310 protein-coding genes, 1 rRNA gene, 3 pseudogenes, 3 riboswitches and 1 other annotated feature are annotated in these 386,287 nt (G+C 45.4%); of the genes and pseudogenes, 85 read left to right on the forward strand and 229 right to left on the reverse strand.

The features are described from left to right. Positions 1-109: 109 nt before the first annotated feature. Complete coding sequence (locus MMB75_RS15275; protein ID WP_031463043.1) at positions 110-2,017, forward strand: 5'-nucleotidase C-terminal domain-containing protein; 1,908 nt, start codon at positions 110-112, stop codon at positions 2,015-2,017. Positions 2,018-2,261: 244 nt separating this feature from the next. Continuing rightward, on the forward strand, positions 2,262-2,933 hold the full coding sequence (locus MMB75_RS15280) for a 3'-5' exonuclease (protein WP_016821326.1): 672 nt from the start codon (positions 2,262-2,264) through the stop codon (positions 2,931-2,933). 41 nt (positions 2,934-2,974) lie between these two features. On the opposite strand, the gene MMB75_RS15285 is transcribed toward MMB75_RS15280, so the two are convergent. The 3 genes from MMB75_RS15285 to MMB75_RS15295 all read right to left on the reverse strand — a co-directional run bounded on the left by MMB75_RS15285 (position 2,975) and on the right by MMB75_RS15295 (position 5,176). Continuing rightward, entirely contained in the window at positions 2,975-3,958 is a 984-nt protein-coding gene (locus MMB75_RS15285; RefSeq protein WP_016821327.1) for a helix-turn-helix transcriptional regulator, read from the reverse strand. 71 nt (positions 3,959-4,029) lie between these two features. Then, a complete protein-coding gene (locus tag MMB75_RS15290; protein ID WP_016821328.1) occupies positions 4,030-4,797 on the reverse strand; it encodes a hypothetical protein in 768 nt (255 codons plus the stop codon). 223 nt (positions 4,798-5,020) lie between these two features. Next, positions 5,021-5,176, reverse strand: coding sequence for a hypothetical protein (locus MMB75_RS15295; RefSeq protein WP_016821329.1), 156 nt, complete (start codon positions 5,174-5,176; stop codon positions 5,021-5,023). Between the two features lie 309 nt (positions 5,177-5,485). On the opposite strand from MMB75_RS15295, the gene MMB75_RS15300 reads away from it, so the two are divergent. The 6 genes from MMB75_RS15300 (at position 5,486) to queF (ending at position 9,888) form a co-directional block, all read left to right on the forward strand. Continuing rightward, the gene (locus tag MMB75_RS15300) at positions 5,486-5,926 is read left to right on the forward strand and encodes an SH3 domain-containing protein (RefSeq protein ID WP_016821330.1); all 441 of its coding nucleotides are present in this window, start codon (positions 5,486-5,488) and stop codon (positions 5,924-5,926) included. Between the two features lie 25 nt (positions 5,927-5,951). After that, positions 5,952-6,656, forward strand: coding sequence for an AIM24 family protein (locus MMB75_RS15305; protein ID WP_016821331.1), 705 nt, complete (start codon positions 5,952-5,954; stop codon positions 6,654-6,656). 85 nt (positions 6,657-6,741) lie between these two features. Next, positions 6,742-6,785, forward strand: a riboswitch (PreQ1 riboswitch). A gap of 135 nt (positions 6,786-6,920) precedes the next feature. Next, positions 6,921-7,604 (forward strand): 7-cyano-7-deazaguanine synthase QueC, encoded by a 684-nt coding sequence (queC, locus tag MMB75_RS15310; RefSeq protein ID WP_016821332.1) that lies wholly within the window; start codon positions 6,921-6,923, stop codon positions 7,602-7,604. Then, positions 7,597-8,088, forward strand: coding sequence for a 6-carboxytetrahydropterin synthase QueD (gene queD / locus MMB75_RS15315; protein ID WP_016821333.1), 492 nt, complete (start codon positions 7,597-7,599; stop codon positions 8,086-8,088). Before queC ends, queD begins: the two co-directional genes overlap by 8 nt. Beyond that, entirely contained in the window at positions 8,081-8,944 is an 864-nt protein-coding gene (gene queE, locus MMB75_RS15320) for a 7-carboxy-7-deazaguanine synthase QueE (protein WP_045244111.1), read from the forward strand. The genes queD and queE overlap by 8 nt, the downstream gene beginning before the upstream one ends. Positions 8,945-9,390: 446 nt before the next feature. Then, positions 9,391-9,888 (forward strand): preQ(1) synthase, encoded by a 498-nt coding sequence (gene queF, locus MMB75_RS15325; RefSeq protein ID WP_016821335.1) that lies wholly within the window; start codon positions 9,391-9,393, stop codon positions 9,886-9,888. A 135-nt stretch (positions 9,889-10,023) separates the two neighbouring features. Here the strand turns inward: queF and MMB75_RS15330 are convergent, their stop codons facing one another. From MMB75_RS15330 to MMB75_RS15350, 5 genes are all read right to left on the reverse strand, one after another. Beyond that, a complete protein-coding gene (locus MMB75_RS15330; protein WP_016821336.1) occupies positions 10,024-10,857 on the reverse strand; it encodes an AraC family transcriptional regulator in 834 nt (277 codons plus the stop codon). Positions 10,858-11,071: 214 nt separating this feature from the next. Then, entirely contained in the window at positions 11,072-12,463 is a 1,392-nt protein-coding gene (locus MMB75_RS15335; protein WP_016821337.1) for a glycoside hydrolase family 32 protein, read from the reverse strand. Beyond that, positions 12,456-14,714: a beta-glucosidase BglX gene (gene bglX, locus MMB75_RS15340; protein ID WP_016821338.1), complete on the reverse strand. Its 2,259-nt coding sequence runs from the start codon at positions 14,712-14,714 to the stop codon at positions 12,456-12,458. The genes MMB75_RS15335 and bglX overlap by 8 nt, the downstream gene beginning before the upstream one ends. Before the next feature lie 29 nt (positions 14,715-14,743). Beyond that, positions 14,744-16,150 (reverse strand): sucrose-specific PTS transporter subunit IIBC, encoded by a 1,407-nt coding sequence (locus MMB75_RS15345; protein WP_045244112.1) that lies wholly within the window; start codon positions 16,148-16,150, stop codon positions 14,744-14,746. A gap of 278 nt (positions 16,151-16,428) precedes the next feature. Further along, positions 16,429-18,198, reverse strand: a complete 1,770-nt coding sequence (locus tag MMB75_RS15350) for an acid phosphatase (protein ID WP_045244113.1) — start codon at positions 18,196-18,198, stop codon at positions 16,429-16,431. A gap of 285 nt (positions 18,199-18,483) precedes the next feature. Between MMB75_RS15350 and MMB75_RS15355 the strand changes: the two genes are divergently transcribed. Next, complete coding sequence (locus MMB75_RS15355) at positions 18,484-19,170, forward strand: hypothetical protein (protein ID WP_045244114.1); 687 nt, start codon at positions 18,484-18,486, stop codon at positions 19,168-19,170. Positions 19,171-19,377: 207 nt separating this feature from the next. Further along, on the forward strand, positions 19,378-20,646 hold the full coding sequence (locus MMB75_RS15360; protein ID WP_019686352.1) for an MFS transporter: 1,269 nt from the start codon (positions 19,378-19,380) through the stop codon (positions 20,644-20,646). 112 nt (positions 20,647-20,758) lie between these two features. Here MMB75_RS15360 and MMB75_RS15365 read toward each other — a convergent pair whose 3' ends face one another. Then, positions 20,759-21,682 carry an EcsC family protein gene (locus tag MMB75_RS15365; RefSeq protein ID WP_045244115.1) on the reverse strand — a complete coding sequence of 308 codons (924 nt, stop codon included), beginning with the start codon at positions 21,680-21,682 and terminating at the stop codon, positions 20,759-20,761. A gap of 132 nt (positions 21,683-21,814) precedes the next feature. Here MMB75_RS15365 and MMB75_RS15370 point away from each other — a divergent pair, with 132 nt between their 5' ends. Then, the gene (locus MMB75_RS15370; RefSeq protein WP_080942658.1) at positions 21,815-22,291 is read left to right on the forward strand and encodes a GNAT family N-acetyltransferase; all 477 of its coding nucleotides are present in this window, start codon (positions 21,815-21,817) and stop codon (positions 22,289-22,291) included. Between the two features lie 63 nt (positions 22,292-22,354). On the opposite strand, the gene MMB75_RS15375 is transcribed toward MMB75_RS15370, so the two are convergent. Continuing rightward, on the reverse strand, positions 22,355-22,780 hold the full coding sequence (locus MMB75_RS15375) for an Lrp/AsnC family transcriptional regulator (RefSeq protein ID WP_025364208.1): 426 nt from the start codon (positions 22,778-22,780) through the stop codon (positions 22,355-22,357). A gap of 159 nt (positions 22,781-22,939) precedes the next feature. On the opposite strand from MMB75_RS15375, the gene MMB75_RS15380 reads away from it, so the two are divergent. Further along, positions 22,940-23,692 (forward strand): MBL fold metallo-hydrolase, encoded by a 753-nt coding sequence (locus tag MMB75_RS15380; RefSeq protein ID WP_031463033.1) that lies wholly within the window; start codon positions 22,940-22,942, stop codon positions 23,690-23,692. A 79-nt stretch (positions 23,693-23,771) separates the two neighbouring features. Next, complete coding sequence (locus MMB75_RS15385) at positions 23,772-24,677, forward strand: glucose 1-dehydrogenase (protein WP_016821348.1); 906 nt, start codon at positions 23,772-23,774, stop codon at positions 24,675-24,677. A gap of 105 nt (positions 24,678-24,782) precedes the next feature. Here MMB75_RS15385 and mmsB read toward each other — a convergent pair whose 3' ends face one another. The 5 genes from mmsB to MMB75_RS15410 all read right to left on the reverse strand — a co-directional run bounded on the left by mmsB (position 24,783) and on the right by MMB75_RS15410 (position 29,717). Beyond that, positions 24,783-25,946: a multiple monosaccharide ABC transporter permease gene (gene mmsB, locus MMB75_RS15390; protein ID WP_016821349.1), complete on the reverse strand. Its 1,164-nt coding sequence runs from the start codon at positions 25,944-25,946 to the stop codon at positions 24,783-24,785. After that, positions 25,930-27,480: a multiple monosaccharide ABC transporter ATP-binding protein gene (mmsA, locus tag MMB75_RS15395; protein WP_031463032.1), complete on the reverse strand. Its 1,551-nt coding sequence runs from the start codon at positions 27,478-27,480 to the stop codon at positions 25,930-25,932. The genes mmsB and mmsA overlap by 17 nt, the downstream gene beginning before the upstream one ends. A gap of 32 nt (positions 27,481-27,512) precedes the next feature. Further along, positions 27,513-28,598 (reverse strand): multiple monosaccharide ABC transporter substrate-binding protein, encoded by a 1,086-nt coding sequence (chvE, locus tag MMB75_RS15400; protein ID WP_031463031.1) that lies wholly within the window; start codon positions 28,596-28,598, stop codon positions 27,513-27,515. 243 nt (positions 28,599-28,841) lie between these two features. Further along, a complete protein-coding gene (locus MMB75_RS15405) occupies positions 28,842-29,168 on the reverse strand; it encodes a nucleoside triphosphate pyrophosphohydrolase (protein WP_016821352.1) in 327 nt (108 codons plus the stop codon). 45 nt (positions 29,169-29,213) lie between these two features. Further along, positions 29,214-29,717, reverse strand: coding sequence for a hypothetical protein (locus tag MMB75_RS15410; protein ID WP_016821353.1), 504 nt, complete (start codon positions 29,715-29,717; stop codon positions 29,214-29,216). 233 nt (positions 29,718-29,950) lie between these two features. Between MMB75_RS15410 and MMB75_RS15415 the strand changes: the two genes are divergently transcribed. Further along, a complete protein-coding gene (locus MMB75_RS15415) occupies positions 29,951-30,298 on the forward strand; it encodes a helix-turn-helix domain-containing protein (RefSeq protein WP_016821354.1) in 348 nt (115 codons plus the stop codon). A 43-nt stretch (positions 30,299-30,341) separates the two neighbouring features. On the opposite strand, the gene hcp is transcribed toward MMB75_RS15415, so the two are convergent. The 4 genes from hcp to MMB75_RS15435 form a co-directional block, all read right to left on the reverse strand. Continuing rightward, complete coding sequence (gene hcp / locus MMB75_RS15420; RefSeq protein WP_016821355.1) at positions 30,342-31,634, reverse strand: hydroxylamine reductase; 1,293 nt, start codon at positions 31,632-31,634, stop codon at positions 30,342-30,344. A 143-nt stretch (positions 31,635-31,777) separates the two neighbouring features. Continuing rightward, positions 31,778-33,079, reverse strand: coding sequence for a response regulator (locus MMB75_RS15425; protein ID WP_016821356.1), 1,302 nt, complete (start codon positions 33,077-33,079; stop codon positions 31,778-31,780). Continuing rightward, entirely contained in the window at positions 33,030-35,030 is a 2,001-nt protein-coding gene (locus tag MMB75_RS15430; RefSeq protein ID WP_029514407.1) for a cache domain-containing sensor histidine kinase, read from the reverse strand. Before MMB75_RS15430 ends, MMB75_RS15425 begins: the two co-directional genes overlap by 50 nt. 34 nt (positions 35,031-35,064) lie before the next feature. Next, the gene (locus MMB75_RS15435) at positions 35,065-36,072 is read right to left on the reverse strand and encodes a substrate-binding domain-containing protein (RefSeq protein ID WP_016821358.1); all 1,008 of its coding nucleotides are present in this window, start codon (positions 36,070-36,072) and stop codon (positions 35,065-35,067) included. Between the two features lie 207 nt (positions 36,073-36,279). Between MMB75_RS15435 and MMB75_RS15440 the strand changes: the two genes are divergently transcribed. Then, a complete protein-coding gene (locus tag MMB75_RS15440; protein ID WP_016821359.1) occupies positions 36,280-37,503 on the forward strand; it encodes an acyltransferase in 1,224 nt (407 codons plus the stop codon). Between the two features lie 200 nt (positions 37,504-37,703). On the opposite strand, the gene MMB75_RS15445 is transcribed toward MMB75_RS15440, so the two are convergent. Then, the gene (locus MMB75_RS15445; protein ID WP_016821360.1) at positions 37,704-37,958 is read right to left on the reverse strand and encodes an aspartyl-phosphate phosphatase Spo0E family protein; all 255 of its coding nucleotides are present in this window, start codon (positions 37,956-37,958) and stop codon (positions 37,704-37,706) included. A 224-nt stretch (positions 37,959-38,182) separates the two neighbouring features. Continuing rightward, complete coding sequence (locus MMB75_RS15450; RefSeq protein ID WP_016821361.1) at positions 38,183-39,580, reverse strand: helix-turn-helix domain-containing protein; 1,398 nt, start codon at positions 39,578-39,580, stop codon at positions 38,183-38,185. 201 nt (positions 39,581-39,781) lie between these two features. On the opposite strand from MMB75_RS15450, the pseudogene MMB75_RS26260 reads away from it, so the two are divergent. Then, positions 39,782-40,233 (forward strand): annotated as a pseudogene (locus MMB75_RS26260) (AbrB/MazE/SpoVT family DNA-binding domain-containing protein). Between the two features lie 184 nt (positions 40,234-40,417). After that, positions 40,418-40,924, forward strand: a complete 507-nt coding sequence (locus MMB75_RS15460; RefSeq protein WP_277508565.1) for a DJ-1/PfpI family protein — start codon at positions 40,418-40,420, stop codon at positions 40,922-40,924. Between the two features lie 97 nt (positions 40,925-41,021). On the opposite strand, the gene MMB75_RS15465 is transcribed toward MMB75_RS15460, so the two are convergent. Further along, positions 41,022-41,495, reverse strand: a complete 474-nt coding sequence (locus MMB75_RS15465) for a hypothetical protein (RefSeq protein ID WP_193190741.1) — start codon at positions 41,493-41,495, stop codon at positions 41,022-41,024. A 191-nt stretch (positions 41,496-41,686) separates the two neighbouring features. Here MMB75_RS15465 and MMB75_RS15470 point away from each other — a divergent pair, with 191 nt between their 5' ends. Next, positions 41,687-42,622: a hypothetical protein gene (locus MMB75_RS15470; protein WP_193190795.1), complete on the forward strand. Its 936-nt coding sequence runs from the start codon at positions 41,687-41,689 to the stop codon at positions 42,620-42,622. Positions 42,623-42,697: 75 nt separating this feature from the next. Then, entirely contained in the window at positions 42,698-42,934 is a 237-nt protein-coding gene (locus MMB75_RS15475; protein ID WP_016821365.1) for an NHLP leader peptide family RiPP precursor, read from the forward strand. A gap of 99 nt (positions 42,935-43,033) precedes the next feature. Here the strand turns inward: MMB75_RS15475 and MMB75_RS15480 are convergent, their stop codons facing one another. Continuing rightward, a complete protein-coding gene (locus MMB75_RS15480; RefSeq protein ID WP_025364195.1) occupies positions 43,034-44,923 on the reverse strand; it encodes an ATP-binding protein in 1,890 nt (629 codons plus the stop codon). A gap of 132 nt (positions 44,924-45,055) precedes the next feature. Then, the gene (locus tag MMB75_RS15485; RefSeq protein ID WP_016821367.1) at positions 45,056-45,343 is read right to left on the reverse strand and encodes a hypothetical protein; all 288 of its coding nucleotides are present in this window, start codon (positions 45,341-45,343) and stop codon (positions 45,056-45,058) included. 183 nt (positions 45,344-45,526) lie between these two features. On the opposite strand from MMB75_RS15485, the gene MMB75_RS15490 reads away from it, so the two are divergent. The 4 genes from MMB75_RS15490 (at position 45,527) to MMB75_RS15505 (ending at position 49,458) form a co-directional block, all read left to right on the forward strand. Then, positions 45,527-45,787: a hypothetical protein gene (locus MMB75_RS15490; RefSeq protein ID WP_013369720.1), complete on the forward strand. Its 261-nt coding sequence runs from the start codon at positions 45,527-45,529 to the stop codon at positions 45,785-45,787. A gap of 92 nt (positions 45,788-45,879) precedes the next feature. Continuing rightward, entirely contained in the window at positions 45,880-46,059 is a 180-nt protein-coding gene (locus MMB75_RS15495) for a hypothetical protein (RefSeq protein ID WP_016821368.1), read from the forward strand. A gap of 99 nt (positions 46,060-46,158) precedes the next feature. Beyond that, positions 46,159-46,432 (forward strand) — a binding site (T-box leader). An 84-nt stretch (positions 46,433-46,516) separates the two neighbouring features. Beyond that, positions 46,517-47,599, forward strand: a complete 1,083-nt coding sequence (locus MMB75_RS15500) for a bifunctional 3-deoxy-7-phosphoheptulonate synthase/chorismate mutase (RefSeq protein ID WP_013369718.1) — start codon at positions 46,517-46,519, stop codon at positions 47,597-47,599. A 236-nt stretch (positions 47,600-47,835) separates the two neighbouring features. After that, positions 47,836-49,458, forward strand: coding sequence for a DUF1593 domain-containing protein (locus MMB75_RS15505; protein WP_277508580.1), 1,623 nt, complete (start codon positions 47,836-47,838; stop codon positions 49,456-49,458). Positions 49,459-49,543: 85 nt separating this feature from the next. Here MMB75_RS15505 and MMB75_RS15510 read toward each other — a convergent pair whose 3' ends face one another. Beyond that, positions 49,544-50,404, reverse strand: a complete 861-nt coding sequence (locus MMB75_RS15510; RefSeq protein ID WP_031463027.1) for a TrmB family transcriptional regulator — start codon at positions 50,402-50,404, stop codon at positions 49,544-49,546. Positions 50,405-50,563: 159 nt separating this feature from the next. Here MMB75_RS15510 and MMB75_RS15515 point away from each other — a divergent pair, with 159 nt between their 5' ends. Further along, complete coding sequence (locus tag MMB75_RS15515) at positions 50,564-51,466, forward strand: DMT family transporter (protein ID WP_016821372.1); 903 nt, start codon at positions 50,564-50,566, stop codon at positions 51,464-51,466. 67 nt (positions 51,467-51,533) lie between these two features. Here the strand turns inward: MMB75_RS15515 and MMB75_RS15520 are convergent, their stop codons facing one another. Both MMB75_RS15520 and MMB75_RS15525 read right to left on the reverse strand, forming a co-directional pair. Beyond that, entirely contained in the window at positions 51,534-51,713 is a 180-nt protein-coding gene (locus MMB75_RS15520; protein ID WP_013369715.1) for an aspartyl-phosphate phosphatase Spo0E family protein, read from the reverse strand. An 87-nt stretch (positions 51,714-51,800) separates the two neighbouring features. Beyond that, positions 51,801-53,033: an MFS transporter gene (locus tag MMB75_RS15525; RefSeq protein ID WP_019686325.1), complete on the reverse strand. Its 1,233-nt coding sequence runs from the start codon at positions 53,031-53,033 to the stop codon at positions 51,801-51,803. Positions 53,034-53,164: 131 nt separating this feature from the next. Here MMB75_RS15525 and MMB75_RS15530 point away from each other — a divergent pair, with 131 nt between their 5' ends. Together MMB75_RS15530 and MMB75_RS15535 are read left to right on the forward strand one after the other, a co-directional pair. Continuing rightward, on the forward strand, positions 53,165-53,422 hold the full coding sequence (locus tag MMB75_RS15530; protein ID WP_025364192.1) for a YqkE family protein: 258 nt from the start codon (positions 53,165-53,167) through the stop codon (positions 53,420-53,422). 330 nt (positions 53,423-53,752) lie between these two features. Continuing rightward, positions 53,753-54,430 (forward strand): peptidylprolyl isomerase, encoded by a 678-nt coding sequence (locus tag MMB75_RS15535; RefSeq protein WP_017426371.1) that lies wholly within the window; start codon positions 53,753-53,755, stop codon positions 54,428-54,430. Between the two features lie 214 nt (positions 54,431-54,644). Here MMB75_RS15535 and MMB75_RS15540 read toward each other — a convergent pair whose 3' ends face one another. Both MMB75_RS15540 and MMB75_RS15545 read right to left on the reverse strand, forming a co-directional pair. Further along, positions 54,645-55,316 (reverse strand): MgtC/SapB family protein, encoded by a 672-nt coding sequence (locus tag MMB75_RS15540; RefSeq protein WP_031463024.1) that lies wholly within the window; start codon positions 55,314-55,316, stop codon positions 54,645-54,647. Between the two features lie 115 nt (positions 55,317-55,431). Next, positions 55,432-56,865: an N-acyl-D-glucosamine 2-epimerase gene (locus MMB75_RS15545; protein ID WP_277508600.1), complete on the reverse strand. Its 1,434-nt coding sequence runs from the start codon at positions 56,863-56,865 to the stop codon at positions 55,432-55,434. A 202-nt stretch (positions 56,866-57,067) separates the two neighbouring features. Between MMB75_RS15545 and MMB75_RS15550 the strand changes: the two genes are divergently transcribed. Continuing rightward, the gene (locus tag MMB75_RS15550; RefSeq protein ID WP_277508602.1) at positions 57,068-57,859 is read left to right on the forward strand and encodes an SDR family oxidoreductase; all 792 of its coding nucleotides are present in this window, start codon (positions 57,068-57,070) and stop codon (positions 57,857-57,859) included. A 112-nt stretch (positions 57,860-57,971) separates the two neighbouring features. Here MMB75_RS15550 and MMB75_RS15555 read toward each other — a convergent pair whose 3' ends face one another. Further along, positions 57,972-58,754, reverse strand: coding sequence for a YwaF family protein (locus MMB75_RS15555; RefSeq protein ID WP_277508605.1), 783 nt, complete (start codon positions 58,752-58,754; stop codon positions 57,972-57,974). Between the two features lie 140 nt (positions 58,755-58,894). Here MMB75_RS15555 and MMB75_RS15560 point away from each other — a divergent pair, with 140 nt between their 5' ends. Then, positions 58,895-59,107 (forward strand): hypothetical protein, encoded by a 213-nt coding sequence (locus tag MMB75_RS15560; protein WP_016821380.1) that lies wholly within the window; start codon positions 58,895-58,897, stop codon positions 59,105-59,107. A gap of 90 nt (positions 59,108-59,197) precedes the next feature. On the opposite strand, the gene MMB75_RS15565 is transcribed toward MMB75_RS15560, so the two are convergent. From MMB75_RS15565 to MMB75_RS15595, 7 genes are all read right to left on the reverse strand, one after another. Beyond that, positions 59,198-60,472, reverse strand: a complete 1,275-nt coding sequence (locus MMB75_RS15565; RefSeq protein ID WP_016821381.1) for a methyl-accepting chemotaxis protein — start codon at positions 60,470-60,472, stop codon at positions 59,198-59,200. 250 nt (positions 60,473-60,722) lie between these two features. Further along, entirely contained in the window at positions 60,723-62,066 is a 1,344-nt protein-coding gene (locus tag MMB75_RS15570; protein WP_016821382.1) for a hemolysin family protein, read from the reverse strand. 141 nt (positions 62,067-62,207) lie between these two features. Continuing rightward, positions 62,208-62,867: an SGNH/GDSL hydrolase family protein gene (locus MMB75_RS15575; protein WP_249507286.1), complete on the reverse strand. Its 660-nt coding sequence runs from the start codon at positions 62,865-62,867 to the stop codon at positions 62,208-62,210. Positions 62,868-63,051: 184 nt separating this feature from the next. Next, positions 63,052-63,969, reverse strand: a complete 918-nt coding sequence (locus tag MMB75_RS15580; protein ID WP_277508619.1) for a PD-(D/E)XK nuclease family protein — start codon at positions 63,967-63,969, stop codon at positions 63,052-63,054. Between the two features lie 112 nt (positions 63,970-64,081). Next, complete coding sequence (locus tag MMB75_RS15585) at positions 64,082-65,392, reverse strand: galactokinase (protein WP_277508621.1); 1,311 nt, start codon at positions 65,390-65,392, stop codon at positions 64,082-64,084. 243 nt (positions 65,393-65,635) lie between these two features. After that, the gene (locus tag MMB75_RS15590; RefSeq protein WP_277508625.1) at positions 65,636-67,159 is read right to left on the reverse strand and encodes a copper amine oxidase N-terminal domain-containing protein; all 1,524 of its coding nucleotides are present in this window, start codon (positions 67,157-67,159) and stop codon (positions 65,636-65,638) included. A 101-nt stretch (positions 67,160-67,260) separates the two neighbouring features. Then, the gene (locus tag MMB75_RS15595) at positions 67,261-68,925 is read right to left on the reverse strand and encodes a PucR family transcriptional regulator (RefSeq protein WP_277508628.1); all 1,665 of its coding nucleotides are present in this window, start codon (positions 68,923-68,925) and stop codon (positions 67,261-67,263) included. A 406-nt stretch (positions 68,926-69,331) separates the two neighbouring features. Between MMB75_RS15595 and ald the strand changes: the two genes are divergently transcribed. Beyond that, complete coding sequence (gene ald, locus MMB75_RS15600) at positions 69,332-70,462, forward strand: alanine dehydrogenase (protein WP_103042246.1); 1,131 nt, start codon at positions 69,332-69,334, stop codon at positions 70,460-70,462. Between the two features lie 93 nt (positions 70,463-70,555). Here ald and MMB75_RS15605 read toward each other — a convergent pair whose 3' ends face one another. The 11 genes from MMB75_RS15605 to melA (MMB75_RS15655) all read right to left on the reverse strand — a co-directional run bounded on the left by MMB75_RS15605 (position 70,556) and on the right by melA (MMB75_RS15655) (position 86,810). Further along, positions 70,556-71,092, reverse strand: a complete 537-nt coding sequence (locus MMB75_RS15605) for a mismatch-specific DNA-glycosylase (protein ID WP_016821389.1) — start codon at positions 71,090-71,092, stop codon at positions 70,556-70,558. Between the two features lie 15 nt (positions 71,093-71,107). Beyond that, positions 71,108-71,971 (reverse strand): aldo/keto reductase, encoded by an 864-nt coding sequence (locus MMB75_RS15610; protein WP_103042245.1) that lies wholly within the window; start codon positions 71,969-71,971, stop codon positions 71,108-71,110. 13 nt (positions 71,972-71,984) lie between these two features. Beyond that, positions 71,985-73,277 (reverse strand): beta propeller repeat protein, encoded by a 1,293-nt coding sequence (locus tag MMB75_RS15615; RefSeq protein ID WP_103042244.1) that lies wholly within the window; start codon positions 73,275-73,277, stop codon positions 71,985-71,987. Between the two features lie 145 nt (positions 73,278-73,422). Next, positions 73,423-74,877, reverse strand: coding sequence for a PstS family phosphate ABC transporter substrate-binding protein (locus tag MMB75_RS15620; protein ID WP_103042243.1), 1,455 nt, complete (start codon positions 74,875-74,877; stop codon positions 73,423-73,425). Between the two features lie 151 nt (positions 74,878-75,028). Continuing rightward, the gene (locus MMB75_RS15625) at positions 75,029-75,793 is read right to left on the reverse strand and encodes a class I SAM-dependent methyltransferase (protein ID WP_103042242.1); all 765 of its coding nucleotides are present in this window, start codon (positions 75,791-75,793) and stop codon (positions 75,029-75,031) included. Between the two features lie 214 nt (positions 75,794-76,007). Next, on the reverse strand, positions 76,008-78,104 hold the full coding sequence (locus tag MMB75_RS15630; RefSeq protein WP_025364177.1) for a DUF6449 domain-containing protein: 2,097 nt from the start codon (positions 78,102-78,104) through the stop codon (positions 76,008-76,010). Next, entirely contained in the window at positions 78,079-78,981 is a 903-nt protein-coding gene (locus tag MMB75_RS15635) for an ABC transporter ATP-binding protein (RefSeq protein ID WP_016821395.1), read from the reverse strand. The genes MMB75_RS15630 and MMB75_RS15635 overlap by 26 nt, the downstream gene beginning before the upstream one ends. Further along, positions 78,974-79,363, reverse strand: coding sequence for a GntR family transcriptional regulator (locus MMB75_RS15640; protein ID WP_016821396.1), 390 nt, complete (start codon positions 79,361-79,363; stop codon positions 78,974-78,976). Before MMB75_RS15640 ends, MMB75_RS15635 begins: the two co-directional genes overlap by 8 nt. A gap of 162 nt (positions 79,364-79,525) precedes the next feature. Beyond that, the gene (locus MMB75_RS15645) at positions 79,526-82,201 is read right to left on the reverse strand and encodes a PAS domain S-box protein (RefSeq protein WP_016821397.1); all 2,676 of its coding nucleotides are present in this window, start codon (positions 82,199-82,201) and stop codon (positions 79,526-79,528) included. A gap of 353 nt (positions 82,202-82,554) precedes the next feature. After that, entirely contained in the window at positions 82,555-84,708 is a 2,154-nt protein-coding gene (locus MMB75_RS15650) for a glycoside hydrolase family 6 protein (RefSeq protein WP_019686313.1), read from the reverse strand. A 587-nt stretch (positions 84,709-85,295) separates the two neighbouring features. Continuing rightward, positions 85,296-86,810 carry an alpha-glucosidase/alpha-galactosidase gene (gene melA / locus MMB75_RS15655; RefSeq protein WP_240753587.1) on the reverse strand — a complete coding sequence of 505 codons (1,515 nt, stop codon included), beginning with the start codon at positions 86,808-86,810 and terminating at the stop codon, positions 85,296-85,298. A gap of 216 nt (positions 86,811-87,026) precedes the next feature. Between melA (MMB75_RS15655) and MMB75_RS15660 the strand changes: the two genes are divergently transcribed. The 4 genes from MMB75_RS15660 (at position 87,027) to MMB75_RS15675 (ending at position 92,407) form a co-directional block, all read left to right on the forward strand. Beyond that, on the forward strand, positions 87,027-88,025 hold the full coding sequence (locus MMB75_RS15660; protein ID WP_019686311.1) for a substrate-binding domain-containing protein: 999 nt from the start codon (positions 87,027-87,029) through the stop codon (positions 88,023-88,025). Further along, positions 88,022-89,467: a sensor histidine kinase gene (locus MMB75_RS15665; protein WP_090888276.1), complete on the forward strand. Its 1,446-nt coding sequence runs from the start codon at positions 88,022-88,024 to the stop codon at positions 89,465-89,467. The genes MMB75_RS15660 and MMB75_RS15665 overlap by 4 nt, the downstream gene beginning before the upstream one ends. Further along, a complete protein-coding gene (locus tag MMB75_RS15670; protein WP_240753586.1) occupies positions 89,442-90,782 on the forward strand; it encodes an AraC family transcriptional regulator in 1,341 nt (446 codons plus the stop codon). Before MMB75_RS15665 ends, MMB75_RS15670 begins: the two co-directional genes overlap by 26 nt. A 224-nt stretch (positions 90,783-91,006) precedes the next feature. Then, complete coding sequence (locus MMB75_RS15675; RefSeq protein ID WP_277375724.1) at positions 91,007-92,407, forward strand: sugar porter family MFS transporter; 1,401 nt, start codon at positions 91,007-91,009, stop codon at positions 92,405-92,407. Between the two features lie 107 nt (positions 92,408-92,514). Here the strand turns inward: MMB75_RS15675 and MMB75_RS15680 are convergent, their stop codons facing one another. From MMB75_RS15680 to MMB75_RS15730, 11 genes are all read right to left on the reverse strand, one after another. After that, positions 92,515-93,426 (reverse strand): AraC family transcriptional regulator, encoded by a 912-nt coding sequence (locus tag MMB75_RS15680; RefSeq protein WP_019686307.1) that lies wholly within the window; start codon positions 93,424-93,426, stop codon positions 92,515-92,517. A gap of 109 nt (positions 93,427-93,535) precedes the next feature. Continuing rightward, positions 93,536-94,192 (reverse strand): TetR/AcrR family transcriptional regulator, encoded by a 657-nt coding sequence (locus tag MMB75_RS15685; RefSeq protein WP_019686306.1) that lies wholly within the window; start codon positions 94,190-94,192, stop codon positions 93,536-93,538. Next, entirely contained in the window at positions 94,185-95,384 is a 1,200-nt protein-coding gene (locus tag MMB75_RS15690; protein WP_019686305.1) for an MFS transporter, read from the reverse strand. The genes MMB75_RS15685 and MMB75_RS15690 overlap by 8 nt, the downstream gene beginning before the upstream one ends. Positions 95,385-95,494: 110 nt before the next feature. After that, positions 95,495-96,151, reverse strand: a complete 657-nt coding sequence (locus MMB75_RS15695; protein ID WP_031463013.1) for a DJ-1/PfpI family protein — start codon at positions 96,149-96,151, stop codon at positions 95,495-95,497. A 253-nt stretch (positions 96,152-96,404) separates the two neighbouring features. After that, positions 96,405-98,243, reverse strand: coding sequence for an ABC transporter ATP-binding protein (locus MMB75_RS15700; RefSeq protein WP_016821407.1), 1,839 nt, complete (start codon positions 98,241-98,243; stop codon positions 96,405-96,407). Then, positions 98,224-99,960, reverse strand: a complete 1,737-nt coding sequence (locus MMB75_RS15705; RefSeq protein WP_080902285.1) for an ABC transporter ATP-binding protein — start codon at positions 99,958-99,960, stop codon at positions 98,224-98,226. Before MMB75_RS15705 ends, MMB75_RS15700 begins: the two co-directional genes overlap by 20 nt. A gap of 233 nt (positions 99,961-100,193) precedes the next feature. Further along, positions 100,194-103,451, reverse strand: a complete 3,258-nt coding sequence (locus MMB75_RS15710) for a GH32 C-terminal domain-containing protein (protein ID WP_045244237.1) — start codon at positions 103,449-103,451, stop codon at positions 100,194-100,196. Between the two features lie 41 nt (positions 103,452-103,492). Continuing rightward, positions 103,493-104,950, reverse strand: a complete 1,458-nt coding sequence (locus MMB75_RS15715; protein WP_257126744.1) for a glycoside hydrolase family 32 protein — start codon at positions 104,948-104,950, stop codon at positions 103,493-103,495. A gap of 25 nt (positions 104,951-104,975) precedes the next feature. After that, entirely contained in the window at positions 104,976-106,565 is a 1,590-nt protein-coding gene (locus MMB75_RS15720) for an ABC transporter substrate-binding protein (protein ID WP_044786392.1), read from the reverse strand. Between the two features lie 63 nt (positions 106,566-106,628). Next, entirely contained in the window at positions 106,629-107,510 is an 882-nt protein-coding gene (locus MMB75_RS15725) for a carbohydrate ABC transporter permease (RefSeq protein WP_013369666.1), read from the reverse strand. Between the two features lie 15 nt (positions 107,511-107,525). Beyond that, positions 107,526-108,488, reverse strand: coding sequence for an ABC transporter permease (locus MMB75_RS15730; protein WP_016821412.1), 963 nt, complete (start codon positions 108,486-108,488; stop codon positions 107,526-107,528). 512 nt (positions 108,489-109,000) lie between these two features. On the opposite strand from MMB75_RS15730, the gene MMB75_RS15735 reads away from it, so the two are divergent. Further along, on the forward strand, positions 109,001-110,047 hold the full coding sequence (locus MMB75_RS15735; RefSeq protein ID WP_044786391.1) for a substrate-binding domain-containing protein: 1,047 nt from the start codon (positions 109,001-109,003) through the stop codon (positions 110,045-110,047). 333 nt (positions 110,048-110,380) lie between these two features. Here the strand turns inward: MMB75_RS15735 and MMB75_RS15740 are convergent, their stop codons facing one another. Beyond that, the gene (locus MMB75_RS15740) at positions 110,381-112,912 is read right to left on the reverse strand and encodes a rhamnogalacturonan lyase (RefSeq protein ID WP_045244139.1); all 2,532 of its coding nucleotides are present in this window, start codon (positions 112,910-112,912) and stop codon (positions 110,381-110,383) included. Between the two features lie 365 nt (positions 112,913-113,277). Between MMB75_RS15740 and MMB75_RS15745 the strand changes: the two genes are divergently transcribed. Both MMB75_RS15745 and MMB75_RS15750 read left to right on the forward strand, forming a co-directional pair. After that, entirely contained in the window at positions 113,278-113,862 is a 585-nt protein-coding gene (locus tag MMB75_RS15745) for an RNA polymerase sigma factor (protein WP_025364164.1), read from the forward strand. Further along, the gene (locus MMB75_RS15750; RefSeq protein ID WP_045244140.1) at positions 113,834-115,036 is read left to right on the forward strand and encodes a DUF4179 domain-containing protein; all 1,203 of its coding nucleotides are present in this window, start codon (positions 113,834-113,836) and stop codon (positions 115,034-115,036) included. The genes MMB75_RS15745 and MMB75_RS15750 overlap by 29 nt, the downstream gene beginning before the upstream one ends. A 195-nt stretch (positions 115,037-115,231) precedes the next feature. Here MMB75_RS15750 and MMB75_RS15755 read toward each other — a convergent pair whose 3' ends face one another. The 20 genes from MMB75_RS15755 to MMB75_RS15850 form a co-directional block, all read right to left on the reverse strand. Further along, positions 115,232-118,531, reverse strand: coding sequence for a DUF5704 domain-containing protein (locus tag MMB75_RS15755; protein WP_045244141.1), 3,300 nt, complete (start codon positions 118,529-118,531; stop codon positions 115,232-115,234). 17 nt (positions 118,532-118,548) lie between these two features. Beyond that, positions 118,549-119,481 carry a copper amine oxidase N-terminal domain-containing protein gene (locus MMB75_RS15760; RefSeq protein WP_045244142.1) on the reverse strand — a complete coding sequence of 311 codons (933 nt, stop codon included), beginning with the start codon at positions 119,479-119,481 and terminating at the stop codon, positions 118,549-118,551. A 429-nt stretch (positions 119,482-119,910) separates the two neighbouring features. Next, positions 119,911-122,235 carry a glycoside hydrolase family 127 protein gene (locus tag MMB75_RS15765; protein ID WP_277508688.1) on the reverse strand — a complete coding sequence of 775 codons (2,325 nt, stop codon included), beginning with the start codon at positions 122,233-122,235 and terminating at the stop codon, positions 119,911-119,913. Positions 122,236-122,296: 61 nt separating this feature from the next. Further along, positions 122,297-123,523 (reverse strand): NAD(P)/FAD-dependent oxidoreductase, encoded by a 1,227-nt coding sequence (locus MMB75_RS15770; RefSeq protein ID WP_031463001.1) that lies wholly within the window; start codon positions 123,521-123,523, stop codon positions 122,297-122,299. Beyond that, the gene (locus MMB75_RS15775; RefSeq protein ID WP_017426336.1) at positions 123,520-123,855 is read right to left on the reverse strand and encodes a (2Fe-2S)-binding protein; all 336 of its coding nucleotides are present in this window, start codon (positions 123,853-123,855) and stop codon (positions 123,520-123,522) included. The genes MMB75_RS15770 and MMB75_RS15775 overlap by 4 nt, the downstream gene beginning before the upstream one ends. Next, on the reverse strand, positions 123,852-124,259 hold the full coding sequence (locus tag MMB75_RS15780; RefSeq protein WP_031463000.1) for a (2Fe-2S)-binding protein: 408 nt from the start codon (positions 124,257-124,259) through the stop codon (positions 123,852-123,854). The genes MMB75_RS15775 and MMB75_RS15780 overlap by 4 nt, the downstream gene beginning before the upstream one ends. After that, entirely contained in the window at positions 124,252-125,688 is a 1,437-nt protein-coding gene (locus tag MMB75_RS15785) for an aldehyde dehydrogenase family protein (protein ID WP_031462999.1), read from the reverse strand. The genes MMB75_RS15780 and MMB75_RS15785 overlap by 8 nt, the downstream gene beginning before the upstream one ends. Before the next feature lie 15 nt (positions 125,689-125,703). Further along, positions 125,704-126,591: a dihydrodipicolinate synthase family protein gene (locus tag MMB75_RS15790; RefSeq protein WP_031462998.1), complete on the reverse strand. Its 888-nt coding sequence runs from the start codon at positions 126,589-126,591 to the stop codon at positions 125,704-125,706. A gap of 54 nt (positions 126,592-126,645) precedes the next feature. Then, on the reverse strand, positions 126,646-127,647 hold the full coding sequence (locus MMB75_RS15795) for a proline racemase family protein (RefSeq protein WP_031462997.1): 1,002 nt from the start codon (positions 127,645-127,647) through the stop codon (positions 126,646-126,648). Further along, a complete protein-coding gene (locus MMB75_RS15800) occupies positions 127,644-128,852 on the reverse strand; it encodes an NAD(P)/FAD-dependent oxidoreductase (RefSeq protein WP_031462996.1) in 1,209 nt (402 codons plus the stop codon). The genes MMB75_RS15795 and MMB75_RS15800 overlap by 4 nt, the downstream gene beginning before the upstream one ends. A 152-nt stretch (positions 128,853-129,004) precedes the next feature. Continuing rightward, positions 129,005-130,528, reverse strand: coding sequence for an Ig domain-containing protein (locus tag MMB75_RS15805; protein ID WP_031462995.1), 1,524 nt, complete (start codon positions 130,526-130,528; stop codon positions 129,005-129,007). Positions 130,529-130,598: 70 nt separating this feature from the next. Next, the gene (locus tag MMB75_RS15810) at positions 130,599-131,705 is read right to left on the reverse strand and encodes a M24 family metallopeptidase (protein ID WP_031462994.1); all 1,107 of its coding nucleotides are present in this window, start codon (positions 131,703-131,705) and stop codon (positions 130,599-130,601) included. 19 nt (positions 131,706-131,724) lie between these two features. Next, positions 131,725-132,651: a carbohydrate ABC transporter permease gene (locus MMB75_RS15815; RefSeq protein WP_031462993.1), complete on the reverse strand. Its 927-nt coding sequence runs from the start codon at positions 132,649-132,651 to the stop codon at positions 131,725-131,727. Next, positions 132,648-133,553 (reverse strand): carbohydrate ABC transporter permease, encoded by a 906-nt coding sequence (locus MMB75_RS15820; RefSeq protein WP_017426328.1) that lies wholly within the window; start codon positions 133,551-133,553, stop codon positions 132,648-132,650. Before MMB75_RS15820 ends, MMB75_RS15815 begins: the two co-directional genes overlap by 4 nt. 33 nt (positions 133,554-133,586) lie before the next feature. Next, positions 133,587-134,942, reverse strand: coding sequence for an ABC transporter substrate-binding protein (locus MMB75_RS15825; RefSeq protein WP_230681850.1), 1,356 nt, complete (start codon positions 134,940-134,942; stop codon positions 133,587-133,589). A 123-nt stretch (positions 134,943-135,065) separates the two neighbouring features. Further along, positions 135,066-136,658: a response regulator gene (locus MMB75_RS15830; RefSeq protein ID WP_045244144.1), complete on the reverse strand. Its 1,593-nt coding sequence runs from the start codon at positions 136,656-136,658 to the stop codon at positions 135,066-135,068. A 15-nt stretch (positions 136,659-136,673) separates the two neighbouring features. Continuing rightward, positions 136,674-138,500 (reverse strand): sensor histidine kinase, encoded by a 1,827-nt coding sequence (locus tag MMB75_RS15835; protein ID WP_045244145.1) that lies wholly within the window; start codon positions 138,498-138,500, stop codon positions 136,674-136,676. Between the two features lie 13 nt (positions 138,501-138,513). Further along, positions 138,514-139,812: an alpha-glucosidase/alpha-galactosidase gene (melA, locus tag MMB75_RS15840; RefSeq protein ID WP_045244146.1), complete on the reverse strand. Its 1,299-nt coding sequence runs from the start codon at positions 139,810-139,812 to the stop codon at positions 138,514-138,516. A gap of 135 nt (positions 139,813-139,947) precedes the next feature. Continuing rightward, positions 139,948-143,973 carry a DUF5695 domain-containing protein gene (locus MMB75_RS15845; RefSeq protein ID WP_045244147.1) on the reverse strand — a complete coding sequence of 1,342 codons (4,026 nt, stop codon included), beginning with the start codon at positions 143,971-143,973 and terminating at the stop codon, positions 139,948-139,950. A gap of 374 nt (positions 143,974-144,347) precedes the next feature. After that, on the reverse strand, positions 144,348-145,040 hold the full coding sequence (locus MMB75_RS15850; protein WP_045244148.1) for a TetR/AcrR family transcriptional regulator: 693 nt from the start codon (positions 145,038-145,040) through the stop codon (positions 144,348-144,350). A gap of 136 nt (positions 145,041-145,176) precedes the next feature. Between MMB75_RS15850 and MMB75_RS15855 the strand changes: the two genes are divergently transcribed. Next, positions 145,177-146,529 carry an MATE family efflux transporter gene (locus tag MMB75_RS15855; protein ID WP_016821439.1) on the forward strand — a complete coding sequence of 451 codons (1,353 nt, stop codon included), beginning with the start codon at positions 145,177-145,179 and terminating at the stop codon, positions 146,527-146,529. A 101-nt stretch (positions 146,530-146,630) separates the two neighbouring features. Here MMB75_RS15855 and MMB75_RS15860 read toward each other — a convergent pair whose 3' ends face one another. Next, positions 146,631-147,518 carry an AraC family transcriptional regulator gene (locus MMB75_RS15860; protein ID WP_045244149.1) on the reverse strand — a complete coding sequence of 296 codons (888 nt, stop codon included), beginning with the start codon at positions 147,516-147,518 and terminating at the stop codon, positions 146,631-146,633. A gap of 109 nt (positions 147,519-147,627) precedes the next feature. On the opposite strand from MMB75_RS15860, the gene MMB75_RS15865 reads away from it, so the two are divergent. Continuing rightward, positions 147,628-148,566 (forward strand): EamA family transporter, encoded by a 939-nt coding sequence (locus MMB75_RS15865; protein ID WP_031462985.1) that lies wholly within the window; start codon positions 147,628-147,630, stop codon positions 148,564-148,566. Between the two features lie 139 nt (positions 148,567-148,705). On the opposite strand, the gene MMB75_RS15870 is transcribed toward MMB75_RS15865, so the two are convergent. The 3 genes from MMB75_RS15870 to MMB75_RS15880 all read right to left on the reverse strand — a co-directional run bounded on the left by MMB75_RS15870 (position 148,706) and on the right by MMB75_RS15880 (position 150,573). Next, positions 148,706-149,179, reverse strand: a complete 474-nt coding sequence (locus tag MMB75_RS15870; RefSeq protein WP_016821442.1) for a DinB family protein — start codon at positions 149,177-149,179, stop codon at positions 148,706-148,708. Positions 149,180-149,284: 105 nt separating this feature from the next. Beyond that, on the reverse strand, positions 149,285-149,617 hold the full coding sequence (gene csaA / locus MMB75_RS15875) for a chaperone CsaA (RefSeq protein WP_031462984.1): 333 nt from the start codon (positions 149,615-149,617) through the stop codon (positions 149,285-149,287). A gap of 53 nt (positions 149,618-149,670) precedes the next feature. Continuing rightward, complete coding sequence (locus MMB75_RS15880) at positions 149,671-150,573, reverse strand: DMT family transporter (RefSeq protein WP_031462983.1); 903 nt, start codon at positions 150,571-150,573, stop codon at positions 149,671-149,673. A 158-nt stretch (positions 150,574-150,731) separates the two neighbouring features. Between MMB75_RS15880 and MMB75_RS15885 the strand changes: the two genes are divergently transcribed. Next, positions 150,732-151,625 (forward strand): AraC family transcriptional regulator, encoded by an 894-nt coding sequence (locus tag MMB75_RS15885; protein ID WP_031462982.1) that lies wholly within the window; start codon positions 150,732-150,734, stop codon positions 151,623-151,625. Positions 151,626-152,058: 433 nt separating this feature from the next. Here MMB75_RS15885 and MMB75_RS15890 read toward each other — a convergent pair whose 3' ends face one another. The 3 genes from MMB75_RS15890 to MMB75_RS15900 are packed head-to-tail and all read right to left on the reverse strand — an operon-like array spanning position 152,059 to position 153,984. Next, complete coding sequence (locus MMB75_RS15890; protein WP_029514411.1) at positions 152,059-152,760, reverse strand: hypothetical protein; 702 nt, start codon at positions 152,758-152,760, stop codon at positions 152,059-152,061. 5 nt (positions 152,761-152,765) lie between these two features. Continuing rightward, the gene (locus tag MMB75_RS15895; RefSeq protein WP_016821447.1) at positions 152,766-153,158 is read right to left on the reverse strand and encodes a hypothetical protein; all 393 of its coding nucleotides are present in this window, start codon (positions 153,156-153,158) and stop codon (positions 152,766-152,768) included. Beyond that, complete coding sequence (locus MMB75_RS15900; protein WP_016821448.1) at positions 153,127-153,984, reverse strand: ParA family protein; 858 nt, start codon at positions 153,982-153,984, stop codon at positions 153,127-153,129. Before MMB75_RS15900 ends, MMB75_RS15895 begins: the two co-directional genes overlap by 32 nt. A gap of 269 nt (positions 153,985-154,253) precedes the next feature. On the opposite strand from MMB75_RS15900, the gene MMB75_RS15905 reads away from it, so the two are divergent. From MMB75_RS15905 to MMB75_RS15915, 3 genes are all read left to right on the forward strand, one after another. Further along, positions 154,254-154,727, forward strand: coding sequence for a zinc-binding dehydrogenase (locus tag MMB75_RS15905; protein ID WP_230681851.1), 474 nt, complete (start codon positions 154,254-154,256; stop codon positions 154,725-154,727). A 58-nt stretch (positions 154,728-154,785) separates the two neighbouring features. After that, the gene (locus tag MMB75_RS15910; RefSeq protein ID WP_230681856.1) at positions 154,786-154,920 is read left to right on the forward strand and encodes a zinc-binding dehydrogenase; all 135 of its coding nucleotides are present in this window, start codon (positions 154,786-154,788) and stop codon (positions 154,918-154,920) included. 431 nt (positions 154,921-155,351) lie between these two features. After that, positions 155,352-156,071 carry a hypothetical protein gene (locus tag MMB75_RS15915; protein ID WP_016821450.1) on the forward strand — a complete coding sequence of 240 codons (720 nt, stop codon included), beginning with the start codon at positions 155,352-155,354 and terminating at the stop codon, positions 156,069-156,071. Positions 156,072-156,264: 193 nt separating this feature from the next. Here the strand turns inward: MMB75_RS15915 and MMB75_RS15925 are convergent, their stop codons facing one another. Together MMB75_RS15925 and MMB75_RS15930 are read right to left on the reverse strand one after the other, a co-directional pair. Next, the gene (locus MMB75_RS15925) at positions 156,265-156,477 is read right to left on the reverse strand and encodes a helix-turn-helix domain-containing protein (protein WP_014280031.1); all 213 of its coding nucleotides are present in this window, start codon (positions 156,475-156,477) and stop codon (positions 156,265-156,267) included. A gap of 240 nt (positions 156,478-156,717) precedes the next feature. Continuing rightward, positions 156,718-156,942 (reverse strand): helix-turn-helix domain-containing protein, encoded by a 225-nt coding sequence (locus MMB75_RS15930; RefSeq protein ID WP_016821451.1) that lies wholly within the window; start codon positions 156,940-156,942, stop codon positions 156,718-156,720. A 297-nt stretch (positions 156,943-157,239) separates the two neighbouring features. Here MMB75_RS15930 and MMB75_RS15935 point away from each other — a divergent pair, with 297 nt between their 5' ends. Continuing rightward, entirely contained in the window at positions 157,240-157,509 is a 270-nt protein-coding gene (locus tag MMB75_RS15935) for a DUF6809 family protein (protein ID WP_016821452.1), read from the forward strand. Positions 157,510-157,848: 339 nt separating this feature from the next. On the opposite strand, the gene MMB75_RS15940 is transcribed toward MMB75_RS15935, so the two are convergent. Genes MMB75_RS15940 through MMB75_RS15950 form a run of 3 tightly spaced genes read right to left on the reverse strand, consistent with a single transcriptional unit; the run spans position 157,849 to position 160,083 of the window. Then, complete coding sequence (locus tag MMB75_RS15940) at positions 157,849-158,601, reverse strand: amino acid ABC transporter ATP-binding protein (RefSeq protein WP_017426316.1); 753 nt, start codon at positions 158,599-158,601, stop codon at positions 157,849-157,851. 14 nt (positions 158,602-158,615) lie between these two features. Next, positions 158,616-159,275, reverse strand: coding sequence for an amino acid ABC transporter permease (locus MMB75_RS15945; protein WP_016821454.1), 660 nt, complete (start codon positions 159,273-159,275; stop codon positions 158,616-158,618). Between the two features lie 40 nt (positions 159,276-159,315). Next, the gene (locus MMB75_RS15950) at positions 159,316-160,083 is read right to left on the reverse strand and encodes an amino acid ABC transporter substrate-binding protein (RefSeq protein ID WP_045244150.1); all 768 of its coding nucleotides are present in this window, start codon (positions 160,081-160,083) and stop codon (positions 159,316-159,318) included. Between the two features lie 317 nt (positions 160,084-160,400). Between MMB75_RS15950 and MMB75_RS15955 the strand changes: the two genes are divergently transcribed. The 4 genes from MMB75_RS15955 to MMB75_RS15970 all read left to right on the forward strand — a co-directional run bounded on the left by MMB75_RS15955 (position 160,401) and on the right by MMB75_RS15970 (position 164,545). Further along, entirely contained in the window at positions 160,401-161,327 is a 927-nt protein-coding gene (locus tag MMB75_RS15955) for an ABC transporter permease (RefSeq protein ID WP_045244151.1), read from the forward strand. Between the two features lies 1 nt (position 161,328). Beyond that, positions 161,329-162,279, forward strand: a complete 951-nt coding sequence (locus MMB75_RS15960) for an ABC transporter permease (RefSeq protein WP_045244152.1) — start codon at positions 161,329-161,331, stop codon at positions 162,277-162,279. Positions 162,280-162,521: 242 nt separating this feature from the next. Next, entirely contained in the window at positions 162,522-164,165 is a 1,644-nt protein-coding gene (locus MMB75_RS15965; RefSeq protein ID WP_045244242.1) for a peptide ABC transporter substrate-binding protein, read from the forward strand. Then, positions 164,165-164,545, forward strand: a complete 381-nt coding sequence (locus tag MMB75_RS15970) for a DUF3899 domain-containing protein (RefSeq protein ID WP_045244153.1) — start codon at positions 164,165-164,167, stop codon at positions 164,543-164,545. The genes MMB75_RS15965 and MMB75_RS15970 overlap by 1 nt, the downstream gene beginning before the upstream one ends. Positions 164,546-164,788: 243 nt before the next feature. Here the strand turns inward: MMB75_RS15970 and MMB75_RS15975 are convergent, their stop codons facing one another. The 16 genes from MMB75_RS15975 to MMB75_RS16050 form a co-directional block, all read right to left on the reverse strand. Next, complete coding sequence (locus MMB75_RS15975; RefSeq protein WP_017426311.1) at positions 164,789-165,466, reverse strand: vWA domain-containing protein; 678 nt, start codon at positions 165,464-165,466, stop codon at positions 164,789-164,791. A 43-nt stretch (positions 165,467-165,509) separates the two neighbouring features. Then, the gene (locus MMB75_RS15980; protein ID WP_016821461.1) at positions 165,510-166,058 is read right to left on the reverse strand and encodes a hypothetical protein; all 549 of its coding nucleotides are present in this window, start codon (positions 166,056-166,058) and stop codon (positions 165,510-165,512) included. Positions 166,059-166,397: 339 nt separating this feature from the next. Beyond that, positions 166,398-167,498: a toxic anion resistance protein gene (locus MMB75_RS15985; protein ID WP_016821463.1), complete on the reverse strand. Its 1,101-nt coding sequence runs from the start codon at positions 167,496-167,498 to the stop codon at positions 166,398-166,400. Between the two features lie 96 nt (positions 167,499-167,594). After that, positions 167,595-168,275, reverse strand: coding sequence for a hypothetical protein (locus MMB75_RS15990; protein ID WP_017426310.1), 681 nt, complete (start codon positions 168,273-168,275; stop codon positions 167,595-167,597). Between the two features lie 58 nt (positions 168,276-168,333). Then, positions 168,334-169,365 carry an ATP-grasp domain-containing protein gene (locus tag MMB75_RS15995; RefSeq protein WP_045244154.1) on the reverse strand — a complete coding sequence of 344 codons (1,032 nt, stop codon included), beginning with the start codon at positions 169,363-169,365 and terminating at the stop codon, positions 168,334-168,336. 25 nt (positions 169,366-169,390) lie between these two features. Then, the gene (locus MMB75_RS16000; protein ID WP_045244155.1) at positions 169,391-170,218 is read right to left on the reverse strand and encodes an HAD family hydrolase; all 828 of its coding nucleotides are present in this window, start codon (positions 170,216-170,218) and stop codon (positions 169,391-169,393) included. Continuing rightward, positions 170,215-171,366 carry a cysteine protease StiP family protein gene (locus MMB75_RS16005; protein ID WP_045244156.1) on the reverse strand — a complete coding sequence of 384 codons (1,152 nt, stop codon included), beginning with the start codon at positions 171,364-171,366 and terminating at the stop codon, positions 170,215-170,217. Before MMB75_RS16005 ends, MMB75_RS16000 begins: the two co-directional genes overlap by 4 nt. Continuing rightward, complete coding sequence (locus tag MMB75_RS16010; protein ID WP_045244243.1) at positions 171,363-172,709, reverse strand: phosphoribosyltransferase family protein; 1,347 nt, start codon at positions 172,707-172,709, stop codon at positions 171,363-171,365. The genes MMB75_RS16005 and MMB75_RS16010 overlap by 4 nt, the downstream gene beginning before the upstream one ends. 52 nt (positions 172,710-172,761) lie before the next feature. Further along, a complete protein-coding gene (locus MMB75_RS16015; protein ID WP_045244157.1) occupies positions 172,762-173,949 on the reverse strand; it encodes an HpcH/HpaI aldolase/citrate lyase family protein in 1,188 nt (395 codons plus the stop codon). A 167-nt stretch (positions 173,950-174,116) separates the two neighbouring features. Next, complete coding sequence (locus MMB75_RS16020) at positions 174,117-174,851, reverse strand: TerC family protein (protein WP_013369621.1); 735 nt, start codon at positions 174,849-174,851, stop codon at positions 174,117-174,119. A 26-nt stretch (positions 174,852-174,877) separates the two neighbouring features. After that, the gene (locus tag MMB75_RS16025) at positions 174,878-176,143 is read right to left on the reverse strand and encodes a TerD family protein (RefSeq protein WP_039276823.1); all 1,266 of its coding nucleotides are present in this window, start codon (positions 176,141-176,143) and stop codon (positions 174,878-174,880) included. A gap of 102 nt (positions 176,144-176,245) precedes the next feature. Next, positions 176,246-176,827, reverse strand: a complete 582-nt coding sequence (locus tag MMB75_RS16030; protein ID WP_013369619.1) for a TerD family protein — start codon at positions 176,825-176,827, stop codon at positions 176,246-176,248. A gap of 31 nt (positions 176,828-176,858) precedes the next feature. Then, positions 176,859-177,434 (reverse strand): TerD family protein, encoded by a 576-nt coding sequence (locus tag MMB75_RS16035; RefSeq protein WP_016821472.1) that lies wholly within the window; start codon positions 177,432-177,434, stop codon positions 176,859-176,861. Positions 177,435-177,481: 47 nt separating this feature from the next. Next, on the reverse strand, positions 177,482-178,075 hold the full coding sequence (locus MMB75_RS16040; RefSeq protein ID WP_017426303.1) for a TerD family protein: 594 nt from the start codon (positions 178,073-178,075) through the stop codon (positions 177,482-177,484). 28 nt (positions 178,076-178,103) lie between these two features. Beyond that, a complete protein-coding gene (locus MMB75_RS16045; RefSeq protein ID WP_013369616.1) occupies positions 178,104-178,550 on the reverse strand; it encodes a tellurite resistance TerB family protein in 447 nt (148 codons plus the stop codon). Positions 178,551-179,040: 490 nt separating this feature from the next. Then, positions 179,041-180,825 (reverse strand): helix-turn-helix transcriptional regulator, encoded by a 1,785-nt coding sequence (locus MMB75_RS16050; protein ID WP_044786355.1) that lies wholly within the window; start codon positions 180,823-180,825, stop codon positions 179,041-179,043. Positions 180,826-180,971: 146 nt separating this feature from the next. Here MMB75_RS16050 and MMB75_RS16055 point away from each other — a divergent pair, with 146 nt between their 5' ends. From MMB75_RS16055 to MMB75_RS16065, 3 genes are read left to right on the forward strand one after another with little or no spacing between them, the layout of a single operon-like run. After that, the gene (locus MMB75_RS16055) at positions 180,972-181,883 is read left to right on the forward strand and encodes an ABC transporter ATP-binding protein (RefSeq protein ID WP_017426300.1); all 912 of its coding nucleotides are present in this window, start codon (positions 180,972-180,974) and stop codon (positions 181,881-181,883) included. Continuing rightward, positions 181,880-182,815, forward strand: a complete 936-nt coding sequence (locus MMB75_RS16060) for an ABC transporter permease (protein ID WP_017426299.1) — start codon at positions 181,880-181,882, stop codon at positions 182,813-182,815. Before MMB75_RS16055 ends, MMB75_RS16060 begins: the two co-directional genes overlap by 4 nt. Positions 182,816-182,850: 35 nt before the next feature. Continuing rightward, positions 182,851-183,549: a DUF4097 family beta strand repeat-containing protein gene (locus MMB75_RS16065; RefSeq protein ID WP_019686268.1), complete on the forward strand. Its 699-nt coding sequence runs from the start codon at positions 182,851-182,853 to the stop codon at positions 183,547-183,549. An 84-nt stretch (positions 183,550-183,633) separates the two neighbouring features. On the opposite strand, the gene MMB75_RS16070 is transcribed toward MMB75_RS16065, so the two are convergent. The 6 genes from MMB75_RS16070 to MMB75_RS16095 form a co-directional block, all read right to left on the reverse strand. Beyond that, positions 183,634-184,941 carry an MFS transporter gene (locus MMB75_RS16070; protein WP_019686267.1) on the reverse strand — a complete coding sequence of 436 codons (1,308 nt, stop codon included), beginning with the start codon at positions 184,939-184,941 and terminating at the stop codon, positions 183,634-183,636. A 29-nt stretch (positions 184,942-184,970) separates the two neighbouring features. Then, the gene (locus MMB75_RS16075; RefSeq protein ID WP_031462962.1) at positions 184,971-197,513 is read right to left on the reverse strand and encodes a non-ribosomal peptide synthetase; all 12,543 of its coding nucleotides are present in this window, start codon (positions 197,511-197,513) and stop codon (positions 184,971-184,973) included. A 10-nt stretch (positions 197,514-197,523) separates the two neighbouring features. Then, the gene (locus MMB75_RS16080) at positions 197,524-205,293 is read right to left on the reverse strand and encodes a non-ribosomal peptide synthetase (RefSeq protein WP_031462961.1); all 7,770 of its coding nucleotides are present in this window, start codon (positions 205,291-205,293) and stop codon (positions 197,524-197,526) included. A gap of 16 nt (positions 205,294-205,309) precedes the next feature. Then, complete coding sequence (locus tag MMB75_RS16085; RefSeq protein ID WP_257126718.1) at positions 205,310-221,059, reverse strand: non-ribosomal peptide synthetase; 15,750 nt, start codon at positions 221,057-221,059, stop codon at positions 205,310-205,312. A gap of 81 nt (positions 221,060-221,140) precedes the next feature. Continuing rightward, complete coding sequence (fabD, locus tag MMB75_RS16090; protein ID WP_167438526.1) at positions 221,141-222,352, reverse strand: ACP S-malonyltransferase; 1,212 nt, start codon at positions 222,350-222,352, stop codon at positions 221,141-221,143. A gap of 798 nt (positions 222,353-223,150) precedes the next feature. Further along, positions 223,151-224,170 (reverse strand): WXG100 family type VII secretion target, encoded by a 1,020-nt coding sequence (locus MMB75_RS16095; RefSeq protein ID WP_025364130.1) that lies wholly within the window; start codon positions 224,168-224,170, stop codon positions 223,151-223,153. A 198-nt stretch (positions 224,171-224,368) separates the two neighbouring features. On the opposite strand from MMB75_RS16095, the gene MMB75_RS16100 reads away from it, so the two are divergent. Further along, positions 224,369-225,151, forward strand: a complete 783-nt coding sequence (locus MMB75_RS16100) for a Cof-type HAD-IIB family hydrolase (protein ID WP_025364129.1) — start codon at positions 224,369-224,371, stop codon at positions 225,149-225,151. Positions 225,152-225,241: 90 nt separating this feature from the next. After that, entirely contained in the window at positions 225,242-226,030 is a 789-nt protein-coding gene (locus MMB75_RS16105; protein ID WP_016819917.1) for a formate/nitrite transporter family protein, read from the forward strand. An 89-nt stretch (positions 226,031-226,119) separates the two neighbouring features. On the opposite strand, the gene MMB75_RS16110 is transcribed toward MMB75_RS16105, so the two are convergent. The 27 genes from MMB75_RS16110 to MMB75_RS16240 all read right to left on the reverse strand — a co-directional run bounded on the left by MMB75_RS16110 (position 226,120) and on the right by MMB75_RS16240 (position 260,959). Then, positions 226,120-226,365 (reverse strand): HPr family phosphocarrier protein, encoded by a 246-nt coding sequence (locus MMB75_RS16110; RefSeq protein ID WP_016819915.1) that lies wholly within the window; start codon positions 226,363-226,365, stop codon positions 226,120-226,122. Positions 226,366-226,457: 92 nt separating this feature from the next. Continuing rightward, the gene (locus tag MMB75_RS16115; protein ID WP_025364128.1) at positions 226,458-227,324 is read right to left on the reverse strand and encodes a DL-endopeptidase inhibitor IseA family protein; all 867 of its coding nucleotides are present in this window, start codon (positions 227,322-227,324) and stop codon (positions 226,458-226,460) included. 111 nt (positions 227,325-227,435) lie between these two features. Next, the gene (locus MMB75_RS16120; protein WP_025364127.1) at positions 227,436-227,669 is read right to left on the reverse strand and encodes a hypothetical protein; all 234 of its coding nucleotides are present in this window, start codon (positions 227,667-227,669) and stop codon (positions 227,436-227,438) included. A gap of 176 nt (positions 227,670-227,845) precedes the next feature. Continuing rightward, the gene (locus MMB75_RS16125) at positions 227,846-229,711 is read right to left on the reverse strand and encodes a rhamnogalacturonan lyase (protein WP_442604714.1); all 1,866 of its coding nucleotides are present in this window, start codon (positions 229,709-229,711) and stop codon (positions 227,846-227,848) included. 156 nt (positions 229,712-229,867) lie between these two features. After that, positions 229,868-230,425 (reverse strand): SLOG family protein, encoded by a 558-nt coding sequence (locus MMB75_RS16130; RefSeq protein WP_025364125.1) that lies wholly within the window; start codon positions 230,423-230,425, stop codon positions 229,868-229,870. Between the two features lie 145 nt (positions 230,426-230,570). Continuing rightward, positions 230,571-230,912, reverse strand: coding sequence for an iron-sulfur cluster biosynthesis family protein (locus MMB75_RS16135; RefSeq protein ID WP_025364124.1), 342 nt, complete (start codon positions 230,910-230,912; stop codon positions 230,571-230,573). A 482-nt stretch (positions 230,913-231,394) separates the two neighbouring features. Next, positions 231,395-231,844, reverse strand: coding sequence for a hypothetical protein (locus MMB75_RS16140; protein ID WP_025364123.1), 450 nt, complete (start codon positions 231,842-231,844; stop codon positions 231,395-231,397). Between the two features lie 35 nt (positions 231,845-231,879). Then, a complete protein-coding gene (locus MMB75_RS16145; protein ID WP_225164846.1) occupies positions 231,880-232,188 on the reverse strand; it encodes a hypothetical protein in 309 nt (102 codons plus the stop codon). A gap of 1,367 nt (positions 232,189-233,555) precedes the next feature. Continuing rightward, positions 233,556-234,044, reverse strand: coding sequence for a hypothetical protein (locus tag MMB75_RS16150; protein ID WP_025364121.1), 489 nt, complete (start codon positions 234,042-234,044; stop codon positions 233,556-233,558). A gap of 100 nt (positions 234,045-234,144) precedes the next feature. Next, positions 234,145-234,813: an S-layer homology domain-containing protein gene (locus MMB75_RS16155; RefSeq protein WP_025364120.1), complete on the reverse strand. Its 669-nt coding sequence runs from the start codon at positions 234,811-234,813 to the stop codon at positions 234,145-234,147. 305 nt (positions 234,814-235,118) lie between these two features. Further along, positions 235,119-236,636: a glycoside hydrolase family 30 protein gene (locus MMB75_RS16160; RefSeq protein ID WP_025364119.1), complete on the reverse strand. Its 1,518-nt coding sequence runs from the start codon at positions 236,634-236,636 to the stop codon at positions 235,119-235,121. Between the two features lie 187 nt (positions 236,637-236,823). After that, positions 236,824-239,553 carry a beta-glucosidase gene (locus MMB75_RS16165; RefSeq protein WP_025364118.1) on the reverse strand — a complete coding sequence of 910 codons (2,730 nt, stop codon included), beginning with the start codon at positions 239,551-239,553 and terminating at the stop codon, positions 236,824-236,826. A gap of 497 nt (positions 239,554-240,050) precedes the next feature. Further along, a complete protein-coding gene (locus MMB75_RS16170) occupies positions 240,051-241,034 on the reverse strand; it encodes a Gfo/Idh/MocA family protein (protein WP_277508803.1) in 984 nt (327 codons plus the stop codon). A 194-nt stretch (positions 241,035-241,228) separates the two neighbouring features. After that, positions 241,229-241,723, reverse strand: a complete 495-nt coding sequence (locus MMB75_RS16175; protein WP_025364116.1) for a GNAT family N-acetyltransferase — start codon at positions 241,721-241,723, stop codon at positions 241,229-241,231. A 229-nt stretch (positions 241,724-241,952) separates the two neighbouring features. Next, complete coding sequence (locus MMB75_RS16180) at positions 241,953-246,920, reverse strand: DUF4132 domain-containing protein (protein ID WP_025364115.1); 4,968 nt, start codon at positions 246,918-246,920, stop codon at positions 241,953-241,955. Positions 246,921-246,935: 15 nt separating this feature from the next. Then, on the reverse strand, positions 246,936-247,355 hold the full coding sequence (locus MMB75_RS16185; protein ID WP_016819899.1) for a hypothetical protein: 420 nt from the start codon (positions 247,353-247,355) through the stop codon (positions 246,936-246,938). A gap of 348 nt (positions 247,356-247,703) precedes the next feature. Then, complete coding sequence (locus tag MMB75_RS16190) at positions 247,704-248,561, reverse strand: MetQ/NlpA family ABC transporter substrate-binding protein (RefSeq protein WP_113050974.1); 858 nt, start codon at positions 248,559-248,561, stop codon at positions 247,704-247,706. Between the two features lie 274 nt (positions 248,562-248,835). After that, the gene (locus MMB75_RS16195; RefSeq protein ID WP_016819897.1) at positions 248,836-249,507 is read right to left on the reverse strand and encodes a methionine ABC transporter permease; all 672 of its coding nucleotides are present in this window, start codon (positions 249,505-249,507) and stop codon (positions 248,836-248,838) included. Next, entirely contained in the window at positions 249,500-250,225 is a 726-nt protein-coding gene (locus MMB75_RS16200; protein WP_016819896.1) for a methionine ABC transporter ATP-binding protein, read from the reverse strand. Before MMB75_RS16200 ends, MMB75_RS16195 begins: the two co-directional genes overlap by 8 nt. A gap of 139 nt (positions 250,226-250,364) precedes the next feature. Then, complete coding sequence (locus MMB75_RS16205) at positions 250,365-251,156, reverse strand: energy-coupling factor transporter transmembrane component T family protein (protein WP_016819895.1); 792 nt, start codon at positions 251,154-251,156, stop codon at positions 250,365-250,367. Continuing rightward, the gene (locus tag MMB75_RS16210) at positions 251,131-252,615 is read right to left on the reverse strand and encodes an ABC transporter ATP-binding protein (RefSeq protein WP_277508809.1); all 1,485 of its coding nucleotides are present in this window, start codon (positions 252,613-252,615) and stop codon (positions 251,131-251,133) included. Before MMB75_RS16210 ends, MMB75_RS16205 begins: the two co-directional genes overlap by 26 nt. Next, positions 252,615-253,211: an ECF transporter S component gene (locus tag MMB75_RS16215; RefSeq protein ID WP_064962529.1), complete on the reverse strand. Its 597-nt coding sequence runs from the start codon at positions 253,209-253,211 to the stop codon at positions 252,615-252,617. The genes MMB75_RS16210 and MMB75_RS16215 overlap by 1 nt, the downstream gene beginning before the upstream one ends. A 456-nt stretch (positions 253,212-253,667) precedes the next feature. Beyond that, entirely contained in the window at positions 253,668-254,465 is a 798-nt protein-coding gene (locus tag MMB75_RS16220) for a TatD family hydrolase (RefSeq protein WP_064962530.1), read from the reverse strand. A 20-nt stretch (positions 254,466-254,485) separates the two neighbouring features. Beyond that, complete coding sequence (locus MMB75_RS16225) at positions 254,486-257,095, reverse strand: polynucleotide kinase-phosphatase (protein WP_277508815.1); 2,610 nt, start codon at positions 257,093-257,095, stop codon at positions 254,486-254,488. Continuing rightward, complete coding sequence (locus MMB75_RS16230; RefSeq protein ID WP_064962532.1) at positions 257,092-258,531, reverse strand: 3' terminal RNA ribose 2'-O-methyltransferase Hen1; 1,440 nt, start codon at positions 258,529-258,531, stop codon at positions 257,092-257,094. Before MMB75_RS16230 ends, MMB75_RS16225 begins: the two co-directional genes overlap by 4 nt. Positions 258,532-258,552: 21 nt before the next feature. Continuing rightward, on the reverse strand, positions 258,553-259,371 hold the full coding sequence (locus MMB75_RS16235; RefSeq protein ID WP_064962533.1) for a nucleotidyltransferase domain-containing protein: 819 nt from the start codon (positions 259,369-259,371) through the stop codon (positions 258,553-258,555). Positions 259,372-259,390: 19 nt separating this feature from the next. Next, complete coding sequence (locus MMB75_RS16240; protein ID WP_277508822.1) at positions 259,391-260,959, reverse strand: limonene hydroxylase; 1,569 nt, start codon at positions 260,957-260,959, stop codon at positions 259,391-259,393. Between the two features lie 198 nt (positions 260,960-261,157). On the opposite strand from MMB75_RS16240, the gene MMB75_RS16245 reads away from it, so the two are divergent. Continuing rightward, the gene (locus MMB75_RS16245) at positions 261,158-262,483 is read left to right on the forward strand and encodes a helix-turn-helix transcriptional regulator (RefSeq protein ID WP_277508825.1); all 1,326 of its coding nucleotides are present in this window, start codon (positions 261,158-261,160) and stop codon (positions 262,481-262,483) included. Next, on the forward strand, positions 262,458-263,258 hold the full coding sequence (locus tag MMB75_RS16250; protein ID WP_058710811.1) for a WYL domain-containing protein: 801 nt from the start codon (positions 262,458-262,460) through the stop codon (positions 263,256-263,258). Before MMB75_RS16245 ends, MMB75_RS16250 begins: the two co-directional genes overlap by 26 nt. A gap of 158 nt (positions 263,259-263,416) precedes the next feature. Here the strand turns inward: MMB75_RS16250 and MMB75_RS16255 are convergent, their stop codons facing one another. Next, entirely contained in the window at positions 263,417-264,394 is a 978-nt protein-coding gene (locus MMB75_RS16255) for an aldo/keto reductase (protein WP_045244175.1), read from the reverse strand. Between the two features lie 129 nt (positions 264,395-264,523). Continuing rightward, a complete protein-coding gene (gene cysK / locus MMB75_RS16260; protein ID WP_025364105.1) occupies positions 264,524-265,447 on the reverse strand; it encodes a cysteine synthase A in 924 nt (307 codons plus the stop codon). Positions 265,448-265,663: 216 nt separating this feature from the next. On the opposite strand from cysK, the gene MMB75_RS16265 reads away from it, so the two are divergent. Beyond that, complete coding sequence (locus MMB75_RS16265) at positions 265,664-266,872, forward strand: MFS transporter (protein WP_045244176.1); 1,209 nt, start codon at positions 265,664-265,666, stop codon at positions 266,870-266,872. Between the two features lie 73 nt (positions 266,873-266,945). Here MMB75_RS16265 and MMB75_RS16270 read toward each other — a convergent pair whose 3' ends face one another. The 3 genes from MMB75_RS16270 to MMB75_RS16280 all read right to left on the reverse strand — a co-directional run bounded on the left by MMB75_RS16270 (position 266,946) and on the right by MMB75_RS16280 (position 269,867). Further along, on the reverse strand, positions 266,946-267,944 hold the full coding sequence (locus MMB75_RS16270; protein WP_045244177.1) for a glycosyltransferase: 999 nt from the start codon (positions 267,942-267,944) through the stop codon (positions 266,946-266,948). A gap of 55 nt (positions 267,945-267,999) precedes the next feature. Further along, positions 268,000-269,037: a phosphotransferase family protein gene (locus MMB75_RS16275; protein ID WP_196300129.1), complete on the reverse strand. Its 1,038-nt coding sequence runs from the start codon at positions 269,035-269,037 to the stop codon at positions 268,000-268,002. A 137-nt stretch (positions 269,038-269,174) separates the two neighbouring features. Next, positions 269,175-269,867, reverse strand: a complete 693-nt coding sequence (locus tag MMB75_RS16280) for a pectate lyase (protein WP_016819868.1) — start codon at positions 269,865-269,867, stop codon at positions 269,175-269,177. 566 nt (positions 269,868-270,433) lie between these two features. Here MMB75_RS16280 and MMB75_RS16285 point away from each other — a divergent pair. Next, positions 270,434-271,006 carry a shikimate kinase gene (locus tag MMB75_RS16285; protein WP_016819867.1) on the forward strand — a complete coding sequence of 191 codons (573 nt, stop codon included), beginning with the start codon at positions 270,434-270,436 and terminating at the stop codon, positions 271,004-271,006. Positions 271,007-271,106: 100 nt separating this feature from the next. Here the strand turns inward: MMB75_RS16285 and aroD are convergent, their stop codons facing one another. The 3 genes from aroD to MMB75_RS16300 all read right to left on the reverse strand — a co-directional run bounded on the left by aroD (position 271,107) and on the right by MMB75_RS16300 (position 274,278). Continuing rightward, entirely contained in the window at positions 271,107-271,871 is a 765-nt protein-coding gene (gene aroD, locus MMB75_RS16290) for a type I 3-dehydroquinate dehydratase (RefSeq protein ID WP_017426256.1), read from the reverse strand. 103 nt (positions 271,872-271,974) lie between these two features. Then, the gene (locus MMB75_RS16295) at positions 271,975-273,237 is read right to left on the reverse strand and encodes an MFS transporter (RefSeq protein WP_049828246.1); all 1,263 of its coding nucleotides are present in this window, start codon (positions 273,235-273,237) and stop codon (positions 271,975-271,977) included. Between the two features lie 129 nt (positions 273,238-273,366). After that, on the reverse strand, positions 273,367-274,278 hold the full coding sequence (locus MMB75_RS16300) for a LysR family transcriptional regulator (protein ID WP_031462939.1): 912 nt from the start codon (positions 274,276-274,278) through the stop codon (positions 273,367-273,369). Positions 274,279-274,494: 216 nt separating this feature from the next. Between MMB75_RS16300 and MMB75_RS16305 the strand changes: the two genes are divergently transcribed. Next, positions 274,495-275,685, forward strand: a complete 1,191-nt coding sequence (locus tag MMB75_RS16305; protein ID WP_016819863.1) for an MFS transporter — start codon at positions 274,495-274,497, stop codon at positions 275,683-275,685. A 27-nt stretch (positions 275,686-275,712) separates the two neighbouring features. Next, positions 275,713-276,603, forward strand: coding sequence for a shikimate dehydrogenase (locus MMB75_RS16310; protein ID WP_031462938.1), 891 nt, complete (start codon positions 275,713-275,715; stop codon positions 276,601-276,603). Between the two features lie 92 nt (positions 276,604-276,695). On the opposite strand, the gene MMB75_RS16315 is transcribed toward MMB75_RS16310, so the two are convergent. From MMB75_RS16315 to desA, 8 genes are all read right to left on the reverse strand, one after another. Then, positions 276,696-277,922 (reverse strand): RtcB family protein, encoded by a 1,227-nt coding sequence (locus tag MMB75_RS16315; RefSeq protein WP_016819861.1) that lies wholly within the window; start codon positions 277,920-277,922, stop codon positions 276,696-276,698. A 280-nt stretch (positions 277,923-278,202) separates the two neighbouring features. Next, entirely contained in the window at positions 278,203-279,636 is a 1,434-nt protein-coding gene (locus MMB75_RS16320) for a purple acid phosphatase family protein (protein ID WP_031462936.1), read from the reverse strand. Positions 279,637-279,910: 274 nt separating this feature from the next. Next, positions 279,911-280,912, reverse strand: coding sequence for a Gfo/Idh/MocA family protein (locus MMB75_RS16325; protein ID WP_031462935.1), 1,002 nt, complete (start codon positions 280,910-280,912; stop codon positions 279,911-279,913). Positions 280,913-281,103: 191 nt separating this feature from the next. Then, positions 281,104-281,745, reverse strand: a complete 642-nt coding sequence (locus MMB75_RS16330; RefSeq protein ID WP_017426248.1) for a deoxynucleoside kinase — start codon at positions 281,743-281,745, stop codon at positions 281,104-281,106. Then, positions 281,745-282,365: a deoxynucleoside kinase gene (locus tag MMB75_RS16335; protein ID WP_016819853.1), complete on the reverse strand. Its 621-nt coding sequence runs from the start codon at positions 282,363-282,365 to the stop codon at positions 281,745-281,747. Before MMB75_RS16335 ends, MMB75_RS16330 begins: the two co-directional genes overlap by 1 nt. Positions 282,366-282,534: 169 nt before the next feature. Continuing rightward, positions 282,535-283,134: a response regulator transcription factor gene (locus tag MMB75_RS16340; RefSeq protein ID WP_017426246.1), complete on the reverse strand. Its 600-nt coding sequence runs from the start codon at positions 283,132-283,134 to the stop codon at positions 282,535-282,537. After that, positions 283,131-284,264 (reverse strand): sensor histidine kinase, encoded by a 1,134-nt coding sequence (locus MMB75_RS16345; protein ID WP_016819851.1) that lies wholly within the window; start codon positions 284,262-284,264, stop codon positions 283,131-283,133. The genes MMB75_RS16340 and MMB75_RS16345 overlap by 4 nt, the downstream gene beginning before the upstream one ends. 60 nt (positions 284,265-284,324) lie before the next feature. Beyond that, positions 284,325-285,386, reverse strand: coding sequence for a Delta(5) desaturase DesA (gene desA / locus MMB75_RS16350; protein ID WP_016819850.1), 1,062 nt, complete (start codon positions 285,384-285,386; stop codon positions 284,325-284,327). A gap of 212 nt (positions 285,387-285,598) precedes the next feature. After that, positions 285,599-285,682: riboswitch (ZMP/ZTP riboswitch) on the forward strand. Between the two features lie 113 nt (positions 285,683-285,795). Here desA and MMB75_RS16355 point away from each other — a divergent pair. The 3 genes from MMB75_RS16355 (at position 285,796) to MMB75_RS16365 (ending at position 289,019) form a co-directional block, all read left to right on the forward strand. Then, positions 285,796-286,662, forward strand: a complete 867-nt coding sequence (locus MMB75_RS16355) for a bifunctional 5,10-methylenetetrahydrofolate dehydrogenase/5,10-methenyltetrahydrofolate cyclohydrolase (RefSeq protein WP_031462934.1) — start codon at positions 285,796-285,798, stop codon at positions 286,660-286,662. Beyond that, positions 286,659-287,297, forward strand: coding sequence for a cyclodeaminase/cyclohydrolase family protein (locus MMB75_RS16360; protein WP_045244178.1), 639 nt, complete (start codon positions 286,659-286,661; stop codon positions 287,295-287,297). The genes MMB75_RS16355 and MMB75_RS16360 overlap by 4 nt, the downstream gene beginning before the upstream one ends. Positions 287,298-287,516: 219 nt before the next feature. Further along, positions 287,517-289,019 (forward strand): stalk domain-containing protein, encoded by a 1,503-nt coding sequence (locus tag MMB75_RS16365; RefSeq protein ID WP_045244179.1) that lies wholly within the window; start codon positions 287,517-287,519, stop codon positions 289,017-289,019. A 118-nt stretch (positions 289,020-289,137) separates the two neighbouring features. On the opposite strand, the gene MMB75_RS16370 is transcribed toward MMB75_RS16365, so the two are convergent. Further along, complete coding sequence (locus MMB75_RS16370) at positions 289,138-290,130, reverse strand: ABC transporter substrate-binding protein (RefSeq protein WP_080942662.1); 993 nt, start codon at positions 290,128-290,130, stop codon at positions 289,138-289,140. 204 nt (positions 290,131-290,334) lie between these two features. Next, positions 290,335-290,715: a winged helix-turn-helix transcriptional regulator gene (locus MMB75_RS16375; RefSeq protein ID WP_017426240.1), complete on the reverse strand. Its 381-nt coding sequence runs from the start codon at positions 290,713-290,715 to the stop codon at positions 290,335-290,337. Between the two features lie 142 nt (positions 290,716-290,857). On the opposite strand from MMB75_RS16375, the gene MMB75_RS16380 reads away from it, so the two are divergent. Continuing rightward, the gene (locus MMB75_RS16380) at positions 290,858-291,532 is read left to right on the forward strand and encodes an NAD(P)H-dependent oxidoreductase (protein ID WP_045244180.1); all 675 of its coding nucleotides are present in this window, start codon (positions 290,858-290,860) and stop codon (positions 291,530-291,532) included. Between the two features lie 113 nt (positions 291,533-291,645). Here MMB75_RS16380 and MMB75_RS16385 read toward each other — a convergent pair whose 3' ends face one another. The 3 genes from MMB75_RS16385 to MMB75_RS16395 form a co-directional block, all read right to left on the reverse strand. Beyond that, positions 291,646-294,516, reverse strand: a complete 2,871-nt coding sequence (locus MMB75_RS16385; protein WP_045244181.1) for an S-layer homology domain-containing protein — start codon at positions 294,514-294,516, stop codon at positions 291,646-291,648. A gap of 420 nt (positions 294,517-294,936) precedes the next feature. Continuing rightward, positions 294,937-295,644, reverse strand: coding sequence for a hypothetical protein (locus MMB75_RS16390; RefSeq protein ID WP_045244182.1), 708 nt, complete (start codon positions 295,642-295,644; stop codon positions 294,937-294,939). A 116-nt stretch (positions 295,645-295,760) separates the two neighbouring features. Then, on the reverse strand, positions 295,761-296,177 hold the full coding sequence (locus tag MMB75_RS16395; RefSeq protein ID WP_031462928.1) for a MerR family transcriptional regulator: 417 nt from the start codon (positions 296,175-296,177) through the stop codon (positions 295,761-295,763). A 260-nt stretch (positions 296,178-296,437) separates the two neighbouring features. Here MMB75_RS16395 and MMB75_RS16400 point away from each other — a divergent pair, with 260 nt between their 5' ends. Further along, positions 296,438-297,478 (forward strand): NAD(P)-dependent alcohol dehydrogenase, encoded by a 1,041-nt coding sequence (locus tag MMB75_RS16400; RefSeq protein WP_045244183.1) that lies wholly within the window; start codon positions 296,438-296,440, stop codon positions 297,476-297,478. Positions 297,479-297,715: 237 nt separating this feature from the next. Further along, the gene (locus MMB75_RS16405) at positions 297,716-297,922 is read left to right on the forward strand and encodes a DUF3953 domain-containing protein (RefSeq protein ID WP_230681858.1); all 207 of its coding nucleotides are present in this window, start codon (positions 297,716-297,718) and stop codon (positions 297,920-297,922) included. A gap of 124 nt (positions 297,923-298,046) precedes the next feature. Here MMB75_RS16405 and MMB75_RS16410 read toward each other — a convergent pair whose 3' ends face one another. Continuing rightward, entirely contained in the window at positions 298,047-299,429 is a 1,383-nt protein-coding gene (locus tag MMB75_RS16410; protein WP_019686214.1) for an amino acid permease, read from the reverse strand. Between the two features lie 487 nt (positions 299,430-299,916). Between MMB75_RS16410 and MMB75_RS16415 the strand changes: the two genes are divergently transcribed. Then, complete coding sequence (locus MMB75_RS16415; protein ID WP_045244185.1) at positions 299,917-300,681, forward strand: SDR family oxidoreductase; 765 nt, start codon at positions 299,917-299,919, stop codon at positions 300,679-300,681. A 109-nt stretch (positions 300,682-300,790) separates the two neighbouring features. Here MMB75_RS16415 and MMB75_RS16420 read toward each other — a convergent pair whose 3' ends face one another. Next, entirely contained in the window at positions 300,791-302,269 is a 1,479-nt protein-coding gene (locus MMB75_RS16420; RefSeq protein WP_045244186.1) for a protein adenylyltransferase SelO, read from the reverse strand. 111 nt (positions 302,270-302,380) lie between these two features. Continuing rightward, positions 302,381-302,830: a VOC family protein gene (locus MMB75_RS16425; RefSeq protein WP_045244187.1), complete on the reverse strand. Its 450-nt coding sequence runs from the start codon at positions 302,828-302,830 to the stop codon at positions 302,381-302,383. Between the two features lie 124 nt (positions 302,831-302,954). On the opposite strand from MMB75_RS16425, the gene MMB75_RS16430 reads away from it, so the two are divergent. Further along, positions 302,955-303,893: a helix-turn-helix transcriptional regulator gene (locus MMB75_RS16430; protein WP_045244188.1), complete on the forward strand. Its 939-nt coding sequence runs from the start codon at positions 302,955-302,957 to the stop codon at positions 303,891-303,893. 90 nt (positions 303,894-303,983) lie between these two features. On the opposite strand, the gene MMB75_RS16435 is transcribed toward MMB75_RS16430, so the two are convergent. From MMB75_RS16435 to MMB75_RS16445, 3 genes are all read right to left on the reverse strand, one after another. Continuing rightward, positions 303,984-304,355, reverse strand: coding sequence for a hypothetical protein (locus tag MMB75_RS16435; RefSeq protein WP_225164894.1), 372 nt, complete (start codon positions 304,353-304,355; stop codon positions 303,984-303,986). A gap of 159 nt (positions 304,356-304,514) precedes the next feature. Then, positions 304,515-306,689: a 1,3-beta-galactosyl-N-acetylhexosamine phosphorylase gene (gene gnpA, locus MMB75_RS16440; RefSeq protein ID WP_277508877.1), complete on the reverse strand. Its 2,175-nt coding sequence runs from the start codon at positions 306,687-306,689 to the stop codon at positions 304,515-304,517. A 12-nt stretch (positions 306,690-306,701) separates the two neighbouring features. Further along, entirely contained in the window at positions 306,702-307,721 is a 1,020-nt protein-coding gene (locus MMB75_RS16445; protein ID WP_045244189.1) for a glycoside hydrolase family 88/105 protein, read from the reverse strand. A gap of 349 nt (positions 307,722-308,070) precedes the next feature. Here MMB75_RS16445 and MMB75_RS16450 point away from each other — a divergent pair. Then, positions 308,071-308,556, forward strand: a pseudogene (locus tag MMB75_RS16450) (AraC family ligand binding domain-containing protein); the annotation flags it as partial. A gap of 51 nt (positions 308,557-308,607) precedes the next feature. Continuing rightward, entirely contained in the window at positions 308,608-309,012 is a 405-nt protein-coding gene (locus tag MMB75_RS16455; protein ID WP_230681859.1) for a helix-turn-helix domain-containing protein, read from the forward strand. Here the strand turns inward: MMB75_RS16455 and MMB75_RS16460 are convergent. The 4 genes and pseudogenes from MMB75_RS16460 to MMB75_RS16475 all read right to left on the reverse strand — a co-directional run. Next, positions 309,009-309,590, reverse strand: coding sequence for an amidohydrolase family protein (locus tag MMB75_RS16460; RefSeq protein ID WP_277508881.1), 582 nt, complete (start codon positions 309,588-309,590; stop codon positions 309,009-309,011). The genes MMB75_RS16455 and MMB75_RS16460 overlap by 4 nt on opposite strands. Before the next feature lie 71 nt (positions 309,591-309,661). Further along, complete coding sequence (locus tag MMB75_RS16465; protein WP_277508883.1) at positions 309,662-310,231, reverse strand: SF0329 family protein; 570 nt, start codon at positions 310,229-310,231, stop codon at positions 309,662-309,664. 53 nt (positions 310,232-310,284) lie between these two features. Beyond that, positions 310,285-311,274: a tRNA dihydrouridine synthase gene (locus tag MMB75_RS16470; protein ID WP_277508885.1), complete on the reverse strand. Its 990-nt coding sequence runs from the start codon at positions 311,272-311,274 to the stop codon at positions 310,285-310,287. A 409-nt stretch (positions 311,275-311,683) separates the two neighbouring features. Continuing rightward, positions 311,684-312,097: pseudogene (locus tag MMB75_RS16475) on the reverse strand (N-6 DNA methylase); the annotation flags it as partial. A gap of 152 nt (positions 312,098-312,249) precedes the next feature. Between MMB75_RS16475 and MMB75_RS16480 the strand changes: the two are divergent. Further along, a complete protein-coding gene (locus MMB75_RS16480) occupies positions 312,250-312,669 on the forward strand; it encodes an N-6 DNA methylase (RefSeq protein ID WP_272942122.1) in 420 nt (139 codons plus the stop codon). Positions 312,670-312,790: 121 nt separating this feature from the next. Here MMB75_RS16480 and MMB75_RS16485 read toward each other — a convergent pair whose 3' ends face one another. From MMB75_RS16485 to MMB75_RS16495, 3 genes are all read right to left on the reverse strand, one after another. Further along, positions 312,791-313,057, reverse strand: coding sequence for an ATP-binding protein (locus tag MMB75_RS16485; RefSeq protein WP_080582292.1), 267 nt, complete (start codon positions 313,055-313,057; stop codon positions 312,791-312,793). 49 nt (positions 313,058-313,106) lie between these two features. Next, positions 313,107-313,496: a hypothetical protein gene (locus MMB75_RS16490; RefSeq protein WP_016819824.1), complete on the reverse strand. Its 390-nt coding sequence runs from the start codon at positions 313,494-313,496 to the stop codon at positions 313,107-313,109. 196 nt (positions 313,497-313,692) lie between these two features. Then, positions 313,693-314,187 carry an MvaI/BcnI family restriction endonuclease gene (locus MMB75_RS16495; protein WP_016819823.1) on the reverse strand — a complete coding sequence of 165 codons (495 nt, stop codon included), beginning with the start codon at positions 314,185-314,187 and terminating at the stop codon, positions 313,693-313,695. Positions 314,188-314,623: 436 nt separating this feature from the next. Between MMB75_RS16495 and MMB75_RS16500 the strand changes: the two genes are divergently transcribed. Next, complete coding sequence (locus MMB75_RS16500) at positions 314,624-315,985, forward strand: DNA cytosine methyltransferase (protein WP_016819821.1); 1,362 nt, start codon at positions 314,624-314,626, stop codon at positions 315,983-315,985. A 241-nt stretch (positions 315,986-316,226) separates the two neighbouring features. Here MMB75_RS16500 and MMB75_RS16505 read toward each other — a convergent pair whose 3' ends face one another. Genes MMB75_RS16505 through MMB75_RS16515 form a run of 3 tightly spaced genes read right to left on the reverse strand, consistent with a single transcriptional unit; the run spans position 316,227 to position 321,201 of the window. Continuing rightward, entirely contained in the window at positions 316,227-317,156 is a 930-nt protein-coding gene (locus MMB75_RS16505; RefSeq protein ID WP_016819820.1) for a hypothetical protein, read from the reverse strand. 12 nt (positions 317,157-317,168) lie between these two features. After that, complete coding sequence (locus MMB75_RS16510; RefSeq protein WP_016819819.1) at positions 317,169-318,830, reverse strand: DEAD/DEAH box helicase family protein; 1,662 nt, start codon at positions 318,828-318,830, stop codon at positions 317,169-317,171. Then, positions 318,823-321,201 (reverse strand): ATP-binding protein, encoded by a 2,379-nt coding sequence (locus MMB75_RS16515; RefSeq protein WP_277508891.1) that lies wholly within the window; start codon positions 321,199-321,201, stop codon positions 318,823-318,825. Before MMB75_RS16515 ends, MMB75_RS16510 begins: the two co-directional genes overlap by 8 nt. Positions 321,202-321,872: 671 nt before the next feature. On the opposite strand from MMB75_RS16515, the gene MMB75_RS16520 reads away from it, so the two are divergent. Then, positions 321,873-322,079: a tyrosine-type recombinase/integrase gene (locus MMB75_RS16520; RefSeq protein ID WP_272942120.1), complete on the forward strand. Its 207-nt coding sequence runs from the start codon at positions 321,873-321,875 to the stop codon at positions 322,077-322,079. A 463-nt stretch (positions 322,080-322,542) separates the two neighbouring features. Here the strand turns inward: MMB75_RS16520 and MMB75_RS16530 are convergent, their stop codons facing one another. After that, positions 322,543-323,745, reverse strand: a complete 1,203-nt coding sequence (locus tag MMB75_RS16530) for an MvaI/BcnI family restriction endonuclease (protein ID WP_016819815.1) — start codon at positions 323,743-323,745, stop codon at positions 322,543-322,545. Further along, on the reverse strand, positions 323,742-323,987 hold the full coding sequence (locus tag MMB75_RS16535) for a helix-turn-helix domain-containing protein (RefSeq protein WP_016819814.1): 246 nt from the start codon (positions 323,985-323,987) through the stop codon (positions 323,742-323,744). The genes MMB75_RS16530 and MMB75_RS16535 overlap by 4 nt, the downstream gene beginning before the upstream one ends. A gap of 211 nt (positions 323,988-324,198) precedes the next feature. Here MMB75_RS16535 and MMB75_RS16540 point away from each other — a divergent pair, with 211 nt between their 5' ends. Then, a complete protein-coding gene (locus MMB75_RS16540; protein WP_157776657.1) occupies positions 324,199-324,348 on the forward strand; it encodes a hypothetical protein in 150 nt (49 codons plus the stop codon). Between the two features lie 799 nt (positions 324,349-325,147). Here MMB75_RS16540 and rlmD read toward each other — a convergent pair. From rlmD to MMB75_RS16560, 4 genes are all read right to left on the reverse strand, one after another. Continuing rightward, on the reverse strand, positions 325,148-326,935 hold the full coding sequence (gene rlmD, locus MMB75_RS16545; RefSeq protein ID WP_277508903.1) for a 23S rRNA (uracil(1939)-C(5))-methyltransferase RlmD: 1,788 nt from the start codon (positions 326,933-326,935) through the stop codon (positions 325,148-325,150). 223 nt (positions 326,936-327,158) lie between these two features. Further along, a complete protein-coding gene (locus MMB75_RS16550; protein WP_025677329.1) occupies positions 327,159-328,040 on the reverse strand; it encodes a diacylglycerol kinase in 882 nt (293 codons plus the stop codon). 171 nt (positions 328,041-328,211) lie between these two features. Next, complete coding sequence (locus MMB75_RS16555) at positions 328,212-329,000, reverse strand: sirohydrochlorin chelatase (protein WP_016819810.1); 789 nt, start codon at positions 328,998-329,000, stop codon at positions 328,212-328,214. After that, a complete protein-coding gene (locus tag MMB75_RS16560) occupies positions 329,000-329,290 on the reverse strand; it encodes a YerC/YecD family TrpR-related protein (protein WP_007428885.1) in 291 nt (96 codons plus the stop codon). Before MMB75_RS16560 ends, MMB75_RS16555 begins: the two co-directional genes overlap by 1 nt. Positions 329,291-329,519: 229 nt before the next feature. Between MMB75_RS16560 and MMB75_RS16565 the strand changes: the two genes are divergently transcribed. After that, positions 329,520-330,026: a hypothetical protein gene (locus MMB75_RS16565; RefSeq protein ID WP_016819809.1), complete on the forward strand. Its 507-nt coding sequence runs from the start codon at positions 329,520-329,522 to the stop codon at positions 330,024-330,026. A gap of 6 nt (positions 330,027-330,032) precedes the next feature. Here MMB75_RS16565 and corA read toward each other — a convergent pair whose 3' ends face one another. The 7 genes from corA to MMB75_RS16600 all read right to left on the reverse strand — a co-directional run bounded on the left by corA (position 330,033) and on the right by MMB75_RS16600 (position 336,846). Then, a complete protein-coding gene (gene corA / locus MMB75_RS16570; RefSeq protein ID WP_016819808.1) occupies positions 330,033-330,992 on the reverse strand; it encodes a magnesium/cobalt transporter CorA in 960 nt (319 codons plus the stop codon). A 241-nt stretch (positions 330,993-331,233) separates the two neighbouring features. Beyond that, positions 331,234-331,425: a hypothetical protein gene (locus MMB75_RS16575; protein WP_277508974.1), complete on the reverse strand. Its 192-nt coding sequence runs from the start codon at positions 331,423-331,425 to the stop codon at positions 331,234-331,236. A 108-nt stretch (positions 331,426-331,533) separates the two neighbouring features. Further along, a complete protein-coding gene (locus MMB75_RS16580; protein ID WP_016819807.1) occupies positions 331,534-332,262 on the reverse strand; it encodes an amino acid ABC transporter ATP-binding protein in 729 nt (242 codons plus the stop codon). Beyond that, the gene (locus tag MMB75_RS16585; RefSeq protein ID WP_016819806.1) at positions 332,255-333,703 is read right to left on the reverse strand and encodes an amino acid ABC transporter substrate-binding protein/permease; all 1,449 of its coding nucleotides are present in this window, start codon (positions 333,701-333,703) and stop codon (positions 332,255-332,257) included. The genes MMB75_RS16580 and MMB75_RS16585 overlap by 8 nt, the downstream gene beginning before the upstream one ends. 241 nt (positions 333,704-333,944) lie before the next feature. Next, positions 333,945-334,934, reverse strand: a complete 990-nt coding sequence (locus MMB75_RS16590; RefSeq protein WP_016819805.1) for an inorganic phosphate transporter — start codon at positions 334,932-334,934, stop codon at positions 333,945-333,947. 14 nt (positions 334,935-334,948) lie between these two features. Next, positions 334,949-335,563: a DUF47 domain-containing protein gene (locus MMB75_RS16595; protein ID WP_007428879.1), complete on the reverse strand. Its 615-nt coding sequence runs from the start codon at positions 335,561-335,563 to the stop codon at positions 334,949-334,951. A 188-nt stretch (positions 335,564-335,751) separates the two neighbouring features. Beyond that, a complete protein-coding gene (locus MMB75_RS16600) occupies positions 335,752-336,846 on the reverse strand; it encodes a DUF3048 domain-containing protein (RefSeq protein ID WP_263559902.1) in 1,095 nt (364 codons plus the stop codon). A gap of 251 nt (positions 336,847-337,097) precedes the next feature. Here MMB75_RS16600 and MMB75_RS16605 point away from each other — a divergent pair, with 251 nt between their 5' ends. Together MMB75_RS16605 and MMB75_RS16610 are read left to right on the forward strand one after the other, a co-directional pair. Continuing rightward, positions 337,098-337,616 (forward strand): DoxX family membrane protein, encoded by a 519-nt coding sequence (locus tag MMB75_RS16605; RefSeq protein WP_013369513.1) that lies wholly within the window; start codon positions 337,098-337,100, stop codon positions 337,614-337,616. Between the two features lie 352 nt (positions 337,617-337,968). Beyond that, the gene (locus tag MMB75_RS16610; RefSeq protein ID WP_277508989.1) at positions 337,969-338,892 is read left to right on the forward strand and encodes a hypothetical protein; all 924 of its coding nucleotides are present in this window, start codon (positions 337,969-337,971) and stop codon (positions 338,890-338,892) included. Between the two features lie 72 nt (positions 338,893-338,964). On the opposite strand, the gene MMB75_RS16615 is transcribed toward MMB75_RS16610, so the two are convergent. From MMB75_RS16615 to MMB75_RS16625, 3 genes are all read right to left on the reverse strand, one after another. Then, positions 338,965-339,756 carry a dioxygenase family protein gene (locus MMB75_RS16615; protein ID WP_031462907.1) on the reverse strand — a complete coding sequence of 264 codons (792 nt, stop codon included), beginning with the start codon at positions 339,754-339,756 and terminating at the stop codon, positions 338,965-338,967. A gap of 92 nt (positions 339,757-339,848) precedes the next feature. Further along, positions 339,849-340,673, reverse strand: coding sequence for an alpha/beta hydrolase (locus tag MMB75_RS16620; protein ID WP_016819801.1), 825 nt, complete (start codon positions 340,671-340,673; stop codon positions 339,849-339,851). Positions 340,674-340,947: 274 nt separating this feature from the next. Continuing rightward, positions 340,948-341,247 (reverse strand): hypothetical protein, encoded by a 300-nt coding sequence (locus MMB75_RS16625; protein ID WP_306459332.1) that lies wholly within the window; start codon positions 341,245-341,247, stop codon positions 340,948-340,950. A 195-nt stretch (positions 341,248-341,442) separates the two neighbouring features. Here MMB75_RS16625 and MMB75_RS16630 point away from each other — a divergent pair, with 195 nt between their 5' ends. After that, positions 341,443-341,874: a hypothetical protein gene (locus tag MMB75_RS16630; RefSeq protein WP_029514841.1), complete on the forward strand. Its 432-nt coding sequence runs from the start codon at positions 341,443-341,445 to the stop codon at positions 341,872-341,874. A gap of 162 nt (positions 341,875-342,036) precedes the next feature. Here MMB75_RS16630 and MMB75_RS16635 read toward each other — a convergent pair whose 3' ends face one another. The 10 genes from MMB75_RS16635 to MMB75_RS16680 all read right to left on the reverse strand — a co-directional run bounded on the left by MMB75_RS16635 (position 342,037) and on the right by MMB75_RS16680 (position 352,488). Then, the gene (locus MMB75_RS16635) at positions 342,037-342,984 is read right to left on the reverse strand and encodes an ABC transporter substrate-binding protein (protein WP_257126689.1); all 948 of its coding nucleotides are present in this window, start codon (positions 342,982-342,984) and stop codon (positions 342,037-342,039) included. 128 nt (positions 342,985-343,112) lie between these two features. Then, entirely contained in the window at positions 343,113-344,138 is a 1,026-nt protein-coding gene (locus MMB75_RS16640; protein ID WP_257126688.1) for a FecCD family ABC transporter permease, read from the reverse strand. Next, the gene (locus tag MMB75_RS16645) at positions 344,138-345,205 is read right to left on the reverse strand and encodes a FecCD family ABC transporter permease (protein ID WP_371317303.1); all 1,068 of its coding nucleotides are present in this window, start codon (positions 345,203-345,205) and stop codon (positions 344,138-344,140) included. The genes MMB75_RS16640 and MMB75_RS16645 overlap by 1 nt, the downstream gene beginning before the upstream one ends. A gap of 218 nt (positions 345,206-345,423) precedes the next feature. After that, on the reverse strand, positions 345,424-346,398 hold the full coding sequence (abnA, locus tag MMB75_RS16650; RefSeq protein ID WP_025364058.1) for an arabinan endo-1,5-alpha-L-arabinosidase AbnA: 975 nt from the start codon (positions 346,396-346,398) through the stop codon (positions 345,424-345,426). A gap of 198 nt (positions 346,399-346,596) precedes the next feature. After that, positions 346,597-347,883 carry a threonine ammonia-lyase IlvA gene (gene ilvA, locus MMB75_RS16655; protein ID WP_045244208.1) on the reverse strand — a complete coding sequence of 429 codons (1,287 nt, stop codon included), beginning with the start codon at positions 347,881-347,883 and terminating at the stop codon, positions 346,597-346,599. 332 nt (positions 347,884-348,215) lie between these two features. Beyond that, a complete protein-coding gene (locus MMB75_RS16660; RefSeq protein ID WP_016819794.1) occupies positions 348,216-349,055 on the reverse strand; it encodes a carbohydrate ABC transporter permease in 840 nt (279 codons plus the stop codon). A gap of 3 nt (positions 349,056-349,058) precedes the next feature. Further along, positions 349,059-350,021: a carbohydrate ABC transporter permease gene (locus MMB75_RS16665; protein ID WP_016819793.1), complete on the reverse strand. Its 963-nt coding sequence runs from the start codon at positions 350,019-350,021 to the stop codon at positions 349,059-349,061. A 27-nt stretch (positions 350,022-350,048) separates the two neighbouring features. Next, on the reverse strand, positions 350,049-351,341 hold the full coding sequence (locus MMB75_RS16670; RefSeq protein ID WP_045244209.1) for an ABC transporter substrate-binding protein: 1,293 nt from the start codon (positions 351,339-351,341) through the stop codon (positions 350,049-350,051). Positions 351,342-351,578: 237 nt separating this feature from the next. Beyond that, a complete protein-coding gene (gene tlp / locus MMB75_RS16675) occupies positions 351,579-351,803 on the reverse strand; it encodes a small acid-soluble spore protein Tlp (RefSeq protein ID WP_016819791.1) in 225 nt (74 codons plus the stop codon). 73 nt (positions 351,804-351,876) lie between these two features. Continuing rightward, positions 351,877-352,488 carry an alpha/beta hydrolase gene (locus MMB75_RS16680; protein ID WP_017426187.1) on the reverse strand — a complete coding sequence of 204 codons (612 nt, stop codon included), beginning with the start codon at positions 352,486-352,488 and terminating at the stop codon, positions 351,877-351,879. 212 nt (positions 352,489-352,700) lie between these two features. On the opposite strand from MMB75_RS16680, the gene MMB75_RS16685 reads away from it, so the two are divergent. Together MMB75_RS16685 and MMB75_RS16690 are read left to right on the forward strand one after the other, a co-directional pair. Further along, positions 352,701-353,012 (forward strand): autorepressor SdpR family transcription factor, encoded by a 312-nt coding sequence (locus MMB75_RS16685; protein ID WP_016819789.1) that lies wholly within the window; start codon positions 352,701-352,703, stop codon positions 353,010-353,012. Beyond that, positions 353,009-353,665 (forward strand): SdpI family protein, encoded by a 657-nt coding sequence (locus MMB75_RS16690; protein WP_045244210.1) that lies wholly within the window; start codon positions 353,009-353,011, stop codon positions 353,663-353,665. The genes MMB75_RS16685 and MMB75_RS16690 overlap by 4 nt, the downstream gene beginning before the upstream one ends. 71 nt (positions 353,666-353,736) lie before the next feature. On the opposite strand, the gene MMB75_RS16695 is transcribed toward MMB75_RS16690, so the two are convergent. Next, on the reverse strand, positions 353,737-354,561 hold the full coding sequence (locus tag MMB75_RS16695; RefSeq protein ID WP_016819787.1) for an aldo/keto reductase: 825 nt from the start codon (positions 354,559-354,561) through the stop codon (positions 353,737-353,739). Positions 354,562-354,606: 45 nt separating this feature from the next. After that, entirely contained in the window at positions 354,607-354,900 is a 294-nt protein-coding gene (locus MMB75_RS16700; RefSeq protein ID WP_017426184.1) for a putative quinol monooxygenase, read from the reverse strand. A gap of 161 nt (positions 354,901-355,061) precedes the next feature. Between MMB75_RS16700 and MMB75_RS16705 the strand changes: the two genes are divergently transcribed. From MMB75_RS16705 to MMB75_RS16725, 5 genes are all read left to right on the forward strand, one after another. Beyond that, positions 355,062-356,735, forward strand: a complete 1,674-nt coding sequence (locus MMB75_RS16705; RefSeq protein ID WP_045244211.1) for an ATP-binding protein — start codon at positions 355,062-355,064, stop codon at positions 356,733-356,735. Further along, positions 356,728-357,456: a response regulator gene (locus tag MMB75_RS16710; protein ID WP_016819784.1), complete on the forward strand. Its 729-nt coding sequence runs from the start codon at positions 356,728-356,730 to the stop codon at positions 357,454-357,456. Before MMB75_RS16705 ends, MMB75_RS16710 begins: the two co-directional genes overlap by 8 nt. A 204-nt stretch (positions 357,457-357,660) precedes the next feature. Then, complete coding sequence (locus tag MMB75_RS16715; RefSeq protein ID WP_017426181.1) at positions 357,661-358,641, forward strand: ABC transporter substrate-binding protein; 981 nt, start codon at positions 357,661-357,663, stop codon at positions 358,639-358,641. Further along, positions 358,638-359,642, forward strand: a complete 1,005-nt coding sequence (locus tag MMB75_RS16720; RefSeq protein ID WP_017426180.1) for a FecCD family ABC transporter permease — start codon at positions 358,638-358,640, stop codon at positions 359,640-359,642. The genes MMB75_RS16715 and MMB75_RS16720 overlap by 4 nt, the downstream gene beginning before the upstream one ends. Further along, positions 359,639-360,616: a FecCD family ABC transporter permease gene (locus MMB75_RS16725; RefSeq protein ID WP_045244212.1), complete on the forward strand. Its 978-nt coding sequence runs from the start codon at positions 359,639-359,641 to the stop codon at positions 360,614-360,616. The genes MMB75_RS16720 and MMB75_RS16725 overlap by 4 nt, the downstream gene beginning before the upstream one ends. A gap of 174 nt (positions 360,617-360,790) precedes the next feature. Here MMB75_RS16725 and MMB75_RS16730 read toward each other — a convergent pair whose 3' ends face one another. From MMB75_RS16730 to MMB75_RS16820, 19 genes are all read right to left on the reverse strand, one after another. After that, positions 360,791-361,216, reverse strand: coding sequence for an OsmC family protein (locus MMB75_RS16730; protein WP_044787193.1), 426 nt, complete (start codon positions 361,214-361,216; stop codon positions 360,791-360,793). A 53-nt stretch (positions 361,217-361,269) separates the two neighbouring features. Continuing rightward, a complete protein-coding gene (locus MMB75_RS16735) occupies positions 361,270-362,019 on the reverse strand; it encodes an amino acid ABC transporter ATP-binding protein (protein ID WP_016819780.1) in 750 nt (249 codons plus the stop codon). A gap of 14 nt (positions 362,020-362,033) precedes the next feature. Continuing rightward, positions 362,034-362,681 (reverse strand): amino acid ABC transporter permease, encoded by a 648-nt coding sequence (locus MMB75_RS16740; RefSeq protein ID WP_016819779.1) that lies wholly within the window; start codon positions 362,679-362,681, stop codon positions 362,034-362,036. An 85-nt stretch (positions 362,682-362,766) separates the two neighbouring features. Continuing rightward, complete coding sequence (locus MMB75_RS16745; protein WP_045244213.1) at positions 362,767-363,624, reverse strand: transporter substrate-binding domain-containing protein; 858 nt, start codon at positions 363,622-363,624, stop codon at positions 362,767-362,769. 99 nt (positions 363,625-363,723) lie between these two features. Beyond that, complete coding sequence (locus MMB75_RS16750) at positions 363,724-364,374, reverse strand: TetR/AcrR family transcriptional regulator (protein ID WP_277509037.1); 651 nt, start codon at positions 364,372-364,374, stop codon at positions 363,724-363,726. A gap of 124 nt (positions 364,375-364,498) precedes the next feature. After that, positions 364,499-365,764 (reverse strand): phosphoribosylamine--glycine ligase, encoded by a 1,266-nt coding sequence (purD, locus tag MMB75_RS16755; RefSeq protein ID WP_045244214.1) that lies wholly within the window; start codon positions 365,762-365,764, stop codon positions 364,499-364,501. 63 nt (positions 365,765-365,827) lie between these two features. Beyond that, entirely contained in the window at positions 365,828-367,372 is a 1,545-nt protein-coding gene (gene purH / locus MMB75_RS16760) for a bifunctional phosphoribosylaminoimidazolecarboxamide formyltransferase/IMP cyclohydrolase (protein ID WP_045244215.1), read from the reverse strand. Between the two features lie 130 nt (positions 367,373-367,502). Next, a complete protein-coding gene (gene purN, locus MMB75_RS16765; protein WP_017426174.1) occupies positions 367,503-368,117 on the reverse strand; it encodes a phosphoribosylglycinamide formyltransferase in 615 nt (204 codons plus the stop codon). Then, positions 368,117-369,157, reverse strand: coding sequence for a phosphoribosylformylglycinamidine cyclo-ligase (gene purM / locus MMB75_RS16770; protein ID WP_045244216.1), 1,041 nt, complete (start codon positions 369,155-369,157; stop codon positions 368,117-368,119). Before purM ends, purN begins: the two co-directional genes overlap by 1 nt. A gap of 679 nt (positions 369,158-369,836) precedes the next feature. After that, positions 369,837-371,318, reverse strand: a complete 1,482-nt coding sequence (gene purF, locus MMB75_RS16775) for an amidophosphoribosyltransferase (protein ID WP_045244217.1) — start codon at positions 371,316-371,318, stop codon at positions 369,837-369,839. Further along, positions 371,303-373,546 (reverse strand): phosphoribosylformylglycinamidine synthase subunit PurL, encoded by a 2,244-nt coding sequence (gene purL / locus MMB75_RS16780; RefSeq protein ID WP_045244218.1) that lies wholly within the window; start codon positions 373,544-373,546, stop codon positions 371,303-371,305. Before purL ends, purF begins: the two co-directional genes overlap by 16 nt. Continuing rightward, the gene (purQ, locus tag MMB75_RS16785; protein ID WP_045244219.1) at positions 373,524-374,213 is read right to left on the reverse strand and encodes a phosphoribosylformylglycinamidine synthase subunit PurQ; all 690 of its coding nucleotides are present in this window, start codon (positions 374,211-374,213) and stop codon (positions 373,524-373,526) included. Before purQ ends, purL begins: the two co-directional genes overlap by 23 nt. 4 nt (positions 374,214-374,217) lie before the next feature. Then, positions 374,218-374,463, reverse strand: coding sequence for a phosphoribosylformylglycinamidine synthase subunit PurS (gene purS / locus MMB75_RS16790; RefSeq protein ID WP_013308797.1), 246 nt, complete (start codon positions 374,461-374,463; stop codon positions 374,218-374,220). A gap of 58 nt (positions 374,464-374,521) precedes the next feature. Next, positions 374,522-375,403 carry a phosphoribosylaminoimidazolesuccinocarboxamide synthase gene (locus MMB75_RS16795; RefSeq protein ID WP_045244220.1) on the reverse strand — a complete coding sequence of 294 codons (882 nt, stop codon included), beginning with the start codon at positions 375,401-375,403 and terminating at the stop codon, positions 374,522-374,524. Positions 375,404-376,020: 617 nt separating this feature from the next. Beyond that, entirely contained in the window at positions 376,021-377,319 is a 1,299-nt protein-coding gene (gene purB / locus MMB75_RS16800; RefSeq protein ID WP_031462891.1) for an adenylosuccinate lyase, read from the reverse strand. A gap of 2 nt (positions 377,320-377,321) precedes the next feature. Next, positions 377,322-378,497 (reverse strand): 5-(carboxyamino)imidazole ribonucleotide synthase, encoded by a 1,176-nt coding sequence (gene purK, locus MMB75_RS16805; RefSeq protein ID WP_016819765.1) that lies wholly within the window; start codon positions 378,495-378,497, stop codon positions 377,322-377,324. Beyond that, a complete protein-coding gene (gene purE, locus MMB75_RS16810; protein WP_013369467.1) occupies positions 378,494-378,979 on the reverse strand; it encodes a 5-(carboxyamino)imidazole ribonucleotide mutase in 486 nt (161 codons plus the stop codon). Before purE ends, purK begins: the two co-directional genes overlap by 4 nt. A 148-nt stretch (positions 378,980-379,127) precedes the next feature. Continuing rightward, a riboswitch (purine riboswitch) is annotated at positions 379,128-379,229 on the reverse strand. A 348-nt stretch (positions 379,230-379,577) separates the two neighbouring features. Further along, on the reverse strand, positions 379,578-380,012 hold the full coding sequence (locus tag MMB75_RS16815; protein WP_013369465.1) for a universal stress protein: 435 nt from the start codon (positions 380,010-380,012) through the stop codon (positions 379,578-379,580). 148 nt (positions 380,013-380,160) lie between these two features. Continuing rightward, positions 380,161-380,424 (reverse strand): DUF1294 domain-containing protein, encoded by a 264-nt coding sequence (locus MMB75_RS16820; protein ID WP_016819762.1) that lies wholly within the window; start codon positions 380,422-380,424, stop codon positions 380,161-380,163. A 194-nt stretch (positions 380,425-380,618) separates the two neighbouring features. Here MMB75_RS16820 and MMB75_RS16825 point away from each other — a divergent pair, with 194 nt between their 5' ends. After that, complete coding sequence (locus tag MMB75_RS16825) at positions 380,619-380,747, forward strand: DUF4023 family protein (RefSeq protein ID WP_013369463.1); 129 nt, start codon at positions 380,619-380,621, stop codon at positions 380,745-380,747. 361 nt (positions 380,748-381,108) lie between these two features. Further along, the gene (locus tag MMB75_RS16830; RefSeq protein WP_019686167.1) at positions 381,109-382,269 is read left to right on the forward strand and encodes a type II asparaginase; all 1,161 of its coding nucleotides are present in this window, start codon (positions 381,109-381,111) and stop codon (positions 382,267-382,269) included. Positions 382,270-382,451: 182 nt separating this feature from the next. Here MMB75_RS16830 and MMB75_RS16835 read toward each other — a convergent pair whose 3' ends face one another. From MMB75_RS16835 to rrf, 4 genes are all read right to left on the reverse strand, one after another. Next, on the reverse strand, positions 382,452-382,589 hold the full coding sequence (locus MMB75_RS16835; RefSeq protein WP_016819760.1) for a hypothetical protein: 138 nt from the start codon (positions 382,587-382,589) through the stop codon (positions 382,452-382,454). A gap of 98 nt (positions 382,590-382,687) precedes the next feature. Next, the gene (locus MMB75_RS16840) at positions 382,688-384,823 is read right to left on the reverse strand and encodes a DNA topoisomerase III (protein WP_277509085.1); all 2,136 of its coding nucleotides are present in this window, start codon (positions 384,821-384,823) and stop codon (positions 382,688-382,690) included. A gap of 132 nt (positions 384,824-384,955) precedes the next feature. After that, entirely contained in the window at positions 384,956-385,948 is a 993-nt protein-coding gene (locus MMB75_RS16845) for a ketoacyl-ACP synthase III (protein WP_019686165.1), read from the reverse strand. Between the two features lie 215 nt (positions 385,949-386,163). Continuing rightward, positions 386,164-386,280 (reverse strand): 5S ribosomal RNA (rrf, locus tag MMB75_RS16850). Positions 386,281-386,287 lie beyond the last annotated feature (7 nt).

Here is a 386,287-nt window from a genome sequence, read left to right on the forward strand (position 1 = left end):
ATGTAGTGCTTTGATATAAAATAAGAGTTATTTTTACAATCATCTGATAAAATGTGGACGTAAGCGGTTTCTCTAATTCATTCATTTTATGGGAGGTTGAAGGAACAACATGAACTCATGGAAAAAACTCTCGTCGATCTTGACGACCGCCGCGCTTCTGTTCGGATGTCTCGGTACAGCAGCAGCGGACCCAGCTACTAATGCGGGAACAGCGGGAACGGGGACAACAACGACTCCAGTCAGCGGTAAACACATCACTATCCTACATACGAATGATACCCATGCTCACGTGGTCGCTAACGACAAGGAAATGGGGTTCGCCAAGCTGGCGGGAATCATCGACCAATATCGCGCCGCTAACCCTAATACATTGCTGCTGGATGACGGGGATACCGTTCATGGAACGACCTTCGCTACTCTGGTCAATGGTGAGAGTATCGTGAAAGTGATTAACAAGCTGCGCTATGATGCAATGGTTCCGGGTAACCATGAGTTTAACTACGGCTGGAAGCATCTGGTTGAGCTGAGTAAAGAGATTCAGTTCCCTGTACTGAGCGCCAACATTAAGCAAACCGACGGAACACGCTTGTTCCAACCGTATACTATTAAAGAAGTAGATGGCGTTAAAATCGGTATTATCGGCCTAACTACGCCTGAAACAGCATATAAAACCAATCCTAAAAATGTGGAGGGCATTCAATTCACCGACCCTGCGGCTGAAGCCAAAGCGGCAGTAGACGAAATCCGCAGCAAAGTAGATGTCGTCGTTGCTCTGGGTCACCTGGGACAAGATGCATCCAGCAAAGACACCAGCCTCAAGGTTGTGAAGGAAGTGCCTGGCATTGATATTTTCATCGATGGACACAGCCATACCGTGCTGGAAAAAGGCCTGGTCGGTGACAATGGCACGTTAATCGCTAGTGCAGGTGAATACACCAAGTATCTAGGTGTGGTGGATCTGTGGGTCGATGGCGGCAAGGTTATCCAAAAGCAAGCGAAGCTGATCGATTCGACTCAAGCTGCTGACGTGCAGCCCAACGCTGAAATTGCTGCATTAATCGCCTCCATTCAGAAGGAGCAAGAACCTATTCTTAAAGAGGTTGTAGCACAAACCAGTGTAGATCTGGAGGGCGCGCGCGAAAAGGTACGTGCGGGTGAAACTAATCTCGGCGACCTGCTCACTGATGCTATGCGTGACGTTTCGGGAGCAGACGTGGCTTTAACGAACGGTGGCGGCATCCGTGCTTCCATCAAAGCAGGAACGATTACCAAGGGAGACATCATCACCGTACTGCCTTTCGGCAACCAAATCGTCACCCTGAAAGTGAAAGGCTCTGACCTTCAGGCCGCACTGGAAAATGGCGCAGCCTCCTACCCGGAACCAAGCGGGGGCTTCCCTCAGGTGTCCGGTATCTCATTCAAAATAGACACCTCAGCAGCCAAAGGCAGCCGTGTTCACTCCATCCTGATCGGTGGCAAGGCCCTTGATCCTGAGGCAACATATACACTGGCTACCAATGATTTTACTGCCGTAGGTGGTGACCAATATACGATGTTCGCTAAATATCCACAGGCAGGTATGTTCGGATCGCTGGATGAAGCGTTAATCCGCTATATACAAAAGGCCGGGTCTACTAGCCTGCAAGTACAAGCGGCCGGCCGTATTCAGGAAGCCAAGGCAGACGGAAAAACTTCTGTCCCTGCCACACAAGCTGTACCGTCTGCTCCAGCCACGACGCCAGCACCTCTGCAGGAGATACCGCAATCCGATTCCACATCGGCTGCGAAACCAGCACCTGTGAAATCGACACCTGCCAAGTCTCAAACTAGCAAGCCACAGCAGGCTTCGGCTACTGCACAAGCTGCAAATAGCCACGTATATGTTGTAAAATCTGGGGATACACTGTATGACATTTCCCGCAAACACGGTACTACCTGGCAACAGCTTCAGCAGTTGAATAAGTTGAAGAATCCTCACCGCATTTATCCGGGTCAAAAGTTGGACCTCCCGGCCTAATTCAATAGCTAGCATAAACAGCATTCGGAATCCAAGTGGTTTCGGATGCTGCTATATGTCAGGATTTTTTAGATATGCGATAGTCCAAGCTCATTTGGACATCGCATATTTTTTTTGAAAGCAAGCCTTTTAACCGCTGACAAGTTGTGAACCGAGAGGTATGATGGAGAAGAGTTATTCGGGCAGAGAACATTTGTCCCGGTATCCATCGGGATCAGTTATGTGTGTGGAAGGAGTCCATTATATGCAATACATTATTTATGATCTTGAATTTACCGTTAGCCGTAACGCCAGATATTCCTCCGAAATTATTGATATCGGTGCCGTCAAAGTTATTCAGGGAGACGATGGCCTATTCGTTGCGGATACATTTCACAGTTTTGTGAGACCATCGAATCGACCTGTGATCTCTACAGATACCGTTCAATTCACGGGTATTACTCAACGAGACATTGATGCCGCTCCACTCTTTCCTGAAGCTGTGAAGCAATTTATTGCCTGGCTCGGTACAGATTCGCCCTATTATTTATGCGCATGGGGACCGGATGACCGTCAGAAGCTGGTATCCCATTGTCGTACCCATCATGTAGATCTCGGTTGGATTCATAATACAAATGATATACAGAAGCAAATTTCCCGTCTGTTTAGTTCCAATGGAAAGTATCGTCAGTTGAGCCTGTCTCAGGCGTTGGAATTGTGCAACATTGACTTTGACGGTCAACAGCATCGGGCACTGGATGATGCCGTGAACACCGCTCAGGTTTTCATGTACCATTTTGATCGTCTTACATTAGTTCATAATGCTGCCGACGATGAGGAAAGTCGCGGCTCAAAGCTCGTCTACTCCTCACCAGAAGAAGAACAGGAGCAGTACAGTCCCTTCGGCAATCTCGCCAACCTGTTTAAGGACCGTTAAGCAGATAGCTCCCCGGCCCGTTCCGGGGGATCTTCCCCCTGTTATTCTTGATTTCCTGCCTTTTTATCGAAGTAAAACGCCCCCCAGGTTCGCAGCATTTCTTGCATACGTTTGCGGTACCGTAAAGGTTCCAGAATCTCGGCCTCAGCTCCATAGGATGTGAGCCAATCCAGAAATTCACGGTCATGATTGACCGTCACCTCAAACAACAAACTTCCATCTGGCAAATCCTTGAGAAGAGGCTTGATGAACAGCTCCTCTTCTTTGACCCGATATACAGAATCGGCAGAGAAACGTACGACAAACCGAATATTTTGATTTCCTTTGGTCACCGACCAGGTGCCTTTAAAAAACATTTCCATTTCAGATGTATTTTTTTGAAACGTATACGGCAAAATCCTCATATTCCGAAAACGGCTGATCCGAAAGGTTCTCATGGCGGATTGCTTATGACAAAAACCAAGCATATAGAATCGCCGATCTTGAGGAACCAAACAATAAGGATCTACTTGCACCAATGATACATCTTCATTTTGAGGCGAGCTGTATTCCGCTTCAATTGTCTGCTGCGTAAGACTCGCCAAAACAATCAGCCTGAGCAGATAGGGCTGGTTTTCCCGATCAAGTGTCGAGCCGAGCCGGATGATATTTTTCATTTCCTGCGCGAAGCTCGTCTGGTCCATCTTTTTTTTCTGACTAGAGGCCATCACTTTCTCATAAGCACTTTCAAAGGCTGGCGGTAGAAGAGGCTTTATCGTTTCCATCATCTCTCCCAGCTTGGTAAAAGCCTCTGCCTCTTCTTCTGTCCAATTCAGAGGATACAAAGCAAAATTGCTAATAAAAATGTACCCCTTGCCATGCCCCATATTCGTAATCGGAATATGCATAGCGCTTAGCGCCTCCATATCTCGGTATATGGTACGTTCTGATGTTTCACAACGTTCGGCAAGCTCTCTTGCCAATATTCCTGGATTTGCCTGAACAATAGTAATAATCCGCATTAAACGTATCAACCGATCAGTCAAGGAAGTCTCTCCTTTACAAAAAGATAGTAAATTAGACTCACTAATTTGCACAAATAAACTAGCACAATTACCTATCTCAACCTATTATTCTTCGTAAAACGAACATCTCCTAACGATATTTCCTTATTAAAAAAGACCTTAGAACTATACGCAGTAAACGATACAAAAGACCCACTCCATTTATTGCGTATGGATAGAAGTAACTCGGCTTCCTCAAGATAATCCATGTCTTCGCTTCTAGCTGCACATATAAGCAATTCATCTGCTTGTCTCGTAAGGATGAACGCCCCTCGCTCAGGCTCCCCTTTCTCATACATACGTAATGCCTTTTTTACAATTGGGGACGTCTCATTCAGCTTTATGTATTTTTCCACCTTCGGGTTGGATGGAATGCTCAGCAGACCAAGATGGTGCGTGTAATGGATATAAAGCTGGTCTGTGCGGATCAGCGTTCGCTTTTCCTGCGATGGCTTGCGCCAGCTCCACTCGATCATTCCAATCGTATGTCTTCCGGACGCGTGAGCCGGTATAGAAAACGTTAAAATAGCTTGTCTATATTTTCCCCGTCGCACATCACCACAGTGAACCAGCATGCAATCTCCGTTTTCTGATTGTTTAAACCCGAGCCTCACCCCTTCAGCTTTTAATAGATTTACCCCGTTTTCTGGAATGAACTGAAGTTGAAGGTCACATCCCGCTGCCTTCGGTATTAGATTTCCTTTTCTTTTACGTATAGCCCCATAGCCCCATTCTATCAGTAGATTTACTTGTTTGGACCCATTCGCCGATATAGACTCTTTGTCCCATGTGTACGTTACATTGAGCATTGACTTCACCACTGGTAAATTCCCCCTAAAAGAACATGTAACTCTAAATTAACAGTGTTATCTGACACTATATTGTCAGGGAACATATGTTTGATTGTGAAAATTATACATGGTAATCTTTATGAAAGGGGACCTAATTCGGCAAATAACATTTTCATCCATTCTAATTACATAAATACGCAAAAATAGCCCGGCTTTTGCCGGGCTACATGATAGTCTGCTTCTATATTTAAAATTATGAAATCGTAGTTTCTGTTAAAGATACTTTCGTATTTGTGCAAATATCGGATATTGGAGCAAAAGTAGTGCTATCCACGATAAGCTCCTTCGATAATGGCTTGCCATTTACAGTGATTTTTAAAATTGTATAGTTTTGTTCTCTCTCATTCATCTTTCAAGATCTCCTTCTATATCTATTTTAATATTTCTAGTTCATATATTTTGTTCAAGCCCTGATCAGGTGCGGATGGTTCTTAATTCGTTTGTTGGGAAAAATGCCGGAATGTTGCCGCTTCCTTGATATACCCGTTTTAGGTTACACTTAAACTAATAATCGAGTTTTTTTGATAATCTTTTCCCGTATTTGTCGTCTATATATTCTAAAAGCTGCATCCAAATCATTATATTGTACGTAACCATGTGATATGGGTAATGATCTGTAACATCTAACATCTTGGTTTCTCAAAAGGGGGAACATCACTTGGCACGAGCAACTTATCGCTTTGCTTTGTACCGCCGCATTGTCTGCGCTGCTATAGCGCTTTTGTTTATTTTTGGAGTAACCCGTGTACCCGAAGCTCATGCTGCTTATTGGGATGATGTATATCAAGGCTTTGAGCAGTTTTCACGTTTGCCAGGCGATGTATATCAGCTCAAGGAAAGCTACCGCCAAACACAGGAAGACCTGGAAAAGGCCCGTACCAGCATCGAGACCTACCAGAAGCAAAACGCCCAACTGCTGGAGCAAAATCGCAAGCTGAACGACACCGTTACAGAACTGAAAAATCTCCAAACCCAGCGCGATCAGACTTCACACCGAAATAAAATGCTCATCATCACGGCTATCATTCTGCTGGCCGGTTATTTTATCGGTATCCGACTGTTGCGTTACGGGATGCGTCGACGCTCGGGAAGATACTAACTGCCTGAAAGGATGAAGGGTCTGAATGGACATACAAGCAGGACAACACCATGATGAAAGTGTCGGTTCGGTCGTAACGCTCGACCTGGCTGAAGGGGAAAAGCTGCACGTTCTGCATCCGCAGCAAATCATCGCCTATCGCGGACCCAGCTCAGGTCGCAGTGATAAGCTGATGAATATTAAAGGCATGTATCGCAAGCACAAACTGATTCAGGCCGATTTCACAGGCGCTTGCCGGCTAATTGCAGCACTTCCTCCTGGCTTTAGTCTGAAGATGATCAAGCTGGAAGGAAGCGACGATTTGCTATACGATTTCCGCAACCTGTTCTGGTACAGCTCCGGCATCCAAATGCGTACCAAGCTGCTAAGCATGAAAAACATGTTGTTTAGCCGTGATGTCATTAAAATGAAATTTGACGGTATCGGCCACATTGGCATTTTGACGCAGGGATTGGTATGTCAAGAACAGCTTCATCCGTCGGAGCCGATCTACGTCGATGCGAGCAGCGTCATTGCCTATCCCGAAAACGCCAAGCTGGAGTTAACCGTATATGGTAACCATTTGGCCAGCCAGCATATGAACTATCATTTTAAAATGACGGGACACGGTACCGTACTATTTCATGCTGGTGAGCATCATCGGCGACTTCAGCAGGATATGAACGACGATGGCGTGATCAAACGATTTTTAAGGGAAGTCATTCCATTTGGTGGAGTGTTTATCAAATAGCCCTGCCATGCTATAATGGCAATGCTATCAAGGAAGCTGTCTGTCCTTGTGGCAGCTGCTAATGAAGAAAATCCATGCATAACGCATGGGAGAGGTTCGCGAACTCCCTCTATAAAAAACTAACGATGCTTTGTCCTCCGCATTGAAAAATGAATTTGCGGGGCAAGGCCTGTTTTTTGTTGAAGCCGGTTCAAGAACTCTCCTTCTTCCACGTGACAAGACTCTGTGTCTTACACCATTCCAAGAAGATCGAGAGGTTTTTTTATGTTTACAAACGAAAAAGCAGTCGTCGTATTCAGCGGCGGCCAAGACAGTACAACCTGTTTATTTTGGGCAAAAAAACATTTTGCCGAAGTAGAAACTGTGACGTTCGATTACGGTCAGCGCCACAAGCAGGAAATTGAAGTTGCCGCCGGAATCGCCAGCGAGCTGGGTGTTCCGCAAACGGTACTGGATATGAGCCTGCTCAACCAACTTGCCCCGAATGCCCTCACACGCACCGACATTGACATTACTCAAGAGGAAGGCGAACTGCCTAGCACCTTTGTAGACGGTCGTAATCTATTGTTCCTAAGCTTCGCAGCGGTTCTCGCCAAGCAAAAAGGAGCGCGCCACATCATTACAGGCGTTTGCGAGACAGATTTCAGCGGCTATCCCGATTGCCGGGATTCCTTTATTAAATCGCTGAACGTCACACTGAACCTTTCGATGGACTATCCCTTTGTGATTCACACCCCGCTCATGTGGTTGAACAAGGCCGAAACCTGGCAAATGGCCGATGAGCTGAAAGCTTTTGAATTTGTAAGAACCCGTACACTAACGTGCTATAACGGCATCATTGGCGATGGCTGTGGCGAATGTCCTGCTTGCAATCTTCGTCGTGCTGGACTGGAGCAGTATCTTGCAGTTCGCGGCGCTTCGTCCCAAGGAGCTGAAGGCCATGCGTGAGCCAGGTACCTTTCGTATTGTCGACAAGCTCCAGCAGTTCGGGACAGACATTGAACGCTCTCAGTTGCGTTATCACCGCAAGCGTGTACTCGTAAGCAAACAATTTACGTTCGATGCAGCCCACCATTTGCACTGTTACGAAGGCAAATGCAAAAATCTGCACGGACATACTTATATCGTCGTATTTGGCATAAGCGGTATCCCGAGCGAAATAGGTCTAACGCTGGATTTTGGTGATATCAAAACGATCTGGAAAGAGCGAATTGAGCCTTTTCTGGACCACCGTTACTTGAATGAAACGCTCCCTCCAATGAATACAACGGCAGAAAACATGGTCGTCTGGATCTTTGAACAAATGGAGTCAGCCCTGACCTCGGATGCATACTGCAATCGTGTTGAAGGCGGACGTACCGAGTTTGTACGACTGTTCGAGACACCTACCAGCTACGCCGAATTCCGACGGGAGTGGATGTACGATGAGTAATACTGTAACTACTCACCAACCTATGGCAACCCCCGACAGGGCTAAAGCAGCCCCTATTCCTGTGCTGGAGGTGTTTGGTCCCACCGTGCAGGGCGAAGGTATGGTCATTGGTCGTAAAACGATGTTTGTTCGTACTGCAGGCTGCGATTACCATTGCTCATGGTGCGACTCCGCCTTTACCTGGGACGGCAGCGCCAAGGATCAAATCCGTCGTCTCAGTGCCACTGATATTTGGCAGGAACTACAGTCCATCGGCGGCGAACGGTTCTCACATGTGACCCTTTCCGGAGGCAATCCCGCCCTGCTGCCACAGCTCGGGACGCTGATTACCCTGTTACGCAGTCAAGGCATTGCCACAGCTGTCGAAACACAAGGCTCCCGTTGGCAGGAATGGCTGTACGATATTGATGAGGTGACCTTATCCCCGAAGCCGCCCAGCTCTGGCATGACGACCAACTGGGACGTGCTGGATGATATCGTGGCCCGTCTGACCAACCGGAAAATGGCTGGAGCGTCCAAGTCTACAACAAACGTCTCAGTTACAACGTGCACCCAGGAATCAAATAATGAATCGGTCAGACTATATGCTGGAGCATGCAGCCTGAAGGTCGTCATCTTCGATGACACCGATCTCGCCTATGCCCGCACCGTTCATGAGCGCTATCCACACGTACCGTTGTTCCTCCAGACGGGTAATCCAGATGTGAACACGGAGAACACCGGGCAGATCGCAGAGTCTCTTTTACATCGTTATGAATGGCTTATCGACCGTATCATGGACGATTCCCAACTCAACGATGTAAGAGTACTCCCGCAGCTCCACACCCTCGTATGGGGCAACAAACGCGGCGTATAACACGTATATACAATATATTCCATGCGAGCTGTATGTGATACACAAGATACACCAAATTAGTCGAAGTACACCCTCGACGCCCAAAGCCATATAAAAAGAGAGAAACCCTCGTCCGCAAGGACGGGGTTTCTCAATAAAATAACGCTCCTTAATATAAGGAGCGAAATTTCACTTCTGCCCAACCCACATGTAAACGGGTAGGGACTTTATGGTGTTGACGGCGGTCAGCAGCGGAGCGGAGGATTTGAAGCTGGAGAAGCGTTAGCGTTCGCCTTTGAAATGGGATTCTAACCTATATATCTTTTATCAGAAAGAATCCCATTTCAACAGCGATCGGAAGCTCAAATCCTTCGCGAAGCGTCGCCTAACCGAACCGAACCTCCCCACCACCATAACTCCCTCTCTCTTTTACCAAACTAAACCAACTTTAAGGAGCCTCACTCAATATGACCGGAAGAAAACCCGAAGAAATGACCGACGTTACCCTACTTGGCAATCAAGGCACACAATACACTTTTGCCTATGATCCCGCCATTCTCGAAAGCTTTGATAATAAACACCCTTACCGCGATTATTTTGTAAAATTCAATTGTCCAGAGTTCACCAGCCTGTGTCCGATCACAGGACAGCCTGATTTTGCAACCATCTACATCAGCTACATTCCTGATATTAAAATGGTTGAAAGTAAGTCCCTTAAGCTGTACCTATTCAGCTTCCGCAACCACGGTGATTTCCATGAAGACTGCGTCAATATCATCATGAATGACTTGATTAAGCTGATGGACCCTCGCTACATTGAAGTATGGGGCAAATTCACACCACGCGGCGGTATCTCTATCGACCCGTACACCAACTATGGCAAGCCGGGAACGAAGTATGAGCAAATCGCAGAACAACGTATGATGAACCATGATATGTATCCAGAGACGGTGGATAATCGATAGGCTGATCCTCTCTATGCGCTTGCATACAAATATAAATAAGGGGCTGTCCCAATAGTCATAAAATGACTCAAGGACAGCCCCCATATTTTTAGTCTATCGAAATCATTCATAAGAGTATAGCGCTTGTGGCGTCGTTTACACACTCAGATCAAATTTTGATTTTTTATATTCATAAGGGGTCTTACCCATAACTTCCTTAAAAGCTTTTCTAAAAGACTTCTCGTTGGGAAAGCCTGCCTCGTAAGAAATTTCTGTAAGTGACTTATTCGTTGTTTCCAATAAATCAATCGCCTTTTCCAAACAAAGAATTTGCTTGTACTCCGTAAACGTCTGACCTGTATATTCATGAAACATTCTCGACAAATAGGCCTCCGAATAGCCACATATTCGAGCTGTTTTCGCTAGGCTAATATTTTCAGCGTAATGTTCTTTAATAAAGTCCATGATCGTCTTTATCTTTTGCTGCTTTTCACTAAATACCTCCGGCTGTAGGTCTGCTGCCTCACTAAAATGATTAACAAGCAAATACTTAAGTTCAATAATTCGGCTTTGCTCTAAAATATAGTCATATTTCCCTTTGGAAATATGCAGGTTATATATATCCATAAATAACTCTCTTAATTTAGAAAGTATAGTATGTTCAACTTGTTGCTCTTGCGTGTTTAATTGGATGAATACTTGTTCATTGGCAAAAAAGGTAGCTGGAAATTGCAATACAACGACCTGGTTTTCCGTAATACTTTGGGTGGAGTGCGGTACATTGCTATTAATGAACAGTGCATCCTTTTCCATCAAAATGGTTATTTTTCCTTCATGCCACACCTTAAGACTTCCACTTGTACAGTAGATTAATTCCATATTACTGTGAAAATGCATAGGGATGACTCTTTCTGTATCTGTCGATTGAAACATAAAGAGGTTAATCATTTTTCTTCTGTCTATTTCAATATGTTCATATATTTTCTTCATACGACACCTCATCAACCAGCTATGAGTAATCAACAGTAATTATATTCAGTCATATACTCTAATACTCATACTATACCGATAGTAAAATGCCTACACAAGCTGAAATCTCTTCAGTCGACTAAGACAAAAAAAGGCAGTTCTTCTCGCAAACGGAGAAATGAACAGCCTTTCGTTGCCTGCTTGTAGCTCTCAGGTAAAAGATAAGAATAAAGTTTTAATGATTGATTATGGCATCACATTCCTGCAACTGATAAATCTCAATTTCTCCTTCATTGTCTCCTGCTTCAAGCACCATACTGCGTTGTTCCGTATCTTCCAGGAAATAACGCAGAGAAAATACTTCCTCGCCTTCGTTCACAAAGATCTCCAGACTTGAGCTTTCTATAAATATTTGCATGCCTGCAACTTGACTGGCTAACGTTGCTTTTCTGTACTCTCTCTGGTTCGTCAACCAGTTGGTTCTCCATACGGTTAAACTGTTTTCTTCCGAATCATAGGCAATTTCCACAGCATTTCTGACTATCATTTTGAAGTTCTCTGTAAGCTTCGAAAAATGAACATTGCACTCCACCTGCAGGGAAGGCAGCAGCCAAACCCTATTTTTGTGAATGTTCTCCTTGGAATGTACACCGTCCATTCTTAGCAATTGTAATTCCGGCAATGGTTTCTGGTATAGCACACCGTTAGACAATACGATTTCTCTAGGAAGAGTCAGCGCATGAATCCAGCCTTCCTGAATGGTGGGAACAGCCCTCTCTGCTTCTTCATTCATGGCGCTCATCCATCCGAACATAATGGTTCTATCATTCACCTTGAATGATTGTGGCGCGTAGAAATCAAACCCCCGATCAAGCTCTTTAAAATGGGCAAGGTTTCCGTTGAATTTTCCTGTACTCGTTAATTTCCCAACAACATATCCCGATTGGTTAGGGTTTCTATAATATTCGCCTGCTTCTGGTAAGCCCTGAGGAGAGAACACAAAAATATCATTTTCCGCAAATTGAAGTAGATCAGGGCATTCCCACATATATCCGAATTCATGATCATGGTCCAAAAATGATCCTTGGCATTCCCAATCAGACAAATCTATAGATTTGTAGATAAGCGCATCTCCAGTCAAATCCTCTCTTTGAGCGCCAACGATCAGCCACCAGTTCCCGTTCCGATCTCTCCATACTTTCGGGTCTCGGACATGTCTGGTATAGCCTTGTGGATGTTCAAACAAAGGACCCATTTTCTCGAAATGCTCCCCATCTTCCGAAATGGCTACGCATTGATAGCTTTCTCGGACTCCATCTTCCCTGATTACATTTCCTGTGTAAAACAGATACAGCTTTTCATCATGGACTATGGCGCCTCCGGAATAAATGCCGTCCTTGTCATACCATTCCGAAGGCTCAAGCGCGATGCCTTTCCTTTGCCAATGCACCAGATCGCTCGAAACTACATGGTCCCAGCATTTATTTCGATGTTCGGTTCCTTTGGGGTTCCACTGATAGAACACATGATATTGTTGATTGAAAAAGGCAAGTCCATTAGGATCGTTTAATAGCCCGTAAGGAGGAGTAATATGATATTTAAGATGATAAGCGTCGCTTTTATTCATGTTTATCCTCCGGTAACAAAGTAAAACTAAAGCTTAGCAAAATGTCCTGTGAGCTTGAACCGATATAAACCTCAAATTCACCTGGCTCACTCTTGTATTCCATTTCACGCCCATAAAATTTGAGCATGTCTTCATCAATTGAAAATTCCACAACTGTAGTCTCGCCGCTTTGTAAAAATACTTTTCTAAAGTCTTTTAATTCTTTCACTGGCCTTGCAACACTTGCAAATTTATCGTGAATATATAATTGAATCGTTTCTTTTCCATCATACGTTCCAGTGTTGGATACAGAAATACGGATATCCACTGACTCATTTGTTTTTATTTCCTTTTGGCTGACGGTTAATAGACTGTATTCAAATGAGGTATAAGATAAACCGTAGCCAAACGGATACAAGGGTTCGTTTACTTCATCTATATATCGGGACGCAAAGCGGTAAGATCCATTTTTCTTTAAATTCGGTCTCCCTGTATTCAGCTCATTGTAGTAGACCGGAATCTGACCGACGCTACGTGGAAAAGTCATTGCTAATTTCCCGGACGGATTTACTTTCCCATACAATATATTAGCCAGCGCTTCTCCGCCCATCGTTCCTGGATACCAGGCCTGAACTATAGCGTCAACCTTTTCAACAACATCGGTAAGGATCAAAGGTCTTCCACTATATACGATCAGAACGATCTTTTTGCCCAATAAGCTTAATTCATGAAGTAATCTCAATTGCGGCTCTGGCAGCGTCGGATTCGTTCGTGATCCACCTTCTCCGCTCTGATAAATACTTTCTCCCAAGGCAAGGACTATGACTTCTGCTTCATTTGCATGCCTAATGGCTTCTTGCAGTAGAGCTTCCTCGGACCTTGTTTCAACAGCCAGTTTGTCCGCATATTTATCGAAGGTTTCCCTTGCATCAAGAGGTAGCAGATAACTTCCTCTACATACCCAGAGATTGTCGGGGCCAACAAGCTGTAACAACCCCGTTTTCAAATTAATAGTGTCTGTCTGCTCTCCCTTGATCGCCCACATACCCAGGGTGGAATTTTCTTCTGCATAGGGACCCATTAAAGCTATCTTCGTTTCCTTTGACAATGGCAATACATTATTTTCGTTTTTCAGCAGCACAACGGATTCTTCTACCAAGGACAGTGCCGCTTGTTTATGTTCGTCTGACAGAATGCTGCTGGTTGAACGTTTAACGATTTCCTGTAATCCGCGGAACGGGTCCTCAAACAGCCCCAAATCATTTTTCAGCTGTAAGACACGGTATACAGCCTCATTCAGAAGCTCCAGCATATAGTCGTTACCAGATATTACATTCTTCAATTGATTAGCGTACACTGCCGTCTTCATATCCACATCCACACCCGCCAACAGTGCCAGCCTGGCGGCGGAAGTCTCATCTTCGGCATAACCATGCATGATTAACTCTTCAATAGCGGCGTAATCCGAGATCAATACACCGTCAAACTTCATTTCCTGTCTTAGTACGTCACGGTTAAGCCACTCGTTTCCAGTCGCAGGTATCCCATTCAACGTATTAAAAGCCGTCATGACAAGCTTGGCGCCCGCTTCTATTGCTGCTTGATATCCAGGTAAATAATATTCTCGCAATGCATGCTCCGATAGATCCACGGCATTGTATTCACGTCCCGCTACAGGTGCTCCATAAGCGGCAAAATGCTTGACACAAGCAGCAATTTTATTAGCTGGTACGGCTCCATCTTCCAAGTTGCTGCCCTGGATTCCCAGAACTACGCTTTGCGCATATTTCTGCGCCAGCAAGGTATCTTCTCCAGGTGATTCCATCACCCGCCCCCAGCGAGGATCTCTAACCATATCTACCATGGGGGAAAAGGTTACATGAATGCCTTCCTCGTAGCACTCCTGAGCAGCAATCGAAGCCGCATTCTCTATCCCCTCATAGTTCCAGCTACATGCTTGAGCAATCGGAATTGGGAAAATGGTTCGATAGCCATAGATAATATCCGCCATGAATAACAGTGGAATTTTATGAACTGATTTTTCCAAATAATCGGTTTGCAACCGGATTATTTTTTCCGGGTTGGTAATGTTTAATATGGAGCCCGTGTTATAAATATTATAGTCCGTGTTTAGCCCTAATTTTTTTAAAGGACCCGTCACAACCGTATCCATGTCTCCTTCAAAAAAATCACCAGTCAGTTGGATGAGCTGGCCGATCTTCTCTTCTATTGAAAGACTATTCAATTTTTCAAGCAATGTTTTGTTGTCCATGATTTTCTCCACCAAATTTTATTTATTCTCTATTTGTTCTCTATTTTTTCTTTAAATCCAAAGATCCACGTCAACGCAAATGCTACACCAAAACCGATTAAACAAACTAAAGCATACAGAAAAATTTGATTATTCAGATACAATAACAAGCCAGGTATAGCTGTAATCGACATGCCTGTGGCTTGAACATTAAAGATACGTGCGAAGAATCCTCCAACCGCTCCTCCAATCAAGCCCATCACGAATGGTTTACCATACCGAATGTTCACCCCAAAAATAGCCGGTTCTGTAATGCCCAGCAGTGCAGACACGGCAGAAGGATAGGCAATAGATTTGGTTTTTAATCTTTTCGATTTCAGGCCGACAGCTAACGCCGCACCTGCTTGTGCACAAATAGAGGCCGAGCTGATCGGGTTAACCATATTCCAGCCGCCATCCACCAGCATCTGTATTTCGATCAGGTTGAGCGCATGGTGCAGTCCGGTAACGACAATAATCTGATTAATGCCGCCATAAATAAATCCGCCAATGCCAAATGGCAATTTCAAAATAGCTGTAACGGCCGATAATATTAAAACCTCTACCTCATGGAAGATGGGACCAATCACGAACAAGCCCAGTACCAGTGTGAGCAACAATGTCAGAAACGGTGTTAGAATCAAGTCCAATGCCTCGGGAACGGATTTTCTAATTCTTTTCTCCATCATCGCTCCCACGATCCCTATAATGAACGCCGGCAGAACGGAACCCTGATAGCCTGCGATTTTAATAAAGCCCAAAAACAAAAGAGGCTCCTTCACATGTTGAGCGACATCCCAGGAAGTAGGTAAAGAAGGACTTACCAGCATGAGTCCGAGCAAAATTCCCAAGATCGGCGACCCGCCAAACACTCTGAATGCAGACCAGCAGACCAGCACGGGTAAAAATGCAAACGCGGTATCGGTCAGTATTTGCGTAAATAATATGAAATTCGCAGAAATATCATCCGGTGTAAGTCCAAATAACTGTAGCAGTGCAGGCTGAGTTACCAAGCCCCTAACTCCCATAAACAAGCCGGTAGCTACCAATGCAGGGATAATGGGAACGAATACATCTCCGAAAACCCGGATCATTCTTTTGAAAAAGTTATCATCTTGCGTGGAGGCCTTCTCTTTCAGCTCTGCCTTTGATGTAGCAGATACGTTCTGGCCGACCATCGCTTCGTAAACTTTGTTCACGGTACCGGTTCCAAAAATAATCTGATATTGTCCGGAGGTAAAAAAGACCCCTTTTGCCTTATCAATATTTTCAATAAATTCATCATCAATAATGTCCCTGTCTTTTACAATCAATCTCAACCGTGTAGCACAATGTGCCATAGAAATAATATTGTCTTCTCCGCCAAGCCCTTTAATGACATCCTGGGCTATTTTAGCGTATTCTTTCTCAAGACTCATCAGTCTTCTTCCTTTCCTCTGTTCCTCTTAGTTAGTCTGAACCTTTAAAACTTGGACTAATATGCTTCTTAAGAATAACATGACTGCGCTTTCAAACAGTGCGATTATTTTACTACATTAAGGTCAAATTTTGACCTTTTTATACCCTTGGCTATAAATAACTCCGAAAAATAGGCTTTGTACTGGAACAAAAAATGCACCTTCAGAATGGGCACTGGATAATACTTCATGGTTTATCCGGTGTATTCCAAAGGTGCACTTTTTATTGTCCTATTTGGTTACTTCGTGACTTTCAACTGAACACGATCAGCCGTATAGACAATCTTCACTTTATAATTGCTTGGCAAACCTGCTGCTTCAATAGAAGAGAATGCCCCAGTGCGTTTGCCGTAGGTTAAAATGGTGGCACCGCTAGCTGGTACATATTTGTTAGAAAAATTCAGGCGTAATTTTCCGTTAAGTTGGGCGGTTCCCTTAATTTTGAGTACATCATTTTTACTTTGCAGATTGAGTTCAAGCTTACCCTTGGCTGTTTGTTTGTAATTGCTGCCAACAATCAGCTTTCCAGCATTGTTTTTAAGAAGAGTTCCCCCGTTATTTGTAACTGTACCACTTCCGAAAGCTGTCTCCGAATTACCTTCAAGTACGCCTTGATCGATCTGTGTACCACCGGAATACGTATTGCTACCCATAAGCTTCAACGTACCTGTTCCCTTTTTAATCAGCTTTCCAACACCAGAAATATGGTTGCGCCAGCGATCCAATGCATTGAAACCGCCTTTGGAAGCGTCCATATTCACCGTAACATTATTGGCAAAAGCACCGTAGCCATCCGCAGCGGAAAACAGGTTCAAGCGTCCCCATCCTTCGGCATCGTCAAGCACAGGATAACCGGATGGAAGGCCTGTAGTGGCCAATACCCAACGGCGTTGTGTGCTGTCAAGGTAAGGTTGACGTGTCTCCAACAGCACTTCAGCTCCCTTAGGTACTGTCATTGGCGTCGTGGTTGGGTTAATTTGATTAAATCCATACGTTAATCGTTCATTATAATTTTTTTTGTTCGTAGCATAATTGCTGAAACGATCTGGGGCTGTACCTTTTTGGGACAGCAATTGTTTATGAGCATCCTGGTAAGCTGCTTTCTTCAAGTTGCTATTGGCTGGATCAGACAGGATGGCAGCAGCCATCGCCGTTGCCATGACGCGTCCTCCCATAACATCAAGCGGGGAATGCATGCCAGCAACAACACGATTATTGCCCAGCTCCGAAGCTCGTGTCAGCAATTCCTGATAACGCTCCGGCATGGCATAGGCCATAGCTATGGAACTGAGATATGCAGCATTGGTATGACCGCTAGGAAAGCCGCCATCATTAGTAGCATCAGATTTGAGAGCGGGGATCAGACTTGGGACAACCACCGAATTATCGCTCCAACGGAACGGACGAGGATAACTAAAGTAAGATTTGGCCGGGTTCGTCGTAGAGTAGTCCCCACGCAAGGTATTGACCAGATTCACGACGTTGCCGAGACTGGAGCTTATATCCCCTGCATTTGTTCCCTCATCTTCATATTTTTTAGTTGTGGCATCGGCCGGAACGTCGTTGATTGTTGTCGTGGCACCTGCCTTCTTTCGATATATATCAGTAAGCGAACCCAGACCGTCGATTACACTGTAGCTCTGATTTCGGCGGTCGTCCAAATAAGCCGCATCGGACTCACTGGAAGTTCGACGGGCAGCAATATCAATCACTTTTTGAATATTAGCGTCCAGTACACTGCTATTTAGCTTAGTCCCTGTGTCCCAGGTAGCCCCAGGAGTCCAAAGCTTATTAAATTCAGAGAGCAACCCGAGGGTCGGATTGGAGCTTTCCGTCTTATTAGCAGAACTATTATTTTTGTAATGATCTACGAAATATCCCCACGACGGTTCTGTTGGAGTTACTGTTGTTGGCAAGGTTGCTGCACTCGCGTAATTTCCACCCAGAGAACCTAGAAGTAATGGTACAGATAATAATGCAACTGATAGTGGTTTTCTTAGCAATTTCATTCTCAAATCAGATCCTCTCTTCTCTTGTGCTCTTCATCCTGTTTCTACGGAGCTATTATCTATACAACAAGTTGTATGACATAAAGAATCATATCTTAAGTTTGTTAAATAAAGAGCCTAGTTTTGTTAAATTCTTCTTGCTTATTTATATGTAAGAGGAATATCAACAACATTCAACATAGAATAGTTTTTATTGTTTGTAATACTTTCACCATGTTGATATGTGCTTATGATCAATATAGTTGGTGTATTGGACCATAAAATCTAATTAAGGTAGGTTGTCTTATGAGCGAGGAAACTATTGCTTTCAAATGTGGAGCGTGTAAACAGATACCAGATAAACCCCTGTTAGAAAACAAAGATTTTGAGATTGTAGCCATCGAAGATGCTATGGACTGGGCGGATTTCAAACATCATACTCCAGATCTAAATAGTGAAATATGGGAAAGAGCATTGATACCTCCGGTAAAAGGTGATTCAAAAAAAGTACAAGTATATTTTCCTTTTCATATGTCCGTTGGAGAAACTTTTTGGACTTTATTCAGACCTGCTTATTCACATTTTAATGGTTGGGAAGAGCAGCCTGATGAGATCAACTTCTCTGCGTTTATTAAATGTAGATTTGAAGACATCATATCCAAAAATGAAAAAAGAGCTTGGATCACTGTCAGAGTGGAGGAAGTCCTGTTATTGGAAAATGTATGTAATGAAATGCCATCCCGTGATGGAACAGGATATCTGGATTCATTTCATATGTTTGGAGAGGCTCAGCTATTGCAATATAAGGATTGGATTCTTCTTGATGCAAACGCACAAAGTAATCTTGGGATTTGGGCATTAATTAAAAGAGCTAAGGATGATAACCATTTGGTGGCATATGGCGAATGGGAATTTCATTCCAATTTAGTCTACTGTGGAAATCTAATAATCCCTGAAGACGAGTTGAACCAATTCATGCATGTTAGAGAGTAAAATGATAAGTAAAGGATATCTTATACAGATACAATACACTCAGAGCGAGATAATCTGTTGTAAATTAAAGGATCGAGCAATAAAGAGTATCCAGCAGGATGGGCAAGCAGCGATGAGTAAATAGGGTCTTTATCCCACTTTCAGCCATTTGCTGCAAATGGATTGCTTCCTATATCTTAAAATATACATACATACCCGGAGGTTGCCATGACTACTAAATCTGCTACAAAAAAAGAAACGGGCCAATCGCTCCCCCTCCAGGGGCCGCAAGCGAAAGGTACCGTTTTTGCGATTCTGATTGCCATCAGTTTCGTCCATCTGTTCAATGACTCGATTCAATCGGTCATTCCAGCGATCTTTCCGATCCTGAAGGAATCTATGAGTCTGAGCTACACGCAGATCGGCTGGATTTCATTCGCCATCAACTTTACAGCTTCGATCATGCAGCCTGTCATTGGCTTGTTTTCGGACAAACGACCTACGCCCGCTATCCTTCCCATCGGTATGGGCTTTACGCTGACCGGCATGCTGCTGCTCGCCTATGCTGCCGATTATAAAGCGGTGCTAATCGCAGTCATCTTCGTAGGTCTGGGCTCAGCTGCCTTTCACCCGGAAGGCTCGCGCGTGTCCCATATGGCGGCAGGATCACGCCGGGGATTGGCACAATCCATTTTCCAGGTTGGCGGCAATGCAGGTCAATCGCTGGCACCGATGCTCACAAGCTGGATTTTTATCCCGTTGGGGCAATTTGGCGCCATCTGGTTCACAGGTATTGCGGCAGCCGGGATTGTAGTGCAATCATTCATTGCCCGCTGGTACGGTAACGTCCTGCGTACAGAAGGCATTGCACGCAAAAAAGCGGCGACACGCCGCATGAAGCCCGAAGTGCGCAGCCGCATTATGTTTGCCATGATTGTCCTCATTCTGCTAGTATTTGTCCGTTCGTGGTATTCGACCTCGGTGGGAAGCTACTATTCGTTTTACCTGATGGAAGTATTTAAAATGCCATTGGCGGATGCACAGCTGTACATTTTCCTGTTCCTCGGGGCTGGAGCGCTAGGTACCTTCTTTGGTGGTCCGCTGGCAGACCGTTTTGGCAAGCGCAATATGATTTTTCTGTCCATGGTATTAGCTGCACCATTGGCGCTGCTGCTGCCTTATGCCAACCAATTCTGGACGGCGATCCTGCTGGCGATTATTGGATTTATTATGTTGTCCAGCTTTTCGGTCACAGTCGTATATGCACAGATGCTCGTGCCTGGCAAAATCGGGACGGTGTCCGGTCTCATTACGGGCCTGGCCTTTGGCCTTGGCGGTGTGGGTGCACTCGTGCTCGGCAACTGGATCGACAAAGTAGGCATCACCAACATTATGTTCCTATGCGGCTTTTTGCCACTGCTCGGCATTTTAACTTTCTTACTTCCTACAGACAAAACCCTGAATCGCTGGGCGGAAGAAAATGGAGCCGAAGTGTAACAGGCAACCGTGTGGCGGCCATCATTGGCCGCTGCACACCTTCATAAACAACTAACTCAAGCTACATTCCTCATTTCTACCCCACTCTTCATCTCTCCTCTATTCCTTACTTCTACTCCAACCCATTCTCTACTTCTGCTAAACGCTTTAAAATACGACGCTTCCGATATAGCATTTTCCCTGCTTCAGCTACGTCACTAATAGCGCTTCGATTGGCAATGGAGCCAAACAAAATGCCCGCAATCGGGACCATTTGCAGCAGCTTTTTCCATCCAAACTGATCACGATAGGTGTTAATGACCTCTTTCCAACCCTGCATCTGGGAAAAAACCTGTGCCTGACGTGAAGGATCATCGAACAAGGCCAGTTCCTCTAATACAGCTTTCTTCCCCACAATATCAGATGAAGCGAATTGCATACATTTAATAATAAAAATGCGCTCCTGCTTATCATGGGGGTTAAACCCATAGCACAAAGCGATTTCCTGAAGCACCTTGAGTGACAAGCCAAGCAAAATAGGGATATCCGCCGCAATTGTAAACACACCGCCAATCCCCGTGGTTGCTCCCTGAGCGGTGGCAAAGGTAATGCGACCCGACGTCATCTCGTCCGCAGTCTGATCCATGATCGTTAGCGGAAGCTCAGCCGCCTGCTTCAAATCCCACGTGGATTCGGCGCTATGTTCTGCATCTGCATTTTCCCCGGAATGGGGCTGATTCTCCGTATCCGAGGCGGAAGCTGCACCATTTTGCTGAATCATATATTCACGGGCCGTCTTGTTCAGCTTACTCAGGACTGTTTCTTCTTTCACCAAATATTTGCCACCATTTTGAATGAAGCTACCCATCTCGTTAAGCAACTGCTCCAGCTTGTCCTTAATGATTTTGGGCGTCAGCCGATCCAGCAGCATAAAGGGCCATCTGCCGATTTTTTCCCAGAAAAAAATATCCTTCTGCTCCTTCTCCCACTTTTCAATCTGCTTCAGCTCTTGGTGCAATACATCCTGACTTTCCCGATATTCTATAAGCGGCTTCATAAGCGTAGACGTCTCCTTTTGACTATGCTAGTTTATGTATGGATAATACGTAAGGAAGGCAAGTTCAGGTTTCTTTTTTTAGCAAACGAGATGTATAGAAAGTTTAAAATTTGTACAGATCGGAGTGTAATGATGAATAATGTAGGGCTTGTCCCTTACCATTGTGAGCATGATGCGATTTTACATACCTTTTATTTGCCCGATGAGCAGAAGCAATTTACTGGAATGCCAGCTGAAATGCTGGCACTGGCCAAGGAAGACCCACACCGCCATCCAGTCGTGATTACGGCTACTGGAAGGCCGGTTGGATTTTTCATTTTATACGATGGAGATGAATTAGCAGACTATACGAATACTTCTGAGGCACTGCTGCTGCGTGCGTTTTCTATTCATTATGCAGATCAGGGACAAGGGTTTGCTAAACAAGGACTGCTTCTGTTACCACAGTTCATCTCTACACACTTTCCACATATTCGCGAGATTGTACTAGGCGTCAATGCCCGTAATCTTTCTGCCCAAAGTCTATATCTCAAATGCGGCTTTATCGATGAAGGTAACACTAAAATGGGACAACACGGCTTGCAGCATATTTTTAAAATGAGCCTATAACACTGACTTCAATAGCCCTCGTAAACAAAAGCTTTCGGCACAAAATGCCGAAAGCTTTTATCATTAAATTTCGCCAATGGAAAAGCTCAATTTGTAGTTACCAAACTTCGTAAGTTCATCCAGCATAGCATTTAACTCTGACTGTGATGACATGCGCACCCGCATCCAATAACAGCCCTCCCCACTTACACGATGGATTTCGACAATAGAGGGATGCTCCCGTGCAAAAGTCTGAAAAGCACTGTGAGTCGTTCCTGAATTCAGAAAAACCGTAATAAAGGCATGAATCGTCTGCCCAATTTTCTCCGGGTTCCAGCGCAGTGTATAGCCTTCAATAATACCTGCATCCTGCATTTTTCGAACACGTGCCCCTACTGCTTGGCCTGTCAAATGAACTAGCTGACCGATCTCCTTATGCGTTAAAGAGCTGTCTTCAATTAAATGATGAAGAATACGCAGGTCGGTCTCATCAGGTACGAATAGTTCCATAGTTATTTTTCCTTTCATGATGAAACGAGAATGCTGGTTTTCCTTTCAGCAGGCCGTAGCCTGCATCTGCTTGCGTCAGATATGATTGTAGCAGAAACAAAGAACGGCCGAAAATACACTCGGTCAAAAAAACATTTACGATCAAAGGAGCTTCCATATATGAAAATCACACTAATCCGCAACGCAACCTTATGGATCGAATACGCTGGAGTAAAATTTCTGATTGATCCGATGCTGAGTGATGCTGGGATAAATCCGCCGGTGCCCAATACGGAAAACACTCTCCGCAATCCGCTGGTTCCCTTGCCACCACAATGGCAAACGCTTGGACAGCCTGACGTTGTCATCGTCACGCATTTGCATCTGGATCATTGGGACCCGGCAGCAGTACGCTGGCTGGACAAACAGCTTCCCGTCTTCTGCCAGCCCGGAAATGAAGAACAAATCATGGCTGACGGTTTTACACAGGTTACTCCGATTTCAGTGGCTGTTTCTGTGGGAGAAATTGAGATCAACCGTACTGCTGGACATCACGGTACCGGAGAAATCGGGGAACAGATGGGACCCGTATCCGGCTTTGTATTTCAGGCTCCAGGTGAGCCTGTCGTCTACGTGGCCGGGGATACCATTTGGTGCAGTGAAGTCGCGGAAGCACTGGATAAATACCGTCCTGACTGGACGATCGTGAACGCTGGAGGAGCGCGGTTTACAGTGGGTGATCCCATTATTATGACTGCCCAAGATGTAACAGTTGTTGCACAGCATGCCCCTTACACCCAAGTCGTTGCTGTCCATATGGAAGCCATCAACCATTGTGTACTGACTCGCTCCGAGCTTACGGAACATATCCATCGTGAAGGTCTGGAGAAGCGTGTCCATATTCCGGCAGATGGAGCGACGATTTCGACATAAGGCGATAACTCCCGATTCACCGTTTGCGCCTATTTCGAATATATTGGATTTCAAAACGCCTAAAAGAAGGGATTATTCAATGAATTGGCAATATCAGCATCCTTATTATGGTACAGAAACCCAATGTAAAGAAGTTCCGATTGCTTTTCCTCCCCAGCATCAATATAGACAGCCGGGGTTGGAATACCTGGTGGTTCCACGCCCTATCTTTGATAATCCAAAGTATATCGGTACGGGAAAGCTTCAGGATCGGGTGGCGATTATTAGCGGCGGGGACAGTGGCATTGGTCGCGCGGTTGCAGTCGCATTTGCCAAGGAAGGGGCCGATGTGGTCATTGCCTATCTCGATGAGCATCGAGATGCGATGGAGACCCGTGATGTCATTCACCGGCTTGGCCGACGTTGCTTGCTAATTCCAGGTGATCTAAGGCTTAGAAGCAACTGCTGTCTGGTTGTTCAAAAAACGATGGAAACCTTCGGTCGTATTGATATCCTCATTAATAATATGGGGATTCAGTTTGTGCGCGAATCCTATTTGGATATCAGTGAACAGCAGCTACGTGACACGTTTGATACGAATATTATTTCCTTCTTCCATATGACTACAGAAGCCTTGCCGTATATGCGGGCTGGGGCCAGCATCGTCAATACGGCATCGGTTACAGCCTATGTTGGGCAAAAAAATATGATTGACTATTCAGCTACCAAAGGAGCCATTGTCAGCTTCACGCGCGCTTTGGCTAATAATCTGGTCGATCAGGGTATTCGCGTGAATGCCATTGCTCCCGGTCCGATCTGGACTCCGCTGAATCCGGCCACACAGTCGACTGAAGTCATTCGCACCTTTGGCAGCAATACGCCGATGAAGCGTGCCGGGCAGCCTTATGAATTGGCCCCTGCCTATGTGCTGTTGGCTTCAGATGACGGCTCTTACATTACGGGCCAGACGCTGCATGTGAACGGCGGACAAATGGTGACGACTTAGTTGGGTTAGCTAATAGCCATAAAACCTAACAAAGCAAAAACCTCCAGCATCCACAGTTTCAAGTGGGACTGGAGGTTTGCTTATTTTACAATATTGAATATAAGCTTAAACTGATCTTTTGTTTTTGTTGTAAATATCGAAGGCAACCGCCAGCAGCAGTACCAAGCCCTTGATCCCTTGCTGCCAGTCAATACCGAGACCGATCAGAGACATACCGTTATTCAGTACGCCCATAACCAAGCCACCGATAATGGCTCCAAAAACCGTGCCGATTCCGCCCGACGCCGAAGCTCCACCGATAAAGCAAGCTGCGATGGCATCCAGCTCAAAGTTCGTACCTGCTCTCGGCGTAGCCGCGTTCAGACGTGCAGCAAAGATGAGACCAGAAATGGCAGCCAGTACGCCCATGTTGACAAATACCCAGAATGTTACTTTTTTCGTTTTGACACCAGACAGGCCCGCTGCCTTTTCATTTCCACCCAGCGCATACACATGGCGCCCCATAACCGTGCGGTTCATGACGAAGGAGTATACCACGATCAGGATGAACAGCAGGACGAGAATGTTCGGTATTCCCGCATAGCTCGCAAGCATGAAGGTAAACAGATTAATCACAGCAGCCACCACGATCAATTTGAGTACAAATAACACCTGTGACGGAACCTCAAATCCATATTTAAGCTGAGAGCGGCGTTCGCGAATTTCGTTCACGATAAACCATACCGTAAGTGCAATACCTACAATGATGGATACCAGGTTATAACCGGTAGATGAAAAATCGGGCAGAAAGCCTGAACTGATTTTCTGGAATCCCCCCGGAAAAGGAGAGATTGATTGGCCTTCCAGCACGATCATTGTTAATCCGCGGAAGAGCAGCATACCCGCCAAGGTAACGATAAATGCCGGAATACGTACATAAGCGACCCAGAACCCTTGCCATGCCCCAATTAACGCTCCGACCAGCAAAGCTGCAATCACAGCGACCCACGCTGGAAGCTGCCAATCGACCATCATAATGGCGGCAACCGCACCGACAAAAGCGGCTATGGAGCCGACGGACAAGTCAATATGCCCAGTGATGATAACCAGCACCATCCCGATCGCCAGCACGAGAATGTAGCTATTTTGCAGAATCAGATTGGTAATATTAATCGGCTTCAACAGCAAGCCGCCTGTCAGCACCTCAAACAAAATCATAATGACGACCAGCGCAATCATCATGCCATATTGGCGGATGTTATTTTTAAATAGTTTAGTTATGGTTTCCATGCTTCACGCCTCCTGACTTGGTCATATATCTCATCAACGTTTCCTGCGAAGCGTCCTCACGGCTAACCTCTCCGGTGATCCGCCCGGCATTCATAACATAAATCCGGTCACACAAGCCCAGTACCTCTGGCAGCTCGGACGAAATAACCAGTACCCCCTTGCCTTCAGCGGCAAGACGATGAATAATCGTATAAATTTCGTATTTTGCACCCACATCTATGCCGCGCGTCGGCTCATCCAGAATCAGAATATCCGGTCCGGCAAAAATCCATTTGCTCAGTACTACCTTCTGCTGATTGCCGCCACTCAGATTGCCCGTTTTCTGCAAAATACTTGGCGCTTTGATGTTCATGCTTTTTTTCATTTCCTCTGCAACGACGACTTCCTCCTGCTCATTAACTACAGCGCCCTTTGCCAGCTTGTTCAGACCGGTCAGCGAAATATTGCGCTTGATATCATCCATTAAAATGAGGCCGTACTCCTTGCGATCCTCCGTCACATAGGCAAAGCCGTTGTTAATTGCGTCCGTAACCGTGTTGTTCTGGATCGGCTTGCCGTCCTTAATCAGTTGACCCGAGATGTTGCGCCCGTATGACTTGCCAAAGATACTCATCGCCAGCTCGGTCCGTCCCGCCCCCATCAGCCCGGCAATGCCGACAATTTCACCACGGCGAATGTTCAAATTCACCTGATCCAGCACCTTGCGGTCCGCATGATGCTCGTGATACACTGTCCAGTCCTTTACTTCCAACACGACTTTGCCAATCTTGGCATGGCGTTCTGGATAACGGCTGGTCAAATCGCGTCCAACCATCCCGCTAATGATCCGATCCTCTGTGACCTCATCCTTTCTCATATCCAGCGTCTCAATCGTCTTCCCGTCCCGCAATATCGTAATCGAATCCGATACCTTTGCGACCTCATTCAGCTTGTGGGAGATCAGAATGCAGGAAATGCCCTGTTTTTTAAATTCCAGCATCAAATTAAGCAGATTTTCACTATCATCCTCATTCAATGCCGCTGTTGGTTCATCCAGAATAAGCAGCTTTACCTTTTTAGAGAGCGCTTTCGCAATTTCGACCAGTTGTTGCTTGCCGACCCCGATGTTCGTAACCAAGGTATTGGGGTTTTCACTCAACCCGACCTTGGACAGTAGCTCGCGTGTCCCGACAAAAGTCTCTTTCCAATCAATCACGCCACCGCTGGCGCGTTCGTTGCCCAGATAAATATTTTCTGCAATCGAGAGATACGGGATCAATGCCAGTTCCTGATGGATAATGACGATGCCCAATTCCTCGCTCTGCTTGATATCCTTGAACTCACACGTTTTGCCCTGGAAAATAATATCCCCTTCGTAGGTTCCATGTGGATATACACCACTCAGTACCTTCATCAACGTCGATTTTCCCGCCCCGTTCTCGCCACACAGCGAATGAATCTCGCCTTCCTTGACCTTGAGATTCACATTTTCCAATGCCTTTACGCCAGGAAAGGTTTTGGTAATTCCCTTCATTTCCAAAATGATTCCAGTCATGGGATACGCTCCTTTCGGTTGGATTCCTACTCTTATTTCAGTCCGATTTGTTCTTTGGTGTAATAGTGACTGCCGACAATATCCTTCTCTACATTCGTCCGATCCACCGAGATTGGATCAAGCAAGTACGCAGGAATTACCTTTTTCCCGTTGTTATAGGATTTAACGTCATTCACTTCCGCTTGCTTGCCTTGTAAAATGCTGTTGGCCATCACGACCGTTTGCTCAGCCAGCTTGCGGGTATCCTTAAATATAGTTTGGGTCTGCTCTCCAGCCACAATGGATTTGATCGAAGCCAGCTCCGCGTCCTGTCCGGTAATGATCGGCAGTGGCTTATTCGCTGATCCATATCCGACCCCTTTCAGGGATGAAATGATACCGATGCTAATGCCGTCATACGGAGAGAGCACCGCATCCAGATTGGCCCCTGAATAGTAGGCACTCAGCAGATTATCCATCCGCGACTGGGCTAACGCTCCGTCCCAGCGCAGTGTAGCGATCTGCGCCATCGTCATCTGCTTGCTGCGCACGACCAGCTTACCGGAATCGATGTATGGCTTAAGTACGGACATCGCACCATTAAAGAAGAAGTATGCATTATTGTCATCCGGCGATCCGCCGAACAGCTCGATATTGAAAGGGCCCTTGCCTTCCTTGAGTCCCAACTTTTTCTCAATATATGCCGCCTGTAGCACGCCCACCTTGAAGTTATCAAAGGTCGCATAATACGTCAGATACGGTGTGTTGCGAATCAGACGGTCGTAAGAAATGACCTGAATCCCTCGGTCGTGTGCCTTCTGAATTACATCCGTCAGCGTGTTTCCATCGACCGAAGCAATGACCATAACATTAACGCCCTTGGTGATCATGTTTTCGATTTGGGAAATTTGATTTTCCACCACGTCCTCGGCATACTGTAAATCCGTTTTATAGCCTTGCTCCTGAAACAACCGAACCATATTCTCCCCGTCCCCTACCCAACGCTCGGACGATTTGGTTGGCATGGAAATACCCACATAGCCTTTTTCCTTGCTGCCCATTCCACTCTCTGCCAGATTGCAGGCCGAAAGCATCAGGGCCAAAACCAGAAGCCAAACAACAACAGCTCCCTTTTTCATATGAAGTTCCCCTTTCCTCATGTGATGCAGGTCATTTGAAGGTAAGGATTTTGCAAAATCCTCAGGTCATTGCTGATTAAAATTGAAATGAGATAGCGCTTACATAAGCGAGGCGATGAGCACCTCTCTTTTTTTATGTGCAAACACATGGTATCATTCCAGGCCGGGGAAGGTCTTTGCAGGTTTTGAACCTTTTTTATAAAATTTTAACCTTTGTGGTGGGGGAGGTATTACTTAATGACGTTAAGCTTCGTCGACATCAATTAAGAACACCCGCTCCTGGAATCCGCCTCGGGCCTCGGCTTTGTCTGCCCGGAGCTTGTCCAGTTCGGCTACATTCGCTCCATGTACTTCTGCCAGCGCTCGGATGACTTCCAGCATATCCGCTAGTTCTTCCAGCGCGTCCCGATCTTTGTCCGCTGCAAAATACTCCTCAGTCTCTTCACGAAGCTTCGTTCGCAGTTCCTGCTTATAGTCCTCTGAGTCTAATATGCGTGTCCGACATTCCTTACCCTGAGACATAATGATATGCGGGATCTGATCCCGCACCAGCTTGTTGTATGTAGGCATTTCAAATAACACCCTTTCTGATATGAAGTTTAAAAATTCAACAATTTAATTGAACGGGTTTTCTTTAAAAATAGACGGATACCGCTTAGACGGATCAGCTACGATCCGTTGTGACAGAGACTCTAGAATAGAGTCTGTTTTATACAGCAACATATCTACTTCCTCCAGCTTCATCGTCTCCCTGGATGCTTCTTCCTCTCCGGAGACCAGATAATGCATGGTACCCATAAACAGCACCATATCTAAACACGGCTCAGCATCCGAGCGAATTAGTCTAAGCAGATCGTTCATGGATAGACTAATGGATAAAGGCATGATTTGATTTCGATGTACATAAATGGCCTTCGCCATAGAAAACATAGCGCGATCACAAAGAATGAGGCAATTTAGCCATTGATTATGATCACGCATCATCTGGGCAAGCTGCATTTGGTATTGGGCAAGCTTTTGAAAATCCATCATGCAATTCAATATGTGGTTGTCACTATACTTAGGCAATTTGAAATCAGCTTCACTATGTAGTTGGGGACTTAAGGAGTAGTGTTTCATGAGGAATCAACTCCTGAATTTAAATTTCATAAATAAGGGTTTTGCAAAATCCTGAAACAAATGTGAGCAACGTAGCATATCATTAGAGCACTAAAATGTATAATTTTCTAGCTATCGGACAAGCTTCATAATGAATATTACTATATAGTAGTTTTTAATTCAATTTACTTACTAACGCATATTAATTAGATGTAACTCTTTCTCTACACTTCTAACTATAGAGAGGTGTATTCATGTCAGAACTATTAGAATTAGTCGGTACACGTATTCGAGATATTCGAAAGTCTAAAGGGCTTTCCCAAGAAGCTTTAGCCGAAAAAGCAGGTTTCAATTCGAGTTATATTGGTTTCATTGAGCGTGCGGAGAGAAATATATCTTTGAAAAATCTGGAGAAAATAGCGAAGGCATTGAACGTGGGCGTCTATCAATTGCTTACATATGTGAAGGAAAATGATGAGCTTACCGAAGAAGATTCGAGTATAAAAGCCATTTTGTCTCTCCTAAGAACTCGTGAAACCAAAGATACTGAGCTGGCCTTAAAGATTCTTACGGATATATTTATTAGAATGGATGAACGATGAAACAAAAAAAAGGAACTGCACTCTGCAGTTCCCCACCTACCTCTTACGACAACGCCAGCATCGCTTTCATATCTTCCTCTGCGGTCGTAATTAGCTTCAAGCCAAACATCTCCACCAGTACATCCAGTACACCAGAAGAAATAAACTCAGGCGGCTTTGGCCCAATGCGAATATCCTGGATGCCAAGGCTGAACAAGCCTAGCAGGATGGCAACTGCTTTTTGCTCAAACCAGGACAGCACAATGCTGACAGGCAGCTCATTCACCGTACAACCAAAAGCATCCGCTAAAGCCAGAGCGATTTTCACAGTAGAACCGGAATTGTTGCATTGCCCCAAATCAATATAACGTGGAATGCCAGTATCTCCAACAGTGCCGTAGTCCACATCATTAAAGCGGAATTTACCACAGGACGTGGTCAAAATGACCGTGTCATTCGGCAAGGATGTCGCCAGCTCACGGTAATAGTTGCCGCCTTTGCCTGGTGCGTCACAGCCCGCGATGACGAAGAAACGGCGGATATGTCCGTCTTTGACGGCCTGAATGATCTCAGGTGCCAGCCCGATGACCGTCTCATGATGGTATCCAGTCGTAAGCACCTGCTCAGAGTCTACATCTGCGGCTGGCAGGGCCAACGCGCGTTCAATTAGTGGAGAGAAATCGTCGTTCACAATTTTGGCAACACCCTCCAGCCCGGCTACTTCATAAGAGAAGAAGCGGTCTGCATATGTGCCTTTAATCGGCATAACACAGTTGGTCGTGGCAAGAATCGCGCCCGGGAACTCCTCGAACAATCTGCGTTGATCATACCAGGCTTTACCGATATTCCCTTTGAGATGTGGATATTTCTTCAACGCCGGATAACCGTGCGCTGGCAGCATTTCCGAGTGGGTGTAGATATTGATGCCCTTTCCTTCGGTCTGCCGCAGTAATTCCTCCAGCGCGTACAGATTATGTCCGGTCACGACAATACATTGACCTTCGATTTTATTTTGGCTGACAGTAATCGGCTGTGGAATGCCAAAACGATCCGTATGGGCACGATCCAGCACATCCATGATCCGTACAGCTGCATTTCCGACCTTCATTGCCATCTCCAAATGCTCTTGTACATTAAAATTAGAATTGGTTAAGGTCATATATAACGCTTCATGCGTGATCCGATCCACCTCAGGATCGGTATATCCCAACTGACGAGCATGTGTTGCATAGGCAGCAATCCCTTTTAATGCAAAAATCATTGTATCCTGCAAGCTCGCTACTGTCTCATTTTTTCCGCACACCCCAATGACTTTACACCCGCCACTCGGCGTCTGTTCACACTGATAACAAAACATATCGTTTTCCTCCAAATATTGATAGATATTTGTTCGTTATCTACAGCGTAACAAACCCCTGAACGTGCGGGTGTGATTACACACACACTTTTTAGCACAGATTATCATGAGAGGGCGCAAGGCAATTCCGCAATCCAACATTCCTATTCCGACGAATTTTCCTGAATTCCCCCGCCCTTACGGTACTGCACAGGAGACACGCCCATGGCTTTTTTAAAAGCAGTGCTAAAATAGTGCTGACTGTCGTATCCCGTGCGTTCTGCTATATCAAGCACAGATAACGTCGTAGAGTCCAGCAGCTGCACTGCTTTGCGAATACGGGCACGCGTGACGAGGGTCACGAAGCTGTCGTTGAGCTCCTTTTTGAGCACACGGCTGAGATATACAGCCGATACCTGTAGCCGCGAGGCAAGAGCTTCCAGCGTCAGCTCGCGATCGGCATAACCTTCCTGAATAAGCTGCCGGGCCCGGCGTACGATGGGAGATAGCTGCGCTTCACCGTACACCCGATCCCGGCTCACCCGGTACGCATTGATTGCGCCTTCCAGCCCACCCGTGTTGGACTCCACATGGGTGTGAACCGCTATATTCAGGTAGCGTCCAATGGCCTGCTCTATAGAAGCGCCGATCGTCTCGGGTGCCTCCTGCCACAGGCATATGCCGATCAGCCCGTTCGCATCGCGAAACAACACATGCGATCGGTCCTCCAGCAGTTCGCCAATAATATTTTCAGCGGCGAAAAGAAACAACTGGCGGTCATTCTCACGCATAATCGTCTGCCGTGCTTCTGCTGCAGGCCACCGTACCGCGCCGATTTGTACAGGCGGCCGGGATGGAAGACGTAAAAACGCCAACTGCTCCATGACGTCTTTTCCCGTGTGCTGTCCTTCCAGCCATTCCAGGCAAAATCGCTGACGCAGCAGCGGAATATTCCGTTCAATCTGCCCGGCAGCTTGTTCTACATAGGCGGCGCGTTTGTGCTCCTCGTCCAGTCGCTGACGAAGCCGTGACAATGCAGCGTGAAGCTGATCCGCATTTACCGGCTTCAGAATATAATCTTCTACGCCAAGCCGTACAGCTTCCTGTGCATAAGCAAATTCATCATGCCCGGAAATGATCAGGCAACGGCACTCCGAGCGTCCTTCCCGCAGCCGCCGAATCAGTTCAATTCCATCCATGAATGGCATATTCATATCGACCAGCACGATGTCGATGCTAAGCTGACCAACCAGCTTCAGCGCTTCTTCACCGTCCTCTGCCTCTGCTACAACCTCCATGCCCAGAGCCGTCCAGTCTAGGCAGTCCCGAATCCCCTCACGGATGATCGGCTCATCATCTGCGATCAATACTTGATAACGTTTAGCCGTCCCTATCGTCACTTCTGGTATGGCTTGGTCAATCAGACTCGCCGTTGTCGCGTTGTCTGTTCCCTTGGATTTCGTCATCCTGACCCTCTCCTTTGTCATAAGGCTTCTTCAGTTGCGCCATATCCAGCAGCAACGGATGAGTGATTGTAACGCAGGTACCTGTCCCTTCTTTACTGTCCAATGTAATTCCATATTCCTCGCCAAAAGACAATCGGATACGCGCTTGTACATTCAACATGCCGTAGCTTCTGCCATTTGTACGAACTTCCTTTTGTTTCCGTCTTCCTTCCATCGCCTCCAGCGGTATTTCCAGCCATTCACGCAGCTCACACAGACGCTCCGCCGTCATCCCTGCACCGTCGTCACGTACCGTCAGCAGCAGCTTGCCGTCCTCGGCTTTAGCTTCTACGCAAATCGTGCCTGGACCACGTCTGGCCTTAATGCCGTGGTAAATCGCATTTTCCACCACAGGCTGAAGCATAAGCTTCAACACAAACAGATCCTTTAGCCCGTCGGGTACATTTAATTCCCAGCGAAGTCGGTCACGATAACGGGTTTGCTGGATTTGCATATAGCTTGAGATATGCTCAATCTCAGAGCGTAGCGGAATAAAGTCATCCCCTTTGCTCAGTCCAAGGCGGAACAATCTCGATAACGCCCCCACCATATCGGATACGTCGTCTGCTCCATTTTTTCGGGCCATCCAATGAATGGTATCTAGCGTATTGTATAGAAAATGCGGCTTAATATGCTCTTGAAGACTGCGTAGTTCGGCATCCCGTTTTTGTCGTTCCCTCAGTTCGCTAAGCGACATGAGACGGCGGATTTGCTCCAGCATCCGGTTAAAGCTCCGGCCCAGCATTCCGATTTCATCCCCGCGCTCACTCCATTGGCGAACCGTAAGATCCCCCGTCTCTGCCGTACGCATATAAGACATAAGCCGGAAAATTGGCTGCGCGATAGAACTGGACAATCGCAAGGATGCCGTTAAGCCAAACAGACATACAATGAAAACAAAACAGACAACGTAGAACTGAATTTGCCGCACTTCCAGTGTAGATTCGCGTGCCGGGAATACTCCCACGGTTCTCCAGCCCGTGAACTCGGAAGCCTGGAACATGAACAGCAATTCCCTGCCTCCGGCTTCACGGGTAAACATCCCGCTATCCTCTGGCCCGAACCATTGCGACGGAATGCGCTCAATCAAAGGCATATCTGGCATATATACACTGCGTCCCTTGGCATCTGTCACCATGACATACCCGCTTTTGCCCAAGGTTACATCTCTGGCAGCTTGCGACACAGCCCGCAGCTTGAGATCAATCATAATTACACCCAGTACATGTCCTGTCTCCGAATCCGTGACCGAACGGACGACAGAGACAATTTCACTGTCCTTGTACCGGACATGAGTGGTCACATTACGGTGACTTGGCTGTCCCAGCACAGTGAATATCCCTGCATGCTGCGCCGCCTGTGCGTACCAGTCTTCTTCCGTCAGACTGCGTGTGCTTCGAGCATACATTTCATTGCTGATATAATCTCCTTTTTCGTTCACGATCAGAATCCCGGCAATTTCAGGATATAACGTGGTAAAACCCTGCAAAAATTGCTTCATTTCATACAAGGTATCCTGCTCCTGTACGGAACTTACAACCTGCTTGGAGCCGGGAGCCTGGTTAAGGAGAGGTTTCTTGGCTCGCTCCCCCTGATTTTCTGGCATTACACTACTCGTATGACCCGCGTGACCATCAGCCAGCGTCCGTCCTTTCCAAAACTCCCCAATTTCAGGATTAAAGGCAATCAGATACGTCATGTTCTGTAAATTTTCCATTTTGGTATCGAGTGCTTCGTTCACCTTGCCAATTAACTGCATCGTATGGTTTTCCACCTGCCGCTCAATAATCCGTTCCACCGTCCAATTCACCAGCAGGCCTAGTCCCAGTGAAGGCACGATGCCAAACAGCAAGAACAGCACCATGAGCTGATAGCGTAAAGGCATATTGCGCAAGCGTAACCTCGGCATCATTTGATGCATCCCTAAGTGGATGCGCTTCCAATATTTATTTTGCATAATAATCATCTACATTCGCTCGGGTGACGACGGAAATCCCAGTATCCACCCGCACGGGCAGCGGGGTGTTATCTCCAGACGAAGAAGGTGCAGGAATTGTCAAATGATGATGCAGATGGAACAGATATTGGAGTGACCAATAGCCCATATTCCATGTCCCTTGCGCAATCGTTGCCGAGATGGTCCCATCACGAATCATATCCAGTGTCGCTTTATTCGTATCAAAAGAAATAATTTTTAGCGGATGACTGCCTTTTTGGCTCAGTGCCGCCTCACCCACACCTGTTCCTCCGGTGGCTTCGGTCACAAAAATACCCGCCAGTTTCGGATAAGCTTTCATCAACCTTAGCGATTCATCCCTGGACACCATCACGTCAGCACGACCATCTACCACTTCCACCACCTTCATGGCAGGATACTGCCGCTGAATGGTATCGCGAAAGCCGCGCGAGCGTTCCTCATGATTTTGCTGCCCCGGCAGTGTCAGAACAGCGACTTGGCCTTCACGTCCCAACAGCTCAGCCATTTTTTCCGCAGCGGTCACACCCGCCTTATAATTATCCGTGCCCAAAAATGTATACGCCCGGCTCCCCGGCGCTCCAGCGTCAAACAGCACGACAGGAATGTCCGCATCCAGCGCCTTATTAATGACCGGGATCAGGGAGTGTGGATCAATCGCTGATATGGCAATGCCTGCGGGTTTACGGGCAATCGCCTGCTCAATGATGGTCATCTGCTCCTGTGCATCATACCGGGTCGCCCCCCGGTACTCCACCGTTACCCCCAAGGCATCCCCAGCATCCTCGAAGCCTTTGAGCCCGCTTTTCCAATACTCCAAACCGGACTGGAACGTAATCATCATATACGTTTCTCCGATGCTGCCTCGCAGCCCTTTTTCCTCCCAAGCTCCATTCAACCGCTCGGATTGTTCATATCTGAACACATAGAGAGCAAAGGCCGCAATTAACAAAATGTACACCAGCAGCGTTTTCTTCATCCTTCCTCTCCTCTTCCTATGCGTATCCTTAAATTTGAGTTTACTTTGTTTTTATTTAGATTGTAAACGCAATCATATTAAATTGGAACCACTTCACTCTCCATACTTTCAGGTAGCGTTAATCCTGCACTAATGTTCCTACGATACAATACCTACAATTGTGCTAGGAAAAACATGTGCGAATCTTGAGGAAAAGGAGTGATATGGATGAGCAAGCCGCGTATCGCGGAGTGGACAGAACTACGGGGTCTTGCCTACCTCGCTGTCGTGCTTCAGCATTGCATTGGCGAATATATTTATCGCAGCGACATCCAACAACCGGATTCCGTTATGCTCGCGATGCTGTACCATTTGACACGTTTTGGCACACCGACGTTCGTTTTCCTGTCTGCGGCGTTGCTATTTTATAATGGTAACAAACCGATTGGCTATTCCCGTTATATTGGCAGACGGTTTCGAGATATTTATGTTCCTTTTCTCTGCTGGACGGTTGTCTATTGGGTGTGTACTCAGAACTGGTCAACCGCACAGTGGGGAAATATATCCTTTTACAAAGGCATGTTCGAGGAAATGATTATTCCCGTCAGCGGATATCATCTATGGTTTGTGGTCATGATCTTTCAGTTTTATATTTGGTTTCCTTTATTTGCAAAAGCAACCGAGCAGATTCGAACGTTTCTACGTCGTTATAGCATCAAAAAGCGCAAGCAGCTTGTTTTGGCTGTTATGCTGATTGCTGCTGCGGCTTATGCGTTGCTGTTACAATGGTCCTACTATGACATGTCTGCATGGAGCGCTTGGTTGCCGTCCTTTGGGCAGACTTTGTTAGATTACCGCACTTATAACTTTGTTATGTATTTTTTCTATTTTATGCTGGGCGCAGTGTGCGCCTATATGACGGACACCTGGCGGGGATTGGCCCAGCAGACGTTGCCATGGAATGTATTTGTTTTTATTGGTCTGTTCATGCTCATGGGTCATACGATGCTGATCCAGTCGGGCGATACGATCAATCTCAATATTTCTACCTATCTGAAGCCAAGCACCTTCGTACTGATTGTCTCGCAGTTGCTTTTGTTGTATGGGCTGCTACTTCATCTGCAAAAAGACCAGCGTTCCGAGCCGTTTCGTCGTATGCTAAACTGGATCGGACGCTATTCCTTCGGAGGATATCTGGCCCATGCGCTCGTGCTGTCCTTCATATCCTTTTACACCCGTCCGCTTGCCCTAGGGGATCATCATTTTACAGCTACGCTCATTACGTTTGTCGTCGTGGCAAGTGCTTCTCTCGGTATCAGCTGGCTCTTTGCCCATCTGCCTGGCGGCAACTGGATTGTTGGCTCCAAAGGCAGACAGCGATTGAACTGGCGGCTTCATTTTCAGTTCCTTTCCTCCAAACGTGCTTCCAAAAGCACGCAGGAGCTTGGCTAATCTTCTGCCCCAGCGTTTCAGCATAGGGATTCAAATACCGTCAAAGGCTTTTGCAGGGCTCACGTATTGAGCTCTGCTTTTTTGCTGTCTAAGTATGATGAATCATGTTCCAAACTGATTAACATTTTATGACATGGATATGTATTTTATTTTAAAATAAGTCATTATATTGAATAATTATAAGCATTACGTGGGAGAAATCACAGTTTTGCATAATAGGAATGGGGGGATGAACTCAGCATACCATCGTCGTTGTTAAGGATCTGGTCCAAAACTTGGTGAGGCTGCTTCCTGGTCTGAAACATACGGTTGAACTGATTAATCAGTTCATCCAAAAGCATAGACTGCTCCAGTACACAGGCATGTCCTAGGCCATACTCTGCGTAAAGATCATGCATGTGTTGTCTGGCATGTTCCATTTGTTGAATTAACGTTACCTTTTCATCCTTGTTCATCCTACATACCTCCTCATGAATTTCATTTTAAGAAGGGATGTACAAATAGGCCAAGATCAATTTTGAAGCAAAAAATTACAAAATAATACAAAAAGAGACCAGCAATAAGCTGGCCAATAAAATGAATTAGTACTCGTCAAGATCCACCAATGTGTCCTTGAACTTGGATCGTGCCATGGCTTAAATTTGCAGTTTGAGCTGGTACTGTGAATACCAGTAAGAAACTAGTTACCGCCAAGCAAAAAGCCATCTTTTTGATCATTTTTCTCCCACACCTCCTCATAAATAGAATGGAACTGAGCTTGTGTTTTAGGTGCCGCATTTGTTTTGAAATGAAGAAATAATCCAAAACAATTGGCAATGAGTAATACATGGTTAATTGTAACAGCTTTTTCAAAGGCGATTAATAAACATTTGAAACCATATGTATATCTGCCTTTATTTAGGCTGTACTTGGCTATCTTGTACCAAAACCTTACGTATTCTTCTGTTAACACTTGTTGTGTGTACATGTCAGAAGAAGGTGACTCCTGATACGCTGCAATTTGCGATTCAAACCGTCGGAGAATATGATCTACATCTACATTATAGCGATTAGCCACTTCAAGGACATTCAATAGCTCGGCTAAAATCTCTTTTTCGGCAGCTATATGTTCTACGTAATCTGGCAGAACACTAATATCACCAGACATAAGCCTGTTAACATAAGTATTAATTTTCGCCCACTGTTGATACTTGCGTTTCCAATAAAGCGTATCAGAGTCCTGCTCTTTTACCCAATTTAAATCAGCATAACCACGAATATGCTCTAATGCTTGGTCATGGTTGCCTTTGGCATCACAAGCGTTAGCACACAACAATTCGGCATAAACTATGTATACAAACAATGGTCTGCTTAGCTTTTTTCGTGGCTCTGTTCCTTTTCGCTTGGAATTGTGAACCAGATGATATTGGAGTTGTCCTAACTGACCCATTTGATGTGCGAATTCATACACCTTATCCCACATGCTTAATGATCTATAGACATTCGCCAAATCTTTTAAAGCATCCAGTTGCTCTATCTCATCTAAGCGATCCACAAAAGGGGCGAATTCAATAGCAGCCTGAAGGTTTACTGCCCGATCCTGTCCGACTTTGATTTGGAACAAGCGATACTGGCAGATTGCCAATCGTTCTGAATGCTGTTGCTTCTCGCTCTCAGCTACCTTTTTGTACAGGTATGCGGCTGCTTCGCTGTAACCGTCTTTGTACACATTTTCGGCGACTTCAAAGAGCGATGGCAGATAATTAGGGTTATCCAATAATAGAATGACAACTCGCTGCAAGCAGTCCAATCGCCCTAGCTCAATGCATCGGTACAGGAACGGGCTGATTTTTTTCCAGTTGAGCGGACATTCTTCAATGCATTCTTCAATATAGCGTTCGTAAAAATAATCCGGTGGTAAATTCATTCCCGCAGTAATACTATCCAGTTGGTGAACCGACATAGATCGATTGCCCGTCACAATACCACTAACTGTACCTACATTCAAATCGATCGTGTGACCAAACTCGGTCATGGTTAAGCTTTTGCGTTTTAGATAGGTTTGAACTTCTGCCTGTATCGTAGGTGTGATTTCCATGGATAAACCACCCTTTCAGCATCTTCATAGATTCCCATTTCAATAATTCATATAGTTTTGAAACTAATAGTATACTTATTGTTTTTCATTCATGATAATACCATCTTTTGGAACATCGATAAATACTTTTATTTTATAGATTTTTATTTTTTTATTAGGAGATTATTGGTTGATAGATTATTATGATAAGGAGAAGGTCACTTGAAAAATACAGGTATGACACGTCCCTTGGACACGTTAGGCCGGATTGTTATTCCTAAGGAATTGCGAAACTCTATGGGAATTCAAGCTGGCGAGTCTTTGGAATTTTACTTGGATGTTGAAACAGGATTGTTAAGTATGCGGAAATATATCGGCGTTTGCTGCCATTTATGCTATTCGGTTCAGGATTTAAGCTATTTCAGAGATTCATTTTTATGTAAAAAATGCATACACGATTTGAAAGGAAACAGCGTCATTTGATCGTCATCACAACTTTGGTTGAACATCTAAGAAGCCTCATTCGTGAGCATCCCACAGCCAAGCAAGGCGAATATGCTGAATGGATTGGCGTGTCACATAGCCGTATTTCCCAGCTTAAAAGCTATTGTAGGTTTCACTTCACTCGCATCCGAGCAAAACTCAATAACCAGTCGCTGTTAATTTCAAGGTGACTGGTTATTTTTTTAATTTGAATCCATACTGACCAAAATTCAACAAGTTAGATTACCAAAACTTATTGATATTTCTGTAAAATATGGATTTAAACTCTTCAAGATGATATATTCTGACTATATGTAATCTTCCTAAAGACGCTTTTAACGGACTTAAACTAAAAAATTGTTAGTGGGTGTATAAATGAAGTCACATGTTCTAATTTATGATGGTTATGTTAGTTTTGAAATTATGCTGGCAACCTATTTTATGAAAACCAAAGGGGATATTGTTACGATTGGAGTAACCAAAGAACCTGTTATTTCCTATGAGGATTTTAAAGTTACGCCTGCGGTAGCCCTTGATGAAGTGTCTGCGGAGGACATTCAACTCCTCATTATACCTGGTGGAGATAACACTCAATTAAAGACAAACAAACAACTTCTAGCTCTCATTAAAGCACTGAATAATGATGATAAAGTGATTGCAACCATTTGTTCTGCCACTGAACTATTGGAGCTAGCAGGTTTTTCCCCTAAAAATCATGTGAGTCATCCATCGGGTCTGGAGATACACAAGAATATCATATCTGCTAAACCGAATAAGTATGTAGATTTTGCAATCGAAATAGGTAAGGTCATGAACATTTATACGGATGATGAAGATTTTAATGAAACCATTGATTTTTTTAAGCTTTTTAAAGATAGCTGATTCTCCTCACAACAGTCACTTTATGAAGGAAGTTGAAATATAAGGATAGGATGGGTTCTCCCCATCCTTTTTTGTCGTAAAACGATTCTACTTCAGACTAACGCTTCAATTGAGCCTCATTCGAAGTCCCGGACTTACGATCGAAGGTAATCGGACCTTTACGGTTTACAAGCCGCTTCAAATCCACGGTCATTTCATTCTTCAATTTATCGATGAGCTGATCCTCTTGAATCCCTTTGCTTTTAGCTACCTCAGCCAACGATTTCCCTTGTCCCAGTTCTTTCTCTAACTGGACAGGGGTGATACCCAGCAGCCTAGCTACTTTCTCGTTGAGATGGTGATTCAAGCCGCTCGGCCTTTTGCCGTGTCTATGTCTATGCACATGTCCGTGCCCGTGGTCATCCTGTGGATCAACATTCCACTGGTGGGCTTCTCCTTGGACAGAATCGTTGGGAGTGAGAGCTTGCAACGGATTACCCGATTCAATACCGGATGCTCCTGCACTCGCAGTACCATACATCATCACTCCTCCATATAGGATAGCAGCGGTCAATTTCCATTGTTTTTTCATGTTGTGGCCCCTCCTTTCATCCTTTTTCATCTATATTTTCTCTTTCAGCTTTTTTTATTCATTTTATATGTTTTTCACAACATTCCTTATTTAAAAATAACAAATTCTTGAAAATTGCAATCTGTTGTACAATGGCGGGTAACAACTAGAAGTCGCTACAAAAACATTTATAAGAGATGCGGGTGATGGCCATGGAGTGGTATTTTGCATACAAAGAAGAATTGGAAAAGGTATTTCGTCAAGCGGAGGAACGGACGGCCACATTTCCGGCTCCTTTTCAGCAAGAGGGGTTAGACTACCTGGCACGGTTTAATCCGTTGCGTGAAGACAGTACTCGTAATTACATATGCTATTTGCTTCCATTTTGGCTGCAGGAACTCACCGGACTGCCTCCCGAAACATGTCGCAAGCTGTCACTCGGCAACGTGTTCGTCATGGCTCATTATTTAATCCAAGACGACGTGATGGACACAGCAGCAGACAACCGTAAAACGCAACTTGCCTTAAGCCAGCTTTTCTATACCGAGTGCCAAAACATTTATCAGGAGCTTTTTCCGGCAACCTCCCCTTTTTGGACATATGCCCGGACGTATGTGGACGAATGGGCCGTTAGTGTGGTATCCGAAGGAGCAGCAGACTATTTTCAAGGTGACAGAAATAAGGTCGCACTGAAAGCCAGTCCATTAAAAATGGCCGGAACGGGTGCTCTACTGCTCGCAGACCATGCTGACCTGATCGAGATCGTTACAGCGATGACGGATTTGACCCTGCTCGTGCTCCAAATGTCGGATGATTGGGCAGATTGGGCAGAGGATTTGATGGAGCATAGCTATAACTGCCTATTGTCCCATATTAGCGCCGAACGGAAGAAGCCGTACTGTGAAGGACTAGGACCACAAGAAATTCAGGAAGCGATTTATGTGCGAGGCGCACTTGCTAGCTATGTGAACATTGCGAATCAAGCCGTTCAGGAGCTAGAGACGATGGAGCCTACTATCCACGGCCTGTATAGGTTCGCACATTCCATCGCAACCGAACTCAGCGAAGAGGCAGCAGAAATTGAAGGCGGACGCTCACATTTGCGAAGAGGCGGGCTTGATTATTGGCTCTCCAAAAATATGAAGTAATGCTAGATTTTTCTGAGTCTTACGTGGTATACTGACTAGGTAAATATAACCAATCGAATGAGAGGGTGATTTTTGATGGCTACTGAAGTTCTTCAAACACAAGTCATTCAAAAAGCTTGGGAGGATGCCAGTTTCAGAGAAAAACTGATGGCAGATCCCAAATCTGCAATTCGTGATGTGTTAGGAGTCGTGATCCCCGATCATATCCAAATCAAAACGGTAGAGGAAACGTCTGACCAGTTCTATCTAGTAATCCCTCCAAACCCTTCAGGTGTGCTTGCTACATCCCAGAAGCCTCGCTCGATGTGGTAGATTGGCACTTGTAGCTTATTTAATCTATACTTCTTAATCTCAGGCGGGTGGGCTCAGCAAGCTTCCCTCCGTTTTCTCCGAACGCAAAAAAGCCGGATGTTATCCGGCTACGGGGAAGCGGATGGTCGCTTCTGTTCCCACCCCTTTTGCACTTGTAAAAGATATTTTACCATTCATCGTTTCAATAATCCGAAATGTCACCATCATCCCCAAACCCGTGCCTTTAGTCTTATTCGAAAAATAAGGCTCACCTAGTCTGGATAAGGTCTGAGCATCCATCCCTTCACCATTATCCCGAATATGAATGACTGCTTCTCCATTGTCCACATAAGCCCATATATGAATATGTCCCTGTTCTCGCAGCGCTTCAATACTATTTTTGATAATATTGATAAATGCCTGCTTGAATTTGGAGGAATTCCCACGCACTTTAATTTCCTGGGGAATATCCAGCGAAATTTTGCCACCTTGCAAATTTGCCATTGGACTGATAATTCCTTCAATATGCTTGAACTCATCCAATATGGTCAACGTTTTGGTATGGTCAAACTCTGGCTTGGCAAAAGTCAGAAAATCGGTAATAATCGCGGACGCTCGATCCAGCTCCTCCAGAGCGATATGCAGATAGTCTTTGTTTTTACCATCCTCCTGCTTGCTCATCAACTGAAGAAATCCACGTGTAACCTGAAGCGGATTGCGCACTTCATGAGCTACAGATGCAGCCAAATCGCTAATAATCTCCATTTTCTCTGAACGTTGAAGCTCATTATTGAACATCTCCAGTTCTCTGGAATACCGAACCACCTGCTTGTGCTTTTCCGCCAGCCTTCTGCCCAAGATGGCAATCAATGCTAGGACAAAACCGAACACGCCCCATTTCCATAAAAACATATTGTAGTGTCCGTCCCGGATAAAGAACCAGCTGAGTTCTGCGATAGTGATGACTGCAAAAAATGCAAAGCCTGTCGATAAAATGATTGCTTCGTGGTCTCCCTTAAGCGCCATGCGTACCGAAGCAAATACCAAAAGTACCATCAAAGCTACGAGCAATATACCGAGGACGATTACACTAAAGAAATAATATACATCATTGAGTCGCTCCTGTGCTCCTAAATTCACAATCATGATGATGAAGCAGAACAAAGAGTAGGCGGTTAACAATTTTCTGAATTTCCGAATCAGTAAAATAGAATTGATATTTTGCTCAAAAAAGAAGGCTAATGAAGGCAGCAGAATAAATAGCGCCACATCAAAAAGTTGTAAATACAGCTTGCCATAGCCGCGATAGAACGTATATAAAAACGGTGAATACGTTACAATCATCAAACCGATAGACAATACAATCGCACTTAGGGACAACCACATCGCCATACTTGGACGGAACAGGAAAAACGAGCAAATCAATAGCACCAGGGCGATAAAGATAAATGTACTGCCTAGTACAATATCCAAGACATCCATTCTGACCAAGTTTCCTAACAAGTCACGATAATCACCAGTCATCACATTTCCGATAATGCCCAGTCTATTTTTGCTGCTTTCCGTCCATATGTATAATGTTTTACCACTGTCTTCTGGCTTCAGCGGAATCAGAATACGATTATTCTCATAATTATAGCCACGGTACGATTCATAAAAATTGGTGCCATCCTTATACAGCGTGATGTGCCTGCCATAAATATTTTCAAAAAGCACCGCTGGTGTTTCATCACTTAACGAAGGTAGCTTAATACGAATCCAGGCGGTGCCTCTATTGCCTGGCTGCTTGAGTAGCTGTGTATCATCTTCAATATGCATCCAGACCTTACTGTGATCATTTACCTCATCTAAAGAGCCATCCTCGTCTTCTGCTCCCCATCTCATATCCCAGGAGGGTATCTTATACTCCCTTTCCGGGGTCATTTTGGCCGCATAGCCAATGTGGTCCAACGACAATAGTATCACAATGACCGCTAGCAGAGCGGCGACAGCTTTGGGCACATGCCTCATATTAAGCACCTCAAAGTTACGTAGTAGGATTTACAAATTTGTATATGTTTTAACATTTTTATCTTCCTGAAATTATATTATTCTATACGATGATGTTCATACCTTCTTCATAATAAGGGTATCATGTTCTTTTTAATCATTATTTGTAAAATCTTCATATTGATTAATGATCATTTCCTGTTCGCGTCGCTCCATCTGCTCTCTAAGCCCTATCCAAGGTTCACATTCTTCATCCTCATAGATCGTCCAAATATCGGAGAATAAATAATCGCGTATTTCTACTATTTTTCCGGCTTGTCCGCCGTCTGTCCAATATAAACCATCCGGACGCCGAATAACGGTACGCGAATAGCCTGGAGTGGACGCCTTTTGACCGACTCGGATTCGGCTAATCATCGGACCAAACATGTACCATTCCAATTCATATCCCTCCAACTCCTCTTTATCATATCACAGCAGTTACCAAAAAAACGCTAATTGAGAAAGAGCATACCCCTATTCGCATGATTTTAACTTCTTACAGACACACTAGCTCTAAGTTTAGCCATTCTGCGGTTTGGGTAAGGTCGAAATAAGCAACAAAAAGTAAAGGAGCTGAGTTAGATGGCAAATCGCGACAATCAAAAGACTGAGCTACAGGATCATGATTTTGAGCCTTCCCTGCAAAATGCAGAAACAAACTGGGAGAATCTGATTGAGGGGCCGGATACTCCTCTGGAGGACGTGCCTGATGCCGATGAACTAACACCGAATAGTCCTGTTGATCCCTCTGCGCCTGCTGAATTCCTGCATGGTACAGATTTGCTGAACGGTACAGACGGGGATGAAGAAGAGCAACTGGACAGTGACGATATTCTGGATTAATTACTGCATATGATAGGATATAAGAAAGCGATTTCTCATCCTGCTATGCGGGTAATGAAGTATATACACCGAAAGGAGTTGACCAATCTCCTATGTATAAAGATCCGATGTCTCAGGCTGATATGGAGTACAAACGCTATAAAGCCTTGAATCCTGTAGAAGAGGATGACCGCAGGACTGCGGACAAGACTCATACGGATGATACCTTAGCCGAAGATAACCCACGAGGAGTCGCATCAGCGAAGCCCGAACCCAGGGATCAAGCAAGATGAAAGAACAGATAGGGAATGCAAAAACTAGAATCGGAAATCAGGGCTTGCCTTCTGCATCCACTTTGTTTAAAATAAGGTCAAATCTTTTGAATACCATGAACAAAGACATAGACGGAGACAAGTAAGCGTCATCGGATTCCCACAGAAAGGTACGTATTGCTGAGAGCGTACCGCTATCCCGCGTTGAAATTCACTCCCGAGTCGAGCCTTGAACCGACGACAGAAGGATTCATTCCTTTGACCGCAGTAGAGGTTTCCGGAAGCCCCCGTTACGGGCATCAAGCTCAGAGGTTACTGCCGTCGATTGAATGACGTTGACGACTTGCATGTATACTTCTGTAATTAGGGTGGTACCACGGCATTCGTCCCTTGCGACGAGTGCCTTTTTGTGTTATTTTCTGCAAAAAGTCCAAGGGCTGAAAGAAAAAACAATTTAAATTCGGGAAGGGTGTACTGTATGTCAACCAATGAAAATTCTTTGGAGCTGTTGCGGGAACAGCTCGATGCTACAAACTTGCAATTGCTGGAGCTGCTGTCCCAACGCGCTGAACTGGCGGGACAGCTTGGAAAATTGAAAGAAGCTCAAGGAGTGCCTGACTTTGATCCAGTGCGTGAGCAACAAATGCTGGACAAGCTGATTGCAGCTAATCGTGGACCTTTCGACGATGCTACAATTCGCCAGTTGTTCAAAAATATTTTCAAGGCTTCTCTGAACTATCAAAAAGAAGAACACAAAAAACATTTGATTGTCAGCCGCAAAAATCAGCCGGATAGCACGGTTATCAAGGTTAAAGACACACTGGTAGGTGGCAAAGCCTCCATCATGGTTGCAGGACCTTGCTCGGTGGAAAGCTATCAACAAACGCGCGAGGTAGGTGCGGCTCTCAAGGAAGCCGGTGTGCCGATTCTGCGTGGTGGTGCGTTCAAACCACGTACATCTCCGTATGATTTCCAAGGACTGGGTATTGAAGGCCTACAAATTCTCAAACGCGTTGGCGACGAGTTCGGGCTGGCTACAATCAGTGAGATCGTCGATCCAAGACATTTGGAGGAAGCGATCCCTTACATCGATATCATTCAAATTGGCGCGCGCAACATGCACAACTTTGAATTACTGAAAGCTGCGGGTGAAACGAGAACTCCGGTTCTGCTCAAACGCGGATTGGCTGCCACCATGGAAGAGTTCCTTCATGCTGCTGAGTACATCGTATCCCGTGGTAATACACAAGTCATGCTGATTGAACGCGGTATTCGTACGTATGAAAAATGGACACGTAACACGCTGGATATTTCCGCTGTTCCGATTTTGAAAAAGGAAAGCCATCTGCCTGTATTGGTGGACGTAACTCACTCTACAGGACGTAAAGACATCCTGGCCCCTTGTGCCAAAGCTGCCCTGGCTGCTGGTGCCGACGGCATCATGGTAGAAGTTCACCCGAACCCGGCAGTCGCTTTGTCCGATGCTCAGCAACAGCTGAACATCCCTGAATTCCACAACTTCCTGTCTGAAGTTAAAGAATCCGGTTTATTCAAAGCGTAAAACTAATTTTGTGCTAAGAATCATAAACCGCTTTCATTTTGTCAGAGTATGATGTAGAATCTAATCAGGATTGTGACTGATCATGCAGGCAAAACCTAAATGTATATATGCTCGACTTTTGTTGAGACATATATATGTTTAGGTTTTTTTTATGCCTAAATCTTGAATAATAACAATACCTACATGGTTATAATCCTAAAAAATCATCATAGAAACGTTCAGAGAGGGGAACAGAAATGAGAAAAAGAAAAGGGTTAAGCATTTTTGTGTTAGCTATGATATGTATTTTAATCATCAGTGGTTGCAGTGGTAAGTCGCCAGCCGTCGTAAAGGATGAAAGCGCTGCTCCAACAGAACAACCAGCGGGAAATAAAGTGGAAAATAAAGCGACCAAGGCTAGAACGGTTATTACTACTGACGGAGAAGTAGATGATATGAACTCAGTCATACGCTTTCTTCTCTACTCTAACGAAATGGATTTGTCCGGGATTGTACTGACTAGCTCCGTATATCATTATGCAGGTGATGAAAAGGCCGGCATCAAGCCATTCAGATGGACCGGAACCCAATGGGTAACGGATATGATTGATGCCTATGGAGAGATTTACCCCAACCTAATCAAACATGCTGAAGGGTATCCAAAACCTGAATATATTAAAAGCGTTACCAAGATCGGAAATATTTCAAACAAAGGTGAAATGGACAAGGAAACGGAAGGCTCGAATTTCCTGAAAACACTTTTCCTAGACGATGACCAAAGAGATCTGTATGTACAAACTTGGGGTGGAACCAATACCACAGCCAGAGCTCTGAAATCCATTGAAGATGAATATAAAAATACAGATCAATGGGAAACGATTCAGAAAAAAGTAAGTGATAAACTCGTTCTGTACATCATTTTGGACCAGGACGATAGCTACAATAATTACATCGCCAAAAATTGGCCTGACATCAGAATTATCAATGACCAATCTAACTTCTGGCATTTCGCTTATGCTTGGAAAATGCACACGGAAGAAGTAAACAGCAAGTTACACGGGGAATGGAACTTCAAAAACATTAAAGACGGTCATGGCAAGCTGCTAAATATGTATGCCTTGATGGGCGACGGCAATATCATCAAAGGTGAATTGGATGAAGAACAAAGAGGCAGTGAAGCCTACTTGAAGAAAAATCCACAATACGACAAGTATGACTTTATTTCCGAAGGAGATTCTCCATCCTTCTTCTATTTAATTGATAACGGATTACGGAGCATGGAAAACCCAACCTATGGTGGCTGGGGTGGTCGTTTTGGTGTCGTTAACGATAAATTATTTAGAAATACGGTGTTAGATTATGATGTGCATACGAAAAAATTCGAAGCAGAGTACTCTCTGATGCGTTGGTTTGATGATATTCAAAATGACTTTGCTGCCCGTGCAGATTGGGCTATTGCTTCCGACTATAAAGATGCCAACCATAATCCAACATTGACCATTAAAGAAGGATTAGATCTAACGGCTAGTCCAGGGGAGAACATAACTCTACATGCAGAAGGAACAGATCCTGACGGTGATGCATTAACCTATAAATGGTGGAGATATTTCGAAGCTGACACCTATAAAGATTCTAAGGTCAAACCCGCGCAAGTTAAACCTGAAATGCTGGGTGATATGCAGCTTGGGCTTCACCGAGAATTAGCTGAAGGCGAGAAAGTAAACACGATTGACCTGCAAGGTAGCGACACAAATACTGCAAGTTTTACAGTTCCGGCAGATGCGAAGTCTGGGGATACGATTCATATCATTGCAGAAGTACAGGACAATGGTAAACATTCTTTGAAACATTATCAGCGTGTGATTGTAACCGTAAAATAACAGAAGACAGCACTCAATAAATTAGGCTCATGGAATCATACTCCATGGGCCTGTTTATTTTTGCGTATCGGACCTCGGACAATCTCTATACACGTTTAATACTTTTTTCAGTCAAAGGAACATAATATCCCTTTCCATTCGGACCCATGGCGAATTTATTGCGAAGATGGATTAGATTAGGGCCGAATTTGGCCTCCAATTCTTCACGAAACTCATATAGGATTTCCATGATATAAATATCATGAATAATCACTTCCGTAATCGGCATTACAAGACCCGGGTGTAGCGTCCATGCAGCACGGCTGTCATCACCAAGTGAAAGTATGCCAGCTACAACCTCCCGGTCATCCACGCTAAGCACAATCCATCGACCACCGATTTCGGACGTAATCTCCTCACTCATATCATGGCGGTAAACAGTAGCAAAATCAAAGTTAAGATCACCATATGCTACAAGGATCACCTCAATTCCTTGCTGAGCAGCTAGCTCTAAGGCATCCCGGAACACCTCGGCATCCTCTTTCCAAATTTCCAGTAAAATTCGGTGTTTTGCTCCCTTCACGCCTTCATTGATGCGATTGATAATGGCTTCATACCCCGAAATATTCCAAATGTTCTCTCTGTTTTGAAACGATGCTGTGTACTGCTCCAAACTCTCTTGCGCCACGTTGAAAATCTGCTCTGCTTTGCGCTTTCTCTGGGCAATCAATTCATGTGGAGGAAGTGGCACATATAGAGGTGTATTTTCTTGACTTACCATGATGTCCCCACGGTTGACCATTCCCGACAAAACCTCGTAAATCTTGGATCTCGGTACTCCAGAGTTCAATGAAACGGCATATCCCGAAAGTGGTGAGCTTTCCAATAAGGTCACATAAGCCTTGGCTTCATATTCACTAAAATTCAAATCACGTAGAATTTCTAATATGTTTGGTTTTGATTTCATGACGTCTTCTCCTCAATTCATGTTCTTCCTTACTATATCACTTCCCCTTGACAAAAACTGATATACAAATTATCTTTTTAGTAGCATTTTCATAGTAGTAACTATAGTAGCTACTACACTATCATATTTCATAGGGGATGAACTCAGGGAGGATATAACTTGAACAAAGTCATAGCTCATCACAGCGAAAGCAACCGGATTTACTATACTTCTACGATTCTAGCCCTATTGATCTGGAGCACATCGTTTATTGCCACCAAAGCAGCCTATACGACGTTCCCTCCTCTTACCTTGGGTCTATCCAGATTTATCATAGCTTCCATCGTACTAGGTATCGTTCTGCTGATCAAAAAAGAACATGTCAAAGTAAAGCCAAAGGATTTGGCTACGATTTCGTTTAGTGGGGTTTTGGGAATCACTCTTTATTTTTCAATGGAGAATATAGGGGTTAGCCTGACGACCGCTTCCAACGCAGCATTAATTGTCGCATCGTATCCTGCAATTACATCGCTGCTTGAATTTATTTTGTATAAAGTCAAATTATCCAAATATAAAGTCTGCGGCATAGCACTGGCCATGATCGGGGTATATTTCTTAACCTCCGTTGGCGAAAGCTCGGATGGTAAGAATCAACTCATCGGAAATTTAATATTGATTGGTACCGGATTTGCGTGGGCGTTTTACACTTTCATGACGCGTAAGGTTGTGGACAAATATCCGCCGGTGACGTTATCTTTTTATCAAACCGTTGCAGGTAGTATCTTTTTCATACCGTTAGCCCTATTAGAAAAGGATAGCTGGCAGGCTCCGACAACGGGATCGTTTATGTTGCTCATGTATCTGGGTGTGTTCTGCTCCGTTATCGCATTTTTGCTTTATAATTACGGATTGATCAAGCTGTCACCGAGCAGTTCCGTTTCTTTAATGAATTTGGTTCCGATATTTGGGGTGTTGTTCTCTGTCTTACTATTGCACGAAACGATTACATGGCGCCAAATCATTGGCGGCTTGGTCGTTATTATAGGGGTCTTGATGAGTGCGCATCAAACTAACCGTACCTAAAGATATTGCAGCCCTACAATACAAGGGCGAGTGGCCTTTTTAAAAGATCTCGCCCAGTTGGTTATATCTATGCAGTCGGCTTTTTTTCTTTTATATAAAAAAGGTGGTTATATTGATTGATGAGGTTATCCATAATTACAGACTGTTTGAGCACACTGGCATGATTAAAGCCATGTTTTGCTTGTAAAATATACAGCTTTTGACGGGCATTCTCAAGCTGTTGACGCAAAATGTCGTCTCTTATCATAATATATCCCTCCCTGTCATATGATCAGTGTAAAGGGTTATGAATAATATACTAAAAATAAGGGTTTGGGATAATTATCTAATTGGCCTATCCGGCAGAATGAATATTCTGATCCGTTGCGTTATTTTGGGCTGAAATCGGGAAAACGTTTTTTCCCTTCGCCCATAGCAACAACGCTGCAACCAGCAAGATGCCACCGTTTAATACGAAGATCCAGCGAATGGGCATCCAGCTACCAAGCATGCCGCCAATCAGCGGCCCCGCCATCGTCGCGAGCTGGGTAGCTGATTGATTCAGGCTAAAGGCACGTCCGCGAAACTCTGGCTTGGTGACTTCCACAGTCATGGCATTAATCGCCGGCATGACAGACGCATAAAACAATCCATATCCAAACCGAAGCGCACCAAAACCAACAAAGTTGGTTACAAAAAACTGCAAGATGTTCCCAATCCCCGAACCGATCAGCCCAATCAGCAACACTTGGGCAAAGCCGATTTTCCCTCCAATCCGGCCCCATCGGGGAGCCATCAGCACTGCCGCGATGCCTACAGCTGAGAATACAATCCCGGAACTTAAAGACGCATGGCTACGGTCCACACCCATTTCAAGCACATACACCGTAATTAACGGTTCCAAGATCATAACAGAAAAGGTACTTAATCCAGCTAGAATAAGCAAAAAGTACAATGGCCGATTAGCAATAGCCTCTTTGATATCATCCCGAACATGCGAGCGGGTACTGGTGCCCTTGAAGCTATCCTCTCTAGCGCCAAATGTCGCGATGAACGCAGATACCAGTACAAGAGCCGCTGAGAAAAAAAAGGCATTTCGATTGCCATAATAATGGCTCACCACACCACCGATCAGCGGACCTATAATGCTGCCAGTCGCTCCAGCAGTCGCCATAATGCCAAGGGCATAGCCCGTTTTTTCTTCAGGCGAGCCCGTTCCGACCAGCGCAATCGCCGCAGGAATAAATCCGGAGAGAAGTCCTTGAAACAAGCGAACTCCTACAAATACATATGGGTCTGTCACTAAAGCACATACCAGATACAATACAGCCAGGCTAAACCCTGAACGAATCAGCATCGGCTTACGTCCATACTTATCTGCCAGCGAGCCCCAAAACGGGGCAATCAGCGCGCTCGCTAAAAAAGTAACTCCAAAGGCAATTCCTGACCATAATTCCAGTTGATCGTTAACCCCCAATTCCGTATTCAGAAAAATAGGTAAAAACGGAATCGACACGGAATAGGCCATGCTGCAAAACAATACTCCGATCCACAAAACAATCAGGTTTCGCTTCCAATATAGATGCATGCTGCCACACGTCCCTTCTGTTCATTCCATTATTACCCTCTAAATTAGAAAAGTCTACCGTAAACCTTAGCCTTTCATCGTGGAACAACCACGAAGAAGCTGATATAATCGAATGGAATGGAGATGATGATATGGCTAAAAAGAGAAATTCGTCTTTTGCTACTCCTGCGGCTCAGGACAAACCTGCTACCTTAAAGGATCTGTTGAGTCAGGACGTGCTGAACAAGCTTAAGGCTCAAGCCAATGAAGCGCAAGCAGAACAAGACAAGCGTAAAGAAGACGAACGGCAACGTGCCCTTGAAGCAAAAAAAGCTGAACAAAAGAAGCTGGACAACAACTTTGAACATTTGTTGAATAACAGCAATTTGGACTGGCACAAATATAAATAAGCCAAAACCATTGCGGTTTTGGCCTATCTTTACACTTTATGTTATAGCCAGTCACGAATATGTTGTACTGAGTACAGCACCCCTACCCAAACTGGCAGACTGAACGCCATACCCCATATGAGACCTTTAGCCAGTTTTTTGTCTACCTCCATCATGATCCTGCCCCTTTCCTTGGGAATAGCAGCAGTATGGGTCAAGAATACGGCTTTCAAACCCGTATTTCCTTATCCCCAACAAAAAAGGTATGATAGTAAATGGAAAAGTGTTCTGCGCTGTCCCCAAACTATAAATTAGGATGCTACACCATCCAACCTTTCAGGAGGAATATTAATGAACCGAAAATCGATACGCCCATGGTACACATTGTGCCTGCTGGCCATCATGCTCGTGCTGGTTGCCGGATGTGGCACAAAAGCCACCGATGTGGAAGCTGCAAGCCGGACAAGCACCACAACTCCCGCTGCAACTAAAGACAAAAGCAAGGCTGTTTCACATCCAGTTGTCACGATTGTCATGAACGATGGCAAGAAAATCAAGCTTGAGCTGTATCCGGAAGTAGCACCGAACACGGTTAACAATTTCATCTCCTTGGTGCAAAAGGGAGCTTATAACGGTACCATTTTTCACCGCGTCATCCCCGGCTTTATGATTCAGGGTGGTGATCCGCAAGGTAACGGTACAGGCGGCCCCGGCTACAGTATCAAAGGGGAATTCAAGAGCAACGGCGTTAACAATACACTCAAACATACACGTGGCGTATTATCCATGGCCCGCTCAGCGGATCTGGATTCAGCCGGATCGCAATTTTTTATCATGGTTGACGATGCGGACTACCTCGACGGTCAGTATGCCGCTTTCGGTAAAGTAACGTCCGGAATGGACGTGGTCGACGCTATCGTCAACTCCAAACGGGATAGCAATGACAAACCTACCAAACCAGCTACAATGAAAAAAGTTACTGTAGATACGCTGGGTAAAAAATATCCAGAACCCGTCAAAGTAAAATAATCCGTCTTTCATAACGGGATAACCGCAACGACCTTGTGCATACGCATGAGGTCGTTTTTGCTTATCCCCTGATACTTTCTAAGCTGCTGATTCTGTGATGTAGTAAGAGTATATACACAAAAGGAAGCGTTTTCAATCATTATTTTTAGATTTTTTTACTGTTAAATGAGTCTACAGCGTTCGACAAAAGATACTTAATAAGCAGTAAAGTCGTCTAATTGGATTTGGTCTCGACTGAACGGATGCCTTCCATCTCTTGCAGCAGTGACAACAATTCCTCCACTCCCTCTGACCGAGACAGTTTTAGAAGCATATGAACCATCAACTGCTCACCGTTATTGATGCGCTCGGCGTGAAAGCTGTGAATGGTCAGTTTTTTGTTCTCCAGCAGTTCTTTAATTTGAATCAGTACACCCGGCTCATTATCAACCTGAACTACCACTTGCCGTGTGGACGGGGTAGCCATCTGATAAAAACGACTATGGAGCAAGGATTGAGCCGCCAAAATAAACAGCGTTACACCCGCGCCAAGCCCATACATTCCTGCACCGACAGCAATACCAATCCCGGCGGTAGTCCAGATGCCCGCAGCGGTAGTTAGCCCTTTGATTCTATTTTTTTGTGTAAAAATCATTCCTGCGCCGATAAAGCCAACTCCACTTATAACCTGTGCTGCTATTCTGGAAGGGTCCAGCGATAGGTTAGACCATACAGTCTGGTCTTGAAAACCATATTTGGATACCACCATCATAAGCGACGCCCCGATCCCGACAATGAAATGCGTGCGAATGCCTGCCTCCTTCATCCGACTTTTGCGTTCATAGCCGATTAATGCGCCGCACAATCCGGCAAACATGACCCGAATCAGGTAATCCCAATCCCACATACCTTTTTCACTCCACTATTGTTTATGTTATGAAAAGATGTTGCCTTAATATATAATTCATGATGCTCCGGCAAATGAGCCGTTATACAGCTGTTATTTTGTTATTACCCAAATTTTAAGGAACCTTTACTTCATGTTCGAGAAGATTGCGATGCGCCTTTCTTCCCTTGAGTAGCCACAGCTCTGGTGTATCCTGCACACCGTCTATACGCATACTAAATGTTCTGGATGGTAAATTACGTACACGGAGCAATAGACGGTTTCCGTCTGCTGCTGCCTCCACAAGCTCTAGCAGTGTTAGTGAATCATTCGCTAGCTTGCGGTTCACAGCGCGAGTTGAATCTGCGCTGTCCTCCCGGCTCCAAATACGCAGCTCATCTAAAGACGGCGTAGCAATTCGCTTACTGAAAGAAATAACCACCTCATCTTCGGCGGAACGTTCCGCCCTAAGAGGTGCTGGAGGCTCATCGTACATGTAGCCTCCCAGATGGTATTCATACGCAGTCCAGGCGTTGTAATCGCCCTGCAGGGCGGTAGCCCCGAATTGCCGCGTCCACTCGCGGTCCCGAACCATCCGCGCGAGCGAACCGATATCTGCCTGCACTCCGAGGGGCAAGCCCGGATAAGCGGTGCGTATGGACTGCGCGATGCGAGCATAGCCGCGAATATACTGTGGCGGCAGACGGCGGCGCATCCAGTCTGGCCAATGGGTCTGGAGTACGTGCATATCCGGGGCTACGCTCCCGATCATGGCTACCGCGTCCAGACCCTGCCATTCCCGCAGCTGACCGGGAATATCGCCACGCCCGCTCACAGCGAGCGACCATGTCGCCACGCAGATGTCCGGCCGGACATCACGCACACCGCCTGCGCCGTTCACCAGCTCACGGATGAGCCCATTCACGGCGTCCACGCGCAGATCGACCCACTGCGCGTACAGCTTCGGGACCTTCCGGTAGTAGTTCCGCGCATGCTTATCACGAAAATTCGGAATGTCCTCACCGTAGCGCGCGCGGAAGGCACGCTGCGCATGCGGCCCAATATCCCCGTACACTCCACTGCGCAGCCCGTTCCATTCGGGGAAATAAGGCTCCGCCACCTCAAAGCCGTCAAACGGAATATCGGTGACGAGCCGGGCAGCGGCTTTCTTTTTCCATTCCACATATTCCTGGGCAAAATGCGAAAGCCGCTGAAAACCATCATTGGGCTCGCGTAGAAGCTCCATGCGCCATTCCTTCCACGCTGGCGGCAGCTGGGACACACCAAAAGAACCGTTGCCCAGCACCATCGCCCACACCGCGATGCCTCTACGCTGGAAAGCAGCAACAAGCGCTCCGTCCACTTCATTCTCACGCACGACAAAATAATGCACGGTCTGGTAGCCTGCAAGGGCGATCTCATCCGCTATGCTATCCCGCGACCGATTGGCATAATAGGGAAACAACGGATCAATTTGAATACTGGGACCGCTCATGACCCATGGTTTCATTTTTCCAATTTGTGCTATAGAGCCTGACGATCCCGGTCGGCCATTTCTTTTATTGTCCAATTCGATCCACCTCCGTCACTCGCGTCTTCTCCGATACTTGCTCAGAATCTATATTTAGGCTATAAGTTTCTACTGGTTCGCCTATGTTACCATATTTCGCAAATGGGGTGAAATACAGCGGCTACTGTTTCACCATCAACGTTCAGAGGTATTGGAATAACGAGTCAGGTTTAGCTTATGAACGGAATGGGAGGAATAGTCAATGGCAGAGCAGAGATTGCAAGGAAAGATAGCAGTGGTCAGCGGCGGCGGTTCAGGAATCGGTAAAGCAACCGCCATTCGTTTTGCAGAACAAGGCGCCAAGGTAGTCATGCTGGATCGGACACCTGAGCATGCAGATGAAACCAAAGCAATCATTGAGCAGGCAGGCGGTGAAGCACTTGTGCTGGAATGTGATATTGCCAAGCCAGACATGATTCAGCAGGGGTTCGCTAAAGTCGTGGAAACATACGGAAAGCTGGATATCGTGTTCGCCAATGCAGGCATTAATGGCACCATGGCCCCTATTGAGACCATGGAGCTGGAGGAATGGGACCGCACGATGAACATTAACCTACGCGGCACCTTCGCCACCGTTAAATATGCTGTTCCATACCTGAAAGAACACGGCGGCAGCATTATCATCACCAGTTCCATCAACGGTAACCGAACCTTTTCGGGTATTGGGTTTTCAGCTTACGCCTCTACCAAGGCGGCTCAGGTTGCTTTTATGAAAATGGCAGCGCTGGAGCTGGCACGTTACAAAATACGGGTCAACGCGATATGCCCAGGAGCTATCGACACGAAAATTGATGATAACACGTACCCTACCGAAGACTTGAAGAAGGTACAAATTCCAGTCGAATTTCCGAAGGGCGGAGAGCATCCGCTGGAGGATGCTCCCGGTGAGCCAGAGCAGGTCGCCAATCTGGTCCTGTTTCTCGCCTCAGATGAATCATCTCATGTATCGGGTACAGAGATCTATGTAGACGGAGCAGAATCGCTGCTGCGTTAAGCATAAAGGGGATCGTTGTCCCCGTATAAGCTACTGCTCAGACATTCTTAGCAGCCTTATCCCAAGTCATTACTAGTGGAAAAGGCTGCTTTTGCATGGCTTTACAACTATTTTATAGCGCCCTGTCAGCACCACGCACAGCTCCTTTGCGAAGGCGGACATACAATCTGCCTCCTGGCAGCACCTCAAACAACAGCATCAGAAGAGAAAAGAATAGCAGTGCAATGACCTCTTCTGCCAAAATATAAACAGGGTATGGCCCCAAAACATCCAATATCGATGGTGTCGACGGCTTTCCGGTCAGAAACATGTAGTTGGCACCAAACGCACGGTCTACAATCCACACCATCAACGCCAAGCCATTGAGGAATAGCATAACTCCCCCTACACTCTTCCATGTCGGTCGGAGTCCTGCGATCCAGGTCATATATAGGGCAGCCAAAATAATAGCACTATGAGCTACGAAAAAATGTATAAAACGATAGTGCGGAAAGGCATAAGCCAAATTAGGCGTAAGTACTGCTTGGAGCGCTCCTCCAATTCCGGCAAACAGGACGACCGGATATAACCAACGGCTGCGGAACATAAGCATCAGGATGGACAACAGCAGTGTCACACTGCACAATTCCAAGGGCAATGATGTCTGGACATCCCAAATATGCTGTGCCACATACCATATATTCAAAGTCACCTCTGAAAGAATGAGGACCGTAATTAATAACCAGCGAATTCCCTCACTTACAGGCTTATTTGACCGAACCCATCCCCGCGTTAGCCACAGCAGCAAAGCACATACAATGAGCCCCAGTATAGCCAAAGCATGTGACGGAGTAAAGGCTTCGAACCCTTCCGGCGCATACGCATCGAACCAAGACCCTGACCATAGCCAGTCCATAGAAAGCCCCCTTCGATTTCTTTCTCTCTTTGTATCTTCTATTTTATACCAAATAGTCGAATATGTTCTAGCCGTCTTTCTTGCTTGTTCAATACCTTAACCTTTATGATAAAAGATATTATATTCAAAGGAGAACACTCATGCCGATTAATCGCCGATTAATTACAGATCAGGATTTCAGCGAGGCACTGGAACGTCATCTTCGTGTCCGGGTATTTCAAGATGACCAATTGATTGGCTCAGGCGGGACGATAATCCGTTTTGACGATCAGACCATCGTTGTGCAGTCTAGCGTCAGTGACCTGGCTTACCATCCCAGAAAACAATGTGAATTTTTTGAAATTAAAAAATAGCCACCACACACCGGAGAACCATTTTGCTTCGTTTTCCGGTGTGTAGCAGCTACGTTTTTATGGGTATGCATCATGCCTCACATGACGTTTTTAGTTATAATTGATTCCACGTGTTTTCATCATGAGTTTATTCGTAAGCACTTTCAAGTCCTCGGAAGAGGATGAAATTTCCTGCATAATAGCCGTCTCCTCATGAGCAGCCGTATAAATTTTGTGAGCACCTTCAGAGAACGCCCCTGACATTTGCTGGATACGATGAATCTGCTCAAAGGTTTGATCCACCCGATTCGTCTGCTCTGTTACGGCTTCTTCCATGGTGCGAATGCTTTCGACAAATTCACGTACAATAGCGTTCAAACGGTTCAGCGTCTGGTCGACAGAGCTTGTCCGTTCCGCCTCAGCACTGACTAAAGACGTTTGCTGATGCATCAACTCCACGGTCTCTACGATTTGTGACTGTACACGGCTAACGATAGCATTAATTTGCTGTACAGACTCCGTACTTTGGGCGGCCAGTGCGCGAATTTGGTGCGCCACTACAGCAAAGCCGTTCCCTTCTTCTCCCGCACGTGCCGCTTCTATAGAAGCATTCAGCGCCAACAGATGGGTCTGTTCGGCAATATCCTTCACCGTGCTTGTAATCGCTTCAATTTGTGAAGCTTCTTTTTCCAGTCGTGCAATCACCTGCTGTGAACGACTATGTGAAGCTGTCAGCTCACCCATGCCATCCATCAGGGATGAAAATACAGTCTGCGTTGAATCCACCGAATGCTCCATATGGCCTGACAGTTCAAGCATATGCCCCGATTTGCTACGCATCATTTTAAAATCGCCCAGCATTCGATCCGCTGTTTTAATAGATTGGGCAGAAGCTTGCTTTTGCTGCTCTACGCCATCCAAAATATCTTCTACTACCGTAGACATGGACTCGATTTGTGCCGTAGCCTGTACAATAGCCAAGCTCAGATTTTCTGCACTTTGCGAAGTTGTTCTGGTGCTATACGAGATCTCATTGAACATATCTTTAATGTTCAACATCAGATGCCGAAATGCATCGTACAACACTTTGATTTCATCATCTGAACGACGCTCTGGAATTACGACAGACAGGTTGCCCGCCGAAGCTTCCTCTGCCGCCTTGGCCAATCTAACAATCGGCCGTGTAAGTAATTTTGAGATCAACCAGCCCAAAATGCCACTCCACAGGACACCCAATAACAAAATAATCGAGGTGTATACCCATTCCTGTGTACCATGAGCAAGCCAGTCCTTGAGTACAAAAATAAAAAAAGCGCTTGTTCCATAGGTTATTGCTGAAATCAAGACAAATGCAGTAACCATTTTCGTACCTAGTGACATCTTCATGTACTGTAGCCCACCCCAAAAAACTCAAATTTGATTCCATTTTACCATAAAATTGCTACATTTCTAGTAGTATTTTTCACAGACACCTATATTTATAAGCATAAAGATGCAGAGTCTTAAGTCCCCTGACCTAACTATGCTATTCAGGCAGCAAATTACGTCAAAAAAGCGGACGAATCGCGCTGCCGCTTACGTTGCAGGCCATTCGCCACATCTGAAGCGATCTATTGCTTCGCCATGCCATTTTCCATCATTGAGAATAACTGTCATCCTTCTGTTCAACAATCGCCTTTTTAACCGCTTCAATTGTGTCTATTTGGTGACTGTTTTTTTCCAGTACAGTAAACTCCCATAATCCGCTGGTCAGCTTGTCTCCTTGCTGGATATCAAAACGTTCGGAAAGCATCCAACCGCCAATCGTATATACGTCCCCGGCCTCAATATCTGTCTCCAAGCGCCGATTGACCTCATGGATAAGCGCCTGTGATTTGAGTATGTAACGATGATCATCTGTTTTTGTAATGAGTGGTGTTAGCGCTGCGGGGGTTTCGGTATCCGTATAGGAAGGAATGTCTCCAACAATTTCCTCCATAATGTCCTCTAGGGTGACAAGCCCAGACGTTCCACCATATTCATCCACCAGCACCGCTACTGGAATACGTCGTTTTTGCATCTGAATCAGCAGATCCCGAGCCTGAACCGTCTCAATCACCTGAAGCACCGGATGAATGTAAGAAGCCATCGTTGTATTTCCTGTGCTATGCCCACGGGCCAAGTCATGCAGAGCTTCCTTCACACGAATCATCCCGATAATACGATCCCGGTCTCCATGTTCAGCTACAGGTAGAAAATTATAAACTTTGTCCTCGATCAACTCCATAAACTCGGCTACCGTTGCCTGGTGGGAAATGGAACGAATGTGGATGCGCGGTACCATAATTTCCTGCGCTGCACGGTCGTCAAAATCAAATACATTGTTCAAATATCGATATTCTGTCGGTGTAATTTCACCACTACGAAACCCTTCAGATAACGCCAGTCGAAGCTCGGCTTCACTGAGTGCTGCATCTTCTTCGGATACTTTTTTTAGCCCAAAAAGTCCCGTAATGACACGTGAAGAACGACTGAGCACCCAATTCAGAGGATACGTTATTTTATAGAAAACCGTAATCGGACGGGCAAAAAACAATGCCATCGGTTCGGCAATTTGTATGGCGAAGGTTTTGGGTACCAGTTCCCCAACGACCACCTCGAAATAGGTCAAAATCAGAAAAGCCAGCAAAAAGGAGAGCACTCCCGTTAGTCCAGCTGGAATATGCGCCAACACAAACAGGGGATGTAGCAGCTTCTCAACTGTAGATTCCCCTAACCAGCCTAGCGCCATTGAAGTTAATGTGGTTCCAAGCTGACAAGCGGATAAATACTCGTCGAGCCGAGACAGAATATTTTTAACAGCTTTCGCATTTTTGTTGCCCTCTGAGGCCAATTGGTTGATACGAGATACCCGAACACGGATAATGGAATACTCTGAGGCCACAAAAAAAGCTGTTAAGGTGATAAGTAAAATAACTAGAATGATATTTATCGTTTCCATAGCCCTCTCTTGCTCCGTTGATGACGAAGCAAGAAGCACCCCCTTTGACATTCATTTTTGGTTGGAACCATAACATAAGTAATGATGTCCATAATCGTGTATTACCCAAAAATGACAAGGAATAGACTATGTATGACTTTGTTAACGAATCGCCAACGGACTCTTTTGCACGATATCTATCCATTGATCGGCTATTAACTGGTGCCCGACCGCTGTCGGATGAACCCCGTCATGCAGCCAATAGGAAGCGTCCGCCTTGGTAGCGGCCTCGTTCAACATGCTCTGGAGCGGCACAAATACGGCCCCATATTTGTCGGCAAGTTGACGTACAATACGCTGGTAGCCCGTTATTTTTTCTTGCCAAGTGCCCCAGCGCGCCTCGGTAGCTCCCGTTTTCAAAATAAACGGCTCACACAGTACCAGCCCGGTATCTGGCATCACTTCACGCGTCTCCTCCAGCAGGTGGCAATAGGCTCGTTCAAATCGGTCCGTCACCCCGGACGGCTCCTGCTCCACGATCCGCCAGGCATCGTTCACTCCGATTAGAATACTGAGCAGGTTTGGCTGTAGGCTAAACGTGTCTTCATTCCAACGAGCATACAAATCCGAAACCCGATCCCCCGAAACACCCCGGTTTACAAATTCCGGTTGTGTAGCAGTCAGTCGACTCCCGAGTGTCCCAGCGATCAGATACACATAGCTCTGACCCAGCCAATGGTTCGCGTCCTCATTCCGTCCCCTTCCTCCGTCTGTAATGGAATCTCCTTGAAAAAGAATACGTGTGTGTCCTGTACTCGGCATTTTTCCACTGTCCCCCTTCACAATTTCCAATAATACCCTTATCATACCTCGTATTCTCCGAATTGGAAAGCGGTTTCAGAATTTGAGAGAGTTATAGCCATTATGCTGGTGGATGGTGCTTCCCACCGCTATTGCTTGTGCAGCACCATTCCACCTACTCCGTTTTTATGTTAATTTCTCGATTTCAGACCGCGCGGTACTTACACACCTCGCGAAAATTACAGCCGCCGCAGACCCTGCGTGAAGGCATCGGGGTAAAGAAAGACTCGGGCTTGGGTCGATTATAGTAATCATCATCGAGGCAGGACTTCATTTCCTCGATGTAACGTCCTACATTGCCAACTACCTTGTCGATATCCTCTGGTGTGGGGCGATATACTTCATGCTCTCCTGTCATCAAATACTCTACCCGTACCTCAATCTTCTCCAAAGGAAGCTGATAATGCTCCTGCACATAGGAAGCATACAAAAATAACTGGTCGGAGAAGTCGCCTTCCTTACCTGTTTTCCAATCTACAATAACCATGTCTCCGTTGTCTCTACGATAGAGCAAATCCATTTTGACATATACTTTTGTCTCATGTAGGAGCATCGTATCCCATTTTTCCACCTCAACGATTCGGGCCTGGCCCAGTTGCAGCTCACGCCAAACTGCGGTACGGTACAAATTGTGTACCACCGCGTGCTGTCGCTCCTTAATCCGGGCAATCCGTTCCGGAAGCACTTCATCATCGTAGTAAATTTCGGCCAGCATGACCCGATTTTTGGGATCTTGCAGCCATAGCTCACGGTGTAAGGATTCCTTGTAGCTGTCATTCAACATGCTCTTCATAGCGGTCTCCAGAAATGCTGTGCGCGGGACAGCCCCTTTTTCCATCCACCCACGTATGACCGATTCACACATTTGGTGCGTAATATTCCCGAATAAAATATATAAGTTGCTCAGTTGCTTAAGCCGATACAACGTAACTTGTTCTTCAGTGCCCTGTGCCGAATTCCAGCCATTATGCGAGCCGTAATAATGATAATAGTATTTGCGTAAGCATTCGTCGAACGTTTGGCCCCTTGATTGTGAATAGGACCAGGACGGATATATTGCCATGACAGGCCCTCCTTCATTAGAACTTCCATCTCTCTATTATAACGCATGCCTAAGCTGTATCGGCCATAAAAAGAACAAAGACTTTAACCCATAGGTTAAAGTCTTCGACTGACTAGTTAGTACACTCGCTACGAGTCCGTTCAGCATTGATCAATTCACTTACATTAACAGCACCATCCTCACGGACGTTGACAACGAGCACCGGAGTTCCCAGCATTCCGCTGATCCACTCCTTGTAATCCTCCACATGATCATTGGGAAGAATCGTCAAGATCACACCAGCAAAGCCACCACCATGTACCCTGCATGCGCTATCACCAATTGATTTTAAATACATTTCCGTTAAAGCCAGTGCAACCGATACGTCTTGTTCTCGATCAATCCCACTCCTATATACGTTCTGTAGCCATTTCCAGGAAGAGTTACCAGATTCGGTGACGAGCTTTAAGAAATCAGAAAAGCGTCCTTCCTCCAGCGATTTCACTTGCTCATCCACACGCTTGTTTTCTTCAAAAAAATGCAAAGCACGGAGCACTGCCCGATCCCCCGCTTTTTCCCTAACCATTTTGAGATTGGCATACAGATTCTCGGGCATTAAGTCACGGCAAACAGAAGCGCCTAAAGACTGAGCCACAGCACGCATTTCGTTCGGCACCGCTGCGTAGTCATCCGTTAAATCAGCATGATTTCCACCTGTATTTACAATAACCAGGGAATAGCCGTTTTGTTCAAAATTCCAATGGACTGGATTAATGATCGGTTCCTTGGGATTTTCAAAATCAATGGAAATCAAGCCGCCATATGCGCAAGCCATCTGATCGAGCAGCCCCGAAGGCTTGTTCCAATAAACATTCTCCGCATACTGACCAATTTTGGATTTAGCAACAGTATCTAATGCTCCCTCGTTATAAAAATGATTTAATATTGTGCATATCAACATTTCAAACGAAGCGGAAGAGCTTAATCCTGAAGCAGAGAATACATTACTCGATATATAAGCCTGAAATCCTCCGATGCGATACCCGAATTCAAGTAAACCAGCTGCAATGCCACGGATCAGCAGCATCGTACCATCATCCTCCGGTTTTGGTACCAAGTCGTTTAAATCAATGACGTATTTCGTTTGGTAGCCTTCAGAAAAGAAGGTAATAACAGGTTCTTCCACTCTAGCTGCTACAGCGATCGTATCAAGTGTAATACTGCCTGCCAGCACCTTCCCGTGGTTGTGGTCTGTATGATTCCCTCCAATTTCGCATCGCCCTGGAGCACTAAATAATTCAATATCCCCTACACCAAAATGCTCCTGATACGCCTGTATAAGTGATTGATATCTAGAGGTTTGCTCGGAAACTTGTTGTTGACCGTACATTCGAGCAAGCACCATCTGTCCCTCGCTGGAATTCAATAGCTCCATATCTTTCATCGTATATCCCCCTACTTGTATGTGTTTTCCACTCAGAATGATGCTTTAATTATCTCAATTTTTCCTGTGTAAAAGTATGGCACAATTTTAATCTGTAAGCGCTTATTTTAATCGCTTTTATGAGCATTTTACCAATATAACTAAAAAAGAACCAGCCCCTAATCCGGACTGGTTCCTGTATTTATACCTGATTCATTCCATGTAATAACCGTTAAGAAGAAGAAGGTGTACTTTGATTTCTTTTTAATCGCGTTTCAGTACATATTCTCCAGCATTGTTACGAGTTACAGTAGCGCCAAGTACCTCTGCAACAGATTTGAAAGGAACATACAATGTGCCATATTCATCCGTGTATGGAGCTTGTGGCAACGTCAATGTGCTTCCTTCCAGTACAGCCTGCTTGGAGCCGCTTTTCAGCTTAATCGTTTTACCAGTAATATCATCAATTACAGTTGTTTGTTTGGCAGCTGCATCCCATTTTAGTTCTGAGCTCAATTCACCTGTCAGTTCACGCAGTGGGATGAAGGCCGTACCTCCACGATTCTCCAAAACGTAGTAATCGTCTTTAGGATCGAAAATTGTTTCTACTTTTGTAATTTCCAAATCATTTTTTAAAATATTGTAGATCGGAGAATTTGCTTCAAAATTGCGCAGCGTCGCTCCTGGAGTTAATTCAGCTTGTGTATTCAAGTCAATAACACCGTTAGAAAGATCTACTTTATCGGCCGTTACACTACCATTGACGTTCCAGGCTTGAGTCTCGGTCAGAATGGTAAAGGACTTCACCGGAAGATCGTCCACATCTGGCAACGCGACTGTCAAGTCTGTCAGCGCTTTGCGAACATTTCCTTTTTCATCAAAATACATGTCGTTTTTCAGCACCGTGTTGGCACTCAGGACTGTTTTGATTTCAGGTGCCTGTGCATACATAGTGCTGACTCCTACATCATACTGTGCCACAGCCAGGTCCAAATAATTTTTAACCTCAGTGTAAGCCTCGTTGACCAGCTTTTCTTTGTTTTCATTTAGTTCTGTTGTTACTTTATCACTACCCTCAATAGCTACGCCGGAAGCGATGGTTTTAGTCACATCAATAGCTTGACCGATCAATTCTTTTAAGCCAGCTTCATCCTTGGCCAGATTTGTCAGGAACGGTTTTACCAATGCAACCAGTTCATCACCGCGCAGTTCTGTATGGAGACGGGTCAGTTTCACCTTGTCTTTTTCACCGTATACTTCTTCGGTTACAGATGTTGCAGAAATGGTCGAAGGGTTAGGAGCATGCTTAAGCATAAGTGCAGCGGCTGTTTTGGTCAGATCTCTCACGTCTTTGGAATATGCATAAGGATCAAACCCAGCAGGCAGACCGCTCAAACGCTCTTGCGAGTTCAGAGATATGTAATAAGGTTTTTTGGCACCTTCCAGGTGAATAGCCATACCTTGGCGATCCAAAGCAAGCTCAAATGGCAAATTATACTTATCAATGTGTAAAGTACCCTTGGCGGAAGCAACTTCCTCCGATTGTACCTTAGCTTCATCTACAGTCACCGAAATCGAATTAATCAAATCTACGATTTGTTGATCTCCTTGCGTGATTCCTTCTTTTGGAGTTAATTTAAGAGAAATTTTCTCCGTTGTCTGCTGGGATTTCACATCAAGTGTTCCCAATAAATTTTTACTTACATCAAATCCGCCTACTGCCTGGCAACCTGTCAAAGCTACCATTAACAGAATAAGAGGGACGGCAATCCATTTTTTTATGTTCATATTAATCCCCTTTCAAGATATTTCCGTAATCTCTTCTATTATCTCAGTGTTAATACGCATTGTAAATGAGTAGAATAGAAAATAGAACTAGTTATTTAGGATCAATTTTCAGCCTGAAGCATCCGGTAAGCCAGGAGTGCCATCTCCAGACAACGACGTTTGTCAGGGTCTGCCAAATTCCCCTCTACGATTTCATTAATTTTATCCAGTCGATTATAAAGAGTCTGCCTATGAATATACAAAACTCCGGCGGTATCACGCTTGGAGCCATGACATTGAAAGTAGGCATCCAGCGTATCCAGAAGCTGCATATGATGCTCACGATCATGCGCAATCAGCTCGCCCAAATGATCCTGTACAAATTCTTGTAGAAAAGGAATGCGGGGCACTGCTTTCAACAATTGATAGATTCCGATGCTGTCGTAAAATAGCCGATCCTTCATGACCGGGACGCTTCGCGCGACTTCAATGACCTGATATGCCTCTTCAAAACTGCGGTCCGTCCCGGTCATGCGGTGCCTTACCTTACCAAAGCCTGCATGAATGCGCACTTTATCAAGCTGTCCTGCGGCATAGTTCTGAATATATTGGACCGTATGAGCCAGCACTTTTTTCATCTGCGCTTCGGAACGCAGCGTTAATTCCTCCTTGGCACAAAGGATGTAGCATTGACTTCCTTTCATCATCAACAGATTGTGCAACGCTTCTTTTTTCAATAGAGAACGAAGCAGCACTAATACATCCTGATTGATGGATTCCTTGCGCACCTGACTCGCGTCCTTGTCCTGATGCTCTACCTCGATGACTCCTGCCCAAAATAAATACCGACCCTTCGTTAACAATCGCAGTCCCATCCGGGTCTGGGCCTGTTCTTCATTGGGAAGCTGGCCGTTCAATACATCCTGAATCAGTTCATTTTGATTACGTAACAATCGGTCTTCAAGAAACTGTGTTCTCAGTACCAATGTAGCGGCCGCCTTGGCTGTGTAATCAATGAGCAGCGACATTTCTTCCGTCGGCATTTCATTATGCAGTACCACACCTACAGCGGAAAACACCTGACCGAAGCATACAACAGGCTGAAACAAGACGGCAGTGGAATCATTCAGGTGAAACAGCAGGTGCCCTTCACGATCGGCAGTCATACTGGATTCCACTTCATTGGCATAAAAATCCGCAATATGGTCTGCCACATCCGGCTGGACGGAAGGCACGAATCGATTGGTATCAATGGAGGACATGTAGATGACCTGCCGGGTAGCGTAGTCATGAAGCACACGCAAGAGGGCGTTCATATCGGTGCTGCGTAGGGTTTCCTGCTGAAGCTGACGCGAAAATCGCTCCAGATCTTTTAATAGTTCATGATGTCGGTTAATAAGTAGGGAGTGAATATCTTGTGTAATTTCAACAAAACGCACCGGCTGTTCAAATACGATGACCGGGAAGTGATGCCGTTCCGCCAGCTCCAGTATTTCAGAGGGGATCTCATGGATGCTCGTGCCCAGCTCCACACACAATCCTGCGGCTTCCGAGCAGATCAGCTGCTCCATATACTCGGCGCGCTCTCCCCCCTTCCGGATTAACCACAGGCCGGTCGTCAAAATCAGGTCATGACGGCTCACAAAGGGGGATACATTGGTGATTTCTAGCACATGAACCCAACCCACACGGCGATCTACGCCATGTTCCCCCGCTGCCAGCTTCGCCCGCCGGAAAACAGGACGTTCCAGCACATCCGCAATGGTAAATGTTTTTTTACCTTTCATCGGCATTCTCCCTATGTGTATGTCTTTATGTCATTTTACATGACATATATTCATCAAAAAGTCGAGCCTTCAAGTCAGATAATCCGACAAAATGTATGATGCGAAGGAGTCGCACCCCTTGTAAACTGTACCTAATCTAACATGAATTGCATTTATCGGCTTGAGTCCATGTAACTAATCAGCAGACTGCTTACAAATGATAGTGCAATTTTCTAAGCTCGTTTGGTCGCATCCAACAGTAAACCATAGCAGGGGTAGCTGCCCTAAAACACGTTCAACAAACATTGATTCTGCAGCGTAGCTGCCCTAGAGAACATGATCAACAAACATTGATTCTGCAGCGTAGCTGCCCTAAAAACAATTATTTGCCGTTGGATAACAATTATTTTTAGGAGAGGTGAAACAAATGAGAATTGGGATTCCAAAAGAGATTAAAAACAATGAAAATCGTGTCGCTCTGACACCTGCGGGTGCTGCTCAAATGATTCAACACGGACATCAAGTGTTTGTAGAAAGCCATGCAGGGGTTGAAAGTGGCTATACAGACGGAGATTATGCCACTGCGGGTGCGATCCTTGTTCAGCAAGCGGCAGATGTTTGGTCCCAGGCGGATATGATTATCAAAGTAAAAGAGCCTCTCCCCTCTGAATACGGGTATTTTCGACCAGGTTTGATTTTGTTCACCTATCTGCATCTGGCTGCCGAGCCCGCACTGGCCCGGGCTTTAACAGACAACGGCGTAGCCGCCATTTCCTATGAAACGCTAAATGTGGAAGGAAGCCTACCGTTGCTTACCCCCATGAGCGAGGTTGCAGGCCGAATGGCTGTACAAATCGGAGCACAGCTGTTGGAAAAACCAAAAGGCGGTAAAGGCATCCTACTGGCAGGTGTGCCAGGGGTCAAACGCGGTAAAGTAACTATTATTGGCGGAGGGGTGGTCGGCACCAATGCTGCCAAGGTCGCTATCGGTCTCGGCGCAGATGTTACATTGATCGATCTAAGCCTGCAAAGATTGCGCCAACTGGACGATATTTTTGGCAATCAGCTCCATACATTGGTGTCCACCCCTTCCAACATTGCTGAAGCCGTGGCGCAAAGTGATTTGCTGATCGGTGCTGTCCTGATCACTGGTGCCAAAGCCCCGCGGCTCGTAACAGAGGCCATGGTGCAGACAATGCAACCCGGTTCAGTGATCGTCGATGTCGCCATTGACCAAGGTGGCATTGTTGAGACGATTGACCACATCACGACACATGATCAGCCAACCTATGTAAAGCATGGCGTCATTCACTATGCAGTAGCGAACATGCCTGGCGCAGTACCACAAACCTCCACGCTCGCTCTGACGAACGCGACGCTCCCCTTTGCTCTCCAACTTGCGGATCTCGGTGTGCTAGAGGCACTTCGCAGAAGCAAGCCGCTGCTTAGCGGTACCAATGTCCTGAACGGACATATCACCTACGAAGCAGTCGCCCGTGATCTGGGGTATCCTTATGTTCCTGTGGAACAGGCATGGCAGACCAAAACCCTACAATAGAAAAGAAGCAGCACAAAGAACCATACACTTTTCCCAGTAAGGATTAAAGTGTATGGTTCTTTGTGTGCTGCATCTACCAAACGTAGCCGCATTTTAGACGGCTTCTGACGAAAGGAACGTTTGGAGACGGCGATAAATATCCGTGATTTCTTCCAGCGACATGCGCACCAGTCCACTAGACGAAGGTGCCACAAATTCATGCATTTCGGGGATTAGCGGTTCAGGCTGAAATCCCCAATCCGCTTTGGATTTTTTACTATATTCGGTGTACACGCCTTTGCCGACAAAGCAAGCGACCTTCGGGCGGTATTCCATTAGCTTCGCATGCAGCTTCAGACGTCCTTCGGCGTATTCCTCACGGGTAATGTCCTCTACTCCTCTGGTAGGACGGGAGACAATGTTGGTAAAACCGAAACCCAGCTTTAGCAGCTCCCGATCTTCCGATGGATCGTATAAGCGAGGGGTCAAGCCAGCCCCCTCCAGTATGCGCCAAAAGCGGTTGCGCGGATTAGCGTAATGATGTCCTACCTCGCCGGATTTCAGACTGGGATTAAAGCCGATAAATACAACGGATAATCCATAGTCGAGATGATCATCTACCTCGTGTAGTTCTGTCTCTGGTTCTGTCATCGGGCCCCTCCTTCCTCAAACCATATCCAGCGGCTGCTTCCTCGTTGGCGGAGGAAAAGCCTCGTCTATTTGTTGAAGTTGTTCAGGGGTGAGCCGAATGCTTGCTGCCGCTGCATTTTCTCGTACATGCGATTCTTGTACCGCCTTGGGAATTGCCCACACATCACCGTCCCGTATAACCCATGCGAGTGCGATTTGCGATGGAGTTACTCCGTGGCTGGCAGCAATGTCTACCATAATGGGATGCTCCAGTAGTCCTCGTCGCAGGCGTCCACCTTGGGCAATCGGGCAATAGGCCATTACATGCACCCCATGCGTACGGCTCCAAGGAAGCAGATCATATTCGATACCTCGCGAAGCCGCGTGATACAGCACTTGGTTGACAGCACAGGCTTTGCCATTACTCAGGCTCCAAAGCTCCTCCATATCGGATTTGTCGAGATTGGACACGCCCCAGTTGCGGATTTTGCCTTGCTCACGCAGTTTTTCCATACCTTGTATTGTCTCTTCTAGTGGAATATTCCCGCGCCAATGCAGCAGATACATGTCCACGTATTCGGTTCCCATTCGGGTTAGGCTCGCTTCGCAGGCTTGAGCCAATCCTTGACGGTCCGCATGATGAGGGTAGGCTTTGCTGACAAGATACACATCGTCCCGGCGGCCTCGAATGGCCTCCCCGACGATCTCTTCTGCGCCGCCCTCCGCATACATTTCAGCCGTATCTACTAGCGTCATCCCCAGCTCGAAGCCAAGTTGAAGCGCACGCACCTCCTCCTGCCGAAGGGAGGCTTTTTCGCCCATATACCACGTGCCCTGCCCAATGAGTGGTACTTCACGACCGTCCGTCCATGTAATCGCACTTCTCTTATGTTGACTCAACTACATTCCCTCCTTAGGAGCCTGGTGTCACAGGCTTGTCAAATACATGACTCTGCGTCCAGTGCTGACCACCATCCGAGGTGGTATATAGGATCGGGGCCTGCTCTGAATCCGAGAAAATAGCCCAGCCTTCCTTGGCATTGGCCATCCCGATTTGCTGACCGCCATAACCATCAAAGCCTTGTTTGCCATTGTTCCACGTCTTGCCTCCGTCATTGGTCCAACCAATCGTATTAGGCTTGTCACACGGTGCACAGTAGCCACCCATCAAAGCGGTACTGCTGTTAACCGCATAGAGCATGCCTGGTGCTGTCCCTTCATTTTTGGCAACCTGATTGTCTTGCTGGCTAACACCTGGTGCAGGACCGCCGCCGGCAGTAGAATTCGCCAGTACAGTACGCCAGCTTTGTCCGCTATCAGCCGTATGCCAAAGCGAATACGACGTCTGATTCATCCCCGTATCTCCAACCAGCTCAATCCATGCGTTGCCCCGTCCTACCGATCGAATAGTTACTCCGTTCAGAGGCCCCTCGGTTGTCCGCGACATGACAGGAGTCCAATCTTGACCACCGTTAACGGTGTGCAAAATCTGGATCGAGCGATCTGTTTTCTGGGTTACTGCCCAGCCGTTTTGCCGATCATGAAAATATGGCTGTCCTACCATGTGGCTAGGCACAAGGAGCGAAGACCAGCTTTGTCCACCATCCTTGGTATATTGGTTGCCACTAAATCCTTCCTTGGATGATACAAAGTGTAAAAAGCCCGCTTGTCCTTGCTCAGGTACAGTCCCGACAGCTTCCCAATGCTTGCCGCCATCGTGAGTTGCCAGCAGTAAACCACTATCTTCCATAACAGCCCAGGCCTGCTCTCCATTCAAGGCAAAAATCTGTTGAACCGTACCTTTGCCTTGATACTGCACATTCCAAGCTGAACCGACTGAACCGGATGGAGCCGCGTCTGTTCGGGCAATCCATCCATTACCGCCGATCCAGCCGGATTGGCCGTCGATTAATCGAAGCGCGGTAATATTGTCCATGCGGACGTTCGCTATACTAGCATCTGTCTTCGTTTGCCCTCCTGTCTCCACTGCTTTGTCAGTGCTGGACGGGGATGTGCTGCTTTTGCCGTCAGAAGCAGTCTGCTGTTCCGGTGTATCTACAGTGGCTCCCGAATCATTGACTTGTGTCGATGCAGAATCCTTTGGTTTATTCTGAGCCGTTTGTCCTGTTTGCGATCCTGTTTCACAACCTGCTGCTACTATGGCTACGGCGAGTAAAAGCACCCAAACCGATGTTTTTTTCTTCATTTTTGTTCATCCCCTTAAGTTGTTGATATACTTGCTGCGCGGGTATTGTATTCACAGCAAAGCATATTCTATGTATTACCCTGCTGTATTGGTTTCACTCTTGCGGTGAATATACGATACTGACTGTATTCGAATCGTTATAGGATTACGAGTTTACAGGAACAAAGCCGCCTTTTTCAATGGCCTGAGTTCCTGCTTCGCTTTGCAGCCATTCGAGTAATCGTTGCATCGAAGCACGTGGCTTTTCGCCTTCGCGTGTAACTACAAACAGTTGGGCTGTGAATGGATATTGTTTCGAACGAATGTGTTCTTTGTCGGGCTCCACTCCATTAATAGATAAAAATTTGACCTCTTGACGATTATGCATCACATTTGCGAAATAATAAAATGAATAACCGAGCGCGTTGTGATCCTTGTCAAAATCAGCAATTGCATTAATCATCTCACCCATTATACCAATTCGGAGTTCCCGAGGCGGTTCAGCCATGTCCTGACCTTTCATCACTTTCTTCTGCATATATGTTTGGCTTCCTGAGTTTTCCTCCCGCTGATAAGCAACGATCGGCTGATTCTTGCCCCCTACTTCACGCCAGTTACGAATAGATCCTTCATATATGCTGCGCACCTGCTCCGAAGAAAGTCCGTTAACCGGATTGCCTTTATGAACGAGAAAAATAAACGCATCCCACCCGATAGGTGTAAGCTTCATTTGAATTCCCCGACTTTTCGCCAGGCGCAATTCCTCATCGGATGGACCCGCCACCAGTATCAGATCCGCCTTCTTTTCAATCAGATTGACATAAGCCTGATGCGTTGTGTTGAATCTCAGTTCGTGAGCCGCACGAACCTTGTTCATTCCGGTCAATTCATGCAGCATATCCTGTGCGAATGGAATGGCCGCTGTAGCGCCATCTACTACCGGAAAATCCCTCTCCGCAATGTACGGACGCTGAGGAAGCATGAGCGTAATCGTCAGCACAATGATGAGCGCAGCAGATATTGCAGCTACAACCCATTGCCATCTATGGTCCACCTTTTCGTGCTGGTCGGTCACCGCTGGATAGCGATCTACCCCAACACCGACTACCATGCCAGCTATGGGCAGCAGTGCGGTCAGCAGAAACCAGATTCCACCGAGCTGTGTATATGACCCCAATACTTCCAGTATAGGTTCCGCCCAAGCGTGATAGAGTGCAAAAAGCTCCCACGCTCCTCCAGATACTTCGGCAAGTTGGCCGCCAGATCCTCGTAGTCCTATAATCCACAACCACAGCCCGCATAATAAGGATGCTAGCCCAGTCAGCATCAGCAGAAGCTTATGCATATTGGACATATGCGCACTCAAAGCACCATAAGCTGCAAAAATGAGACCGACCAGCCATACATATAGCAGCAATATTACAACCACGGTTATATCCGTCACACCTTCATGCCTCAGCAAATACTGCACTTGAGGTGCCACAACCATACTCCAAATAATATTAAACATGACTGAAAACAATCCAAACATAAACGTACCGACCAGCCATGGCCAAAACCATGCTATCCGCACAGAATTGCCCTCTTTCGGCTTGCTTATAACTTCCTTTGGTTCAGACATGTACATCCCCCTATATCTTATAAATGAAATGAGTCTGTAAGCTATTGCTTCTTCATTGTACAATTATGGTAAAGATTAGTATACGAAAGGGTAGTAAAAATGACAAAAAGGCCTCCCCTACAGGATAGGCCTCTTTGGTATCGAATCTTCTCTATATCGCTCTGGCATGGATTAAAAAACGATGCTGCTTCACGTCCCAATAACCATCACGTTTAATATCCAAATACAGACTATACAGCTGTTCTATATATTTCTCTGGCTGGAAGTCTGCAATCTGCCATTCAATAACTTTTAAGTAATAGACAATCGCTCCAATATCGTAAAAGCGCTGGATCGGAAACTGTTCCCGCTGCTCTATGATTTCAAAACCATTGCTTTTCAAACCTGCAATTGCTTGAGGAAGAGTCCAGTCCGCATACACGTAATCAGGTGCTCCCAAGCGGGCGTTAAGGCCTGCACAATCCAAGCCTCCTGCCTGTTGAGTCAAAAACGTACCTCCTGAACGCAAAATACGGTGCACTTCCGCTGGCGAAAATGACTCATGCTTGTTCAGCACAAGGTCGAACCCAGCATCGTCAAACGGAAGGGAATCGTCATCATGAATAGCCATCACGCGCACACCCAGCGGCTCCAATCTTTGCTTGGCGATAGGTACGTTCGGTGCATATGCCTCTGTCGCACATATAATCTCTGGAAAAGGACGCAACTGCGACAAGAGCTCTCCCCCGCCTGTTCCCATATCCAGCATCGCCTTCGAGGCATGCATCAACGCCAAAGCCTTGCTGGCATAAGACCAGTCTAAAGGTTCGCTCGCCACTCGTCCCGTGTCCGAAATGAATGAAAAATCCCATCCGGAAAATGACTGTTTATGATGATCCAACAACTGTAGAAATTCACGATCTTCTGTATATTTCATATTTTTTTGCTCCTCCACTATTGGACTGTACAATATTGAACTCTTCTCTCTGTATGTTCTACGTTGTATCACTCTGGTCTCTATTTATGTCCGTTCTAATGTGGAGGAGCTCTTGCCCGTCGATGAGGTTGTTATATGTCGTGTCCGAACCATCCCATGTTCATCTACCTCCGTCCATATTCCCTCTAAACCAGATACTGTCCCTCGTAGGAGCTTAAGGAACTGCCGGTAATGCCTTGGCAAGCTCCGGTGTCATATCGTTCGGAGTAAAATAGTAATAGCGTGTATGGGGATCTGAACTAAATAAAGGTTTGATCTTGACTTGAACCAAGTAAGTGCCTTTCGCCATATCTGGAGTATAGCTATTAGATCTACGCTTTTCCAGTACAGTGCTCCACAGCTTCGGATCTTCAATCGTTATTGCTTTGTGCTTTTGTTGAATGCTTCTAAATATTTTATAGTCTTCAATATATTGATTGGGTTGATAAGGCTCCATTTCCTGAGAAATAATAGGAACAGCCCGTATCGAAAAAATATCCTTGGAATCAATGATGACCTTATCCGCATACCCTTTTTGCTCTAGCCAATCTGTAAGCTTGTGATATGAAGCCGGCCAATTAAATGAAATTTCACGATGCCAGCTCGGTTCGTTATTGGTAGAGGATGACTCTTTATTTGTAATAGAAACATTCCCCAGAGGGTATCGATGTGATTGCATTTCGCTATAACTCATATTTAATACTTCTTCTCTGAGTACAGCTTCAAATTCACGAGTTTCTTTGGGATTGGTTAAAACCACTCGTCTTTCATTATCATCTACGGATTCGATATTGATCGTCTCTGCTTTTCCTTGCAGCTTATCCAGCTTGTATCTCACCGTTTTATAAGGCTCTGCTTCCATCACTTTAGTCAGTTCTGTCCGGAAAGGCTTCTCCGGGAATGTATAGCGGCGAGTCATGGTGGAACCATCATCCAAACGGTAGACTATGAATGCCGATTCGACGGCCAGGTTTTTGGACAACATTTTCTCGCCAGCTGCATGTGCACGTACGAGTTCTCGATGTAAATTCAGTACAGAGGCGATATAGGCCCTATCTTGGGAGTAATAAGCTTCTTTTTCTGCATCTCCCCCTAGAGGCTCCTCTTGCCCGACATAAACTTTTTCTACGGAGTGTGCTGTTGGAATCCGTCCCTCATAACCCAACCAACCTGAAATCGGGATATACAGTACCAGCCCCATGATCACACCGTAAACGACCATTTCCACCAAAGCACGAACACGCACAATTTGCCACGTCTTGCGGACGACCATTTCTACAACGATATAGCCTAAAATAGCTCCAAGTGCATACCCGAAAATCGACCAATTAGCTCCTCTTGTACCTGCATTATAAAAATAATCGCCTAGTACAAGCATGGCGCATAGTATAACCCCTGCCTTGAACAAAGGTTGAAAGAAAGAAAACGCTATAGCCTGAGTCGCCTTTTCGACCAAGCGTTTACGATACAAACCATAACTCAAGGCGACAAATAGCACAGAGATACCTAGATAGGCGAGTAGCTCCATGTAAGAAAAGGCGCGCTGTGGCAAGTTGTCCATAATGCGTACAAACGGCGATAAGTTTTCCCAAACATTATTATTGCTGCGAAACTCCGAGCCATTAATATATTGAACAATGGTTTCTCGCACCCGCACATATCCGTATAAATTACGTTCCAGAAAACGCCCTATCATCATGAATAGAAACTGAGGCAATAGCAGCAAAACATACACTACTACGGTCTGTAGCAACGATTGTCCCACACAAATCCCTACAAACACAGTAAAAGTAAACAAGAAAATCGTAAGGACGGACACAACCAAAGCCCACGATCCAACGTCATTAATTTGAAAAATATAAGGCAGTTCGACTGACGTGTTAACCCAAGCAGTTACTCCCGCAGTCAGCCATACAGGTACAAGTAAAAGAACAAGACCGCTAATTAAATGTGACGTTAATAGATGCTCTCTACGCAAAGGTAGGCTATGATACAAATCGGATGGCCCCTGTCGCTGAACAAAACGAAGCAGCATCACACCTGCCAGCACGGGTACGGTCATTAAAATTAATTTTTGCAATTCATTACCCGAGTTTGTGCTATCGAACAAGCTTTTTAAAACCACTCGCGGTTGTTCATCACCAGTGCTCATAAACAATGGCAGCGGTACTGTAAACAGCAATCCTGCCAAGTACAATAGACCGATCCAGCCATGCTGTCTCAGGCATTGGCGAATTACGCCGCCGCTACAGAAGAATCGGTTGGATGTCATAACCTGCGTCCTCCATTTCATAAATGAAAATTTCTTCAAGCGTCAACGGCAGCAAATCGAACACATGCGGCTCATACGCTTCAATCGTTTCTGCAATCCGCTCTCGCTCACCCCGGATGATAAGCAGCAGAACACTGCCCCTCCGCTCCTTATGTACAACCGAAAGTTGGCCACAGACAGCTTCCTCATGCATGCTGTCCCGAAAGGCAACCTGCACCTTATGCGTATCGGATTTAAGGTCATCCACCTCTTTTTCCAACAGCATCCGACCTTGGTGCATAATGCCGACATGATCACACATGTCTTCAATCTCACGCAAATTATGAGATGAGATCACGACGGTCATCTCACGTGCTGCGGTTTCTTGGAACAAGAGATTTTTGATCATTCTACGCATCACGGGGTCCAGACCATCAATGGGTTCATCCAAAACCAGCAGCTCTGGCATGCAGCTCAAGGCAAGCAAAAAAGCGGCTTGGCGCTTCATCCCCTTGGAAAAACGGTGAAGTTTGCGCTTCGGGTCCAGCTTGAAAATCTCCGTAAGCTGTGTGTAGCGTTCTTCACTCCAACTTGGATAAATGGAGCGGTAAAACCGGGCCATCTGACGAATTGTCGCTTGCGGGAAAAAATAAGGGGTATCCGGCAAAAACAGAATGTGCTGCTTGGCTTCAGGCTGCTCATACACCGGCTGTCCACCGATTAGCACCTTACCAGTATCCGGCCGGTAAATCCCGGCAATGATTTTGAGCAAGGTCGTTTTCCCTGCCCCGTTCGAGCCCAGCAGTCCAAAAATGGAGCCCTTCTTTACCGTCAGGGCGAGCTGATCGACAGCCTTTTCTTCCGTAAATGTCTTTGTGACTTCCCTTAATTCAATCAAGGGACATCCCCCTTTCCTTTGTTTGCATAGCTTCCACGTATATGTCGTCCACTTCCTGCTGTGTAAAACCGAAATGGACAGCTTCGATCATCAGTTTTAACAATGCCGCCCGAATCTCATCCCGCTTTATTTGTTGCGGCTGCTGCTGGGTAGGCGTGACAAAGCTGCCTTTGCCCTGAACGGAATAAATATATCCTTCGCGTTCCAGCTCGCGATACGCTTTCTGAATCGTATTCGGATTCACCGTAAGTTGAGCGGACAATGCCCGTACAGAAGGCAATTGCTCATCCGGCTGAAGCGATCCGTACACGATCATTTCCTTAACCTTCTCCATAAGCTGTTCGTAGATCGGCTTACGGCTGCGGATATCCAGCTCGAACATGGACTTCCTCCTTTCAACACTGGCTCAAATTCATGTATACATGTTCAACTGTTCTAACTGTACTATCATTAATAGTACAGTTAGAACAGTTTGTCAATCTTTTCTTTGGACATTTCTTACAAAAAATAGCCGCGATGCAGAATGCATCACGGCTATTTCTTTTTAGCCTTCCTTTGAATCATAAGGCTGATCACGGCTTATATTCGCAAGTGTGTGCCCTTCCGGCAGTTTTAGATCCAGTTGGAACCGGAATGTTGCTCCTCTGGCCTCGTCACTATCTACACCAATGGAACCCCCCATTAGCTTGACCAGGTTTTTGCAGATGGACAAGCCAAGACCTGTCCCTCCATATTTCCGGTTCAGTGCCGGATGAAGCTGGGAAAAAGGCTGAAACAACAAATGCTGACGGTCTGCCGGGATGCCGATTCCAGTATCCGTTACACTAAACTCAATCAGGCATTTCTTTTTACGGCGGCTGTAAGCCTTTCTCTCCACAAAAATATTTACACGCCCTCGCTCCGTAAATTTGATCGCATTGCTCACCAAGTTCACCAATATCTGTCGGATACGCACATGATCACCGACTAGCATCCCTGGCATTTCCTGATCTATATGCCATTCTAGCTGGATTCCTTTTTCCATAGCCTGCGTCATAAATAGGTCAGCTACACTGCCAACCACATCCTCCAGCACAAAAGACTCATGCAGCAACGACATTTTGCCAGCTTCGATTTTGCTCAAATCCAGTATCTCATTCAATATCTGCATCAAAGCGTTGCTACTGCTGGTAATAATATCGATATAGCTACGCTGCTCCTCATCTAATTCCGTGTCTGCCAGTAATCCTGCCATGCCTATAATGCCGTTCATCGGTGTACGAAGCTCATGACTCATCACAGACAGGAATTCTGACTTGGCTCGATCGGCGCGTTCGGCAGACTCCTTGGCCCGAATAATCTCCTTTTCATTCGTCCTGTCTACAAAAACCATCACCGCTCCTTTTCGTTCGCCGTTATCCATCAAAGGGCTGATTCGATAGGAGGCCAGAAAACTGGACCCGTCTTTTTTCCAAAATACAGCTTCCTCTGCCTGATAAGAAGCGCCGCTGCGAATCGCTTGGAGAATAGAAGCCTGCTCATCCGGAAAATGGCTGCCTATTTCGTCAGCATGGCGAATGACGTCTATACATGAACCGTTCAGCGGGTTGGCTGATCCTATGCCGAACATCTCAACAGCTGCCGGGTTCATAAAGCGGACATGTCCTTCGGTATTCAAACCCACAATTCCTTCGGATACTGCATTCAAAATAAGCGAATGCTCGTTACTGAGCTTTTCAATCTGAGCAATGTAGTTTTTAAGAGGGGTAACATTCTCTATAATCCCGTAACAGCCTACAATTTCTTCTTGCACGAAAATCGGGATATTCGTCATCTTGATGAATAGACGCTCCCCCTCCTTATGTATGAATTCCGATTCATAGGTTTGTGTCTCCCCCTGTTTGGCCATTTCGATATGTCGTTTGATTTTGTCCTGTTCCTCAGAGGAAGCCATTACAAGTATTTCAGCTCCAAGAAGCTCATCCCTCGTATAACCCGTAAGCTTCTCCAAACTCGGATTCACGCTCAAAATATGACCTTCCATATTCATGGCGCATATCCCGAGTGGATTATGCTGAAATAGTGACTTATAACGGTTTTCACTTTCACGAAGACGTTGCTCGATTTCCCGGTGCTCTGTAACATCCTGTATCATCCCGACTACTTGAACAGGCTTGCCTGCATGCTCGTCCATCTCAGCTTCCCAGATCGAGCGCAGTACCTTCTGTTCCCCATTGGGCAATACAATCCGGTAAAAGGTTTCTTCGTGAATTCCCTTTAAGATCACGTTGTTGATAATTTGCTTCATCCGTTCAGTATCTTCGGGATGAACTGCCTTCATGAAAGCGTCAATACTTGTTTCAACCGGCTTGACACGATAGCCAAATATGCTGCGAAATTCCTTGGAAAAATGCATAACATTGTTGACCAGATCCCAGTCCCATGAGCCGAACATCGCCAACTGTTGAGCTTTTGCCAGGTTCTCCTCGCTCTTCTGGCGCTCTGTGATATTTCGTCCGATGGATAGAACTCGCTTGATCTTGCCCTGTTCATCCCGAATAATACGGTACGATACTTCCAGCCACAAATAATGCCCGTCCTTATGACGTACACGCCGCTTCATGATGCCTGTTTCCTTGAACATTCCATGTACACGCATGTAATCGGCATCTTCGATATGGTAAAATTGAAGCCGTTTTTTGCCGAGCATTTCCTGCTTCGTATAGCCAAGGAGTTTTTCCACCGAAGGAGAAATATATTGAAGTATGCCGTCTGCCGTGCTGTAAGAGATGACATCCGGCGTATTTTCGGTAATCAACATGTACAAATCCTCATTGTCCGAAAGCACCTGCTCCATGTCCTTTTTCTCCGTGACATCCATTGCATACGCAATCAAATAAGATTGTTCGGTAGCCTCATCATCAAATATGGTTAATTCCAGCGATAGCCAGACAGTTGTTCCCCGTTTATGCTTTAAACGCAGCTCTGTCTTGTAGACTTGATCCGTAGCCTTTAGCCAACCTGCATAAGCCTCCCTCAATCCTTGCTGATCCTGAGCCTCATTATACAAGAGATGGTAATATCGGATATCCAATAATTCCTCCTGCTCATATCCGACCATTTTGCAAAAGGCGGGATTGACGTACAGACACTTCCCCTCCCTCGACAAAATCACGATTCCTGTCGGGGCATGATTATACATATGTTCCAGCAAAGGCAGTCGTTGAGCAGCAGAAAACACAATGAATCTCCTCCTCTATATGAAAGACATTAAAACATGTATGCACAAAAGATTGCCGATGCAGGTTCATCGGCAATCTTTAGATTATTTTTTTATACCACCCGGCTAAGAAAATGACGCAAAAATCGCTCAGCAGTGAGTTGCGATTGCCTTCTCTACCGAGATGTTGCCAAAAGTGGTTGTTGACCCCCACAGTAGATCAGTATTCTTTCTTCATTATACACAATTTGAATGCTTATTCCCTTGGTCATCGAATTCTTTATTTGAAGACGTTAAAAAAAGGCTACAGCAGTTGTGCCGCAGCCCTTTTTCAAACAATTATCAGTTACTCAAGTGTATATATTCACCTATTCCTAAGGCTCGATTCCCCATACCAGCTTATCGTTGTGGAACAATGTTACTTTGTTCCATTCAGCATAAGAGGTTTTGGTTGGATCGAAGGAGTAGTCATTGGATTCGTTCAGATTAGACCAGTCGCTATTGTTCATGCGGATCTGAATATCACCTGTTTGCGCTCCAGCAGCAAGCGTGCCGGCAGCAGCACTGAATCCAATTTCAATATAGTTGTCTTTAATGGTACGCAGCACGTTATCATTACCTACTTGCGCCCAGTCTACCGCAGATTGCAGCTCTTGGCTGCCATCTTTCGTGAAGTAATAGCGGATTTTAAGCTCGCTCAACTTCACTGGTGTTGTCCCTTTATTTTTGAGGTTAAAGAAAGGCTTGGCAGCGTTATTCGCTGGATCCGTGTCCCCAGCACGATACATTACAACCAGATCACCTGTTGGATCTGTAGGATTCGTTGGATCTGTCGGTGTACCTTTTGGCTCAGCGCTTACCGTTGCGGAATCCTTACTTGTTCCTTTCGCATTCGTAGCACTTACAACATAGAAGTAAGTTGTTCCGTTCGTCAGTCCCTTATCCGTGTACTCTCTTTCCGTTACAAGAGGCGCAACGGCTGTAAAAGGACCTGCTTCGCTAGTCGCGCGTTTTACCGTGTAACTCTCGGCACCAGTAGACGCATTCCAAGTCAGCGTTACTTGAGCATTGCCCACAACAGCCTTTAAGCCTGACGGTACAGCTGGAGCAGTAGGCGCTGGGTCTACACCACCAGTGGAAGGCACGATTGCAGGGTACGCATTTTGTACCAGCATTACAAACTGATCATGGAACCATGCTCCTGAAATAGGTGCATTCGGCAAAGCATCTGTTAATGTGCCATCCTTGGTTGTATAGGTAGGATCACACATACGGTCAAAGCCTTTACCCTCATCGTTCGGAATGAGTGAGCTGGAACCATCGGAATCACCCGGAGGTTTTGCCCAGACATAGGCATCGATATGACCAGCTGGAGCCGTTTGTGGCGGCGTTCCCATACCTGCTCCGCTGTTATTACACCAGTTACCACGGTGTGAGCGTTTGTCTACACGACCGGAGTTTACATAGGAGTTAATATCATTGCCGACTGCGGAAGTCGGACGGTTAGGTCCTCCCCATCCATTACGGCCTGTATCAATTAACATACCGAGTGAGCTCGGCCAGCCTGCGCTGACAAAATCTCTATGCAAGGACTCTGCAAAATCCGATTCATCGAAATTAGGATTCCATTCGTAGTACTTGGACGATTTGATCGGCTGCCCACCGATATTCAGGTTTGGATCAGGCAAATTAGGTTCTGTCAGCGGTGAAGTATTGGCTGTATTCGTGATAAAGCCATCTACACTGGACAGACCTTTGCTCGTGTCTTTGAAAATAGTTGTAAACAGGGATACCGTTGCTGAACGGTTGTTATCCCAGCCTAACCAACCAGAGTGACCGATATCTACGTATTTGTACACGTTAGGAATCTCGTTCAGCTTATTCATTGTGTATTTAACACCAGCTTCGTAAATCCCTGTGGACTTGGCTTGCGCACATTTCGGATCATCCAGATTGGTTACCAGATTTGGCAAGCTATCCGGTTCAATGATCGCAACGATACGAATATCCTTATATTTGGGATTTGCAAAAATAGAAGCTATTTTGTCAATATAATCCTTTTTATAAGTTTCCAGACCTGCCTGGGTCAGCGGCAATTCACCATTGGAAGCCAAGGCATGACAATCCCGTCCGGGCAGATCATACACAATGAACTCCGCCGTAATCGGTGTGTTGCCTTTCTTTTGCGCCAATACTTGGTCCAAATGTGCCTCCAAGCCAAGCTTGCCTCCACCGCCGTTAATAGCGGCGATACGATCAAGCCAAACGGCTGTCGGGAATGTTTTGACCGTTTGCATTTTTGCCTTCAGATTCGCATCCGTAACCTTGGCAATTGATGTGTCGACACTAGCCGCATAATCAGGGCTAACGTATTTTGTCGCCCCTTGGTAAGGATTATCGACATGGGATTCTGCATGTATTTTATCCGTAAATCCTGCACCTGGTAGAAAGCTGCTTGCGACGAGTGATAGCGCAAAAGCATACTTCATTCCTTTACGAAGCACTTGCTTTGTTTTCAATTGCTTCACCTATCTTTCCGTAGATTTTGTTGAATCTTCCTATGTCGGCACCTGATTGTTATATGATTAAATGTGTGTTACGCCTACTCTCTCCCTAGAAAAAGTAGCGTTCATAGTTGCAAAAGGTAAGCGCTTTCTATTTGTTCATGCGCTCACATTTTTCCCCTTTTTGTCACCTCCTATGTTAGATTATAGTGAGCTGGAAATCTGCTGTAAATTGAATAAATTAAGGACTACAATTATTAATTCGGCATATGAATTGCCACACCGACGGTTCGGCATGGTCTCTCTTTTTTTGAGATTGGTTCTATCATTTGTTGAACTTCCCTGCTATGACAAGCCCTCAGGAGATTCAGAGTCGACAGTAAAAGTGTGGATTCATAAAAAACAAGACTGTATTCTTTAATTTCCGTCAGCCCAAATCGACAAGGATAAACTTTAGGCTGCTATCTACGCCAATCGTTAACCTATCGACAGCAAAAAAAGGATGTTTCAGGCCTACGACCATGAAAACACCCTTTTATTGTTGTTCAATCCCCCTCTGCTCATTAGCAGGTCCATGGAATGAGCGTTACTGCAATTGTACCAAATAGTTGTTACGCATTGCTGTTCTGTACTTTTTCGCGATCCTTGCCTTTGTCAGATTGTCCTGCATTTTTATTGGCGGCATCCCGATCCAGCTGCATTTCTTCAACCGTCTTCACCTTAAGCCGTGCTGCTCCCTCATAAGATTGGGTTGGAATCAGATCGCCTGCAGCCAAGCGTTGGCGAGCTTCGGCAATCGCTGCCCCGTATTGCGGCAACCATGCTTCCTGTGCCACTAGCATCTCATCGACCAGCTGCCAAATTTCTTTCGGGTTACACACCGCGCCCACTAACGGGTCCATCATAAACGCTTGGCGCAGCAGCTTATCGTCTCCATGTACAGCCGCTTCAACAGCCAAACGCTGAACGGAAATACTAACATTGCACACGGCAGCAGGACCCAGCGGCAGTTCTCCAACTTGCGGCATAGAAATACCGTTCCGATCCACATATCCAGGAGCTTCAATAATCGCATCGTCCGGCAAGTTGGAAATTACACCGTTATTCACGACATTAAAGTGCCCCCGGTACACACGCCCGGTTTCCAGGCTTTCAATAATGTATGAGCCGTGCTCTTCACCTCGATGCTCTGCCTTGTACTCCAGTGGATCTTCCTTCATCCAGTTAGGGAAATCTGTTTCAAACCAGTTACGTCCTTCCGTACATACACGCAAATAGCCGCCTGTTTCTCCGTTGATCCAGTTGCCCAGATCAATCCAGTCCAGAATTTCATTCGGACGCTTCCGATACCAAGGCACATATTCACTGAGATGACCATTCGACTCTGTGCTGTAATAGCCAAAACGACGAAGCATATCGATGCGTACCTTTTCGGTGCGGCTAAATTCAGGATGTTGTTCAAAAGCCTCCAGCAGTCCGGCTGTAAGATCCTTACCCTTATGCGAGGCCTGAATGTACCATGTTTGGTGATTGATTCCGGCGCATACAATGTCCACATCCTGCTTCTCCAGACCGTACGCCTCGGCAATTTGGTGATGCCCATTCTGGACGCCGTGACATAGACCAACCGTACGCACGCCACCGTACTTGTTGCAGGCCCAGGTCATCATCGCCATTGGGTTCGAGTAGTTCAGCAGCAGCACATCCTGTGCACTTAACTCACGGATATCTTTGCAAATCTCCAGCATTTCAGCGATACCACGCTGGCCATACATGATGCCTCCTGCACATAATGTATCGCCCACGCATTGATCCACACCGTATTTTAGCGGAATATCCACATCGGTCGCAAAGGCTTCCAGACCGCCGACACGGATTGTACAAATGACGTATTTGGCATCCTTTAGAGCTACCTTTCGATCCGTAGAGGACTGTATTTGTATGGACAACCCATTCTCACGAATATCCCTCTGACACAGTTCAGTAACCATATCCAGATTGTGCTGACTGATGTCCGTAAAAGCCACTTCAATATCGTTAAACTCCGGTACTGATAACAGATCTCGCAAAATTCCACGGGTAAAACCGATGCTTCCTGCTCCAATAAAAGCTACTTTAAATGACACGGCATTCAACCTCCGGTAATTAGAATTAATATACCGTCATTGTAGCAATATGCCTGTAGAAAGCGTTATCAAAATCATGACCAGATTCGAACTTAGGTGTCAAAAATCCTAACTTTCGCATCAACAGATGCTACTTGCCGTTGACGAAGCTGCGTGTGCTTCTCTTGTTTACTGTATAATGAGTTGTGTCTCTAAATATTCCCAAAGGAGCAAGACATGTCAAACCGTAAATGGACATTTATCCTTATTCCCGTCTTCCTGCTATTTGCCTGGCTGTTGTTTCAGTTCACTCTGTCTTCTCTTCAAATTCACCAATTTGCAGAACAATTGAAGACGGTTTCACCAAACGACGGGGGTTCCGATACAAAAGTGGTATTGATATCACAAGAGCTGGACAATTATTATTGGCGGTCCATTGAACAAGGAGCTCGAAAGGAAGCAGAGCAGTACGGTATGAGGCTCGATTATATCGGACCGGACCGCATTAATCCGTCCGAGCAGATCAAACTGCTGGATAAAGCGATCGCCGCCAAGGCAGATGCGATTCTGGTTCAAGGGATAAATGATCCAGAGTATCGACGATTAATCAACAAGGCTGCCGCACTTGGCATACCTGTCATCACGATCGATACGGATGAGCCGGACTCCCGAAGGCTGGCTTACGTCGGAACGGATAACGAAGGAGCAGGAAAACAGATGGGCATGCTGTTGGCGAAGGCCTCTGGGGAGCATGGCGATATTGGAGTTATGATCAGCAGCGAGCGCGTCGAGAATCAGCGGCTCAGGCTTGCGGGATTTCGTTCTGTGATCAGCCGCTATCCCAAGCTCCGCATTGTGGAGATTCGCTCCTCAAATATTTCACGGCTTCAGGCAGCCCAGCAAGCTCAGAACATGCTCACCCATTATCCGCAGATTCACTACATGGTCGGATTCAGTGCGCTGGACGGCCTTGGCATTCTGGAAGCCTCGGAGCGGCGCGGCGTGCGGAATTTGCAGATTTTCGCTTTTGACGATATGGCCGAGACGTTGAAAGCTATCAAACATCGCAAAATCGAGCTCACCCTTGTTCAACAGCCAATGGAAATGGGGGCTAAGGCTATAAAATTGCTGAATGATTATCTAAAGGGACATGATCCCCAGGAATTAACATACACCAGGGTATATGAAGTGCATGCGGACACTCCCGACAACATGTCTGGAGATGACAGACGATGACGATCAGAACGAAGTTGCTTCTGTTCATCCCTCTTCTAGTTGTGTTCGCCAATATCATCGCTTATTTTGTATTCCAAAGCGGGAAGGTCGTCCAACAGAGCTACGATGAAATGCTTGGCCGAATTCTTCTCATCGAGCAAACCTCCGAATCGGCGGAGGGCAACTTAAATCTCCTCTATACCTATCTGCTCAATCCAAGAGACGAGACGGGTGTGCAGGGCCCGACAGAATACCAATTGAAGCAGCTGAAAGGCAGAATCCAGGAAGTCTCTGACTCGACCGATCCTTCTTTTGCCGAGGAGGACTACATGAATCTGTTAGCCACATTTCTTGAACAGAAGCAAGCTGCAGTTCTGGATGCAAAGGCACAAGATCCTCAATCGGCTTTTGAGCATTACATTGAAGCGGAGAAAACCGTCGGCTATATTCATGAGGAGGGCCAGCGACTGATCGATGCTGAACTGGCTTATTACCGGCCGCTCATCGAGAACATTCGGAACAAGAATGAGCAAATGAACGGATTGGGAGTGGCGTTGTTCGGCATGAACGCGCTGATGGGGGTTTTGCTTGCCATCTGGGTCTCGCGCAGCATTACGGGCCCTGTCGGCAGACTGGTCGGACTGGCGAAGCGAATCGCCACAGGTGATCTGAATATCGAGCCCCAACCGCGGCGAGATGACGAGCTAGGCGTATTGGCAGACGCCATTTTGCAAATGTCCGCTGATTTGAGCATCCTTATCGAAAAGGATAAACAGAGTCTGGAAATGCGGCGGCTTGTGAAAGAGCTAGAGCTTTTGGCTCTGCAAAATCAAATTAACCCGCACTTTTTGTTCAATACCTTAAATGTGCTCTCCAAACTGGCGATCCTGGAAGGGGCGGAGAAGACCAGCGACCTGATCGTTTCGCTGTCCAATCTATTACGGTACAGTCTGCAAAAGCTGGACAAACCTGTAACGCTCCAGGAGGAACTGGATCATATAAGCGAATACGTAACCATCCAGCAGGCGCGTTTCCGGGACAGAATTCGCTTTGATCTTCACTTTGACGCTTCCGTACTTCAGCAGCAAATTCCGGCCTTGACGATTCAGCCATTTATTGAAAACGCCTTTCTTCATGGTGTAGCTGATATGGAAAACGGAGCCATTATCACATTGACGCTGTCGAGAGCGGGCGAGGACGTGCAAATTGAAATTTCAGACAACGGAAAGGGTATGACGGAGGAAACCCGACTGTCCGTGCTCCGTTTAGAAGGTGGAGCTGAAAGCAGTAGTTCAACAGGACTTGGAATGCAAAACGTGTTTAGGCGGCTGCAATTGTTCTACGAAAAGGAAGGAATGGTTGAAATCCGAAGCCATATCGGATTAGGTACTACCATAACAATACGAATTCCAGTCAAGAAGGAGAGTGAGCAGACGAATGTATCGGTTGTTGATCGCGGATGACGAAGCTTTGGAGAGGGAAGGACTGGAATTGATAGTGGAACGGGCAATGCCGGGGGTATTTCGGTTTATTCATGCCGACAACGGCCGCATGGCGATCGAATGCGCGGAAGAGCACCGGCCTCATATTGCCATTCTGGATATCAACATGCCTGGAATCGACGGGCTTGGGGCGCTTCGTGAATTAAAGGAGCGTCTTCCTGATACCCGTTTCGTGCTCGTCACCGCCTATGATTATTTTGCTTATGCACGTGAGGCGCTCTCTTTGGGCGTAAAAGAATACATTCTGAAGCCAGCGAAGCGAGAACTAATCATCAGTACACTGAAACGACTGATTGAAGAAATTGAATGCGAGAAGCGAGCACGCACGGAAGAATTGGAGCTTAGGCACAAAATCTCACAGCTGATGCCGCTCGCAGAAAATGAGCTGGCTTTAATGCTTATGGTCGACCAGACGGTGGATTCGAGCGCTTCTCAACTGTCAGAATGGCTCGACTTTCCTCTTGATCAGGGAAGCGCCATCATTGCTGCCTTTGAAGGATATGCAGACGAGCAGGACAAAAAGAAAATTTACGATCATTTCCGAAGCTATGTAAAAACACATGGCCCCAATTCCATTGTGAGCTCCCTGATCGACCATCATGTGGCCACTTTTTTACAAAAGCCGCCTGCCACCAGCGAAAACGACTGGCAACAGCGGATTAAGCATCTTGTTCAACAGCTCTCCGAGCTGGCCCAGCAGCAATTTGGCATAAAGACAGCTATTGGAATCGGCTCGCTTCATAGCGGCGAGGAAGGACTTCGCAAGTCCTATTTCGAAGCCGTTTTTGCCTCCACCCTACACAAGCGCGATGGAGGTTACTGCCACTTTGATGAACTGAAGTCGTCAGAGGCTGGAAACGCCTCTGTGCTTGCCCTCAAAGAGGAGAATGGAATGCTTCAGCAGACGTACGTCATGTCAGCATTACAACGGATACGCGAACAGCGGGAGGTTCAAACACTGACTATGCTGGGCAGAGCAAAGATGTATATCGAGGAACGGTTCAACGATGACCTTTCACTGGAAGAAGTGGCTGATTTCGTCCACTTGAATCCTCACTACTTCAGTAAAATTTTCAAACAGGAATATGGAGAAACGTTCATCGACTTCGTAACCAGGTTAAGGATTGATAAAGCTATTTCTTTGATTAAGGAGGGCAACCTTGCCCTGAAGGAAATCAGCTTTGAAGTGGGTTATAAGGACCCGAACTATTTTAGCCGTGTCTTTAAGAAGATAACGGGCGTTCCTCCCACGGAGTTCAAAGGTCAAAAATCGTAGAGCTTCGTCCATGCCGACCATCGGCATGGATTTTTTTAAGCTCGAATGACAAGGTAATGCTAGATTTAGCCCCTCCGTCTCCAATTCGGGAACTGAAGCCAAAATCGTGCGTGAAAAGGTCCGTTTATTGAAGACGATCACCGGCCTTTCTTTTATAAGCGCATGTTATACTTCTCCTCGAAGAACGGAATGGAGTTCTAGGAATCTGGAGGGGAGATGATCATATGGGAGTAATCATCCATAATGAAAGCGCTCAACAGAAAGCGCTTCAATCAGAAAAACCCAATATGCTTTTTGTGACGTTGGTATCCATCGTAGCTGCGCTTGGAGGCATACTGTTCGGTTTTGATATCGCGGTAGTTTCGGGAGCAGTTGAATTCCTACAGCAGCGTTTTTCGCTGAGCGAATTTCAGGTCGGTTGGGCAGTGTCGAGTCTGATTGTAGGGAGCATCACGGGTGCGGCTCTCTCCGGCTACATGAGTGAAAGGATCGGCAGAAAAAAGGTATTGCTGGCCGCCGGATTTTTATTTGTCGTCGGCTCGATCTGCTCTGCAATTCAAGATACGTTCACCGGGTATGTTATCTTTCGTATGATCGGCGGCGTCGGCATAGGAATCACTTCCACCATCTGTCCGGTGTATAACGCGGAGATCGCTCCCGCCAAATACCGTGGCCGTTTGGTTGCTTTAAATCAGCTGGCGATCGTAACGGGTATTTTCCTCGTTTATTTTCAGAATTCATGGATCGTCAGCCTGGGGGATGAAGCCTGGGGTGTCTCAACAGCCTGGCGCTGGATGTTCGGAGTGGGAGCTGTTCCGGGACTGATCTTTATGCTCCTGATGCTCTTCATACCCGAAAGCCCGAGATGGCTTATCAAAAAGAATCGGCCTTATGAAGCGTTGCCAATTCTGCTGAAAATTCACGGTGAAGAAGCCGCTAAACAGGAAGTACTTGATATCAAGGAATCGTTCAAAAATGAGAATGACTCATTGAAACAATTGTTCGCTCCCGGTATTCGGGTCGCTCTCTTTATCGGTATCATGCTCGCCATTATGCAGCATATTACCGGCATCAATGCCATTTTGTATTATGCACCGGTCATCTTTAAAGGAATGGGGCTCGGTACGGACGCTTCTTTGACCCAGACCATCTGGATCGGGTTGATCAATGTGTTGTTTACCATCGTATCCGTATGGCTGATCGACAAAGCGGGACGAAAAGTTCTACTAATGATCGGTACCTCGTTGATGACCCTCTGCTTGATCATTATTGGAGCCGCATTCAAAATGGGTCTAACCACTGGACCGCTCGTGCTCATCATGATATTGATCTACGTGGCCTCCTACGCTATATCACTTGGGCCAATCGTATGGGTCATGATCTCGGAGATCTTTCCGAACCGCATTCGCGGCAAAGCTGTCGCCATTGCTTCGATGGCATTATGGGCCGGCGATTATCTGGTCTCCCAGGCATTCCCCCCTCTGCTGAGTTCAGCTGGTCCGTCCAATACCTTCTGGATATTCGGAGCCATCTCGTTGTTCGTCGTAGTCTTTATATGGCGCAAGGTTCCCGAAACCAAGGGGAGATCGCTTGAACAGATGGAAAATATGTGGCTCGGAAAATGATCCAAACTTTAGCTCTCAAGAAGCCCGATACGTTTTATAGTGCTTGAAATCACACGACCTCTGAATTCATACCGACCTAAATCGGTAATGGTTCAGAGGCTTCTTTTTTAGCTTCCACCCTCCTCCGCATAATTCCTCACATCGCGCTCGACGGCGGTGCGGTATTCAACAGGAGTTTTGCCTGTGTGCTTTTTAAACAACATGTGGAAATACTGTCTGCTGGCGACGCCAACATAATCGGCAATTTCCTGAATGGGAATGTCCGTTTGCTGAAGCAGCATACAGGCCTTGTCCATTCGCAGCATCGTTAAATACGCGGTAAGCGTTAGCCCCGTATGTTTTTTGAAAATTCGATGCAAATACCCTGGGTGCAGATTGACGGCTGCGGCCATGTCCTTGACTGCAATATCCCGGTCATAGTTCAGATGGAGAAATTCAATGCATCGCTTGACGTACATATCCGTTTGCTGCGTATTGCTGCGCTCTGCCTCTTCCCGTAAACGTGCAATTCGTACAAGCAATTGCATAAAAAGCATTTCTGCCATGGCACCCGGCTGTTCTTTACGTTGATCCAGCTCCAGCACGAGACTTTTGAGCGCATAATATACCTCTTCCGGGTCTGATAGCACCAGATATGGGAATGGACGCGACATAAAGGCTGTGACTTCCTGCTCCTCCGCTGCTATTTGTTGGATAGATGGTCCTACCCTCACCCCTTCCTTAAAGCCAAACTCTACATTCAGCATCCGGCACGGTTGTTCTCCTTCCACCACCAACCGATGCGGGACGCCTGCATCCAGCATAATAAACTCGCCTTTGCGCAGCGTAATGCTTTCTTCCGTATTCTTTCCGGTTTGTACATCTATCCTGCACAAGCCAGAAATCATATACATAATTTCAGTGGAATGATGATCGTGGTAAGACATCGTATAGTCACGCCATTGCTTGTAATAGTAAGCAAAAAAACGGGGAATATAATCCCCGTCCAGCAGTCCTGGCTCAAACAGACTTCCGTTCATCCCCGCACCTCCGCAAAATAAATCAGGCTAATATGGCAACGTATATGTACCCGTTCTATTTTCACAGTTTAGCAGACTGACCCTTGTTATTCTATTGCGTCCACCTGTCTTAAATAGAGGATTCATCACTTTCTGAACTTAAATACTGAACCAGCATCCCTACAAATCGGTTAGCCATTTGTACATCCTGAGATTCGCCATTCCAATCTTCCTTGGGAGTCAAACTCATTTTCTGGAGTAACGCCATCATAGACGTGAAGATAAAATGCGCAGTCTTTAGCGGTTCAGCATCCGACTTTAAGGATCCATCTTGGATTCCAGCTTCCAGAGCATCTATCAGAAAATGTCGTTCCTTTCCTTGGTTAACAAAATGTTTATATCGTTCTTTGAGTTCTTCATTTGAATCATAAGCTTCGTAATGCAGGTCGAATAACAGAATAAACTTGATGAAATTTGGATGTTGCCCAGCATAATCAATCCATGCATCAAGCATCGAAGTAAGCATCTGCTTACCATTCATTTCGGCTGTAGGTGCTCTTCTAACAAATTCAGTCATGCTCTCAAGGATCTCCATTTGGACCTCAAAAACTATTTCATTCATGGACTGAAAATGCTTATAGAATGTAACCCGGCTTACACCAGCCACATGGCATACATCCTTAATATTCACTTTGAGAAAGCTCTGCTTCATAAAAAGTTCCTTCGCAGCCGCAATGAGTTCTTCCCGATTTTTGTTTTTCAAGTTCTGGTGCCAGTTCTCAGTCATTAGCAACCATCCGTTTCTCATTTTTTGATGTTTGAAAGGTTAAGAAAAGGGCAGATGCAAGGATTAATGCACCAAAAATATAAGGAATATGAATGTGTTTGTCAAACAACAAACCCGCTAAAATAGGCCCCAATATACTGCCTAGGCTGGTATACGTCGTATTCAGTCCGGCGGCATATCCTTGACGATCTCCAGCCGAGTTGGCAATCATTGTACTTACTGTGGGCCTTAAGAAGGCATTAAAAGCAAAGAACAGAGCCGATACCAACAGCAGATAACCTAAATTGATCTTAATAAGCATGAACAGTAAAGCAGTGGCTGTCATGATCAAAGAGAGGCGTATAAGCTTCATCTCGCCAAGTCTCTTGATGAGGTAATCAAGCAGCCATACCTGCACCACGATGCCTATTATGGCACCAACCGTAATGATCATTGAGATTTTAGTGGCATCAAAACCGTATTTTCGTTCCACAAAAAGAGCATACACCGTTTCGTAATTCATCAAGCCTAATGTCATGATCAATATGAGGAGAAGATAACGAAAATAGGACGTTCGAAATGAATTCAGAATTTGCTTTCGAATCGGCTCCCTACGGACCCGTTGGCCAACGGGTTTTCGTTGTTCCTTGGGCAGTGTCTCTGGCATATATAAGCTAAGCAGCGTTGCTACAAGTCCAAGTCCACCAGCAAAAAAATAAGGCACCCTAATGCCCAACTCAGCGATCATACCGCCTAACCCCGGACCAAGCACCATCCCCAAATTCATGGAAGCACCCAAGTACCCCATTCCTTTAGCGCGAGTTTCAGGAGTGGTAATATCAGCGACATAGGCCATATTGGAAGGAACCATTAATCCAATACCTATCCCTCCAATAAACCGAGCAATATATAGAAGGGGCAATGTCGTAGATACAGCAAACATGAGATCCGAAATGACGGTTAAAAACAGACCGGTGATGATCATTGATTTACGCCCGTATCTATCCGATAGCTGTCCACCTAGAGGTGAAAAAATAAACTGTGCTGCTCCAAAAGCGGCAATAAGATACCCCGCAGCAGCTCCTGCCGCATTAAATTGTTTCAAATATTCAGGCAGAATGGGAATCACCATGCCTTGACCCAATAAAGCAATAAACAGATTCAGCATCAAAATGAAAAGCGGAAATGTAGCAGACTTAGGTAAGCTGCTCATGTTTGTAACCCCCTCCAATGGTTTACACTTTGCAATCCTTTACTATGTGTAAACCATATTAGTTGAATTAGGGGGCTTTGTAAATAAAAATACAGAACCTAATGCAGGACTTACACATAAGGCTCCCGTTTTGCAAACTCTTGCAGCATACCTCTTATTTGTTCTACCAATATAGCAGGTGCTTTCTGGGGTGAACCCGTGTCAAACGGAGGCTGAGGATCATATTCCAAAATCAATTGGACTCCCTTACTCATATCTTCTCCCAGTTCCCATGCGATGAGCTGGAGTGCCATGTCAATACCAGAGGAGACACCAGCTGCTGTAACGATTTTGCCCTGACGGACCACTCGCTCATCTGTTGGAATGGCTCCAAGAGATTGGAGCAGGTCTAAGGAACCCCAATGACTTGTGGCTATGGTTCCATTTAACAAGCCTGCGGCGCTTAAAATCAGAGAGCCATTACAAACCGATGTGGTCCATTTTGTAGTTTCATGTATTTGGCGAATCCAATTTAATGTTTCTTCGTCATTCATTGGAGTTTTATAATTTGGCGGACTGCAACCTGGAATAACAAGAATGTCAGCTGAAGGTACTTCAGAAAAACTATAATCGGCATGCAAATAGCCCATGTTTGAGTCCAGTTTGACTAACCCTTTTTTCTTAGCGACAAACTTCACTTCACATTTCAGTGTAGCAGCAAATACATCATATGGACCTATGGCATCTAATGCTGTGATTCCATCGAAAAGCATGATGGCGACTTTCATGAGGATCTCTCTCCTTTGAGGCGAAATTTTATTGTTGCACGCCCATGTTAACATACATATACGGGGTATGGGTATACTAATTAAATGTGAAATCAGTAAGTATCTCAATTTCAAACGTCTCTGATCACAAATACGGATTGTGCAATATCTATGTAAAGTCTTTAATTATACATACCTATAAAAAGGCATACTTAAAGGCCACCCCACGGTAGCCCTTTTTAAGTATGCCTGTAAGTCTGTTGATCAAGCCAGCTTATGAGCTTTGTTTTCTCAACTGACCATAATATAAATTACTGTAAAAGCCTTTGTGAGCCAGCAACTCCTCATGAGAACCTTGCTCCTCCAAACGACCGTCCTTTAAGACCAAAATCCGGTCAGCCTGACGAATGGTATTCAACCGATGTGCAATAACGAAACTTGTTCGCCCCTGCATGAGCCGTTCCAGTCCTTCTTGAATTTTCATCTCGGTGATGGTGTCAATGCTGCTGGTCGCCTCGTCGAGCACCAGGATAGAAGGGTTGGCCAAAATCGCACGAGCAATCGCCAGCAACTGCTTTTGCCCTTGACTGATGCCGCTACCGTTCGCTTCCAGCACCTTGTCGTACCCGTCCTTCATCCGCATGATAAAGGAGTGGGCGTTGGCCAGTTTCGATGCTTGTTCAACCTCCTCATCAGTGGCATCCAGCCTGCCGAAGCGGATATTTTCACGAATGGTCCCCTGAAACAGGAAGGTGTCCTGTAGCACAAACGCCATACGGGAGCGCAAGCTTTCACGCTCTATGGTCGTAATGTCACGCCCGTCCAGCGTAATCGTTCCCTTGTCTGGGCTATAGAATCTGGAAAGGAGCTGGATCAGTGTCGTTTTTCCTGCCCCGGTCGGGCCGACGAGCGCGATCATTTCACCAGGTTTAGCTTCAAAAGAGATGGCTTCCAGCGTAGCGTTTCCCTCATCATAACCGAAGAAAACATCCGTAAACTGTACAGCTCCCTCCACATGCTTCACCTTTACTGCGCCGCGTTCATCCTTGGACTCTTCGTCTTCGTCCAATATTTCAAATACGCGCTCAGCTCCGGCAATGGCGGACAACAGTGTATTCCACTGGTTAGCCAAATCGTTCAGCGGTCTAGTGAACTGACGAGCATATTCTACAAATACAATAATCGTCCCTATCGTAATCGAGCCGCGAATGGCTAAAATCCCGCCGATCCCTGCTACAATAGCAAAGCTGAGATTATTCAGTCCGTTCATCAGCTTGGGGATAAAGCCTGAAATCGTTTGTGCCCAGAAACCCGACAGCCGAATACGGTCATTACGCTCACGAAAACCACGGATGACTCTCTTCTCCTGTGAAAATGCCTTGATAATCTGCTGACCGGACAGCGTTTCTTCAATGTATCCGTTCAGTTCGCCCAAGTTCTTCTGCCGTTCCTTATATAAAGGCCCGGTGCGGCGTGTAATCCAGCGCATCCCGGCTGCCATTAACGGCACCACGATAAAGGTTAGCAGGGTCATCAGCGGGCTTAACCACAGCATCACAGTGAGTGTACCGATTAGCGTCAATATGCTCGAAAAAATCTGAATAGCCGAGCTGTTCAGCGTAGAACTGACATTTTCGATATCATTGGTCAGACGACTCATGATCTCTCCCTGCTGACGTTTGCCGTAGAAAGGAATGGGGAGTCGATGCAAATGTGAAAACAGATCGAAACGCATGCGGTACACCGTCTCTTGGGCAATCTCGATCATCCAGATATTTTGCAGCCAGGAGGTCAGCGAGTTCAGTAGATACACAGCCCCTAAACCTATGAGAAAATAAATCCACGTGCGTCCACCCGGCCCTTCGAGAAAATCATCCACCGCTACACCGACCAGATATGGAGCCAACAGCGACAGCCCGGAGCTGAGCAACACCATGAACAGGACCAGCATTAGCTTGGCCTTGCGACGGGCCAGATAAGCCCATATTCGCCCTACCGTGCCAGACCAGTTCTTCGCTTTGGCCTTGCGTCGTCCTTCAGCGCCAGCCGGGTTTCGCAGCACACCGGATTCCGGCGTAGGCTGACGGAACGGTTCAATGAGTTCCTTGAGCATGCGACTCCTCCTTTCCGTATTGTGATTCATAGATACGTCGATACAGTTCTGAGCTATCCATGAGATGATCATGGTTTCCACTTGCGATCAGGCGCCCTTCATCCAGCAGTAAAATCTGATCTGCTGATGCAGTTGAACTGATCTTCTGCGTAATGAGAAATGTCGTACAAGACAGGCCATCGAGTGCATTCAGCAATGCGGTTTCCGTTCCCACATCCAGCGCACTTGTGCTGTCGTCCAGAATCAGCACTGCCGGCTGGCGCACCAGTGCGCGGGCAATCGACAGCCGCTGCTTCTGTCCGCCGGACAGATTAACACCACGCTGTCCGAGCATGGTGTCATAGCCTTGCGGCAAGCGTTCAATCATAGGATGGATTTGTGCCATGCGCGCGGCTTCCTGAATCTGCTCCAGACTGGCATGCTCCAGCCCCCAGGCAATATTATCCCGAATCGAGCCGGTAAATAACAGCACCTCTTGGGGGACATAGCCAATCGCCTCACGTAGTATGGAGCCATCCATTTGACGAGCGTCCTTTCCGTCAAAGCGTACATGACCTGCATCTTCTTCATACAGACGTGTAATCAACTGTACAAGTGAGGATTTGCCCGAACCAGTAGCTCCCATAATAGCGATTCGCTCACCCGGTCGTGCCTTAAAGGATATGTCCTTTAATACAGCCAAATCACTGCCCGGATAATGAAAGCTCACCCGATCCATTTCCACCTGTCCCTCAATCCGTGTATCCTGTGTTGGAACACCCTTCAGCTCTCTCCCCTCTTCATTAGGTGTTTCCAAAACCTCTCGAATCCGCCCTGTAGATGCAGTAGCCCGGGAAAATACCACAACGATACCGGATAAAGCAGACAAAGCTCCAATCGTCCGCAGGGAATAATTAACGACTGCAACCACCTGTCCTACACTGGCATCTCCAGTGGAAATTTGGCCGCGCCCAAACCAAAGTACTGCAATAATCCCTGCATTCATCGTAAACAAAATGAACGGCATCGTCGTTTCTGTCCAGCGTAGAGCGGACACCGTCCCTTTCATCAATTCACTTCCGTAATGAGCAAAACGTTCAATTTCATGTCGCATCCGCACAAAAACCCGAATAAGCCGAATACCTGTCAGATTCTCCTGGATTACTCCATTAACGTCATCCAAGCGCCGCTGGACACTTTTAAACAAAGTGACAGTCCTCCGCATCATTACCAGCACAAATACGAACAGCACTGGGGCCATAACCGCCAGTAACAGCCCAAGCCTAAAATGTACAACCAGGGCCATTATAATACTGCCGATGACCACCAACGGAACCCGTGTCATAAATCGCAGGCTCATAAACACCGTATCTTGTACTTGCGTGACATCTCCCGTCAGGCGCGTAATCAGCGACGAAGTAGCAAACCGTTTGAACACCGGATAAGAAAAGGATTGCACCTTTTGATACAGCTTTTCCCGCACATCATAGCCAAAACCCTGACTTGCATGTGAAGCAAAAAAGGAGCTCGATATCCCTGCCATAAAAGCGATAACGGCACTGCCCACCAGTACACCGCCCCATAACCAGACGACAGGCAAATCCTGCTGCCGAATGCCCTCATCTATGATTTTGGAGATCAAATACGGCTGCGATAACTCTACCGTCAATTCCAGCAACATCATCACGAGCGCCGCGATGGCTGGAACCCGATATTTTTTTAGAAAAGAGAACATCATCCCCACAAGCATTCCTCCAATGGCCCCTAGCCGTCCTTCCAGATCAGCATCTAATGGTTGTATGAATCCAAATCTGCTGTAACACCATGTATACGCACTTTATATAGCACTATATTTTATTATACCCCCCTGAAGGTTTTCGTTTAACCAGCAAATTGCAGGCTCCGGCTAAAAAAGACGCAAAAAAGAGAGCTCGTAAAATACAGCTCTCCTTCTGACATAAGAAATTCATATCACATTTTCTCGATCCTTACATGTTGGTAAAAAGCCTGCCCTCCAAATACATTGATACCAAAATGCCCTTCGGCAAATGTATCATCTTCCAAGTCCATTACCTGTTCGTTATCAATCTCTATACGAAGGCGTAATCCCTCTGCTTGGATTTTAATATGATAGGTTACTCCCGGCAGTACAAATCTTGGAACCTTGGCCAGCACTTGCTGCTCCTCAAATCGCCCCTCTTTTTTATAAAAAAGACGAATGGATTTCATGTTCGGGTCCAAATTCAAATAATAGCCACTCGCCCCGTCAGCATTGGCACGAAAAATCATGGACCCAGCGCTCCCATTTCCATACAGCTTCATATCAGCCTCATACGTAAAATCTTTCGCCTGCTCAGAAGCCATATAATTCGCATCGCTAATATAGCTTCCGCGCATACCATCCGTCGTCACCATCCAGCGGGATGCGGAGACATCCGGCACCCAACCTGAAAGGTTGGTATAAAACTTCCCGCCATGCACAGTGACAGAGGTACTTGCTCTTACCGTATCTCCCGGAATGGAGGCTGTAACTACGGCTTCTCCAGGGGAAAGTGCCTCCGTGATCGCGTAGCCTTCATTTGACGAGATCACCTTGACGACTGCGGGGTTGCTGGATTCCCAATTCAGCAAATGTTCTTTTCTCCCGGAATGATCCTCCACACTCGCATACAGACGTTTCGACCGTCCTTCCGCAAGCTCCAGCTGAGTGTAATCCATGATCAGTCTGATGGGTGAAACCTCTGTAACCCTCCAGCTATTGTGTAGCGCATACACATGAAGAGAAACAATTTTCACCTCACCACCTTGAGCATAGAAGCTCATCCCTCTACGCGCCGAATCTGGAAAAATGATATCAGAAAATACGACTTCCCCATGATTACCAAACACCTCAACTGAGGATTCGTCCACAAATATACGCATTTGAATTCGATTCCCGACCGGTGCCAACGATGCTTCATGAAGCGTTGAAAATAGGGGAGAGAAATCGGTAAGCCCTGAATCGGTACGGTTTATAAACATCTGTTGTACATCTGTTTTATAGCCAACTACCGTTCTTTGCTCACCGCCTTCCCGTACGCAAAACCCAAAAGTCGATGCCATCCCAACGGAAGGAAATTCGAACTCCGCCTCAATCTCATAGGCACCCGCCTTTAAACCTTCCAGTATATTCGGAGAAGATTCCGTGATACTTGCATGTTCTAGCGAAAATAAATGAGAACGTAGCGAAGTCAGTTCGGATATCGGATGCTGTATCAAGCGGATGCCTTCATGGGTTGTTTTTAACGATAACTCTCTCGGGATGCTGAACTGCCCCTTCCAGGGTGAAGTCGGAAAGCTGAACGGGTAGTCCCAATTTGTCATCCATGCCAGCATGATACGCCGCCCGCAGGGCATATTGGAGAAAGACATCGAGGCATAGAATTCCTTGCCCCAATCGGTTCTCAATACCTTTCTCGGCGGAAGATCATTTTGAAATTTGCCATCAGATGTCAGTTCACCGATAAAATATTCCGCATCCGAGCCTTGAGTGTTCGTGCTGGCTCCAGTACTAATCATTAGCACCCATTTAGAGGTGTTGCTCTTGTCTACCGCGAGCGGGAATAGATCTGGGCACTCCCATACCCCGCCCCGTATATAATCACCATAGCCAAAGTTATCCGTCCAGCTCCAATCTAATAGGTTGGCGGAGGTAAAGAAGCGGATATGGTCACCTCCCGACACGACCATAATCCAGCGCTGATGCGCTTCATCCCATACCACTTTCGGATCACGAAAATCCCAGTTGCCAGGATCGTTTTCATTTTGGCCCGGATTCTCAATTACAATTGAATTGTTTTCGGGGTATTGCCATGTCCGTCCCCGGTCTGTGCTGTAAGCAAGGCCAATTCTCTGGTTTCCCTTGGGCTGATCGGGATTATAGGAGGTGTAATATGCAATCAGCCCTTTTCCGCCATAGTCGCTGAACAAGCCGGAAGTATTGGTGAGATCAGCTACAGCCGAGCCGGACCAGATATGGCCCAAATCATTCCACTTTAATGCCAAGGGAAGCCTTTTCCAATCCAGCAAATCCAGACTGACCGCATGTGCCCATTGTCCACCATCCTGATGAAATAGATGATATTCTCCCTCGAAATATACCAATCCGTTCGGATCGCTGGCCGAGCCTCTGGCAGGGGAATAATGATACTGCGGGCGATATTTTTCTGTATAGTAATTCGAGACGGAGGTAAGGTAGATATCCTGAAAATAAGCCGTACCCCCAGTTGCCTTCATACCTATAAAACCACTGGAGTAACTGTTATCCACGATGTCAATCGCCGCAGGCGTGTAGCCATCTACAAACACGCGAATTCGCTCTCCATATGCGATGATTTCCAGACTATATTTACTGCCCGATGTATTCGGATACACCATGACAGAGCTTGTAACCAACGCTCCATTCGCCTTTCTCAGATGTACCTGAACCTGCTGATCCTCACGTTGCACAGAAGCAACATATCCCTCTGTACCCTTCGGATTCCCTCTGAAAAATAGCCCTGCTTCCATTCCCGGTTCAGAAGGATTCAGCGTCACACTACCTTCCATGACCAGATCGGCAGCTGTCGTACTAAATATTTTCAATGCTCCTTCAGAACTTGTTCCCTCAGCTTTTTGCCCTTTGAGGTCCGGTTGCCATTTTCCACGGATCAAGAACGGTTCATCTACATTCGTATCCATATCACTGACTTGAATGTTCTGAAATAATGCCGACCCATTCCAGACATTCAGTCCCAAATATCCTGATGCGTACGTCGTATCGACCACATCTATAATCGGGCTATACCCTTCATCCCAGTACACTTTAAGACGCGAGCCTTCTACCTTCACCTTGAGATGATAAATATCTCCTTTTTGTAATTTTACCTGCCGTTCCTCTTTGAGTCTTTCGATATCCCCGGCAGCATCGCGCAACCGTAATAATCCGGCAGCTGGCACGATTTGAAGCATATAGGAAGACCATCCATCCTCACTGGAACGGAATACTAGGGTAGCGTCTGCCTGTATGTCTGTGACCATCACATCCGCTTCAAAAGTAAAATCCTGCGATGTAGTTCCAGACATAGCCATCACATTTTCCTGTGGCTCTGACCTCAACAAAAGTCCCTGGATGTTATTTTCTATGTGTCCCTGCCCTTTAATCTGCCAGTTCGTCAAATTCGTGCGCGTGTTTGTGAGCTCTATTCTCATCGCCAATTTCCTACCCTCCAGTACGGATTACGAAGAAAATCTCATTTCAGCGCATAAAGCTCCAGTGAAAATACAGTTACCTGCTCTTCCGCTGAGAATATTTCAAGACCCTTAGCTTCTGCATCAGGAAATATTAAATCGGTAATGGCTACCTGTCCGCGATCGAAAAACACTTCGATAGACGAGCGATCTACATAGATACGGATGTCCATGCGATCCGGTAAGATTGTTAATGAGGCTCCATGTTTGCCTGCAAAGTCTTCATGAAAATCCGAGCGACCTGACCGTTTCCGGTCCACGTATACCTCCTGCGTGGCAGAAGTATACCCGACGAGTGTTTCTTGTTCATCCGATACCCGCACTTTAAAGCCAAAGTCTCCAGTGGTTGCAAATTCAGCCACAAGTTCGTAGCAATCCAGCTGCAAAGCAGACAATGCGTTTCGCACTTCCTCCCAAGATGGTTCTGTGAGTGACAGGACAGGGGTTCTTAATCCCTCCAGCTCCCGAACAGGGCGCTGAACAAGCGCAACTGTGCCCTTTCTCGTTTCCAGTGCGAGTTCTCGCGGAATGGACATGGCACCTCTCCAGCGCTCCGTCGGTGTCTGATTGGCATATCTCCAGTTGCTCATCCAGCCCATAAACAGGCGTCGTCCATCCTCTGCCGGGATATCCGACCAACACACACCTGCGTAGTTATCTCTGCCATAATCGAGCCAGCGGACTTTTTCACTTTCCGCATCTGCCACAAATGTTGTTCCATCAAATTCACCCGTAAAATACTGTGTTCTGGACCCTTCCCGAATCCCCGGGGTATCGCCAATGCTTACGAGCATGACCCACTTCACCTGTTCGCGTTTCTCATCAACATATAGCGGAAATAAATCCGGGCATTCCCACACCGCATCATGACTACCAATACCGTGTCCAAATTCACTGGCAAAAGTCCATTCCTTCAGATTCGGAGAATGATAGATTCGAATCGTCTGACCGCAGGCCAGCACCATCACCCACTGCTCTGTAGACTTATGCCAAAACACTTTCGGGTCCCGAAAATCAACGCAGTGCTCATCCTCCAGTACCGGGTTGCCCGCATATTTAATCCAGCTTTCACCTGAATCTTTACTATACGCAAGGCTCTGGTACTGCCGTGTCTGATCCATGTCTGGAAATGAATGATGATGAGTGAAAATGGCTACCAAGCCCGGCTTGCCGCCAAAAAATCCGGATGTATCCTGTTCATCCACTACAGCGCTCCCGGAAAAAATCGTTCCTAGCTCATCCGGCTCCAAGGCAATTGGCTGCTCCTCCCAATTCATCAAATCAGTGCTGACAGCATGCCCCCAATGCATAGCTCCCCATGTGGTGCCAAATGGGTGATGCTGATAAAACAAATGATAGCGTCCTTCATAATAAACCATTCCATTCGGATCATTCATCCATCCGCTTTTTGGTGAAAAGTGATAGGATGGGCGGTATTTCTCTTGCCTAATCACGTTCATATACTCATCTCCCTCGAAAAAAGATTCATTTACTTGTGCTTCTGTCATAACCCGCTTGTTTGATTTGCAGCCATTCCTGTAATCCCAGACTGTTCAGTTCCTGCAAATATTCCGGCCACTCCTCTTCGACCTTGCCGTTCTGATACCATTCCGTACGTTTACGAAGAACATAGGCGAATAGATCGGTTTCAATGGTCGATAAACGATCCAGCTCATCGATAGAGAAAAATACTTTAGGATAATTCTGATCCGCTTGCATATGCGGAACCATCACCTTTTTGAGCAAACCCAATCGCCATGTGGCATCTTCTGGCTGGGTTGTGTATTTTCCGTAGTATTCATCCAATACAGCTAACGGTCCGCCAATGTTCGTCTTTTGTCTGATTTCCACCGGAGCCGAGCCTTCCAGCGGCAGATGCTTCAGCATTCCCTTTGCCGTATCATACTCAAAAATATTCTTCTGCTTGGTATCCCCGTAAGTTCCCCAGTTGTTCTGTATAGACTGGATCGGATCATACAGCTGGTCAATCCACTTGGCGGTCGCTTCCAGCTTCTTATTAGCACTGGTGATCACCATGCGCCCGCGATCGAAGCCGATGCCATTCGTCCGTGTAACATTCACATGTCCATCCGGTCCAGCCAGCGGCGGCATGAGATCGTATTTTTTATTCGGGCCTGTAATATTGGCCTTATCCCATGTAAAGTACAGACCATAGCGATGATCCTTCCCTTTGGCCAGATAAGTGTTCCAATCCTGCTGGGAGGACTCTATGTCCACCAGCCCTTCCTTGTATAAATCATGAATATATTTGACGGCTTCCTTATATCCGTTATCCGCTGCTGTAAATACGACTTTTCCATCGTTCGTCACTACTGTGTGATCCCAGTTCTCTCCCAGCCCAAAGGACCCGTATAAAAAGGCCAAATCCTCGCCGCCAGGCTTATCGATAAACGATAATGGAATCTCATCCGCCTGCCCGTTGCCGTTGGGGTCCTTTGTTTTAAAGGCAATTAGGACCTGCTTCAGCTCTTCGGTCGTTGTTGGCATGGACAAGCCCAGCTTGTTCAGCCACTCCACATTAATCCACGGCAAATCATCCACGGACTGGATCGCTTCTTTTCCTGTCCCCAATTCTTCAATCCACGGAAAGGAATAAATATGTCCATCCGGCGCAGTCAACATCGCTTTATATTCTGGGGATTGCTCCAATACCTTTTTAAAATTCGGCATATGCTGTTCAATCAAATCCTCCACCGGAATAATGACACCGTCTTTGGCTAGCTTGAGCAAGTCATAATCCGAGTAGCCCGCGTCGAACACTGCATCCGGCAAATCGCCGCTGGCAATAGCCAGATTCCTTTTTTCCACAAACTGGTCACTGGTAAAGTTCTTCCAACGAATATGAATGCCCGTTTTTTCTTCCAGCCGTTTGTTGATCAGCTTGTCGTTCGGGTCTGCCGGAGCGAGTGGAGAGCTTTGGGTTATAAAGTTGAGCGTCACTTTTCCATTCACATCTGTTGCATCGCTCTCATTAGAAGAATTGCTGCTGCCGCAGCCGGAAAGAACTAAGATCGCCGCCAGTGCGGCAAATGAGGCAGTTTTGACTGTTTTCATCTGGATGACCTCCATCGGATAATGGTAAAAAGCACATATAGCAAATGAAGTGTGCGGCATCTGTTATTTTAAAGAGCCGACCATAACGCCCTTTTCAAAATACTTTTGGAAAAAGGGATACATCACAAGCAGTGGAAGACTGGAGATGACAATCGATGAATATTTGATCATTTCCGAAAGACGTTTCAGTTCCGCCATTGCTAATTGATCACTAATCATGCCAGGCATCGTCTGGTTTTGGATCAGGATCGATCTCAGCACCAATTGAAGCGGATGCAGCTGTGCATTATCCAGATAAATCATGGCATCAAAATAAGAATTCCACTGACCAACAAAGGCATATAGCGCAATGACAAAAATAATGGGTTTGGACAGCGGCAGGACAATTCTAAAAAATATCGTCCAGTCCGAGGCTCCGTCCACGTTGGCGGCCTCTTTTAATTCATTAGGTACACCTTTAAAGAACGTTCGTGCCAAAATCAGATCCCACACATTGATTGCACCGGGAAGAAGAATAGCCCATACGGTATCCAGCATCCCTAAATTTTTGACCAACAAATAGGTTGGAATCAGACCTCCACTGAAAAACATGGTGATGATAAACAATGTCATAAAGAAATTCCGCCCTACCAAGCTGTTCACCGATAAGGCATAGCCAGCGCAAATCGAAACCGTCACAGAGATCAAGGCAAAGCATGAAGAATAGAACACCGAATTGGCAAACCCACGGAGCATCGCCGGGTTGGACAAAATTTTCCGATATCCCTCCACACTCCAATCCGAAATACGGAAGGATAGCCCTTTGCTTAACAAAACGGTCGGGTCCATAAACGAAGCAATCACGATATAACCCAAGGGAACTACAATAATCAAAACAGCTAAAGTGAGCACAATGTAATTCACACCTAGGATGAAGCGGTCCAGATTGGAATGTTTGACATGCATAAAGAGGCTCCTTTCCTAATAAAGCCCTTCTCCCTCATTGAGCTTCTTGACGATAAAGTTAACGGTCAGCAGCAAAACCACATTAATCACCGAATTAAACAGCCCGACCGCCGCAGAATAAGCATAATTGCCGGATTGCAAGCCGACTTTATACACATAGGTAGGAATAATTTCAGAAGTAGGCAAATTCATGGATGTCTGCATAAGATACGCCTTCTCAAACCCAATCGACATGATTCCTCCTGCTGCCAGGATAAAAACAATCGCCATAATCGGTTTAATCGTCGGCAAATCAATATGCCATATGCGCTGAAGCAGGTTGGCTCCGTCCAGACTTGCTGCATTATGCAGCTCGGGATCAACATTAGCGAGCGCAGCTACATAAATGATTGAAGACCACCCCGCCCCCTGCCAAATTCCAGACAGAATATAAATCCAGCGAAAATATTCAGGCTCTGTCATAAAGATCACAGGGTTGCCGGTCACCGATGCAATGATTTGATTCAAAGGTCCGGTCGGAGACAAGAAAATAAACAACATACCCACAATGACAACAACTGAAATAAAATTAGGGGCGTACAACACAAGCTGGATATTCTTTTTCAATCCCGCCTTGCGGATTTGATTTAGCATGACCGCTAACAGGATTGGTACAGGAAACCCGAGTACAAGTCCATAGAAGCTCAATTTCAGCGTATTAAAGAAGATATCTGTAAAATTGGGTGATTCTAAAAATTTAGTGAAGTATTTTAGTCCAACCCAGTCACTTCCCCATATCCCTTTAAGCGGGCTAAAATCCTTGAATGCAATAATGGCCCCATACATCGGAACATACTTAAAAAGAATCGTAAGAATCAGTGCAGGCGCCAGCAGTACGTAAAGAAAATAGTTTTTGCGAATATAGTCTAGCTTGCTGCGAATGGACCTTTGCTCCCCCAGTGCGGCATGTCTCTGAGCTGCCTTAGCCAAGTTTGCCATTTGCGTTCCCCCCATCTGTAATAACCGTCTGTACAAAACAACTGAAAAGGCTTACATTTTTCATCTTCAATTTACCAAATCAAATTATCATTCGTCAATAACTTTTGTAAAATATTTTATTTACATTTGACCAAAATATTATTGTCATTCTGAGCTTTTGTAACAAAAACAAAAATAATCATCCCCTATGATCCAAATCTGAAAGTTCCCCATTAACAATGACCGCATCACTTATGCGGCCCTAATGTACCCTCTCTCTTTCAATGAGCATTTTTTTATCCAGCTTATACAAATTTGAATTTCAGTTCATTTTTCGATCTGATAAAGATAAATACAGGCTATTAAATAAACTTTACAAATGTAAAAATATTTTATACATTTGCAATCTCAACATTGCTATTTTATGCGAACTATTATACATTTAGGATACATTTTAGGTCTGAACGGAAAGCTGGCAGAGGCAACTGTACCTCTCAGGCAATCCATTTATTAAGTGAAGGTGGAACCTGTCTATGAAGAAAGAAAAAGTCACCATTCAAGACATTGCTGACGCTTTGGGAATCTCCCGAAACACCGCATCCAAAGCGATTAACGGTAGTGAAAGCATCCCGGTTGATACTCGGAACAAGGTCATTAAAAAAGCGATCGAGCTCAAATATAAGCAATTTGCCTATGTGGAAACAGACAGTATCATCCCTAAGAACCAAGGTAACATTGCTCTGTTCACATGCAATCTGCCGAACAGCTCGCATTTTGGCTCCTTTCTAATCAGTGGGCTGGAAAAAAGAATAAGTGCAGAAGGGTATAATTTGTCGATTCATATTGTGCGGGAAAACGAAATCCAAGCGGGAACACTGCCTAATAATTTTGAAGCCTCTAAGGTTGACGGAATCATTTGTATTGAAATGTTCGATCCACAGTATAGTGAGCTCGTTACGAGTTTGGGACTGCCTACAATCTTTATTGATTGCTCGGTGGACATTTTTTGTCCTGATTTGAAAGCGGATTTATTGTTGATGGAAAACGAACATAGCGTTTATTCTGTTACCAAAAGCCTGATTGATCGTGGATTTACGCGGATCGGTTTTGTTGGGGATTATAAACATTGCAAAAGCTTCAACGAGCGGTGGGTTGGATATAACCGTGCTTTAATCGAAGCAGGCCAAAGTGTGGATTTATCTTGCTGCATCGTTGATCAGGACCGAAATTTTTTCTCCGAATCGGATTGGATGGATAAACAATTGGAGGGCATGAGCGTGCTTCCATCTGCGTTCGTGTGCGCCAATGATTTTATCGCCGTCAGTGTCATGAAAGCGCTCAAAAACAAAAACTTGAAAATTCCCGAAGATATTGCTGTGTTTGGGTTTGATAACGCTCCTGAATCCCGGATTGTAGAGCCTCATTTATCCACCGTGCATATTTACAACAACGAAATGGGGATTATGGCGGCTGAGATGCTATTGGCGCGGGTCAAAGATCCTTCCAGGCCTTATCAGATTACGCATATCAGAACTGAGCCGATATTTAGAGAATCGACTCCTTTACAAATAGAAAAGTAAAAGAGGGGGTCTGGCGACGCTCCGCGAACGGAACGTTGCTCCAATCGCTGTTGTATCCGGATATTATTGAATAGCTTAGTGGTAAAAATCCGGATACAAAGGCGACCGCTGACGCTTTTTCGCAATCGTTCCGTTTCTCTCCGCTGCTTTCAGCAAATTTGCTATTTTAGAGATGTTCTAAAACCAGAAACACCAACCATGGATAGAATCGTCTATACTCTTAAACTTTAAGAATACAAAATGGCAAGCCTCTGATGATTTAGAGGCTTGCCATTTTACTAATTCTATTAACTAATGGATGGGGTGCTACAGTTTTAGTCTCCGGCTAATCGTTTATAGATCCTCTGCTGGAACTACAGGAACTACTGGGGCTGCTGACTCTCCCTCTATTTTCTTCGCTTCTGCCTCCGCTCCATCAACTTTCGTTTCATCGATGCTCGTTTCTTCAACTTTCATTTCATCGACTTCTTTTTCATCTACCTCCGTTGCCTCTACCTCATCCGCTTCGTCACTGCTCTCTTCATTCATCAAGGCTCTTGGTGTGTAGAGCTTGGGAATGGGCACGTTCGCCCAATTCATATCGGATGCAAAGTAAAAGCTCGTGTAGGACGGCTGGTTATAGCCAGTATTTTGACGCGCCACATCCGCACGATACTGCGGGTCATGCATCAATGTGTACAATTTATGCGTTGTAGGCTCGGTGCTCAAATAGATACGGATCGCCGAGCTATCCGCTGTACGGACAAGCATTTCCTCGCGCCAATCTCCGAAAATGTCAGCGACCAACGATGGCGTTCCTTTGGTATAATTGTTCGTTTTGGTACCTGCTGCGGTGAGTAATGTGCCTCGTTTCCAATCTTCAATGGTTGGGGTTACGTCGATCGCCCCGTTCACGATTTGTGTGGTCATATCAGCCGCCCATTTGATACTCATATTGGTACCCGGCATCTTGGTATCCAATTGTTTGCCCGCAGCGGTCCACAAGCCTATGGCCCAAGTCTCCAGTCCTCGCTGATTCGGGTCTATGTCACCGACCATCCCCCGACCTGTATCCTTACCGGAATATCCACCGTAGATGACTTCACCCGTTTTGGCATCCCGCAGCGAATAACCATAAGGGGCATAGGTGCCGCCTTCATGCACCATAAAGATTTCTTTTCCTGGCCGATCAGGGTCAATATCAGTCACATGCAGCGCGTCACCGTGTCCCAATCTGGCGGTTTGGCCCGGAATTGCGCTTTCAGGAGGCATAACATCAAACGAGCTGTACAACAGGCTGCCATCATGGTCGATCGTGGCGGAGCCATATACAATTTCGTCTTTGCCGTCTCCATCCACATCTGCGGCACTCAGCGAATGTGCTCCTTGTGTAGTCAAGGTGCCGAATTTCCGGTCCGTTCCATCCCGTCCATGCGGACTATCATTAAACGGATTGGTCATCGGTGCCCAGCCACTGTCCACCATCCAATGTTTTTGGAGATGGCGACCATCCCACGTATAAGTGACTAAGGTGGAGCGAGTATAATAGCCGCGTGCAAATACGGCGTATGGTTTGCGTCCATCCAGGTACGCTACTCCTGCCAGAAAACGATCCACACGGTTAGCAGGTTCAATTCGGGCCATGGCGTAATCTCCCCACATAAGACCGTCATCATGGCGCTCTGGCTCATAGCGAATCGTCTCCAGATCAGTACCCGTTTTCCCTTTAAAAATGGTCAAATACTCCGGTCCATCCACAATGAAACCTTCATATTCTCTCAGCTTGTTTTTGTCGCTCCGCGCAGGAGCATACACATCCATAAAGTAATCCGTCAGGCTTTCCGCATCCTTTCGGGATAACGGGTAGCTATACTTTGGAGCAATACCAAAGCATTCCTCCAGCGTAGCAGGCCACTGCCCCTTGACCACTTCTTCATGCTTCGTCCAGTTCATGAACATATTCACTACATGCTCATAATAATCCGTACGACTCAAACGATAATCGTCCTTATGTGTAATTCCAGCTTTGCGATCCTCACGGGGCAGGGTAATATATTTTTCTTTTTTGGGCTTGCCCTTCTTGTCAAAAGTAATCGTTTTGGTCCCCGGGGCGGTCTTGAACATCAGCTCGGCTTTGCCATCGCCGTCAAAATCATACACCATCATCTGTGTATAATGGGCACCTGAGCGAATATTCACACCGAGGTCAATCCGATACAGCAGCTTGCCCTCGAACGTATACGCATCGACATACGTATTTCCGGTATACCCCTTCTGAGATACATCTTTGGAGTTGGATGGGTCCCATTTTACAAAAAATTCATATTGGCCGTCTCCGTCCACATCCCCCACACTCATATCGTTGGCCGAATAAGTATAGGATTCACCTGCGGGTGTTACGCTATCAGCAGGCTTTTGCAGAGGAAGCTCATAATAACCCTGCTGCCATGGCTTCACTTTGGCACTGCGATCCTTTTCTTTCCCTTTAACGACTGAAGCGACCCTGTACACCGCATTTCCGTTTCCTTCCTTATCCAGATAATTGGTGCTATCCGTCACCGTCGCGATTTTCTTGCCATCACGGTATACGTTAAAGTCCGCTCCTGTCAGCCCTGTTGAACTGTAGCCATTCACTTCCTGGGCCAATAACCGCCAGCTTAAAAATACACCCTCTTGCGTCGCCGCAGCTACCAGACCGCGATCCAGCTTTTCCAGCTGAATGCTGCCACTACGGTTTTGTTCTACTGCGATTGCTGATTCTGCCTGCAGCGTGGGTTCGGATAAGTCTTCCGCAGCCACTCCTCCAGTCGTGCCCGTCATCGCCAGCATTGCTGCCAACGCGGCGGTCAAGGTTCCCTTTTGCCATGCGCCTTTCCTTTGAGCCATCCAATTCGTCCTCCTCAATTGTATTGTGATGACAAGCAAATACAGAAAATGATTGCGCTTACATAATTTAAATTCCTTATTATTATAGTTTTGCTGTTCCCCCAAACGCGTTTAAATATCCGAGTATTTCTCTACACAAATCCGTGTTGTTGTCCGTTTCTATTGAAATGACCCATTAGACCGTTTAAAACGGTCCATTTGTGAGTCGACCATGTTAGTTGAAGTGAGAATATCCGAATATCATAAAATGATAAAATGAACGAGCTGTGATCAAACATACATACCTATCAAGGTTCCACAAAAATGATGTCACAAAATGACCCGTTGCGATTGTTATATAGACATAAATACAAGGAGGTGAGCTCTTGCAGGCAACCATCCCCGGGGATACACAGGACAAATACAGCCAGATTGAGCTGGCCATAGAACGTATCAAGGCTGGTGAACAGCAGGCTTATGAAATCATTATTCGGCAATTCGAGCGTCAGATGTACACCTACTGCTTTTATATTTTGAAGAATCATGAAGCCACAGAGGACGCGGTTCAGGACATTTTTATCAGAGCTTATGAGCATCTTCATCAATACAGCAGACAGACCAGCTTCTCGGCATGGCTATACAAGATAGCCTATCATCACTTAATGAACATCAAAAGGAAACACAGCCGCTGGCTCAAACTGGTTCAGCAGGTCAAGGAACAAGAGTCCATCGCCCAAGTATCACCTTATAAAAGTGTGATTGAAGAGCTGCTGACTTATCTTACCCCAGAAGAACGTCATATTCTGCTACTGAAGGCTGTCGAGCAATACAGCTTTGAGGAAATTAGCAGCATCATGGGCTTAAAGTCGGCAACCATCCGCAAAAAATATGAGCGGCTTCGGCGCAAGCTGCTGGACCACAGAAGTAAAGGAGGACTTGTTAATGGACAAACATCTAACACCACCTTATGAGCGTGAAATGGACCCGTTGGAAAATTGGATCCATGAATCTGTCATGCCCAGAGGCAGTATGAGTGATCAAATTATGAAGCAGATTGAAAAAAGAGCCATACAAAGAAAGACGACGAAACCAAAGTTTGCAAAACGGGCTGTTATGGCGGCATCCGTAGTTGGCATATTAGGGGCAGGAGTGGTAGGCGCCGGGTTTGTATCACCCACGATGGCGGCCACACTCAAGCAAATTCCCGGAATTGGCAGTATTTTTTATGGATTGAGCTCGGATGAAATTCAGACTGCTGTAGATAAGGGCATTCTCAGTCATCCTAATGAAAGTGTAACGCATGACGGAATTACGCTGACATTAAGCGATGTTCTGTATGACGGTACACGCCTGTCCTTTTCCATTGAGCGTCAAGGCGAGAATATGCCGGAAGGCTCTATAAGTCCTTATGTACCTATGGATGCTGAAAGTAGTGGTAATGATGAATGGTTAAAAGCCCATCAAGTGCCCGAGAAGGATCAGCCTAAGGGCTACTTTAAACATCCTGAAGTACAGATTAACGGAAAAAAAGTTGACTCTCAACAATTTATATACGGTGATGATCCGCACAAAAAAAATTCTGTCGTTGGGGAATTCATGCAGTTAGGATCTTTGCCGGACGAGTTTGAGTTGACGGTTAAAACTTCGATGACAGGTGTCAACGAGCCCTATGAATTCAAAGTTCCGGTGAAAATCGACAACACCATGATTGTGGTCCAACCGAATGAGACGAAGACCAGCAATAACTTCAGCTATACCGTGAAGGAGCTGAAATCCACCTCAACAACGACTCGTCTAGTGCTGGACAGTACAGGTGAAGTGCCTGCTTCTCAGGAGCAGACGGGAGAGTATGCGCCAACGATGATGTATTACGATATTGCAGATGATCAGGGCAACATTCTAGAGCAGCGCAAATTCGGTTATTTCCACAGCAAGCCTAAGACAAAATATCATGTGGATGAGCTGTACGATGCTCTCAAACCGGGCACGAAATACGTGACGATTAAGCCGTTCACTTTGACCGTCAAGCCTACCGACTGGAGCATTGTGGGACAAGTGAATGACAAGGTTGGCAACGAAGTGAAGAAAGGCGACAAAACGTATATCAAAGAACTGGAAATGAAAATCTCTGTGCCAGCCCAATAACATCAATGCAAGAGTAAGCAAGCCTGGATGAGAATCCAGGCTTGCTTATTTGGCTCGCTCACACTACACCTTCACCAGTAAGGGATCATCGGTAGAAAAGCTGGAAAACGACCAACACGCTGGCAGGGGCTTGTCAAGCTTGTGCAACATCGTCAAGGATAAGTTTAGGTTATCTTTAATTTGTATATCTCCCAATTAGTGAGGGACAAATGAACGAAAATCGTCTCGACTGGACTGGTCTGCATGATAAAACACGACATCTCCATCCTGTAAATGAAAGGTGTGTCCGTAGGGGTCCTTTATCTCTCTACGATATCCCTCCAGTTGCCATTGGTTCAAAAGCGGGCCATTAATATATTGCAAATGTGGATGCTTGGTGTCCCCCTGACGGAGTGATTCCAAATTAAAGTGAACCACTATAAAGCCTGTCTTCTTGAATATATCTGTATGCTCGTTTAGCTCCTGACGGTGACTGACCTCGTGCAAATCCGTCCCTTTGGTAACGGCGTACACATCAGCAGGCAGACTATACTCGCCATACCAGCGCTGAATCGCCGCATTCGCACGATCGGCATCAACCCCCTCCGGCAGGTCCGTCTTTGGACCGATCAAGGTACGCACAGCCGCAGGCAACACCAGCCAGTCGTAGCGTCCAACCCAGGTCTTGCTACGTGTAATACGCTGGACATACAGCGCCACATAACGTTCCAGCATTAACTGACTTCGCTCTGCTTCACTCAGTCCATGTTGATATTGGTAGGCTGCTGTATCCTGCATTTCCTCCATAGGGACATTGCGTAGCCGTTCATTCAAAATAACATATCGCTTTTCCCGGTCCTCTGCCGATCCTACATGGATAAATTTTCGGCTGCCTGCATGTGTATACAAATCCACCTCTTCCCGCTGTCGCCCATCTTTGCTCACCCAATAAAATGAAGGGGTAATGCGAATTCCATCCTGGGCGCTGAACATATTGCCTTTGGTTTTGAGGTCAAACTTGAAATGATAGCCTGTCTTGACTGCCACATTTGCATAACCTTCATGTGGGTGACTGCCTGGGCGAACGGGCAATGTGAAGGGCTCCGGGTTCCCTCTAGGCAACCCGTCAATATTGCCAAGCCCTGTCCAATAGGACAGACCGCTATGCATTGGGCTGCCTTTTTGCTGCCGAAATACACGCTCCCAATGGTAATCTGCAATATCCGTGATATGAAAATCATACATCCGTCCGATGACTTCAATATTCACCACATCATTGGCAACATGATGGGCGATATCCGTGTTAGCATGGCGCTGTTCGGTAAATCCATCCGGTGCATTTTCGGCAATGGTGCGGAACTCAACTGTATAATTCCCCTCATCGACCCATACGGGTAAATAAAAGTCTGTGTCCAACTGCAGCATCGGAATGTCGATCCAGGTACCTCGCGGATAAAAATGTGTCTTTCCTTGGTCGTACACATCGAACGGAAAGCGCACCTGCTTGGTTCGTACATATTTGGCATACTCCCGATCACCATAGCCGGGAATATTCAAATGCGGACCTGCTGTTGAAATCGTCACTCGAAAAGGACGCTCCAAAATAAGTGCCGATCGCCCCTTCGTAGGTTGGGTTTTCTGATTATGAGCAGCATCATCCGATACTTTAGACAGATTCACTACGGGAGTGTGGACAGTCACCGTATTGATTCCCTGTATCGGCAACGTTTTATCCGCACCTCCATTGATATTTCCTTTGAGAATAGCGTAAATGATGTCACCACTGCTGGGCGTGTTGGGCTTATTGATCTTATGCTTATCAATCACATGATTCGTACTGTACAGCACATCGGCCCCAATCGCTCCGGAAGAGGGAATCACACCTGGTTTAGGGCCATTTACCTTGACGCGCTCTGGATTCATAATGATCTTGTTTTCAAAGGTCAAAGTATCGTTCTCCACTTCGATTTCCTTAACCGCCTCCTCTGCCTTAGATTTCAGTACACTGCGATCATCAGGCACACTGGGCTTGCTGCTGCCGCCATTTTTGCTGCGACTACCTCCGTCCACTGTGCCTGGTGCAGGGGGCGGATAAAAGTTACCCTGGGTCGCCGCAATATAAGAAGGGGGAGTATAGGATTGCGGACGCAGGGTGATTGCTTCATTGGGTAACGCATAATTTCGAAGCGTAGCCTCTTTGATGCCATATACCTCCAAATTGTCTATCTTCCAATAAGAGTACGGACGGACGATTTGGTAAGTATAAGTTCGCTTCACAGTCTCATTCCGCCGAGATTTTTTCTTAGGCCGCCAGGTCAACCGATATTCCCGTTTTACGTTCACCGTATATGTACACTGACCCGTCATGTTCACAAACTTATGTTGAAAAAGGTATCTCTTGGCTTGTACATGACCGTACAGGCTTTCAGAGGTAGGAATACCTTTGGATACGTCAAATCGTTCCCGACCACGCTGGTCCGCTTTGATCACGGCAGATACTACTGGGTCCAGTTCGGCGGTTTCCAGGCGCAAACCTGGAACGGGACGTGAGCAGACAACACCTTTCGTTGGCTGTTCATGATCTTGACAATCTGAGGGCGCTCCCTCTTGGCTTTCTCCAGGCTTAGGACAGCCCTGAGCTTCTTTGTAATACAAGTAAGCGGTAAACTGCTCAAAAGAACCGTCATAGGTAAACCCGGGTACAATTCCCGGCAAGATATCTCCGCTTGGCGGTTTACCTGTCGTGCTTTTCTTGTAACCCACATACTCATATTTCGGATTGGTTGGCGGGGTGAAATCATACGGTTGATCAGGTTTAAGTTCATCTTCTATTGGTGTAAATACGTTGTTAAGCGATTTTCCATCAGTGGTAAAATGCTTGACGATCAGACCACCCTCCAGTTCGATCTTGAATAGAATGGGCTGGTAGATGCGCCAGGCTTCTACTTCTTTGGCACAGGTAGGGCAAGACTCGTCTTTAATATTTAAAGGTTCTTCCGCATCCAGAAGCATATTTACGGTTACGGGGATAACTGTAGTGTCGGTACCAATACCTTGTTTTTGAAAGGGACGAATTTCATTACTTGTTTTGCTACTATTGCTAGTTGCATCACCACTGATAGCTCGTCGATAATCTTCATAGTTATCGGATCTTGATTTTGAGAAATACTTTTTATAGTCAAGATTCTCTTTATTTATTTTAGGTTCATATAAACTCGCTTCGACACTTTTAATTTTACGACCTGGAAATTGAAATTTGTACGTAAAGGTAGCTTCCCCATACATATGTTTATTCGGTTGTTTTTTTTGTGTTACCCATTCCCCAGCGGTGTTCTTCCACATATCAAAGTACATCATCCCAACAAAGTAACGATTGTTCTTATCTGGAAAATAAGAGAGTGGCGTGATTTCTGTATCTGCCGCCACCATGTTAGTAGGAAAAGAGAATGGTGGGAACTGAAAAAATAACAGTAACCCCACCAAAAGTGCAATCAGAAGGTGTTTGGTCTTCTTCATACAATCTAATTTCCTTCTCATGAATTCACCATCAACGGGATATATTTATCTGACCAGCCATCAAACCCAATATATTTAATATCATTTATTTTGAATGATTTATAATTTTTAACTTTATCAAACAATTCATCTCTTGAGGAATAAATAGGGTAATACAACGTTTTTGTTCCATCTCCATTGTTGCTAGTTAGATCAGGTACAGGATAGCGATATCTGATTTCATTATTGTTTGTGATATAAAAAATTCCACCTGCTGAAGAAGTAGTTCTAACCCTCATTTTCATATATGTTGTGCCTTTGTCGTTAGTGTACGGCTCAATGGAATATAAATCACGCAGAAGCCTCACTGGTAAGTCAGATGATTTAAAAATTAGTACCTTACTGTATTTTTCGCCATCTGCATTTTCTAAAAGATACGATTTTGTTGTAAACGCCTTTTTATACGGCTCAATACTCACCGCCTGATGCCCCGTATCCTCCAGCGCAGCGATTTCCTTCTTCCCAATCCAGACCCAGCGGCTGACCTTATCCCATTCTACCGTCTGTCCCAAACCCTCACTCACTAACCGCAGCGGCACAAAAGTACGGTTTTGCTTCAAGATAATCTTCGTTTCATACGTTTTCGTTTGCCCATCTACGGTAGCGGTGTTTTGCCCCACTGTCATATTAACAGCATGTGCATCATTATTAATCGACACGGCTAATTGGCCGCCTGTTTTCTCCCAGCCCACCTTAGCACCCAATGCCTCGGATACAAACCGGATTGGAACCATCACATAATCGTTACTATCCTGAAAAGGTTTGGCATCCGGGAATTGTATTTTTTTCGCATTTAATAAGACTTCAATTGGTTTGGTGCTACTTGCCGCCTCCGCCATTGGAATCGTACTTGCCCCGCCCCATAGCAACGTGACTGCGGTCAAACTCAACACCCATTTTTTCATACTCATCTCTCGATCCCCTTTGTCTGCTTAAACTTATAAACTATGTATATCAACTCTAATCTCATAAACTCATCGCATCCCCACTTTCGGAAAATACTGGATACAACTTATATATTATAGGGTTTCCCAATTACAAAATCTATAAGAAAAATAACTAATATAACTACTCTAAAAATCATTTCCTATGAGAAATCTCCCGCTCTAAATCATAGAATTGCCTCCTTATATAACTTATATTTCTGCAAAATCTCATCAAAAAAGGGCTGCCTCTCCCCTCTGAAGGAAGAAACAGCCCGTGTGCTTCACGCGCAAAAACTATGAATATATCAGTTCATATCCTATGGATTATTCCAGCATCATCCAATATTTCTTACATCATAAATCATTACTGGTTAAAAATCAAACGTTAATTTTCTCACGAAACAGCTCAAAAAATCATTCATGTGCACCTGGACTCCCAGCTTGATATAGCTGCTCATACACGTCCTTGTTGACCATCCTCAGCCCAAACAATCTGCGGATACGCTGTCCAGGCTTGGCTTTGAAGGTCACTGTGGCTATATCCTTACCCTCCAGATATGCAGCCGGAATAGCGGCATTCACGTTGTAAAACTTGTCAGCCTCATCAAAGCCTTCACTAAAATGCTCAAGCAGATGACCGTTAATCCAAATATCAAAATCACAGTTTGGCATTTCCAGCGTAGCCGTGTAGGTGATAACCAGCAGCATTGGAGCAATCGGATCTGTCTTCAAATCGAAAGAGAACCAGCCGTCAATTCCCGCATTCCGGTAAGGTCGGTTATTCACATATCCGGTGCGAGTCGAAGCATCTCCCTGAAAGTTGTGATCCCGCTCCGGCTGCATTTCTCCGGGTTGGGCAAAGTCAATCGTGCACTGCTCCAGAATCGCCAGCTTTTCGCGTGCTGCTGTGTATTCCTTTTCCGCCTCCTGCCATGCTTCCTTCGGAAAAATGTCCCAATAGACTGAATAGGTACGGTCATGCATTTTATACAGCGGAGACAGTTCCACATCTCGGGGATGCCCTGCTTTTAAGGTACGGAATGTATTCGTTTTGCCCTCCACGGGCTGTATCCAATGATCCAGTTCTTCTGTTGGAGGGATGAATACCGGGGTATAGAGGAACTCTTTGGCTTTAGGATCTTCTAAGGGTCCCAGATCACCTGCCAGCACCAGCGGTCCATACATGACAGCCGCCCGATCCGGGTTATCTGGCATCTGCTCCAGTCTGAGCGACATCGGAATTGTCACCTCAACAACATCACCATCAAGCCAGGTTCTAGCGATAGAGACAAAGCTGCCCGGTTCTGATTCAACCGACTGTTCCTTGCCGTTTACACAGATAGTGATCCCTTTTTCAGCCCAATAAGGATAGCGGATGAGCAGCATAAATGGTGCAGGTTGATCACATTGAATTTCCAGCGTGGTATGATCCGTGTCTGGATAGGACGTAGTTTGTTTTAGCATAACACCTGTGTCTTTCCATGCCAGCGTAGAAGCAATGAACTGATTGACATACAGCTTATCGTGATCGTGAAAATATATGCCGCTACCGTAGCTCGCATGGTTTTCCATCCCTGTGCCCACACAGCATGTAAAATCATCAAATTTACTTTCAAAATGCTTGTGCCCGCCCATGGCCAGCGACAGAAAATACGTAACACCCCCGTGAACCGGGTCCTGAGAAGCCAAAATATGATTGAATAAACCTCGCTCATAAAAGTCCGCTTCCTTGGCAGAAACATTCCACTGAAACAGGTGATTAGTCAGCTTGAGCATGTTATAGGTGTTGCATGTCTCCGTCGTATGCGGTCCGATGCGATCATTCAAGCCATCCGGCGCTCCAAAATATTCTCCAAAGCTATTGCCGCCAATGACATACGAATGATGATCCACCACCCGCTCCCAAAAAAATTCTACCGTCTTCCGACGCTTCGTGTCATTCGTGAGCTCATATTCCTTGGCAAGCCCGATTAGTTTCGGTATCTGTGTATTGGCGTGAATGCCCTGTAAGCAATCCTCCTGTGAGCTAAGCGGGTCCAGCACCAGCTTGTGCCAGAAGCACTCAGCCAGCCGCAAGTAGCGCTCTTCCCCGGTATCCGCATACAAATCCGCCAATACCTCATTCATGCCTCCATATTCGCAAAACATCATCTGCTGCATCTGCTCATCGCTCATCGGCTTCAAAATTCCTTCGAGCCAGTCCGCCAGTTTGCGCTCTACACCTAATGCCTTGTCACAGTCTGTCAAATGATACGCATCACGCAAACCAGCGAATAACTTGTGTAGTGTATACAAAGGAGCCCAGGCACCGTTCAGGTCAAAGCCCTTCGAACGAATATTTCCGGCAGATACCTCTTCAAAAAGTTCCTTTCCCCCAGGAATGCCAGATACATATCCGTCCCCATGCGCCGCCTGGCAAACATCCAGTTCATCCGTAATGTAATGTGCAATTTCCTTAAAACGCTCATCGCTGGTCGAAGCAAACATCATGGAGCAAGCGGACAAATAATGTCCCAGCGTATGACCGGAAATAGTCATCGCTTCCCAGCCTTCATATTGAGGCGCTTTGGGCGCAAGCCCGGCATATTCCCGAAAACGCGCCAGCAGACGATCAGGCTCAAGCTCCAACAGATAAGATCGGTTCAGCTCCATCGCCTGTTTGAAGGGACCTTCAGCCAATACCACCTCGTTCAGTGCGAACGGTGCTGCTTTCATATGGGCCTTTGCTTTAAGAGTCATCTTCCGTTCCTCCTTTAAGGCGAATTTGGGGTAAAAAACGCATATCCAACCTAACGAGCCGTTACGCGCCGCTCCCAGAAGAGATTTGCCCCCACTGCTGGTACAGCTGCGTTCTCGCTTCTGTAATGCCGGGATGAAATTGAATTAGCGCATGTTTCCGTGCAAAATGAACCTCACGGATCGCCTCCTGCACCCGTTGTTCCCCGCCTGCTCCGCCAAGTCCAGCAGCATGGATCATGGAAGCGGCTGCTAATCGCCCTTGAGCCATGGCGACCAGCCCGCTTTCGATGCCGGTAATATTGCCGGCAACGTACAGTCCTTTGAGCGAGGTTTCCATTCGCTCACCATGCAGTGGAACATGCCCACCCAGCTCAGGGCTGTACACGAATTTGCACCCGGCTACCGCCGCCAGCTCAGCGAGCGGATACAAGCCGCCGCTCAGCGCCACGAAGTCGGCGGGTTCGACGCGCTCGCTGCCAGCAATCGGCGAGCCGTCCGGTTTAACGTGGACCAGGGTCACGGATTCGACCCGGTCCTGCCCGTTGACGGACTGCACTGCTGTCCGCAAACGGATCGGGATATCCCACAGACGGAAGCCTCTGTGGGGATAGCAGCGCGCGATGAGCTTCTCCATCCGCATCGTCGCTGCCAGCTTGCCGCCGACGCGCATCCAGGCGGCAGGCGCCAACCCCGACAGCTGAAGCAGCAGCTTCGCGGAGGCTGTCGGATCTGCCGCTGCACCAGCCAGCGGACCCGCGCACGGCAGTGTAATCGCCGCCACCTTTACCCCGGCGACGGACAGCTCGCGGGCAATCGCCATCGACAATACGTTCATGCCTACAATAATGCCGCGTTCTCCCGGCTTGACGTAATGAACATTGGTCAGCACCTGCGCAGCCCCGATGGACATTACACCCGGTAACGTCCAGCCATCCAGCGGAACGGGAATCTCAGCCGCTCCAGTCGCCAGCAATACGTACTCAGCCGTGATCAACCCACAGGAAGTGGAAATTTCCCACGTTGTCGTATATTCCATGCCATGTACAGAAACGCCACAGCGAATGTCCACCCCAAGCTCCGCGCAGCGGGTAATCAGCTCATCCGAAACATGCTTTCCGATCCACCAGCCTTGACTGCCTTCCTCATGATATTGCCCGGGCATACGTCCACCCGGCTCAGTAAACTCATCCAGTACCGTGACTGGCAATCCTTGTTCAGCAGCCGATGCCGCTGCAGACAGTCCGGCCGGACCTGCGCCAATGACGATGAGATGTGCCATTTTATTCATGTCACAATTCTCCCTGTGATTTCATTCGAAAGCTGCCGTCCGGTTTCCACCACCATACCTTCTTCCAGCTTGGTCAGACAGGAACGAACCGTACCAAACGGATGAACCGTCAGACGACATTCGTTACAGTGCCCAATGGCGCAGTATACGCCCCTGGCCGTACCGGATTCCTCATGCCTTCTCAGCAAACGGACACCGCTGGCGAGGAGCGCTGCCGCTAGCGGTTCTCCAGCCAATCCCTGCATGGGACGACCATCAAACATGAAAGATACCTGCCGCCGCTCTGGCTTGGGTCCCAAAATCGGATGATTCACAATACGCGCACGGCTCATAGGGAACCTCCTTCTGCCAGCTGACCGAACGTTACGGGACGCACCGGGGGCCTTTGTGATAACAACTCCGCCTCCCGGCGGGCAGCAGGAACCTGATTGTAAAACCATGATTCCACTAATTGTCGGCATACCCTGCCCTGGCATGCCCCCATGGTCACCCGCGTAGCCATTTTAAGCTGGCGCACGGTGTCCACACCCATGAGGCAGGCCTGCTCCATCTGTGCAATACTCACTTCTTCACATCGACATACAAGCACATGGCCTGACGCGCCAAATGTTTTTGATTGCACGCCCGGAGATCCAGCATACTGGTTTTCTGCGTACTGATTTTCTGCATAATGGGTCTTTTCCCCCTGCACTTCCGTCCTATCCGTGACACTTCGTTCCGTCGCGCGTTTACGCATAGCTGATCGCACAGGTCTTAATCGCTGAATAAAAATCCAGCGCCGCCTGACCCTGTTCCCGGGTATGTGAGCTTGACTGCTTCAGACCACCGAACGGAGACTGATACTCAACTCCCGCCGTCTCCTGATTAACCCGTACCATTCCCGCGTCCGCTTCATCCAGAAACCGATGAGCAAGCCGCAAATCGCGGGTGAACAGGGAAGCGCTTAACCCATAAATAGAATCATTGCACAGCCGAATCGCATCCTCAAAGTCGTCGGCCTGTATGACACTGATGACTGGGCCAAAAACCTCCTCCTGAATCAAGGTATGGGACGAATCCAGACCAGCCGCCAGCAGTGGACGCACATAATAACCGTTATCTGTCCCGGCGGCGGCTCCACCTTCCGCCAAAATATCAGCTTCCCGGCGAGCTAGCGATACATAGGACATGACCTTCTCGTACTGACCCTTGGATGCCACAGGTCCGAGATACGCACCGGGGTCAAGCGCTGGAGCGATCTGGATTTTTTCCACCACTTGGCGTAAAGCTTCTGTGAACGTCTCATAGGCAGACCGTTCTACAATCACCCGGCTAGTGGCCGTGCATTTTTGTCCGGCTGACCGAAAGGCACCACTGGCAATCATCGCCACCGCCTGTGACACATCCGCGTCCTTCAGCACCACGGCAGCATTTTTGCCGCCCATCTCAGTCTGGTATTTGATGTTCCGACGTGCGCACCGTTCAGCAATGCCCAAACCTGTAGCGGTAGAACCCGTGAAGCTGACCGCCTCCAATGCTGGATGCTCCAGTAGGGCATCGCCTATACGACTCCCCTGCCCAATGACGAGATTCAGTACGCCGGGCGGAAGCTGCACCGCTTCAAATAGCTCAGCGATCCGTACTGCGGTTAATGAAGCATGTTCGGCAGGCTTCCAAATGACCGTATTGCCACACAAGAGTGCAGGAGCAATTTTCCACAGCGGAATTGCTACTGGAAAATTCCACGGCGTTATGACAGCCGTTACCCCCAGCGGGATGCGCTTCGTGTATTGGAGCACTCCCAACTCATTCGAAGGAATGACCGTCCCAATGGAACGTACGCCCTCTGCCGCATAATATCGAAGCAGATGAACACCTCGCATCACCTCTCCTCGCATCTCGGTAATTGGCTTGCCCATTTCTCTGCTGGCCAGCTCAGCCAATTCAGGTGCGGCTGTTTCCAACAACCCGGCTGCTTTGAACAAGTAAGCTCCCCGTGCTGCCGGGCTTAATGCTGCCCATCCTGCCTGTGCCAGTCGTGCTGCTTCCCCGGCCTGGGCAATATCACGCTCATTGGAGAAATGGACGACCCCCACTTCTTCCTGCAACGCCGAAGGATTACGAACCACCATCTCCTCGCCGGAAGGGCTCAGCCACTCACCGCCAATCCAATTTCGGCTCTCCATTGTCTTCACCCCCATTCAAGATGAAACCCCGCTCGGGCGAACTGCCACCTCAAAAGCTTCACGAATCCGGTCATATTCCGCCTGTGGCAACGCAAGTCTGGGCGGCCGTGTCGGACCGACCGGGAATCCAGCCAGCTCCATCATATATTTGATGGACTGCACCAATTGCGGACTGGCATCGTAGTGGAACAGCGGTAATAGTCTGCGATACAACGCGGACGCTTCCGCCAAATTTCCCGCCTGCGCAAGCCGGAACAGCTCTACTCCTTCTTTTGGTAACGCATTAGGTACCCCCGAAATCCAGCCTGTCGCGCCGAACAATGCTCCCTCCATCGCCAGATTATCTACTCCGACCATGACCTCCAGCTCTGTCTGGTCCAAAATAGCGTGAATACGCCGTACATCCCCGGAAAATTCCTTGACTGCTACAATATTCTCAATATGTGACAAGTCCACAAGAATATCCGGGGTCAGGTCAACCTTGTAATCATGGGGGTTGTTATACGCAATGATCGGCAGGCCCACCTCTGACAATGCTTCATAGTGAGTCGTTACCTCATGGGGCAATGGATTATAATTAATGGGCGGCAACGCCATGACACCCGCTGCCCCGGCATCCTTGGCATGCTGCACCCAATGTACCGCCTGTTTAGTGGATGGAGCGGCCGAGCCGACTACAACAGGAACACGTCCCGCCGCAGCGTCAATGACCGTATGCACCACCTGCGATCGTTCCTCTGGAGACAAGGCAGCATACTCTCCCAGCGATCCCGTAGGTACCAGTCCGCTAATACCGCTTGCAATCAGATGCTCGCACAGCTCGGTCAGACGCTTGTAGTCGACCTCCATCTCTGCCGTGAACGGTGTAACCAAGGCCACATATACACCTTCAAAACGTGCCATATGCTCACCTACCCTCTCCCATTTTTATTTACTTATTTAAATGATGCAAAAAGCTCACATCAGCAAAAATCCCTCTCTCAGCGGGTCGTCAGGGTCCAGCACAAATTGATGATGTCCCGTCACCCAAGCCGAGCCTGTAATTTGCGGAATCACGGCCGGATAAGGACCTACCTGCGTCTCGCCCACAATTTCAGCCCGAAACATGGAGCCTGTGATGCTTTCATGCACAAACGGCTCGTGCAAGCCCAGCTTTCCCTTGGCGTGCAGCACCGCTACCTTGGCCGAGGTTCCTGTGCCACAAGGGGAGCGATCGATACCGCCTGGCGGAATGACGACAACATTGCGACAATCGGCCTGTGAAGCCACGGGTTCTCCGTAAAATTCAATATGCGTCAATCCTTGAATAACCGGATTTTCAGGATGTACTACCTCAACAGCAGCATTCACTGCCTCCCGAATCTGTACCGCTGTTCGTACAATTTTTGCTCCATTGCTCTGATCCAGGACAAGACCGAAGGAGGCCGCCTCTATAATGCCGTAAAAGTTTCCTCCATAGGCAATATCAAGAGTAACTCGACCGATGTCCTCTACCTGAACCTCCACCTCACGGCGGTACACAAAGGAAGGAATATTGGTGAACGTTACTTGTTTCACCTTGCCCTCATCTATATCCAGCCGTACTTGAACCGGGCCTGCCGGAGTGTCCAGCAATATAGATTTTTTATCCGCAGCAATCAGGCCACCTTCCACCAGTGCCGTGCAGACGCCAATCGTATCGTGACCACACATCGGCAAATAGCCGCCTGTTTCTATAAAGACCACACCCATATCTGCAGCTGGATGACAAGGCTCTGTTAAAATGCAGCCTGACATCACCTCATGACCACGCGGCTCAAACATCAGCAGACGGCGAAAATCATCATGGTGCGCTGCCATATAAGTCATCTTTTCCAGCATGGTATACCCTACCAGCTTAGGCGCGCCGTGGATGACTGTCCGCGTCGGATTGCCTCCCGTATGAGTATCAATCGTAGTAATTCTGCCCGCTGCACTCATCCAGTTACCTCCCCGTGAATATCGTGGCTGGTAAAAGCCTCTCCGAATCGGTCATAACGCAGCGGCTCTACCGGAATACAAGTGGGTTCGCCGCGTACCATTTCGGTCACCAGCTTACCTGTAACCGCCGCCAGGCTAATACCATCTCCTTCATGGCCTGAAGCGATAAATAGCCCCGGTACTTCATCCACTGCGGATATGATGGGCAAATGATCAGGGGTCCATGGACGCAAACCCGTATACGCCCTCATCAGCGGCACATTGGCCAAGGCAGGAAAGAAGCGAATGGCTCTGCGGGCGATTAAGCGAATCACCTGCTGATCAACTCCTGTATCCATACCGACAAACTGACGGCTGCTGCCAATCAAAATGTTCTGGGATGCGGTGGGCTCAAATACCAGCGCTACACCGTATTTTTCATAAACCTCATCTACACTCCGCTGACCTCCGAACTTGCTCATCAGATAACCGAACTCCATCACCTTGCGGTTTCCGATCGAAGGCATTCGGGCAGACACCAGTATATGTCCTTTGCGCGGTATAATCGGAAGGTCCAAACCTAGCGAATGACCGATGCTGCGTGTCCATACACCTGCGGCCAACACTACTGCATCAGCATGGATCACGCCGTTTGGCGTCTCCACTCCGCAGGCGTTCCCCCTTTCGTCCTTGAGAACCGACTGTATCGGCATGCGCGGCAATAGCCTGGCTCCCATCCGACGCGCGGCCCTGGCCAGGGCATACGTCATCTGCACCGGATTTACAGTAGAATCTGTCGCACACTCCAGTCCGCCCGGCAAATCTTTGGCTAGATACGGCCATTCCTCTTGCAAATCCTGCTGATCCAGCATGCGAAACGGAAGCCCTTCCTGCTGCTGGCGGGTGACCCACTGCTCTGCGGCCTGCATCTCCTGGTCGTTTTCACAGACCAGAATACTTCCAGGCGCACGATACTCAAATTCATCTTCCAGTTCCTTAGCCAGCTCTGCCACCAGCTTCTGTGATAACAGTGACATCCGACTGTCAAAGCCGGGCTCTTTGTCGATTGCCAATATATTTCCATCACATCGGGAAGAAGTACCTCCAGCAATTTCCCCTCGTTCAGCCAGCACGACCTTCATACCAGATTTAGCTGCATAATAAGCGATGGCTGTACCGATGATTCCACCGCCTACAATGACCAGATCCGCCGCATCGTGTTTCATTCGTTTTCCCTCCCTTCAACCGTTTCCATATGAATGGAAAACAATCCGGCGGCTTGCCCCAAAGCTCTATTTTGGCAAGTTGCTTTATAGTCATTCAGCCCCATCCAAGTTCAGTCAAGACATTCGGGACAGCCACCTCTTGGGGGCATTCATTACAGCTTGAGCGTAAAGGTTTGTGTGACAGGCTTGCTCAGCTCGTCATAATCCCGCAGCTGTATGGTGAACGTATACGTCTTGTTGGCTGCTCCGCTGTCTGCTTTTCCGCTAATCGTTCCTGTAAAGCGGTCCAGTGTAAAGCCTGTGGGCAGTTGACCGCCGGTCACCGTCCAATCGTAAAATGGTACGCCTCCCTTGGCTTCCAGCTTGGCCGTGTATGTCTTTCCTTTGACGGGTGCTGGCAGTTGCTTTGTCATGATTTCTGGCGCGAGGAAAGGAGTCAGGTCCTTGCGCAGCGGCCAGCCTGCCTTTTCTGCTACAAGCAGCGAAAGCTTCGTGTTCATCCAGCGCCGGGTTGGGAATAGATGGCGCCAGCCTCCATTTTGTCCGCTCAATCTATCGACCTCTGCAAGCTCTCCAGAGAGATGATAGCTGTCGTCCAATGCAGCCGGTCTGTGCTGATAGGCCATAATATCCGGGTCATTGCCAGCCGCTTCCTTCAGCGCCTTGACGCCTGGGAACGTGTCGCTGAACACAATTGCATGACCGAATTCGTGCATGATCAGCCCGTGCACATCTGTCACCTTGGACAGATCGGATTGATACCATTCTTCATCGTCCACCGATGTGAATGGAATGGCATCATCATAGAAATCCAGGATCAGACTATAGGAACGGTTTAAGTTCCCTGGGACGGTCACACCGTTACGTGTATGATAATTGCCATTCGCTGCCGGAAAGCCCGTAGAATACGGCCCATTTAGCCCTCTCATAAATACCCACATGCCTTTGTAGGGTTTGTTATTCGTCACCTGTATTTCATTTTGCCAATCATCTCCTGGCAGATGGTTTACTTCCGCATTGGCAGGAATCTCATCAAATGGCTTCAGATCAAAGAAATAGAACCAGTCCTTCACTGCCAGCTCTGCGGCTTTTTTGGTAGCCGCGTCATTGAAATAAGGCTTGATCGTATCGAATCTGTAGTCAAAATGGAGGGGGATTGTGGGTTCTTCATTATCGTCCTGATCCAGCACACGAATCGGAATAGACTGAGTGGTTGTGTGGCCGTTATTTTCGGCAACGGACATAGACAATGTATAGTTCTCTATTTCACCGTTTCCTCCAATCCGGTCAGGATGAATGGCCAGCCGGAAATCCTTCTCCTCCTGTGCATTGGCAAAGGTCAGCGTTTTGCTTGCTCCTTGCGCCGACAGCGTACTTGGCAAATCCATCATCAGTCGGGATGTGCCTTGCGCTTTTAACGTAACGGTTAACGGAAAAGCGGCATTGGCAGGCGGCTTCACTTTTAGCTTCACATATGGGTTCGCCAGATACCCTTGCCAATCGACCAGATCTATACCATAGTCGTTCACCGTCCGGCTAAAGATGTCGATGACTTTTACATCCGATTCTGCCTCGGCATAAGCCTGTTGAGCCGGAAGAACTGGTGTCAAAGCCACGATGAGAGAAGTTGCCAGTGTGATCAGCCATACTTTGGTTTTCCTTTTACGCGTGTTCATTTGATCCCTCCATCTCGTTTTTTGGGATGATTTTAAAACTATGGATAGTTACCTATAACGCCACTGCGTTTTATAACAAAAGCAGCTCCTTGGGCGAGGCAGTCAGCACCTTGGCACCGTCATCTGTGATCAGTACATCGTCCTCAATCCGAACTCCGCCGAAGCCCGGAATATAAACCCCCGGTTCCACGGTAATGACATGTCCCGGTACAAGCACAGATTGGCTCTCACGGGACAGCCGCACCTGCTCATGAATCTCCAAGCCAAAGCTGTGGCCCAATCCGTGACCAAACTGTTCTCCATAGCCATAGGAGGCAATCACATCCCGCCCCAGACGGTCCCCCTCCCGACCGCTCATGCCAGGGCGAAGTCCTGCAATCGTCGTCATATTCGCTTCCAGCACAATAGCATACAGTTCCTCGTGCCGTTCTGATGGATTTCCAACGAATACGGTACGCGTAATATCAGACAGATAACCACGCACATTTGCGCCAAAATCCATCGTGACAAACTCGTTCTGACCAATTTCCTTGTCACTGGCCAGTCCGTGGGGCAGTGCCGAGCGTTCACCTGAAGCAACAATGAACGCAAAACCGCCTGATTCCGCGCCTGCGAGCCGGAGCTGATATTCCAGTTCCGCCGCAATCCGCCGCTCTGTAACTCCAGGCTGAATATAATTCAGCACTTCCGTAAAGGCGGCATCGGTAATGCGCGCAGCTTCACGGATGGTGTGAATCTCTTCCTCGTCCTTCACGTCACGCAGCCGTTCAATTACATCTTCCGTGTACACATACTCCAACGATCCTAGTGCGGCTTGAAGCTGTCCTGACTGTTGAAGTGAGACATGCCGACTCTCTAGACCCAGTCTACGAACACCCAATTTACTTGTGAGGTCAGCGATGGTCTGGAAGATTTGTGCCTCATGCCGAATAACTGAATATTCAGCTGCCTGATCTGTTGCCTGCAACATATAGCGGAAATCCGTCACCAACAAAGCCTCTTCCTGCGTAACGAGCGCAATTCCGGCGGAGCCTGTAAATCCGGTCATATATCGTCGATTGGGTCCATGTGTAATAAGTAGTGCATCTATCCCTAGAGCCGGGAATTCCGAGCGTAACCGAGCCAGTCTGCCTGGAACACCCTGTAATCGTTTTGCTGAACCGTTGGGTTTATCCAAAGCTACATCAGCCTCCTTTTTAGCCTTTAATCCCTGTCAGTGTGATGCCTTCAATAAAATAACGTTGTCCGATAAAAAATATCAGGACGATCGGAGCCAAAATCGTGCTGGATGCCGCCATCAGGTAAGGCCAATTGGTATTGTTCAATCCCCGAAAAGTCGCCAGCCCCAGCGCCAGTGTAAAATGCTTTTCGTCACTCAAATAAATAATCGGGCCCAAAAAGTCGTTCCACACATCAATAAAGGTAAATATCCCGATCACGATCAATGCAGGCGAAGATAAAGGAATAATGACGCGCCATAATACAGTTAGCGGTGTACCTCCATCCATATAAGCGGCTTCGTCCAGATCGCGCGGAATCGTCAGCATAAATTGTCGCATCAGAAAGATGTTGAACGCCCCTCCACCAAACCATGCAGGAACAATCAGCGGCAGAAATGTATTCAACCCGCCCAGTTCACGCCACATGACGAAAGTAGGTATGAGCGTCACCGCATAAGGCAGCATCATCGATCCGATCAGCAGAGAAAAAATCAGATTACGTCCAGGCCAGCGCAGGCGGGCAAAGGTAAACGCCGCCACAATCGAGGTCATCATTACTCCTGCCAGCACACAAACCTCAATGATGAACGTATTCAGAAAATACCTGCCGAACGGTACCGAAGTCAGCGCTTCTGGGTAATTGCTCCATTGAAAAGGAGAGGGTATCCACTCTGGCGGGAATACGAAAATTTGCGATGTTCCCATCAGAGAGCTACGAATGAGCCATACAAATGGCAACAACATTAAAACACTGCCTATCATTAAAACGATATACAGTACGATGCGACTGATTTGGAATGGTTTGGAACGGGCGGCGGTAGCAGGACTTCGGGAGCGTTCAGGCTGTGGAAGTGGATGTTGCGGTGTGTCTGAAGGTTTGACAGAAGAAGTAACCTGATTCATGAACGTTCCCCCCCTTCATAGTGAACCCACTTTTTGGACGTGGAGAAAATCAGAACAGTTAGGACCATAATGACGAAAAATAAGATCCAGGCCAGCGCTGAGGCGTAGCCGATTTTGGTCTCCGTAAAGGCTGTGCGCCACAGGTAGAACACATAGAACAGGGTTGAATTGTTAGGTCCCCCGTTTGTCATGACATACGCCTGATTGAATGCCTGAAAGGTGCTAATTAAAGACATAACCAAATTGAAGAAGATGGTTGGTGTCATCGAGGGAATCGTAATATGGAAAAATTTATGCAGTCTATTGCCGCCGTCTACCTCAGCTGCTTCATACAGATGGGTGGGAACCGACTGAAGTCCCGCCAAAAAGATAATGACCGTATTCCCGATCCCCCAGGTGCTCATCATGATCAGCGAGGGTATTGCAGTATTCTCGTCATAAATCCATTTGCTCCCCGGCAGGCCAACACTCTCCAGCAGTGAATTCAACAGACCAAAATCAGGATTGAACATCCACAGCCACAGCATCGTGTTGGCAATACTCGGCACAATGGTAGGCAAATAATAAATCGTGCGGAACACCGACAAACCTTTTACCTTTTGATTTAATAGCAGTGCAATGATAAAAGCTGCCGCCAAGCCTAGAGGTACGCTGCCCAGTGCATAATACGTGGTCACGAACATGGATTGGGAAAAGGTAGTATCCTCGGTCAAAATGGTTCGGTAATTATCCAATCCAATAAAGGTCATCTGTCCACCAATCGTCCAATCGGTCAAGCTGAATACGAACGATGCCACAATCGGTCCAATCGTAAATATCATTAATCCCAGGATGGCAGGCAGCGCGAATAGCAGACCCCAGTTTCGCTCCATGCGCATCATTCCTGATTTTGGTCGCTTCATGGGCCGTTCTCCTTTCGCAGCTGTCCTGCCGCATTATTCATCCGGATACACTCCTTGAAGTAGTGGCTGAATAATGGGTTCCAGTTCATCCAGCGCCTGCTGCGGCGTCTTCTTGTTCGTCCAGATTAGATCCAGCCCTGGGGTCAGCTTGGAACCAATATCAGGCCAGTTGCGAAGAGTCGAAGTTGACGGCTTGATCGCATAATCTCTGGCATACTCAATGCCAGCCTGCTGAAATTCCGGTGGATGTGCGGCATTATTCGTCCACGACTGGATGGCCTGCTCGTCGGTATAATATTTTTCTTCGATAGGCATCCACAGACCGGACTTGAACAGATCCACCTTTTCAGGATTGTTATGGTACAAATAAAATTCGAGCGCTTCTTTCGGGTGCTTGGTGCTCTGGAAAATAACTGTGGCCCCCGCAACGATCATCGTTTTGGGCTCTTTAAGCTTCGGCAAAACGCCGATACTCCATTGCAGCTGCTTGTTGTTTGAAAAATCGAGCAGGGACCATGTTCCGTCTACCACCATAGCCACCTTTTTGGTCTGGAGCCGAATCGTATTGGACGGCATGTCCTGCTGTTGGATCAAATCAGGAGAAACATGCTCCTTGAAAACCAGATCTTGCAGCTTCTGAAACACCTCTACCGACTCAGGGCGGTTCAGAGTATACTTCTTGCCTGTTTTGTCGGTTAAACCTCCGCCATTGCTTGCTAAGAGCGGCCCCCAGGAGCTACGGTCGTTGCCAAAGGCAAAGCCGTATTGCACAATATTTTTGGGATCAAATCCGCTGTCTCCCGGATGCTTGCCATTCTGATCCTTGGTCAACTTTTTGGCAATCTCTAGAAATTCATCCCATGTCCACGCTTTTTCAGGATCAGCCGGAGGAACGGGTACCCCTGCTTCTGTAAACAACTCCTTGTTATAAAATAGCTGCATCACTTCCAAAGCAGTGTAATTACCGATAGACTTGCCGGGTTCGCTGTAAAGATAGGAGGATTTGAGTTTGTTTTTTAATTCGGGATATTCGTTATAATAGGAGGATAAATCTAGGAGTCTGCCTTCACTTGCCCATTTCATCGTGAGCGAATCGCCCAGGTAGGCGATATCAGGAAGCTGATTGGCAGCCATTAAAGTGTTAATTTTCGTGGTGTAGTCACCAGGAACATGCTCGCCCTTCACCCGAATGTTCGGATGGGATGCATTAAAGCTTTGAATCATCTTTTCCATCGCCTGCTTCTCGTCATTGCTCCCCCAGTACATAAACTTGAGTTCGACCGCATTGGGATTAGCCGGTTCGCCAGCGCTACCACTGCACGCCGTCAGCCCTGTCAGCATCGCCGTCATCACCAGAGCCATCCATGTCCGTAACCTTCGTTTTCGCAAATCAACCGGCCCCTTCCTGAACTGGTTTCTCCTTACAAGCCTATTATGCGCTGAGAGCCCGAAGCCGACCACCTAACGACTCCAGACTCTCTTTGTTTTGGTATGATTTTTTTAACAGCGCGTTTACAAAAATGTTTTGCGGAATTCCGTTGGCGTTAATCCGGTATGCTTTTTAAAGGCAATACTAAAATAGTTCGTATCTGCGAAGCCCACAGCCTCCGCCACCTCTGCTACCTTGCGATTCGGGTCCAACAGTAGTTCCCGGGCTCGCTCGAAGCGCACACGCGTCTGATACTCAGCGAAGCTTTCACCTGTAACCTGCTTAAAACGGGCACTCAAATATTTGGGACTCATATTCATGTACGCTGCAAGACGGTTCAATCCCCCATCCTCCTGAAGGTGCTCACGAATCCATTCCTTGGCCCGTTGGAATTTGCGCGGAATCCCCTTTTCGCGCGATTCCCGCACTTGGCGACCCACCCGGACAAAATAGCGTGATACATAATCAATCATCTCAGGTCCGTGCCGCAATCGGGACAGTTCCAATAATGGGTCTTGCTGCTGTATGGATGTTTGTCCTTCGGATGCATCGCTCTGAACAATACGCATAACGAACAGAACAAGCTGAGTGACGATCATTTTCACCTGATTGACGGGCAAGCCCGCTAATTGTCCAGACCATTCCTGCAAAATCGCATGTACGGCAGCATCATTGCCAGCACGAATTTCTGTAATCATGAGCAGTTCCTTCTCCAGCAAATGACTACTGTTCGGCTCAGCCGCCTGAATGCTCTCGAAGGGGATGATCTGGCTATAGCCCACCCACCCCCGATGCTCCACAGCCTGTACTGCTTCCTCATATGCTTCAGGAAGCTGCTCCATCCGTTGTACGGGACGGCTAATCCCGATGGACATCCCCTGGCTCAATCGTTCCTGCACCGCCTGACGAATCTGCCGGGCCGTCTGCTCCGCTGCCCTGCAAGATGCCGCCGCCAGCAGTACAACACGCCGATCACGGGAAACCGCCGCACCATGCGCCTTCGTACCGGCTGCTGCCGCAGCCTCCCAAGCCAACTCGGCGAATACATGCGTGCTCTTATTGGTGGAACTCTGCGACTCGCTAGGAGCGGATGCTACCTGCTGCGAGGCCTCCTCCAGCTCACAGCACAGCACAGTATAAGGCGGTCTGCTCGTCTCGCCGAAAAATCCCAGCCCGTCCATCTCCTGAACGACCTCCGCTGCGGGGCGCCGCTGCTGGAGCAGATCCAGCAGCAAGTGCTCCCTGTACAATGGCTCCAATGAACGATGACGGTGAATAGCTTCCTCCTCGCTTCTACGCCATTGCGCAATGCGATCCTCAGCCCGTCTCAGAGCCGCTTCAAAGTCTTCGCTTGTCACTGGCTTGAGTAAATAATCAACCGCTTGAAGCGAAACGGCCTGACGAATATACGTCATGGATTCGTACCCTGTCAGGAATAACAGCGGGGTCTGCTGATCCTTTTCCCGAATGGTTTTGGCTATGTCCAGCCCACTCATATCCGGTAAATTAATATCCAGTAAAATCATGTCCGGTCGCCGCTCTGTATACAACCGTAATGCCGTTGCGCCGTTCTCCGCCATATCATTGACTTCCACTGACAGGCCACTTTCCGCCACCATCAGCCTCAGTCCTTCCCGAATATGATATTCGTCGTCTACAATCAGCAGCCGGTACATGCCATCTCCCCTTTCTTATTCGGTTCGAATGGGTGCCAGTAAGGTAACCGAGGTGTACTGACCCAACTCGGTTGTCACAGACAGACCATATTGGGGACCATAATGCCGAAGACGTTCATGTACATTGCGGAGTCCAAAGCCAATCGCACTCCCCCGCTCGGCATCTAGCGATTTCCGAATATCGTCCAGACGCTCGGCTCCAATACCGCCCCCATCATCACTGACCGTTAAACGCAAAGCATCGCCTTCCCTCGCACCGGATAACATAATATAGCCGCGGTCGGTACGCCCTTTCAAACCGTGGTAAATGGCATTTTCAACGAGTGGCTGGAGAATCAGCTTGGGTACGTAAAACCCGCAAATATCCTCCTCGACTTCGCATATCCACTCGAACGAATTCCGAAACCTAAACTGCTGTACCTTTACATAGGCGCTTACATGCTCGACTTCCTGTCCCAAACTGATTTGCTCTCGACCATAACTTAGCGAAATGCGAAAGCATTTACCGAAGGCACCAATCACCTCTGCCATATCCCGCTGCCCATTCGCCAGCGCCATTCCCTTCAGTGACTCCAGTGTGTTGTACAGAAAATGCGGATTAATCTGCGCCTGAAGCGCGCGAAACTCGGCCTGTTTGCGCGACAGCAACGCTTCGTATACTTGCCCGTACAGCTCATGATTTTTTTGCATCATATGAAGAAATCGCTCCCCGATCTGCCCTACCTCATCCTTAGGGTTAAATACAACGGAAGCAGGAGCTTCAGGAGCTTGGGCTGAGGCCGTGGTGGTCACACTCCCATCCACTGCCATTAATCGGCTCAATTGAAGCAAGGGGCGACGAATTGTATCACTTAGCCGATAAGACAGCATCCAGCCCAACACCAGTGCAATCAAAAAGGTCCAGATGGTCCAGGCCCCAATTTGTCGCGCATCCTCGAATAACACGGACTGATCGACTTTTTGTAGGAGTGTCCATTGTCCCTCGTTTAACGGTCCGTAGGAAATCATCGTCTGGCGGCCGTTCCATGTTCTCCAGTCCTTCGTAAGCACGGGTCTATCCACAGCAGATTTGGCGATTTGTCGCAATAGCGATGGGTCCGCAATGCTCTGCTCCGGCAATCGGTATACAGGCTCGCCCTCCTGATCGAGCACCCACATCTGGGTATTGCTGTCTGTTTCATGAAAAGCAAGCCCACGAAACAGACTGGCCTTGTCGATTTCCAACAGCAAAAATCCAAGCGGCTCATAATCTCCAGTCGTTTTTCGCAGCAGCTTTCCAACGTAAATACGATCCTCCGCCATCCCGCGCCCTGATTCAAACGGCGGATGAGCCATCCACATCATAGGTTGCTCGGCGAGCAGACGGCGGTAGTACACACGTGCTTCCTTTAATGTAGGAAGGCCGCCAAAACGGACCGAAACATTCCCTTGATAGAGAGAATGCTTGAGTCCGCCATTGGCGGCATAGATGAGCGAGGACGTGATATACGGCTTGGTCTGGGTTTGCGTACGAACGACCATGCTGAGTGTTTCGTCGTTCCGCAAGTATTCATAATCATCTTCTGGCTTGGTCTCCAGTGTGGACTGCACATCAGGATTGCTGAGAATGGCGTTGGTTAGATCATTCAAATCGGAGAGTGTCGCATTAACGTAATTTTCACTCATTTGCCGGGACTGCATTGCCAGTGCTTCTGACTTCTCACCAAGAGAATGGGCCGCAATCCGGTAAAAGGTAAAGGTCAGCACTACCATCGGAATGACGGTCAGTACCAGCGTCAATACGATAAATTTCCCACGGATCGTAGGAATCCCGGCAAACTTTTGACGCCCTCTGCCCCCCATTCATTGGCCTCCCTTACACATAAGCGGGAAGCCATGTCCCGTGCGCTGCAATCAGGTCGTCACACAGAGAAACGATATCATCCATGGATAACTCAGCTGAAGTGTGCGGGTCCAGCATGGCGGCGTGATAAATATGTTCTTTTTTCCCCGTAATCGCAGCTTCAATCGTTAATAGTTGGGTGTTGATATTCGTTCGGTTCAGTGCAGCACATTGGGGCGGCAAGTCACCCACAAAGGTCGGCGTAACCCCATTACGATTCACCAGGCAGGGCACCTCCACACAGGCTTCCTTCGGCAAATTGGTAATCAAGCCTGTATTCATCACATTACCGCCAATGGCAAAAGGCTGATTGGTTTCAATTGCCTCAAATATATAAGAAGCATATTCGTTCGACCGTTCATGGCGCAGATCCTGATTGCCCAAAAGTTCTTCACGCATCGTCTCCCAGCGTTCAATCTGGCTCACGCAGCGGCGCGGATATTCATCCAAAGGAATATTGAACCGTTCAATCAGCTCTGGATATGTCCGTTTGATAAAATACGGATGATACTCTGCGTTATGCTCGGACGATTCCGTAATGTAATAGCCGAATTTCAGCATCATTTCAAAGCGCACCATATCATGATGCTTTTCCTGCTGCTTGGCGGCAGCCCGCTTTTTAATCTCAGGATACAAATCCACCCCGTCCTTGCTCACTTCGAGCAGCCATGCCATATGATTGATACCTGCAATTTTCGCCTTTACCCCTGCCTGCTCCAGTCCAAGACTTTTGAACAACTCCGGTATACACGCCTGTACGCTATGACACAGCCCTACTGTCCGGACACCGCCGTGTACGTTCATTACATTCGTCAACACAGCCATCGGATTTGTATAGTTGAGGAACAGTGCATCCGGGCATACTTCGCGCACGTCTGCTGCAAAATCGAGCATCACCGGAATCGTTCTTAAATTGCGGAAAATGCCGCCAATGCCGACCGTATCGGCAATCGTTTGGCGCAGACCGTATTTTTTAGGAGTCTCAAAATCCGTAATCGTACACGGATCATAGCCCCCCACCTGAATGGCATTTACTACATAGGCTGCTCCACGCAGTGCTTCCTTCCGATCAGTGTAAGAGCGGATCACACAGGTACTCCCCGTTGTTTTTTTCAAATTGGATAAAATATTCTCCGAATCCTTCAGCCTAACGGGATCAATATCGAACAATGCCAGTTCAAAACCCTGCAAAGCAGGTGTCAACATACAATCGCCAAGTACATTTTTAGCAAATACCGTACTGCCTGCACCCAGAAATGTAATCTTGCTCATACTTTGTCCCCCATTCACCTTTTTGTTCGCAGCTTTGCACCTCAAATGCAAGGATACCCATCGCCACTCTCCCCTTTGCAGGAAGAAAGTGACGATGGGAAAGATTAGCCATAACTATGCGTTGTTGCCTCCCACTTAGGATACCCCCACTGATTTAGCTGGGCTGATAAGCCGAGGCGGCAAGACAGATGTTACCGGGGATGTCGTAGTTGGCGGAGTTGTTGAAGTCCCCGGGCTAACTGATGTTGCCGGTGAAGCCACGGCCCCTGCCTCAATTACGGTCACCTTGGCTATTGCCTTCAACTCCGTCCCTTCCACCTTGCCCTTCAATTCAAACGAACCTGGAGCAGCATATTGTGCAGGGTCCATATCCTCCCATTCCACAGCTACCCATTTGGTGGAGCCTTCTCCATACGTAGCTTCCACTACGCTTGGCAGTTCAGGTTTTTCACCCACATGAGTGGTTACACTCACCTCTTTTAACGCAGTGATGTCCTCAGTTGCCACCAGACTCTGTGCTGTACCAGAGGCCAGACCTGCCACCTCGTTTGCATTCAATGCGCGGCTGTAGATCCGGAAGTCATCCACCAGACCATTGAAATATGGATCAGGGTACTGGGACTTACCGATGAAATTATTTTTCGTCTGTCCCAGACTGGTTGGATTCAAGGTCAGATTGGTATTGCGTCCCACTTCTTTCCCATCCACGTACAAAATACCTGTGGAGCCCGAAAGCGTGACCGCAACATGCTTCCATACGCCTGTCGGCAATACAGGGGCATCAATCGTCTGTTCCTGTCCTTGCCCGTTACCCTGATTCGTAATGGCAAATAGCATCCGGTTCCCGGCTTTAGGGGTCAGGAACATATATTCATTGGTCCCGGAGCCGAAGTCAAAAATCCGCACATAATCGCTCAGGCTGTTCGCTTTGACCCAGCCGGATACGGTCAATTGCTGTGCCCGACTGACAATTCCCGCCGGAAGCTGCACATAGCTGTCCTTGCCGTTCAGACTGACAGCATTGCCTGTTTTACCCGCAGCCCATGCCACGGTCCCCTTAACGGTAGCATCATTGCCGCTATCTGATGAATCCACAGCAAGAGCACCGCTTGTTTCGTCAAACTTGTAAACGGCAAGCCGTTCAGGTAACGGTGCCGCCGGTTCAGCGATCACAGTTACTTTAGCCTCTCCTGATAACTGGGAATCGCTGGCTGTCAGCTTGAAGATATACGTTCCTGGCTCGGAAACATCCACCTTCGTACGTATTGATGTCTTGCTGCTGAATGTGACCTTCGCATTCTGTGGTCCTTCAACCAGACTCCACTCACTTGTCACTTTTCCTTGCGGAAGCCCATCATCTGTAGCCGTACCTTTCAGAATAATCTGATCTGGCAGCTTCACCTTGGAATCTTTGCCTGCATCAACGACAGGTGCTTTGTTGGGATCTGGTGTGGTTGGTGTCAGCTCTACCGTATAGGAGGATGCTGTACCAATTTCCAATTTAAGCTTATTGCTTGGTGCATACGCATTAAACTTGCCTTGCGATTGTCCCCCCACTTTAACCAGGTACGTTCCTTTCTTTAAACCATCAAATGTAACGTACGTAGAATGAGCTTGGCCCGGCGTTTGGTTTTTCAATTGAAGCCATACATTATCCTTGGATGTTGCCAGCTTGGCTTCTGTATACTGATCCTTTTCCAGCTCGATATACAGCTTTTCCGTAATCAAATTGACCCGTTTGAACAAACCGTCCAGCGGCTTGATCGTATACACGTTACCGCTTTTGCTCACCTCTGCACCGTAGCCCGTCAATCCGAATATCGGATCAACCGCGATATCCGCGCTTAAGGTTTTAAGTGCACCGAACAATCCGAGGTCAGCCTCACCGCTCATGCCGCGCCAGCCGTTAAAGAGCGGGACGTTTTTACCGCCGCCGGTGCCGTTTGTTCCGTTATTGCCTTTTTCCGCTTGATACGTCCATGCGACCGCCCCGATGTTCTCAGGGTCCGAGCTGATTTGCCCGGAGTTAATCGCTCCGACATTGGCAATTTTGGCAGCATAGGACAGCCGTTGTTGCTCCTCGCGATGATTGTCCTCATGATGACGAATCCAGTCATCCATCGCATATCCCGCAAGTGAAGTCGTGTACTGGAAGTTAAACCAGTTCTCCCCGGTAATCGTCACCGGATCGGTATAGTAGTACCATACAGGCATATGACCGCGTGACGCACGAGTTTTGGCATTAATTTTCCCCATCATTTCCAGGGCTTTACTTTGCTCGCCCTCTGTATCTATATTCTGCTTGGCTAACGTATATACAGCCTCTTCGCCTGTATTGTCGTAGCTATATTCAGAACCGTAAGGATACTTTGTATTTTTAAAATTGTTATACTTACGATCCATTTTTTCCTTGAGATCATTCGCTTCATCATCGTAGCCCTCATCATGAAGGGCCTGAATAATATCCGGTGTGGTCAGCTCGCCCATCAAACCTGTTTCCCAGTTGTACGCAACGGGTCCTTCATATAATGCTTTGAAAATGTTATAGGCCCGCAGCAAATAGGTTTCCTTCGGATGCTTGTAAGTGACGAGATCCGGGTATTCCTTGGCAATCTTATACATACTGAAATACGTGTTGTATACATGCGGGTATGCATATCCCCGGTAGGTCGGTGTATCATTCGGCTCCGGCATCAGGAAATCATGAATTAAATAGTCCTCATGATGTCCATTCATCAGATTCGTCCAAATTGCCGTCTCCAAATAATCGTCTACGGCCCGCACCTCTTTGGCGACTGGAGAAAGCGTATTTTTCTCAGCCAGGAACTGTCCGTGGGTCAGTCCCCAATCGTCCCCCCAGCCCCAATAGCCGTTGAAAATGTTGCGTTTGGATTTGGTATGCATCATCCAATCGTCAAATACCTTATCGCGCAAATCACCTGGCACGTTCCACTGGGTTTTGTCTACCATAAAGGTAGCGTGCCGTTGTAGCGCCTGATCAATCGGTTCGATGGCATAGAATTGCAAAACCGTTTTGCTGCCATTGCCGTATTCCACCGTAATGAAATTCGGGCCCAGCTTAGTAAATTTCAGTTCATAAATGTGGTGTCCTCCGGCCTTGCTATCCGTCTGCGGAATAACGGTTCCGTCTGGATAGGTCACCTTGTTGATCGTTTGCTTGGTACGCAGATCCACCTTCGCCTTTTGATTCGTAGGCACAATCATGCCTGGTACGACTGTAGTATCCACCAAGTTTTCTTGATACAACGTATCTTTTACATCATGCTCGTCCTTCACCGCCAGAAACTTGAAGCCATAGTTTTTGCTTTGACCGGGATTCAGGATTAGACTCGTGTTGGGTAAATATCCACGGTTGGTGGACTTGATGACATTGGAATGAATATAAAATACATTCAATCCCTCCAGCCATTTGCCTTCGTTGGCCGGATTCCAGGCCCATTTGCTGCCTGGATGCTCTTCATCCCGCCAGTGATCCTGATACTCAAACCCAGCACCTGTGGTGGAATCAGGGATCAATAATAGGGAAGAACCAATGCCGCTGGGACGCCCAGCTGTAATATAGGAGCTGTTATTGCCGACAAAGGAATGCGTCACGACTCTCGTTTCGTAAATCGCATCACCGTAGGTCCACTGCTCATTAAAAGGTAACGGCAATCCAAAATCGCCAATCTCTAATTTTTTGCCACTCGTATTCTGTACCTGTATGTTCCACAGCACTGAACCATTCGACTCCGCCGAATAGGTTTCAATGACCTTAAAATTACGTATGCCTTCTGCATTATTTGAGTTCTCATACGTGACCGTAACACGGTTGCCGCTGGTCGTGATCTTGCGTGCGTCTGCCGACTTATTCGTCCATGCCTTCGTCCAGCTACCTTCATCCAGTCGGTACGTGAACATCAGCTCCCCTAGCCACTGATGATCTGCCGTGTTCTGCTCAGGTGTCACCGATGCGTTCATGACATATTCCGTCGGAAAAGCATCTCCTTTGATACGAATAGATGAAATTTCCCCATGCTCTCCTGTCTGGATTGTCAGCTTGTCATTAGATAGCTCATGGGCCTCTGCCGTATGCGCCCCAAACAACACAGACGCTGTGGTTAAAAACAAAAATGCCGCCAATATTCCCTTAAATTTCATCAACACGGCCTCCTTTTCGATCTCGGGGTCCTGATTTGCTTGTCAATCACCTGAAGTCTCTTCATTTCGCCACAACCTCCTTGGAAATGTAAGCGCTACAACTCTATTGTACAAAGCCTTGTCCATTGGTAAAATCAACATTTTCAACCGATTTATATAGGATTTCAACCTAATTGTGTCGTGGGATGAGTTACGACGAAGGAAGTGAGCGCGCGCGTGCAGATTGTGCTTCCGCTCGCTGTTGCAACGAAATTTTTTCAAAAAATTTATATTGAGCTGCTATAGTGGGGAATAAAGTTATATATTCAATAACAATTTAGGGTAAACGCAAACCTAATTAAAACAGCCCATCCATTAATGGATGGGCTGTTTTTTTACATACTACTTTCCTGCTCCTTGATCACCTGCTCAATCCCCAACAAAATCAGCTTCAATCCGAACTCAAATGCTCTATCGGTTCCCATCAGCTCGAACAGCCCATTTTTGAACATCCGCCGGAATAGTCCTACTTCTGTCTCACTCATGGAATCCAGAAGGTGAATCATCTCTTCACCCAAAAGTGCTCCCTTGCCCTTATCCTTAAGGATCGCGGAGACATTACGTTCATGCTGATAATCGTCCAGGACGAAGTAGGAGACATAGTTCACAAGCGTTGTAACCACTTGCATTTTCTGCTCTTGCTCAAGCGGCGCCGACTCCACGCAGAGCAGCATACGGTTGGTGAACCGGATGATGTCCGGTTCGTGGGGCAGCGTCATCATCATGAGCTGCGTGGAGCAGGGGTACCGATACAGTACACTCCGCATCGTTACCGCCAGCTCCCTCAGTTGCTCCTTCCAGTCCCCCTCGGAATGAAACTCCTCCAGAATCGTTTTCGATACCTGGTTGGCCAGACGCTGATAGAGATTCTGCTTGCTTTTGAAGTACCAATATAGAGAGGGAGCCTGAATCCCCAGCCGATCGGCCAATCGTCTCAAGCTGAATTTCTCGATACCATCCTCCCCTAGAAGCTCCCACGAAGCTTCTAAGATCTTATCTTCCGAAATCTGAGGTTGCTGCTTTTTCATCGGTTATCCGCCCTTTAATCTAACAGTGTAAGTTTATTCTTTACAGATTTATTAATTCATGATAACATCTAACACTGTAAGGTTCAATCTAACGGTGTTAGATTAGGCCAAATAAATAAAGAAAGCAGTGACTCGCATGGATGCAGAAAACCTCCATTACTTTGAAAAAGCACCGATCGCTAAAGCCGTAGCTCACTTCGCTGTACCGATGATGCTAGGTACGTCAATGAGTGTCATCTATTCCATTTTAAATGCCTATTTCCTTGGCACTCTCCACAATACCGCCATGTTAACCGCACTCGCACTAACCTTGCCGTTATTCGCGGCCATTATGGCGATAGGAAATTTGGTTGGCATCGGCAGCGGTGCATTTATCTCCCGATTGCTGGGAGAGAAAAAGTATGCTGATGTAAAGAATGTGTCTTCATTCGCCTTTTACAGCAGTTTAGTTCTCGGTCTTATCTTGATGGCCCTTGGTCTCCCGTTGATCGATTCACTCGTTCAGGGTCTGGGGGCGACACCTGACTCCTTCGGCTTCACGAAGGACTATGTCACGATTATGCTTATAGGTTCGCCATTCGTCGTATTATTCTTCACACTGGAGAATATCGTGCGCTCGGAGGGTGCTGCAATTACGTCGATGATCGGTATGATACTCAGTGTTGTCGTGAATATTATTCTCGATGCGCTGGTCATCTTCGTTTTCCATTGGGGCGTGATCGGCGTTGCGTCAGCTACGGTTATTTCTAATGTGGTTGCGAGTATATTCTACGCCTTCCATATGGGATATAAGAGTCAATTTTTAACCATCTCCATAAAATGGTTCAAGGCTACCAAGGATATTCTGAGCAATGTATTCAAAATCGGAGTTCCCGTGTTTATTATGAGTCTCTTCATGGGTGCAATGTCACTCGTCTTTAACCATTTTCTTGTCGAGTATGGGGATCAGGCCATAGCGGCTTACGGAATTTCCTCACGTTTATTACAATTTCCTGAGTTTATTTTGATGGGCTTATGCGAGGGTGTTGTACCATTGATTGCCTTTAGTTTTACAGCGAATAAATTACGAATGAAACAAACCATTGGATTTACAATCAAAGCGATTTTGGCCTTGGCAGTCGTGTTTGGCATCATCGTCTATCTGATTTCCGACCATCTAATTGGTTTATTTACCAATGACCCGCAATTAATTGTAATGGGCAGCTACATTCTGCATGTGACCTTCTTATCCTTGTTCATTACGGGGATGACCACGTTGTTTACGGGGATTTTCCAAGCAACGGCGCAGGGAACCGCTGCGTTTATTATGTCCGTCATACAGGGAATTACCCTGATCCCCGTGCTATACATCGCCAATCGAATGAGTGGCTTCCACGGGGTGGTCTGGTCGCTCGTCATTGCGGATGCCGTCGCGTTCCTTGTTGGAGCTATTATGCTGTATGTTCTGCGGAACAGATTGCAGCCAGAGCTGGATCATTTAGTACAGTAGAAAACATATAACATGCAAGAAGGCAGGATAAGGACATTAACCGATCCTGTCTTTTTAGATTCCGCCGCTACTTAGCGTGGTAGATAAAAAAGCCCTGAATATCAATCATCCATTTTTAATTTTTTGTAGGCTAATGGTGTCATGTTCATCGCTTTTCTGAATCTTTCTATAAAATAGCTGGTACTGTTAAATCCAACCTTATAGGCAACTTCTGTAACGTTAGATTCTGCTTGTTGCAATAAGACTAAGCTTTTTTGAATCCGATAATCCATTACATAATTCAACGGAGTTACCTTTAAAATTCGTTTGAAATATCGGCAGCATTCAGAACGACTCAATTGACCAGCTTTTGCAATATCATCTAATGTGACTTTTTCAGCATAATGCAAATAGATCCAGTTTAACATTTGTTTGATCCGTTGATTCTTTACCATTTCCACCTGGTCGTATTCTAATGGAAAGCCATTCATGACTAGGTTTTTCCAAATTAATGTTAAATACATCGTAATATCGATTTCATAGTATGGAGATTTATGTTGAATACATTGATTAATCTTCAACATGGCATCTAAAATGTTTTTCCCCCAAAGCTCGTCAGAATCTATGTATACATAAGGTAAATTTGTCGCTTGAATGTAAGGAGCTACGTAAGGTGTGTAAAGCTCTTGTGATAAAACGAAATGAGGAGAAACATTTAAACAGACATAGACGCAACCCGATTGATTCTGATCTTCCGCCATATGTAGGCAGCCACTATTTATAAATAACCCATCACCTTGTCGTACGATTCGTTTATCCTCATTTATTTGGAAGATCGCCTCCCCTTTTACAACCAGAACAAATTGAATTTCATCATGCCAATGAAGTGGTATGTATCCATGTATATTTTGGCTAATCGTTGTTTCATAACATGCAACCGGTAGTACGACCGTCCGATGCTCGGTTAGTTCTTTTAGGTTTTGGCCAATTATGAAATCTTTTATTTGCAAATCATCACGACCTCAATATATTTATATTTTAACATCAAATTCAGGTATAATTTAAAATTTTTTTCACCTATTATAACACTATTATTATATTTCAAGGTGGAGAACATTCATGGATAAATCAGCTAGAAAAACAGGATTATTTCTTGTTATCACAGGAGCTATATTTTGGGGGATCAGTGGGACCGTTGCAAAAAAACTTTTTCAACAAATCGATGTCAATTGGCTTGTAACAACACGTTTGCTCATAGCTGGTGTTTTACTCTTGGCCCTTCAATTTTTAATAAAAGACCGTACACAAATATGGGGTGTGTGGAAAAATAGAAGGACTGCTTTCCAACTCGTTGTCTACGGTTTGGTTGGTATGCTGTCAGTTCAATATACGTATATGGCATCGATCCAACGAGGTAATGCTGCTGTAGCGACACTATTACAGTATTTAGCGCCTATAATGATTATCATTTATTTAATTCTGCGAAAGCACACTGTCTTCACACGAAAGGATCTGTCAGCGATTTTGCTGGCTTTAGTGGGCTGTTTCTTCTTGTTAACAAACGGCTCCATTTCTCAGCTATCCGTTCCGACGGTCGCAATTGTTTGGGGGATCTTATCAGCAATAGCCCTGGCTTTTTATACCTTATACGCAATACCTCTTCTGAAGCAATACGATTCCCTAGTTATTGTGGGTTGGGCGATGGTTATCGGCGGTTTTGGATTAAGCTTGATTCATCCACCTTGGCAGGTCGATTTTAAAGCCTTGACACTAGACACCTATTTATATCTAGCGTTCGTGATCATATTCGGCACAATGATCGCATTTTGGTTCTATATAGAAAGCTTACAAAGTCTTTCACCAAAAGAAACAAGCTTTCTAAGTAGTCTGGAACCTCTAGCTGCTGTTCTAACAACTGTGTTTTGGTTAAAAGAGCCTTTTGGTTTTTTTCAATGGGTAGGTGTAATATGTATCATCGGACTGATCTTGTTATTGGCATTCGATAAAAAGCCTTCTTCAAATACCCAATCAAAAGAAGATATCCCGCTCTCAGAGTAAGCTAAACTTATGGGGAGGCATTAGGATACAACTGCTCGTTAATGGAGAAAACGGCAGCCGTTTTTTATGGCTGCCGTTTCATTATATTTATGAAGTTACTGTTTGAGGTGTTGGTGCTCGCTAGATAATACATCGAACGTTAGTTTTTACTTTGAGGCGGTTGCTTAATCATAAAAGGTACATTTTCTACTCCAACCATTCGTACATACGTAAATAATTGACCTTTATGGTGAATCTCATGGTCTTTCGCCGTGGATAGCCAGAAGCTCCCAGTGCCGAGAAAGTTCCTAAATTCAATCTCCTTTTCTAGCTGTTGAGCATTTAATTCCTTCAATTCTCGGATTGTTTCCTCCGTCAATTGATCGACGATGTTGCGTACATCGGCTATTGTGTGATATTGATCTATTTTTGTCGGTGGAGTGAAGGTACCATTTTTGACGGTTTTCACGAACATCTCCATAGAACTGGCTATATGAACGATTAGGGAACCCATAGGCATCGCATTGTCCCAGGGTTTAAAGTCAATATGTTCATCAGGTATCACTTCAACCAATTCTTGCAACACCAATCTGTGCCTTAGCCATTCCTGAAGATATTGAGCTACTACAGACATGCTACCAGCCTCCAAAATTTAGTAGTTTTCTAAGGTAATAATTCTATACTTGCAACCAATTACCTTCTTTTATGAAAAGGATACAGATGAAAAAGGAACGATTTGTCATCCAATAGGCGTTCCATCAGGTAGTTTAATATCTGGTTTCAATAAAACCACGTCCCCTTTTTCGGGGATACCTCCAAGGACTAATACCTCTGAATTAAAGCCTGCTATCCGTCGAGGAGGAAAGTTGACTACACCTATAATTTGTTCCCCTATAATCTCTTTGGCCACATATCTTTTTGTAATTTGTGCACTCGATTTTTTTATTCCAATGTCTTGTCCAAAATCGATTTCAAGTTTCATAGCAGGTACTTTAGCTTCTGCAAAAAACTCAGCTTTAATTATAGTTCCAACCCGAACATCGAGTTTCAAAAAATCATCAATCGTTGCCATGTAAGTATTCTCCTCATTATTTTCTTAAATTTCACGATAAACCGTAAACAATTTTAATATTTTGCAACCGCAAACTTTAGCGATTTTGCCCAAAAATACATCCCCATACCGAATAAAGTCATGATTCCACCTATGAATTGAAATGCAGACATGATTTCTCCCAAGAATAAGTAGGCGAGAAGTATGGCGAGAACAGGCTCTCCAATAATACCCACTGACACCGTAGTTGCCCCCATTGACTTCAACAGCAGATTAAAAATATATTGACCAAAAATAGTTGGAATTACTGCAAGTAATAAGAAATACGTCCAATCCGACGAGTCATATTCGATCAAGGAATAATGATTCACCAAATTGTAGACTAGCAGGACACTGCCGCCAAGAAAAAAGACAATCACACTATAAAAATTTGCACTTATTTTGTGGCTTACCTTCTGTCCTGCTATCATATAAGCCGAAACCAAGATTGTTCCTAATAGGGATAACCCATCTCCGATTAATGCCCCTTTCGAAGTCCCTATGTCTCCCCAAGCTATAATGATTGAACCGATAAGAGCAGCGATCAAGCAAAAAATAGTGAATAGGTTTACTCGTTCTCTGAACATAAAGTATGAACCAATCATTACGAATAAAGGCTGCAAGGATAAGATGACCATGGAGCTCGCAACTGAGGTATATACCAAAGATTCCATCCAGAATAAGAAATGTAATCCGAGAAAAAGACCAGCCAAGAAAACGGTACCCCAATCTTTTTTGGTCATATCTGAGGTGCGGAGCATTTTCCAGGGTACAAAAGGAAGCATTAATATGACTGACATATACAATCTATACATTCCAGCCACGGAGGTTGGAGTATGTGAAGATTTTATCATGATGGAAGAGACGGAAACCGACAAAATACTGATGAACAGTAAAAAATACGGATTCAAAGATAGCGATGTTTTATTTATTTTCATAATGACCCTCTCAGATGTTTTTGACCCATTGTCTGTGCACAGAACAATTGAATAATAAACTGAATTGAGTATAATAATATCACCGCTTTTATTTATTTTGTGTAAGTATATCTTTCATTTATATAGGAATATCGTCATAAGAAAGGAATCTTTCTTCAATGGAAAAACAACTGCACGAGACCATTCTCTATCCCGATGTTTCATTTCCATACATCATGTACACCCATTCGGTTCATGAAAGTATTCCTAAAGGTAGAGGATTTAACGATTTACATTGGCATGAAGAACTACAGATCACTTTGGTTACTAAGGGAAAACTTGTTATACAAGTGAACGGGATTGATCATGAATTAGACACAGGTCAAGCTATTTTAATTAATAAGGGTGTTCTTCACGTGACTACCCAGCTTTCACATCACGGTCAATATGTCAGCTTTAATTTTCCAGAGAAGCTGTTGGCCTTTTATGCGGATAGTGCGATGGAAAAAAATTATGTACTGCCTTATACAAACTCTTCCTTACTGTCACTTGTAATTAAAGGAGATGCTGAATGGCAAATTCAAATACTACAAATGCTGTGGGATATGAAACAGAAGTTTGATATGAAAAAAAGTTGGGGGTGGGAATATGAAGTAGCCATCAAAACAGCACAATTATGGTTCATCTTAATATCTAATATTTCGCTTTCTTCTGAGGAAGCACCTAAATACATGAAGCTGCAACAGGAAAGACTTCAACTGATGCTTAGCTTTATTCATCAAAACTACTCCAACAACATAACCCTGCAAGAAATTGCTGCTGTAGCACATTTAAGTGTTTCAGAGTGCACTCGTAGTTTTAAGAGGACCATTCATATGACACCTTATGATTATTTGATTAAATACCGCATCAAGAAAAGCAGTGAATTACTAACCTCAACACAATATACCATCACTGAAATAGCCCACAGAGCGGGCTTCAATCACGTAAATCACTTCATTCAGTCTTTTAAAAAACATTATAATAAAACACCTAAAGAATTTCGCAAATTTAGAAATGAATTCATGAATTAAGAAATGAAGTAGCCGATATTAGATCTATTGCTATACCCTGCAACTGCAAAAAAGGAGACGGCGCTTTGCCATCTCCCTTGCTTTATTCTCCCTCATAATTCCTGCTTAGAAATAGGTTGCCCGCTCCGCTGACCAACTGCCGTAAAGTCATCGCCCTTTTTAGGGAATTGGGATACTACATATTAGCATTGAACCGTGAAAATAAAACAGCGACTGACTAGGACCAGACCATAAAGTCTTAGACTGCCGCTGTTGTATTGAACTAACGTTTCCCGTAAGATGAACCACCAACACCATTTCCATCATTGAAAAGATTCAACCATTATAACGGCTAATTAAGTAAAATCAACAACAATTTAATGGTGCCCCTTGCAGTCAGAGTAGATACTACATCTACCTTAGTCTTCTGTTATACGTTTGTAACGATTACTGCTCAACTTTTAATGATTGCCCAAATCTCAGGGTCTAAATTTCTCTCCAAACGAAGAGATGAAGCAAGAGTAAGTTCAAGAGCGTTAAAGCTTATCGCTTCGCAAATAAGTTCAATAAACAACTTGAATATGGTCTTCACATCTTTAACACTGTGATTCATTTTTTCAAAATAATTTTCTATATAATAGTCAAGTGTACCTAAAGCGTTAGAATTATTCGTTACATGAGCATGAACTTCTTTTGAATATGTACCATACAGCGAAAAAAGTTGTGCGAGTTGAGGAAGCTTTGCGCTCCCTTTTGCTTTGTATGCCTCTTTTAATTCATCTTTCAAATTTCTAAAAGCAGTTCGAGCTATAGTTTCTTGTTCCTTTTCAGGATATGCTATCGAGTAAAGCAACTTCAGTAATGATTCTACAGCTGATCGAATGAGGTATCCTACAAAACCGACGTGATTGACTGGTATAGCAATAAGTATCGAATTTATATACTCTTTATAATTATTTAAAAATTCTTTATGACACTGGCAGTCTTGTTCCTCAATCCAGTCTTGGAAAACTTCAATTAGAATCATATTATCATAGGCTACAGAATGCAGTGTTCCTATTGATTTTATTCTTCCTTGTTTTGAACTCCATACGTTTGAAGGGAAATGCATATTAATAAACTCTTTATAACGGCTTAATTCATTTTCCTTAGACATAGCAACTATTTACCTCGACTATATTTATTCACAATATCATTAACGTAATCGTCAGAAGAATTTGTTTTTCTGGAATTGATAACAGGCTCATTGATATCATTATCATGTTCAAACAAAAAATCCATGACTTTGGATTGTAAAATCATAAGTTCTTTTATATCCATCCTTTGCATTCTTCTAATCGTCATAGCGATTAACGACGTGCGATTAGAATAAAGGTATTCTTTATGATCTATACTGACGAATTGAAAGAATTTGGGTAAATCTTTGTTACTCGTGAATAGCTCAGTAGAAAGAATGATCTCAGACAAATACCCATACATATTTACTCTTAGAGTGTTCTCATTTTGTATTTTTTTAACTTCTTTAAACTTGTTGAATAGAGTTTTCTTGTCCATTAGCTTCTGCTATCCTCCCTTCAAATTCTTCACAAATGTTCTGTATTGTTTGCAACAAGGCAGCATCATTTCTATCGCCTACAAAAGTATCCATTCGGCTAGTTGCGATTTTGGGCATGTACTTAAATTCTTGTTTAAATCTATATACTCCTTTATTCTCCGCAAAAGTATCTATGCTATTGATTATTTTAGTGACGCCTCCATCAAGATCCACCTTAGTTAATACTACTCCCAGGCAGGAGAGGCTTCTGGATTTCATCAAAGCAGCTTGATCTTCATTTTTAAAGTTTTCTACTACACTGTTAAGTAAGTCAAGACCCAAAATAGAATACAAATCTGGTTGAGCTGGAGCTAGATAAAAATCTGAGGCTAGTAACGCAGAAACTGTATAAAATGAGTATGTAGGGGGGCAATCTATAAAGATATAATCGAAGTCTCTCTTCAATTCCCACTGATCAATCAAAGTGAGGAGTCTTTGTTCGTTTTTACTGTTTACTTCTCTTTCCATAAAAACAGTAGAAAGGTCACCAGGAATTATACTAAGATTTTCCGTCAAGTTTAAAATAACGTTCTCTCTTTGAATATTCACTAGTTTTGACTCATACATATTTTGGATCGTTGGCATGCCCCCCAGTTTAGCTCCCTCATCATTGACTGTCTCTACGGAAAACTTCTCAAAAAGAGATTGAGTACAATTGGACTGAGGGTCTACATCGACCACCAAGACTCTCTTACCGTTATTTTGTAAGTAATATGCTATTTCTCGACAAAGCGTTGTTTTACCTACTCCACCTTTCATATTTAAAAAAGAAATAACGTGCCCCATACATCTTCCTCCTTGGTATAAGATCTGCTAGTTCGCTTGTTCATAGATCAATATACCTGTATTACAAGGATAAAATCAACCTTTTGGACTATAATATTCCTAATTCTTGCTAAGAATAAATTGATATCGTCTATAATAATACTCGTACAGCAAGAAAGAGTTGCTAGAAACTAAACATAAATAACTCTAAGCCCTACTTGTTGTATACGAAGGGAAAAGGGGTTGGTGAAAAAGTACGTCATTTCAAGCTGAGGGGTCGTGTCATGGGCATGGTTCCGAGGGGTTCCTACATGGACTATGTTGCGGTGGAGGAAGATCATCTTGTCGTTATTCCGGAGAATCTTTCCTTCGCAGGCGCCGTGCCTACAGTTGCCCTGACAGCTTGGCAAGCGCTATTCGAGCATGGCCGTCTGCAACCAGGGCAGCGCATCCTTGTTCAAGCCGGGGGCGTGGGACATGTGGCGGTACAGTTGGCCAAGCAACATGGAGCATATGTTATCGCAACCGCGAGGGACTATAACCATGATTTCGTCAAAGGACTCGGTGCGGACGAGGTGTTCGACTACACGAAAGTCGACTTTGCCGCCCAAATAACCGAGCCTGTCGATATCGTGCTGGACTTCGCTATGGACCCATCCATCTTCGGCACCGGGCTACCGGGAGATATCGGAGAGAAAAACTACTCGGTCATCAAGGATGGCGGCACCTATATATCAGTAGTAGCATTAGGTCCGGGGCATTAACGCACGTTTCTTTCAGGCAAAACCCAACCGTGCCGATTTTGAAGCCATTGTTCGCCAAATACAAAAGAACAAGCTGAATATCCACATCGATAAGACCTATCCCTTTACTGCTCAAGGCCTGCTTCAGGCGTACCGCAAAAGCGAAGAGCTTCAGAAGCGGGGAAAAATCGTCATATCGAAAAACATGGGATAAACATCTTGCGGACAGACCTCAAAGCTCACCTTTACCACCTTAGTCTGCATTCAAACTCCTACTGCATTTCCAACTAATATTTTATTTGCAAAAATATATACTACTAATCAAAAATATTGTTTATTATGTCCATGTTAGTTCTGATTCACAAAAGGATAATACTTCAGTGTCAGAACAAAAGAAACAAATATATGCTTAATTTATCAGTCAAAACTGGAAGTTAAAAGAATTTTTTGTCGATGAAACGTAGTCTGACTCTAAAATTGAAGAAAGATTGAACTCGCTATGAGAGGTCGCTATAGTTAGTTGAAAACTTAGGTCTTTCTTAAACTGTTGTCGTCACTTATGATACGGTTAACCGTGCTGTCTGTAACGGTATGTTTTTCATTACTTAGCAATTTATGCCATATTTAGGTTAATTGAAAAAAATCATGAATGGTGTGGTGACTATTAATCTAAGAGAATTTTATGACTACAATGCAAACCAAGCTAGGAACCTTCTTGAAACCGAATGCGATGATTTTTTCTGGAGTAATATCAATCTATTGCTTTCAGTTAAAGATTTATGCGAAAATTCCAAACCTACACGCATGAAGTATTCGTATCTAAAGCATGCCCTATTTAACTTATCATCAGATTTTGTAAATTTAGCGGTAGCCTCGTATAAGCTACTGAGTAATGCCTTTGAAAAGGAATGCTTTTTAATAATTCGCAAGGGGTATGAAACAATTTGGTTGCTCGATACCTTTACTAGAAAACCAAATAGTATAAAAACATGGTATGCAACCGATAGGTACAACCAAAGCAATACCTATCCAATCGACATAAAAAAGGAGGGTAAACTGTATCAACGTCTAAGCAAGTTTGTCCACCCGAATTCTCAATTTCAAGGGACTTACATGGGATTACTTTTTGTTGAAGTTTACACATATCAAATATTTTTTGAATTGATAGTTTGTATCTGCAATATGATAGAGTCTCTATTTAAAGCGTTAGAAAAGATCAACAATATTTCGATTAATAAATACAGAGAACATAAAGACTGGTTTTCTGCAAAAGAACGACTGTTACATTCACATCTAATTGCCTACGACAATAATTTAGCGGAGTTAGACCATTCTATAGAAACAAAACTAATCCAATATTTCTAAAAATGTCTATTTTAAGGAATATACTTCAGTATAAAAACTGGAGTTTGAGATCGAAGGTATATTAAAAAAGGACAAAATGCTGTCCTATTGTAAGTACCACAACACGGTTATAATGCGCCGATTTAATGAATAATTCCAGTAATAAAGCTCCTGTGAATCATCACGGGAGCTTTATTTTGCATGTTATGCCTTTTTACCTGTAACGTTTAGGATTATCTGTCTGACCAAGAATAAAGTCGATACTCACCTTGTGGAAATCCGCCAACTTGATCAAGACAACACTCGGGACGTCCAGGTTCCCATTTTCATATCGGGAATAGGTCGTTTGTGAGATTTGTAAGAAGTCGGCCATGCTCTGTTGTGTTAAGTCTTTGTCCTCACGTAAACTGCGAATTCTCTTGTACACCGCTCATCACCCAAGCAAAGTTTACAACATGCGAGAACTGCATATTGATTTTTATGCGTTTTTAGCATAAAAAGAAAGTTGGCTCGCCCACAAAATTAATTCATATGCAAAACTCTCAATTGGGGCAGATATATTCTGCCAAATTAGTTTTATTAAAGTTGGTATTTTCCAGATAAGCATATAACAGAATATTTAAATAAAGCTCTGTGGTCAACATAAAGCTTTATTTTGCATGCTATGCTATTCTTTTCTTCCTGTACAACGTTCAGGATTATCTGTCTGACCAAGAATAAAGTCGATACTTACTTTGTGGAAATCTGCCAATTTGATTAAGACAACACTTGGAACGTCCAAGGTTCCATTTTCATATCGAGAGTAGGTCGTTTGTGAGATATGTAAAAAGTCTGCCATGCTCTGTTGTGTTAAGTCTTTGTCCTCACGTAAATCGCGAATTCTCTTATACATTGCTCATCACCCAAGCAAAGTTTACTTCATGCGAAAACTGCATATTGATTTTTATGCGTTTTTCGCATAAAGTTTATTTGAAGAGTACAACAAGTTGAATAAAAACGAAGTGGGTGGAATGGTGCTGTACAAGCGATAGCGTTCGCCTTTGTGCTCGGGTTTCAACCTTCTTAGCTTGATTAAGAAATCCGGGCACAACAGTGATGGGAAGCACCATCCGACCGCGTAGTGGCGCTGTATGTACATCTTAAGCTCAACTTAATAAATAATCAGTATTCATAGGAGGCAGGATAAAAAATGATTTTGGAGGATATGTATTATGGAAAATGGCGTCCCAGTGAACAAGTAAAGTCAACCGACCCTGAATCTCAAAAAGTGAATCAAAAAATTAGCGACCTTATGGAAATGTTAAAAAATGAGTTACCAGCAGTCGATTTTGAGCAAATTGAAGTCATGTTTGATTTATTAAGCGAGTCAACTTCCCTGCACTCCGCAGCAGCGTTCATCCACGGTTATCGGACGGGGGCATTAACGATGATTGAAGTATTCAGCAGTGAGAAAGAATGAGCTGCTGGTCATAAACGATAAGGAAAATGATTGAGAAAAGAGTGCTTTATCAGCTTAAACAAGCCCAGTTTGCAGTACGTCCTGCAACTGCAAAAGGGAGATGGCGCTTTGCCATCTCCCTTTCTCTTATTCCTACTCACACTTCCTGCTTAAAAACATATTACATGCACAGTGGTCGGTGAGCGGAGCGGGCAGAATTGTTCTGAAGAAGCGGAGCGTTCGCCTTTGCAACGGGATTTTAACCTTACCAGGTGTCATATAAATGAAAAAATCCCGTTGCAACAGCGATCGGAAGAACAATCTGCACGCACAGCGCCTCCCCTGGAAAGAACTATGTTTTTAAGCCTCCACCCGATTCAAAAACACCTTTGTCCGTTCCAGCTGCGGATTGCCAAAAATCTGCTCTGGTGTACCAGATTCCGCAATTTCTCCGTTGTCCATAAAAATGACGCGATCCGCCACATCCCTCGCGAAATTCATTTCGTGCGTCACGATGACCATCGTCATGTGCTCCTCAGCCAGCTTTTTGATCACTCGCAGCACCTCGCCTGTCAGCTCGGGATCAAGGGCCGAGGTTGGCTCGTCAAACAGCAAAATATCAGGGTTCATCATCATTGCCCGGGCAATCGCTACACGCTGCTTCTGTCCCCCCGATAATCGGGACGGATACGCATCCGCTTTATCCGCCAAGCCGACTTTAGCCAGCAACTCGGCGCTCTGGCGTCGCAGCTCAGCCTTGCTCACCTTTTTCACCAGCTTTGGAGCCAGTTCCAGATTATCCTGCACCGTCAAATGAGGGAACAGATTAAAATGTTGAAACACCATGCCCATTCCGGTAGTAATGCTCTTAATATCACCTGCCGGAGCATAGTGACCATTTTCCACCAGTGCTTTATCATGGATGCGAATTGTTCCGCCCGTCACATCCTCCAGATGCACCAAGCTGCGAAGCATGGTACTTTTTCCTGAACCTGAAGGACCGATAACAGCTACAACCTCGCCCGCTTTAACATTAAAGCTCACTCTTTTCAGAACGTCGAGCTGGCCGAACGATTTTTTCAAATCGGTTACTTCTATTGCGTTTGTGTTCATATCTGACATTCCTTTTACTCAAATTTAAAACGTTTTTCCAGCGCTCTGAAGAATATGGTAAGCACCAAAGCCATCAACAAATAAATAACGGCCGCTACAACATAAGGCACAATCGTAAAATCGCGGTTTACAGCTGTATTAGCAAAATGCAGCAGTTCCGGTACCGCTACCGCATACAGCAGAGCCGTATCTTTCACCAGGGTTGTCGCTTCATTGGTTACCGCAGGCAAAGCAATCCGTACCATTTGCGGCACAATGACTCTAATCAGCGTTTGCGACTTGCTCAAGCCCAGCACTTGCGAAGCTTCGTATTGCCCTCTATCAATCGACAACATCCCGCCTCTAAAAATTTCTGCAAAATAAGCCGCATAATTCAGTACAAACGCCAGTACCGCAGCCGTTGTCCGGTCCAGTACCAGGTACTCGCCAATAACAGGTAACATCGGCAAACCAAAACAAAAGAACAATAATTGCAGCAGAAGCGGCGTGCCTCTTATAACATAAATGTACGTGTGCATCAGCCAGGCAATAGGCTTAAACCGACTTTTAGCCAGCAGCGTAACGATAAATCCCAGCGGAATAGACAAGATGAGCGTAATGAAAAATAAAATAACCGTCATCTGTGCCCCTTCAAGCATAGGCTTCATAATTCGTAAAATATATTCCATACTCATAACCTTCGACTCCTAAACCCTTAGTTCATTACATTACGTATTAATTTAATACTTTATCTTCACCGAACCACTTTTTTGAAATCTCAGCTGCTTTTCCGTTCTTGTGTAGCTCATCCAAAGCAGATTGTAGCTGCGTCAACAGCTCTTCATTCCCTTTTTTCACGCCGATGCCGTATTCCTCAGGGGCCAGTGATTCATCAAGCAGCTTATACGTCCCTTGTTCCTTGGACATATAATACTTGGCAACAACCTCATCAATAACAACTGCATCCAGGCGACCGGTTTTCAAGTCTGTCAAAGCAAGAACGTTATCCGGGTACTCAGACACTGGCTTCAATTTACTTTTAATCGGATTCGCATCTAATGCATCGGCTGCTGAGGACAACGTTTGGAGTCCCACCGTTTTGCCCGCCAGATCAGCCAGCTTGGAAAGACTGGAGGTAGCTGGAACAACAATGACCTGACTGTTTTTCAGATATGGCTTCGTGAACAGTACTTTTTCCTTACGCTCATCTGTAATGGTGTATCCATTCCAAATGAGATCAATACGTCCACTGTTCAGCTCGGATTCTTTGGCAGACCAGTCAATCGGCTGGAATTCCACTTGCTTGCCCATTTGTTCCCCTGCCGCCTTCGCATAATCAATATCAAAACCGGTCAGCTCATTATTTTCATCTCTAAAGCCCATCGGCGCGAATTTATCATCAATTCCAATAATCAACTTGCTGTTATCCTTAGCGCCGGAACATCCGGCCAACACGATCATAATCAACCCAATCATCATCGTAAACATGGCTGCTTTTCTCATCTTATTCCCCTCCAACAATGGTGACCCCCGATTCAAGAACAGGTGGCAAACGCTTTAGTTCGTTAACACGTTATCAGAGTATCATCATAACATACCGCAGGATACTCGTCGAGAGGAATCAGCGGAATCTTAGCCTTATAAAAATGGAAAACTTGTGACGGAAATTTGACCTGTGTTCTATAATGTAAAACCTTACCTTGACATGTTAACTTATCCGTTTTATTATTTCCTAGTATTCTTATATACTTTTATTAATTTCAAAGATTCAGCAGCAATAGAATGTAAATCAGCTTGAAAGACAGGAGAAATAAAGTCCCATGTACATTTTAAAACGTCTTTTCACGATGCTCATTACGTTATGGATTATCGTCACTTTAACGTTTATTATCATGCACATCATTCCGGGAGATCCGTTCTCGAACGATTCCAAGACGATTCCGGAGGCCGTATTGCAAAACATGCGTGCTAGGTACAATCTGGACAAGCCGCTCGCGGTGCAGTATGTGTTGTATCTCAAAAATCTGCTCGTGCTGGATATGGGGCCGTCTATTCAATCGAAAACAACCGACGTAAATATGCTTATCGCCAGAGGCTTTCCACCTTCTGCACTGCTGGGTATTCAATCCATCGTGGTTGCGATTATAGCTGGCATTTCACTTGGAACATTGGCTGCTTTACACCATAATCGACCACTGGATTATATTTCGATGTTTATCGCCATTGTAGGTATTTCCGTACCCAGCTTCATATTGGCACCACTGTTAATCAAGTATGTTGCCGTCAAATGGCATCTGCTTCCGGTCGCCTCATGGGGAACCTGGCAGCATACGGTGCTTCCATCGCTAGCTCTCGCTGTTTCCCCTCTTGCTGTTATCGCCCGTTTTATGCGGACAAGTATGCTGGAGGTCATGCATGAGGAATACATACGCACCGCCAAAGCGAAAGGGTTGTCCTCTTGGGCAGTAGTCATTCGTCACGGACTACGTAATGCAATGATTCCGGTGCTGTCCTTTATCGGACCGCTATTCGCTTCCGTGATTACAGGTACCTTTGTCGTCGAAAAAATATTCGCCATTCCCGGCATCGGCAAATATTTTGTAGACAGTATCTTTAACCGGGATTATCCAGTCATTATGGGTACGACCATTTTCTACAGTGCCATTCTGGTCGTCACCTTATTTTTAATTGATATTTCCTATCGCCTTGTCGATCCGCGAATCAAATTAGTCAGCAAAGGAGATTAACATGAAAGCAGCACCTACTGTCGAAAAGGACAGCCTTTTTAGTCTTGTAGACCGCAGTCAGATGCCCACCCCCACGTTGACCAGACCCCAAGAGTCACCATGGCGGGATCGGCTTCGCAGACTTTTTAACAACAAGCTTGCTCTGTTGGGGCTTTCCCTACTTATCATTATTATTGTGCTGGCGATTGTCGGACCTTCCATGGTTCCTTATGCTCCCAGTGACCAGTCCCTTTTGAAGACAAATCTTTCTCCTTCGGGAGAGCACTGGTTTGGCACGGATGATCTAGGCAGGGACGTATGGGCACGAACATGGGCCGGGGCTAGAATTTCACTCATGATCGGTTTTGCTGCTGCTGCCATTGATTTGGTACTTGGCATTCTCGTCGGCTGTGTAGCTGGTTATTGTGCAGGCCATGGTAAAATGGGCGACCGAATTGACAATGTCCTGATGCGGATTATTGAAATTTTGTACAGCATTCCTTATCTGCTGGTCATCATTCTGCTGCTCGTCATTATGAAGCCCGGCCTGCTCACGATGATTATTGCTTTATCTATTACCGGATGGGTCGGCATGGCCCGGGTAGTACGTGGGCAAATCCTACAGCTCAAGCAGCAGGAATATGTACTGGCAGCCCGTAGCCTGGGAACATCTCATTCACGCATCATTTTCAGGCATCTGCTGCCGAATGCAGCGGCTATCATTATCGTGAACCTGACGTTCACTATTCCGTCAGCTATCTTTGCCGAATCGTTCCTGAGCTTTCTCGGTCTGGGAATTCAGTCTCCTTCGGCCAGCTGGGGGACGATGGCTAACGATTCGCTCGGCGTTATTTTAAGCGGTCAATGGTGGCGCCTATTTTTCCCCGGATTGATGATATCGCTCACCATGCTGGCGTTCAACACACTTGGAGACGGGCTTCAGGATGCACTTGATCCACGTTCACAGCATTAACAACGCAGATATTCAAATTGAACAAGGAGGAGTATCACCATGATCCGCAGCTTCTTGCTTAACTGTAGAAAAAACGGAAGTTCCTTTATGGAAATGCACACACGCGGCATACCATTTCGGAAAGGAGGATGAATAAATCCCGTCTGATCGTTTCGCTCTCTATAATATTGCTGATTTGAAATCGTTTTGGGATTTATACACAACGTTCAAATAACTAACCATAATAATGGAGGAAAACCATGATGAAAAAAATGCATTGGATGACAATCATCTTACTTTTGGCCGTAACGGCTTTGGCAGGTTGCTCTGGCACTGGGGATAAGACAGCAAGCAACGACTCGTCCGCTGCGTCTCAAGCAGATGTCCCGCAAGAAATTACAGCCAATCTGGCTGGTGGTGAGCCTTACACACTTGACCCTGCTTTCGCATCAGATACAACGTCCTATTTTGTCATTGATAACTTGTACGAAGGGCTGTATACATACGACAAAGCCGGTAAAATCGTAGAAGGTGCTGCCAGCAAAGTAGACGTGTCTCCTGACGGAAAAACATACACCTTTACCATTCGTGACGGTGCAAAATGGTCGAATGGTGACCCGCTGACAGCTAAGGATTTTGAATACTCCTGGAAACGGGTACTGAATCCGAAAACGGCTGCTTATGACCCTTCTGCCCTCTACTACATCAAAGGTGCCGAAGCGTACAACACAGGCAAAGGTAAAATTGAAGACGTAGGTGTTACGGCTAAAGATGATAAAACACTTGTCGTTGAGCTAAAATCACCGCTGAGCTTCTTCCCTACGATTGCTGTCGGTCACGCCTATTTACCTGTGAACCAAGCTGTTGTGGAGAAAAGCGACAAATGGGCAGCAGAAGCTAACACGATTGTTGGCAATGGCGCTTATGTAGCCAAGGAATGGAAGCATAACGAGCAAATTACGCTGACGAAAAACGATCAATACTGGAACAAAGATGCCATTACAATGGCAACGATTAATTTTAAAATGGTGCAAGACTCCACAACCTATTATCAAATGTACAAAACAGGTGATCTGGATCTGATTTTGAGCCTTCCTGTAGATACACTGGATCAGGAAAAGAGCAGCAAGGAATTCCTGTCGCACCCATCTTTTAGTGTGTACACGTATTCTTTCAACGTAAAACAAAAGCCGTTTGACAATAAAAAAATCAGACAGGCCATTGCCTACGCCATCGACCGTGAAGCACTGGCTACCAACGTAACCAAAGGTGGCGAGACTCCGGCATACGGCTATGTTCCATACGGAACAACAACACCGTCCGGCAAGGACTTCCGTGATGAAGCGCCGAAAAAATACTATGAGTTTGATGCAGCAAAAGCAAAACAATTGCTGGCCGAAGGTCTGAAAGAAGAAGGTTTGACCAAGCTGCCTCCGATCACTTTCAAATACAACACATCGGACAAGCATAAAAAAGTAGCTGAAGCCATTCAGGAAATGCTGAAAACGAACCTGGGCGTTGAAGTGACGCTGGAGAATCAGGAATGGAAAACATACATTGATACCTTTAAACAAAAGAACTTCCAGATTGCCCGTATGGGCTGGGAAGGAAACTTCCTTGATCCGCTTGGCGTATTGGGACACTATACTTCCAAAAATTCGAACAACTTTACCAACTGGAGCAACCCGGAGTATGACAAGCTGATCGAATCCTCAACCTTTGAGCTTGATCCGGCAAAACGTTTTGAACAGCTTCACCAGGCGGAAGACGTATTGATGGAAGATCTGCCGATTATTCCGATCCAGTTCTCTGCGGACACCGCATTAATTAGTCCTAAAATTCAAGGCATCGTATTCGATGCTCGTTCGAACCCGGATCTCCGTTTTGCAAAACGGGTCGAAAAATAATGATTTTACGTTTCGGGATCACTACCCTGATGGTCGGTACCTTAGGATTTCTATACGCCGCACCCCATCTCGTGTACGGTCGTGAAAACCTGGCTACCGCGAATCTGCTATTTCTGTTAGGATTGCTAGGCTTGGTAATCGGTGCAATCTTCCATGTCCTGCAAAGTGGCTTTCTCACCCTCTTTCTGCGGGGATTTGCCGACATCGGGCAGTTGTTCATTCGTCAATCCAAGGCATTGCAGGAGGAAAATGAACGTTTGCGTTCCGATGAATCTCTGTCAGCCTGGAAAACATCCATGTTCCGCCACCTCAAGGTATATACTTCGGGGTGCGGAACGGGACTTATATTTTGCTCGATAGTATTAATGGGGATGAGTTAGGGGGATGAGGAGCTTTCTTGCAGTTGGTGGGCGCTGCACGTGCAGATTGTTCTTCCGAACGCTTCGCTTCACCAGAACAATTCTGCCGGCTCCGCTAACAACCGCCATAATGCTTCTATCGTTTTAGAGATTTGTAAGATGAAAAGAGAGAGTTCCGCAAAGCGTTTGCTAGCGGAACTCTCTCTTCTTGCATTTTTTATATTAAACTTTGAAAAAAGTCTCATAGTACAATACTTAGTAGCCTTAATAAATATGCTTTTCCTTCGCTTCTTGCAGCCATGACGGGAACTCGTTAAGCAATAATTCGTACAATTGATTGTCTTCCATAGATTCGATATCTTGTATTTGAAAGAAGTTGGCATTATCTACCACACGACCTTCTATGTTGTCGAGCTTCTTTAACACACCAAAATCGGATTCACCCACACCGATAAATTGCCAGAAAATTGGCTCTCCTGATGAATCAATAACTGCGTTGTCAATATTGTCCCCTTTGCCACGCTTCACACCGCCATCATTAATAAAAATAACAAAAGCCGGATCTGAAGAGGGTTCTTCCTTGGTGTACTTGGCTATGACATCGCGCATCACTGGAGGCTCATCATTTCGACCAAACTTGGGTAAATAATCATTGGACAAAATATGTTTTTCCACATAGTTGTCAACGTCATTTTCGGTAACGGATGGCAACCGTGAAAAACGGTGATCATAGACCCACACATCCAGTACACCATCATCATCCAAAGAACTCGCTACAGCAACAATTCGCTCCAACACTTTTTGAACGATCCCATTTTTGTACAAACTTCTCATAGATCCTGAAATATCGAGCACTAATCCAACTCTCGCGGTCACATTCGTTAGATTCTTTTTAGTTAGTACCAATTGCGCATTCTTTTTAAGTAAAGAAATACCGCTCATGTTCCCCACGCTCCTCTATGCTGTTTTCACTAGTCCATTTAACCTACCATCTGCGTCGTCGCTCGTCGCCACTTAGAGGAAAGTCGCTCAATTCTCCGAGTTGGTCATGTGCAGCCTTATAAATGCGGAGGATCGCTTGCACCTTGTTAAAATCATTGTCTTCCGGACCGAATCCTTCCATATACATCCTTTGGATAATGTTTTGGAAAAAATCCATACGCTCGCGGATGGAATCCTGTTCGATTTGCAGCACATCTTCAAAGCTGTGTGTCTCAGCAAATTCAGACAGCTCATCAAAATCCTGTTCCTGATATCGCTCTCCCCGAGTTTCGGGATTGAGATCAATAGAGGTACGAAGGGTTGACAATAAAATATTTTCCCGTGCCAGCATGACATGAAAATCTTTGTTCTTAAACAGATCCGTAACGATCAGACGGCACATTTCCTTGTTTTGCAGCAGAATCCCATCAAAGGGATGTAGCGTCCACACACCGTAGTTAAAAAATAAATTAAAATTGAAGCTGCTGCTCCCATACTGATATACAATGTTGATTTTCGATTCATCGATGATTTCAAATGAAAATTCCAGCATGCATTCTCCTTTGGGATTCCAATATTTAACTCTATCCTATCAGAAAATGCATGATTTTCAATAAAAAATTTTATTTCACAGTTTCATTTAACTCCACAATAGAGTCTGCTTTTTCACTACTGGCAGCCACGAGTAAAAAGACAATCACACACCCCAAAATAAAGGACATCATACGCTCATTCTCTCCTTTGTCATTTCACTTTTTAAGAGTTTATGCACGAGAATGCTATATATGTTCATCATGTCCTTTATGCTCCGCTGCCAAACCAAAGAAAGACGCCTTTGGGAATCACCCTGGCGTCTTTTTTCATAGATTATTGTGTTATTGAATATTAGTTATCAGTTCAAAAACGAACTTAGCCCCTCAGAAGAATGGTTGTCCTTCAGTGGTTTGGATTGTTCTTTCCCTTCGATGCCCAAACGCTGGCTAAGATTGGCATTGATTGCTGTCATTTTACTTGTATAATCGTGGCAACTTTCAATAATTCGACGGTTCGATTTTTCAGACAGATCCAAAGCAGATACCAAATCACCAATCGCCTGATTCACAGCCTCCAATGACATAGAAGGCTTGCTAAGCAGATCCGTTGTTCTCTCGGTCGTCGTTTTGAGAAGCTTCGCATTTTCCTTGAATTGATCCTCAATCGTACGGTTAGTCGCATCAACGGCTGAAATAATTTTATCTTGGTCCGCCAGTGCCATCGCGATCATAGCCGATACGGTGATCAGATTCGATGTTTTATCAATCGCATTATTAACAGAATCAATCAGTTTATCATTGTTATCATTAATAATATCCGTTGCTGCAATCGCCTGATTGTATAACAAAATCATTTCAGTCATCGACTGTGTGCGAGTAACCACTTTGCGCAATCCCCGCTCCAGATGAGGCTTACGATTTTCATTTTCCGGCTTGGCAATCTCGGTTTCGAACAGCTCTTTCAAGCGATTACCAAAGGCAATTTTCGTCTGTAAATTGTAGATTTCTTCAATGGAAGCCTTCTTCAACTGTCTCATGCTGACGATATTCTCTTCCAGATTATCCTTACCATCTCTCAAGGCAGTAATGATTTTCTCGATGTTCGTCTTCACCGACTGATACTTGTAGATATAGTTTTTCAACGGGCTTTTACGCAGGAGCTTGCCAAAAAAACCTACATCTTTACTCTGCTGGAGCGTTTCGCATTCATCCCGGAGTTTTAAGATCATATTTGAAACCTCAGCCCGATCACCGGACATGAGGTCGTTTACCGGACGATCCAACATTTTAAGGGTTTGTCCCGCCCGTTCCTGCGTTTTAACCCCCAGCTTGCCAATGTCATCCATTAAGGTATCCAGACTCATAACATCGCTTTGCGATACCTTTTGAATCAGCTGTGAAGCCTCCTCAGTCACCTTTTGTTCATCTTCTTTTTTCAATTCAGCCCATGGGGTCGCCATGATGCTAACCTCCTATTCTGAAAACAACTGTTGCCCAAGGCTAATAGTGTTTTTCAGAGCAGCTATGCTGCTGATTTTTTATTCTATTAAAATAACCTACAATTCGGAGCTGCTGTACCGCTGGTGAATAAGCTCTGCTTTGCTCTGTAATTCCATCAGGTCCTTATGCTCCACCGTGGATACAATTACAGATATTTTGCTATCTACATCTCGCAATCCGTTTAGTAGCGTCCTCCGGTTGGTCCGTTTCGCGTCGCCACTGAGACGAAGAAACGGGTTAATCAGTCCATTCAAGTCCTTCAAAATCAATCGCCGAACCGTGTGATTCACTTCACTATTGTTCAATTCATGCAAAAGCGGGATGACCCGCTGCAAACGTGCAAATAGAGCCAGCGCCTTCTCGACAATCTCGTTATCAAGCGCATCTTTCTGCCCCTCGGAGATCACCATATCCTCCAGTACTTCCAAATACTCCATGACCTGAGCAAATTCACTGCTCACCTGATCCGGCAAACGTGCTTGTCCTGTTATAGACTCTCGCGGTGCGGCGATTTCCTTTTTATGTTGCTGTGCCTGATCAGCCTGCTCCTGCATCACCGGAATCACGGAACCGGTCAGATTAGGACGAGGATGGCGAACAGCCATGACAGCACTGTATCCTCCGATACAAATGATCGGGATTGCCAGACACACAAACAACGGCAACCAATAACTTAGTAAAAGCGCAATCAGGTAGCTGACCACAGCAATCGTGGCACCCCACATTTTAGAAGTCATAGCTTATACCTCCTGACGTAAACCCTTACCATATTGTAGAAAACAATATTTGCCTATGTCAATGTAAGGATTTGCGTATCGTGATTGGCTGCTCGATGTGACTGGCTAGAATGTCGTATTGCGGGTGTAGTGAACCGATTTCATAACCCAAAGCCGATTTCACCGCCAGGTAAGGAAAATTGATACCAGACAAGCACGATACATGAAGTCCTCCAGACATCCGCGGATTGATCTCTAGCAACTTGGCCTGCTCGCCGTTATATTTCACTTGAATGTTATAATTGTACGGAATGTGATACGCCTCAGCGACCTTCTCTGCCACCTTCAACAGCTCAGGATGCTGCTCCAGCAGCCGTAATCGTCCTCCTGCCTTCCTACGCGGAACAGCTGCTAACAATTTTCCGTTTCGGTCAGCCAAGCAGTCGATACTGTATTCGTATCCCTCCAGCAGTTCCATCACCATCAAATTGGGAAACGTCTCTGTGGAAGACAATACGCGATAGGCCTCCTCGAACGAAATATGATTCAGTGCATGGCCGAACAGTTCCTCCAGCGGATCACGTTCATTATCAATGATACGAAAGCCCATTCCACCTTCTGCATTACATGGCTTGAAACACACCTTGTGCCCAAGCGCTATTAATGACTCGTAAGCCTGTTTAAACTGCTCGGCATTACTGGCAATGGCATAATCGGGAATGGCGACAATATCCTTTTGACGAATAGATTCATAAAAAAGATCCTTCTCCATCAATTGCTCCAGCAGTTCGGTATCCCGGCACACCATTACTTCTGTACCAATATCGTCGAACAAATAAAGATGCTTGCTAATATCGAGCATATTCCACCGCGGAATAAAGATATCAATTTCATGGCGTCTGCAAAAATCAGCACAAAACTGTGCATACTCCACACCGCTCGTGCGCGGCTCTACTTCAGCTACATCACTGGCCTGCAGTGCCATGTGCTGCGGATCAGAGTGTGTGGCATAGATCTCGAACGGAATACCGTCCTCATTGTTACGAATAGCATTCATATAATGATACACCACCGAAAACCAGCGGTTAAAATACACTTTGACCTTCTTCACAGCGCCACGTCCCCTATTAGTTTAATCATGAAGTACGAGCCGCTGACACGCTCCCGTGCACTTCATAGACATATTCCATAATTTCATTTGCTGCATAAACCCCCGACACTTCCGTAAATCGGTAATTGACCTCCAGCTTATCCCGCAGCTGTTCCCGGTATAATTCACCATGACGCGGGGCAATCGCATAGTCGGCATAATCAAGCAGACAACGGTCCAGTAAAGAGTCACCGGATGCAACCACAGCTCCCCCATTGGTGAGGTTACGGATATGCGCCACGGCTGCCCGTTTATTCACGGCCGCAGGCACCAGATATACTTTGCGCCCTTGAATGGATACCTCCCAGCCCATTTCATGCATCATCCGCGCCTTCTCCAGCACCTGTTCCAGCGGCATCCGATCCCGTTCAATTACAAAAGCATAAAATAGTTCATCGCAAAAACGCTCGTTTACGACCCAGTCTTCATGAAGAACCTGTCCGAACATCTGACGTGCCTCTTCCGCATGAGCACCATCGCGGCGTACTTGTTCGTGAATACGTCGATTCCATTCTCGGTCCACCTCGCCTCCGACGATGATGTTTCCGCCATTACTCGTCACGGCATATGCGGGAACCAGCTCCGTCTGAAACACGGTGATTCGTCTATACTGTTCCATGGTCCGAGTCGTCACAGGCATAAACATGACATCTGCCGGTAGTGTCTTGAGCCATTGCAAAGCTTGTGCAGAAATAAAGGCCGACGTCGCCCCATCGATCTGTTCCGCAGGCAACAGACCAGGGGACTCCAGCGGCACGCCAAGCGAGCGTTTGGAGTAAATCAGCGTCTGATCCAGGTCACTGGCGTAGATCATTCTTGTCCCCCCTTGAGCGGCTTGATGATTCCGCAACAGGAATAGGTCAATCCTTCAAATACCTCAACAGGCACTCCACGATCCTTGGCCAGCAGCATAATATGCTGAAGATTCGGATTATCTTCACGGTCAATCAGAATTTTCCATGGCACCCTGCGGAGCAGTACGCGAGTCGTCTCCCCCACTCCCGGCTTGACCAGATTAATATCCCGAATCCCAAATGCCTGCTGAATCGCCTCAATATCCCGTAAGCCCTGCCACGTCACGACAGGCGGATTCAATGTCATCTGTTCCGCATAGGCAGCCGCCGTTTTAGCCACGGCTTGAAAATAACCGGACACCGTATCCACAAACGTATTGGATTGATCCACCGACCGCCAGGATTCATAAAATTTAGCCCCATGAAAGTCGTCCGGACCTATCAGATCATCGCGTAATACCGTCCGGCTCATCAGACCTGATACGGTTGAATTCAGACAAGCGCTCGGGATCAAATAATCTTCTCGTGTACCAAAGGTCTCCGAGCAGCTGCCCGGATCGGCCAGCACCGCCAGATCATCATTTAGGCGCAGCCCGTAATCTGCATTCATCTCACGGCAGGCCTCGATCAGCACCTGACGAATGGCGCCTTTCCCCGTCCAGCCATCGACAAACTGAAGTTCAATCCCCAGCCCATGCTGCTGTAGAATGTATAAAATAGCATTCCGGTCAATGCCTTTGCCACGAATAATAGAAATACTGTAATGCGGCAAGGATACGCCGTACTTCAAGTCAATATAACGCTTGATCAGGATACCAATAGGCGTTCCCGCTCTGGCAAGAGAAACAATCGCCGTGTTTAGGCCTCTTTTTCTCACAATCATCTCAGCTACAGAAGCTGCCGCTAATGCAACCTTTTCGGCAGATTGGGCAAGCGTTTCGTGAAACAATCCAATATACTCTGCTGTGGGCTGATATTCCACTGGCAGCATTTCTGAATAATGGACGCCTGACTGTATCGCTTCTTCCCGATCCTCCGTCCCTTTTTCCAACGCAACCCGGCTCAAATCCTTTAATAAAAAGGTGACATCCGAGGCAGGATAACTGCCTAGCGGTACGGGCGGATGAATGTTCTTCTGCTGTATTTGCTCCATAAGTGCTTGCTTCATATCCGCGCTCCTTTACTCTCCTGCCTAGTTAAACCATTAAAATAAACGACATGCACTTTATCACAGCCCAGACGGCTCAATGCCTCCAACATGGGCTTCATTCGCTCTGGGTCCGACTCTCTTTCCAGCAAAACGAATATTTCGTCATACTGACCTGGCTCTACATTATAAATAAAATTGCGTACCGTACTGTCCTCAGGTGAGGGATAGGTCACGCCACTTGCGACGCCATACCCTTCTTCTCTATGGGGATACACCGGGCTGCGTGTGGTGGACTGATAATATACGTTCGGGCCTAACTCCGCTGCAATCCGCATTGGAATGTACATGAATTCCCCCGTACCCATTACCAGTGTTCGTTGTCCTGAACGAAGTTGGTTCAGTCGTTCAGCTGTGTACGCGATTTCTGCATCCAGCGCTGGATTGTCGGCGGATTGTAGACCAAAACGGCCAGTATATTTAAGATAAGGAGCTGTATTGGCGTACCCGTCGGTAGATATGGAGGTATATGATATCCGCTCAAAAGCGGAAGCATCCTCTTCAAAACAGCGGTCAATTGTTCCAGACAAATCTTTATTAACCTCTGCGGTGCTAGTGGCTGCATGCTCTGCGTTCCCGGTCTGTCCGGCATATTCTGCGTGATCCAGTATCGGTGTTCCCTGTATTTCTATCTTTCCTTTGAGCAAACTTAGAGGCGTAATCCTAATATCTAGCTCTGCTTCCAGATCAGCAAAAGCTCGCTCGTCGCTGTCTGTCCGCCAGTCCAATAACGAAGCTATCACATACTGTTTGCGCGGAAAATGTTCCTGAATATCCCGTATAATATTAAGCGTTGTTTTTCCCGTCGTAATCTCATCATCTACCAGCACAATGGGTCCATCTCCGGCAAAAGCATCCTCATTCAGTGCATAACAACGATGATCAACAGCATGAGAATGCTCTTCTTCAAACCGAATAATAGGCCGAAGGCCCGGAATATCCTCGCGTGTCGTATGAATATACGTGGCACCGCCATCAAACAACCGATACATGCTGTGTCCCAGTGCTGTAGCCGTCTCGGCAAAACCAACAAATTTAATCGGTTCTGGAAAAGAAAAAGCCAAACGCTCATCCATCAGCTTTTGATAGGCCTCTTTTGCATAATTCGGGTCAAGGAGTCCTCTCACGGCCTCTCCAATCAGTTTATCCATCTGTTGTCCTGACTGTGGGACAAGCTCTTTATATAGGAGGATCGCCAGGGCCGCCCCACTTAACAGAGAGGTGTATGGATTTACCGGAATATGCTTGCCCAGCACCTTGCTGACAAACAAAAACGAACGCTTTTTGTTGACCCGTGCCGCCATTGCAAACAGCTTGTCCACAGGAAGACGGAATGGATTATGAGTCTCCGTAATTTTAACGCTGAACTGCTCCAGAATTGGCAGCAGATGTGTTTTCGTGGTTGGGTAAGAGACTGACAAAATGTTGTTGTTCATGTAACACCCCGTATACTTTAGATCTATTTATAATACGATAAGCCCAATTCAAATGAGGCTTAATTTCATTCATTTTGTTGGCATAGGTGCTCTTAAATACACCTAGGCTACCGTCGTTACGTTCAACAATTTCAAGTGCATCCATATACTCTTCATGGGTCACCGCATACATGGCCTGTACCGGCTTAATGTGGGACGGATGAATGATCGTTTTGCCGATAATCCCATTCTCCTTATCCATCATGACTTCGCGAATCAGTCCGTCCACTGCATCTGAGATGAAGTCCATTCGCAAGTAGCGTCCCGGCTTCCCAAATGCGTCTTCGAAGGGCGATACTCTTAATTGAGGTTTAAAGATACGTTCTCGGTGAGAGAAATACTCCCATACAGGACCGGAAACAACATAATCCGAGTCCACGCGTCCGAACAAGTTAATAATATCTGCGATGCAATCCCGAATGACGGCAATTTCATAAATCGTAATATCCGGGCTGCGTCTCAGCCCATACAGACTGGAGAAATCGGTGGCCCCAATTCGTACATTCAGCACATATTCCTGAACCTCATCCAAAATTTCTTTAATCGCCAGCAGTTCTTTCCAACGAGTTTCCCGATAAATAATTTTAGAGCTTTCGAGAATCGGCAATCCATACAACACAGGCGTACGGCTTGCGTCTCCTGCCCCTGTATGCATAGTCCGGTTATATTCAGTAATGAGTGCAAAATACGCCCGTCCATTATCAGAGGAGAACTTGGGGAGGACAAAGCCCGTAAGCAGCTCCAGGGTTTCTCCCAAACTGTTCAGCAGTCGTTCCAGCTGTTCCACAGATCGCACACGTACAAACAGCAAAGGTAATTGCTGTTCACTCATCATCCCTGTCCGTACATAGGACAAGAGTTGAAGCAGTTGCTGTGCCAGCGATTCTTCGGCCTGTCCGACCTGCTGATCCCCTATAGCATCCTCCAAATCCAGAATGACCGTTGTAAGTCCTTCATGCTTTCCATTTTTGATCTCTTCCGCTACTTCCGAGCGGGTCGCCGGCATGTACAAAGCCGCTCCTATGGCATAAGCCAATATACTTTTGGGTGAACGGTTATGAAACTCCATCGGTGGAGTACAGAAGATCGCTTCTACTTCCTCAGAGGTTAAATCATTAAAATATTTCAGGGCCCTTCCCCTCCTCTTGCTCTATCTCGCCTGACTGAAGCCCTGTGCCTCGGGTATAAAAGAAATCCCCCCTTAGTTTCAGGAGGGATTTCGCTATACTTTGTACATTAAGCCTCTTTGTCGGCCTTTTTCTTTCTTTTCGCCGAGCTAAGAATCATTGTGCCTACAAAGACGGCAATCAAAATGCCGAAGAATAATACTTGCGACATATGAAAGCCAAAAGCAGCAGCCAGCATTTTACCCCCAATAATGGCGATCATAATAAAGGCTGTCTGTTCCAGTTCCGGAAATTTATCAATGAGCTTGAGGAACACTTGTGCAACACCACGCATCATCAGAACGCCGAGTATACCACCCAGGAACAGAACCCATACTTTCTCGCTCACACCAAAAGCGGCAATGACACTGTCAATACTGAAGGCAATATCCATCAGTTCGACCATTAATACGGTTTTCCAGAAAGAAGTAGGTTTGTTTTTCACTTCTCCATCACCCTCGGACTTGAATAAGCCCTTGTAAGCGATGTAGAGCAGATAAGCCGCACCCAGTACCTTAATCAGCGTGAACTTAATCAGGAAGGTACCCAAGCCGATGGCCAGAAACCTGAATATATACGCACCTAAAATCCCGTAAAATAAGGCTCTCTTCTGCTGCTCTTTTGGTAAATGCTTAACCATAACTGCGAGAACCAAGGCGTTATCCGCCGACAAAAGACCTTCCAGCAAAATGAGAGTTCCAATAATCCCCCAACTCACCGGGTCAGTAAGCGTACCTACCACATCACTCCATGAAAAGAAATGCCCGTAGTTCTCGCTGATATTTTTAAATAAATCATTCAACATGAAAAGAGTGCCTCCGATAATTCAATTTATTTACTACCCTGCGTCCAGCGCATGCCCCAGTTATATGCCTGATCCATTTCACGATGACCGCCATAAAACTGTACGAGTCTCTCAATACTAAACGTTTCATCGTTCACATTTTGGATCATTGCAATCGCACACATCCCTTTGCGATTGTCATGTTCATTCATATGAACGATAATGTCTGGCCCGTCCTTCTGGTACAGCGTGACTACCCCGTCTGCTTGTGACCAGTTCGTGACTCCTTCATAAATGAAGGTAAACACCAAAATTCGCTTAATTTCAGAAATTTTAGCCCCATTAATACGGAGATTTTCCCCTGTTTTCACAGAGCCCGTACGGTCGTCACCATCCAGAGCAATGTACGGGAAGCGATTTAGAGAACCGAAAACTTCCCCAAGCGCCTGAACGACACCTTTATCCCCGTTCTTCATCTCATACAAGCAGCCCAGATCCAGATCGACACCCTTGGAGCCACGACTGAAAAAGCCCTTACTCTGCTGTACCTGATTCCAGTTCAGATTGATTAGGATTTCACCTAATCCGCCTGAGCCCTTTTTCAGGTTAATGGTATCTCCCTTTTTCTTCAGCTCAATTTTCCGCAGATTCAGATTTACCGGAGTTGCAGATGGCTCTGGCTTTGGAACAGGAGGTGCAGGCGGCGGTGTTGGTGCTGGTCGAGGTGCTGGAGGTGGTGTAGGCACCGGCACCGGAGGAACCGGATTATTTTCCACTTCAATGCCGAAATTTTCACACAATGCATCCAATCCACCGGAAAAGCCTGCGCCTATCGCGTTAAATTTCCATTCACCGTTATGGCGGTACAGCTCGCCTATTACAATGGCCGTCTCGACTGTAAAGCCACTATCCAAATTAAATCGTAAAACCTCTCCACTTATCGGATGAGCAAAACGTATAAATCCGCCTTGAACCTGTCCAAAATTTTGCCGTTTCTGATCCGCATCATAAATGGTCAGCGTAAACGCAATCTTCTCGATATGGGAAGGTATTCTGGTTAGGTCCAGGGAAAACTGTTTCTTGTCACCAAACTGTTGTCCATCTGAATAGGTGATAAAAGGTGTAGTCGGATTATTGTAAAAGATCAGATCCTCATCGCCTGATACTTTCCCTCCAGGGCCCAGCAAAAATGCAGAAGTATCAAGTTCCAGAGCCGCTGAGGACTCCCAACCGATCCCTATGTTGACATGGCTCAGGCCCGGATTCGTCTTGGTCAAATCCACCTTCTGCCCCTTTACTACGATAACAGCCATGATTGTGTCACCTTTCTGTCCGTTTGTCGTGTTCAGCGTACGCCCTTCAATGGCTTAAAAAGAAAGGGGTAGCGCCCTTTGGACACCACCCCCATGTGGATATTATTGAGCGTCCAAGCCATAGTTTTTAGCAAGCGCACCCAATCCACCAGCAAAACCACTACCGATAGCCTGGAATTTCCAGTCTGCATTGTGACGGTAAAATTCACAGAATACCACAGCTGTTTCGGTGGAGAAATCCTCTCCCAAATCGTAGCGCAACACTTCACGATCCGTTGCCGCATCTACCACACGTACAAAGGCATTGGACACTTGTCCAAAGTTTTGCGCACGTGCCTCATAGTCATAAATCGTAACTGTAATTCCGATACGATGGATATTTGCAGGAATCTTTGCAAAATCAATAATAATTTGCTCGTCATCCCCGTCGCCCTCACCTGTGCGGTTATCGCCTGTATGAGTAACAGCACCCGCTCCACCTGTTGGGTTATTGTAGAATACAAAATCGTCAGCTGCCTTCGCTTTACCGTCCTCATATAGCAGGAAGGCCGAAGCATCCAAGTCAAATTCTGCGCCGCCACTATATTTATTGGTATCCCAGCCAAGACCTACGACAACACGAGTCAAGCCTGGATTCGTTTTGGTCAGATCAATACGTTGTCCTTTGGAAAGACTAATCGTCATACTGCATACCTGCCTTCTTTGTGTAGATTTTTTAAGCTAAGCCGTAATCACGTGTCAAGCCTGCAAGACCATCCTGGTAACCGCTGCCAATGGCATTGAACTTCCACTCACCGCTATGGCGATACAACTCGCCTACCACGACGCCTGTTTCGATCGAAAAATCTTCTCCCAGATCAAAGCGAACCAATTCTTCGTTGTTTGCCTCATTTACGATACGCGCGTAGGCACGGGACACTTGTCCAAAGTTTTGGCTGCGTTCTTGTGCATCATAGATCGTAATCGTAAAAGCGATTTTTTCTACGTTAGCAGGTACATTGCTCAGATCAACTTTAATTTGCTCGTCATCTCCGTCACCTTCACCTGTGCGGTTATCTCCGGTATGAACGACAGAACCGTTCTCGTTTTGTGGATTATTAAAGAAGACGAAGTTCTTTTCCGTTTCCACTTTGCCGTCCGCATTCGCCAAAAATACGGATACGTCCAAGTCAAAATCTTTACCGCCATCGTACTTATTGGTGTCCCAGCCGAGACCAACCGTGATTTTGGACAAGCCTGGGTTTGTTTTCGTCAAATCGATTTTTTGACCTTTAGATAAGTTAATTGCCATGAGTAAGTACCCCGTTTCTCATTAGTTTTTGTATGAGCAATCTAAAATTACATATAACGCTGAGCCAGCACATCAATATGTACGGCATGGGTGCCTGCACCGATTGCAGCAAACTTCCATTCGTCGTTATGGCGATAGAGCTCTCCGCAGATCAGTGCAGTCATTCCCTCAAAATTATCAGATAAATTAAACGTCACCAGTTCCTTAGAATTAGCACCGTCCAGAATGCGGATATACGCTTTCTCGATCATGCCGAAATCCTGTTTCCGGTTTACGCAATCATATATATTCACAACAACAAGCACTTTATCGACATTGGCCGGAATCCGTGCCAGGTCAATCATAATTTGTTCATCATCGCCGTCACCTTCTCCGGTCAGATTATCACCGGAATGCACGACTGAGCCGCACGGGCTTTTTTTATTATGGAAGCATACTACATTGTCAGATTGAGTTAGTTTCCCGTTGGCATCCAGCAAAATGGCAGAAGCATCACAATCAATATTGGGTTGCTTCTTGAAACCAAAAAATCCTTTGGACTGCACGGGATCCCATCCCAATCCGGCTATAACCTTGGTTAGTCCTGTGTTTCCCTTGGTCAAATCAATTTTCTGGCCTTTGACCAGATTAATTACAGCCACTGATTAACACACCTCCCTTCCGTAAAATTTACAGACTAAATTCAGACGGATTCAAACCAAGCGCACCACAAATCTCAGCAACAATCCGTTGCTCATTGGCATCAAAGTCACCGTCAGCTGCACCAATGGCACTGCATACGCCGACGACAAGTCGACCTACTTCAGGCTTGCCTTTTAATTTACCAATCGCTTTTAACGCTTCCTGTTTGCCGATTTCAGGTGAAAATTCAAAGTTTGCTACATAGTGATTGAAACGGTTGATGACCTCACCCATATCAAACACTTTCAATTCCTCACTGATATTTATATATCCGGCCATTTTTGTTTTTTCTTCCGGACTAATAGTACCGTCTGCAAATGCCACTAATGCACAACCTGCAACAACAGCTTCCATAAAATCTTTGTTCTTAAATTTCTTAACCTGGTCGCCCAGTCCTTTTTTAGTTGTATTCAACCAATTTTTAAATGTACTCATATTTCCCTCCACAATTACGTATTTGGGTATAATCTATCCTAGTTAATTTCTTCCTTTACTATAACCTGAATTACGATCTTATTCTACAATAATATACAAAAATGCGGTAAATCCGATCTACCTTTTGTAGGTATCCTCTCTATCTTTAGCCCTATTTTCTGTCGAAAGTATCTCTTCCATTATCACCCATTTGATAGCGCAAATGCAAGTTTGTAGAATGGTAGACTTCTATGGATATGCAACAAAATACAGTTGCTATTCTACATATACGGTTTTGCTAAGGTAAACGTTGCACATACTTGCGGATCACAGCATACAAAAATAGCGTCGACCAAATTTAGGACGACGCTATTTTCACTTCAATCTATTAGGTTCGGTCGTATATAGCTACTCTTTTAATTCCGAAGCTGAAAACCTCTGTCTAATGTAGGATATCTCTTTCACGTTGTTTAAACAAGTGACACACGCAGTCTACCCATCTTGCATTTTATTAATAGTCTGTAAGCAACTCTGTTTTAGCTTTTTCAATCGCTTCGTCACGGCTTTGCACTTGCATTTTTGAGTATATGGTCGAAATATAGTTTCGAACCGTTCCTTCAGATAAGTGAACCTTGCTTGCAATTGCTTTATAACGGTGTCCTTCAGTTAAACAATGCAGAATTTCCAACTCCCGCTCTGTCAGTCCATAAGGATTCTTCATCGTCCCTGTCATTTGCTGAAACAATGTACTTGCTACTTCTTGGGTTATCATCGTTCCTCCGTGATGCACTAGCCGTATCGTATTAGCCAGCTCTCTTGGATCAATTGATTTTAGTACATAACCTTCAGCACCCAAAGCAAGTGATTTCGTAGCATACGAAATGTCATCAAAGGTGGTGATCATAATTACACGTATGTTAGGCCAGCTTTCTTTAATTAGCTTCGTCGCAGTAATACCGTCCATCTGGGGCATATGTACATCCATTAATACAACGTCTGGCGGGTCGCTGGCACATTGATCTACAGCAACGTTTCCGTCTTCCGCCGTTTGAATTCGAAAATCAGGTTCGTTTTTGAGCAACAGGCCTAAACTGTCCCGAATGAGTAGTTGATCATCCACCAACAATACCTTGATCTCTGGATTACTAACATCTGTATCCTGAAGCAATGGTATAGAACAGGTCACAATCGTTCCTTCGCCTTCTTTGGAATGAAGGTATAGCTTGCCTTGAAGAGACGAAAGCCGCTCTTTCATTCCTGAAAGACCAAACCCGAACTTAATTTCGTCACTTCCCTTCCCATTGTCCTGCACCTGCAAAATGATCTGGTTACGGTCGTAGTGAAGAAGCACCTGAATAGAATTGGCATGCCCATGTCGGCTGGCATTAGTCAATAATTCTTGTAAACAGCGGTACAAGGTCAGTTTTGACTGTTTTATGACAGGAAGCGGCTCCCCCATCGTTCTGAACACAACTCGAATGGCAGTATTCTTTTTAAATTCATTAATGATATTTAGCAAGGATAGATCCAAAGATGGATCCTCCTCCATAGGGTCCATCTGATGAACTTGCTTTCGGATATCTTCGAGCCCTGTGCGACCAAGTTGAAGAACAGACTGCAATCTTTCAGTCCCCTCTTCAGAAGAGATATAAGGACGTAATGTTTCCATACCTAAGATAATGGAAGTGAATGTATGGCCAATCGAGTCATGCAGCTCGCGAGCCATGCGGTACCTTTCTTCCAATAGTGTCATTTGTTCAACCTGAGTCGAATACTGCTCCAGGGTTTGATACTGCTTTTTTATTAATTCGAGTTTTTGTTTGATCCGATCTATAGAACGAAATGCCATTTGTAATCCGAAACCAATACCGTATACAAACGAAGCATCCACTAGGTTCTGGAATACGTCTTCTATCGTCCAATGAAACGCCCCTCTTCCTCCCAGGCAAAACATCACCAACGCAAGAGGTAAAGTTACCGCATGTGAACGGCCACGGCTATAAAACGAAATCGTAAAAACAGCTGGCAGAAACAGTCGGACAAGCTCATATTGATGAGCAAATAGCAAAGAAATTCCACCCACTAGAAATACTTCCGCCAACAAATACCAGCGGTAATGAATTCGATCAATGAACAAAGGTATTGAATAGCAAACGAGAACAGAGATAAATACAACAGTGAAAGGGAAAGATGGGCGGTCTTGATACGATAGCAAAACAAAGCAAATCAACCACAAGATTCGGAATACAGCAACAATCCATTCCTGCCAAGACCAGCGCATATTGCATCCAAGCATGTAAGTACCCCATTCTTCTTAAATTAAGGTAATTTTTTCAATCTTTTCACATCATAACAAGGTCATGACATTTTGTCACTAGGGAGTATGACTGCACTCCTGATACTTTATAGACAATCAAACTGTTGGCGGGGAGGGAATCGTTGTTGTCACTATTACAGATTCGTAATTTAAGTAAAAAGATTGGAAAGAAAACCATTGTTGAAGGACTGTCCTTGGATGTAAAGGCGGGGGAAATCATGGGTCTTGTTGGCCCAAATGGAGCGGGCAAGACGACCACTATTCGGATGATCGTGGGGTTAAGTTCAAAATCGGGAGGCCAGGTATTTATCCACGGCCAAGATATTGATCGCTCCTTTGAAAAGGCAATGAGACATGTTGGAGTTATCGTCGAAAATCCAGATCTGTACAAATATTTATCCGGCTATGACAATCTGATTCATTTCTCAAGAATGTCTCCAGGGGTTTCTTCGGAACGTATTCAGGAAGTAATCTCGCTCGTCGGACTTGAGGACAGCATTGATAAGAAAGTGGGAACTTACTCTCTAGGAATGAAGCAGCGACTGGGATTAGCCGTTGTACTGGCCCATAAACCTTCCTTACTTGTACTTGATGAGCCTACCAATGGTTTAGACCCAGCAGGAATAAGAGAGCTTCGGGAACATTTAATCAATCTGTCTCAAAAAGAAGGCGTTGGTGTTCTTATTTCTAGCCATCTTATGGCTGAAATGGAACTGATGTGTGATCAGGTAGCGATTTTAAATAAGGGAAAACTGATTGGTATCCATAATGTAGCTGAGATGATGGATAATCGGCTTGCTCCTGTTCGGTTTGAAGTAGACAGACCCGAATTGGCTCTTCCTGTATTCCAGTCCATGCTGGCGGGGAAAGAAATTATTGCAGATCAACAAACTCTACAAGTTGACATTACAAAGGATCAAATTCCGGGTATTACAAAGAAACTTATGGATACGGGGGTGAACATATACAGCGTTCAGATTACGAAACAGACACTAGAGGATAAATTCATTGAAATCACAGGGGGAATTGAAAAGTGATTCAGTTAATTCGCAATGAAAACATGAAGATTTATAAGCGTAAACGTACCTGGCTTATCATCATACTGCTTATTTTGTATGTATTAATCCAGATGGCTAATTTAAAAAGTTCTGGTATGACTGAGTACAATGAAGGCTGGAAAACACTCTTACAGCATGAAAATTCAAAGCTAACGAGAGATGCAGCAAAGTCAGACGCTCTACCCATTGAGAAAAAAATGGCAGCAGAAAAAATTTTGATGAATCAGTATTATTTGGACCATAACATCGCTCCTCAATCCAATGCTTGGAGTTTTACAGTGAGCCAATCCAGAAATTTAATTGTAGGTATCTCTCTTTTAGCTCTTATCGTGGCTGGCGATATTGTAGCCTCTGAGTTTTCTGCCGGTACAATCAAATTTTTACTGACACGTTCAGCTACACGCTCAAAAATTTATTTTTCTAAATATATTGCAACTCTCTTGTTTGGAATATTTTTGGTTTTGCTTACTTTTCTGGCTGCCATATTTTTCGGTGGATTAATGTTTGGCTTTAAGGGGATCGGCGATCCCTACTTCTTCGTCAAGGATCAAACCATTCAGCAGGCAGATATGATTCAAGCCTTGTTAGGAGGGTTCTTATTTAATATACCTTTTATGGTTATCGTGTTGACATTTGCATTTATGATTTCTGCAGCATTTCGCAGTGTTACATTTTCTATTGTGTTCTCTATGCTGGCAGCTATAGCAGGATTCGTCCTGAGTATCACCATGAATGGATGGCCTTGGACAAAATACTTTGTGTTTTCCAGTACAGATCTCAATCCTTATTTTTTTGGAACGACGCCAGTGGAAGGAATGACCTTGGGCTTCTCACTGTTCCTCCTTCTACTTCATCTGGTCGCTATGCATCTCGTTTCATATCCTATTTTTACAAAACGGGATGTAATCTAAATCTATACTAACTATTCTGAAACGGAGTGATTGTAATGAAATGGCTCACTACTTTAGTGATGATCTCAATGTTACTGTTAATTGCAGCCTGTTCATCCAAACCTGCAACATCTTTAAACAAGGAACTTGAATTATCATCTGCCGGTATTTCCAGCTTAGTTCTAGATAATAGCAACGGTCAAATTGAAGTTGTCGGAAACAAGAATACAGATAAAATACAAGCCAGTGTCGTTGCTAATGGCAGCAACATGGATAAGCTAAAATTAAGTCTGGAGGGAGAAGATGGTATAGCTACTCTTAATACTTTTTTCGAGGGACAATTCATGTCAACAGGTCCCCAAACAGTTGATGTCAAGCTAACCATTCCGGAAAAAATGAAACTAGAAATTAAACATCCGCATAGAGATGGAGATATTCAAGTAACGAATTTAGCCTCGGATGTAAGCATTGAAAATGTGAATGGTAATATCACGCTTAAAGAAATCGGTGGAGCCATTGATTTAACCAACAGAGATGGTGGGATTACTATTCAAAATAGCTCATCTGATGTCAATATTGAAAATGTAAACGGACATATTCAAGCAGATAAAATAGGGGGTACTGCATATATTGAGTTAGGTGACGGCTCTCTGGATATTGATCAAGTTGCAAAAGATGTTGTCATTATTCAGAGCGGCAATGGAAAAGTAAGCATCGGTGATGTGAAGGGGAAAGTGACTCAAAGCAAAAAATAACTGAAAGACCAAAAGGCCAACATAAGTTGGCCTTTCCATTAACATCAGGTCCTTCAATCACATCATCATGGGCAGAAATTCAGTTTATAATGCTGATACTCGTTCTTTTTCACCTACGCTATTAAGGACTGGTTCGGCATTTTGACTGAAAAAGTTACGTAATGCTTTGTTCTTATGAGCCATGATACCCATCACCAGAGCAACTATTCCCGATGCCAGAGGAAGGTATACCCAATGGATTCTATCCAATAGTATTCCGTACAACCCGATTCCGAGCGGAGTTGCTAGCATAGTGATCGAGCTGATTACACCAAACACCCCGGCTCTAATATGTTCTGGAGTATACAGCTGCACATAAGATATCATGGGAACATTGCTCATTGAATTAAAAAATCCGGTTACCGCCAAAATCATAATGAAGATGAACGTCATCTGTATCAGGCTTCCTGATGTTGAGGGAAACAATAATGGGAAACACCATGTTAGGAATAAGATGGCTTGAAGCTGAAACAGGATAAATATTTTGGTAATAACAAATTGATGTACTTTCCGACGTGAAACCACAATGGCTCCCGCGATGACTCCTACGAACCAGGCTCCTTGAATAACAGATAGTTGCTGAGCTGAAAGTTGAAGTTCCTGATAAGTCACATATGGCAATACAACCTGGACTAATGGGGCGAGCATAAAATTGATACCGACAAAGATGACAAGTAAATACATTATGGCTTTTTGCTTGTTTATATACGCAAACACATCTTTGACACTGTCTAAATAACTTGAGGATACCGTTTGTTCATCAGTTTTCCTAAATTGTAACCATAGTTGCATCAATCCGGCCGAAATAAATGTTATTCCGTTAATCATCACAATCGTTTCCAAGCCCCAAGCTCGATAAGTTATGGCACCCAGGATCGGACCCAGTACATTTATGATTGCTCCTATACTTTGATAGGAAGAGTTTACGCTATGAACGTTGTCTCTTTCCACTAAGTTAGGAATTGAGGCGTTCAGCGTTAAGAACGTAAATGATTGAATAAGGCTTAATATAACGGAAAACACGGCAAGCAACATAACATTGGTTGAATCCAACAAGAAAATGGGTAAAAAGATTAGTAGCGCTATTCCGCTTAATATTTCGGTTATGACAAGCACTTTCTTCTTATTGCTCCGGTCTATAACTACACCTGCAAAAATATTGACAAATACTCCGGGCAGAATGGACAAGCCTAACACCATTGAAAATACAGTGGCCGATCCGGTGATATCCAAAATATATAGACTTAAAGCAAACTTAAAAATCGAACTTCCTAGCTCAGATATAAGCCTGGTCACAGAAAAAATAAATAGGTTCCGGCGAGCATAAAACGAAAATTCCTTTGGCTGATTCATGAGATCCCCCTATTCGGTTAGGGCAAGAGTTACAGAACGGTTGCCCAGCGTCTTTCCAATTGCTCCAAGGCACTTTGTAGATGATTCCGTACTATACTTTCGTCTTCTGAAAAAGGTAGAGTTAGTGCCACAAACAGATTAGACTCGCTATCATGCCAAACTTCGCATAAGATTCGTGTTCTTCCTTCAACATTGACATTACCCAGATCCACCGTTTGTAGGAGTTGATGCTCACTTCTCAGCTCACCAAGGAAATTAAATACAATTGGCATTCTATCCAAAGCCTGCTGCAAGTATCCTCCAGATAAAGGATAATCATTCTGTACATCCGGGTTATACATTAAGTTAGCAAAGCTGATATTATGTTCAGCTGCCCATTGAACACTTTTGCGAACCTGCTGTTCTAGAGATACCAGGTTTTGGTCTAAATTTGTTAGTATCGGGATATGATCTACAAATTCACCAATAACATCATAGTAACGCTTCTCTCCAAAGCTTCGGCCATACTGCGTTACCCAAATGGGTACCTGACTAAGCTCGAAATACATTTTACAAAAAGCAGTGAACGTAAAGAATGCAATCTCCCAATGACTTGTGTTGTCCAAGTGAACTGCTCTCTCGGAAGATTTCAAATCCCAAATGACAGTTGTATGCCCTTCAAGTACTGCTTTTTGACTTACAAAATCGGTTATACGACCAATTGCACGATCAAACTTATCCAGATTATAGGTAGTAGCTAGTTCCAGATCATCAACACCCTGAGGTCCTTCCATAATATGAGCTGTAAAATCAGAGTAACGATTTCTGCTCCCTTTAGGCGTTTCCTTTCCAGCTCGTACACATTCATAATAAGTGTTGAACTGGTGCTTAATAATCTCACTGCTCATAAAGTCAAAGATCGAGTGCGAAAAAGGTAATATAAGCATGTAGTCTTTCAGATTCTTTTTCACAATCAATATCCGATATAAGAGTGAATTGCTCAGTTCATGCTGCCTGTAAAAATAAGGCCAGACGATATTATTCAGAATCACTTGCTGTGTATCTTCATCGTACATAGAGATATCAACCAGTGGTACAGGAAGATGATCTGGTGCTTCCCTTACTTGCCACTGCAATTCTCCGTTTTCTTCACACAGCGTACTTCTCATCAAATCCTGCTCTCGAATAATCTGCCGAATCGCTTCTTCCACATATTCCATGTTCATATGTTTTTCTAGCGGAATAATCGTGCCAGAAATATCACTATGTTGGAGATGGTAACGTTGTGTTGGAGAAACAGGCAGTCTCTCTATCACTCCTAGGCTTAAAATAGCTTTGGAGAAAACGTCCAAATCATTGTCAATTCTTTCTGTCCATATGTTCTTAATGTCTTCAAGATTGGCCTTTTCCAGTCTCAGGTTTTCTTCTCCATGCCAAGTGATGTAATGAGGCTGAATCGATTCATCGCATTTCATGTCCAACAGTTCCATAATCTCTTTTTTAAAAGAAATGGCTCCATCTTCTAGATGCAGAACGATATAAGATTTTCCATTGAATTGCTCTTGTTGTAAGCATCCCTTAACGTTCAGCTTTTGATGCAGCAACGCTATAATTTGATCAAATTGTTGGGCAAGTGCAGAATGGTTTTCTTCCATCCCTTCCACATGTAGTGCCAACTCTCTGACCGTAGGGTATTGATAGATACTGCTCAACCGTAATTCACTACTCCAAATCCCCTGTAATCTGGATGCAAGCTGAATAGCCGTTAAAGAATGTCCTCCCAGTTCAAAGAAATTATCGTCGATACCCACATGTTCAATACCAAGTACGCTCATCCAGATCTCAACTAATTCCTTTTCCAGCTCACTGCTTGGCTCCACATATTCCGTTCCGGTACCAAATTCCAGCTCAATTTCTAATAGCATACGACGATTAATCTTACCACTCGACGTGAGCGGCATCTGATCCAAGAATACAAAATAGGCTGGAATCATATACTCTGGAACTGAGACAGATAAATTTTGTCGCAACATTGCCGTTGTCACATGAGGTTCGGCAACAACATACGCCCCCAAACTAGGCATCCCCGTTCGGTCATCAGCACGGGCAAGTACTGCCGCTGCCCGAACTCCATCATGCGCAAGCAAAGCCGCCTCAATCTCACCCAGTTCGATCCGATATCCGCGGATTTTCACCTGATGATCGATTCTGCCCATATATTCGATATTTCCATCCGGCAACCATCTGGCCAGATCCCCTGTTCGGTACATCCGTCCTCCCGGCTCGTATGGATCTTCTACGAACTTCTCTTCCGTCAATTCCTCCCGATTCACATATCCTCGCGCTACACAATCGCCTCCAATATGCAGTTCGCCAGGTATCCCTATCGGTTGCAAACGGTCCTTCTTATCCAAAATGTACAATTTTACGTTATCAATCGGCTTCCCGATCGGAATGCTCTCCGGTTCATGCTCGACAGGACAGTCATAATACGCCACCTCCACGGTCGCTTCCGTTGGCCCATACAGATTGTGCAGCGTGGCACCGCCGCCTCCTATCAGACAGTTAAACCGACGCACATGCTCTGTCATCAGCGCTTCCCCGCTGGCAAATACCCGTCGTACACTGCGCATTTTCCCCGTAGCTCCGCTGTGTTCCATGTATTCCAGAAACGCTCCTAGCATCGACGGCACAAAGTGCAATGCCGTTACCCGGTTAGACTCAACCGTTTCAGCTATTGTGGCCGGGTCCTTCTCTCCTCCTGGCTCCAAAAAGCATACCGTTGCCCCTTGGATGGCCCACGAGAACAATTCCCACAACGATACATCAAAGGTATATGGTGTCTTTTGCAGGATTACATCCTCCGCTCCAAATGGAATCCGCTTTTGCATCCAGTGCAGACGATTGATCAGCGAGGCGTGCTCAATCATGACTCCTTTAGGCTTACCCGTAGATCCCGAGGTGTAAATCACATACACCAAATCCGTCGAGCGATTGAACGATTCCGGATTCTTTTCTCTTTCTGTTTGCTCCTTTTCCTGTACCAGCAAATCTTCGATAGCGATCAGTTCCCTGGTTGTTCCATGACAGCGAAGCTGTTCCACTAACTCCTGCTGGGTCAATAAAATGGATACTCCACTGTCCTCCAGCATGAACGCCAGTCGTTCTTCAGGGTCCTCTGGATTCAGCGGCAGATAGGCTCCACCTGCTTTCAAGATTCCTAGTAGTCCGATAATCATCTCCAACGATCGGTGAACCGCGATCCCCACCACACGATCAGGCCCTACTCCTTTTTCCCGCAGCACATGAGCCAACCGATTCGCTTGGGCATTCAGCTCCCGATACGTTAACTGCCGTCCTTTGTAAAGGGCTGCCGGATGTTCCGGTGTTCGCTCCACCTGCTCCTCAAACAATTGATGGATTGTCTTCGCTCGCGGATAGATCGCTGTCGTATTGTTAAATTCATTCAAAATCACTTCTTTCTCCGGTAAAGAAGTTACTTCAATCGAGGATATACTTATCTCTGGATTATCCACGATTTGTCGGACTACGCCATTTAGATGATTTTTTATACGTTCCACAAATTCTCTACTTAAGGTATCAGCGTTGTACAGAAATTTAATGTTCAGTTCGTCTTTCAGGGAAACAATAAGATTAAAGTCATAGTTTGTCTGTTCATAAAAGGCCATGTCTCGCACATGAATTTTCAGATTGTGCTTCTGTAGCGCCTCTTCTTCGCCATACTCCGGGTAATTTTCAAACACAATAATATGATCTAACAGGCTTTGCTTCAGTGTGGTTATGGACTGAATGTCAGCTAATGATGTGTACTCATACTTAACAGATTCGATGGAGCTTTGTTGAGCTCTCTTGGCCATTTCAATGAAGCTTTCATTCTCCTCGCCATAAATTCGCACGGGAATAGTATTAATGAAAATACCTACCATGCTCTCAATGTCTGGGATTACTGGCGGTCGCCCTGAAACTACGGCTCCAAATACTACATCGTTGGTATTGTTATATCTTTGAAGCAATGCCCCCCATATGGATTGGAACAACGTGTTGACTGTAATCCGATTATGAGATGCAATCTCTGTTAATCGTCGTGTCATTGTTTGGTCTAACGAAAATTCCAGCTGACTCGTCCGGTAACCACCTTCTTTAGCCTGCAATTTGAACGTCTTCGGTATAACTGCACATTGCGCATATCCATCCAAAGCCTGTTTCCAATATTGCATGGACTCCCCTTTGTCCTGCTTTTCCAGCCAACGGATATAAGTTGAATAAGCAGGGGCTGTCTCAGACTTAAGCGGTCTACCATTTTTCAAATCTAGATACATGCTCATAAAATCGTGGTAGACAATCCCTACGCACCATCCATCCATAATCATATGATGGAAGGTCCACATCATAAGAAACTTATCAGGAGTTGTTTTTAATACATTTATACGTATTAGTGCTTTATTGGATAAATCAAATCCACGCAGAAGATCTTGTTTTTTGTGATCCTCAAGATAAGCGGTAATTTCTTGCTCATCCATCCCGGTAAGGTCATAAAACTGAAACTCTGCTTGTTGATGTTTACGCACTACTTGCCGAGGTTCACGTATACTGGTAAACACAAAATTCGTACGCAATACTTCATATTTTGCCAACAATTCTTGAAAACTCTGTTCCAGAAGTTCCTGCTGCAGTTCACCTTCCATTTCAATCGCGACTTGTTCCACATAAGCTGTAGTTTCTGGCTCCATCATGTAATGGAACAGCATTCCCTGCTGCATAGGTGTTAACGGGTAAATATGCTCTACTTGTTCAGTCCCACCAAACTGCTTGAGAATCTGATCTAACTCAGGAATAGAGAGAGTATGGTCTTGGTAATCAGATGGGGTGAGAACCTTCTGTGAAATGCTTGTACAGTGATTAATTAACATTTTTAAATGCTCAATATACATAAGGGATAATTGTTCAATAGCATGGTCTGCATGCTCGCCACGAATATATCCAAATTCAAGTAACAGTTGGTCTTGGGAAACAATACTATTAATGTCCAGTGTAAAATGACTTTCTGCCCCTTCACCAACAGAACGTCCCGGAGATAGCGGTGACGATTCAAAGCTCCCCTCTTGCGTACCATCCATAAATTGTCCCAGATAGTTAAAACTGATTTGTGGCTGTATGTTAAAATCTAAATCTTGAGTATGTTCCACATCGGTCAAATACTTCAGAACTCCGTAGCCAATCCCTCGATTAGGGATATGCCGAATCATTTCCTTAGTTCGCCGAATAACAGATGAAATATCTTCACTATCCCTCATATCCAGAACAATAGGAAACATCGAAGTAAACCAACCTATGGTTCGAGTAACATCAATCTCCTCCATAATCTCTTCCCTGCCATGTCCTTCAAGATTAATAGCGAAGATTTTACTACCCGCCCATTGCTTAATAGCCAAACCAAGTGCTGATAACAATAAGTCATTAATTTCGGTATTATAGGTCTGATGAGCAGTTCCAAGCAGTAGCTGTGTATTTTGCTTGTCCAACCGGACAGCTATGCTCGTTCTTTCTTTTTTCACTCCACCCTCATCAGTACCTGTGCTCTTCTGAGGAAATGGAGACTCACATTGAACACCTTCAATTTGCTGCCAATATGCCTTCTCCTTCAGTAAAGTCCGACTGTTCGAATACTCTGCAAGCCGGTCAGACCAATACTGAAAAGAGTCCGTTTTATCCGGCAAAGCGATAGCCTTACCCTGTAATGCCTGGGTATATGCGCTCTCCAAGTCTTCCAATAAGATTCGCCAGGAGACCCCGTCAATAACCAAATGGTGAATAGCAATCAGCAAATGCTGGCCTTGATCTGTTTGGAACAAGCCCACCCTGATCATCTCGCCTGCTCTTAAGTCCATGGTAGCCTGTAGCCGACTCGCCTCTTCCTCAATCTTGCTTTCAGCATCGTTATTTCCTTGTAGATTATAAATATTTAAATGAAAAGGCCTTAACTGCGTCTCCGTATGGTATTGGCAAACAGAACTCTGACCAATCTCATACGCCATTCGTAGGGCATCATGGTGAATAATAATATTCTCCAAAGCAGTCTTTAGGGCTTCTTCATCAAATACACCACTAGTAAACAACATAACTGCTTGATTAAAATGGTTCCGATCATCCTGTACATTTTCGAAGAACCATCTTTGGATTGGAGTTAGCTGTACCTCACCTGTTACCGCCTTCTGGTCAATGATTCTGGAACGACGTTGGACATATGGTGCTACTTGCTGAACAGTAGGGTGCTGAAATATGTCCTTCATATCCAGCTTTAATCCCTCTTGGCTCAACCTTGCGATCACTTGAATGGCCTTAATAGAGTCTCCTCCAAGGTCAAAAAAACTGTGACTAATTCCAATTCCCTCTTGTCCCAGCACGCCTTCCCAAATTTTGACCAACTTCTCTTCCGTAGGGCTTGTTGGTGGTTCATACAGCGTGCTCAAGTCTAAGTTAATATGAGGCTCTGGCAGTTTCTTCTGATCCACCTTGCCATTAGCGTTCAGTGGCAAACTGTCCAGCAGGATTAAGCTGGATGGCAACATGTAATCTGGTAGATACTTCGCCAAGTAACGGCGAATAGCTGAAGTATTTAATTCCCCATCTGTCACCATATATGCAGAAATACGATTTTGACCGGATGGATCCGGTTTAGCTACAACTATTGCCTCTTTAATGCGTTCATGGGATAGTAGTTGATTTTCAATTTCTCCAAGCTCTATACGAAACCCCCTAATTTTCACCAGATGATCTTGGCGGCCTACAAATTCAATATTTCCATCTGAAAGCCATTTTGCAATATCACCTGTTTTGTACATTTTCTCGCCTGGATTAAATGGATTATCTATAAACTTTTCGTTTGTAAAATCAGGTAGGTTCAAGTAGCCCTGGGATAGTGCATCCCCTGCTATACAAAGCTCTCCCGGTATACCAATAGGCTGCAATTTAAGATTTTTATCCAGAATGTACACAGTAGTACCTGTAATCGGGGCTCCAATCGGAATTGTACCTTTCCGTTCATGAATCTGATCTACACCATAACAAGTAGCAAAGACCGTGCTTTCGGTAGGACCGTACATGTGGAGCATTTTATGGGGTCCGATATGTTCAAACAACTTGCTCACATGCGGTAGCGAAACCCGCTCTCCACCAAAAAGTACTTTGCGAATTGTAGTAAAGCATTCAATATTGGTTTCTATCAACGTGTTAAACAAGGCGGTAGTAATAAAAAATACCGAGACATTTTCATTTCGAATTAAGGAAGACAGTTTTTCTGGATTCAGCATATTCTCTTTACGTAAGAGAACCAGCTTAGAACCATTGACCAGAGCGCCGAATATATCGAAGACTGACCCATCAAAGGCATAGTTGGATAACTGCAAGAGAATATCCTGTTCCGTAAGATCGATATAATTGGAGTTTTTAATCAATCTCTCCACGTTATAATGCATGGTCAGATTCCCTTTTGGTTTACCTGTTGAGCCAGAGGTATATAGCACATATGCCAAATCATCCGGTTCATTCACATAAGGTAAGTTACTAGAATCCAAATCCTTAACGATAGTATCGAGCTGATCCAAATCAAGGATTTCCCCTGCAAACGCATCTGCTCCTGCCTCTTTTATGAAAGTTGATTCAGTCAGGACATGATGGGAAGCCAATAATAGTGTTATCTTGCAATCGTATAGCATCAGACTAATTCGCTCCGCAGGATAATCTGGTGCCAGAGGAACATACGCACCCCCAGCCTTTAAAATCCCTAGGATTCCGACTATCATTTCAAAAGATCGCTCTACCATCATGCCTACAAGCGTATTGGCCTGTACTCCTTTTTCTCTAAGCACTCTGGCAAGCTGATTCGCTTTATCGTTTAACTCGCTGTAAGTCCATTGTTGTTCCTCGAACGATACTGCGACACGCTCCGGCGTCTTCGCTACCTGCTCTTCAAAGAGCTGATGCAGCAATTTTCGGTTATCTTTCTCGTTAGAAGCGGGTACCGTATTAAATTTCGTTAACAAAATCTCTTCTTCGGATGCAGTTACCATGTTTACGTCGCCAATCCGTGCATCCGCAGAGTCCACAATAGTCTGTAAAATCTGCAAATAATGCTTCGACATTCTCTCAATACTTTCTTTGTAAAACAGCTTATTACAATAATCAATTCGAAAAGAGAGTCCCTCTTGGTCCGCTTCTGCTGTTAACGTTAAATCAACTTTGGCTATGCCAGCTTCAACAGAATAGGGCGATATGGATATCCCGTCAGTTAGCAGGCTTACCGAATCGGTATTTTCTAGAGAGAACATCGTATCAAACAGAGGATTTCGGCTTAAATCCCTGTGAAGTTCGAGCTTATCTACAAGATCTTCTATTGGATAATCCTGATGTTCGAATGCTTCCAGGCTGCTTCTTTGCACCTCCAGTAAAAATTGCTTGAGCGTTTTGTCAGCAGCTGGGCGGTTACGCAGCACAAGTGTATTAACGAACATCCCCATAATATTTTCTAAATCCGTATGATTACGACCTGCTATTGGAGACCCTACCACGATATCTTCCTGGCTTGAATACTTATGCAGCAATACGTTGTAAGCCGATAGCAGTACCATAAATAAAGTGGTCCGATTTTCTGCAACAAATTGCTGTAGACCTTCACGAAGTGTCTTATCAGCTTGAAAAGAATACCGGTCACCTTCAAAGCTCTGTACTTGAGGTCTCGTGAAATCAGTTGGTAGATTAAGGACAGGAAGCTCATCCGAAAACAAGTCTAGCCAGTATTGTTCCTGCTTAATCAAGTGTCCTTCTTTGATCCACTCACTATTCCAAACGGCGTAGTCTTTATATTGAATACGCAATGGTGGCAGTGAGTTCCCGTGATACAATGTCGTGAAATCATTAGCCAAAACGCTCATGGAAACACCATCTGCAACAATATGGTGCATATCTACCATCAAAATATGCCTATTGTCCGAAATACGCACCAGCTTCGCCCGCAATAATGGAGCCTGACCTAAGTCAAACGGTCTTACGAACGTTTTGAATATCGCTTGAATCTGTTTGTCCTGTGCTTCTATTCCGATATCATCAGCTTGTTGGAAACTCAGTTGAAATGGAACCTCACTATGAATTTTTTGTACTGGCTCCTCTGTGCCCCACTCAAATGATGTCCGCAATGCCTCATGCCTATCTATTAGATCCCTGAACACTTGCTCCAGCCGCTGGATGTCCAGTTCTCCCTCCATCAGTAAGGCAAAGGGCATATTGTATGCTGTTTCTGCTCCTTCAAACTGATGTAAAATCATTTGTCTCTTTTGAACGGATGTCACTGGATAAGAATCGCGTAGCTCGGCAGGAGCAATATCCATCATCGTCCCAGCTGCAACCTCTGGTCCGCAGATCAAAACACTCATTTCTTCGATGGTCGGATGTGCAAAAATATCACGGAGTGGAATTTCAACTTGCAGCAACTTATTGATTCGAGACATAAGTCGAGTCGCCGTTAGTGAATGTCCACCCAGTTCAAAAAAGTTGTCATGTATACCGATGGAGGATATGTCCAGCAACTTCTCCCAAATCTCGGCTAGTTTTCTTTCCGTTTCGTTTCTTGGTGCAACATAGCTGGTGGCTCGCATCCCATGATCCGGTTCGGGTAGCGCTTTACGGTTAACCTTGCCACTGGACAGGTGCGGCATAACATCTAGCCGGACGAAATGACTTGGCACCATGTAATCCGGTATAAGTGCCTTCAAATGTGCCCTTAAAATAGATGTGTTCAAACCTTCTCCGCTTTCGAAATATGCGCATAAATATTTGCCGCCATCTCGATCATCAAGGGCAAGTACCGTCGCCGCCCTGACACCTTCATACGCGAGTAAGGCCGCTTCAATCTCACCTAGTTCGATCCGGTAGCCCCGAATTTTCACCTGATGGTCGATCCGACCCATATATTCAATGTTTCCATCCGGCAGCCATCTCGCCAAGTCTCCCGTTCGGTACATCCGTCCCCCCGCCGCATAGGGGTCCGCTACGAACTTCTCCTCCGTCAGTTCTTTCCGATTCACATATCCTCGGGCTACGCAGTCCCCTCCAATATGCAGCTCGCCCGGTACACCTATCGGCTGCAATCGGTCTTTATGGTCCAAAATATATAATTTCACGTTGTCAATCGGCTTCCCAATCGGAATACTCTCCGGTTCCTGGTCCGCAGGACAGTCGTAATACGCCACCTCTACCGTTGCTTCGGTCGGTCCATACAGGTTGTGCAGCGTAGCTCCTTCGGTCCCCAGCAAACGGTTAAATCGGCGGACATGCTCTGTCATCAACGCTTCCCCGCTGGCAAATACTCGCCGTACACTCCGCATTTTCCCGGCGGCTCCGCTGTGCTCGATATACTCCAGGAACGCTCCCAGCATGGATGGCACAAAATGGATCGCTGTTACCCCGTTGGCCTCCACCGTTTCGGCTATCGTTGCCGGGTCTTTCTCGCCTCCTGGCTCCAAAAAGCATACTGTCGCTCCCTGAATCGCCCACGAGAACAGCTCCCACAACGATACGTCAAAGGTATAAGGCGTTTTTTGCAGGATCACATCCTCCGCTCCAAACGGAATTCGTTGTTCCATCCAGTGCAGACGGTTGATCAATGAAGCGTGCTCAATCATGACCCCCTTCGGCTTGCCGGTGGAGCCTGACGTATAGATCACGTACACCAAATCGCTCGAGCGATTAACAGGTTCCGGGTTCTTCTCGCATTCTTCTCCTGTAAGCTCCATCCCCTCCACCAGCAAATCTTCGATAGTGATCAGCTCGCGGTCGGCTCCGTGCGGACGAAGGCGGTCCAACTGATCCCGCTGGGTCAGCAGGATAGATGCCCCGCTATCCTCCAGCATGAATCCCAGCCGTTCTTCCGGGTCCTCTGGATGTAACGGCAGATACGCCCCGCCTGCCTTCAAAATCCCCAGCAGGCCGACGATCATCTCCAGCGATCGATGAACTGCGATGCCCACCATCTGGTCGGGTCCGATGCCTTTCTTCCGCAGGACGTGAGCCACCCGATTCGCTTGGGCATTGAGCTCCCGGTACGTCAATTGCCGATCTTGGTATAGGGCTGCCGGATGTTCCGGTGTTCGCTCCACCTGCTCCTCAAACAATTGATGAATCGTCTTCTCCCTTGGATAAGGCGCGGCCGTCCCGTTGAATTTCTTCAAAATCACTTCTTTTTCTTCTGGAAGAATAATATCTATTTCGTGCAAAACTACATCAGCAGACGAAACTATAGTGCGGGCGATTTCCTCAACATGTCGACCTAATCGATCTATATATTCTGGTTCGTATAATAGACCGTTATAGCTGAATTTCATCCGCAGTTTCTCACCGGGGACAACGTTAAGGTTGAAAGAATAATTAGTCTGTTCAAAGCCAGCCATCTCCGAAACCGCTAAACTGTTTTCGTTTTCGTGATCGGAAGCTTCCTCCATACCCGGGAAATTTTCAAAGGCCAAAATATGGTGTATCAGATTACTCTTCAACAAACTACCCGCCTGAATATCAGCAAGGGGCACATAATGATGCTGCCCCGCCTCCATAACCGAATGTTGTACATGCTGGACGAAATCCGAAAAAACAAGATGATCCTCTTCACTCGATATACGCACTGGAATAGTATTGATAAATAGGCCTACCATGTTTTCTGCTCCCGGAATATCTGACGGACGACCGGAAACGACAGAGCCAAATACCACGTCGCGGGTGTTGTTGTATTTCATCAATAGCAAACCCCAGATAGAGTGAAACAATGTACTCAAAGTAACCTTGAGTTCTTTGGCCAGTGATTCCAACTGACCCGTTAATTGCGAATCAAAGCTAAAGATTTGCTGCTGTGGATCGTAATCAACATGGCTCCCTTTACCACTCGCAGGCAAGATACTCTGCTGTTCAAAACCATCCAAATATCGCTCCCAAAACGTAAGCGCTATATCTGTATCCTGCTTGTCCAACCACTTGAGGTATTTTTCATAAGAAGGAGCTTCCCCCAGTTGAACTGGCTCATTTTTTTGCAATGATGTGTAGATCTGGAACCATTCTTTCAAAACGATTTCTAAGCACCATCCATCCATAATGATGTGGTGGAAGCTAACGATCAGCTTGTATACATCAGACGCACACTGCAATATGGAGACCCGGAATAACTCATCCCGGGTAATATCAAATCCGTTGGCCTTATCACGTTGAACAAACTGTTCTATATAGGCCACCTGGTCAGATTGCGTTAGTGAAGAAATGTCCTCAAAGTGAATTGCTGGATGCTTCTGCCGAAATACGATCAATTTAGGCTCTTCAATATTGACGTGAAAAACATTGCTGCGCAATATTTCATGGCGCTCAAATAGAACAGAAAGACTTCGATCCAGAAGCTCTACCTCGAGTAAGCCGTTCAAGGTAAGACTCACCTGTTCAAAATAGGCGTACGAAGTTTGATCTAGCAGGCTATGGAACAAGATTCCTTGTTGCATCGGGGTTAATCGGAATATACTTTGAATTTGCAGATCTTTACTCATAATCCACCGCCTAGGAAGATGTATTATTTTTATAGTAGGCCATAATCTCATCCAAATCGTTAATTGAAAGATTCTCATCATCGCTCACATCTGCGGGAGTCCATTCCTTCTCCTTCTTTTCAGAGCAATGCTCAATAATTTCTAGCAAACGACTTTGCAAGAAATTTCCCAATTTTTGAATACTCGATTCAGCATATTCACGACTGCTATACTCAATCCCGAGGGTTAATATCCCCTGTTCGATACTGCCATTAATATCAAGCACAAATGGTGTCTCGGTCTCCTCACTTACTGTCCGGCCCGGAGAATACTTTGATTCGACAAATAAAGGCGCAACGGAGCCTGAATCAATCTGGCCGTGATAATTAAACCGGATTTCAGGTGCAAAATGTCCCTGATTAGTACTTTTCAAATCGTGTAAGGTCATATATTCCAGAATTCCGAAGTCAATGCCCTTATTAGGAACACGTCGCAACGCTTCCTTGGTCAGCTTAATTTGGTAAGCTAAATCTGCATTATGCTTCATATCCAGATGAATAGGATACATCGTAGTAAACCAGCCGACCGTTCTGGTTATATCTATATCATCAAAGATCTGTTCCCGTCCGTGTCCTTCCAGCAAAATGGTGAATTCATCATTATCAGTCCAGTCTCTCAATGCCAGTCCAAAGGCTGTCAACAGTAGATCGTTTACATTCGTACTATAAGCCTTGTGTACATCCTTCTGCAGACAATCTGTTTGTTGCTTGGAAAGCCTTACGCTGCAGATTTTCAGGTCTTTCCCTCTTCTGTCAGTGGCCGGATAGTCTTTATGAAGCGGTTTACTGGCATGACGGATCACATTCTCCCAATAACGCTTGTAACGAGCTGGACGCGCACCCTTTGCATCATCAACCAGGCGATGGGTCCAGTCCTTCCATGAATGGGTCTTCGCCTGGAAGAGAATTTCTTCATTATTAAGCGCCTGCATATACCCTTGCTCCAAATCTTCCAATAGAATTCTCCAAGAAACTCCATCTACCACCAAATGATGAATCGCGAGCAATAAGTGATCCCCTTGAGCCGTGTGAAACAACCCTGCTTGCACAAGTGGACCCTCTTCCAAATTCATACGCCGCTGAATCGCTTCGCTAAGGGTTTGGATTGCTTCTTCAATGGATGCCTCATGGCTTACATCCAGAACAGTAAGAGCATATGCCTTTCGATTCGTACCATGAATGACGGGAGTGATTCTGTCCGGACTCGCTGTATATGTCATTCGTAAGGCATCATGATGCTCTGTCAGCTTACACAACACCTGATCGACCAGTTCTTCCTTCCATCCCTTTTGGCTATACAACATAACAGCCTGGTTCCAATAGTTCGATTCCGTAAACTTTTGCTCAAAAAACCATCGTTGGATAGGCGATAACTCAGCCTCTCCTTCAATAATCCCTTGTTCGGCTTGAACACTGACTGCTCTTAGATCCGGAGTCAGGCTACCTATGGTTTGATGGCGGAAAAGGTCCTTAATTTCCATACGATATCCGTGCTTACTTAGACGTGTGGAAATTTGAATAGCTTTAATTGAATCTCCGCCCAATTCAAAAAAGTTATGATTCGTTCCGATAGGAGCATAGCCAAGAACCTCTTGCCAGATTTCGGCCATCAACGCTTCAACCTCACTGGAAGGAGAAATATAATCTACCTCAATCGACAGACTGTGATCGGGCTCAGGCAATGCTTTTCTGTCGATCTTACCGCTCGATAGATAAGGCATAGCTTCCATAGATACGATATAAGCAGGCACCATGTACTCGGGTAGAACTTCTTTAATACGAGCCTTTAATGCTTGTATATTGAACTCCTGGGCATGTTCAACATAGGCGCATAAATAACTTCCCCCAGAACGGTCATCACGAGCAAGCACTACTGCCGTTTGGACCCCTTCGTAGGCCAGTATTGCCGCTTCAATCTCACCCAGTTCGATCCGGTAGCCCCGAATTTTCACCTGATGGTCAATCCGACCCATATATTCAATGTTTCCATCCGGCAGCCATCTCGCCAAATCTCCCGTCCGGTACATCCGTCCCTCTGACGTATATGGATCTTCTACGAACTTCTCCTCCGTCAGTTCTTTCCGATTCACATATCCTCGGGCTACGCAGTCCCCTCCAATGTGCAGCTCGCCCGGTACGCCTATTGGCTGCAATCGGTCTTTATGGTCCAAAATATACAATTTCACGTTATCAATCGGCTTCCCAATCGGAATACTCTCCGGTTCCTGTTCCGCAGGACAGTCATAATACGCCACCTCTACCGTTGCTTCGGTCGGTCCATACAGGTTGTGCAGCGTGGCTCCTTCGGTCCCCAGCAAACGGTTAAACCGGCGGACATGCTCTGTCATCAGCGCTTCCCCGCTGGCAAATACTCGCCGTACACTCCGCATTTTCCCGGCGGCTCCGCTGTGCTCGATATACTCCAGGAACGCTCCCAGCATGGATGGCACAAAATGGATTGCTGTTACCCCGTTGGCCTCCACCGTTTCGGCTATCGTTGCTGGGTCTTTCTCGCCTCCCGGCTCCAAAAAGCATACTGTCGCTCCCTGAATCGCCCACGAGAACAGTTCCCACAACGATACGTCAAAGGTATAAGGCGTTTTTTGCAGGATCACATCCTCCGCTCCAAACGGAATTCGTTGTTCCATCCAGTGCAGCCGGTTGATCAGTGAAGCGTGCTCAATCATGACCCCCTTCGGCTTGCCGGTGGAGCCTGACGTATAGATCACGTACACCAAATCGCTCGAGCGGTTAACAGGTTCCGGGTTCTTCTCGCATTCTTCTCCTATAAGCTCCATCCCCTCCATCAGCAAATCTTCGATAGCGATCAGCTCGCGGTCGGCTCCGTGCGGACGAAGGCGGTCCAACTGATCCCGCTGGGTCAGCAGGATAGATGCCCCGCTATCCTCCAGCATGAATCCCAGCCGTTCTTCTGGGTCCTCTGGATGTAACGGCAGATACGCCCCGCCTGCCTTCAAAATCCCCAGCAGGCCGACGATCATCTCCAGCGATCGATGAACTGCGATGCCCACCATCTGGTCGGGTCCGATGCCTTTCTTCCGCAGGACGTGAGCCACCCGATTCGCTTGGGCATTCAGCTCCCGGTACGTCAATTGCCGATCTTGGTATAGGGCTGCCGGATGTTCCGGTGTTCGCTCCACCTGCTCCTCAAACAATTGATGAATCGTCTTCTCCCTTGGATAAGGCGCAGCCGTCCCGTTGAATTTCTTCAAAATCACTTCTTTTTCTACCGTTGTTAATAAATCTGTATCACCTATCGTTTGTGTGCTATGAGCTACAAAAGACCTTAGCACCACCACCATATGATCCAAGAAGCGTTCAACAGTATCCTTTTGGAACAAAGCACTGTTGTACTCCAAATTTAAATGAAGGTAGCTGCCTGTTTCTTCCGCGCTCAAGGTTAAATCAAATCGGGAAACACCTGGATTGAACGGAAACGGTTTGAATTCCAACCCACTAGATTGTAGGGGTTGCCCTTTTGTATTTTGCATAACAAACATGGTGTCGAAGATCGGGCTTCGGCTCACATCTCTCCGTAGCGCAAGCTTTTCGACCAATTGCTCAAAGGGATATTCCTGATGCTCAAAAGCAGATAAAACCGCTTCCTTAACTTCATCCAAAAAAGCAGAAAGACTCTTCTCCGATGAAGGGCTAGTACGCAGTGCCAACGTATTGACAAACATGCCGACGATCTTTTCCGTATCTGGATGTCTCCTCCCAGCAACCGGCGTACCGATGACAATGTCATCTTGTCGTGCATGCTTGGACAAAACAACGTTATATACAGCCAGTAAAATCATGAATAATGTACTTTGAGTTTCAGCTGCGAGTTTATGAAGTGGCTCTGTTATATCATCGCCCAGGATTCGAGATACCGTGTTACCTTCATAGCTTTGAATAGACGGTCTTGGAAAATCCGTTGGTAGCTCCAGTACAGGTGGCTCATTTTTAAAGATGTCCAGCCAGTAGGATTCCTGATCTTTAATAAATCCATGATTTACTTGCTCATTATGCCAGCTAGCATAATCTTTGTACTGAACGGATAGAGGCGGAAGTGCTTGTCCATCATACGATTTTACAAATTCATCCATAATAATAGACATAGAAACGCCATCCGAAATAATATGGTGCAAATCAACCAGCAGCATATTTTGGTTCTCTGTCAACGGAATCAGCTCGCCTCTTAATAAAGGGGCACGGCTCAGGTCAAACGGTTGGACGAATTCACTTAGCACCGTTTCTATTTGCTGTTCCTCTATATCCTCTTTGCTGGTCAGACTATGAATCTTCAACTCAAATTCTACTTCGTCATGTACGCTTTGAACCGGCTCTCCGTTGATCCATGAAAATGAAGTGCGCAATGCTTCATGCCTGTTAATCAGAGTGGTGAATGCCATTTTCAACCGCTCCTGATCCAGATGGCCTTGAACGAGCATGACAGAAGGCATATTGTAAACCAGTTCCGCTCCTTCAAGTTGATGCAGTATCATCTGACGTCTTTGCGAGGAGGAAACCGGATAATAGGTTTGACCAGAAAGTAGAGCAATTTCGGTAAATGTACCTGCCCCTCTCCCGATGGTACGTTCAATGAGTTTGCTCATGCTTTCCACAGTTGGATACTCAAATATTTCACGCATAGGCAACTCGACCTGGAATTCTCGAATAATTTTCCCGATCAGTATTGTAGCCTTTAGCGAATGTCCACCCAGTTCAAAAAAATGGCTGTGTACACCTATTGGGCTCACATGCAGAATATCCTCCCACAAACGTACTAGACGAGTTTCTGTATCTGTACGAGGAGCTACAAACCCCTGCTCCCGAATCACATGATGGGGCTCAGGAAGCGCTCCTCGGTTCACCTTTCCATTAGTCGTAAGAGGTATCGCAGCAATCTGTATTAGATGAGCAGGTACCATATACAAGGGTAGAGACGCTTTCAAATAGGATCGTATTTCCTGTGTTAAGAGTTCACGGTCAGACACAATATAAGCGCATAAATACGTTTCGTCCTCTTGGTCTTTTCTAGATAGAACAACGGCCTCTCTGATGTCATGATGAGAGAGCAGGACCTTTTCGATTTCTCCAGTCTCAATACGATATCCACGAATTTTCACCTGATGGTCTGTTCTTCCGAGATACTCCACATTGCCGTCAGGAAGCCACTTTGCCAAGTCCCCTGTTTTATACATGCGCTCTCCGATAACGAAGGGACTATCTGTGAATCTTTCGTCCGTTAGATCAGGTTGATTAATGTAGCCTTGGGCTACTCCTGTACCAGCAATATAAAGTTCCCCCGGAATACCGACAGGAAGCAGTCTCCCCTCCTGATCCAAAATGTACAACCGGTTATTGTCAATCGGCTTACCGATTGGAATACTCTGCAAATCATCTCCATCCGGGCAATCAAACCATGTTGCATCCACTGTTGCCTCTGTTGGTCCGTATAAATTATGCAGAGTTGTGCCATTCGGCTTTCGAAGCAGAGTATTAAACCGTCTGGCTTGCTTTACTGTTAGTGCCTCCCCGCTAGCGAAAACTCGTTTAATACTGCTGAGTTTTCCCTCTGCTTGGTGCTGCTCAACATACTCCAAAAAAACAGACAACATGGAAGGTACAAAATGAAGGGTTGTAATTTTCTGCTCTGCCACCGTGTTCACCAGTAGCTTGGGATCCTTCTCCCCATCAGGTGGAAGAAAGTAGACTGAAGCTCCGGCTATAGCCCACCAAAATAGTTCCCATACAGAAACATCAAAGGTGTAAGGTGTTTTCTGTAAAATGGTATCGTCCACACCAATCGGATACTTTTTTTGCATCCAATGAAGTCGATTCACTATAGAGGTGTGACGAATCATAACCCCTTTAGGCTTACCTGTAGAACCGGAAGTATAAATTACGTAAGCTACATCCTCCGGCCCACTGTAAGGTTCAAGATTAGTTTTTTCAGTTGCCCAGTCTGCTCCGATCGCAAGCACGCTGATATTCTGTGAAAGATCCTTCAGTGTAGATTGGATTTCCTGCTGCACCAGCAGGATGGAAGCTCCGCTGTTACCCGCTATATATTGAATTCGTTCCAGAGGATCCTCTGGATTGATTGGCAAGTAAGCCCCCCCTGCCTTAAGAATAGCCATGATCCCGACTAGCATCTCCGGTGAGCGATAGGCTGCAATCCCAACAATCTGGCCAGTTTGCACCCCTTTCATCCTCAAGACGCGAGCCAATCGATTAGCCCGTTCGTTCAATTCCAGATAAGTTAACCGCCCATCAGCGAATGCTGCTGCCAAACGATTCGGCGTCAGTGCCGCCTGCTCTTCGAAAAGCTGTTGAATCGTTTGACTTTGAGGATACAAGGCATTTGTATCATTAAAATCTCGCAGGATTCTGTGTTTTTCCTCGCCAGAAAGCAAATCAATATCGTCCACATCCATGTGCGGATTAGAGACTACCTGTTCAGCTATTTGTTTTAGGTGCAGTTCAATTCTTTGAATATCTGAAGCTTGATAAGCAATACTGTTATAGCCGAACTTTACTTTCAATTCTTTACCAGGAATGACTCCAATATTAAAATCATAATTCGTTTGCTCAAAACCTTCGGTTTCCACAATTGAAACAAGCTGTTCTCCTTCTCCACCCGCAAGCTCTTCAGTAATTGGGTAGTTCTCGAACGCTATGATATGGTGGATCAAGCTCTTACCCAGTGGGGTTAGCATCTGGATATCAGCCAAGGATAGAAAATGGTACTTCCCCGATTCCATCATGTTCTGCTGAAATTGTTTAATTATTTGAGAAAATGTTTGTGCTTCTTTATGACAAATACGTACAGGAATCGTATTAATAAATAATCCAACCATTTTCTCCGACCCTTCCAGCTCAGCTGGACGGCCGGAAACAACGGAACCAAATACCACATCCTTGGTGTCATTGTATCTTTGCAGCAACAGACCCCATATCCCGTGAAATACAGAACTTAAGGTTACCTGATTTTGCTGTGCTATCATTTCCAAACTACGGGTTAACTGCTCATCCAAGGTAAAAATATGGTTGTTCAGCTTGTAGCTTCCATCCTCAGTTGACTTGCTGCTAAGAGGTAAGCCACTTTGCTCTTCCACACCTGATAATTGTTGTTCCCAATAAGCAAGAGCTGTCTTCTTATTTTGCTGCCCTAACCAACTGATATATCGGCTATACGGAAATACAGCGTCCAATTCTGGCTTCTGCTTAATGGAATAAGCTCTGTAAATTTGGAACAGATCCTTCGCAATGGTACCAATACACCAGCCATCCATAATGATGTGATGAAAGCTCAGAACCATTTTGCAGCTTGTATCACTTAATGCAAGAACACTTATCCGAATCAGGAGATCCTTTTCAAGATCAAAACGCATTTTCCGATCATTAATCGTAAAATTATCAACATATAAACGTTGTTCTGCTTCATTTAATTCTGTAATGTCTCTATAATCAATCGTTGCTTCTTTATTAGCCAGCACGACTTGTAACGGTTGGTCTGTTTCTTTATAAACAAACACAGTCCGTAACACATCATAACGGTCAATTAGGGTTTGGAAGCTTTCCTTCAGCGTCTCTGCATTCAACCGTTCATTTATGGTAATGACCGTTTGATCAAAATATGCTTCTGAGTGCTCGTCTAAAATGGAGTGATATAGAAGCCCCTCCTGCATGGGTGTCAATGGATAAATGTTTTGAATGAGTGCGTTTCTCATACGGCTCACCACTTTGCTACAAGTTTAGTTTGTTACTTAAAAGTTGGGACAGGTTCTGAAACTCATCGATTGACAACTTGTCATAGAGAAAATCAGTTGGACTTTGTTCCGTTACTTGTTTGCTGCAGCAATGGTCGATTAGATTCGTCAAATGTTTTTGGAATAAAAATAATAGTTGTTCAATGGTTTGTTGATGGTATTCTTGCTTGTTATAGTTGCATGTAATAATTAATTGTTCGCTTTCATTAATAATGCAGTTGATATCTAACGCTACAGATCTCTCCGTGAAGGGACTAGCCTCTTCTCCAGAGGAAAATTTAGAAAGTGTAAATACATCTGTATCTAGTTCCGTATCAAAACGCCCCATATAATTAAAGGCAATTTCAGGAGCGGCCTGAAATGCAGTCACACCAGACTCATTCACTTGAGCATAGTTTAATACCCCATACCCAAAGCCCTTGTTCGGTATCCTTCTAAGGCTGTCTTTGATGTTCTTAATCTGATATGAGAGATCATGCGCATTGTCCACTTCCAGTAAAAATGGATACATTGTTGTGAACCAGCCAACAGTTCTGGAAATGTTCATTTCCTGAAATACTTCTTCTCGCCCATGCCCTTCAAGATAGATCAACACACGAGACTGCTGAGTCCATTCTTTGATACTTAATCCAAGAGCAGTGAGCAAAATGTCATTAATTTCAGTATTGTAGGCCTGGTTCACCTGTCTTAACAATTTGCTAGTGTTCTCATTATCAAGTGATACACTTCCATTTTCACTATCACGCAACATGTTGGTTTCATAGGAGCTGTCTTTAGGCAACGCTCCGGACTGAGTTTGCTCCAGCTGTGCCCAGTATTCCAGTTCCTGCGCCAGCTCCTCGCTTGTTGCATATTGGCTTATTTCTTGTGCCCATGAGCGGTAAGAATCCGTTTTGTCTGGCAAGTGTAGTGCTGTCCCCTGCTGATATTGCTGATAAAGGGACGTAAAATCTTGTAAAATAATTCTCCACGAAACCCCATCAACTACCAGGTGATGAACCGCAATGAGCAGGTGATCCCCTTCAGCAGTCCGGAATAATCCAAGCTTCATTAAAGGACCGGTGGTGAGATCGAGACTACTTTGAATAGCCGTCGCTTCTTGTTCAATCCATGCTTCTGCTGGTAGACCTTCAGGCAGTGATTTTATCGTCAAGGATAGTGGTTGATTGTTTAGTCCTTCATTGTATTGAACGATGCGATCTTCTCTCTGACAGAATGTCATTCTTAAGGCATCATGATGTTTAACGATGCAGTCAAATGCAGCCATAATCCCTTGCTCATCAAAACCGTCTTCAGAAAATAGCATGACAGACTGATTAAAATGCTGAGGACTTACCTTCTGTAGATGGAAGAATCGCTGCTGTATTGGCGTTAAAGGCAGCTCTCCCTCAATGGCTTCCTGACTAATCTTCCGACGGATCACCTTAACGAATGGGCTCAATTGTCTAATCTGAGGGTACAAAAATAATTCTTTAATGCTTAGCTTGTAGCCATGCGTGTTCAAACGTGAGACGATTTGCAGACCCTTAATAGAGTCTCCTCCCAAATCAAAGAAGTTGTGAGTCGCACTTACGCCTGTTACGGCAAGCACTTCCTCCCATATGTGGGCCAGCAATACTTCAGTCTCACCTGTTGGTTCCACATACTCTACTTCTAAGGCACCGCTCCAGTCAGGTTCAGGTAATGCTTTACGGTCAATCTTTCCGCCTGGTGTTATGGGAATCATGTCAAGCGGAACATACACCGAAGGTATCATGTAATCAGGAAGCTCCTTAGCCAACTGTATTTTGATACGATCCGTATCTACTGGATTAGCCGATACCACATAAGCGCATAAATAAGAACTTCCCTTATTTTCTTTGACCATCACGACAGTTTCCTGAATATCAGCTATGCCTAAAAGATGATATTCAATTTCACTAAGTTCAATCCTGTACCCGCGAATTTTGACCTGAAAATCGGATCTACCCAGGAATGCAATATTACCGTCAGGCAAGTATTTAGCTAAATCCCCCGTTTTATAGAGCTTTTCATAGCCAGGCATTGAATAAGGATTATCTATAAAGCTGGCCTTCGTTTTGATCGGATCATTCAAATATCCAATCCCAAGTGGTGTACCTGCAATATACATTTCTCCTGTAATTCCTACGGGAACCCTCTTTAGTCCAGAGTCCAATATATAAATCTTGGTATTGGCAATTGGCTTTCCGATCGGAATTCTGTCTTCATCTCCTGTCACTCGATAAGCAACACAGCCAATACTTGCCTCCGTTGGACCATACAGGTTCGTGATTTGAACATGAGGAAAAATGGTTAAAAATGTATGAACTGTCGATGGCGTAATTTCCTCACCACCAAGAATAACTTGTTGAAGAGAATCCAATTGCTTAGTTCGAGTTGAATTTTGATCTAACTGGTTGACAATAGCATTAAATACGGATGGAACGAAGTCTGTAAAAGAAATACGCTCCTGTTCAATAATATTTGTCATGTACGTAGCATCCACTGTCATGCCTGTTTCCGGCAAAACAGTTGTGCCACCGTTCATTAATGGCCAGAACAATTGCCAGACCGCGCTGTCGTATACATGATGAGTCGTCTGGAGAACACTTTGTGCAGCCGATGTTCCAAAATAGTCATTCATCCATAGAAAACGATTGGTGATTCCTTTATGGGCAGCAATAACTCCTTTTGGTTTGCCGGTTGAACCCGAAGTGAAGATGACATAGATTGGTGATTCCATATCTACATCTACTACCGGGTTACTGATAGCGTTACTCCTCTTTTCGACTACAGAGCAGTCTATAGCTAGATACTCTCCAGCATTTATTTCTGAACTGATAGGAGTACTTGAATTGACCAATAGGATAGAACTTCCCAAATCCTGCAAGGCGCTCTGTAAGCGATCAATAGGCCACTCTGTATCAAGAGGCGAAAAAGCAGCCCCTGTTTTCATAACAGCCAGTATGGATACTACCAGTTCCAGGCTCCGTTCCATGAGTATAGGTACATAACTTCCAAGTCCAATTCCTTTAGCCAACAAATCGCCTGCTATCGCATTCGCCTGATCATTTAATTTCTTATAGGTCAGCACCTGATCTTGATAGATAACGGCTCTAGCATCAGGTCTTTTGCCAGCCTGCTCCTCAATATAATGATGTATAGGTCTCGGCTGTGGATAAGCTATATCAGTGCTGTTATAACGCTCCTCTATAGCAGCCGCTTCTGTTGCGCTTAGGAGATTAATATCAGTCAATGCCATATCAGCGTTTTGGACTATTTCCTCTAATACATTTAGGTAATGCTCGACGAGAAGCTCAATGGTTTCTTTTTTATACAGTTTTGTACTGTACTCAAATTCTAGATGAACTCTCCCAGCCTTTTGTTCGGCATTCAGTACAAGATCGAATTTGGAAATCCCCGTTTTGAACGGATATAACTCAAAGTAAAGGTTATCAGCTTGCCACTGCTGTGCATCCGTGTTCATAAAGGAGAACATCGTGTCAAATAACGGATTTCGACTCAAGTCTCTCTTGATGGACAGCTTATCAACCAGTTCGGCAAATGAATACGATTGATTTTGCAGAGCTTGTAGCGTGTTTTCTTTTACTTCGTTCAAAAAGGTTTTGAAGCTCTTATGACTAGCCGGATGGTTCCGAATGGCCAGTGTATTAACGAATAACCCTACGATCCCGTTGGTATCTGCATGCGTTCGTCCAGACGTTGGAATACCAATTACGACATCTTCTTGTCCCGCATATTTCCCCAACAGCACATTATAGGCAGCAAATAAGAGCATAAAGAGAGTGCTATCTGTTTGAAGACAAGTGAGATTCAACTGTTCTACAAGCTTTTCGGACAGCTCAATTTTCACCATATCTCCAACAAAACTCTGCAATTGTGGGCGCTGATAGTCTGTAGGTAGATCTAGAACGGGCAGTTCTCCCTTATATTGCTCAAGCCAATATTGTTCCTGCTTTGCATGAATTTCTGTATTCGATCTGAGCCAAGCAGAGTAATCTTTGTATTGAAGCGGTAAAACGGGCAGTTCTTCTCCCTTGTACAGCTTGTTCCATTCGTTAATAATGGTGTCGATAGAAGTACCGTCGGCTATCAAATGGTGCATATCAATAAGAAGCATACATTTATCCCGATCCATTTGAAGAAGCTCCGCCCGAAATAGTGGGGCTTTACCAACATCAAAAGGCCGTATGAAATTACGAATCAATGTATCTATACCCTTTGTCGTAATATCACCAGCAGCCCGGGCAAAGCCAAGTTCAAAGCTTACCTCTGGTTGTACAAATTGCACCGCTCTATCATCCACATATCCGAAAGAGGTCCGAAATGCTTCGTGCCGAGCTAATAATTGCTCAAAGGTACGCTCCACTCTTCTTCGATCTACATGACCTTCGATCATCAATGCTGCCGACATGTTGTAAGCCACACCCGTCTCATCCAGCGGCAGCACGGCCAACAATCTGGATTGTGCTGGAGAAACCTCATAATAAGCTTCCTCAGTCACTGCCTCAATTCGTCGATAATCTGTTGGCTTGGCAGCAAGTATTTTCTTGGAGAGTGCTTCGATTGTTGGTGCCCCAAATATATCCTGAGTCGAAATTTCGATATGAAAGACCTCGTTGATTTTCGCAGTCAACAGGGTAGCTTTCATCGAGTGCCCACCTATTTCAAAAAAATGATCGTGTATACCAATCGGCGAAATCTCCAGCAGATCCTGCCACATTTCGATCAATAGCTGCTCCGTTTCATTATTGGGCCCAACGTGCTGTAATTCTTTGTTGAGATGACCACCTGGTTCAGGCAATGCACTTTTACTAACTTTACCATTTGCTGTCAGCGGCATCGCATCCAACAAAATTACATGGGCTGGTACCATATAGTGAGGCAGGCTTGACGACAAATAGTCTTTCAAAATATCTACTGTAACTGATTCCCGCAAAACGGCATAAGCGCATAAATACGGATTGTCATCTGTTCCTTTAATCACTACTGCTGCCTCTTTTACCGCTCTGTGAGCCAACAATGTGCTTTCAATTTCACCTGGCTCAATTCGGTAGCCTCTGATTTTAACTTGTTGATCTGCTCGGCCAAGATACTCTAGCGTTCCGTCAGGTAACCATCTCGCCAAATCTCCTGTTCTGTAGAGCTTCATATTGTCCAAATAAGGATGCGGGATAAATTTCTGCGCCGTAAGCTCAGGACGATTACGATATTCTCGCGCAATTCCTTTACCCCAAATACACAATTCTCCTGGAAGTCCTATTGGTCGCAACTGCAAGTATTGATCCAGAATGAGAACACCCGTATTTGGAATCGGCTTTCCAATACACCCTACTTCTTCAGGCCCCATATCTCGTAACATCGTTGTAACTACGCTATTTTCTGTTGGGCCATATTCATTGAACAATTGAATGCCGGGATGTTTGGCTTGGCTGGCTTCTACCAACCGTTTCGTTGCTTTCTCACCGCCTAACGTTACAACCTTGAGAGACATGGCTTCATCTGGGGCTAGACCCTCTATAACAGACATGTACATGGAAGGAGTACACACGAGATGTGTAATATGACTTGATAAAATTAAGGTCTTCAGAGCCGATAATTCACTCAATTCCTCATTCGTAGGCAGCACCACCGTACTTCCAGACAGCAGCGGAGTAAAAAAGGCACCCACAAAAGCATCAAATGAGCTAGACAGCAATGGCAGGATACGGTCTGTTGCTTCTAGTGCGTATTCATTTATTCTCCAAGATAACGTATTTAATATCGCTCGATGCTCAATACAAACCCCTTTAGGAGTACCGGTTGATCCCGATGTATAGATCACATATGCCAAATGACTTGAATCCGATTCCCACTTGGAAGACAACTTGCTTTCTGTTTTATACCACTCATCATCGTCCATATTTAGGACTAAGCCTTCATAAGTAGTAGCATTGTAATTAGATGAGTCATTCAACAACAAGAGCGGAGCCCCGCTATCCTCAAGCATAAAGTGAATTCGTTCTTCTGGATAAGAACTGTCGATTGGAAGATAGGCACCACCAGCTTTTAAAATAGCCAACATACCCACGGCCAAATCTAATGAACGGCCCGCCATTAATCCGACTACAGTTTCTGCCCCTACTCCCCGCTTCATTAATGCCCTCGCCAGCTGATTTGATTTCTCGTTCAGCTCTTTATAAGTAATCACATGTCCCTGATGAACTACAGCTACATGATTGGGACTTTTGAGGGCTTGCTCTTCGAATTGCAAGTGCAGCGTTTCTTGTTTCTTCACTATCAATGAAGAGGGCGGATCAAAATTGTTAAAGCCGTGTATTAGCTGTAACTTCTCTTCCTCAGGTAACCATTCCAACTTCCCAATCTCGCTCCAAGGTTGTTCCAAAATGGAGCGTAGTATTTGTATATAGAGACTAGCAAGGCGATCAATCGTTTCTGATCGGAACAATTGGGTACAATAATTGAAGCGTAAGGCTAGCCCCTCCTGCCATTCGTCAGCACTTAGTACCAAATCGAATTGGGAAATTCCTGGATTGAATTCACTTGGATGAAATTTTACTCCATTGGCTTCAAGCGAACTCATTTCAAAATTCTGCATGACAAACATCGTATCAAACAAAGGATTGCGTCCTTGGTCACGACGGATATCCAGTCTCTCAATCAATGCTTCAAAAGGATAGTCTTGATAATCCATTGCTCGTAGAGTCGTTTCTTTGACCTCTTGCAAAAATGAATGAAAACTACGCTGAGGAGACGGACGGTTCCGCAAAGCTAACGTGTTGACAAACATCCCCATCATCGTTTCCGTGTCCGGATGCTGACGCCCTGCCACCGCTGTTCCTACAATAATATCTTCCTGACCCGTATACTTTGCGAGCAGTATATTATAAGCCGCAAGCAGGATCATAAAAGCTGTAGTCCCCGTATTTTTGGCAAGCTTCTTTAATTCTTCTGTCATCGCTGAAGTGATGTTATACGACAATACACCCCCTTCGTAACTTTGATGTAATGGTCTAGGGAAGTCCGTAGGCATTGCCAGTATAGGTAATTCTCCGTTCAAAACATTTTTCCAATAATGTTCCTGTTCAAACAAACGATTACTGGTATACTGTTCCTTTTGCCATGCAACAAAATCTTTATATTGAATTTGGATCGGAGCTAAAATTTCACTCCGGTACAGTTGTACGAGTTCATTAAGGAAAATGGATAACGAAAGCCCATCTGCAATACTGTGATGCATATCCATGACCAACATATGTTTATTAGCCTCAAAGCGAAACAATTCTGCTCTGAAAAGTGGCCATTGGCGCAGATCAAACGGACGGACAAACAAGCGACTCATCTCGTCTGCATCTTTCTCCAATATTTCTGTGACTTTGATTTCAAAAGTCGGCTCATCATGAATAACTTGTACAATTTCGCCATCCACGATATTAAAAGAAGTACGAAATGATTCATGACGCCGGATCAAATCCAGGCAAGCCTTCTGAAGACGAGGGATATCTAGATCCCCATCAATACGCACCTGACCCGTAATATTGTAGGCTGTACCTATCCCCATATCCTGTAAGACAAACATACGCCTTTGGGCATCTGATACTGCATAATGCGTACATTCTTCGAGCTTTTTAATAGAAACGGCTGTTCCTTGTTTGGCTCCTTCGATCACCTTGGCCAAGGTCGAAACTGTCGGTGAATGGAAAAGTACATTTAAAGGGATTCGTTTGCCAAACTCTTGATGAACTCTGGCAAGCAAGAGAGTCGCCTTCAACGAATCTCCTCCTAGATCAAAGAAATTGTCATCAGATCTAACACGATTTAATCCCAGCACCGTTTCCCAAATTTCTCTTACTTTTCTCTCCGTGCTACTAACTGCCTCAACAGGTTCTTTGCTAACAACTTGTTTCATAGTAGAAAGCTGCGACAAGTCTACATATCCCTGCGAATTAAAGGGCATGTTTTCAAGCTGAACGATCTGTTGAGGTACCCATTGGTCTTGCAAATGATTTCGCAATTGCTTGCGTAGGATTTCCTCTACTCCATCATTAAGACTCGTAACATAAGCAACCAAATGTGTGTCTGCTCTGCCGTCTGTGCTCTGGGCTATCACTTGGCATTCGCTAATTTGTGGAATAGAGGTAATAAATCGTTCAAGTTGTTCAGTATATATGGCATGTCCTTTTATATAGACTCGTTTCTGAACAGGTCCCAACAATTGTAATTCACCGTTTGCGGTTCGCAAAGCCAGGATTCCTGTCGGTAAATATACTAAATTTTCGGAAGGTGATTCGTTTTCCTGTACTACATGCAATTCCCCGATCGTCCCCACAGGCGCAGGTTGCAGATAATGATCCAGTAAATAGATGGCTCTTGGTGAATCGTTGTCCGTAATGTCGCTGGATTCGAGTTCCACATAGCCCTTGTAGTTTCTAGCCCCATATTTCAATTCATCCTGATTTAAGAGTGAGATATCTACAAAATCCCGTTCCTGCCCATCAGCAATCGTGTTCAGGATGTGCAAAAAGTACTTTGCCCAAATCTGCATTGTTTCTGATGCGGCCAAGCTAGCTTTAATATCAAAATCAAACCAAAGCTCTCCTTCAACCTCCATCACATTGAGAAACATGTCATATTTGGAGTACAGGATCGGTGTCGGTATCAATTCAACATCCAGTCCATGAAAATGAAAATTCTGCAACGGTCGATCCATGTTGAAGATGACATTCATTTCAGGAATCAGTATGTTTTCTATACGCTCAATCAGATCAGCAAAAGAGTAGTTTTGAAGCGGTTCGACTTCCTGCATGACTCGCTTAACTTGTGTCATATACTTAAATAATGATTCTTTGCTGGTAATATGGCTCACAATCGGTAGCATATTAACACAGTTTCCGATCAAATTAACTTGTTCCATTCTAGACTGACCAGAGGTAGGAATGCCTACTACTATCGTGGTGTTTCCCGTTAAGCGGTGCAGAAATACTTTATATGCTGTCAAAAGTGTGACAAACAGACTGTTACCCGCTTTAATACTAAGTTTTTTCAATTTTCTCGTCAGCGTACTGTCTGCCCGAATATTTATTCTTCTTCCACTATACGCTGGTTTCTTCATACCACCGTCCTCTGACGGAATGTCCATGGCGACAGAGACGGAATCCAATGTCTGTGTCCAGTAAGAAACTGCCTCACTCACTCCTGCACGCTCTAGTTCCAACTGTTGCCAAGCTTGAAATTCCCTGAATTTTGGCGGTACAGGCAGCTTGACTATATTTTCTCCTTTGCAGAAAGAAGTGTAGACTTGCTCCCATTCACGGATAAACACTGCCATTGACCAACCATCCGCAATAATATGATGAAAAGTGAATACTACAATATGTTCATCCGGTTTTAAACGTAAAATGTGAGTTCGGAACAATGGTTCTTTGGACGTCAGATCAAACGTTCTTTGCCCCTCTTCCTCAAACCATTGCTTGACCTTTTCTTCATGCTCTGATGGAGGAAATTCTGAGAAATCATTCAGTGAGATGACCACATTCACATTCTCAAGAACATGCTGTTCTTCACCATCGGGGTCAACAACCGTCCGTAGCGACTCATGCCGATTCACAATTGTCTGTACTGAACGTTTTACAGTATCAAGCTGCAGTTGACCCTGCATTCGCAATGCTGCTATCTCGTTGAATGCAGTAGATGAATCACTTCTGGATTGCGTAGCAAACCAAATTTGCTGCTGCTCCTTTGTTAAAGGGAACGATGAGGATTCGAGGGGAACCACATCATTTTTTCGGCTTCCATTTCCATCTGGTGATGGCGTATGGTCAGGTAGGAATCCCCCTTTTCTCAATTCCTCCACACTTTCCTTTACAGCCTGTGTAATTTGTTGAAGGTCTCCATCTGTATGAGAAGTCGATAAAAAGCAATTGCGACCTTCCCATATGTAAATTCCCTTGTCAATCAGCAGATGGAAAAAGAGCTCAATGTCGCCAAACGAAACAAACCGGAATAATGAGCCATAGTTCACCATGTGGATAGGCACACTATTTTGCTTAAAATAAGTATTCAGCTCTGCTACCCATTCGTTGGTTCTTCGGTTCAGTTGTTCCTGAAGATTCGGCCCTTCAGACTTCAAATATTTCAAAGTGGCTAGAGCCGTATGCATGGTCAGCGGATGTGTACAGAAAGTACCACCTACGAACGTTTTAATATTCGTGTTTTCTGGATAGGAGTTATCTCCGAACGACCACACACCTCCATCTACGGTGTCCATAAATTCTGAGCTTCCGGCGACTATGCCAACAGGCATACCTCCGCCCGCCACTTTTCCGTAAGTAACTAAATCAGCTTTAATTCCAAACCAGGCCTGAGCACCTCCTGGATGAATTCTAAATCCTGTGATTACTTCATCAAAAATAAGTGCCGTTCCCGAATGTGCTGTTATTTCGCGAATTTGCTCCAAAAACTCCTTTGGTTGCAAATCCGGTCTTCGACTCTGTACAGGCTCCACCAATACGGCGGCAAGTTCATGTGCATAATGTTTGATAGCTTTTATAGAATCCGGGTGATTATAAGGGAGTACAATTACATCCTCCATCATGCTCGAAGGGATTCCCGGTGCCATGGGCAAAGCCTCTCCCCCGCTTGAGTTCGGATCAGACACGGCAAGTACACCATCGAATGTTCCATGATAAGAACCAGCAAATAGTACTATTTTGGAGCGTCCTGTAGCTGCTCTAGCCAAACGTAAAGCGACCATAACAGCTTCTGACCCCGAATTGTAAAAGGCAACCCGCTCCACACCTGTCAGCTCGCTAATCAAGGCAGCAACCTCGCCTGCTGTATTCGACATAGGGCCGATCGAAGGCGTACGGTCGTGCACATTGCTCCGTAAAGTATCGGTTAGCCAAGCTGGGTTATGACCCAATAAATGAACCCCGAAGCCCATAGTTAAATCAATGTACTCATTCCCATCCACATCCCATATCCTTGAACCCGAAGCGCTCTCTGAAATGATAGGATATACGATTTCTTTCCAATAGGATCGGAACCCAGACACATGACGATTATTAGCATGAACCAGTCGACTTTCCTGTGTGTATTTCTTGGACCCGAGGGTTCGTTGAGTATATCGTTTAATAAAACGCTGTAAGAAATCATTTTGCCGCGCACTGTATCCACTTTCCTCACCGATCAGTAGAGGTTGATAGGGTACAAAGGGTTTGGATTCAGTAGTTGGATTCACTTTAATTGTAGAAGTGATGGGCACGTCAGTTGCCACAACATGCAGAGATGTAGGTTGAACACTGACTGTGTCTTTGTTTGTGGTTAACGGTGCTGCCTGAATAGTTCCTCCTTGACCGCCACTAAGCATCTCCAGTTGTTTGGTCAACACTTGAGTAAGTCCCAGCTGTTGATTGTTCAGTAATTCAATTTGTTGAGAGAGTAACTTTTCCAGGCCACCCAACTCGGACGAAGGCTTTGCAGCAACCGTATTTTCCGGATTGACTTCTGTCCGATCATCGACCGTATTTAGAGCATCCGCAGCCGCAACTGATTGGGTGGTATATGTCAAATCTGAAATAAACGTTGTTAGACGATCCAGGTTTGTGACACTTTCAAAAAAGTGGTTCATGGGAACATCCACATTAAATTGTTCTCTAATTTCTTTTTGAACTTGAACTAGCATAATTGAATCCAAGCCCATTTCTAGAAAATGCATCTGCTCATCCAGTTGTTCCACCGTAAAACCAGAAACTTTACTGATTACATCTTTTAATACTTTGGAAATATTCGCTGTGTAGCCGATCTGATCTGTAGCTTGCAGCTCTTTTGGATACGCGGACTCCATACGTCTCTCCTCCCTGCCTACGTTACTTATCTGCACTACTTTTGGAGTAAACCAGCAACGATTTCGTTCAAAAGGGTACAAAGGCAGCGACTGGATTATTTTGATCTCATCCGTATAAAGCGCTTGCCACGGAATAGCCATACCTTTGACATACAGTTCACCCAATTGACGTAGAGCGTGAATATCTGTATGTGCACTTGCTCTGATAGCTGTAATCAATCGACCTACCGTATCATCTTTTTCCCGTTTATGATCAACGCTCTGTTTATGAGAACCTATATACATATCAGGTACATTCTCTTGTTGGTTCCCGGAAGTCCATCGCTCCAACTTGTGTAATAAATCTTCTAAGCTGGAAGTGATAACTGCTAATTTATGTTCCATATGAGCTCTGCCGATATGTGTGGTATAGCACATCTGCTCCAAGGAAACCGCTGGATTTAGGCGTAAATAGTCCACATATTCCTCAACCAAATGATGCAGGCTTCGCTCATTTTTTGCAGAAACCGTAAAAAGATGAACACCATCCGGCGTGTTTACAGATTCCTCAAGTGTTCGCGTTTCTATAAACTCCTCCATAACAACATGAGCATTGGTTCCACTGAAACCAAAAGAACTTACTCCGCAGCGAAGTGGGGCATCATTTGAACTTAAATCGGCTACTTCTGTTGTCAAATAAAACGGCGACAATTCAAAATTAATACGGGAACTAGGTTTCTTAAAATGAACCAACGGAGGATTCTTCCTCGTTTGCAGCATCAGAACTGCTTTAATAAGACTGGATACTCCTGCTGCTTCAAATAAGTGACCAATATTGGGTTTGACGGAACCGATTGCACAAAATTGTTTTTTGTCCGTATATTTTTCAAAAGCTTGTGTCAATCCCGCAATCTCAATAGGGTCCCCCAGTTTAGTTCCCGTTCCATGGGCTTCGATAAATGACAGAGTTTCCGGGTGAATAGCCGCATCAATCCAAGCCGCCTCCACCACTTCTGCCTGTGCGGAAGGACTAGGCGCAGTAATTCCTACCGTTGTACCATCCTGATTCACCGCACTTCCTTTAATCACTGCATAAATACGGTCTCCGTCTTGCAAAGCTTGATCGAGAGGCTTCAACAGAACCGCTGCAACCCCTTCTCCTACACCTGTTCCATCCGCTTCTGCATCAAAGGTACGAGCTCTGTAATTTGGCGATTCCATATCTAGTCCCAGCTTCACTGGTAATAGCATCGTTCGGATTCCTCCGGCAATCGCCATCTTGCAATCCCCTGTCGCTAACGCCTTACAAGCCATATGAATCGCGACAAGTGAAGAGGAGCACGCCGTATCCACTGTTACTGCTGGACCTTTTAAATTAAGAAAGTAAGAAATTCGACTTGCCAGCACTGACGGTAAATTTCCAACAATATACTGGTGAAATTTGTCCGGTTCTCCTTTAGAGAGCATCCGCTCATAATCGTAGCCCACTTTTGAGAAGCCGACGTAAACTCCTACCTTTTGTCCATGAATCCGATCCCCTGCATAACCCCCATCTTCAAGTGCATGCCATGCGGTCTGAAGGAACAATCTCTGATTAGGGTCCATATAGCTAGCTTCCACAGGACTCAGCTTGAAGAACGCATAATCAAATTTATCAATTTCTTCTAGGAAGCCGCCTTCTATAAACTCTTCTTCTCCCTTCCTTTGATCCACAACTGATAAATAATCGATGGCGTCTTGCTTACGTTGAGAGCCTAAGTTCCCGATACAGTCATCGCCTTGGACAATATGATCCCAATACTGTGACACAGATGAAGAACCAGGTAAGTCCAAAGAGAGCCCAATAATAGCCACGTCCTTGCTATGATTGTGATCCGTATCATCCGTAGGAATATGCTGTTGTTCAGAATCAGTAGGGCTCGCTAAAAATTCTGCCAAGTGAGCTATTGAGGGATGATCAAACAAATCGGTAACTGCAAGCTTAATCCCCAGCTGATTTTCAATTTTGTCTGTAATCTGAACCAGTTGTAGGGAATTGGCTCCTAAATCAAAATAGCTGTCTCTCGTATCAACCTCTTCCCTAAGTAATACCTCGCAGCAAATATCGTGAAGTACTTTTTCGATCTCAAACGAAAGTGTAGGCAATTTTTGATTTTTGTTTTCTTGCTCCATAATCCCTTTTAAAACTAATGAAGTCTCCTGATAATGTCCTGCTTCATACTGAGCCGCAAGCTTATACCTCTGCAACTTCCCACTGGTCGTTTTGGGCATTTGCTTAATAGGTATAATATCGTGAACCGCCCATCCTCCATGACGATACAAATGTTTTTTTAATTGAGTTGCAATTGGAGAAAATTTTTCTATCGTCTTTTTGGATACGACAAATACCACAATTTCCTCTGATTCCATCCCATTAACACGAACTCCACACGCCGCCACACGATTAAGTTCGACTCCTTCTACTTCCTCAGCGATACGCTCGATGTCATGAGGGTAAACGTTCTGTCCATTTACAAATATGATATCCTTTGCTCTCCCTGTGACGACTAATTGACCTTCACGGAAGAACCCCAGATCGCCAGTTCTCACCCATCCGTCTAGCGTCAAAAGTTTGGATGTCGAATTCTCGTTGTTATAGTATCCCTTTGTAACATTTTCACCTTTGATTTGTATATGCCCAATAACGCGATCTGCGACTTCCTCATCCTCGTCATTGCATATTCTGATTTCACAATAATCTAACGACTGACCGACTACAACAAATGGCAGAGCATTATGAAAAGTCTTGTCTACCTCCAAGACAAACTCTCCAATGTTTAAGTGCTTACGATCAACATAAACGGTTATATAGTCAGCATCAATTGGCGGGATAGCAACTCCAACCGATGCTTCTGCTAAACCATATGATGCTCGCATACTCGTTCTTTTTAATCCAAAAGGAGCTAATGTCTCAAGAAATGCGTCACATAATTCAGTAGAGATAGGTTCAGCACCATTGATGATGGTACGGATCTTGGACAGATTCCAGTTCATTGCTTTTTCGGGTTTGTAAAATTGCATGAAATACTTATATCCAAAGTTCGGCGAGGATATAATGCTTACTTGATGTTCACTAGCTTTTTTTATCCAAAGTACTGGCTGACGAATGAACAGCGAAGTCGGCATAATGTACTGATTCACTCCAGCAACTAATGGGGTAATATGATTGTAAATTAAACCCATATCATGGGTTAGAGGCATCCACTGCAAGAACGAATCTTGCTCTGTGACGACCGTCCTATTTATAATTCCACTTGTGTTATGAATGAGATTATGATGTGTAAGGATGACTCCCTTAGGATCACCTGTGGAACCGGAGGAAAACTGAATAAATGCTATATCCTCCAATTGAGGGGTGTGTATCTTTGCAAAGGATTGCTTAGGTTGTTCATGGTCTTGAAGAAGTAATTGATGACGATGGCGGATATTTTCGAATAGATTATTCTGATTGGTTTTCAGGGTATATTTCTCAAGGTCTTTTAATATTTTAGGCTCAATGAGTAAAAAAGGATCGTTAAGAACATCCCAGATTTTAAAAAGCTTCATTCTATGCTCATCATTGTTACCGATGCTGACAGGTACCGGGATCATACCACCAAGAATGCAAGCCCAAAACGCTTTCACAAAATGACGATTATTTTCTATTTGAAATACGATTTCCTGTCCCTGCTTCACTCCTGCATTCTGAAGATTCTCCAGAAACGCTAGAGCTTCCCAATATAAATCTTTATAAGTAAGTGTTGTTTCGTTTTGATCCGACTCAATAAAGGTTATAAATTTATGGTCACTCTTTCCCCGTTCTGTAATAACATCAACCAGGGTTTTGAACCTATTTGTATACATGCTATTCCCCCCGTATATCGTAAGATTTATTAGCTTCCAGTTAATAAATTTACAATTTCCAACATCATTGATGAATCTTATTTAGATCATATTAAGAATCGTCTGTTGTTCTTGCTCGGGCACTTGCTTGGTAGTGAGAATAGTACGAATGAGCTCTAACACCTCTGTATTAACCGCATTATAAACGGTGTCATTTTTATGATTTTGAAGTTGATTGATCCTATTTCGGATCTGCTGACTAGGGTAAACAACTCCCTCCATATGTTGTTTGTAATCCCCGTTTCGATTTCGTGCAATAAGCGCTGCTGCAAAGCCTTCCTCCAGACGCTCAAGTGTAAATTTGCGTGTAGTTTGCTGCTTACTTAGCCACTTGTCCGCTTCTTTTAAAGAAGAACTGGTATTAATAGAAAAAGTAGAGATACTAGGATATCTTTCTTTCATTAGCTGTCCAAGTACTTTTCTCGGACCTAATTCTAGCGCAACAGTAATACCGTTCTGGTATAAATAATCCATCGTATCTGTCCAACGTACAGGGCTTATCATTTGCTTGTACAGCAAGTCATAAATTGAGAATTCATCATGTGGTAAGGCTGTTACATTGGAAACAACCGGCCACCTTCCCTTGCGTAGCGGGATTTTTTTTAGTTCTGCGGCAAGCTTATCTGCTGCAGGCTTCATCAGAATACTGTGAAAAGGCCCGCTTACTGTTAAATAGTTAACCTTACTATGTTCTAGACGTTTGATTTTCTCCACTATTCGAGCCATAGGTTCTGTATGTCCCGATAGCACGTACTGATTGTTTGAATTGTGACAGGCAATAGATATAACATCACGATCCGTAGATATCTCTTGACATAAGCTCTCCAGAATAGAAGCAGAAACATTCGCAACAGCAACCATAGTCCCTACCCCGTTGGCTGTAGCCTGCTGCATGAACATTCCTCGTTTTCTCACGATTTGAAGTCCATCTTGAAGGGAGAAAAAACCGCTGCACACCAATGCTGAGTATTCTCCTAAACTATGACCGGCCAACAGTTGAGGTTCCAGTTCCAGTATTTCTCTGCTAGCATAGTATGCAGCAAGACTGGCAGTAAGTAAGGCTGGTTGGGCATTCATGGTCTGAAGAAGCTCTTGGGAATCTCCTTCAAAGCAAAGTTTTGAGAGTTTTACACCTAAGATATCATCCGCTTCATCGAATAAACGCTTTACCACAGTAAAATTATCCCATAGTTCTTTACTCATTCCTACATATTGCGAACCCTGCCCAGGAAAAATAAAAGATACTTTATTCATCTGAAAACCTCTTCTCCAGTGAGCTTCCTGAATATGTGTACTTTTCAAATTTAACTTCTGTTGCAAGTTATAACCTTTATAGTATTAAAGCAGAAATTTATGATCGACATAATTAATGAAAAAAAGAATCATTTAAAAACAAATTAAATCATATGTAATTACCGTGCACTAGCATTTAATAAGCTTGTATTAATAATTTATCAATCGTTATTCCAACCCAGGTTTTACTCCTTTTACGAATTAAAATAACGATTTATTTCAACAAAGTCAATGAATAAGTCAACCTTCGAATGTTACATTTTTGTAAATAAAAGGTCGCAAAATGTAGAAATTTGTTGATTATCATTAGATAAAGTCGTTTTCTTGAAAGAATAGCTTTTTTCATTATTTTCACTACATAAAAATAAATAAAATTAAATTATGCAATTGTTAAATATTTTTAAAAGATAAACAAATATACACGTTTATTATATTATTATATTTATCCAAATTATGATATTAAACTCTTTTTTTGAACCTTGCTCTTAAGCTCAGATTGCTCTAAGTTTGAAAACATAAATTAAAGACACTACATGAGTCAGATGTCCTTTACCCCATGAAATTGCTGCTTAAATCATAAATACTATGTAACAATTAAATAACTCTAATAGAATTTTAGAAATATGCGCACGAAAAAATCTACAGATTTTACCAACTGATGAGTTTCGCAGTCTTCCACTGCCGCTCGCTTAGTCTTGAAAAAGTCTGTAGATTTTATAGATACTCGTATTCACGTTATTATCTCTCACTGCTCAAGACCTAGTTATAATCCTCCCAATAGCGATACTTCATTTCATTCTCACCTTTGGTGACGATGATCATGTTCTCGACATGCCCAGTTTCTTTATTTGTCCGGTAGATCATGGTACGGGTTTCTCCCTCATCGGGAACAGAGAACAGCACCTTGTCACTGATCATACCGCCACCAACGCCGACAACGTGTTCCCCCCAGCCGGAGGCTGCGCCCGAACCTGCTCCACTGACGCCAGTCCCGCGCGACAAAATAAGACCCATTCCATATCCGGTAACGGTCTGGGCCGTTTTACCTAGAGCATGTTCTCCGGCTGATTGAGTATGCTTTTGGACCCAGTAATCGTATTTGTCCGTATTTTGCTCATAACTTATAATATTTCCTTTTTTATCTATAGATATATCTGTTTTGCTTCCGTCTTTACCTGTCAGTTCAGTGACGGCAACAAGCGAATCGGATGTGATCTTGGAAGTCTCTCCTGTATTGTAATCTGTGCGAGTAACCGAGTCCTCGTATTGCAGCCGCAGGACATTCATCTGGTCGTGGATTTTCTGTATGACTTGCTTGTCGCCGATGGTCTCCGCGTTTTTCAATAGTTCCTCATATTGATGATATTTATCCGCGTCTGCCTGCTCCCACTCGTCTATATTTTTGGGTGAATTCACGATATCTTCAGCATGATTTCCAGCCTCTCCGCTACCCGCCAGCGCTGCACTAGCGTTCATCGCTGCTGCCAAGGCTGACCAGAAGCCACGTGTGCTCCCAGCATCCGCATTTTTAAACTTCAAAGCAATGCTTTTCAGCTCAATTTCAATGGATTGAACCTTATTTAATATAGAAGAAAGCGTATATTTAGCTGTACGATAGTCATTATAAAAACGATTTCTCTCCATACCATCCCACTGGCTGTGAAGGCGGTTCATTGTGCTATCCAGACCGTTTAGCTGGTTATACAGTATGCCGTGGGCATTGGCAAATTGGGAGGCCACGTTATCCAGCTGCTCCGGTGTGACTTGGATTTTTGTCATGGTGATCACATCCCATCTTCGAAAATAGGAGATAGACATTAAAGTTTACAGTAATCCTTATTTCATATTGTAAGCTATAGAGGTCGGACATTCATGAGGATTTATACGTATTTGTGTATCCAGAAGCAGTTCCTTTGATATAATGAATCCATATGAGTTTATTTCGACAATATATTATTGAAAGTCAGGTGTAAGGACATGTCAGACAAAAAAATTATTTTTTTTGATATCGACGGTACATTACTGGACGATGAAAAGAAGATGCCGTTAACGGCAGAAAAAGCAGTCTTTGCTTTGAAAGAGCAAGGACATGAGGTAGCCATCGCAACAGGACGTGCGCCTTTTATGTTCAAGGATATCCGCGAGCAGTTAGAAATTGATTCCTACGTTAGCTTTAACGGGCAATATGTGGTGCTCCGTGGGGAAGCCGTCGCTACCAATCCGCTGAATCGAGAAGCCTTGCAAGCGATGACTGATCTGGCACTCACACATAATCATGCTCTCGTATATATGGATCATATGGACATGAAGGCCAATATTCCTAACGATGAGCTTGTGGAGAAATCGGTCCAAACGCTTAAGGCCAAGATTTCGGTTGGGTACGATCCGCTCTATTTCCAAGGGAGAGATATTTATCAGACGCTGTTAATGTGTACAGCCGAAGAAGAGCCTTACTATGAAGCGGTATTCAAAGCATTTGACTTTGTACGCTGGCATCCAAGTTCAGTGGACGTTGTTCCTCACGCTGGCTCCAAAGCAAAGGGAATTCGCGAAATTACGTCCAGACTGGGCATTGCCGATGAGAATCAATACGCTTTTGGCGATGGATTAAACGATGTGGAGATGCTGACAACTATACATAACAGTGTCGCGATGGGGAACGGTTGTGATGAAGCCAAAGCCGCTGCTAAAATGGTCACAAAACGCGCAGATGAAGACGGTATTTTATACGGACTGCAAAAGCTTGGTTTGTTAAGCTAACAGAATTTGTTTGACATGCTGAGCATGTTTCGGGAAAAATCAAGTCGGTTTAATGACTTAGATATGAGAAAATAGGAGGTTGTCGTTGGTATGGAAACGGAAGGCTTACGCAATGTCGAACAGCTAGCCCTGAAGAAGTACAAAATTTACAAGCAAAGCCTGCTCCGGTATTTGGCGCGTTCCATGCTGGCGAGTATGTTTATCGGATTCGGCGTTATTGTCGCCTTCAAGACGGGTAACTTTTTTTACATGGAGCATTCTCCATTCACTTATCCCATGGCGGCGCTCACCTTTGGGGCAGCCATCATTCTGATCGCGTACGGCGGCGGTGATTTGTTTACTGGCAACACCTTCTATTACACCTATGCTGCGCTCCGTAAAAAGCTGCGCTGGGGTCAGGTGCTTCGATTGTGGACTGCCAGCTATGGAGGTAACTTGTTAGGTGCGGGGGTATTCGCACTCCTTATATACCTGACAGGGCTGTTTGACTCCTCCAGCGTGAACAGCTTTCTGCTGAACGTAGTTGAGCATAAAATGGAAGCGCCTGCAATGCAGCTATTCTTCCGCGCTATTTTGTGTAATTGGCTGGTCTGCCTCGCCTTTTTTGTGCCGATGTTTATGAAGGAAAATGGCGCAAAGATGTTCGCTATGATGCTGTTTGTATTCTGCTTTTTCATTTCGGGATATGAGCATAGTGTAGCTAACATGTGTACTTTCGCCATTGCGCTCGTGCTGGACCATCCGGGTACGGTCTCTGTCGCTGGCGTCATCCATAATCTCGTTCCGGTTACGCTTGGGAATCTGGTGGGTGGCGTGCTGCTTATGGGGGTTATGTACTATTCGGTGAATCTCCCGTTTTTGGACGAGGAGGAACATTAAAAAAGAAGCCGTGGAACCTGAGTTCCATGGCTTCTTTGCATTCATTTTGAAAATAGCGTATGCAGTGTCTGCAGGTGCTTCTTTGCTGTTTATTCTGCTTGAGCAGGAAAATGAATAAATTCCTCCAACTCCTTGAACAGCTTTTTGGGATTGACGTTGTCAGGTACAACCAGAGTTAGCGGCTCATCCAGCTTGAGCACATACATGCCTAAAATGGATTTGGCATCTGCCATGCCGCTTTTGCCATGAATCCAGATGTCATACGTATAATTGGATACGATTTGATTGATCTTCTCAATATCCTTAACGTTTTTTACCTTGATCGGTGTCATCATTGCACAGCACTCCCCTGCGTTGAATTAGGGCTTACGAAACAAGCCTTAACATCACTTTACCCTATTTATAAAGAACGTTGCAAAATCTTAATTTAGAAAATAACATGCGGCGCGGAGCTAACCTTCCAGTAGCTGCCGACCTTTTCAAAATTCACGGTGATTTTCTCGTTTGGCTGTTTGGCTTCTGCCGGATAAGGCACGGTCAGCAGGTAGCTGCGCTTCACCGGAGTCATGGTTACCATTTTCGCCGTAGCCCGGCTAAACTCTAGCAAATTGCCGCCATCTGCATTCAACTGAGCTAGTCTGCCATTGACCTCAACAAAAAATTTACTGACAAATTGCTCACTGGCCTGTTTGGTATAGGCCTGCGTCAGATAGTTGATCAATTTGGTCTTCGTGCCGATGTCCTCGGACAAATAGCGGTAGCTTTTACCATTCAACTGGAACGCTTGGCCCAACGATTTGCCACCGCTGGTGGCATACTGATAACGAGACTGTGCCTCCAGCACAAGCGGAATCGCACTCTCATGGTTCAGCTTGTCCAGCTGGATTGGATTCACGCTGGTAGCCGTAGCTGCAGCTGGCGCCGAAGTGGACGGCTGCTGCGGCTTGGACGGCTTGGCAGTCGATGGTACGGACGGGACAGCCGCTGGCGCTACCGACGTAGATGGGCGCGGTGCTGGTGCAGACGGAGCTGCTGGTTTAGCCGTTTGGACGGAACCTGCGGCTGGGGCTGTTGTTGCTGGAACTGACGGCGCTTGCGCAGGAGCCGGCGTCGTAACAGACGCAGATGCTGCTGGTGCTGGCACCTGGGCCGGTACGGTAGCTGACGGAACGGCGACGCTTGGTTGCGCTGCGTTCGCTGGAGCGGACACAGCGGGCGCAGCAGCGGCAACCTGTGCCGCGCTCAAAAGTGTGGCCGCAACACATAGTGCGGATAGTTTCGTATTTATTTTCATACTTCTATACACCTCCATAATCATATGTCTGCATAAACTGCACACGTCTCTATTATAAGAATTTTGTTTCTCGATTGGGTTGCTAAATTGTTTCTATTTGCCTTTTTTTGTTCATTCTGCGCGAAGTTTGTCCGTATTTACCGGGAGCGTAGGTTCTGACCGCTTCTCCTGCTTTTCCTCGATCTCTTCCAGGGATCGTGACATTTGCTTCATTGATTGGTCCAGCTGCTCCAATCTACGGTTAAGGGTGACGAGAATGTATTTTAACAGAATCAGGCTTAATGTTGCAGGGAATCCGACATTAGTTACGAGCTCGATCATGCTTTCTGTCGTTAAAGAACTCACAGATTCCGCCTCCTTTTTCATACATAAGTTGCCTCAATAGGAACTAATGTTCCCATTATTATGAAAATCATACGTACTCTTCTATGCCCATAACAAAAAGAGCCCCGATTAGCCTGGAGCCCTATCTGATACTATTCATTTAACCTGCACTCACCCCACTATCGAGCTGCTGCACATCAAGGAGTGTATATGTTCGGCTGCTGGGGCTTGGACATCCCTTCTCCCAAATAAAATCCGGTGTGCGGTGGCTGATTATAGGCTATGTTCTGCCAGGCCACACTCAGGCGGTACACCGGATCATGCATAAGCGTGTAAAATCGGTGTTCTGACTCATAAGGTGTTGTATAGATACGAAGCGCCGAATTATCACTTTTGCGCCAAATGACTTCCTCCCGCCAGTCACCGAACAGATCAGCCTGCAGCGACGGCGTTCCTTTGGTCCCGTTATTGGAACTCGTCCCTGTGGCCGTAAGCAAGTTGGAAGTCGTCGAGTTCGTATAGTTCCACTTGTCGATTTTACCAGCGCTTGAGGAGGTATGATCCAGCAGTTCACGGAGGAGATCCCCATCCCACCAAATTCCGAAGTTAATGGAGGACGGCATCGTGTTGGTAATGAGCTCTCCCTTGGCTGAACGTAACCCGATGCCCGGTGCCCACTGTTCGTTTCCTTTGGTACGCGGATCAATGTCTGCCGACATGCCTCGTCCGGTATCCTTGCCTGTTTTTACGCCCCATAAAATGTTGCCATTACGCGGATCATACATGGCGGCTCCGTAAGTGGCATTTTTGTCCTCGTTCACCTTGAACACTTCATAACCTGAACGGTCCGGGTCCAAATCGCCTACATGAAGTGCATCGCCGTGCCCCATCCCCGTGTTAGCCAGCTTCGCCCCGTTATCGTCTACAACCAGCGAGCCATACACGATCTCATCCTTATCATCTCCATCCACATCTGCCACGCTCAAACTGTGATTCCCCTGTCCAGCCGTCCCGGCGTTGGTGGAGCTATTGCTGTCAAAGGTCCAGCGGCGGCTTAGATTGCCGTTCCGCCAATCATATGCGACTAGAACGGTGCGCGTGTAGTAACCACGTGCCATCACTATGCTGGGTCTTACGCCATCCAGATAAGCAACCCCGGCGAGAAAACGATCCACACGGTTACCATAGTTATCTCCCCAGCTGGACACCGTTCCGCGCGGAGGTACATAGTCAATCGTGCTAAGAGCCTTGCCTGTATCACCTGAGAACACAGTTAGAAACTCGGGACCTTTCAAAATATATCCACTCGTGTTGCGATGATCAGCCGATGCGTCGCCAATCTTTACTCCTGTACCATCTACCGTGCCGTCTGCTGTCTTGCATACAACCTCTGCTTTACCATCTCCATCAAAATCATAGACGAGAAATTGCGTATAGTGTGCACCAGCCCGAATATTCCGTCCCAGATCAATTCGCCATTTGCGTGTTCCATCCAGCTCATATCCGTCCAAAAATACATTTCCCGTATAACCGGATTGCGAATTATCCTTAGAATTGGAAGGGTCCCATTTCAACACAATCTCATACTCGCCATCCCCATCGAGATCCCCCACACTGGCATCATTGGCATTGTACGTGTAGTTCACATGATCCGGGGTTGTGCCTCCTGCAGGCTGCTGGATGGGAACGTCCAGATAGTTGTTGTTCCATACCTTTACCGCTGGAGAAGCGGCCTGCTCTGCTCCATTGACCACGGCACGAACGGTATACGAAGATGATGTCGTACCTGCCTTGTCCAGAAAGTTGGTTCTCGATGTAATCGGCGCATCATTCACCTTGCTTGACCCTCTGTACAGATTGAAGCCAACCGAACCCGCTTCCGTACCCAATAAACGCCAGCTCACCAGTATCCCCTCTGGTACCTTCACTGCGACAGTTCCCCTGTTCAGCTTCTCCATTTGCCTCGTAGACGCAGCTGAGATTGGGCTATCCATTGGAGTGACCACTCCACACAACATGACACCGAGACAGAGCAACACAGTATGCCGAAATTTTTTGTTCATCTGATCATTAGCTCCTTTCATGGTTTGTATTTTCAATAAATTTATTTTATATGACTGATAAGTTATGGTTGTTTAAATCTTATGATAGCGCTTACATCATTGTAAAGGGACGATTCCGTCCTTTTTGTTCAAAAATCCGGGCTAATGCTTTAAAAATCAGAGGTCCATGAATAATCGTTCTTCGTCAGCTATGCTTTGGATATCCTCTGAGCTAATACTGATATATTGATAGCCTTCTGCCTGTTGTTTTTTCAATGCCAGTTCCTTCATAAAACGTGGGCTGCCCTCTCCGGCATCCTCATCGTACACAAGCAATAAACCGTCTGTTTTGCGGAAAAGGAGTTCATCCCGTGCCTTGAGTTGCCATATTCCCTGATACGGCTGGCGGCTAACCACTCCCACATAGTCAACTTCGGCACAAATCTGCTGAAAATATTCCTTTTTATCCTCTTTCCATTTTTCCTCCATATTTTGATAAGCCATCATAATAGAGCATTTTAAGTGAGGATATTGCTCCTTTAATGCAATGACGACCTCGCAAGCCCACAAGTCCACCCCGTATTGACCAGGGGTAATTACCCATTCCAGCCCTTCTTCGATCAGGGGAATCAGTCTGCCTGCAATCGCCTTTTTAATGTATGGAATACCTTCGTGCTTTTGACTAAAAATATTCAGCTCATGGGCACGATAGCCAGAAACGAGCAAGTTTTTCATCATCTCATCGTCCTTCTGAAATTATCATAAAGATTATTGTAAAAACGAACCTCTGCCCTATGGGCTTAACAAGGTTCGTTTTTGGGAAGCTGGTGTTAATTTAGCATTGCTTTTTGGTGCTTAATATTTTTATTACCTCCGCATATCACGCCTTGGACGAGTTTACACGCCGATCTTGAATTCTAACATTGCTGCTCAATATACCAGCATCGCTACTTACTTTGAACGATGGGTAACTTGGATCTGCCTCAAGCCGCATTTGGCTATCGAACTGCTGCTCCTGCTGCCGATCTACCCAAAAAGAATACGAATCGGACTGAATTGCTGTGTCGGTTGCATTCGGTGCATCGATCACCAAAACGGTAAGTACGCCGTTGCATCCACAATCCTCTGTATCATAAAACAACTTGAACATGCCTGGCCGTCCTGAAAGGACCATTGCTAGCCTTTCAACCGACAAGGAATCCAACTCTAAATGTATACTCATGAAATGAATTCTCTCCTTTGTAATTGAAGTGTTTGGATATATTAGGACTCTACAACTTCAAAAAGTCTAAATATAAACTATATTTTCATTATAATCATCTAAAAACTTTAAGTACAAGGAGATCATTAATGATCGCATTTACAAAAGGATACACTGCACCTAGCTTGGCAGCAGGTATTGCCTCTCTCCTGTTAGGTATGGTTCCTAGTGAAAAAGAAGCTCTCAAAAGTAGGATTATTAATGGTTAGTGGGAGATGGGATATCTTCAAGACTTTTTGGAGGACAACCGAGGGAAATATGATTTGATTGATGTCAAATTTTTATTTATTAAATATGAAACAGAGGGAGTCGCTCTCTTACTTGTCGATCAGTCAGTCTACTTGCTACAGATACCCCGGCTGGTTAAAACCAGCCTTTAGTTTCAACCATGTATTAAAAAGGGCTCTCCTGGATTTCTCCAGAACCCCCTACTTCTCAATCAATCAGCATTGCAGCTTCAAATGTAGCGTTCGTTTTTTTGAATGAAAACAATTCAAAATTCTGATATGATATCCACTACCTGCCGGGATACCATCAAAAGATCTACTGTACCAGGTACTAGAATCTTTTTCAGAACTGTTTCCAGATACCTTCTGTGGAACACTCCATTCTTTCCATCCATTCCATACATCTTGCACAATCTCATATCTATTAACAGCTTTTACGTCACTAATACCTGTGTCTTGCCATCCTTTGATTGTCGCCGAATGGGATGAACCAACAGAAAATGCGTCGCCCCCAATTAGTACAGTTCCATATTGAACCCCACTAAGTCTATAATAGTCTACAGCCGCATTTGTAGAAATTTCAGATGGATTCAGTGCTTTAACGGTTGCAGGATTGCCATCACCAAGAACTAACTTCCACTCTTCACCATCTTTGATTACTTTCAAATTTTGTTTTTCCCCATCCTCTTTGACTGTAACTGCTACACTCGAATTGGACTCTTTTTGGGCACCAACAACTTCAATTTTGTCAAAATCAGTTCTATTACTGCATCCGAAAAATTCTTTTCGTGCATAGCAGTTAAGTATTTTGTGACAACTTTTTGAGCCTCTTGCTCGGATTGATCGACAGCAGTTTCGGATGTAGCTTGATCTTTTGTTAAAGCTTCAGAAGCAGAAACCGAAACTGAAGTATCAGCCGACGGAACAACAGGTGCAGCGGATACAGAAGTACCTAATGCAGCCACCATTGTAAGTGTAGCAAGTAGCGTAAACCATTTTTCTTCATTCAAAATTCCCTCTTACCATTATTTTTTGATCTTTAGAAATTTAGGAAAACAGTTATACATCGTTTAGGGTCTTAATAAGGAGGAAATAAAAATGGAATTTTTAATCTTAGTACCACAGTTTTTAATCCAGGTGTTTACTATTTTCATCGCTTTAGTGATATAGATACATTTTTCATATGTATTGTATGCCTCCATAATGTCGTAGACTCTCGAATGGTCATTGTTTTCTTCTTTACGCCCTCTGCTAACCATCCCATGATATATCCCCCGATATGTTTTTTATTGTGGTTTTATAACCTTAAAAGCCCCCTCTTGTATTAACAGAGAAGGCTTTTAAGCGCTAACAGATGTTTTTGATTACTTATCGTTTTCCACATTTGCAAGTTTTCTTGATTTTTTTCACTTTCTTCACAACGCTGCTTTTACCACTATTTTTGCGCGAGCTGTTGTTGTTTCCGTTATGGTCTACTCTGCATTCCTCGCAAAGATCCCAGTGGTCACCATACCAGCAAGCTCTGCGACATCTTCTGTGACATCTGTGTTCTGGAGAGTTATATTGCGTTATTTTCTTTTTTACTGGACGACGTGTATTAGCCAATTGGATTCACCTCCCCTCATGCTCTATTACATGCTAAGAGGATGAAAAATGCTTGTACTAATAACAGAAGACAAATCAATCAAAATTGATAACGGATCGCTACTTCAATTGCATTGAGGACACGAGGGAAGTTAACAGAGGCAAAAACGATTTGGTTACAAATATAGGAAAACTACATCATAAAAAATACCTGGCATAAGCATAAGTAAGTAAAATATTTGGAACTGTATATCTAGTCTAGCGTCTTTTCAATTTTCAAAATCGGCAAACTCGATAAAATAAGTATCCGATTGTCCCCCAAAAAAAAGACAGCAGCAGCCTTGGACGAGAAAATAAAGTCCTAGACTACCGCTGTTTGATTAAACAAACGTTTCCCTTTAGCTTAATGCCAAAAGGAGTAGAGACCGCGACGGAAAACTACTCCTTGGAGTGTTGAACTTTCATTCAAGGATACTATAATTCTCGCTCATCGAAGTCTTAATCTTTTGTTACAATTCTTCCACTCTTGTGTTAGCCGGAAAATATGACCCGGTGGATTGATGGGAAACGTTGAAAAGCAAGCTACTGCCAAGCATCACTCATGCATAACTACACATCTTTCTCCATTAGAAGCATCCCAACCAAATCTGTATGGAAATCTCTAATTTTTTACCAAGCAATCCTTATAAACTAATTTCGCAAAAGTAAGTCTGCCAAATATTGTAAGATACATGCAGTGAAAACCTTCAGCTTTTCTGTTCGAAGTTTTTTTGCCTCCCCCCAATATACACAATTAAGGTGTATGCCTTCCCACATATTGATAAGTACCTTTCGGGTATGCAATCCACTCATTCTGCTGATTAAAAACGGGCGATCCGCATGTTATACCTTGTTTACGAACAAATGTCCCACCTTGAGGAAACAATTGATCCTGCGAATGAGGCTCTCCAAGCACATCTACCACAGTTCCATGATATTTTAGTACATATGCGACCGTATTAAATTCGCTTGGGTTATAAAAATGACCCTCTTGATTAAAATAGGAAACATTTGTAACATCTATAAAATCGTAAAAGATGCTGTTTATGATCAGATACGGTATTAATGGGTTAACCGGATATAGCGCTATGCTGGACACGTTCATGCGGTTCGTATTTTTCATGAATTGGTGAACCTCCAGCTCATATCCTTCTATTTTATGAGAGAAGTCACATTCTCGGTTGTAAAACAATTGCAGCACGATGCGACCGTCTCCACCATCGACATATTGTGAAAAGAACAAAAAAAATGCCTCCTGTGGTTCCTAATGAACCTGAAATATAGTCGCTCTGCCAGGCGGTACCACTAAATACAACGTGAACGTCCAGCTTTGTAACATCTAATTAGATCAAAGTTGAGCTATAAGTAGAGCCAGTGACTGTATAGGTGAAAAACACGCTCGCTCTACCACCTTTCCCATCCTCTGCTGTCACAAACACCTGTGTGCTTCCTGCTGATTTGGGCTTTAACGTAAGCTGTTGACTTGCTACTTCTGCTTTTACTACGTTTACATCTGAAGTGATCGCACGATACGATAGCTCATCCTGATCAGCACCAAAAAATACATTTTTTAAATCTACTAGTGTATCTTCAGAACCTACAATGCCATATTGATCGGGAGGAACTGTGGCTGTAACAGGTACATGGTTAGGTGTGGGTGTTGGATTCGTTATAGAACTGCCACATTCCTCATGACTCACCGGAGCACCCGGGTGGAAAGCTCCCGTTGGGTCCTCAGTCATTAGACCTGCCGCACGCACCGCCTCTATATAAGGAAGGGCCCAACTCCCCTGTGTGTCATTAAAAGTTACTGCTTTCGCCGTTACGGCAAGCTTAAGTACATTAGCCAGCAAAGCGGCCATTTCCTTACCCGTCAGTGGTTGATCTGGCTGAAATGAGCCATCTGGATAACCGGTGATCAGCCCTTGCTTCACAGCCTCCTGTACCACCTGCAACGCTTGGGATGACATATTGGATTGATCGGTAAAAGATACTGTATTCGCTTTACTCACAATTACTGACGTGTCCCCTTTCTTTTCCACATGAACAAAGCTGTGGTCTTCATGCCATACCTGCCAGCAACGTCACAATTAGCGCCTTCTGCCATTCTTTATTGGTTCTTGATCACCAGTTTTTCCTCGTTCACGGTTCATTCTTTTGTTAGTGAAAAGATCTTATCATCCGCTTCTGAACCGATTCTGAACAACATTAAAATTTTATTTATTCACAATTGAAAATTGATAGAGAAAAAAAGAGCACTTAGCCAATTAGGGCTAAGCACTCTAAAATTTTTATAAACATTGATGTAGAGACCGTATCAGGAAGTTGTAGGCTCCCATTGAAAGGTAGCTGCTGACTTGGATGGAAGGGTTGATTTGAAAACGTGATTTCCCTGCCGAACCTTAAAGGTCTTGGTGTTCTCTCCCGTATTGGCGGCAATCAGGACCAGCGTACCGTCGGGGTTACGATAAGCGACTGTTTCGATACTTCCACTATAGTGGGTAGAATCAATACGTACCGCACCTGGACGAACAAATTTGCTGGCATGTCCAATCGCATAGTATTCTACATTTTTTGTAACGGCACCGCTTAACGGGTCGATGGTCACTACACCTCTGCAGTTGGTACATCCACCATTGGCCGGACCGCCGGATGGATCAAGTGCAATATTCCAAAAGAGGACGTTTTGCGACCAGTTTCGAGGTGCACCAATAATCAGCTTGGACATATCCCAGCTTAAATCATCTCCAAAGCCTGGGCTCCATGCTCCTCCGCTGCATTCTGTCATATAAACAGGCTTATCCGGAAAAGCATCGTGCACGTCTGTCATCGCTGTCGGCTCTCCTTGGTAGCAATGAAAGGCTGTTCCGTGCGTATAGCTTCGAGCCTGTTCGTCTCCCAGCACGGTCTTGGCATATTCACTCCCTGTATCCCAGTTATGGTCAAAGGCAATAATGTGGGTAGACAAATCGTTTCGACTTAAAGCAGGGCCTAAGTATTGCTTGATAAATTTCGCCTGCTCCACTGCTCCCATACTCATGCTGGGATACTTGGACGTGGTGAATTCCGGTTCATTTTGAATGGAAATCGCCTGAATTGGGACTCCCTCGTTCGCAAAGGCTTGTATATAACGAACAAAATAGTCAGCATACGCCTGATAGACACGCGGATCGGTATAATCCAAATACCAGCCGTTATATATCTGCTCACCATATTTCATCCAGGGCGGGGCCGTCCAAGGAGTCCCCATAATCCGTAGATCCTGGTTTCTTCTCAGAATTTGCTTCAGCACATCGATCACATCCCGATCCTTGGCAATGGAAAAATGATTTAGCTCATAGTCCTTGCCGGTTGCCACATCATCGTAAGTATAGCTGCTAGGTTGTCCCTGTTCATCCACTGAATAATCTGATGCTCCAATGGTATGGCGAATATAGCTTAATTGAATGCCGCCAGCTGTAAACAAATCATTGAGCAACTGGTCACGTTGATTGGCAGACATGCCATGATTCATCAGATATGCGGACGAACCGGACACGGCTGCACCAAACCCTTCCATCGTCTGGTAACGAATATTGGGTCTAATCTCAACCGTCAGTGTATCCGCACTCGCTGCAGCTTCGTTACTGTCGTCTATTCTCCATGGAATTGGGGCTTGTTGTGTTAGACGATTCGCGGGGTCCGGTGTGGTTAGCCACATACTGACATTCTTTTCGCCTGCCGTGTTCACACCATTCTGCATAGCCAGACTGACCAGAATAGCACCAATCAAGATGATAGCTGCAACTATAAGCAGCAAGAAGTCAGAACGTCGTTGTTTTTGGAGTTTCTTCATCTATATCCTCCTCTCTCTATAATCATCCTGTCTCCATCGTTCCTACTATTACAGCTTTCACTAGGTTTTCCCTTTGCATACCTATTAGATCCTATTAGAATGGTTACCTACTTATAGCAAAAAGAGAGCCGGTGCTAGTGCCCGTGCTCTCTTGAAATTTAACCACTTTAAAAGGAATATAACGGGATTACTTTTTTGCCTTTTCTGTAGAGGTTGCCGGAATCGTAACACTTCCTGTCAGTCTTGTATCCTGAGAGGAGCTGCCTACATAAATCGGAACTTCACCAGATGGCATAACCCATGCTTTGGATTTTTCATCCCAATAAGAGAGAGCTTTCGGGTCAAGCTCAATGCGGACTTTCTTCTCTTGGCCCGGCTTTAATTCCACCTTGGCCCAACCTGCCAGTTGACGGGATGGGGTCTCTACATTGGTCGGGAGCTTACCGCTGTATACCTGTACAACCTCAGCTCCAGCTTTTTTCCCAGTGTTTTTCAATTTAAGCGAAACCTCGACTGAACTTGTACGATCGGATTTCTTTCCACTCGCATGCTGTTTTACCTTCAAATCACTATATCCGAAAGTCGTGTAGGATAAACCGTGTCCAAAGGAGAACGCAGGTTGGATACCCGATTTTTCATATCCACGGTAGCCTACAAAAATACCATCTGAATAGTCACCCACTCCATTGATTCCCGGAAATTTCTCCGGTGAGGATACAGGTGTAGACTGCTCGTTAACCGGGAAGGTTACCGGTAGCTTGCCAGAAGGATTTACATCCCCAAACAAGACGCGCGCTATGGCATTCCCTTGCTCTTGACCAGCAAACCATGCCTGTACGATCGCAGGAACTTTGTCCTGCCAGGTGTCCATTTGCACAGCTCTGCCGCTCATTTGTACCACAATGGTTTTCGGATTGGCAGCGGCAACCGCACGGATCAGCCGATCCTGATTGTTCGGCAGCTCCATATCGGAACGCTCCACATAGCCTTCACTCTCATACGTACGCGTGACCACAATCGCAACATCCGATCTTTTGGCCAGCTTTACAGCATTGTCAATCAGCTTGTCTGTCGTATCTGCTGGAGGCTCCCAGCCCAGACGAACCATACCGCCAGAATCGCGACCATTTGTCGGATAATCGGCACGATATTCAATACGTATCTTATGTTTTTCCCCCGCTTTGAACGAGATGTTTTTCTTCGTTGTTTCCAGCTTCGTACCCTGATTATCTACAAATAGCTTGTCATCAATATACAACTTGCTTGATCCCAAACTGGTTAATGACAATGCATAGTCACCATCCTTGGGAGCTGCAATAGCCCCTGTCCAGCGTGCAGATATCAAACCGTTCAGGGTCGTTGGTGTATTGGGAACTTTAGGGGACTTCGCATTGAAACCCTGATAATTATAAAAGCCAAGGTTCATATTGACTTGATCATCATTGCGCACAAGAACCGGATTGCCTTCCATCTTGTTATTCGTCCAGTATTCGCCTCGCAGTCCCTGCTCAGCATCGCCATAAGTCGCATATCCAACACTGATATTCTCTTTCTGATCGGATGTGGTCAGCAACGATGACGGAACAGCTGATGGACCTGGCATAATGTCCCCCGCAGAAATAGGATCCGTGCCCGGTGCATACTGGACGGTAACTCCTTTGCCTACACGATTACGAATGCCCTCCAGCGGACTCACCGTGTACGTCGGGTTCACCAACGAACTGCCTCCGCCTGCCACGGTGCCGTTATCTGCATCTGGACCAATCACAGCAATGGATTTGAGTTTATCTTGAGACAACGGTAATACGTTGTTTTTATTTTGAAGCAGCACCATACTTTCCTCAGCCAATTGACGGGCTGTTTTACCATGGTCACGGGCATCAATTTGATTATTTTGAGCCGGGTGATCAAACAAACCTTTACTGAACATCTGCACCAGAATACGCTTAGCCTTATCATCAATCGTTTGTTCACTTACTTTACCAGTCTTGACCGCATCCAGCAGCTGATCTCCCCATTTACCATAAGGGGTTCCCGGTGTTTCCAGGTCCAAGCCGCTATTTGCCGATTCGACTGTACTCAGATTCGCGCCATAATCACTCATCACGAAGCCCTTGAATTGCATTTCCTTTTTCAAAAGGTCTGTCAGGATGGTCTTGTTCTCACATGCCGATTCGCCGTTGACCTTGTTAAAGGAGCACATAGCTCCGCCCAAATCTGCCTTGGCAATAGCCTCCTCAAACGGGCGTATGTAAATTTCATGCAGCGCACGGTCACTGACTTTGACATTTGTCGTGAAACGCTCCGTCTCCTGATTATTCATAAGGTAATGTTTCGCAGTCGCCAAAACAGGATGGCTTTGTACACCTTTGACATAAGCGGTCACCATTTGCGATTGCAGTAGCGGGTCCTCGCCCATAGATTCAAAGTTTCTCGATCCCCATGGAATACGGGCAATATCCATCCCCGGTCCAAGCACCACATTATGAGTTGTATTAAAAGCCTCGTCTCCAATCAAATCTCCATACTGTTTGGCAGCCTGAGTATCCCACGTTGCAGCCAGTGCAATAGGGGCCGGCAACGCAGTTGATTGCTTGTCCTGCACATCCGGATTGGCGATCCGCACACCCGCAGGTCCATCTGCCATCTTTAACGCTGGAATACCCAACCGTTCCATCGAATTATTATAAAATCCATAATAATTGTTGACCTTACCAGTCACCAGATCTATTTTTTCTTCCAGCGTCATTTCTTGTAACAGCAATGCTGTCCGTTTCTCAGCCGACATGGACGTGTTCATCCAAGGCCGATCTGTCCGGCTTCCTGCCGCTCCTGCAATATGCATAGGTCCGATCACAACAGCCGCAATGACTGTCATCATCACCATACGGAACACCCATGTTGATTTTACTTTCACGTTTGTAATTCCTCCTTGATGTTTGGTCATGAGGTGAATGCCTATTCAACGCTCACAGGCTTGCAAAGGCTCTCGACCCTGCGAGCTCCAACAAAAATCCAGAGCCACGGGGTAAGCAAGCAAATCAGCAAAAGCCGCAATGGCTCAAGTGACACGTTTACCACCCTACCGCACATTTTCGGAAATTTCATTGAAAGTTTTTGGAAGGAGAACACTAGGACCTTCATTCTTTCTCATAAAAAGAGAACGCTAACAATTCAGTTAACCGATCACAAGATTACACTTTTGTAACTTTTTAATGACGTATTTTTAACTATTTATAATCATAAAAAATGATTCATATGTCCCACACTTTGACATGCTTCTATGGTCTTTTTTAGCGTGCGACCAAAGCCTCTATTTAGGAAATTGGGAATACTTATGTATAAAAAAAGTTTGGGTAACAAAAAAATCCAGGAACCTGAACGGTCCCTGGAAGCACTGTGGATTCAATGTGATTATTCAAACGGATACCGAAGTCCCCACTGTGAACGAATCTGATCCATCAATTTCATAATTCCTAATGATTCATCCAAAGAAATAGTAGAGCTTTCGAGCAAACCTTCGTTCAAGCAGCGCCCAACTTCTTCTGCCTCAAAAGCATAGCCTGTAGAGGAACGATCATCCTGAAAGTTTTGCGCCTCTTCACCGTCCACAACTAAAGTAGCCGATGTACCATTCAGGAACGACGGAATGTGAATATAGCCCTTGGTTCCATGGATATAAGCTTCATTCGTCAGTCCGAGACGAACTGCCCCATTAAGCATAGCTGTACGTCCTTTTCCATAATCCAACATGATTGAAAATGTCTCATCAACGCCAGTTTCCCCGATATAAGCAGTACTCCATACATGCTCTGGTTCAGGGCCAAAGATCATCGAAGCAAAAGAAACGGGGTAAATTCCCGCATCTAATAATGCCCCTCCGCCCAGCTCGGGATTCAATAATCTTCCCTCTGGGTTCCAATCTATGCGAAAACCGAATTCCGCCTTCACCAACTTCACTTCACCAATACGTCCCGCATGTAGCCACTCCTTCACTTGGCGTATCGGAGGCAAAAAACGCGTCCACATGGCTTCCATCAGGAATAGCTTATGGTCACGGGCGTAACGGATTAGTTCCTCCAACTCTTTGCTGTTGACGGTGAAGGGTTTCTCACACAAGACGGCTTTGCCCGCTCGTAGAGCTGCTAGAACATTTTCTTTATGAAAAGGATGAGGAGTCCCTATGTAAATAGCATCGACCTCGGAATCTTGCACTAATTCCTCATAGCTACCATAAGCCTGTGCCATTTGATGCTTGGCTGCAAATTCGGTAGCGCTTTCAATATTGCGTGATCCAACGGCGTATCCTTCTCCATTCGTAACATGTTGCAGATCGGCAACAAACTGATCTGAGATCCATCCCGTACCGACAATTCCCCATTTAATCTTTTTGCTCATACTTGTATCCCTCCCAGTTGTATAGTTAACATTGGCTTACACGGTCTTCTTCATTCTAGCAAACACCTGTCCTAAACAAAAGGAATTCCTGCTCGGCGGCAGTTTGTATTGCAGCTCGGCAGGAAGGCAGCGAGGCGAGCACGAAGTCAGTTTTGAGCAGGAATTTCCTTTAGGATCGTCTTGGTTCAGGCCATTTATTGAATGGTGTATTTGTAAAACTTTTTATCTACTTTCATAACTGGAAAGCCCATTGGCAATTCATCAAGAGCTATACTAACAAATCCATTCTTCTCATAAAAATGATGAGCGGCTACGAATTGCGGTGTTGTTCCAAGATAGATTCCCTCAACAGACCGTTCCTTGGCCCATCCTATGGCATGCTGAAGTAATTGATTTGAAACATTAAAGGCTTTGCCTCTATAGTTTTGTTTTACAAACATCTTTCTGAGCGCCGTCTTATGGTTTCCGATATCTAGTAAGGCAACCGTCCCTACTACGATTCCTTCGTGAAGAGCCACCCAGAAGTTGCCGTTACCATGCTGATAAAAGTTTTCAATATCAAGCAGATCAGGCTGATCTTCTTTAGTGATGGCGATATTATATTCGTTCTGTTGAATATGTAGAATTAAATCGACTACTTGCGATTGATACTCAGTTGTGTACTCTTGTAAAAGGATACTATTTATCATCGCTGTATTCTCCTATTATCGTCAATTGTGATGTCGTAAGCTTCCCTTCAAAACCAGGAACAACTTTTTACGCATATCTCCTTATTCGAGCTCGATTCATACCTGAGATTAAATAACTCAACCTCCGCAGCTAAACTTAGCTTCCACTTGCACAGTCGATGATTTTGAAGCCTTGTCTAGATGCGAACGTTGAGTTAATTATGATTTTCTTTATATTACAATTTCTATTCTACGCTTGAAGCTGTTCAAGAATTTGTGGGTCCTTGATTTTCTGATCATCAGCCAGCAACGCTATTTTGGATAGAATCTCGGCTGTTCTTGGATCCTCATCCAGAAACGGCAGGAAGATGCGACCACGATGCTGCGAATGCACCGGAATAATGTGCAGTGCTCCCTTGGCTTGCTTGTAGACCCCACCGCTTCCGAGGTGCACCGCATACTCGCCAAGATTCCCATCTATACGTGCGTAATTCCCATCTAAGCGTACATTGCTAATTTTCAGCAGACGAAGGGATTCCTGTACAATGACCTTACGCATTTCAACGGTTGTCAGACTAGCCTCTGGATCAACGCCGCCTACATGAGCAACACTGACGACCAGATCCACGTCCCGCATAACTTCAGAGAACAGAACAGGTGGAACCTCCTCCAAAGGCACGCTCTTATATGTTGTCCGATCAAAGAACTGCACGGTCTCCAGTGTAGGAGCCTCAGTATCCGCTGGTGAGAACCAATCGGCCATGGCATACAGGTTCGCAATCAGATTCTCGGCATAGTACACCTTCTGGAGTCCGTCTTCATAGCTGACTGTCCATTGGCGACTTTTTAGTAAGGATACCGTTTTATTCGGCTGTACCTGATGTCCCGCATACCGACGGGAAACTGTCGCGTTGGCACGTTCATCAGCATTCAGCAGATACAGCTCACGGAACACCTGCTTAAATGGCTGGCGTATCTGGCGGTCGAATAAGTCCTTCTGGAATTCGCTCCAACGACCACTTTCGTACAAATGAAGTGGATGTGCAATAACCAACTTATCCTCTTCTCCAATAGTATGCTGTTCAGCAGAAGGAGCAGTCAACACCAACGTATCCCCATTAAAATAACCGAGGTGATCACCAGCTTTGAAAACCAGTGTCCTCACCAGCGGAGCAAGCACAGGATTGCCTAACAATCCTCTTAATTCCTTCACCATAAAGGTCGTACCAGACTCCATAGAGCGTTCCAATTCTTTGCGAGCTCTGCGATATTGGTCTACCAGATCTCCTTTAAGCTCTTTCAACGCCGTAACATACTCATCCTTCTTGAAACGAGCCGGAATGGATTTCAGCGTCTTCCCTTTGCTGACAATTTCAATATCTGCCGTTCCTTCATCATCAATGACCAGTTGTATCGTTGTAGCCTCATCTAAGGCATGGGGCTCAAAATAAGAGCGGAGATCATCCAGCTTGCGAGCTTCCATGTCCCAGACGAGACGGGTTACGTCATCATAACCTGCATTACGTGCCAAATTCCCGAGCGCAATCCGTGAAACCAGTGCCTCACTAGCCTTACGCTGTGCCCCGAATTTCTTGCTTTGTTCCAGAAACTTCTGGATAAAATCATAACGTTCGCGGACATCTGGTTCAGGCGGCTCGGCAAGTGGAATCAAACTGTAGGTCAACAAATGGTCTTTGTTTCGCTTGTCTTCCACTGATTTTTCCATTTCACTCCGTTTCAGCTTACCCAGCGTTGCATCCGCAAACAATTGGGATCGACGATGATTGGCTCCAGCCGAAATATACTTGGCACAGTCGTACAGCAGATCAAATCGTTCCTCGCCCAGCGTCTCATAGGCCTCATGAAACCAGTGAATATCAAAGGCACCATCATTAAAATCCTGCGGAGCTATCGGTGAATAATGAGCTACAATCGTTTCCTTCTCAGCCGAAAAGCCTTCATTGATATGCGCATGGAAGTACCATGCTGCACTGCGAAGTCCTTCCCACCCGAGATAGCCTGCTACAATCTCAATCCATTGTGGGGCATACATTGCCGCCTCCAACAAACGTTTATCTGTAATTTTAGTGTTCTTCAGCTTCTCCTTGAGTAATGCAGCATCCTCGCCATCACTTGGATAACATGCCTTGAGCAAGTGGCTGAACGATTCTTTTTTGGTAATACGATCACCGTAGCCATACACATAACCACGCACGAACGTTTCCTTGTCGAGCCCCTCCAGAATACGGATAAAATAATCCATGCCTTCAATCCGGCTCAGACCCATCACCTTTGACGTGGCTTCGGTAGGCAAATCGCCTCGAACCAATTCAACCTCTAGCAGTCGATCAATAACCGTACGACGTATCTCCAAAAATTCTGGCTTGCTGGAAATCCATGTATTACGAGCATTGGTTAAGGTGCTCATATGCCTTCTGCTTTCACTACCGGCCAGCAGCTCCCGATACACTTCACCTACACTGATCAGTCCTTTTTCATAGGCTTTGAAGTGATCCTCCAGATCCAGCGGAGAATAAAAACGATTTTCCATGCCTGGCCATTCTGCGTAGTTCACAAAGGTATGGAAAAAGCGCTTAAAGGACTCATTATCATGGACTCGCCCTTTCTCCAATGCCAACCACGGGCCGGACAATAAATGAAACATTCCCATATCCTCTACAGGTCTATCCTTAGGCATACTTTGCATTAGTGAATTGAAGGCAAGGTCGATTACGTCAAATGTTTCGGAACCGGCTGTGTCCATAAAATAAGCATTAATTAATGTGCTTACCTGATCGGAATAGGTCAGCTCTGCCATCCACTTTTGAACCTCGTTAATCCGCTCTAAAGGATACATTTGTTCGGCGAAGTCTTTACGCCATCCTTCTAGCAGCTTTTGCTTGCTTTGTTCTGAATAGCCAAAGTTAAATGAGAAATATCGATAGTAGCGATCCAACGTTTGGTCCATTGGCTCCAATCGATCATAAAAAACAAGCTCCAGCAGATCACGTGCTTCTATGCCGCTTTCCTGCAAATATCGTTCCCATTCCTCATAAAGAGGATATAAAGACAGCCTGGAATCTACTTCTTCATCGACCTGAACCAGTCGTAGAGGGCGAAGATTCGTCCCAATAAGCAATGTATCTTTGTAGCCTGAATAATACTCCGCAGTATATTCCACATCACGATGATGATGAACAAGCTCATCCAGTCCACTCAAAAACTGCTTGAGCTTCTCCAATGGACTAGCAAAAACATCGGCCATTCGGAAATCACCCAGATCAACCTTCTCTTCCAACCAAGCTTCCTTGACATTCGGATCGTACAAGCCAAAGCCGTTTGTCCCTGTATAAGCATCCTCCTGTCCCAGCTTGGAAAGCAGTTGCTCCTCTTTGGCGGTGGGTTGCTGAATGATATCCGCTAAAGCCCGCAGATTTTCATACTGCTGGGCACGATCCGGGTCTGCATATATCTTTGTCAATATTTCCAGTCCACCCAATCGTTGCAGTTCCGCCTTCGCACGAAGCAAGCGTTCCAATGAGCCAGCGAGCGGATCTTCCGATTGTGAAAGCAACACACCAATGACACTTTGTCGCAACGAGCCTGTCTTGAGCTTTAATAAAGCTTCCATTTGCTGCATTTCTGGTTCCGACAGCGTCAGCTTGCGCGCCTTGGCCACAGCGAACTCACGGATACTCATACTTTTGTCAGACAAGCTGGAAAAAATAAAATCACGCTGTACCGCATCCTCAGGGTTCTGCACAAAATGATTCAATATCTCGCCGCGCAGATTAGGGCTAATCTGATCCTTTAAGGCTATAATTTCCCCAATCCAGGAAGCATCCATATCATAACCAGCGAGATACAGCATTTTTTGAATAGGTGCATCCGAGCGGTGATACAGGTTTACATAATCCAGCACCTTGGAAGGCTCGGTAGACTCACCCTTTTTCATATGTACAAATAGATTATGAAGTCGTTCAAAATCCTTACGACGCTCCTCTTTGCTCTCCAGCAAAGGAGTGCGCGCCACTTTAACGATTCGATCCGCGACCGTCCCGCCTTCTACCCATTCATAAAAATAATCAGTTGTATAGTTCGTCAGTATCCAATAGCGAAGCTCCGGGTCCGTCTCATCCAGATATTCTCTCGCAATTCCGAGGCGCAGATCCTTGTTTTTAGTATTAGACAGTACATACTGTGCTACAATCTTCTGGTATGCTGCTCCCTGCTCCATAAGTTGGCGAACCTGTCCATATAAATCACGTTCCTCATGTACTGCCGTAGCCCACAAACTCATATATAGTTCGTTAGCATTTGAGCTGATCAGCCATTCCTGGCGCAGTTCACTGCGAGTCAATGCTTCATATGCCTGCTCAATCAGCTGGCGAACGACCCGCTGATTGGCAGATTCCAGGCCCATGCCCGTCCACACTGCAAGCGCCCGCACTACCGAACTGTATCGAATGAAGCCTTGGTCGATGATCACCTTTAACAGATAAATGAGAGCCTGAGGAGTTCCTTCATCCATTTGCTCCACAATGCTTTGGCGTAATCCCTCTTGAAGCCTGGCCGCTGCCAGCAGCTCGCCAATCATGTGATAATTCTCATCTTGATGGCTTAGCAGCATGCCTTTAATCATATTGCGCGTAAGTAGCGCCGCCTGATTATCCCCATAAATAATAGCTTTTAGCGCCTCTAGCACCTGTGAATTGCCGTTGTCTAGCTCGTAAGCAATCCAATCACCAATCGTTTCCTGAATCCGGTAATCCCTGCCTGGTTCGTAATCCTTTTTCGTTAAATAATCCATTATAGAGAATCCGATACAGTCCATTCGGATCAACTGCACCATTTTTTTATAAACCCGGGAAGTATGAGCGGTAATATCAGAAGTGCGAAACGGTCTGCGCTCATACCCAGTGCTGTAAGGATATTCGGTCACATGCTCGGTTAGATGTGCAAACACATCGCCAGCTGTTTGTCCAATTAGAGAACGCAACACTTCTGCCAGTGGCTTGAACAGCGGTTCTCCGCTTTCTGCCGCCCGTTCTTTCAGTATTTGCTGACATTTGGTAAATGGCTCCTCAACCTCTTGTATGTAATGAAGCTTACCCAGTTCCACAACATACTGAGCCAACTCCTGCTGTTGTCCACCCAGTTGCGCCGCGCGCTCTTTCAGTGTGGCGAAATATTCTTGCTCATTGTTCTCCTGATGCATATTTCGTCTCCTCCTCTACCATAGGCCTCCAGCCAACATTGTGAAGCGTATAAATACAATCTCATCCCCTGCATGAAGTGACAAAGGAGCGTCCAGTTCAATCGCTTCCTCATCACATACAAAAACCCTGTATAAACCATCCTCAAAGGCCTGCATCGCCGTGTTCACGGCAGCCTCAATATTAGGAACACCATCATTATATATGGAACCGAATCCAACTTTGCCTGTCTCGCCTTGTGCCTGAATTTCCTCTCCCGTGAGGAACGGAATCAGCGCGACACTCTCCTGCTTTTCCCGTAGCTTTTGAACATTCAGGGCAACGGTTGCTGTAATCAAATCTCGCAATGTTTCTGGAGTAGGGCTCAGCTCTATTTCCTGTTGTGCGAGTGCGGGTTTACGCTTTCCCAAACTTTTTACAGTTACAAACAGCTTCATATTGTTTCCCTTCCTTTTTTTATTGACGCTTTTGACCCGTTGTCAGCTGAATTTCTCGACCCTCCTACAAACATCGTTAATAAAACATAAAACGAATGTTTGTTCGTATATTTATTTTAATAGGTTCCTTATCATTACTCTATCACCCTTTATGACCAAAATTCACAGTGCTGTAATACACTAAAATCTTAAAAAATAAGACTTTGTACCCTGATTTCGATGAATTTTACCCATATTAAGGATGAAAAAGAAAAAGACCTGCACAAGGGAGACCATCTGCTCTTCACAGACTGCACTCCATTATACAGGTCAAATATCATCAAAAATAATGTTTCAATACTTATTTATTTAAAATGCTGGAACCACGCTATCCTTGTAATTGTCCTCAAAAAATTTGCGTACTTCCGGTCCGGTCATTCGTTTTGCTAGCTTTTGAACGGCATCGGAATCTACATTATCCTTACGCGCTACCAAATTAATGGCAAAGTGCGTATCATCTTTTTCGGTAATCAGCGCGTCCTTCTTCGGTGTCAGACCGAGCGGCTTGGCATATGCGGGATACATGGCAGCCATGTCCACATCATCCAGCGACCGCGCCAGCATCAACAAATCCACTTCTTTAAACACAAACTTTTTCTTATTCTCAATAATATCAGCCTGTGTAGCATTATAGCCTACACCTTCTTTAAGCTTGATTAGACCGTTTTGCTCCATCATTACCAAAGAACGTCCGGTATTGGCTGGATCATTGGCAATGGCAATCGTCGCACCTTCGGGCAGGTCTTTAACGTTCTTGTATTTTTTGGAGTACGCGCCATAAATGGCGTTGTAAATCGGTTTTACCGCTACCAAATCAGATTTGTTGCTTTCATTATATTGTTGCATAAACGGAGCATGCTGAAAGAAGTTAGCATCCACTTCACGGCTTGCCAATGCGTTGTTCGGTTGGATATTGTCTGACAGCACAACAATTTCCAGATTGACTCCGTCCTGTTTAAGCAGTGGCTTCACGATATCCAGCACATCTGTCATCGGTGGGATCAGCGTGGCTACTTTCAAGGTCACTTCTTTTTGGGATGTTGCTTCTTTAGTTGTTGTTTCTTGTGTAGCCTGCTTCTGACCACCGCATCCGGCAACCAGCAGCATAACCACTGCAAACAGTGTAAGTAATTTCAAGTTCGTTTTCATGTTGTTTTTCCGACTCATTCGATGATGAACCTCCAAATTAGTTGTGATTGGGAAGATAAAAAATGAGTTACAGTGGGAGGTCGAGCCGCTTCGCGTGCAGATTGTTCTTCCGATCGCTGTTGAAATGGGATTCTCTCATTTAAAGTGATGATAGGTTAGAATCCCATTTCAAAGGCGAACGCTAACGCTTCTCCAGAACAATTCTGCCCGCTCCGCTTTTGAGGCACTGTAAAGTCATTTTTATTTCCCATAGTGAGTTGTGCAAGTGTTAATAAAGAGATTCATAAACCTCTTACCGCTTGTCGATCCGGCGGGATATGGTGCTTCCGGTGAACTGGATCGTTTGTACGAAAATAATCATAACGACGATGGTGAACGCCATCAAGCCTGTTTCAAACCGCTGGTAACCATAGCGAATGGCAAAATCGCCTACCCCGCCGCCGCCCACAATGCCCATCACCGTGGAGTAGGAGATGAAGCTAATGGTGGACGTGGTCAAACCTAGTACAAGTCCAGAACGGGCTTCCACGTATAGAAATTTAAAAATAAGCTGGAGGGTGGATGCTCCCATAGACGTAGCGGCTTCAATCACACCCTTGGGCACCTCAAGCAACGATTGTTCCACCAGTCTCGAATAATAGGCGATAGCTACCACTGACAAGGGAACCGTAGCTGCCATCGTGCCCAGCGCCGTGCCTACCACCAAACGTGTAAATGGAATCATAAACACCACGAGCAGCAAAAACGGAAACGAGCGGATAACATTGACCAGACTGTTCAGTATGGTGAAGAGCAGTCGATTTTCATATTTTTGCCCTTTACCACACAAATATAAAATCGTTCCTGCCGGAAGCCCTAACAGTACAGCTGCTGCGATAGAAATCCCCACCATGATAAACGTCTCCCCGATGGCTTTCCATATCTCTGACTGATACTGTGCAATGATGTTCAACATGTCATTCATCAGCTTCACCTGCTTCCAAGGTTGAACCTACCATAGGGTCAGCTACATGTTTCGTTGAAAGTAATTTCCCGTCCCGCATTTCGGATACACGGGTACAAATATTGCGTACCACGTCCATATCGTGTGTGACGATTACAATCGTAACTCCCAGTTCACGGTTGATCTCCCTTAACACGCCCAGAATATCAGCGGTCGTCTGCGGGTCAAGGGCTGAGGTCGGCTCATCACAAAGCAGCACCGCAGGACGATTCGCCAGTGCTCTGGCAATCGCCACACGTTGCTTTTGGCCTCCGCTCAGTTGTGCCGGATACTGTTCTGCCTTATCCGCTAAACCAACGAATTGCAGGCATTCGCGCACGCGTTCCGCTCGCTCTTTTTTCGCGACACCTGCCAGCTCCAACGGCATTGCTACATTTCCACTTACCGTCCGATTATGAACAAGATGATAATGCTGAAAAATCATCCCTATGGATCGCCGCGCTTCACGGAGACGTTTTTCCGGCATGCGAGTCAGATCTTCCCCGTTCACAACCACGTTTCCCTCATCCGGCCTTTCCAATACATTCATCAACCGGAGCAACGTAGACTTGCCGGCACCGCTGGCACCTATGATACCGTGAATTTCCCCTTCCTCCACTTGAAGAGACACGGATTGAACCGCATGAAATGGGCCGCTTGAGGTGGTATAATGCTTGTTTACCTGATGCAGCGTAATCATGAAACTTGGCCTCCTGATGATCCATTACTGCGGGAAAATGTAATAAGCCCGCCAGCCCAGGCGGGTCTGTACGAGCCGTCAATTCCCATTGCATTAATATACCACAGAGCAGAAATCGGGCAAAGCCTTTTGACAACAATTAACGTACATCCCATACCCCCACATAAGGAAAGCAGGTACCAAGTCCCCAAGCTAGCATCAGCAGCACCACAAAATACAAAATAAATATAATATCTACAGCCGAATAGCCGATCGCATAATAATACGTACGCTTGGTTTCATTAGCAAAGCCCTTGGCTTCCATGGCTATAGCAATGCGCTGCGCACGCCGGATACTTTGAGCGAGCAGCGGAATTGCGTACCTGCGCAGCGTGGCATACATATTCCATTTGGACACATGCTGGTGCAAACCTCGAATACGGTGGGCATGTCTCAAAGCCTGAAATTCCTCCAGCATCATCGGTATCAACCGCATAGCTGCCAAAAAGCTGTACGCATACTTGGGAGGGAGCTTCCATTGCTGCATCAGTGAATAAAAAAGGCTCACCGGACGAGTCGTTAAACCAAACAGCAACCCTGCTGCGGCCATACTCAGTGCACGAAAGCCCAGATGCATCCCTCGGTAAAAGCTTTCCTGCGTAATATGGATCAGGCCCCATGTCCACCAGGTCGTCACTCCTTTGCCAAACATCATCATGCCTGTTGAGGTTGAAATAAACACCAATATAAAGGGAGATCCGTACAGCAGCAGCCGCTTCCATGGATGGCCTGACCAGACAAGCAACAGCAGCATAGCACATGTAACATTAAACATAACGTTCGGATCATGGATGACTATAACGATCACAAACAGCAGAGAAAACATCACAAGCTTTAGGCCCGGATTCACACGATGTAGCCATGTTTCATGATGAGGAAAGGACAGGCTCATACCGTAGCTCTCCTTTCTGAATCCGCCATATATCGGTACAATATCGACGGACAATTTCTGGGTCATGCGTAATCATCACAATGGTCGTGCCTGCCGCTCTCAGCTGTTCCAACATATCCAGCATGACAAAGGTATTACGCGCATCCTGCCCAAAAGTCGGTTCGTCCAGCAGCAGCACTTCCGGCTCCCGGATTATTACCGTAGCAATACTTAATCGTCTTTTTTGACCCAGCGAGAGCTGATACGGATGGCGTTCATCCAGTCGCTCCAATCCGAACTGCATAAGCATTCGATCCACTCGTTCTCTGCACTGTTCAGCGGTAAACAAACTCTTGGGTAACGAATACTCCAGTTCACTTCGCACGGTGTTCGCTACAAATTGCAGCTCTGGATTTTGAAACGCGAACCCAATGCGCTCAGCCAGTTGCTCCGTATTGCCTGCCTCAGCTCCGCACACGCGATAACGCCCCTGCGTGTGAAGTAAGCGCATCATAGAGAGCAGAAGCGAGCTTTTGCCAGCCCCGTTTTCACCGACCACACCAATCCAGTCGCCAGGCTTCACCTGCGCTTGCTCCACATAAATGACTGAGCTCCCTCCCCGAAGTCCGCTAAAATGTTCCAACTCCAGCAAATTTGTTGTACATGCTGAAGTGGACGGACTATCCGCAAGCAACGCATCATTCTGCTGCGTCATAGAATCATTCCAACGTGGTGAAGACGATTCATCCCATACTCCCGGATACCACACGCCATACTCGGATAATGCTTGTCGGTGTATATGAAATACTTCTTCCGCCCTTCCGTCCGCAATAATCTCCCCTTGAGCAGAAAGCACCACAATCCGATCCACATCCTGGACAATTTCATTAATTTTATGCTCTACAATCACCAGCGTCTGGTCTGCCGAAATGTTGCGAATGGTATCCCACACCTGTGTAGTACCTTCCTCGTCCAACAAGGCTGTCGGCTCATCCAGAAAAAGCACTTCCGGCTCCATAGCCAGCACCGATGCAATCGCCAGCCGCTGTTTCATTCCTTGTGACATGCTGGCAATGGGCAGATGTATATCATCCGTTGGAAGACCAACCTGCATTAGCAGCTCGCGAATACGGGATGGCATCTGCTCCCTTGGAACCTGCTTATTTTCCAATACAAAAGCCAGTTCCTCGTCTGCATATGACATACAAAACTGTGTGTCGGGATCTTGAAATACAATACCAGAGAGACTCGGGATCACGGCAGCATCGTATTTCATAGGCACTTCTATCGTGCGTGGAATCAGACCGCTCAGCACCTGAAGCAGCGTTGATTTGCCGCATCCGCTTGGACCCAGCAGCAGTAGCTTTTCCCCTTTGCGGACAGATAAGGACATATTGTGGAAAAGCAGCTCTTGCTCACCGGGAAATTTCAAACGAAGACGGGTGATCGAAGCTACCACATCTTCGTTGGCCGCGCTCATCAATCCAGCCCCTTATAATCTTGTTCCGTTGCCGGTCTCAAACTTCGCGTAACTCCGGTTACCTCCAGCGCCTTAGCCAGATAGAAAGCGAATACCCCAGCAATCACAATACTGCCAATCATCCGAAATCCAATATACAAAACATAGTTCCAGGTCGATAGCTGATCAATATACCCATAGCTGAAGTCTAAAATCAAAGAAGTGACAGCCGCCCCTGCCGCAGCTAATGAAGCGACCCACAGGTTTGCGTTCCGATACAGAAAAGCCGCAAAGAACAGCTCCGCTCCCAAGCCTTGCAGCAGACCATAGTACAAGGTGGACATGCCCCATTCGCTTCCCAAAAAAGCACTGACTGTGGCCGCGGCCACTTCTGCCAAAATCGCAACTCCCGGCTTGCGAATGATAAGATAAGCGAACGTGCCAGCCATAAACCACATGCCATACATCAGTTGCTCGGCATGCAGACCAAATGGTTTCATTAAATCATAGGCAGGTCCCCATATTTTGTAGACTAGCCCGAACACCACGGAGATTACAATCGTGACCAAAATATCAGTCAGCTTCAACCCTTTCGACGCTTTTACACTCGTATTCATTGTTGATACGCTCCCCTTTTTCGTTAAAATAGGCCTTCTGGCCATAAAAAAAAGCCTGTCCGGAGCTGAATCTCCAGGCAAGCTTTATGCGCAGTCATAAAATGATCACCATACATTATCAGTTGTCGACATATCTCATATGCACAGTAGTCTACTGCACTGAAACCAAGCCAAAGTCAGGTACAAAACAAGACACGCTTGTCCGTCTGCAACTTTTTACAAACCCACAGCTCATTAACTTGATATATGATATGAAACGAATCCATCGACTAGCCGCCGCCAATAGGCGGTAATTCTGTTTCTTGTATAGTGTTCTAGGTTTCTCTACGCTGGCATTACCCAGATCAGATTTCACGGTCGGCGGCAAGGGCCACCCTCTCAGCCTGACTATCTCAAGCTCCCGACAATGCTTTTTAATTCACTATAATATATACCACATCTATGGCTTTGACAATCCTATAATCCGAAGAAACGTTTGGCTGTTTCCGTCGTCGCGATTTCGATCTCCATCATGCTCCGGCCTGTGCACTCAGCAATCGTAGCGGCGATGTGAGCGAGATACATCGGCTCATTACGCCCTTCTTTGGGCTTCACAGGCAGATTACGCGGGGTCAAAAATGGAGCATCCGTTTCAATCATCAACCGGTCGAGCGGAATATCCCTCACCAACTCACGCAGATGCTTGCCGCGCCGCTCATCACAGATCCAGCCAGTAATACCGATATACAGTCCCATTTCCACATACGTATGCAATTCCTGAGCAGTGCCAGTAAAACAATGCACCACCGCTTTATCGACAAGCCCTTGATGCTCTCGTAACATAGCGACAAAATCCTCATGCGCATCTCGTTCATGCAGAAATAACGGCATATGTAGCTCACCCGCCAGTTGAATCTGCTCTCCAAACCATCGGCGCTGTACATCACGCGGAGAAAAATCACGGTTATAGTCCAACCCGCATTCTCCTATGGATACGACCTGCGGCTGAACCGCGAGTTGGCGGAGCTGTTGAATCGTATCTGTGCTGCAATTTTTGGCATCATGGGGATGCACGCCAGCTGTAGCATACAGCTGACCAGGATAACGCGCTGCATACTGAGCAGCCTCTCGACTACTGCGGACACTGGTTCCAGTAATAATCAACGGTGTAATCCCTACAGCCGCTGCTCTCTCGACCACCTGTTCCCGATCTGTATGAAACGAACGGTGCATCAAGTTCACACCAATATCAATCAACGGTGTACTCCTGTCCATCTCAATCCCTCCTTCGCAAACTACAATCTCGGATCAATCGGCTCCGATTCCAGAGATAACGCGGCCAGGACGCATTCATGAATACGCTCCACCGTATCCTTGCGGACAAAACGTTCCACGCCCTCCATGCCAAGCGCTCCTTCCATCAAGGCATGACGCTCCTTTTTGTTCGTTCGACGCTGCTTCAGACGTTTTAAATTCTCAGGGGCAAGATAATCCATACCGTAAATGATGTGCAAGTACTTCCGGCCTCTCACCTTGATTGCAGGCTGAATCATCTTGTCCCGATTCTTCATCAAAAAGCGTTCCGGCTTGATCACAATGCCCTCATGACCATCCTCTGTCATCTCATTCCACCAGCGAATGACCTCTTCCTCGCTTGTTTCATCCGTGATGATACGATACTCTGTCTCCATAAATATAGAGGACAGTCCTGCCAGCTCCCGGTTGTGCTCCATATGCCAAATATGAGATTGGTCAAAAAACGTCTGTCCGCTGTGGGCCAGTGTATGAAACGGTGCAATACGAATTTCATCCAGACCGTCCACATCCCAGCAATATTTTTGAAAAGCCTCTTGGAACGTTACGGTATTGCCATATTTCCGTTCCATTTCCTCCAGCCAGTCTCCAACCTCTCGGCCTGCAACCTTCGCCTGCTTCAGCTTGTCTACCAGCTTACTGCGATCCAGCAGAGCTGCTTCACCCACATGCGCATACTGTGCAGCAATCAGTTCCCGAGCCTTGAGATTCCACGGTACAATTTCCGCATCCAGCAACACAAAATCCGTCTGGTTCTGTTCAAAATATCCGGCATCCACTAGATCCGCATTCAGCTTCTCCAGCACCTGCTTCCCAAAGCCTGACTCAAAGAAGGGTCGTCCGCTTCGGGTGTAGATCGTGCCCAATGTCGGGTAGCCTACATATTCAACAGCAGCCAGTTCGTTTTTGAATAATAGCAAAATCGCCCGACTACCCATATGCTTTTTCTCAGCTACCATCGTTTGTACGCCTTGACTGCGATAATAAGCTAGCGCTTCACGCGGATGCTCCAGATAACCTTCCTCTTCGGAAACCTTGGGGGCAGGACTCATCGTGGGCGGAATGTACACCAGTTCCTCCATCGGTACCGTCACATGTGACACGGTATCTATAGCGGTTTTGACCGATTCTCCTTGAACGCGCACTTCGCCATACGATTCCGTCAGCACACTGTAACCAGCGATGAGCTTACGTAAATTCGGCGGGGAAAACCGTTTTCTCTGCCACCGGACAAGTGGGCTATCGGGATCATTCGCATAATTCTCATGAGCCGGAACGCTGACAAATTCCTTTTCCGGATAACGATAAGCGGTCAGCATACCACCAAATACCACACCTTGATCAATATTCACCGTCTGATTGACAAGGGTAGGCTGCGGTCTCGGATCATGTCCCCATACTACTATTTCTCCCGATTCATGGTCTACGAACCAATCTTTGCGGATTGGTTTTCCGTCTGCATCCTGACCTTCCGTATCTCCATAACGACAGTAATCAGAAATACGCGCCGACTGTTTGCCAATAAAATGATCCTTGATCCCCGCATGAGTCACAACTACGTGCCGCAACCCGTTTCTGCCGAAAATAAGATGAGAGGGTGCATGTAGTAGAAAATCCCTCAACTCGCTTCTAAGCTGTTCCGCTGCTGCCTTGCCCGCTTTTTGTTCATATTGAACCATTTCCTCTGCGAATCGTTCATCTCCATGATTGAGAGTTACCTTTCTCCCATCAAGGTAACGACCGATTTTCCAGCCATGATTGCTGTCAATCATGTAGGCGAGTCCAGCGTCCACGTGCTTTTTCCAGAACTGCACCGCTAATAACGATTCTGGGCCACGGCTCATCACATCTCCGACAGACACCAGTCTTCTGCCTTCTGGATGATGGTATAGTCCTTCCGTATCTTCCATATATCCGAGCCGCTCTATCACTTCCAGCATCTCACGGTAGCACCCGTGAATGTCACCAATGATATCAATGCCTGCACCTATATCATGAAACAGCGGCTGAGCACGACGGGCAAAGTTAACCTTTTCTACATCCTTGAGGACATAACAAGCGTTAAAACCTTCTTCCCGGATACCGCGCAGGTTCCGCTTTAACAGCTGTGCCTGCTGCTTGACCCGTTGGCGGCCACGCGGATGCGCCCTACCTGAATCACGTTCCAGCAGCACAGATTCGGGCACATCCAGCACCAAGGCCATCACTGGTACATGCGCTTTGGCTGCCAGCTGTACATATTTCTGGCGATCCTCAGCATACAGATGAGTGGCATCCACAACCGTCAGCTTATTCAGACGACAGCGCATAGCCAGAATGGTATCCATCGCCTCAAACGCCTTGGCTGACATTTGCTGGTACTCATAAAACAGCACGTCCGATTCCAGCCTTGGAAGTCCGCTCCAGTCTATAAATTCCGTATCTCCGACCAGCTGGCGAAAATGATCCGAGGATACCACTTCCGTTTCCAGTAGAACCCCTTCGCTCACCAGCCTGTCCAGTAAAGTGGTTTTACCACTATTCGAGGCCCCTACCAATACAACCAGTCCAGCATGCGGTAAATCAATCGTTCGTTCGGATGAAATGCTCATGAATTCTTCGGCTCCTTTCTGCGCGTAAATACAGCCATTTGGGTCGGTTGTCCAAAGCCTTCGACCTCTTCTCCGATCCCTTCCAGCGCTAATGAATAAGGAGCTTCCTCAATCCATTGCTCGCATCGTTCACGAAACTCACTTCTGCTCCATTCAAATCGGTGATCGCCATGCCGCAGCTCTTGCTGATCCATACGATACACTTCGTTATATTCGCGATTGGGAGTCGTCACGATCAGCACACCCGGCTGATATTCTGTCACAATCGTATTCATCACCCGGTTCAGACGATGCTCATCCACGTGCTCAATGACTTCACACAGGATCATCACATCTTTCCCTCGCAATTGTTCATCATAATAAAAGAGAGAGCCTATCATAGGTGTAGGGCGAATTGCGTCGGCATGCCTTTCCAGCTTGGCAAAACGCTCCACAGCCCTCACCTGTGCATAAGCAGACGGCTCCACAGCCCAAATCTCTTCAATGCCCTTCATTCGGGCCAAGCGAGCCGAAAGCTTCCCTTCCCCTGAACCAAAATCTACGATTTTCTGTCTTCGGGGCAGCTTGCGAATCACATCCATAATGGCTTGATACCGCAGCTCATTGAGCCGTACAGTAGGCTGTTGCGTCTCTTCCTCCAGTGACTGTTCTTGCTGCTGATCCTGTTCGTGATTATGCTTTTGTTCTTGGATCGCATGTTTTTCAGTCCGTGTAGCAGCAGAATCAGATTGCTCAAATTGCTCAATCAGATTGGTAAAATGAAGTGTGCGTCGAATGATGAGCTCGCGCATCGGATGCTCTTGCAGCCAGCCTTCACCGTAACGTTTCAGCTTATCAAACTCTTCTTCGCTAATATAGTAGTGCTTATAATTATCCAACACTGGAATCAACAGCAATAACTGACGCAGCGCATATTGCACCGTCTGATGACCACTTAGCGTGACATATCTGACGGTGCTTCGATTTTTCAGCTGAAAAGAATAATCCGCTTCCCCTCGTTCTATGGTCACTTGATAGCCCAGCGGCGCAAATAGTCCCTCCACCACAGCATCTGGCAAATCCGACGCAACAGGCCCAAACGATAACTCCAATGCAAAAGGATGCTTCACCCATGCTGCATAGTCTTCCTTGGGTTTGCCGTTCAGGGCCGTGCCAAGCGCGCCGCGAATATAGGTACAGAACAAGCTACTGGTTACAAACTCCCGGTCATTAATATACTGTGTAATATCATAGCTATCTGGACTGTTTTTGACCAAATCTATCGAATCTGGCGAAGCCTGAATGACGATTTCTGCCTCTTCCTCGGTAAACACGGTGTACACCATGCGTACACGCGCACCCTTTTCCGTGCGATCATACGTATTATAGGGATTTTTGGCAAGCAAATGCGAAATCATCCCGGCATTATTTCCGGTTGCTTTTAGCGTGATATGCATACTCTACTTCTCCCTCCCAACTTATGTTTTCCATACTTCATTCACCGCAGCGCGGAACATATCATCCAACTGCTGATCCCGTCCGCCCTCCATATGCTGAAGCAAAGGCGCCTTCTGTTCAAAGTAAGCCATTTGCTGCTCGATAAAATCATTCACCACCGAAAGCTGTGGCTCCACATCCAGCTCCTCGCCCGCTTTTTTACGTTCCAGCAAATGTTCGATCACCTGAGAAAGTTCGGTATCAGCCGGAATGAATTCCTCCAGCAAGTCTACGAATTCCATCGGAGGCATGCTGTTGTATCGTTCAATCCAGCCACAGGCCAGCAGCGGGCGCAGCACGTAAAAATACTTTTTAATCTTCACCTGTTCACCTTGCAAATAATCCCGATAATTTCCCCGCGCCATATTCAGATAATGGTACATACAGGACTTCGGAGAGAAGGTTAACGGCGAGATCGCACGAATCTGATCAGCCACTGAATACTGCTCCAGATAGGGAATCGGAGATTGCAGCCATTCCAGCAAAGGCGGATTGGATTTGCGAAACAAATTGAGCGCCTTTTTCAAATCCCAGCCGTTTATATCCAGCAAATCGCTGATTGGCCGTTCAATCACATCCCGCTTATCAAAAATAGATAAATACCATTCTATGGGTCTTACATAGATAAATCGTACATCATAGTCACTGTCCTGTGAAGGAAACCCCCATGCCCGACTGCCTGATTCACAGGCGTATACAATGCGCACCTGCTCCTCCTGCTCCAACGCCCGCAGCTCACGCAAAATCGTTTCGCGCATTTCCGGTTGAATGAAACCCTGCCCATGCTTCACATCTGTCATGATGTTCCCTCCCTTATCATTAAAGTAATTCCCGAATCTGTTCTCTAACCGACTCCTCCGTTTCAGCTACCGATAAGCGGCGAAGACGCTCTGTCGTTTCCTCACCCCACATCTCAGAAGGCCATTCCTTGAGTACATGAAGCGCTGCATGACGATTGGAGGTCACCGGACTCCAGAGTCCGGCAGCAACTAGCTCTTGCCCCATTCCTTCGTAAGAAGACAATTGCTGAAGCAAAATACCCAGACACTGATGCGCTTCATACTCCGGTCCAAAGCCTGGCACATCAGCAGGACCAGAAGCAATCTCTTCCAGAGGCAAGCGCTTTTCTGCAAAAGCCACCAGCTTACGAGCCCGTTGTTCATCCTCTGTCCTGATGAGTTCAAAGTACAGATTAGGCTTGACTGGGTATTGGCTTAATTGATCAAATAGCACGGGCCATACATCTAGTGCTAGCATTCGAGCTACACGAATGGCATAGTGGAGATGCGGTGAATTTGCATGCTGTAGCTCCTGTTCTACCGGCTTTACCCACTGTGGATCGTCCATCATCTGCTGGCATATCGACGCGTAACGTTTACGCAATTCCGGCGTCCATTCATGCTCATAACGTGCCTCCCATGAATCGTCTTCTTCACCCAGAAAATCCGCAATATCCATGATGATCGTAAAATGCTTCACAGTCGTACACATGGCCTTAGCATGGCGAAGGTAGTTGCCTATGACCATAGCGGCATGCTCATAATCATCTATACTTTCCGCAGGTCCGCCTGCTGCCAGCAAAGCTGATAGAATATCACCCGCCCCGTCAAACAACTCCTGATCAATGTGCGGTACAGCGATGGCTGTATGCAGTTCGCCTTTATGAGCGCACTCATAAGCAAGATACTCATACATGACATTGTTGCGGAATCCTTCCCGTAATAACCAATCACGTATTTCCTGCCGTGTCGGCTCCAGCCGTTCTACTACGTGAATACGTCCCCAGCCATGTACCTGTGACGCTAACCTATACAACTGCTCGTTGGCCTGCTCCGAGATATTACGGATAGCTACAGCCGCATATAGCGTGAATTCATCATGCTTGGCTAGTGTTAAAATAAGCTCGTGGTGCTGATCCGTCTCCAGCAATCCAAGCAATGCAATGCCAAACTTCACCACATTACGATGTGCTCCGTGTTCAGCCAGCCAACGTGCTTCCTCATACAATCGATCCGGCTGAATTGCTGGATGCTCCCGCACCGCATCTAGCAGCGGATCAATCAGGCTGAGTGCATTTTCCTCCATCAAGCGTACATACGTCTCACGTCTCGTCTTCATCCCTGGCTTGCGGCATTGTCTGGACAACAACTGCACCAGATCCTTAATTTTGTCAGTCTCTCCATCTCCGCCAGCGCCATGATGCCCAAACGCTCCATCCAGCCCTCCTGCCACCCAACGCATCTTGTGACCTGCCCAGTATTCTTCATCATCTGGCAAATGATCATCCGTAAGCCTACCCTGAGGATCCAGTCCCTGCTTAATCGTTTCATAAATCGAAAGCTTACCTACCCATGGATATAACACTTCATTTTTGAATCGTCCAAACATGTTGCATCACCCTTCTGTTATGTATTGCTTCTTACTTATCATGCTACCTTATATCCCTATAATCCTTTATTTTGGAAGTCATGAACATGGTGAAAGTATTACAAAGATGAATAAATTACCTTTTTCCTGCATCCCTTCCCTGTTAGAATAAAGGGATACTTATTTTCGGAGAACGGCTACAGAAACGGGGAATGCATCATGGCGAGAGAGAGTTTTGATAAAGAAATTCAATTCCTGCGTATGCTCACACTAACAAGCGGCGCTTATAATCGGCAGCAATTTGCAGACAGACTTGGCATTTCGGTACATACCTTTGATAAAACGATCCGGCGCCTCAAGGAAATCGTCCAATCCGTACAACAGCAGCTGCCTGCGGAACAGGGACATGATTTTAATGAGATGCTGCGCTTTAATTATTACGAATCCGCTGATCCATTGCTGTTATTTCTGTTTCGGGCCAAATCGCTCAAGGAATCGGAAAGCGTCCGCTTATCCCTTCTGCTGACAGCGCTACAGTCACAGCCTATGACCACCATGGAACTGTTGGATGCTTGCTGCAATGGCCTGCCTTCCGACAGTTCACTGCCAGATGAGAAAACAATCCGTTCTGATCTGAAATATCTGGTCGAAGTCGGCGTGGTTCGTAAGGAGCCTGGCGGCAGACCTTATCGCTATGCTGTCCGCAATGATCTGGTGACAGAACTGACGGACGAGGAATTACTGGACTTATATGATTTTGTGGACATTATGGCCAACACCCAGCTCCCCTCTGTGCAGGGATATCTGTTACGAGATCATCTTAAAAAAGCTATGCGCCGTCAGCTCGGAGATCGTGAGATGGCAGAGCCTTTTTTATATAAATACCATTATTATTCACGCATTCTGGACGAAGCCCATATTCATCCGCTTCTGCATGCCATTCGGCAACGTCGCTGCGTAAGCTTTTTATATTTTTCGGCGTCCAAACGAAGCATGTACGGGTCACAGAACACAAACCCACGGTTTGAAAAAGAGACCGAAGGCCGTGAACATACCATTCTGCCCCTGCAAGTCATCTATGATCATCAATACGGACGTTGGTATGTGCTTGGTCATGTAGGCGGCAAAGGAATCATGAAGTTTCGAATGGAGGGCATGACTCAATTGGTGGAGGGCAAGCCTGTCCCAGAGCAGCTTTATGCCGACCTGTTATCCGTGTTAGAAGAAAAAATGCGGTACAGCTGGCTTGTTGATACGGGTCGTCCCGTGAAGGTACGGGTACGTTTTTTTAATCCTGAGGGTGCAAAGCGCAACTTTATCCGGGAACGTGTACTGTCACAGGGACAATGGGGTGCAATTACGGAGGAAGAAAGTGAATCCTTTATCTATGAAATCACAGTGAATGGAATCACTGAGATTAAACCGTGGATTCGCAGCTTCGGATCAAGCTGTGAGGTATTGGAGCCCCAGCGGCTGCGTAAGGAATTCAGACAGGAATGGAAGGAGCTGCAAGCCTATTATGAGCCTGTTCGAGAAAATATTTAACTATCAGATCGTCTCACGACTGGATGAATCGGGCGCTTTTGCTACCACATCGCAGGAAAGAGTCTGGCTTAAGTCCATGCTTGCAGACTCGGCAGCGACAGAGGCTTTTACCCCCTCTACACTTGATAAGCTTCGGCAATTACTTGCAGACGACGAGCCTCTGGAGGCTGATGGTAGCCTGCGCGAAAAAGCAGGGGTTCCTGCTGCTTCGGTTTATCATCCACTCCTGCGTGAATTGCGTTCCATTCTGCGATCCCGTTCAGGCATCTGTATGACCTACAAACTGCGCAACGGACGCCTGCATGAGCGAATGTCCGGATTCCCATACAAGCTGGAGTTTTCCATGGTCAAAAAAGAATGGAGTCTGCTGTGGTATAATCGTCGCCACCGCGCATTTATGTCCACTAAGCTGTCCAACATCGTAACCGTTACGGAGGATGAGATCCTACCTGAAGAAGCCGAGATGTTTACCCAACGAATACTCGGTATACTGGAGTCACGCAAAGAACAGGGCATCATCGAAATTATTCCTGTATATAACGGTGAAATGTCTCGTATTTTATATGCTTTTTCCTGTTTTGAAAAGGAGGTCGAATATGATCAGGAAGCAGATACCTATCGTATTACGCTCACTTTCCAGGCAGACGAATGTGAATATGTGTTATCCAAAATCCGCTTCCTCGGCAAACGTGTCAAGGTCGTCCAAGGCTCTCGATTAATATCGCGAATGAAGGAAACAACAGCCAAGGCCCTCGCACGATACGAAGAGGAATAGCTGCTGAAGAAACATAGGATGAATCCACGTAAAGGCCCTCCCTCCGTCTGCTAATGAGACGAAAGGAGGGCCTATTAAATACAGTACGTATAAACGAAACGAGGCCATGTACTTACATCCGCACACGTCTGCTGTAACAAGCTAGTCCGCAGTACCAGTTACGGCAAGGCTTGACCGCGCGCACTTACATACAATTGATACCATTCCTCACGGGTCATCAGTTCGCTCTGGCGTTCGGCATCCTGACATGCTTGGATTCGTTCAGGATTGGCGCTGCCAATGACAGGCTGAATCCGTGCCGGATGCTTCATAAGCCAGCCCAGGACGATCGCTTCACGTGTCGTCTCCTTTTCAGAGGCCAGTTTTTGTACCAGCTCTGCCGTCTTACGGATATGCTCAGGTTTTCCTTCCAGAGAACCTCCGCTAAAACGCCCCTGCGCCAGCGGTCCCCAAGCCTGGAGCTGAATATCCTCGGTTTGGCAATATTCCAGCAAACCTTCGCCAAAATGTACATTCGTCCCTGCCTGCTGGTTCACGTGTACGGTCTGATCTATAAAATGCAGATGTGCCAGGCTCATCTCCAGCTGATTAGCAATCAGTGGCTCCGTTAGGCTGCGCTCCAGAAAACGAATTTGGCTTACATTCATATTGGAAACGCCAAAATGCCGTACTTTGCCGGATGTCTTAAGCTCGCTGAACGCCTTTGCTACTTCTTCCGGCTCTACCAGCGGATCGGGGCGGTGCAGCAGCAGGATATCCAAATATTCAGTACTCAGACGCTTCAGGATACCGTCCACGGACTCCATAATATGATCATATGAGAAATCAAAACGACCCGGGAGCGTACCATCCGGCAGAAAAATTCCGCATTTGGATTGAATGACGATTTGTTCACGCAAGCCTGGCTGTCCCTTTAAAATCCGACCGAAAATTTCTTCCGCTTTTCCCATACGATAGATATCCGCATGATCAAACATCGTAATTCCGATGGATTGTGCAGCATCTACAGTTCTCTCCGCTTCAACAACATGCCCCTGTGTAAACGGTGCATGGCTCCATTCTCCACCAAAAGGCATGCAACCGAGCACCAGCCGACTATTGGAGATCCCTCGTTTCTGTATAGGCATAATCTTCATGCTGCTCCTCCTTCAATCCTCAAATATTTCGTGCTATCAATATTCAAACAGCTCTTGAAACCGCTATCACACAATTATTTTACCACTTACTTACGGTCATGTATCACTTTGGCCCCGATTCGCGTCTATTTATCCGAATATCCCCATGCTCAGATAACGCTCTCCGGTATCCGGGGCAATACAGAGTACCCGTTTGCCTGCTCCCAAACGCCGAGCTTCCTGAATGGCCGTCCATATTGTAGCTCCGCTGGAGGGCCCGACGAGAATCCCTTCCTGAGCAGCAATTGCTCGTGTCACAGCAATCGCATCCTCATCGGAAACCTGGATGATTTCGTCATACACCTCCGTATTCAGCACGGTAGGAACAAAGCCCGGACTCGTTCCCACCAGCTTATGTGGACCGGGCTTTCCCCCGGACAGTACGGGCGAACCCTTAGGCTCGACCACAACAATCCGCAGATCCGGCAAATGCTGGCGCAGCACTTCACCTGTTCCCGTAATGGTCCCACCCGTTCCCGAAGAAGCGACGAACACATCCAACTTTCCTTCCGTCTGCTCTAAAATTTCAAGTGCTGTGGTTGTACGGTGGATATCGGGGTTGGCCTCATTTTCAAACTGATGTGGGATAAAACTTCCTTCAATTTCTGTCCCCAGTTCAAGAGCTTTGCGAATCGCTCCTGGCATCCGTTCTTCCGCTGGTGTCAGTACGACCTCAGCCCCGTAGGCTTTTAAAATATTGATCCGTTCCTTCGTCATATTCGAAGGCATCACCAAAATTGCGCGGTAACCTCGGGCTGCCGCATTCATCGCTAGACCAATTCCCGTGTTGCCACTGGTCGGTTCAATAATGGTGCCTCCGGGCTTTAGATGCCCCGCCTTTTCCGCCTCGGCAATCAGGTTGCCCGCGGCCCGATCTTTAACACTACCGCTTGGATTAAAATACTCCAGCTTCACATATACTTCCGCATCCTGCGGTCCTGTGAGCCGTTGCAGCCGCACACAAGGCGTATCCCCGATTAAGTCCGTAATACTATGTACCACTTTAAGTGTCATCGTTATATCCTCCCCGGATTATTCCTTACAACGTCATTCCCTATCTTCATATCATACTACCAAAATAACATAATTGGCTCCTTCCAACCTGTCGCTTTTGTAAATTACACAAACCTTATCAGCTTAGTATGTAAAATTCTTGCAAAATGGGTCGCCAGATGTCGCCTGGAATGATATACTCGCATTACTATTTTTTCAGGAGGATACAAGAAACTTATGAGTACTCAAGAAAATATGACAGCTAATCGCTTTCCCCCCTCCTTGCTATGGTTAACCCTTGGTGCCTTCGCCATCGGCATGACCGAATTCGTCATTATGGGACTTCTGCCCAATGTAGCCCATGATCTTCATGTTACGATTCCGCAAGCCGGGCAATTAATCACCAGTTACGCGCTTGGTGTAGCCATTGGCGCACCTGTGCTTACTGTATTAACCCATAAGGTTCCACAAAAGAAGCTACTGTGTCTGCTGATGTCCATATTCATTCTAGGGAATCTTTTTTCCGTCATTGCTCCTAACTACGAGCTTCTGATTGCGGCCCGTATGGCTACTGCGTTATCGCACGGAACCTTCCTGGGTGCCGGTTCCCTGATCGCTGCCCGGCTGGTCCGTCCTGATAAGCGGGCAGGGGCCATCTCTATGGTGCTAACCGGATTGACGGTAGCGAACATTATTGGCGTGCCCTTCGGCACCTTTATCGGACAGCAGCTCGGCTGGCGCGCTTCCTTTGGAGCCATTGTTGTGATCGGCTTGATTTCTCTCTTCGGTATTATTCGTTACATTCCGGTGATTCAGCAGGACAAGCCTTCCAGTCTCAAGCAAGAAGTCAAGAGCTTAATTAATCCAAAAGTGCTGCTGATGCTGCTGACAGGTGCAGTTGGCTGTGGTAGCTTGTTCACTGTCTTTACGTACATTACGCCCATGCTTACGGATATTAGCGGCTTTGCCGAGCACAGCATTACCTGGATTCTCGTCCTGTTCGGCCTAGGCGTCACGATTGGCAACATCGTTGGCGGGAAGCTCGCAGATTGGAAGCTGCTTCCGTCCTTGGTTGCAAACTATGCTGTACTGGCCATTATTCTGGCCATTCTGACGTTTACGCTTCAAAACAAGGTACTAGCCGTGATCACTGTCTTTATCTGGGGGATTGCCGCATTCGGCATCATGCCGGGGATTCAGGTTCGTATCATGAATCTGGCCTATGAGGCTCCTTTGCTAGCCTCTACCTCCAGCCATTCCGCATTGAATCTGGGCAACGCAGGCGGTGCTTTTATCGGAGGAGTCGTGATTAACCAAATGGGGCTACCCGCCATTCCATGGGTTGCATCACTCATTACTGTCGGCGGTCTGCTACTGATGCTGGTCAGCTACATGATGGATCGCAAGACGGCTCATACTGAAGCGATAGCAGAGATACAGTCATAAGAAAAAGGACTTTCGTTCATTAGAGCGAAAGTCCCTTTTTTATGGTCTACATCCACGCATCCTGCCTCGTCGTTCAGCTTAACCAACCATCAAAAAAGTCTCGGTATCCCTGCTTCATCACCTGACTCGAAAACTGTTCCATGGCGTATGCCTGATTCTCCGCAGAAACCCGGCGAGGTGAAGCCGCAGCCATATTGACCAGCTCGAACCAGTTTTTCTCATTTCCTGAAAAAGAATGCGTAGAGCTGATGTGCCCATAGCAAGGGTGCTCGGGTTTCACCACGATCTTCCCCATCGCGAGCGCTTCGGTCAGCGGCATTGCGAACGTATCGAATTTGGAGCAGCTCCAATACACCTTCGCCGTGTTCATCAGTGCAAACACCTCGTCTTGCGTCAATGCAAATTGAAGTTTTACATTGTCCGGGATGTCGTACTTCTTTATGCTCTCCTTGTAGCGTTCACCACCAAACACCATATAGACATCCTTGTCAGGATTATGCCGCGCATACTCCAGCACCAGATCCGGACGCCGATTTTCTTCATCTCTACCAATCCACATCACCCGGTTCTCCACCACTTGTGAGGGATCAAAATGCTTTTCCACCAGCCGCTCATTAAATCCGATCGGGATGACTGTCACATCGGTTACGCCAAACTTCGAGGCCATCTCCTGCTTGAGAAAGGCAGTCTGTACGATAGCCTTGTCCACAATCTGATAAAAAGGCTTCATCATCTCATAGCCTGTCAGTGCCGGATCTGGAAAACTATGCGGAAAGAGCACGCTGTTTTTAAAAAACATGTTCAAATAAGTAAAGCCAGATACCGTATAAATAACGTGCTCAATCTGCTGCTCATGCAGTTGATCCAGTACAATGTCATAATTGACCAGGTCACTCTTTTCATGCTCATAGCCTGGAAGCCAGTCATGGCTACTTACGTGGCGCTCCGGCGATACAAATACGATATCTACCCCCAGTTCCAATCCGATCTGCTTCAGACGTTCTGCAAAAATACGAGGCCCTTGCGCTTCAGCAAATTGTATTTTTCTCATGACCAAACCGACTTTTTTCATGGATTTATTTCCCTACCTTCTTTGGCTGACTATATAGAATCTGTGCCTTAAGCCACTACTTGCATGGTTGGACTTGTACCCCATCCATCATCGCTGTACATTGGTTTAAACAAGCTAACGTTGCATCCAATTGGGACTCTAATTGCTCTTTTGACCATTTGCCGCTATTTCTATGCAGTTCCGTTCCAATCCTTTGCAAATCATTTGTGATTAATAATAACATCCAGAGCGAAAATACCACAGCAAACATACCATACTCCTGTATAAATGCCGTTCGATCACCCTTTATCCCCAACAGCTCCAGCTGTTCCAGATAGGTGTCCAGCATACGAATACGCAATTCAGACGTCATGTGTCGGGGGAACAACGGATGAGACATGTCGATCAGGTGATATACATCCCACAGCGGTGTGTTTAGATGAGCATGCTCCCAATCCAGCACCCTTAGCCGCTCCCCACTCAACGCATAGTTCCCCGGATGAAGATCACCATGAGACAGTACAAGCTGGTGTGAAAAAGATAGATGCTCCAGTTGTGCATAAATACGCTGCATCTGCTGCTTCGAAAAACCGAGTGAGCTGCAAAGCTCTAACATATCTGGCTTGCGTGTGTGCAGCTCGGAAACCATCTCCTGGATGAGCGGCTTCGGTCCACGCAATGGCATCCCGGCAAAACGACCCGGCGGCAAAGCATGCCACCTTGCGACAAGTCCAACAGCTTGCAATAGGGTTTCATCTGCATGTAGATGATGTAACGGACCAAGATCCTCAAACACCATCCATTCTCCTCCGCCATCTGCGTCTGTATCGGAACAAGCTAGCAATTGGGGATAGATGGGTGATAATGCTGGAAGCACATGCTCATACACCCATCTCTCCCGTCCCTTCTGATCATCATTGGTCAGGGGTTTAAATATATAACTTTCAGAGGAGGACACGTAAAAACGTTCCACATGTCGGCCATTCGTACCTGTATATAAAATTTCACGACTGTGCACCAGCGTATCATTTAAAGTACCGTCATGATTCACATATTGATGAAATAGATTCATAGCCACCCAACTTTTTTGTATAAAATGTAATAGCACGATCATAACATAGTCCTCGTTCTGAACGAAGCCCAGATCATCTTAGGGTTAACTTAACATACCAAAAAAGGGGCATGTCCTATCAGATCATACGACCTGTTGGACAGCCCCTTTCCTATCGTACTCCTATCCTACGCTAACGATTAGTATTTAGTATTGCCGGACTCGCTCGTATTGCCAGATTTAAAACCTTTGAACAATTGTTTTACATTATGATAACGAGTATTCGTAATTTTAGCTTTGCTGTTAGGACCGTCCGATCTGAGGATCGAATCCTTGACGTTGGAAATATCCGAGTTATCCAAAGTCATATTCACCCTAAACGTAGAGCCCCCAAGTTGGCGAACCAGCTTACCGATATCATCGGCTCTAAAGTTTTTAATGTTAATCGTGCCTTCGGCATTGATTTGGAATACTTTATCATATGCATGAAACGCTCCACCACCTGTAATGTTCACCGTGCCTGGTTCTTTAAGCGTCAATGCATCTTCACCGACATCCTCCCACGTTACGTTGGAAATGGTGCCATTGCCATATACATGCACACCATCCGCAGCAGGCGCAGCGATGATCACATTTTTCAGCGTTGCATTATTTTCTAGCTTAAAGATAGGCTTTTGAGCCTCTTTCTGGCTTCCATCTCCCAAGGTATCGGGGTCAGCCACTACGGTCTTGCCTTTACCATCGTATACTTCTCCAGCTTTAACAAGTATGGTCTTGTGAACGACCTCTGGAGCTGCATGGGCAGAGTAATTGCCGACAAATAACGCGATTAACATACCGGATAAAGCGATACTCATTCCCTTTTTCAATACTTTAGCTGTGTTTGTTTTCATTTCAATTCATCCCTCTCCTAGATCGTTTTTTATTCTTATCTCCAATTCTTCGTTGACTAGAGCGCAAGCGCGTAGACCGTATCACCACCTTCGTACAATGAACCCATTGACCGATACATGTCCGTAAAGTGATATTTAACTATTTGCATATGTATACTTGGTTTTTGGTTCAAAGTAGCTTCTTTTTTTATAAATTAAATCAATCACAAATTGTAAATAGAGCGATTACATTTACAATTTGCATAACTCTATTATATTCCTACTTCCAATAATTTCAATACGTTTTTCGGCAAAATATGTCCTTTTTTTCAATTAAGTACACAATATTGCCTCTTTTATACTTGTACAAGTTTGTTTTTCTTCCATTTACGCATTAAATAACATTTGAATACCTCATCTCGTTTACATGCTGTTTATCACTCCATTGGTAATCAGAGTCTCTTTTATCGTATACCTCATTGCTGATGTGCTCTATACTATTGAATGACACGGTTGATGAACGTATAATGTATTTAGTGCTTTGAAGCGTTACATCTCAACATTACTGGTGAGAAAAGAGTGGTTATGTGCAAAACAATAGTGAGATTCCATTAAAAGAACAAAATATTGTGCTCATCGGCTTTATGGGCGTGGGCAAAACAACGATCGGTTCCCATCTAGCGCGCAAGCTGTATCGCGATTTCGTGGATATTGATCAGGAGATTGAACAAGAGTACAACATGCCTACAACAGAAATTTTCAAAACTTACGGAGAGAAGCGTTTCCGTGAGATTGAAAAAGAGCATATTTTGAAGTTGTGCAGCAATACGCGTCTTAAAATCATTTCTGTTGGCGGTGGCGCGTTTCTACAGGAAGAGGTGAAGCAGGCTTGTTTGGCTTCCTCCATTGTGTTCTTCTTGGATTTAAATTGGGATTCCTGGAAAGATCGGCTCAAGATGCTGATTGACACCCGCCCTAATCTGCAAAACAAGACGCTAGAGGAAATTGAAGATCTTTTCCGTTCCAGACAGGACATTTACGCGGTGAATCACTCCAAGATCGATACCGATCAGTTGGATGCGGAAGAAGTCGCAGACTATATTATTCAAACACTGAATCTGGGTTGGGAATTGTATGAACCTACTCGGGGATTGAATTAAGCATTACAAAAAGGAGGACCCCAGCATGCTTATCGCATGGGGTCCTCCTTTTGTGTTCACTATGAATTCCTTGCTCGCTAGTGGGTAGTAATTGCATCTCTTAAGAGTGGCTATGCAGCACCTGCAATATTTCTCTCAGTTCAGTGACAGGAATCTGTCCCGGTGCAGAAGCCTTCTTGGCAGCACCAAAAGTCAACGCTGAACCAAATAGCTCTCCGGTCAGACGGCTCACGACACCTTTTCCCGCCATCGACATCGTGATAATCGGACGATCCGCATACTCTTCTGCCATGGTGCGTGTGGCGTCCAACAAGGTTAGGACGTCGGCTGTATTGGTTGGCATCACCGCTATTTTAGGCAGATCGCCGCCCAATTCCTGTGCCTTACGCAACCGGGACACAATTTCCTCCTTCGACGGCGTCTTTTGAAAATCGTGGTTAGAAATAATCACATACACATTATGCTTATGTGCAGCTTCTATCAGCATCTTCACATCAGCTTCCTCATTAAAAAGCTCTACATCAATCATATCTACTTGTCCCGTTTCGGCTATTGTACGATTCAATTCTACATAGCTTGCCGCACTGATTTCCTTTTCTCCACCTTCTCGGGCGCTACGGAACGTAAATACGAGTGGAATATTGGCTAAAATAGACCGAATCTCATGTAAGGCAGCCTTTACCTTTTCCAGCTCCTCCACATGCTCGAAAAAATCGACTCTCCACTCTACGATATCCAGGTCGAGTGTACGTAAATGGGCAGCCTCTTCCTTCAACTGCTCCAACGTTTCTCCCACCATGGGGACACATATTTTAGGCGCTCCTTCACCGATCCGTACATCTTTTACCTTTACGATTTTTGCCATATCTATCTCACTCCCCAATTACAGTTTCAAGTCGAACATTCACAATAATTCATAGTATAACGCATTCTGAATAAGCATGCAGATGATTAGGTTCAGTCGCTAGTTATTTCGTATCCAGTACAATTTGAGGAGACAATTCTCGTTTTGCAGGAAAAACGACACTGTAACGAAAGTTAACAAACACCGCCAGTCCGATCCCGAGCACATTCACGATAATAGCCAGCATAAACACACTGGAAATCTGAGAATGCTTCAAAAGAAAGCCTGTAAACACGGGGATGAGCGTATAGGATAGCGAAGTTGCGGTATAAATAAACCCGGTAATCTGTCCTTTTCGTTGACTAAAAAATTCACTCATTACGGTTAACGTCAGCTGAAGTACACCCGATATGGAAAACCCGATGACACTCGCACAGATAATGGCGGCAGCCCCTGATTTGAAAAGAAGAAGCGCTCCAAAAGCCAACAAGGAAATACAAGGATAAATAAGGATGATATGAACAGGTTTAACCCATTTTCTCAACACAATGACCAATACAAACACGGAAACCAGCGAACCCATATTGTAATAAACTAATAGTCTGAGAGACTCTGATTCCGTCATGCCGATAAACTGTTGTCCAAACGTAGGCAGCCATAACTGCACAATATACAGCAAAGTAGGCCCCGTAAATCCAAGCAGAATAAGACATACACCTTCCTGCCAAAACCGCGGTTTACTCGCATCATCTGCCTTTAAATTTCCTGTCTGCTCGGCACTAGATACAGTAGTACCGCCACTTTGCTCCTTGGTGGGCTGTACCCGCATGTCTGGAAACTTCATTCTGAACAAGTAGACCGCATTTAATGCAAATATCAATGCTGGTATAAAGAAAGAGAACCCGTAAAAAATATCGTGATTCATAAAAAAGATAATCATTAGCGGTAAAAATGCCGCCCCAATGGATATAAAACCTCTCACCAACACTGTAGCCGAACCAGAGGATTGGGGGAAAGCCTCGATCAGAGCCGGATAAGTACCTGAATCAAGAAAAGAATTCGCTACACCTGCCAGCACAGCCAGTACCATCGCCATCTCAAAGGTGGGACTCAGTGGTATACCGACCAAAAATACGGCCATCAGCAGCCCTGCGGCCACAATGAACGGTTTGCGACCATAGCGGTCGGAGAGCACGCCGGATATGTACAGCGTAAACAGTCTGCCAAATCCCATCGCGGAAACCAAAAGGCTAATGCCCGCCTGATCTGTATGCAAATGCTCTGTTAAAAAGGACATGTGCGACGCCAGCATAATATTAAACATGCCGAACAAAAGATAGTTCACATACAGAGCTGTCGCCACGGGAGTAGAAGAACGTTTCATCATGAAATCACCTGCTTTTGTAAGTAAGTCTTGTAGTATCAAAACGTGAATCATTTCACATTGCTTGTGTCGATGATGAAGTATAGAACACAATTTAAAATTTATCAAGTTTAAATATTGCGAGACTCCAGCTTAGACACGCTGATGCGTTTTCAGATAAAACTCCTTGCCATAACTTAGGGCAAAGTTCCGAAACTCTACTACTGCCGGGGATAAATATCTATTTTTAATGCTGGCTAGGTAGATAAAACGTTCGTATTCTGGATTTACAATAGGCAATGTTTTGACGTTAAAATAATCTAACGATGAAATGCGGGGCATAACTCCGATCCCGTAATTAATAGACACCAGCCCAGCCATTGCCGTATCTTCTTCAATCTCGCAAATAATCTGTGGCGTAACGCCTGCCTTGGCGAACAAATTTTCAATAATGGGCCGAACCCCACTCTTTTTGTTGAAGAAGATCACCGGGTAATCCGCTGTATCTTTGAGGTCAATTTGGTCCAGAGAAGCCAGCGGATGATCAGGAGAAACAATAACCACCAATTCCTGCTGAGCCAGCGGAATAAACTCTACATCTGGTTCATTTTCCACGTGAGAGCAGAACGCCACGTCATAGTGTTCCTGCTTCAGGCCTTGAATAATATCGTTCGTATTCCCTTGGTGAAACGAAAAGGAAATGTCTTTACGGGCATCCAGAGCTGAAAAGGCTTGGATTATCACTGGAATGAAGTGTGAACCTAACGTGTAAATGAACGCCAAATCTATATTCCCATGGCTTGGACTCACTAATTCCCGTAAGTTATACTCCCCCTTTTCCAATTCATCCATCGCGTGCTCCACATACTTCAGAAAAAATCGCCCGTATTTGTTTAGCCGAATATTCCTCCCCTGCTTTTCAAACAGATGAACGCCCAAATCCTTTTCTAATTCTGAAATCGCATGACTTAAACTGGGTTGAGTGATACATAGCCGCGCAGCTGCCTGGGTAAAATGCTCCATCTCTGCAAGTACACGAAAATATTGTAAGTGCTTCAGATTCATAAGGATGTACGCTCCCTCTTTAATTCATATTTTAAATTATAGATTCAAACTATGAAAAACGATAAAAATATGCATTGGATTTATAATAACACCCCTTATATAATTAAGACATAGACATTATGTGAATATTTTCACTTGTTTGTGGGCGCACTTTAATAGACCTGGACGATGCCTATCTAGGCCATTGATCTAAAATTTAAGTTGGGAGTTACACTTATGAAAAATCCTTATATCAGAATGGCAACAGGGCTTTATATCAACTATTTTCTTCTGGGTATGATTAATGTTATTCTCTCGTCGAATATGAGCTTTCTGACCGTGCAATTGAACACGGATAAAGCAGCCATCGGCTATCTGGTGTCAGCGATTGGAATCGGTAAACTGCTTGCTCTCGGAGTAGCCGGAAAAATGTCAGATAAATACGGAAGGAAACCACTCATTGTTATTGCATCATTTGCTTATTTAATCTTCCTGATCGGCATTCCGCTTGCACCTAACTACACGTTGGCATTCGTGTTTGCCATTATCGCAGGGCTCTGCAACTCTATGATGGATGCGGGGACTTATCCAGCACTCATTGAAGGGTTCGGAAAAAAAGCCGGGTCTGCAACCGTCCTGGTCAAAGCATCCATCTCGATCGGTGCCATTGTTATTCCGTTCATGATTGCATTTTTTATTAACCACGATATGTTCTATGGATATTCCTTCTTTATTCCTGCGGGAATTTATCTGCTGAACGGGATCTTCTTGTCGATGACCGGTTTCCCCAACCACAAAGCAGAGGAACAAAAGGCTCCAACCGAGACTGGTCAATCAACGGATTCGTTCCACAGCGAGCCCAAGTTTTGGCAAGAAGGTTTGTCTCTGATTATTATCGGTTTTACTTCCACTGTATTGTTCATGATCGTGCAGCTATGGCTTCCTACCTTTGGACAAGAGGCTCTGGGCATGGACAAAGCCAGCGCCATTAAGCTGCTTAGCTACTACAGTATAGGTTCACTAGTTTCCGTTATTTTGTTGGCTGTGGTACTTGGTAGATTCATTAAGCCCATTACCGTCATGATTGTGTACCCGCTTATTGCCCTGCTTTCTTTGCTGGCTTTAATTGTATGGCACAATCCTGTCGCTACTTTGATCAGTTCATTCTTAATCGGCTTGTCCACCGCAGGCATATTCCAAATTGCCCTCACGGTTATGACGGAATTTTTCCGCAAGAACAAAGGAACTACGACTTCTCTCGTGAACATAGCAGCCAGCCTATCGTTCATCCTGATGCCTTTGGCTACCGGGAGCATGTCCAAAAGTCTGGGAATTACCTCGGTATTCATTCTGGATATTGCGATTGCCGTAGTCAGTATTTTGCTGGCCGTGTTTGTTGCTTATCGATATAAAAAAGTGTTTCATTAAACTACACAGATCACTTGGAGGCTTATTATGAAAAATGCTGGACGTATTGACGGAAGAACACAATTAATCGGACTGCTTGCTACACCGATCGGACATTCTTTGTCCCCGGCTATGCATAATCTTGCGTTTGAAAAACTGGGGCTGAACAACGCATATATGGCCTTTGAAGTAGGCAATGAACAACTCGAAGAAGTAGTACGGGGAATGCGCGCTCTAAACATACGCGGCTACAACGTGTCCATGCCTAACAAAACAGCGATCTTACAGTACCTTGACGAGCTGGACGACAGCGCTAAATTTACAGGTGCCGTCAATACCGTCGTGAATACGGATGGTAAGCTGAAAGGCTACAGTACAGATGGATCTGGTTATGTTCGTAACTTGCAAGAGCACGGCATTGATCTGAAAGGTAAGAAAATGACACTCGTCGGTTCAGGCGGTGCTGCAACGCCGATTGCTATTGAAGCCGCTCGGGCTGGTCTCGCTGAAATTTCAATTTTCGCTCGTAATGACCAGTTCTTTGCCCGGGCGGAAGAGAATGTTCGTATTATTAATGAAGAGATGAAACATACCCAAGTCAAAGCGAATATCTATGCATTAGGGAATCAAGAGAAGCTACGTGAAGAGATTCTTACAAGTCATATTTTCGCTAACGGTACAGGTGTGGGTATGAAACCGCTGGAAGGTAAAAGTGTCATTGAAGATGTGTCCATGCTTCGTTCCGATCTGATCGTGACCGATGTTGTATACAGCCCAGCCAAATCCAAGCTGATGGAACAAGCTGAGTCTGTAGGTGCAACCGCCATTAACGGTCTGGGCATGATGCTGTGGCAGGGCGCACTTGCCTTCGAATTATGGACAGGACAAGAAATGCCTGTCGCTTATATTAAAGAACAGCTTTTTGCTGATCAACTGTAAGATTGAGAGGCACTACATAACTCAGAAGGACTACGCCCGACGAATGATCATTCCTGTCGGGTATAGTCCCTTTTTATTGTTAAATCATTTCATTAATCCTTATAAGGGTCAAACTCATTGGCCCCAGCCATGCATACCCCGATCGGCTTCAGCACATGCATAACTTCCACGGTCTCGGAATGAGCGTCCAGCACCTCACGCAGTTTGCGGTAGACGAACGGACTCTCATCAGTACCTGCTCCACGCAGCTCGACACCGTAGTTTCGAACGGCCTCCTTCATCTGTAGGTCCGTAATCTGCCCACCGCTACGCGTACGGGTTTTCCAATTCATTTTACCAGCTGCCTGGGTACGACTCATAATACGCCCTGCGCCATGAACTGTACTATAGTAGGAATCCCGATTTTCTACCGAATCTTTTCCACGTACAATCACCGAGATATCGCCCATGCTTCCTCCAATAAAGCCCATTTGACCAGGGGCCGAGGGGGTTGCACCTTTGCGGACCACAATGGTGTCGCGTCCATCATGCTGTTCTTTCCACGCGTAATTATGGTGGTTATGCACCGTAAAGTCCGCTTCAGTCCCCATAATACCAAGCACTTGTTCTATCACATAGTCACGTCCGGCATAAGCATAACGTCCGGCAAGGCGCATCGCACGGTAGTACATGTCCCCCAGCTCACTGTTCATATCCAGCAGCACAGGCGGCTGATCCATATGTTCTCCTGGCGCCTTTCCGAGGAACTCCCGTCCTGCGGCCAAATTTAGAAACCCGCTTGCTGTTTTGTGTCCAAAGCCCCGGCTACCGAAATGATTGGCAACCCAGACCTGTCCTGTCGCTTCCTCCACAAATACATCAACAAAATGATTACCACTTCCTACTGTACCCAGTTGTTCTCTCGCCAAGGACTTCAGTTTGTCATGCTCTTGCTTCCCAATCGCTGCATATACCGCCCAATCCGGGTCATCGAACAGCTCATGGTCTACCTGAACCTCATTCACACGACCTACGCCAAACGAAATCTGACGTGCAATCTCATTCATCACGGTTGAAATACGCGGCATAATATCTGCTGCAGACAGCTTGGTTCTTACCGCCTTATTTCCACAGCCGATATCATACCCCACACCTGAAGGTGAAATTTGTCCGTCATATACCACCACACCACCAATCGGCTGACTGTAGCCTTTATGATGATCCGCCATCAGCAGCGCCTGAATCACATTGCCATTTTCGGCACATGTGCGGGCTTGAGATAGTGCCCCCGGATCAGGTGCTCCCCATACGCGTACTCCATTCATTTCTTGATAAGCCATCGTTGTATCCTCCCTTATTTTGCAAAAAAATTATCTATGTAAAATTGAATACTCTACTTTTAAACTTTGGACTGTTAATAGCATTATGTACGATGTACCCGCTTCCGAACAGGGCGTAAGTATTACAAGCACCACTTCAGACGTCTCTCTATAAGAAAGTCCCGGCCCTATAAGGAAATGAAAAAGGATATCCTTGCAGCCAAACAGACTGTAGGATATCCTTGTATGATCATTTAGAGATCATTTAGAGATCATTTGGAAACCATTGAATCAAAATATACTAATATTTTTTGATAATTCCGAACTGATCCACAATAAAAGGTTTGGCATCATTTTTGTTTTGATCAATTTCATACGTTACGGCTGTAAGTTTATTTTCGTCTACGGTGATGCCCACAAAATTTTGTACCTGTCCTCGTACAGGTCTACGATTGTCACTCGGATCTGGGCCATAGACTGCCGCATGATTCTCTTCAGCTAGTTCAAAGAGATTATAGTACTTATCTCCAAGTTTTTCGCTTGGGTTTTTGTAGTAGACCTTGGGGCCAGCGGTTGCCGGGATGACATAGATACTTCCATCCGGATTCACACTATATTCAATCGTCTTTTCATTTAATCTATCTTTTAATTTGGTTGGCGTTGTTGCTTTACCCTCTTGGTTGATTGGTTTCGTCCGAGCATAAATATGATCATGCCCCTGCACGACAAAGTCGATATCAAGTTTGTCCATGAGTGGAGCGATTTGGTTACGAACTCCATTGTTATCCATGATGTCAGCATCTGTTGCATGGTTAGAGGTAGTGTAAGGACCTTTATGAATATTCACAATGATCCACTTTGCACCTGCCTTTTTGGCTGCCGCAGCATCTTTCTTTAACCATTCAACTTGGTCTTCCGAAAAATTGGCGTATTTCTCTGAGTCCTCATTGGAGTTCAGGACGATAAAGTGAGCATTGCTGTAATCAAAGGAGTAGTACGCTCCTGTTTTAGTAGCTGAACCAGCTGGTTGGTTAATATTAAAGTGATCATAAAAAGCGTAGTTCTCATCCTCATGATTACCTGCTGAGGGAACAATGGTTGTATTCAAAAGGCTTTTTTGTGAATGCCCCAACAACCAGTTCCACTGTTCTTCTTTGGTACCGGTATCTACGATATCCCCGTTGTGGACTACAAACTGAGCATTATTTACGGTTTGAAGTGCTTTTTCGAGCGTCTGTGAAGACAATATGGCTTCATCTTCGCTTTTTGCTTGTGTATCAGCTAGATCAATGAAGGTAAATTCACCACTCTTAGGAGCTGTTTGGAACGTACCTGTTTCGCTCCATATCCCACGCGCTGCATCACCCACACGATAATAATAAGCTGTGTCCGCTTGAAGACCTGTTGCTACGGCTTTATGGACAAGTTCTTCTGGAGAATTGGTTGATGGAGCGGAAGTACCTTCAAATGTAAGAGCACTCGTAAAATCAGCTTCAGAAGCGGTTTTCTTGGTTACTTGAACCGTGCTCTTCGTGAAAAGTTTTGAAGTATACCAGGTAAATCCTTTGGAGGCTTTGGTGTCTCCATAAAATGTAGCTGTAACTTTACTAATACCTTGATCTGTGTTCACTGGTGACTCAGCATGAACAGGCAAAGCTGACATGCCAGTAATCAAACCTAGTGCAAGAGCAACAGACATAGATGTTGCTGACCATTTTTGAAACTTCTTAAACATGTGTACACTCCTCTGTGCAGTTAATATGTAAAAGTTATAAACATGATCATAACAATCAATTGTTAATACGTTGTCTTTGGAAATATAGTACTTTGTAAAAAATGAGAATAGGTATATAAACTAAAAAAGGCCCCGGATGTTTGCAAAATTTGCTAAACCGGGAGCCCTTATTCCTGTTCTAGGTGCTATTTACATATAGTATTAGACTCACCCCATATAAGAAACAGTGGCGAGTCTTCGAAAATCATTAAGGTTTTATTAAATCACTAGCCAACTAATGCGCAGAAGTATTTTTCAAATCCGCTTCATAACGAAGGCCAAATTGTTGTCTTGCCTCCTCCATCACTTCAGCGACTGCCAGTGAACACTCCAAAGAGTTAATAGAACTGTTGCGTTCCCCACTCTTGATCAGATCCATAAATTCCCGAATTTCATAATACATGGGCTCACGCGTCTGAGCCTTGGTCAAATCCTCAATCGTGCCGTCCCGATAATGAATTTTCACCTCATAGGGCTGGCTGATTTTGTCGATTACCATCGTTCCATACTCACCCTGAATTTCGGCAGGCAAATAGGAATCTGTAATTTTGGAATGCATGACGATCGCATCCATATCCGGATACTTCATCACGATGCTGCCCTCGCCGTCCACACCAGAGGATAACAGCACACCCACCGCTCGGATCTCATCCGGTTTGCCGAACAATGCCACCATCGGATACAAACAATACACTCCCAGATCCATCAAGGAACCATTTGAAAAAGCCGGATTAAAGGCATTCAGCACCTTACCCTGCTTAAAAGCATCAAAGCGTGAAGAGTATTGACAGTAACTTGCAAAATAACGCCGAACCCGGCCTATTTTATACATATGATCCTTTATAATTTTAAAGTTGGGCATAAGCGTGGATTTAACAGCCTCCATCAACAGAACATCGTTGTTGCGCGCGGCTTCGATCATGCTCTGCACCTCTGCTGCATTAGAAGCAAAAGGCTTCTCACACAGCACATGCTTTCCATGGTTCATACATAAGATCGCTTGCTCTGCATGTAAGGAATTAGGACTGGCAATGTATACGGCATCCACCTGATCACTTGCAGCCATTTGCGCCAGATCTGTAAAAACCTCCGGCTGGCTGCTATATTTATCAGCAAAGGCTTGGCCTTTCTCCTCTGTTCGTGAGTACACCGCGGTCAGGGAAAATTCGTCTGTCTCTATCGCAGCTTGAATAAATCTTTCCGTTATCCAGTTCGTTCCAACGATACCAAAACGCATCACAGTATCCCATCCTTTCCCGTGAGTCATTACAATTAATATATGTTCCTATTCTCGCATTCCAGCCAAGACTTGTCCACTATACTGCCTGTCATCCCTCATACTTCCACATATTAAAAAAGACTGCGGTCTATCAGCTTAATTTATACTGATTGTACCACAGTCCTTGTATGCTTTTTGGGGTTATATCTCTACTTTGTGGAGATTACCTTGCCCACTTCTGTCAAAATGGCATCCATGGAGGCAGGGTCGTGTACATCGTACTCATCAATGTTTAGACGCAGTACAGGACAGGCATCAAATTCGTTGATCCAATTGGAATATCTGCGATGCATTTGCTCCCAATAGGATCGCTCGGTCTGGATTTCCATTTCGCGGCCGCGTTCTTCGATCCGACTCAGTATGGAGGGCAAGCTGCCTTCCAGATAGATCAGCACATCAGGGTGCGGAAAGAACGGGGTCATGACCATCGCCTCAAACAGGCTAGTATATGTTTCATAATCGGTAGGGTTCATTGTTCCCTGATCAGCATGCATTTTCGCAAAAATACCCGTATCCTCATAAATGGAACGATCCTGCACAAAACCTCCACCAGACAAGAAAATGTTCTTTTGCTCCTTGAAGCGTTCCGCGAGAAAATAGATTTGCAGATGAAAGCTCCATCGTTCGAAGTCGTGATAAAACTTCTCCAGATACGGATTATGATCGACTTGCTCTAACGAGGTTTTAAAACCAAGACGACTGGCCAAAGCACCTGTTAACGTGGATTTACCTACACCTACCGTACCCGCTACCGTAATCAGGGCATTTGCAGGAATGTTGTAATTATTCACTATATAAGCTCCTTTACATCGGAAACAATTTGTTCAAATTGTGCCTGGTTTTCTACAAAATCAATTTCATTCCCGTTCACGGTTAATATACGTGGAGCAGGTGACTGTTCGGCGAGAAACTGAATGCCTTTATCATAATCCGTAATCAATTGCTCCAGATAGGCAGGGTCCATCTCCTGTTCAAAGGAGCGTCCGCGCTTACGGATTCTGCTCAGCAACGTATCCAAATCTGCTCTAATATAAACGATAATGTCCGGCTTAGGCATATCGTCGGTGAGCAAATGATAGATTTGGCGATATTTTTCGAGTTTTACACCTTTAAGTGTACGTTCAGCAAAAATTAGATTTTTATAGATATGGTAATCTGAAATCACAGGCTGAGCTTTCTCGATATATTGCAGGCCAGTATCCTCTAGCTGCTTATACCGATTGCAGAGAAAGAACATTTCCAGCTGAAAGCTCCACTCATCTATATTTTGATAGAATTTATCGAGAAACGGGTTTTCCTCGACAATCTCTTTGATCATCGGCAAATGTAGCTCGGTTGAAAGCATCGAAGCCAACGTCGTCTTGCCGGCTCCAATCGGCCCTTCAACGGCTATAAACGGGGCTTGTTTCATGCGGTTCTGCTCCTCCTTGTACTCCGGGTCCATCCTGTGGACAACTATCCTATTGTATCACAAGGAAGTACGCTAGAGGCATAGCAAATCTATGGATAAAACAAAAAAACAGAGCAGCTATGTTTGGATTCATAACGTCCCTGTCCTGCTTAATATTTTTGTCTGTCTCTCATTTAAACCAACCTTTTTCATTAAAACGTGTAATGGCCTCAATCCGATTGCTGACACCCAGCTTATCGAGAATGACTGAAATATAATTCCGCACTGTCCCTGTTGTTAAATACAGTTCACCAGCAATTTCTTTGGTGTTCTTTCCGTCAGCAATAAGCGCCAAAACGGTCTTTTCACGCTCAGTCAGCGGGTTGACCTCGGCGTAAGCATCATCAACCAGTTCTGGAGCGTAAATACGCCGACCTGCCATAATACTGCGAATGGAGGAAGCCAGTTCTTCACTGGGACTATCCTTGAGTAAATAACCGTGTGTGCCCGCCTTAATCGCTCGTTCAAAATACCCAGGGCGAGCAAACGTTGTTAAAATAAGCACCTTGCAATTCAAGCCTTTGAGTTCCTCTGCCGCATCCAATCCGCTCTTGATCGGCATTTCGATGTCCATAATGCATATGTCTGGCTGATGCAGCTTCACCAGTTCTATAGCTTCTTCCCCGTTGCTTGCTTTTCCGACTACTTTCATGTCTTCTTCCAAGTCCAACAGGGAGGCTAGAGCACCCAGCAGCATACGCTGGTCTTCTGCGATGACGATTCGAATCATGGCCCCACCTCCTCATTCGGCTTTTCAGTGATGTTAGGCACTTTAATGACCAGGGTCGTTCCCTGATCTGAACGCAGTTCCATACATCCGTTCACGAATTCGAGCCTTTCCTTCATGCCTTGCAGACCATGTCCCCGAAAGACTGCATTTTCTCCCATAATACCAACTCCATTATCCTGAATCCGCAGGGTCAATTCCTTACGAGACGGCTCAATGGTGATGGAGCAAGCGGTAGCTCCACTGTGTTTCACTACATTGGTTACGGCTTCCTTCATACACATACTCAGCACATTTTCATTCATTAATGACGTATGCTCCAGCTTCGGGTCGCCCTCCAAGGTCAGTTCGATGTGAGCAGCCTTTAAAATTTGCCGAATACGCAGCAGTTCATCCTCTAGTCTCATGCCGCGCATTTGAGTAACCATTTCTCGTACTTCTTTTAACGCACTTCTCGCCGTAAGACGAACATCGTTAATTTCGGCATGAGCCCGTTCCGGGTACTGGTCCAGCAGCTTGCCCGCCAAATCGCTCTTCAGTCCAATGAGTGACAGCTTCTGACCCAAGGTATCGTGCAGGTCACGCGCGATTCTTTGCCGTTCCTCCAACTTAATCAATTCCGATATTTTTTTATTGGCATCCTCCAATTGGACCTGAAGCCGATCACTTTTGTTGCGATTAAAGTTCGTAATCGGCAGGAGAATCACACCAATCAGATTGAGCAGGATAAAAGGAATCTGCTTAATAAAAACGGGATTCTGTGAAACAAACCCATAATTAATTAATCCAATCGTAATCACCATTAAAATAATATACAGCGTCGTAAATGCAGCCTTACTTTTCATATTACCAATCAGATAAGCGATAAATATGGAAAAGTACATATAGCTAAATAGCAGCGTCATCGTAATCGATATAGCAATCTGCACACTGGTCCAAAAGTATATGAGCCAGCCTTGAGAGACAAAAGCCAGTACATAACAAGCAAAAAACACCAAAATAATAGCAGTTCCCAGAATAATATGACTTGTAGATGAAGAGCTAAAATAATAAAAGGGCAGGATATAAAAGACAACCCACACATAAGGGCTAAGTCCCGTATTTCTTTGGAAAATCTGATACCACTTTTGCATCCTGCCACCCTTTTCTACTTTAGATACACCTTATTTTATCATACCAAATTCCATACAACGTTATTTTCGTTCCGTGCCTACAACAGGCGTAGGGATGGGTTTTGAAGTGCCAACACGTTTGCTAAGCAGCGGCTTTACTTGTTTAAAGGTCAGAAAGGTCTTGGTACTTTCATCCCATAGTCGGAACTTCAAAGATTCCAGACTGCTACTCACCGTAATCGTGGTCGCCTTTTGCAGCAACGGTGTCGCTTCATGTGCTTTTTCCAAATTGTAATTTGGTACTTTCGGGCTCAAGTGGTGAACATGATGAAAACCAATATTACCTGTAATCCATTGCAATACTTTAGGAAGCTTGTAGTAAGAACTGCCCTCGACGGCCGCATTAATATAACTCCACTCTTCATCATGCTCAAAATACGAATCCTCAAACTGGTGTTGCACATAGAACAGCCAGATTCCCAACATACCAGAGACAAAAAAGATAGGCGTCTGTACCAGAAGGAATGCCTGCCAACCAATAGCCCAGCACAACAGTGCATACAATGCAACAATGGATATATTCGTCACATAGGTGTTTATCTTTTCCTTACGTTTGGCTGTCTTGACATTAAACCGATAGGAAATCAAAAAAGTATAGATTGGACCTAGGCCGAACATAACCCAAGGATTTCGATATATACGATAGGCCAGCCGTGTCCATGTGGAAGCTGCTGTGTACTCTTCTACCGTGAGCACCCACATATCACCCGTGCCTCTTTTATCCAGATTACTGCTGGTTGCATGGTGGATCGCGTGACTATTTTTCCATTGGTGATAAGGGCAGAGCGTAATAATACCTGTAATCGTTCCCACAATATCGTTCAGCTTGCGACTTTTGAAAAAAGATTGATGACCACAATCGTGAAAAATAATAAACGTCCGTACCACAAACCCTGCCGCAATAATGGTAATGGGAAGCGTCAGCCAGTAAGAAACCGCTAGGCTAAGATAAGCGGCATACCACAATAGGATCAGCGGTCCCAAGGTATTGAACAGTTGCAGAACGCTGGATTTCGTGTTTATTTTCTCGTAGGGAGCCATATTTTTTTTCAATTGAGCTAACGGGAGTTGTGTCATACCCATTATGATCCTCCTTTAAAATGCAGCCCATACCTTAATCCTGTCAGGCGTACATGTTGATCTAAGCTCAGTATAAGGAGACCGCTGTATCTGCTGTAGTCATAAACGTCAGTTCGGGTATATGACATTTGTCATATAGACAACTAACCAAACCTGTTTGGCAAATGTTCACGGGTTTCTTTTCTGCTGTTATTTTGTTAAAATATAAGATATATAACGCTGTATGTGACTGGCGAAGTCAGTGGAATGAACCACGAGGGAGCATACAATCAAGCGTACCGTTCGCCTGGGAGAAGTATTTGCAGAGGATTCGTCTGTCTTGACGACCTTGTGCAAATACTTTTTTTCGTTTTCGAAGACCATGACACCCTGTTGATTCCATTATGCGATAAATTCAGAGGAGGCTCGGACTATGGCTATTATCATGAAATCCAAAGAAGCAGCTGAGCAAGTGTATGCAACGATCCGTTCCCAAGTAGAGCAAATGAAACAGCAAGGACACCGTCCCCATCTGGCAACCCTGTTGATAGAGGGTGATCCGGCATCTGCATACTATGCACGGACCAAGCAAAAAATAGCAGAGAAGCTGGGCATCTCATTTCATCTCCATACTTTTAATCGTCATGTAAGCGAAGCCGAACTTCTGCACGTGATCGGTACCCTAAATGATGCATCCCATGTACATGGCATTATGCTGGAACTCCCGCTTCCGCAACATCTTTCTGCCTCCGTTATTAAACAATCCATCGCCCCCTACAAGGATATTGATGGAATTACGCCTGATAACAAGCTGGCTACCGTTACGGGTGACGCAGGGCTATACCCCGCTACACCTCAAGCCTGTATTGAACTGCTCAAGCATTACGGCCACTCCTTGGCAGGCAAAAATGTCACGCTCGTCGGCATCGGACAGACGGTGGGACTTCCCCTTTTCCACATGCTGCAAAGAGAAAATGCCACCGTCACCGCCTGTCATGCAGGTACGCGTGATATTGCAGAGCATCTGAGCCATGCAGACATTGCCTTCGTCGCAGTCGGATGTCCTGATGTGATTACGCAGGATATGGTTCATCCAGGTCTGATTCTCGTGGATGCAGGAATTAATGAGACGCTGGAGGGTAAAATTGTGGGGGACGCTGCTCAGGACGTTGTAGAAAAGGTACATGCCATTTCTCCCGTTCCCGGCGGTGTAGGCACCTTAACGACCGCAATTTTGTACAAAAACTTGCTCAAAGCGATACATCTGCAACATTACTCCAGAGAGGTGGTTTATTCATGAGTGAACTGTCGTGGAACCAGTCCATCGGACATTTTCTGAAAGAAGCTGCAAGTGCAGCGCCTACCCCTGGTGGAGGAAGTGTATCCGCGCTGGCTGCGGCACTAGGCGCAGCGATGACCTCCATGACCGCCAACCTTTCACAAGGAGGAAAATACACGCAATTCAGTGAACAAATGGTGCAAGTCATTAGCAGTATGGAAAGATTGTCTACGCATTGTGAGGAACTGATGGCCGCAGACATCCAATCCTTTGAACAGTACATGACCGCGCTGCGTTTGCCCAAAGAAACAGACGAAGAAAAGCGCTATCGTACCCATTCCTTACAAACAGCTGTGATTGCTGCCATTGAAGTACCTATGCGCCTGCTGGAAGTATGCCGGGACGGACTATCACAAGCCTACAATATTGTGGAAATATCCAATAAAAATGTGATCTCTGATCTGGGCATCGGTGCGATTTTGTTTGAAGCAGCGGCTCAATCCGCCCTGCTCACCATTGATATTAACCTTGCCTCGCTAAAAGACTTGGATGTCAAACAATCCTACGAAGCCAAAACAGCCACACTCCTCCGTGAAATCGGACAAATTAAAGAGCAAACCTTGTTGACCGTACGCAGTCGAATCGCAAGTAGTTAGCTCATACTACGCACTAGCTGTGCTAACCCATATATTCTACCTACTTGCTAACAGAAATAACCTCCAAATCCATCTCTATTCGTTGGGTTTGGAGGTTATTTTATTGCAATTCATTATATTTGGAAAACTTTTCTATACTTTCTTCGTCTATGGATTAGGGATATTCTTTAAGATTACTTTTTCTCTTATACACATTGATCAAGAAATGAGGAAAATCGTATGAAAAGACGTGGTCTATTACTCAGTATAATTACGTTATTACTGATCAGTCCCAGGGTGTGGGCGGCCGGAAATGATTCTACATCGCATATTCGCTCCTATGATTCCGGAAGTCTGATCCAATCCGATGGAAGCTTGTGGCTGTGGGGCTATAATCAATCCGTACCGACTCGTGTAGAGGGTAAGCCAAACGTAATAAAAACATTCTCTAATATCATCAACGAAGGTGATCTGCTATTTACCTTGCAAGACCACTCTGCTTGGTATGTGCCTAGAAACAACATTTCTGAATCTGTGAAGTTTGTTCCTCTGGAAGGACTACAGAACCTCGCTGCTGTAAGTAGTTTGAATGATCATGTACTCGCTCTGACCAACGAAGGCAGCATATTTCTCGCTGATCAACTCGAAGATAAAAATACCTTTAGTCCTTTTCAAATTCTGTCTGGCATCGACGAGGTTGCCGATATAGTCAGTTACTATGAAGAAAGACCGGATTATGAGGAACGCTGGATATTTCTTAAGAAAGACGGCAGTGTATGGAAAAACACAACAGCCTTACAGGGCTTCGAACCTATTTCACCATTAAAAGACATTAAGGCAATTGCTAAAAATATAGCCTTAAAAAAGGATGGTACCGTGTGGACGTGGCCCAAAGAATTTGATAAAAATGCAGCTCCGTCCGAAACGCTAGCCGTATCACAAATTCAAGCCTTATCGGGCATCAAGACAATCAAGGCTAATAGGTATTCCAATCTCGCCATTGATCAGCAAGGTCGGCTATGGTTCTGGGGGGCTACAGTTACAGGTGCCTTAGACAATACGACCTATCACAACACTAATATCCCTGTACTGCTAACAGGAGTAAAGGACGTTAAAGACGCCTTTTTCGTTGAGCGCTCCCTTCTTGCTCTAACCACTGCTGGTAATGTATATGTTGCATCTCTAGATGGCGAAAAATTATCCTCCAATGTCCCTTTTACATTACTTGCTCAAAATATTCAAAGCATCAAGGCAGGCCCACGGCACGTCATCATGCAAAAGGCAAACGACGCACTGTGGGGCTGGGGTGTTAACAAACACGCGCAACTCGGCATAGGCGATTATGAATTTCTTTATAATACGCCAGTTCCTGTACAAAAGCCGATTCTCGTCCGTCTCAACAGTACACCTGTCCCTCTAAGCAACGGTGTGATTACCCGCAATGGGCAGGCGTTTATTCCCTTGCGTTCTGTTTTTAACCAACTGGGGGCCGACATCACTTATGATTTCAACAGCAAAATAGCGAAAATGAATCAGTCCAAGGCGGGAGACCATCCCGTCTCTCTAGAAATTAATTTTAAAACCAGCCAAACAAAAGTGAACGGTAAATCTGTAGAACTCACTAATCCGCCCTTCATGGTGAACGGTATTGGTTATCTTCCACTGAGGCTCATCAGCGAGACACTGGGAGCCAAGGTAGATTGGCTACAAAAAGAAGATACTATCGTAATTACGACGAAATAATATATAAAAGACCAGTCCAAACATGATTTATGTTGGACTGGTCTTTTATTGCTATATACTGCGTGTAGTATGCAGCTTCCTATCTGCCTTCGACATTTCGTTACAACACAAAATCCACCTATTTTTTAGCTTTATTCTCTTTCTCTCTTTCAACCAGCATATCCACAATCATATCAATCTGTCCGGTAATAGCGATCGGATCATAGCGATAGTACGTATCAAAATCATTAAAGAACACTCTATTATTCTTCACCGCAGGCAGATTGCCCCACACAGCGGACGATTTCAGTTGCTTAAGCGCGGTTCCCTTTTTGTCTGGATCATAGGTTGTCAGGAACATGTAATCTGCGTCATACTGCGGCAGTACCTCCATTGAAAGCTGTACGGTTTGTTCCTTGGAATTAGCTGTCTTCTTCGGCATGTTCAGTTTGAGCGCATTGTATACGGCTTGTCCGCCTCGTCCCGCATTGTCACCAAAGATCCAAAGTGCGTTCTTGTCCGTCAGCTCATACAACCCGAAAGTTGCCTTTTCGTCAATAACACCTTTCAGACGAGCGCGGCCTTCAGCAGCCTTTTTGTCAAAGGCGGCAATAAATTGCTCAGCCTTCTCCTTTTCCCCAGTGATATCGCCGAACAGCTTGACCGTATCATAGATATTAGTCGTGGTGCCGAACGGAATGTACAGGGTAGGTGCAATTTTAGACAAAGCTTCATAATTCGTATCCTTCATAACCACGATCAGATCGGGTTTGAGTTCCAGCGTCTTTTCCAAATTGGTAGGATCACCCACCTCTTTGGTTCCTTTTTCCTTTAGCAAATCAGTCAGAAAAGGATTTTGAAACGCAGTCGGCTCCACACCCACCACGTTAGCACCAACAGACAGCAGTTCTCCGCCGTAAAAATCCGTTACAATACGCTGTGGCTTAGCGGGAATCTCAATATCCCCTTTAACCGTTTTAAAGCTTCTCGTCTCTCCAGTAGAAGCCGATTCTTGCTTATCTCCTGAAGTTGAAGCGGTATTACCTTCAGTGTTATTTCCGCCGCATGCGCTGATAAATACAGCCAATACAAGCATCAAAGTAGCCAGCATAAATATCGATTTTTTCCTCAACCTATTAGCCCCCTATGTAATATGGTAATAGCCTTATACCATTATGATAATGATTATCAATATCGTAAGAAATATATCAAGCGTCATCCTTGCTGTCAACTGCAAAGCGAACTTTTTATTATTTCACTTTTAAAATAAAAAGACCTGCCAAAATGATGGCCAGGTCTTTTGGATGCGGCTGCTTCTTAAACCTACAAATTGGGGCTAGGTTGCTGAAGGGCTGCTTTCCGGTGATCGCTGTTTTGTTTTATATTCTTCTCCCCAATCCTTCATCAGATTAATAATCGGGATGAGTGTTTCTCCAAACTCGGTGAGAGAGTATTCAACCTTAGGCGGAACCTGCTGGTAGACTTCACGATGAACGACACCGTCCTCTTCCAGCTCGCGCAATTGGAGTGTCAGCATACGCTGGGTAATTCCCGGGCAGATCCGCCGAAAATCACTAAATCGCTTAGTCCCATACATGAGATGGTATAAAATAATCCCTTTCCACTTGCCCCCAATCACATCCAACGTGTACTCAACAGGACACGCCTGATCATTCCCAGCGGTACATTCACCAAAACCGCCTTTCCGATTGCGCATTGGCCCTTCTCCTCCTTGGTATCATTTTATATACTACAGCACATTAATGTGCGTACTTCAAAAATGGTCATGTATATTCTAATATTAGTCATGCACTTAGTAAGCGTCAATTTCAATCACAACCATAAGGAGTGGAATCACGATGGAAACCTTAACAACCACTAAAGATCAAATCTTGGCTGCATACAAGTTCAGACATGCTACAAAAGAATTTGATAGTCATAAGAAAATTAGCGATTCCGATTTTGAGTTTATTCTTGAAACCGGTCGTTTATCCCCAAGCTCGTTTGGCTTTGAACCCTGGAAATTTGTTGTCGTCCAAAGTACAGATATGCGTGAGAAGCTGCTGCCCTATTCCTGGGGGGCCACAAAACAGTTGCCAACAGCAAGCCATTTCGTACTTATTCTCTCCAGATTGCCTAAAGATATGGTAGCTTCATCCGATTATATCAAGAATATGATGGTAAACGTGCAGCAATTACCTGCTGAAGTGATGCAAGGCAAAGAGAAGGTATATGACGCCTTCCTAAAATCAGATTTTGCGCTTGAGGAAAATGAAAGAGCTATGTTCGAGTGGGCATGCCGACAAACCTATATCGCACTGGGCAATATGATGACTGCCGCAGCTCAAATCGGCATTGATTCCTGCCCTATCGAAGGTTTTAATAAACAAGAAATTGAACGCATCCTCTCCGAAGAAGGCATTATGGATGCCGAGCATTTCGGTATTTCTTGTATGGTGGCTTTTGGATACCGCCTGAACGAGCCGCGCGACAAAACTCGGCGACCTGTAGATCAGATTGTGGAGTGGGTGTAAAACGCGGAATATCCTTATTAAAGGCAAAGGGCGCTCTCAAGCCATTTCCATGGCTTGGGACGCCCTCTTTACATAAAACTATAGTTCCTAAAAGTGTTGTCACTTCATAACGCCTACTGATAGTTCACTTCTTCCACGAAATAGATTTCCTTCAAACGAGTTTTCACGCGTTGAATTTCATCTGCTGTTAAAGGAGCTGTTGGACATAGCTTGAAGTTCCTTCCAGTGACATAGCTTACGTCCGTGTGACTATTTTCCGGGCTGTAAGCCAGCTTCGGAACCGGTTTTGGGGTATAATCGGTAAAGTCAATAATGGACCATGCCGCATCTCCATCCTCTTTGGATAAAATAATCCGCTGTGAGGCATTTTCAGTCCACAAATAGCGCAGATTTGCCGGTGAATTATTGGAATCCATAGCCGTCTTTATTCCTGAACCTCTAAACATGAGCGTAAACTCGGTATGATCATTATTGGCTCCTGCTACCGATTCATAAATCTGTTTCAGCCCGTCTACACCCACAATCTCGACCTTGCGATCAAGCGGGAAATGATTCACAAAGTTCTCCCATATTGGACCCATGTTATGGGTGTTGGCAAGTGCGTTGATGTCCAAAATAATAGACAAGTAGTTTACCGTATTTATACGTTGATAAGGGTTATCCAAATATTGCTGTACTATATACAGTTGTGGTGCCGCATCCGTCTCCGTCACATAGGGATCACCCGGATGAAGAGTCCAGCGTGAGGAATCTTTCGTATAGCGTGATCCAATTGGATCAATCGTAACCGAGTTCATGAATACGGTACCGCTATTATCAGCAATTCCTTGTGCGGGAACAATCGGATTGTCCTTATGGGACCAGTAAGGCATCAAAGGTGAGCCCTCACCATACATACCGTTGACATTATATTGTGTAGCCGACCATCCCATCGCCGATGTAATCCGATAGTGATCCTTAAGCCATTGAGTCTGTTCGGGATTCACCGTAAAGCTGGTCAATGATTTCGGCAGATACTTCCGATATTGGTCTGTATCCATGCTTTCAAACACGGATGGTGATCCCATCGAACCAGATTGGTGCAGCTCATTAAATGCATTATAACGATACATATACAGCCACTCATCCATCTTTGCTTCCCAAACAGGAAGCCCGGGCTCGGACTGGTTCGGGTACCCCGCCAGAATCCCAACTTCATCTCCATACTGATCGACAAATGCCAGAACCTGTTCAAGCTGCGGCCGATTCGCTTCTACAAAAACAAATCCGTTTTGCATCGCCCATGTCACTTTAATGTTGGGACCAAAGTGATCCATCAGCAATTGACGAGATTGCTTGATTTGATCTACGGTAGTCGCGCTTCCCTGCAGCATGATGGAGACAGCAAAGTATTGTTTTTTACGTTCCCCGGGTTCTACCGTTAATTCCGCATCGGATGTGAAGAGAATCCCTTGGGATGGAGACTCAACTGTGATTTTTAATGGAATAACCGAGTTCACTGCTGGAATCAAATGCAGGTTGGCAATCTTTCCATCCTCTTCAAATATTCCTCTGGAATCCTTTATCCGAAGTATCAAGTCTGATGGCAGCATTTTAGGAGCTATAATCTCTCCTTTAGCATTACGAAATACGTAGGACATTTTCCAAGCAGCCGGATCTAAAGCTGCCGCCTCTGAAATGGTATACGTGGCCAAGTATACAGACCTGATTACGTTCGGTGGCTCTGCCGGCGGAGTCTTCCCTTTCACGATCAGCTTGGTCTGAGCTGTAAGAACCCGATAAGGTTTGGCAATGGTGACCTTCATTTCTACCGGAATGAAGCTGTCCGCAGCCGGTATATTTCCGGGATGTGCGATTTTCCCTTGTACATCAAAAACACCTAACCCATCACTAAATGTGTACGTAACACTTGTGACACTGGCAGCAGGAATGCTTACTGGTCGTCCTTCATTGTATAGCTGAAAGGATAGCTGATACGAAGGGTACGTTTCCGGCTGATTTACTAGCTCCTGCGCCTTGATTACGACTTCATCGACCAAAAAATCCGAAGAGTGGTCCGGTGGAATCACCGATGGGTCAACCGGAATTATTGGTGGTTTGGGATTAGGCACCGGTGGTGTGATTGGCGGTTCCGGTTTCGGCTCCGGTGGTGTCACCGGAGATACTGGTGAATCAGGCCTTGGGCGATGCCTTTTAGGCTCATCAATTTCCGAATTCACATGTTGTTGCCTAATTTCCGGTGTCAAATCGACCGCAATCTTGTGCGATTCTTGTTGGCTGGTCGCCTGAGGCATCGTTGCAGCTCCATTTCCTAATGACTCCAGCAAACGCTTGGCACGTTCTTTCAGAACGTCACCGCCTAACCATATCCGATAAGCAACCAGCGTGGCGTCCTGCCGACTCACAGACTCTTTAGGGTGGAAATAATGATTTGTATCCCCCTCAATCAGTTCCAACCGTTCCATCAGCCATACGCTCGTTTGTGCATAGTTTGATATATTAGGTTGATCCACAAAACTGGATATACCAGCAGATCGGGTATCATCAGTAACACCAAAATACCGGGCATACCAAACGGCCATATCCTGACGAGTCATATTGTGCTTGGCACCGAATAATTGATCACTAATCCCTTTCGTAATGCTTTCTTCCTGCAAGGCCTGTACATAAGGTAAAGCCCATGGTGACACATCCCGAAAAGAAGTTACGCCTCTGTTATTCGATGTTCGCTTTAAGGTTTTAGCGAAAATGCTTGCCCATTCCTGACGCGAGATAAAATGTAAAGGTCGAAAGCTCCCATCCTGATAACCCGTAACATAACCTTGAGCAGCCATGGCCTCAATCGCATCAGCTGCATAGGAATGTTCGATATCGTTAAAGGCTCTGTCCGCAAAAACAGGCGCACTATGTATACAGAACAACCAGACAGCCAGTAAACCAGCCATGTAATGCCTAATTTGTTTTAACTTTTTTTCATAATTCATTATTTGAGATCATTACACCTCCTTTACGAGATAGCACTGGGCCACTTTCACCTGTACCTTCATATCAATTTTGAAAATCATCCTCTTTTGTTTTCAAACGGTTTTTCATTACTGTTAACACCAAACTGTATATACTTGAATTATCGGAATAATCTCCCTAGGATTGAATAAAGCCAGCAAAAAAAGTGGTTTGAGCAATCTGCTGTCCTGCTCTTTCACCATATTTTTTTAAGCCTTAATTCCCTATCACTAAACAATGGTTTTCATTGGCAATTAAATACTTATCACCTTTTGGGCCTATCATTTTAATCATGTACACATAAATAAAAAAAGAGATGACATCTGTATCCGCATTCGTCTGAATACAAAATGTTATCTCATTTTTTGTGTAAGATACACTTATTAAGTCCTGGCTGCTCGTTAATCCTTTTTCAACTCAGAACCCTTATAAATATAAAAGTAGCCCTTTAGAGTTCCGTTTTGCGGATAAGCAGCAGGATCTTTGTCTTTTATTTGACTTACCCACTCTTGATTTATAAGCGTAGAGGGGCCTTCCTCAACTAGTGCTTCAGCAGACATTCCCGTGATTGATTGTGCTGTGCTGGACCAGAATGTAACTAAGTAGACATCGTTAGCATTAAAATGATAGCGTCCTTCACTTGGAGTTCCCTCATAAAACAGCTCAGCCAAAGAAGCAGCCTCAGATCCTCTCATAAAAATTCGAATCTCATCAGTTCCGTTCCATGTATGAGGAATTCCGCCTTTTGGATTCACGTATTCTACAATTGCTGGCTCCTTATCGGTATTAAAATCAACAATCGCATAATGATAAACCTCATCCGTTACACTTTTGGTTGCAAATTCAGTTGTTTTATCTGTTCGATAGCCACTGAACTTTCCATACACATTTGGAGTTTTGCCAATAGCAGCAAGGGCCTTTTCCTGATCCATAGATCCGGCTCTACCAGCTACTGGTGTCAGCCTGTAGGTCTTGATTTCAGTCCCCTTGTACTGATCCCAAGTGTATTCGTAATAATATTTTGCATAAGATATTCCACTGTTCCAACCTACAGATACCAGCATGATAATACCTAGCATGAATACTACTGGCCATTTTTTTAACATCATACCCACAACCTCTTTTCTTCATGTACACTCAAATCATCATTAGAATTATAGCTTTTCAATAATTCTACTAACAGTTAAATATTAGAAGGAAGTGTGGATAAATTATGTCTTTTCTGTTAGTTAGTCATGTGACTCCCTATATTATTGTTTTTATGAATATTTTCCGTTCCGGCATCCAATGCAGTTTTGTAATATAAGCATTTATGTTCAATAACCTCCATTGTTTTTTTTAGTTCCTCCATTTGTGCTTCTACAGTCGCTTTTCGTTCGATAAACATGTCATATCTTTGTTGTAGTGTGGAATCTCCCCCAGAACACCAATCAATGAAATTTTTAATTTCTTTGATCGGCATTCCGGTGGATTTTAGACATTCAATTATTTTTAAAGCGTCAATATCGGATTCTTTAAATAATCTTGTTCCGCTAGATGTCCGTTCTACAAAAGGCATAAGTCCCTCCTTGTCGTAGTAACGCAAGGCATATGCTGTAAGATTCAATTCTTTAGCAACTTCGCTGATCGAATATGTCTTCATCATGTATCTCCTATCCTTAATGATATAGACTTCGAGTTAACTCTAGGTATAAAGGGATTCTATCAAGCTATTGGTTGAGTGTCAAAGTCTCCTAGCATAATTTTTTAAAAGGAATATAGGTAGTTGCTTGACTTAGAGTTAACTATAAGGATTAACATTGATCTGCAAGAGGAAAACTTCAATCGACTTCACTTAGTTTTCACTTTGTATTCAATACAATTACTTTCTCTTGAAAAATATAAGTAATTAGGAGGCTATTTATGATTACTGCTAAAGCACGAGCTGTCGACGGCCCAGACAAACCGTTTCGAGCGGCTGAAATTAAACGACGGGATCTTGATTCACATGATGTATTGATTGAAATTAAATATGCTGGCATATGCCATTCTGACATCCACACTGCTCACGGCGAATGGGGACCCGTGAACTACCCACTTGTACCTGGACATGAAATTGCAGGGATTGTTACGGATGTAGGAGCTAAAGTTACAAAGTACACAGTTGGTGACCGGGTAGGAGTTGGCTGTATGGTTGATTCCTGTGGCGAATGCGAGAACTGTCGTAAAGGAGAGGAACAATACTGCCTTAAAGGAAATGTCCCTACCTACGCTGGTGTTGACAAATACGGCGAGCCTACACAAGGCGGGTATTCCACCCACATTGTCGTAACTGAGGATTTTGTAGTAAGAATTCCAGATAATATTGAGCTTGACGTGGCTGCTCCATTACTTTGCGCAGGTATTACGACTTATTCGCCGTTAAACCACTGGGGAGCTGGCCCAGATAAGAAAGTGGCAGTTGTGGGTATGGGAGGCCTTGGCCATATGGCTATCAAGATCGCACATGCTATGGGTGCTGAGGTAACCGTTCTATCACAAACATTAAAGAAAAAAGAAGATGGCTTGCAATTTGGCGCGGATCACTATTATGCCACAAGCGAACCAGAAACATTTGAAGAACTGGCTGGACGCTTTGACTTGATTATTAATACGGTAAGTGCCAACATCGATCTGAACGCTTATTTTGCACTACTCACTCTTGACGGAACTTTGGTGAATGTCGGTGCCCCCGGGGAGCCGATGTCACTCAATGTGATGTCCCTTATCGGACATCGCCGCTCATTTGCAGGATCAATGATAGGAGGTATCCGCGAGACACAGGAAATGCTGGATTTCTGTGCGAAACACAATATTGTTCCTAAAATTGAAGTGGTATCAGCTGACCAGATTGACGAAGCTTACAAACGAGTATTAGCATCTGATGTGAAGTACAGATTCGTGATTGACATTAGCACAATGTAAGCTAGGTAAATCAATAAGTTGTAAAAGCAGTTTTAATTTGAAGATGCCCCAAGCATGGCTTGGGGCATCTTCGCATTCCTTTTGCAAAACAAAAAGCTGTCAACGTCCATTTCCTTTTATTTGAAATCTAAAGATTTACCCCTTAGAATAATAGGTATATAAGGAAGGGTGCACTTATCTATGTTCAAGAAAATGGATATCTATCGAATTCTCACTCTAATATTTGCTGTAGTTGCTATGATCTCGTCCCTGTTATCCCTCGCATATCCCGATACTTACAAGCACGCATACACCATCGCACAATTTTTTCTAGGACTTGTATTTTTATTGTCCGGCATCTCAGAATTTAAGGCTCATCGTAAGAGTATGGCCATAATGAACTTCTCCGTTTCCTTTCTCACTTTCTTTGTATTTATATTTACACTTGTAGTGCGAACAGGTTAACCACACACCTTTTTACCTCACTCACAGCCTTTCCATTGCTCTATTCCTCTTCATACAAAAAGAAAAGCCGAGTGCAACTCAGGACATCTGAATTACACTCGGCAAATAGTATATCTTGAGCAGCCTATTCGTGTTTCTCTAACTCTTCAATTCTCTGCCGCTTTCCTATGCCAAAGACAAAATATCCAACAACGACGATCGCCATGAATGTCGCCCCGACAATCAACGACAAGCGTGTATCCGGATTAAACCACATTCCAACGATTACGAGCAACAAAAAGATAATGGTGATGTAATTACTGATCGGAAAAAAACGAGACTTAAAATTATGATCTTCCATTTCGTTTTTCCACTTTTTCCGGAATTTAAATTGACTGATGGCTAATGCAAACCACGGTACCATACCCGGGAGAACACTAGCGCTGTAAATATACAAAAACAGTTTGGAATCAGGCATTAGGTAGTTAAATAACACGCCTACCAGTAGCAATGAAATGGTCGTTATTATACTATTTCTAGGGACACCGCTTGCGGAAACTTTCCCGAAGAACTTAGGAGCTTGTCCGTTCTTAGCCAATGTATATAACATTCTGCCCGCACTATAAATACCACTGTTGCAACCTGACATCGCAGCTGTAAGTACAACAAAGTTAATAATACCCGCAGCAGCTACAATTCCTACCTTGGCAAAAGTCAGAACAAACGGGCTGCCAATCTCGCCAATTTGGTTCCAAGGATAAATCGTAACAATGACAAAGATTGCCCCTACGTAAAAAATCAGAATACGCCAGATGATGTTTTTAATAGCTTTTCGCAGGGTCATTTTCGGATTTTCTGCTTCACCCGCTGTAATGCCTACCATCTCAATCCCCTGGTAAGCCGCCGTTACAATACATAGTGCAAATAGGAACCCTTTTAACCCTCCTGCAAAAAAACCACCATGGCTGACTAGATTGGATAGACCTATCGGTTGTCCGCCGTTACCGAGGCCAAAGAAGATCATCCCCGTACCAACTACTAGCATGAAGATAATAGCGATAATCTTAATCATCGCAAACCAAAACTCAAATTCTCCATAGAATTTCACAGCCGCTAAATTGGCCAGCGCAATAATAATTACACCTGCCAAAGCCGGTAACCATTGCGGGATATCCGGGAACCAGTAGCCCACATATACCCCAATCGCAGTGACCTCCGCCATTCCTACAGTAACCCATAAGAACCAATAGCTCCAAGCGGTCAAGAAACCGGCCAAAGGGCTGATGTATTTATGAGCAAAGGTAGCAAATGAGCCCGTCACCGGTTCAAGAATCAGCATTTCCCCCATGATCCGCATGACAAAAAACATAATAATCCCAGCTAAGAGATAAGCCAACAGCACCGAAGGACCTGCCCATTTTATCGTACTTGCCGATCCCATAAACAAGCCAACGCCAATCGTGCCTCCAAGCGCAATCAACTCAACGTGTCGTGGCTTCAGCCCTCTCGTTAATTGTTTCGATTCCAAAAGAACGCTCCCCTTCGTATATGTTCGTCATCAAATGCTAATGATCCGGAAAACTGCCCCCAAACATTATTAATTTTCAGACTGACGTGGTTGATCGAACGACTACACAGTAGCTCCACGATTCATAAATATACAAAGTCAACCACGTCCTATTTGCCGTCCAAACCTTACTGTTTCTAAGACCGAGTCCGTAGCATTAGATGCATTGTATGACAAAAAACGTCTAAATACAACTGCTAATTAGCAGACATTTTTAGACATGAAATGGAAAGGAAGGAGATTCATTTTACTGAACATTGGTCAATTCAATGTAATGCATTAGAGCGTTGAAGATACGTGTTTTTTCAATGATAAATATCACGATATTAAGCTTGTTTAAAGCCTATATCCCTACAGTGTAAAACATAAGCTCTGAATGAAAGAGCAACATTTCAAACATACCCTTGTGATATAACTATGCATGAATTCCAAACAAGGAGATGAAGACATGAGTAAGTTAAAAGGTCAAATCGCTTTAGTAACTGGTGCAAGTCGAGGAATCGGTCGTGGCATTGCATTACGTCTGGCTCGGGAGGGGGCCATTGTCGCAGTACACTACGGAAAAAGGCATAAAGAAGCAGATGAGGTGGTTCATCAAATTGAGCAACTTGGAGGGGCTGCATTTACGATTGGTGCTGACTTCAGTGCCCTGAACGGCATTCATGATTTATATGCGAAATTGGATGAAGCGCTTCGGGAATGTACAGGCGATAATCGGTTTGATATTCTCGTCAATAACGCTGGAATAGGTCAAATTGTCCCTCTGGAAGAGACAACAGAAGAATCTTTTGACGAAGTCATGAACATGAATGTCAAAGCACCTCTTTTTGTTACCCAGCAAGCTTTGCCGCGTCTAAAAGATGGAGGCCGCATTATTAATCTCTCATCGTTTGTTACACGCGTGGCCTCCCCTAGTGTTTTTGCATATAGCATGTCAAAGGGGGCCATCGACACACTAACGCATGTTTTGGCTCATCAACTTGGGAGCCGTCATATTACCGTCAACGCCATCCAACCAGGCATTATCAATACAGAGATGAATAGCGGAACATTACAAGATCCTGACGGGCAGAAATTTGCCGCTGGCCTTTCGACCTTTAAACGCTGGGGTGAGCCTGAAGATGTTGCAGATATAGCTGCCTTTCTTGCCTCAACGGATAGCCGTTGGATAACGGGTCAATTGATTGATGCAAGTGGTGGATCTCATCTGTAAATGAACAGATTCAAAATAAAAACAAAATGCGTTGGTGAGAGAAAGTCGTTCTTCTCCACCAACGCATGAAATACGTTATCAGCCAATTGTTCAACATGACTACTACAGATCAGGTACCGCAAAATGTTCGGTAAGGACAAGTGGATTCCTCAGGCAATGTAGAGTAAATTTCCTGTTCGGTAGAATAAGCATAAGGGTTCGAAAGAACTTCAAGAAGCTGCTCCATCACTCGGTAATCTTCTCGTTCCACCGCAGCCTCCAGTGCTTCTTCTACCCGATGGTTGCGCGGGATAATTGCGGGATTGCTGCTGCGCATCAGCTGATACGAGGTGGCTTCGGATTCCTGCTGTCTGTCCAGCCTCGCCTGCCACTGCTCGTGCCACTGGGTAAAATCCGCCGTGCTGAACAAAACCGCATCCTCCAGCTTGTTTAAAGTTAGGGCACGGAAGGTATTGGTGTAGTCCGCGCGATGCTTCTGCATGATTTTAAGAAGATCCTCAATAAGGGACTCATCCTGCGGTTCTTCGTTAAAGATCCCCAATTTAGCCCGCATTCCCGCAAGCCAATGATGGCGAAACATGTTTGCAAAATCTGAAATTGCATCCTCGGCCATTTTGACAGCCTGCTCTCTGTTGTCATGCAGCAGTGGCAAGAGGGTCTCTGCCAATCTCGCGAGATTCCACGCAGCGATATGCGGCTGATTGACATAAGCATAGCGGCCCTGCATGTCGATGGAACTGAACACCGTCTCAGGATTATAGGTATCCATAAAGGCGCAAGGACCATAATCAATAGTTTCTCCGCTAAGAGTCATATTGTCAGTGTTCATCACTCCGTGAATAAAACCCACCAGCTGCCATTGGGCGATCAGCTTCGCCTGACGCTTAATCACTTCCTGAAGCAGTGAAAGGTAACGGTTTTCGTCATTGGCAACTTCCGGATAGTGTCGTTCCAATGTGTAATCAGCCAGAGTACGCAGATCTTGGGAAGTGCCCCATGCTGAGACATATTGAAAGGTGCCGACGCGAAGATGACTGGCAGCCACACGAGTCAGAATGGCACCGGGCTGCTCAGTTTCCCGGACGATCGCCTCACCCGTGGTTACCACCGCCAAGCTGCGGGTGGTAGCGATACCTAGCGCATGCATCGCTTCGCTGATGATGTATTCGCGGAGCATCGGCCCAAGTGCCGCTCGGCCATCACCACGACGAGAGTACGGCGTTCTGCCTGAGCCCTTGAGCTGAATATCAACCCGTTTGCCCGAGGGAGTGATCTGCTCGCCGAGTAGTAGAGCACGGCCGTCTCCTAGCATGTTAAAATGCCCAAATTGATGCCCTGCGTAAGCTTGTGCAAGAGGTGTAGCACCTTCGGGAACCTGATTGCCGGCCAACATGGCTACAACATCATCTCTTTGCAGCGCATTTTCGTTCAACCCCATTGAAACTGCCAACGGATGATTTAAAATGATCAGCTTTGGTGAGCGAACAGGATTTGGATTGAGCTTCGTAAACATGGATTCCGGCAGACGAGAATAACTGTTGTCGAAGTTCCACCCTATTTTATCAGCTATTTCTTTTTTCTCCGTCATAGTGTCTCCTTTTCTGCTGTGGTATCTTGGATTTGCCCATTTTAGTTTTTACTTCTATCCATTTATTATCCACTTTTCACCATGCTGTTGTGCTTTTTTTAACCTACTTTTTTATTGTAACCGATGATCAAACATGAATTGTATTTGTATACCGAACGGGTCTTCTACAATACCGTAGGCTTGGCTAAACACATTACTAGATAAAGGAACAATAATTTTCACTCGGTCATCTGTTATTAGACTATGATAAAAATGTTCAATTTCTTCAATGTCAGCACTTTGAATACATAATGAAATGTTATTCCCTACGGTATATTCCTCATTGGGATTCATTGGTTCTTCTGCTATCATAACCTTTGTTCTTCCGATCAATAAGACAGAATGAGAAATATAATCTTTATTTTCATCAGTAAGCTGTATTGAGCTGTCACGTTTGGCCATGTCCTGATAAGTAACAAGAAATCGTTCCTCTGCGTTAAAATGTTTTTTGTAAAAAGCTATGGCTTCCTTTGCTTTTCCGTTCATGGATAAGAAAATAGCTATTTCCAGTGTTGTACTCATGGGTTCAATCTCCTTTTTTATCATGCTTTTAGGTAGATATCTTATAGATTTGATATATCCCCTTGAACCTATTATCATTTGTAAAGGTATCAAAACATGACACCTTTTATAAGGAGATTTATGTATGAAGAAACCCGAAAGATTAAATGACATGATTAGATACTTAAACAGTCGTGAGTACTTTAATTTAAATGATCTCATGGATAAATACCACATTTCAAAAAGTACAGCCCTACGTGATATTAGTTCATTAGAACAATTAGGTATGCCTATTTATTCGGAACATGGCCGACATGGACGATATGGTATCTTAAAAAATAGACTGTTATCCCCTATTATTTTTACGATGGATGAAGTGTATGCTCTGTACTTTGCCATGCTAACCTTAGAAGCTTATCAATCTACACCCTTTCATTTGAGTGTTAATAAACTCAATGAAAAGTTTGAACACTGTCTTTCTAAAATACAAATAAACCAGATTCATAAAATGAAAAAGGTTCTACAATTTGAAATATATCAGCATAATCATATTAGTCGTTATTTAGATAAAATTCTAACCAGCGTTCTTAATGAGACGTACTGTAAGATTCAATATTCAAAAAATAACCAGAACAAAAGTTACCATGTTCAATTTTTCAAGATTTCCGCTAAGTTTGGCCAATGGTACGCTACTGGAATAGAGTTAAATACGAACAAATATAGGGTTTTCAGATGCGATCGAATCACCTCAATAGAAGAAGAGGAAATCAATTCTCACTGTTCTATAGATGAACTCCTTATTCGTTCATTAGAAATGTATCAATCTGAGAAGAGCATTGATTTTGAAGTAGAAATTGTAGAACAAGCTAAGGATATCTTTTATAAAGAACATTATCCCTCTATGAAAATAGAGCAGGGTCATAAAACAGTCATAAAAGGATTCTACAATCCTGGAGAAGAAGAGTTTATCGCTAATTACTTTATGAGATATGGTCGCTATGTACGATCCGTGAAGCCTGAATCTTTAAAACAGATTATTAAAGAAAGAGTTGGGCACCTCTTAAACCATTATCAAAAATTATAAGATCATCGAAGGTTTGTTCAAAATGCTCTCTACATTTAGCAGGGAAAAGAAGCCTCAAGCTCCTTTTCCCTGCTAACGATGACATTGGTATTATGGCTTCCGTTTGGCGATAACAGCATAAGATACCGTTCTTGTGGTTCCCGTTGGATTCCATGCAGTAAAGAACCATCTGTCTTCCGCCGCAGAATAGTTATCGAGCAGAAACCCTTGCTGATTTCCCGAGAAAATCCATGAACCGCTAATCAGATTGTAGTCGTTACCGTTAATCGTAGTGCTTCTAAAGCTATTAGGAGAAATAGTGACCGGAGCGAAAGTGAAGCGTGCAAACCCATCTCCAAGTTGAGTTACACGAATGGCTTTTTTAACATTCATAACCACATGGCTTCTTTTTTTCAGTTTTTTCCCCAATTTTGCTTCTGCTTTTCTAATTTTCACTAAAGTTGCCTTTCGCAAAGAAATCATCTCCTTCATTGTTATACTTATAGTTAATGAAGGACTAAATGCTTTTGAATGGACAAAATCCCCGGTAAATTGGCTGGATTTTCTGGAGGTGCTGAAACAAAAAGCCCTTCCTTTAAATAAAGGAGGGCTTGATACCGCTACTTCTTATTCACTTTTGTTCTATACCGATTTTGTTAAGCCGATATGGGTGATCATGGTGTCATAGGGCTCTAACTCCATGGTTTGTTTGCCATAGTCCGTTTCAATCGTCGTTTTTTGCAGTTGATCGCTATTGTTAATAACAACCAACATTTTACTTTCTGGATAATAAGCACACTCTGTATATAAATTATCCGTAATATACTTCGTTTCATTGAGCTCATTACCCGCAAAGCGGATTATATTCAGCAGCAATTTTGTGTTTTCCCAACTGAATTCGAAGGAAGGAAGGTAAATTCCCTTTCCTTTACCAAAGGCATGAGTGGATAGCGTTACCATTCCATTCATTTCACCCGCTATCGCAGCTGACCCATCCGTAAGATAAATCCTATTTTTTGGCGTTATACTTGCCCCTTCAGGCACCAAACCATGCTCATCCCTAACCTCATATGTCCATCTTCCATGAGCTACTCTGGAGCCTGTATCCTCATCCAGACCGAGGACATGTGCCATTCTGAAAAAGCTGTCATGACCTTCAACCGCTGAAGGCTGATTGATGCCAATAAAGGTGCCGCCCTCATAAACCCATTGAGTCAGTAAGTCTACACATTTGTTGTCATCCCAGTACTTTCCGCCACTCCATGCTGTACCAGCAGAGCCCGCATTAATCACTACATCACAATCCTGTAGTATTCCCTGACGGATATCGTCAAAATCAATGAACTGAACTTCAACCGGCAATCCGGATAAAGCCTCATTGATATGAATCAAATCATGCATAAATGTTTCGTGGAAATGACCAGACAAGGTCCACGATCTCAATTTTCCCCAGCTGTGCAGAATAGCTACCTTCGTCTTCATGTGATAGGGTTTGCCTTCATGATGCAGTTCTTTGATTTCTCTGAACTCGTTGGCAATCTTTTCGATGTAATCGCAAAAATCCGGGCAAGGCTCTACAAGATGCAAATATCCACCCAGTCCAATCCGGTCCATAGGCTCCCTCAACAGGGCGCGCCGGATATTAATCCAATACTTTTTGGCATCCAGCGTGGGGTCGCCCCCTTCCATAAAGGTAGGAAGCCCGCCTAAGCCAACCGGAAATAAGTAGGGATGCAGCCGAATCTCATGCGTATTCACTTTTACACCTGAACACAGCCTCGCCTCATAACCTGAGAACACACATTTGATCAATCCGTCAAATCCAAACTCTTGAAAACGTTCATTATAAGGCTCCATGCCAACCCAACTGTCATCATAAAACACATAGGCCAGCTTGCCGTGCTGATGCACGATATCAATTAATTTCTTGCCAAATTCGATTACAAAATCATTGATAAATGCCATCCAGTCCAGCTTGCGCTGCTCAGCCGGGATATGTGTGACGCGATACTTTCCACCATTCACAAAATCCTCGGCAGTCATCGAATACCCATATCTCTTGGCAAATAGATCAAGCGCTCTTGAGCTTACCGTAAAATCGTATGACCCCCAATCAGAGAACAGATGGCGATTGCGCTCATTGCTGCCCCAAATCCAGGCGAAGTTATAAAATAAGGAGGTAAACCGGACAACCGTGGTTTCCTTATGATGAAGACACCAATCTTCCATCCAATCCAGCAGATACTGTTGCGTTTCTATATAGATAGGATCAATCTGCATCAAATGCTCTTTGTCCCAATGATTCGTGGTGTGATTGTACATGGAAATCTCTTCCCAGATCCGGTAGACCATGAAGCTTACCGTGTATTTATGCCAAGAAGCAATTCCGGTAATGACCACATTTCCGGATTCCCTTTCATAATTCCATTGTTCTCTTGGAACTTCTTCCCCGGTCGTTCTGTCAAAAACCTGCCAGTAGTTAAGCGCCTCTTTGGAATCATTCACTTTGAATTGTTCTGCAAAAAAATCCTCCATCAGATAGATGGATACATAATCCTGTACAGCTACCTTCGGATTCGTAATTAAAAAACACTGCTGCAGCTTATCCAGATTGCGGGACGCCCACTCGTTATGATCTCTGATGATACAGATTGTAGAATAAATGCCGTATCCAGCGTTTATAATCTCATCGGACAATTGCGTGCCGTCACTGTCACGGATGACATCGGCGCCCCATCGTTCAGCTAATTTTAGGGTCAGCGCCTCGTAACCAGATTCCCCCGGTAGTGTAAAGGCCCCCGTTGTTTGTTTAGACATCTTCAATCCCTCCTAATTCAACATATCGGATAGAAAAGCCAACGCCAAGCCTTGTCCCCAGCCCTGAATCCAGTCTTTTGGAATATTGCGATACCCTTCCCGATCTTTCATAACCGCTGTTCCACCCGATACACCCAGTACCCGTCCGTCTTCGCTAATATGGTTCAAGATGCCCTTCAGTGCCTTTTGCACGTATTTGGTATGCAGCGGATTGCCGTTATTGATCATGGCCGCCGCAATACCGCAAGATGCAGATACTTCTTCATAGGACTCCTCGTCATCCAGTACCGTCCGCCATAAGCCGTTCTCTGTTTGGACACCTTTCAGTGCCGCCAGTTGATCCCGAAGGGAACATTCCACGTCCATACACGGCGGATACAAATACCAGTCTTTCAAATGAATTTTGACTTGCGACATGGTATATGCTCCCCAAGCATTCGCTCTTCCCCAGAAAAATCCGGACATGTGATCCTGTTTGACATTGTTGTAGCCATGGTACCAGAGACCACTGCTAGGGTCTTGCAGGTATTTGATATGCCAGTAATATTGGTTTAAGGCATCCTGGATCATTTTCTCGTCCTTTAATTTGGTTCCTACTCGAAGCAGAAAAAATGCCGCCATAAACAACGTATCTGCCCATGCCTGTTCTGGAAAATCATTAGCAGTGGATACCGTATGCTGCAGGACACGATCTCCGAACCGGAGAGCATTATTTTGGATGTAATCCACCTTGCTCATCACAATATCCCAATATTTCTGGTCCCCTGTTTCTTCATACAATGTGATCAGCATATGACCCATGGCACATGTGTTTACCGTCCAGTGCGGCAGACCAAGCTCGATGTATTCATCTGCCCACTGGACAAGCATATTTAAATAATCTTTATTTCCTGTTTGGGTATAGGCTCTGGATACACCATAATAAGCCACACCGCAGGGCCAATCCCATGTTAAATCCATCGCCATGGTTTTTCTGACGACTTTATCAATAACTCTTAGTATCTCTTCCTTGTCATAAGTTAATTGAAGCATTGTTATTCCCCTCTCTTAGTGCACACGCCCCCAAAGGCGCTTGAGAGCGGTTCGTCACTATTTTGGAAACGCTTTACTTATTCCATTGTACGCAGTAAAATAGTCTCAATCTAAGCACATTCGCAACAAAACTGCGCAATTCCAATCATTTATGTGAGAATTTTGCAAAAATCCAATAAGCGACTTCCAATAAACAATATATAGATCGACATGGTCTAGTTCGTCTATATATTGCACCTTGCAGCGATTGGAATCGAATTTTGCAAAATCCTGATGTATACCTGCTGGCTAAGCTTGATGTAACGTTGACCTAGAATCAACTCAAATCCAAGTAATGGGAGTATTGAATATGCCCAGAAAAAAGAAGCCCGTTATAGAATACCGACACTACAGCTTGCCCATCAACTTTCCTGTGTTGCTATTAAGTGGTGAACGTTGGAAGATTTCAGATATTAAAAGTGAGCACCTTCATTTTCATAACCATTTGGAGATTGGTATTTGCTATTCGGATGGCGGCTTCATGGAGATCAAAGGAGAAACTGTCCCCTTCAAAGCCGGGGATGTAACTTTCATTCCCAGGTATCTTCCTCACACCACGTATAGTTCGCCAAATACAGCCAGCCTTTGGTCTTATATCTTTTTTTCGCCAGAGGACCTTTTCCAACATTCTTTTAAAAGCGCTTACAGAAACTTTGAGCCAAACTTGTGGGTGATGAAGGGAACGAACTGTATATTAAACAAGGAGCAGCATCCCAAGGTGTATACACTTGCGACTTCGATCGTAGAGGAATTACAACAACAGAACCCTTACTACCAGGAAAGCGCCTACGGCTTATTGCTATCCCTTTATATAGAGCTCCTTAGAATTCATTCCAGGAATGAACCAATGGCTAATCAAGAAACAGAGCATAGCTTGAAAAGCGAATTTGTCATTTCTCCGGCTTTGGAGTACATCACTAAACATTACATGAAGCCCGTTACCATAGATTTTTTGGCTGATCTGTGCCATTTAAGCACAACCCATTTCCGCAGAAAATTTCATGAGATTATGGGAACGTCGCCTCTCGATTTCCTAAACAGCACCCGAATCGAAGAAGCCTGCAAGCAGTTAAAAAGCACAGAAGACTCCATTCTTTCGATCTCCGAGCAAGTCGGTTATCGCTCCATTTCCAGCTTCAACCGATGCTTCTCCAAGCTTATGGGAGAGCCGCCTAAAGAATGGCGTAAAGGGGCGCAATCCGAAGCACAATCCGCGAAAGCGTCTATACTGGAGTTTACGGGATGGGTTTAATTTTGACAAACTGAAACAATCAGCTTGTCCAGTTCCTGAATTCGGGTCACTGATGGTGTTGGTATAAGATTGCCCCTCACCATAACCATAGCTACATTTGACAAAGCTTTTATGTTGTCCAAAGGATTGTGCTCCAGCACGATTAAATCCGCCTGTTTTCCGATATCAATGCTCCCTGTAAGATGATCAATGCCTAGGATCTCCGCATTAGACTTTGTTACCCGTTCGATGACCTGACCCGCATTCAGTTTCGTTTGTCTCATATAGTGGTCTAGTTCCCGCCACATATCATAGTGAGTGACGTAAGACATGGCGGCATCCGTTCCAATTCCAATCTTGATCTCATGTTCTACAGCCTGACGCAGCCCCTTTAGCATGGAGTCGTACACAAGCCGCGAATTTTCCTTAACCGTTTCATTCACCTTCGTTAGGCTTGTGTCCAGTTTCGCAATGGGATACCCAGCCTGCAAAGTAGGAATCAATGCAGTATAGCCCGATATAAAAAACAGGGAAAAGACATGATAATGGAAGCCGGTTTGCCCCGTTCTCCACTCAACCTTTTCCCAAATTTCTTTCAAATTCTATATTCATATCTTCAGTGAGAACAACCCTGACACAATGTCCCCTGATCATTGAAAGTTATTTATTTTCATAACGTACTACGCCGTAGTTCATAAAAATACTGCACAATCGGATGCTTTAACTTCATCTTCTCAGACATGTTTAAAATTCGCTTTTTTCCTACTCGTCTGTCCACTAAAGCCAGAACATTCAATAAGATATCATTACTCTCTAAGCTGTCCTCTATAGAAGTAGTTAAAAATTTATTAGCTACAACATTAAAATTAGACTTGCTTAATGAGGCCTGTGCTGACAAAAGCTCCTTTGCATGTTCTGATATTTTTCTACCTCTTGCAATTACTTGTAGACGATCCTCCGGAACATTCCCATTAGTGTCTTTTCTGACCGTTTCAATTTCTTCATTGCTGATAGGAACTTGGATATTGGGATCATTCTTGATTTCCTGCTCCGTCTGATACCATCTGATTGGGTTAGTTACATCACTCATATTGAGTACGTTCTTTTTATCTACAGTTATATAACAAATTCCAGATTTATCAGGTAAATAACGGTAACTGGTAGCTCGGTATTCGACTCTTCCGTCTAACGCAGGACAGAGGAAACTCTCCAGTTGTTGCTTCAATTTACTCCAGGACATATATCCTCCTATGTTTTCAATGCCTACTAACAGCCCATCCCCAACTTGGCAATTTAATTTCCACGTTCCTCTACCTCATCATGATCCTTGCTTCCAAACTCATCAAGCAATGTACGCACTTCACTTGTTGATTTGGCGTTCATTAAGCTGTTTCTGAGTTCACTTGCCCCTCGGAATCCACGGACATATATTTTGAAGAAGCGGGCGAGAGGGCTGAACGAACGTGGCTCCTGCGCTGAATAATGATCATGGAGATCTAGATGAAGCCGCAGCAGTTCAAGCAATTCCTCACTGCTGTGTTCCTTCGGCTCCTTTTCAAACGCAAATGGATTCTGGAAAATACCACGCCCAATCATAATGCCATCCACTCCATATTGCTCAGCGAGCTTCAAGCCGGTCTGACGGTCCGGAATATCTCCGTTAATGGTCAGCAGTGTATTTGGTGCCACTTCATCACGAAGTTTCTTAATCTCCGGAATCAGTTCCCAGTGAGCGTCTACTTTGCTCATTTCCTCTCTTGTCCGCAGATGAATGGACAAATTCACAATGTCTTGTTTCAGAATATGGGTCAACCAGTCGCGCCATTCGTCTACGGCAGTGAAACCGAGCCTTGTTTTTACACTCACGGGCAGTCCCCCGGCTTTCGCGGCTTGGATAATATCCGCTGCGATTTCGGGACGGCAGATCAGGCCGCTTCCCTTCCCATTCTCGGCTACATTCGCTACAGGACAACCCATATTAATATCGATGCCTTTGAAGCCTTCTTTCGCCATACCGATGCTCATTTCACGGAAATATTCCGGCTTATCACCCCAGATATGGGCCACCATGGGCTGTTCATCCTCTGTAAAAGTCAAACGCCCGCGTACACTTTTGTTCCCCTCCGGGTGACAATAACTCTCTGTATTCGCAAACTCCGTAAAAAACACATCCGGTCTGGCTGCTTCACTTACGACATGGCGAAACACAACATCCGTCACATCTTCCATCGGTGCCAGTATAAAAAAAGGTCGTGGCAAATCACGCCAAAAATTATTCGTCATATCAAAAACTCCTCTATAAATACCAGGACAAATCTTTGGTCCCAAAATGGTAAAGCTAACCTGTTCATGTCCTTGCTTCTTCTTCACATATAACGTGTTTAAGCAACCTAGTTCAAACGGCAGTATATGTTAAGCACAGACATCTAAATGAGTATATCATACTCAATAGAGGAGCATACTCCCCAAAAGACTCGCAAAAAAAGGAAGAGCGCCGCCCCTCCTTGCCATCTTCTATAACGTACTGCGCCGCAGTTCATAGAAATACTGCACGGTATAACTTCCCCCAGCCTACGCCGTTCCCAAGCGAATGGCCTAAAAAAAGAGCCGAGGAATAATATCCTTGACCCTTTTCGTCAAATCTACACATGAATACCCAAAATTTTTAGCTGTTCATTGATTTTGGCTTCAAGTTCAGCGATTTCTTGTTTATCTTGTCATTGCTTGCATCGATAAACAAGATGTCTTTTCTTTTACGATTTTTCTTGAATACTAAAATCGTAGTTGGGATGGATACGTCGTAAAACAAGTTGGCAGGTAAGCCTATAACGGTATCAAGGTAGTTTTTCTCAATGATCGTTTGGCGAATCGCACCTTCTGCTGCACCACGGAACATGACACCATGCGGTAATACAATCGCCATTGTTCCAGTATCATTCAAATGATACAAGCTGTGTAAGATGAATGCATAATCCGCCTTAGTTCTAAGAGCGAGTTTACCATATTCCCTAAAACGTGGATCTTTGAGTTTCGTTTCGCTATTGTCCCAATGAGCAGAATAAGGAGGATTCGCAACTACAGCATCAAATGAGCGTGGGTGGTCAGTTCCTTGGGCATCTGGATTGGCGTATACAGCAACGGAGCACGTCATTACAGGTAGAGACTTGTGGAGGCGGTTGTATCGCTCTCCCGCAAAGCACATGGTACCAATAAGGTAGATATGATTAAGAATGCCTTAAAGCATTTTTAAGTAATTTAATCACACCACATGAAGTTTCTCAAGTATTGGCTAAAATCGTAACGGATGGTGTAGAAGAATCGGATAAAATTTTTTCGGTATATGACCCGACTTATGGATCTGGGCCATTGCTGTTAATGGTTCAAGGTGAGTTGTCTGGTGGAGATAAACCTGGGGCGATTAAATTTTTGGGTCAAGAAAAAAATACGACAACACACAACCTGGCTCGTATGAATCTGATAATGCATGGTGTTTCATTTAATAACATGACTCTGTCTAATGCTGACACCCTTGAAAGCGATTGGCCTGATGGAGTAACACTCCACGGGAACATGTGTGAGTTGGTTGGATTCTGTGTTAGATGGTTAAAACCTTTGATTTACACGGGTTTTAACCATATCAGATTTGCGCTAACTATGAACCGTTCCCCAAAAAATTAATATCATAGTCTAACGCATATTTTTCTTTGATATCTAAATAGATTGCACTATAATTCTTGTTGAGTTTCTTCAAGATTTTAATCATCATCAACAACGAGTATATTTCTTACTAACATCCCCCCTACTTCCTTAATTTAACTTGGAACTCTACACCTGCTGAATAATTTTTTACAAGGTTTAATTCAGCATTGTACTCTTTTACAATTTCATCCACAATTGATAAACCCATTCCGAAACCTCCGGTTGTTGAATAGAATGGATCAAAGACTCTATCTCGTATATGTTCAGGAATCCCTTCCCCGTTATCTTTAAAAATAAATATAATATTTCTTTGATTTTCCGTTATGCTAATGGAAATTTCTTTTTGTTTTCTACTAATTTTTTTAATGACTTAATTGAGTTACTGATATAATTATTTAGCAAAGTTTTATAATCGTCTATATCCATTTTGTAATTAAGATCTTCTGGAGGGAAAAGGGAATTTTAATATTTTCAGATAAGAAGTCTTCATGAAAATTATTAATAAACTGCTGCCCATGTCTTCTCAAGTTGATTTGTTCTTTCGTCCTTTCTCGAATTAAATGATCTCTTGCCCCAATCAAGTAGTCTTTAGCATCATCTGTTAAATTATCAATTTTGATGAAATCTGCCTCAAGTAAATTTACTATTCCAAAATTGGGTATATTTTGTTCCTTACGCTCTATTCTAATTTTTCGTTTTGCAGAAGACGATACTGTTTTCACGCTTTTTATCCAAATCAAAGCCTCATGGATAATTTTATGTAATAAAAGTTCTTTATTTGCTAGCCTTTTATAAACATTCAACATTTCTTCTTGATTCTTTACAAATTGTGTTTGTTCACTTTGACTTTTTTGAACAACACTAGTTATTTGCCTGATAATTTTTATATTATTTGTTCTTCATCATCTGCCCCTAGAAAAAGCCCCTGATTATTTGGGTTATTGTTGACTGTTACATATAAATCATAAAAGCCATTGTATTTATTACTTGGGTATCCGTAAGTCAACATATATCTGTGGAGCTTTTAAGAGCACTGATATCCCAGTTAGGAACCATACTGAATAATGTGTCAAGATTTCCTCCACTGGCTCTCTTACACTTTAATTCGATTGCTCCTTTAAAATACGCTTGTGCGATACTATTAGGGCTTATCCCTAAACACTTTTCTAAGGTTTCACCAACATCTTTTGGACTGCTTTTAAATGGAGATATACTTTTTATCCGTTGGTTTGATATTATTGAAAGACGCTGCATTAATTCTTCTACAATCAGATAATCGTCATTGCGACCAAAGTATTGCGGCAACAATATTTCCAGCGACTCTCCCGTAATAAGCGGGATAACCACAAGATTTCCTTGAAAAGTAGTAAAATATATCAATGTACCGGTAGGGATATACTTTTTAAATTCGTATATCCAGATTCTCGGATCCCCGAGTTTTGTATTTGGCCTATAAAAGCTAGTTTTCATATTTACTATATTAGAGTTCAAAAACACATGAGAATCCTCCAAAATTTTATATTCAGTTCCCTGAAGAACATTATCATAGTTACGGTATCATTATCCTTTAAAATGGTTCTTAATGGACCCGAGGCGTCAATGATACTTTTTTCTAGCATTGTTGAAGTCATTCTAATTAAAGCAAATTCATTCCTACAATATTGTTGAATCAATTGAATCTTTATTTGTTCTTCCACATTAGGCAAAAAGTATGGATTCATTGGGATCACCTTATTTTTCCTGTTGTATAAGATCTATATTAGCACCTATAATACCTATTTACGACATCGTTTAATAATTTTTAAAATAAAACTGTCCATTGATATATTCAATGTTTTATAATAGAACATATATTCGTAAAATAAACCTGGACTTTTCTTTCAGATTCAGTCATAATACAGTTAACCTAGTTTTGAATGAAGAGGTGCACTATATGAAACCATTTGCTATTGATTTATTTTGTGGTGCCGGAGGGATGAGCGAAGGCATTTTACAAGCGGGATTTCATATCCTATTTTCAAGTGATATTAATGAAGATGTCGAAAGAACCTATAGAAATAGACACGATCAACTTGGTCTTATCCAAGGTGTGAACACTTTCTTTAAAAGAACTGATATTCGTGAACTCCCATCAAGCGGAATTATTGAATCAATTCAAAACCTCAAAATGTTCCAAAATAAACCCTTTCCAAAAATAGACGTTATTTTTGGCGGCCCTCCGTGTCAAGGATTCAGCCGCGCCGGGCTGCGAAAAAAGGATGATCCTCGCAATACACTATTTAAAGAGTACTTAAGAATTATTAATGATTTGAGACCAAATTATGTTGTTATGGAGAATGTGGAGGGCTTTAACGATACCCGATTAGATGGTTTTGTTGGAGTAAAAGGTTCAGTATATCCTGATAACAGTTTAGTTCCCGAAATACTAAGAAACGAGTTTTCTGAAATTGGGTACAATACTCTTCTTCCCCAAGTATTAGATTCTTCTGACTTCGGGGTACCACAAAGAAGACGTAGGGTGATTTTTATAGGATATCTAAATTCAGTAAAAGCGCCGGTCTATCCCACACCAACTACACCCAATGAAACAGATAAGGTCACTGTTTTGGACGCTATTAGTGATCTTATTGTTAATCAGGACAGTAAACTCTTTTTAGAAAAATTATCAAAATATCAAACTGAATCACGTAGAGGTCGTACAAAGACATTTTCCGGCAAGTCGGTTGACTACAATGGTGAGATATATAATCATGATCTATCAAGACACAATGAGTTAATTACAGAGAGGTTTTCTATTTTTAGAGAAGGAGAATCTTCCGCAGCACTAGTTAAAAGGATCAAAAGTGAAGGAATAGATCTTAGCCGATATCCTTCATTGTTAAAAGAATGTGAAAAAAAACTAACTGATTATACAACAAAACAAATTATTGATCTGTTTAAAACCGGTAATATCAACGATGAGTTTATAGATGCATTATTAACTAAAAAAAGCAACAGATTCAGATTAAATAGAAATAGCGTTGCACCTACTATGGTCACCTTGCCTGACGACTTCTTAACTCCATTTGAACATCGAATCCCAACTGTTAGGGAGATGGCTAGAATCCAGTCATTTGATGATAGTTTTATTTTTCTTGGCAAGAGAACTACCGGTGGTCCAAGAAGAAAAGTAGAGGTCCCGCAATATACGCAAGTTGGTAATGCTGTCCCTCCTTTATTAGCTAGAGCAATTGCACTCGAGATAATGAAAGCAATAAAATTAAATGAAGCTACCTTCCAACTTTCTTCAACATAAACAATAAAATCCCCCCTTCTAATCGCTAAAGTGATTAAAGGGGGTATTCAAAATTTTAGACTAGCTCGTCCAAGCGAGTAACATTTTGATCAATTTATAAAATACGATATCGAAGCTAATTTTCACGTCATCCATGTCGATGCCCAGCGTTCATTCGCTCAAGTGTATTCATCCTTAGAGTTAACGAATTCAGCCTACTTACTTTTAGATTGTTAATTATTGCTATAAATGACCATGGAAGCTAAATGTTAAAAAGTTTATATAGCAAAGATCGTGGAGAATCCTTATAGTTGTAATCATCACTTACTATTTTACCTGCGTTCTTGCTAATTTCACCGAAGTTATCTGCTATAAAGTGTTCAAATGAATTTACTTTTTCTGTTGAGGGTCTTCCCCAATAAAAGCCACCATCAAGAAGTTGAAGTTTATTTAATGCAGCCTGCCCTGGAATGGTACCATCAAGTATTTTGGACTCTCTACCCGAGGGAACAGTTACAATAGAATAAAGTACTTTTTCATCAATAAATTTCTCTGGGTTTTCCCTCTCATTGCCAACCTTCACTCCAAACATATCTAAATTGTTGCCCTTGTAACAAAAGTTCCAAAATAACGGTATTGCAAGCATATCAGAGCAATTTGTTTTCGCGGACAATAATACAACTCTTAAATCAGCTAGATCTATTGAGTTAAAGAAATGTTTGTAAATTTGCGAATAATTAATTTTTAGGTCAATACCATCAAAGTCGTTTGGGATAGACACCTCAGGTACATTTTTCCCAAAGTAACCCATAATAATTATTTCCTTTGAGTTCTGGACTTTTTGATTGTTTATTTGCAGACTTAGCGCCCTTTTTACTTGTGACGGAACTAAGTCTGAACTATTCACCGCCCAACAATTAGTACCGATTAAGCACATGTTTAAATACCAATTAACTAATCTGGACCACGCATTGCCGGAGACAGAAACATCACTTTGATCACGGGCTGATTCATTATCCAATGAGAAAATTCTAGATAGCCAAGATCCAAGCTTTAATACCCTACTCTCAGAGGGATTTTCCCCTAGAAAATTATCGATCTGGCTTTTATATCGCAACCAATTTTGTTGAAATGAAGCATTCCTTAGACAATCTTGTGCATTAATGATATTAAGTATTGAAATTATGTCCATATAGTTAAACCCCTAAGGTAAGAATAATTCTCTTGCTTCGTCATAATCTTCAATTTCGAACTTATCCTTAATAATAGATTCGAAAAATGATTCGCTAGTTCTATCAGAAAACGAAACATTAAAGTTGTTGAGCGTAACGATTTCAATCCCTTGTTCTTTATATTCTTGATTCTTCTTATTTAAATTAAACAATGACGCCACTCTTTTTATATCAGTTACAAAATCTAATACTATGACTTTATTCTTTTTATTGCTCAATCTTAAGCCTCTTCCTAACTGTTGTAGGAATATTATCCTACTATGAGTTACCCTTAAAAAAACTACTAGATCTACTTCAGGTACATCAATACCTTCATTAAGAATGTCAACAGATACTAGTATCTTTATTTTACCTTGCCTAAATTCTCTTAAATAACGTTCCCTTTTCCACGGGTCCATTCCCGAGTAAAGGCCTCTTGCTTTTAATCCATAGCCTAAAAGGATTTTTTCAATCTGTTTACAATGCTCTATTCCAGAACAAAAAAGTATTGCCCTATTAGTATGTTCTTTAATCCATACTTCCTTTAAAACGGAAACTATTTCCTCATCACGTTGTGGTAAAAATAATTGTTTATTTAAGCTCTTTATAGTCAATGATTTCTTGCTGTATGATGTAACAAAATTCCAATCAATATTATCCGAAAAGATCCTATAATCGACTTTTGCCAAATAACCGTGACGCATCCCTTGGATAATATCCATTGTGAATTGGGGTTGTCCAAATATATCTCTTATTTCCTTATTATCAGTTCTAAAAGGGGTTGCCGTTAAACCTAATAAAAAATCAGGATTTAATTCATTAATTACAAAGTTATATGTTTCCGCACCAGCATGATGACACTCATCTATTATTACAATATTATAAAACGGAACTTCCTTGTCACCCTTTAAATGATTATATACACTCTGAAATGTAGCAAGGGTCACTCCATCAGTATAAACCGGTTTTTCACTCTCATCCCAGATGTGCGTTGAAACTGACTTAGGAAGATGGCCCCATATAGCTCTGTCAAATTGCTTTATGAGGTCGCTCTTATTTGCTAGTACTAACACTTTTATATCACTATACTTTTTGTATATGAGTGATAGGAATTTCCCAGCAACAAAAGTCTTCCCTAGACCTGTAGCGAGGACTATTAGACAAGAACGCGCGCCACGTTCAAAAGACTTATTAATACTATCAATGGCTACTGCCTGATACTCTCTGACATCAGACTGGATGGCAGGATTATCAGTAAGACTTTTGAATTTTTCAATAAGATCTTTACCTTCAATAACTTGTATTCTGTAACCTAAGTTTTTCAGAGTAAATAAATAATCTAGAGCACCTTTACTTAGATAACCATTTGTCACTAAACAACCAAACTTTATTTCATAAAATGCCATGGCTCGCTTTATATCTTCAACAATTTCCTTCCCCACTGCGCCGCCATTTGATCTAAACTTAACTTGATATACAACTTCTTTGGTACCATTTGACGCTATAATGTCCCCACCATTATCACCAGAACCACCAATGAGCGCTACGTGCTCCCATCCTATGTGAACCAAATACCTAGCTAAAGCTCTTTCAAATGCCTGCCATGGTCCATAGAACAACCTTTCTCTACCCAAAAATCCTCTAGTATCATTCACCAGTCAATTCCCCCAGAGAACGGAGACTTTCAATATTCCTCTTAAACCTGTGGAAATTATTAACTACTACTTCTTCTTCATACTTAATTAACCAGACAATATCAGTTAGGTATGAATAGAACTCCTGAATTATCTCTTGTTGAATGTCAGTGTCGATTATCTCACTAAATGGTTTTCTCCAAATTACGCCGTCAAAAAAGACTGTTGGGTACATAGTAAAAAACTTCAAAACGAAACTATTCGGCATAAATGAAAGAAATTTTGTTGTTACTATTAACTCTCTTACCTTAGAGTCTCCCTCACCGAGTTTACTCAAAACAGCACGTTGCAAAGTCTGGTAATCTTCTCTGTCCAATGTAATCTCAGGAACTAACCTAATGTCAGCTACACTTAATTTATTTTTAATTGTAGTAAGCAAATTGTTTGCATTGTATTTTACATTGTTAAGTTCGAAGCTTTCCTCCTTACAATAATGAAGTTTTAACAAATAAAAAATCTTTGTGATAGACCACTCATCAGGGTCATTTTTTCTTAAATATAGACTATTTGCGAGTTCCATTAGTAAGTATTCTTTAACGGAGTTGGCAAAACTCTTGAACACGTTGGAGTTCGGGTTATAATATGCCTTGTAATTAGAATAGCTAAGCTTCTCAATAATAAGTGGTTTTTCCTGTGTCAAAGAGTTATTAATGAAGACATCTAGTACTATCCCATCTTCCCCTAATTCATCTACTTTATAGACGCCACTTAGATACTCGTCTTTCACATATGAAATTAAAGAATCTTCCTCCGTATCAATAACCACAGATGTAACAGCGACTTCAGCATCTCCGGTTAGTGGCCTTTGAATTCCAGAAATGGGTGGCTCCCCTCCAATCGGGGGTACATTTGTCCGGGAATCACCGCTTGGAAAATTGGGGTTAAGGAAGTCTTCCTCCCCACTTCCTTCGCCAGCAGCTATATTACTTGATCGTCTGTTTTCTTCCACTTGTTCTACTAAGTCCCACCACTTATGATCATCTTGATATTCAGATTCACCTTTATAGAACAATTCTGCCCAAGCTTTTGGTTGAACATTATCTGCTTCCCATTTGTTTCTTGATGAATTATATTTACCTGGAAGCAAGTCCTCTCTACCTGGCTTATTAGCCTTACGATAACCACCAAATAAACGAGCTGTATAAGTTCCATTTTTTGGATATCCAAAATCTTGTGCTATATTGGGACGTATTGGTGCTTCACCGCGAATTTTCTTAGTAAGCGCATCCCAATGCTTATCCATTTTTTCAATACTATCTTTTGTATATGTTACTTTTACAAAATTCGTTTCTAATTCACCAACAATTCTACCTCCAAAATGAAGTGCATCCACGGGATACTCAATCTCAGGTTCACCCGTCTCGGGATTTTTCCAATAAAACAACGATTTATCATTAGCTACGATTAATCTACCATTTCTATAAAAATCTACTCCGTAATCATCTTTATCATAATATCTTTGAATGCCAAGCCAACCCGATATAATTCTCTCTCTTGCACTAACGAAATCTGATGTCTCACATATTTTACATATCGGTGGTGTCAAACCTTCAATTACTGGGGCATCAAGCCAGTTCCAACAACAGCTACAAAAATACATATCACCTAAGTTCTCATTAACCTCCAGATACGCGGGAATCTTCTCATGATTTCTAATTACATATCTTTCAGGACTCCATATGCACTTTTTATTAGGAACAAGCTTATCACCATTCACATAAATTTCAATATTATAGTCCCGAATCAATTTAGAATATACTTTTGAAAGCTGCTTTTTGAGAGAACTTATACCTTGCTGTCCTAAATGGCTAACTCTTTCTTTTAATTTATAAATTTTAATCGTAGTTCCGCTAATATATGAGTTGTCTTTATGTTTGGATAATACGGGTCTATCGTAACTATTATTTAGAATCATATCTTGAAAATCTATCTCGATACCGATTTCATTGGGTTCTCCCTTCTGGGAAGTAAATACAGATGTCCTATCACCAATTCTAGCTGTAGATATATTAAACCCCATTCCAAATAAACCTAAATTTGAGGTGGGGTCATTACTGCTATAACCAGCTTTTAAAGCATTTTCTAGTTGGTTAATATTCATCCCCGGTCCATTATCCCATATCGTTATTGGAGAACCTTCTGTGTACTGCGTAAAAGTTGGAATACTAACCCTTATTTCTCCTCTATCGGTCCTACCATTGTTGAAGTCTTTTAATAAGGCATCTATTGAATTATCCACAAGTTCAGCAATACACTGCCAATTCTCGAACTCAATTTGACCCAACATTTGTAATATCCGAGGATTAGGCGTAAGATTAATGCTTGTAGTCATTGATATTCCTCCAAAAATGATTCTATTTATCATCATGATACCATATTGTCAAGGTGTTTTGGGCTCATCATTTTTTGGGCCATTTGTATTAGGAAATGATTCATCAAATACATGACGACAGATGTGTCACACTTCTTTCTCCTCGTTTATGAGAAATGAAGAAGAAGCATCAGATCAATTTTAGAATTACGGTGTCCCATAATCACAAATAGATTAAACTTATAGGAAGTAAATCTGCCTAGTGTTTCTTCCCATATTGTTTTTAGTCCATCATACGAAATAATTAATATTGAAAGACCCCATCATTACTGAAGGGGTCCTTGCTTTTGCTCTTTGCGTTCAAAGTGATGGTGCAGCCTATAAAGACAAATTTCTTTTGTCCAGCGATACAGGATTGACCGATGCTCATGAGCGGGCTCAATTCTTAGAACTAAACACCCCATCCTCAAAGCGGGTCATACTCCCTTTAGACGAACCCCACTTCGTCATTAGCATACGTTCAATAAGCTGGCTAACTCCTGTCTCATTATCCCCCCAGAGCCGTTTCGAGTCCTTGTCGAAGAAATTGATTTGTCTTCGGTATTCCTTTTCCATAGGTCAAACGAAAAGAGATCGAAGTATACGATGAAGATGAGGTAGCACTGTTGTTCGAATTATTAGAAAATGAACCAATGATATGGCGTATCATGATCATGCTCGCAATAACAACAGCACTTCGCCGTGGCGAGCTAGTTGGTATAGAGTGGGGACACGTTGACCTCAATAAAGGGATTCTTGAGGTTAAACAGAGCATTTCTCATTCCATTGACGGTAAGAGAATCATCTCCAACCTAAAACGGATAAGTCTAAACGCAAGGAAAGTCTATCTGATAGTGTGATTGAGCATCTTAAGGAGTATTATCTAGAGTCACGGAAAAAGCGGCTTGCATTAGGTGATGCCTGGAAAGACGGAGATCATTTTTTTGTGTTCAGTAACGATGAAGGGAACGCCTATCACCCCGAGACACCTTATCTATGGTTTCGCGCATTTCTTAAGAAGCATGGGTTAAAATACATTAGATTCCACGATCTTCGCCATACGAGTGCACCCTACTAATCAACAAAGGCGTACATGCAAAACTTATATCAGAGCGCTTGGGCCATTCGAATATCTCGACCAAGACCGGTACTTCATAGTTAACAGGAGCACCCGGTAAGAAGGAAACGACGTCAGGAACGCCGGCCATTATCAGCATTCATAGTGAGAACCTTGTAAAAAACACATTTGCGGCCGAGATCAGATGAGCTAATCGAAAGGAGTCAAAGGGTCCAACAGGTGTAATACCAGCGGACCCTTTATTTTTAATAAAGCTCGACTACATACTTGAATAGTCGCAAGAGATACTTTTTATTTTCCAGACGCCAGAGGAATCCATGGTCCCTAGCTTTACCGTCCTTGATATGGATAGCAAAGTCTAATCCAATGACGTTTTCTTTAATTAAGGCAATGAATTCCTTGAACAAGACCTCCTTAGCGTGAACGAGGCTATCGTAATGGAATGTTTCTTCACCTGAGGCAAGCTTCCTCGAATAGGCAGTTACAAAGATACTTTCCTTATGTTTACTTTCCAATGCTGCTTCTAGGTTCGACAACTCATATTGAACAATACGTTCACCGTGTTTACATACGTAGATCTTACCCTCGGACTCTACAACCTCAAGCTTCCAGCCTAAGTTGTTCTCCGCGATTTTAATTGTACAGTAAAGCGCGGTTCTTTCTCTGCTTTCATCCCAATATCCATAGCCCAGTACGAGATTTTTCCGATCCCCTGCTACTCCCCAATTAGGGACAAGTGCAAACAACGTTTGTTTACCCGTTTGGACGGTTCTTTTATTCTTTGGCTTATTGGAACGTGAACACTTGATTTCAATGCCTTTATAATCGGGTTCTTTTCCTGAGTTCGCTTGTATCCCCAATAGTGATTCGAACGTGAAACCGACCCCTGTATCACCGGATCTCATGGAAGGAACAAATCCACGATTGGAAATCTCTCTTACCTTGGCGACTAATTCATCCAGTACAGATGGCTCTATGTCGCCGACAAGCTCACTGTATGGGAAGATTGCGGATAGGCCGCTGACCTTCTCCTGTTCAAGCTCAAAATGGAATAATTCTTTTCCAATTGGAAGATACCGAGGATCCGTTGGATGAATGATGATGCATTCATACTCGTACAAATCCTTGTATTTACCAACTATTAGCAATGAATTTTCAGGCTTGGTATTGAGTAGCTCGGGCGACAATGATGTCATTCGCCGTTCTGGGTAACGATGATAATGCTTCCATTTGCTGTCCTTCTGAGACCATCCTTCAGATTCATCCCAGTGAGTTATAATAGGTGCTTCGTAATTGGTCGCACTAAGTGGATCAAATCCAACAAAATCTGGGAAAAGCCGATACGCAAACACAGGAATCAATACACCATGGCGACCGCTATCATCGTTCGGTGTGAGCACCTTGCAAAATACATCTTCAACTCTCTCTGGATTTTTAAATGGAATCATTCATCGTCCTCCTGATTTGGTCTGTCATATTTTATAAGCTCACATAGATCGATGGAAAGTCCATCAGCAATCTTCTCAGCAGTTTCTAAGCTTACGTTCCTCAGCCCACGTTCTATCTCACCGATGTAGACGGCGCTTAACCCGCTTAGTTCAGCTAGTTCTTCCTGAGTGAGGTGCTTAATTTCTGTCCTTATCCTATAAACATTGACCCCAAATTCGTAGCTAATCATACCCTTCTTCATAATGAATCCCCCTTGCATACTTCTTGTATTAACAGTAATAGAATTTATTCCGGCAATACACTAACTATCGTTTGTGTTTTTGCGGAAATAGCGTTTTGAATGCAAAAGAAGCGTTCTCTGATGCAATACAAAAGGCACTCGGTAAGGAAAAGATAAGGGAATACATACATGATTATGGGGTGAGCACGAATTTCAGCAGTGGGGTAAAACCTTGAAGCCTAGATTAAATAAATGGAGGTCAGGAGAACGAGGGGGACCTAAATTCACTAAGTTGCTTGACCGTCTGGAAGCCAGAGAGTCGTTAGTCCGTTATGAAGCAACAGTATTGCAACTTCAACTGGTGATGCAATTGCGACAGTGATAAACCTGTTTGAACGCGGGAGTGGGAATCGAGTCCTTAACATTCGAAGATACCGTAACGGGGTACTAGTACTGACGATATTTTCAGGCTATGCTGCGTTTAACGGAATTTGATCGTGAAAAGGGCGCAGGAAGAGAAAGCCATCCCAAGAGCGAACAATTAAATCATGCGTTCGGACTACTGGAAGCTAATTCATAAATGAAATCACATTAATGTCAGGGAGCAGCTAGCCAACGCTGATTCGTAAAGTTAGAAGGCGTAAGCATAGGCTCAGCAGCCTCCGGTTTCTGGCTTTTTTATACCCCTGCGGCAGGGGGAGGTGGTGTCCGGGGTCATTATTAAAGCTTCAAACCAAACAACCATCATTGCTGCCCTGCAGCATATTCCAGAATGGTGCGCCAAGAACGCTTTACTGAAAATGACTAATTCAAGAAGAAACGTAAAGAAACCACCCCGACGACAGCCAACAGTGGTTTCCCAGTACAAATATAATCCTAGTCATTTCCTGAACGGGGCAGCAATCCCCAACAGACCAACAGGGTGTATTCGACGGCAATAGATTATTACCCAACCCCTGACTCGTAGGCAATCCTTTCAGGGGTCTCAACATTAAATATTCCCTTCTCGAGTAAAGTGCGTCAAACCCCTGTCCCAATAATAGAAAGTCTTGATTTAAGCCTCAAATATCTCCTTAACTTATTTTTAATTCGTCAACAATCAGTCAACTCTTCTATTTTTTCGCCTCTCACACTTTCATTCCATCTGTACTACTCCCAAAACCCGCTCCACTACTGGAATCTCAGCCATCTGTACCATTCCTCACTAACAAAGCCACCGATTCCACATGCACCGTATGCGGAAACATATCTACGGGTTGCACTTCCACAGTACTATACCCGCCATCCTCCAATATCCTTAAATCCCGCGCCAGTGTGCTTGGATTACAGGATACATATACCACACGCTCTGGCTTCATCTCCAGAATGGTGTCGAGCAGGCGTGGATCGCAGCCCTTGCGAGGAGGATCGACGACGATAACGTCGGCGGTGATGCCTTGCTCTTTCCATGCGGGAATGACATCCTCGGAGGCGCCTACCTCGAACTTCACATTGTGCATTTCGTTCAATAGCGCATTACTTCGTGCATCGTCGATGGCTTCTTTGACGATCTCCACCCCGTACACCTGGTCTGCATGCTGAGCGAGGAACAAGGAGATCGTGCCGATGCCACAATACGCATCAATTACCGTTTCTTTGCCTGTGAGCCCGGCATATTCGACGGTTTTGCTATACAGCACCTCCGTTTGTACGGGATTCACCTGATAAAAGGATCGTGCAGAAATCGCAAACTGGACGTTTCCAATGTAGTCGTAGATCACATCACGTCCCCACAGTACACGAGTCTCGTCGCCAAAAATAACGTTCGTTCGCTTGGTATTCACGTTCTGGCATATGCTTGCCACGTGTGGGATATGCTCACGAATACTACCGATCCACGCATCTGCGTGCGGAATATCTCGCCCATTTGTGACGAGGACTAGCATCATTTCACCTGTGCGAAAAGCGGTCTTCACAACGACATGGCGCAACAGCCCGCGCCCGGTTTCTTCATTATATGCACTGATGCCCAGCATTCGGCCAATCTCTTTGACACGTGCGACCACTTCGTCATTGCGCTCGTCTTGAATGAGACATGTGTTCATATCCACGATGCGATGGCTACCGCGTGCGTAGAAGCCGCCGACAAGCCCGCCCTCGGTGACACCAATCGGCACTTGGGCTTTGTTGCGGTACCGCCAAGGCTCACTCATACCGAGTGTAGGATGCACGACTACGCCTTGTACACGCCGCAAATGAACGGACATGCTGTCAGCATTTAACCCGCCGTCATTTATGGCCGAATCAGAAGCCTTGGCTGTATCGGCCTCACCATCTGTAGCCACACTCAGCTTTCCGATACGTTCCAGCACATCCACCACATGCTGTCGCTTCCAGCCCAGCTGCGCTTCGTAGCTCATATGCTGGAGCTGACAACCGCCGCATTGATCGTAGATGGCACACGGAGCTGCAATTCGATCCGGGCTAGCCTGCGCAATATCCAGCAATTTGGCATAGCCATATTGCTTTTTCGTTTTTAGCACCTTGACCCGTACCTTTTCACCCGGTAACGCACCCGGAACGAACAGCGTAAAACCCTCGACACGCCCTACGCCCTCGCCATCATGGTTCATGCCGATGATGTCTATCACGGCCTCATCGTTCTTTTGCACAGGCAGATCGCTACGCTCTGCACTAGACCGTTTACGATTGGAAGCTTCCTGATTCCGTCTATCGTTACTCCGTTCACCTTTGGAAAAATGACGAGATTTCCGTTCATCCCCCCGCATTTTTCGATCCGAATTATCCATATTTCCACTTTTGCTTTCGGTTCCAGCCCGAAGCATTCTATTCCCAGCTCCAACTCGTGACTGTTCCAGTTCTCTGTCTTTTTTCGCCTGTATGGTCTTGTGGTGCTGCTTTCCTTGAACTGGAGTTGCTGTTGCTGTATTCCGGCGGCTTTTTCCACGTCCGCTACGGTTATTCGTCATGATGGTCACTTCTTTCTGTTCTTCTTTTCATGCTTATCTTCATTCAGCCACATCATTCAAATCGTCATCTAGACGATGTTTAAACATCAACTCGAAAATGCCGTTACTCCCCACGGAGAGCGGCAAGGACCGATATGTTCCCTACATAAACAATTATCTACTCTGCGTTCTGTATATCGCACTGCTCAACCAACTGGGAACCAATTCATTCCCGTTCATTTCCTTACCGAAAAACATTCAAATGATGCGGAAGATTTCGGAAGGTCGCTGGCAAGGTGCCTCCTAATTCGCCATCCAGATTAAGCTGAACATAGCCAGGTGAGGTCACTTCCATGTAATCGGTTCTGAAATAAACGATTTTCTTGTCCTGCAAGTGCTCCCCACGCAGCGCAAGTGTAACCAACCGGATCATTTCCGCCAGATTGCATTTGCGCACAGCGATGACATCGAGCAGTCCATCATCTATTGTCGCCCCAGGAGCAAGCTTTTCAAACCCGCCGACCGAATTTGTATTCGCGATCAGGAAAAGCATAAACTCGTCGTGGATCACTTCCTGACCCGATGCCTTGATGATCAGCTCCTGTGGAGCAAGGCTGACCATCTTCTCCATACCTTTAAAATAATAGGCCAATTGGCCAATCATCGTTTTGAGCTTGCTTGGAACTTCATATGTAAGCTCGGTTAAAGTTCCACCGCCTGCGATGTTGATAAAGTAGCGGTCATTGGCTTTTCCAATATCCAGTGGCTTCGGATTTTGACGAATAACGAGGTCACAATAATCCTCCCAATGCCTGGGAATGCCCAGTGCTCTGGCAAAATCATTCGTCGTTCCTAGAGGAAACACACCCAGAGGCGGGCGGTTTTCCCTTTCAGCCATCCCGTTAATGACCTCATACAATGTACCATCGCCACCAGCGGCAATAATCATATCATAGCCACGCTCAACGGCCTCTGTTGCGGCACGCGTTGCGTCCCCTTCCCCTGTAGTTGCATGACAAGAGGCCTCAATACCACCTTCATCCAGGCGCTGCAAGACATCCGCAAGGCGACGCTTCATTTCCTCACGCCCAGAGGTCGGGTTATAGATTAATCTAGCTCTTTTCATTCCGTTACGCCACCCGTATATTTAATGATATTTATATTCACATCGCAGTTCATCACATTCAGTCTGTACAAAATATCATCATACTGGAAAAAGACCTCTTTTACAATAAAAGAAGCCATTCACTATCCAAATAAGGGAATTTCAGGTTGGAAACACTATCCCAAATTCAGGTTAATTATTATCGGTCCTTGCTTGCGTCTTCATGCTCTGTAACAGCTCACGAATTTGTCTGTCCATCCAGCTTGTAAGCAAAGGATGCGGCAATATAGGGTCTCCTGAATAACGGTAATCCAGCCCCTGTAAGCGTTTGGGAATCATATGACTTGTAAAATATCCCGAACTCAAAAACAGCGGTGCCACAATAACATCATGACCCCGCTCCTGATTCCAGTACGCCGCCTTATCATGCACACCCTCAGGATTTAGCAAAGCGTAATCCGTGATGATGCCACTCACGTTTTGCACCGTACGAGCCAACGAGGAAATCCCTTGCTCCCAGCGCTGAAGAAAGCCGTTGTGCGCGCTCCCGTGTCCTACGAGTAAAATGACCTCTCTCGCAGGGTCAACCGACAATAGACGAACCTTGTCCCACACCATGCGGGCAACATCTTCGCCATCATCCAATGGACTACCAAAATGCACACGTGCCTTCAATTGAAAAGGCTCCAAATCCGTTTCTTTGTCTGGCGCAGCTTTGACTCCCAGCGCATAGCTAATCTCATCTACATGCGTACTGCCTGACGACACAAACAAAGGAATAACTAGTAAATCTGTTACCCCCAAGGCTTCCAGACGGTCAATCCCATCTTGAATCAATCTTCCTTTAACCGTTTCCAAAAATGAAACCTCTACCGGCATTGCTTCCAGCAATTGAAGCTTTGCAACTGCCTGATCCACCTGTTCCACCCAATATGGCTCTCTAGAGCCATGGCTGATGACCAGTATCCCAGGGCTCTGCATTAGCGACCCAGACGTTCCAGAGTCATTTTATACCCGTCATTCCCATAGTTCAGGCAACGTTTCACACGTGAAATGGTGGCTGTACTGGCGCCTGTCTCAGCTTCAATCTGATTATAAGTGCTGCCTTTGCCAAGCATACGGGCAACCTCCAGACGTTGGGAGAGGGATTGAATTTCATTAATTGTGCACAGATCATCAAAAAATACATAGCACTCTTCCAAATTTTTAAGAGTTAAAATAGCTTCGAACAATTGATCAATACTTTTATCATTAAGCTTTTTAAGCTGCATAGATTATCATCTCCCAAAGGTTACAATCTCTCCTCATTGTACTCGACAAATAGTTAGTTTTTCAAGCATTAACGGTTTCACGCATTACAGAACAACATTACATGACTGCAGAAACTTCCTGTACAAATGCCCAAATCCGCTTTTATACCTAATCTCAGGACACGCGCCTAAACCCACTGTGCGTTTGTAACATACAGTAGAGTATCAATCTGCAAAGGAATGTGATCTCATGCCTGGACATTACTATCATCGGAGGGCGCAAACGCGTTCTATCTCCGATCCGTATAGTTCAACTCCTTACCCTGGACTCGATCCCTACAGCGAGGTTCCGCAAGTCGATTCCTCCGCCGTGGTGCCTTATGAGGCACCAGCGAGCATAACAGATGCCGCCGTGGTCACGCCAGACCCCACCCCAGCCAAAGGAGGGCTGCTTGGCGGTCTTGGTAATCTCAACGATATTAAAGGTATTATTGACCGTATGGGCGGTATTGACGGGATTGTTGCTACGGTCGGCAAGGTACAAAAGATCATGTCTAGCGTGCAGCAATTTGCTCCGATGGCAAAACTGATTATGGGCTCGCTCCCAGCATTCAACAAAAACGCAAGCAAAAAAACGACAACACCAATTACTGAGGAACTGGATGAATATACCCCACCACGCCGACGCCGGAAAAAGACACAGCGCAAAAGTACCACAACCCCGCGCAGACGTCCGCGCAAACGCACAAGAAAGTAGGCTATTTTATTTAAACCAACCTCGGCGCATAAACCACACCACCATCGCAACACTCAATAAGAACATAAAGAACAGTACGCCAAAATATCCATATTTCCAGCCCAACTCGGGCATATTCGAAAAATTCATACCATAAATTCCTGCAATCAGCGTCAAGGGCATAAAAACGGTCGTAATTACGGTCAGCGTCTTCATAATTGAATTCATGCGATTGGAATTAAGCGATATGTAACTGTCTCTCAGGTCGGCTGTCATCTCGCGGTCGGCCTCCAACATGTCCGTCAGCTTCAATAAATGATCATAGATATCCGTAAAATAAGCCATATGATCCCCCTGACCCTGCACATGCTGTGAATTCAAAACTCGGTACATCAGATCACGCATCGGTACGATCGTACGGCGCAGCTTGAGCAACCTGCCACGCAGGTCAAATACCTGCTTCATTAATTCCTCTACCGATTCGTGTGCGCCCAAACCTTCAAGCTCGGCTAATTCATCCTCAATGATGAAAAGGCTCGGAAAATAGTTGTCTACCAGCTTGTCCATCACAGTATAAGCTGCAGCCAGCGGTCCGCGAGACCATATTTTACGTTCGTTCGCATGCTCGACAATCCGCTCCCAAGCTTGATCCAACTCCTCTAGTTCATGATGGTGATATGTAACCAAAAAACGGCTGCTAATAAACATATCTACCTCTTCCGCCTCTAATGTATCTACATCAAGCGCATGTACCACCAGAAACTGTACATTCTCGTAATAATCCAACTTGGGACGTTGCAGAACATGCATACAATCCTCTACAGCCAGCGGGTGAAAATGAAAATAACTCGTCAGCAGCTCTGACTCCTGATCTGTAGGCTCGTTAAAGTCAGCCCAGATCCATATGTAATCTTCCATGACAATCTGCTCTAACGGTTGTCCCACCGTCACCTGATGATCGTGCCCTATAGCCAATGTACGTATCACCGTACGTCCCCCTCGCTTATACTGCCGTCTTATGTGTTATTTATATTTTATATAAGCCATTCCACATTATACAAATCTCAAGTTCTAGGTTTCATATGCTCTAATGAAGAAAAGGATATCTCCGGGCCAGCACGCTCCCGAAGATATCCTTAAAATAATTCATTCGTTACCCCTTAAATCTTTTTTCCATTTCTTATACAGTTGTGGGATGCCCGGTTCCACCATTCAAATCGAATGATACTTACTCGCTATATCCCCCTCGGCGCAGCAAGCAAAGCGCTGCGCCAATTCCCTCTGCCTGCACCCACTCATTTAAAAGTGGGGCAGGCTTTTGCAAAGAAAGGAGCAGATTCAGCGGGCAGTAGCGGAGCGGTACATTTGAATCTGGAGAAGCGAAGCGCTCGCCTTTGCCCCTGAATTCTAACCTTTTCATGTGTTACATAATCCAAAAAAATTCAGAGGCAACAGCGATCGGAAGATCAAATGGAACGCGGAGCGTCACACACATCTCTATCTGCGCTCAAAGTAAACCCTAGCCCACTTACAATACTTTTTCTAAGAAACTAATGGTCCGCTCGTTTTTCGGATTACCAAATACCTCTTGCGGTGTTCCTTCTTCCACGATGTAACCACCGTCCATAAATACGACACGGTCGCTTACTTCACGCGCAAAGCCCATCTCATGCGTTACGATCATCATCGTCATGCCTTCGCGAGCCAGATCTTTCATTACGCCGAGCACTTCACCCACCATTTCAGGATCAAGCGCCGAGGTTGGCTCGTCGAACAGCATAATGTCTGGGTTCATTGCAAGCGCACGTGCAATCGCCACACGCTGCTTCTGGCCGCCGGAAAGCTGTCCTGGCAATGCATCTGCCTTATCGGCCAAACCTACGCGATCCAGCAACTTCATAGCTGTCTCACGGGCCTCTGCCTTCGTCTGTTTGCCCAGCTCAGTCGGCGCGAACATAATGTTCTTGAGCACCGTCATATGCGGGAACAGGTTGAAATGCTGAAACACCATACCTATATTTTCACGGACCTTGTTAATGTCCACGTTTTTGTCACCCAATTTGTAGTCATCGACGATGACCTCACCAGCTGTAATTTCCTCCAGCATATTCATACAACGTAAAAACGTACTTTTCCCTGAACCAGAAGGGCCAATGACGCATACAACTTCGCCTTCCCGCACTTGCATGTCAATGCCTTTCAGCACCTGGTTACTGCCATAGCTTTTTTTCAGGTTTTTAACGATAATCTTACCCACGGCGAACTCTCCCTTCAAGACGGTTGGATATTTTGGTCAAGACTGTAATGACGATAAGATACATCACCGCAACGACCAGCCAAATATCAAAGGATTGGAACGTCCGTGCAATAATGATCTTGCCCGATTGAGTCAATTCAACCAGACCGATAACCGACAGAATGGACGTATCCTTCAACGTAATAACCAACTGATTGATAAACGACGGGATCATGATTTTCACGGCTTGTGGCAGAATGATCTTCAGCATGGCTGTCCGATACGGCAAACCAAGCGAACGAGCGGCTTCCATTTGTCCCGGATCAATGGACTGAATACCCCCGCGGATAATTTCGGTCACATAAGCACCAGCGTTTAGGGATAACGTCAACACCGCCGCGACAAAAAGCGGCATTTTAAAATCGAGTGCCTGTGGGATACCGAAGTAAATAAAGAATGCAAGTACGATCAGTGGAATACCACGGAATACATCAACGAAAACAGTTGCAATACCGCGGAACACCTTGTTATGGCTCACTTTCATAAAGCCAAACACCAGTCCCAGCAAAAAGGCTACGAGCAAGGATACCAGGGTGTACAACAGCGTATTTCCCATCCCTTTAATCAACGCAGGCAGCGAAGCGGAAATGAGTTCCCAGCGGCTGCGTTCTACAGGAGCCACACCTTTGCCGGATTCTCCCAGGTATTTGGACATAATTTTGTCATATTCCCCGCTGTTACGAAGATTCACAAGCCCTGCATTGAATTTTTCCAGCAGCTCCGCATTTTTGCCTTGGTTGACAGCGAAACCGTAAGAGCCACCTTTTTCCTTATCAGTCACCAGCTTAAGACCATTATTCTGAGTCACACCGTATGCCAGTACCGGATAATCATCAAAGCAGGCAACCGAGTTACCTGTTTTAACTTCATCATACATTTGAGAAGAATCGTCGAACGGAACGGTAGTAAAGCCATATTTTGCCTTAATGGATTCCGCGAATGTGTAGCCTTGTGTTCCTGTTTTGACAGCGACACGCTGTCCTTTCAGGTCCTCATAGCGTTTAATCGTATCATTATCCTTACGGACCGCCATGACAACACCTGAGTCGAAATAGGGCTCAGAAAAATCAAATTTTTGCTTGCGTTCATCTGTAATACTCATCCCGGCAATGACACCATCCACTTGATTCGTTTCAAGGGCCTGCACTGCCGCGTTAAAGCCAAGTGGCTTAACGGTATACTCAAAATTCTGGTCCTTAGCAATAGCTGCCAGTAAATCCATATCAATTCCGACAAATTTACCATTTACATCTTCAAACTCAAAAGGCGCGAACGTTGTATCCGTGCCGATATCATACTTTGTTTTATTTTCTGCGTGGGCCACTACACCGAAATTACCGGCCAGGGCAACCACAGAAAACAAACAAATCATGAGTGCTATTAGTTTTCTTGGTTTTTGCATAAGATCCTCCAGTCAGTTGAACGGTTCAAAGTTTTCTGTTTATTCTACAGGAGTTATTAAAAATTGACTACTTTGATGTCAGGTATTTTTTAAAAAACATCTCATGGAACTATCTGGATGTGTAAACTTTAGAGATGCATTTTTGCCCGAGAATGCCAATAAGCCCCTGCCGCAAAAAGCGGACGGAAGCTTATTGTGTATCCTATATTGTATGTTCTTTTTCTAGAAACCATGAAGAAAACTAGAAAAGAATTTTGAATATCAAACCTGACAATAGCGCAGAAATTGGAATCGTTATTACCCAGGTTATTACAATACGACCAGCTAGTGACCAGCGAACCGCACTAAAACGCTTCGCAGACCCTACACCCAGAATCGCCGAAGTAATAGCATGAGTGGTACTTACTGGCAAATGAAGCAAAGTAGCTGTGAATATAACGGAAGCCCCCGAAACGTCGGCTGCAAATCCATTGATTGGGTCAATTTTAAAAATCTTAGTTCCCATCGTCTTGATGATCTTCCAGCCCCCAATAGACGTACCAAGCGCCATGGCTGTTGCAGCTGAGATTTTCACCCACATAGGTACTTCCAAATGGTCTTGATACCCTGCCGAGACGAGTGCGAACGTGATAATCCCCATCGCCTTCTGAGCATCATTCGTACCATGCGTAAACGACTGAATAGCTGCCGTAATCACCTGCATGGTACGGAAACCCTTGTTCACCGTATGCGGACTGCGATAAGCAAAGATGTATTTCAAAATCATCATCACAATGTAACCGACAACAAAAGCAATCAGCGGGGAGAAAATAAGACCCTCAACAATCCCGATAAAGCCGCTCCAATTTAATTTATCCTGTCCTGCACCTACATACACCGCTCCGGCCAACGCACCAATCAATGCATGGGAAGAGGATGAAGGAATACCGAACCACCAAGTCAAGAGATTCCAGATAATAGCGGCGATCAACGTCGCAATGACGATATCAATTCCGTTCGTAAGCTTGGTTGGATCAGCGACACTTCCACCAATGGTCTTGGCAACCCCGGTAAACAAGATCGCTCCGAGAAAGTTCATAACCGCAGCCATAATAATCGCACGTCGCGGCGTCAATGCACGGGTCGAGACCGAAGTGGCAATTGCGTTCGCCGTATCATGAAATCCATTAATAAAATCAAATGCCAGAGCAAGAAAAATAACAATACCTAGTACCAGTAAACTTGTATCCATGTAAAAGGACTCCCTTACGAGTTACGCATAATGATGGATTCCAGCATATTTGCAACATCCTCGCATGAATCCGTTGTCGTTTCAAGGCGTTCGTACAATTCTTTGCGTTTAATCAGCTCAATAGGATCAGTTACAGTTGCAAACAGGTTTTTGATGCAAATACGCAGTAATTCATCCCCCTGATTTTCCAAATCATTCAGGCGAATGGTGTATTCACGAATAGCCAGCAATTTTTTCTGTGAAAGCAAATGTACAGCCTTTTGAATTTCGTAAGCTGATTGACGCAAAATATCAGCGAACTGCACAATATACTCGTCCGGCTCTGTAATGTTGTACATATAAAAACGAGAGGCTGTCGCTTCAAGACCGTCCAGCACATCATCCATGGTCGTTGTCAGTTCCATGATGTCGTCGCGTTCGAGCGGCGTAATGAAGGTCTTGTTCAACTCAGTAATAATCGTGTGTGTGTAATCATCACACTTATTTTCATACTTCTTCATCTCATTGGTAAACAAAGTCACATCTTGAAGATTTGAAGTATGTTGGGCAAAATAATCGGCTGCTTGCACGATCGTATCTGCCATATTTTCCAACGTCTCGAAGAATATATCCTTTTTCTTCAATCTCATAACGATTACCCCTTTACGAAAATATCCGCAACCTGTTTCGACTGCAATAGACAACCTTTGCTATCTTATCACACTCATCAATGTTTTTGTAATGTTTGTAAAAGCAAATTTCTAGATATACGTATACAATGCCCGACATGGAAGGTCATTATCCGACAATTTTTCCCTAAAAAGGAGTATTACGTTTTCTAATTTGCTTCTATTGTTACATGTTCCGCTAGTGAAGTATCTGCAGGTACCACATGTATATAGGATGTACCTGGCGTTAACGGGATTTCAACCCCATTTTTCATAAACCGAATCGCATCGCCAGATATATGCTGCCATTCAGCACGTATTAGCTTTCCTTGTTGAAACACCATGGCTTCTCCGCTACCGTCCAGCTCAACACTTAGTCTACCTACATCATCCAACGTTCGATGCCTCGTACTCATCACAATCACATTGGCCGCTGAGAGCTGTTGATTATTATTTTGATCTAGATGTGACTTTTCGTTCACAAAACGCTTATATCGTTGATCAGCTGGATCATAGGTATAAGATACGCGATAGCTTTTTAACAAAAATCGGATGTGCAAAGAGGCGGCACTCTCGTTCACCATAACTGGAGTTTCGCCAGTTTTAAGATAACGATATACTGGAACCTCCGTCTGCTTGGCATACCCTTTGCTATCGCTTCCTTTACGCAGTCTGCTCACATCTGTGTATAAATTATGTGGAGGACGACGGTCTTTGCTTCGCCAGAAGTAAGCCCCTCCATTTGAAATCTCGTCCAGATGCTCCTTCCGCTGCTGCTGTAAAATCGCATAGGCATCTGTACTTCCCCCTGCATGTATCGGCAACGCACCATAGGTTTCGCCCAGTTCAATCAAATACGGTCGGATGCTTCGGACCGGACCGATCTTCACATCACCACCATGACTTTGGAAAAAAGCTACCAAACGGGTAATTCCGCCTTCTGCAAGAACTTCATATACCATGTCTGCCTGGCTAAGCCCCGCCTGTGGACGCGCAGCCGGAGCATTGTTAATCATGACAGCCAGCGGCCGCTCTATAACAGGCTGCTCCACCGGAAGCCCGGTAAGCGGAGCTGTAAATGCCGGAACAGATGGCTCCATAGACGGTTCAAGCACCTTTTTCTCTGTTTCTTGCTGGGTCGGTTTGGGAACGGATTCAGATTCACCCGTATTGGACAAAGCAGAACAAGACATCATTGTCATGCATAACAGAGCTGAGGCCATCACACGCAGCCAATGATTTCGTTGAGACATGGGCCCGGACAAGTTCATCCCTCCACATAGTTATTTTTCTCATTATAAGCTTTATTTCCTGTTTTTGTCTTGATTGAGGCATTACCTCTCTATAGAATACTTATCTGAAGACATTAAAATTTAAAAAAATATTTAGACTTTGTGATTTTTATCACAAATAACTGTAACTGAACCTAATACAATAAAGGTGTAGCAAAGATGATCATCCCAAACAAAATGAAATACAACCCATCATTATAGATTAAGAAAGAGGAGTGGTTTAAATGTTTAACAACTGGTTACGTGAGAACAAAGTAGCAATGTGGCTGCTGACTGTAGTACGGGTTTATCTAGGTTATGAATGGATGACCCACGGACTTGAGAAGCTGACTGGCGGATTCGATGCAGGTGGATTTATCTCGGGGGCCATTGCTAAAACAGGTGGAGATCATCCCGCTGTACAAGGCTGGTGGGGATCGTTCCTTGAAGCCTTTGCTCTGCCGAATGTCGGTTTGTTCAACGTCCTGATCCCATTGGGTGAGTTCTTGGTCGGGGTTGGCCTACTTCTTGGTACATTGACTACACTGGCTACTTTGATGGCTATGGTTATGAACTTCTCGTTCCTGTTCTCGGGTACAGTAAGCACCAATGCAATCTACCTGCTGGTTGAAATCTTCCTTATCGTTGCTGGTGCAAATGCCGGAAGAATCGGCTTTGACCGTTGGGTACTGCCCTTCCTGCGTGGACTGTTTGGTAAAAATAAAGATACTTATCAAACGGACCCCAATCGAAAAATAGCTTAACTACCCAAAAAACAACCGTTATCCTCTGGCTAATGGTTGTTTTTTTGTGCAGCTATGCTGCTTCTCTTTGGTGTTTTTTGCAGCTATGCTCCTTCTCTTCGGTGTTTTTGTGCAGCTATGCTGCTTCTCTTGGTGTTTTTGCGCAGCTATGCTGCTTGTATGTGTGGCCATGCTGCCCCTCCTCTATTTAAATGAACAAAGGAGTCCTCAAGTCCACTCTGACTTGGAGACTCCTTTTTCGGATTCATCTTCCCCCACAAACGTTTACAAGTTGGATACAACATGGAATGTTCACGATACATTTACCCTGTACACTACAGTTACATCAAAGAACGCAATGGAGGGTTATATCATGAAAAAAATCACCAAAGCCTACCTCATGCTCGCAGCAGTAATTTTCACAGAACAGACGATCGGATTGGGATCTACGACATCAGCCAAAGCAGCGACATCTACTACAATATCTCAAGCAGAAGGTGTGCAACATATTTCAAAAACCTTCGAGCAGCTACTACGCCAACCAGGCAAGTTACCTCAGGCATTCACTTATTTACAAAAGCATATCCAATCCATTCCGGCCTCTCAAGCTACCATCCTAGTGCTACACTTGGAAAATGCACAGAAACAGCAATTGGATTCATATGCACAGGCCTTATATCCGACCTCTATTCAAACTAAGATTAATCAAGTCTATAAACCTGGTGATTCGTTCACTAATGTAATGAGCCGGACAAGTGATACAAAGCTGAAAAAGCTACTCACTCAATCAAGAGATGCCGGCTACAAACTTGAAACCGCAGAAGGCATGTTTTACCCAGTCATCAATTATGAGAAATATAAAGTATTCGGAAATAACATTACAGCAGATATCCGCGACTATATTGACATCATGGCGACGGAATCTGGACAGCCGGCTACCAAGGATGCAGCTTTACACATCGGTTATCAACAGTTAGCCGGAAGAGTGCTGGCGCAAGAGTCATTTATAACCCAATATCCACATTCCAATCGTACACAAGCAGTCAAATCATTACATGATCTCTATTTCTTCTATACTTTTTATGGTACGAACAATACACCATTATTCGATGATGACACCAACAAGATTCGCCCCAATGCCAAAAAAGGATATCAGCTCGTCGTTCAGCGCAACAGGGATTCGAAGAGTCCCTATATTCAAAAGCTGAAGGCATTTATGACACTACTAGATCAAAATGAAGATAAGCGAACTACGCAAGTATCCGCCTGGCTAAAAAAGAACGTGCCTGCTAATTAATCAAAGAGGAACAGACCAAAAGAACTTCCAACCCCACACATCATGTGGTTTCGGAAGTTCTTTTTCTTACATTTACAGATCACTTTCTTGACCAAAAGCCCAACAATTGAGACTCAATGAGCCAAGGACATACGACTGAAAAAGCTTACGCGCGGAGCGATCATGATCGGCAGCTCCCATCACGTAAAACAAAGGTGAAAAATGCTCTATTCCATACGAAGGAACCGCCTGCTTGGCATACGGAGCCTTCTTGTCATATTGGAACAGATGACGCAAATTCCAGTCTTGAAGCTGCTGTGCGATCCAGTCATCATATTGAACGGCCCAATCGGCTGGCTCACTCGTCTGCTTGAGTGTCCGCAAGTTGTGGACCAAGCCTCCACTACCGAGGATCAAAATCCCTTGATCACGCAGTGGCGCCAGCATCCGTCCAATCTCGTATTGCTCCTGAGGATCGCGCCGTGAATCAATGGATAAGGGTACGACCGGTATGTCCGCATCAGGATATATATGCCGCAAAACCACCCATGCTCCATGATCCAGTCCCCGGTTCCGAACCGGCTGGTGGAACAGGTTATGCTGACTGAACAGATGCCCTATCTCCTCATACAGCTTTGGATCGCCTGGTGCAGGGTAATCAAGAGTGTACATTTCTTCAGGAAAGCCGTAGAAATCGTGCAACGCTGCATGCTGATCATCCGCGCTGATACATTGATCGGGGCTATCCCAATGCGCGGAAAAAATGACAATTCCTTTGGGTCGGGGCAGGCTCGCGCCCAGCTTTGCAAGAAAACTGGTATATGCGTTATTTTCTACAGCCAGTGTCGGTGAACCATGCGCAACAAAAATTGAGGGTAATGTCATCGCTGCCAACCTCCACACGCCAGTATAGTGTTACTCTTTCATTTTACTCCGGCGGAGGCACAATTTCCAATACAAACCGTTACACCCTGAAATCAGATCATCCAGTGCTGCCAATCCCGTTGAATATTTTCTTGTTCATCCAGCCATTCCAGTGTGCGGTCAATCAGCTGTTGCCGCTCTTTACCTGATGAGAAAGTGTGATCTCCCTGAAAAATAATTTCCTTATCACAGCGTCCTTCCGGACGCATCCAGAACACCTTTTGAAACAGAAACGCATAATCCACAGGAATGATATCATCCGAGGTGCCATGAATAACGAGCACATCACCGTTAAATTTAACGGCCTCCTGGAACGGTTGGAATTGAGCTAATGACTCAAAGTAAGCTGGTGTGAACTTATAGCCCAGGTAGTCTGCATGACCGGTTTTAACAGATTCGTCGTATACGCTTCGCTCCGTAATTTTGACAATGTCGTTGAACGGATAGCCGACAGCTGACCAAAGGACCAAGTTCTGTACTCTCTTGTCCCGAACAGCTGTGAGAAGGGCAACTGCGCCCCCCAAACTGTGACCGATCAACGTCACCTTAGTCGGGTCAATGTCCGCGCAATTCACGGCGTAATCCAACACAGTGCGTGTCTGATTGATCATGGATTCGAGCCCCTGCTTGCCGTATTCACCAGTGCTTTCTCCACAACCGGCAAAATCAAAGCGCAGTACAAAATACCCCCCTTCAGCCAGTTCACGCGCAGTCTTGACAAATAATCGATCGACTCCGATTCGATTGCCCACAAAACCGTGGCAAATAACAACGAGTGGAACACGTCTTTGACGCTCTCCCTCATTTGTACGGTTTGGATAATGAATTGTAGCGGCCAGTTCCTCATTTTCAAAACGAATTCCAATTTGCCGTTCCATCCTGATTCCCCCTGTTTCAAGCTTCATTACAGCATTTCATCATTCAAGCTCATATAGTAACGTGGAATATCCATCCAGAATATTTATTCACTTTAATTCCGATAAGTTTAATAAGTTTTATAGTAAAGTCAGTCTATCATCGCCCTGCTTCCTTGTCAACCTGTCAGTTCATACCGATATGGAAGTAAACAAATGGCGCTCCCCAATGCTTGTCGGAGAACGCCATACTACTCGCTTATTAGAGTGCAATCTCTACATTAAAGTAGACGACTTGCTATTCGTAGCTGTGCCTGAACATTTGGTGGGTTTCGACTCGTCCCTCCCACTCCAGTTTACAAGAGGCGCCGTTATTTTGATCCTCATGCCACAGGCTGCGGTAGCTCTGTTCACCCAGTTCACCTGCAAATTCTGTGTCCTCAGCCAATTCAGTATCGTCCAATATACGGTACGTTGGAGATGTCCCTCGAACGCTCCGGTGACTCACGTTTGCAAGCAAGGCTCCCCCACTGTTCCCGTTCGGAGCACCTGTCAGTCGTTTTTGGACCGAATAATCTGCCTGGTTCTCCAGTTCCATGATGCCACATCCTCTCAACGTTTTATATTCAGGTTGCTCCATGCGCTCACCCTGTATCCAGTTTGAGGAGAATGCGGCGGTAATATACATAATGGATAAGCCTTTTGCCATCCGGCGTTTCCTCACGTATACTGTCTTTGTTACAAAATGGCGATTCCATCAGCTTGGAATACGATCATAAAGCAGGAGGAAGCAATGAATAAAGCAAAAAATTATACGCTTATTGCATGGGTTGCCTTGTCCATGTTTTTCTTGACACAGGCGATTATCGGTTGGTTTATCACATTTACAGGCGGGGATATCAAACCTTTTGAAAAAATTAGCCTTTCCACCCTCATCATCATCGCCGCAGGTGCCATTCTGCTGGTTGAAGCACTAATGAATTTCATGGATCGTCCGGAAGAAGGCGAGGAGACACAACAACCAGACCATGCTCCCGTGAAGCCCCAAATGAATTTCAAATCCATCTTGATGTATGTAGTACTGGTTGTTGTCATTCTTGTCGCCGGACTTGCGCTGCGCAGTGTGCTGCCGGTATTCAAAATCTCACCATGGATGAATTTAGTGCTGGCGGCCATTGGCTTTATTGGACTCAAACCGATTTTTCTGCGTAAAAAACATTCATAACCTCGCAATTCTCACAGTGCTGGAGCTGCCTCATAACGGAATCGTAGCAGCTCCTTTTTATTTGCAATCAGCCACCTCACTTGAAGCTTGGGATCGTCAGAAAAACCGTACCCCCACCTGCAAGAAGATGCATGGGGAATACGGCTTGCTGTACTTTAGCATTTATTTGGAAAATAGTTGTTCTGCATTATCCAATGCAATTTTGTGCCCCATCGCGGAATAGTCCAGCCAAGGCTGTCCGTCCAGCATGTAGACATGACCTTGCTTCACAGCCTTAAGTCCTTGCCATACTGTGTTCCCCTCCAGCTGCTTGTATACCTTTTGCGCATCCGCACCTTTACTAATAATCACCAGGATGGCGTCGGCATCATAATCCGGCAAAACCTCTTGGGATACAACCTGGTAGGCCTTGTTGATCTTTTCCACACCTTTGGCTGGCTTCAAGCCTAAGTCCTGATACAATAACGGTCCTACTGGACGCTTCATCCCCATGACACGAACTTCTTTCGCTGTGACACGTACAGCCATGACAGTCCCGTCTCCGATTTTGGAATGAATGAGCTTTTTGACCCGTTCCCTCTGTGTATCATAATCTTTCAGAAAAGTGTCTGCCTGTGCTTCATGTTTAACCATGGCAGCTATTTTTTTCAATTGATCTTTCCATGTACCTTCATCCAAATCAAAAACCTCAGTTGGTGCAATTTTTTCAAACTTGGCCACATCAGTTCCCGAATATTTTTTGTCGAGGAAGATATGATCAGGTTGAAGCTCCAGTACCGCTTCCATGTCGGGGTCTGTGACAACTCCCAGCTTACGAGTATCTTGAAGACGATCTTTTACATGGGGCAGAAAATCCTTCACATCTCCACCAATAACTGAACCTGCTGGAGTAATGCCCAATGCCAGCAGATTATTCGTCAAATGAATAGACATTGAGGCAATACGCGAATCCGCACTAATGGTGGTTTGGGCACTATCGTCCGCTTTCGTATCGCTAGTCTGTTTGTCTGCTGCTTGTCCACAAGCGGACAGCATGATCATGCATGCCACAAGAGACAGGGCTATCCATGAACGTTTAAGCCCTGAACCCTCAAATCTATTTTTTCTCATGAATATTCTCTCCTATACTATAGAAGCTCTATTTTATAATGTTAAATCGTCAAAACTTCTACTTCGTTGTTGTTCCGCACGCTGCATCATGTGCAGCATTGGACTGTATATGTAACCTAATCTTATAGTCATTTGGTTCGGGACAACAAGAATAAAAAATACGGAGCTCCTACCACAGCAACCACTACACCTGCTGGAATCGCATTCGGCTGAAATACCGAACGACCAATCGTATCTGCTGTGACCATAATAACGACCCCGACCAAAGCGGCTACTGGCAGCAAATGCTGATACATCGGTCCAACCAGACGGCGAGCCAGATGAGGCGCAATCAGCCCAATAAAACCGATGCCTCCGGCCATGGATACGCTGGCGCTCGAAAGAGCCACTGCTGCGCCCAGCAGTATCAGACGCTGGCGCTTCACACTTGTACCAATTCCAGCTGCGGTCTCATCACCCAGCGACAGATTATTCAGGCTACGTGTCTGAGATAGAACATAGGGCAATACAATGACAATCCACGGTAGTAAAGCCACTGCATGTATCCAGTCCCGTCCCCATACGCTGCCAGCCAACCAACGTGCGGTAAATGCGTACGTATCCTCATCCAGCCGCAACGACCAATACAGCGTTATGGCGCTGAGCCCTGAGGCTACACCGATACCGGACAGAATTAATCGCACAGGCACGATTCCTCTGCTGCCACTATAGGACAACATAACAATCAGTACCGCCGCAACGACACCTCCTGCAAAGGTAAACAAGGGAATGAACAAGGCTACTGATCCTTCCAGATCGCGAAAAAAGCTAACATACATCACCAGACCCAACGCAGCCCCCGCATGAAGGCCCAGCACTCCCGGATCTGCGAGTGCGTTTCGCGATAAGCCCTGCATGACTGCCCCGGCTGCACCTAGTCCCGCTCCAGTCAGCACTGTTACAACAATCCGCGGCAGACGGTATTCAAACAGGACCATATGATCACGTCCGCTCCCGCCGCCAAACAGTGTATCCAGCACGCGTAGCGGTGGAATACGAATCGTTCCGGTATTCAAACCTAGAACAAGGACAGCAAAGCTGATTCCAGCCAATACGAAGCAAACGAGCCAAGCCTTGGTCGTTCTTGTATCCCCTGTCCCTAGAGAGCGACTCACTATAATTCCCTCCTTTCCTTACGAGCGAGAAAGAGGAAAAAAGGTACTCCGATAAAAGACACCATAATTCCAATAGCTAGCTCCTCCGGTGGATTCGCCATTCTCGCTCCCAAATCAGCCAGCACTAGCAGCACGGCTCCCAATAATGCAGACAATGGTACGATCTGGCGATAATCCACACCGATCAGCTTGCGAGCAATATGTGGAACGACCAAGCCTACAAAGCCGATGGCCCCGGCAGCCGATACGGATAGCCCAGCCAGGACCACCACAGTCAGCAAACCCAACAGCCGGATACGCCTGAGATTTAGTCCCAGGTTCAATGCTACCTCATCGCCCATTGAAATCAATGAAATGGAGCGTGCGAGCCCCATAGACCAAGCGATCACAATAAGCAAAATCGGCGCAAGAATCTTAAGCTGCGACCATTTGATTCCGGCAACACCACCCGCATACCAGAAGGCTAGATCCTGACTTAGATCAAAATAAATCGCAATTCCCGAAGTCATGGAACCTAACAAGGCTGCTGTCACAGCTCCAGACACCGTTAGTCTCATGGGTGTCAGTCCTCCCGGCGCGGATGCTCCCAGCCCGAATACCAGTAAGGTACTCATCAGTGCCCCCAGGAACGACAATATAATTAACGTCCCATAAGGTAGATCGGGGAAAAAAGCAAAACTCACTGCAACTACAAACATCGCTCCTGCGTTAATGCCCAGCACACCTGTATCCCCCAACGGATTGCGTGTAATGCCTTGTATCAGAGAGCCTGCAACCGCCAGCGCAGCCCCAATGATAGCTGCACCGAGTACACGCGGCAATCGCAGCTCATGAATGATCCTGTGTGTCATCAGCGAACGATCATAGTGAAATACTGCCGACCACACCGTGCTTACGGTCAGGTCTTTGGCTCCAAAAGAAATGGCAGCGAATATGGCCAAGGCCAACAATACAGCAGAAGCTGTAAACAACAACGCCTGCCGAATCCTACCCGCTCGGAGCACCGGACGGGCTACAGAGGCTACTTCAGGTGCGGTCCTCTCTGTCGAAGCTGTATGTTTGTCCATGCTGTCTTTAGACTGCATTCGGTGAGGTCACTCCCTCCATACCTGAAAGCCACCATGGCTCTCATTACGATAACGTCAATGATAATGATTATCAACTTGATACATAATAGCATGTTTCTATGACATTGCAAGCCAAAAACTGTTCCCCCATTAGGAGGAACAGTTTTTAGATATACCTTTGTGAGATCGCTGTGAATGATTTCAAGTAATCCGCTATATTAATACGTAGGCCAGCCTGCTGAATCCCATTTCAAATCACTAATCAGCAGCTTTGGATTTCCGCCATCGGTGGCATCATAGGCATGACGCGCAATCACACTGTTGTTATAGACAGATTGTCCGCCCGGTCCCTTCCAGCGATCATTCCCCGCATCCAATATCGTTCCACCGCCGTCCATCATGTTTTTTCCGCTCTTGTCCACATACGGCCCGGTAATACTGGTGGAGCGACCATAAACGATTTTGTAATTACTATTTACGCCTTTGCAGCAGTTATCAATGGAGGCAAACAGATAATAATAGCCGTTGCGGTATGTAACATGCGGTGCTTCCAAACCTCCAGCCGTACGTCTAGCAATAGAATAAATCTGGCCCGTAGGCTTCATCGTATTTTTATCCAGTCGAGTTACTTTCAAGCCCGTATTCCATGAACCGAAGGAAAGCCACGGGTTTCCGGAAGCGTCAATGACCAGATTCGGGTCAATCGCATTATAATCGTCAGAATCCGTTGTACGCAGCACCAGTCCATCATCTCTCCAGCTTCCTGCGCCAATGCTCGTTGCTGAAGTCAAGCCAATGGCCGAAGTACGCGACCCAAAAGTAGAAATGGAATAGTACACCCACACACGTCCATTGTACTTTTGAGCATCCGGTGCCCACACATCATTTGGGGTTTGTTTAGGAACATACGATTTCCACCATGGTAGTGGCGACAGGAAAATTTGCGGCAATCTGTAAAAATTGCGTCCGTCATCTGATCTTTGAACCTGTATTCCCTGTCCTGTGGAGAAAATATACCATGCATTGCCTTCCTTCGTGATGGATGGATCATGTACTGCCACATCGCCTGTTAACGCCCAATGCTCGGCCGATGTGGACGGCACCACGGACAGCAACAAAGCAGCCGAAGTTACGGCAGCAAACGCTGTTCGGGCGAATTTACCCTGTACTGATTTTTTCCATGCTTTCAACATTCTTTCGCACCTCCGAATAAGTATCTTATAATGAGAAATCTGGTGATACGTCTATTACGTTAGTGTTTTCGCTTATGAAGTTACACATATATTAACCTATTAACTTCAGTTTTGTAAACGCTTTATTTCAAATAAAAAGAAATTCATAAACTACGCATAACATTGCACATACAAAAAAAAGAGCCCGTAGGCTCCTTGTCAGATAAGCATATTAAACAAATTCTCATTTTTGTTCAATTCCGTATAGTTAAGCCCTTTGCGATTCATTCGTTCAATTAAAGGAAGATAGTCTTCCTTGTGTAACAATTCAATACCGACCAGCGCCGGGCCATTTTCTTTATCATTCTTTTTCGTATACTCAAACCTAGTAATGTCATCGTCCGGTCCAAGCACTTCCTGAAGAAACTCACGCAGTGCCCCTGCTCTTTGCGGGAAATTCACCATGAAATAATGTTTTAGTCCTTCGTATATTAGGGAGCGTTCCTTAATCTCCTGCATACGATCAATGTCGTTATTGCCACCACTAACGATACAGACTACTGTTTTGCCTTGAATCTGCTCACGATACAGATCAAGTGCTGCTACAGGCAGCGAACCCGCGGGCTCCACAACAATCGCATTTTCATTATACAGCGCCAGAATCGCTGTACATGCCTTGCCTTCCGGTACCTTCACAATATCATCCAAGGTATGTTTACAAATGTCATATGTTAACTGACCCACTCGCTTCACCGCAGCCCCGTCAACAAACTTGTCTATGTGCTCCAGTGTAACGACCTTGTTCAAACGCATCGCTTCCGTCATCGATGCTGCGCCCAGGGGTTCTACACCGATTACTTTGGTGGTCGGATTCACAGTTTTAACATATGTGCCTACGCCTGCCGCCAAACCGCCGCCGCCAATCGTCACGAACATATAGTCCGCAGGTGTATCCAGGCTCTCCATCACTTCCATCGCAATCGTGCCATTGCCCGCAATAATTTTCGGTTGATCGAACGGATGGATAAAGGTCATTTCCTGTTCGCTGCATACCTTCATGGCCTCGTCATAAGCATCGTCAAACGTATCTCCGGTCAAAATGACCTCTACACTGTCTCCGCCAAAGCGACGTACCTGCTTCACCTTCTGATTGGGCGTTGTGCTCGGCATAAATATTTTACCGTGGATGCCAAGCGCGTTACATGAAAAAGCCACACCTTGCGCATGATTACCCGCACTCGCGCACACGATCCCTTTTTCCATTTGCTCAGGAGTTAGGCTGCGGATCATGTTGTAAGCTCCACGGATTTTAAAGGACCGCACAACTTGGAGATCCTCTCGTTTCAGATACACATTACAGTTATATTTGGCCGATAGGACGGCATCCCTCTGTAAAGGTGTACGAACAATCACCTCACGCAGCATATGATGCGCCCGTACAATATCCTCCATGCCAACGGTTGACGCTGTGGCCGGCTCAGTTTTCTGGGTTTCTGTTGGTTCCATAGGTTCTCCACGCTCCGCCTGAATATTTCTGTATTGAGCATTTTGCATAAATCCCAAGAGCGATTTCAAATCAGTAATATATAGATCGAATCGGTTTAGTTCGTCTATATATTAAACTTTTGAGCGTTAGGAATCGAATTATGCAAAGTGCTGTATTTGAAATCTTTCAAACATCATACCACGTTTACCTATAGCTTGTGCAGTTGATAGTCATGAAAATGAGAATGAAAATCATTGAGTTCATAAAAAAACAGGCCGAGACAATGCCCGGCCCGCCTTTCCTGACTCTATACATTTCTTGTATTCAGTCGACTCATTCAGCACCGCAATGATTATCCTTTCACCCCGCCTGCAGTCATCCCTTCAATAAAGTAACGCTGGAAGAACAGAAACACGACGAGAATCGGCAAAATAGCCAGGACTGAACCGGCAATCAGCACATCATAATTGTTGCCATATGGCGTCAGCAGACTGGACAGACCGATTGGCAGTGTCAGCATGTCGTTAGTACGCAATACGATCATCGGCCACAGGAAGTTATTCCAACTGTTCATAGCTTGTAAAATAGCCATTGCCGCAAAGGCAGGTGCCATCAGAGGCATCATAATCCGCACAAAAATACCATACTCTGAACAGCCGTCAACCCGTGCAGCATCCATAAAGTCCTTGGGTACCCCGCTTAAATATTGACGGAAGAAAAAGATCGGAATCGGTGCGACGACAAATGGCAAAATCACACCCCATACCGTATTGATCAGCTTCATACCGATCATGAGTTTGTAAAGTGGCAGCATAATAATTTCTACCGGGATCATCATCACGACCAACACCAGTGTAAAAATCACATTTTTCAGTCTAAAACGATACATCTCCAGGCCATACCCGACCATCGCGGACAATATCAGACATAACACCGTAAACAAGATAGTAATGACAAGACTATTCCAGTACCATTGAAAATAATCCGTCGTCCCCTGAAAGATGAACGCATAGTTTTTTAAGGACATGATGGCCCACTCCAGCTTGAGATTCAAGCCGTAGCGCAACAGCTCCGTTGATGGCTTGAATGAGGCAAGCGTCACGGCAAATAGCGGAAACAGGGCGAACCCGGCAAACAGAATGAACAGGACAACGAGAAATGCAGATAATGGGCCTTTTTGTTTCTGAGCCATCGCTTAATCCTCCTTCCGAAACATGCCAAAAAATTTGAGCTGGATCAGGTTCAGTACTAATGTGAATACGAGCAATACAATCCCCACCGCTGCTCCAAAGCCCATGCTGTTCTGTTCCAGACCTTGGCGATAGAGATAGCCAACGATCGTCAATCCAATATCATTCGGAGAGTTGTTTCCGTTCCACAGCATATAGCTCTCGGTGAACATGGATAATCCGGCATAAATACTGATCGTAAATACGTAGATTGTCACGGGTTTTAGCATAGGAATCGTAATCCGCCAAAATGAATCAAAGCGGCTGGCCCCATCGATCTGAGCAGCTTCATACAACTCGGGAGGAATGTTCTGTAACCCCGACATGTAGTACAGCATGTTTACCCCGAGCCATCTCCATAAGGCCAACACGATCAACGCTAAAAAGCCGGTGTTCGCATTCATTAGCCATTTGTAAGGCTCAAGACCGAATATCCCCAACAGGGAGTTCATCAGCGAGCCATCCAATTCCCCGAACATGAGTCGGAAGATTGTTCCTGCTACCACCACTGAGGTGAGTGCGGGTATAAACATTACGGAGCGAAACAGCCCTCTACCCGGCATTTTAGGCGAATTTAGCAATACCGCCAGTACCAGTGGCAGAGGAATCAACACGACCAGTGTAAGCAGCGTGTACAGGACGCTGTTCAAAATTGCTTTTCCAAATGTAGGATTCATTAAATCCTTATAATTTTCCAGGCCAACATAAGTTGTTATCCCTGGCAAGACTTCCTGAAAGCTCATAATGACCGTCGAGATGACCGGATACGCAAAAAACAGCGCAAAGGACAGTAAAAATGGAAGGACAAATACATACGGTGCCGTACGACTGGAATGAATAAATCGGCTCCATTGGCTTCTGGTCGGACGCTGAGTTTTTGGCGGCTGACCTGTCGGTACATTAGCGTTCGTATGAACGGGCGTTGCCATGAATCTCACTCCCTTTCCTGTTGGGGTCTATCTCAGTTCATCTGCTAGCTCATGCAGCACCGTGGCTGGATCTTCGCCACTCTGTAGTGTCCGATAAAGTATTTTATTACGTACAGCACTGGCGATGTCAGGCGTTTTCGGTCCAATATGCACCGCATTGATTTCATCTTTTACTTCGATCAGCGTGTCAAAAATATTGGTTCCGAAATAATCCGTAAATTTATTTTTGGCTTTGGCTTCCGGCATAGTCCACACTTCACTGCGGATGGGATCAAACCCTAGTTGCTTCCAAATCTCCACATTCCCTTGCTTGGACAGCTTGGCAAAGGCTAGAAAACGCATCGCCAAATCCTGGTGCTTCGATTGGTTCGTGACTACCGTTCCGGTCCCGCCCATACCTGCTGAGCGATAGCCGCCTTTTTCCCACGCCGGCATCGGTCTAATAATGACTTTTCCTTTCAAGTCAGGCATGTAATCCGTAAAACGTCCCATATACCACATCGGCATCCACACTGAAGCGGCCCCGCCTTTGTTCATAAACCCGTAGTATTCCTCCATATGATGCCCGCCGCCCGGTGCGGGAATAGCGATTTTGTCTTTTATCATTTGTTGGAGAAACTCCAGTGTTTTAATATTGGTTTCGTTATCGAGCGTCAACTCGCCCTTGTCATCCAAAAAATCTGAATTTTGCTGGGAGATCATCGGCCAGTAGCTCCACAGGTCATTGGTCTCCAAGGTCGCCATCGGCTTGCCCGTTTTGGCCAGCACTTGCTTGCCAGCAGCAGCGTAGTCTGCCCAGGTAACGATGGAATCCGGGTCTACCCCCGCCTGATCCATAATCTCTTTATTGTAATACATCACTTCGGCTCCAACGTGAAAGTCAATGCCGTAATACTTACCGTCTTTGCCGTAAATCTGTACTCTGGAAGGCACAATGTTATTAATCTCAGGGTCAATCACCGGATTGAGCGGGACCAATTGCGGTATTCCTTTGAGGAAATTACCAATTTTGTTGACCTCAATATCCGCGATATCCGGCGCTCCCACCCCTGATTGCAACGCAATCGAGAGCTTGCTGTGGTGGTTGTCATAAGGAAATGTATTCGCTTTCAAATTAATCAATTCATCAGGGTGCTGTTGGTTCCATTGGTCAGCCATTTGCAGAAAAAACTTCTCATGCAGTTCATTGAATGTCCATAATACAAGTTCTGTTCCCGGCCCATCCTTTTCATCAGTCTTGAAAGAACAACCTTGCAGCAGTCCAGCCATCAAAACCACCGCCATAAGCATCAAAGCCATGCTATTTCTTCGCAGCAGCATATCCTTCCCCCTTCGCATGATGAAATCCTAATTCGTAAATGATTGCGCTTTCTTTTATTATTTAACATCAATACAAATTAGTTTACAACAATATTATTCAAAAAAAATTCGTTTTTGTGTAAAATAGATCTCATTGCATTATAGGGGGAAAATGAATTGGATGGGAATATGATGATTTCTGCATAAAAAAACGACCCAACTCCAATTGAAACTCGGAGTTGGGTCGCGCTATGTTAACTACTCTTGCGAATGTGCTGCTTCGTCTTTCACTTCTTCTCGAAATGATCTAATACTTTGTTTACGACGATTATTTTTTTCTTCGATCTGCTGACGCTCCTCATTGCTGATTTCAGAGGAAAATTCGTTTAGATATCCTTCAGCCTCATGAAGATTCTGCAATGTATTCTGAATATTTTGTTGCAAATGCTCCACATTATCTGCTCGATTATCCGGTTTTGCCATCGGTTTGACGCCTCCTAATCATAGAATCGCTCACTAGAGCGCTAAACCGTAGCTTGATCGTTATCGAGTTATTTTATACATTAAAATGCTTTCCAAACCATCGGCCTGCGGCTTCGGCTTCAGTGCGAGTCAATTGATGACCATTGCGTTCCAAGTAGGCTTCTACCTGTGCTCCGGCCCCTTCCAGCAGGGCTTGCAGCTCCTGAGATTCCGCCGCTGGAACAATCGGGTCATTTTCACCGGAAGACAGAAATACAGGGACACCGTTCAAGTCCGGCAGTTCCAGCCCTCGCAATGGCACCATAGCATGATGGAGAATGGCCCCACGCAGCGCTTTTGCATCATGGAAGAGCATACTGGCCGCTATGTTGGCTCCATTGGAATAGCCCAGAGCCACCACGTTGTTACGGTCAAAATCATATTGCTCTGCAGCTGAATCAACAAATTCGCTTAGTTCTTTGGTACGGAATACGAGATCCTCAATGTCGAACACACCCTCTGCCAAACGCCGAAAGAAGCGCGGCATTCCATTTTCCAGCACATTACCTCTCACACCTAACACAGATGCGCCTGGTGCAACCAAATCAGCCAATGGTAGCAAGTCTTGTTCATTCCCGCCGGTACCGTGCAACAGCAAAATAACCGGAGCTTGCGGATCATTTCCTTTACGAAAGACGTGTTTCATATCTATTCCCTCCTCTAATTAACTTTAAATTAAGAATCTTATTTTTGTATAATTTGATTATAGCCCATTTCACTGCTTTATACAAACATAATTGACCTCGTTAATTTTTTCTAAAATGATGTCTTGTTCCATTGACATGTAGTATAGCTTTATTTTACTATGTGATTAGATATTTAGAGAATTATCTAAATATCTAAAGGAGTGAGCAAACTTTGAATGATGCCTTCAAAGCCTTGGCTGATCCGACCCGGCGCAAAATATTGCAGCTTTTGAAAGAGAAAAGCATGAGCGCGGGCGACGTCGCTGAGCATTTTCAAATCAGCAAGCCCAGCATATCCCACCATCTGAATTTGCTGAAGCAGGCGGGGCTTGTGCTGGATGAGCGACAGGGGCAAAGCATTATTTACACCTTGCATACAACAGTTGTGGCGGATGTCATCGGCTGGATGTTCAGTATCGCCCAATCGGATGCCCCTGTAAAACCAACTTCGAATGATATTAAGGATACGGAGGGGTCTGAATGAAGTTCCGAACACGTTGGAGCTTGACGGATGTTTTGACGACTTTGCTTGCCTTATCACCTGCTATAGGCGCTTTACTACTGTATAACCGGCTTCCCGATGTGCTGGCCTCTCATTTTAGCATGGACAATACCGCAGACGGGTATATGAGTAAAAACAGTTCTATTCTCATGCTGGTGCTATTGGGGCTGGTGCCTTTGCTCCTTCGGCTATCCCGCTACATGGACCCCAACAGAGCAAATTTCAAGAAATTTACTAAAGCCTATGAGGTTACGCGTGTAGGCACTTCGCTCATTCTCGCTATAGCCGGTTGGGGAATGCTGCTGTATAACCTGAATTATCGGCTACAGATGCTTACGATCCTTTATGGAGTGCTGGGTCTGGTGCTGCTGGTGCTGGGTAATTATATGACTCAGGTACAGCCAAACTATACCTTCGGTATCCGCACGCCGTGGACTCTGTCCAATCCGGAGGTATGGCGTAAAACGCACCGTTTTGGCGGACCTATGATGATGTTCGGTGGTGCTTCGGGCTTGGTAGCGGCATGGGTCGATGGAGTGGCGGGCACCGTCATTTTTCTCACCGGGCTGTTTATATCCGTCGTCATTCCTGTACTCTACTCCTTCCTACTGCATCGCAAAATAAATCATCAGTAGGGATAAACAAGGAACCTCCCAAACCACGATAAACGCAGAATGGGAGGTTCTTTGTACATCTACAAATTCCATTAGAACAACAGCTTATCGGGATGAGTACCCACACGCTCATCCAGATGAAGACCATTAATTCGGTCAATATCCTCAGTCGTCAGTTCAAAATCGAACAAATCGGCATTTTCGCGGATACGATGCGCGGTAACCGATTTGGGAATCGTTACAATTCCCCGATCCAGATGCCAACGCAAAATAACCTGAGAAGTCGTTTTGCCGTATTTGGCAGCAATCTCAACGATATCTGGCTGCTCCGTCAGTTTCCCCTTCATCAGAGGACTCCACGATTCAAGCTGGATCTGGTGTTCCCGGCAGTATTGATGCAGCTCCTGCTGAGTCAGACGCGGGTGAAGCTCAACCTGATTGATGACAGGTACAATATTACTGTCTTTCAGGAGGTCTTCGAGATGGTGAATTTGGAAGTTGCTTACTCCAATCGCGCGTACGCTTCCTTCTTCATACAGCCGTTCGAACGCCTTCCAAGTTTCCTTGTACTTGTCCTTGCCAGGCCAATGGATAAGGTACAGATCAATGATATCCAGGCCCAACCGCTTGCGGCTTTCCTCGAAAGCACGCAGTGTTGAATCGTAGCCCTGATCTTGATTCCATAGCTTAGTGGTCACAAACAGATTGTCTCTGTCCGCTCCACTGTCACGAATGGCTTGTCCGACCAGTTCCTCATTGCCGTAGATCGCCGCGGTATCAATGTGACGGTAACCGACCTTAATAGCTGTTTTGACTGCTTCGTAAACCTCATTGCCTTCCGCCTTGTATGTACCAAAACCAAGCCAAGGCATCTGAACTCCGTTATTTAGTAAAGCTGTATCCGCAATATTCCCCATGTCTATCTCCTCCTATTCCTAGTTATAAATTATCCAACGGGATAATTACAGTTTAGTTGCATCCTGAAAAGCATTCACTTCAAGCGGAGCAGCCAACAATTCTTTAGCTGCAGCAACAAATGCCTGGAAATGGGCAGACTTGTTATGGAAATCTACAGCAGCAGCATCCTTCCACTCTTCAACCATCGTAAATGCGTTGGGATCATTCAAATCCTGCATTAACGTATAGCGTACATTGCCTTCTTCAGCTTGTGATGCGCTGATCAACCCTTGGGTTTGTTGCAAAAAGGTCTCTCTCTTTTCTGGTAAAACTTTCATATCTGCATGAATAATAATCATAATATTTTCCTCCTCGTATTATGTAACTATTTCTATTATAGACCATTCTTTCGATAGATTAAAAGTGCGGCCGTTTCTGGAATACAGTAAAATGATTCATATTGGGGTGTTTATCCGCTGATCAACTGCTCCTATATTTTGTTTAATGGCGGTGAAGGCATGTGCGTTTTCAGACAAAATTAATGGTATTCATATCCCTTTTAGTGCTAGTCGTTACCGGGCTGTTGGGATTATCCTTGCGTTATATGATTACCTCCGCCTTGTACGAAGAGATTGGGAAAAGGGCACTGACTGTGGCCAATACGCTTGCGGTAGATGCACAGGTGAGGGATGCTCTAGAACAGACCGACACGACGCAATTACGTGTTCGGATCAACGAAGCAGTGAAACCTGTCCAAGCCAGCACCGGCGCTGATTTTATTACGATTGCAGATCGTCATCTCATTCGGCAATGGCATGTTAACCCGGAACGCATTGGGCAGCCTATGATGGACCCGCTGAATAATAAGGTGCTGCAAGGACATTCCTTTATTACGGAATCCACCGGCTCTCTCGGACCGTCACTGCGAGCCAAAACCGCAGTCTATGATGAACAAGGCCGAGCTATCGGACTCGTTTCTGTAGGTTTCCTGATGACAGATGTGGCGCAAAATATTCGTACATACACATATACATGGCTGTGGTTCATGGTAGGCGCGCTAATGATCGGCATATTAGGAAGTCTGGTTATAGCACGACGGGTAAGGCACGAACTGCATGGGCTGGAGCCAGTGGAGATTGGACGTTTGTATCAGGAAAAGCAAGCCATTCTCGAATCCATAGGTGAAGGGATTATCGCGGTTAATAGCAGTGGACAAGTCACACTTGCCAATCCACAAGCCGTCCGTTTGCTTGGTCTTCCTCCGGAAACTAGCCTCTATGGATGCGAGCTTCGTCACTTGGCGGGCGCGGCATATCAGCTGGCAGATGTACTTGCTACAGATTTTATCGAAAAGAATCCTAGCATGAAGCCGGATCAGGAACAAAACGTATTCAATGAGGAAATTGAGATCCAACAACGAGTCGTAGTCGTCAGCCGTGTACCGATCAAGGATCGATTCGGACGAATGCTAGGCACCGTTGCCAGCCTGCGTGACAAAACAGAGCTGCTTCGCATGACGCGGCAGTTGACAGAGGTCAAGGATTATGCGGACGTGTTACGATCACAAACACATGAATATACCAATCGGCTATATCTCATATCCGGCCTGATTCAGTTGGAGTGTTATGACGAAGCAGTGGACTTTATTACTCAGGAATCGGAAGAGTATCGTGTACATAGTTCCGTTTCGTCTTCTCTTTCACCCGATTCAATCATCGCCAGCCTGCTGATCAGCAAGAAAAAACAGGCGTTGGAAAAAGGGATTGTACTCCATTCATATATAAAAGGAGCATTTTCAACCCCGTCTCCTGCGTTGGAGTGGTCGCTTCTTGCTACCATTGCCGGAAACCTGCTGGACAATGCTATGGAAGCAGTTGCAATAGGCTCTATACCTGACGGACAGGTCTGGTTCCGGCTTGAAGAAATGACTGAAGCCATCGTCGTCGAAGTTATGGATAATGGATCGGGTATTTCGGAGGATATCCAGGAAAAACTGTTCGTTAAGGGAGCATCAACTAAAGCAGAGGCAGGACACGGATATGGCCTTGCTCTCGTGCAGGAGTACACCGAACGAATGAGTGGCTCCATAAAAGTACATGAACGGCCTGGTGGAGGTAGCATTTTTGAAGTATACATTCCTTTAATTAGAACAGACACGAATCATGATGTAAAAGGAGGTTACGGCCATGAATGAGCGGGTTTTATCGGACATTGAGGTTCTTATTATTGAAGATGATCCGCGAATTGCGGAGATTAACCGACGATTTATTGAAAAGGTGGATGGATTCACCGTATGTGCAATAGCAACGAACGAATTTGAGGCAAAGCTTCAACTAGATGTTCTGCGTCCGTCTTTAGCCGTGCTGGATGTTTATTTTCCCGATACGAATGGTCTAACCCTGCTATCGTTCATCAAACAGCACTATCCAAGTACAGATGTCATTATGCTGACTGCCGCCAAAGAAGCTGAAACTGTGGTACAAGCGGTTCGAGCAGGAGTATTTGATTTTATCGTAAAGCCGCTCGTATTCGAGAGATTGCGGGCGACCTTAGAGGAATATGCTCGTTTTCGCCGCCAAGTCACAACATGGCAAGAAGAACAATCTACGGTGGAGCAATCGGAAATTGACCGTCTGCTTCAAAGCGCGGGCACGGGTCGGATGACGGGTAACGGAGTAGGAGAGCTATGGGCCAAAGGCATTGATAAAGTCACTTGCGAAAAGGTGCTTGATCTCCTGAACCGACGAGGTGAGGTAACTACGGGTACAGTGGGAATTGAGCTAGGTATGAGCCGATCTACCGCCAGAAGGTATCTGGAATATTTAGTGGAAAGTGGCGATGCTCACCACGATCAGGTATACGGAACTGTCGGCAGACCGGAGCGTATCTATCGCAGACGGCAGGAAAATGCATAAACCACCAATTCATACGTCTGGTCTCTTCCATCCTCTCATCTCGCTCATGATTTTAATGAACTTAATTCTCATAATAGGCTAAAACGGTTTAAATGATCACATTATTTACGTCCCCTTTCCCGGTTGCTAGAATGGTCAACAGTTAGTTAATTGATAATGATTATCAGTTTCTCTGGTAAGCATATTTGGAACGGGGGACAACATATGGCAACACCGAAACAGCCACTACGCACAGGCGTGCTGCTTGCAGCGATTCTGGTACTACTGACAGCCGTTATGGCGGGATGTGGAGGCCAGTCACAAAATAATAACGCAGCAGCACCTCAAACCACAGGCGACACTCGAACGATCAAACATGAGATGGGAAAAACCAAAGTTACAGGCAAACCCAAAAGAATTGTGACGTTGGAATTCTCTTTTGTCGATGCTGCTACCCAACTGGGCGTGATGCCTGTCGGCATAGCTCAGGAAAATGATGATGATATCGATGGGCTGCTTGGCAAAAGAATCGACTTTACACCTGTCGGCACACGCAAACAGCCGAACCTGGAAACGATCAGCTCTTTGAAGCCCGATTTGATTATTGCTGATCTGAACCGTCATAAGAGCATTTACAAAGAACTAAGTGAGATTGCTCCTACCATTGTTCTAAAGAGCCGCAATTCCTCTTATGAGCAAAACCTGGCATCCTTCGGCGTTATCGCTGACGCGTTGGGTGAGAAGGAAAAGGGTGAGCAAATTCTCGCAGCACATAAAGCTACAATGGCAAAGCTGAAAGAAGGCATCCAAGCTGGTGAGTCACGTAGCGTATTGCTTGGGGTATTTCGTTCTGATTCACTATCGGCTCACGGCGCTTCATCTTTTGATGGACAACTGCTGGAGCAAGCAGGCATCCACAATGCCCTTCAAAATACAAGCGAGCCTACAGTCAAGCTGACACTGGAGCAGATTGCACAAGCTGATCCGGACGTGATCTTCTTAGTGGAAGCCGATGAGAAGCTGCTTGCAGAATGGAAGCAAAATCCGTTATGGCAAAACATTACGGCCGTGAAAAAAGGGGAAGTTTACGAAGTAAACCGGGCACTGTGGACCCGGTACCGTGGACTCGGCTCTGCCGAGAAAATACTGGAGCAAGCGATTTCGCTTCTGTATCCCGCGCAAACTAAAGGAGACGGCTCCCGTTGATCGGACAAGCCTTACGCGACCGGCTAAATAAGCCGGTCTTCTTTGCACTTCTATTCGCGCTGCTGGCTGGACTATTGCTGAGCGTGGCGATTGGCCCAGTCAGGATGGACATCCCCACCATGCTGACTGCACTATTCACCGAGCATCCGTCCAAGGATCAGCTCATTATCTTGACGATACGCCTGCCACGTGCCGTCATTGGCCTGATCGTCGGCGCCGGGCTTGCCGTGGCCGGAGCGCTGATGCAGGCCATCACACGCAACCCGCTGGCTTCGCCGCAGGTATTTGGGGTCAGCTCTGGCGCTTCGCTAGCTGTCGTCCTGTCGGTCGTGCTGCTGCCGAATATCGGGTCGTCCGGCAGCATTTATTTTGCTTTTGCCGGAGCGATCGCAGGTGGCTCCTTCGTATATGCGCTGGCCGGAACGGCGGGCATGACGCCAGTCAAGCTGGCTCTTGCCGGGATGGCTGTGCATCTGCTGCTGGCCTCTGTCACTCAGGGACTGCTCGTATTCAACGAGCAAATATCCGATGTACTGTATTGGCTCGCCGGAGCCATCGACGGGTCTACTTGGGCCGACACGCGTCTGGTGCTGCCATGGTTCGCCGTCGGTATGATCCTTGCACTGGCGCTGGCCCCCTCGCTATCTGTGCTTAGCCTCGGTACAGAGGTCGCACAAGGACTGGGGCAAAACGTACGGCTTGTCCGCTTGCTAGCCTCGGTTTCAGTTATTATGCTGGCAGGCTCTGCTGTAGCGGTAGCCGGGGCCATCGGCTTTGTGGGTCTGATGGTGCCGAATATCATTAAGGTATTTACAGGCGACAATTACAAACGGGTCATCCCCCTGTCTGCAATCTGCGGAGCTCTGCTGCTGACATATGCGGACGTGCTTGGACGATTTATTGCCTTTCCTTATGAATCGCCCGTTGGTATCGTAACTGCGCTGGTGGGCGCGCCCTTCTTTTTATACCTGGCGCACAAGAACGGGAGGGCTTCACGATGAAAAAACTGTGGATTTTACTCGTGATAATGATGGGTGTTTCCTTTATAGCTATCGGCGTGGGCGGCACCTACATTACGCCCGCTGAGCTGATCACGGCGCTGACTAACCGAAATGCCTCTTCCTGGTTCATCGTTCACCATTATCGACTGCCTCGTGACCTGCTGGCCATCATGGCCGGTGCTGGTCTTGCTGTAGCCGGCGTGCTACTGCAAGGCATGATTCGCAACCCACTGGCTTCGCCGGATGTGGTGGGTGTATCCAAGGGAGCCGGCTTTTCTGCGGTTCTCGTCATCGTGCTGCTCCCCTCATCCCCGGTGGCGCTGCTGCCTGTCGCTGCCTTTGTCGGTGCCGGGTTAGCTGCACTACTGCTCGTACAGCTTTCGATGAGGGGAGGCATGCGTCCTAATATGCTAGCCTTAACCGGGCTGGCGGTAGGTGCTATCTTCCAGGCTGCGACCGATTATATTCTGGTCAAATATCCACTCGAAGCCAGCGATACGCTGACTTGGCTAGCTGGAAGCTTGTGGGGCAAAGGCTGGGATGAAGTATATGGGCTTTTGCCATGGTTAATTGTATTGCTGCCTCTCGCCTATACACTACAGCACAAGCTGGATATTATGAGTCTGGATGAGGAAAGCTCCGCTGGTTTGGGACTTAGCGTGAAGCGTATGCGCACAGGACTGCTGGCCGTATCTGTGGCCTTAGCTGCTGCCTGTGTCGCTGCCATCGGTTCCATCGGCTTTATAGGGCTGCTGGCACCACATCTGGCACGGCGATTGTTTGGTAATCGCCACCGCTATCTATTGCCCGGCGCAGCCATGATCGGTGCCCTGATCCTCGTCCTTGCCGATGCGCTCGGACGGGGGCTGAAGCCGCCGCTCGAAATCCCCGCCGGCATCGTGACAGCCGTAATTGGCGCGCCCTATTTCCTGTATCTCTTGCTGCGGGAACGCAAACAAAAAAGCAGCGGATAAGGAAACCTGTACACCGATCCGCTGATTGGTTTCTTTTCTAAACGATTCATCGTACAGTAACTTCGATATGCATTCCACACACAAGATTTCATTATGCGTCATATTGTCAGACAACATAAAAAAAGAGAGTCAGCCTGTATATGACACAAGCTGGCTCTCTTCACCCCTCAACACTTACGCTGGATAGGGTACTTCTGTTCCATTCAAAATGAGGTGCATCCGAATTTCCGCTTTTAGGGAATCAGATACTGCACAATATTTTTCCTTACCCATCTGAATCGCTTTCCATACGCGGTAATCTGGAATATCTCCATCTACGTGGAACGTCAGATCAATCGCAGTAAATCCTGTTGGCATTTGCTCCTTGCGTGTACCTTCTGCATCAATATCAATTCGAGTAATGTCCGACAAAAAACGATCCAAAATCATCGTAATATCAATACCGATACATCCCGCCAGACCTGCAAGCAGCAGTTCCATCGGTGTCATCCCTTTACCATCGCCGCCATAAGCCGCCGTAGCATCCATCCCTACGGAATAACCGGACGGTCCTTCCGAAGTAAACGCGCGTTTGCCATGCCAAGTTGTAGATACTTTCATAATCAATTGCCTTCTTTCCATCTTAGTGATCAATGATTTATTCTCGATTTAACTTAAAATTCGCTAATTTGACGCAAAAACTTTTGTGTCCTCTCATGCTGGGGAGCATCAAAAAATGCCTGTGGTGCAGCTTCTTCCACAATGATACCGTCCGCCATAAATACAACCTTGTCTGCCACCTCGCGGGCAAATTTCATCTCATGCGTCACGACGACCATCGTCATTCCATCTTGAGCCAACTCCCGCATAACCCCCAGCACCTCACCCACGAGTTCGGGATCAAGCGCCGATGTCGGCTCATCGAACAGCATAATCGCCGGGTCCATCGCCAGTGCACGTGCAATAGCTACCCGTTGCTGCTGTCCACCGGACAGACGAGATGGATGTACATCCTGCTTATCCAGTAACCCCACCCGCTTCAGCAGCTGTTGTCCGATAGACATAGCCTTGTCGCGCGGCATTTTCTTTACTGTCAGCAGTCCTTCAATGACATTGCCGATAGCTGTTTTGTGCGGATACAGATTGAATTGCTGGAACACCATCCCCGTCTGCTTGCGAATATCACGAATGGCTGCTTGGCGGGCACGAACAGGAGCCATAGCATTAACCTCAATCCCGTTCACCTCAAACTTGCCAGAAGACAACTCTTCCAGTCCGTTCAGGCAACGCAGCAGGGTACTTTTACCTGAGCCGCTGGGACCGAGCAATACGACGATTTCACGAGCGGCAACCTGAAAATCTATGCTTTTCAGAACCTCTACCTGTCCGAATCGTTTACCTAATCCGTTTGTTGTTATCATCATCTATCATCTCCACCTTAATAAGCTCGAGCCAGACGCTTTTCCACCCGCTCCAGTATAGCGGAGAATCCAATGCTCATAATCCAGTACATCAGGGCAATTTCGAGCAGAAACGGCATGTAGCGCAAATACTGCGCCTGTAAAAGCTGTGCCTGTCGCATCAATTCACTAACCCCGATAACCGACACAAGCGACGTTTCTTTAAGCATACCCACGAACGTATTCCCCATCGGTGCAATTGCAATGCGCAACGCCTGTGGAAGAATGATACGCCACATCGTTTGACCAGGCGACATTCCCGTCGCATAAGCAGCCTCGGTCTGTCCCTGTGGTACGGCTAAAATAGCTCCACGGAACGTCTCCGATAAGTACGCCCCTGTATTAATACTAAGCGCGAGGCAAGCAGCCGTTAACGATCCGAAAGATATTCCGTAATCATCCAGACCATAATAAATGACCGCAATCTGCACCAAAACCGGCGTTCCCCGGATGATCGATACATACATACGAGCCAGCCACCGAACAGGTCGATTCCCCTTCAAGCGCGCTACAGCAACAATCAAACCAATAATTAAACCAAACAGCATAGAAACAATCGTTATATACAGCGTATAATAAGCGCCCTTCAATAAAAAAGGGACGTTCTCCCACATTAATTCTAGCATCAATTATATTCCCTTCTTTCAGACGAGTGGCCCCATGTCAGCATAAAAGCCAAGACTGGAGCCAGATGCCTGTAACAGGCTTACGTTATTCTTTTGGCTCCTCGCCAAACCATTTTTTGAAAATTGTTTTGTAAGTGCCGTCTTCCTTCATTTCCTTCAGAGCCTTGTTCAAGGCTTCCTTGAGCTCAGGAGTTTTCTGGTTAATGGCTACAGCTGCTAGGTCTGATTTAATCGGCTCGCCTACGGCTTTAATTTGGAATCCGTTTTTGTCGATAATGGGTTTGAGAGCATATAGATTGTTAATGGTTGCATCAATACGACCAGAGTTTAGATCCTTCAATGAAGTAATGACATCATCATATGTTTTGATCTCAAAATCGCCTACCTTTGGCAGCACTTCGTTGCGCAGATAAGATTCATCATTTGTCCCCAAGCCGACACCAATGGTTTTGCCTTTAAAGTCTTCCAACTTCGTAATGTCATTTGTTTTGCTATTCACGATAATATTCACATTATTGGTGATATAGGGATCTGTGAAGTCAATGGCCTTCTTGCGATCCTCTGTAATCGCAACCTGGCTAACCACTGCATCGAATTTTTTCTTTTGCAGACTTGGAATCAATCCCGAAAATTCTTGGGCCGTGAATTCCGCTTTTACTCCAATCCGTTTCGCCAACTCTTTGGCAATATCCACATCAAACCCGTCCAACTCCTTGTTGTCGTTCAAGAAATTGTACGGTGGGTAAGTGCCCATCATGCCTACCTTCATTACACCGGCCTTCTTGATGGCTTCGAGCTGATTGGCGGCTGCTTCATTATTGCTGCCCGTTCCAGTTCCGGTATTGGAAGCTTCCTGTTTGGTACCGCAAGCGCTCAGCACAAGACTGAACAATGCCAGAGCCATGAGTGTGGTCACCAAGAATCCTTTATTACGTGTTTTCATGTATCGTTCTCTCCTGTCTAGATGTAAATGTTTAAGTTTGTATGTGTAATTTGGCTATATTATTTGTTGCCCACTACTCATTCATGCGATGTTGACCGTCTAGCTTTGACCTAATAGTCCGTAAAATTCAAAATTAGCAGCCTCTTCTGCCAATCTTGTAGCGGATACCTGCTTGATGTGGTCATGTGTTCCCTCTGAACCGAATAACCAGCGTATAATGATCCCTTCGATCATGCTCATGAGTAGTGCTGCCCTTAATTCGACATCTAATTCGGCAGGCAACATGTTCAGCTCGATTGCTCTCTCCATATTGCGCCGGAATGCAAGCTCCATCGCAGTTCTGGTCTCACGGATACTCTGCCGCACGGGTTCATCGACACCACTGCCGATCAGCAGCAAACCCATCAGATAACGGTTCTCCAATGCAAAATGAAATAGCCGAACAAACAGCGCTTCCGATGCCTTGACCATATCAGCCAGCGTTCCTGCATCACGGCGATACCCCTGCCCGATCGCTGACAAAAGTTGTTCACGGCCTGTTGCGATAATCTCCAGCGCCAGAGCCTCTTTACTTTTAAAATGCCAATAAAATGTGCCTTGAGCTACTCCTGCCTCCACCACAATATCTGAAATCTTCGTTTGGTGGTAACCCTGCTCAGCAAACCGCTTTAACGCAATGTGAAGAAGCTGAGTCCTGCGGTCTGTTTCTTTCGAAAGGGTTTTGGATTGCTTCGCCTTGCGTGGCTGCATGGGTTTCCTCCTCCCGATTGATCAGTCAGTCAGTTTTGTATTTTTAATCCTATAGGATAAGTATACTTTTGTCAAACGAAAAAAGAGAACCTCCGCAGAGGTCCTCTTATCCTATATATTGCTGTTATAGCAATGCTTTTGCCGCAATGTCTGTACGGTTTTGCTTGCCTTCAAAGGTAATACGAGCCGCCTGCTCGTAAGCTTTGTCCCGTGCCTCGGCAATGTCACGTCCCAAACCAACCACGCCTAATACGCGTCCGCCGTTCGTTACCCACTCACCCTGTTCGTTGATATCTGTGCCGGCATGGAATACGATGGCTTCATCTGCCTGATCCAATCCTTGGATAGGTATCCCCTTGGCGTAGGCTGCAGGATAACCTCCGGATGCCAGCACCACACACACCGCAGCTTCATCCTTCCACTCGATCTCCACCTGATCCAGTGTGCCGTTCACAGCAGCGAGAAAAATATCGAGCAAGTCGGATTTTAGGCGAGGCAATACGACTTGTGTTTCTGGATCACCAAAACGTGCATTAAACTCAATGGTCTTCGGCTTGCCGTCCGGCGAAATCATCAGTCCAGCAAATAAAACACCACGGAACGGGCGTCCTTCAGCAACCATAGCCTTGGCCGTCGGCTTAATAATCGTCTCAATGGCTTCCTCAATAATGGAATTGGCTATGTGAGGCAACGGGGAATACGTTCCCATGCCACCTGTGTTCGGTCCTTTGTCACCGTCAAAAACCGGCTTGTGATCTTGGGCCGCTGCCATTGGACGAACCGTTTCACCATCCACAAAGGAGAGAATCGACATTTCCTGTCCAGCAAGGAACTCCTCAATCACGACCTGTGCACCCGCTTCTCCAAAAACCTTCGCTACCATAATATCGGACAGCGCCTTTTCCGCTTCCTCCATCGAGTAAGCAACTGTCACGCCTTTGCCTGCTGCCAATCCGTCGGCCTTAATGACCACCGGAATAGGCTGTTCCTTCAAGTAGGCATGTGCTTCCTCATAGGTATAAAACTTGCGGTAAGTTGCTGTCGGAATTTGATATTTGTGCAGCAAATCCTTCATGAAGATTTTACTGCCTTCAATTTCCGCTGCATTTTTACGCGGTCCGAATACTGGAATGCCCTTCGCTTCAAAGGCATCCACAATGCCGTCTGCCAGTGGATCATCGGGGCCCACTACGACAAGTCCGACTTTTTTGGATTCCGCCAGTTCTGTCAGCGCGTCAAACTCACTCACCGGAATCGGCACACACTCCGCTAATTGTCCGATGCCAGCATTACCTGGCGCACAATAGATTTGTCCGGCCTTGGGGCTTTTCTTCAGCGCCCACACAATTGCATGTTCGCGGCCGCCCCCTCCGATAACCAAAATATCCATTCAGGTGATTCCTCCCGCCCCATTATGATCGTTCAGGTGTGCTGCATCCACCACTCACACAACTTAGTGCTTGAAATGACGTACGCCTGTAAAGACCATAGCAATGCCATATTCGTTAGCAACCTTGATAGATTCTTCATCTTTAATGGAACCGCCCGGCTGAATGACTGCTGTAATGCCTGCTTTAGCTGCCAACTCCAGCGTATCGCCCATCGGGAAAAATGCATCCGATGCCAATACGGCACCTTTTGCTTTGTCACCGGCCTGCTCGATCGCAATCTTGGCTGCTCCGACACGGTTCATTTGTCCTGCGCCTACGCCAATAGTCATATTATCTGCCGCCAGTACGATAGCGTTGGATTTCACATGTTTAACTACTTTCCAGCTAAACAAAAGTTGTTTCAGTTCCTCCTCGGATGGCGTACGCTCTGTTACAACTGTAAGTGCATCCGGGTTCACAGCATGAACGTCATTTTGCTGAACAACCATGCCGCCTTCAATGGAAGTCACGACGAAACGGCTCTTCGCCTCAGATGGGGAAAGCTCACCCAGATCAAGCAAACGGATATTTTTCTTTTTCGTTAAAATCTCCAATGCTTCTTTCGTGAAGCCCGGTGCCAATACAATTTCCAAAAAGATTTCACTCAGCTTATTTGCTGTATCGCCGTCAATAATCCGGTTAGCCGCGACAATGCCGCCAAAAATCGAGGTTGGATCTGCTGCGTAAGCTTTGCTGTACGCTTCATAAATACTGCCGCCAATTCCCACACCGCAAGGATTCATATGCTTAACTGCAACTACTGTCGGCTCGCTGAATTCTTTGACGATTTGCAGGGCTGCATTCGCATCATTGATATTATTATAAGACAACTCTTTACCATGAAGTTGCTTCGCTGTTGTTAGTGTACCCTTGGCCGCCAAAGGCTCACGATAAAATGCCGCCTGTTGATGAGGATTTTCGCCATAACGCAAATCCTGAATTTTTTCATAGGTTACAGTGTAACGCTCAGGCAGCGGATCGCCTGTCACATTCGACAAATAATCGGAAATCAAAGCATCGTATGACGCCGTATGACGGAACACTTTTGCAGCCAAACGCTTACGAGTATTGAGCTCCGTGTCACCATCCTTACGTATTTCCTCCAGTACAGTGCTATAGTCATCCGCATCGACCACTACACTGACAAAAGCATGGTTTTTTGCCGCAGAACGAAGCATTGTTGGTCCGCCGATGTCAATATTTTCAATCGCGTCTTCATAGGTTACACCGGGTTTGGCGATCGTTTCCGCAAAAGGATACAGGTTCACAACGACCAGATCGATATAATCCAATCCAAGCTCCTTCATCTGGCGCTGATGCTCTTCATTATCCCGAACAGCCAGCAAACCGCTGTGTACTGCAGGGTGGAGTGTTTTAACACGTCCATCCATAATTTCTGGAAATCCCGTTACCTCTGAAATACCGATGACAGGAATGCCCTCCTTCGACAGCAAGCTGCTCGTTCCCCCTGTCGAAACGATCTCCACACCCAATTTGGACAACTCGCGACAAAACTCCACGATTCCCCGTTTATCTGATACGCTGACGAGCGCTCTTTTAATACTCACCCTGTCTCCTCCTTTAGCTCTTTCAGAATTTTGCAAATTTCTCTTCTATCAATTTATTTCCCGAGAAATATCGGAAAATGCCTGTACAGTATCCTTGTTATGACAATGATATGACAAATTACAGTTATCTTTAGAGAAGTGAGCTCACCTTGCGGCCATTCAATTGGATTTTGCCTTGAGCCAGTCTACCAACTACCTCTGGATATAGCTGACGTTCCACGGATTGAATGGCTGCGGATAAGGATTCCGCTGTATCATGATCGTGAACTTCTACGACACGTTGGGCAATAATCGCACCAGTGTCCATCCCGCCGTCCACAAAATGGACGGTGACTCCACTTACCTTGACTCCATAGGCCAATGCCTGTCCAACAGCATCTTTTCCTGGAAATGCCGGAAGCAGTGACGGATGAATATTGATGATTTTCCCAGCGTAGGCATCAACCATGACACTGGATAGCAAACGCATATAGCCTGCTAACACGATGAGGTCAATCGATTTCTGCTCCAGCAAAGCCACCAATTCACGCTCATAGTCTTCTCGGGCAGGATATTCCTTAGGGCGAAAAGTATGACAGGCAATTCCAGCTTTCTGTGCTCTAGCTACAGCCGGAGCCGCAGGCTTGTCACAGATAAGTAGTTCTACCGAGGCGCCGCCCAGTTCACCCCGTGCGGCCGCATCCACCAAAGCCTGAAAGTTCGTCCCTTCGCCTGATGCAAAAACAGCAATCCGGTAATTGCCCATTATACCTCGGCTCCCGTAAAGGTCACGATCGAGCTGCCTTCCGTTACTTTTCCGATCACATACGCAGCTTCACCCTGTTCCCTCAGAACTTCCAATGCAGTCTGTGCGTGCTCTGCCTCAACAACGATCACCATTCCAATCCCCATATTGAAGGTCGTGAACATGTCTTTGTTAGAGATTTCTCCCTTTTCCTGCATGAGCTGGAAGATCGGCAGAATTGGCCATGTGCCATACTGTATATCTACATTGACGTGATCCGGTAATACTCTAGGGATATTTTCAATAAAACCGCCACCCGTGATATGCGCCATACCTTTTACTTTTACCTTGTCCAGCAATGCCAACACAGATTTCACATAAATTTTCGTTGGCTCCAGCAGTACATCGCCCAGTTTGCCATTCAAGCCTTCAATTTCATCATGCAAATCATAGCCTTGCTGTTCCAATAACAGCTTGCGAACCAGTGAAAAGCCATTACTGTGAACACCGCTGGAAGCCAGCCCGATTACGGTATCTCCAGGAGCAATAGAACTACCGTTAATGATTTTGCTTTTATCTACAATCCCTACCGTGAAGCCAGCAATATCATATTCGCCCTCACTGTACATCCCCGGCATTTCTGCGGTTTCGCCGCCGACCAACGCACACCCTGACTGATGGCAGCCCTCTGCGATTCCAGCGACTATAGCTTCAATCTTCTCGGGCACAACCTTGTCACAAGCAAGGTAATCTAGAAAAAAGAGAGGTTCTGCACCTCCGACGACAATATCGTTTACGCACATCGCAACTGCATCAATGCCAATGGTGTCATGACGATCCATTGCAAAGGCAAGCTTCAGCTTCGTGCCGACACCATCGGTACCGGAAACGAGTACAGGCTCTTCATACTTATCTTTATTCAGGCCGAACAACGCACCGAATCCGCCCAAGTCCGTGAGCACTTCCGGACGGAAGGTACGTTTTACGTGCTTTTTCATCCGTTCTACTGCTTCATTACCAGCAGCGATATCTACCCCTGCGTTTTTGTATGCTTCGGACATTCATGAACACTCCTTCAAATGATTGACCCTCCTAAGTCCTCCCTAGCAGGGAGGATTCCATGGGGCTGCTCCCCCTGGACCCCTCAAGAGTCGGTCAGATGCGTAGGATTGGGTGCTGCTTGGTGGTGGTTCGTAATGAGCGTCGCGTGTTTTCCATTGCGAGTTGCGGGTCTTCCCGCAATTCACAATGACACGCTTTGATGCGTGGCCGCCTTTGGTAGTGACGGCGGCGGGGACGTGCCGGGCCAAAGAAGTGAGCAGCGCCAACGGGCGGCTTACTTCTTTGGCCCTTGAGGCAGGCAGCTTCGCTCTGCCTGCTGCCTGAGCCTCGCTTCGCTGGCTCGCAGGCGGCTGTACAAGCCGCCTGTTAAAAACTCATGGCATGAAATAGTTATGCCATGAGTTTTTAACGGCCTTACCTAACCTCTTCCCGGTGGGAACAGAAGAGGTACAGGCACTGCTGCAAAATGCTGAACACCTGAGGAACGCAGCGGGTGGAAGGATTCTGGAGAAGCGAAAGCGTTCGCCTTTGCCGATGGATTCCTACCCTGTAAGGGGTTATTTCAATCCCGGAATCTGGCGGCAACAGCGATCCTAAGAACCTTGCACACGCGGAGTGGTCCCCTCAGAACCGCCATCCCATACCTCCATGCACCTCTGTACCTCTTTTGTTCCTATATTAACAACTACACCCGAACTTTTCTTCGCCTTTAAAATCTACCTGTGTCGGATAATCATTATCGAAACAAGCCAGGCACAAACCGCCCTTGTAATCCTGTTCGTTATGTCCGCCTACCGCGGCAATCAATCCCTCGGCGCTCATAAAATAGAGCGAATCAGCGTTAATCTCTTGCCGAATTTCCTCCACGGTTTTGGACGAAGCGATCAGTTCCCGACGGTCCGGCGTGTCGATACCGTAGAAGCACGGGTTTTTGAAAGGCGGTGAGGTAATTCGTACATGTACTTCCAACGCGCCCGCATCCCGCAGCATATTTACGATTCGACGAGATGTGGTGCCCCGAACGATAGAGTCGTCGATCATAATGACCCGTTTACCTTCAACAACACGGCGTACGGCGCTCAGCTTCATTTTCACACCCTGCTCGCGCAGCTCCTGACTCGGTTGAATAAAGGTACGTCCAGTGTATTTATTTTTAATCATGCCCAGCTCATAGGGAATACCTGTTTGCTCTGCATAACCAATTGCAGCCGATATGCTGGAATCCGGTACACCGGTAACCAAATCTGCATCGACAAAAGCCTCTAGCGCCATCTGGCTGCCCATTCGTTTGCGTGCTGCATGAAGATTAGAACCATTCAAGTCACTGTCAGGACGAGCAAAATAAATATACTCCATCGCACACAGCGCTTTACGCTGCTTATCTTCCGTATAACGGTCTTCGTGCAGTCCGTTTTTATCCAGAACTAGCAGTTCACTTGGCTCGATATCGCGCAACAGTTCTGCACCAATGGTTTCCAAGGCACAAGACTCGGATGCAAACAAATAAGCATCGCCCAATCTGCCCATCGTCAATGGACGCAAGCCGTTGGGATCAGAAGCCACAAGCAGCTTGTCATTGGTCATAATAAGGAAAGCAAACCCACCGACAATACGCTTTAATGCATCCTTGGCAGCCTCCACTAAATCCTTGGACGACCGAGCGATCAAATGTGCTACTACTTCGGTATCGCTGGTTGTTTGAAAAATAGACCCACCCTGCTCCAGTTCATGCCGAATTTGCAAAGCATTTACGATATTTCCGTTCGTCGCTACCGCCAAATCACCATCACGATACTTGAACACCAAAGGCTGTGCATTCGTCAGCTTACTGTCTCCACTTGTCGAATAGCGCACATGTCCTATGGCAATATCGCCTGTCAACGAAGCCATTAAGTCTTTATTAAATACTTCTTTGACAAGTCCCATTCCACGATGATAATGGAATTCGTCGCCACTGCTCACACAGATCCCTGCACTTTCTTCGCCACGATGCTGAAGCGCGTGCAAGCCGTAATAGGCTAGGGAAGCGGCATCGGAGTGTCTGTACACCCCGAATACGCCGCATTCCTCTTTTAATTTATCAAACAGCCCCTCTTTACCTGAGCCTTCATTATAATAATCTCCAGTCCACAACGTCCGTGCTGTTATTTCATCAGACATGGAATGACATCCTCCCAGATTTGCTTCAAACTGGCGACTGCCTCGTTCAAAGCGGGTTGTCCGTTCACCTCAACTGTCAATTGTGATCCTTCAACTTTTCCCAATACGGTAACTGGTACTTCCAGTCCACGCAGATGTGCTTCCAGAGCAGACGCTTTATCCGGTGATGCAGATAACAAAATGCGGGATTGACTTTCGCTGAATAAAGCATGGTCAGGGCGCAAAGACGTTTCTACGTTAACCTGCGCTCCCAATCCGCCGCTAATTCCAGATTCGGCAAGTGCTACAGCCAAACCGCCCTCTGCCAGATCATGTGCGGATTGTACCAATCCGGCCTGAATCGCTCCTAGTACCGCAGTCAGCAGTTTTTTCTCTACATTCAAATCGAGCTCAGGCGGACGCCCTTCGGATACACCGTGCACGATAGCCTGGAACTCACTGCCTCCTAGCTCAGCCTTCGTCTCTCCCACTAGGAAAATGACATCGCCTTCGGCTTTGAAACCTTGTGTTGTAATATGATCTGTGTCATGTACCAGACCGACCATACCGACTACAGGCGTCGGATAGATCGAACCTTTGGCATTTTCGTTGTACAAGCTAACGTTGCCCCCGATAACAGGTGTATCCAGTACACGGCAAGCTTCTGCCATACCGTCTACGGCTTTTTCCATTTGCCAGAAAATATCCGGTTTTTCAGGGTTACCAAAGTTCAGATTGTCCGTAATCGCCAAAGGCTCTCCGCCGGAGCATACAATGTTTCGAGCTGCTTCGCTGACTGCAATCCGTCCACCTACCTCAGGGTCCAGATATACATAACGTCCGTTACAGTCCGTAGTCATTGCAAGTCCCTTGCGGGTGCCACGTACGGTCACTACAGCTGCATCCGAACCCGGACGAACGGCCGTACTGGTGCGAACCATGTAATCATATTGCTCGTATACCCATTTCTTGCTAGCTACACTTGGTGAAGATAGCACCTTTTTCAGCACGCCGTTCAAGTCCGTTACTTCTGCATACCGAAGTGTGTCAATCGCAGCATTTTGCTCATAATAAGTAGGGACTTCGGAAGGCTTGTCATAGATCGGACACTCGTCAACCAGCGCCGTCACTGGCATATCACCCACCACTTCACCGTGATGGAACAAACGCAAACGACCGTCATCCGTCACTTTACCGACCTTGGCACAAATGACGCCCCAACGCTCGAAAATTTCAAGCGCCTGTGCTTCATCCTTAGGCTCAACAACGAACAACATACGCTCCTGTGATTCAGACAGCATCATTTCATAAGGTGTCATGCCCTCTTCACGCTGCGGTACCTGATCCAGGTACAGCTCAAGACCGTTGCCCGCCTTGCTTGCCATTTCAGCACTGGAGCAGGTAAGTCCCGCTGCGCCCATATCCTGAATACCCAGTACAATACCGCTGTCGATCAGTTCCAGACATGATTCCATAACCAGCTTTTCCATGAATGGATCGCCTACTTGAACCGCAGTCCGATTCGCTTCGGATTCCTCTGTCAGCTCAACGGATGCGAAAGTTGCTCCATGAATCCCGTCACGTCCTGTTGGTGGGCCTACGTAGAACACCGGGTTACCAACCCCTTTTGCCACACCACGTTGGATTTTATCATGGTCAATCAGTCCAACACACATTGCATTAACGAGCGGATTGCCTTCGTAGCTTTCGTCAAATACAACCTCTCCACCCACGGTCGGAATACCGATACAGTTCCCGTAGCCCGCAATACCCGATACCACATGCTCGAACAAATATTTCACACGGTCGCTCTCCAGCTTGCCAAAACGCAGCGAGTTCAAAACGGCAACAGGTCTTGCGCCCATGGAAAAAATATCACGGATGATGCCGCCTACCCCAGTTGCTGCCCCTTGGAAAGGCTCTACAGCGGATGGATGGTTATGACTTTCGATTTTAAATACAACTGCTTGGTTGTCTCCAATATCAACAATCCCTGCTCCTTCACCGGGTCCCATCAGAACTCGCGGACCGCTCGTCGGGAAACGTCTCAGCAACGGCTTGGAGTTTTTGTAAGCACAATGCTCTGACCACATAACACTGAACACGCCAATCTCCGTATAATTCGGCTGACGCCCCATGAATTCGCAGATCAGCGCATATTCACTGTCCGACACACCCATCTGCTGATACAGTTTATGTTCGGCAACCTGCTCTGCCGTCGGTTCCTTAGCGGACACTTGCTGCGCCATGACGATCCCTCCAAGCATTCAAAATAGATGTAAACATACGTTTGCCGTCATCCGTTCCAAGCAATGCGTCCACCGCGCGTTCCGGGTGGGGCATCATGCCCAGCACGTTACCTTGTTCATTACAAATCCCTGCAATATCCGTCATGGAGCCATTGGGATTATCTTTATACGTAAATACGATCTGATTGTTCGCCTGCAAACGAGCCAGCGTCTCATCATCACAGTAATAGTTGCCTTCACCATGTGCGATCGGAATAATGATCTCTTCACCAGCAGCATAATCTCTTGTAAAAGGCGTTTGGTTATTCGCAACCTGCAACACCGTATCACGGCAAAGGAATTTCATCGACAGATTACGGCGCAAAGCTCCTGGCAACAGCCCGGCTTCGGTCAAAATTTGAAAACCGTTGCAAATCCCCAAAATATATTTGCCCCCGGCAGCCGCTTTGGCTACTTCCTTCATCACCGGAGCAAACCTGGAAATCGCACCACACCGCAGATAATCCCCGTAGGAGAAGCCTCCCGGAACAAGAATACAATCGTAAGGTGACAGATCCGTTGCCGTATGCCAAACATAATCGACAGGTTCACCGACCGTGTCCTCTATCGCCTTATAGCAGTCAATATCACAGTTGGAGCCCGGAAAAACCAGAACTGCAAATTTCATGGAATCAGCCCTCCAGTTCGTAGCGGTAGTCTTCAATGACCGTGTTGGCCAACAGCTTTTCACACATCTCGATGATGCGTTTCTCTGCACTCTCGCGGTCTGTTGTATCCAGATTCAGTTCCATATACTTACCAATTCTGACGCTGTCCACTTCTCCGAAACCCATAGAATGCAGTGCGCCTTGCACCGCGACCCCCTGCGGGTCCAAAACGCTTTGCTTTATCGTGACATAGACTGTTGCTTTCATCATGTTCCTTCAGTTCCTCCTCCGAATGAGTGAATCCTATTGGTTGAATTATGATTACTATTTACTGTGCCGTCAGACGCCGCCAAATATCCGTATATCTTGCAGTTGTTTCTTCTACGACCTCAGCAGGCAACGGATCGGGCTTGCTATTCTTGTCCCAACCGGAGGATGCCAAATAGCTTCGTACCGGCTCCTTGTCCATGCTGTCAATCTCAACATCTAGTTCATACTTTTCCTGCGCCCAAAAACGGGATGAATCCGGGGTGAAAATTTCATCAATCAAAATCACTTTGCCATCAACAAGACCAAACTCAAACTTGCAATCCGCTAAAATGATTCCTCGCTTTTCGCAGAAAGCACGCGCAAATTCGTACAATGCCAAGCTTTTTTCCTCAAGTTCACCGGTTAGCTGGGCCCCGACCAGTTGCTTCATTTGGTGAAGGGAAATGTCCTCGTCGTGACCGACGTCGTTTTTGGCAGCCGGTGTAAATAAAGGCTTGGGAAAGCGTTCATTCTTACGTAGCCCCTTAGGCAATGGAATACCGTTTACCTCACCGGTCTGTTCATATTGACGCCAGCCGCCTCCGGTAATATATCCGCGCACCACACACTCGATGTCGATGCGTTCAGCCTTCAGCGTGACCATGATCCGATCCTTAAGCAGCTCTTTATTCTGTTCGTCGATGACATGTCCGAGCTTGTTTACATCGGTATGCACGACATGGTTTTCCAGCAGGTCTTTCGTCTGCTCGAACCAGAAAGTACTGAGCTTGTTCAGAACATTCCCCTTTTCCGGTACAGGCGGCTCCAACACATAATCAAAAGCTGAAATCCGATCCGTCACGACAATCAGAAAATGTTCTCCGAGATCATACAACTCACGCACTTTGCCTTTGTACAAAAGCGGCGCATGAATCAGACCTTCGGCGGTAGACAATGACATTTCATTACACCTCTTTCAAAAGAGTATGGCCCCTCCTAAATCGAGCCTTTGCCCCTCCTAAATCCTCCCCTCAGGGAGGACCCCCAGGGCTGCTGCCCTCGCGACTCCCGCAAGGGTTGGCTAATGGGCAAGGTGAGGGCGTGTATTTTGTAGCTATGGTGAAGTGAGCGCGTTTCGCTGGATGAAGGCTTGTTCGCACAAGCCCTCATCCAGCAACGCTTTTACGTTGGTGCGAACGGCTGGCTCAAGGCTTCGCTTCTTGAGCCTGTGCGTGCTCGTGAGGACTGCCGGCTGTTTGCTGCGCAAATTCGGCAACCCCCACGAGCACGTGGTCTGTGATAGAAAAGCAGTGGAACACGCTTTTCTATCGCTCTTGGGAAGGTGCGGCATCTTATGTGCCGCACCTCCCCTAGCTCTGCTCCCACACGAAGGTTGGTGCTGGAAGCAGCGGAGCGGACGGAATCGTTCTGGAGAAGCGTTAGCGCTTGCCTTTGCCCCTGGATTCCAACCTTTGCAGATTTTCCAGGAAACCAGGGGCAACAGCAATCGGAAGAATGATCCGTTCGCGCAGCGGCCTCATCACGCTCCTGAGCCTCTCCCAAGCACCAAACCGTCCTCTACTCCCCTAATCCCAACTTTTTAAAGATCGTATCCACGTTCTTCAAATGCCAAGCCGGGTTGAACGCATCCTCGATTTCATCCGGACTGAGCACGGCAGTAATTTCCGGAGTCGCCTCGACAATTTCGCGGAACTGGCGTTGCTCTTCCCATGCCTGCATCGCACGCGGTTGTACGGTATCGTAAGCTTTTTCACGACTAAAGCCCTTGTCGATCAGCTTCGTCATAATGCGGCCGGAGAATGGTACACCATACGTACGCGCCATATTGCGCTTCATATTTTCAGGGAAGACCGTCAGATTTTTCACGATATTGCCAAAACGGTTCAGCATATAGTTCAACAGCATCGTTGCATCTGGCAGAATGATACGTTCTACAGAAGAATGCGAAATGTCGCGTTCATGCCACAACGTTACGTTCTCATACGCCGATACCATATGCCCACGAATCACACGTGCCAGACCGGAGATGTTTTCACTTCCGATCGGATTGCGTTTATGTGGCATCGCGGAAGATCCTTTTTGACCTTTGGCAAAAGCTTCTTCCACCTCACGGAATTCACTCTTTTGCAATGCACGGACTTCTGTAGCAAACTTGTCCAACGATGTGGCGATCAACGCCAACGTGGCCATGTATTCAGCATGACGGTCGCGCTGGAGCGTTTGTGTAGAAATCGGGGCAGGCTTGGTGCCGAGCTTGCGGCATACGAATTCTTCCACAGCCGGGTCGATGTTGGCGTATGTTCCGACCGCACCGGACATTTTACCGTATTGTACTTGGTCAGCAGCATAGCGGAAACGTTCCAGATTGCGCTTCATTTCCTCGTACCACAGGCCCATTTTCAGTCCAAATGTGGTCGGCTCAGCATGCACTCCATGTGTACGTCCCATCATCGGTGTGTGCTTGTAAGCCAATGCTTTTTCCTTCAAAATTTCAATAAAATTCAGAATATCTCGTTCCAGAATTTCATTCGCCTGCTTTAACAGATAGCCCAGAGCCGTATCAACCACGTCTGTAGAGGTTAGGCCATAATGTACCCATTTGCGCTCGTCGCCAAGACTTTCGGATACCGTGCGGGTAAAAGCAATGACATCATGTCTTGTCTCCTGCTCAATCTCATAGATCCGTTCAATATCAAAGCTTGCATTTTTGCGCAGAGCCACGGTATCTTCTTTTGGGATAACCCCTAACTCAGCCCATGCTTCACAGGCACACAGTTCTACTTCCAGCCAAGCTTTAAATTTATTTTCTTCCGTCCAAATCGCTCTCATTTCCGGTCTGCTATAGCGTTCGATCATGACTATTTATTCCCCCAAATATTGGTTTGATCAATCCATTCCAGTGCTTGTTCCGTATCCTGGCACAACAGATTAATATGTCCCATCTTTCGGCCTGGCTTGGCTTCACTTTTTCCATACAAATGCAGCTTTGGTACAACACTCAATCCTTCAGCTTCAGCATCTGATTGTCCGAATCTTCGAATTACGTCCTCCAAATGCTCACCTAGTACATTGACCATCACCACCGGAGTCAGCAGCTTCGTGTTGCCCAGTGGCAAACCACAAATCGCACGTATATGTTGCTCAAATTGCGAGGTGGCGCAACCCTCCATCGTGTAATGGCCGGAGTTATGGGGTCGTGGTGCCAACTCATTAACGTATAATTGTCCGTCTTCGGTGACAAACATCTCCACAGCTAGCAGTCCCACCGCATCCAATGACTCCGCCACAGCCAGCGCCAATTTGCGTGCTTCCTCCTGGACAGCTTCAGGTACGCGTGCGGGTACAATCGACGTGTGCAAAATATTGTTCACGTGGATGTTTTCCGCAGGTGGAAAGGCTTTGGCTTCACCGTTCGTGCTGCGAGCTACAATCACCGAGATTTCGCAGCGAAAACGGATGAACTGTTCCAACACCAGTTCCGCACCGCTTCCAGCCAGTTGCTCGTAGGCATTCGTGGCTTCCTCCGATTGGCGAATGACCACTTGGCCCTTGCCATCATAACCGCCGACTGCTGTTTTGAGCACACACGGCACACCCAGTTCGGCTACCGCTTGAGCCATATCGGCAGGACTGCTAATTTCACGATATGGAGCGACAGGAACACCAGCTGCTTCAATAGCACGTTTTTCACGCAGACGATGCTGTGTCGTGTACAAAAGACTGCTGCCCTGCGGTACACTGGATTCCTGTTCCAAAAGCGCGGCTACACCCGCATCCACATTTTCAAACTCATACGTGATCACGTCACACCGTTCAGCCAGTTCTCTGGCCGCGTGCTCATCATCATAGGCAGCACGGATTTGTTCTGACACCTGTCCACACGGACTATCCGGTGCAGGGTCCAGTGTCACGAAGCGATAGCCTAGGTTTGTTCCTGCTAGTACAAGCATTCTGCCTAATTGTCCGCCTCCCAAAATTCCAATCACTGTGCCAGGAGGGCGAATACGGCCTGCGGATTCACATGCTTCATTCATAGCGAGTCACTGCCTTCCAGTACCTCGTCACGGATACGGTCGCGTCTTGCCACAACCCGCTGACTTATCTTTTCGTCAAAAGCACCTAATATTTGTGCAGCCAGCAACCCTGCGTTGGTAGAGCCTGCCTTACCGATTGCCACAGTGGCGACTGGAATACCACCCGGCATCTGCACAATGGAGAGCAGGGAGTCCAGACCATTCAGAGCCTTCGACTGGACAGGCACACCAATCACTGGCAAGGAGGTCTTCGCAGCTACCATTCCCGGCAGATGTGCAGCCCCACCCGCTCCAGCAATAATGACCTTTAGTCCGCGCCCGGCGGCCTCTTCTGCAAAACGAAACATTAAATCCGGTGTACGATGGGCTGAAACTACTTTTTTCTCATATCCGATTTCAAGCTCGTCCAGCACAGCACATGCATGTTGCATGGTGTCCCAGTCTGATGTGCTGCCCATAATGACAGCGACCTGCACTGACATGTCCTTCACTCCCTGTTTATCAATAAGCGCCAAAAATCCGGCACTCGAAAATAACGTTATTTTCAAGACACCGGACTACGAAAAAACAAACGACAGAGCCTCTTAAAGGCATGCCAAAAGCAAGCCTGTTCCACCGCATCCAATGCGGCTTCAGCCGTATGTCTCCCGTAGTCCGGAAATTTAAGGTTTCCAGGTAGAAACTTCCGGGCCATATCCCCGGCATTATACGAGTCAGGATTGTGCTTACTCCATACCCAACGATATACTTTCCCAGCATAATCGTGATGGATTTCGGCTCCAACATGTGTACCTAATTAAATTGTACCTAAAGTTCATTTTTTATCGACAATACACTTCATAGTTTAACAATTCCCTACACCCTGTGTCAACTTGAAAACGAACATTGTCATAATGATACAATTTAATGTTCGTGTTTAACAAAAACCAAGCCCTTTATATGCATACCTCAGGACTATTGTATTACATTTAGCTATCACTCTACCTACACTGGTAACGGCCAGCAATACATCTTTCCAACAAAAATAAAAAGCCGGCACTTCCTGTACAGGTAGTGATCCGACTTTTGCTTTTTACTTCGTTATTTTACGACCAGCACGGGGATACGTGCATGCTGCACCACATTGTGACTTACGCTACCTAATACAAATTCACGAATACCACCCAATCCGCGACTGCCAATCACAATCACATCGAAGCCATTCTCATTGGCATAATCCAAAATGACTTCGGCCGGCGAACCTTGAATCAGCTCTACCTTGGCGTCTACACCTTGCTCAGCAAGCCGCTTTTTAACTTCATCCGTAGTTTGCTCAGCCAAATCATAATACTCTTTATTCACCGAAGCTGGAATTGGAGCCAAACCTTCGCCCATAAAAATCCGCGGGAAATCGAATGCTGTCACTACCTCAAGCTTCGAGGAGGGTGATGCCTTCACCAATTCAGCCGCCTTCAATAAAGCTTTGTTGGAAGCATCCGAACCGTCATAAGCAAGCAATACTTTTGAAAATAGCATAATACGCACCTCTTCCGAATTCAGTTTGTTAAATCAAAGCCTGAAATTATGTATTCCTGTGGTTGTTCACTTCATACATCATGTAATGGCTGAGAATAGCCTTCTCAATCATCATTGAACTTCCCTATGAGAAGCTAAACTCCCAGCCTTAGCGTAAAAAATACCCATAGAGCAATGCGTTAATGAATAGCAACACAGGAATACCTAATCTGAAGGTCATATGCCGTGTTTTATGGCGTTTGCGGTACATCGCAATGAGTACACCCAATGCGCCCCCGATCAGGGCCAGCAAAAACAACGTCCGTTCAGGTACACGATCACGGTGTTTACGTGCTCTCTTTTTATCTTCCGACATTACCAGATAGCCTACTGCATTAATGAACAGTAGCCATACCAACAAGCCTGTCTGCAATGTCTCTCCTCCTTTTGCACACCGTACCAGTTTCAGGTATTAGGACTTATATAGGGCTCTCTTCTTCATTATAACCTCACCCCTTTTATAGAAACAACGCCTTCTCTGACTGGGAAAACGTTTTTGCGGAAATAGTAACGGTGTATGAGGGCAATTCCCGAGTGCATTTATTTTGTCTTAAAGGAGGAACTACGATGGAAAGCACCCATGAATACGTTGAAAAGCTACGAGAAAATGCAAAAAAGGCAGAACGTAACCGTAAACAAGGAAAAGGAACTCCCAGCGCTAGCTTGCCAACAAAACAGCATAGCAAAAACCCCTGATCATGGAATCTGTATTCAACTGTAGAACCATGTAAATACCGTAAAACATCAACTCCACCTTGTCACTCTCATTAAATGAAATTAAAGGTACACTCAGTTGTTCACCTTTTATCAAAAACAACAAGCAGACTCCTTATGAGTTTTCTGCTTGTTGTTTTCTTTTATAATTATTTTCCATTTAGCTGTATTTAAAGCGATTACATATATAAAAACGAGTTTTAAAGTTATATTTTCTAACATATATATTGACTAAAAACGATTTTACACCCTATAATGCGTGATATTAACGTAATTCGACAAAATATTTGTCAGTTAATCTATCATTAATATTTCAAGGTTTAAGATTGGAGAGGAGCTTTATATGACTAACATGAAAAAAATGACAATGATTCCCCTGTTGGCCGGCTTTATTCTCGGAAGTACCTTATGGAGTGGTGGATTTACTGCTAACGCTGCGGCAGCAGCTACAACCAGCACAACGGTATCTACTTCTAACACTACAACTTCAGACAAATCTGAAAATCCACAAACTAATCATTTACCCAATATTAAAATACTAGCCACAGGAGGGACCATTGCAGGGTCATCCTCCGTCAACACGGATACAACTGGCTACAAAGCAGGCGCATTAGGTGTTGAAACCTTAATCAATGCCGTTCCTGAGATGAAAAGTATTGCAAATGTCAGTGGTGAGCAAGTGGTTAACGTGGGTAGCCCCGATGTTAATAATGAAATCCTCTTAAAACTTGCCAAACGCACCAACGAACTGCTTGCCAGAGACGATGTAGACGGTATTGTCATTACCCATGGTACAGATACATTGGAAGAAACGGCATACTTCCTTAACCTTGTCGTTAAGAGCGATAAGCCTGTAGTTGTTGTTGGCTCTATGCGCCCAGCTACTGCCATCAGTGCCGATGGTCCATTCAACCTTTATAATGCTGTAAAAGTTGCCGGAGCTTCGGCCTCCAAAGGCCAAGGTGTACTCGTATTGCTGAACGATCGCATCGGTGCAGCAAGATACATCACAAAAACGAACACAACTGCAGTCGATACGTTCAAGTCTGTGGAGCAGGGCTACCTTGGAGCTGTAGTGGGCGATCAAGTATACTACTACAACAAATCCACTCATAAGCATACGACTTCTTCTGTATTCGACGTCTCTAATCTCACCCAACTGCCGCAAGTAGATATTCTATACGAGTATCAAAACAACGGTCGCTACCTGTATGATGCTGCCGTAGCAGCTGGCGCCAAGGGCATAGTGGTCGCTGGTTCCGGTAATGGTTCCTTATCCAAGACCTCCTCAGAAGGCGCAGAGGCCGCAGGCAAAAAAGGAGTTATTATTGCCCGCTCCAGCCGCGTAGGAAGTGGAGTTGTGTCCCCATCGACAAAAGACGCAGCATCGAACTTTGTGTCCACCGATTCGCTCAATCCGCAAAAAGCACGGATTTTACTCATGCTCGCTTTGACCCAGACGCATGATGTTAATCAAATCCAATCTTTCTTTAATGAATACTAAGGGCAGTTATTCCAAACCAAATAAATATAACTTCATTATTATAAAAAAGAAGCAGCAGTTACGGTTGACCACCGTACTGCTGCTTCTTTTATGCAAGACAATGTCTGGCACCCATAACGATTACATCTGGTATCCAAACGTCTTGGTCTTATACAGCCATTCGTTTTCCCTTACAGGTAGCATTAAGACTGCTGTTTGGGAATCCCATTCAAGCTTGGAGGATATTTAGCTTGCTTCTCTGGATGAGCAGCGATTTCTTCCTCCAGTATACTTGATTTATTTTGCTGATTATTGATTTTAAGCGGCTTATGTTTGGGCATAAATACTCACCTCCTCGGATTACCATGCCAAGGAGTAAGCTTTTTTATACCGACATACGCCTGCTAATTGTGTAGCTTGAAGCACGCTCTGGCAATCTTTATTCGCCCTGCTTTTGCTCCATTGCTGCTTTTAGCAAATCACCCAAGCTGGAGCCAAAAGATTCCTTCTTTTCAAACTGTTTTACCAGCTTTTGTTGTTCCCGCTTGTTTACCCGTTGCTTGTCCTTATCTAGCGTCTCCGTAATGCCACAGGATAAGCATCTTACATACAAACCTGCCTTGCCCTCTTTCATTTCCATTTTCTTATGACACTGCGGACAACGTCGATTGGACAAGCGTTTTTCGCCTGAACGACGGTAACCGCAATCCGCACTTGGACATACAAGAAACTTTCCTTTCTTCCCTTTCTTCTCCAACAACTTTGTACCACAATCCGGACAATGGCTATTCGTTACGTTATGGGGCTTGTACTCAGCGCTGCTATTTTTCACAGTAGAAACCAATTCTTTCGCCATAGCACGGATAGAATTCAAAAATGGCTCAGGTTGTCCTTGACCACGGGCGATCCGTTCTAACTCCGCTTCCCATTGTGCCGTCAATTCGGGCGTTCGCAGCTGTGGAGCCGCCAGTTCGATCAGTTGCTTGCCTTTGCCAGTTGGATGCATCACGTTCCCCTGGCGCTCTATCGTATCCGAGCTGACGAGTTTCTCGATCAGATCCGCACGGGTGGCTGGAGTACCCAGGCCATGCTTTTCCATCTGAGCCAGCAGGGCTGCTTCTGTATACCGCTTCGGCGGCATTGTTCGTCCAGCTCGTACAATACAACGCTGCAATTGGACGGAGTCTCCTTTTTTCAGCTCAGGCAAAATAACGCCCCGTCCATTACTTTCACGGTCATCTGTCTCTTCCTCGTCCAATTCATAATGACTTTCGTCATACACAGCACGCCAACCGCTATCTTTTATGGTTGTACCTTTTGCCTGAAATGTTTCCTGCCCCACCATGACCGATACAGCTACAGCATCATAACGTGCAGGTGGGTAGAACAGACTGATAAAACGGCGTGCAATCAGATCATACAGCTTACGCTCCTCTGGGCTTAACTGATTAAGCAATAACGTCTGCTCAGTAGGAATAATCGCATGGTGATCTGTGACTTTACTGTCATCTACAACTCGTTTTGTGATTGGCAATTTGTTACGCAATAGCGGACGTGCTAAAGAAGCATACGGACCCACGGCTACGCTACTGAGCCTTTCCTTAAGGGAATCCACCATATCGGAGGTAAGATAACGACTGTCTGTACGTGGATAAGTCACCAGCTTATGCTGCTCATATAGACGCTGAAGAACATTAGACGTCTGCTTGGCCGAGAAGCCGTAGCGCTGGTTAGCATCTCTTTGCAGCTCAGTTAGGTCATACGCGAGCGGGTGAGGCTCGCTTTTTTCACTTTTTTTAACACTCACAACTGTACCTTTGGCCCCCTCAAGCCTGCGGCGCAAAGTCTCTGGCTGAGTACGGTCAAACATACGTGAATCCCCATTTTCTGCACGCCATGTTGCCTGAAAATGACCAAAATCCGCCGTCAACGTATCATATTCTTGAGAACGAAACTGGGTGATCTCTTTCTCACGTTCCATAATCATCCCCAGTGTCGGTGTCTGTACTCTTCCAGCCGAAAGCTGGGCGTTATAACGAACCGTTAACGCGCGGGTTACATTGAGACCAATCATCCAGTCTGCTTCAGCCCTACAGCGAGCCGATTCATATAAACGATCAAACTGCTGGCCAGGCAATAATTTCGCGAAACCTGCCTTAATTGCCTTATCCGTCTGCGAGGAAATCCATAAACGCCGGAAAGGCTTTCTCCAGTTTGCCATTTGTATAATCCAACGCGCCAACAATTCTCCTTCACGAGCAGCATCTGTTGCCACGATAAGTTCTCCAATGTCCTGTCGTTTCATCAGCTGCTGTACAGCTTTGAACTGATGATTGCTCTCCCGCAATACCTTTAACTTGGAGTTCTTCGGAAGAATGGGCAAGTCCTCCAAGTTCCAATTCGCATACTTAGAATCGTAATCCTCAGGCTCTGCTAATCCGACCAAATGACCCAAAGCCCATGTCACTACATACTTAGGTCCTTCTATATAACTTTTATGCTTCTCACGGCTGCCCATCACACGTGCAATCTCTCTGGCCACGGATGGTTTTTCTGCCAATACCAATACCTTCATGTTACGCTCCTTTCTCTCATAATGTTAATTATACCATCCTGCCATCTTACGATAAATCTAACGCGAACCAACGTCTCTTTATTAACACGATCTTTACACACTATTACTATTGCTCATGCATTAGTTAGCAGCTTACAAATCAGGCACACTCCATTTTAATAACAGACCCGCATACGTCAGGCCTCCCCCGAACCCATATAACACCACATGTTGTCCATATCTTAAACGCCCATCATCCAATCCACACTGTAAAGCCAACGGAATGGACGCCGCCGAAGTGTTGCCATAAAACTCTACACTCGTCAGCGTCTTTTCTAAAGGTACTGCACTCTTTTCACATATGGACTCAATCATTCTCAGATTAGCGCTATGAGGTACAAACCAGTCAAGATCCTCTTTCCCCATATTTGCCTTATCCATTAATCGCTCGATTCCTGCTGGGACAGAACGTACAGCCCATTTATAAACCTCACGTCCATTTTGAGCGATAAAACCATTATCTTGCAGCTTCTCTCCATCCAAATAGTTAGATAATCCTGCGCGATAAAGATGTGCTCCTCCTTGCCCAAAGGTTCCTATATCTGAAGTCAAAAACGACCCTTCATCCTCGTCATATTCAACAAGTGCAACCCCTGCTCCATCTCCAAAAAGAACACATGTCGTCCGGTCCGTATAATCTGTAATTTTGGATAATGTTTCGGCTCCAATCACTAGAACCTTGCGATGTAGACCACCCGTAATCAGACCATTTGCCAAATGAAGTCCATAGGCAAAGCCTGCACATGCAGCACTAACATCCATTGACCCTGTATTGGGAATATTAAAATAAGCCTGAATACGGGAAGCCGTACTTGGAAAATAGTAATCAGGTGTACTCGTCGCTACAATGATCATGTCAACATCGTCCACATTTACGTTATAAAGGTTAACCATACGTTTAATAGCTTGTATACATAAATCAGATACATACTGATCTTCGGCCGCGATTCGTCGTTCCCGCATACCCGTTCGTTGTACAATCCACTCGTCACTAGTCTCCACAAGCTTCTCCAAGTCGGCGTTCGTCAAAATCCGTTCAGGTACATAAGTGCCAAGGGCCGTTAACTTTGCTTTTGAATTCAACAATCTGATCACTCTCCTTTATAATCCTTATTCATATTATAACACCAGATACTAATACCTGGTGCTAATTTTCTTCAAAAAATGTCTATCTATTTACTAGCTAATATCCACAGATTCAGTCGAACTTATAACTAACTTAAACTAATTAAAAATTCTACTGATATTTAACACAAAAAAGGACCATGATCTCAAAAAGATCATGGTCCTTTTTACTCGTTGCTTGGCAACGTCCTACTCTCCCAGGACCCTGCGGTCCAAGTACCATCGGCGCTGGAGGGCTTAACGGTCGTGTTCGGGATGGGTACGTGTGGAACCCCTCCGCTATCGCCACCAAACATGAAT

This window comes from Paenibacillus sp. P2(2022), from assembly GCF_029522175.1.
Classification (GTDB): domain Bacteria; phylum Bacillota; class Bacilli; order Paenibacillales; family Paenibacillaceae; genus Paenibacillus; species Paenibacillus polymyxa.

Bases quoted from the DNA above. Each gene is read 5' to 3' on its own strand.
- MMB75_RS15850 (WP_045244148.1), bottom strand. From the start codon at position 145,040: ATGAAAAAGCAGCAACCTCAGATTTCGGAAGATAAGATCTTAGAAGCT.
- MMB75_RS16615 (WP_031462907.1), bottom strand. From the start codon at position 339,756: ATGACATTACCCTCAATTTTTGTTGCGCATGGTTCACCGACACTGGCT.
- MMB75_RS15510 (WP_031463027.1), bottom strand. From the start codon at position 50,404: ATGAAATCAAAACCAAACATATTAGAAATTCTACGTGATTTGAATTTT.
- MMB75_RS16715 (WP_017426181.1), top strand. From the start codon at position 357,661: ATGGCAACACCGAAACAGCCACTACGCACAGGCGTGCTGCTTGCAGCG.
- MMB75_RS15275 (WP_031463043.1), top strand. From the start codon at position 110: ATGAACTCATGGAAAAAACTCTCGTCGATCTTGACGACCGCCGCGCTT.
- ald (WP_103042246.1), top strand. From the start codon at position 69,332: ATGAGAATTGGGATTCCAAAAGAGATTAAAAACAATGAAAATCGTGTC.
- MMB75_RS16025 (WP_039276823.1), bottom strand. From the start codon at position 176,143: ATGGCTGTTATCGTAGTAAAGGGGCAGAAGGTGGATTTGACCAAGACG.
- MMB75_RS16085 (WP_257126718.1), bottom strand. From the start codon at position 221,059: ATGTATACAAATAGGTTCAAAACCCTGGTTGATGTTATTACAGAACGG.
- queF (WP_016821335.1), top strand. From the start codon at position 9,391: ATGACCGGAAGAAAACCCGAAGAAATGACCGACGTTACCCTACTTGGC.
- MMB75_RS15915 (WP_016821450.1), top strand. From the start codon at position 155,352: ATGAATGGTGTGGTGACTATTAATCTAAGAGAATTTTATGACTACAAT.
- MMB75_RS15945 (WP_016821454.1), bottom strand. From the start codon at position 159,275: ATGAGTATGGAATATATTTTACGAATTATGAAGCCTATGCTTGAAGGG.
- MMB75_RS16840 (WP_277509085.1), bottom strand. From the start codon at position 384,823: ATGAAGGTATTGGTATTGGCAGAAAAACCATCCGTGGCCAGAGAGATT.
- MMB75_RS15705 (WP_080902285.1), bottom strand. From the start codon at position 99,960: ATGATGTTCTCTTTTCTAAAAAAATATCGGGTTCCAGCCATCGCGGCG.
- MMB75_RS15900 (WP_016821448.1), bottom strand. From the start codon at position 153,984: ATGGGGCACGTTATTTCTTTTTTAAATATGAAAGGTGGAGTAGGTAAA.
- MMB75_RS15280 (WP_016821326.1), top strand. From the start codon at position 2,262: ATGCAATACATTATTTATGATCTTGAATTTACCGTTAGCCGTAACGCC.
- MMB75_RS15555 (WP_277508605.1), bottom strand. From the start codon at position 58,754: ATGGACTGGCTATGGTCAGGGTCTTGGTTCGATGCGTATGCGCCGGAA.
- MMB75_RS16050 (WP_044786355.1), bottom strand. From the start codon at position 180,825: ATGCTTGGATGCAATATGCGCTGGTCTTGGCAGGAATGGATTGTTGCT.
- MMB75_RS15475 (WP_016821365.1), top strand. From the start codon at position 42,698: ATGGCTACTGAAGTTCTTCAAACACAAGTCATTCAAAAAGCTTGGGAG.
- MMB75_RS16175 (WP_025364116.1), bottom strand. From the start codon at position 241,723: ATGATAAATAGTATCCTTTTACAAGAGTACACAACTGAGTATCAATCG.
- MMB75_RS16270 (WP_045244177.1), bottom strand. From the start codon at position 267,944: ATGAAAAAAGTCGGTTTGGTCATGAGAAAAATACAATTTGCTGAAGCG.
- MMB75_RS15570 (WP_016821382.1), bottom strand. From the start codon at position 62,066: ATGGAAACGATAAATATCATTCTAGTTATTTTACTTATCACCTTAACA.
- MMB75_RS16320 (WP_031462936.1), bottom strand. From the start codon at position 279,636: ATGTTTAAGAAGTTTCAAAAATGGTCAGCAACATCTATGTCTGTTGCT.
- MMB75_RS15785 (WP_031462999.1), bottom strand. From the start codon at position 125,688: ATGGAGAGCCGAAATTGGATTGGCGGTGAGTGGCTGAGCCCTTCCGGC.
- MMB75_RS15640 (WP_016821396.1), bottom strand. From the start codon at position 79,363: ATGTTCGAGCTGGATATCCGCAGCCGTAAGCCGATCTACGAACAGCTT.
- MMB75_RS16075 (WP_031462962.1), bottom strand. From the start codon at position 197,513: ATGAGTAAAGATCTGCAAATTCAAAGTATATTCCGATTAACCCCGATG.
- MMB75_RS15620 (WP_103042243.1), bottom strand. From the start codon at position 74,877: ATGTCTGAACCAAAGGAAGTTATAAGCAAGCCGAAAGAGGGCAATTCT.
- MMB75_RS16605 (WP_013369513.1), top strand. From the start codon at position 337,098: ATGTTTAACAACTGGTTACGTGAGAACAAAGTAGCAATGTGGCTGCTG.
- MMB75_RS15830 (WP_045244144.1), bottom strand. From the start codon at position 136,658: ATGTACCGGCTGCTGATTGTAGACGACGAATATCATATTCGGGAAGGA.
- MMB75_RS16215 (WP_064962529.1), bottom strand. From the start codon at position 253,211: ATGAATACGAGTGTAAAAGCGTCGAAAGGGTTGAAGCTGACTGATATT.
- MMB75_RS15740 (WP_045244139.1), bottom strand. From the start codon at position 112,912: ATGGCTCAAAGGAAAGGCGCATGGCAAAAGGGAACCTTGACCGCCGCG.
- MMB75_RS15670 (WP_240753586.1), top strand. From the start codon at position 89,442: ATGTATCGGTTGTTGATCGCGGATGACGAAGCTTTGGAGAGGGAAGGA.
- MMB75_RS16000 (WP_045244155.1), bottom strand. From the start codon at position 170,218: ATGATCTACGCCAGTGACCTGGATCAGACGCTGATTTACTCCAAACGC.
- tlp (WP_016819791.1), bottom strand. From the start codon at position 351,803: ATGGCAAAACCGGATAATCGAGCAGATAATGTGGAGCATTTGCAACAA.
- MMB75_RS16200 (WP_016819896.1), bottom strand. From the start codon at position 250,225: ATGATTACGCTGCATCAGGTAAACAAGCATTATACCACCTCAAGCGGC.
- MMB75_RS15870 (WP_016821442.1), bottom strand. From the start codon at position 149,179: ATGTCTGTAGTAGCTCAATATCTTCAGGAATGGCTAAGGCACAGATTG.
- gnpA (WP_277508877.1), bottom strand. From the start codon at position 306,689: ATGTCTAAACAAACAACGGGGGCCTTTACACTACCGGGGGAATCTGGT.
- MMB75_RS16220 (WP_064962530.1), bottom strand. From the start codon at position 254,465: ATGGACAGGAGTACACCGTTGATTGATATTGGTGTGAACTTGATGCAC.
- MMB75_RS15660 (WP_019686311.1), top strand. From the start codon at position 87,027: ATGTCAAACCGTAAATGGACATTTATCCTTATTCCCGTCTTCCTGCTA.
- MMB75_RS15775 (WP_017426336.1), bottom strand. From the start codon at position 123,855: ATGAGCCGTGCGCGTATTGTGAATCATCCGATTTTGGGACCCAAGCCA.
- purE (WP_013369467.1), bottom strand. From the start codon at position 378,979: ATGTCAGTGCAGGTCGCTGTCATTATGGGCAGCACATCAGACTGGGAC.
- MMB75_RS15955 (WP_045244151.1), top strand. From the start codon at position 160,401: ATGTACATTTTAAAACGTCTTTTCACGATGCTCATTACGTTATGGATT.
- MMB75_RS16465 (WP_277508883.1), bottom strand. From the start codon at position 310,231: ATGTCCTGGAGTAAATTGAAGCAACAACTGGAGAGTTTCCTCTGTCCT.
- MMB75_RS15440 (WP_016821359.1), top strand. From the start codon at position 36,280: ATGAGCAAGCCGCGTATCGCGGAGTGGACAGAACTACGGGGTCTTGCC.
- MMB75_RS16065 (WP_019686268.1), top strand. From the start codon at position 182,851: ATGAAATGGCTCACTACTTTAGTGATGATCTCAATGTTACTGTTAATT.
- MMB75_RS16070 (WP_019686267.1), bottom strand. From the start codon at position 184,941: ATGAATCAGCCAAAGGAATTTTCGTTTTATGCTCGCCGGAACCTATTT.
- MMB75_RS15550 (WP_277508602.1), top strand. From the start codon at position 57,068: ATGGCAGAGCAGAGATTGCAAGGAAAGATAGCAGTGGTCAGCGGCGGC.
- queD (WP_016821333.1), top strand. From the start codon at position 7,597: ATGCGTGAGCCAGGTACCTTTCGTATTGTCGACAAGCTCCAGCAGTTC.
- MMB75_RS16240 (WP_277508822.1), bottom strand. From the start codon at position 260,959: ATGTTTGGACGATTCAAAAATGAAGTGTTATATCCATGGGTAGGTAAG.
- MMB75_RS16375 (WP_017426240.1), bottom strand. From the start codon at position 290,715: ATGCGCAATCGGAAAGGCGGTTTTGGTGAATGTACCGCTGGGAATGAT.
- MMB75_RS15790 (WP_031462998.1), bottom strand. From the start codon at position 126,591: ATGGCACGTTTTGAAGGTGTATATGTGGCCTTGGTTACACCGTTCACG.
- MMB75_RS16645 (WP_371317303.1), bottom strand. From the start codon at position 345,205: ATGGACAAACATACAGCTTCGACAGAGAGGACCGCACCTGAAGTAGCC.
- MMB75_RS16400 (WP_045244183.1), top strand. From the start codon at position 296,438: ATGATTACTGCTAAAGCACGAGCTGTCGACGGCCCAGACAAACCGTTT.
- MMB75_RS15530 (WP_025364192.1), top strand. From the start codon at position 53,165: ATGGCTAAAAAGAGAAATTCGTCTTTTGCTACTCCTGCGGCTCAGGAC.
- MMB75_RS16725 (WP_045244212.1), top strand. From the start codon at position 359,639: ATGAAAAAACTGTGGATTTTACTCGTGATAATGATGGGTGTTTCCTTT.
- MMB75_RS16305 (WP_016819863.1), top strand. From the start codon at position 274,495: ATGAAAAATCCTTATATCAGAATGGCAACAGGGCTTTATATCAACTAT.
- MMB75_RS16710 (WP_016819784.1), top strand. From the start codon at position 356,728: ATGAATGAGCGGGTTTTATCGGACATTGAGGTTCTTATTATTGAAGAT.
- MMB75_RS16435 (WP_225164894.1), bottom strand. From the start codon at position 304,355: ATGATTTCTTTGCGAAAGGCAACTTTAGTGAAAATTAGAAAAGCAGAA.
- MMB75_RS15755 (WP_045244141.1), bottom strand. From the start codon at position 118,531: ATGAAGAAGACCAAACACCTTCTGATTGCACTTTTGGTGGGGTTACTG.
- MMB75_RS16005 (WP_045244156.1), bottom strand. From the start codon at position 171,366: ATGAAGCAAGCACTTATGGAGCAAATACAGCAGAAGAACATTCATCCG.
- MMB75_RS16115 (WP_025364128.1), bottom strand. From the start codon at position 227,324: ATGAAAATAAATACGAAACTATCCGCACTATGTGTTGCGGCCACACTT.
- MMB75_RS15815 (WP_031462993.1), bottom strand. From the start codon at position 132,651: ATGAATCAGGTTACTTCTTCTGTCAAACCTTCAGACACACCGCAACAT.
- MMB75_RS16100 (WP_025364129.1), top strand. From the start codon at position 224,369: ATGTCAGACAAAAAAATTATTTTTTTTGATATCGACGGTACATTACTG.
- MMB75_RS16595 (WP_007428879.1), bottom strand. From the start codon at position 335,563: ATGAGATTGAAGAAAAAGGATATATTCTTCGAGACGTTGGAAAATATG.
- MMB75_RS15370 (WP_080942658.1), top strand. From the start codon at position 21,815: ATGAATAATGTAGGGCTTGTCCCTTACCATTGTGAGCATGATGCGATT.
- purQ (WP_045244219.1), bottom strand. From the start codon at position 374,213: ATGAAATTTGCAGTTCTGGTTTTTCCGGGCTCCAACTGTGATATTGAC.
- MMB75_RS16620 (WP_016819801.1), bottom strand. From the start codon at position 340,673: ATGGAACGGCAAATTGGAATTCGTTTTGAAAATGAGGAACTGGCCGCT.
- MMB75_RS16255 (WP_045244175.1), bottom strand. From the start codon at position 264,394: ATGAAGATTATGCCTATACAGAAACGAGGGATCTCCAATAGTCGGCTG.
- MMB75_RS16355 (WP_031462934.1), top strand. From the start codon at position 285,796: ATGGCTATTATCATGAAATCCAAAGAAGCAGCTGAGCAAGTGTATGCA.
- MMB75_RS16745 (WP_045244213.1), bottom strand. From the start codon at position 363,624: ATGAAAACACGTAATAAAGGATTCTTGGTGACCACACTCATGGCTCTG.
- MMB75_RS16630 (WP_029514841.1), top strand. From the start codon at position 341,443: ATGAATAAAGCAAAAAATTATACGCTTATTGCATGGGTTGCCTTGTCC.
- MMB75_RS16670 (WP_045244209.1), bottom strand. From the start codon at position 351,341: ATGCTGCTGCGAAGAAATAGCATGGCTTTGATGCTTATGGCGGTGGTT.
- queE (WP_045244111.1), top strand. From the start codon at position 8,081: ATGAGTAATACTGTAACTACTCACCAACCTATGGCAACCCCCGACAGG.
- MMB75_RS15630 (WP_025364177.1), bottom strand. From the start codon at position 78,104: ATGACATCCAACCGATTCTTCTGTAGCGGCGGCGTAATTCGCCAATGC.
- MMB75_RS15540 (WP_031463024.1), bottom strand. From the start codon at position 55,316: ATGTGGGATTGGGATTACCTGATTCGGGTCATGTTTGCCGGATTGTGC.
- MMB75_RS16235 (WP_064962533.1), bottom strand. From the start codon at position 259,371: ATGACAGATGTGAAGCATGGGCAGGGTTTCATTCAACCGGAAATGCGC.
- MMB75_RS16590 (WP_016819805.1), bottom strand. From the start codon at position 334,934: ATGGATACAAGTTTACTGGTACTAGGTATTGTTATTTTTCTTGCTCTG.
- MMB75_RS16635 (WP_257126689.1), bottom strand. From the start codon at position 342,984: ATGAGAAAAAATAGATTTGAGGGTTCAGGGCTTAAACGTTCATGGATA.
- MMB75_RS16105 (WP_016819917.1), top strand. From the start codon at position 225,242: ATGGAAACGGAAGGCTTACGCAATGTCGAACAGCTAGCCCTGAAGAAG.
- MMB75_RS16730 (WP_044787193.1), bottom strand. From the start codon at position 361,216: ATGAAAGTATCTACAACTTGGCATGGCAAACGCGCGTTTACTTCGGAA.
- purL (WP_045244218.1), bottom strand. From the start codon at position 373,546: ATGGCGCAGCAAGTGTCCGCTAAGGAACCGACGGCAGAGCAGGTTGCC.
- MMB75_RS15970 (WP_045244153.1), top strand. From the start codon at position 164,165: ATGATTTTACGTTTCGGGATCACTACCCTGATGGTCGGTACCTTAGGA.
- MMB75_RS15765 (WP_277508688.1), bottom strand. From the start codon at position 122,235: ATGACTCTTAAAGCAAAGGCCCATATGAAAGCAGCACCGTTCGCACTG.
- MMB75_RS15415 (WP_016821354.1), top strand. From the start codon at position 29,951: ATGTCAGAACTATTAGAATTAGTCGGTACACGTATTCGAGATATTCGA.
- MMB75_RS15720 (WP_044786392.1), bottom strand. From the start codon at position 106,565: ATGAAAACAGTCAAAACTGCCTCATTTGCCGCACTGGCGGCGATCTTA.
- MMB75_RS16610 (WP_277508989.1), top strand. From the start codon at position 337,969: ATGAAAAAAATCACCAAAGCCTACCTCATGCTCGCAGCAGTAATTTTC.
- MMB75_RS15905 (WP_230681851.1), top strand. From the start codon at position 154,254: ATGGTTCCGAGGGGTTCCTACATGGACTATGTTGCGGTGGAGGAAGAT.
- MMB75_RS15490 (WP_013369720.1), top strand. From the start codon at position 45,527: ATGGCAAATCGCGACAATCAAAAGACTGAGCTACAGGATCATGATTTT.
- MMB75_RS16325 (WP_031462935.1), bottom strand. From the start codon at position 280,912: ATGCGTTTTGGTATCGTTGGAACGAACTGGATAACGGAAAGATTTATT.
- MMB75_RS15335 (WP_016821337.1), bottom strand. From the start codon at position 12,463: ATGAATAAAAGCGACGCTTATCATCTTAAATATCATATTACTCCTCCT.
- MMB75_RS16045 (WP_013369616.1), bottom strand. From the start codon at position 178,550: ATGAGTACATTTAAAAATTGGTTGAATACAACTAAAAAAGGACTGGGC.
- MMB75_RS15575 (WP_249507286.1), bottom strand. From the start codon at position 62,867: ATGCCGAGTACAGGACACACACGTATTCTTTTTCAAGGAGATTCCATT.
- MMB75_RS16245 (WP_277508825.1), top strand. From the start codon at position 261,158: ATGGCGAGAGAGAGTTTTGATAAAGAAATTCAATTCCTGCGTATGCTC.
- MMB75_RS16010 (WP_045244243.1), bottom strand. From the start codon at position 172,709: ATGGCGGCACGGGTCAACAAAAAGCGTTCGTTTTTGTTTGTCAGCAAG.
- MMB75_RS16500 (WP_016819821.1), top strand. From the start codon at position 314,624: ATGAAACCATTTGCTATTGATTTATTTTGTGGTGCCGGAGGGATGAGC.
- MMB75_RS15865 (WP_031462985.1), top strand. From the start codon at position 147,628: ATGGATAAATCAGCTAGAAAAACAGGATTATTTCTTGTTATCACAGGA.
- MMB75_RS16225 (WP_277508815.1), bottom strand. From the start codon at position 257,095: ATGAGCATTTCATCCGAACGAACGATTGATTTACCGCATGCTGGACTG.
- MMB75_RS15345 (WP_045244112.1), bottom strand. From the start codon at position 16,150: ATGAGTCTTGAGAAAGAATACGCTAAAATAGCCCAGGATGTCATTAAA.
- MMB75_RS15960 (WP_045244152.1), top strand. From the start codon at position 161,329: ATGAAAGCAGCACCTACTGTCGAAAAGGACAGCCTTTTTAGTCTTGTA.
- MMB75_RS15525 (WP_019686325.1), bottom strand. From the start codon at position 53,033: ATGCATCTATATTGGAAGCGAAACCTGATTGTTTTGTGGATCGGAGTA.
- MMB75_RS15950 (WP_045244150.1), bottom strand. From the start codon at position 160,083: ATGAGAAAAGCAGCCATGTTTACGATGATGATTGGGTTGATTATGATC.
- MMB75_RS15605 (WP_016821389.1), bottom strand. From the start codon at position 71,092: ATGACAGAACCAGAGACAGAACTACACGAGGTAGATGATCATCTCGAC.
- MMB75_RS15305 (WP_016821331.1), top strand. From the start codon at position 5,952: ATGGACATACAAGCAGGACAACACCATGATGAAAGTGTCGGTTCGGTC.
- MMB75_RS16740 (WP_016819779.1), bottom strand. From the start codon at position 362,681: ATGCTAGAATTAATGTGGGAGAACGTCCCTTTTTTATTGAAGGGCGCT.
- MMB75_RS15930 (WP_016821451.1), bottom strand. From the start codon at position 156,942: ATGTATAAGAGAATTCGCGATTTACGTGAGGACAAAGACTTAACACAA.
- MMB75_RS15410 (WP_016821353.1), bottom strand. From the start codon at position 29,717: ATGAAACACTACTCCTTAAGTCCCCAACTACATAGTGAAGCTGATTTC.
- MMB75_RS16455 (WP_230681859.1), top strand. From the start codon at position 308,608: ATGGCTAATCAAGAAACAGAGCATAGCTTGAAAAGCGAATTTGTCATT.
- hcp (WP_016821355.1), bottom strand. From the start codon at position 31,634: ATGTTTTGTTATCAGTGTGAACAGACGCCGAGTGGCGGGTGTAAAGTC.
- rlmD (WP_277508903.1), bottom strand. From the start codon at position 326,935: ATGACGAATAACCGTAGCGGACGTGGAAAAAGCCGCCGGAATACAGCA.
- MMB75_RS16385 (WP_045244181.1), bottom strand. From the start codon at position 294,516: ATGAATTATGAAAAAAAGTTAAAACAAATTAGGCATTACATGGCTGGT.
- MMB75_RS15625 (WP_103042242.1), bottom strand. From the start codon at position 75,793: ATGAAATATACAGAAGATCGTGAATTTCTACAGTTGTTGGATCATCAT.
- MMB75_RS16360 (WP_045244178.1), top strand. From the start codon at position 286,659: ATGAGTGAACTGTCGTGGAACCAGTCCATCGGACATTTTCTGAAAGAA.
- MMB75_RS15990 (WP_017426310.1), bottom strand. From the start codon at position 168,275: ATGACTTCTAAAATGTGGGGTGCCACGATTGCTGTGGTCAGCTACCTG.
- MMB75_RS15715 (WP_257126744.1), bottom strand. From the start codon at position 104,950: ATGAACGTGATTAGGCAAGAGAAATACCGCCCATCCTATCACTTTTCA.
- MMB75_RS15730 (WP_016821412.1), bottom strand. From the start codon at position 108,488: ATGGCAAACTTGGCTAAGGCAGCTCAGAGACATGCCGCACTGGGGGAG.
- MMB75_RS15385 (WP_016821348.1), top strand. From the start codon at position 23,772: ATGAATTGGCAATATCAGCATCCTTATTATGGTACAGAAACCCAATGT.
- MMB75_RS15690 (WP_019686305.1), bottom strand. From the start codon at position 95,384: ATGAGCAGCTTACCTAAGTCTGCTACATTTCCGCTTTTCATTTTGATG.
- MMB75_RS16735 (WP_016819780.1), bottom strand. From the start codon at position 362,019: ATGATGATAACAACAAACGGATTAGGTAAACGATTCGGACAGGTAGAG.
- MMB75_RS15560 (WP_016821380.1), top strand. From the start codon at position 58,895: ATGCCGATTAATCGCCGATTAATTACAGATCAGGATTTCAGCGAGGCA.
- MMB75_RS16575 (WP_277508974.1), bottom strand. From the start codon at position 331,425: ATGAAAAGGTTAGAATTCAGGGGCAAAGGCGAGCGCTTCGCTTCTCCA.
- MMB75_RS15685 (WP_019686306.1), bottom strand. From the start codon at position 94,192: ATGACTGAGAACTGGCACCAGAACTTGAAAAACAAAAATCGGGAAGAA.
- MMB75_RS15295 (WP_016821329.1), bottom strand. From the start codon at position 5,176: ATGAATGAGAGAGAACAAAACTATACAATTTTAAAAATCACTGTAAAT.
- MMB75_RS16750 (WP_277509037.1), bottom strand. From the start codon at position 364,374: ATGCAGCCACGCAAGGCGAAGCAATCCAAAACCCTTTCGAAAGAAACA.
- MMB75_RS15700 (WP_016821407.1), bottom strand. From the start codon at position 98,243: ATGCTCAAGGAACTCATTGAACCGTTCCGTCAGCCTACGCCGGAATCC.
- MMB75_RS16030 (WP_013369619.1), bottom strand. From the start codon at position 176,827: ATGACGATTAGTCTTTCCAAAGGACAACGTATTGATCTGACCAAAACG.
- MMB75_RS16080 (WP_031462961.1), bottom strand. From the start codon at position 205,293: ATGAGAAACGCACTCATTCAAAACATTTATCCATTGACACCCATGCAG.
- MMB75_RS16210 (WP_277508809.1), bottom strand. From the start codon at position 252,615: ATGAGCGCGGCCAACGAAGATGTGGTAGCTTCGATCACCCGTCTTCGT.
- MMB75_RS15695 (WP_031463013.1), bottom strand. From the start codon at position 96,151: ATGAAAGTCGCCATCATGCTTTTCGATGGAATCACAGCATTAGATGCC.
- MMB75_RS16505 (WP_016819820.1), bottom strand. From the start codon at position 317,156: ATGGACATAATTTCAATACTTAATATCATTAATGCACAAGATTGTCTA.
- MMB75_RS16205 (WP_016819895.1), bottom strand. From the start codon at position 251,156: ATGAGCCTGTCCTTTCCTCATCATGAAACATGGCTACATCGTGTGAAT.
- MMB75_RS15590 (WP_277508625.1), bottom strand. From the start codon at position 67,159: ATGAACATAAAAAAATGGATTGCCGTCCCTCTTATTCTGTTAATGGTA.
- MMB75_RS16295 (WP_049828246.1), bottom strand. From the start codon at position 273,237: ATGATGAAACGTTCTTCTACTCCCGTGGCGACAGCTCTGTATGTGAAC.
- MMB75_RS16160 (WP_025364119.1), bottom strand. From the start codon at position 236,636: ATGAAGAAACTCCAAAAACAACGACGTTCTGACTTCTTGCTGCTTATA.
- MMB75_RS16230 (WP_064962532.1), bottom strand. From the start codon at position 258,531: ATGCATATCACGCTAAAAGCAACCGGAAATAATGCCGGGATGATTTCG.
- MMB75_RS16380 (WP_045244180.1), top strand. From the start codon at position 290,858: ATGGAAACCTTAACAACCACTAAAGATCAAATCTTGGCTGCATACAAG.
- MMB75_RS16345 (WP_016819851.1), bottom strand. From the start codon at position 284,264: ATGCAAAAGTGGTATCAGATTTTCCAAAGAAATACGGGACTTAGCCCT.
- aroD (WP_017426256.1), bottom strand. From the start codon at position 271,871: ATGGCAAAAATCGTAAAGGTAAAAGATGTACGGATCGGTGAAGGAGCG.
- MMB75_RS15565 (WP_016821381.1), bottom strand. From the start codon at position 60,472: ATGAAGATGTCACTAGGTACGAAAATGGTTACTGCATTTGTCTTGATT.
- MMB75_RS16170 (WP_277508803.1), bottom strand. From the start codon at position 241,034: ATGAGCAAAAAGATTAAATGGGGAATTGTCGGTACGGGATGGATCTCA.
- MMB75_RS16535 (WP_016819814.1), bottom strand. From the start codon at position 323,987: ATGAAGAAGGGTATGATTAGCTACGAATTTGGGGTCAATGTTTATAGG.
- MMB75_RS15405 (WP_016821352.1), bottom strand. From the start codon at position 29,168: ATGCCTACATACAACAAGCTGGTGCGGGATCAGATCCCGCATATCATT.
- MMB75_RS15330 (WP_016821336.1), bottom strand. From the start codon at position 10,857: ATGAAGAAAATATATGAACATATTGAAATAGACAGAAGAAAAATGATT.
- MMB75_RS15795 (WP_031462997.1), bottom strand. From the start codon at position 127,647: ATGAGTGCAGCGGGCAGAATTACTACGATTGATACTCATACGGGAGGC.
- MMB75_RS15770 (WP_031463001.1), bottom strand. From the start codon at position 123,523: ATGAATAAAATGGCACATCTCATCGTCATTGGCGCAGGTCCGGCCGGA.
- MMB75_RS16815 (WP_013369465.1), bottom strand. From the start codon at position 380,012: ATGCTATTTTCAAAAGTATTGCTTGCTTATGACGGTTCGGATGCTTCC.
- purK (WP_016819765.1), bottom strand. From the start codon at position 378,497: ATGAATGAAGCATGTGAATCCGCAGGCCGTATTCGCCCTCCTGGCACA.
- MMB75_RS15680 (WP_019686307.1), bottom strand. From the start codon at position 93,426: ATGAACGGAAGTCTGTTTGAGCCAGGACTGCTGGACGGGGATTATATT.
- MMB75_RS16530 (WP_016819815.1), bottom strand. From the start codon at position 323,745: ATGATTCCATTTAAAAATCCAGAGAGAGTTGAAGATGTATTTTGCAAG.
- MMB75_RS15675 (WP_277375724.1), top strand. From the start codon at position 91,007: ATGGGAGTAATCATCCATAATGAAAGCGCTCAACAGAAAGCGCTTCAA.
- MMB75_RS16015 (WP_045244157.1), bottom strand. From the start codon at position 173,949: ATGGAGTTTCATAACCGTTCACCCAAAAGTATATTGGCTTATGCCATA.
- MMB75_RS15505 (WP_277508580.1), top strand. From the start codon at position 47,836: ATGAGAAAAAGAAAAGGGTTAAGCATTTTTGTGTTAGCTATGATATGT.
- MMB75_RS16690 (WP_045244210.1), top strand. From the start codon at position 353,009: ATGAAGTTCCGAACACGTTGGAGCTTGACGGATGTTTTGACGACTTTG.
- MMB75_RS15500 (WP_013369718.1), top strand. From the start codon at position 46,517: ATGTCAACCAATGAAAATTCTTTGGAGCTGTTGCGGGAACAGCTCGAT.
- MMB75_RS16445 (WP_045244189.1), bottom strand. From the start codon at position 307,721: ATGCTTCAATTAACTTATGACAAGGAAGAGATACTAAGAGTTATTGAT.
- MMB75_RS16830 (WP_019686167.1), top strand. From the start codon at position 381,109: ATGACTAACATGAAAAAAATGACAATGATTCCCCTGTTGGCCGGCTTT.
- MMB75_RS16695 (WP_016819787.1), bottom strand. From the start codon at position 354,561: ATGGGGAATATTGCGGATACAGCTTTACTAAATAACGGAGTTCAGATG.
- MMB75_RS15735 (WP_044786391.1), top strand. From the start codon at position 109,001: ATGAAGAAAGAAAAAGTCACCATTCAAGACATTGCTGACGCTTTGGGA.
- MMB75_RS16565 (WP_016819809.1), top strand. From the start codon at position 329,520: ATGCCTGGACATTACTATCATCGGAGGGCGCAAACGCGTTCTATCTCC.
- purM (WP_045244216.1), bottom strand. From the start codon at position 369,157: ATGTCCGAAGCATACAAAAACGCAGGGGTAGATATCGCTGCTGGTAAT.
- MMB75_RS16340 (WP_017426246.1), bottom strand. From the start codon at position 283,134: ATGATTCGAATCGTCATCGCAGAAGACCAGCGTATGCTGCTGGGTGCT.
- MMB75_RS15855 (WP_016821439.1), top strand. From the start codon at position 145,177: ATGGATGCAGAAAACCTCCATTACTTTGAAAAAGCACCGATCGCTAAA.
- purF (WP_045244217.1), bottom strand. From the start codon at position 371,318: ATGTCTGATGAAATAACAGCACGGACGTTGTGGACTGGAGATTATTAT.
- MMB75_RS15800 (WP_031462996.1), bottom strand. From the start codon at position 128,852: ATGAAACACGATGCGGCGGATCTGGTCATTGTAGGCGGTGGAATCATC.
- MMB75_RS16585 (WP_016819806.1), bottom strand. From the start codon at position 333,703: ATGCAAAAACCAAGAAAACTAATAGCACTCATGATTTGTTTGTTTTCT.
- MMB75_RS15465 (WP_193190741.1), bottom strand. From the start codon at position 41,495: ATGAAAAAACAATGGAAATTGACCGCTGCTATCCTATATGGAGGAGTG.
- desA (WP_016819850.1), bottom strand. From the start codon at position 285,386: ATGGGTATGACACAACTCCCGTTAGCTCAATTGAAAAAAAATATGGCT.
- MMB75_RS16250 (WP_058710811.1), top strand. From the start codon at position 262,458: ATGAGCCTGTTCGAGAAAATATTTAACTATCAGATCGTCTCACGACTG.
- MMB75_RS16520 (WP_272942120.1), top strand. From the start codon at position 321,873: ATGATATGGCGTATCATGATCATGCTCGCAATAACAACAGCACTTCGC.
- MMB75_RS16130 (WP_025364125.1), bottom strand. From the start codon at position 230,425: ATGAAAAACTTGCTCGTTTCTGGCTATCGTGCCCATGAGCTGAATATT.
- MMB75_RS16825 (WP_013369463.1), top strand. From the start codon at position 380,619: ATGGAAAGCACCCATGAATACGTTGAAAAGCTACGAGAAAATGCAAAA.
- MMB75_RS15880 (WP_031462983.1), bottom strand. From the start codon at position 150,573: ATGAAAATAAATAAAACATCGCTATCTTTGAATCCGTATTTTTTACTG.
- MMB75_RS15895 (WP_016821447.1), bottom strand. From the start codon at position 153,158: ATGGACAAGAAAACTCTATTCAACAAGTTTAAAGAAGTTAAAAAAATA.
- MMB75_RS15470 (WP_193190795.1), top strand. From the start codon at position 41,687: ATGGAGTGGTATTTTGCATACAAAGAAGAATTGGAAAAGGTATTTCGT.
- MMB75_RS16180 (WP_025364115.1), bottom strand. From the start codon at position 246,920: ATGCATCAGGAGAACAATGAGCAAGAATATTTCGCCACACTGAAAGAG.
- purN (WP_017426174.1), bottom strand. From the start codon at position 368,117: ATGGGCAATTACCGGATTGCTGTTTTTGCATCAGGCGAAGGGACGAAC.
- purB (WP_031462891.1), bottom strand. From the start codon at position 377,319: ATGATCGAACGCTATAGCAGACCGGAAATGAGAGCGATTTGGACGGAA.
- MMB75_RS15885 (WP_031462982.1), top strand. From the start codon at position 150,732: ATGGAAAAACAACTGCACGAGACCATTCTCTATCCCGATGTTTCATTT.
- MMB75_RS15380 (WP_031463033.1), top strand. From the start codon at position 22,940: ATGAAAATCACACTAATCCGCAACGCAACCTTATGGATCGAATACGCT.
- MMB75_RS16300 (WP_031462939.1), bottom strand. From the start codon at position 274,278: ATGAATCTGAAGCACTTACAATATTTTCGTGTACTTGCAGAGATGGAG.
- MMB75_RS15710 (WP_045244237.1), bottom strand. From the start codon at position 103,451: ATGAGAATAGAGCTCACAAACACGCGCACGAATTTGACGAACTGGCAG.
- MMB75_RS16280 (WP_016819868.1), bottom strand. From the start codon at position 269,867: ATGAAAACAAACACAGCTAAAGTATTGAAAAAGGGAATGAGTATCGCT.
- MMB75_RS15435 (WP_016821358.1), bottom strand. From the start codon at position 36,072: ATGAAGAAAACGCTGCTGGTGTACATTTTGTTAATTGCGGCCTTTGCT.
- mmsB (WP_016821349.1), bottom strand. From the start codon at position 25,946: ATGGAAACCATAACTAAACTATTTAAAAATAACATCCGCCAATATGGC.
- MMB75_RS16555 (WP_016819810.1), bottom strand. From the start codon at position 329,000: ATGCAGAGCCCTGGGATACTGGTCATCAGCCATGGCTCTAGAGAGCCA.
- MMB75_RS15450 (WP_016821361.1), bottom strand. From the start codon at position 39,580: ATGGAAATCACACCTACGATACAGGCAGAAGTTCAAACCTATCTAAAA.
- MMB75_RS16365 (WP_045244179.1), top strand. From the start codon at position 287,517: ATGAAAAGACGTGGTCTATTACTCAGTATAATTACGTTATTACTGATC.
- MMB75_RS15890 (WP_029514411.1), bottom strand. From the start codon at position 152,760: ATGTCTAAGGAAAATGAATTAAGCCGTTATAAAGAGTTTATTAATATG.
- MMB75_RS16470 (WP_277508885.1), bottom strand. From the start codon at position 311,274: ATGACGAATAATTTTTGGCGTGATTTGCCACGACCTTTTTTTATACTG.
- MMB75_RS15805 (WP_031462995.1), bottom strand. From the start codon at position 130,528: ATGAACACGCGTAAAAGGAAAACCAAAGTATGGCTGATCACACTGGCA.
- MMB75_RS15480 (WP_025364195.1), bottom strand. From the start codon at position 44,923: ATGAGGCATGTGCCCAAAGCTGTCGCCGCTCTGCTAGCGGTCATTGTG.
- MMB75_RS16310 (WP_031462938.1), top strand. From the start codon at position 275,713: ATGAAAAATGCTGGACGTATTGACGGAAGAACACAATTAATCGGACTG.
- MMB75_RS16095 (WP_025364130.1), bottom strand. From the start codon at position 224,170: ATGACAAAAATCCAAGTCACACCGGAGCAGCTGGATAACGTGGCCTCC.
- abnA (WP_025364058.1), bottom strand. From the start codon at position 346,398: ATGTTGAAAGCATGGAAAAAATCAGTACAGGGTAAATTCGCCCGAACA.
- MMB75_RS16035 (WP_016821472.1), bottom strand. From the start codon at position 177,434: ATGGCAATTAACTTATCTAAAGGTCAAAAAATCGATTTGACGAAAACA.
- MMB75_RS16390 (WP_045244182.1), bottom strand. From the start codon at position 295,644: ATGATGTTAAAAAAATGGCCAGTAGTATTCATGCTAGGTATTATCATG.
- queC (WP_016821332.1), top strand. From the start codon at position 6,921: ATGTTTACAAACGAAAAAGCAGTCGTCGTATTCAGCGGCGGCCAAGAC.
- MMB75_RS15595 (WP_277508628.1), bottom strand. From the start codon at position 68,925: ATGAAAGGTAAAAAAACATTTACCATTGCGGATGTGCTGGAACGTCCT.
- mmsA (WP_031463032.1), bottom strand. From the start codon at position 27,480: ATGACTGGAATCATTTTGGAAATGAAGGGAATTACCAAAACCTTTCCT.
- MMB75_RS16315 (WP_016819861.1), bottom strand. From the start codon at position 277,922: ATGGCTTATCAAGAAATGAATGGAGTACGCGTATGGGGAGCACCTGAT.
- MMB75_RS16490 (WP_016819824.1), bottom strand. From the start codon at position 313,496: ATGTTGAATGTTTATAAAAGGCTAGCAAATAAAGAACTTTTATTACAT.
- MMB75_RS16680 (WP_017426187.1), bottom strand. From the start codon at position 352,488: ATGAAACACGTCTTTCGTAAAGGAAATGATCCGCAAGCTCCGGTTATT.
- MMB75_RS16415 (WP_045244185.1), top strand. From the start codon at position 299,917: ATGAGTAAGTTAAAAGGTCAAATCGCTTTAGTAACTGGTGCAAGTCGA.
- MMB75_RS15760 (WP_045244142.1), bottom strand. From the start codon at position 119,481: ATGAGTATGAAAAAATGGGTGTTGAGTTTGACCGCAGTCACGTTGCTA.
- MMB75_RS15615 (WP_103042244.1), bottom strand. From the start codon at position 73,277: ATGAAGAAAAAAACATCGGTTTGGGTGCTTTTACTCGCCGTAGCCATA.
- MMB75_RS16125 (WP_442604714.1), bottom strand. From the start codon at position 229,711: ATGAACAAAAAATTTCGGCATACTGTGTTGCTCTGTCTCGGTGTCATG.
- MMB75_RS16265 (WP_045244176.1), top strand. From the start codon at position 265,664: ATGAGTACTCAAGAAAATATGACAGCTAATCGCTTTCCCCCCTCCTTG.
- MMB75_RS16700 (WP_017426184.1), bottom strand. From the start codon at position 354,900: ATGATTATTATTCATGCAGATATGAAAGTTTTACCAGAAAAGAGAGAG.
- MMB75_RS15520 (WP_013369715.1), bottom strand. From the start codon at position 51,713: ATGATAAGAGACGACATTTTGCGTCAACAGCTTGAGAATGCCCGTCAA.
- MMB75_RS16795 (WP_045244220.1), bottom strand. From the start codon at position 375,403: ATGTCATTGTCTACCGCCGAAGGTCTGATTCATGCGCCGCTTTTGTAC.
- MMB75_RS15780 (WP_031463000.1), bottom strand. From the start codon at position 124,259: ATGCGTAAACGCGCGACGGAACGAAGTGTCACGGATAGGACGGAAGTG.
- MMB75_RS15835 (WP_045244145.1), bottom strand. From the start codon at position 138,500: ATGGGGGGCAGAGGGCGTCAAAAGTTTGCCGGGATTCCTACGATCCGT.
- MMB75_RS16020 (WP_013369621.1), bottom strand. From the start codon at position 174,851: ATGTTGAATGATTTATTTAAAAATATCAGCGAGAACTACGGGCATTTC.
- csaA (WP_031462984.1), bottom strand. From the start codon at position 149,617: ATGGCAACGATTGATGATTTTTTGAAACTCGATGTTCGGGTTGGAACT.
- MMB75_RS15935 (WP_016821452.1), top strand. From the start codon at position 157,240: ATGATTTTGGAGGATATGTATTATGGAAAATGGCGTCCCAGTGAACAA.
- MMB75_RS16185 (WP_016819899.1), bottom strand. From the start codon at position 247,355: ATGAAGCTGTTTGTAACTGTAAAAAGTTTGGGAAAGCGTAAACCCGCA.
- MMB75_RS15495 (WP_016821368.1), top strand. From the start codon at position 45,880: ATGTATAAAGATCCGATGTCTCAGGCTGATATGGAGTACAAACGCTAT.
- MMB75_RS16665 (WP_016819793.1), bottom strand. From the start codon at position 350,021: ATGGCAACGCCCGTTCATACGAACGCTAATGTACCGACAGGTCAGCCG.
- melA (WP_045244146.1), bottom strand. From the start codon at position 139,812: ATGAGCAAGATTACATTTCTGGGTGCAGGCAGTACGGTATTTGCTAAA.
- MMB75_RS16420 (WP_045244186.1), bottom strand. From the start codon at position 302,269: ATGACGGAGAAAAAAGAAATAGCTGATAAAATAGGGTGGAACTTCGAC.
- ilvA (WP_045244208.1), bottom strand. From the start codon at position 347,883: ATGGAACCAACAGAAACCCAGAAAACTGAGCCGGCCACAGCGTCAACC.
- MMB75_RS16275 (WP_196300129.1), bottom strand. From the start codon at position 269,037: ATGATCGTGCTATTACATTTTATACAAAAAAGTTGGGTGGCTATGAAT.
- bglX (WP_016821338.1), bottom strand. From the start codon at position 14,714: ATGGACAACAAAACATTGCTTGAAAAATTGAATAGTCTTTCAATAGAA.
- MMB75_RS15460 (WP_277508565.1), top strand. From the start codon at position 40,418: ATGAAGTCACATGTTCTAATTTATGATGGTTATGTTAGTTTTGAAATT.
- MMB75_RS15820 (WP_017426328.1), bottom strand. From the start codon at position 133,553: ATGAAGCGACCAAAATCAGGAATGATGCGCATGGAGCGAAACTGGGGT.
- chvE (WP_031463031.1), bottom strand. From the start codon at position 28,598: ATGAAAAAGGGAGCTGTTGTTGTTTGGCTTCTGGTTTTGGCCCTGATG.
- MMB75_RS15445 (WP_016821360.1), bottom strand. From the start codon at position 37,958: ATGAACAAGGATGAAAAGGTAACGTTAATTCAACAAATGGAACATGCC.
- MMB75_RS15425 (WP_016821356.1), bottom strand. From the start codon at position 33,079: ATGACGAAATCCAAGGGAACAGACAACGCGACAACGGCGAGTCTGATT.
- MMB75_RS16560 (WP_007428885.1), bottom strand. From the start codon at position 329,290: ATGCAGCTTAAAAAGCTTAATGATAAAAGTATTGATCAATTGTTCGAA.
- MMB75_RS15375 (WP_025364208.1), bottom strand. From the start codon at position 22,780: ATGGAACTATTCGTACCTGATGAGACCGACCTGCGTATTCTTCATCAT.
- MMB75_RS16395 (WP_031462928.1), bottom strand. From the start codon at position 296,177: ATGAAGACATATTCGATCAGCGAAGTTGCTAAAGAATTGAATCTTACA.
- MMB75_RS15750 (WP_045244140.1), top strand. From the start codon at position 113,834: ATGGACAAACATCTAACACCACCTTATGAGCGTGAAATGGACCCGTTG.
- MMB75_RS15725 (WP_013369666.1), bottom strand. From the start codon at position 107,510: ATGCATGTCAAACATTCCAATCTGGACCGCTTCATCCTAGGTGTGAAT.
- MMB75_RS16190 (WP_113050974.1), bottom strand. From the start codon at position 248,561: ATGAGTCGGAAAAACAACATGAAAACGAACTTGAAATTACTTACACTG.
- MMB75_RS15975 (WP_017426311.1), bottom strand. From the start codon at position 165,466: ATGAGCGGTATTTCTTTACTTAAAAAGAATGCGCAATTGGTACTAACT.
- MMB75_RS15350 (WP_045244113.1), bottom strand. From the start codon at position 18,198: ATGAAATTGCTAAGAAAACCACTATCAGTTGCATTATTATCTGTACCA.
- MMB75_RS15965 (WP_045244242.1), top strand. From the start codon at position 162,522: ATGAAAAAAATGCATTGGATGACAATCATCTTACTTTTGGCCGTAACG.
- MMB75_RS15535 (WP_017426371.1), top strand. From the start codon at position 53,753: ATGAACCGAAAATCGATACGCCCATGGTACACATTGTGCCTGCTGGCC.
- MMB75_RS16195 (WP_016819897.1), bottom strand. From the start codon at position 249,507: ATGAATGACATGTTGAACATCATTGCACAGTATCAGTCAGAGATATGG.
- MMB75_RS15980 (WP_016821461.1), bottom strand. From the start codon at position 166,058: ATGCTGGAATTTTCATTTGAAATCATCGATGAATCGAAAATCAACATT.
- MMB75_RS16405 (WP_230681858.1), top strand. From the start codon at position 297,716: ATGATCTCGTCCCTGTTATCCCTCGCATATCCCGATACTTACAAGCAC.
- MMB75_RS16835 (WP_016819760.1), bottom strand. From the start codon at position 382,589: ATGCCCAAACATAAGCCGCTTAAAATCAATAATCAGCAAAATAAATCA.
- cysK (WP_025364105.1), bottom strand. From the start codon at position 265,447: ATGACACTTAAAGTGGTACATAGTATTACGGACTTAATCGGGGATACG.
- MMB75_RS16515 (WP_277508891.1), bottom strand. From the start codon at position 321,201: ATGACTACAAGCATTAATCTTACGCCTAATCCTCGGATATTACAAATG.
- MMB75_RS15985 (WP_016821463.1), bottom strand. From the start codon at position 167,498: ATGGCGACCCCATGGGCTGAATTGAAAAAAGAAGATGAACAAAAGGTG.
- fabD (WP_167438526.1), bottom strand. From the start codon at position 222,352: ATGAATAAAGTATCTTTTATTTTTCCTGGGCAGGGTTCGCAATATGTA.
- purS (WP_013308797.1), bottom strand. From the start codon at position 374,463: ATGATGAAAGCAACAGTCTATGTCACGATAAAGCAAAGCGTTTTGGAC.
- MMB75_RS15355 (WP_045244114.1), top strand. From the start codon at position 18,484: ATGAGCGAGGAAACTATTGCTTTCAAATGTGGAGCGTGTAAACAGATA.
- MMB75_RS15365 (WP_045244115.1), bottom strand. From the start codon at position 21,682: ATGAAGCCGCTTATAGAATATCGGGAAAGTCAGGATGTATTGCACCAA.
- MMB75_RS16625 (WP_306459332.1), bottom strand. From the start codon at position 341,247: ATGGAACTGGAGAACCAGGCAGATTATTCGGTCCAAAAACGACTGACA.
- MMB75_RS16110 (WP_016819915.1), bottom strand. From the start codon at position 226,365: ATGATGACACCGATCAAGGTAAAAAACGTTAAGGATATTGAGAAGATC.
- purD (WP_045244214.1), bottom strand. From the start codon at position 365,764: ATGGATATTTTGGTTATCGGAGGGGGCGGCCGCGAACATGCAATTGTG.
- MMB75_RS16135 (WP_025364124.1), bottom strand. From the start codon at position 230,912: ATGAGTATACATTTAGAGTTGGATTCCTTGTCGGTTGAAAGGCTAGCA.
- MMB75_RS16430 (WP_045244188.1), top strand. From the start codon at position 302,955: ATGAAGAAACCCGAAAGATTAAATGACATGATTAGATACTTAAACAGT.
- MMB75_RS16660 (WP_016819794.1), bottom strand. From the start codon at position 349,055: ATGGCTCAGAAACAAAAAGGCCCATTATCTGCATTTCTCGTTGTCCTG.
- MMB75_RS15845 (WP_045244147.1), bottom strand. From the start codon at position 143,973: ATGAAATTTAAGGGAATATTGGCGGCATTTTTGTTTTTAACCACAGCG.
- MMB75_RS15360 (WP_019686352.1), top strand. From the start codon at position 19,378: ATGACTACTAAATCTGCTACAAAAAAAGAAACGGGCCAATCGCTCCCC.
- MMB75_RS16335 (WP_016819853.1), bottom strand. From the start codon at position 282,365: ATGAAACAAGCCCCGTTTATAGCCGTTGAAGGGCCGATTGGAGCCGGC.
- MMB75_RS15430 (WP_029514407.1), bottom strand. From the start codon at position 35,030: ATGATGCCGAGGTTACGCTTGCGCAATATGCCTTTACGCTATCAGCTC.
- MMB75_RS15665 (WP_090888276.1), top strand. From the start codon at position 88,022: ATGACGATCAGAACGAAGTTGCTTCTGTTCATCCCTCTTCTAGTTGTG.
- MMB75_RS16550 (WP_025677329.1), bottom strand. From the start codon at position 328,040: ATGAAAAGAGCTAGATTAATCTATAACCCGACCTCTGGGCGTGAGGAA.
- MMB75_RS15940 (WP_017426316.1), bottom strand. From the start codon at position 158,601: ATGAACACAAACGCAATAGAAGTAACCGATTTGAAAAAATCGTTCGGC.
- MMB75_RS16425 (WP_045244187.1), bottom strand. From the start codon at position 302,830: ATGAGTACAACACTGGAAATAGCTATTTTCTTATCCATGAACGGAAAA.
- MMB75_RS15580 (WP_277508619.1), bottom strand. From the start codon at position 63,969: ATGGCAATATATCCGTCCTGGTCCTATTCACAATCAAGGGGCCAAACG.
- MMB75_RS15585 (WP_277508621.1), bottom strand. From the start codon at position 65,392: ATGAAAGATATGGAGCTATTGAATTCCAGCGAGGGACAGATGGTGCTT.